Below are 461,373 nucleotides of genomic sequence, written 5' to 3' on the forward strand. Positions count from 1 at the left end.
GAGATCCTGCTGATCGGGCACGAAGGCCACGAAGAGGTCGAGGGCACCTACGGCGAGGCGCCGGAGCACACGCAGATCGTGAACAACCCCGACGAGGCCGACACCATCGAGGTCAAGAACCCCGACAAGCTCATCTGGCTCTCGCAGACCACCCTGAGCGTGGACGAAACCATGGAGACCGTGCGACGCCTGCGCGCCCGCTTCCCCAACCTGCAGGATCCGCCCAGCGACGACATCTGCTACGCGACGACCAACCGCCAGGCAGCGATCAAGGCAGTGGCCCCGCAGAGCGAACTGGTCATCGTCGTCGGTTCCTCGAACTCGTCGAACTCGGTGCGCCTGGTCGAGGTGGCCCTGGAATACGGGGCGAAGGCCGCCTACCGCGTGGACTACGCCTCGGAGGTCGACGAGACCTGGTTCGAGGGCGTGGCGACCGTCGGGGTGACCTCCGGCGCCTCGGTGCCCGAGGTCCTGGTGCGCGACGTGCTGGCCCTGCTGGCCGAGTACGGCTACGGCACCGTCGAGGAAGTCACCACGGCGCAGGAAGACATCCTCTTCTCGCTGCCCAAGGAGATCCGCGCCAAGCTCAAGGAGGCCGGCGACGACTCCCGCGGTCCGGGCGGCCGCATCACCAAGTCGGACATCAGCAGCTAGCTTCCCGCACGGCTCCCGCAAGAGGGCCGTACCCGGACTCGTGGCGCGGAACCCCCTCCAGTGGCGGGGGTTCCGCGCCACGGCTTTAACCATCACAGCTGCCTCACCAGCACGGTCGCCTCACCACTCTTCTCCCGTGCCGCCACACCCGGGGCAGTTGCGGATCCCCGCCGGCCGGGCGCGCTCAGTCCCGCGCGTCTCGCCGGGTCAACGGCAGCACACCGGATGCAGCAGTCCCGAGCGCATCGGCGTCGGCCGCATCGAGCAGCTCACCGGCTCCGAGCGCCCGCGGTGTCGCCTCGATGACCGGGAGGCCGTGCAGCGCCGCGGCCAGATCGTGTTCGGAACCGAGCCCCGGATCCAGGTCCCTGATGCGCCGGGCGCTGGGCAAGACCCGGGATTCCAGGGCGCCGACGAACGCGTTGTACTTCTCCACGCTGCCGCGCAACGAAGCACCCAGCTTCGACACGTGCCCGCCCATGGTCCCGAGCCGTTCGTACAGCTCACGGGACTGCACAAACAGTTCGCGCGCGTTCTGGGTCAATAGCTCCTGCCGCTACGCGAACGCCAGCCCCTTGAGCATGGCCAGCAACGTCGCGGGGGACGCCAAGGCGACGTTCTTGCCGAAGGCATGGTCCAGCAGCGCCGGATCCGCGTCCAGCGCGTCGGCAAGGAAGGATTCGGCCGGCAGGAAACACACCACCAGCTCGGGGCTGCCGTCCACGGCATTCCAGTAGGACTTGGCGGCCAGGGCGTCGACGTGACGGCGCAGCGCCTTGGAATGCTCCTGCATCTGCTCCCTGGCCCTGGCGCGCGAGGCGGCATCCGAGGCCGCCGAGAGCTCCTGGGCTTTCAGGTAGGCAGCCAGCGGGACCTTGGAGTCCAGCACAATCATCTTGTTCCCCGGCAGCCGAACCACCATGTCGGGACGCAGTCCCTCGGAAGTGCGCAGTTGTACGCTGAAGTCGACGTGGGCCAACATGCCGGCGGCTTCGACGACCCGGCGCAATTGCAGCTCGCCCCAGGTGCCGCGTGCGGCATTGTTGCCCAGCGCGGCGGCCAGCGAACCGGTGGTGCGCAAGAGCTCGGAGTCGTTGTGGGCGGCCTGCACCAGCTGCTCGCTGAGCTGGCCGAATTGCTCCACGCGGTCCCGCTCCAGCGTCGAGACCTGCGCGCCTACCCGGCGCAGTTGTTCGGCGACCGGCGCCAGGGCCTGGAGCACCGACTGGTCCTGGCTCCCACGCGCACGGTCCTCGGTGACCCGCTCGCGCAATTCCGCCACCTGGGCCTGGGCCCCTGCCAACAGCTGCGCGGTCTGTGCCAGTTCATCGCGCTCAACCACGGCCTGAGCACGTGCGGCAGCGAGCGGTGCGCGGTTCACGTACCACCGCGCGCCGACACCCAAAATGAATCCCACGACCAGCGAGCAAAGGGCCGCAACCCACACCAAAGCATCCATGACACAAACCATGCCAGCACCCACCGACGGTTTTGGACGGTAGACTCTATTCCCGTGGCTCTTACAATCGGAATCGTCGGACTGCCCAATGTCGGCAAGTCAACAATGTTCAATGCTCTTACCCGCGCGCAGGTCCTCGCGGCCAACTACCCGTTCGCGACCATCGAACCCAACGTGGGTGTCGTGCCGTTGCCCGATGCGCGCCTGAAGGTGCTCGCCGGGATCTTCGGCTCCGAGCGCATCCTTCCGGCAACCGTGTCCTTCGTGGACATCGCCGGCATCGTCAAGGGTGCCTCCGAGGGTGAAGGCCTGGGCAACAAGTTCCTGGCCAACATCCGCGAAGCCGAGGCCATCTGCCAGGTGACGCGCGCGTTCTCGGACCCCGACGTGATCCACGTCGACGGCAAGGTCGATCCTGCCTCGGACATCGAGACGATCGCCACCGAGCTGATCCTCGCCGACATGCAGACCATCGAGAACCAAATGCCGCGCCTCGAGAAGGAACTGCGCGCCAAGAAGATCGAGGCCTCCTTCATCGAGACGGTCAAGGCCGCGCAGAAGGTCCTTGAAGAGGGCAAAACCCTTTACTCCGCCGGCAAGGCCGCCGGAATCGACATCGACGAGCTGGCCCCGCTGCAGCTGATGACCACCAAGCCCTTCATCTACGTCTTCAACACCGACGAAGAGGGCCTGGCCAACACCGAGATGCAGGCCGAGCTGTCCGCCCTGGTCGCACCGGCCGAAGCCATCTTCCTTGATGCACAGTTTGAGTCCGAGCTGGCCGAGCTGACCGAGGAAGAGGCCGAGGAAATGCTCGAGGACGCCGGCTACACCGAGTCCGGCCTGGACAAACTCGCCCGAGTGGGCTTCGACACCCTGGGACTGCAGACCTACCTGACCGCAGGTCCGAAGGAAACCCGTGCCTGGACCATCGCCAAGGGTGCCACCGCACCGGAGGCAGCCGGCGTGATCCACACCGACTTCCAGCGCGGCTTCATCAAGGCCGAGGTCTTCGGTTTCGAGGAATTGGTCGAGGCCGGATCCGTCGCCGCGGCCAAGTCCGCCGGCAAGGCACGCATCGAAGGCAAGGAATACATCATGAAGGACGGCGACGTCGTGGAATTCCGCTTCAACGTCTAAGAGCTCGTGTTTCTGATGCGGCCCCACTTGTTTCGACAAGCGGGGCCGTTTCTGCGTTTGCCCGAGAACAACGGACGCCCGGTGGCTCTTCACATTCCGCCGGGGAACCGCGCCCGTTGGAAGCATTGGTATGGAGGCAGTTCGGCAACTTGATCGGCTTCGCCGCTCGCCGGCCAGTAGCCGTCTCTTAGAACAGCGGCCAGGGTACCGCCGACATCTCACCACTCGGAGCCGGAAACCGACCTGCCGAGCGCAACCGGTCGCAGCGCGCGGCGAGCGATGCGATTTCTTCGGCGCTGAGCAAGTCCGCCAGGTTTCGGCCCAGATCCCCGTGCAGTCCTTCGCTGACGCGATCTATGCCGTCTACTTCGTCGGCTGTCAGGGCGTCTCCCAGCCATCCCCACAGCACCGTGCGCAGCTTGTGGTCACGGTGAAAGGTGAGCCCGTGGTCCACGCCGTGCCGGTGTCCGTCAGTCATGGCAAGGATGTGGTCGCCTTTGCGGTCGGCGTTGTTGACGATGACGTCGAACACCGCCATGCGTCTGAGCGCCGGCGAGTCTTCGTGAACGAGGGCGACCATCCGTCCGTCCTCATCTCGTCCCTGGAGAACGTGTTTCCAACCAGTCTCCGGCATGTGGTCCGCCGCGATCAGGTTCACGGCGTTTTGGGCGGGATCCTGCTCCTGCCAGAGCTGCACCATTCCTTCGCCCAGCGGACCATCGCGCAGCCAGGTGTGGGGCACGACGCCCCAGCCGAAGGCCTGAGAGACCAGGTAGGCGGCCACCTCCCGGTGGGCAAGCGTTCCCCGGGGAAAATCCCACAGCGGACTTTCGCCTGCCATCGGCTTATAGACGACCGCCACGTCGCCGATGCTGCCGAGAAACGTGGCGTTTGAAGCCGTCGTGATACGGCCGGTGAGCGTCAGCTCGGCGGCCACTAGGTCAGGTGTTGGCATCAGACTTCGGGAAGGGTGCAGGTGTGTCCATCAGCGTCCACGGGATAACCGCAGAGCGGGCACATGGGACGCCCAGCACCCACGATCTCGCGGGTGCGCTTGGCGAACGCGCGGGCGGTGCCGACAGGCATTCGCACGCGCAGCATTTCGGGCTCGTCAGCTCTGTCCTCCTGAAGCCATTCGTCGTTGCCATCGGCATCGGGACCGTCATCGGTGATGGGGTGGGCCTCAATGACGATCTGGGCCGTGGTTGGGTCCCATCCCAAGCTCATGGCCCCGGTGCGAAACTGCTCCGCCACGGCCTCGAGCGGGTCGTTGTCGACAAGTTCAATGGGAGTACCCGTGGGGACGCTGAAGCGGTTGCCCTCGATGGTGATGAGCTGGTCGAGAATTTCGTCGATCTTCTCCGCGAGCAATGCGGACTGCTGTTTCTCCATGGCAATACTCACGACCTGCGTCCGTGCGCGCACCTGCAGGTAGAACGTACGCGCCCCCGGAACGCCAATGGCGCCAACGACGACCCGATCAGGCCAGAAAAAATCGTGAACACTTGTGGGCATATCAGTCATTCTAGGCCCATGAGGCTCATGGAGCCTTGTGCCCTGCGCCGCCGCCCACCGGCGCATCGCCAGAGTGGATGCCGTTCGACAACCATGACAAATCACCCGCATCGGTGTTTGTCGCGTAGACACTCGGCCGACTAGCGCCGTAGCGCACGATCGATATGGAGGCGGGACCCACGTTGATACGCTGAAACAGGTCAAGGTGCATGCCGAGCGCGTCAGCGAGGATCGACTTGATGATGTCACCGTGACTCACTGCCGCCCACACGGCCCCTGGCCCGTGCTCGGTTTCGAATGCTGCATCGTGGCGTCGAATCGCTGCCACTGACCTGGCCTGCATCGCGGCCAGGGATTCACCGCCCGGAAAGACGACGGAGGACGGCTGCGACTGGACAGCCGGCCACAAATCCTCGGTTTCGAGATCACCGAGCATACGGCCCTGCCACTGGCCGTAGTCGCACTCTGTGAGATCGAGGTCGACTGGCGCGTACGGCTCGCCGGTCTGGCGATCAAGGATGAACTGGGCGGTCTGCCGACAACGCTCAAGAGGGCTCGACACCACCCCAACCAATGGCACGGGTGCGAGCCGTTCTCCGGTCAGGGTCGCCTGGTCCCGCCCGATCTGGTCCAAGCCGACGCCGACTGCCCGACCTGCCAGCAGTCCGGTCGCGTTGGCGGTGGAGCGGCCGTGCCGCACGAGAATAACTGTCGCCATTTACCCAGCCTATCCACCCGCCGTCGACGAACCCAGCCCAGAAGCAGAGTGTCACCAACTTGGTGGCCAGCTGCAGCTATTCCGTTCAGATGTAGGCCCTTGATGTCGTCACGTTTTCGCGCGTCCTGCGCCAAGGTATCTCGCGACCTCGGGATCCGAGTCGAGCTCCGAAAACGTTGATCAGTTTTTCGGCCGGTGGGTAACACTGCGGGGAGGGGGCCCAGCATTCGGAACTTCAACAATTTCGGGGATACTGCTCCATTGCAGTAAGGCCGCACGCGGGCGTGGCAATTGACCTGCCCGTGCATTGAGTGCCTCGGTCCATGTGGAGCTTTCCACGGAACGGAGCAGGTTTATTGCGGGCGTGGGGTCCTTGGATCAAGAGAACTTGTCGGGTGGCCGGCGGATGGCAAATTCCGATTCAAAAAACACTCGATTCGTCACGGTCTGGATACCGCAAGCAGCATCTGCTGCGTGCGGTGCCTCCAATTATGGCGATTCCGCATCACTGATCGCTTGGACCCGCTAAAACCGCAGCGACCCCGGTGCAATCATTGGTTGTTTTAGTGCCACCAAGCATGTTTCCTATAGTCAGAACACTAATCGGAAAGGACAGCGGTTCTCAGGTACATTTCCACCAAGTGAAGGATTTCTCATGAACATGGAAAGTTTCGATTGGGCGGGTATGGCGCAGAAGGTCGCCATCGCCGTAATAATCCTGCTGGTGACTTGGCTATTGGCCAAGTTGGTCAAGTGGGTCATTGGAAAACTCGTGGGGCGGGTAAAGGGTTTGCAACGTCAGGGGAATGACGGGCAACAACTTGGGGAATCACTGGGCAAGGTTGCGGGACTGATCATCTGGCTCTTTGGACTGGTCGCCATCTTGCAGGTCTTCGCCCTTACCGAGGTCCTGTCGCCGGTTCAAGATCTGCTGGGCAAGGTCATGGCCTTCATCCCGAACCTCATCGGTGCGGGCATCATCTTCTTCATCGGCTACATGATCGCCAAGATTGTGCGGCAGCTGGTGACCACGGCTTTGGGCGCTGTTGATTTCAGCAGGCTGACTGCCAGGTTCAAGAAGGGACAGCCTGAAGTCGATCCCGTTGCCACTCATCAACAGAACGCCAAGATCATTTCCATCATCGGAAACCTGCTTTTCGCGATCATCATCATTGTGGTGGGCATCAGCGCGCTGCAGGTGCTGGGCATCGCCGCAATCTCCGATCCGGCCCAGCAGATGCTGACCATGATCATGAGCGCGATCCCGCAAATCATCGCCGCGCTGATCCTGCTGGCCATTGGTTACGTCATCGCAAAGTTTGTCGGCACGATCCTGGAAAGCACGTTGCAGGGAATCGGCACCGATTCGGTTGTGCACAAGTGGGGGATCGTTCCCGCCGACAAGAGCGCCTCGGGCATCATCGCGCTACTGGTGAAGATCGCCATCATGCTGTTCTTCGGCATCATGGCGGCACGTCAGCTGAACTTCCCCGAAGTCACCAACATCCTCAACGACATTTTGGCACTTGGCGGCAACGTGCTCTTCGGCGCTCTGATCATCGCCGCAGGATTCCTGATCGCCAACATCGTCGTCTCGATCGTCGGTCCGGGAACGGCGGCGACAGTGATCCGGTGGGCAACGATTGCGCTCTTCATCGCCATGGGCCTGAAGTACATGGGCATTGCGGATTCCATCATCAACATGGCCTTTGGCGCAGTGGTGATCGGCGGCGCACTGGCCGCGGCCCTCGCATTCGGCCTGGGTGGACGCAATGCGGCAGCTAAGGCACTGGAGAAGTTGGAACACAAGCAGCCGCCTCCGGCACCGCCGGCACATGCCGGGCCGGTGAACCCGCTGGGTTAGGCGCCGACAACTACTAACAGCGACGCCGGTACGCGGTGTTGCGAACGGCAGGGCGGTCCTGGGTATCCACGGGACCGCCCTTCTTGTTGCCGGGGGACACCCCCGCATCGCGCGTTGCCGCAGGACCGATATTCCGGTGGGATCAGGCGTGAATCTTTGCTGCGTGGACGCTGTGGGCGGGGAGCTCCCGGCGCCCCGCCAGCAAGTGTTCATGCGTGAGATAAGGCACGTTTAACACCAGATTTCCCATTAGGACTAGAATGGTTAATTGGGTCAGTCGTGGCCCCGACCCCCGAGACCCAAATTCTCTAGAAGAAGTGAGCCTTTTCGCATGTCAGATACCACCATCATCGCTCGTGAAGACCTGCGCAACGTAGCCATCGTTGCGCACGTTGACCACGGCAAGACCACCTTGGTCAACGCAATGCTCCAGCAGACCGGTGCATTCGACAGCCACGGTGAAACCGAAGACCGCGTGATGGACTCTGGCGAGCTGGAACGCGAAAAGGGCATCACCATCCTGGCCAAGAACACCACCGTGTTCTACGACGGTCCGGCCGCCAACGGCCACAAGATGACCATGAACATCATCGACACCCCCGGCCACGCCGACTTCGGTGGCGAGGTCGAGCGCGGCCTGTCGATGGTTGACGGCGTCGTCCTTTTGGTCGATGCTTCCGAGGGTCCGCTGCCGCAGACCCGCTTCGTGCTGCGTAAGGCACTCGTTGCCAACCTGCCCGTCATCATCGTGGTCAACAAGACCGACCGTCCCGATGCACGCATCGACGGCGTCGTCTCCGATTCCATGGACCTGCTCCTGGGCCTGGCCTCCGACCTGGCAGACGAAGCTCCGGACCTGGACCTGGACAAGATCCTCAACGTCCCGGTCGTCTTCGCCTCGGGCAAGGCCGGTTTCGCCTCGGTGAACCAGCCCGCCGACGGCACCATGCCGGACAACGAGGACCTCGAGCCGCTGTTCGAGACCATCATCAAGCACGTTCCGGCCCCGACCTACACCGAGGGCGAAGTCCTTCAGGCACACGTCACCAACCTTGACGCCTCCCCGTTCCTGGGTCGCCTGGCGCTGATGCGCATCTTCAACGGCACCCTGCGCAAGGGCCAGCAGGTTGCCTGGGCCCGCCAGGACGGCGAGCTCAAGACCGTGAAGATCACCGAACTGCTGGCCACCAAGGGCCTGACCCGCGTCCCGGCGGAGTCCGCTGGACCGGGCGAGATCGTCGCAGTTGCCGGCATCGAAGACATCATGATCGGCGAGACCCTCACCGACATCGAAAACCCGAAGCCGCTGCCGCTGATCACCGTGGACCCGCCGGCAATCTCGATGACCATCGGTATCAACACCTCGCCGCTGGCCGGCAAGGTCAAGGGTGCCAAGGTCACCGCGCGCCAGGTCAAGGACCGTCTTGACAAGGAACTGATCGGCAACGTTTCGCTGAACATCCTTCCGACCGAGCGCCCGGATGCCTGGGAAGTCCAGGGTCGTGGCGAATTGGCACTGGCCATTCTCGTTGAGCAGATGCGTCGTGAAGGCTTCGAGCTGACCGTCGGCAAGCCGCAGGTTGTTACCAAGATGATCGACGGCAAGCTGCACGAGCCGATGGAGCACATGACCATCGACGTACCCGAGGAATACCTCGGCGCCGTGACCCAGCTGATGGCAGCCCGCAAGGGCCGCATGACCAACATGGCCAACCACGGTACCGGCTGGTGCCGCATGGAGTTCATGGTTCCGGCACGTGGCCTGATTGGCTTCCGCACCCGCTTCCTCACCGACACCCGCGGTGCAGGCATTGCCGCTTCGTTGGCCGAGGGCTACGAGCCGTGGGCCGGTCCGATCGAATACCGCATCAACGGTTCGATCGTGGCTGACCGTTCCGGCGTCGTCACCCCGTTCGCGATGATCAAGCTGCAGGAACGCATGTCCTTCTTCGTGCAGCCGACCTCCGAGGTCTACGAGGGCATGATCGTTGGCGAGAACTCACGCGCCGATGACATGGACGTGAACATCACCAAGGAAAAGCAGCTCACCAACATGCGTGCAGCTTCCTCGGATACCTTCGAGAACATGACCCCGCCGCGCAACCTGACTCTGGAAGAGTCCCTCGAATTCGCCCGTGAGGACGAATGCGTTGAGGTTACCCCGGATGCGATCCGTATCCGCAAGCTCATCCTGAACGCCGGCGACCGCGCGAAGTCTAACCGTGCCCGGGCAAAGTCCTAACAAGGCACCAGGGCTAACCGCCTCCACCTTGGGCAGCGTCCTGGCCGCTTTGGCGGCCGGGGCGCTTGCCGCCGTGGTGGGAACCATCCTTCATGCCTCGTTGGGCTATGCGGGAGACGTGCCGATTCCCTGGGGCGCCGCATTGGCCCTGCTGCTGACGGGCGCCCTGGTCTACTGGGTGGGCCTGCTGCGCGGCAAGCTGTGGGTCAGTGCGCTGGCCGGGCTGGCGACCTACGTGTTCGTGGCATTGATCTCGACCGACACGAACAACCAGATGATCGTCTCGACCCAGTTCTTCAAGATGCTTCCGGGCCCGGCATTGGCCGGCGGCATGTGGGTGTACGGCATCATCGTCCCGGTCATCGTGGCGATCCTGCTGGTCTCCCGGCAATTGCGCGCCGCAACACGTACCCGCGGCTGATCCCGGGTGCTGGCCGATAAGGCCGTCACCCAACGCAACACCAAGCCATATATGACAGGACCCCGCAGAGCACGCTCTGCGGGGTCCTGTCATTGGTTGGCGCGGGGGTTAGGCCGCGCCGGTGGTCTTCTTGGCGGACTTCACATCCAGGTGGTGTGCCAGGAACAACGAGGTGGCCACACCGTCGGTATCCGAGTCGCGCATGGCGTAGTCCTCGATCACTGCATGGATGCGTGACATCATTTCCTTCTGGGTGCTTTCGCTGAGCTTCAGGCCCACGCGCAGGACCTGGATTTCCTGCGGAGCCAGTCCGTCGATTTCCTGCAGGAACGTGTCGACGAGCAGCGGAGCGGCATCCGGCAGCTTGGTGCCCCACGACAGCTTGGTGCTTCGGTACGGCACTTCCTTGGCGCCGCGGTTGCCGCGGCGCGTCTCCTCGGCGGCGAGGAATCCGTTGGAGAGCAGCGTGCGCACATGGTGCAGCGACGTCGCCGGATTGATGTCCAGCATGTCGGCTATTTCCTTGTTGGTGCGCGATTCGTGCAAGCAAAGTCGCAGGATGCGAAGGCGGAGCGGGGAGCTCAACGCCCTGGCACGGGCCTGTACTTCTTCATCTGTGGCCATGGTTTAAGCATACGGGAAATCACGCCACTGATTGAATGTTTCAAATCGCTCGGCGTGTGTGTTTCGGGGGGCGCTGTCAACGGCGCTGCCGCCGGTCAGGCGGGGGAGGAACCGTCTTGGCGTGGGTGATCCGGGCGCGTTCGATGGACACCGGACCGCCGCGGGTCTCGAGGACCACATGGGTCTCGGTCACCGACTGCACGTTTCCCAGGGCATCGGACAGCCGCTCGCCGGCGCTTCCCTGCTCGTCGGGTGCCAGGCGATAGCGAATGACCACGCGGGTGCCCGAGGGAATCGTGGCGAAGAGATCCGGATCCATGTCTTGAGTCTAGGCCGGGGCGTAACATGACACCGTGAGTCAGGGATGGATGTGTGCGAGGCCACATTCATGGCGGGGGTGCCGTTCGACCGGGCAAAGCGGCCCCAACGGGACTAAGCTATTGGAGAGCATGCATAGCCGCGTGCCGCATGACCAGACAGTTCATGATCCGTTGTAAAGGAAGGCCCCGGGTACCGTGACCTACATCATCGCCCAGCCGTGCGTCGACGTCAAAGACAAGGCGTGCATCGAGGAATGCCCCGTGGATTGCATCTACGAAGGCGAACGCTCGCTGTACATCCACCCCGATGAATGCGTTGACTGCGGCGCCTGCGAACCGGTATGCCCGGTGGAGGCCATTTACTACGAGGACGATGTCCCCGACCAGTGGGCCGAGTACTACAAGGCCAACGTGGAGTTCTTCGACGAGGTCGGTTCCCCGGGCGGCGCGGCCAAGCTGGGCAACATGGGCATCGACCACCCCATCATTTCCGTCCTTCCGCCCCAGGCCCAGGACTGAACGCCACCACCATGCTGACGCTCCCTGACTACCCGTGGAACGCCCTTGCCCCCTACGCGGCCCGCGCCGCCGAGCACGAGGGCGGTGCCGTGAACCTTTCCATCGGCACCCCCGTGGACCCCACACCCGAAATCATCATCCGGGCGCTGCGCGAGAGCGCGAACGCCCCGGGATACCCCACCACCCACGGCACGCCGGAGCTGCGCGAGGCCATCGTGAATTGGTTCGGGCGCCGACGCGACGTGCGTGGCCTAGCCACGGACGACGTCATGCCCACCGTCGGCTCCAAGGAACTGGTGGCCTGGCTGCCGCTGCTCCTGGGCCTGGGGGCGGGCGACCTGGTGGTCCGCCCGCTGGTTGCCTACCCGACGTACGACATCGGTGCGCAATTGGCCGGCGCCGACTCCATCGCGGCCGATTCGCTGGCCGGGCTTTCGGAGGACGACCGTGCGCGCGTGAAGCTCGTGTGGGTCAATTCCCCGGGCAACCCCACCGGCATCGTCCGCGGCGCTGCCGAACTCAAGGCGCTGGTGGATGACGCCCGCTCGCTGGGCGCTGTCGTGGCCTCGGACGAATGTTACGCCGAACTTGGCTGGGGCGAGCACGAGGACGGGGTGCCAAGCATCCTCCACGACTCGGTCTCCGGTGGCGACATGAGCGACCTGCTGTGCGTCTACTCGCTGTCCAAGCAGTCGAACCTCGCCGGATACCGTGCTGCCTTCGTGGCCGGGGCACCAAACCTGATGCCCGCACTGGTCAACAACCGCAAGCACGCGGGGATGATCGTGCCGGCCCCGGTCCAGGCTGCCATGGTCGCCGCCCTGAACGACGACGAGCACGTCAAGGTGCAAAAAGATCTGTACCGTGCACGCCGTGACCTCCTGGTTCCGGCCCTCGGCGCCTTCGGCTTGCGCATCGTGGACTCGGTAGGCGGGCTCTATCTGTGGTGCACCGCGGACGAGGACTGCTGGACCACCTTGGGACGGCTCGCGGACCAGGGCATCGTGGCAGGACCCGGCGCGTTCTACGGGACGGCCGGGGAGAAATTTGTCAGGATCGCGCTCACCGCCAGCGACGAACGGATCCACAGCGCCGTTGAACGGCTTAATGCGGCAGCCTGAACGGCAAACGTGACCAACCAATTAGTGTCAAGAGCCTACTAAACGGTAGCGTGACAGTGATTACTGACCATCGGATTCATCTGCATTCCGGTTAGGAGAGACAATGACGGAAAACAATTCTGCTCAGCTCAGCTTCGGCGGCAACAGCATCGAACTCCCTGTTGTGCCCGCGGTAGAAGGCAACAATGGCTTTAACATCGCCCCCCTGTTGAAGGCGACAGGCGGCGTGACGTACGACCCGGGCTTCATGAACACTGCGGCAACCAAGTCCGCGATCACCTTCATCGATGGCGATGCGGGGATCCTGCGCTACCGCGGTTACCCGATCGAACAGCTGGCCGAGAAGTCCAGCTTCCTGGAGACCAGCTACCTGCTGATCTACGGCAACCTGCCCTCGGCCACCGAGCTGGAGGAATTCGACCAGAAGATCCGCCGGCACACGCTGCTTCATGAAGAGCTCAAGGGCTTCTTCGGCGGCTTCCCGCGCGACGCGCACCCGATGCCGGTGCTCTCCTCGGCCGTTTCCGCCCTCTCCACCTGGTACCAGGATTCGTTGGATCCGTTCAACGAGGAACAAGTCGAGCTCTCGACCATCCGCCTGCTGGCCAAGATGCCGGTGCTTGCCGCCTACGCGCACAAGAAGTCCATCGGGCAGGCACTGCTCTACCCGGACAACTCGATGAACCTGGTCGAGAACTTCATGCGCTTGAGCTTCGGCCTCGCCGCCGAGCCGTATGACTTGGATCCGGTCATGGTCAAGGCCCTTGACCAGCTGCTGGTCCTGCACGCGGATCACGAGCAGAACTGCTCCACCTCCACGGTGCGCCTGGTCGGTTCCTCGAATGCGAACATGTTCGCATCGGTCTCCGCCGGAATCAACGCACTCTTCGGCCCCGCCCACGGCGGCGCCAACGAGGCAGTGCTGAAGATGCTGCGCCAGATCCAGTCCGAGGGCCTGAAGCCCGCCGACTTCATGGAGAAGGTCAAGAACAAGGAAGACGGCGTCCGCCTCATGGGCTTCGGACACCGCGTCTACAAGAACTACGATCCGCGCGCCAAGATCATCAAGAACACGGCCCACGAGATCCTCGGGAAGCTCGGCGGCAACGACGAGCTGCTGGACATCGCGATGTCCCTCGAAGAGCGCGCGCTCAACGACGACTACTTCATCTCGCGCAAGCTCTACCCGAACGTCGACTTCTACACCGGCCTGATCTACAAGGCCATGGGCTTCCCGGAGAAGATGTTCACCGTGCTGTTCGCCATCGGACGTCTGCCGGGCTGGATCGCGCAGTGGCGTGAAATGATCCAGGATCCGGAAATGAAGATCGGGCGCCCGCGCCAGCTCTACATCGGCGAGTCGGAGCGCACCTACCCGAACCGCTAAGTCGGTCCGGAGCCGCAGCGGGGAAGGGATCCCGCCGCGCGAACCGCGGCAATGCAAGCCCAGGGGGGCCGGCATCGTTGAAGGAGATGTATCCTTCAGCGGTGCCGGCCCCCTTTGCCGTGAACGGCCGCCTGCACGCTGATCCCCGGGCTTGCGGGGCTTTTGTGCCATTTCGGGCTTATCCTAGATTTAGGCAGGGGATTTAACGGAAACGGGTGTGCACATATGGTGCTGGAGTCTGGTTCGGGTTGGAAGGTTTCGGCCGATATCGACAAGGAGATGTTGCTGGCGCTATATTTCCGGGATTTGGCGGCCATCGAGCCGATGGGGGCAATGTCCCTCGCGCCGCTGAGTCCCAGGGTCAAGCCGGCTGCCGCGCGGGAACTGTCAGAGAATGCCGCCGGAGAACTGCGCCAGGAATGGCAAAGCTGGTGGGAGCAGATCCTGGCCAACGGCCAACCGACCATCGACATCCACGCGGAACCCGACTTTCCGGGCTTCTCCGATTCACCGAGCCTGCAACACCTCTTGCGTGCCCACTACGGCAACGCCTACACCTGGACGCAGAACAGGGTGGGGGAGTACCAGGATTACTGCGTCGACAACACCAAGGAGCGGCTCCAGCTCTTGGCGCATCTCTTCGCCGAACGGGAGCTGGAGGGCAAGAACCTCGATGACCTGCATCTGAAGCTGGTCGAGCTGCCGCTGGCCGAGCGTCGCGCCTGGTTCGTTGAACCGGACACCGTGATCCTGAGCCAGGAACTGATGCGGGATGCGACGCTTTTCCGCAGCTACCTGCAGCCCATCATCGACCTGATGACCTAGGCGCAGGGTTTCGGCGCTATTTCGCGGAACCTGCCAGGGAGATGATGACGTAGCCGTCCGTGGTCGCCGCCGGCACCCAGCGGCCCTCGGAGCGGTTCCACACCAGGCCCGCGTAGGAGACCGACTCGGTTTGGTGCTTCTGCGCGTTGGCCACGGCCCACTGGGCGATGGCCCAGCCCTGGTCGCCGCGTACGGCGATGCGCACGCGGTTTCCGGCCAGGTCGTCGATCTTCTGGCCCGTGGCCGCCAACAGGTCGGCCGCCACCGTCGTGGCCGAGCCGGCACCATCCGTCGGGCGCAGCGTGCAATTGAGCGTCGAGGGGGAGGCCCCGGTGAGCGCCGAGGCAAAGGCGCTGGCCTCTTCCTCATGCTTGGCGTAGGCCTGCGGGTAGGCGGAGCGCTGGACCTTCTGCGCCGCGTCGGTCAGGGCCATCGACTCGTAGTCAAAGGTCTCCAGCTCCTGGAAGAAGCGGTTGGCGGCATAGACCGGATCCTGGACCTGCTCCTCGGTGCCCCAGCCCATGGACGGGCGCTGCTGGAACAGGCCGCGCGAATCCGGGCCGGCGTTGTCGCCGTAGTCGATGTTGGTGAGCTTGGATTCCTGCATCGAGGTGGCGATCCCGATGGTGGCTGCACGCGTGGGCATCTTCCGCTTGGTGGCCGCAGCGGCGATCACCGCGGCGTTCGACGCCTGCTCCGGTGTCAGGGTGTGCAGCGTCGAACCCACCAGGGCGGTGCATTTCTGGCGTACCACCGTGGCATCGATCCCGATGAAGTTCACCGCGGCGTAGAGCCCACCGCCGATGAGTCCCATGGCAAGCACCAGGGCCAAAAAGGTGCGGCCCCAGCGTCGGGGCCCGCGGTGCCGACCATGATGCCGGTCGGCATGCCGCGAGCCCAACGAGAGCACGCGTTGGTGTGCGTCAGTTGGCATGCAGGACGCTGTTCAATTCCACATGTTGGCCGGCCCGCGGCAGCGCCTCCACGGCACCGGTGAGCGAGTTGCGGCGGAAGAGCAGGTTCGGAACTCCGGAAAGTTCAACGGCCTTGACAACGGTGTTCCCGAGCTGGACGCGGGTTCCGGCGGTGACGTAGAGGCCGGCTTCGACGACCGAGTCGTCCCCGATGGAAATGCCGACACCGGAGTTTGCGCCAAGCAGCACGCGTTCGCCGATGACGATCCGTTCCTTGCCTCCGCCCGAGAGGGTCCCCATGATGGAGGCACCGCCGCCAACATCCGAACCGTTGCCCACCACGACCGAGGCGGAGATCCTGCCCTCGACCATCGAGGCGCCCAGGGTGCCGGCATTGAAGTTCACGAAGCCCTCGTGCATGACGGTGGTGCCCGATGCCAGGTGCGCACCCAGGCGGACGCGGCCGCCGTCGGCAACGCGGACCCCTGCGGGAACGACGTAATCGAGCATCCGGGGGAACTTGTCGACCCCGTAGACGGTCAGGGCACCGCGCGGGCGCAGGCGCAGGCGTGTGCGTTCGAAGTCTGCTACTGCGCAGGGTCCGAAGTTCGTCCACACGACGTTTTGCAGCAGGCCGAAGGCCCCGTCGAGGTTGACGTTGTTGGGGGTCACCAGTCGGTGGGAGAGCAGGTGCAGGCGCAGCCAGACATCCGCGGTGTCAGCGGGGGCAACGTCGAGGTTGATTTCAAGGGCGATCACGGCCTGCGTGGTGCCACGCCCGTCATCGTCCCGGGCGGCGGCAGCCAGGTCCCCGGAAATCTGCGCGGCGTCTTCCAGGACACCGACGACGGGATTCGGGAACCACGCGTCCAGCACCGAGCCGTCGGCGGCATAGGTGGCCAGGCCGTGGGCCGAGGCGATCCTGAGGTCGTGTGTGGAGGCGTGCGTGGATGGGGTGTCTACCGGAGTCATGAAGCAATCCTAGCGCGGCCCCGGGTACTAATCTTGGATTGTGCACAGCAAACCCAGCCCCGCAAACCCCGCCGCCCCCGCCACGCCCATTGACCTGGACCTGCGCGAAGACGTGGCGGACCTGACCGCCCGGCTGATGGACATCGAGTCCGTCTCCGGGAACGAGACCGCCCTGGCGGACGCCATTGAAGCGGCCCTGCGCCGGATCCCGGGCCTGTCGCTGCACCGCGACGGGGACTCGATCGTGGCCCGCACGACGCTGGGCCGGGCGGAGCGGGTGATCCTGGCCGGCCACCTTGACACCGTGCCGCTGCCCACGACCCCCGGTGCCCGGGGGACAGTGCCGGTGAGCTGGGAGGGGGAGACCCTCTACGGCCGCGGCGCGACCGACATGAAGGGCGGGGTGGCGGTGCAGCTTGCCCTGGCTGCCACGCTGCAGGACCCGAACCGGGACGTCACCTACATCTTCTACGACCACGAGGAAGTCGAGGGCTCCAAGTCGGGCCTGGGCCGGCTCTTCCGCAACTGCCCGGAACTGCTCGGCGGCGATTTCGCCATCCTGCTTGAACCCACCGACGGCACCGTGGAGGGCGGCTGCAACGGCACCAGCCGCTACAAGGTGCGCACCCGCGGCGTCGCCGCCCACTCGGCCCGCGCCTGGATGGGCGAAAACGCCATCCACGCCGCCGCACCCATCCTGGCGATCCTGGCCGGCTACACACCCCAGACCGTGGAGGTCGACGGACTGGAATTCCGCGAGTCGCTCAATGCGGTCCGCATCAACGGCGGCATCGCCGGCAACGTGATTCCTGACTACTGCGAGGTCGAGGTCAACTACCGCTTCGCCCCCGACAAGGACGTGGAGGCCGCCGAGGCCCACGTGTTCGAGCTCTTTGAGGGATTCGAGATCGTCCGCACCGACGGTGCCGGCGGTGCCCGGCCCGGGCTGCGGCATCCTGCAGCAGCCTCCTTCGTTGAAGCGGTGGGCCAGATCCCGAAGCCGAAGTTCGGGTGGACCGATGTCGCCCGCTTCTCGGCGCTGGGCATTCCCGCGGTGAACTTCGGTCCGGGCGATGCCCTGCTGGCGCATTCGGACGACGAACATGTCACCCGCACCGCCATCCACGGCTGCCTGGCCGCACTGCGCCGCTGGCTAGGCGAAGCCCCCTCCGCCTAATACCCCCCCCGGATCCCGGCGCACCGCCGGGATCCATCACCGGAGCAAAAGGGCCGGGCGACATTCGACGTCTCGTGGATCACGAGACCGACTGCCGCCCGGCCCTTTTCGCCGTGCTGTGACCTGTCCGGGTTGGCCTAGGTGGCCGGACCTCCGGGAACCTTGGTGCTCAGGTCGGCGACCACCACCGGCACTGCCGGGTCCATGGGCTTGCCCGCGCTGATGCCGCGGCTGCTGAGCCGGCCCGCGACCACGGAGGCCAGCTTCGAGAGCGCGAAGTTGATCAGGATGAAGATGGCTGCCACCACCACGAGTGCCTGAAGCACGTTGGCGTTGCCCGTGCCGATGAGCCTGCCGTTGAAGAGCAACTCGTTGAAGTTGATGATGTACCCCAGCGCGGAGTCCTTCAGGATGACCACGAACTGGCCGATCAGCGCCGGCAGCATCGCGATGAGTGCCTGCGGGATCTCAACGTTGCGCAGCGACTGCCCGCGGGTCAGGCCAATGGCGATGCCCGCCTCGCGCTGGCCCTTGGGCAGGCCGAAGACGCCCGAGCGAATCAACTCGGCAACGATCGATCCGTTGTACAGCGTCAGGCCCACGACCACCGCGACGAACGGGGAGTCGCTGGGGGCCACGATCCCGGAGCGAGCCAGAATGATCCAGAGGAAGATCATCATCAGCAGCACCGGCACCGCACGGAAGAACTCCACGACAATGGAGCTGATCCAGTTGACCACCTTGTTGGTGGACAGGCGCCCGATGCCAAAGATGAACCCGAATATCAAGGACGTGACGATGGCAACCGCCGCGGCTCGCAGCGTGTTCAGCAGGCCGGGGACGATGTAGTTCTCCCAGATGGAGCCCTCACCGAACACCGACCACTTCTCGGCAGTCAGCTGGCCGGCATCGTTCAGGACCTTATACAGGTAGTAGACCAGAAGGATAGCCAGCAGCACGCCGATGACGTTGATGACGAGGACGCGGCGCCGGGCCTTGGGCCCGGGCGCGTCGAACAGAACGGATTCGGAGACTTTCATCGTGCCACCGCCAACTTCTTGGATAGGTACGTGGTGAGCAAGCCAACGGGGATCACGACGATCACGAAGAACACGGCGATGGTGAGGAAGATCAGGATCCCGACATCGGCGCGGAACTCAAGCATGGTCTTCATGAGGCCCGAGATCTCGGCCACCGAACCTGCCACGGCGACCGTCGTGTTCTTGATCAACGCGATCAGCACGTTGCCCAGCGGGGCAATGGCCCCGCGGAAGGCCTGCGGCAGGATGACCAGGCGTGCGGCGGGCAAGAAGCTCAGCCCGATGGCGCGGGCCGCCTCGGCCTGGCCCAGCGGCACGGTGTTGACGCCTGAACGAATGGCCTCACACACAAAGGCGGAGTGGTAGATCGTCAAACCGAGAATGGCGATCTGGAAGAAGTTGAGATTGAAATCCGAGCTGAACTGGACCCTGAACACGCCAAAGAGAACCAACACGCCAAAGGCCATGATGATGGTCAGCGGGGTGTTTCGGAAGATGTTCACGTAAGAGGTTCCGAAGGCGCGGAAGCTTGGTACCGGCGAAATACGCATCAATGCCAAGAGTGTGCCCAGGACCAACGACCCGATGGCTGCCCAAAATGTCAGCTGCAGGTTGCCCCAGAAGGCGGACATCATTTGTCCGCCGTATTCATCCCATAGGGAAAGGTAGCCTTGCATGGCTTACTCCTTTAGGGTGCGATTGAGGTAGGTCCCATCCGGCGCGGATCGCGCGCCGGATGGGACCTGTGAGAACGATCAGTGTCTAGGCGCAGGCTTCGGGCTTCGGAGGGTTCATTTCGGCGTTGGGCGTGTAGCCGGTGCCCTCTGTGTTGGCCTGAAGCGCCTTTTCCCATTCGCCGGATTCGATCATCTTGGTGATGGCGGTGTTGATGTCGGCGCAGGTGGTGGCGTCCTTGCTCAGGCCTACACCGTACTTCTCCTCGGAGAAGGTGTTGCCCACAACCTTGAACTTGCCCTTGTTGGCCTCGGTGGCAGCAAGGCCGGCCAGGATGATGTCATCGGTGGTGACTGCGTCGATGCCACCGGTTTCCAGCAGTCCGAGGCAGTCGGCGTAGCCGCCCTGTTCAACCAGCGCCACGCCGGGGTAGGAGTCGGAGACCTTCTGTGCCGAAGTCGAACCCGTCACCGAGCAAAGCTTCTTGCCGGTCAAGGTCTCCGGGCCGGTGATGGAGGAGTCGTCCTGGCGGACCAAGAGGTCCTGGCCGGCGACGAAGTAGGGGCCGGCGAAGGCCACGCGCTCCTTGCGGGTGTCGGTGATCGAGTAGGTCGCGAAGATCATGTCGAGCTGCTTGGTTTCCAGCAGGGTTTCGCGGTTTGCAGACGGGGCGGAGACCCATTCGATCTTGTCTTCCGCGAAGCCAAGTTCATTGGCAACGTACTTGGCGACATCGACGTCGAAACCTGTGTAGGCCTCGCCGTCCTTGAAGCCGAGACCTGGCTGGTCGAACTTGATGCCGATCTTGATAGTGTCACCATCGGCGGTTTCGCCGCCGGATCCGCCACAACCGGTCAGGGCCAAGGCCCCGGCTGCTGCCATGGCTGCTACTGCTGAAATGCGAGACTTACGCATCGTTTCTCCTTGTTGTGATCAAGGATGAGAGCGAGTTTCCCATCCATCGAAGTAAGAGTGTCGTTGAACGTCTTTAGTTGGTGATGAGCTTGCCGAGGAAATCCTTGGCCCGCGCACTCTCCGGATTGGTGAAGAACTTATCGGGGGTGGATTCCTCGACGATCAGGCCATCGGCCATGAAAATCACGCGGTCGGCGGCCTTTCGGGCGAATCCCATCTCATGGGTCACCACGATCATCGTCATGCCTTCCTTGGCGAGGCCAATCATCGTGTCAAGGACTTCGTTGATCATTTCGGGGTCCAAGGCAGACGTCGGCTCGTCAAAGAGCATGACCTTCGGACGCATGGCGAGTGCGCGGGCAATGGCCACGCGTTGCTGCTGGCCACCAGAAAGCTGTGCGGGGAGCTTGTCCTTCTGGTTGGCAACACCGACGCGTTCAAGCAGGGACATCGCGAGCTTGTCGGCATCCGACTTCTTCATCCCCTTGGCCTTGATCGGGCCCAAGGTGACATTCTCCAGAATGGTTTTGTGTGCAAAGAGATTAAATGACTGGAACACCATGCCGACGTCTGCACGCAGCTTGGCCAGCATTTTGCCTTCTTCGGGCAACACCTTGCCATCGATTTCGATGGATCCGGTATCGATGGTTTCGAGTCGATTGATGGTGCGGCATAAGGTCGACTTCCCCGAACCGGATGGGCCCAGTACGACGACGACTTCTCCCTTGCTGACTTCAAGGTTGATGTTCTGTAGAACATGGAGGTGGCCATAGTGCTTGTTTACCCCGGAGAGCCTGACGATGGGAGTCAGGTCCGGGTTAGCGCTATTCGAGTGGGAATCAGTGCTCATGACAAGAACACTATCCGAAGTGACGCGCTTCACGACCATCATTTGGCCAGTCGATGCCAAATCTTTGCCTAAAGGGGCCGTGACGCGGCCGGTCGGACCGGGAATTGCCATTACAGTGGAGGGCATGCATCGCCAGAATTCGCAATCGAAGAGCTTTGATTCCCTGCCCGATCCGGCACGCCGAAAAGGTTCGGTGGTGTTGCGTCGCTCGCAAGCCAAAACCGAGCAGTCGGATGCCTATCTTCTTGATACGCGCGAGGATCAGGATTTCACCCACTCCGATCCGTGGCGAGTTTTGCGCATCCAGAGTGAATTCGTTGAAGGATTCGGCGCCCTTGCCGGTTTGGGGCCGGCGATCAGCGTCTTCGGCTCCGCCCGCACTCCGCGTGGGTCGGAGCGCTACAACCAAGCCGAGAAGATCGGCGAGCTCATTGCGGCCGCCGGGGTGGCAGTGATAACCGGTGGCGGCCCCGGGGCCATGGAGGCAGCAAACAAGGGTGCGGTTGCCGCCGGCGGCATTTCGGTCGGCCTGGGTATTGAGCTGCCCTTCGAAACCGGACTCAACGAGTGGGTCGACCTCGGAATCAACTTCCGCTACTTCTTCGCAAGAAAAACAATGTTCGTCAAGTACTCACAAGGGTTCATCGTCTTGCCTGGCGGTTATGGAACATTGGATGAACTCTTTGAGGCGCTGACCTTGGTGCAAACCGAAAAGGTGACCGGATTCCCCATTGTTTTGGTCGGCATCGCATATTGGAGCCCGCTTTTGGAATGGCTGCGAAACACCGTTGCGGTGGAAGGCGCTATTTCCGTTTCAGACCTTGACTTGGTTCACATCACCGACGACGTCGAAGAAGCTGTGGATATTGTTGTTAATTCGGCCAGGCCCAATGGCTTTGTCGCAGGGGACTAAGACCCGACGGCCGATCGCAAACTACTGAGGAGCGCAAGTTGGTTTACATGCTGCTGGTGGTCGCCATCGTCATACTCGGTGCCGCAGTGTTGATTGGTGTTGGAGTCCGGCGGACCCGCGCGGGCCAGGACGGGCGACGGTTTGAGCCCTTCAACGTCCCGATCCAAGGGCTGGTCGAGCCGGTGGCCAGTCTGCCGCCGGTGCTTCTGCCCGAGCGGCCGAGCGCCGAGGATGTCGAGAACGTGAGCTTTTCGCTGGGGCTCCGCGGATATCGATGCGACCAGGTTGATGAGGTCCTCGATGTCCTTTCGGCCGAGATTTCTCGGTTGCATGAGGTCATCGCGGCACACGGAAAAGGGCTTGTGATTAGCAACACGAGCCATTCTTCGGAATAATGGAACGTAGCAAGTTGAAAGCGGATCAAGAATTTCCGGGTTCGCCGATTAACTCACCACCGGGTGAAGGCCCAAAAAATCCTTTACCTCAAATGAAAGGGAACAGCGCTAATGGCTGCGATGAAACCACGTACCGGGGATGGTCCGATGGAGGTCACGAAGGAAGGCCGTAGCCTGATCATGCGCGTACCGATTGACGGTGGCGGACGTCTGGTTGTTGAGCTCAATGCCGACGAGGCCGCCGAGCTGCGCGATTGCTTGGTAGGTGCCACCGAGTAGGACTTGGTGTCGGAATGCTGCGGGGCGGGGACTTGGCCGATACGGCCAGTGCCCGCCCCTTGGTGTGTCGGGCTGCGGTCGAAACCAAGGGGCGGGACTCCCTGTGGCACTTCGCGGGCTCCCGTGGTGCGGGGTGCTCGCTAGCCGATGCGGGCGGCGAGCTGGAGGCCGAGCCCGGTGGGGACCAGGGAGCTGACAAAGCGCTCATCCTCACGCAGTACGCGGGTCGCATTGCGCGTGGCCACGGTGCTGGGCTGGCGCACGGCCGGCTTGGGAACGCGATGCTGGTCGAAGGCGTCGTGCACGATGACCAGGCCGCCGACCTTGACCAAGCGGATGCCCTGGTTGACGTACTCCATGAGGTGCGTCTTGTCCGCATCGATGAACACCAGGTCGTAGGCACCGTCGGTGAGGCGGGGCAGCACTGCCTGCGCGCGGCCCGAAATGGCGCGGGTGCGTGACCCGTCGACCCCCGCTTCGTGGAAGGCGGCGCGGGCGGCGGCCAGATGGTCGACATCGATGTCAATCGTCGTCAGCGCGGAATGCTTCCCCGCCCCGCGCAGCAGGCTGGTGCCCGAGACCCCGACGCCGGTGCCGATTTCCACCATGTTCCTGGCGCCGGAGATGGCGGCCAGGACGGAGAGGAAATTGGCCGTGGCCGCTCCCACGGACTCCACACCCAGCTCGCGGCCGCGCTCGCGGGCCCGCTCCAGCACCGCATCTTCCTGGGTCTGGGCCTGCGCGTATGTCCAGCTGCTAAAGATGTCCAGGTTCATGGTTGTGCGGCAAATCCTTCGAGTGGTGCGTTGCGGGCTGGTGGCCTTGCCCCGACCCGGAGGCGACAGTGGCAAGGGACGGCATCCCAGCTGACACCGCCAGCCCCCATCCTATCCTTGTGCCGGGCCCTGTCAGGGGTGAAACCGAAACATTGAAGCGGCACAGGTTGCTTTCAGCTTCCGCTCAGGAGCCTGCGCGAGACTTGTGGACGTGAACGCATCGAATTTCTCCTTGGCCAGCGACGTACGCTCCCTCGACGAGCCTGCCGAACTCGAAGTGCCGACGTGGGACGAAATCGTCAAGGACCACTCGCCGCGCGTCTACCGCCTGGCATACCGCCTGACGGGCAACCGGCAGGACGCAGAGGACCTGGCGCAGGAAACCTTCGTGAGGGTCTTCCGCTCGCTGCATACCTTCACCCCGGGAACCATCGGGGGCTGGCTGCACCGCATCACCACGAACCTGTTCCTGGACCAGGCGCGGCGCAAGTCCCGCATCCGCTTTGACGGGCTTGCCGAGGACGCCGAGGCCAAGATCCCCGGGACCGCACCCGGACCGGAACGCAGCTTTGAATACAACAACCTGGATATTGACGTCCAGGCCGCACTCGACGGGCTAAGTCCCGAATTCCGGGCGGCAGTGGTCCTGTGCGACCTCGAGGGTCTGTCCTACGAAGAAGTCTCCGAGGCGCTGAACGTCAAGCTCGGCACTGTTCGCTCCCGCATCCACCGTGGCCGTGGGATGCTGCGCGAAAAACTGGCGCACCGCAATCCGGCCACCAGGCCCGCAGCCACCAGGGCCTTGCCCAAGATCCGGCGGACGATCCCGGGAGTGCGCTAGGGCATGCATCGGTATGAACGCTGGATGGGCGACTACGTGGGCGGCCGGCTGAACGGTCGTCGCGCCAAGGCCCTGGAGAAGCACGTCCCGGGTTGCGCCGCGTGCTCGGCTGCGTTGAACACCTGGCAGCGCGGCCCTGTTTCCGCGCCGAAGACCGCCGAAAGTCCCGCCGTGCCGCTGAACGCCCAGACCCTGCTCGGTGCCCACTACGCGCTGCCCCACGAGCGCGGTGCGCGAGGTTCCCGGACGAACGGATTCGTTCCCATGGTGGTGTTGTTGCTGGTCTTCGCCCTGGTGGGCACGATCGCGGCGATGTCCTGGGTCCTGGGTGCACAGGCCGCGCAGGGTGCCTCCAAGGGCGATCCGGCGGAGTCCTGGAACGCCTCGGCCCGCACCCTGGATACGGATACCATCACCCAATTGCGCCAGGCCGGTTGGACCTGCCCGGTCATTGAAGCTGCGGGGTTCACCCTTACCTCCGCCAGCGGGGTGCTGGTGGGCGGCGAGGCGACGGTGACGCTGGTGCTCAGCGACGAGGAACACACCGTGGAGCTGGCCGAGACGCGCACCCTGGCCAGTGCCGTGAAGGCGCCGCTGCAGACCACGAAGGCCGCTTCGACCAGCACCGATCCGACCTCCGGCATGCTGACCGAGCTGGGCCGTCGCCTGGGTGCCAAGGCGGCTGCCGCCGTCACGTATGCTGGGGGAACCGCCACACTGAACATGGAAGACGTGAGGTACGAAGTTTCCTCCGACATGTCCAAGGCCGACGTGGAACAGGTCCTGCAGCGGCTGGTGGTCGGTGAACATACGCGCATCGTGTCGCTGGATCCCTCCACCGAGAAATTATCGCAACGCCTGCTGCGGGGCTTCTCCCGCCTCATGGTTTTGGACTTCAAATAGGCAATGGCCTCATCGCAGCTCGAAAGCAGGTAGTCTACAAGGGTGTTTTTGGGAATCAATGGCAGTGAACTGCTGGTGCTTGCGGTGCTCGCGGTGGTTATTCTGGGACCCGAGAAACTGCCGGAGTATGCCGCGCAACTGGCGCGCCTGGTCAAGGAACTGCGCCGCATGGCCACCGGTGCCAAGGAGCAGTTGCGCGAGGAAGTCGGCGACGACATCGCCGACATGGACTGGCGCAAGCTTGACCCGCGCCAATACGACCCGCGCAGGATCATCAAGGACGCGCTACTCGAGGACTTCGAGGACGCGGTGTCGGCCGTGAAGGAAGCCCCGGTCGCGCGGCAGCGTTCGGTGACCACTGCGAAGGTTGCCCCGCTGGCCCCGCACGAGCCGGCGCCCTTTGACAGCGAGGCAACGTAGCCCAAGCCCGGTAGCGTAACCACGGCAGGCACTCCAGGCGGCATCCTTCGGGGGAGGCCGCCTTTTGTGTTGTCCGGGACCTGTCCGGGAACTGTCCGGGCCTGTCGTGGAACTGTCCGGGCCTCGAGGCCGGCAGGAAGCGTCGGGCAGGGCATGCGATCACGCCGGGGTGCTGAGTGTCCGGCTGCGGCTGCCAAGGGCCGGTCGTGGGGACCGGGGCTCCTAGCGCGGGGTGACGCCCAGCTTCAGTCCTGCCAGGCCGCGTGGGCGGTGCGTGAGGCCGCGGGCCATCTCGATGATCTGTGCGGCGGCGGGGGAGTCCGGGTGGGAAAGCACCAGTGGCACACCGGTATCGCCCCCGACTCGCAGCAGCGGGTCAAGTGCGACTTGCCCCAGCAGCGGGACCTCGGTGTCCAGCACCAGCGACAGGCGCTGCGCGAGTTCCGCCCCGCCGCCGGAACCGAAGATCTCCAGAAGCGACCCGTCGGGCAGCACCATGGCGCTCATGTTCTCGATGACGCCCACGACCTTCTGTCCGGTCTGGACGGCGATCGACCCGGCGCGCTCGGCGACCTGGGCCGCCGCCGCCTGCGGGGTGGTGACCACCACCAGCTCGGAACCAGGCAGAAGCTGGGAGACGGAGATGGCGATGTCCCCGGTGCCCGGGGGCAGGTCCAACAGCAGCACGTCCAGGTCCCCGAAGTGCACATCGGTCAGGAATTGCTCCAGCGCGCGGTGCAGCATCGGGCCGCGCCAGATCACCGGCTTGTTGTCGTCGATGAACATGCCGATGGAAATGACCTTCACCCCGTGGGCCACCGGCGGCAGGATCATCTCATCCACGCGGGTCGGCTTGGCCCCGGGGATGCCCAGCAGCCCGGGGATGGAAAAGCCGTGCACGTCGGCGTCGATGAGCCCGACGCGCAGCCCGTCGGCGGCCATGGCGCAGGCCAGGTTGGCGGTCAGCGAGGACTTGCCGACCCCGCCCTTGCCGCTGGCGATCGCGATCACGCGGGTCAGCGAGGCCGGGTCCGAGAACGGGACGGAGCGGCTTTTGAGCGACTCGCGCAGGGCCGCGCGCTGCTCGGGGCTCATGACCCCGAGGGCGACCTCGACGCGGCCGACGCCGGGCACCGCGGACAGGGCGGCCGCGACGTCGTTTTCAATGGTGGAGCGCATCGGGCAGCCGGCGATGGTCAGCAGCACCGTGACCCGTGCGGTGCCCCCGGACAGGATGGCGGATTCGACCATGCCGAGCTCGGTGATGGGCCGGCGCAGTTCGGGGTCCTGGACGGCGGAGAGTGCTTCAAGGAGCCGGGGCTCGAGGGTCATGGCGTGTCGTTCCTCCGGGGGCGCGACCGGCGGCCAGGTGCCCGCGGGGGCACCTGCGGGATGAGCCCGGTGTTGGTCGAGCTGCGGTCGCGCCGCTTGGTGGTCTTGGCGCGGAGGTTCAGTTCCTCGCCGTCGGTGGTTTCCAGCAGGTCCTCGAGGGCCGAGCGCAATTCGGAGCGAACGTAGTCGCGGGTTGCCACGTCGCGCAGGGCGATGCGCAGGGCGGCGAGCTCGCGGGTGAGGTACTCGGTGTCTGAGAGGTTGCGTTCGGCCCGCCCGCGGTCCTCGGTCAGCGATACCCGGTCGCGGTCGTCCTGCCGGTTCTGCGCCAGCAGCAGCAGCGGGGCGGCGTAGGAGGCCTGCAGCGAGAGCATCAGCGTCAGCGCCGTGAAGCCCAGTGCCGCGGAGTCGAAGCGCCAGCCCTCCGGTGCCAGCGTGTTCCAGATCAGCCAGAACACGCAGAAGATGGTCATGTAGAACAGGAACTGCGGGGTGCCCATGAAGCGCGCGAATTTCTCGGTGCTGGACCCAAACCTGTCGGGGTTGGGGGCAAAGCGCGGGAAGAAGCGGTTGCGGGCGGACATGGGGGTGTCGAGGCCTGTCGAGGCCTGGCGCTTCTCAGCCATGGGAACCTCCGTTCAGGGGTGGTAGGTCGGTGCCGATGGACGGTGCCGGGGCATCGGGTGCGGCGTCGTCGGGATGGTCGTCGTGGGTGCGCCAGTCATCGGGCAGCAGGTGGTCAAGCACGTCATCGACGGTCACCGCGCCGACCAGGCGCCCGTCGTCGTTCACCACGGCCAGCGAGGTGAGGTTGTAGCTGGCCAGGGTGCGGGCGACGTCGGCGACCCCCGCCTGGTCGTCGATGGGTTCGACGTCGGAGTCCAGGATGTTGCCCAGGGACTCCGGCGGCGGGGTGCGCAGCAGTGCCTGGATGTGCACGGCGCCCAGGTAGCGGCCGGTGGGGGTCTCCAGCGGGGGCCGGGTGACGAAGACCGTGGAGGCCAGCGCGGGGCTCAGCTCCTCGCGGCGCACCGAGGCCAGGGCCTCGGCGACGGTGGCCTCGGGGGAGAGGATCACCGGGACCGGGGTCATCATCGACCCGGCGGTGCCCTCTGCGTACTCGAGCAGGCGGCGCACGTCGCGCGCCTCCTCGGGCTCCATCAATTCCAGCAGTGCGTGCTTGGTGTCCTCGGAGAGCTCGCCCAACAGGTCGGCGGCGTCGTCGGGGTCCATTTCCTCCAGCACGTCGGCGGCGCGTTCCATGTCCAGGGCGGAAATGATCTGCACCTGTTCGTCGTCCGGCATCTCCTGCAGCACGTCGGCCAGCCGCTCGTCCTGGAGTTCGGAGGCGACCTCGACGCGGCGCTTTTGGTTCATCTCGTGCAGCGCGTCGGCGAAGTCGGCGGGCTTCATCTCGTCGTGGGCCGCGACATAGGTGCTGGCTGCCTGCGGTTCGTGCAGCGCGGTGTGCACGATCGCGTCCCAGGGCACCAGCAGCCGCTCGCCGCGCGCCCGGCGCAGGCCCAGCAGACCGCCGGCGGGGTCTCCGCGGCGCACGTAGTAGTCGGAGATGATCCAGTCGCCGTTGCGTTCCCGGGCCAGCCCGATGTCCTCGACCACCGCGTTGCCGGAGCCGTCGGCGAACACCACGCGCCTGTCGAAGAGCTCCGCAGCCACCAGGATCTCCGCGCCGCGCTGCTGGAAGCGGCGCATGTTCACCAGGCCGGAACAGATGATCTGCCCCGACTCCATGGCCTGGATGCGGGTCATGGGCACGAAGACGCGTCGTTTGCCGGGCACCTCGACGACCACGCCGACGCACTGGGCGGGCTTGGTGGCCAGGCGGGAAACGACCACGACGTCGCGCAACCGGCCCAGGCGGTCGCCCAGCGGGTCGAAGACGTCCAGGCCCAGCAGGCGTGCGATGAAGACCTTCGTAGAATTGCTGCTCACGCTCTCTAGGCTACTGCCTGACGTGCACCCTTTGGCGGTTTGGTGCATGTGTTGAGCGCGACGTGGTGAAACCGCGGTTGTGGGCGGCATCGCTTTCACCTTCAGCGATCAAGCCAGGTGTTCGGGTGCGGCAGCATGCACAATGGATATATGTCATCCCCACTTGGTGCATCCCCGTCCAACCCGAACCTGCCCGGCTTGCCGCGCGGCGAGCTTTTGGGCCGCTACAGCACGTACCTGGATGCGCAGAAGGTGGTTGACTACCTGGCCGACCACGACTTCCCCGTCGCCAACCTCACCATCGTGGGCAACGACCTCAAGTCGGTGGAGCGGGTCACCGCGAAGCTCAGCTACCCGAAGGTTGCCGCCGCCGGCGCCGCCCAGGGCGCGATGTTCGGCGTCTTTGTGGGGCTGGTGCTGACGATCTTCAGCCCGGGCTCCAACGCGCTGGCGCAGATCCTGTCCTCGGTGGGCATCGGCATGGCCATCTGGATGCTGGTGGGCGTGGTGAGCTACTCGTTCCGGCGCGGCAAGCGCGACTTCGCCTCGCAGTCCCAGGTGCTGGCCACCAGCTACGACGTGGTGGTGGCTTTCTCGCACGCACATGCTGCCCGTGCCATGGCGGCCAACCTGCCCATGAGCCGCATGGCTGCGGACAACGGCGTGGGCGCACACACCCCGCCGGCGCAGCCACAGCCCCAGGTCCAGCCCCCGGTCCAGGCCGGAGCTCCCGCGGCGCCCGCTGAGCCGGGCGCCAGCGCCCCGACGTCGGGCAGCTACTCGGACTTGCCCGACGGGCGCCCGCAATTCGGCATCCGGATCCAGGAAAACCAGCCGCCGGCTGCGGCCCCGGTGGCCGAGGCCCCGGCGGCGCCTGCAGCCGACACGCCGGCAGCCGCGCCCGCTGCCGCGGAAACCGAATCGACAGATGTCACCGGGGACGCGGATCGCGAAACGGGTGCCGGGAGCGCAAGCGGGGAATCCACGCCGGAGGATGCCAAGCACCCGGAACACGGCAAGCACCTCTAGCCGGCGGCCCCGCACCAGGCGGCCCAGGGCGGCAAGCCCGACAGGCACGAAACGCGAAGGCGGCCTTCACTCCAACGAGGATGAGGGCCGCCTTCGCGTTATGTGCAGGTTGGCCAGATCAGCCCTTCCGGACCTGTGCCATCCATTCCTCGACCTCGGCCGGGGTGCGCGGCAGTGCCGCGGAGAGGTTCACGCAGCCGTCGGCGGTGATGAGCACATCGTCCTCGATGCGCACGCCGATGCCGCGGTATTCCTCCGGCACGGCCAGGTCCTCGTTCTTGAAGTACAGGCCGGGCTCGATGGTGAAGACCATGCCCTCCTCGAGGATTCCGTCCAGGTACAGCTCGGCCTTGGCCTGTGCGCAGTCGTGCACGTCAAGGCCCAGGTGGTGGCTGGTGCCGTGGGGCATCCAGCGGCGGTGCTGCTGGCCCTCGGGGGAGAGCGCCTCCTCGAGCGTCACCGGCAACAGGCCCCAGGCGTCGAGGTTCTGTGCCAGCACCGTCACCGCGGCAGTGTGCAGGTCGCGGAAACGGGTGCCCGGCTTGGCCACGGCGAATGCGGCGTCGGCGGCGTCGAGCACCGCCTGGTAGATCTTGCGCTGCACCTCGGTGTAGCTGCCGTTGACCGGCAGGGTGCGGGTCACGTCGGCGGTGTACAGCGACTCGGCCTCGACGCCGGCATCCAGCAGCAGCAGGTCCCCGTCGTTGACGGCGCCGTTGTTGTTGATCCAGTGCAGCACCGTGGCGTTGTTTCCCGCTGCGGCGATGGTGTCGTACCCCAGGTCGTTGCCCTCCTCGCGGGCACGGGCGAAGAACGCACCCTCGACCACGCGCTCGCCGCGTTCGTGGCCCATGGCGCGGTCCAGCGAGCGGACGACGTCGTGGAAGCCGTTGACCGTGGCTGCCACCGACTTCTTCATTTCCGCGATTTCCCACTCGTCCTTGACCAGGCGGATCTCGCTCAGTGCCTCGGAGAGTTCGCCGTCGAGGGAGTCAGAGACTTCCAGGTCCACTCCGGTGTTGATGCGGGAGGTGTCGACGAGCGCGTCGCAGTTCATGTCCACCTCGCGCAGCAGGCGGATGCGCATGCCGCCGAATTCCACTACGCCGGCGTCCTTGGTGATGGCAACCTCGAGGCCGGTCAGGTCGGCGGTAGGCAGACCCAGGCGCGCCTGCAACAGGGGCAAGGTCGGGCGCGGTCCGATCCAGAACTCGCCGGTGCGGGCGTTGGAGTAGAACTCCTCCGAATCGCGCCCCGCCATCGGGGAGAAGTAGAGCGTGGAAACATGGTTCGAGCCGTTGTCGCCCGCGCCCGTCTCGGTGGGTTCCAGCACCAGGACGGCTTCCGGCTCGTGGTCAAGGCCCAGCCCGGTGAGGTGGGCGAAGCCTGAATGCGGACGGAATCGGTAGTCGGTGTCATTGGACCTGACCTTGTGCGGCCCGGCGGGAATGACCAGGCGTTCGCCGGGGAACTTGGCCGAGATCGCTGCGCGGCGGGCGGCCGCATACGGAGCGACCTTATCCGCGTTCGGAAGCGTGGAGTTTTCGGGGGCCCATGATGAGGCCATGAACTTCTTGAATGCCTCGGAGTTGGGGCGCTGGGAACGGTTGTTCACGCGCTCTTCGAGGGGCTGGTCGCTGCCGGTGGTGGTGGTTGCATCAGTGCTCATTGTCCAATCGTCTCAAAGGCCGGACACTTACGCCAAGACGCCCGGAGAACAACGAGGTGCCGGTGCCGGGGACTGGTTGTGTTGCTGGCGCGAACCGCACGCTTTCGCGGTGGTTGGCCGCTGCCCATCGAGGTGCCGGGCGGCATCGGGTGTTCGTTGTCGGAAGAACACCGCGGGGCACTGCCGACGCTGTCCTGCCAAGGGGCTACCCTGAAAGACATGCGGATCGACCTTCATGCTCATTCACATGTTTCCGACGGGACGGAGCACCCCGCCGAATTGGTGGCCGCGGCCAAGGCCGCCGGCCTTGACGTGCTGGCGCTGACCGACCACGACCAGACGTCCGGGTGGGCCGCGGCAGGGGAAGCCGCACTTGAAATCGGCGTGGGGTTGGTCCCGGGCATGGAGATCTCCTGCAAGACCGAGGCCGGCGTCAGCGTCCACCTGCTCTGTTACTTGCACGACCCCGCGCATGCGGGACTGATCGAGGAAATCGAAAAGGCCCGCGACGCGCGCATTACCCGTGCGCGGCGAATGGTGGAGTTGCTCGCCGAGGATTATCCGGTGGATTGGGACCTGATCGCCCGCCACTCGATCCCCGGCGGGACGATAGGCCGACCCCACATTGCCGATGCCCTGGTTACGGCGGGTGTGGTCCGCACCCGTACCGAGGCGTTCGCTGAGGTGCTGACAGCCCGCTCGCGCTACTACGTGGGCCACTACGCCATGGATCCGGTGACCGCGGTCAAACTGGTGCGCGATGCCGGTGGGGTACCGGTCTTTGCACACCCGGTTGCCTCCGCCCGCGGCCGGGTGGTGGGGGAGGAGACCTTCGAGCAGATGATCGAGGCTGGTTTGTTGGGCCTGGAAATCGAGCACCGGGACAACCCCAAAGAGGGGCGCAAATACCTGCGTGCGCTTGCGCTGGAACACGACTTGATCGTCACCGGGTCTTCGGACTACCACGGCACAGGCAAACCGAACCGACTGGGCGAAAACACCACCAGCCCCGAGATGCTGCAGCGGATTCTGGAAGCCGGGACCGGCTCCGCACCGGTCGGAATGCCCGACCTGTTCTAGCCTTCCCCATCATGCGCACCGCTGCCGTTCCGGAGGGGACGCTGGCGGTGCGCCTTTTTGATCCCCGGTGAGGGCTTTCCTGAGCTGCCGATGTGGTGGTCAGACGCGTACTTTTCTCGTTCTGCGGTGTTGATTAGTTTTGAGCTTGGCGGATGGACAATAGCTATTCGGTAAGTGGTCATCCAGTCGCAAACACATTACGAGTTCCGCTATTCATAATTCGGTTGATGGTCGTAACGGCTCGAGTGAACGCACGGATATTGCGGAGTTGGAATCGGTCCGTAATCGTCCTCCGGGGTGAGCTTCCCCGGACACCTGCTACTATCGTTGTAGTTGCTTCGCAGTTTGAAATGTTTTTGTTGAGCTTAGTTCCAACGTTTCACGAAGCAACTCGCAACCACGACGGCATGAACTTAGCCGTCATTTGGATGTAAATCGGTGTCGTGCACTGGTGAGGAACACCTCCCTGCGACCATAGTCCGATGTCCAAGTATCCGGCATGAAGCCCGGGTGGTTATGCGCGCTCAGAATGCGTCCACGCCGGATGTCTGCTCGATTCGTGTATGCGAATTCGATTAATTGTGCCTTGTAGGCCAGCGCGCAAATTAGGAATTGTTGCCGGCGGCATTCCTACGATGAGAGGATGGATATGGATCTCGAAAACGGGGATTATCAGCTTCTCGCAGGATGGGTTGTCCTGGGGTTGGTGGTGCTGTTTTACGGGGGGACATTTGTTATGTCCCTTATGATTGGCAAAAAGAAAGAAAACGCCGACGGTTATATGACAGCCGGAAACAAAATTGGTTTCGGCGTTTCCGCGGCGAGCATGACCGCCACATGGATCTGGGCATCCTCGATGTACGCCTCCGCGACATCGGGTTATACCTATGGCATTTCCGGGCCGATTCACTACGGTCTTTGGGGAGCATTGATGATTCTATTCATCTACCCCTTCGGCCGGAGGATCCGTGCGGTAGCGCCAAAGGCACACACCCTTGCCGAGGTCATGTATGCCCGCCATGGTCGTTCCAGCCAACTCATGCTGGCCGGATCCAACATCCTCGGTAGCGTCATTTCGCTGACCTCCAACTTCATTGCCGGTGGCGCACTCATCGCGTTGCTCTCTCCCTTTAGTTTCCGCCAGGGCATCATCGCGGTGGCTGCAGGGATCCTGCTTTACACCCTGTGGTCCGGGTTCAGGGCATCGGTGCTCACCGATTTTGCCCAAGTCGTGGCGATGCTCGGTGCCGTGGTGGTCATTATTCCGGTGATCTTCTTCGCCGCCGGAGGCCCGGGTCTCTTTGAAACAGGCGCCTCAAACCTCACGGCTCAGCAGAGCGACTTCTTCTCTTCCGATGCGTTCATGAACCAGGGTGCGCCGTACATCGCGGCTGTGTTGGCGTACGCTATCGGTAACCAGACGATCGCCCAGCGTCTCTTCGCAGTTCGTGAAGACCTGATCAAGCCGACCTTCATCACGGCGACGATTGGCTACGGTGCAACGATTATCGGATTCGGCATGCTCGGTGTCATCGCCTTGTACGCAGGCATCACCCCGATTGACGGGGACACCAACAACCTTATTCCGCAGATGGCCGTTACCTACCTTGGCCCGGTCCTGTTGTGTGTTTTCTTCATCATGATCCTGGGATCGCTTTCCTCCACGGCTGATTCCGACCTGGCTGCTCTTTCGTCAATCGCAATGGCCGACATCTACGGCCAGTCCGTTGGCAAGAGGAAGGCCAATCCGAAGACGATGCTGCTGGTCGGCCGGATAACGATGATTCTGGCCACCGCAGCCGGCTTGTTCTTTGCGAGCGGGAAGATGAACATCCTTGACCTCTTGGTCTTCGTCGGCGCGCTCTGGGGTGCGCTGGTGTTCCCGGTCATTGCGAGCTTCTACTGGAAAAAGGTCACCAACATGGCCTTCACCGTCTCCTCACTGACTGCCCTAGCAGTTTTCCTGCCGGTGCGCTTCGAATGGATCTCGATGTCCGGTCTGACCGGCTACGTCGTGGACGTCGTTTCCATCGTCGGAGTTGGCGTGGTACTGGGACTGATGAGTTTCGGATTCTTCGGGCTGAAAATTGCCCGGATCATTGGTATCGCAGCAATCGTCATCGTCTCGCCGTTTGCCTTCGGTGTCCTGCACGAATACGCCGTGCTCAGCGGCTCGCTGGTCGCCTATTCGGTCTCGACGGTTGTCTGCTACCTCATGTCGGTGCGTTCCAAGCAAAAGTTCGACTTCAGCACCATCAAGGACCGTGTCGGTGACTTCGACCCCGTCGAGACGATCACGAGCGATTCCGACCACCTAGCCACTTCGAAGTAGAGACAAGGAAAGAGGAGACTGTCATGAGTGTTTTTTGGTTGACCGTATATGTCTTGATCTGGCCCCTGGTCGTTGGCGGAACGCTATTCGTCATCGTGCGGGCGTTCTACCGGGAATGGCGCCAGGCGCGCGCTGAGGGCCGAGGCATGGTTTAGGACGGCGGGAGACGGCGTCGGCCAGAGGGCCGACTGCGTTTCCAGCTAGTTCAGGTGCGGGGAGTCTGCCAGTGACAGTGGCAGACTCCCCGCACTTTTCGCTTTTGACGTAGGTTTTGCCGCTTTGGCCTATCGACGTTGCTCATCCGCCTCGATGAACCACCACTGGCCAAAGACCCGGGCAGCCATCATCAACATTGATGACAAGCACGGCACTTTCGCTGCAAGATCTGATCATTAACAACGTGAGCGGCTCTAATTTTCCCCTTTGCCGATACGGGGGCCGTACCGGAATTCGCCACGGAAGTTCCTGCTGCCAGTGGTCGGCATGTTACCTGTCGAAGAGTGAAGCGCACCCGGGAGCGTCCGAGGCTTGGCTGCAGTTCTCTGCCACGAGGATCTTCTTAGTGCGCCACACGCTCATCATGACTTGTTCGCTCAATACGTTTGCAACGCCTGGGACCGGTGTCCACGGTCCACCTTCGGTTGAGTACTCCCCGCGGAAACGGGTAGTCAGCCCGACCCGGAAATCTCCCGTTTCACTATAGACGTGACTTGTGCTGGTCGGTTCATCAAAACTGCGCTGGACCATAGCACCGCCGGGAAAGTTTAGCGTTCGCGAGGTACCGTCTCCGTAAGACCAAATGTAGGAAACCGGTATCGCCCTGATTCGTACGTTCTGATCGAAAATTGTCACAGCGAAGTTTTGAGTTTCAGCTTTTGCATACATATGGGCATGTCCATTGCGCAGAGAAAAGCTCTCCGGCTGGCTGACGATAATAGAGGCAAGGATGCTCAGTTTTCGAAAGTCAGTGAGGGTAACCTTGGCAATGTCGTCCTCAGCACCGGGAATTTCTGTAGGCGGTTCCATTTGGCAATATTGTGTCACCGATATAACTTGACCTGCGCGTGGCCCGTTGACTGCTCGAATTGTCCTGACGGTTCGATAGCCTCCGTCGGCGCATGTCGGATCTGAAATCGCGTCACAGGAGCTAACCAGCGTTAGATCGGGAGTGCACTCACTGTAGTACTTGACGTTGTACCGAAGTTTCGGCCCGTTCGATATCGTCTTCGATTTCCCAGGCATGTTGGCGAAGCTCGAGGAGTTTTCGACATTCGTGGGCGGGCAGGCAACTGCGACAGTCATCTGACGACCACCTATGTTCGTGTACTCAACGCACCTTGCCCTCGCCTGTGCAGGCGGTGGGAGCGACATGCTGAAAACCGATATTGCTAGAACAAGAATGATGACTCTGCCGCATTGTCGGCTGAACATTTCACTTCACGTCCAAGTACTCAAGTGTCTCTACCGACCACCCGTCATCCCAACTGAGCAGTATCGTTGCTGCAAATGGCTCGTCACTCGCGGCAAATACACCTTGTCTTGTCCCGTCGCTCATATACGCCACCATCTCAGCTTGAGTGGAGGTATAAAGGGCGACTCCATTCTTTGGCTGCAATATGCTTTTCGTGACATTGACGCCAAAATTTGCGCCAGCAAGCCAAGATCCAGCCTTCTTATTGTTGTCGAAGGGATCAATGAATCCGCTCGCGCACTCGACACACGTACGTTTCGTAACCTGTTTGATTGGCTTCGTATCGTTCGATTGGATTGTGTACTCCACGAGCTCGTAGTAATACTCGACGAACGCTTCGATGCCAGCTTCGGACCGCACTTTAGCAGCCTCGGGCATCTTGGGAACAGGCCAGTTCTTCGCTGGCCCCTTGGAGCTAGCGGGAATGGGCTTGGGCGTTGGTTTCGCTGTGGGACTCGGTGATGGCGTCGGAGACGAACTCGTTGCCGTGGCCGTGGAAACTGAGGGCGAGCTCGTGGGCTCGGCGGGGACGGCGTCACCGGTGCATCCCGCTGCTGCCAGCAGTAGTGCACCCGAGGAGAAAGCGACGATGACTTGCTTGGTTTTCGTAAACATGCCTGAGGCCTACGATTCGGTCGGAGTCAATTAGCAGACAGCCTAGCCCGTTCGCGAGGGTTTCGGAGCGTTTTCCACAGGGTTCTATCGGCTTCGTGCCTGTTCGGGTGGCCATTGGACCAGTGACAGATGCCCCCGGACGTCGGAAGGCAAGGGTGGTTCCGTGCGCGTCTCCAACGATCGAAACCGAGGTTTGATGCGTACTGGAGTGCTGACCGGCCAGGATCGCATCCGGACGGGCTGAGGAATCGAATTCAGTCGGTGTCAGGACTCGCGGACAGCACTAAGCCCCGCACAACTTCGGAATTCGAGGTGTTACGGGGCTTAGATCGGAAGGAGTTTCAACGTGCGGCCGATCGGCGCTGAACCGAGCAGCAGGACCGCGTGGATAGGTTAGTCCTCCAGGACCTGAAGCAGCGTGGCCTTCGGGATGCGCTTGCTCATCACGGAGATCGACTGGGGGTTTTCGTCCACGCAGACGAAGCGGCGGCCCAGTGCCTGCGCGACGGAACCGGTGGTGCCGGAGCCCGCGAAGAAGTCCAGGACCCAGTCACCTTCGCGAGAACTCGCGTTGATGATCCGGCGCAGGATGCCCTCGGGCTTCTGCGTCGGGTACCCGGTCTTTTCCTTGCCAGTCGGCGAGACGATGGTGTGCCACCAGACATCGGTGGGCAGCTTGCCGCGCTCGCGCTTTTCGGCGGTGACCAGGCCGGGGGCCATATAGGGCTCGCGGTCGACCTCGGCGTTGTCGAAGTGGTACGTCTTCGGGTTCTTGACGTACACGAGGATGTTGTCGTGCTTGGCCGGCCAGCGGGACTTGGCCCGTGCGCCGTAGTCGTAGGCCCAGATGATCTCGTTCAGAAACGACTCGCGCCCGAAGATCGAGTCGAGCATGACCTTGGCGTAGTGGACCTCGCGGTAGTCGAGGTGCACATACAGCGTGCCGTCGTCGGCCAACAGCCGCCAGGCCTCGCGCAGGCGCGGTTCCAGGAAGGACCAGTAGTCGTCGAACGCGTCGTCGTAGCTGTGTAGGTCCCCGCGCAGGGTGGAGTAGCTCCGGCCCTGGAAGCCGACGCGGTCGCCCTCGCCGGCGGCAGCACGGACCGACGTCATGACCTGGCGCTTTTGCGTCCGGCCGGTGTTGAACGGCGGATCGACGTAGATCAGGGTGAAGGACTCGTCGGGCAGGGTGGGCAGGAACGTCGCGTTTTCGGCATGGACGATCAGGTTGGGTCCCGCCGGATCCCAGGCGGGGACGGGGGATGCCGCGGCGGGCCCATCGGCGTCCGGTGAAGGATCGGCGATGGGCCCGTCGGGAATGCTGGTCAACGTCATCTAGTTGCTTGGCGTCAATCTACTCGGCGTCGGTGCGGTTCACGACTTCGCCCTCGCGGCGGCGGGTGCGGCTGCGGTTGGGGCGGGTGCGTGCCGGGCGCTCGGCCTTCGGTGCGCCCTGGTCCGAAGACTCGGTGGTGCCGGCGTTCTCGGAGGCGGGGGCCGACTCGCGGTGGCGTTCGCCCTCGCGGGCCGGGCGGTCGGATCGGCCGCGGGAATGGCCGTGGCGTCCGCCGCGCTCCGAGCTGTTGCCGCCGCGCTCGCCGCCGCGATCCGAGCGACGTCCACCGTCGGAGGAACGCGGGGAGTTCTTCTTGCCGGTCTCGCCCAGGTCCTCGAGCTTCTCGCCGGCCAGGCCCTCAAGCTTGCGCGCGTGGCGCGGCAGACGGCCCTTGGTCCCTGCCGGGATGTGAAGGTCGGTGAAGAGGTGGGCCGAAGAGGAGTAGGTTTCCACCGGTTCGGTGACGTTCAGGCCCAGGGCCTTGTTGATCAAGCCCCAGCGCGGGACGTCTTCCCAGTCAACGAAGGTCACCGCGGTGCCCTTGTTGCCGGCGCGGCCGGTGCGTCCGACGCGGTGCAAGTAGGTCTTCTCGTCCTCCGGGCACTGCAGGTTGATCACGTGGGTGACGTCGTCGACGTCGATGCCGCGGGCCGCGACGTCGGTGGCCACGAGCACGTCGACCTTGTTGTTGCGGAAGGCGCGCAGTGCCTGCTCGCGGGCGCCCTGGCCCAGGTCCCCGTGCATGGCGCCGGCGGCGAAGCCGCGATCGATCAGCTCGTCGGTCAGCTTGGCTGCCGAGCGCTTGGTCTTGGTGAAGATGATGGTGCGTCCGCGGCCCTCGGCCTGCAGGATGCGGGCCACGACCTCGTCCTTGTCCAGCTGGTGGGCACGGTACACGACCTGGCGGATGTCCTTCTTGGTGATCGAGTCGTCGTCCGGGTCCGCGGCGCGGATGTGCGTCGGCTTGGTCATGTAGCGGCGGGCCATGGCGATGACCGGGCCGGGCATGGTGGCCGAGAAGAGCATGGTCTGGCGGGTCGCCGGGGTGGCGGCGAGCAGCGTCTCGACATCGGGCAGGAAACCCAGGTCCAGCATCTCGTCGGCCTCGTCGAGGACCACAAGGCGCACGTTCTTCAGGTTCAGGTGGCGCTGGCGGTGCAGGTCGATCAGTCGCCCGGGGGTGCCCACGACGATCTCGACGCCGTTGTTCAGCTGCTCGATCTGCGGTTCGTAGGCACGGCCGCCGTAGATCGTGGCGATGCGGGCGTTGCGCTTGGTCGAGGCCTTGGCGATGTCGGTGGCGACCTGGACCGCGAGCTCGCGGGTCGGGGCGACGATCAGGGCTTGCGGGGCGCCGGGGACCGGAAGCTTGTCGTAGCCCTCGTCGGTGGGGCCGACCACGCGCTGCAGCGCGGGGATGCCGAAGCCGAAGGTCTTGCCGGTGCCGGTCTTGGCCTGGCCAATGATGTCGTGTCCGCCCAGGGCGACAGGGAGGGTCATCGACTGGATGGGGAAGGGGTGCAGGATGCCGGCGTCGGTCAGGGACTCGACGATGTCGGCTCGGACGCCGAAGTCGGCGAAGGTCAGCTGCGGGAGTTCGTGCGGGGTTTCATCGGTGGACAGGGATTCTTCGATGTCCACTGCCTCGGACGCCGAGTCGGCGGTCAGCAGGTGTTCTGTATTCGACACAGGGGGTCTCATTCGTTTAGGCGCCTGGGACCGGGGTGCTCGACGACCGTCCCCGGCAAGGCCGGGGAAGTGGGGTCGGAGGTCCACCACAATCAGAGGTGCTTCCAGCGGAGCCGATCGCAGGCTTAGCTAGTGGTCAAGTGGGTCTGACCACGTGGGGCGCGGAAGTCGCTGGGTAATCCCGCATGAATTCTTTTCAAGGTACGCGACCGGGCATCCTTGTATACCGTTCAAGCATATCGTGAGTCCGGTCAATTCCGCGTATTGCCCCCGGAGGTCCGGGCTGCAGGGCCGTCCGTGGCCCGCTGCGCCGGGGACCCGCCGCACCGGGCCACGGCGCAGTTCTCAGGGGCCGACGATCCGGAAGAGCACCTTGCGGCTGGCCATGTCCGCGTGCACCAGCTCGGCCTCGACCTGCATCCCCGCCTCCGCCGTCCCCTCAAAGCGCGCCATGACAGCCGGGTCCTTCACCTGAAGGGTGCCGCCGGTGCGGTGGTTGCCGTTGCCCGAATCCTCGGTTCCGGTGATCGTCACCGCCGCGAAGCGTTCTCCCACCCGGTGGGCCAGCGAGGCGGCCTCCACGGTGTCCACGGCGGCGCGTTCGACGTTGTTGACGATGCGGTTCGAGGTGTTCATCAGGTCCGGAAGCTGGGGCAGCACCTCGCGCACTCCGGCCGGAACCTCCTGGCCGTGGACGGCGTAGGAGCAGATGAGCAGCGCGAAGCGGTCCACGAGCCGGCGCAACGGCGCGGTGGTGTGCGCATAGGGCGCGGCGATGGCTGCCTGGACAATGTCCTCGGGCACCTCGCCGTCCAGCACGGTGTAGGTGGCACCGCGGAACAGGCTCGTGGCCTGGTGCATGAGGGCCAGCTGGCGCGGGTCGGCCAGGTCCAGGGAGCGCAGGAACTCGCCATAGGGCTGCTCAGGCTCCCAGACCGTCCCCAGCGCCTTGGCCTGGAGCCGGAAGATCCTGATGTCCTTTTCCGCCGGCGGCGGCATGGTGCGCAACAGGCCCACCTTGGCCTGGAGCATGATGCGGGCGGCCTCCATCCCGGTCATCAGCGAGATCTGGGCGTTCCAGTCCTCCACCGGCAGCGGGGCGTCGGCCACGATGACATAGGTGCCGTCGACGCATTCGACCTCCTGGGAGGGGATGCGCAGCGACGCGCCGCCGCGGGCCCGTTCCAACTCGATGCGCTTGAGCCCGATCTCGCGCAGCAGCTGCAGCATCGCACTGGCGGTCCCGTCGTCAAGGGCAGCCTGGACATCGACATAGTTGAGCTTTTCGCGGCTGCGGACAATGGCCCGCTCCAGGGCGGTGTGGGTGACGGAGCCGCCGGCATCGAGGGTGAAGGCCCAGAGGTAGGCGCTGCGGTCCTGGCCCGGCAGCAGCGAACCAGCGTCCTCGCTGATGGACTCGGGGTGCAGCGAGATCCGTCGGTGCGGCAGGTAGACCGTCTGGCCCCGCAGTCGGGTCTCGGCATCGAGGCTGCCGCCCAGGGCGACGAATCCGGGCACGTCGGCGATCGCATAGTGCACCATGTAGCCGTCGCCGTTGCGGGCCAGGTGCACCGCCTGGTCCAGGTCGGTGGAGGTTGCCGGGTCGATGGTGACCAGTTCGATCTCGCGCCGGTCGATGGCCGGGCGCTCGAAGTCGGCGATGGCGCGCCGGGCCTCGGCGAGCACCTCGGGCGGGAACTCGCTGCGCAGGGCGAACTCGGTTTCCAGTGCCTGAAGGGCCTGGGCAAGTGCTGTGCTTCGTGCCTCGGGCGTGAGGGCGATAGATTGGTGGATCACATCGACAGCATAACCACCACGCCGGTGCCGGGTCGCGGTTGTGTCGCGCGTGTTGGGCCCCGAGTACGCTGAAGGCATGACCAAATCACCTTTGACCTTTGGTTCGGCCGCCGCTGCGGAAGACGCGGAACTGGCCCTGCTGGGGCTGATCGCGTACCAGGAACTCACGTCCTTCGAACACCTGTCCTCCGATGCGCGCCTGTCGCCGACACTGGTGGACAGGGAAACCCTGGGCCGTTTTGCGGTGACCGAGTTCGGGCATTTCGAGATGGTGCGCGAACTCATCGCCGATCGCGGCCTGGATCCGCAGGAAGTCATCGAGCCGTTCATGGCGTCGCTGGATGAGATGCACCGGCGGACCAAGCCGGGGGACTGGTACGAGTCCCTGACCAAGGCGTATGTGATCGACGGGGTCGCCGCCGACTTCTATGCGCTGATAGCCTCGGGCCTGGAGCCGGCGGCCCGCTCCCTGGTCGAAGAGGTCAAGACCGCGCAGGGAATCACCGACTGGCTGCGCGAGCGGCTGCAGCTGGCCATCGCGGACCATCCCGAGCGCGCCTCGCGCCTGGCCCTGTGGGGTCGTCGGTTGCTGGGGGAGGCGTTGACCCAGGCCCGCGAGATCGGCGAGACCTACGACTTCTGGGGTGCCTTGCAGGCCGAGGGCCGCAACGACCGCGGTCAGGAAATGACGGCGCTTTTTGCCCGGCTGGTGGAGAACCATTCGCGGCGCATGCGCCAACTGGGCATGACCGCCTGAGGCGTACCGGCGATCGCCACCACGGAACCGAGAGAAACGAGGAGAACCATGGACCTGGACAAGAACTCACCCACCCGTGTGCTGAGCACCTACGAGGTCGCCAGGGCGCTGAAGGAACTGCCGTCCTGGCGCGAACGCCACGGCGCGCTGGTGTGTGCGTGGGAGTTCCCGGATTCGCGCAAGGCCGTGGACTTCCTGGCCATCGTGGCGGAGGCCGCCGAACGCCAGGGGCACCATCCCGACGTGGATTGGCGGTGGAACACCATCTTCCTGAGCACCACCTCGCACGATGTGGGCAGCGAAATCACCCTGCGCGACGTGGCCCTGGCCACGCTGCTCGAATTCGCCGCCGCAGACTCCGCCGCCGTTGCGGCCCCGCAGCGCCACCAAGACGTGCACCTGGGCATCGACACCCGGGATCCGGCACGGCTGGAGGACTTCTGGATCGATGTCATGGGTTACCGCAAGGGCCGCGACGGGGACCTGGTCGACCCCGCGGGACGCAATCCGCGGATCTGGTTCCAGGAAACGGAAACGCCGAACCCCAACCGCATGCACATCGACAAGTACATTTCCCGCTCCGGGCTGGAGCATGCCCAGGCGGAGCTGGAAGCGAGCGCCGGCACGGGGGACAGGACGCACGAGCCAAGCTGGACCATCTACACCGATGCCGACGGCAACCGGGTCTGCCTGTGCACCTCGGATGGGGAACAACCGCCCGCCCTGGACCAACCCGCCCTGGACTAAGGGGCCGGGCCCAAGCCCGCGACGGCGCAGGCTTGGGCAACGCGGACTTAAACAACTCGAGGAGGACGGGTGCCCGTCCTCCTCGAGTCATCGAACGAAAGTGTCCTAGTGGGCGAAGCCCACGCGGCGAGCTTCCTCGACACCGATCTCCACATAAGCGATGCCCGAAACCGGGACCAGCATGAGGCGGCCCTTGGAGTCGGTGAGGCGAAGTTCCCCGCCCGATGCCAAGGCGTCGGACACGCGCTTGGCCAACTCCTCGGCGTTCTCGTCGGATTCGATTACGATCTCGCGGGCAACATTCTGAATTCCAATGCGAACGTCCATGGTGGCCTTCCTGGTTTGTTGCATGTGCCGGCGCCCGGTGGCGCCGACCAACATCTAGTGTTGAATTTACGTCAGGATTCCTTGGGGAATCGACCGATTCCGCGCCAAGCTAAACGCGACACCAAATCGCTGGCCTCTTCCATGGGCACCTCATCGGCCATGTCAACCCAGTAACGGGCCGAAACCTGTGCCATCCCGGCCATGGCGCGGCCCATGAGCAGGGCCTGGGCCGGTGCGAGGTTCGTGTCTTCGGCAATGACCTCGGCGATGCGACCGGCGAACTCGGCGTTGAACGCCTCGATGCGCCCGCCGATCTCCCGGTCGTTGAGCAGGTCGGACTCGAAGATGAGCCTGAACCCCTGGGAATCGCGGGCGATGTACTCGTAGTAGGCGCGAATCGTCGCGGTGACGCGCAGCTTGTTGTCGGTGGTGGAATTGATCGCGGCCTCCAGCAGGGAGCTGAACTCGTCCATGTGCGTATCCAGCAATGCGACGTACAGTTCCCGCTTGCCCGGGAAGTGCTGGTAGAGCACCGGCTTGGACACCTCGGCAACCTCGGCGATCTCGTCCATCGAGGCCCCGTGGAAACCATGGGCGACAAAGACCTGGTGCGCCGCCTGAAGCAGCTGGCGGCGGCGGGCCGCACGCGGCATCCGGGCGGTCCTTGGGGGCCGATCGCCGAGGCTTGGGGGTATGGTCACGTCGGCCCTTTCGCGAAAGCTGGCCGCCCGGCGGCACCGGGCGACATTTCGCACAAGTCTACTCTTGGGTAACGACGGATCCCGGACCTGACGCATCGTGCCGCACAAGACTATGGTGAATACATGGATTCCAGCAGCGAGACCAGGACCCGGAACCGGAACGACTCCACGGGCAGGCCCCCGGCCCTCGTGGCGCCCGGGGACGAGCTCCTGCCCGAGGAGTTGATGCGCTATTCGCGCCAAATCATCATCCCGGAGATCGGGATGGCCGGGCAACGCCGGCTCAAGAACGCGAGCGTCCTGGTCATCGGCGCCGGGGGACTGGGCTCCCCGGCACTGCTCTACCTGGCCGCGGCGGGCGTGGGGACCCTGGGCATCATCGACGACGACGTGGTGGACCTGAGCAACCTGCAGCGCCAGGTCATCCACTCCACGGCAGCCGTGGGGGAGCTGAAGACCGAATCCGCGGCCAGGCGCATCCGCGAGCTGAACCCGCTGGTCGCCGTGAAGCTGCACAACCAGCGGCTGGACACCGCCAACGCCGTGGAGCTCTTCGGCCAATACGACGTGATCCTGGACGGCACCGACAACTTCGCCACCCGCTACCTGGTCAATGACGCAGCGGCGCTCGCCGGCAAGCCGTACGTCTGGGGTTCGATCCTGCGCTTCGACGGGCAGGTATCGGTTTTCTGGGACGAGTACGGGCCGAACTACCGCGACCTGTACCCGACACCGCCGCCGCCGGGCACCGTGCCCTCCTGCTCCGAGGGCGGGGTCTTCGGGGTGCTGTGCTCGCAGGTCGGCTCCGTCATGGTGGCCGAGGCCATCAAGCTCATCACCGGGGTGGGCCGCACGCTGCTGGGTAGGCTGCTGATCCTGGATTCCCTGGACATGACCTGGCGCGAGGTCTCGCTGCGCCCGGACCCACAGGTTGAACCGATCACCGAGCTGCTGGCCAGCTACGACGACTTCTGTTCCACCCCGACACTGGACGCGGACGGGCTGCGGCTCACCGCGGCGCACAGCATCACGGCCTCCGGGCTGGCGGGGCTCTTGGAGGCGCGCGCCCAAGGGAAGGAAGACTTCCTGCTCATCGACGTGCGCGAGCGCGGGGAGGCGGAGATCGTGTCGATCCCCGGTGCCATCCTGGCACCGCGCGGGGCGGTACTGGCCGGAGAGATCGAATTGCCGCGCGACAAGGAACTGATCCTTCACTGCAAATCGGGCGGACGCTCCTCGGAGGTCATGCGCTACCTGCTGCGCAACGACTACACCCGGGTGCGCCACGTCGCCGGCGGCATCATGGACTGGATCAGCGACGTGGATCCGAGCCTGCCGACCTATTGAGCCCGGCGGCCGTCTGAGGGAAACGGAGGGCACAAAAAAGGCGCCGCCGGCAAGCCTCAGGGGGCTTGTCGGCGGCGCCTTCGCGCGTTGGCAGGGGCTCTAGACGGCCCGGCTCAGCTGCACGGCGTCCGGGGTCCCGGTCTCGGCGGCAGGGGCGGCGTCCTCCGCCGCTGACCCGGTGACCGGGCAGCGCGAGGCGTTCTTCACCGACGGTGCGCTCGGCGACTCGACCTCGAGGCCGTAGAGCGTCTGCAGGGCCTCGATGTAGTCCCCGGCGCGTCCGGCTGCTGCCAGCTCGCGGGCACGGACCGTGGGCACGTGCAGCAGTTGGCGCATCATCCGGCGCATGGCGAATTCGACTTCCTCGGCCGCGGCGGTGCAGCCGTGCTGGGCACGGACCTTCTCCACCTCGGTCTCGAGAACCTGCTGGGTGTGCTTGCGCAGCGCGACGATGGCGGCGTCGGCGGCGCGCTCGCGCTGTTCCGCGGCGAAGGCCTCGGAGGCATCGAGCACGATGCTTCGGGCCTGGCGCAGCGACTGGGCCTGCTCCTCGGGCGCTGCCATGCGCACCGATTCGAGGTTGATCAAGTCCACGCCCTCCAAGGCCCCGAGTTCCGGGTCGAAGTCGTGGGTCAGTGCCAGGTCGATGGCTACCAACGGGCGGGTGCCCCGCTCCAGGGCGGCGATGTCCGCTGCCATCAGGCGGTGGTCCGAGCCGCTGCAGCCGATGATGACATCGGCCTGCTCGAGGGCAGCCTCGAGGGTGGACTCGTCAAGGGCGGTTCCGCCGCGTTTGGCGACGAAGGCCTCGGCGCGACCGGAGGCGGAAAACACCGAGACGTGGTGGGCCGCGCGTTCGCGCAGCAGCGACAGGGTGGCCCCGGCGTAGGCGCCGGTCCCGAAGATCACGACGTTCTTGGTGGACCAGTCGGGGTCGCGGCTCAGGTCTGTGGCCAGCTCCAGGGCGACCGACACGACGGAGAGGCCGCGCGAACCCAGGGAGGTGCGCGATCCGACGTCCTTGGCGGTGCGCGAGGCGGCTTGGAAGAGTCGCACCAGCGAACCGGTCGCGGTTCCCGCTGCCTGCGCCTCATTGAGCGCACGGCGCACCTGTCCGGCGATCTCGCGTTCGCCGATGACGGCGGAGTCGAGTCCCGCGCCGACGGAGAAGAGATGCTCGATGACCTCGGTCTCGGTCTTGGAGACCAGCGCGGTGGAAATGACATCCTGGCTGAGCCCGGTGCTGGCAGCGATCTGGGAGATCACCTCCGACCGGGCGGCGGCCACGTCCTCGGACTGCGGGACTTCGCAGTAGATTTCGTAGCGGTTGCAGGTGGCCAGGGTGATGGCGCCGGCAACCGGGCTCGCCGAAGCGAGCACGACGGAAGCGACCTGGGAGGCGTCGGCACTAATCTTTGCCACGGTCTCGAGGTCGATGTCTGAATGAGAGGCAACGAGAGATAGTAAAACCACAGTGTGTCCAATCATAGCGCTTCTACGTCACGTAGAGCATCGCATGTGACAGGTTCGACCATCCCCCAGGCTGAATCAACAGCGTCCCCAATGAACAGTTCCCCCAAGTACCGCTTCCCCAATGAATCGGTTTCCCCATGATAGCCCCGTTATGTGCCGTGAGGCACTGGTTTCGTACCGGTTTTTTCCCCCCAAAGCATGGTGCGTGTTCGCTGGGGGCGTGCGGATTACGATTCGGCGCAACATGTTGGCAGAATCAATGCCATGACGTTGAGCCAGAACCACCCGCTGATGGACGGTCGTACCGCCAATTCCCCGTTGATTTCCGCCTACCGCGGCCAGAAGCCCAGCCGCAGACCCGTGTGGTTCATGCGCCAGGCAGGCCGTTCGCTGCCCGAGTACCGCAAGCTGCGCGAGGGCACCGAGATGCTCGAATCGTGCTTGCGTCCGGACATGGCCTCCGAAATCACCTTGCAGCCGGTGCGCCGCCACGACGTGGATGCCGGGATCTTCTTCTCCGACATCGTCATCCCGCTTAAGCTCGCCGGCATCGACGTGGACATCGTTCCGGGCGTCGGCCCGGTGCTGGGCGCCCCGGTGCGCACCGCGGCCGATGTGCGCGCGCTGCCCAAGATGGACGACGCGGCCCTGGACCCGATCCGCGAGGCCGTCGCGATGACCGTGGAGCAACTGGGCAACACCCCGCTGATCGGTTTCGCCGGCGCCCCGTTCACGGTGGCCGCCTACATGGTGGAGGGACGCCCGTCCCGCGACCACATGGGCCCGCGCACCATGATGCACGCGCAGCCCGGCGTCTGGGAGGAACTGGCCAACTGGGCAGCCGATGCTTCCGGCGCGTTCCTGCGCGCCCAGATTGAGGCCGGCGCCTCCGCCGGACAACTCTTCGACTCCTGGGCCGGGTCGCTCTCGCTGGGGGACTACACCAACTTCGTGGCACCCGCCTCGGCGCGTGCCCTGGACCTCGTGCGCGACACCGGCGTCCCGCTGGTGCACTTCGGCACCGGCACCTCCGAGTTGCTCGGCGCGATGCGCAACGTGGGCGTCGACGTCATGGGCGTTGACTACCGCCTGCCGCTGGACGAGGCCAACCGCCGCCTGGGCGGGGACATCCCGCTGCAGGGCAACATCGACCCGGCCCTGTTGACCGCCCCGTGGGAGGTCCTCGAGGCCCACGTGCGCGAGGTGCTGGCCGCCGGCGACACCGCGCCGGCGCACGTGGCGAACCTGGGCCACGGCGTGCCGCCGGAAACCAACCCGGAGACCCTCACCCGCGTGGTCGAGCTGATTCACTCGATCCCGGTGGCAGGGCGTTAAGCTAGAACCACCAGCAGTACCGCCGGGGTGCGGTGCGCGGGCCTCCGCGCGAAGGCCACGCGCAGCGCACCCCGGACCCGTCAGTTACACCTTCGTTTTCCCGGAAAAGAGTTGATGGTGCCAAACGTCCCAGAGCAGCCCCGCAGCGGCTCGGCCGACGAGGTCGGCGCAACCAGCCACGGGCGCGTGCGCCAGGAACCGGCCGACGCCGGGACGCCGGCGGAAGTATCCGGCCAGGGTGTCGACGGCGACCATGCGCCCGCCGCAGGGCAGGCGCCCGCCAAGGCCAGGCCCACCCAGGTCGCCTCCACTGCGGCTGCCCACGCCCTGCGCCTGCTGAACCGGGCCCGCGGCACCGAGGCCCACCCACCGGCACCGAGTGTTCCCGACGCCCCGTTGGCAGTGGTCGTCGGCGGCGGGATCTCCGGGCTGGTGGCTGCCCGGGAACTGGCGGCCAGCGGCCACCGCGTCCAGCTGCACGAGGCAGGACCCGTCTTCGGCGGCTGCGTGGGACTCCACGAGGTCGCCGGGCTGGCACTGGATGCCGGCGCCGAGTCCTTCGCCACCCGCTCCACCGCCGTCGCCGACCTGCTGGGCGAACTGGGCCTGGGTGATGACATCGTCACGCCCGAACCCGGGGGAGCCTGGCTCTACCTCAAGCGCGGGGCGGAGAACGTGGTCCTGCCGCTTCCCGCCACCGGCATCCTGGGCATCCCCGGGGACCCGTGGGCCGAGGAGGTGCGCCGCGCCGTGGGCCGTGCCGGCGCGCTGCGTGCCGCCGCCGACTTGATCACCCCGGTCTCCAAGAAGATCCTCGAGGGCGACATGTCCCTCGGCGCCCTGGTCCGCTCCCGCATGGGCTCGGCGGTGCTGGAGAACCTGGTGACCCCCGTGGTCTCCGGGGTGCACTCGGCGGACCCCGACACCCTTGACGTGGACGCCATCGCGCCGGGGCTGCGCGCCGCCGTGCACAAACACGGCTCGCTGGCCCGCGCCGTCGCAGCCATGCGTGCAGCGGCCCCTGCCGGATCCGCCGTCGCATCCGTCTCCGGGGGCATGAACCGCCTGGCCGCGGCGCTGGTGGCCGACCTCAAGGCCGCGGGCGTCCAGCTGCACGCTAACAGCCCGGTGGCAGGCATCGCGCCGGGCGCCGGGGGCACCGGCTTCCGCATTGAGCTGGCCCCGCGGGCCGCCGCCGCCTCCGCGGCCAAGGACGCCAAGCACGAAAAGGAATCGCGGCACGAACGCCACGAGCGCCAGGCCCATGAGGCCGGGGCCGCCGGGGCCGGGCAGCGGCGCGAAGTGCTTGCCGACCGCCTCGTCATGGCCACCGGCGGCGAAACCGCTGTCGATCTGTTGCGCGGCATCGACGCCGGGTTCGCCGAGCACCGCCCGGCTCCGGGTGCCGGCATTTCCCTGGTCACCCTGGTGGTCGACAAGCCCGAACTCGACGACGCCCCGCGCGGCACCGGACTGCTGGTGGCCCCCACCGTCGATGACGTCGGGGCCAAGGCGCTGACCCACGCCACCGCCAAGTGGCACTGGCTCGGGGACGAATCGGGCCCCGGCTCCCATGTGCTGCGCCTGTCCTACGGACGACTCAACGACGTGGCCTCCGCCCTGGTGAACGCCGATGACTCCTCGCTGCGCAATGCGGCGCTGAAGGACGCCTCGGTGCTGCTGGGAATCGAGATCACCGCCGGGGACATCCTGGGCTTCGACGTGGTGCGCTATTCCGGAGCGCTGCCCTTCGCCACCACCGGCCATGCCAAGCGCGTTGCACTGATCCGCGAACTCGCCGCCACCCACCAGGGGCTCGACATCGTCGGGGCCTGGCTGGCTGGCACCGGCCTGGCCTCCGTGATCGCCGACACCCGCAAACGGCTGCGCATCACCGTCAGCTGAGCCTTCCACCCAGAGATTCGTTTCACTTACGATTACCGCTTCGCCCCCCACGGGCGGAGCACCGCCAAGAAAGCAGGAGATCCAAACCATGAGTGCAGTGGAATCCAACTCACCCGTCATCCGCGACCGCGAAGCAGCGGGTTCCGACGCGACCATGTACTACACCCTGTGGACCGTCTTCAAGCGCGATTCGGACCTGGACCGCCACGAGGGCGTCGAGGCGTTTGACGCGCTCATCGCCGAGCTCGCCGCCGAGGGAGTGACCCTGCGCGGCACCTACGACGTCTCCGCCATGCGCGAGGACGCCGACGTGATGACCTGGGTCCACGGCCCGACCGCCGAGTCCCTGCAGGCAGCGGTGCGCAAGATCCGCCGCTCCTACCTCTTCGCCGAGACCTCCATCGTCTACTCGACCATGGGCGTGCACCGCGAGGCCGAGTTCGCCAAGGACCACTCGCCGGCCTTCGCCCGCGGCGTGGCCCCGGAGACCTGGATGACCGTCTACCCGTTCGTGCGCTCCAATGACTGGTACCTGCTGGACCCCAAGGAGCGCGGCAAGATGCTGCGCGACCACGGCATCCTGGGCCGCGAGTTCCCCGAGGTGCTGGCCAACACCGTCGCCGCCTTCTCCTTCAGCGACTACGAATGGCAGATCTGCCTTGAGGCCCCGGACATGATCGACCTCGTCGACATGATGCGCCACCTGCGCTACACCGAGGCCCGCAACCACGTGCGCGAGGAAACCCCGTTCTACACCGGTCGCCGCATTTCCACCGCCGAGGTCGCCGAGGTCCTGCGATGAGCCAGGATTTCGATCCTCGCACCGGATACGACGCCAACGGCGTGATGGAACCCAAGGCGTACGACGCGATCCTGCTGGCGTCCTTCGGCGGCCCCGAGGGCCAGGAGGACGTGATCCCGTTCCTGCGCAATGTCACGGCCGGCCGCGGCATCCCCGACGAGCGCCTCGAGGAGGTCGCCACCCACTATCGGGCCAACGGCGGCGTCTCCCCGATCAACGCGCAGAACCGCGCGCTGAAGGCGGCCCTGGAGGCCGAGTTGGCCGCCCGCGGCATCAACGTGCCGGTCTACTGGGGCAACCGCAACTGGGCGCCGTATGTCGCGGAAACCATCGAGCAGATCCATGCCGAGGGGCACCGCACGGTGCTGATGCTCTCCACCAGCGCCTACTCCGGCTACTCCTCCTGCCGCCAGTACCGCGAGGACCTGGGCGTCGCCCTGCGCGAGACCGGGCTGGAGGGCAAGCTCGAGGTGGACAAGGTGCGCCAGTACTTCGACACCCCCGCGTTCGTGAACCCGTTCATGGACGGGCTGCGCGACTCGCTGGCCAACGTCCGGGCGCAGCTGGCGACGGCCGGCAACCCGGAGGGCGAGATCAGAATCGTCTTTGTCACCCACTCCATCCCGACCTCCGACGCCCAGGCCGCCGGCCCGCGCGAGATGGTCGCGCAGCTGGACACCGACCTGTACTCGGCCCAGCACCTTGCGGTGGCCGACGCGATCCTGGCCGGTGTGCCCGAGGCCGCCGGCCTGGAGCACTCCCTGGTCTTCCAGTCCCGCTCCGGCGCCCCGCACGTGCCGTGGCTGGAACCGGACATCAACGATGCGCTCACGCAGTACCAGGCCGCCGGCGTCGCCGGGGTCGTGGTGATGCCCATCGGCTTCGTCTCGGACCACATGGAGGTCCTCTGGGACCTGGACACCGAGGCGAAGGAAACCTGCGCCGAACTCGGCCTGGCCTTCCACCGCGCACCGACCCCCGGGACCCACGCCACGTTCGTCTCCGGCATGGTCGACCTGGTGGCCGAGCGCCTGGCCGGCAGCGACGGAAGCGCGCTGAAGCCCGGACGCGCCTCGGTCGCCGAGCTCGGCCCGTGGTTCGATGTCTGCCGCCCCAACTGCTGCGTGAAGGTGATGCGCGACGGGACCACCAAACCGACCATCGCCGCAGTCGACTCCGAGGTCGGGGTGCCTGCATCATGAGCGCCGAACGCTTCACCATCGGCACCCGCGGCTCTGCGCTGGCCACCACGCAGACCGGGAACGTCGCCGCGCAACTGCACGAGATCTCCCAGGTCCCCTACGACACCGTGCTGGTCAAGACCGAGGGGGACGTGACCACCGGTCCGCTGTCCCAGCTCGGCGGCACCGGCGTGTTCGCCGCCGCCCTGCGCCAGGCGCTCTACGAGGGCAACTGCGACCTTGCTGTGCACTCGCTCAAGGACCTGCCCACCACGCAGCCCGAGGGCCTGGTCATTGCCGCCACGCCGAAGCGAGCGGACGTTCGCGACGCCCTGTGCGCCCGCGACGGGCTTTTCCTGGCCGAATTGCCCGAGGGAGCCACCGTCGGCACCGGTTCCCCGCGCCGCGCCGCCCAGGTGCTGGCCTTCCGGCCGGATCTGAAGATCGTGGACATCCGCGGCAACGTCGGCACCCGGCTGGGCCGGGTCAAGGGCTCGCCGGCGCAAAAGGACGACGGGGGAGTGGGGCGCACCGCCCAGGGCGACCTGGACGCGGTCATCCTGGCCGCCGCCGGCCTGGAGCGCCTGGGCCTGGAATCGCACATCACCGAGTACCTGGACCCGGAGATCATGCTCCCGGCCCCCGGCCAGGGCTCCCTGGCCGTGGAGGTGCGGACCGGCGGCAGCGGACACCCGTCCGTCGACGCGGCCTTGGAAACCATGGACGACGGCGACACGCGCCTGGCCATCACCGCCGAGCGCGCGCTGCTGGCCCGCCTCGAGGCCGGCTGCGCCGCGCCCATCGGCGCGCTGGCCACGGTGCACGGCGAAGTCCTGGTACTCGACTCGGTGGCTTGCCGTCCCGACGGCACCGACACCATGCGCCGCTCCGCCACCACGCAAACGCTCACCGTCGACGGCGCCCACGCCCTGGGCGTGGCGCTGGCCGAGCAATTGCTGCGCGAGGGCGCTGCCGACCTGGCGGGACTCTAGTCGCCACCATGAACGCTGATTCAGTGCTCGCCGGCCGCACCGCCCTGCTGCTGCGCGACCCCGCGCGGGCCGCGGAAACGGTGGCGCGGCTGGCGGCGCGCGGCGCGTCCGCGGCCGTGTGCAGGCTCATCGACTTCGAGCTGCCCGCCGACACCGGCGTGCTGGATACCGGGGTGCGCCGGCTGCTGGACGGCGAGTTCGACTGGCTGGTGCTCACCTCGGTGAATACGGCCAGGGCCCTTGAACTCCGCGCCCGGGCCCTGGGCCTGGAACCGCGCATTCCGCGAAACACGCGGGTTGCGGTGGTCGGCGAGGCGACGGCGCGCGCCGTGAAGGCGCTGGGAGCGTCCGTGGACTTCATGCCGGAGCACGACCATTCGGCGCGCGGCATGCTCGCCGAGTGGGAGGAACTCAGCTCCCCGCCCCGGCCCGGCAAGCCGCACACCGCATTCATGCCGCAGGCTGACATCGCCTCCCCGACGCTGCGCGACGGCTTCACCGCCAGCGGCTGGGACGCACATATCGTCATCGCCTACCGCACCGTCCCGGCCCCCGCAGATCCCGAATTGGCCCTGCAGCCCCCGCTGCCGGACCCCGACCTGCCCCACGGCAGCCACACCCTGGCCCGGGACCAGCTGCCCGCCGCCGTGGACCGGCTGGATGCGGTGTTCTTCACCTCTCCGAGCACCGTGGACCAGTTCCTGTCCCTGGTCCCGGCACCCGGGGCGAACCTGGCGCTGGTGGCAATCGGCGACAGCACCGCTGCCCGCCTGCGCGCCCACGGGCTGGAGCCCACCGCCACCGCCGGTTTCCCGACCCCCGAGGGCCTCATCAACGCCTGGGAGCAATCCCTGCAGCCCGCGCAAGAACCCCCGACCTAGGGGGGATCCCGCGGCGCCGGCCCGAAGTCGGCGCCGCACACCCCCCAGCTTTCGAACCACCGCCAGCCTTCGAACCACCCCCGCCTTCAAACCCCCAGTCACGAGCTTCACAAGGAGCCAGAATGTCATTCCCCGCCCGCAGGCCCCGTCGCCTGCGCACCACCCCAGCGATGCGCCGGCTTTCGGCCGAGCTCGTGATGGCCCCGCAGCAGCTGATCCTGCCCGCGTTCGTGCGCGAGGGGCTCACCGAACCGAACCCGATCACCTCCATGCCGGGGGTTGTCCAGCACACCATGGACACGCTCAAGGCAGCCGCCGCCGAGGCCGTCGAGCTGGGCCTGGGAGGCATCATGCTCTTCGGCATCCCGGAGACCCGCGACGCCGCCGGCAGCGCGGGCGTGGACCCGGCCGGCATCCTGAACCGCGGGATCGAGGCAGTGCGCGCCGAGGTCGGCGACGAGCTGGTCATCATGTCCGATGTCTGCCTGGACGAATTCACCGACCACGGCCACTGCGGCGTGCTCGATGCGGCGGGCAATGTCGACAACGACGCCACGCTCGAAATCTACGGCCGCATGGCCGTCGCGCAGGCCGAGGCCGGAGCGCACATGCTCGGCCCTTCGGGCATGATGGACGGCCAGGTAGCGGTGATCCGCCAGGCGCTGGACGACGCCGGTCACCAGGATGTCTCCATCCTCGCCTACGCCGCGAAGTACGCCAGTGCGTTCTACGGCCCGTTCCGCGAGGCCGTCGATTCCCAGTTGAAGGGCGATCGCCGAACCTACCAGATGGATGCCTCCAACCGCCGCGAGGCGATGATCGAGGTCGAGCTGGACCTGGCCGAGGGCGCCGACATGGTCATGGTCAAGCCGGCCATGAGCTACCTGGACGTGCTGGCGGACGTGGCCGCCATGTCCCCGGTGCCGGTCTCCGCCTACCAGATCTCCGGCGAGTACGCGATGATCGAGGCCGCCGCCGCCAACGGCTGGATCGACCGCCGCGCCGCCATCACCGAATCCGTGCTGGGCATCCGCCGTGCCGGGGCCGACACCGTGTTGACCTACTGGGCCAGCGAGCTCGCCCAGTGGCTGAAAGAAGGAAAATAATGACCAGCTCCGCAGAACTCTTCGCCACCGCCCAGCAGCTCATGCCCGGCGGGGTGAACTCCCCGGTGCGCGCCTTCGGCTCGGTCGGCGGGGTTCCCCCGTTCATGGTCGGTGCCAAGGGCGCCTACCTGACCGACGCCGATGGCAACTCCTACGTCGACCTGGTCTGCTCGTGGGGACCGGCGTTGCTGGGCCACGCCCACCCCGCCATCCAAGATGCGGTCCACGCGGCGGTCGACCGCGGGCTGTCCTTCGGCGCCTCCACGCCCGACGAGGGCAGGCTGGCCCGCCTGGTGATGGATCGCTTCGGCGGCGTGGAGCGCATGCGCATGGTCTCCACCGGCACCGAGGCCACCATGACCGCGGTGCGCCTGGCCCGGGGCTACACCGGCCGCGACCTGATCGTGAAGTTCGCCGGCTGCTACCACGGCCACCTCGACGGACTGCTGGCCGCCGCCGGCTCCGGCCTGGCGACCCTGGCACTGCCCGGCTCAGCAGGGGTAACCGCGGCCACCGCCGCCGAAACCCTGGTGCTGCCGTATAACGACCGCGAGGCCATCACCACCGCGTTCGCCGAGCACGGGGAGCGGATCGCGGCGGTCATCACCGAATCGGCACCCTGCAACATGGGCGTGGTCACCCCGGAAGCCGGCTTCAACAAGTTCCTGGCCGAGACCACTCGCGCCAACGGCGCGCTGCTGATCTTGGATGAGGTGCTCACCGGGTTCCGCGCCTCGGACGCCGGCTACTGGGGACTGACGGGCCGCACCGAGGGCTGGACCCCGGATCTCTACACCTTCGGCAAGGTCATCGGCGGCGGCCTGCCCACAGCTGCCCTGGGCGGCCGCGCCGAGGTCATGGACTACCTGGCCCCGCTGGGCCCGGTGTACCAGGCCGGCACGCTCTCGGGGAACCCGGTGGCCATGGCCGCCGGCATCGCCCAGTTGACCAACGCCACCGCCGAGGTCTACGCGCACATCGACGCGAAGTCCCTGCAGCTGCAGGCGGCCCTCACCGAGGCACTGGGTGCCGCCGGTGTCGACCACTCGATCCAGCGTGCCGGCAACCTGTTCTCGGTCGCCTTCGGCACCTCGGAACACGGGGTGCACAACTACGAACAGGCCCAGGCACAGGAAGCATACCGCTACGCACCGTTCTTCCACTCGATGCTGGAAGCGGGAATCTACCTGCCGCCGAGCGTATTCGAGGCCTGGTTCCTGTCCTCGGCGCACGACGATGACGCCATGGAAAAGATCTTCGCTGCGCTTCCGGCTGCCGCTCGCGCGGCGGCATCGGCGGTTCCCACCGTTTAGCCCCAACAAGTGCTGTGAAAGCCCCTCGGATGCTGCCGCGTCAATCGCTTGATGCAGCAGTTTCCGGGGGTATTTTCATTTGTTCGGGCAGTTCACGCCGCGTTGAGAATAAAATTTGGTGAGGTCTAGGCCACTTTCCCCTCCGGCCTTTCTCCGGGGCCGTGGCCTGTGGGGGAAAGTGGCACAGACGTCTACGGGTAATGCAGGGAACAGCAAAACGGCACGTCAGATATCGATTGTTTGACCTGTTCGGGTGTGGGGACGGTAGCTCTGATTCCCGGCGCAGGGACGCACCCGGGGATGATCGGTTCGCCAGGGTGTATTGGCAACGCGGCTACGCTTGTCCGGTTAGTTTTCGCGTTTCGTTGCCGCCGAGGAATTCAGTGAGCCTTTTTCGTACCAAACCCGTGGAGAGTTTCCTGGCAGACGCCGCGGAACCGGGACGACAGCTCAAGCGGTCCCTGAACACTTGGGATCTGATGATCATGGGTGTCGCAGTGTCGGTGGGCGCCGGAATCTTTTCCGTGGGCGCACGGGCCGCAGCAAACTTTTCCGGTCCCGCAGTCACGCTGTCATTCGTGATCGCCGCTTTGACCTGCGCCATGGCCATCATGTGCTACGCGGAATTCGCGACGGCGATCCCCGTCGCGGGTTCGGCTTATGTGTTCTCCTACGCTACCATGGGCGAGTTCGTCGCGTGGATCATCGGTTGGAACCTGATCCTCGAACTTTTCACGGCGACTGCGGTGATCGCCAAGTATTGGGGTATCTACCTCACCGAAGTTTTCCAGCTCGTGGGAGTACACCTCTCACCCACCATTGACCTAGGCATCGTCACCATGAGCTGGGGACCATTGCTGATCGTTGCGCTGTTCACGCTGTTGCTCGTCATGGGCACCAAGCTGTCAGCCACGGTCGGGAATGTGTTCACCATCATCAAGATCGCCGTCGTGCTCTTTGTCATCGTCGCCGGCCTGTTCTACATCAAGGCGGAGAACTTCACTCCGTTCATCCCGGAAGCCATTCCGGCCACGGGGGATGGCACCACCGACGTGCTCAAGCAGTCGCTCTTCGCCTTTGCCACCGGTGCCGCTCCGGCACAGTACGGCATGATGGGTGTGCTGGCCGGAGCCGCGCTGGTCTTCTTCGCGTTCGTCGGCTTCGACGTCGTGGCAACCAGCGCCGAAGGTCACCAACCCGAACAAGACGCTGCCCCGCGGCATCTTCGCCGGCCTTGCCCTGACCACGCTGCTGTACGTGGGTGTCTCATTCGCACTGACGGGCATGGTGTCCTACAGGGATCTGGCAGCGGTCGAAACCCCGACGCTGGCCACCGCGTTCTCGCTGGTAGGCAACGACGGGGCAGCATCGGTCATCGCCGTCGGCTCGCTCATCGGCCTAACCACAGTGGTCATGGTGCTGCTGATGGGGCTCTCGCGAGTGGTGCTGGCCATCAGCCGCGACGGGCTGCTGCCGCACTCCCTGTCCAAGACCAGTGCCAAACGCGGCGCCCCGGTGCGCATCACCGTAATTTGCGGTTCCCTGGTTGCCCTGGTGGCCGGGTTCACCCGAGTGGACGTGCTCGAGGAAATGATCAATATCGGCACGCTTTCGGCGTTCGTGATGGTCAGCCTGGGCATCATCGTGTTGCGCCGCAAGCGCCCGGATCTCAAGCCGGCCTACCGGGTACCGTTCGGTCCGGTCATCCCAATTGTCTCGGCCCTGCTGTGCACCTACCTGATGCTCAACCTGGCCGTCGAGACGTGGATCTACTTTGTTGTGTGGTTGGTTCTCGGCGTGCTGATCTACTTCGGCTACGGACGCAGCCACTCTCGCCTTGACGAAAAGCATGCGGATCAGGTGGCGGCGATGGAAAAGATTCCTGAGCCGGAGCTTGCGGCCAAGTAGTACGGAAGAGCGGCTGGCGGCTTGGCTAGCCAGTTGCGGTAGCGGTTAATCTGTGACCGACAGCGTATTAAGTCTCTCTGATTCAGAGGCAGGCACCGGCGCCGTTGATATCTTCGCGCAGCACGGGGGCGTTGGCCCGGGGAACGCACTCCGATCAGAGCTTCGGCCTTCATCTTAGTCGCATTTGACGAAGGCAAGCATTGCACCGGAAGGGAACTCGCTGGCCTGCGTCATGCCGAACGACTCGTAGAACGCCTTCTGCCCGGGCTCATCGTCGGTCAACAGGACTTTCTGCCGAACGCCTGGATATTGCGCGAAGATCAGCTCGGCAAGCGCTCGGCCAATCCCGCCCGGTGGTGATCCGGGTGGACAAGAATATCCTGCAGGTAGCAGATCGAAGCGCCGTCGGAAATGCTCCGGGCCAAGCCGACCAGCTGGTTGCCGACGTGGGCAACAGCTACCGTGTGCGAACCTTGAATCGCGGTCAACAGGGTATCGGGGGAGTTCGCGTAGGCGCTCCAGCCGACTGCGCTGTACAAGTCGATCAGTTCGACGGTGTCGATCTGCTTCGTGAGTGAATACGCGATGTTCTCCATTCCCGTTGTTCTATCACACCGCGCATATGACAGTAGGGAGGCGTTGGCCGCGTGCCGCGACTGGGTCAGTGGACCACGGTGACCTACGCGATGAATGGAGAAGATCAGGCAGCTGCGGTTTCCGGATGGAAGACCCAGTTCCGCCTGGGTAATCGCAGCGGATCCCGCGATGCGGGCAGCACCACATGGGGGATTTGGGCAATCACAACGACCTCAAAATGCCCCGCATGGTAAGCGGTGTGGCAGCGGATGCACAATAACAACCCGTTGGACACATTGGTCTTCCCACCTTCGGAAAACGCCTTGATGTGGTGGACTTCAGTGCGGTGCACCGGCATCGAACAACCCGGATTTGCACAGCCGCGGTCGCGGGCGGCGATGGCCCGCTTCTGCGCCTTGGTGAAGTAACGAACTTTCCTGCCAAGATCCAACGGCTGGCTGTTGCCGCCCATGACCAGCGGCAGGATCCCAGCATTGCAGGCCAGCCGACGCGCTGTTGCAGCGGAAACGAGTTCTCCGTGCTGGGTGAAGCCGGGTTCGGTGGTGATCCCGGCCAGGGCATCGTAGGTAATCGTCACCAGGATGTCTATGCGGGAGCCCATCGGCATCCACACGTCCTCGGGTGTTTGCGGGTCGATCAATCTGGTGATTGCGTCGAACACCACCTGGTAGAGCCTGCGTGCGCGCAACCTGGCGTTTGTTTCCTTTGCGGTCTCCCCGGGGAGCGGTGCTTCCTCGGGGGAGATGGCAATCGGGCGGCCAACGTCGTTGAAGCCCGCGCGTGGGCGTTGGTCGACCGGCGTGTCGGGGTTTGCCGCCCATTCGGGAATGGGGAGGAAGTCTGGGTTGAAGGGGGTGCCGAGCGTACCGGGAGTGCCCGGTGCGGTGAATCGGACACCAGCGATGGAAGAATTTTCGTCCGTGGACATGTCCGTGGCATCTACCGAGGAGCCGCTGCCGTGGGCGTCGTCCTCGGGGGAGTTCGCGGTATCGGCGTCGGCGGTATTGGGGGTGCAGTCCGTGGCCTCGTCCTCGCCGGGCTCGTCGGCATTGCCACGATCGGTGGGGCCGGCGAGCTGGCCGGAGGAAGTGCGGGGGTTGTTCTGATCGTCGGCCAAGCTCATCAGTTGTTCGTGGCCCACGGCGTCGGTGGTCAACTCCCAGACATAGCCGGTGGGCCGTTTGCCCTTGAAACGCAGGTTGAGGTTGCGCTCCATGATGGCTTCCTCGCGGTCTAGAACACTGCGGTCAAGGTCGACGGATGCCCTCTTGATCAACTTGTCGACGGTCTTCTGTCCGGCGGTGACCAAGGTGCCTGCTACCAGGGCCTCGAGCTTGGTGCGAACGTCGTGGGGATCCGATTGGACTTCGATGGCGGGCTCGAGTGCCGCGAGCTTGGCCGCAGCGCTGGCAATGGCGCGCGGATCGACTGAACCCGACGCTAGGATACTGCCCAATTGCGGGTAACTGGCCGGGGCACTCTGCCCGTCGGCATCGAGATGCGGCAGCAGCCGATCGTGGGATTTCACGCGGTGTTCGGCAGTGAAGTAGTCGAGATTGAACTGGGACTCCAGAAACTCTGGGGTGCCTTTGTGCAGCGGTTTGCGATCGGCGGCGCTCACGGCGTCGGCAGGAAGCTGCGTATCTCCGTGGGCGAAGGCCTCCTGTGCGGCCAACACGCGGTTGAGCCCGGCCAGCGCGCCGTCGGTCAACGTATTGACCTCGGTCATGTCGCACGAGCCCGCGGCGATGATTTGCGCGTGGCTGCCCGCATGGGCGAAGCGCTCGGATAATCGCGCAAAGGCCGCGGCGCGGACCGGGGAGCCACCGATCGACCGATCCGCAGCATCAACGGTCCGGCGCAGCAGGAGTTCGAGCGCTGCAAGGGTTCGCAACGGGTCGATGGGCGTGCCGGCATCCGGGGTTGGGCCGGTGGTCCCGGTTCCCAGTGCCCCGTTGAGCGCGGTCAGTGCCGCGTCGATGATGCCGATGGCTGTGCTCATGTCTCCCATGATGCGCCTGGCGCCACGCGTGTGGGTGGCACGTGGCGGGATTGTGGATAAGCGCCGGGTGCACTCGGGCGTAGGCGTTGCCGGCAGCGGAGACGGAGGGAGCAACGCGTGTGGCGACCACCGTCGGGCACCAGGCAGGATGCGCCGGGCCTGCGGTGGGAAATGAGGCGATTCAGAGACAAAGAACGCGCTGTTCCCCCCTCCAGCCGCAAGGCAGAAGCAGGGGGAACAGCGCGTTCTCGGGTTCACTGCCCGGCCGGGATTGAGGCCGGGAGCGGGGGTGGAGCCTAGAAGGCGGGGATGACGCTTCCGTCGGTCCAGGTCTTCTTGATGTAATCTCCAACCTCGGCCGAGTGGAGAAGCTCTTCGAGCTTGGCGATGGCCGCGGTCTTTTCGCCTTCACGCCAGGTGAGGAAGTTGGCGTTCGGGTTGTCGATGGCCGATTCCTGGGCAACGACCTCGTCCAGGTTCAGCTTCGCCTGGGCGATGTAGTTGCCGTTGATGATGGACAGGCCGATGGTCGGATCCTCGGCGTAGAACTTGGGAACCTGTTCGGAGTTGACTTCCTTGAACGTCAGCTTCTTCGGGTTCTTGGCTTCGTCGCCCTCAAGGGTCAGTGCCGAGTCGGTGTCCTCGAGGCCGGTGAGCACGCCGGCGGTTTCCAGGACGCGCAGGCCGCGCAGCTGGTTCACCGGGTCGTTGTTCAGCAGCACGGTGGAGCCCTCGGTGACCTCGGCGATGTCCTTGAACTTCTTGGAGAAGACGGTCAGCGGCTCGACGTGGATGCCCGCGCCGTGCTCGAACTTGTATCCCTTGGACTTCACCTGGTCTGCGAGGTATGCCTCGGTCTGGAAGTAGTTGGCATCCAGGGTCTTGTCGGCCAGTGCGATGTTCGGCGTCTGGTAGTCGTCGATTTCGGTGATTTCCAGGTCGATGCCCGCATCCGGGGCCAGGTTCTCATCGATGTACTGGAGGATCTGGGCATGCGGGATCGGGCTGGAGCCGACCTTCACAATGGTCGGGTTGGCCGGGTCGAGGGTTGCTTCCGCGCTGGGGGTGGTGGCAGTGCCGCCTCCGCAAGCCGTCAGTGCGAACAACGTGGCGACACCGGTCAGGGCAAGTGCGAGTTTCTTACGCATGGGATGCGCTTCCTTTTCATCAAGTTCCGGTGTCGGCGACAGCGGAAAACAAACGCAGCTAGCGGCTACTGGCTGCGCGCCGGCGGGATGAGCCGTCGGAATTCTTTGGTGCGGGGGCAGGGCCCCGACGGTTTAGCGGTGGTCGACGAGGCGGGCCAGCCGGTCGCCGAGGATCTGGACCAGCTGGACCAGGAGAACCATGATCACGATGGTCACGATCATCACGGTGCCGTCATAGCGCTGGAAACCGTAGTTGTAGGCCAGACGGCCCAGGCCGCCACCGCCGACCAGACCGGCCATCGCGGAGTACCCGATGAGCGTGACGACGGTGGTGGTGGTTGCCGCGATGATGCCCGGCAGTGCTTCCGGCACCAGGACCTTGCGGGTGACCTGCATCTTTGTCGAACCCATGACCAGGGCCGCATCAATCTTTCCGGTGGAGACGTCGCGCAGCGCGGATTCCACCAGGCGGGCGAAGAACGGGATGGTGCCGATCGTCAGCGACACCGAGGCGGCGACCGGGCCCAGCGAGACGCCGACCAGCAGGGTGGCGAACGGGATCAGGGACAGCATCAGGATGGCAAAGGGGATGGAACGGGTGATGTTGGTGATGACGCCGGAAAGCAGCAGATTCAACCAAGGGATCGGGGTCAACCCGCTCTTGGCGGTGTTCAGCAGGAGAACGCCCAGCGGCAGGCCCACCAAGACTGTGAAGAAGCCGGAGATGCCGGTCATTTGCAGGGTCTCGAGGAACGCCGGCCACATGGCCTTGGTGATGCCGGGGTTGGTCATCAGGTCATTGAAGAAGTCCATTGCTTACTTGCCCTCCTTCACCGTGACTGCGACGCCGTTGGCGAGCAGGTGGTTGGTGATGCCGGTGATGTCTGCTCCCTCGGGAAGCTGAATGCGAATGTGCGCGAATTGGTGTTCACCGAGATGCTCGACGGAGCCGGCCAGGACGTTTACGTCGGTGTTGAACGTACGGGCAATCGAGGAGATTACCGGCTCGGTTGCCTGGGTGCCGGAGTACAGAAGGTCCAGGACGGTTCCCGCGGGAAGGCTGTCCGGCAATTCACCGGGCATCGGCAACAACGCCTGGGAGAGACGGCCGGCCGGGTCGGCGACGACCTTTTCGATGTCCCCGTGCTCGACGATGCGGCCGGCTTCCAGCAGCGAGACCGAGTCACAGGCCTGCTTCACGACGTTCATTTCGTGCGTGATGATCAGAACCGTGAGGTTCAGGCGGTCGCGGACCGACTTGATGAGCTCGAGGATCTCGTTGGTGGTCTTGGGATCCAGGGCGCTGGTTGGCTCATCACAAAGCAATACGTCGGGATCCGAGGACAGGGCGCGGGCGATGCCCACGCGCTGGCGCTGGCCGCCCGAGAGCTGGGCAGGGTAGGCGTCTGCGAACTGGGTCAGACCGACGAGCTCAAGCAGGGCGGTGACCTTTTCGGTGATCTTGGCCTTGGGTGTGCCGATCAGCTCCAGCGGGAAGGCCACATTCTGCGCCGTGGTGCGCGAATCCATGAGATTGGCGTGCTGGAAGACCATGCCGATGCGTCGCCGTGCGGTGCGCAAATCGGCATCGGACACGTTGGCCAGTTCCTTGTTGTTAACGGCGACCGACCCGGAGGTGGGTCGGTCCAGCAGGGTGAGGCAACGGACGAGCGTTGATTTTCCTGCTCCGGAATGGCCGATGATGCCGTGGATTTGGCCGGCGTCGACGTGCAAGGAGACACCATCCAGGGCCACGACTTCGCGTCCGCCCTGCCGGTAGACCTTGCGCAGGTCGGTGACTGTGATCAAAAGGGGTGTCCTTAGCAATCAAAAAGAAAAGGGGTACTGGCCATTCAACCACTATCGAATGAATGCGGCGCAATCATGGACATAGTTGGCCATATTTTGCAACCGTTGTCCATAAATGCGGGATCATTCGTCTGATTCACGTGGAATCCAGGCCATTCTCGAAGAAATCGCCGATTGCCCGCGGCAAAAACGCTACGAGGGGTTACCCGATCGTAGGGTGATCTGTGTCACGAGTGTTCTGCGCCTGGGAAATGTTGCCTTCTGTTGCGCCGAAGGCCCGGCATCTTCGACTCCGATGGTCGGACTCCCGGTGCCGTTGATGCCTTTCCCGGCGCTCTTCCGCAGCGAGGACGGAAGGTACCTTTGCCCACCGAAAACGCCAAAGGCGACCCCATGCAGGGTCGCCTTCAGACTCATTCGCAACGTGGGGGGGCTAGGCCTTGACCGGCCACTGCCCGTCGACGACGGCAGCTGGGTCCTTGCGGCGGAAGAACTCCTGCAGGCTAGCTGCTTGCTCCTTAGCCCAGTCGACCTGGAAATCGTGCAAGTCCGCAGCATCAATCTGCAGGTTCGGGTACTTGGCGGCCTGCGCATCGGCAATCCCGATGGTGGCTGCGGCATCGGCTGCCGACGTGTGTGCGTTCACCAGCTGAACGCCATAGAACTCGCTCATCACCGAGAGGTTTCGCTTGCCGCGGCGGTACTTGTCCACCTGCTTGTCCAGGACGTACGGGTCGATGACCGGCGAGGCGACAAGCGGGTCCAGCAGGTGGCGCTTGGCCTCTCGGTCAAGAACCGTGAAGTCATACGCGGCGTTGAAGGCCATGACAGGCATGGTCTGGAACAGATCGGCAAGGAAGGCCGAGATCTCGGCAACGGCCGTGGCGGAGTCCATTCCCTCTGCCTGGGCCTTGGCGGTGGTGATGCCGTGGATCGCCGCTGCCTCTTCAGGAATCGCCACGCCGGGGTCGACGAGCCATTCCCTGGTCTGCAGGATTTCCGAGCGCCCGTTGACCACGACGATGGAAGCGGTGACGATGCGGGCGTCGAGTGGATCGCGACCAGTGGTTTCCAGGTCGAATGCAGCGCGGGGGAGATTGTGCCAAGAATTCATGAAACCAACGCTACCGGGAACCAGAGACACTTTGGCCCACCGCAGCACGAGCGTGGATGAACACCCTGCGAGAGACCGGATAATGGAGTGATACGTGTGGGGAAAGGGGACAATCGTTGACTCAACCAGGCCAAGAGCCGCTGCGGGACCAAACCGGCCAAGCTGACGGCGGTACTGCCGGGTTGGACTATGACGAAGCCGTCTTTGCCCTCGTTGCGCTGATTCCCTCCGGGAAGGTCCTTTCCTACGGCGACATTGCGGAACTGCTCGGTTCCGGCGGCCCGCGCCAGGTCGGCAAGACGATGGGTCGCGGCGGGGCCGATGTCACCTGGTGGCGGGTCATCCGCTCCAACGGGACCCTTCCGGCGGCCTTGCAGTCGATCGCCAACGTGCACTGGGACCGGGAATCCACGCCCCGCACCGCCTCCGGTGTCCGTATGGCGAAGGCCCGCTGGCAACCCTCCGAGGCAGACCACGCGCGCATTGACCGCGTGGCCGAACTGCTGCCGATTCCAAAACGTCACCCGCGAATGATCTGATGGAGCACATGGACACCCTCGCATCCACCCGCGATATCGCGCTTACCGCCGCGGACCACGCCTTGGTCGCCGATGCCGCGCAGCAGGAATTGCTGGAGCTCGAACCCGGCCACGGACCGGTGTTGGTGTTGGGCGGACCCGGGACCGGGAAGACCACGACGCTGCTGCGAGTGCTCACGGCGCGGCTGGACACCGGGCTTGATCCGCAGCACGTGCTGGTGCTTTCCCCTACACGCTCCGCCGCGGCCACGCTCCGCGACGACCTCTCCGCCGGCACCGACAAGACGTTCTCCGAACCTGCCGTGCGCACCTGGTCTGCCTACGCGTTCGACCTGATCCGCAGGGCCCGGCTGGATGGGCTGCTGCCGGCATTGCAACGGCCACCCCGGCTGCTTTCGGGACCCGAGCAGGACACCTTGATCGGACACCTGCTCGGGGGCCATGCCCTGGGAATCACGCCAGGGCCGGAGTGGCCCGAATCCCTGGGTGAAGCCATCGGCACCCGGGGCTTCCGCAAGGAGCTGCGTGAACTCTTCGACAGGATTTCCGAGCACGGGCTCGAAGCCGGGGCCCTGCAGGACCTTGGCGAGTCCCTGGGCCGCCCCGAATGGATCGCCGCCGCCCAGTTCTACCAGGAATACCGCGACCTCTTGGACTTGGGCAGTGCCGAGGCCTTCGACCCGGCCGGACTGCTGGCTGCCGCCGCCGGCATCCTGGAATACAACCCGGAGTTCCTGGCCGCCGAGCATGAACGCCTGCACCTGGTGATGGTCGATGACCTGCAGGAAGCCAACCCGGCGCAGCATCGCCTGCTGTCGCTACTGGCCCGCGGGCGCGACTTGGTGGCCTTTGCCGCACCAGACAATGTCGTGCAGGGATTCCGTGGCGCACGCCCGGACATGCTGGGCGAATTCGGTGCCCGCCTGGGTACCGAAAACTATCCGGCGCGCACGATCGAGCTGACGACTTCCTATCGCCTGAACGAGGAGCTCGCGTTCGCCTGGGGCCGAGTGGCCAGACGGATTCCCGTCGCGGCCGGCGGCGCCGGGAGGATCCTTGATGTGCCCGAGGACGGGAACACGGATCACTCCTCCGCAAGCCAAGTGGCCGAAGCCGGAGCGCGAGGCGTGTCGGACAGCGAACCCGACTCGCCGGAGGTGCCCGCCCCGGGCAACCTCGAGGTGCTGCTGGTGGACTCGCCCATCCACGAACAGCGCCTCGTCGCCCAGCGGCTGCTGGAAGAACACCTGATCCACCACCGGCCGTTGGACACCATGGCGGTGATCCTTCGCAACGGGTCACAGGTCCGCTCCATGGCCAAGTACCTGGCCGGGACCGGCATCGCGGTGAACACCCCGCCCGCGGAAACCCCGCTGCGCGAGGAACCCGCGGTGCGTCCGCTGCTGGACTTGATGCAACTGGCACTGGCACCGGAGGCGCCGCAGGATCCGTTGTTGCTACAGGAACTCTTGATGTCCCGCTACGCCAACGCCTCGGCACTGGACGTGCGGCGGTTGCGCCAAGGACTGCGCCGCCACGAGGTCGCGGCCGGAGGCAACCGCTCCAGCGCCGAACTGCTCACCGGGATGCTGGACCAGCTGGAGCTGCTCGAGACCATGGGCCGCGAGGCAGCAGGGGCCAGGCGCCTGGCCAGGATGTACCAGGCGCTCCGCACCGAACTGGCGAGCAACGACGTCAACGCCGAGACCGCTCTCTGGTCGTTGTGGGCGGCAAGCGGCATGGCCCAGAAATGGACCGATGCTGCGCTGGCCGGCGGCATCCTGGGAACGCGTGCCGACCACGACCTCGATGCCATGCTGGCCATCTTCCAATCCGCCGAACGCTTCGTTGACCAGCTGCCCGGTTCCTCCGTGGCGCAGTTCGTGGAGCACGTGCTGGGCCAGGAGCTGCCCATGGACACCCTGGCCAACAGGGGCGGGTCCGCCGCCTCCGTCCAGGTTCTCACCACTGCGGCGGCCGCCGGGCGCGAATGGGACCTGGTGCTGGTGCCGGGCATGCAGGAAGGCATCTGGCCCAACACCAAGCTCCGCGGCGAGCTGCTGGGCGGGGGAGCGCTCAGCGACGTGATCGAACACGGCCCGCAGATTCTCCCCGTCCGCAATGTCGCCTCCCTCATCCGCGAGACCCGCGCCGACGAACTGCGCACCTTCGCCAATGCGATCTCGCGCGCAAAGTCCAAGGTCCTGGCCATCGCCGTGGCCTCCGAGGACACCGCGCCCTCGTCCTTCCTGGACATCGTGGACCCCGACGGGGCGATCCAGGGCCGCCGGACGATCTTCGTCCCGCGACCCCGGACCCTCGGCGCCCTGGTGGCGGAGCTGCGCCAGGCCGCCGAAGCCACGGCCCTGGACGAAGCCAGGGCGCCGCTGCACCACGACGCCACCACCGTGCTTGGAACCCTGGTCGCCGCACCGCACCCGGTCCGCGGGGCGCATCCCGCCGGCTGGTGGGGACTGGCCGAATCAACCTCCAGCGGACCCGTGGTCCCGCCCGGTGACCCGGTCAAGGTTTCCCCCTCGAAGGTCGAGGCCGTGATGAACTCACCGCTCAACTGGTTCGTCCAGGCAGCCGGGGGAGAGGCAGCAACCGACTTTGCCCGCTCGCTGGGCACCCTGGTGCACTCCATCGCCGAGGAACACCCCGAGGCCAGCGGAGGCGAATACCTGCGAGTGCTCGAGGAGCGCTGGGGCGAACTGGAAATGCCGGGGAACTGGGAAGGCGCCCGGGACAGGGAACGCGCCGAATCGATGCTCAAGAAGCTGGCACAGTACAACGTCATGATGCGCACGGAAAACCGGCGACTCATCGGCCGGGAGATCCCCTTCGAAGTCACGATCCCCGCACCTCCCGCCATCGAGGCTCCTGCCACCGACACTTCGACGCCGGCCGATCCCAGCGCACCGCGCGCGGCCTTGCTGCGCGGGGTCGTGGACCGCGTGGAGGCCGACGCGGACGGCAACCCGTGGGTCGTTGACCTGAAGACCGGTAAATCCCAGCCCAGCGGCAAGGACGTGGAAAAACATCCGCAGCTTGGCGCCTACCAGGCCGCCGTCATCAACGGTGCGCTGGACGGGAAGACCGCCGAGGAACTCACGCGCGTTCCGGCCGGTGCGTCGCTGGTGCAATTGGGAACCGGCACCAAGTCCCCGCGTGAACAGGCCCAGCCCGCCATCACCGACGAGGACTGGGCCACCCCGATGGTTTTGTCCGCTGCCCAGTTGATGGGGGATGCAGACTTCCTCTCCCGCCACGACCCGGCCCGCGGAGGACGCAGCGGCAGCAACTGCCGGTTGCCGGGAATTTGTCCATTGTGTTCTGAAGGAAGGCAGGTCACCGAGCCGTGAGCCGCACCGAAGCAGCAACGTCGCCGGCCGATGAGCTGGCCGGATTCGACTCGCCCGCCACGGATCAACGGGTGTATTCGCCCGAGGAGCTGGCCGATATCCTGGGCCAGCACCAGCCCACCCCCGAGCAGTCTGCGATCATCTCCTCCCCGCTGGAGCCGCTGCTGGTCATCGCCGGCGCCGGGTCGGGCAAGACCGCCACGATGGCCGACCGGGTCATTTGGCTGGTGGCCAACAACAAGGTGCGTCCCGAGGAAATCCTCGGCGTGACCTTCACCCGCAAAGCCGCCGGTGAGCTGGCCCAGCGCATCCGCGGGCAGCTGGAGAAGCTGGCCCGTTCCGGGTTGCTGGAGCTCGAGGACGAGGGCCTGCTGGATCCTTCGGTGTCCACCTACCATTCCTACGCCAACACGCTGGTGAAGGAACACGGTCTGCGCATCGGCGTCGAGTCCGACACCGCGCTTTTGGGCACCGCACAGGCCTGGCAGGTTGCCGCGGCAGTGGTCGAGGGGTACACCGGGGACTACGAGCACCTGGCTTCGTCCAAGAACACGCTCATCGACGCCGTGGTGACCTTCGCCGGGGAATGCGCGGAGCACCTGGTGTCCCCGGTGGACGCCAAGGAATGGATCGATACGCTGGTCGGGCGGCTCGAGGCGCTGCCCTACCGCGTCGACAAGCCCGCAGCACCCTCCCAGGAGGCCCGCAAGCTGCTGGACAAGCTGCGCACCCGTTCCACCATCGCCGAACTGGCAGTTGGATACGCGCAGGCCAAGGCTGCCCGCGGAGCCCTCGACTACGGCGACCTGGTGGCGCTGGCCGCCCGCATCGCCAGGGAAATCCCCGAGGCCGCGCACAGTGAACGAGCGCGCTTCAAGGTGGTGCTGCTCGACGAGTTCCAGGACACCTCGCACGCCCAGATGGTGCTCTTCTCCTGCATCTTCGGCGACGGGCACGCGCTGACCGCGGTGGGGGATCCCAACCAGTCCATCTACGGCTTCCGCGGAGCCTCGGCCGGGCAGCTCTTCCGTTTCCCCACGGAATTCCCCGCCCGTACCCACGGCTCAGGCGTGGACGGGGGCGAGGGACTGCGCCCCGCCTCGGTGGCGTATCTAAGCACCGCCTGGCGCAACTCGGTCAATGTCCTCCAGGCAGCCAACGCTGTTTCCGCGAAGCTGAACTCGGTAGCACCATCCGGGATTTCGGTGCCGTCTCTCAAGCCCAGCGCCTTTGCCGGAACAGGAAAGGTGGAACTGGCCCGCTACGCCACCGGGTCCCAGGAGGCGGCAGCACTGGCCCGGCGCTTCGTCGCCGAGCGCAATTCCTTCTTCGCCGAGAACGGGCGCAGCCCGTCCATGGCGGTGCTCTGCCGCACCCGCTCGCAGCTGACCCCCATTTCCCGCGGTTTGGAGGACGCCGGGATCCCGTACGAGATCCTGGGCCTCGGCGGGCTGCTGAGCATGCCCGAGGTCACCGACATCGTCGCGACGCTCAACGTGCTGGTTGACCCCAACCGTTCGGACCACCTGGTGCGGCTGCTGGCCGGGGCGCGCTGGCGCATCGGTCCTGCCGACCTGATGGCCTTTGCCGACTGGTCGCGCTTCCTGGCCAGGCGCCGCGAGTTTGCGCTGAAGGACGGCAGACCGGAGAACCTTGACGCGCCCGAAAGCGCCGAGGAAGTCACCCGCGGGGAGGCCAGGGCTGAATTGAACGACGCCGCGAGCCTGATCGAAGCCCTGGACCACCTGCCGCACCCGGACTGGGTCTCCGGCGACGGTCGCGCCCTGACTCCCGAGGCCCTGGCCCGGTTGCGCACGCTGCGCGACGAGTTGCGTTACCTGCGCGGCTTTATCGACGACGACCTCGAGGCGCTGCTGCGCGAGACCGAACGGGCCATGGGGCTGGACATCGAGGTGGCGGCGAAGCCCGGGGTCGGCATCCACGAGGCCCGGCGCCACCTTGACGCCTTCGCCGACATTGCCCAGGACTACGCCAGCACCTCTGCACGCGTCGACCTTGCGGGATTCCTGACCTGGCTGGAGGCAGCCGCCGAAAAGGAGGGCGGGCTGGCGATCGTGCCCGGTGAATCGAATCCGGACGCGGTGCAGCTGCTGACCATCCACGCATCCAAGGGCCTGGAATGGGACGTGGTTGCTGTGACGGGGATGAACGATGGCGTGTTCCCCAGTGCCAACGATTCGCGCTGGACCAGCGGGGACGCGGCACTGCCGTGGCCATTGCGCGGGGACAAGCGCGACCTGCCGCAGTGGGACACCGACCAGGAGTGCCTCTTCGATGTGGTCAAGGCCGAGGGGATGTTCAAGTCGGAGGTGCTGGCCCACGCCGAACTGGAGGAACGGCGCCTGGCCTACGTTGCGCTGACCCGGGCCAAGTCCTTGCTGATCTGTTCGGCCACCGCGTGGACCGGCACGCGCACCAAGCTCACCGAGCCCTCCGGTTTCCTCCTGGACATGCTGCCGCTCGTCGATCCGCCGAACCCCACGGCCGCATCCACGACGTGGGTGGCGGACGAAGACGCGCCGGAGGCCAATCCGTTCCGCGAGGCGCCGCTGGAGGCCAGATGGCCGTACGATCCGTTGGAAGGACCGATCGTTACAGGCGGCGGGATGCAACGCCCCCGGCCACCGGGACGCCGCGCCAAGCTGGAAGCCTCGGCCACGGCAGTGCTCCAGGCCGCCCGACACGCTTCCGACGGCACCGTGGCGCCGGCCGATCCGTCAGCCGAATCCAAGGATGGTGAAGGCTTCCCCGCGCAGCAAGGGACCTGGCAGACCCCCACTGGCGAGAGCTGGTTCAAGGAAGCCGAGCTCTTGCTGGCCCGGAAGGCACAGGAAGCAGCCGAAGAACGGACCACGGTGATACCGAAGCACGTGCGTGCCTCCGTCTTCGTGGACCTGGCCACCGACGCCTCAGCGGTGCTGGCCGAGCTGCGCCGTCCCGTGCCACGCCGCCCGGGTACCGCTGCCCGCCGCGGCACCGCGTTCCACGCCTGGCTGGAGGAGTACTTCGACTCCACCGGGATGCTGGAACTGGGTGACTACATGGAAGCCGCCGACGCGTACATCGACGACGCGCTTGACCTGGAGGACATGAAGAACGCCTTCCTGGACTCCGAATGGGCCAACCGACAGCCGGCATTCGTGGAGGCAGCCATCGAGACGCGCATCGGCCCGGTGTCGGTGCGTGGCCGCATTGATGCGATCTTCCAGGAACCCGACGGGGCCTGGCTGCTGGTGGACTGGAAGACCGGGAGGGTGCCGCGCGGCGAGGAGCTGCGGATCAAGGCCCTGCAGCTGGCGGTGTACCGGCTGGGCTGGGCGCGGCTGCGTGGCATTGACGTGTCCGAGGTCCGTGCGGCGTTCTACTACGTGGGTTCCGGCACCACCATCCGGCCGCACGACCTGGCGAATGAAGCCGAACTCGAGAGCCTGATCAGCAATTCAATGAGAGCGCTGAACGGCTGATTGCCGACCCTTCGTGGGGCAAACGCAAGAGGCGGCTACGGTCGGAAACGATCCGATCGTCCCCGCCCGTTGGCGTTGCGACTTAGCCTTGATCCACCGATGAGATTTGGGACCTGCCCGGCGTTTTAACCACGAAATGCCCGTCATATCAGGGAAAATTGAACTTGCGACAGTAACAACATTCCTGAAATGAAGGGCATCTCGTAGATGCAAGTTTCCCACAAACCCTCCGCCGTGTCAGTTTCCTTCGACGAATCGAACCTCGTGTCCGCCGCCGGGTTGCTGCCGGCCATGGTCCTGGCCCGGGACTCGGGCCTGCATGAACTGGCCGACCAGTGGCTCAGCGTGCCCACCGACAAAGGTGCCAACGCCGGGTTAAAGATTGCTTCTCTCGTGGCCGGGATGGTGGCCGGCGCCGACTCCATTGACGATATGGCCCTGTTGCGGCACGGGGCCATGAAAAAGGTCTTCACCGCCTGCTACGCCCCCTCCACCCTGGGGTCCTTCCTGCGCTCCTTCACCTTCGGGCACGTGCGCCAGCTCGATGCCGTGGCCTCCAGGTTCCTGGTGGGCCTGAACCGCAAGGCCCCGCTGCTGGGAAACCCCGGGGAGAACGAGTTCATCTTCCTTGACGTCGATGACACCATCATCGAGGTCCACGGATACCAGAAGCAGGGCTCGGGCTACGGATATTCCGGGGTGCGCGGGCTCAACGCCTTGCTGGCCACAGCATCCACGAAGGACGCGGTGCCGTTCATTGCCGCCCAACGCCTGCGCAAGGGCGCAGCCAACTCCGCCCGCGGAGCCAAGAAGTTCGTCACCGAGGCACTGGGCACGCTCACACGTTGCCAGCCCGGATCGAAGGTGTTGTGCCGTTTCGACTCGGCCTACTACGGCCACGGGCCGGTATCGGCGGCCATGAAGGCGGGCGCGCAGGTCTCGGTGACGGTGCGCATGGACCCGGCCGTGAAGCGGGCGATCGCCACGATCCCGGAGACTGCCTGGGAGACCATCCACTACACCGATGCGATCCTTGACGAATCCACCGGGGTCTTGGTCTCCAGCGCCGAGGTCGCCGAAACCGGCTTCACCGCGTTCACCTCCCGCAAGAAAGCCGAACGGGTTCCCGGGCGCCTGGTCGTGCGCCGGATCCCGGAACTGAACCCGAAGAAGGCCGCCGGGCAAGGCACCCTCTTTGACACCCACCGTTTCCACGCGTTCTTCACCACCGTGGATTCCGGCGTCCTGGACACTGTCGCTGCGGACAAGACCCACCGCCAACACGCGGTCATCGAGCAGGTCAACGCGGATTTGAAGGACAGCGCACTGGCCCATATGCCCTCCGGGCACTTCGGCGCCAATAGTGCATGGCTGGTGGCCGCGGCCATCGCCTACAACCTCACCCGCGCCGCCGGGATCCTGGCCGGCGGCACCTTCGCCAACGCCAGGAGCGCAACGGTCCGGCGCAAGCTCATCCAGGTTCCGGCGCGCATCGCGCGCAGCGCCAGGAAAACCAGGCTCCGGCTTCCGCTGGATTGGCCCTGGGAAACCGAGTGGGAACGGCTCTTCACTTCCGCGCACGCCCCACCCCAAATCGCCTAGAACCGTTCACCGAGCCCTCTGCGGCGCAACCAGGAAACCACCGTGGAACACCCGCCGACAGCGAGGCCGGCACCCTTCCCGTGCCCAAAAACGAAACCGCCCCCGTCCGTCGCCAGCAGACGACGACCGGGGGCGGATCGGTGGATCAAGGCTTAGAGGCCCGGGACGCTGACCACATCGGACTTGGCCGGAGTCTCGTGCGGCTTGACGGCATTCCACTCGCTGAAGGTCATGAATCCGGTGCCGTCGCTTGCGGATCCGGTTGATTCAATCTTCAGCAGGTGGGGTTCGCCCTCGGCGGCGATCCAGAAAATGGTGTCGCTGCCGGTGTACTTGAAGGCCTTGGCGCCGTTGAGGTCGTCGAGGGACTTCTTGTTAATCTTTGGGGCTTCCATCGTTCCGAGTTCATCGGTGTCCATCGATGCAAGGAAGGAACCCACCGTGAAGTCCCCGAACTGGTCGGCGTTCTTCGTTGAAATCCACTTGTCCGCTGCGACTGAATTGAGCTTCTTCGCGGCCTCGGCCCCTGCTGTTTGGGTCAGAAATGCCTTGTTGGGCTTCATGTACGAGACGTTGTCGACGGTCAGTAGTTCGATGGAGGCGTCGTCCTGGTTCATTTTCATCAGGGAATTGGTCCCGTCGACGGTGCCCGAAAGCTCGAAATTGCCTTTCTCGGATCCGTTGGCGATGTCACCGATGACGGTTGCCGAGGTGGCCTTCTTAATTGCGGCGGACGTCTTGGGGAAGATTTCCTTGGCCTCCGGCACCACGATTTCCGCTTCCACGGGGCCGGCCTCGGATCCGGCAGTCGTCGCACCGGCGGGCTGTTCCACGGCGGCCGAACATCCGGTCAGGGCCAGCAATACCCCGGCGGTTGCTGAGAGCAGCATGGTGCTGTTCTTGAAATTTTTCATAGGTTTGTCCCCGCTATGCATAGGAAGTTGGAAGTCGCTCACCGACGTCAGGAAGAGCAAACCTGACTCTATCAAGTGGACTTAATATGAAGCGATCCGTAACAGGAGGTTCGTCAACACAGATGCCTCCCTGCTATTTAGGGTGGGCAGGCTGGACGGGGATCGCGGTGGTGTCGCTCCCTGCGGAATCCTTTTCCCTACCGTTCGGGGTCTGCTCTCCGGACGTCAAGGTGCCATCTTCGGTGACGTTCGCCTTCGACGTGTTCACGGGGGCTTCAGCCGAAGTGGCGGATTCGTTGGTATCCGCCGTATCCTTCTCGTCCTTTGTTTCCTTGGCGTCGGTGTCCTGGCCCGGCGCTGTGTCCGGGGAGGACGAGGCCTTGGATTGCTTGTCCGTCGATCCCGGCTCGGAGTCGCCCCTCGACTCCGAGCCGGTCTTAGGGGAGCTGGCAGGTTTTGGCGGGGCAGCGGCCGGGACCGGCGGTACGGCAGGTGGCGTCGGTACGGCGCTCACGGGGGAGGGCACGATCCTAAGGGCCGACGTTTCCGGCTCGGCAGGACTCGATGAGTTATCCGCATCGGGCCCGGCATCGTCCACTGGCGCGATGCCGGATACGGTGACTTTCTTGGCGACGGGCAACTTTTCGGCGACGCTGACGGGTTCGGGCTGTTCGTCGGTCGCTACGGCGCGCGCTGCACGCGGGGGCTCGACCACGGAGATCGGCTGCCCGCCATACTCGGCAATATCCGAATCGAGTTCCTCGAGCATGATTTTTGCCTCGGCTATGCGCTCGGCGTCGCCGCCGGCAATTGCCTTGACCAGCCACTGGGCCAGCGCAAACTCGGCTGCCAGTGCGGCACGACGCATGATGTGTGGATCGGCGCGGTCCCCGCGCACTGCAACGTAGCTTTCGAAGGCTGCCTCGGCGAAGGACTGCTCGTGCACGGCCGCGAGCCAGGCGAAGTCGTCGGCCGGATCCCCGACCTGCAGGTCGGTCCACCCGGTGACGGCAACGACCTTGGCGTCCTGGACCAGCAACTGGTCCTCGTGCAGGTCCCCGTGGATGACGGTTGCGTTGAAGCGCCACAGGGCCACGTCTTCCAGCGCGTGTTCCCAACGGCGCAAGAGCCGCGAGGGGATCATGCCGGTGGTCGCCGCGGCGTCGAGCTCGTTCAGGCGGCGCTGGCGAACCTGCTCAGCCGTGTAAGAGGGCAAGTCCGCCCGGGCAATTGCGGAAGAGGGCATCGAGTGGATGGCTGCCATGACCGACCCCAGGTCGCGGGCGCAGCGTGAGCCCTGGGACACCAGGTCCTCGAGGGAGTACTGCTTGCCGGGAACGTGGTTGTACACGAAGGTCCGCAGCGGGCCCTGTCGCACGGTTCCGGCGACGGAGGGCAGCTGGAAGGGCAGCGAGGCGCGAATGCCGGCGGAAAAGGCGCGCAGGGCGGCCAATTCCGTTTCGAGGCGCATGCTGGCTTCCTCGTGGCGCGGGGAGCGCACGCGCCACCGGTTCTTGGCGGCATCGACAATGAGCACCGAGTCGAAATCGTTGCCGTCGTCCGGCAGCGATGCCACGCCCGTGGGCGCCAAGCCGGGGACCGCGGCGGTGGCGATGGCAGCGAGTTCCATGGGAGAGCGTTTCACATCCTCCACCGTAGACCGCAAGCCGTGCCCGCGTCCTGCGGTGCGGCGGCGAGTCGCATGTTTTGCGTTCAACTCCTTCCGGTTGCTCCTCGCGGGGAGGTCGGAGGGACGGTGCCCCGCGCCACGGGAAGGTGCGCCGATGGCCACAACCGGTGCCCTGAAGTAGGCGTTGGGCCGCAACTCTCAGTACGGTTGGTGCTATGAGCGATACCGTGCAGAACCCTGTGACCAGCTTCCCGGCGCTAGGAGCCCTGCCCTTGGCGCGTGCCACCACCGACCGCGGTTGCGAGCGGCGCACCGACGAGGGCTGGCTCGATGTCCTGCGCGCTGATCCCGCAACCCGCCACCTGGTGCTGGTTGGCGGTCGTGCCAGGGTGCTCGATGGTGAATTGGTGTTGATTGAGCTGGCCGCGGTGCCGGCCGGCGGCACGGAGATCTACCTGGGTTTTGACGGCACTTCCGAAATCGTGCTGCATTCCTTCCACGATGCCCCTGTCACGTCCGACGGCCAGCCGTCGGCCGGTTCCACGGATCCGGAGCAGTGGCTGGGGCTGCGCGACGTCGCCGCCGGACTCGGTGCCCGCGACGCGGGGCTCTTCGTCGAGGCCGTCGCCATCGCCAATTGGAACCACGCGGTGAACTTCTGCCCGCGTTGCGGCGGCAAGCTGGACCTGCGCGCCTCGGGCTGGGTCAAGCACTGCCCGGCCGAGGACCTGGAGCATTTCCCGCGCACCGACCCTGCGGTCATTGTCGCCATCACCGACGAGGATGACAGGTTGCTGCTGGGTGCCAACAAGGCATGGGGCGGGACGCGCTTCTCGACCCTGGCCGGATTCGTGGAGCCGGGCGAGTCCCTGGAATCCGCCGTCATCCGCGAGGTCGCCGAGGAATCGGGGGTCGTGGTGCGCAACCCGCGCTACATGGGCTCGCAGCCCTGGCCGTTCCCGCGCTCGCTGATGCTCGGCTTCACCGCCACCGCCGTTGGCACCGAGCTGGTCCCCGACGGGGAGGAGATCATCGACCTGCGCTGGTTCACCCGCGAGGAACTTGCCGAGGCCGTCCGCTCCGGCTCCATCGGAGTTCCCACCGGAACCTCCATCGCCAGTGCCCTGGTCGAACACTGGTACGGCGGCGTGCTGCCCGAACCCGAACGGCTGGCAAACTAGAACATGACGGAGACGACCGACATGGGGGCCCTGGAAGAACGCATCCTCGCCGGGCTGGACGAGGAACAGCGACAGGTTGCCACCACCCTGCGCGGGCCGTTGTGCGTGCTGGCCGGCGCCGGAACCGGCAAGACCCGCGCCATCACCCACCGCATCGCCTATGGCGTGCACACCGGGGTGTACAAGCCCTCCTCCTTGCTCGCGGTGACCTTTACCGCCCGCGCCGCCGCCGAAATGCGCTCGCGCCTGCGGGAGCTGGGGGCCGGGGCCGTGCAGACCCGCACCTTCCACGCCGCTGCCCTGCGCCAGCTGCAATACTTCTGGCCGCAGTCCATTGGCGGGCAGCTGCCGTCCATCGTCGACTACAAGGCGCCGTTGATCACCGAGGCCGCCCGCCGGCTGCGCACCACCGCGGACCGTGCGACGGTTCGGGACCTGGCCAGCGAGATCGAGTGGGCCAAGGTCTCGATGCTCACCCCCGAGTCCTACGTGGCAGCCGCCGCGGACCGCGGGCAGCCCGGCGGGCTGGATCCGATCACCGTTTCGCGGATCTTCCAGGCCTATGAGGACGTCAAGACCGATAGGCAGTTCATCGACTTCGAGGACGTCCTGCTGTTGACCGTGGCGATCCTGGAGGACGACGAACGGGTCGCCGCCTCGGTACGCGGACAATACCGGCACTTCGTGGTCGACGAGTACCAGGACGTTTCCCCGCTGCAGCAACGGCTGCTGGACTTGTGGCTCGGCGGGCGCGACGAACTCTGCGTGGTGGGGGATGCGTCCCAGACCATCTACTCCTTCACCGGCGCCACCCCGCGCCACCTGCTGGATTTCACCGCCACCTATGAGCAGGCCCCGGTGGTGAAGCTGGTGCGCGACTACCGCTCCACCCCGCAGGTGGTGCACCTTGCCAACCGCGTGCTTGCCGCCCGCCGCCCCGAACCCGGGGTCCCGGACCGTGACATCAACTGGCCCACCCCGCTGGAACTCATCGCCCAGCGCGAGAACGGGCCCGAGCCCACCTTCTTCGAGGCCAAGGACGATGAGGCCGAGGCCTCGGAGATCGCCCAGCGCGTCAAGAAACTTATTGCCGAGGGCACCCCCGCGTCCGAAATCGCGATTCTCTTCCGCACCAACGGGCAGTCCGCCGCCTACGAGCAGGCGCTGGCCTCGGCCGGTGTGGGCTACCTGTTGCGCGGCGGGGAACGCTTCTTCGCCAGGCGCGAGGTGCGCGACGCGATGCTGCAATTGCGCTCCGCCGCCCGCCACGCCACCACCGAGGTCGACGGGGCAACCGTCCCGCAGCTGACCCGCGACATCCTGGTTTCGCTGGGCTACAGCGCCACGGCACCTGCCGCCTCCGGCGCAGTGCGCGAAAAGTGGGAGTCGCTTTCCGCCCTGGTGGCGCTCGCCGACGAGATGGCGGAGGCCCGAGCAGGTTCCGAGGTCCCGTTCACGCTGCACACCTTCGTGGCCGAGCTGGAGGAACGCGCAGCCAGCCAGCACGCCCCCACGGTGCAGGGGGTCACGCTGGCCTCGCTGCACGCGGCCAAGGGCCTGGAATGGGACGCGGTGTTCCTGGTCGGGCTCTCCGAGGGCCTGATGCCGATTTCCTTCGCCGACGACCAGGCCGGATACGACGAGGAACGGCGCCTGCTCTACGTGGGCATCACCCGCGCCCGCGTTCACCTTGGCCTGTCCTGGTCGCTGGCGCGCACCCCCGGAGGGCGGGCCAACCGCCGGCCCTCGCGCTTCCTGGACGGGTTGCGCCCGGCGGGAACCTCCCGCGTCGCCTCCGCGCCCAAGGCCGCCCGGCGCCGGAGCCCGGCGGGACCGCCGAAGTGCAGGGTCTGCGGGACACTGCTGACCAGCGCCACCGAACGCAAGCTGGGCCGCTGCGGCAATTGCCCGGCGGGGTACGACGAAGCGGTGTTCGATTCGCTGCGTGCCTGGCGGCTGCAGGTGGCCCAGGCCAACTCGCTTCCGGCCTTCGTGATCTTCACCGATGCCACGCTGATGGCCATTGCCGAGTCCAAACCCGACGGTCTTGCCGGCCTGGGCCAGGTGTCCGGCGTCGGCAAGGGCAAGCTGGAGCGCTACGGCGAGGCCGTGCTGGCCATCCTGGCCGGCGAGACAGTGGACTAGAAGCGAAGCTCAGGCCGCCAGCGGGTCCAGGCAGGTGCAGCGGGACCTGGCCCTGGCCGGCACGGAGGTGATGGAGCCGGTGGGAAGGTCGCAGACGGTCATGGATCCGGCCGCCGCCGGGATATTGATGCGGTCCAGGGCCATCAGCACCGCCATGGCCGCAAGGCCGGCGGCCACGGCGGCCAGCGAGGCCTCGGGGCGCAACGCCGGTGCCCGTGCGGCAGACTCCCGGGCGTCGAGCATCCGCAGCGTGGGGTCGCATTGTTCCCACGCGCATGCGGCGCACATGGTGAGCCCGTCGATGACCATCGGACCCAGGTGCATTCCCGAATCGGTGAACAGCACCGGCAGCATCGCGGCATCGACGGCCAGGGATTCCAGCGGCGGCAGCATGCCGCCTGCCATCACCACCGCCATGTCCAGGGCCGCTGCGTCGGGACTGCGACCGGCGGCATCCGCCACCACCAGGTGCGGGTATGTCGACTGCAGGGCCCGGGCCGTGGCACGGGCACGCGGGGCCCCCACGCCGGTGATGCCCGTGGTCCCTGCACCCAGGTCCCCGGCATCCAGCGGGGAACCGTCGCAGAGCATCAGGGACCCGACGCCGGCGCCGGCCAGGACATGGGCCAGCAGCTGGCCCATCCGCCCGCAGCCATAGAGAGCCACCTTGGCCTCGGCGCGGCGCCGCAGCACCGGGACGGCATCCATTTGGTATGCGGCTCCCCATTGCAGGACATCGGGCACCAGGCGCGCCCCAAGCCCGGATCCCGTGCCAAGCGCACCGACAGGTTCCGCTCCTTCCGCGAGCGGAGGCTGTGTGGGGGACTGGACCAACGCCGGGCCCAGCATCGCCAGGATCTCTGTCCGCCGCCGCTCATCAGGCAGGTCGGGCGCGGGGCCTGCAGGGCGCGGGCCGTGCTCGCAGAGGGAGAGCACAAAACGCTTTTCCGCCGGAGTGAGCCCGGTTATCCACCGTGCGCGCTGCCCGGTGCCAATCTGGATGACGCCCTCCACTAGGCTAAGTACCTGCAAGCCCGGGTTGATCCTCATGATGTTTCTCCTTGGGGGAACGGCGGCACCGGCACGATTCCCCGTCGCCGGCGCCCTGAATGAACCCATCGTGGCACCGGCCGCGGGGGACTCGCCGGCTATCCACACCCTGGAGCGGGAAAGTGCCCCGGCACCCGGGGGGACCGGGCATCGGCACAGGCAGCGGCACCACGCAGTGGCGGAAAGGACACCAACATGCGAACCCAACCATCGACCATCGAGTACGTGGACGAGAAGGGCACCCCCATCCGCGTGGTGCGCTCGGCCAAGCGCAAGAAGACCATCTCCGGGGCGTGGAAGCAGGACACCATGGTGGTCTCGGTGCCAGCTGGCCTGACCGAGCACGCCGAACGGCTTTTGGTGGCCGACATGGTGAAGAAGGTCATGCGCAAGGTCGCCCGCGGCTCCGCGACGGATCCGGACGCGCAGCTGGCGGCCCGGGCCCGGGAAATGGATGCCCAGCTCTTTGGCGGGCGTGCCGATCCATCCTCGGTGTCCTGGGTGTCAAACCAGAACCGGCGCTGGGGTTCGGCCAGCTTGAACAGCCGCCGGATCCGGCTCTCGGACCGGCTTCGCGCCATGCCCCAATGGGTACAGGACTACGTGCTGGCCCACGAACTCGCCCACCTGGTGGAACCGAGCGACGGCCACGGCCCGCGGTTCAAGGCGGCGCTTTCACGCTACCCACGGGTGCACGATGCCAACATCTTCCTCTCTGGGGTCAGCCACGGCTACCATGCAGCGGCCAAGCCCGGGGCCCATGCACCCGGTGACCTGCCTTTGGGCGGGGAGGATGACATCGACGACTTCGACGATCTTGACGGCGGGTTCGGGGAGTTCGGCCAAGCCGCCGGGTAGGACTGCCCGCTGCCGGACCCAAGCGGCTTCGGCATTCCGGGTGGCCATGACCTTTCAGCCGGTCAGTCCCAACCGCCAACGACAGGGGGTGCCCGCGCACATCGGCGCGGGCACCCCCCCTGTCGTTGGTCACATCTACTTGTCGCCGGGGCTCTCCGGTTCCGGACCCTTCTCGGCCCCGGCCCCGGTGTCGGTGGGGGAATCTGGCTTCCCGCCTTCCTCCGGGGTGTCCGAGGCATCGTCCTTGCCGGCCTCGGGTTCGTCGAAGCCGCCGGCCAGCAACTTGCTCAGCGCCGCATCGATGTCGTCCATGCTGGCCTCGGCCAGCTGGCGACGGGACGTGAATCCCTGCGGGTCCTTGAGATCCTCGTCGGTGGGCAGCAGGTCGGGGTGCGCCCAGATCCCGTCGCGTCCCTCCAGCCCGCGTTCCTCCAGCAGGTGCGCCCAGAGGGCAGCTGCCTCGCGCAGGCGGCGTGGGCGCAGTTCCAGGCCCACCAGGGAGGCGAAGGCGTTCTCTGCCGGCCCGCCGGCTGCCCGGCGGCGACGGATGGTCTCGCGCAGGCCGGGGGCGCCGGGCAGGTTCGCCGCGGCGGCGGCCACGACCTCGTCGACCCAGCCCTCGATCAATGCCAGCACCAGTTCGAGTTTGGCCAGCGCGGTTTCCTGGGCAGCGGTGCGCTTGGGCATGAACAGGCCTTCGCCCATCAGCGACTGAAAGGATTCGGGGTTCATCGGGTCGATGTCCCGCACTGCTTCCTCGATGCGAGACATGTCGATGTGGATGCCGCGGGCGTAGGACTCGACGGCGGAAATCACCGAGGAACGCAGCCACGGCACGCGGTTGAACAGGCGGGCGTGGGCGCATTCGCGCAGCGCGGCAAAGAGCAGGATTTCCTGCTCCGGGATCTCCAGGCCCTCGCCGAAGGCGGCGATGTTGGTGGGCACCAGGGCAGGTGCCGATCCGGCCAGCGGCAGCCCGATGTCGGTGGCGCCGAGCACGTCCTTGGCCAGGCCGCCGACGGCGGTGCCCAGCTGCATGCCGAACATGGTGCCGCCCAGTTGCTGCAGCATGCCCTGTGCCCCACCCATCATCGGGCGCATCTGCTCGGGGATCTGCTCGCCCAACGCTGCAGTGATGGCCTTGCCCACGCTCAGTGCGACGGGTTCGGTCAGCGACTTCCACACCGGCATGGTCTTTTCCACCCATTCGGCGCGGGAGAAGGCCCGGCATTCGCTGCCGTCGGCCTCGAACACGGTTGCGGCATCGAGCCACATCTCGGCCAGCCGGGCGGCGTTTGCCACGGCCGAGGCGCGGTTCGCGGAAATGGAGGGGTCGTTGGAAGCGATGGACTGGCGGGCGGCATCGGTGGCCATCTTCCAGTTCACCGGGCCGCCGTCGCCCTTGGCCATCGCTGCCATCATCGCCTGGGCCTGCGCCATCATCTGCGCCATGGCCTCGGGGTTGTCGGACAGGCCCATGGCCTCGCCCAGCCCCGCGGGAAGGTGCTTGGGGTCAAATCCGCCGGCGCCGCCAAAGAGAGAGCCGAACATCTCGGAGAACGGGTCCTTCGCGTTCTCGTCATCGTTTTCGGAGTCGTCGGGTCGGTTTGATGGGGGATTTTCAGCCATGGTTCAACGGTACCCCCGGGCCGCGGCATCAACACATGAACTGGAGTTGCAGTTCGCTGTGGGCACATCGGAAAACACTGTGAAGTCCTCGGTGGTCCGGCGCCGACGACGCCCGGTCCTGCAAGGGGCTTGTAGGCTGGAGGATGCCACGTCGCAAGGTGCACACCCCCCCTGCGCCGCGAGCGCGAACACGAGCAATGAAAGAGGGAGTCGTGCCAGCAGTGCATGAAGGACCAGGACCGGAGCACGGCCGGCACACCGACGTGGCCCCGGCAGCACACCCGGACCCGGACGGCGCCGACCACCGGCCGCTGACCCACCGCTGGCCGGCAACCGATCCCGGCCAGGGCCTGCTGCGCCACAAGCGCGCGGGGGCCGGCTGGCTCGCCATGGTGATCATCGCGGCGGCCACGCTGCTGCCCACTCACTTCGTGGTCGAATCCGCGGGTCCGGCGCTGAACACCATCGGCAGCGTGGAGGGCACCAGGCTGCTCGACATCAGCGGGGCCACGACCTACCCCACCTCCGGGCAATTGGACATGACCACTGTGTACGTCCAGGGCGGGGGGCAACAGCGGTTGCCGTTCTTCAGCGTGCTGTGGGGCTGGATCAACCCGGACGAGGACGTGGTGCCCGAGGAGACAGTGCTGCCGCGCGGCACCACCACGACCGAGCAGAGCGAACAAAACACCCTGATGATGGACGATTCGCAGCAGCTCTCCACCGCCGCGGCCCTGCACGAGCTGGAGATCCCCTACTCCAGCCACCTGGGCGTGGTCGGGTTCGCCACCGAGCGGAATTCCGGTGCCCTGAAGGTCTCGGACCGGCTCGAGACCATCAACGGCCAGGAAATCACCGACCTTGAATCGCTGAAGAAACAGCTCGACGCGGCGGGGGAGTCGCCCAGCAGGTTGGGCATCACCCGCGACGGCAAGCCGATGACGGTCACGGTGGGCACCGACGCCGGACCGGCGGGCCAGCGGCAGCTGGGGATCTTGCTCTCGGGCAGCTTCGATTTCCCGCTGGAGGTGAAGTTCGGGCTGGAAAACGTCGGCGGTCCCAGTGCCGGCATGATGTTCGCCCTGGCGATCGTGGACCAGCTGACCGAAGGTGAAATGACCGGGGGCAAGCACTTTGCCGGCACCGGCGCCATCACCGCCGAAGGAATGGTCGAACCCATCGGCGGGATCGCGCAAAAGCTCGTCGGCGCCAAGGACCAGGGGGCCGAGTACTTCCTGGCCCCGGCGGAGAACTGTGCCGATGTCGCAGGCCGGGTCCCCGACGGGCTCGATGTCATCAAGGTAGCCACCCTTGCCGAGGCCCGGGCGGCCGTGGAGGGGATCGCCGCGGGCCAGGACCCCGCCGCGTTCCCTTCCTGCGGATAATCGGCACCCGGGCCCGCGGCTGCGATGCGCCTCGGTGCGGGTCACAATCACCTCACATTTCCGCGACATCATCCTTAGGGGTGCTTCGCCGGGCGCCGATGCAAGGCAGAATGGGAACAAAGACACATTTCAGGCGCGTTTCCCGCGCGCCGAACGTTCCAATGGTGAGGTAAAAATTGAGTTTTGGCACTGGCAGTCCCTTTGAGGGCCCCCCGCGGGGCCCCGAAGGACGACCCGACCCGCAGCCCCGTCAGCGACGCCCATCCCCGCTGATGCCCACGATCATCGTCATCGGTATCCTTGTTGCCGTTTTCGTGTTCGTCTCCAGCGTCTACGCGGATGTGCTCTGGTACAACCAGCTCGGCTTCGAGCGCGTGTTCTGGACCGAGTACCTGTCCAAGGCCGCGATCTTCATCGTGGCATTCCTGCTCATGGCCTTCGCGATCTGGATCTCCCTGCGCCTGGCCTACCGTTCGCGGCCGGTCTACGCGCCGGACGGGCAGCGCCAGGACGCGATGTCCAAGTACCAGTCGCAGCTTGAGCCCATGCGCCGCCTGCTGATGATCGGTGTCCCGGTCGTCATCGGCGTCTTCGCCGCCACCGCGGTGACCTCGCAGTGGCAAGAGGTGCTGCTCTTCTTCAACCAGGTCGACTTCAACGAGGCCGACCCGCAGTTCGGCATGGACCTGTCGTTCTACATGTTCTCGCTGCCGTTCATCGGCCTGCTCAACGGGTACCTGATCTCGGTCGTGCTCATTGCCGGGATCGCCGGCCTGCTCACCCACTACCTCTACGGCGGAATCCGCGTTGAGGAGCGCGGCGGCATTGTCATCGGCAAGCCCGCACGCATCCACATTGCCGTCTTCGCCGTCGGCTTCCTGCTGCTGCAGGCAGTGAACTTCTGGGTCGACCGCTACTCCACGCTGCTCTCGCAAAACGGCCGCGTTGCCGGTGCCCTGTACACCGATGTGCATGCCGTCATCCCGACCAAGACCATCCTGGCCATCGCCGCGGTGCTGGTGGCGATCACCTTCATCGTCGCTGCCATCATGGGCCGCTGGCGCCTGCCGATCATCGGCACCGCCATGTTGCTGGTGACGGTCATCATCGCCGGCGGCATCTACCCGTTCATCGTTCAGCAGTACCAGGTCATTCCCTCGGAAAAGACGCTGGAACGCGAGTTCATCCAAAAGAACATCGACATGACGCGCAAGGCCTACGGGCTGGACTCGGTGGACGAAACCGACTACGACGTCGAGTTGAACCCGCAGAAGAACGCCTTGGCCCAGGACCGGGCCACCACCACCAACATCCGCCTGCTGGACCCGAACCTGGTCTCGGCCGCGTTCGACCAGCTCCAGCAGTTCCGTACCTACTACAAGTTCACCCCGACGCTGAACGTGGACAGGTACGAAATCGACGGCACCGTCGAGGACACCGTGATCGGCGTGCGCGAAGTGAACGTCGACCCGACCGACACCTGGGTCAACCAGCACATCACCTACACCCACGGCTACGGCCTGGTGGCAGCCTTCGGCAACCGCGTTGCCGCCGGCGGGCGCCCGGACTTCATGCTCTCCGGCATCCCCACCCAGGGCGTGCTGGCCAGCGACGAGACCTACGAGCCGCGGATCTACTTCGGCGAGATGTCCCCTGACTACTCGATCGTCGGGGGACCCGACGACTGGGAACCGCGCGAGCTTGACCGGCCGGCCTCCGGCTCGGGCAGCCAGGACACCCGCAACACCTTTGACGGCGACGGTGGACCGGCGGTCGGAAACTTCTTCAACCGCCTGGTCTACTCGCTGAAGTTCGCCTCGACCGACCTGTTGCTCTCCGACGCGATCAACTCGGACTCCCAGATCCTCTACGACCGCAACCCGAAGCAGCGCGTGGAGAAGGTCGCCCCGTACCTGACCGTGGACTCCAACGCCTACCCGGCGATCGTCGACGGGCGGGTGCAGTGGATCGTCGATGCCTACACCACTTCGAAGAACTACCCGTACTCCAAGCAGCAGGCACTGGATTCGGCGGTCACCGACTCGTTGACCGGCGGCACCCGTGCGGTGTCCCAGACCGGGCAGATCAACTACATCCGCAACTCGGTCAAGGCCACTGTCGACGCCTACGACGGCTCGGTCACGCTGTACGCCTGGGAGCCGGAAGAGCCACTGCTGCAGGCATGGCAGAAGGTCTTCCCGACGAACATCAAGTCCTACAAGGACATGTCCGCCGAGCTGATGAGCCACGTGCGCTACCCCGAGGACCTGTTCAAGGTGCAGCGCGAACTGCTCGCCACCTACCACGTGACTGATCCGGGGGGCTTCTACGACGCCAACGATGCCTGGTCGGTCCCTTCCGATCCGACGCAGTCCAACGCCAGCATCAAGCAGCCCCCGTACTACCTGTCGCTGCGGATGCCGGGACAGGACAAGGAAGCCTTCTCGTTGACGTCGACCTTCATCCCGCAGACCGCCTCCGGGGGACAGCAGCGCAACGTGCTCTTCGGCTTCCTGTCCGCGGAAGCCGATGCCGGCACCGAGGCGGGAGTAAAGGCCGAGGGCTACGGCAAGCTTCGGTTGCTTGCCATTCCGCGCGAGCTCTCCGTGCCCGGCCCCGGCCAGGCACAGCAGAACTTCGACTCCAACGCCACCGTGTCGCAGGCGCTCAACCTGCTGCGCCAGGGCGCCTCGGAAGTCAAGAACGGCAACCTGCTCTCGCTGCCGGTTGGCGGCGGCATCCTTTACGTCCAGCCGGTCTACGTGCAGTCCTCCGGGCAGACTTCCTACCCGACATTGCGCAAGGTACTGGTTGCCTTCGGCGACAGGGTCGGATTCGCGGACACCCTTGGCGAGGCACTTGACCAGGTGTTCGAGGGAACCTCGGGCGCCGTCACCAGCGAAAACGGTGATGGTGAAGGCAACGGCGAGGAACCCGGAACTCCTCCGGCGACCCAGACCGCCGAGCAGCAGCTCAGCGCGGCACTGCAGGCCGCCAACGCTGCCATCACCGCCGGCCAGGCCGCGCTTGCCGAGGGTGACTTCGCCAAGTACGGCGAGGAGCAGGCCAAGCTGCAGGATGCGCTCGAGCGCGCCACCGAGGCACAGGATGCACTGACAGGTGCCGCGGCACCGACGGATGCACCCGCTACCGATGCACCCGCTCCCGAGGCCCCGGCCTCAGAGACCCCCGCGCCGTAAGGCGAAGGGATCTATCCGCATCAAGGTGTCGCCTTGCCACGTATGTGAGCAGGGCGACACCTCCAGGATTTGCTTACTGTTCACCCAATCGGCGATGATTGTTATATCGCCGCGGGGTGGAGCAGTTCGGTAGCTCGCCGGGCTCATAACCCGGAGGTCACAGGTTCAAATCCTGTCCCCGCCACGAATGAAGGACCCCGACCAGGGAAACCCGGTCGGGGTCCTTTACTCTTTCCTGATGGGTGTCGCTGGTGGAAGTTAATTTCATTGAAGTTGTTCCCCGATGCAGAAAAACGTTCCTGCGTCGCTGGCGTGGGTCGAACATGCTGACTGGAATGTCAACCATCGACGAATCCACGGCTCGATTAGGCGTGAGGGGAGCGCGCTGGTATCGTTGTATTTACCGACGCGGGGTGGAGCAGTTCGGTAGCTCGCCGGGCTCATAACCCGGAGGTCACAGGTTCAAATCCTGTCCCCGCCACAAAGAAACGATCCGTGGTCCTGATTCAGGACCACGGATCGTTTGGTTTAACAGCAAGTGCCGAAGCCCCGCGGACACACTGGCCTGTCGGTCCGAAGCAGGTGTTCTAGCTGAATGACCAGGCAGTCAGTTATTCGTCGCTGAGGGTTGAAGTTTCCTCGAAGTGATGGCCGGGGTGCGATGCTTCCGAAGTAGCGAATTCGAGTCTACGGCTCGCCTGTGAGGGTCGCCCGCCAGCAAAGAGAACGCCGGGCAATCGTGCTTCCCGATTCATTTGCATGACGAGACGGAACACTAGTGGTCGTGACTCTCTGCAAGCGGTCCGACTTGCGCCCCTTGAGCCGGATATGAACGGCGTTTGTGTCTGATGATACGAACTCAGGGCGCCTCTCGGGCCCCTCCCCGAGGTTCATTCGTTGTTTCCGGGCCGTGTTCCGGCGATCACATCTTGGGTCTGGTCGACGATTTGTATTTATTGGAAATGCAGTCTGACATGGCGTTTTGCCTTCCCGTCGGTCCGACGCAATAGACTTGGCTGGTAAATGGTCAGCTCGGCGTAAGTCGGGCTTTGTCGAGTCCATCTGAGGTAGGGCCAACATGCCGGAGCAGCCAACGTCGAAAAACGGTGTGCCAGCGAAGAACACCGTCCCAGTTGACGTCGTGAGCGATGCGATCGGTGGGACGCCCGGGGCCGCAAAGGAAGCGGTAGCCGCTTCGCCAAGCTCCCTTGCACGTTCTCCCAAGCCCGGACCGCCCAAGAAAAACCAAGTCACGCCCGACAACGTGCAAAAAGTTTCCAAGGGCAAGCCCGGCGGAAAAAATAACTCCAAATCTGGAGCAGGAATAGACGGGCCTTCCCCGCGATTTGTGGCGAGCCCTGCCAAGCCCGTCGTTGACTCAATTAGCAAGACCAAGTCCGCCGTTGCAGTACCTGCTCCGGGTCCGGCGAGGACGGTGGCTTCGGCCAAGTCCGCCGGTGCCGTGCCTGCTCCGGGTCCGGCAAAGACGGTGGCTTCGGCCAAGTCCGCCGGTGCCGTACCTGTTCCGGGTCCGGCGAGGACGGTGGCTTCGGCCAAGTCCACTGGTGCCGTACCCGCTCCGGGCCCGGCCAAGCCGGTTTCGCCCGCTGCTCGGCAATCCGTTTCATCAACGGCCAAAACCCCGAATTCGTCTTCCGCGAAGCCCGGCGTCCGGCAGGTTCCCACCAAAGCCGTGGCGGGCGAGAAGAAGCCCTTCGTTGCTGCTGGCCCGGTCAAGAAGACGCCCGTTGGATCTCCGGCGCTTGCCAATCGACCTGACGCTCCGAACGAACCAAAGAAGAATGAGGTTGCCGGGCCCCTAAAGCCCGGGACGTCTCCTGCCGCGACATCCGGCACTCTCCCGATTGCCAAGCCCGCACAAGCAGCACAGGACGCTGGAAAAGCCACGGCACGGGATTCCTCGGTGGGCAACCGGCCCGCCGTCTCCCTTGAGGGTGCTAAATTGACCAGCGCTCCGGTGAAAACGGTTGGCGCGCCGACGGCCAAGCCTGGCGTTGTGGCCAAGGAAAAGAACACCGAAACAGCAAACGAAGCGTTAAACCAACCAGAATTCGAAATAGCGGCCCGCACGGTCTCTAAATCCACAAAATCTGGAAGCGCATCTCCCGCGGCACCCGAGGCCGGTGGAAGCAACCCGGAATTCCCAGGTGCCAGGCCGGACTCGACAGCACCCGCCACCTCGGATACCTCGAAAACGGCCAAGACGACAACTGCCGATGAGGCGGTTATTGAAGCAGCCGGTGCCGAGGAACCGACGAACCGCGAGCCGGCCGCCGAGCGCGATGAGTCGAATTCGTGGCCCGCCGAGGTCAACGAGAACGTTGGACCAGCCGACTCGTCGAGGCCAGCAGAAGAGTCCACGATTTCCGATGCGGATGCAGGCCAGGACCGTGCCGGAGCCGGCGGCGGCATCATGATGGCGCTGATGATCGTTTCGTTCATCCTGGAAGTCGCGCTATTGGGCGCACTGGGCATCTGGGCCATGACGATGCTGCCCTTCAGCCCCCTCGTGGCCGTCATCATCGCAGTGCTGCCCGTATTCATTTTCTGGGCACTCTTCATGTCGCCAAAGGCAAACTTGCGATTGCCACAGCCATACCACGCGGTAGTGGCCCACCTGCTCTTTGCCACGGGTGCCGGATTGCTCGCCATTGCCGGTCAGCCGGTGCTGGCCGTGTGCATGGGTGTACTGACGGCTATCAGCCTGGCATTGACGGTGGCTGTCCGGGGCCAGAACGTGGAGAGTCGCAAGAAGGCTACCGGCCGCCGCGCTGCGCGCTAATGTGTGTGGCTCCGGCTAGGACCTCCGCGGAGAGTCCCGGTAGGGTTGCACAGTGGGGTTCAGGGCAGCAACGTCGCCGCGAGTCCTCCGAACACACCGGCTGCAAGCCCGGCACCGAAGGTCAGGCCCAGGTAGGAGACGGCCATGGCGCGGTTGCCAGAGCGCCACAACGACACCGCGGCCACCATGAAGGTGCTCATGGTGCTCAAGCCGCCGCCAATGCCCAGGATCAATGCCATGACCAGTAAGCCCGGTACCCAGGACAGGCTGCCCGCGGCCCAGTCAACCCCGTGGTTGTTCGCCCAGGAAGACGCGGCACCCACCAGGAAACATGCTGCGGTGTTTGCGGCCAAGATGCCCAGTGGGAAGATCCCGCCGCCGGACCCGGCCCTGCGATGCTGGGCGCCGGAGACGGAAATGTCCAGTACGTAGCGACCCAGGGCACCGATGGCGCCAGCCAGCGCAATGACCAGGAATCCGCCCATGCCCCATGAGCTCATGGTGCACCCCCGCAGTCCTGATCCGCGTCGGGTGGCGATGCCTGAACCGCCTGTGCCGACTTTTGGCGGGCAACCAGGGCGCGCTCGACCCACCACATCGATGCCCATGCGGCAGCAGCACAGAGTGCCAGGGATGCGACCAGATCCAGCGCGGCCCGGGCCGGGGTGGAACCCAGCGCAAAAAGGACCAGCGCCGAAAAGGTGGTGAAGGCCCCAAGGAATCCGGTGCCGACCCCAGCGCGCAGCCAACCTGGAGCGCGGCGGGTGATCTGCCAGTAACTGGTCAGCGCAGCCAAGGCAGCGGTGCCGGCGACGTTGATGGCCAAGGTAGTGGCCGGGAAGCCCGGGGCATCAGGGAACCAGAGTCCAAGCCCCACGCGCAGGGCTGCACCGCAGAAACCGCCCACGGCCACGGCAACCAGGTTTACTCCGTGGGCGCGCGACGTCGACTCGGCTGGCCTTGTGGTGCCCACGCCGGTTGGTCCGTTCGGTGCGCCCACGTCAGGTTCCCGTTCCTCGGCGGCTATGCACCATGGGGTGCCGGAAGCACCCACAGCATGGTCGCGTCGATGTTGCTGAGCTCCGGGTGGGGCAACACGATGGTGCTGCCGGGGGAGATGCCCAAATCGGTGCACCGACGCAGCAGCTCCGGATCTTCGTCGCTGATTCGGCACAGGATCGCCAGGGTCGGGGATCCGTTCGCCTCGAAGCGGTCGAGCCGGATGGCCGGCGGCATCTCCAGGGTGCCGTCGGGGCCGGGGATCGGGTCGCCGTGCGGATCCGCTGCCGGGTGCCCCAGCCGCGCGGCCAGGGCCTCGATGAAGCGGGTGGAAACGGTGTGCTCGAGCAGTTCGGCCTCCTCATGCACCTCGTCCCAGCCGTAGTCGAGCTCATCGAGCAGGAACGTCTCAATCAGGCGGTGCCGGCGCACCACGCTCAACGCAGCCAGGCGGCCCGAATCGGTGAACGTGATGGCCCCGTAGCGCGGGTGGACCATCAGGCCCTTGCCGGCGAGCTTGGACACCATCGCGGTGGCCGAAGCCGGGGCAACTCCTAGCTGTGCGGCAATGGTGCCGGTGGTGACCGGGTCGTCTTCCCACTCGGTCAGCGAATAGAGCGCCTTGAGGTAGTTTTCCTCGCTGGAGGTCAGGCGTGTCGGGAGCATCAGCGGCCCAGGTTCAGGATTTCCAGTGCGGCGTCGTGGACCAGGCCGTTGCTGGCCACGGCGTTTCCACCGTTGCAGCCCTCAACGCCCTCGACTGAGGTGAAGCGGCCGCCGGCCTCGCGGATAATGGGCACCAGTGCGGCCATGTCGTAGAGGTTCAGTTCGGGTTCGCAGGCCAGGTCGACGGCGCCCTCGGCCACCATGCAATAGGACCAGAAGTCGCCATAGGCGCGCGTGCGCCACAGGGCGTCGGTGAGGTTGAGCATGTTCTGCAGCTGGTCGCGCTCCTTCCAGCCGGAGAGCGAGGAATACGACAGCGAGGCGTCCTCGAGCTTGGCCACCGAGGAGACTTTCAGCTTGTGGGCACTGGCCATGGAGCGGCCGGTGTAGGCGCCCATGTCCTTGGCCGCCCACCAGCGCCGGTTCAGCGCCGGTGCGGAGACCAGGCCGACGACGGGCTCACCGTCGTCGATCAACGCGATCAGCGTGGCCCACACCGGGACACCGCGCACGAAGTTCTTGGTCCCGTCAATGGGGTCGATGACCCAGTGCCGGGTGGACTTGCCGGTGGTGCCGAATTCCTCGCCGGTGATGGCGTCGCGCGGCCGGGCACGGGAGATGTGCGACCGGATGGCTTCCTCCGCCGCCTTGTCGGCATCCGAGACCGGGGTCAAATCGGGCTTGGTCTCCACCACCAGGTCCACGGCGTTGAAGCGCGAAAGGGTCAGGGCGTCGACCGAGTCGGCAATGACGTGGGCCAGGCGCAGGTCATCGTTGTAGGTCATGACATCGGTTTTCATACCCTCAAACCTATCCCACGAGGCGGCGGCAGCACTGCAAGATGTCGGTACGGCGGCGTCACGTGATGCCCGGCCGCACCGTGGTGTGGGCTGGGGCACCATCGGGCCCGCGCTGCTAGGCGGTGCCCAGTTCCTTGGCCTCTGCGGTTTCGTCCTGTCCGAGCAACCGGCGGAAGGATTCGAGCCGGGCGATGCCCACCGGGCCCGCTTCCCCGGAGGCGACCCACGCATCGAGGGCGCACTGCGGCTCGGCGGCCTTGTGGGTGCAGCCGCGGGCGCACTTGTTGGCGATCGGGACCAGGTCGTCGAAGGCGTTGAGGATGTTTTCCGGGTCCACCAGCGCGAGCCCGAAGGAGCGGATGCCGGGGGTGTCGATGATCCAGGAACCGGCCGGCGCGTCGTCGATGCGCAGTGCCAGCGCGGAGGAAGAGGTGTGTCGGCCGCGGCCGGTGACGGCGTTGACGTTGCCGGTGGCCCGCTGCGCCCCGGTGAGGGCGTTGACCAGGGTGGACTTGCCCACGCCCGAGTGCCCGATGACCACCGAGACCTTGGAGGCCAGATGCTCGCGCAATTCCTCCACCGGGGTGCCGGCCAGGCGTGCCGAGAGCCCGTCGGCCGAGCGTGCGTCGATGCCGGTGGCCGATTCGTCGGTGGTGCGCGAGACGACGATGTCGATGTCCAGGTGCCGGTAGTTCTCCAGGAACGGCTCGGGGTCGCGCACATCGGCCTTGGTGATGCACAGCAGCGGATGGATCCCCGCGTCGAAGGCGGCGACGATGGCCCTGTCGATGAATCCGGTGCGTGGCTCCGGGTTCGCTGCCGCCACCACGATGACCAGCTGGTCCACGTTGGCCACCACGACTCGCTCCACCGGATCGGTGTCATCGGCGCTGCGGCGCAGCAGGGTGCTGCGGTCCTCGATGCGCACCAGCCGAGCCAGCGTGTCGGGCTCCCCGGAGGTGTCGCCCACCAGCGCCACGAAATCCCCTGGCACCACCGGGTTGCGGCGCAACTCGCGGGCGCGGGCGGCAATCACGATCCGCTCCTCGGGGGTGTCCTCGTCGAGGATGGCCCGGTAGCGGCCGCGGTCCACCGTGATGATCCGGCCGATGAGCGCATCCTCGTAGGCGGGGCGGTCCTTGGTGCGGGGGCGTGATCCCTTTTTGTTGGGGCGGATGCGGACATCCGATTCATCCCATTCCCGTGCGTTGCGTGTCATGTGCTTAGCGTGAGGCCTTCCCGCTGGCGGCCAGCGTGGTCCAAAGTGTGGGGAAATCGGGCATGGTCTTGGCGGTGGTCGCGATGTCAACGACCTCCACCCCGGGAACCGCCAGGCCGATGATGGCACCGGCGGTGGCCATGCGGTGGTCGGCATAGGTGGCGAAGCTGCCGCCGTGCAAGGGGGCGGGTTCGATGAGCAGTCCGTCCTCCAGCTCGGTGACCCTGCCGCCGAGGTTGTTGATCTCGGTGGCGAGCGCGGCGAGCCTGTCGGTCTCGTGCCCGCGCAGGTGCGCGATGCCGGTCAGCCGGGACGTGCCGGTCGCCAGAGCGCAGATGGCCGCCAGCGTCGGGGCGAGTTCGGACGAGTCGGCATAGTCGATGCCCGAAATCTCTGCGGGACCCGTGAGCTGGAGCGTGCCGTCCTGGTGGTGCGTGATGCGCGCGCCCATGCGGGTGAGGATGGTGCGCCACTGGTCCCCGACCTGGGTGGTGGTGCTTGGCCAGTGCGGGATGCGCACGGTGCCGCCGGTGACCATGGCCGCTGCCAGGAACGGCCCGGCGTTGGAGAGATCCGGTTCCATGGTGCGTTCGAAGGCGCGGATCCTGCCGGGTTCGACCCTCCAGCTGCGCTCGTCGGGGCGGGTGATGACGACGCCGAGCTCGCGCAGGGTCTGCACCGTCATCTCGATGTGGTCCGGGCTGGCGATGCGTCCCTCCGCGGCGACGATCTCCACCCCGTGCGTGGTGCGTGGGGCCACCAGCATCAAGGCGCTGATGAACTGCGAGGAACCGGAGGCGTCGATTTCGATGCGCCCGCCTGCCAGGGATCCGGTGCCGTTGACCGTTGCCGGAAGCAGCCCGGGTTCCCCGTGCCCGGTGACCTGGACCCCGAGGTCGGAAAGGGCGGTGAGCACCGGGGCCATCGGGCGCAGGCGCGCGTGCGGGTCCCCGTCGAAGGTGAAGGAGCCGCGCGCCAGTGCCGCCAGCGGCGGGACGAAGCGCATGACGGTTCCGGCCAGGCCGCAGTCGATGTCGACCTGGCCCATCTGCGCCTCCAGGTCCATCGGGGTGATACGCAGCTGGACGGTGCCGTCGGGGGAGTCGACGCTTTCGATGCCGGTGCCCAGGGCGCGCAGGGCGGCGATCATCAGGTCCGAGTCGCGGGAGGCCAGCGCGTTGGAAATGCGCGAGGGCCCGTCGGCCAGGGCGGCGAGCAGCAAGTACCTGTTGGTCAACGACTTGGACGCCGGGACGATGACGGTGCCGTCAACGGGTTGTGCGGGGTGCGGGGCGTCCCACGTGGTGTCCATGGTGTCTTGGTTGCTCAACGGCTGCCTCCGGGTGTCAAGGGTGGGGGGTGTGCCGCGGGACGGGCGGCGGTGATTGGGGGAGTGGGAATGTGGGTGTCATGGTCGGTGGCGGCGCCGTTGCCGCCGATCGTTGTTTGACGGCCGTGTGCCGCCAAAAGCTTGCTCATCGGGTGCAGGCATTCGGTGCGGTGCGCGGCACCGGGGCCGTGCGCCGGGAAAATGCTTTCCCCCGTGGCCCCAATTCTAGCCGCAGGAGGCTACCGCCGGTGGAATAGAGTCGCGCCCTTGCGTGTTACCTCCTATGTGGCACGTTTGCTGCGTTGCGGAACGCAGAGGGCGGTGTCATGGGCAAGAGAACCAACCATGGCAAGAAGCGGAGGACTTATGGGAGTACTGCTGGCGGAATCCCCGGCCCCGAGCGAACCCCGGCTGCGCGTAGACTTGGCCGTGATGACCGAGAATATACAGGGCACCGACACTGTACCGGTAGCCAATGAGACCGAAGCACAACGGCGCGAGCGCTTCGAACGCGACGCGCTGCAATATGTCGACCAGCTCTACTCCGCGGCGATGCGCATGGCGCGCAACCCCACGGACGCCGAGGACCTGGTCCAGGAGGCCTACACCAAGGCGTATTCGGCCTTCCACCAGTACAAGCCCGGGACGAACCTAAAGGCCTGGCTGTACCGGATCCTGACCAACACGTACATCAACCTCTACCGCAAGCGTCAACGCGAGCCATTGCGCACCGGGACCGACACCGTCGAGGACTGGCAAATGGCCAAGGCCGCGGAGCACACCCCGGCCGGGCTGCGTTCGGCCGAGGTCGAGGCCCTTGACCACCTGCCGGACTCGGACGTGAAGAACGCGTTGCAGTCGATTGCCGAGGAGTTCCGGTTGGCGGTGTACTTCGTGGACGTCGAAGGTTTCCCCTACAAGGATGCCGCCGAGATCCTCGGTGTACCGATCGGCACGGTGATGTCACGGCTACACAGGGGCCGTAAACAATTGCGAGAATTGCTCGCCGACTACGCGCACGAACGCGGCATCGGTGCAGCACCAAAGACACAAGGGGCACCCACGCCCGGAGCGGAGAAGAAATAATGGGTGACTGCCATTCGCTGGGCGACTGCGACGACAATCGCATCGTCCGCCTCTACGAGTACCTTGACGGTGCGCTGTCGCTGAAGGATCTCAACGAGGTCAAGGCACACCTGGAGCATTGTGAGGAATGCGCCGAGGAGTACGACTTGGAGTGCATCATCCGCTCCGTTGTGCGCCGCAGCTGCCAGGAAATCGCGCCCGACACGTTGAAGTCGAAGATCATCACGCGGATTTCCGAGATCCGCGTGGAATCCGGCCACGCCTAGGGGCTACTGGCCCGTCCGACACACGTCAAAAGGGCCGGACCCCGGTTCGCCATCTTTCGATGGTTCCGGGGTCCGGCCCTTTCGCAGTTAACATTCCTGCCCGGTTTTCACCGGGCCGGAGGCAGCTGTTTAGGTGTTGGGGCGCTTGCCGTGGTTGGCGCCGCCGCGCTTGCGATCCTTACGCTTACGTGATCGTTTGCTCATGTGAGGACTCCTTTGTGATCTTGGTCCCAGGTTGGACTTCGTCCAGTCTGCCACACCCGCGAACCCGGACCCAACAACCGGTGCCGTCGCCGCGGGAAAATCTCAGCTGGCGCCGGGTTCCGGCAGCCCCAGCCAGGTGTACCAGCCGCGGTGCAGCACCAGCCAGGCCATCAGCCCGTAGCCTGCCTGCCCTGGCAACCCGCCGTTCACCGACAGGTCATTGCGCCACTGCGCGTGGTTCTGCAGCGGGGTGAAGGTGTCGACGTAATGGTGCTTGCGGCGCGTGGCCACGTCCGCGTACACGTGGGAGAGCTCGGCGAGGCGGGCGTTGCGCTCGGGATCCAGTCCCGGGGCCGGGCCCACGACCAGGGCCTTGATGCTCATTTGCGAGGCGGAATCCAGGATGTTGGCCAGGTTCAGCCGGCTGCGCGCGGTGGACAGGCCCAGGTCCAGGTCCCGGTCCGAAAGCGCGATAATCAGGCGGTTGTCGACGTTGTCGCCGAAACGGCGTGACGCCTCGTCGAACCAGCGGGTGCTCAGGGCCTCGGATCCCTCTCCGGGGGCAGCGAGCGTGTAGCTCTCGATGCGGACGTCGGTGTTCGAGGTGCGTGCCAGCACCCGGCCGTACCAGCCCAGGGCCCGCGGGTCCCCGTGTCCGGCCAGGAGCTCGTCGCCGATGGCGGTAAGTCGAATAGTGCGGTAATCCACGAATGACCTTTCTCAGGGCGCGTACCAAACAACACTAGCAGTCGGTTAAGCGACCTCGGGGCGGGACACCGTCAGTGTCCCGCCCCGAGGGAGGGTATTCACGCGCGGAGCCCAGCGAAGTGGACTCCGCGCGTGTCGTGCTGCCTTAGCGCGTGAACGCCGCGGTGAGCAGGCGGGCCTGCTCGACCTCGTGGCGCTTGTGCGTGCCGGTGGAGGTCGCGGCGGAGGCCTTGCGGGCCACCAGGCGAACGGGCTTGCCCAGCTCGGCGGGCAGGTTCAGCCCGACGAAGGGCCACGGGCCCTGGTTGGCCGGCTCGTCCTGCGCCCAGACGACCTCGGCGTTCGGGTACTTGGCCAGTTCCGCGGCGATTTCCTCGGCGGGCAGCGGGTAGAGCTGCTCGACGCGAATGATCGCGGTCTTGGTGTCGTTCGCCTTGGTGCGGGCGGCTGCCAGGTCGTAGTACAGGCGGCCGGAAACCAGCAGCACGCGATCAACGTCTGCCGGGTTCAGGTTCGCGGTGTCGCCAATGACTTCCTGGAAGGTGCCGGTGGTGAAGTCCTCGACTGCGGATGCGGCGGCCTTCAGGCGCAACAGCTGCTTTGGGGTGAAGATCACCAACGGCTTGCGCGGACGGGCGTAGGCCTGCCGGCGCAGCAGGTGGAAGTGGTTGGCGCCGGTGGAAGGCTGGGCCACGACCATGTTGTTTTCCGCGCACATCTGCAGGAATCGTTCGATGCGGGCCGAGGAGTGGTCCGGGCCCTGTCCCTCGTAGCCGTGCGGAAGCATCATGACCAAGCTGGAGCGCTGGCCCCACTTCTGCTCGGCGGAGGAAATGAACTCGTCGATCACGGTCTGGGCGCCGTTGACGAAGTCGCCGAACTGCGCTTCCCAGAGCACCAGGGCGTCCGGGCGTTCCACCGAGTAGCCGTATTCGAAGCCCAGTGCCGCGTATTCGCTCAGCAGTGAGTCGTAGATCCACAGCTTGGCCTGGTCCTCGGAGAGGTTCAGCAGCGGGTACCAGGTGGCGCCGTTGAGACGGTCGTGGAAGACCGCGTGGCGCTGCACGAAGGTGCCGCGACGCGAATCCTGGCCCGCCAGGCGGACCGGCACGCCTTCCATGGACAGGGTGCCGAAGGCGGCGATTTCCGCCATGCCCCAGTCGATCCCGCCCTCGCGGCTCATCTTTTCGCGGCGCTCCAGGAGCACCTTGAGCTTCGGGTGGACCGTGAAATCCTCCGGGATGGCCAGGTGGGCGGCGCCGATGTGGGCCAGGGTCTCGGCGCTGATTGCCGTGTCCCGCGGTGCGGCGACGGAGGCGTCGTCAGCTCGCTGGGCTGCCGGCAGCTCCAGGTCGTTGATCGCCGAGGTGCCCGGGGTGATGACGGGGATCGGGCTGGTCTGCGCGGCGTGGGTCTCGGCGAAGACGCGTTCCAGGCGTTCCTGGTAGTCGCGCAACGCCTGGTCGGCCTCGTCCTGCGTGATGTCGCCGCGACCGACGAGGGCCTCGGTGTACAGCTTGCGGGTCGAGCGCTTGGCCTCGATGAGGTTGTACATCATCGGCTGGGTCATCGACGGGTCGTCGCCCTCGTTGTGCCCACGGCGGCGGTAGCACACCATGTCGATGACGACGTCCTTGTTGAAGCGCTGGCGGTAGGCGAAGGCCAGCTGGGCCACGTGGACCACGGACTCCGGCTCGTCGCCGTTGACGTGGAACACCGGTGCCTGGACCTGCTTGGCCACGTCGGTGGCGTACACCGAGGAGCGCGAATCGGTCGGGGCGGTGGTGAAGCCGACCTGGTTGTTCACGATCACGTGGATCGAGCCGCCGGTCTTGTAGCCCTCGAGCTGGGAGAGCGTGAGGGTCTCGCCGACCACGCCCTGTCCGGCGAAGGCGGCGTCGCCGTGCACCAGGATCGGCAGGACGTTGAAGTCCTTGGATCCCTCGCGGTCTTGTTTGGCGCGCACGATGCCCTCGAGGACCGGGTTCACGGCCTCCAGGTGCGAGGGGTTGGCCGCCAGGTAGACCTTGGTCTGGTTCCCGGCGTCGGAGGTGTAGGAACCCTCGGTGCCCAGGTGGTACTTCACGTCGCCCGAACCCTGGACCGAGCCCGGGGTCGCGGTGCCCTCGAATTCGCGGAAGACCTGGGAGTAGGTCTTGCCGGCGATGTTGGTGAGCACGTTGAGGCGGCCGCGGTGGGCCATGCCGATGGCGACCTCTTCCATGCCGGCGTCTGCGGCATCGGAGATGATGCCGTCAAGCAGCGGAATCAGGGATTCGCCGCCCTCCAGCGAGAAGCGCTTCTGCCCGACGAACTTGGTCTGCAGGAAGGTCTCGAAGGCCTCTGCGGAGTTCAGCTTGGACAGGATGCGCAACTGCTCTTCGCGGGTCGGCTTGGTGTACGGGTGCTCCAGTTCGTCCTGGAACCACTTGCGTTCCACCGGATCCTGGATGTGCATGTACTCGATGCCGATGGTGCGGCAGTAGGCATCGCGCAGCACGCCGAGGATGTCGCGCAGCAACAGGCGGTCCTTGCCGCCGAATCCGCCGGTGACCCATTCGCGGTCCAGGTCCCACAGCGTCAGGCCGTAGGTCTGGATGTCGAGGTCCGGGTGGCGGCGCTGGACGTATTCCAGCGGGTTGGTGTCGGCCATCAGGTGGCCGCGCACGCGGTACGAGTGGATCAGCTGCTGGATGCGCGCGATCTTGTTGACCTGCAGGTCGACGTCGACCTGGTTGTCGACTGCCCAGCGGACAGGCTCATAGGGGATGCGCAGTGCTTCGAAGATCTCGTCGTAGAAGCCCTGTTCGCCCAGCAGCAGGGATTCGACCAGCTTCAGGAATTCGCCCGAGCCGGCGCCCTGGATGACGCGGTGGTCGTAGGTGGAAGTCAGGGTAATGACCTTGCCGACGCCCTGCAGTGCAACGGTCACGTCCGCGGCACCGCGGAAGGCTGCCGGGTACTCGAGGGCGCCAACGCCTACGATGGTGGCCTGGCCCTTGGAAAGGCGCGGCACAGAGTGCACGGTGCCGATGCCGCCGGGGTTGGTCAACGAGACGGTGGTGCCGGCGTAGTCATCCGCGGTGAGCTTGTTGGCCCGTGCGCGCTTGATCAGGTCCTCGTAGGTGTCCCAGAACTCGTTGAAGCTCATGTTCTCGGCGGCCTTGATGTTCGGCACTGCCAGCATGCGCGAGCCATCGGGCTTGGGCATGTCGATGGCGATGCCGAAGTTCACGTGGGCCGGCGTGATGGCCATCGGCTTGCCGTCGACCTCGGCGTAGGTGACGTTCTGCGAGGGGAAGAGCTTCAGGGCGCGGATCACGGCGAAGCCGATGATGTGCGTGAAGGAGATCTTGCCGCCGCGGGCGCGCTTGAGGTGGTTGTTGATGACCACGCGGTTGTCGATCAGGGCCTTGGCCGGGACGGCGCGCACCGTGGTGGCGGTCGGGACGGTCAGGGACTGCTCCATGTTGGTGGCAATCGCCTTGGCCGGGCCGCGCAACGGGGTGCGCTTTTCCTCGCCCATGGCACCGGGAGCGGTGGCCTTGGGGACCTGTGCGGGGATCGGCTGCGACTTGGTGGCCGGGGCCGGGTCGGCCGGGACGCGCGGGGCGGCGGCTGCGGATTTGCCTGCGGCGGAGGATTCAGCGGAGGAGCTGGGCGTGCTGCTGGACACGTCAACGACGCGGGCCTGGGTCGCGGCGCGCGGTGCGCCGGCCGGGGTGGCAGCAGCGGCCGGGGCCGGCGCAGGAGTCGCCGCAACCGGGGCCTCTGCGGCCGGGGGTGCGGCTGCCTGTTCCGAATTGAGGGACGCGAAGATGTCCCACCATTTCTTGTCTACCGAGTTCTTGTCCTTGAGGAACTGTTGGTACAGCTCATCGACTAGCCATTCGTTCCCGCCGAACTCTTCGGTGAGTCGGTGGTGCGATTGATCTGGCACGGTATTACGCCTCTTCTCCCTGTATTTCCGTTTGTCCAAGCGCCGCCGAGGGGGATGACCACCAAGGGGCATAGTTCTAGACCTGCTTAGTAGTCTAGTGACAATTGGACCCCGGATGGGAACCAATGAGCCGGGTATCACATGCGCGTCGCCTTGAAGGGCCGGGTTGGGTGTCCCGATGACGCCGAGCGCCCTTTTCATCCGGCGACAAGCCCCCGGGCGCGGGGGCGGACCTCGCGCGCGGTCGCTCGCGAGACCGAACGCCTGTGTCGTAGTTCAGATACACTGAATTTGTTATGGACAGCCACTCTCTGTGCCGGCCAGTCGTGAAATCACGCGGTGCCGGCCACACATGTCATTGCCCGCCTAATTCCGCTTCGCTATCGGAGCCTTCCAGTTGCGGTCACACAGACGCTAGACTTCGGGGCCCCGGCGCCGCCGCCCCCCGAGACACAACCGCCCACGGGGCGGTGAAACACTAGATGGAATGGTTGCTGCTGGCCCTGGGCCTGCTGCTGATCCTGGGCACCGGTTTCTTCGTCGCCGTCGAGTTTTCCCTCGTCGCCCTGGACCAGGCCAACGTCCAGGAAGCCGTCGACAAGGGCGACACCAAGGCCGTGGCCCTGCTGCAGTGCCTCAAGTCCCTGTCCACCCAACTTTCCTCCTGCCAATTGGGCATCACGCTGACGACGCTGCTGACCGGCTACGTCATCGAGCCTTCCGTGGGCAAGCTTCTCCAGGAACCGCTTCTGGCGCTGGGACTCGGCGACTCCGCCGTGCCGGTCAGCCTGGTGGTGGCCATGTTGCTGGCCACGCTGCTCTCGATGGTCATCGGCGAGCTGGTCCCCAAGAACCTGGCCATCGCCAAGGCCTTCGACATCGGGCGCGCCGTCGCCCGCCCGCAGTTGATCTTCACCGCCATCTTCAAGCCGGCCATCATCGTGCTCAATGGCTTCTCCAACAAGGTCCTGCATCTCTTTGGCCTCGAGGTCAAGGAAGAGATTTCCGGGGCCCGTTCCCCGGCCGAGCTGGTCTCCCTGGTGCGCCGCAGTGCGGAAATGGGCACGCTGGACAAGGATGCGGCGCTGTTCCTGGACCGGACCGTGCGTTTTTCCGAACGCTCGGCGGCCGATGTCATGACACCCCGCATCCAGATGCAGACCATCGAGCACACCGCGCACGTCCACGAGGTCATCGAGCTGGCCAAGGAGACCGGGTACTCCCGCTTTCCCGTCACCGACGGCTCCTCCGACGAGATCAAGGGCGTCTGCCACGTCAAGACCATCATCGCCATTCCGCGTGACAAGCGGAACGGCAAGGAGGTCGGCGAAAACAAGACCCCGGTGATCTTTGTCCCCGAAACCGTGCACCTGGACACGCTGCTGGTGCAGCTGCGCAGTGCCAACCTGCAAATGGCCATCGTGCTTGACGAATATGGCGGAACCGCCGGAATGGTCACCTTGGAAGACCTGATTGAGGAAATCGTCGGCGAGGTCGCCGACGAACACGACTCGGCCCCGCCCGAGGTCCGGCAGCTGTCCGACGGCTCCTGGATGATCCCGGGCATGTACCGCCCGGACCAGCTCAACGAGCTCATCGGCGAGGTGGAGATCCCCGACGACGCGGCCTACGAAACCCTGGGCGGGTTCGTGATGGCCGAGCTAGGCCGGATCCCGTTCTTGGGGGATGCGGTCGACACCGAGGGCGGCGTATTCACCGTCACCGCGCTGGACAAGCGTCGCGTCGCCGAGCTGCATTTCGTGCCGCGGATCGTGAGCGCCTCGAGCGCCTCGAGCGCCTCGAGCGCCTCGAGCGCCTCGAGCGCTGCCTCGGCGTCCAGCCCGGATGAAGCCAGGGGGCGTCGGGCATGAACGACTTTGCCGGCCTTTTCTGGCTGATCATCCTGTTGTTGGGCAACGCGTTCTTCGTGGCGGCGGAATTCGCCGTCATGTCGGCGCGCCGTTCGCAGATCGAACCGCTGGCCGACGCCGGGAACAAACGCGCGATCCTCGCGCTGAAGGCCATGGAATCGGTGTCCATCATGCTGGCGGTGTGCCAATTGGGCATCACCGTGTGTTCGCTGCTGATCCTGAACGTCGCCGAACCTGCCATCCACCACCTACTGGTGGTGCCGCTGGAATTCGTGGGCGTGTCCGAGGCCCTGGCCGGGACCATCGCCTTCCTTCTGGCGCTGCTCTTCGTCACCTTCCTGCACGTGACCTTCGGCGAGATGGTGCCCAAGAACATCTCGGTGTCGATGGCCGACAAGGCGGTGCTGCTGCTGGCCGGGCCGCTGCTGCTGCTTTCCGTCGTCGTGCACCCGGTCGTGGTCTCGCTGAACTGGATCGCCAACCAGTTCCTGCACCTGATGAAGGTCGAGCCCAAGAACGAGGTGAACTCCGCGTTCACCGCGGCCGAGGTGCAGTCGATCATCGCCAGCTCGGCGCTCTACGGCACGCTGGAGGCCGACGACGCACTGCGGCTGCGCAAGGCGCTGGAGTTCTCCGACCTCACGGCCGCCGGGACCATGGTCGCGCGCGATAGGGTCGTGGCCCTGCAGCGCGGCACCACGGTGCAGGAGTTCGAGCGCACCGTGGGCAGGACCGGCTTCTCCCGCATCGTCATCGCCGAGGCCGGCGAGTTCAAGGGCTACTGGCACATGAAGGACGTCATGGCGCTGCCCGACAGCCAGTACCGCCAGCCGGTCTCCGGCATCGAGCTGCGGCCCATGGGCGTGGTGGCCCCGGACACGGAGATCGAGGACGCGCTGGAGCAGATGCGGGCCGACGGCAAGCACCTGGCCCGCGTGGTCGAAGCATCCGGTGCGACCCTGGGAATCCTGTTCCTGGAGGACGTGCTGGAGCAGCTGGTTGGGGAGATCGACGACCAGAACCAGAAGCGGGGCATCCGCCGGGAGAACCGCAGCGCCCAATAATGCGAATGGATCGCAATTGAGATAGTCTGGAGTCCTGCATTTCCCCGAAAGGCCCCGCAACCACCGCATGAACAAGCCACTTCGCGCCCTCACCGTCGCCGCCTCGATCCTGTTGCCTTCGGCCTGCGCCAACGGGGTGCCGGCGCGGTTTGCGGGCCGGAGGTTGGCGTGGGCGCCATGGTGGAGCAGACCTCGCAGGACCAGTATTCCCACGGGGCCAAGGTCCGGGATCACGGGGTCCCGGTGCCGCAGCTGACTCAAACCCTGCCCTACGGGCGGGACCACATCTCCTGGATGGAATCCAACGTGCAACAACTCGAGGTGGCTCTTGGCCGCTAACCCCAGCACCGGGGCGACGACGCCCGAACCCGTGGTCAGCATGCGCAACGCCTCGCTGCGCTTTGGCGACCGCCTGCTCTGGGACGGTCTGGACCTGGACATCGCCCCGGGCGAGTTCCTGGCCGTGCTCGGGCCCAACGGCTCGGGCAAGACCACCATGCTGCGCACCCTGATGGGGCTTCAGGAGCTCTCCGGGGGAACCGTCCGGGTTGCCGGCAAGCCGGCAACCCGGGGCTCGCGGCAGGTGGGCACCATCCCGCAGCAGCGTTCCTTCGACGACAACACCCCGCTGCGCGCCCGCGACCTGGTGGCCCTGGGCATCGACGGACACAAGTGGGGCATCCGGTTGGGCCGCAAGTCCATGCGCCGGCGCGTGGACCAGCTGCTGGAACTGGTCGGCGCCACCTCCTACGCCGAGCGTCCCGTCGGGGTGCTTTCGGGTGGGGAACAGCAGCGGTTGCGTGCCGCGCAGGCGCTGGCAGATAACCCGCGCCTGCTCTTGTGCGACGAGCCGCTGCTCTCCCTCGACCTGCACCACCAGCAGGCCATCTCCTCACTGATCCACCGGCAGGCCTGCGACCACGGTGCCGCGGTGGTCTTCGTGACCCACGAGATCAACCCGATCCTGCAATACGTGGACCGTGTGCTCTACCTGGCCGGCGGACGCTTCCACATCGGCACCCCCCAGGAGGTCATGCGCTCCGAGGTCCTCTCCGAGCTCTACGGATCGCCCATCGAGGTCTTCGAATCCAACGGCCGCATCGTGGTGGTGGGCATGCCCGAGACGGTCACCCACGCCAATCCGCAGCAACGCACGCACCCGCTTCAAGGAGCCTAGGAACCATGGACCTATCCGAGATCTGGAGCACCGTCTTCAGCTTCGAAGACTATGCCGAGATCCTGCCGCTGGTCTCCAACTCGCTGATCGCCGGTGCCCTGCTGGGCCTGGTCGGCGGGATGATCGGCATCTTCGTGATGCTGCGCGACATGGCCTTCGCGGTGCACGGCATCGCCGAGCTTTCCTTTGCCGGGGCTGCCTTCGCCCTGCTGATCGGCACCAACGTCGTCGTCGGCTCGCTGGTCGGCTCCGTGCTGGCCTCGCTGCTGCTGGGGATCATGGGTGCCGCGGCCAAGGACCGCAACTCGATCATCGGCGTGTTGATGCCCTTCGGGCTGGGCCTGGGGATCCTCTTCCTGGCTCTCTACCAGGGCCGCAGCGCGAACAAGTTCGGGCTGCTCACCGGACAGATCGTCGCGGTGGACACGGTGCAGCTGGGCGTGCTGGCCGTCTGCTCGGTGATTGTGATGGTGGCGCTGGTGGCCATGTGGCGCCCGCTGACGTTCATTTCCGTGGACCCCGCGGTGGCGGCGGCGCGCGGGATTCCCGCCGCCCGGCTCTCCGTCGCCTTCATGGTGGTCCTGGGCCTGGCGGTGGCCCTGTCGATCCAGGTGGTCGGCGCGCTGCTGGTGCTCGCTCTGCTGATCACCCCGGCGGCCGCGGCCATCCGGGTGACTTCCAACCCGGTGCTGACGGTGTCGCTCTCGGTGGCTTTCGCGATGACTTCGGTGGTGGGCGGCATCCTGCTGGCCCTGGCCGGCTCGTTGCCAATCAGCCCGTACGTCACCACGATTTCCTTCCTCATCTACCTGGTGTGCAGGCTCATTGCATGGCGCCGGCACCGGGTGCGGCATTCGGAGAAGATGGCAGCCGTCGCCGCCTAGGGCCGCCGACCGAGTCGCGACAAACACCGAAGGCGTGTGCCCGCACCCCCTGAAGGGAGCGGGGCACACGCCTCCGTCTTGTCCACGGGTTGTCCGCCGGTTGTCCGTCGGTTGCCCCGAGGGTGGCTGTTGGTGCTCCCTGTTACTGCTGGGCCTCTGCCAACGGGCGTTGCTCAGGCCTTGGCGTCGGCGGCCTTGGCCGCGGAGCAAGAGGGGCACAGCCCATAGATCTCCACGGTGTGCGTGGGTTCGGTAAAGCCGTTCTCCTGGGCCACCCGGGCCGCCCACTTCTCCACCGCCGGCGCCTCGACCTCGACGGCCTTGCCGCACTTGCTGCACACCAGGTGGTGGTGATGGTGCTCGATGACGCACTGGCGGTACATCGCCTCGCCCTCGTTGTTGCGCAGCACGTCGACCAGGCCGTCCTCGGCCATCGACAGCAGCAGGCGGTACACCGTGGCGAGGGAGACCTTGTCGCCCTCGTCGACGAGCCACCGGTGGAGTTCCTGCGCCGTCACAAAGTCATCGACCGTCTCCAGCGCGGCGTTGACCGCCAGGCGCTGCTTGGTCACCCGCTGTTCGGAACTGCGCCGTTCGGTCGCAGGATTCGTCATTTGTTGGAGCACTCCTTGTAGATCGGCACATTGCCACCGGGTACGTTCCGCGGACACCGATTCCGGCACCGCGCCGGGACGCACCTCCGGTTGACACCTCGAGTTTACCAGCGGGTGCGCCGGAGTGGCGCGGGTGGAGCCGGGACCCGGCGCCCGGCCCGCTGGTGCCCCGGGTCCCGGCATGCATAGGCTGGGGCCATGGAGATCACCAAGTTCAACCACGCCTGCATCAAGGTGGCGTCATCCAACCGGGCCCTGCTCATCGATCCGGGCAACCAATCGCCGTTGGATGCGGCGCTTGCGGGTGTCGAGGCCATCCTGGTCACCCACGAGCATGCCGACCACCTCGACCTCGAGCCGGTGCTGCGCGCGCTGGCTGCCAACCGGGGCCTCACCGTCCATGCCCCAGTTGCGCTGGCTTCCACGGTGCTGGCCGCTGCCAAGGCGGCGGGCGTCCAGGATGCGGAAGCACGCATCCACGGGGTCGGGCCGGGTGCCTCCTTCGAGGCTGCGGGGATGGAGATCTCCACCCACGGCGGCATGCACGCGGTCATCCACCACTCCCTGCCGGGGGTGTCGAACATCGGGTACTTCATCGACAGCAGGCTCTTCCACCCCGGCGACAGCTACCAGGTGCCCGAGGGGATCCCAGTGCACACGCTGCTGGTCCCCGCGCACGCGCCTTGGGCCAAGATCGGGGAGACCATCGAATTCCTGTCCATCATCGGGGCGGCGCAAAACTTCCCCATCCACGACGGGCTGCTCAACGAGCGTGGCCTGGCGCTGGTGGACGGGCACCTGGGGCGCGTGGCAGCGGAGCGCGGGCTGGACTACCGCCGGATACCCAATGGCGAGGCGGTCTCCCTGGACTCCTGAAGCCGTGGCCGGTGCCGCGGATCCCGGGGGCCGCTAGTCCCAGCTGCCGGTGGCCAGCAAGCGCTCGATCCGCCCGGCATAGGGAGCCGGATCCAGTCCGGCGGCCTGAAGCCATGCGGCGTCGTAATAGGACGTGGCGTAGCGTTCCCCGTTGTCGCAGAGGAGCGTGACCACTGACCCCTTTTCGCCGGCGGCCAGCATGTTCGCCACGACCTGCCAGGCCAGCCAGAGGTTGGTGCCCGTTGAGGGCCCGGCGCACAGGTGCGCGAATTCCTGCAGGTGGCGCATCGCCGCCACCGAGGCGGCGTCGGGCACCGTGGCCAGGAAATCGATGATGCCCGGCACGAAGCTGGGTTCCGGACGGGCCCGGCCGATGCCCTCGATCCGGCTGGCGCGCCCGGTGGCGGTTCGCGGATCCCCGCCCGCGTTCGCGGCCTGCCAGGCCGGCAGGAACGCCGAGCCCTCGGGGTCCGCGACGGCCAGACGGGTGTGGTGGCGGTGGTAGCGGGCGTAGCGCCCGATGGTCGCAGAGGTCCCGCCGGTGCCGGCGCCCACCACGATCCATGCCGGCACCGGGTGTTCCTCCATGGCCAGCTGGCCGAAGATCGACTCGGCGATGTTGTTGTTCCCGCGCCAGTCCGTCGCCCGCTCGGCGTAGGTGAACTGGTCCATGTAGTGCCCGTTGGTTGCCGCGGCCAGCCGTTCGGATTCCGCGTACACGCTTGAGGGGTCATCGACCAGATGGCACCTGCCGCCGGTGGCCTCGATCAGCGCGATCTTCTCCGGGGAGGTGCTTGCTGCCATGACCGCGATGAAGGGCAGGCCCAAGAGCTTCGCGTAGTAGGCCTCGGAGACCGCGGTGGAACCGGAGGAGGCCTCCACGATTGTGGTGCCCTCGGTGATCCATCCGTTGACCAGTCCGTACAGGAACAGGGAGCGGGCCAGCCGGTGCTTGAGGCTGCCGGTGCGGTGCGTCGATTCGTCCTTCAGGTACAGGTCGATGCCCCACTGGCGGGGCAGGTCCAGCCGGTGCAGGTGGGTGTCGGCCGAGCGCATCGACTCGGCCTCGATCGTGCGTACCGCCGCATCCACCCAATCGCGGGTCGCGGAGGGCCGGGGGAGCGAAATCAAAGACGTTGTATCCACCCGAGCAAGCCTACCCAACCAACCGCTGCGGCGCGTCCGGCGGCGTGACCGGATGGCCGCCGAACCGAACCGAGCCGAGCCGAACCGAGCCGAGCCGAACCTTGCGGACCGGTGCGGGGCAGGGGGCCGGGGAACTAGGCTGGGATCCACGGGGCCGGCGCGCCCCGGCGACACCGACAATTTCACTGACACGCAACCAAGGAGCACTGAGGCATGGGTGGGGAACGCCGGACATTGATCACCGCAGGGGAGCTGGCCACGGTCCTGGAGGCCGGCGGGGACACGGTGCTGCTCGATGTGCGCTGGGCGCTGGGCGATGCCCGCGGCAGGGAGCACTACGAGGCCGGACACATCCCCGGCGCCGTCTTCGTCGACCTGGAGACCGGGCTCTCCGCGGCGCCCAGCCTGGAGGCCGGGCGCCACCCGCTGCCCGATGCGAGCAACTTCGCGGCATCCGCGCGCAGCTGGGGCATCAACACCGGCTCCGTCGTGGTGCTGTACGACGCCACCGGTGCCCTGGCCGCCGCCCGCGGCTGGTGGCTGCTGCGCCACGCCGGAATCGGCAACGTCCGGGTGCTCGACGGGGGACTGGATGCCTGGGTCGCCGGCGGGCGCGAGCTGGAAACCGGGAACAACACCGCTGTCCCGGGCAACGTGCGGCCGGGCTGGGGGCAGATGCCGGTCATCGACATCGAGCAGGCTGCGGCGTTCCCCGGCCACGGGATCCTGCTGGACTCCCGGGCCGCCGAGCGCTACCGCGGCGAGGTCGAACCCGTCGACCCGCGCGCCGGGCACATCCCCGGAGCGCTGAACCGACCCACCACAGGGAACCTCGATGCGGGCAAGCGCCTGCTGGAATCGGCGGAGCTTGTCCGCGCGTTTGCGCAACTGGGCGTGAAGCCCGGCGCCGGGGCAGCCGACGTGGCGGCGTATTGCGGAGCGGGGATCACCGCCGCCCACCAGGTCCTCGCGCTGGAAACCATCGGGGTGCATGCCGCGCTGTTCCCCGGCTCCTGGTCCCAGTGGAGCGCCGACCCCGCGCGCCCCGCGGCCACCGGACCGACGCCGTGATCTGCCGGGAAGCCGCGGACCTCCGGACTGCCGGCCCGGACGCCCCGGTGAGCGCTGGGTTCGGGACATGATCGGTCGCCCGAAGCCCCCTGGGCTGGATGCCGCCGCGAAGATCCGGGCGCGTGCCCGCAGCCGGCAGGGACCGGCGGCCATGATGCCGGACGCCGTGTCCGCGCTGGGAGTTAGGGTGGCCGGGGGACCGCTGGTGCCCCTGGAGATCCGCCGCCGCGAACCGGGGCCTCGCGACGTGGTCATCGATATCCTCTTCTGCGGTCTGTGCGATTGCGACGTGCGGGAGGGGCGCAAGGAATGGCCGGCCGCGCGCCTTCCCCTGGTCCCGGGACACCAGATCGTCGGCGTCGTGGCCCGGACCGGTGCCGGGGCCGCGGACCTGGAACCCGGTGCCCGGGTCGGCGTGGGTGCGCTGGTCGATTCGTGCAGGGAATGCGCGCCATGCCGTGCCGGACAAGAGCAGCTCTGCGCCGGGTCGGTGGCGACCTATGGCGCGCTCGATCCGCGCACCGGGGAGTACACCCGCGGCGGGTACTCCAAGCGCATTGTCGTTGACAGGGACTTCGTCCTGCGGATCCCGGCCGCGCTGGAGCTGGCCGTGGCCGCTTCGCTGCCCTGCGCCGGGATCCGGGCGTACGCGACGCTGCTGCACCACGGGGTGGGACCAGGCAGCACGGTGGGCGTCCCGGATCCGGGCGGACGCGGCGCCCTGGCCGCCAGTCTGGCTGCGGCCATGGGGGCGGCGGTGAACGTGCCGGCCGCTGCGGATCCACTTCAGGTGGTCATCGACACCGGGCCGATGGCCCCATCGTTGGTAGGCTCGGTGGCAGAAACCCGCCAGTTGCTCGAATTCTGCGCGAAACACCAAGTGGCACCCGGCTTTGAGCTGGTTGGTGCGCAGGGGCTCAACGAGGCATGGGAGCGGATCCTTGCCGCGGACGTGCAACACGGGTTTGTCCTGGACCTCGCCACATTGGGCGGGAACGACTAAGGAGGGTGCATGAGCACGCTGTTTACCAAGATCATCAACGGCGAGATCCCCGGCCGTTTCGTCTGGAAGGACGAGCAAGCCGTGGCGTTCCTGACCATCGGGCCGATCACGCACGGCCACACCCTGGTGGTGCCGCGCGCGGAAGTCGACCACTGGGTCGACGCACCGGCAGATTTGATGAACCACCTCATCGCGGTGGCCGGGCACATCGGCCGTGCCCAGGTCCGCGCGTTTGGGTCCGAGCGTGCCGGCTTGATGGTCGCCGGTTTTGAGGTCCCGCACCTGCATGTGCACGTCTGGCCCACGAACTCGCTGGCCGACTTCGACCTGACGCGGGCTGAGAGCAACCCCGATCCGGCCATGATGGATGCAAATGCGCAGAAGCTGCGCGAGGCGCTGCGGGCCGACGGCCACGGGGGCCTGGTCCCCGACGCCTAGGTCCTGGCAGCGGGACCGCCGCCGGAGCGAGGCCGAAGCGCCGAGACTGGGCGGGTGAACGACGACGGGGCCACCACGAGATGACTGATCATCCCGTCGTGGCCCCGCGTTGTGGCCGGGCTACTTCGCCGCGGCGAGCCCTTCGCGCATCGCGGTGCGAATCCGCTTGGGGGAGACCGAGTAGGCCGTGCCCAGCTCCTGGGCGAAGAGCGAGACCCGGTATTCCTCCAGCATCCACTTCACCGCCGCCAGCGGGGCGGGCGTGCGCACGCCCGCCACCAGTTGCCCGAGCGCCGCGTCGTACTCGTCCTCGAGTCCCTGGATGTCCAGCGTCGCGGCGTTGTCGCGCGCCAGGTGCCCGGTGCCGAGCTTTTCCAGCCGCTTTTCGATGGCCGCAATGTAGCGCGGCAGCTGGGCCAGTTGCGCATAGCCGGTGTTGGCCACGAATCCCGGGTACACCAGCTGCTCGAGCTGGGACTTCACATCGTTCAGCGCATTGACCAGGGCCAGCGAGGAGGCGGACTTCAGCTCCTTGTTGATCCGCCGGGTGCCGGAGAGGACCTTCTCCACGATGGCGGTGACCGCGAAGACCGTGTCGATCAGTTCGGCGCGGACGCGTTCGTAGAGCGCGTCGAACTCCGCCTTGTCGAAGGGCAGCTTCTCGGGAACGAGCCGGTCCACCGCGGCCATGGTGCAGTCCTGGATCAGCGAAGCCACCGAACCGTGCGGGTTCTGCGTGAAGACCAGTTTTTCCTGGTTGTTCAGGTGGTCAAGGACGTACCTGGCGGGCGAGGGGACCTTGAGCAGCAGCAGCCGGATGACGCCGGTGCGGTGGGCGGCCATCTGCTCGACGGGGTTGCGGAAGACCGTCAGGCGCACGGAAGTCTTCTCATCCAGCAGCGCCGGGTAGGCGGTGACCTGCTGCCCGGCGACCTCGGTGACGACCTTTTCGGTGATGACGCCGTTGATGCCCACCCCGGTGTCCCAGTCGGTCAACCCGCTGCGTTCCCAGATGGTGGTGGCCACCGCGCCGCCCTTGCCGCGCTGGGCCGCCGCCGCGGCCCGGGACTTCCCGTCGCCCTTGGCGTTGTTGCCAACTGCCGCCTTCGGACCGCCGGTGCCCGCCGCCCCGGTGGGCAGGGCGGCCCCGGGCTTGACGCCCAGGGAACGGGCCAGGGCCGAACGGTTGGCCGCGGCCAGCGTCTGCTGCAGCACGGCCAGCTCCTGGGACTCGTCCTGGATCTTGGCCTCTGAGTCCACGACGGTGAAGGTGAAGCGTAGGTGGGGCGGCAGGGACTCCCAGTTCCAGGACCCCGGGGGGATCACCACGCCCTTGAGCCGGCGCAGCACCAGCTCCAGGGAGGCGGCCAGGTCGTCGGTCTCCGGGTTGAAGTCGGCCTCCAGTGCGGCCACTGCCGAGCGGGCGACATCGGGGGCCGGCACGAAGTTCTTGCGGATGGCCTTGGGCAGCGACTTGATCAGCGCGGTGACCAGTTCCACGCGCAGCCCGGGGATGAGCCAGCGGAAGCGCACGGGGTCCAGCTGGTTCAGGAAGAGCACCGGCACGCGCACCGAGACGCCGTCGGATTCCCCGGCGCGGGCCGCCGGGTTGTACTCGTAGACCAGGTCCAGGTCCAGGGTGCCGTGGCGCCAGGTGCGCGGGAAGGCGTCTTCGTCCAGTTCCGTGGCATCGGCCTGGAGCATGTCCTCCGGGTTGAAGTCCAGCAGCGTCGGGTTTTCGTGCCGCGCGGCCTTCCACCAGCGGTCGAAGTGCCGTTCGGACACCACCTCGGGGCCCAGCTTCGAATCGTAGAACTCGAAGAGGTCCTCGTCGGACACGCGCAAATCGCGCCGGCGCATGCGGGTCTCGAGTTCCTCGATGTCCTCGAGCACCCGGCGGTTGCGGGCAAAGAACTTGTGGTGGGTCTTCCAGTCGCCCTCCACCAATGCGTGGCGGATGAACAGCTCGCGGCAGAGCTCCGGGTCCACGCGCGAGTACTGGATGCGGCGGCGCGGCACGATCGGCAGTCCGAAGAGCGTGACCTTCTCGTACCCCATGACCGCCCCGGAGTTCCGCGACCAGTGCGGCTCGGAGTAGCTGCGCTTGAGCAGGTCCCCGGCGACCTCCTCCACCCACTTGGGATCGAGCCGGGCCACGGTGCGTGCCCAGAGCCGGGAAGTCTCCACCAGCTCGGCGGCCATGACCCACTCGGTGGACTTCCGCGACAGGGCCGAACCGGGGAAGACGGAGAAGCGGGTGCCGCGCGCGCCGACGTATTCGCGCTTGCGCTCGTCCCAGGAGCCCACGTGCCCCAGCAGCCCGGTGAGCAGCGAAATGTGGATCGCGTCCTCGTTCGCGGCCGGGTCCACCGGCTCGGGGGAGATCGCGATGCCCAGGGGCTTGGCCAGCTGGCGCAGCTGGGTGAACAGATCCTGCCACTCGCGCACGCGCAGATAGTTGATGTATTCGTTCTTGCACAGCCGGCGGAACGCGGAGGAGGAGAGCTCCTTCTGCTTTTCCTGCAGGTAGCGCCAGAGGTTTAGCAGCGAGGAGAAGTCCGACTTCGCGTCCATGAAGCGCTTGTGCATTTCGGCGGCGCGCTCGCGTTTGCCGGTTTCCTCGCTGGGGCGCTCGCGCGGGTCCTGGATGGAAAGGGCGGCGGCCAGCACCATGACCTCCTTGGCGCAGCCGCGGTTACCGGACTCCACGATCATCCGGCCCAGGCGCACGTCCACCGGCAGCTGGGCCAGCGACTTGCCAACCTTGGTGATGGTGGCCTCGGTGCCGGTGTTCAGCGCCCCGAGCTCGCGCAGCAGCGCCACGCCGTCGTTGACCGACTTGGCATCCGGCGGCTGGACGAAGGGGAAGTCCGCGACGTCGCGGGCTGTGCGCACCACGCCCATGGAGCTCATCTGCAGGATCACCGCGGCCAGGTTGGTGCGCAGGATCTCCGGGTCGGTGAACGCGGGGCGCGTCTCGAAGTCCTCCTGCGAGTACAGGCGGATGGCGATGCCGTCACTCACGCGTCCGCAACGGCCCGAGCGCTGGTTGGCGCTGGCCTGGGAGACGCGTTCGATGGGCAGGCGCTGGACCTTGGTGCGGTGGGAGTAGCGCGAGATGCGGGCGGTGCCGGTGTCGATGACGTACTTGATGCCCGGCACGGTCAGCGAGGTCTCGGCGACGTTGGTGGCCAGCACGATGCGCCGGTTCTTCCCGGGGTTGAACACCTGGTGTTGCTCGGCCAGCGAGAGCCGGGCGAACAGCGGCAGGATCTCGGTCCCGGCCAGGCGCCGGTTGGTCTTCACCCGGGCACGCAGCACCTCGGCGGCGTCGCGGATCTCGCGCTCGCCGGGGAAGAAGATCAGGATGTCCCCGGGCGCCTCCATGGCGAGCTCATCCACGGCCTCGGCGATGGCATCGAGCGGGTCGCGGTCCTCGGCCTGGGTATCGGGGTCCAGTTCGTCTTCGTCCATGCCGTCGGCCGGGTTCAACGGCCGATAGCGCAGTTCCACGGGGAAGGTGCGGCCGGAGACCTCGATGATGGGCGCAGGCACCGGCTCCTCGCCCTCGGGCCCGGCTGCTGCGAAGTGCTCGGCAAAGCGCTGCGGGTCGATGGTGGCGGAGGTGATGACGATCTTCAAATCCGGCCGCTGGGGCAGGATCCTGCGCAGGTAGCCGAGCAGGAAGTCGATGTTGAGGCTGCGTTCGTGGGCCTCGTCGATGATGATGGCGTTGTACTTCTTCAGCAGCTTGTCGCGCTGGATCTCCGCCAGCAGGATGCCGTCGGTCATCACCTTGACCTTGGTGGCCCGGGAGACCTCGCCGGTGAAGCGCACGTGGAATCCGACGTCCTCGCCGATCTTGGTTCCCAGTTCCTCGGCGATCCGTTCGGCGACGGTGCGCGCAGCCAGGCGGCGGGGCTGGGTGTGACCGATCATTCCGCGTTCGCCCATGCCCAGCTCCAGGAGCATCTTGGGCAGCTGGGTGGTTTTGCCGGAACCGGTTTCACCGGCGACGATGACCACCTGGTTGTCCTTGATGGCGGACATGATGTCATCGCGTCGCGCGGAAACGGGAAGGGCTTCGGGATAGGAAATCGTCAGGGCCATGATGAGCCAAGTCTATGTCAGCGGCGTCGGCGGCCTGTGCCTGCCCGGCCGTCGGGCCGGACACGTGGCTCGGTGCCTTGGATCAGCGGCCGGTCATCCGTTTAGGGGCGTTTGAGGTGTCAAAACACGGCTTTGTCCACGGTACTGTCTGATTCTCTAGACACTGGGATACCAATTGTCCGTTTATCGATGGCGATTGATGAAAGATGCATGGCAAGATGATGAATGCATCACCGTTTGTCTTGCAATTCAGGGTAGATGGAAGAAATGTGAGTAGCTTCACATGTAGTATCGAAGCAATTCATGGGGAGAACTTCCTGCCGTTTGGGCGAGGATGTACAAACTCCTGAAAACTGCCCGGAATTGGCCGAAACCGAACACCAGGCATGACACTCGCACGTCATGAAAGGAACACAATGAAAATCTTCAAGTCCCTACAGATCGCAGCCTCGGTCGCGGCCACCGCATTGGTGCTCACCGCTTGTGGCGGATCCAGCACGCCGGAGGCCACCGGTTCCTCGGCCGCGGCCGGCCCGGTGAAGATCGGCATTGCCCAGTATGTGTCCCACCCGTCCCTTGATGCCGTGGTGACCGGTTTCAAGAAGGGCATGGCCGACGCCGGCTACGCAGAGGGCGACCAGGTCACGTACGACTTCACCAACGCCCAGGCCGACCAGGCCACCAACACTGCAATGGTGGGCAAGTTCGCCAGCGACGGCGACATGGACCTGGTCCTGGCCATCGCCACGCCGACCGCGCAGGCCGCGGCCCAGTCGATCACGAACATCCCGGTCGTTTTCTCCGCCGTCACCGATCCCCTGGAAGCCAAGCTGGTCTCCAGCCTGGAAGCACCGGGAGCCAACGTCACCGGCACCTCGGACAAGAACCCGGTCAAGGAACAGCTTGAGCTGCTCAAGAAGATCAAGCCGGAAGCCAAGTCCGTTGGCATCGTTTACTCCTCGGGCGAAGTCAACTCCGGGGTCCAGGTCCAGTGGGCCAAGGACGCAGCGGCCGAACTCGGCCTGACCATCGAAGAGAAGGCCATCTCGGCTTCCTCCGAGGTCCAGCAGGCAGCCTCGGGCCTGAACGTCGATGCGTTCTACGTGCCGACCGACAACGCCGTGGTTTCCGCTCTGGAAGGCCTGTTGCAGACCGCCCAGGATAAGAAGATCCCGGTGATTTCCGCCGACGGCGAGTCCGTCAAGCGCGGTGCCACCGCCACCTACGGCCTGAACTACGAGAAGCTCGGCGAGCAGACCGCTGCAATGGCCGTGAAGCTCCTCAAGGGCGAGGCCGAAGCCGCAACGATGCCGGTCGAGACCATCACCCAGGTCGAGCTGTACGTCAACACCACTGCTGCGGAAAAGATCGGGATGACCTTCCCGGAGGACATGCTCTCCGAGGCTGCAGAGACCTACAAGTAAACTCGATCGCCAACGCGTTCCACCCGGTGGCCGGTCGGCTTGCTCCGACCGGTCACCAACATTTACCCAATACCCAAGACGCTAGGATCCACCATGATCACCGCGGTTGAACTAGGCCTGATCTACGCGATCATGGCACTCGGGGTCTACCTGACCTTCCGCATACTCGACTTCCCCGACCTGACCGTTGACGGAAGCTTCACCACCGGCGCAGCAGTCGCATCCATCTCGATTGTCAATGGCGTCAACCCGTTCATTGCCACCGCCATCGCCTTCTTCATCGGCGCTATCGCCGGTGTCATCACCGGCCTGCTCCACACCAAGGGCAAGATCGACGGGCTGTTGGCCGGTATCCTGACCATGATCGCGCTGTATTCGATCAACCTGCGCATCATGACCAAGGCCAACGTCCCGCTTCTGGGCGAGACCACGGTGCTGACCTTCCTGCGCGAGAACCAGTGGCTGGGGACCTGGACCTCCGTCGGGTTGATGTTCCTGGGCTGCCTGGTTGCCGTGGCGGCCATCGTGTGGTTCCTGCGCACCGACGTCGGCCTGGCCATGCGAGCCACCGGCGACAACGAGGAAATGATCCGGTCCCTCGGCGTGAACACCGACAACCAGAAGATCCTGGGCCTGGCGCTCTCCAATGGCCTGGTCGGACTCTCCGGCGCGATCATCGCCCAGTTTCAGGGCTTCGCCGACATCGGCATGGGCATCGGCGTCATCCTGATCGGCCTCGCGTCGGTCATCGTGGGCCAGGCCATCTTCGGCCAGAAGTTCATCTGGATTGCCGCGCTGGCCGTCGTCTTCGGCTCCGTTGCCTACCGCCTGGTCATCCAGCTGGCACTGAATGCCGGACTCGAGGTCAACGACATGAAGCTGATCTCTGCGGTCCTGGTGGTCATCGCCCTGCTGCTGCCGCAGTGGAAGGGCTTCGGGAAGTTCGCCAACCGCATCAGCATCCGCAGCAAGTCCGTCACCACCGACGACAAAAAGGAGGTGGGCGTCGATGCTTGAGATCACCAACCTGAACAAGACGTTCTTCCCGGGAACCGTCAACGAGCGCAAGGCGCTGCGCGACATCAACCTGACGCTCACCGACGGCGAGTTTGTCACGGTGATCGGCTCCAACGGAGCGGGCAAGTCCACGGTGCTGAACATGGTGGGCGGCAAGCTTCGCCCCGACACCGGGGCGGTGCGCATCGCCGGGAAGGACGTGACCAAGCTTCCCGACCACTCACGCGCCCGATTCATCGGACGGGTGTTCCAGGACCCGATGGCCGGCACCGCGCCCAACATGACCATCGAGGAGAACATGTCGCTGGCCCTGGGCCGCGGCACCTTGCGTGCGTTGGCCTCCGGTGTCACCAAACGCAAGCGCGAGAAGTTCGTGGAGGAATTGCGCTCGCTGGAACTCGGCCTGGAAAACCGGCTCAAGGCCAAGGTCGGGCTGCTCTCCGGTGGCCAGCGCCAAGCGCTGAGCCTGCTCATGGCCACGTTCTCCGGACCCAAGATCCTGCTGCTCGACGAGCACACCGCGGCACTGGACCCGCAGCGTGCGGCGCTGGTGGCACGTCTGACCGAGGAAATCGTCGTGCGCCACCAGCTGACGACGTTGATGGTCACGCATAACATGGAACAGGCCCTGCGCCTGGGGACGCGACTGATCATGATGCACGACGGACAGATCATCCTGGACCTGGACTCGGCCCAGAAGGCCAAGATGACGGTTCCCGGCCTGCTGCACGAGTTCGAGAAGATCAAGGGTGCCCAGCTCGATGACCGGACCATGCTTCAGTAACCCGGACCACGCCCCGGCGCCTGCCTCCTGAGGGAGGCGAGGAGCCTTCAAGGGAGCGGTAACGCCAAGACACGAGCGATCCCCGAAACGGGGTTGCCCGGTTCAGGCGGTGCCGCTCCTTTGTGCGTGTCCCGCCGGTCATTTTCGGCAACCCGCTGCGCGGGGCGGGGTGGTTGCCCTGTCGGTGGTGAACGGGCGGGTGCTGCTACTGCAGCGCCGAAGTCAGGCGGGCCAGATTGTCCAGCACCGTGGAGCGCAGCGGCTGCTTGAGCCATTCCTCGAGCGTGAGCAGCCGGCTGACTCCGCGGTATCCGTCCTCGACCTCGCGCATCTGCGCCACGAAGCCCGCGTCGCGCACCAGCATCGAGACCTCCATGTTCAGGCCGAAGGAACGCATGTCCATGTTGCTGGATCCGATCAGCGCCGTCTCGTCGTCAATGGTGAAGTGCTTGGCGTGCAGGATGTACGGGGCCGGGTAGAGGTAGATCCGCACCCCGGCGCGCAGCAGCTCCTCGTAGTAGGAGCGCTGCGCATGGTAGACCAGCGCCTGGTCCCCGACCTCCGAGACGAACAGGTCCACCGGGACCCCGCGGGCGACAGCGGAGGTGACCGCGTACATCAGCGATTCGTCGGGCACGAAGTAGGGAGAGGTGATCACGATGCGCTGCTGGGCCGCGTGGATCAGCCCCAGGAAGAGCCGCAGGTTGTTTTCGCGCTCGAACCCGGGGCCCGAGGGGACCACCTGGGTGAGCATGGTTCCGCGCTCTTCGCGGTGCTCGATCAGCGCTGTGCCCAGTCGGCCCGGCGAATCGCCGCTGGCCACCAGCTCCGCCCGGCGCACGCCCTCGATGATGACCTCCCCGGTCTCGGAATACCAATCGGAGATGAACACCGCATCCAGCGTGGCCACGCCCGGTCCGTGCAGCTCCAGGACCAGTTCCTTCCACTTCAGGCCGCGGGCAATGTTCTTCTTCACGTTGTAGTCGCGGGAAATCATGTTCAGCGAGCCCATGTAGCCGACGGTGCCGTCGATGACCAGGATCTTGCGGTGGTTGCGCAAGTCCGGGCGCTGGAACTTGCCCTTCAACGGCTGCAGGGGAAGCATCAGTCGCCAGTCCGCGCCCATCGCATCCAGGCGCGCCTTGGTGGCGGCATAGTGCGGCTTGCCGCGTGAGGCCCAGTGGTCAAGCATCACGTTCACCCGCACCCCGCGCGCAATGGCCCGTTCCAGTGCGTCGAAGAACCCGGCGGTGGTCGCATCCACGCTGAGGATGTAGAACTGCGCGTGGACATAGTCGGTGGCCGCATCGACGGCATCGGCCATGGTTTGGATGGTCTGCTCGTAGTCGCCCAGCAGTCGGCCCGAATTCCCCGCCAACAGGGGCAGGCCGCCGTAGGCGTTGTTCATCTCCACCAGCGAGTTGAACCAGGCAGGGTTTTTCCCGCGGGCTTCATCGTGGGGTTCCTCGGCGCTGATCGAGCGCATGAAGGTGTTGATCTCCTCCTGCACCTCGCGGCGCTTTCGCGGCAGCTTGGGCGAACCGATCAGCAGGAAGGCGATGACCCCGAAGTAGGGGATCAGGAAGATCGCCAGCAGCCACGCCATCCCGGAGGTGGGGCGGCGGTTGCGCGGGACGAAGACCACGGCAAGGACGCGAATGGCCAAATCCAGGACCACCAGCGCGGTCGCCCACCACCAGGCACCTGTAAACATGTATGCAACTTTCCCCGAATTCCGCTGTTCATTCCCCAAGCTACGCTAGCCGAAGCCCGCAACCGGCAGCGACGCCACGGGGGGTGGGCCACGGGAAGCGCCGTGGCGGGGTACCGGGCGAGGTCGGCGGGGGATCGCGGCGTCAGCAGATCGCCCCTGCCTCGTCGTCGCGCGGGGAGAAGACGACGTCGTTGCCCAGTCCGTTGAACGTCTTCACCGGGCGGCGGATGTCCCAGTGCGGCCATTCGGCGTACCCCAGGGTGGCAAAGCAGACCCAGGCCTCGTGCATGGCAGTGGCCAGGGACTGCGGTGCCTCCTCGCCCACCAGCCCCGCAGCGTCCTGGGTGCCCAGATTGTCAAAGACGAAGGGCAGTTCCATCCGGTGTGCCGCGCCCAGGTCCTGGACCGGGCTGTGCCAGGCGAACTCGTAGACCTGGGTCTGCCCTTCGGCGTAGCGTCTGGCATCGGCCAGCGTGTACATCGGCACCCGCAACACCTTGTCGGTGGCCAGGGCGCCCAGGATCTCACCCGGTCCGGCACCGGGGCGATTGCGCCCGTAGAGCCGCTGCGCCTCCTTGGAGATGCCGGCCTTCCGCCGCGCCACAGCGAGGTGCACCCTGGAGACCTTGGCGCCGCGGCCAGTGGGTCCCAGCCAGAGTCGGAACTCCTGGGTTGTGGTGCCGATCAACAGGGGAGTGTCCATTCCGGCACCGGCGAGCATGGCCTCCAGCGGGTCCCGGGGCACCAGCAGCGGCTCGATCGCCAGCCCATGGGCCGGACCGCCACTCAACGGCGTTGAATCGGCTGCCACCCGGCGGTGGGAAGCCAGCAGCTCGGCGGGGGTGCGGGCGGAGAATTCCTCCCGGGTGGCTTCGATGCCCAGGTCCTTGGCGATGCGTTGGGTCATCCGTCGGGCCCGGGACAGGGGCAAGGCGGCCAGCGGGGCACTTTGGATGATGGCGCGCGCGAGCAGCGTGGAGGCGCGCGGGTGTGCCAGCAGTGCCGCCACCATGGTGCCGCCGGCCCCGTGTCCCATGAGGGTGACCTGCTCCGGGTCCCCGCCGAAGGAAGCGATGTTGGCCCTGGTCCATTCCAGGGCGGCAATGACATCGGCAAGCCCCAGGTTCGGCGGGGCGTCCTCCAGCAGCGAGAATCCCTCGGCGCCCAGCCGGTAGTTGGCCGCGACGAAGACCACCGCGTCGCGGGCAAAGGCGGTGCCGTCGTAGCCGGGCAGCGCGTTGGACCCGTGCTGCAGCGACCCGCCATGGATCCACAGCAGCACCGGGCGCAAGCCCGAGGTGCGCTTGGCGGGGGCAAAGACATTTACGTTCAGGCACGCATCGCCGGGAATGACGACGGTGGGCAGTAGCGTGCCAAGTGCCCCGGAATAGGGGACCTGTCCGGCGGTGGGTCCGTAGTGGCCGGCGGCCAGGGTTTCGCTCCAGGGTTCCGGGAGCGTGGGGACGGCAAAACGGTTTCTGCCCACGGGCGCGGCGGCATAGGGAATCCCCAGGAAGCGTTCGACGCCGCCGATGAGTACGCCTTCCACCGGGCCGCAGGGCGTGTCGCGGACCAGCGAAATGCCATGCGGATCATTGCCAAGGCCCATCAAGACCACTCCCGTATCCAGCGACACCAACGCCTAAATCCAGATTAGTCGGCTTCCCGCTCCAAGGGCAGGGGGGTGAACAGGAGGATCTCCCGGGGTCCCCATGGGGCAGAATGTAGCCAGATCGATGTCCCTCCCGCCATCGAGGGGCGCCTTTCCCGAACCCCAAGGAGCACCATGGCCAAGATCACGGGCACCACCCCCGAGGAGTACCTCGGCAATGTCCCCTCCGAACTCCAGCCCCGCGCCCGGGCACTGCACCAGGCGCTGTGCGAGACGCTGCCCCACGCCAGCGTCCAGATCAAGTGGGGGCAACCTGCCTTCGTGGACGACACCATCCTGGTGGCCTACGCGGTGTTCTCCAAGCACATCAACCTCTACACCACGCCCAGCTCACGCGCGGCGCTCGCCGGGGAGCTGGGCGGCTACACGCTGGGCAAGGGATCCATCCGGCTTCCGCACGACGAGCCGCTCCCACTTGACCTCATCAAGCTGGTGGCCACGGCCAGGGAAAAGGAATTCCGGGAGCAGCACGTGCGCTGGATGTAACGAAGGCCAGGCTCCTCCTGCCCCGGGTTCAGCGTGCGGAAATCGCGGGAATCGGGGTATGGCCGGCGCGGAATCCGGTCGGTGCATGCCACGCGTCCGGGGGCTCGTCCGGCACCGGCTGCAGGGCATGTGAAAGGCCGAAGATCGAGGCGGCAAGGACGGCCAGTGCCGCGAGGGCGACGGCCACGCGCGTGACCTTGGTCGTGCGCGAGCATGGGATCTGCAAGGGGAATCTCATCATGACACCAAGTGTTCTCCCGTTCCCTGCCGTGCGCATCGGGCCCAGGACCGGGCGTGGAACGGCGAAACCGGTACCTGGGTCTGAACCGTTCGGTACCTGCGGGTGACTCGCCGGCCGGCCCGGACGTCTACGGTAGGACCATGCACCATTGTGTTTCCCGCCCGGCGGGCCCTTGTCGGGCCGGAATGCCCGCCCTGAACCCCAGCTGCCCGCGTACACGGCGGCCGCCCGGCCAGGCAATGACCGTGCCGGCATCGGCGGGGCAGCGGTGAGCACGGAAGCCGACTATTACGAGCCGGTTCGTTGGCGCGGGCGTTGGGGGTGGCGCTCCGATGTGACGGCCGCAGCCCTTTTTCTGGCCCTGGTGATTTTCTGCCACGAGTTCCTGCTATGGGGCTCGTACTCGGGCAACTACCTCGGCGACACGTCGTTATTCGTGCTGGCCGCCGCCGTGGCCATCGGTTGCGCGCGGGTCTTGCCGGGGGTGGCGCTCGCGCTGGTCTGGGTCGGCACGCTGTTGCAGATGCTCCGTGGAGTGGACGTCGACCTCGCCCAGCTGGCCGCACTGTACGTGGTGGGAATGGCCGCCAGGTACGGCACACGGCTGTGGGTTTTGTGCGCGGGCCTGTCGATTGCCGCGGGATCGGTGCTCGGCACCGCCTACATCGGCCGGATCGGCTCCTGGGTCTCCGATCCGCTCTTCCGCGCCATGGAGTCAAACGCCTGGCCCACCAACAACCAAGTCATCGCGGTCTTCGTGGTGGTTGCATCGGTGCTGACGCTGCCGTGGCTGCTGGGCCTGTTGCTGCGGCTCTTGGCCGGGAAACAGACGGCCGAACGCGGATCGGCGCGGGCGCGGGAGGAAGCGGACAGCGCCCTGGAACTGGCCCGGTTGCGCTCGGAGAATGCGGCCCTGGCTCGCGACGTGCACGACGTCGTGGGCCACTCCCTGGCAGTGATCATTGCCCAGGCCGACTCGATCCGCTTCATCCCCGACGCAGATGTGGTTCGCATCCGCGAGACGACCGGGACCATCGCCGAGGCTGCCCGCCGATCCCTGGGCGAGGTGCGCCAGGTGCTGTCGCAAACCGCGGAAACCAAGTCGACCGATGCCAGGGTCGTGGACACCGGGGCGATGGGTGCCAGAAGGTCCGGTGCCAGGCAGGCCGTGTCGACGGCAACGCGCAGCATGGCACTGCAGACCGCGCAGATGGGCCTGCTGCACCCGGCGGTCTCGGAGATCTCCGCCATCCTGCAGAACGTGCGCGGCACCGGATACGAGGTCAGCGAGGAAACGCTGGGGGAGCCGGTGCCGTTGCCGGCCGACATCGTTCCTGCCACCCGCAGGATCATCCAGGAGATGCTCGCCAACGCGCTGCATCACGGCTGCGCCACCACCCCGATCTACGTCAGGCACTACTGGGGCGCCACGAGCTATACGCTGAGCCTGACGAACTATTTCGAGGCATCGGCCCTTTCCAAGCGCGCCGGGACCGGCATTGCCGGCATGCGCCAGCGCCTGGCAAGTCTGTCAGGCACCCTGAGCATCAATACCGAGGACGGGGTCGCCGGCGCCCCCGATCTGTTCACGCTTGCCGCAACCTTTCCGCTCAACCACGAATGGACCACCCGTTGAACCAACCGCAGATCCGCGTGGCGCTGGTCGATGACCAGCAACTTTTTCGTTCCGGCCTGGCGGTGATCATCGGCGCCCAGCCCGACATGGCCGTGGTGGCGCAGGCAACCGACGGCACCGAGGCCCTGGGCGCGATCGCCGTCCACGAACCCGACGTGGTGCTGATGGACGTACAGATGTCGCCGATGGGCGGCGTCGAGGCCACCCGCAAGATCTTCGAGGACGCGACGGGCCGCTTCGATAAGCTCCCGAAGGTCATCATGCTCACGACCTTCGACTGGGACGAACATGCCGCCACCGCGATCCGGCACGGGGCCAGCGGCTTCATCCTCAAGGACAGCACTCCCGAGTTCGTTTGCGAATCGATTCGCGCGGTCAACGGCGGCAACGCAGTGATCGCCCCGCAGTCCCTGGCCGCGCTGTTGCGCGACGAGCCGGTACCGGTGCCCGAGGTTCCCCTGCCCTACCTGGAGCTGACCGAGCGGGAGCGGGAGGTGTTCGCCGCCGTGGCGTTGGGGCTGACCAACCAAGAGATCTCCGAGAAGCTGTTCCTGGGCGGATCAACGGTCAAGACCCACATCGGGGCGATCCTGCGCAAGCTCGAGCTACGCGACCGGGTGCAGATCGTGGTCTATTCCTACGAAAACTGCATCGGCCGCTAGGCTCAATCCGCTCATTGCCGCTTGAATGTAGTGCGTATCACGCCCCGGAAATGACGGTCCCGGGGTGCAAGGGATGTAGTGTTCATGGAAGCCAATGCACCTTTTCTCAAAGGGGCGGCGGTTAGGCCCCCACAGAGATTCGCCGTCACTGTGGGGGCCGTCCTAATTCCCCCGAAGACCTGGATTGAAGGTCCTCCGCCTTCGCCCGGAAGACTGCGCCCATGCGCCTGTTACCGACCAGCGAGGCCGCCAGCAGGAATTCGGCCACGGCTTCGGGGTTGCATCCCAATCGGGCCAGCAATTCCCCGCGCACGCTCGGCAATAAATGCGAACTGGCCAGTGCCCCCTGCTGTGCCAAGTGGTCGACGATGCGCAGGGCCGCATCCGGTCCTTCGGTCATCGAGACCGCCACTGCCCGATTCAGCTCGACGACGGGTCCCGGCGCAAGGCTGCACAAGGCCCCATAGAGCAGCACAATCCTGTCCCAGTCGGTTTCCCCGACGCTCCGTGCCACGGCGTGGCATTCGGCGATGGCCGCCTGGAGGGCATAGAAGCCCCGACCGTGCCGCAGTGCATCGGCACGTTCCAACGCCCGGCGCCCCCGCATGATCTGCGAGTGGTCCCAGCGCGAACGATCCTGGTCGGCCAGAAGGATCGGGCTGCCGTCCCGGGAGATCCTGGCTGAAAACCGCGAGGCCTGGATCTCCATCAACGCCACCAGCCCGGCGACCTCCGGCTCCCGGGGAAGCAGTCCGAGCAGGACCCGGCCCAGGCGCAGCGCCTCGTTGGCCAGCTCGCGGCGGATCAGGTCGTCGCCGGCCGTGGCGGCGTAGCCCTCGGTGAACACGAGGTAGATCACCGCCAGCACCGCCGACAGGCGTTCGCCCCACGCCTGCGCCTCCGGGGCCTCGAACGGTATTTTGGCCGCGGCGAGCGTCTTTTTGGCACGCACGATCCGTTGCTGCACGGTGGCCACGGGCACCAGCATCATCCGGGCAATTTCCTCGGTCCGCAGCCCGCCCACGACGCGCAGTGTCAGCGCAACCTGAGCCTCACGGGACAGCACCGGATGGCAGGCGGTGAAGACCAGACGCAACACGTCGTCGTCGATGGGCTCCCAAGCTTGCTCGGTCGATTCCCGGAGGTTCCGGGCCAACTCCCGCTGGCGTTCATAGAGCCTGGTCGTCCGGCGCCACGCATCGATGGCCTTTCGCTTGGCCACCGCGGTGATCTAGGCGCCGGCATTTTTTGGGATCCCCTCGCCGGGCCATTGCGCGAGCGCATCAACCAGTGCTTCTTGGGCGAGGTCCTCCGCCTGTCCAAGGTCGCCTGTCATCTTGGCCAAGGTTGCAACAATGCGCGCACCCTCGATGCGCCAGAGCGCGTCAAGGGTGCGTTGGGTGTCTGCCATGCCTGCCTTCCGGGGGTGGCCTGGGCTTCGGGTTTACGGCTGTCCGAGTTCCTCGCGCCAGACCTCTTCCTTCTTGAGGTATTCGTTGTCGGCAAAGTCCTCGAAATCCGACATGTCGGTGAGGCGGCGGACCTCGAGCTTGGCGCCGGCGCCCAGTGGCGCCCGGCTGGCCCACTCCACGGCTTCCTCCTTGCTGGAGACCTGGAGGATCCAGAAGCCGTTGAACAGCTCGTGGACTTCCCCATAGGGGCCGTCGGTGACGATCGGGGTTTCCTCCGAGAAGTCGACGACGAAGGCCTCGCTGAGGTCATCGGAAAGCCCCTCTCCGGCCAGCAGCACACCCGCCTTGATCAGGGATTCGTTGTAGGCGCCCATGGCATTGATGATCTCGTTGAAGTCCGCCTTCTCGTAGGCTTCCTTGGCGGCCTGGGTCGAGCGCATGATCAGCATGAATTTCATGGTGTTCTCCTTGGGGTTCGGGAAGGCGCGCAAATACGTCCTTCACTCATTACATCGAACGGGAGCCACCGATATCGACAGGTGAGCGAAAAAACTTTCAAGAACTTTGGAAGGCGTTCGATTCCGCGTGCATGTGGTGCCGGAAGGAGGATGCCCAGGGCGGCCGGGAGGGGATGTTGGGTGCCTGGCAGCGCATCGGATACCTTATGCGGGCTCCGCAGCCTGAACGAGTGAGGGGACGTTCCCTGAAGATACTGCCGGCCAGAAGCCGCATTGGCCCAAACGTGCAGGCCAGGGCACCGTGGTGTCGGAAACAACAAAAAAGTCGCCGTCTCCCGTTGAAACCGGGAAACAGCGACTCTTGCTTTGGTGCCCTCGAAAGGATTCGAACCTTCGACCTTCCGCTCCGGAGGCGGACGCTCTATCCCCTGAGCTACGAGGGCGTTGCCGGAAATCAACAACCAATTTCATGCTTTCTGAAACATTTTCCGGCTGGGAACGTAGACGAGCTTAGCAGGTGTGAAGCGGTGAATGACAAATTGGGCTTTCAGCGCTGCGGGGAGGCGCCCAAATACGCATCTGATGTGTGCGACGCCGCGCCGTCACATCGTCCAATGGGGTCCGTGCCCCCGGTTATCCTTGAGTGGTGACTCCTGAAGAACTCTCCACAGCCATTTCCGCTTGCCTCCGCGACGCAGTCGACGCCGGCCAGATTTCCGTCGACGTGCCCGAGAATGTGCGAGTGGAGCGACCGAAGAGTCGCGAGCACGGGGATTGGGCCACCAACATCGCCCTGCAGCTGGGCAAGAAGGCCGGGATGAACCCGCGCGACTTCGCCCAGGTCCTGGCCACCCGCTTGGCGGAATCGGCCGGAGTAGCCGGAGTCGAGATCGCCGGACCGGGCTTCCTGAACATCACCCTCGAGGCTGGTGCCGCCGGGGGGCTGGCCAAGGCCATCGTCGAGGCCGGCACCGAGTACGGCAAGAACGATGCCCTGGTGGGCCACCAGATCAACATGGAGTTCGTCTCCGCGAACCCCACCGGACCGCTGCACATCGGCCACACCCGCTGGGCAGCCCTGGGTGACTCGATCGCCCGCGTGCTCAAGGCCAGCGGTGCCACCGTCACGTCCGAGTACTACATCAACGACGCCGGCAACCAGATGAACATCTTTGCCCTGTCGGTCTACAACCGACTGCATGGCCTGCCGGTTCCGGAGGGCGGCTACCCCGGTGCATACATCAAGGAACTGGCCGATGCCGTGGCCAAGGCGCACCCGGACATTCGATCGCTCACCCAGGAAGCCGCGCTGCCGATCGTCCGCCATGCCGCCTACGTGGCGCAGATGGCCGACATCAAGGAGACCCTGAACGACTTCGGCGTCGAGTTCGACGTTTTCTTCTCCGAACAGGAACTGCACGCCGGGGGAGCCGTCGAGGATGCCGTGGCGCGCCTGCGCGAACAGGGCCACATCGACGACACCGACGGTGCCGTGTGGCTGCGCACCACGGACTTCGGAGACGACAAGGACCGCGTGCTGATCCGTGCCAACGGCGAGCCGACGTACTTCGCCGCCGACGCCGCCTACTACCTGTCCAAGAAGGACCGCGGCTTCACCGAGAAAATCTACCTGCTCGGCGCCGACCACCACGGCTACGTCAACCGCCTCAAGGCCATCGCGGCCGCGGCCGGCGACGATCCCAAGGTCAACATCGAGGTGCTGATCGGCCAGCTGATCTCGGTCAACGGCGCCCGCCTGTCCAAGCGTGCCGGCAACATCATCGAGCTGCGCGACCTGATCGACTGGCTCGGCGCCGATGCGCTGCGCTACTCGCTGGGCCGCTACCCGGCCGATTCGCCGATGACCATCGACCCGGAGCAGCTGAAGAAGAACACCAACGACAACCCGGTGTTCTACGTCCAGTACGCCCACGCCCGCTCCCGCGCCGCCAGCCGCAACGCGGTGGAAAAGGGCGTGGAACGCACCGACTTCGATGCGACGCTGCTCACCCACGAGACCGAGAACGACCTGCTCGCGGCCCTTGGCCAGTTCCCCTCGGTCGTCGCCCAGGCGGCAACCCACCGCGAACCGCACCGCGTGGCCCGCCACGTCGAGCTGCTCGCCGGCGCCTACCACTCCTGGTACGCGGCCTGCCGCGTGACCCCCGTGGGCGACGGCGCCGTCGAGCCCATCCACCGCACCCGCCTGTGGCTCAATGACGCCACCACCCAGGTCCTGGCCAACGGCCTGGGACTGCTGGGCGTCTCGGCCCCGGAAAAGATGTAAGGAACCATGACCTCTTCACCACTTGCCCCGACCTGGCTGTCCCTGCCCACCGATGTCAATGCGCTGCGCCCGATCGAATGGGCCGCCGGCGTCGCCCGCTCCGAAAGCGGCGAACTCGCCGTGCAGAACCTGTTGGTCAGCGACCTGGCCAAGGAATTCGGCACCCCACTCTTCGTGCTGGATGAAGACGACTTCCGTGCCCGTGCCCGCGGCTTCAAGCAGGCCTTCGACGCCGCGTTCGCCGATCTGTGCGGCGGCGTGGATGTCTACTACGCCGGCAAGGCGTTCCTGAGCACCGAGGTGGCCCGCTGGGTCACCTCCGAGGGCCTGCGCCTGGACACCTGCTCCGGCGGGGAAATGGCCGTGGCCCGCGTCGCCGGCGTGCCGGCCGCCAACCTCTCGCTGCACGGGAACAACAAGTCGGCCACCGAAATCCGCACCGCGCTGGAGGCCGACCTGGGCCGCATCGTCATCGACTCGCTGGACGAGCTCGAGCGCGTGGCACTGCTGGCGCGCGAGACCGGCAAGCGCGCCAATGTGATGCTGCGCCTGACCCCCGGCGTGCACGCCAGCACCCACGAGTTCATTGCCACCGCGCACGAGGACCAGAAGTTCGGCCTCTCGATGATCCCGGTGGGCGATGACGCTTCCCCCGCTGCGGCCGCGGTCGCCTTCGCGCTGGGTCACCCGGAGCTGAACCTGCTGGGCCTGCACGCGCACATCGGCTCGCAGATCTTCGAGGCCGAGGGCTTCGCGCTGGCCGCGCAGAAGATGCTCGGCTTCCTGGCACAGGTCAGGAAGGACCACGGCGTCGAGCTGCCCGAGCTGGACTTGGGCGGCGGCTATGGCATCGCCTACACCGAGGTCGACACCCCGCGCGAACCGGCGGTGCTGGCTGCCGCCATGGCAGAGGTCGTGGGCAGCACCGCTGCCGAACTGGGCCTGAAGGTCCCGCGGATCTCCATCGAGCCGGGCCGCGCCATCGCCGGCCCCTCCACCTTCACCCTCTACGAGGCCGGGGTGCGCAAGTCGGTCCAGGTCGAGACCGGGGACGGCACCCTGGTGCCCCGCCGCTACGTGTCGGTTGACGGCGGCATGAGCGACAACGCCCGACCGGTGCTTTACGACGCCGACTACACCGCGGTGCTGGCCGGCCGTGTGACGGAAAGTGAACCGATTATTTCACGTGTGGTTGGGAAACATTGCGAGTCCGGTGACATAGTCGTACGGGACGTTTACCTGCCCGAGGATGTTGCCGCCGGCGACCTTTTGGCCGTTCCGGGAACCGGGGCCTATTGCTGGGCCCTGTCGAGCAACTACAACTACCTGGGTCGCCCGGGCGTGGTTGCAGTGCGCAATGGCGCGGTCCGCGCCATCATCCGCAGGGAAACCGAAGCCGATCTGTTGGCCCGCGATTTGGGAGCATAGAAATACACGTGAAAACACTGAAGGTGGCCCTGCTTGGCTGCGGCAACGTCGGGTCCCAGGTGGCACGCATCCTCTTGGACCATTCCGATGTGCTGGCCGACCGCGCCGGCGCCAAGCTTGAACTCGCCGGCATCGCCGTGCGCAGCCTCGAGACCAAGCGCGACGCGGCGATTCCCGCGGAATTGTTGACCACCGACGCACCCGCACTGGTCGACGGCGCCGACATCGTCATCGAGTTGCTGGGCGGCCTGGAACCGGCCGGCGAACTGATCCGCCGGGCGCTGGCCCGCGGTGCCTCGGTCGTCACCGGCAACAAGGCACTGCTCGCTGCCCAAGGCGCCGAACTCAACGCGCTGGCCTTCGAGTCCGGCGCCCAGCTGCGCTACGAGGCAGCCGTCGGCGGGGCCATCCCGATCCTGCGCCCGATCTCCGATTCCCTCTCCGGGGACCGGATCAACAAGATCATGGGCATTGTCAACGGCACCACCAACTTCATCCTCGACGCGATGGACACCACCGGTGCCCAGTTCGACGACGTGCTCGCCGAGGCCCAGGCCCTGGGCTATGCCGAGGCCGACCCGACCGCCGACGTGGCAGGGCACGACGCCGCCGCGAAGGCGGCGATCCTCGCCTCCCTGGCCTTCCACACCGACTTTGCCTACGCCGACGTGCACTGCGAGGGGATCACCAAGATCACCGCCACCGACGTCGCCGCCGCCAAGGAGGCCGGCATGGTCATCAAGCTGCTGGCCATCGCCGAACGCACCCAGGACGGCATCGGCGTGCGCGTGCACCCGACGCTGCTGCGCCGCACCCATCCGCTGGCCGCCGTCCACGGCGCCTTCAACGCGGTCTTCGTCGAGGCGGAAAACGCCGGCGAGCTGATGTTCTACGGCGCCGGCGCAGGCGGGGCACCCACTGCCTCCGCCGTCATGGGCGACACCGTTTCGGTGGCCAGGCGCGTGGTCTCCGGCGGTCCACTGCCGGCCATCGCCGCGCAGCAATCGGTCAAGGCGCTCGCGTTCGACGAGATCTCGACCAGCTACTGGATCGGCCTGCGCGTCTCGGACGAGCCCGGCGTGCTTGCAGCCATCGCCGCGATCTTCGCGGAGAACACCGTCTCCATCGAGGCGCTGCGCCAGTCGATCATCGAAGAAAACCACGGCGGGTCCGCCGAGCTGCGCATCGTGACCCACCGCTCCACCGAGTCCTCGCTGGCCGCCGTCGTGGCCGCCGTCGCCGACTTGGATGCCGTCCAAGAAGTAACCTCTGTCCTGCGAGTTGAAGGAAACTAAGTGGCCCACCAGTGGCGCGGAGTCATCCGCGAATATGCCGAACGCCTGCCCGTCGACGAAAACACCAAGGTCATCACCTTGGGCGAGGGCGGTACACCCCTGGTGTTCGCCCCGGCACTGAGCGAGCTCACGGGCTCCGAGGTGTACCTCAAGGTCGAGGGCATGAACCCGACCGGTTCCTTCAAGGACCGCGGGATGACCATGGCGATGACCGCAGCGGTCGCCGCCGGCGCCAAGGCAGTTGTCTGCGCATCCACCGGCAACACCTCCGCCTCCGCCGCCGCCTACGCCACCCAGGCCGGGCTCAAGTGCGCGGTGCTGGTCCCGGACGGCAAGATCTCCATGGGCAAGCTCTCCCAGGCCATCGCCCACGGCGCCGAGCTGCTGCAGGTCGACGGCAACTTCGACAACTGCCTCGAGGTCGCCCGCAAGCTCAGCGAGAACTACCCGGTGTTCCTGGTGAACTCGGTGAACCCCGCGCGCATCGAGGGCCAGAAGACCGGCGCCTTCGAGGTCGTCGACTACCTGGGCGACGCCCCCGACTACCACGTGCTTCCGGTGGGCAACGCCGGGAACATCACCGCCTACTGGAAGGGCTACAAGGAGTACTCCTCCGAGTACACCACCCAGGCAGGTGACACCCTGGCACCGGTGTCGACCAAGACCCCGATCATGTGGGGCTTCCAGGCCGCCGGCGCCGCACCCATCGTGCTGGGCCACCCGGTCACCGAACCGGACACCATCGCCACGGCCATCCGCATCGGCAACCCCGCGTCCTGGCAGCAGGCCGAAGAGGCCCGCGACGAATCCGGCGGCATCATCGACTCGGTGACGGACGCCGAGATCCTGGCCGCGCACCGCTGGCTGTCCTCCCGCGAGGGCGTCTTCGTGGAGCCGGGCTCCGCGGCCGGCGTTGCGGGCATCATCAAGCACCACGCCGCGGGCAACGTGCCGGCCGGCAAGAAGATCGTCATCACTGTCACCGGCCACGGCCTGAAGGACCCCGACTGGGCCCTGAAGACCGAGGACGGATCGCCGGTCACCCCGACCAAGGTCGAGTTCGATGTCGTCTCGGTGGCTTCGGCCCTCGGCCTGGCCTAGCCCCGGCACCGGATACAAAGGGGACCAACGCCTGATGCCGCAGATCCAAGCCGGACAATCCATCGCCGTGCACGTGCCGGCCACGAGCGCGAACCTGGGGCCCGGCTTCGACGTGCTGGGCCTGGCCCTGTCGGTGTGCGACACCCTGGTGGTGCACACGCAGGCAGAGTCGGGCGTCAGCGTGTCCATCACCGGGGAGGGGGCGGAAACGCTGCCCACCGACGAGACGCACCTGATTGCCAAGACGATCCTGGAGCGCTGGGCGGAACTGGGCTTTGAGCCCTGCGGCCTGCGCATCGAGGCGACGAACAACATCCCGCACGGCCGCGGCATGGGATCCAGCGCCGCGGCCATGGTCAGTGCGCTGGCAGCGGCCAATGCGCTGCTTCCCGCCGACGCGCAGTCGGGCGCCGAGGAAATCTTCCAGGCCGCCTCGCGCTGGGAGGGGCACCCTGACAACGTCGCCCCGGCCGTGTACGGCGGGTTGACGCTGTCCTGGACCACCGATGCCGGATTCGGCACGCTGCAGGGGGTGCTGCATTCGGACATTGTCCCGGTCATTGCCATCCCCGACATCGAGCTGTCCACCGCCGCTGCCCGCGGCCTGCTTCCGGAATCCGTGCCGCACGCCCTTGCAGCGGCCAACGGGGGACGGGTGGGCCTGCTCATCCACGCATTGGCCCACGAGCCGGCAGCGCTGATGGTCGGCACGGAGGACTTCCTGCACCAAGGGTTCCGCGCCCCTGCCATGGAGCAGAGCGCCGGCCTCATCGCGCACCTTCGCTCCGCGGGGCATGCAGCCGTGGTCTCCGGGGCCGGTCCCACGGTGTTGGTCCTGAGCAATGGCCAGGACGGTGCGCAGGCGGCCGCCGCTGCGATTTCCGGTTACGCGGCACGCCACGCCGAAACAACGTGGCGTGTCCGAATTGAGTCAGTACCCCCAACGGGTGTTAGAGTAGAAGTGCTCTAGCACCCGCCTGAAAAGAGTTGTCCGTATTTCGATGGATGACTCGTCGCGTTTCGTGCAGCCATCAATTCCTTCCCCCGCCGCGGCGGGTGGATCTTGGGGAATTCGATCATCACAAACCATTTTCGCTGGGCGAGCAGGCACACCCACACCATCCGATTGAAACCGTCAACCATGTTGGTGACTAGATCCCTTGGTGTGTCTCACGATCGACCGAAGCATCCGCCTCGTTCCACTTGGCGGTGCACGGCCGAACCTTTTCCCGCATCTGACGCGGGAACGGGGCTAGTCAAACGTTGCGGGTCTCTCTGACGGGATCCGCCCGACGAGGGGGAAGGAACCTTCGTGACCGAAACCACCAGCCTTACTGCAGGCGTGGAAGAAAACAACGCATCCAAGGGCGGCGGACTCGCCGGCCTGAAACTCGCACAATTGCAGGTGCTTGCGTCCCAGCTGGGCATCACCGGCGGTTCGCGGATGCGCAAGAACGATCTTGTCACCGCGATCTCAAACCACCAGCGTGGCGGCTCCGTGGCCGACCGCGACGCCAAGGCCAAGGCAGAGCCCAAGGCCGACGCCAAGACCGAGGCCCCCGCCAAGGCGGAGAAGGCACCGGCCAAGTCGGCCGCCAAGGCCCCGGCCCGCGGCGCCGCCAAGGACGCTGCGAAGCAGGCGGAGGCCCCGGCCGCCGCCGAGCCGAAGGCCGATGTCGCACCGGCGGCCGCCGAGGCAAAGGCCGAACAGCCCGCCACCCGCCGCACCCGCAACCGCCGCGCCGATTCCAGCGGAACCGTGGCCCCGGCCGCCGAGGCACCCGCCGCCGAGCCGAAGGCCGACGCCGCCCCGGCCGCAGCCGAGTCGCCGGCGACCGAGGAGCGCGCACCGCGCCGCAACACCCGCAACCGCCGCGCCGAGTCCACCGGCACCACCGAGGCCCCGGCCGAAACGGCACCCGCTGCCGCGGCCGAGCCGGCATCTGCCGATTCCACCGAGTCGACCCAGGACGCCAACGAGTCCCGCAGTGAACGCGGCGACCGCAACGAGCGCAGCGAACGGAACCGCAACCGCCGGGACCGCAACCGCAACCGCCGCGAAAACAACGCCAACACCAACGACTCCGCCGAGTCCACCGAGCCCGCCGAGGCCCAGGAGGACAAGCAGGTCGAGGCCAAGTCCGGCGACTCGCGTGCCAACGACGGCAAGTCGAACGAGCGCAGCGAGGACCGCCGCGAAAGCTCCGAGGAGCGCTCGGCCAACCGCCGCGAGCGCAATCGCGAACGCAATGAGCGCAACCGCGAGCGCAATGCCAACCGCAGTGAGCGCGGGGACCGCCAGGACCGCGGCAATGACCGCAACGACCGCAACGACCGGAACAACCGCCGCGGCCGCAACCGCAACCAGCCGGACGTCGATGACACCGAGTTCAGCGATTCGGACGTGCTGCTGCCGGTAGCCGGCATCCTGGACGTGCTGGACAACTACGCGTTCATCCGCACTTCCGGCTACCTCGCCGGCCCGTCGGACGTCTACGTCACCCTGAACCAGGTCAAGAAGTACAACCTGCGCAAGGGCGATGCCGTGGTCGGCGCCATCCGCGCTCCCCGCGAGAACGAGAACCCCTCCTCGCGAGCCAAGTTCAACGCCCTGGTGAAGCTGACGGCGATCAACGGCAAGACCCCGGAGGAGAATTCCAGCCGCGTTGACTTCTCCAAGCTGGTCCCGCTGTACCCGACCGAGCGCCTGCGCCTGGAGACCGACCAGAAGCTCATCGGCCCCCGCGTCATCGACCTGGTTGCTCCGATCGGCAAGGGCCAGCGCGGCCTGATCGTTTCGCCGCCCAAGGCTGGCAAGACCCTGATCCTGCAGTCCATCGCGAACGCCATCACCATCAACAACCCAGAGGTCCACCTCATGATGGTGTTGGTTGACGAGCGTCCCGAAGAAGTCACCGACATGCAGCGCACCGTCAAGGGCGAGGTCATTGCCTCGACCTTCGACCGCCCGGCCGACGACCACACCACCGTGGCCGAACTCGCCATCGAGCGCGCCAAGCGCCTGGTGGAAATGGGCATGGACGTCGTGGTCCTGCTGGACTCGATGACCCGCCTGGGCCGCGCCTACAATCTGGCGGCCCCGGCCTCGGGCCGCATCCTCTCCGGCGGTGTCGATTCCTCGGCGCTGTACCCGCCCAAGCGCTTCTTCGGTGCTGCCCGCAACATCGAAAACGGCGGCTCGCTGACCATTCTCGCCACCGCGCTGGTGGAGACCGGGTCCAAGATGGACGAGGTCATCTTCGAGGAGTTCAAGGGCACCGGCAACATGGAGCTGCGCCTTTCCCGCCAGCTGGCGGACAAGCGCATCTTCCCGGCCGTCGACGTCAACGCGTCGGGTACCCGCCGCGAGGAGAAGCTGCTGTCCCCGGATGAGGTTCGGATCATGTGGCGACTGCGCCGCGTGCTCTCGGGCCTGGACACCCAGCAGGCTCTGGAGACCCTCACGGGCAAGATCCGCGAGACCTCCTCCAACGCCGAGTTCCTGATGCTCATCAACAAGACCACGCTGGGTTCCAAGAACGACGCCTAGCTGCCCATGCGCCCAGTTTCACCGTGCCCGGACACCCCGGGCTCGGTGAGGCTGGGCGTTGGTCGTTAACACCAGATTCCTTTTCGTTCCCTACACTGGGAACCAGTCGTAGTGAAAGAAGCTGAAAACATGTTTGAGTCCGTACAGGGCCTACTCGATGAGCACGCAGCCCTCCAGGCCCGGCTCTCGGACCCCGCCGTTTACCAAGACCAGGCCCTGGCCCGCAAGCTCGGCCGCCGTTCCGCCGAGCTCAACGGCATTGTCGAGGCGCACCGGCGCTGGAAGCAGGCCACCGAGGACCTCGAGACGGCCCGGGAAATGGCCGACGAGGACCCCGACTTCGCCGCCGAGGTCGAGGAGCTGAACACCAAACTGCCCGTGTTGGAGGAAAAGTTGCGCCGGCTGCTGATCCCGCGCGACCCCAACGACGCGCGCGACGTGATCCTCGAGGTCAAGGGCGGGGAAGGCGGCGACGAGGCTGCCCTCTTCGCAGCCGACCTGCTGCGCATGTACACCCGCTACGCGGAGACCAAGGGCTGGAAGACGGAGCTCATCTCCTTCAACGAGTCGGACCTCGGCGGCTACAAGGACGCGCAGATGGCCATCAAGGGCAAGTCCAACGACCCCGCCGAAGGCGTCTACGCGCACCTGAAGTTCGAGGGCGGGGTGCACCGCGTGCAGCGCGTGCCGCAGACCGAGTCCCAGGGACGGATCCACACCTCGGCCGCCGGCGTGCTGATCCTGCCCGAGGTCGACGAGCCCGAAGAGGTCGACATCCACCCGAACGACCTGAAGGTCGATGTCTACCGCTCCTCGGGCCCCGGCGGCCAGTCGGTGAACACCACCGACTCCGCGGTGCGCCTGACCCACCTGCCCACCGGCATCGTGGTGGCCATGCAGAACGAGAAGTCGCAGATCCAGAACCGCGAGGCAGCCATGCGCGTGCTGCGTTCGCGCCTGCTGGCCCACCAGCAGGCCATCATCGACGCGGAAAACTCCGACATCCGCAAGTCGCAGGTGCGCACCATGGACCGCTCCGAGCGCATCCGCACCTACAACTACCCGGAAAACCGGATCGCCGACCACCGCACCGGCTACAAGGCCTACAACCTTGACCACGTGATGAACGGCGAGCTGGACCCGCTGATCAACTCCTGCATCGAGATGGACGAGCAGCAGCGCCTGGACGCCATCGGCGGGGACAAGGGCTAGGACGCAGGTGAGCGAATCGGGAAGCGGCAGGCCGCTGGCGCAGGTGCTCGGCGATGCAGCGGCAGTCCTCGAATCCGCCGGGGTGCCCTCCCCGCGGGTGGATGCCGAGCTGCTGGCTGCCCACGTGCTTGACGTGGGCCGCGGGCGGCTGGCCTCGATGTCGATGATGGGGGAGAGCTTCACCCCCGCCGCTGCTGCAAGCTTCGAGCAACTGGTGGCCAGGCGCGCCACCCGCGTGCCGCTGCAACACCTCACCGGCGTCGCCCATTTCCGGTACCTGGACCTTTTTGTGGGTCCCGGCGTGTTCGTGCCGCGGCCCGAGACCGAGTCGGTGGTGCAATTGGCCATCGACGCCGCCCGCGGGATGGAGCACCCGCTGATGGTCGACCTTGGCACCGGGTCCGGCGCGATCGCCGGCTCGCTGGCGCATGAAGTGCCCGGGGCACGGGTCCACGCGGTGGAGCTTTCCGACGACGCGTTCCCCTACGCACAGCGCAACCTGGCGCCGCTGGGTGTCAACCTGGTGCAGGGGGACCTGACCCACGCGTTTGCCGAGCTCGACGGGAGCTGCGACGTGGTCGTCTCCAATCCGCCCTACATCCCCGCCAACGCCCTGCCGCGCGAACCCGAGGCCCGGGACCACGACCCGCATATGGCGCTGTACGGGGGAGGGGAGGACGGCATGGTCCTGCCCCGCGCCGCCGAGGCCTCCGCAGCACGGTTGTTGCGCCCCGGGGGCTTCTTCGTCATGGAACACGCCGAGGTCCAGGCCGCTGGCATGGCGGCGATGTTTGCCGCCTCCGGACACTGGGAGCAGGTGGCGACCCACCGTGACCTGACCGGACGAGACCGTGCCACGAGCGGCATCCGCCGCTGAAAACCCACGAAACATGGAAGAATGAATCACGTGACTTCACGTTTTGATGCCCGCGACAGCCAGCAACTGAAGGCTGGTCTCGAGGCCGCACGCGACGCATTGGCCCAAAACCGATGCATCGTGATGCCCACAGACACCGTCTACGGCATTGCCGCCGACGCCTTTTCCGCCCAGGCCGTGGCGACCCTGCTGGCCGCCAAAGGCCGGGGACGGAACATGCCGCCCCCGGTGCTGATCCCCCAGACAGCCACGATGGACGGCCTGGCCATCGACATCCCCGCCTTCGCCCGGGACCTGGCAGCGGAATTCTGGCCCGGCGCGCTGACCCTGATACTTCACGCCCAGCCGTCACTGACCTGGGACCTGGGGGAGACCCGCGGCACCGTGGCCCTGCGGATGCCCGACGACGAGGTGGCCCGCCAACTGCTGCGCAGCACCGGCCCGCTGGCCGTCTCCTCGGCGAACCGCACCGGTCACCCCGCCGCCGCCACCGCCGAGGCCGCCTTCGGTCAGCTCGGCGAGACGGTCGAGGTGTACCTTGAGGCCGGGGCCCGCCCGATCGCCGGTGAAGCCTTGAGCTCCACCATCGTCGACTGCACCCTCACCCCGCCCCGCGTGGTGCGCGCCGGTGCGATCTCCGTTGAGGCGCTGCGCGTGGTGGTTCCCGACCTTCTGGACACCGACGGTCAACCGGACCCGGCCCTGACAGTGGACGCCGCGCCGTCATCCGATGAATCCGGTGCGGGGCTAGAGCAAGCCGAAGCCGATGTGAACGACGCTGCAGCGGAAGCCCTGCCCGCAAGTGATGATTTCTTGTTGCCCGACGCCAACAGCGACAGCGACAGCGCCGAAGCCGAAGCCGAAGCCGAAGCCGAAGCCGACGCCGACGCCGATGCCGACATCGCGTCAGGCCCTGCCACTACGCATTCGGACGCCAAGTCCGGCACGTCGCCGGGGGCCGCTCCCGTTGAAACACAGAATCGCGGCGGCACCGAAAGCGGGGACGCCGCAGGGGAGTCCGCCCGGACACCATGAGAAGCTATTTGCTCCTGATCGGGATCACGTTCATGACCTCGTATCTGCTCACTCCGGTGCTCCGGGTCCTGGGTGTGCGATTCATGCCCCAGCTCCCGGTGCGTGACCGCGACTTCCACCACAAGCCCACCCCCAAGCTGGGTGGGGTTGCCATTGTGGGGGCGCTGTACCTGGGAATCTCGGTGGCCCAGCAGATGTCGTTCTTCTCCGGCATCTTCAGGTCCCCCGAGCCCATCCAGGGAGTGCTGATCGCCTTGGCCATCATCCTGGTCATGGGGGTGCTCGATGACCTGATCGACCTGCGCTGGTGGGCCAAGCTCATCGGACAGGTCGCCGTGGGCCTGGTGATTGTCCAGCACGGGATCCTGCTCAAGGCCCTGCCCGTCGGGTCGCTGCATATCGATTCCCCTGCCCTTCAGGTCTTCGTCACGGTGCTGGTCATCGTGGGCACGATGAACGCGATCAACTTCGTCGACGGGTTGGACGGCCTCGCCGCGGGGATCTCGGCCATCGGGGCGGCAACCTTCTTTGTCTACAGCTACTTGCTGGCCACGCGCGTCAGCGCGGAGGACTACGCCAACTTCTCGGCGCTGCTGTGTGCGGTGCTGCTGGGGGCGACGCTGGGCTTCCTTCCGCACAACTTCCAACCGGCTTCCATCTTCATGGGAGAGACCGGAGTGCTGGCCATCGGGCTGCTTTTTGCGGTGGCCACCCTTGCCGTTACCGGCGACGTGCTGGGGCAGGATGCCTTCCGCTTCCGCAACGTCCCGGCATTTATGCCGGTGATCCTGCCGGTCGCCGTGATCGTGCTGCCGTACCTGGACCTGTTGCTATCCGTCATCAGGCGGACGGCCAAGCGCAAATCACCCTTCAGTGCCGACCGCGGGCACATCCACCACCGCTTGGTGGACCTGGGGCACAGCCCCCGCGCCGTGGTCCTGATCCTCTACCTATGGGCGGCGCTGGTTGCCTCCGGGGTCGTGGTGATTTCGCTGAGCGACAGACGAATCGCAATTCCCCTTTATGTTGCGGCCTTCATTTTCGTGACGTTCGTCACCTGGCTGCCCATGCTCAAGCGGGCGCACGGCAAGCTCGGCTTGCCCGGCGCCAAGTAGGCCCTCCTTTCCCTGTAGCGCCGGGCCCATCGGCGGTTCGGAGCCCCGTTCTATCTCGTGTAGAATTCAAGGTGCCTCTTCACGGAGGAACATACCCCCCATCAAGCCTCCATGTCATGCAGGGCCCATCAGCGGTGCTGCTGCAACAAGGGAACTGGACATACATGATCAAGTCGGGACGCGGTTCCAAACCGAGCGGTGCGCTGGTTGCATCGTCGGCTCCGCGCTCCCCGTGGTTGGGCATCCTGAAGACGTGCGTTTCCTACACCGTTGGTGTCGGCGCCGTTGCGTCCATCGTCGCTTGGCCGATCCTGGGCGCGCAAGCGGCCGGTTCGCTGGCGTTCGGATGCGCCCTGATCGTTGTTTTCTTCGGCATCAGCCTGCTCGTTGCCGATTGGGCAGGACGGCATCGCGCCAGTTGGGCGCTGCCGGCCTTCCTGTTCATGTATTTCATCAAGGTCCTTGGCATGGGTTTCCTGGTGCTTTTTTCCGGACTGCCCGAATGGGTGCTTGCGCCCTACTTCATGTGGGGGGCCATTGGTTCCCTGGTGCTGTGGCAGGTCGGAGAGATTCGCGCCTTTTCCCGGGCGAGGCTTCCCATTTTCAACCAGGACGATCCATCGCCGTCTCCATCCGATGGAGGCGATCATGGAAAACCCTGAGATGGACCCCAGCCAAGCGCCAAGTCAGGCCCCCGTCCGCGAGTACGTCAACTACATTGTTGGCGGGCTGCTCGCGTGGGGTTTGATAGGCTGGGGCCTGGATCTTTTGCTGGACACTCGCTGGATAGTTTTCCTCGGGGCGCTCTTAGGCGCCACCGCCGGATTGTTTCTGGCTCGCCACCATTTGCGGCATCGACGCCGCGAGTTTCCACGCAGCGATGAGATCGACCACTAGAACTTCACACGGTGTGCGGTGCCTTGCGCCGAATCACCGATTTTGCCCCACGACCGAAACTGCAGAGAGGACAGCGCGTTGACCGCGTTTGCGCTTCCGACGGCCACTGAACCCTATGTCCCGCCGTCGATTTCCGACACCCACCTTCCCGAGGTGCTGCCATGGTTAGCCGAGTACGGGACCGGTTTCGGCAAGCAGATGGTCATGATCATCCTCTCGATCATCTTGATCGTGTGGTTCTTCAAGTCGGCCATCAAGAATCCGAAGCTGGTACCAGGCAAGGCACAGTTCCTGGCCGAAAGCGCCTACGGCTTCGTCCGTAACAGCGTGGGCCGCGACATCATTGGCGAGAAGAACTTCGCCCAGTGGGTGCCGATGCTCTTTGCGACCTTCTTCTTCATCCTGCTGAACAACCTCTTCGGAGCAATCCCGTTCCTGCAGCTTCCCTCGTTCTCCCACGCCGGCGCGGCTTACGCCATGGCCATCATCATCTACGGCACCTGGATTGCCGTCGGCGTGAAGAACCACGGCATCCGCTACTTCAAGCTGGCCGTCGTTCCCTCGGGGGTCCCGGGGTGGATCCTGCCGCTGTTGGTGCCGTTGGAAATCATTTCCAACTTCATCGTCCGCCCGCTGACCCACTCCTTGCGTTTGATGGCAACCATGCTCGCCGGCCACATCATCGTGATGCTTGCCGCCACCGGTGCCCAGCACTTGATCATGGTCCAGGAGTCGCTGGCCCTGAACGCCGTTGGCGTGCTGGTCATCGTCGGTTCCGTGGCGATGTACTTCCTCGAACTCCTGATCATGGTCCTGCAGGCATTTGTCTTCACCCTGCTGACCGCCCTCTACATCCAGGGTGCCCTGGATGCAGACGCCCACTAATTCGGGCTCGCACCACACAAACAAAGTTTTCCCCTTCATCAGGGAATGACCTCACAACCTGCCGACAAAGTGTCGGTATCTTGAAAGGAACGAAATGGAACTCCACGGCTCCCTCAACATGATCGGCTACGGCCTGGCTGCAATCGGCTCGGCCATCGGCGTGGGCATGATCTTCGCTGCCTACATCAACGGTGTTGCACGCCAGCCGGAAGCTCAGCGCATCCTGCAGCCCATCGCCATGCTGGGCTTCGCCCTTGCAGAAGCTCTCGCCATCCTGGGCTTGGTCTTCGCCTTCGTCGTCGGCGTCTAGTTCCCCTCGTAGTGGCCCTGCCACTTGCGCAGGTGCCATTCCAATTGGAACTTAAGAGATAAGGAAGAGTGAGAATGATCAGCAACGAATTGATCCTCGCTGCAGGTGAGGGTGCAAACCCTCTGCTTCCGAACCCGTGGGAAATTCTTGTCACTGCCGCAGGCTTCGCTGTCCTGCTGTTCTTGGTGGTCAAGTACATTGCCCCGGCATTCGAGAAGTCCTACCAGGACCGTGTCACGGCCATCGAGGGTGGACTTGAAAAGGCAGAGGCCGCACAGGCCGAAGCCAACGCCACCCTGGAGCAGTACAAGGCACAGCTGCTGGAAGCACGCACCGAAGCCAACCGCATCCGTGAGGAAGCGCGCGAAGAAGGTGCCCTGATTCTTGCGGAACTGAAGACCAAGGCAGCAGAAGAGTCGACTCGCATTACCGAGCAGGCCCACCGCCAGATCGAAGCCGAGCGCACCGCAGCAGTTACCTCGCTGCGTGCCGAGGTCGGAACCCTGGCTACCTCATTGGCCAGCAAGATCGTCGACGACGCTCTTGAGAACGACGAGCGCGCTTCCCGCGTGGTCGATAAGTTCCTGGCAGACCTGGAAAACCAGCAGAACGCAGGTGCATCGAACTAATGGCAGGTGTATCGAGCGAGTCACTGTCCGCGGCGCTGGCGTCGTTGGAAACCAAGCTTGCACACGCGTCCTTGGAATTGTCCGCCGAGCTATTTGGGACGGTTGACGTTCTGGATGGCAATGCAGGCCTGCGTCGCGCACTGACTGATCCGGCTCGCGGGGCCTCGGACAAGGCAGGGCTTGTTGCCCAGCTGTTGCACGGTAAGGTCTCGGCGGAAGCCGAATCCACCGTCGCGTCTCTGGCAACCTCGCGTTGGAGCTCGGCACGAGACATTGGCGATGCACTGGAGACCGTGGCGGCAACTGTCGCCATCGCGGTAGCCGAGCGTCAGGGCGGTTCCGCAGGACTGGAGAGGCTCGAAGAAGACCTCTTCGCGTTCATCCGTGTGGTTGGGTCCAGTCATGATCTGCAGCGTGCCCTCGATGATTCCAAGGCAACGGCCGAAGCCAAGGGCGCCCTGGCGCTCAAGCTGGTGCCGAATGCCTCGGACGCATCTGCACTGCTGATCCGCCAGGCCGTCGCTTCGCCGCGCGGGCTCAAGCCCGTTGCACTTCTGGAGCGCTTCGTGGAATTGGTGGCTAAACGCCAGGACCGCTGGATTGCGCAGGTGAGTGTCACCCGTGATCTCACTGCCGAGCAAACAGCGCGCCTGCAGGCAGGCCTGAACAACCTTTACGGCCGGGACTTGAAGATCAATGTCGAGATCGACCCGGCACTAGTAGGCGGCATCCGCATCAAGGTGGGCGACGAGGTTGTTGACGCAACCGTCGCCACCCGCGTCGCGGAGCTTCGCCGCCAGTTGGCAAGCTAGGCAGCCCCCCACTTCAACACGGGGGGCCTGCCTTGCAGGCCAGTCACCATAGACTGAATCAAATTTCGGTTACCGCAACGATTGACCGCGGTAATCACAACTTAGGAGAGCAGGGACTGCAGATGGCCGAATTGACCATCAACGCCGACGACGTCCGCAATGCCTTGAATGAGTTCGCAGCGTCCTACGAACCGGGCAAAGCAGAGCGCACCGAGGTCGGCCGCGTAACCACGGCAAGTGACGGTATCGCCAAGGTGGAGGGTCTTCCCTCCGTCATGGCAAATGAGCTGCTTCGCTTCGAAGACGGCACCCTGGGCCTGGCCCAGAACCTTGACACCCGCGAGATCGGTGTTGTCGTCCTGGGCGACTTCACCGGCATCGCCGAAGGCCAGCGCGTAGAGCGCACCGGCGAGATCCTTTCGGTTCCGGTTGGCGACGCCTTCCTCGGCCGAGTGGTTGACCCGCTGGGCGAGCCGATCGATGACCTGGGACCGATCGCGTCCTCCGGTCGCCGCGCACTGGAGCTTCAGGCTCCGGGCGTGACGCAGCGCAAGTCGGTTCACGAACCGCTGCAGACCGGCATGAAGGCCATCGACGCGATGATCCCGATCGGCCGTGGCCAGCGTCAGCTGATCATTGGCGACCGCCAGACCGGCAAGACCGCCCTGGCCGTTGACGCGATCATCAACCAGAAGGCCAACTGGGCTTCCGGGGACACCAACAAGCAGGTCCGCTGCATCTACGTGGCAATTGGTCAGAAGGCTTCGACCATTGCCGCAGTGCGCCAGACCCTTGAAACCAATGGTGCGCTGGAATACACCACCATTGTTGCCTCCCCGGCCTCCGACCCGGCCGGCTTCAAGTACCTGGCACCGTACGCCGGCTCGGCCATTGGCCAGCAGTGGATGTACGACGGCAAGCACGTTCTGATCGTCTTTGATGATCTGTCCAAGCAGGCCGAAGCCTACCGCGCCGTATCGCTGTTGCTGCGTCGCCCGCCGGGACGCGAAGCCTACCCGGGCGACGTGTTCTACCTGCACTCCCGCTTGCTTGAGCGTTGTGCAAAGCTCTCCGACGAGCTCGGAGCAGGCTCGATGACCGGTCTGCCGATCATCGAAACCAAGGCAAACGACGTCTCGGCCTTCATTCCGACCAACGTCATTTCCATCACCGACGGCCAGATCTTCCTGCAGTCGGACCTCTTCAACGCCAACCAGCGTCCGGCAGTCGACGTGGGCATCTCGGTGTCCCGCGTTGGTGGCTCGGCGCAGATCAAGGCCATGAAGAAGGTCGCCGGTACGTTGAAGCTCGAGCTGGCACAGTTCCGCGACATGCAGGCATTCGCCATGTTCGCCTCGGACCTCGATGCCGCTTCGAAGCAGCAGCTGACCCGTGGCGCGCGCCTAATGGAACTGCTCAAGCAGGGACAGTACGCACCGTTCCCGGTTGAGGACCAGGTTGTCTCCGTCTGGGCCGGCACCAAGGGCTACCTTGATGACGTCCCGGTTGAAGACGTTCGTCGTTTCGAGACCGAGTTCCTTGCCCACCTGCGCCACCGCACCAACGTGCTCACCGTGATTGCCGAAACCGGCAAGCTCGAGGACGAGACTGTGGAATCGCTCAAGTCGAACATCGCCGACTTCAAGGCCGGCTTCTTCGGTGAAGGCGACGACAAGCTTGTCGCCGCCGGCAACGAAGAATTCGACGCCTTGGCCGAGGGATCCGTCGACCAGGAAAAGATCGTCAAGCAAAAGCGCTGACATCACCTTTGATTAGGGGTTGCCGCACCAGAAGGTGCGGTGCGGCAACCCCTGCAAAGGGATAAGGAAAGGACAAACATGGGAGCCCAGATTCGGGTCTACCGCCAGAAGATTGCATCGACGACGTCGATGGGCAAGATCTTCAAGGCGATGGAACTGATCGCCTCTTCCCGTATTGGCAAGGCACGCGCGCGTGTCTCGGCATCGCTGCCATATGCCAATGCGATTACCCGTGCTGTTACTGCCGTCGCGTCACAGTCCGAGGTTGATCACCCACTGACCACCGAGCCGGAGTCAATCCGTCGCGCGGCAGTCTTGGTCATGACCTCTGACCGCGGACTCGCCGGGTCCTACTCCGCCAGCGTCTTGAAGCAGGCAGAGCACCTCGTTGAACTGCTCCATGAAGAAGGCAAGGACGTCAAGACCTACCTGGTCGGCCGCAAGGCTCAGGCGTACTTCGATTTCCGTGGACGCGAATACGCGAAGGTGTGGACCGGTGGTACCGACGCCCCGGAGTTTACGACCGCACGCGAACTGCGCGAAGCCCTGCTCAAGGACTTCGCCGACGAATTTGAAGTGGGAGGCGTGGACGAGATCCACGTTGTCTTCACCCAGTTCAAGTCGATGGTCGTTCAGGAACCGACGGTCATTCGTTTGCTGCCGCTTGAGGTTGTCGAGGAGGAGTCCGAGACTCCTGCCGATGAGCTGCTGCCGCTCTACGAATACGAGCCGGAGCCGGAGCAGGTGCTTGACGCACTGCTTCCGCGGTACATCGAATCACGCATCTTCAACGCCATGTTGCAGGCGGCGGCTTCCGAGCTCGCAGCCCGCCAGCGCGCGATGAAGTCCGCAGGCGACAACGCCAAGGAACTCATCAAGAAGTACACGCGTCTTCGTAACAACGCCCGCCAGGCCGAGGTTACCCAGGAACTCTCCGAAATCGTTGCCGGCGCTGACGCGCTGAACGGTTAACGGGAACTTCCTACCCACACTTACATCCACGCCATCTACACAAGTGAAGTGAGAGAGAGATGACTGCCCAACTCAACGAGCAGGGTAACGCTGCCTCGACCGGTGCAATCGGTCGTATCGCACGCGTTATCGGCCCGGTTGTCGACGTTGAATTCCCCGCCGACTCCCTGCCTGCTATTTACAATGCTCTTTCCGCTGAGATTACCCTCAACGGCAAGACCACCACCATCACCTTCGAAACCAGCCAGCACCTCGGTGACTCCATGGTTCGTGCTATCGCCCTGCAGGCCACCGACGGACTCGTCCGCGGTACCTCGGTGGTTGACTCCGGCTCCCCGATCTCCGTGCCTGTTGGCGACGTTGTCAAGGGACACATCTTCAACGTGCTGGGCGAGCCCCTCGACGTTGCGGCTTCGGAACTCGAGATCACCGAGCGCTGGCCGATTCACCGCAAGGCCCCGTCCTTCGCGAGCCTCGAAGGCTCGACCGAAATGCTGGAGACCGGCATCAAGTCGATCGACCTTCTCACCCCGTACATCAAGGGTGGAAAGATCGGCCTCTTCGGCGGCGCCGGCGTTGGCAAGACCGTGCTGATCCAGGAAATGATCACCCGTGTTGCACGTAACTTCGGTGGTACCTCGGTATTCGCCGGTGTTGGCGAGCGCACCCGTGAAGGCAACGACCTCTGGGTCGAAATGGAAGAAGCCAACGTCTTAAAGGACACCGCCTTGGTGTTCGGCCAGATGGATGAGCCGCCAGGAACGCGTCTTCGCGTGGCGCTTTCGGCACTGACCATGGCGGAGTACTTCCGCGATGTGCAGAAGCAGGACGTGTTGCTCTTCATTGACAACATCTTCCGCTTCACCCAGGCCGGTTCCGAGGTGTCGACCCTGTTGGGCCGCATGCCTTCGGCCGTGGGTTACCAGCCGAACCTTGCCGATGAAATGGGTCTCCTCCAGGAGCGCATCACCTCGACCAAGGGTCACTCGATCACCTCGATGCAGGCCGTTTACGTGCCTGCCGATGACTACACGGACCCGGCCCCGGCCGCGACCTTCGCCCACTTGGACGCGACCACGGAACTTTCCCGTGAAATCGCTTCCCGTGGTCTGTACCCGGCCATCGATCCGCTGACCTCCACGTCGCGAATCCTTGACCCGCAGTACGTTGGTCACGACCACTACAACACCGCGGTTCGCGTCAAGCAGATCCTCCAGAAGAACAAGGAACTGCAGGACATCATCGCCATCCTCGGCATCGATGAACTCGGTGAAGAAGACAAGATTGTTGTGTCGCGTGCTCGTCGCATCCAGCAGTTCCTCTCCCAGAACACCTACACTGCCAAGCAGTTCACCGGTGTCGAGGGTTCGACGGTTGCCATCAAGGACACCATCGAGGGCTTCAACGCGATCTGCAACGGCGACGTCGACCACATCGCCGAGCAGGCATTCTTCAACATCGGCGGCATGGACGACGTTGAGCGCCAGTGGGCCGACATCCAGAAGTCGACTCGCTAATCATGGCCGAACTCCAAGTCGAAATCGTTGCTGCCGACCACTTCGTGTGGTCCGGTGCGGCGAAACTGGTCAAGGGACGCACCAGCAATGGCGAGATCGGGATCCTTCCCGGCCACGTGCCGATGCTGGCCGTCCTCGCTGCCGGTGATCTGGAAATCGTTCCGGTTTCCGGTTCACGGTTCTCGGTCCAGGTTGATGGCGGGTTCTTCTCCGTTGATACCGACCGTGTGGTGATCGTAGCGGACAACGCCGTCATGGCCGACTCCGTCCCGGCGGGAACTCGATAGTCCTGCCTTGAACGAACTCGGCATTCCTGTGCTCATCGTGTTGGCAGCCCTGCTGCTTGTGGTGATGTTCTTGGGTGCCATGGGAGTGCGCCGCATTCAGTTGCGGCGCACTCTTGGCACATTCGACGCTTCCATCTCCACGTCCTCCGGGAAGTGGATGATGGCGATTGCGCGTTATGGCCCTGGTGAGCTTGAGTTCCTCAAGCTCTTTTCGGTCTCCCCGATCCCTGTGCATCGATTCCTGCGGACGTCCATCCGGCTCAAGGGCTGGCGGCGTCCCGCAGAAGAGGAAAAGCACTTGGTGCAGCCCGGCAGCGTCATCGTGATGATGAGCTATGAAGGCCGAGAAGTCCTGATCGCCATGGATTACCAGACCTACAACGGCCTTTCGGCCTGGTTGGAAGCCGGCCCCGTTGCCGGCGTCGGCACCTGGCGGCAAGACTGATCAAGCAAGACAAAAAGCATGGGGCGGGATGATTGAATCATCCCGCCCCATGCTTTTTGCATCTTCTTAGGTTTACGCCCGTCCGGATCCGTGCCGCATTGCGGTCGATTGCCTGACTGGTGAAAAGTTCAAAGAATTTGTGAAGTCCTTAGAGACCGACAACGCCGGTGGCCTGCGGACCCTTGGCACCCTGGCCAACTTCGAATTCCACGCGCTGGTTTTCTTCCAGCGTACGGAAGCCGTTGGTCTGGATTTCCGAGTAGTGCACGAACACGTCGGCCTCGGCGCCATCAGGAGTGATGAAGCCGAATCCCTTTTCGGCGTTAAACCACTTCACGGTTCCCTGAGCCATGTATTTCTCCTCATTTAGTGCGAAAATCTGGCCGTTGCACTGTGCGACGACCATTGGTGGTACTCAAGTGAGAAGATCACTGGCGTGGGTATGACCCCGCCGCAGTTACTTCACACCCGCAGCACTGCTTTGGCGGGTATGACTAACCAACACAAAGACTGAGTCAAGCATCACACAAACGTGTGACTTGGGTCAATACCTCTGGGTCCGCTTGCTCAACGGAAACTTCACAATAGGTTTTTGCCGTTCCGCACGACCTGCTGCAGCGCGAGGCCGGCATCCAGAACCAGCATGTCAGCCACGAATCCCTGGTGCAGCCGGCCGGCTTCGTCGATCAGGCCCAGGATGCTCGCCGGAACCCTGGTGGCGGAGATGACGGCGTCTTGCAGGTCCACGCCTGCCGCTACCGCAGAGCGCACCACCTCGAGCATGCTGGCTGTGCCTCCCGCCAGCGAACCGTCCGAGGCCAGTCGGGCCTGCCCGTTGGCAACGGTGACCGTGGACGGGCCCAGCGTATAGCTGCCGTCTTCCAGGCCGGTCGCTGCCATCGAGTCGGTAACCAGTGCGATGGATTCGGCACCGACCAGCTTGAACATGGTCCGCACCATCACCGGATCCAGGTGGACGCCATCGGCCACCAGCTCAACGATGATCTTTCCGCGGGCCGCGAGCTCCAGGCAGGTGGCGACGGCGCCGGGTGCGCGGTGGTGCATCGGTGCCATGCCGTTGAACATGTGCGTGACGGTGGGCCGCTCCGTGAAGCCGTCGACACCGGCACTGGAAAGTTCCTCGCGGGCAACCGCAAGGGAGGCAGAGGTCGTGTCGGCGTCGGCGTCGGTGTGCCCCAGGGACGGCACCACCCCCTGGGACACCAGTTGCTCGAGCAGGGCATCGGATCCCGGGCGTTCCGGGGCATAGGTCATGGTGCGCAGCTGGCCGGCCGCTGCGTCGATGAGCTCGTCGACGAACTCGGGATCCGGGTCGATGAGGTGTTCCGGGTCCTGTGCCCCGCAGCGCGCAGCGGAAAGGAACGGGCCCTCGGCATGGATCCCGGCGATGTCGCCGCGTTGGGCAAACTCCGCGAGCACGGCGGCAGCCGCCAACATGTCCGCACGCGGGGCAGTGACCAGCGAGGCCAGGAATGTGGTGGTGCCGGAGCGGTGGAGGTACTCGATAGCGGTGGCGATCGACTCGGGGTCACCCGAGGGAAAGTCGCCGCCGCCGGCGCCGTGGCAGTGTAGGTCGATCAGGCCCGGGATGATGATCGTGCCTTCCGGGCTCTGGCGCAGCTCGAAAGTGTCCGATTCGTCGAAAAACGTAAACTCGTGCTCATCGCCGGCGAAGGCGATGCGGTCGCCCTCCACCGCAACAACGCCCCGGGGGATGTCCCTTCCGGGGGTGATGAGTCGTCCGGTCAGCGCATAGCGTTCAGGTGAGTCGGTGGCAGTCATGGACCCAGTCTAGGGCCGGGCGCGGCGGCGAATCACGTATCCGCGCCGCAAAAGTTCCATCGTCCCCGGCGCGGTGTCGCAGCGCGGGGAAAGCGGGGGGCCTAGAAGAGGCGCGCGGCCACGTCGTCGACGCCGCGCATCGCGTCGTAGTCAAGGATCAGGCAGTCAATGCCGCGATCGGTCGCCAGGGTGCGGGCCTGCGGCTTGATCTGCTGGGCGGCATAGACCCCGCGCACCGGCTTGAGCAGCGGGTCGCGGTTCAGCAGGTCCAGGTAGCGGGTGAGCTGCTCGACGCCGTCGATGTCGCCGCGGCGCTTGAGCTCGATGGCCACGGTGGCGCCGTCGGCGTCCCGGGCCAGGATGTCGACCGGGCCGATGGCGGTCATGTACTCGCGGCGGATCAGCGTGAAGCCGGCACCAAGGGTCTCGATCTGGTCGGCGAGCAGGCGCTGGAGGTCCGACTCGACGCCGTCCTTGATCAGCCCGGGATCGATGCCGAGGTTGTGCTCGGTGTCGTGGATGATCTCCTTGATGTGCACCACCAAGCGGTCGTCGGACTTTTGGTGGGCAACGTGCCAGAGCTCGACGTCGCCCTCGGCGGCCTGTTCCTCGTCGGGGGCCACGATCCGCATCACCGCGGGCGGGCTCATCCAGTTCAGCGGCTTGTAGCTGCCGCCGTCGGAATGGACCAGCACCGAGCCGTCGGCCTTGACCATCAGCAGGCGGGTCGCCAGGGGGAGATGGGCACGCAAACGGCCCTCGTAATCAACTGAACACTTGGCAATCACTAAACGCACAACAGGCACTCTACCGGGTTTCGGGCAGGTGCCGTGGCCGGAGCGACACCGCCCGGGGGTGCGTCCCGGGCCGGATGGGCGGAGCATCTGGGGCAGAATTGGATCATGGCCCGCTCCAACCGACCCTCTCGCTCCTCCGCCCCCAAGCCCCGCTCCGGCCGGGTCAACAAGTGGACGCGACCCGACGACGGATCGGACGAGCAGTGGCTGGAGAAGGCCCGCTACGGGGTACAGCGCCTGCAGGACGCGCCCGATGGCCAGTGGCACGTGCGCCGGATTTCCTCGGTCGGCGCGGCCAAGACCTACAAGTGCCCCGGATGCGGGCAGTTCATCAAGCCCGGGACCGAGCACCTGGTTGCGTGGCGTGCTGACCATTGGTCGGGCGATGACGCCTCGGCCGCGGCACGGAGGCACTGGCACCCGAAGTGCTGGGAATCACGCTCCTACCGGTACTGATCGGGTGGGCGGCGACGGAATCAATGCCGCCTGCACCCAGGGACGTCGGGCCGGTTAGCGGTTGTCCTGCCGCACGATGAAGACCTCGCGCAGGATCAACATGACTGCCGCTGCGACAGGAATGGCCATCAGCGCGCCGATGACGCCGAGCAGGGAGCCGCCGGCGATCACCGAGATCACTGCAACCGCGCCAGGGACCGAGACAGCTTTCTGCATCACCCTTGGCGAGACGAAGTAGGCCTCGATCTGCAGGTACCCGAAGTAGCAGACAGCGTAGATGGCGGCGGTCTGCCATCCCAGGGTCAGCGCCACCAGCGAGACCAGGATGCCGGCGATCACGGCGCCCACCAGCGGGATGAAGGCCAGCATGGCCACCAGCAGTGTCAGCAACGCGGCGAAGGGGACGCCCAGGATGCTCATCAGCACCAACGCGATTGTCGCATTGAGCACTGCCACGAACGCCTGGCCCATGACGTAGTTGCCGACCGAATGGGTAATGGTGTTGCCCAGTTCCTCCACGCGCACCCTGCGCGAATGCGGGGCCAGCCGGTAGGCAAAGGACTTCATAGCCGGCAGCGAGGCCAGGAAGTAGATGGCCAGCACCAGTACGATCAGCACTCCGAACATGCCCTGGGCAATCACGGTGCCCACCCCCAGCACGCCGCCGAAGATCCCGCCCACGGCCCCGGTGTCGGAGAAGAACTTCCCGATTTCCTGGCTGATCCGGTCCGAGAGCTGGTACTGCGCATCGAGGGTGACAAAGAATTCGGATTTGAGGAAGTCGTCGACGATCCGCGGTGCACGTTCGATGAACTGGGCCGTCTGCTCGGTGAGCGTCGGGATGATGGCGCCGATGAATCCCGCAACACCGCCAAGCAGTGCCAGCATCGTGATCAAGACGCCGATGGCGCGCGAGAGCCCGTGGGCGACCAGGAAGCGCACCATCGGGTCCAGGCCCAGCGCGATGAACAGGGCGATGGCGATCCAGATGACCAGCGATCCCACGTTGGTCAGCAGGAAGAAGCCTAGCAACGCCAGGCCCACGCCCACGGTGAAGAGGAAGCCGAAGGCAATCGGGTTGGACTGGGGTGAAATGTCGGCATCCGGGTACCCGTCGCCGGGCTCCCGGTGCGGCTCCGGGGGGAACCCGAAGTTCGCCGGCGGCTTGATCCGCGCATCGAGCGTCTGCTGGGCGGTGCCCAACGCCCGGCGCCACCACTTTCGCGGCTGCGTCGGCCGTTTCCCGGGGTAATTCGGCGTCGCGGCTTCCTGTCCCTCGGCATCGGCCCGGGGCGCGGCTTCATGGCTCCCGGTGCCTTCCGGCGTAGCTGCTTCGTCTCCGTCTTGAGTAGTCACAACCCCGAGCTTAATGCCCCCGGGACCCGCTTGGCGGCATTGGGGGACAGGAGTCGCACGCGGTAACTAGTGGGCAAGACCTCAACCGCCAACGGCGTGGTGCTACCCACATTCCGGAACCCTGATGCGCTAGAACTCGTTAGACTTGTGAGCGTGTCATCCTGATAAATGATGTGGTGGCACCCGAGGCCGAATCTCGACCCCCTCATCCGTTAGGTGTAATTGTGCGAAAGATCTTTTCAGCGATCGCTATCATTCTTGGGCTGGCAGCCCTGGTGGTGGGGATTGGCCAGCGAACCATATGGGCTCCGCCCGAGACGCTGACCGCTTCCCTTGCCCAGGTCCCCGCAGCCGCCCCGGTCACACTCATCGAAGCCGGGGCCGGAACCGTGGGCGGTCATCCCACGGAGATCACCATCAACGCCGAGGGCAAGTTCACCGCTTCGCTGGTGCGTTCCGCCGATGCGCAGGCGTGGGTCGGCAAGGCCGCCCACACCACCATCACCGGCATCAACGCCGAAGAGACGGTCCTCGAGTCGACCTCGGAAACCGGCGAGGCGGAAGTGCCCAACCCGGCTGACGCCGACCTCTTCCAGGCAACCGAAAATGCCGACAAGACCATGACGTATCGCTGGACCAACCCCGACGAGGGATCCTGGACGCTGCTTTTGGCCGCCGACGGCAAGGCCGCGGCACCCACCGACATCACCGCGACCTGGCCCGGCGACACCGCCACCCCGTTCTCGATGCCGCTGATCATTGCCGGCTCGCTGCTCGTGATTGCCGGCATCGCCCTGGCGGCTGTCCGCACCGCCCCGCGCGGAGGATCCGGTGGCGGACGCCGTGCGGCCGGCCACCCCGACGCCCCGAAGACCGACACCCTGACCACGACTCCCGCTCCCAAGGGCGACCAGAACACCGTGGCCAAGATCGTGGCGACCGCCTCCGTGCTGGCATTGGTGCTGGTTCCCTCCACACCGGCCCTGGCGGCAGGCACCTCGCCGAGCCCCGCCGAAAGCTCGACCGAAGATGCCGAGAAGGTCTACCCGGTCGTGCTGCAGAAGCAGCTCGAGCGCATCCTCGGGGAGGCATCCTCCTCCGTGGCCAAGGCCGACAAGTCCAAGAACGCCAAGGACCTGGATGAGCGCACCACCGGTGCACTGAAGACCCTGCGCGGCCAGAACTACGAGCTGCGCAACGACGACGTCAAGCTGGACGCCCCGCAGGCCATCGACACCAGCGTGATCCGCTCGGCCGCCGTACCCACCGACGACGGTGCGCACTTCCCGCGCTCCATCATGGTTGTCACCGCGAAGGACTCCGAGGCCTCCACGATTCCCACCGCCCTCACGCTGACCCAGTCGGGGCCGCGCGAGAACTACAAGGTCGCCTTCGCCACGCCGATGCTGCCCGGTTCAACGTTCCCCGGAATCGCGGTGGGCGACCAGTCGGTGAAGATGCTCAAGGACGATGCCAAGGACCTGGCCATGACCCCGAAGGTAGCTCTTGAGCGCCTGGCCGGACTCATGGACAACGAGAAGTCCAAGGACGCAGACAAGTTCGCCAAGAACGCGTTCCTGACCCTGAACGCCAAGGACCAGAACGCCTTGGTCAAGGCCAACAAGGACGCGACGATCTCCTTCAAGCGCAACGTGAACACCAAGGACACCGTTGTGCTGGCCACCCCGGACGGCGGAGCATTGGTCTCGGGCAACTTCACCGCCACGACCACTGCCAAGCCCAAGGAAGACGGCGGAATGATCGGCCTGGATGCCACGACGTCCAAGATCGTCGGCGCCAAGGACACCAAGAAGGGCATCGAGATCACCTACGGCGAACCGACGCTCATCTACATTCCTGCTGCAGGCTCCAAGGACAAGGTCTCCGTGGTTGCCGCAGAGGTCATCACCAAGGGAGCAAAGCTGCTGAAGTAGCATCCCTGCCCCCGAAGGGGGAACCGGGAACCGAGCGGTTCCCGCACTTGAAGGCGTGGTGCCTCAGGCCACGGGAATCGGTTCCCGGGCACCGAGGCACCGCGCCTTCCGTCGTTGGCGCCAGCCGGTGCGCAGGCCCGGATCGCCGCAACGGGTTTTCCACCCGGGCACGATGCGGCCTAAAGTAGAGGAATGACCACCAGCATGCCTGAACCCACTGCACCCTCCTCACGCGGCGCCATTGATCTGGCAGCCTTCAAGCAGCAGTCCCAACCGGAGCCGGTCAGTGCTTCGGGCGAGGCCGCGCCCACCTGGGTCCGCTCCGTCAACCAGGAGAGCTTCCCGGAAGTCGTTGCCCTTTCCCAGCAGGTGCCGGTGATCGTTTCACTGGGCAGCCCGCGCTCCCCGGCCTCCGTGCAGCTCGATGGTGTGATCGCCTCCCTGGTGGATGCCAAACGCGGGACCCTCGCGCTGGCCACCGTGGACGCCGAGCAACAGCCGGCCATCGCCCAGGCTTTCCAGGTTACGCAGGTGCCCTCCGTCATCGCCCTGATCAACGGCCAGCCGGTGCCGCTCTTCCAGGGCGGTGCCGAGACCTCGCAGATCCAGTCGCTGATGGACGAGCTGCTGGCCCTGGGCGTGCAGCACGGCGTGGCCGGGACCATCCCTCCGCTGGGCACCACCGCACCGGCAGCAGGCCCCGCCCCGCTGCCGCCACTGCACCAGGCGGCCCTGGACGCCATCGAATCCGGAGACCTGCCCGCGGCCGAAAGCGCCTACAAGCAGGCGCTGAACGAAAAGCCCAACGACAACGAGGCTGCCATCGGGCTGAACCAAGTGCGCCTGTTGATGCGCACCGAGGGGAAGGACCTGGCCGCCGTGCGTGCCGCCGGTGCCGCTGCCCCCGATGACCTGCACGCGCAGCTGGACGTTGCGGACATGGACCTGGTCGGGGGCCACGTCGAGGACGCCTTCGCTCGCCTGGTGGCATTCATCGGCCGCAACGCAGGCGAAGAGAAGGAAACCGCCCGGGCCCGTCTCGTCGAACTGTATTCGGTGGTCGGTGTGGGCGATGCGCGCGTCGTGGCCTCGCGACAGAAACTGGCACGCGTGCTCTTCTAGGAATTTCCGGCGGGGCAACGCACCGCGCCACAAAGACGGGGAGGCAAGTCGCTTGGTGCGACTTGCCTCCCCGTCTTTGGCCTACGGCACTGCGTCTACCGAAGGCACCGTTCGCCCGGTCTCAGGGCCCGCGCCTGATCGCGGAGTTGAGCAGGCCGATGACCACGGCCGACCACCAGCAGGCCTGGGAGATCGACAGTGCCATCAGCATCCGCGCCCGCAGGCCCAGGCTGAGCTGCGAGAACTTGGTGCTTGCCGGCATCTCGTGCAGGCGCTTCATCACCGGTGCGATGGCCACACCGTTGAGCATCAGCACGAGTACGCACGCCAACTTCACGCGGGTGGGGGTATCGCTCAGATCGGGGCTGATGAACGCGCCGGAGAGCAGAAGCATGCCCAGCCCGCCCCAGATCAACAGTACGGCCGCCGATTCCACGCGCCCGGGTTCGTGTATTTGCCGCCGGCCCAGCAGCCACAGCAGGCCGACCCAGTCGATAAGCAGGATGGCGCCCAGTGAAACGACCATGGCCATGATGTGCACGGCCAACGCGATCTGCTGCACTCCGAGCGCGGCGTCGAGGGAGCCCCCGACGGTCACCGACGCGACCCAACCTGCTGTGCACAGCAGTGCGAGGCCCGCGAGCCTTGCTTGTGAGTGTCTCTGGGCCCTTATATGCCGCGGGGAACGTGCAGCCACCGCCGGCCCGGGATAAGCGGTCATGACTTCACCCGCAGACGGTCGGCAACGTCCGGTCGCACCCGGGTTCGTCGGGTCGTCTCCCGCAGCCGCAGGGCAAGAAACCGTTCGGTGGGTTCCGTTGCAAGGGCGGCCGTCGAGTCGAAAGAGATGTTGGCGGGCCACGGGTCGGTCGTCGCATGTCCCGCACGGTCCATGAGCAGATGGACCTTCCAGCGCTTGAATCCGTTGTGCGGCGAAGTCGCGGCCGGTGCCTTCGGGCGTATGTACTCCCTACGGTGCACCACACCGTTAGCGGCGGAAATCGCTGGTGCCTTACCGAGCAAACGCAGATGATACATACGCACCCCAAGTACGAAATATGCAATTATTCGGTCCATGGCTAGGGGCCGAAGAACATGCTGAACGGAAACACGTTTTTTTCATTTTAGGCTTCGGCCACCGTGAAGGCGAGAGCAAGGCGCGCGAACTTTGCCCCAATGCCCTCCAACGGATCGAAGCTGCCGCTGCAGCGGCTCGCTGGTGGCCCCGGCCGGCTGGAAGCGGGCCGGGCGGCTGGGGACGATACCCGATAGTACGATGGTCGTGCCGTAGAAGGGGAATAGGTCCCTAGTCGTGGCGGCGAAGGCGGCGTCCACTCATTCAGGACAATTGTCCCAGTGCTTTCAGGGCACCGCAGTGGGCAGCCCGATCCGGTTCTCGGGTGTGCGTCGACCATGGGATTAGTCCGCAGGGATGACGGCAAAACCATCCATCGACTGTTATTTTCGATGTCATGAGCAACTCTTACCCCGACCCCGGTACGGCGGCCCTGTCGATTCGATCGCTGGGCAAGCGATTCGGCGAAAAAGTCGCGGTCAACGGCATATCCCTCGATGTCCCAGCCGGGTCGTTTTTCGGCTTGGTGGGGCCCAACGGCGCCGGCAAGACCACCACGCTGTCGATGGCAACCGGACTGCTGCGCCCCGACGCCGGCCAGGCATGGCTGAACGGCATCGACGTCTGGGCCGAGCCGCTGAAGGCCAAGGCAGCCATGGGCGTGCTGGCCGACGGGGTCCGGCTCTTCGACCGGCTCTCCGGTCGCCAGCTGGTCACCTATTCCGGCCTGCTGCGCGGCATGGATCGCGCAACGGTGCAGACGCGCACCGAAGACCTGCTTCGCGTGCTGGACCTCGAAGACGCCGGATCCAAGCTGGTCGTCGACTACTCGGCCGGCATGACCAAGAAAATCGCCCTGGCCACCGCGTTGATCCATTCCCCGCGCGTGCTGGTGCTCGATGAGCCCTTCGAGGCTGTCGACCCGGTCTCCGCCGCCAACATTCGTGAGATCCTCGCCGACTACGTGGCCCACGGCGGCACCGTCATCGTCTCCTCCCATGTCATGGACCTGGTCCAGCGCATGTGCAGCCACGTCGCGGTCATCGCGAACGGCAACCTGCTGGCGGCCGGAACCGTGGACGAGGTGCGCGGGGCAACTTCACTGGAGGACCGCTTCGTTGAGCTGGTCGGCGGACGCGGAACCAACGAGGGGCTCTCATGGTTGCACACCTCCTAAGGCTCAAGCTGCTGCTGCTGAAGAACTCCTTCCGGCGCAGTCCCTGGCAATTGGTCGGCGTTGCCATCGGGGTGGTCTACGGGCTGGGCATGGTCGTGATGCTCGTATCGGGCACGGCGTACCTGGCGGATGTCGACCCGGCGCTGGCCAACACCATCCTGGTCTCCGCGGTCTCGCTCATCACCCTGGGCTGGGCGCTGATCCCGTTGATCGCCTTCGGGGTCGACCTGACCCTTGACCCGGCGCGCTTCACCACCTTCACGCTCTCGCGGCCCCGGCTGGCAACCGGACTGCTGCTCTCGGGCTTCATCGGGATACCGGGGCTGCTGACGTTGCTGCTGTTCGGCGGGCAGTTCCTGGCCTGGCGCCACCACCCCGCCACGTTGGCGGCCGCCGTCGTGGGAGGAGTGCTGGGTGCGTTGATGTGCCTGGCGCTTGCGCGGCTGACCACCACCTCGATGGCGCGGCTGACCGGTTCGCGGCGCTTCCGCGACGTCGCAGGGATCATCGCGATCATCCCGCTGATCCTGCTGGGGCCCATCATCGGCTCGGCGGCCTCGGGCATCGAATCGGTGCTGGACTGGCTGCCGCGGGTCGTGGCGGTGCTGGGATTCACCCCGCTGGGCGTCTTCGCGGCGCTCCCCGGGGACCTGGCCGCCGGGGCCTGGGGGCTGGGCGTGCTGCGCCTGGCGCTAGGGTTTTCCTATCTTGGCGCGGTGATCTGGGCGTGGGAACGCGGTCTGCACCAGTCGATGGAGAACCCGATGGCGCCGCGCACCAGCTCCAAGCCCGTGGGCATGGGCGCGTTCGGCGTTTTCCCCGCGACCCCGGTCGGCGCCGTGGCGGCCCGGGCGCTGACGTATTGGCTCAAGGACCCGCGCTACGCCGCGTCCATCGTGGTTGTCCCGCTGATGCCGGTGCTGATCTGGTTTACGGCCTCCAATTCCGGCTACCCCCAGGCCATGCTGGTCCTGGGGCCGCTGCTGGGGATCCTGATGGCGTTCTCGATTTCCGCCGACGTGTCCTACGATTCCACCGCCTTCTCGCTGCACCTGCTCACCGGGGTGCGCGGGGTCGCCGACCGGGCAGGGCGCGTGGTGGCCTGTGCCGTGTTGGCACTGCCGGTAACGCTACTGGCGGCCATCCTGCCACCGGTGTTCCTGGACCGGACCGAGCTGCTGCCGGCGATCCTCGGGATTTCGCTGTGCGGACTGCTGGCCGGCCTCGGCGTGGCATCGGTGGCCTCGGCGCGCTTCACCTACGCGGTGCCGCTACCGGGTGAGAGCCCGTTCAAGACGCCTCCGGGCGCCGGCGCGCGGATGGCCATCGTGCAGCTGGCCACGTTCGCGATCATGTTCCTGCTCCTGCTGCCGGCCCTCGGACTGCTGGTGGCCCAGTTGCTGACGGGGAATGCGCTCTTCGGCTGGTTGGCACTGCTCGTGGGCGTGATGGAGGGCGCGGTGCTGCTGGCGGCGGGAATCCGCATCGGCGGGCGATGGCTCGAGGCCCGGCTGCCGGAGCTGATGCAGGCCGTCATGGTCAACCGCTGAGGCAACGGTGCGATGCACCGCACGCGGCGAATCTGCCGGAAGTTGATCAATCCGTTGTTAGACTGGTGGACATGAGCATGCCCCTAGATCCGTTCCGAGATGACCCGCGCACTACCTCCGGCGGCGGTGCCACCACCATCGAGCGCACCGAGCAGGCCCAGGACGTCGAGGCCGGGGACCACGAGCGCTTTGCGCACTACGTGCGCAAGGAAAAGATCATGGAGTCGGCGCTTTCCGGCGATCCGGTCATTGCCCTGTGCGGCAAGGTGTGGATCCCGGGCCGCGACCCGCAGAAGTTCCCCGTGTGCCCCGAGTGCAAGGAAATCTACGAGGGCCTCACCGGTGGTGGGGACAAGGACAAGAAGTAATCATCTTCCACGCAGCGTAGGTTCACACAGAACCCCCTGGGGCGCGCCGGCCCGCGCCCCGGGGGGAAGCTTTTTTATTGCCGTGGAGGTGTATGCATGACCGATACCTTGTTCTCACTTGCAGACAAGTTGCCCATGGAGGACCGTCTTCCTCCCGCCTACCCCGAACGGGCGGCCTGGGGCACCGGCCCCAAGCTCCGCGCCTGGCAGGCCGAGGCGCTGGACAAGTACTTCACCGCCAATCCCCGCGACTTCATGGCCGTGGCGACCCCCGGCGCCGGCAAGACCACCTTCGCGCTGCGCCTGGCCAAGGTGCTGGTCGACGCCAAGACCGTCAACCGCATCATCGTGGTGGCCCCCACCGACCACCTCAAGAAGCAGTGGGCTGATGCCGCCGGCCGCGTGGGCCTGGCCATTGACCCGAACTTCAAGAACTCCGACGGCAGGCACGGCGATGGCTACATCGGCGTCGTCGTCACCTACGCGCAGGTCGCCTCCAAGCCGATGCTGCACCGCGCCAAGACCGAGGCCGCCCGCACCCTGGTGATCCTGGACGAGATCCACCACGGCGGCGACGCACTTTCCTGGGGCGACGGCATCCGGGAGGCCTTCGAGCCGGCCACCCGCCGCCTGGCGCTGACCGGCACCCCCTTCCGCTCCGACACCGCGGCCATCCCCTTCGTCGAGTACGCCGAAGGTCCCGACGGCATCCGCCGTTCCAAGGCCGACTACACCTACGGCTACGGCCAGGCCCTGCGCGACCACGTGGTGCGCCCGGTGCTGTTCATGGCCTATTCCGGGTCCATGCGCTGGAAGACCAGCTCCGGCGAGGAAATGGAGGCCCAGCTTGGCGAGGGCTTCACCAAGGACATCACCGCGCACGCCTGGCGCACCGCCCTTGACCCGGCGGGGGACTGGATTCCCTCGGTGCTCGCGGCCGCCGACAAGCGCCTGACCCGGGTCCGCCGCACCGTGCCGGACGCCGGTGCCCTGGTGATCGCCACCGACCACGAGGACGCGCGCGGCTACGCCGAGCAGTTGGAGAAGATCTGCGGCGAGAAGGTCACCGTGATCCTGTCCGACGACGCCGGCGCCTCGAAGAAGATCGACGAGTTCTCCGCCGGTGATTCGCGCTGGATGGTCGCGGTGCGCATGGTGTCCGAGGGCGTCGACGTGCCCCGGCTGTGCGTGGGCGTCTACGCCACCTCCACCTCCACCCCGCTCTTCTTCGCCCAGGCCATCGGCCGCTACGTGCGCAGCCGAAAGCGCGGCGAGGTCGCCTCGATCTTCCTGCCCTCGGTGCCGGTGCTGATGGCGCTGGCGAACGAGATGGAGACCGAGCGCGACCACGCGCTGGACCGCCCGGAGAAGCACTTCCAGGACCCGGACTACAACCCCGAGGACGACCTGGTCGCCGAGGCCAACCGCGAGGAAAAGGCCAGCGACGAGCTGAACAAGCAGAAGTTCGAGGCGCTGAACTCCAACGCCTCCTTCGACCGGGTGCTCTTTGACGGCGGCGAGTTCGGCACCGGCGGCGCCGTGGGATCCGAGGAGGAGGAAGACTTCCTGGGCATCCCCGGGCTGCTGGACGCCGACCAGGTGGGCGTGCTGCTGCGCCAGCGCCAGGCCGAACAGGTCTCCCGGCGCAAGGTGCGCAAGGGCGCCGAGGAGGCCGCGGCCGCACCGGTGGTCGATCACCGGGCGCTGATGGAGATGCGCTCGACGCTCTCCAAGAACGTCTCGGCCTGGAGCGCGCGCACCGGCACCCCGCACGGGGTCATCCACACCAAGCTGCGCGAGGTGTGCGGCGGGCCGGCCGTCGCCCAGGCCAATGCCGAGCAGCTGCAGAAGCGGCTGAACAAGCTGCAGGGCTGGTTCATCGGCAAGAAATGATCGCTTAATGTAGTCGGCGGCCCGGTGTGTTGGATGCTCTCCAACGCACCGGGCCGCCGGCATTTCGTGTACCGCCTGGTGCGGCGTCCGAAATGGACCCTGGCTCGGCGCGGGCCTAGCCCAGGGACAGGACGGTGACCTCGGCGTCGCGCAGTTCCTGCAGCACCCCGGGGGCGTTCGCCGGATGCACCGCAGCGGTCAGCGGGGCGATGACGGTGGTGGCGAAGCCCTGTGACTTGGCATCCAGGGCCGTGGCGCGCACACAGTAGTCGGTGGCGATGCCCACGATGTCCACCGCGGCGATGTCCTGTCTGCGCAGCCAGTCGCCCAGCAGCTCACCGCCCTCGTCGGCCACGTCGTCCTCGTCCGCGGACAAGCGGCCCTCGAAGCCGGAATACGCTGCCGCGTAACGGCCCTTGCGGAAATGGTGCTGGATGTAGCCGGCAGCCGCGGACAGCTCCGGGTGCAGCGCGGCACCTTCCGTTGCGGCAACGCAGTGCACCGGCCAGGAGTCGATGAAGTCAGGGGAATCGGAGAAATGGGACCCCGGATCGATGTGCCAATCCTGGGTTGCCACCACCGCCGCGTAGCTGTCGGCGCGCTCGCGCAGTACGGTGGCGATGGACGCGGCCACGGCGGCCCCGCCCTCCACGCCGAGGCTTCCGCCCTCGCAGAAATCGTTCTGGACATCCACGATGATCAATGCCCGTGCCGCAGGTTGTTCCGGCACGCTGGTTGATTCCTGGGTCATGATGGCTTCCTCTCGCTGTTCTCAGTTCTCGTCAATGAATCGGGTGCCGATCACCGGTTCGCCGCGCTGCAGGCGGCGGGAGCTGCCGGGCATTTCCTGGATGGAGTCGTGGTGGCGCTTGGTGGCGCGGTGCACGCCCGCGGCACCGGTGAATGCCTCGTCGATGACCCCGTTTTCAACAAATTGTGTCAGCAAGGCCCGGTCGTTCGCGTCGGAAGCGGGCACCTCGCCCACGCCGATCAATTCCTCGGTGGCTCGGCCGCGCTCGTTGAGCAGGCGCACGGCGAACTTGCGTCCGCCCACCGAGACCTTGTTCTTGGCGGCCTTGGCAACGTCCACGTAGTCGCCCGCGTCGTTCTTGCGGGACACCAGCTTGTAGACCATCGATGCCGTCGGGTGCCCGGAGCCGGTGACCAGCGAGGTGCCCACGCCGTAGGCATCCACCGGTGCGGATTGGAGGGCCGCGATGGCGTATTCGTCGAGGTCTGAGGTGACCATGATGCGGGTGTTCTCGTTGCCCAGGTCATCGAGCAGGGTGCGCACCCAGCGGGCCTGTTCCACCAGGTCCCCCGAATCAAGGCGCACGGCGCCCAGCCCGGGGCCGGCCACCTCCACCGCGGTGCGCACGCCCTGCTCCACGTCGTAGGTGTCAACCAGCAGGGCGGTGCCCACGCCCATCGAGGCGACCTGCGCCTCGAATGCTGCGCGTTCGGAATCGTGCAGCAGCGTGAAGGAATGAGCGGCGGTGCCCACGGTCTTGAGGCCGTAGCGGTGCCCGGCCTCGAGGTTCGATGTCGAGTCGAACCCGGCGATGATCGCGGCGCGGGCGGCGGCGACAGCGGATTCCTCGTGGGTGCGGCGCGAACCCATCTCGATGCACGGGCGGGTTCCGGCGGAGGCGATCATGCGCGAGGCCGCGGAGGCGATGGCCGAATCGTGGTTCAGCGCCGAAAGGATGAAGGTCTCCAGCACGCAGGCCTCGGCGAAGGTCGACTCGACAATCATCACGGGGGAGTACGGGAAGTAGATTTCCCCCTCGGCGTAACCATGGATGTTGCCGCTGAATTTGAAGTCTTCGAGGTACTTGATGGTGGTGGCGTCCACGACCTTGGTGTCGGAGAGAAAGCGCAGTTGTTCGTCGCCGAAGCGGAACTCCTTGATGCCCTCAAGGACCCTGCCGGTCCCGGCCAGCACGCCGTAGCGCCGCCCATCGGGCAGGCGGCGGGCGAAGGCCTCGAAGACGCTGGGGCGGTGCGCCGCTCCCGAGTGCAGGGAAGCCTGCAGCATCGTCAGTTCGTAGTGGTCGGTAAACAGGGAGGTGGGCTGCTGCCACATGGCCGGGGGGCTCCTCGCGACGGGGGGACTGGGGCAATGGAATGCCGGACTGGTTTGCACCGTTATCGGGCGTCGGGTGCCGGATCCGGGCCGCCGCAGGTGGCGGGGCGAAACCGGGTCTGCGGCATAAACGCTAGTAGATACTCTAGACCCGGCACCGGTTCCATGCCGCGTTGGTTCACGTGAGTCGTCGCCTTGCGCTTTTGGAGCAGTTGTGTCCACGGCCCGGTTGGCGCCCGGTTCGCATCCGAGGCGGCCGGTCGTAGAATGGTGAGTATGCCAACCATGACTGCGATGCCCGATGTGCTTGAGCACGTAGAGCAGGCACAAGCACACGAACTCGACCAGCCCTACATCTTGATCGTCTGGAACGACCCGGTCAACCTGATGAGCTACGTCAGCTTTGTCTTCCGCTCCTACTTCGGATACAACGAGGCCAAGGCCGAGAAGCTGATGATGCAGGTCCACCAGGAGGGCCGCAGCGTGGTCGCCACCGGCAACCGCGAGAAGATCGAGGCCGACGTTGCCGCCATGCACGGGTTCGGGCTGTGGGCCACCTTGTCCAAGGCGGACGCAGCCTAGATATGGCACGGGCATTCAAGAACACCATGCGCGGGTTCTCCGCGTCCCTCGAAGCCGCCGAACGCCAGCTGCTGCGCGGTCTCTTTGAGGACGTCATCACGTTGCTGGAGCCCCAGCGGGCCGACGACGAGGATCCGCTCTATGCGCTGGTCGGCCTGGATCCGAACTCCCACAAGGAAGACTTCGCCGCACCGAGTGACCGGGCCACCAAGCGCCTGTTGCCGGACGCCGACCCCGAGGATGCCGCCGCATCGCTGGAATTTCGCAGGCTCTCGGAGCGCGGGATCCGTGAACGCAAGATCGGGGCGCTGCGCGAGGCCGCCCTGCTGATGGAGTCCGGAAGCATCCTGCTCAACGAGCAGACGGCGCCGCGCTTCGCCGCAGCGGTCAACGACGTGCGCCTGGTGCTGGCCGAACGGCTTGGCCTGGAAAGCGAGGAAGACGCCGAGCGCATCCATGCGCAGGACGATTGGTCGAAGGCCGAAACCGTCGACGAATACCTTGCGCTGGTCTACAACTTCGTCACCTGGTTGCAGGAATCCCTGATGCAGGCCATGCTCAAGTCCTTGTGAGCTGGGCTACAGTGTGTCGCACGTGCTAGCTGTTGGCGTTGAAAACCACGTAGGCTTCGTAGACCATGACAAGTGTGTCCTCTAGCGAGAATCGAACATCAGAGCGACCCCATCCGAATGCCCCGCTGGGTATCTTCGACTCGGGGGTCGGCGGCCTGACCGTTTCCCGCGCCATTATTGACCAGCTTCCCGGTGAATCCACGATGTACGTCGGGGACACCGCGAATTCGCCCTATGGGCCGCTTCCCATCGCCGAGGTGCGGGCGAATGCGCTGGGGGTGATGGACGAACTCGTCGACGCCGGCGTCAAGCTGCTGGTGATTGCCTGCAACTCCGCCTCCGCCGCGGTGCTGCGCGATGCCCGCGAACGCTACACCGCCCGCTACGGGATTCCCGTGGTCGAAGTGATCCAGCCCGCGGTGCGCCGCGCCGTCGCCGCCACCCGCAATGGGAAGATCGGGGTCATCGGCACCCAGGCCACCGTCGGGTCCCGCGCCTACGAGGATGCCTTCGCCGCCGCCCCGCACTACTCCATCACCTCCGTCGCCTGCCCGCGCTTCGTCGAGTTTGTCGAAAACGGGATCACCACCGGGGCAGAGCTCATGGAGACGGCCGAGGCCTACCTGGCGCCGCTCAAGGCAGCCGGCGTGGACACGCTGGTGCTGGGCTGCACCCACTACCCGCTGCTGACCGGCGTGATCTCCTACGTCATGGGCGAGGACGTCACCCTGGTCTCCAGCGCCGAGGAAACCGCGAAGGACGTCTACCGCGCGCTAATGCAGCACGACCTGGCGCGCACCGAGGAGCAGGCGCCCACGCACCAGTTCCTGTCCACCGGCGACTCCGATAGTTTTGAGATCCTGGCCAGGCGCTTCCTGGGCCCGGAAGTACTCGCGGTCGAGCAAGTCGACCACGTGGCCGCCCACTACCCGACCGGCTCCATCGCGATGATTACCCCGCAGATGGTGGCTCTTTCGAAAGCGAGTGCCTCATGAAGCTGACCATCATCGGCTGCACCGGCTCGTTCCCCGGCCCGGGGTCGCCTGCCTCCTGCTACCTGGTCACCGCGTTCGACGGCGAACGGGACTGGAAGATCCTGCTCGACCTTGGCTCCGGTGCGCTGGGCGTGTTGCAACGCTATGCGGACATCAAGGACCTGGACGGAATCTTCATCTCCCACCTGCACCCGGACCACTGCATGGATTTGTGCGGCATGCACGTGGCCATCCGCTGGGATCCCAACGGCTGGAACCGTGATCGGATGCTGGTGCACGGACCTGCTGCCACCGCGGACCGGATGGCCACGGCCTACGGACTGCCGCTGGATGAGGGCATGCACCCCGACTACGACTTCCAGCACTGGAAATCCCGCCAGCCGGTGAAGATCGGCCCATTTTCGATCACCCCCTACCCGGTGCTGCACCCCATCGAGGAGTCCTACGCATTCCGCGTCGAGGCGACCGAGCCGGTGGCCGACGGGTCGCTGCAGACCAGCGTGCTGACCTATTCGGGTGACACCGATGCCTGCCCCGAACTCGTCGAGGCGGCCCGGGGTGCCGACATGTTCCTGTGTGAGGCGGCCTTCGAGGAGGGCCGCGACGATGCGATCCACGGTGTGCACCTGACCGGGCGGCGCGCCGGCGAGGCGGCGGCCGAGGCCGGGGTCGAACGCCTGCTGTTGACCCACATCCCGGTGTGGACGGACATCAACACCGTGGTCAACGAGGCCAAGGAAGTCTACGACGGCGGCATCGCCGTGGCGGTCTCCGGGGTGACATACGGGGTGTTCTCCGGCTCGCAGCTGGGCACCCCCAAGTCGCTGCCGACCGCACCGGTCTCGATCGTGCGTTCGGCGCCGGCCCGCGAGTGGCCTGGCACCAGGAAGAACTAGCGCTTTCGCCTGGCTGCCGGTTTCCACATGTGGTGGTGCGTGTCAGGTGAGCTGCGGAACCGCATCGCCACACTGTCTCGACGGAACAGCTCGGCGTGACGACTAGACTTGAAGCCATGACTTCAGCATCAACCACAGCAGCAGTGCGCGCCGACGGGCGCGGCGTCGACCAACTCCGTGAGATCACCATTACCCGTGGCTGGTCCAAGCAGGCCGAGGGCTCGGCCCTGATCGAATTCGGCAACACCAAGGTGCTGTGCACCGCGTCCTTCACCGAGGGCGTGCCGCGCTGGCTCAAGGGGCAGGGCACCGGCTGGGTCACCGCCGAGTACGCCATGCTGCCGCGGGCCACCAACACCCGCAACGGCCGCGAGTCCGTCAAGGGCAAGATCGGCGGGCGCACCCACGAAATCTCCCGCCTGATCGGCCGCTCGCTGCGCGCGGTCATCGACACCAAGGCACTGGGCGAGAACACCATCGTGTTGGACTGCGACGTGCTTCAGGCCGACGGCGGCACCCGCACCGCCGCGATCACCGGCGCCTACGTCGCACTGGCCGAGGCCATCGAGTGGGCCAAGGAAAACAAGCTGGTGAAGAAGAACGCCACCGTGCTCACCGACTCGGTTGCCGCGATTTCCGTGGGCATCATCGACGGGGTCCCGATGCTGGATCTGCCCTACGAGGAGGACGTGCGCGCCGAGACCGACATGAACGTCGTCGTCACCGGGACTGGCGACTTCGTCGAGGTGCAGGGCACCGCCGAGGGCGTCCCGTTCAAGCGCGCAGAACTTGATTCGCTGCTGGACCTGGCGCTGGTTGGCACCACGGAGCTGGCACTGATCCAGCGCGCCACTTTGGGGCTCTGAGCATGGGTGCCACCCCGCGTTTGGTGCTGGCCACGCACAACCAGGGCAAGCTGCGCGAACTGCGCGAGCTGCTGCGCGGGCAGGTCCCGGGGCTGGACGTGGACACACAGGTCGTCGACGCCGGTGCCGTGGGTGCGCCGGACGTCGTCGAGGACCAGGTGAGCTTCGAGGGCAACGCCCTGCTGAAGGCGCGTGCGGTGTGCGAGGCCACCGGCCTGGTTGCCATCGCCGACGATTCGGGTCTCTCGGTCGATGTGCTTGGCGGGGCGCCGGGGATTTTCTCGGCCCGTTGGTCAGGGAAGCACGGTGATGACGAGGCGAACATCGACCTGCTGCTGGCCCAGCTGGGAGATATTTCCGATGAACACCGCGGGGCGTCCTTCGTGTGTGCCGCGGCGCTGGCCACCCCGGGCGGCTTTGTTGCCGTGGAGATGGGCCACCTGGCCGGGGTGCTGCTGCACGAACGGCGGGGGAACGGCGGCTTCGGCTACGACCCGATCCTGCAGCCCGATGGCTACGAGATCTCCGTGGCGGAACTTTCCAGCGAGGAAAAGAATGCCATCAGCCACCGCGGACGTGCGTTCCGCGGCTTGCTGCCGCAGATCGTGAAGGCGTTGCAGGACCAAACCGCCAAGTAGTCGTTGTTGCGCGTCTGGTGAGACACCAAGGGCGGTCCGCCCCTCCGGTTTCGGGGCGGACCGCCCTTTTGCATGCCCGTTATTGGGCATGGGCATGGGAAATCACCGGCAGGTCCACGGCCGTGGGCCGTGCCTCTCAGAACAGGGGTGGGTTCAGGGTGCGGTCCCGCCAGTAATTGTTGCGTCGGGGTTTTTGTTCGGGGTCCATGAACTTGGGCAGGATGACGCTGAAGAGCCCGTCGGTGTCACGGACGACGCGCACCAGCCCGGTGTGGAAGGCGTGGTGTGCCGAGGTGCATCCGGGGGCGCCTTCGTTGATCTCGGTCTTGCCGCCGTTGGCGAAGAAGTTGAAGTGGTGGATTTCGCAGTGTTCGGGCGGAACGGTGCAGCCGGGCATGATGCAACCGCCGTAGAGGCCGAGAATGATTTCGCGCATGTAGTCGGGGAAGAGGCGTTCCTCCCGGCCGAGGTCAAGGATCCGGGAGTCCCCGCCCATGACCGCTGGGATGACCCCGCCGTTGCACAGGCCCTGGCGGAGTTCGGCGGGGGTGAGTTGTTGGCCGCGGCTGGTGATGCCGTGGGTGTCGGCCAAGCCGCGGAGTTCGTCAAGGGTGGCGATGACCAGGGTCTTGGGGGAGGGAAGACCGGTGGTCTTCTTCCCGGTGGCGGGGTTCCCGGCGGACCTGATGAGGTTCATCAGCCCCTGGAGATGGCGTTGGGGAGGGGTGAGTCCGTCGGGGCCGGAGGCGGCGGAGTTCATGGTGGCCGGATCGCCGGCCCTGTTGCCGGTCCCGTTGCCGGTGTTGTTGGCGCCGTTCCCGGTGAACAAGTTGTCCAGGTTGAGGCCGTTGGGGTCCAGGGACAGGTTCCTGACGGCCTCCGCGTCGTTCAGCGGGCGGCCGGTGGTGGGGTCGACGAGGAAATCAGGGAACCCGGCTCCGGCACCGTTGCCGGTGTTCGACCGGCCGTTGGCGGCGTTGGAGGCGTTGGCGCCGTTGGAGCCGGAAGCGTTGGAGGCGTTGGCGGGCCCGGTGCCGTCGCTGCCGGCGGCGGCGCCTGCGCCCGAGCCCGCGGCGGCACCGGTGGCCAGGGACTGGGCGAGCAGGCCGTCGCGGTCCCCGGCCTTGGTCCGGGGGTTGTCGGTGCTGGCGCAGAGGGCCAGCAGGGCCTCGGTGTCGGCGGGCAGGGTGCGGAGCAGGAATTCGCCGAGCCCGCCGGTGGTGCCGCGGTTGAAGAGACCGGTTCTGGCGCGCAGGACGTCCTCCGGGACGTCCTTGGTGCCCTGTTCGAGGGTGCCCTGGATGCCGGCGAGCAGCTTGGCGGTGGTGCGGGGGTCCTCGCGACGCACGGATTCGGCGACCTGATCCTCCAGCTGCCCGGCCAGCACGGCGGGGTTGGGGTGCTGGTTGATGTGTGGTGCGAGTTTTTCCAGCCTGCGGGCCGCGGCACCGATTTCCTTCGGGTCGGCGGTGCCATTGGCCAGGTCGTCGGCCAGCGTCGGGAACCTCGCCGGGACGGGTTGGCCGTGGATGTCGGTGCCGGGCAGCAGCCGGTCAATGGAGCGGACGCGTTCGCGGGCCTCAAAGAAGGAGATGTGCAGGAAGCCGGTGAGGAACTCGGTGGTGTCCTTGAAGACGGGCCGCCCGGTGGGAACGGTCCGAGGATCCTCGGGCAGGTACGTCGTGCCGACGACGTAGGGGGCCGGGTCCGCGTGGACCGCGGCGAGGGCGTCGAACGTGGCCTCGGGCAGTTCGTGGGCCAGGGTGCGCCGGGCAGTGTCGGCCGCGAGGAGCTGGGCGTGGCCAGCGGCGCGGTGCGCTTCCTCGGCGGCTTGGGCGAACAGGGCGGCGGCGGTGGGGGAGGTGGTGCGTGCGACGCGCCGGGCGAGGTCGCGGGCCAACCGCTGGGCCTCGAGCAGCGCGCGCAGTTCATCGTCCGGCGACACAGGGTGTCCCGGGGTGCCGCGGGTACCCGCGATGAGTTCGATGAACCGGTCGGTTTCCATGTCCACCAGCATGCGTCGACGCGAAGAGGAATGGTTCGGGGTGGCAATGTCTGTGGATGGGGACCCGGTTGATCCACAAACCAGGTGCACGGTTGTTGCGCCCGGGCCGGAAGCGGAGGAGGATGCCCCGGTGCGGCTACTTCCCGCGGCCGTCCCGGGGGCCGAACACGGTGAGTGCCTCGGCGTCGCTCGCGGTGGAGCGGATGAAGTACTCGGCCCATTGCCGGCGGTTCGGGTAGCTTGATTCGGCCACCACTCGTTCGATGGTTTTCTCGACGTCGATGGTGCTGCGGTGAAGGGATACTGCACCGTTGTGCAGCAGGGCCCAGTTGCCACCCGGACGGCCGTAGGGCATGCCCACGCTGCCGGGGTTGACGACCATGCGTCGATCCACCAGCCGCACAAACGGCATGTGGGTGTGCCCGCAGACCACGGTCTGGACTGCGTCGGGCAACCCGGCGAAGACTTCCGTCCAGCGCTCCAGCCGGCTGTCCACCAGCACGACCTCTTCGTCGTCCCGCGGGGTCCCGTGGCAGAAGAGAACGGGGCCGAAGCCCTGGACCTCCAAGGTGACAGGATGCGGCAGCTGCTCCAGTAGCGAGATGTGTTTCGGGGCCAGCTGCGCGGCGGCCCAGGGAACGACCTCGTCGGCAACCTCGATCGAAGCTCCCCGGGCCACGGCCGCCAGCTCGCGGTCGGCGTTGCCGCGCACCAGCACGGCCCGCTCGCCCAGGGCCGCCAAAAGGTCCAGGACCTCGGTGGGTTGCGGCCCCGCGGCGTGGTCCCCGGTGACGACGATGAGCTCCGCGGCCGCCACGGCGGGTTCGGCCAGGACCGCCTCGAGCACCGGCAATACCCCGTGGATGTCGGACAGGACGGCGACGCTTCGCATCATGCCCCGAGTATGCCGGTCCCGCGGGGCGGGAACAAGGGCGCGCCGGGACGGTAAGGCAGCGGTTAGAGGTCGGGGTCGTCCACTTCGCGGGTGGTCCGCGTGACACCGTCGACCTCGCCGTGGCCATTGACGGTCCGGCGGGTCGAGACGCTACGGCGACGGCGGAAGGTGAAAACCAGCCCCAGCACAAAGATCAGGACGCCGGCTCCCATGAGGAGGTTCCCGACCAGTGGAAGGTCCAGCCAGCTCACTTCGACATTCAGTGCGAAGCGGATCACCGCGCCGACAACGAACAGGAAAATTCCGGCACCGATACTCATAATGTCTCCGCCTTTCCGGGCGATTGTGCATTAACGAACGTTTGATCAGTGGTTCCAGCTTACTGATTGCCGCCGCTGACGCCACCCATTGGCCGTGCGGTTGGCGACCGGCGGCACGCGGGCGGACCGCTCCCGGCCAAGAGGGCCCGCCCCCGGGTGCGCGTCAGGCGTCGAGCAACTGGCGCAACACGTATTGCAGGATGCCGCCGTGGCGGTAGTACGCCTCCTCGGCCGGGGTGTCGATGCGTACCCGCATCGTGATTTCGCGGGATTGACCGCCCGATGAATCGGCGGGTTCCACCGCCACGGTGACTTCGCCGGGCAATTCATCGGTCCCGGCCAGCCCGGTGATGGAGAAGACCTCCTCGCCGGTGAGGCCCAGGGACTGTGCTGTTTCACGATCGCGGAACTGCAGCGGCAGCACACCCATGCCTATCAGGTTGGAGCGGTGGATGCGCTCGAACGAGGTGGCCAGCACGGCCTTGACGCCCAGCAGCAGGGTGCCCTTTGCTGCCCAGTCGCGGGAGGAGCCCGAACCGTAATCCGACCCGGCCAGGATCACCAGCGGCGTGTTGTCCTTCGCGTAGGCCAGCGAGGCGTCGAAGATGGTCGTGGTGTCGGTGCCCGGCAGGTGCCGGGTGAAGCCGCCCTCGGTGCCGGGGACCAGCTTGTTGCGCAGCCGGACGTTGGCGAAGGTGCCGCGGATCATCACGTGGTGGTTGCCGCGCCGCGAGCCGTAGGAGTTGAAATCCGCAGGTTCCACGCCCTTGTCCAACAGGTAGGCGCCGGCGGGGGAGTCCTTGCGGATGGCGCCGGCCGGGGAGATGTGGTCGGTGGTGACCGAGTCGCCCAGGTACGCCAGTACGCGGGCGCCGGTGATGTCCCCGATGGGATCGGGCACCGGTCCCACGCCCTCGAAGTAGGGTGGGGACTGCACGTAGGTGGAGGACTCGTCCCAGGCGAACCGGTCGCCCTCGGGGATGTGCATCGAGCGCCAGTTCTCATCCCCGTGGTAGACGTCCGCGTACCCCTTGGTGAACATCGAGGCCTCGAGGTTGGCATCGACCACTGCCTTGACTTCCTCGCCACTGGGCCAGATGTCGCGCAGGTAGACCTGGTTGCCCTCGGTGTCCTCGCCGAGGGAATCGTTGAGCAGGTCCACGTGCATCGAGCCGGCCAGGGCGTAGGCGATGACCAGCGGCGGGGAGGCCAGGAAGTTCATCTTCACCTCACCGTGTATGCGGCCCTCGAAGTTGCGGTTGCCCGAGAGCACCGAGGCGACCGTGAGGTCGTGGGCGTTCACTGCCTCGCTGATTTCCGGGATCAGCGGGCCGGAGTTGCCGATGCAGGTGGTGCAGCCGTAGCCGACCAGGTTGAAGCCCAGCGTCTCCAGGTAGGGGGTCAGCCCGGAGCGGTTGTAGTAGTCGGTGACCACGCGGGAGCCCGGCGCCAGGGTGGTCTTGACCCACGGCTTGGAACGCAGCCCGCGCTCCACGGCCTTCTTCGCCAGCAGCGCCGCGCCCAGCATCACGGTGGGGTTTGAGGTGTTGGTGCAGGAGGTGATGGCGGCGATGACGACCGATCCGTGGTCGATCACCTCGGTGCCGTCCCCGAGATGTACCGTGGCGGGCTTGGACGGCCAGCTGATCGCGGCCTCGCCGCCGGCGTAGTCGTGCGGCGGGGTGTCGCGTTCGATCCGGGAGCTGACGGCGATCGGGTCGGAGGCGGGGAAGGAATCGGCCTCGGCGTCGTCGAGCCCGCCGGCGATCGCCTCCTCCTGGGTGTCCCCGGCCAGCAGCCGGCGCACCGCGCCCTGGGCCGCGGCCAGCGGGATGCGGTCCTGGGGCCGCTTGGGCCCGGCCAGCGAGGGAACCACGGTGCCCAGGTCCAGCTCCAGGACCTCGCTGAAGTCCGGGACGTGCTCCGGATCGTGCCAGAGGCCCTGTTCCTTGGCGTAGGCCTCGACCAGCTTGACCTGGTGTGGGTCGCGGCCGGTGAGCCGCAGGTAGTCGAGGGTCTCGGCGTCGATGGGGAACAGCGCTCCGGTGGAGCCGTACTCGGGGGACATGTTCCCCAGCGTGGCGCGGGTGGCCAGCGGGACGTTGGCGACGCCGGGACCGAAGAAGTCCACGAACTTGCCCACCACGCGGAGCTTGCGCAAAAGCTCGGCGACGGTGAGCACCAGGTCCGTGGCGGTGGTGCCCTCGGACAGCTCGCCGGTGAGCTTGAGTCCCACGACCTGCGGGATCAGCAGGCTCATGGGCTGGCCGAGCATCGCGGCCTCTGCCTCGATGCCGCCCACGCCCCAGCCCAGCACGCCCAGCCCGTTGACCATCGGGGTGTGCGAGTCGGTGCCGACCAGGGTGTCCGGGTAGGCTTCGGGGCCGTCGGGCCCCTCACGGGTGAACACCACGCGGGAGAGGTATTCCAGGTTGACCTGGTGGCAGATCCCGGTGTCGGGCGGGACCACCAGGAAGTCGTCGAAGGAGTGTTGGGCCCAGCGCAGCAGCTGGTATCGCTCCTGGTTGCGCTTGAACTCGTAGTCGGCGTTGACGGAAAAGGCATCGTTCCGGGCGAAGACGTCGGCGATGACCGAATGGTCGATGACCAGCTCGGCGGGGATCAGCGGGTTGACCTTCCGCGCATCCCCGCCCAGCTCCGTCATGGCGTCGCGCATGGCCACCAGGTCCACCACGCAGGGCACACCCGTGAAGTCCTGCATCAGCACGCGGGCCGGGGTGTACTGGATTTCGCTGGAAGCCTCGGCGGCCGGGTCCCATGCGGCCAGGGCGTTGACCTGCTCGGCGGTGACCAGCCGGCCGTCCTCGTTGCGCAGCAGGTTTTCCAGCAGCACCTTGAGGCTGTAGGGCAGGCGGGAGGAGTTTTCGATGACGTCGATCCGGTGGATCTGGTAGTCGTGCCCGTCGACTGAAAGCAGGGCCTGGGCGTTGAAGGAGTTGCTGGACATGGAAGCGTCGTCCTCTCGGGAATGTTGCCGACCGCCGCGCCGGTGGCCGGTTGTTGCGTGGCTAGGTGAAGTTGTCGGCGGTGTTGGTCCTTCCATCGCCACCTCGAGTTCCAGGTGCGTGCCCTCATAACCAGCCGGTGGGGCGTCCCCTGGCGTCCGATCCCTGAATGCGGTGCCTCCAGGCCGGATCGGAGCGCCCGGCGTGGCGTCCCGGAATCGTGAGCCGGGGCGGCTGGTTTGGCCGGCGAAGCCGCCCGGCTGCTGCCTTCAACCTACCGCCGGGGAAGGGAATTGGCCATGGTTCGCCGTCCCGCGGGCAGAGCGGGAGCGGCCGGCTGCCGCCGGATGGTTCCTTGACCCGCGCGGTGTCCCCGGGACATCCTTGGGCAAGAGGGTTTGCCGCGGGGAACGAGGAGCACATGAAGAAGTTTTCACTGACGGCCATTGCCCGCGCACAGGTGCAGGCAGCCGCGGCGCAGTCCAGCGGGCGCGCGGCCAGCACCGTGTTCGGCGGGCACGAACAGACCTTGCGCCAGACGGTCATCGGCCTGGCCTCCGGCACCGAGCTGAAGGAACACATCAATCCCGGCGAGGCGACGGTCATGGTGCTCACCGGCCGGATCCGCCTGAGCTCGGACGGCGATTCCTGGGAGGCACGGACCGGGGACCTGCTGGTGATGCCGCCGGGCTATTCGCAGATCACCGCGCTGGAGGAATCCAGCCTGCTGCTCAGCGTGGCCAAGACCGACAGATAGGCAGCCAGTCAGTGCTGGTTGCCAAAGGCGGCGTCGAAGGAAGTCTCCGGCAGCTTCCACAGCAAGGAGCGGACATACTCCACCGCCTGGCTGGCCCCGTGCAGCCGGTCCATGCCGGCGTCCTCCCATTCGATGGAAATCGGACCTGAGTAGCCGATGGACTTCAACGCCCTGAACGCGTCCTCCCACGGAACGTCCCCGTGCCCGGTGGAGACGAAGTCCCAGCCGCGCCGCGGGTCTCCCCACGGCAGGTGCGAACCCAGCACCCCTGCACGGCCGTTGGGGGTGCGCATCCGGGTGTCCTTGCAGTCGACGTGGTAGATCCGGTCCTTGAAGTCCCAGATGAAACCGACGGGGTCGATGTTTTGCCACATCATGTGCGAGGGGTCCCAGTTGAACCCGAATGCCTCCCGGTGCCCGATGGCCTCCAGGGCGCGCACCGATGACCAGTAGTCATAGGCGATTTCCGAGGGGTGCACCTCGTGGGCGAAGCGCACGCCCTGTTCGTCGAAGACATCGAGGATCGGGTTCCAGCGATCGGCGAAGTCCTGGTAGCCCGCGTCGATGACCGAGGCGGGCACCGGCGGGAACTGGGCCACATAGGGCCAGATCTTCGATCCGGTGAACCCCACCACGGTATCCGCGCCGAGCTTGCGGGCGACCCGGGCGGCGCGCTTCATGTCCTCGGCGGCGCGTTGGCGCACGCCCTCCGGTTCCCCGTCGCCCCAGGTGTACGGGCGCACCAGCGCCTCGTGGCGGAAGTCGATGGGGTCGTCGCACACCGCTTGGCCGGTGAGGTGGTTGGAGATCGCGTAGACCTTCAGTCCGTGGCGTCCAAGGATGTCCAGGCGTGACTGGGCGTAGTCGTCGTCCTCGTCCGCCCTGCGCAGGTCCAGGTGGTCGCCCGAGGCGGCGATTTCCAGGCCGTCGTAGCCCCACTCGGCGGCGTGCGCCGCGACCTGCTCGAAGGGCAGGTCCGCCCATTGGCCGGTGAAGAGGGTGACCGGGTGGGTCGAAGCGGGGGTGCTCATGGTGTCGTTCTCCTGTACCTGGCCATCCGTGGCCGTGGTGTGCCGGGGGAATTGGTGGTGGGTGGGGGCGCCCGTTACCGGGACGCCGCGGTTGACTGGGGGGAGCTGCGCTCCTGGACCAGCCCGTCGACGGCTGCCGCGGAAAGGACGTGCTGGATCACCAGCATGCTGGCACCGCGCACCCCGGCCATTTCCCGCGAGGCCGATCCGACGATCACCAGGTGCTGGGTGGCCAGCGGGGTGGAGCGGAAATAGACCAGCTCGCGCACCCCGGCGATCACGTGTTCGCCGGCGTTGGCCAGGCGCCCGCCCAGGACGATCACCGAGGGGTTGAGCAGGTTCACGCACATCGCCAGGACCGAGCCGATGTCGCGCCCGGCCTGGCGCAGCACCGCGATGGCCGCGGTGTTGTTTGCCTCGGCCAGCTTCCCGACCTCGGAGGCGGTGGCGACCTCGATGCCGTGGGCTGCCAGGTTCCTGGCGACGGCGGGCCCGCCGGCCAGCGCCTCGAGGCAGCCGGTGTTCCCGCAGGAGCACGGTGTGCTCGCGCCTCCCGGGACCTGGACATGGCCGAGGTCCCCGGCCGATCCCTGGGCGCCGCGCTGCAGCTCGCCGCCGCTGATGATGCCCACCCCGATGCCCGTGGCCACCTTCACGAACATCAGGTTCTCGGTGTCGGGCCAACTGAAGGACTGCTCGCCCAGGGCCATGATGTTCACGTCGTTGTCCACCAGCACCGGCACGTCGAAGGTCCGCTGGATGGTGCCGGGGATGTCGAAGTCGTTCCATCCGGGCATGATCGGGGGCTTGGTGGGCCGTCCGGTGGAATGCTCGACGGGTCCCGGGACGCCGATGGCGATACCCGAGAGCGTCGCGGCGTCGCGGCCGTTGCGCCCCAGCAGTTCGATAAAGCTGTGCACCACCCAGTCGAGCACCGGCACCGGGCCGGTGGCGATGTCGACATCGGCACGCAGGTGGTCGATGACGTTTCCGGCCAGGTCGGTCAGCGCCAGGATCCCGTGGGCAGCTCCGAGGTCGGCAGCAAGCACCGTGCGGGACTCGGGGACGAAGGCGAAGGTCGAGGGAGGGCGGCCCCCGGAGGAGAGCGCGGGCCCGACGGCACCGATGAGCCCAATGTCCTGAAGCGCATCGATGCGTGCGGCGATCGTGGAACGAGAGAGGCCGGTGCGCGTTGCCAGCTCGGAACGGGTACGGGGCCGTCCGTCGCGCAGAAGCTGGAAAAGCTCTCCGGCACCTGTCCCAGGGGTGGGTGGCTTGGGGGTAATCATCGAGATGGCCATGGAACAAGTGAAGCATATTGGGCAGAAGATGTAGTGCTCATCACAATTAATGACAGATATCGGTCGACTTTTGCTCGACAATAATCATAAGTCCGTGTAACGTCCATCACTATGAGTGACGACGAAGCCACAGGCGCCACCCCTGGCAGGGCGCATCTGCTTGAAATGCGCGGGATCGAAAAGCGGTTCCCCGGCATCATCGCCCTGCAGGATGTCTCGTTCGAGGTCTCCGCCGGCGAGGTGCACTGCCTGCTGGGCCAAAACGGCGCCGGCAAGTCCACCCTGATCAAGGTGCTGGCAGGTGCCCACCGGCCCAACGAAGGACAGATCCTGCTCGATGGCAAGGAGGTCGGCTTCTCCAGCCCGGATGACGCGATCAAGGCGGGCATCGGCACCGTGTACCAGGAGCTCGACCTCGTCGAGACGCTCACCGTCGCCGAGAACATCTTCCTGGGCCACGAGAAATCCCGGGGCGGATTCAGTTCCCGCCGGGCCGAGCAGCTCGAAGCCGCTCGGCTGTTGGCCAGCCTCGGCCATTCCGAGATCTCCCCGCTCATGGAAGTCGGCGAACTCTCCGCCGCAGGCCAGCAGATCGTCTCCATGGCACGGGCGCTGTCCCGTGACGTGCGGCTGATCATCATGGACGAGCCCTCGGCCGTCCTGGACTCCGAGGAGGTGCGCAACCTCTTCGACACCGTCCGCACGCTCACGGCAGCCGGCGTCGCGGTCATCTACATCTCGCACCGGCTCGAGGAAATCCGGGTCATCGGCGACCGCATCACCGTCCTGAAGGATGGGCGGGCGGTTGCCTCGAACCTGCGGGTCTCCGAAACCCCCAACGTCGAACTCATCCGGCTCATGACCGGCCGCTCCATCACCAACGTCTTCCCGCCGGTTGCCGCCCTCGCCGCGGAGGCAACCGAGATCCTCTCGGTCAACGACCTGGTCGTGGCCCCCGGACACGATCCGATCTCCTTCTCCGTGCGGGCAGGAGAGGTGCTGGGGCTGGCGGGGCTGGTCGGCTCCGGCCGCTCGGAAATCCTTGGTGCCATCTACGGCAGCACCAAGCCGGTCTCCGGAACCGTCGACATCGACGGCACGAGGCTGCGCCCCGGCTCGACGGTCTCGGCCGTGAACGCGGGCATGGGGCTGTGCCCGGAGGAGCGCAAGAGCCAGGCGCTGTTGCTCGATGACACCCTCGCCGCAAACTTCACCCTGGCCAGCATCGGGCGCTACGCCACCGCCGGGTTCACCAGCCAGAAGGCCGAGTACCGGGTGAGCATGGAGCAGATCCGGAACCTGGAGCTGCGCCCGGCCGACCCCGCCCGCGAGGCCCGCACGCTCTCTGGCGGAAACCAGCAAAAGGTCGTGCTGGGCCGCTGGCTCTCACACGGCTGCCGCGTGCTGCTGCTCGACGAGCCCTCCCGCGGCGTCGACGTCGGGGCGCGCAGCGAGATATACAACCTCATCGCCGGGTTGTCCCGGGCGGGCATCGCCATCGTCGTGGTCTCCAGCGAACTCGAGGAGGTCCTCGGGCTCTGCCACGAGGTGCTTGTCGTGTCCGAAAACCGGATCGTGCACCGGGCACCCGCAGTCGATCTAAGCGAACACCAGATTCTTGACCTCGTGATGGAAGGGACCACACTATGAGTACCTCGGCCGCAACCGAGCTCAAGCAGGCACCGAGCCTGTCTCCCCGGCGCAGCGCCATGAAATGGCTGTTGGATGCCGGGCTGCGCCGGAACATGGGGCTGATCCTGGCCCTGGCGCTGCTCTTCGTGCTGGGCGCCGTCACCGCGGGGGAGCGCTTCGCCGACTCGAACAACGTGATGACCATCGTTCGCCTGGCCGCCGTGACCGGGGTGGTCAGCATCGGGGCCACGTTCGTGATCACCATCGCCGGCATCGACCTGTCGGTCGGGGCGGTGCTTGCGCTCTCGGCCGTCTGGGCGACAACCCTCTCCGGGCAGGCATTTGCCGATTCAACCTCCTGGATCTTCATGGCGCTCACCGCCATGGGGGTCGGTGCTGCCGCGGGTCTGGTCAATGGGATCCTGATTGCCTACGGCAAGGTCGTCTCCTTCATCACCACCCTGGCCATGCTGGCCGCCGCGCGCGGGCTGGCGGAGATCATCTCCGACAAGAAGACCCAGATCATCACCGTGGACCCGTTCCTCGAGGCAGTGGGCGGGAACCTCTTCGGGATCCCGGTCATCGTGCTGATCTTCATCCTGGTCGCCATCGGCGGCTGGGTGCTGCTGAACCGCACCACCTTCGGCCGGCGCACCTTCGCCATCGGCGGGAACCCGGAGGCCGCCCGCCTGGCGGGCATCAAGGTCGAACGCCACACCATGGCCATCTACGCGCTCGCCGGGCTCTGCGCCGGCATCGGCGCGTTCATGCTCATGGCCCGCACCACCACCGGCAGCGCCACCCACGGCACCGGGCTGGAACTGGACGTGATCGCCGCGGTGGTCATTGGCGGAACCCTGCTCACGGGCGGCCGAGGCTCGATCTTCGGCACCGTGCTCGGCGTGCTGATCTTCTCCACGCTGACCAACATCTTCACCCTGAACAACCTCTCGCTCTCGGTGCAGCTCGTCGCCAAGGGCGCCATCATCGTGATCGCCGTGCTGATCCAGCGCCAGCTGGCCGCCCGGCAATCCCGCACCTGACCCGCACCACCCACACCGCGCCAAATACTGTTTCAAAGGAGAAGTAATGTCCATGCCCACCACTCGCTCCAAGAAGATGCTCGGCGCCGCTGCCCTGTTGGCCACCTCGGCGTTCATGCTCACCGCCTGCGTCTCCAACGCCCCGGCCGAATCCGCACCCACGACCGGCGCGGCCGCCGCACCCGCCGCCGCCGGCTCCAACGCCGAGGCCGGCGAGAAGGTCACCATCGGCTTCTCGGTGCCTGCCGCCGACCACGGCTTCATGGCCGCCATGACCGATCTGGCCGTGGAAACCGCCAAGGAGTACCCGGACGTCGAGCTGAAGGTCGCCGAGGGCACCAACGACGTCAGCGTCCAGATCAGCCAGGTCGAGACCATGATCAACGACAAGGTCGACGCCATCGTGCTGCTGCCTTTCGACGGCGCCGCGCTGACCCAGGTGGCGCAGAAGGCCATGGACGCCGGCATCCCGGTCATCAACGTCGACCGCGAATTCAGCACCGCCCAGTCCTCTCGTGTCACCGTGCTGGGCGATAACTACGGCGTGGGCGTATCCGCCGGCGACTTCATCTGCAACGAACTCGACGGCAAGAAGGATGCGAAGATCGGGGAGATCCCCGGCATCGACTCCCTGCCGCTGACCCAGGACCGCAGCCGCGGCTTCAAGGACGCGCTGGAAAAGTGCGGGCTCGAGGTCTCCAACCGGGTGCCTGCGGAGTTCACCGTGGAGTCCGGCGAAAAGGCGGCCTCCAACCTGCTCCAGGCTGCCCCGCAGCTCGACGCCATCTGGAACCACGACGACGACCAGGGCGTGGGCGTGCTGGCGGCCATCAAGGCCGCAGACCGCGACGAGTTCTTCATGGTCGGCAACGGCGGCTCGGCCAACATGATGCGCGAGATCCAGTCGGGTGACTCCGTCGTGAAGGCCACCACCGTCTACCCGGCCTACCAGGCAGCCGACGGCGTGCGCGTGGCCCGACTTGTGGCGCAGGACAAGGCCCTGGGCGACTTGCTGGACATCGAGATCCCGCGCCAGATCGTGCTGTACGCCGCCGTGGTGACCAAGGAGAACGTCGAGCGCTACCTGCCGACGGCCTTCGAGTCCTAACCCCGCGCCACCACCCCGATCCGCCCACCGGCAGCACCACCGCAAGGAGCAATAGATGTCCCGAACCAGCTCGGCCCTTGGCGTAGCAGTGATCGGCCACTCGTTCATGGGCAAGGCCCATTCGCAGGCCTGGCGCAATGTCAACGCCACCTTTGACACCCCGAAGGTTGCCATGCGCGTGCTCGTAGGGCGGGATGCCGGTACCGTCGAGGCGTCCGCGCGGCGCTACGGGTGGGAGGCATCGAGCATCGACTGGCGCGCGAGCATCCTGCGCGAGGACGTGGACATCGTGGACATCTGCACCCCCGGCGCGCTGCACGCGGAAATCGCCATCTTCGCCCTGGAACACGGAAAACACGTGCTGGTGGAAAAGCCGCTGGCCAACACCGTGGCGCAGGCGCAGGCGATGGCCGAGGCGGCATCCGCCGCGGCGGATGCCGGGGTGGTGTCGATGCTCGGATTCAACTACCGCCGCGTGCCGGCCCTCGTGCTGGCCAGGGACCTGGTGGCAGCCGGCCGACTGGGGGAGTTGCGCCAGCTGAACATCCGCTATTACCAGGACTGGCTGGTCGACGCAGGCTCGCCGATGAGCTGGCGGCTGCGGCGGGAAGAGGCGGGGTCCGGCGCGCTGGGGGATCTAGGCTCCCACGCGGTGGACCAGGTCCACTACCTGACCGGGGCGAAGGTGAGTTCCGTGTCGGCCACCAGCAAAACCTTCGTCTCCCGGCGTCCCGGTGCCGCGGGGGACGAGGAAGTCACTGTGGACGACGCGATATGGTCCACCCTGGAGCTGGACAACGGCGCGGTGGCCACCGTGGAGGCCACGCGCATGGCCACGGGCCGCAAGAACTCCTTCAGGATCGAGGCCTACGGATCGAGCGGTTCCCTGGCCTTCGACCTGGAATCGCTCAACCACCTGCAGTTGTGCGATTCCGGGGCGCCGGCCGGGGTACAGGGCTTCAAGACCATTCTGGTCACCGAGCCGGAGCACTCGTACCTGGATGGCTGGTGGCCCACCGGCCACGTGCTGGGCTGGGCGGACACCTTCACCCACGAGATCCGCGACCTGCTGCTGGCCATCGAGGGCAATACGCAGGCCTCGCCCTCCTTTGCCGAGGGGCTCGAGGTCCAACGGGTGCTGGCGGCGATCGAGCACAGCGCCGCGAACAACTGTGCCAGGGTGGCGCCCGATCCGGTGCCCGTCACGTGAGGCATTGAACACATAGTGGACCCAGCCCCTGCGAATTCCCAGTGGCTTAAGAGACACTAAAAGACAATGACTACCTTGACTGCGCTACAGGCCGCGACCGCCGATCCTTCCGGCGGAAGCCTGATCACGAGATTTGCCGACTGGGCGGTGCACCTGATGGAGGTCATCGGGGCACCCGGTGCCGCGCTGGCCATCGCGCTGGAGAACCTCTTCCCGCCGCTGCCCTCCGAGGTCATCCTGCCGCTGGCCGGCTTCACCGCCAGCCGCGGGTCCTTTTCCCTCGTGGAGGCGCTGCTGTGGACCACGATCGGCTCGATTGTCGGTGCCTACGCCCTGTACTGGGTTGGCCGTGCGCTGGGGCGGACGCGCACCCGCGCGATTGTCGGCTGGCTGCCGCTGGTGGACCTCGAGGATGTTGACAAGGTCGAGGCCTGGTTTGACCGCAACGGGGCAAAGGCCGTGTTCTTCGGCCGCATGATCCCGATCTTCCGCTCGTTGATCTCCATCCCCGCAGGCATCACCAAGATGAACCAGGGCAAGTTCCTGGGGCTCACCGCGGCCGGTTCGCTGATCTGGAACTCCATCTTCGTGCTCGCCGGGTACTACCTCGGGGAGAACTGGCACATTGTCGAGGCCTATGCCGACGTCTTCCAGAAGATCGTCATCGTTGGCGTGGTCCTGCTGCTGGTGCTCTGGATCGTGCTGAAGATCCGCAAGACCAGGGCGAAGAAGAACGCCGCCATGCAGGATGCGGACGCCGCCAAGTAGCAACACCGCAGTACCGAGTCCGCGGGCCCGGTTGCACGTCACGACGGAAATTCGCGCACACGCGAAAACGGAGGCGGGCAGCCGGGCTTTTTGCTGCCATTAATGGGGCCCGTATACCGCCGGCGATGTTCCCGCGGGAATCTACCGTTGCCTGTTGACACCCGGTTCATGCGGTCGTAGGTTAGTTACATGAGTAATGAACCACTGAACCAATCAAGCGTCCGGGTTCGTTGCGTGTCAAGAAAGGTTGGCCGTCGTGAGCGCCATTGATGATTCACGGCCGATCTTCATGCAGATTGCGGAGCTGATCGAGTCCGAGATCGTCGCCGGCACCATGGCCGAAGAGACCCAGGTGCCCTCGACCAACGAGTTCGCCGCCTATTACCGCATCAACCCGGCCACCGCGGCCAAGGGCGTGAACCTCTTGGTTGAAAGTGGAATCCTGTACAAGAAGAGAGGCATCGGCATGTTCGTCAGCAGTGGCGCCCGCGAGAAATTGCTTCAAGTCCGGCGCAACGCCTTCCAAGCCCAATTCATCCAGCCGCTGGCGCGCGAGGCGAGGAAACTCGGCATCGACGCCGACCAGCTCAGCGCCATGATCCGCCAATCTCTCACAACGGATACAGCCGAAGGGAGCGTCAACCGATGAACCAGCCATCATCGTCGGCCATCGAGGTCAGGAACCTGTCCAAGACATTTCGCGATCTCAGGGCGCTGGACGGCGTGACCTTGCGCCTGGAAGCGAACCGCATCTACGGCTTGCTCGGACGCAACGGAGCCGGCAAGACGACCCTGATGTCGATTCTCACCGGCCAGGGGTTCCCGAGTAGCGGGGAGGTGTTGATCCACGGGCACACTCCTTACGAGAACGACCAGACCTTGGCGCGAATCTGCTTCATCCGCGAATCCCAGAAGTACCCCGACGACTTCACGCCCGCCCAGGCATTCAAGGCGGCCGCCCTGTTCTTCGCGAACTGGGACCAGGACCTGGCCGAAGGCCTCGTGGCCGACTTTGCCCTGCCACTGAAACGGAGGATCAAGAAGCTCTCACGCGGCCAGCTCTCGGCCGTGGGCGTGATCATCGGCATGGCCTCGAGGGCGGAAATCACCGTCTTCGACGAACCGTACCTTGGCCTTGACGCCGTGGCCCGGCAGATCTTCTATGACCGGCTCGTCGAGGACTACGCGCACCATCCGCGCACCATTGTGCTCTCCTCCCACCTGATCGACGAGATCGCCAACCTGCTGGAGCACGTCGTGGTGATCGACAAGGGCAGGATCCTGCTCGACGAGGATGCCGAGTCCCTGCGTGGCGCGGCGGTCGCCGTGACGGGGAACCAGGAAGCGGTCGCCGACTTCATCGACGGCTACGAGGTGCTGCACCGCGATTCCCTCGGTTCCCTGGCGTCGGTCACGATCAAGGGGCGGCTCGGGCAGACCCAGCGCGCCATGGCTGCGGAACTCGGACTCGAGCTGTCCCCGGTGCCCCTTCAGCAATTGGTCGTGCGTACCACCATGGCTGCACAGAAGCACGTGAACGGCGAGGAATACCAGGAGGCCCTCAAATGAACCGCGTCATCAAGGTTGCCCGCATGCAGCTGATCAACAAGTGGACCTTCCTCGGGATCCCGCTGGTGATCCTGGTCGTTTCGACCCTTCTAACGTTCGCCATCTGGGCGCTGCTGCCCGCCAGCGCCAGGGAAGGGACTCTGTATTCCGGGTCGGGCCAGGCCGTCATGTGGTACTTCCTGGCCCTGGGCATCCAGTCGCTCACGCTCACGTTCCCGTTTTCGCAGGCCATGAGCGTCTCACGCAGGACGTTCTACCTGGGCACGCTTGGGCTCTTCGCCCTGATCGCCCTGGGATTCTCGATCCTCTACTACCTCCTGGGCCTGGTGGAAACCGCCACCGGGGGGTGGGGATTCAACGGCCAGCTCTTCGCCATGGACTGGATTGCAGGCAACAACGCGCTGGTCCAGATCCTGTTCTACTTCGTGGCCATGGTGCTGCTGTTCATGATCGGCTTCTGGTGCGCCACGGTGTACCTGCGCTGGAAGGCCACCGGCCTGCTGGCCGCTGGCATCGGCTTCGCAGTGTTGCTGCTGGGGATGCTCGCGCTCGTCGCCGTCAACGACGCCTGGCCCCAGGTGGGAAACTGGTTCGCCTCGATGCAGGTGCTGGGCCTGTCGATCGTGCTGGGACTGGTGTGCGTGGCGCTGGCCGGGGGATCGTACCTGACCCTGCGCCGGGCCACGGCCTAGCCGCAACCACGGAATTGCAACAAACCGACCCCCGGCGGGTCGGCCCGGCCACCTGCGTGGCAGGGCGGGTCCGCCGGGGGTTTTGTGCGCGTTTTCGATGTCATTCACGCCACATGCGGGAGTCTCGGTGCGCAAGCCGTGGGCGATCAACGGTATTCTTTGGTTCGTGGCCCTGGACTTTACATCGATCGACTTTGAAACCGCCAACGGATTCCGTGGCTCCGCCTGCAGCGTCGGACTCAGCCGGGTCCGCAACGGCAAGATCGTTGAGGAAGCCTCTTGGCTGATGCGCCCGCCGAAGGGGTTTGACCACTTCGATGCGCGCAACGTGATGATCCACCGCATCACCGCCGACATGGTCAAGGATGCACCGCGCTTCGGCGAACTGTTCACCCCGATGGCCAACTTCATCGGCACCGACACCCTCGTGGCGCACAACGCCGCCTTCGACCTCGGCGTGATCCGCTCCGCCCTGGAGGTCTCCGAACTTTCCGGCCCCGCATTCGACTACGCCTGCACCGTGAAGATGTCCAGGCGCACCTACGAGCTATCCTCCTACTCGCTGCCATTCGTGGCCGAGGAAGCGGGATCGCCCATGGAAAACCACCACGATGCGCTGGCCGACGCCCGGGCCTGCGCGAACATCATGATCGACATTGCCCGCCGCCAGGAGGCGGACGACGTGGCAGCCGCCGCGCAGGTGCTGAAGGTGAAGATGGGCTTCGCGCCGGCCTACCTGCCGGGCGATGCACTGTCCAAGGCCACCCGGGACGCCCAAGGCTGGGCAGCCAGCGGCAACCCGGTGCCCGTGCAACCCGAGTGGGCCGCGTGGCCGCAGGAGGGCGAGGACCGCACCGGGGATCCGCAGGCGGACCCGGCGCACCCGCTCTACGGCGAAATGGTGGTCTTCACCGGCAACCTGCGCATCTCCCGCCAAGTCGCCAAGGACCGGGCCGCCGAACGCGGCGCCAACACCGCCAGCCGCGTCACCCGCGCCACCACGGTGCTGGTGGTCGGTGACGGCTTTGTGCCCGAGGACCTGTCCACCGGACGACTCACCGGCAAGGCCAAGCGGGTGCTGCGCCTCCAGGAGGCCGGGCAGCCGGTCGCGATCCTGGCGGAGGGCGAGTTCCTGCAGCTGATCGACGGCTTCGACGCCGCGTAAGGTCCCCGCGCACGCCGGCGGCCGCGCATTGAGCGCGGCTGAGTGGCGGCGCCCCGTTGCCAGGGCGCCGCGCAACTACTCGCCGACGGTGAGCTTGACCCAGCGATCGTGCATGGCGTCCAGGATGGGGTCGATCTCCGAGGCCGGACGGTGGGCCACCGCGTCGGTGCCCTGCACCGCGGCCAGCAGGGCCGTGGCGTAGGCGGCGGTCTCGGCATCGGGCTCCTCGCCCAGCGCCTCGAAGAGCGCGTCGTAGGCGGCCTTCGGCTCGGTGTGCGCCAGCGCGTTCGTCACGAGGGTCACCGCGCGGAACAGTCCCGCTCCGGCCGTCATGTCCCGTTCGGCGGCCTCGGACTCCGGCGCTTCGTGCCCCTGGTCCGGTTCCCTGGCCTCGGTCATCTCGGGCTCGAATTCCTTGACCAAGGCGGCCCAGCGGCCCACGGAGCCGGTCCCGGATTCCAGGGCCGCACGCACCACCAGTGCGGCCGCGGCGGCGGCGCGGTGGGCGCCGGGGGACCCGTGGGTCAGCGCCGCGGCATCGGTGGCGAGCTTGGCCGTGGTGGCCTCGTCGACGCGGGGCAGCAGCGCCATGAACGCGGCACGGGTGAGCACCCCGGTGGTGTCGGCCTGCGGGAACAGCGGGCGGCCGACCGATGCCATGTCGGCGTTGTCCAGTGCCAGGAGGTTCTGGCTGTCGCCCGGGGCGAAGTCCGGGGCGCCGTCGAAGGCCTCGTCGATCCAGCGTGGCTGCGGCTCGGGGGCGCCGGCCGGGAAGGACTTGTTCACCAGCTTGTACCAGCGCAGCGCCGCCAGCCACATGCAGGCGGCCTCGTCGGAAGACACGCCCTCGTTCGCCCATTCCAGGGCCTCGAGCAAACCATCGAGCAGGTACAGGGCAAGGGTCTCGGTCTCGCCGGGATCGGCGCCGTCGCGCGCGTGGGCGGCACCGTCGGCGGCGGCCAGCAGCACGCCGAAGACACGGTCGGAATAATCGGCGGGAAGCGCGTACTGATCAGTTGATTCACTCACCGTGCCAGTCTAGTGGTTTTCCACCTGCGCAAGAGTCGAATACCAACCCGTGGTACCCAATCGCTAGTGTGGTTTCCATGCGTATCCTTCACACCTCCGATTGGCACCTTGGCCGCTCCTTCCACGGGGCCTCGCTGCTTGGGGCCCAACGTGAATTCGTGGACCGGCTCATCGCCACCATCGAGACCGAGAAGGTGGACGTGCTGCTGGTCTCCGGGGACGTGTATGACCGGGCGCTGCCTGGGGTGGACGCGGTGAAATTGTTCGACGAATCCCTGGTCCGGCTGCGCGCCACCGGGGTGCAGATGGTCATCACCAGCGGCAACCACGACTCGGCCCTGCGCCTGGGCTTCGGCTCCGCGCTGCTCGAACACGCCGGGCTGCACCTGCGCACCTCCCTGGCCGAGATCGATCGGCCGGCGATCTTCGACGGGGAGGGCTTCGAGGTTGCCGTCTACGGCCTGCCCTACCTGGAACCGCGCATGGTCGCCGAGCCCCTGGGCGTCACCGAACCCGGACACCCTCCGGTCATCCGCGCGGCACTGGACAAGGTGCGCACGGACCTGGCCGCACGGCAGGAGGCGGCAAGCCATCCGGTGCACCCCGTTGTGCTGGCGCACGTCTTTGCCGCCGGTGGTGCCTCCTCGGACTCGGAGCGTGAGCTGAGCATCGGCGGGCTGGACATCGTGCCCACCTCCCACTTCGCAGACTTCACCTACGCGGCCCTGGGCCACTTGCACGGTCGGCAGCAACTGGCCGAACACATCCGCTATTCCGGATCCCCGATCCCGTATTCCTTCTCCGAGGCCGGGCACCGCAAGGGCGCCTGGCTGCTGGACATCGGCCCCGAGGGGCTGGGCGAGGTGCGCGGCATCGACTGGCCCGCGGCCAAGGAGCTGCGCATCCTCAAGGGCAAGATCGACGACCTGCTCACCGCCGACCAATACGCCTCGGCGCAGGATGCCTGGTGCCAAGTCACCCTGACCGACACGCACCGCCCCGCCGATGCCATGGAACGCCTGCGCGGGCGCTTCCCCGACACCCTGGTGCTGAACTTCGAACCCGTGGACCGGCCGGTGGACGAACACGATTCCTACGCCGACCGGCTGGCGGCAGCCGCTTCCCCCGTGGAGGTCTGCGCCGGATTCGTCGACCACGTGAGGTTGCGGCCGCTCAACGATGCCGAGAAAGACCTGGTGGCTTCCGTGCTGGTCCAGATGCGCAGCGAGAAGGTGCAGGCATGAGGGTCCATGCACTGCAGATCGAGGCCTTCGGCCCGTTCGCCAAGCGCGCGTCCATCGACTTCGACGCGCTCTCCGAGGCGGGGATCTTCCTGCTCAACGGGGAGACCGGCGCGGGGAAGACCAGCGTGCTCGACGGGATCTGCTACGCGCTCTACGGCTCCCTGCCCGGGGTGCGCCAGGGCAGCAAGTCGCTGCGCAGCGACCACGCGGGCCCCACAGCTGTCCCGGAAGTCATCTGCGAGTTCTCCACCGGAGGCCGGCGCTTCGAGGTCACCCGCTCCCCGGCATGGGAGCGGCCCTCGACGCGAAGCAAGAACGGCTTCACCACCGCGCAGGCCCAATCCCGGCTGCGCGAGCGCATCGACGGGGCGTGGATCGAGAAATCCACCCGCAACGACGAGGTCGGACACGTCCTGGCCGAGATCCTGGGCCTGGACAAGGAGCAATTCACCAAGGTCGCGATGCTGCCCCAGGGCGCCTTCGCCGCGTTCCTGCGCGCCAAGGACAAGGACCGCGAAGACCTGCTGCGTTCGCTCTTCGACACCAGCGAATACGCCATGACCGAGCGGATCCTGGGCGAGCGCCTCAACGCCGCCCGCGCGGAGGCAGAGGACGCCGAACGCGCCCGTGCCACGACCCTCGAAACCCTTCTCAACGACGCAACCTCCACGCTCTACGGGGACGAAGACCCTGAGGCAGACGGTGAACCCGGCGAGGGCCGGACCGGACTCCCGCAGGAGGCCCGCGACCACCTGGACGCGAGGGAAAGCCATGAACTCGGTGAATTGCTGCGCCGGCGCGTGGCGCAGCTGCGTTCCGGGCTCGAGCTGGCACGAACGGGTGCCGATGCCGAACTCACCACCGCGCAGAAAACCCGGACGGCCCTGGAAGACCGGGCCACCAGGCACCGGCAGCTGGCGGAACTGGGGACCCTGCGCACCGCCCACGAAGCCCGCGCCGAGCACATCGCCGACCTCGGGGCGCTGCTGGAGGCCGACGCCCGCGCCGTCGGACTGCTGCCCTACCACCAGCAACTTTCCGACGCCCGGGCCAAGGCGGACGCGGCGCACCACCGGCTCGTCGCCGCGGCTTCCGCGGTGGACACCGGCGAGGCCCACGAGTCCCTGGTGGCCCAGGACGCGGGAATCGACGCCCTGCTGGAGCTCTCGCGCGCCACCGATCCCGATCCGCAGGTGCTGGTGGTGCTCGGCGGCCATGCGGCCGAGGCCTCAAAGGCCTCCCGTGCCGCCGCCGCCCTCATCGAGGCGGCGCTGCCGGAGGAAGCCGAACTCAAAGAGGTCCGGCGCGGCATCCTGGCGCTGAAGGCCGAGATTGACACCGGTACCGCCAAACAGTCAGGACGCGCCGGGCGCATCGGGGAAATCGCGGAAGGACTTCCGGAACTGCGCACCCGGCACGGGGAACTCGCGGCCCTGGCCGAATCCGCCGGCACGCTGGAGGCCGCGGTCCGGAGCGCCACCGAACGCCGCGACGCGGTGCTCGCCCGAACCCGGGCGGAAAAGGCGCAGGCAACCGCACACACCACCTGGAACGCTTCCCGCACGCAAACACTGGAAGCCCGCGAGCGTGTCGCTCAGCTGGTCGCACTGCGCCTGGAACAGTCGGCCGCGGCACTGGCACAGGAGCTCATCGACGGGGAAGCGTGCCTGGTCTGCGGGTCCACCGCCCATCCGGAACCCGCCTCCCTGCCAGAAGGAGAGTTCGTTTCCGCCCAAGACATCGAGGCGGCCCAGGGCTTGTTGGCCCAGGCCGAGAAGGCCGAGGACAAGCACAAGACCGCCCTCGAGAAGGCCAACCAGGTGCTGGACGTCTCGCGCGGCAGGATTGGCGAGCTGGGCGCGGAAGATGCAGCGGCCGAACTCGCAGCGGCGACCGAGGCGCATGCCAAGGCGACGGCCTCCGGCGCCGAGGCCGCCGCCGCGCAGGGGACGCTGCAGCAAGCCGAGACCGAGCTGGAAATCCTGAAGGAAGCCCAGACGAAGACCGCCACGGAGTTGGAGGTGGCCGCAGCGCGGCAGCAAGCCGAGGAAGCCAGGGCACTGAAACTGGAGGCGCGCCTGGCCAAGCTGGGCAGGGACGGCCAGAGCCTGGCAGAACGCCACGTGATCCTGGGCTCGGCCGCTACCGCGCTGGAAACCTTGTCCGCCGCGCTCCACGCGAGTACGAACGCGGCCGCCAATCTGGAGGCCTCCACCGGGCAGTGGGCGGAAAAACTTGCAGGCATCGGCGTCGCGGACACTGCCGCTTGGAAGGAACTGCTACTGGACGATGCCCGGCGCGCGGCCGAACAGCAAACCGTTCGTTCGCACAACGACGAGGCCGTGCGCATCAAGACGCTCGCCGAGGCTCCGGGCATCGAGCTCGCCCGCACCGAGGCTGCCAACGGCATCGAGACGCCCGGCGAGCATGAACACGCCGCCGCGCACCAGGCCGTGGTCGACACCGCCGCGGCCCGCGACCGGTTGCTGGCCCGCGACGCCGTGCTCACCAGCTACGCCGCGCGGCTGGAGGCGGCGCTCGGGAAGCTCGCCACGCTTGCGATGGAGGCCGGTCCGGTGCTCGAGCGCTACGCCACGCTGAAGTCCATCGCCGAGCTGGCCCGCGGTGCGGGGGAGAACCGGCTGAAGATGACGCTGAGCACCTACGTGCTCGCCGCCCGGCTGGAATCCGTCGCCCTTGCGGCCACGGCGCGCCTGCTGGTGATGACGGGCCAGCGTTACTCGCTGGTCCACGACGACACCCCGAGGGGGAACAACAAGTCGGGCCTGGGCCTGCAGATCCTGGATTCGTGGACCGGGGTCAAGCGCGACACCCAGACCCTCTCGGGCGGGGAGTCCTTCATGGCTTCGCTCTCGCTCGCACTCGGATTGGCGGATGTGATCCAGCAGCAAAGCGGAGGCATCGACATCGAGACCCTCTTCGTCGACGAGGGCTTCGGCTCGCTGGACGGCGAAACCCTGGAACAGGTCATGGACGCACTGGAAATGTTGCGCAGCGGCGGGCGGGTCATTGGGGTGGTTTCACACGTGGCCGAGATGAAGCAGCGCATTGCCACCCGGTTGAACGTCCACAAGGGACGCAACGGCTCGACCGTCTCGCTGCAGATCGGTGTGTGAGCACGGTCCTTGCGGTGCTCGGATAGACTGATTGATGTTTGTACAGGGTTCTGTGTAGCGGGAGGCAGGGACGCTACACGCATGTAAGTGGAGTACCCGGCATCGCCATGACCAACACTGTTCCCAACAAGTCCACTGCCCCTTCGCCCTATGCGGCGCTTCCCCCGCTCGTCGGCTGGGCCTTTTTCCCGCTGGGCTTCTTTGCCCGCCTGCCCCTTGCCATGCTGACCATCGGCTCGATGACCCTGCTGATCGATTCGACTGGCTCCTATGCCGCCGGCGGCATGGCCGCCGCCATGGTGGGTCTCGGCTCGGCAGTGGGTGGCCCTACCATCGGCTATCTCTCCGACCGCCTGGGCCAGCGCCGCGTGCTGCTGCCCGTCGCCGTGCTCCAGACAATCTTCATCACCGCACTGCTGTGGTTCGGCGGTGCCGGAGAGCTGGCGCCGTTGGGTGTCATCGTGCTTCTGGCGGTCCTCGCTGGGGCCTCCGGCCCGCAGGTCGGACCGTTGGCCCGCGTGCGCTGGATGGCGCTGACCCGAAAGCGAGACACCGGTGGACGCGAACTTTCGGCAGCGCTGAGCTACGAGTCGATGGTCGACGAGCTGGGCTTCGTGCTCGGCCCGGCAGCCGTGGGACTCTTCGCCGCACTGGTCGCCCCCTGGCTCCCGCTGGCCATCGCCGCGGTGCTGACCCTGGTGCTGGTGCCGCTCTTTGCCGTGCACCGCACCGAAAAGGCCGTCGTGCCGGCGGTGAAGAACGCCGTGAAAGTCAGGCTCACCGCGCACCAGCTGACCGGAATCTCCTTCGCGGTCATCGGGATGATCGGCATGGGCACCTTCTTCGGTTCCAGCGCCGCCGGCACCCTGGCATTCGCCGGGGCCTTGGGCAACGCGAACATCGGCGGACTGCTGTACGCGGCGGTCGGGTTCACCTCCGCCATTGCCGCGCTCTCGGTGGCGTTCTGGCCCAGCGGGTGGCCGCAGGCCAGCCGCTGGCTTGCTGCGTCGATCTTCATGGTCCCGGCGGCCCTGGCGCTGCAACTGCCCGGGGAACTGGGCCCGATGATCGCCGCACTGCTGGTGGTGGGCATCCCGGTTGGCCCGGTCCTGGTCACCATCTTCACCCTCGGTGGGGAAATCGCGCCGCGGGCACGCCTCTCCACGGTGATGACCCTGCTGTCTTCCGGCATCGTGGTGGGCACCGCGATCGGCAACTCCCTGGCCGGACTGCTGGCCGATGCGTACGGCTATGCGGGTGCGTATGCAGTGGCCGCAGGCGCGGCCGGACTGCTCCTGCTCGCCGGCGTTGCCATGGCGATCCTGCGCGCGGCCCAACGCAGGTCGATGATGCGCGGCACCGGCCCGCGTTCCTAGGACCGGAGCCGTAAACGAAAAAGAGGGTGGTGTTTCGGATGGAAAATCCTTCCGAACCACCACCCTCCGTCGTGGGCCCCTTGGTGTCAGCCGAGCTCGGCTTCGATGGCGCGGGCAGCGGCCTTCAACCGTTCACCGATGGCGGCAACCTCGTTTTGCCGGGACCCGGTGCTGTAGACGACGGCAACCGCCGCCGGCAGCTGCCCCGGCACCGTGACGGGCGCCGCCACCGAGGACAGACCGGGAATGACCTCGTCGATGCTGGTGGCGTAGCCCAGGGCACGGGCCTCGGAGGCGATCTTCCGGTACGGTGTTTCGTGCTTCAGCGCCGCCCACTGCTCCTCGGTGAGCGTTGACTGCATGGCAATGCCCGGGGCCCCGTGCCCGAAGGGATGGCGGGAGCCCGGGCGCTGCACCACCGCGGCGTGCACGTGGCGCGGCTCCACCGTGACCAGCGTGGTGCAGTCGGGCTGGTCCCACACGGCAATGAAGGCGCACATCTTCAACTCATTGGCCAGGAGCGTCAGCTCCGGAAGCGCCGCGCTCTGCAGGTCCCGTTGCACGCTGCTTGCCAGCACGGCAAGACCCGGGGCGCCGTGCACCCGGCCGGACTCGTCGCGGGTGACCAGTCGGTGGGATTCCAGGGTGCGCAGGATCCGGTAGGCGATCGAGCGGTGCACGCCAAGATCCTCGGCGAGCTCGGCAATGGTCATGGGCCCGTTGGCCTCGGCAAGGATCTCCAGCATGCGGATGCCGCGGGAGAGTGTTTGTGATGCCGGTGCGGTGGTGCTGGTGGCGGTCATGGGGGCCGGTGCCGTCCTTCGGTGGGTTGGCGCCGCGTGGCGCTGCCCGTGGGGGTTGTGGGTCAACCCGCGCTGGGTTATGGTGCAAATACTATTCTTTATTGGAACTGCTCGTTCGATATTAGAACATTTGCCGCGTGAATGCGAGGGGCCGGCGGGAATGGGAAGCAGGAGCACGCCATGATCGTCCCGGGCAAGGACGAAATTGCCGAGGGTGGCGTTCCGCGCCGGATCGATGCCTCCACGTTGCCACATTTCCGCGGCAGCCTGGGTCGTTTTGCCACCGGCGTGGCCATTGTGACCTTTGACGGACAAAGCAAGCGCCACGGGATCACGGTGAATTCGTTCACCTCTGTCTCCATGGACCCGCCCCTGGTGCTGGTTTCCATTGCCCGGTCCACGAAGGCCCACGATGAGCTGGCCAACCGGTCGTTCACGGTGAACATCCTCGGCGCCGAGCAGATGGACCTTGCCCTGCATTTCGCCGGCCGCCCGAGCCACGATCCGGTCTGGATCGAGGGGGCCACGGCCCCGCGGCTCGCCGGCGTGCTCGCCTACTTCTCCTGCGCACCGTGGGCCGCCTACGACGGTGGTGACCACACGCTCTATCTGGGCGAGGTCCGCAACTTCAACTACCGCCGCGGCGACGCGCTGGCCTTCGCCAATGGGTCCTTCACCACCATCCCCGAACGCCACCTGGGCGTCGAGGAACTGCTCTAGTCCACCGCCGATCCGGAAGCACCGCCACTACTCAAGAGGGGTCTTGAACATGGGAATCAGAACCGGGGCGCAGTTCCTGGCCAAGCTGGACGCGATGCGTCCGCACCTGGTCATCGACGGGGAGGTGGTCTCCGAAAACCTCACCCGGCACCCGGCCTTCAGGCAGCTGGCGCTCACTTACGCGAAACTCTTTGACATGCAACACGACCCGGCCCACCGGGACGCGCTGACCTACGAATCGCCCACCACCGGGGACCTGGTCAATGCCTCTTTCCTGGTGCCGCGCACGCCGCAGGACCTGGCCCGGCGGCGGGCGGCGACAGCCACCTGGTCCGAGTATTCCAACGGCTTCCTGGGCCGGACCGCCGACTACATGAACGCCGCCCTCACCGCCCTGTCCACCGCCAAGACGTTCTTCGCACAGGGCGACCCGGTCTTCGGGGAGCGCATCGAGGCCTACTACGAATACGCCCGCGAGAACGACCTCTTGGCCACGCACACCCTGATCCCACCCCAAGTCAACCGTTCGGTCTCCGGGTCCGAGCAGCTCGGTGGCCAACTCACCGCGCGCATTGTCGAGGAACGGGCGGACGGCATTGTCATCAGCGGTGCCCGGATGCTCGCCACCGTCGCCCCGATCGCCGACGAGCTTCTGGTTTTTCCCTCCACCGTGCTGCGCGGCACCCCCGAGGACGCTCCCTATTCCTTTGCCGTGGCCGTGGCCAACGACGCGCCCGGGTTGCGCTACCTCTGCCGCACCGGGCTGCACAACGGCGGCAACACGCATGACGAGCCGCTGGCCGCCCGCTTCGACGAGATCGACGCGGTGGTGGTGTTCGACGAGGTGTTCATCCCCAATGAGCGCATCTTCATGCTGGGGCGCCCGGAACTCTGCAACGCCTGGTATAGCGACACCGGAGCCGGCGCGTTGATGAGGCACCAGGTCGTCACCCGCACCGTCGCCAAGTCCGAGTTCTACCTGGGGCTGGCCTCGGAGATCGCCGGGGCCATTGGCATCGAGGGCTTTGCGCATATCCAGGAGGATCTGGCGGAGCTGATCCGCAACGTCGAGATCGGCAAGGCGCTGGTGGTCGCGGCCGAGGCGCAGGCGGCCCCCAGCGTTGACGGGGTGCTGTTGCCGCATTGGGAAACGCTGAATGCCGCCCGCAACTGGTATCCGAAGATCTCCCAGCGCTTCCCGGAGATCATCCGGAAGTTCTGCGCTTCGGGCCTCATGGCGCTGCCCGGCGAAGCGGACCTGGAGGTTGCGACCGAGGATATCGCCAAATACCTGCAGGGCAAGTCCCTGACGGGGTCCGAGCGGATCCGGCTGTTCAAGCTCGCCTACGACGCCTCGATCACCGGATTCTCCGGTCGCCAGGCACTCTATGAATACTTTTTTTCGGCGATCCCGTGCGCATGGCCGGAGCCATGGTGAACAGCTACGACCGCGAGCCGATGTGCCTGCGAGTGCGCGAATTCCTGGGCCGGGAGGATTGAGGAACCACCGCGGAAACGCCTTCGCCCAAGACGCCGGATTGCCGGCGCATCCGGCGCCGGACATTCCCCGCGCAAGGGGAGGAACAGCCGAGACCCAAATTGACGTGAGCGGAGTCACGATGATGGGTTACCATGGACAAAGCACTTTACCGTCCGAACGGTCGGTATGATGCCTACACTCGTCCACCGCACCTAGCACCGAACGCAGGAGTTCTCCCATGGCTTCCTCATCCCTCGCGGCAAGCAGCAAACGTTCCGAGGAACGTCGTGTCCTTGCCGGCACATTGGTTGGCACCACCATTGAGTGGTACGACTTCTTCATCTTTGCCCAGCTCACCGCGACCTTGCTGACGCCGCTCTTCCTGCAGCCGTTGAGCGTGTCCAACCCGGGCCTGGGGCAGATCCTCGCCTTCGCAATGATCGGCATTTCCTTCCTCTTCCGTCCGCTGGGCGCTATTGTGGCAGGCCACCTGGGTGACAAGTACGGACGCAAGCGCGTGCTGGTCGCCACCCTGATCCTGATGGGCGCGGCCACCGCGCTGATCGGCCTCCTGCCCACCTACGCCACCATCGGCCTGTGGGCTCCGATCCTGCTGGTGCTCCTGCGCATCATCCAGGGTTTCTCCGCCGGCGGCGAATGGGGCGGCGCGGCATTGATGGCTGTGGAGCACGCCCCGAACAACAAGCGCGGCTTCTTCGGCGCCTTCCCGCAGATCGGTGTCCCGATCGGCATGATCATTGCCACGGGCATGCTGTACCTGCTGCGCACGTCCATGAGCCCGGAACAGTTTGCCGCCTGGGGCTGGCGCGTGCCGTTCCTGCTCTCTGTGGTGTTGATCGTCGTTGGCTACCTGATCCGAAAGGCCGTCGAGGAATCCCCGATCTTCAAGCAGCTCGCACTGCGCAAGGCCTCGGAGCACACCCCGCTGAAGCAGCTCTTCCAGACCAACACCAAGGAAGTCATCCAGGCAGCCTTGATCTTCATCTCCAACAACGCCGCCGGCTACCTGGTCATCGCCTTCTTCATCGCCTACACCACCCGGGTGCTGGAGATGCCGACGGCACCGGTGCTCCTGGCCACCACCATCGGCTCCGTCGGCTGGCTGATCTTCACCCTGGTCGGTGGCTGGCTCTCCGACCACTTGGGACGCCGCAACACCTTCCTGATCGGCTACGGCATCGTCTTCGTCTGGATGATCCCGATGTTCCTTTTGATCGAGACCCGAAGCGTCTTCCTCTACGGTGTTTCGATCTTCATCCTGACGGTCGGCCTGGGGCTGTCCTATGGCCCGCAGTCGGCCATGTACGCCGAAATGTTCCCGGCACACATCCGCTACTCGGGCATCTCGATCGGCTACGCTCTCGGCGCGATCCTCGGCGGTGCCTTTGCATCGACCGTCGCCGAGATCCTTCTTCAGAGGACCGGCTGGTCCGGCTCGATTGCCATCTACATCATGGTGCTCACCCTTATTTCGATGGCGGCAGTCATCTGGGTGGGCGAGACCAAGGGCCGCAACCTGCACGTCGAGGACATCGACCCGGAGCTGCAGGCGGCACACGATGCCAAGCACCGAAGCCAGGAAGCCTAGCAAATAGTCCTCTCGCGCACCTGCGCAGCATGTAGCAAGGGCCGGCCGGTTCCAGTTCCCCGTTGGGGAGCGGGACCGGCCGGCCCCTTTTTGGTCCCGGCGGCAGAAGGCCGCCCGTCCCCGGCTACCTGCGGGGGACCAGTGCCGTGATCTCGTAGTCGGCGATCGAATCGAACCGCGAGTAGAAGGCGCTGACGGAGTGGAACACCCTGGGCGTGATGGCGCAGATGAACTCGTCAACCAGCGGCTCGACTTCCTTGCGGGCCACCGCCGGGGCCACCGGAACCGCGACTACGATACGCCCGGCACCGGCCTCGCGCATCAATTCCACGGCGGCCAACATGGTCGCCCCGCTGGCCATCCCCTCGTCGACGAGGATGACGGTGCGTCCGGAGACCGGCAGGACGACCGGGCTCACGAGCCGGGCACGCAACTCCTCCAGCTCCAGCCGGGCCGCCTTCTCCACCCCGTCCAGGATTTCCTTCTCGAAGCGCAGCTGCGCCGAGTCCCAAACGCCCTCGATGTACTTCAGCGACGTGTGCTCTCCATGGGCGGCCAACGCGGCGAAGGCGATGTCGGTGCGTTCGGGCATCACCAGGCGGCGAACCGCCAGCACATCGAGTTCAAGCTCCAGCCTTGCGGCGACCTCTGCCGCCACCGGGACCCCGCCGCGCAACAGTCCAAGCACCAACGCGTTGGGGTCCTTGGCGTACCGTTGCAGGTCGACCGCCAGGAATTCGCCGGCGGCCGTGCGGTCCGAGAAGCGGGTGGGGGCAATGTGTTCGGGTGTCATGTCACTAAGTCTGCACCCCGGCACGGCGGCTTGGGGAGCAAGCCACGATTTCCCACCTCTTTGCAGGCCAAAAGCCGGTTTTCGGGGCTACCATGTGACCATGAAGCGACCTGGAGCCCTGGTCATGATTGCTGTGATGGCCTTTGCGCTGTCGGCATGTTCGACGGGTCCCGGCGCCGAAGACCCCGAGGCAACCGTGTCCCGGGACGTGGGACCGTACGGTCTTCCCCCGGCAAGCAACACCCCTCCGGCGCAGGGCCCGTCGGCTTCCGCCACCGAGGAAACATCGAGTGCGGAGTCGGAGCGGAGCGACGCCGACGCTGCGGTCATTGGCCAATGGGGCGGGGCCCCAGAGGGGGCTCCGGTGCTGTCGTTCGCGCCCGAGGGCCGGTTCAACGGGCATGACGGGTGCAACACGCTGACCGGCTCGTGGACGGGATCAGGACAGGCATTCGAACTGCACGAGATGACCATGACATTGATTGGCTGCCCGGGGATTGACACGTGGCTCTCGAGGGCCGCCGCCGTGGAGGTGGATGGCGAGACCCTGAGGGTCACCGACAAGGACGGCAAGGACATCGGAACGTTGCCGCGCCTGAACGTGGCCGGCTGATGACGGGAAACGGGATGCGGGTCATGGGCCCAGACCCAGACCCTGCGGTCGATTCCCCGCGCTATTCCACGAGCAACCCCTCCTCCAGATGGATCCGCCGCCCGGCAAACCTGGCGCGCAGCGCCCTGTCGTGGCTGACCACCACGACGGTGCCCCCGAAGGAGTCCAGCGCCCGTTCCAGGTCATCGCCGAGGGCCGGGGACAGGTGGTTGGTGGGTTCGTCCAGCAGGAGCAGTTCCGCCGGCCTGGCGAACAGCCGCGCCACATCGAGCCTGCGCCGCTGCCCCAGGGACATCTCAGAGATGCGCATGGTCAGTTCCTCCGGCTGGAAGAGCCCCAGGGACAGCAGCTGCCCCAAGTCCTCGGCGAGGTCCCGACCCGAGCCGAAGCAAAAACCCTGGGCCGCCATCCAGTGCCCGGGCCAGGCGTCGGGTTCCTGGCGCAGGTATCCCACGGGCCGGCCGACGCGGCAAGTGCCGGAGGGGGGAGCCAGGACCCCGGCGATGACGTCCAGCAATGTCGACTTGCCGGCGGCGTTGGGTCCGGTGAGCAGGACCCGTTCACCGGGTGTCAGCAGCAGGTGGTCGATGGCGAGGCGCCCCGGAACGTGCACGCCGACGAGTTCGACCGCAGGCGGCGCGACCTCGGCCCCGGAGTCGGCCACGGCCGCGGGATCCGGGGTGAAGCGCAGCGGCTCGAGGGGCAGCTGCGCCTCATGTGCCCGCAACTGCGCCAGGCGAGTCTTCGCCTGGCGCAGCGCGGCGGAGGATCCGTGGGAGCGTTCGCGCGCCCGGAACGCACCGTGGCCGAATCCGGGTTTTTCCGTTTTCCGGGGGATCTTGGCCACCGCGCCTTCGGAGCGATCGGCCATGCGGGCTGCCTGTTCCAGTTTTTCCTGCCATTGTTCCCGGGCCAGGATGATGGCCCGGCGCTGTGCCGCCTTGGCCCGCAGGTAGCCGTCGTAGCCACCGGCATGGCGGGTGGGTACGCCGCGGTCCAGCTCGAGGATCGCATCCGAGACCCGCTTGAGGAACAAGCGGTCGTGCGTGCAGAACACCACGGTTCCGGGGTGGGTTGCCAGCCGGTGCTCCAGCCACTCCAGACCGGCGGTGTCAAGGTTGTTGGTGGGTTCGTCGAGCAGCAGCACCTCCGGATTCGCCGCCAGCGTGGCCGCCAGCGCCAGCCTGGACCGTTCCCCGCCGGACAGCGTGTCGAAGCGCCGCCCGCCCGCGATGCCGCCGATGCCCAGCCGGTGCGCCGCGGCGGCCAGGCGCTGCCGAGCACCGGCGCCGTCCCGGGACTCGTGGAGATCCGCCAGAAGCCCGTATTCCGCCAGTGCCCGGGGAAGCTGGGCCTCGGAGGCAAGAGCCAGCTGCGCGGCGGCAGCCTCGATCCGTGATTCAAGGTCCCTGAGCCAGGCCAGGGCATGGTCCAGGAAGTCCGCGACGGTCCATCCCGGTTCGAAGGACGGCTGCTGCGCCAGGTAGCCGAATCCTCCCGCCGCTTGCAGGGTGGCGGTCCCGGCGTCCGGGGCCAGGTCGGCCGCGAGCAGCCGCAGCAGGGTGCTCTTGCCGGCGCCGTTTTCTCCAATAATCCCCAGCCGCTCGCCGGGACGCACCGAGAAGTCCAGGTCGCGGAACACCGGGTGCCCGGGATGGGAGAAGCTGAGGCCGTGAAGGGAAAGTTGGGTTCGCATGGTCGATGTCTCGTGTTTCCGCGCAAGGCCCGGCTGCCGGCGGACAGGCGTGGCCGCGCTCGCTGTAATCAATAACGGTGGGTCGCGCGGTCCACGGACCCCCCTGGGGGGCGGACAGACGCGGAACTGCGGCGGACCGAACGCACTTGCGGGGGAGCGCACGGTCGGGCATCACCGGATTACAGGAAGAAAGACAACATGGGCCAAAGATAACAACGGGGACGGGGTGTTGTCGAGGACCATGCCGGGATTGCCGGGGCTAGGCCCGGCGCTGGCGGATGACACCGTAGGTCCCGGCCACCACCGCGGCGCCCAGGATGGAAGGCACCCAGGTGCGCAGGTTCAGGAATTCGCCGATTCCGGTGCCGAAGGCCATGGCGCCCAGCCAGCCGCCGGCGACGGCACCGAGGACCCCCAGGAGCAGGGCGGCCGTCCAGCCATGGTGGGCGCGGCCCGGCATGATGTTCTTGAACAGGGCGCCGACAATGAGCCCCAGGACGATCCAACCAAGCAACCCCATCGAGTTCCCCTTCGATGCAGCGGATACCCGGGTCCGCGGCCGGTGGCTCCGGCCGGCGAGTGTGCACCGGTGGGCAACAACCTACGGCGTGTTCGCACCGGAGGCAATGGACGTGCAGCGCGGGCAACGGGGGTGCCGGCGGGATGCCGGCGGGATGCCGGGACCGGCTAGTTGGCCTCCCGGGCGTCGTGGTGCCCGCGCGCCTCGCGGGCCTCGAGCAGCAGCTGTTCCACGGCGTCCTCGTCAACCTGCGAAAAATCCTCGTAGTGGGATCCCACCGCGGAAAACTCCCGCGGTGCCAGCAGGCAAATGACTGAAGAGGCACCGGCCATGGAACGGGCCAGGATGCGCGGCGCGACGGGCACCGCGACGATGACCTCCTGGGCCCCGCACTGAGTCACCACGTCCACGGCGGCATGCATGGTGGCACCGGTGGCCAACCCGTCGTCGCACAACACCACCTTCGCCCCGGTAATGTCGGGCGCGTAATCGGCAAAGCGCCGAGCGAGCCGATCCAGTTCCGCTGAGGCGCGGGATTCCACTTCCTCCAGCACAGCCTTCGCGCGGGAACCGAGTACATGCTGGTGGACGGTGCGCACCATGTAGCGGCCCCGGCACGAGCGGTAGGAGGCGACTGCCCCGAAGGCGACCTCCTCCTGTTGCGGCACTCCCAGCTTGCGCACGGCCAACGCGCCGAGCGGTGCGCCCAGCCTTGCGGCCAGCGCCGCCGCGACGGGGATCCCGCCGCGCAGCAGGCCCAGCACGATGCTCCCGGAACCCATCCCGCGCTTAACCAGGTGCTCACCTAACAGCGCGCCGGCCTGGTCCCTGTCCTGGAACTGCGGTCCTGCTTGCCTGTCCATGTATCCAGTGTGCTCGGGTTTGGGGCGGGAGTGAAGACCCGGGCAACCCGGGTCCGCGGAAGCCTGCCCGGTGACTTCGCCCCGGCCCGGGAGTACCGTGGGATCCACGCTTCACGCCGTCCCGCCCCACCCGGGGCACCAACCGCACGCACGAGGGGAACACCATGTCTAGGCTGATCTACACGTTTCTCGCATCCTTGGACGGCTACATCGCCGATGAGGCCGGGGTATTCGACTGGGCCTATCCGGGGGAGGAGGTGCTTGACTTCATCAACGCCACCGAGCGCGGGGTCGGCACCTACCTGTATGGGCGGACCATGTACGAGATGATGACCGGCTGGGAGAACGACCCTGACCTGGCCGCGGATTCGCCCGGGAACGCCGAGTTCGCCCGGATCTGGCAGGCGGCCGACAAGGTCGTCTTCTCGAGCACGCTGGAGGCCGTGTCCACCAGGCGCACCCGGATCGAGCGCAGCTTCGACCCCGGGCTGGTCCGCTCCCTCAAGTCGTCGGCGGACCTGGACCTGAACATCTCCGGTGCCCGGCTGGCGGCGGAGGCCTGGCGGGCGAACCTGATCGACGAGTGCCAGGTGTATGTCGCACCAATGCTCGTCGGCGGCGGCAAGCGGATGTTCCCCGAGGGCATCCGCCATTCCCTGGAGCTGCTCGACGAGCGGCGCTTCGACAACGGCATGGTCTTCCTGCGCTACTCCGTGGGGCACTGACGCCGGGCCTCACCGTCCTGCGCCCCGAGCCCGGGGCGTCGGCTGGCGCGAGGGAAAAGCCGAAGGGCAGGAAAAACGGAAGGGCCGGTGTCGGTGCGTACCATCGGATGATGATGCGCGCCGATACCGGCCCGTTTCATGCGCCAGGGCGCATGCGGGTGGAGAAGGCCTAGAGCTGGTGGCCCATCTTGAAGCCCACTTCCTCGCCCGGATCGCCGGTCAGTGCGTCACCCGGTGCACGGGTGTAGGAGAAGCCGTCGGCGCCGACGGTCACCTCCATCTCCGAGGAGTGGGTGCGCTGGATGACGTCCTGCGGCTTGCCGTCCAGGTCCAGGACCAGGGAGGCCTCGGTGTACCAGGACGGGACAACGGGGTTGCCCCACCAGTCGCGGCGCTGGTTGTCGTGCACGTCCCAGGTGATGACCGGGTTGTCCGGGTCGCCGGTGTAGTAGTCCTGGGTGTAGATCTCGATGCGGTGGTCATCGGGATCCAGGATGTAGAGGTAGAACGCGTTGGAGACGCCGTGGCGTCCCGGGCCGCGCTCGATGCGGTCCGACATCCGCAGCGCGCCCATCTTGTCGCAGATCTGGATGATGTTGTGCTTCTCGTGGGTGGAGAAGGCCACGTGGTGCATGCGCGGGCCGTCGCCGCCGGTCAGGGCGGTGTCGTGCACGGTGCCCTTGCGGTGCATCCAGGCGGCGTAGGTGACGCCCTGGTCGTCCTGGATGTCCTCGGTGACGCGGAAGCCCAGGTCCTCGAGGTACTTCCGTCCCTGCGGGACATCCGGGGTGACCTGGTTGAAGTGGTCAAGGCGGACCAGTTCGCCGGCCGAGTACAGGTCGTAGCGCATGTGCAGGCGTTCGACGTGCTCGGTCTCGAAGAAGAACTCGTAGGGGAAGCCCAAGGGATCCTCGACGCGCACGGAGTCGCCGATGCCGCGCACGAAGCCTTCGGTGCGGCGCTCGGTGCGGCAGCCCAGTTCCTTGTAATACGCCTCGGCGGCGTCAACGTCGGCGTTGGAGCGCACGCGGTAGGAGAATGCGGCAACCGCGGCAATCGGGCCGAGGGTCAGCACCAGGTTGTGGTGGATGAACTCCTCGAAGGAACGCAGGTAGATCTGCTTGTCGTCCTCGTAGGACACGTGCAGGCCGAGCAGGTCCACGTAGAAGGCACGGGACTTGGCCAAATCGGTGACCACGATTTCCATGTACGCGCAGCGCAGGATATCGGGAGCCGGGACGGAGGGCTTGGGGATGACGTTGGACATGATTCGCTCCTTTGCGGAAAAAACTGGAAAAGCGGGGAGGGGGAAGAAGTTAGGCGCCGAACTTGGGGGTGTGGACCTCACCGAGGGTGATGTGCACCGCCTGCTGGTCGGTGTAGAAGTCGATCGAACGGTAGCCGCCCTCGTGGCCCAGGCCCGAGGCCTTCACGCCGCCGAAGGGGGAGCGCAGGTCACGCACGTTGTGGCTGTTGAGCCAGACCATGCCGGCCTCGACGTTCTGCGCGAAGTTGTGCGAGCGCTTGAGGTCGTTGGTCCAGATGTAGGCGGCCAGGCCGTACCGGGTGTTGTTGGCCAGTTCCAGGGCCTCTTCGTCGGTGTCGAAGGGGGTGATTGCCACGACGGGTCCGAAGATCTCTTCCTGGAAGATGCGGGCGTCCGGGGCGACGTCAACGAACACGGTCGGGGCGACGTAGGAGCCGTTTTCCTGGCCCTCGGGCAGGTTTTCCGGGCGTCCGCCGCCGGCCACGATACGGCCCTCGGTCTTGCCGATTTCCACGTAGCTCATGACCTTGTCGTAGTGCTCCGGGTGGACCAGCGCGCCGACCTGGGTTTCGGGATCGTGCGGGTCGCCGACCTTGATGTTCTTGGCGCGGGCGGCATAGGCCTCGACGAACTTCTGGTAGATCGGGCGTTCGACCAGGATGCGGGAACCGGCGGTGCAGCGCTCGCCGTTCAGCGAGAACACCCCGAAGAGGGTCGAGTCGATGGCGGCGTCGAAGTCCGCGTCGGCGAAGACGATGGCGGGGGACTTGCCGCCCAGCTCCATGGACATGCCCTTGAGGTTTTCGGCGCAGTTGCGGAAGATCAGCTGGCCGGTGGAGGACTCGCCGGTGAAGGAGATCAGCGGAACGCGCGGGTGCTTGACCAGCGCGTCGCCTGCTTCCTCGCCGATGCCGTTGACCAGGTTGAAGACGCCGTCCGGGAGGCCGGCTTCCTTGAAGATGGTGGCCCACAGCGAGGCGGAGAGCGGGGTGAACTCGGCCGGCTTGAGCACCACGGTGCAACCGGAGGCGATCGAGGGGGCGAGCTTCCAGGACTCAAGCATGAACGGGGTGTTCCACGGGGTGATCAGGCCGGCGACGCCGATCGGCTTGCGGTTCACGTAGTTCAGCTGCGATCCGGGGACCTTCAGCGCGGTATCGTGCTGGGCGACGATCAGGTCGGCGAAGAAGCGGAAGTTCTCCGCGGCCCGCTGGGCCTGGCCGCGGGCCTGGGTGATCGGCAGGCCGGTGTCGAAGGTTTCCATCTCGGCCAGGCGGTCTTCCTGGGCGACGACGGCGTCGGCGATCTTGTAGAGGACCTTGGCGCGGGCCCGGGCGCTCATCGTCGGCCACGGGCCGTTCTTGAACGCCTCGGTGGCGGCGGCGACGGCTGCATCGATGTCGGCCTTCTGGCCGGCGGCGGCGGTGGCGTAGGTCTGGTTGGTCACGGGGTCCAGGACCTCGAAGGTTTCCCCGCCGATGGAATCGACGAACTGGCCGCCGATGTAGTGCTGCAGGTGGGTCGGAAGGTTCTCGGGAACGAAGTGCTTGCTCATGAACTGGCTCCTTGCTGGATGGGGTGGGGGCGTCGTATGGAAGATGTGTGTGGCTGCCTAGAGCGGGGAGGCCGGGAGGTTGGCCGCCGCCAGGTAGGCGTTCAGGGTGGTGGTGCGGTGGGCCCGGGCGGCCTGCTCGATCTCGGCCGCGGGGGCCTTGGCCTCGATCAGGTCCAGGAGTCGGGCGTGTTCCCTCACCGATTCCCGGGCGCGGCCCGGGATGTGGGTGAAGGAGGAGGAACGCATCACCGCCAGGCGGTTCCAGCCGCGGTGCACCAGATCCAGGATGTGCGGATTGGGGCAATTGCGGTAGAGCACCTGGTGGAATTCGTTGTTCAGTTCGGTGAAGCGCGGGGCGTTGAAGTCGACCAGCAACTCGGCCATGGCCTGGTTGATGGCCCGGGCCGCTGCCAGCTGGTCCTCGTCGATGAACGGGGCGCTCAGCGCGGTGGCCGCTCCTTCGATGATGGCCAGGGTCTGCATGGTGTGCAGGTAGAGGGTGGTGTCGGCTGCCGCGACCATGGCCCCGACGTTGCGCTCGAAAGTGACCAGGCCCTCGGCCTCGAGCCGGCGGATGGCCTCGCGCACCGGAACCACCGAACAGCCAAGCTCCGCGGCAATGGTGCCGAGCACCAGCCGGTAGCCGGGGGAGAAGGTTCCCTCGGTGATTTTCTCGTGCAGCAGCCGGTAGGCCGACTCTGATTTGCTGGGGGCCATGTCGGGTCCTAGAATTCCGGTTCGCCGTCGGCGACCCACTGGTTGTACTTGGCCTTCCAGTCGGCGTTCATCGGGAACAGGCCCTTGATCTCGGCGCCGTTGGACACGTGCTTGAACACGAAGGTGTCCTGGCGTTCGGATTCGACGACCTCCTCGGCGATCTCGGCGGCCAGGTGCGGCGGGATGACCAGGATGCCGTCGGCGTCGGCGATGACGATGTCCCCGGGGACGATGGTGGTGCCTCCGCAGCCCACGGCCACGTCGGTGTCCCACGGCACGTGCTTGCGCCCGAGGACGGCGGGGTGCGCGCCGTTGTGGAAGGTGGGGATGTCCAGGGCGGCAACGGCGTCGAGGTCGCGGACCCCGCCGTCGGTGATAATGGCCTCGGCGCCGCGGACCTGGGTGCGCATCGCCAAGATGTCGCCCAGGGTGCCGGAGCCCTTTTCGCCGCGGGCCTCCATGACCAGGATCTCGCCCGGGCCGATGTCGTCGATGACGCGCTTCTGGGCGTTGTAGCCGCCGCCGTGGGTCTTGAAGAGATCCTCGCGGTTGGGCACGTAGCGCAGCGTGCGGGCGGTGCCGATGACCTTCGTCATGCCCTTGGTGGCCTGCAGTCCGTCGACCGAGACGTTGTTCAGTCCGCGCTTGCGCAGCGCGCCGGAGATCGTCGCGGTGGCCACGGACATGAGCTTGGCCTTGACCTCGTCGGTCAATGCGGCCTTGCCGGTGATCGGGGTCTCGATGCCTGCGTCGGCGGCGGTGCCGAAGGCGTCGATGCGGTCCGCGTCGGTGATCTTGGGCTGGTTGCCGAAGGCCGCGAAGGTTTCGGTGCCTTCCACCACCGTGGTGGCCAGGCGTCCGGTGGACAGGCCCGCGGCCTCGTCGTCGACCTGCACCTCGACCACGTCGCCAGGCACGATCACGGACGATCCGGCCGGGGTCCCGGTGAGGATCACGTCTCCGGCCTTCAGCGTCATCTGCTGGGAGAGGTCGGCGACGATCTGCGCGAAGGAGAAGATCAGTTCCTGCGTGGAAGCGTCCTGGGCGATCTCGCCGTTGACCCAGGTGCGGATGCGCAGGGCGTCGGGGTTGAGGGAGGCCGCCGGGAGCAGCACCGGGCCCATCGGGGTGTAGCCGTCGCCGGACTTGGAGCGGATGTTCGATCCCTTGTCGGCGTACTTCATGTCGTAGACGCCCAGGTCGTTTGAGGCCGTCACGAATCCGACGTGGCCCCAGGCCTGCTCCACCGTAACGCGGCGGGCGTCGGTGCCGATGACCAAGGCGATCTCGCCCTCGAAGGCAAGCAGTTCGGTGCCTGCCGGGCGCTCAACGGTGGAGCCCGTGCTGGCCAGCGAGGAAGACGCCTTCATGAAATACGACGGGAAAGCAGGGGTGCGGCCGCGCTGGGCTGCCCTCGAGGAGTAGGAGAGGTGGACCGCAAGGACCTTGCCGGCCCTGTCAAAGATGGACTGGTCGACCTCGACCAATTCGGTGGCTGTAGCGTCGCTGCTCACGGTTTCCTCCTGTTGTGTATGAAATCGTATACGATCCAGTGTGACCGGGGTCTCCGTGAATGTCAAGGCCTGGGCGCGGGTCGATGGTTCGGATCCACTGGCGTGGGGTTCACCGGGGCGCGGGCGGGCGGATTAAGCGGCTTCCGTCGCCAGCCGGTAGGCGGGACCGGACGGCGCCGGCCCCCGGCATTTACCGTGCAGCCGGGGTCCGGTCCAAGAGCAGGTCGTACAACTCCCGGTGGGCCCGGGCGATCTCGAGCCGCTGCCGACGGCGCCCTTCCGCATCAAGGCCGGGCAGGTCTTCGGCCCGCAATACTTCCCGGATCGCGTTCAGGAGTGATTCTTCATCCGCGCCGGTCGGTGTGGTCCTGAATCGTGCAACCGAAGGGTCTTGGTCCGCATAATGCCCACAATCGGGCGCGACCACCGGTGTGCCGACATCAAGGGCCGCTTCGAGCCAACCGGAGTGGGTGCCAAAACGGTAGGGCAAGACACAGGCATCCAGCGAGGCCAGGTAGTCGAAGAGTTCCGGTTCGCTGAAGTACTCGTGGGACCGCAGTTCCCAGAGCCCCAGGTTCGCGCCGTCGTGCAGCTTCCCGGCCAGCGCGGGCCGGTATTCGTCGCTGGCCGGATCCAGGGGCTGGGAATGGATGTTGACCTGGAGCACCGCGGAGGGGAGCCGGGCCACGGCGCGGGCCAGCGGATCCAGGATGGCGGTGTCCATGTTGGGTCGCAACCCCTTGAGATGCACGCCGATCCGCTTCATCCCACCCTTAATCCCGGTCGCTGCTTTCTTCCGACGGGCGGCGCGGATCCGGTCCATGGTTCCGAAGTCCACGACGTGGGGGTGGGGCAGCACCTGGGCCTCGGCACCCCAACGGCGACGGATTTCCCGCGCGGCCCCCGCGGTGAGCGTAATCAGCTTGTCCGCGTGGGGTATCAATACATCGAGCAATTCAACATGCGCCGCAGGGTCGGGCTGATGCGGGTTGACCAGATCGTGAACCGTGTAAACCAAGGGCTTGCCGAAGTGCCGCAATTCGGCGACCAGCTCTCGCAGGTGGGCCGGGTCCGCGGCGTCGAAACCGAAATGAACATGCATCAGGTCAAAGGAGTCATGGTTGGCGCGTACCCAGTCGGCCGAGAGCATCGCCGGCGGCCACCATCCGGATTGTGCTGATCGCACGCCGTCGACAGGCGGGGGATCAGGCAGGCGGAACACCCCGGCTCCCGACGAATCGACGGCCTCAAGGTGGCGGATATAGATCTGGTCGTGCGGAATTGATGCGACCCTGACCACGGGGTTGGATGGTGTGCCGCTCATGCGTTCCTCCTCGGCGCTGCTGGATGTGTACCGGTTCGGTGCCGGCCGGTGGTGTGTCGACGTAAGCTGGGAGCAACCCGACGGAAGATGTCCGGTGCCTTCGCGGCGCGATGGCCGGCAATCAAGGAGGCAGCGTGGAGGCACGGAATTTTTCGGTACTGGTGATCGCCCACGGGCGGGCCGGACACCTGCGCAACCTGCTGGCAGGCGTGGAGCGCTCGGCCGAGCTTCCCTGCGAAGTGGTGCTCGTCTACATGGATGAGCCGGTCCCGGAGCCCGTTTCCTGCATCGTGCCGCTGCGGATCCACCATGTCACCTCGCGTCCCGGCGAATCCGGCCTGCCGCTGGCCCGGGCCCGCAACACTGCCGCAAGCGCGGCGGCCAGCCCGAATCTGGTGTTCCTGGACGTGGACTGCATTCCTTCGGACACGCTGTTCACCGCACTCCTGGACGCCATTGAGGGGGAACCGGTGCTGGCCATGGCTGAGCCCCGGTACCTTCCGGCCCCGCTTCAGGCGGGCTTCGGAATTGATGATGCCGCGTTGCTTGGAGCCTCCGTCCCCCACCATGCCCGGGCGAACCTGGCAGGGGGCGGGGAGCGCTTCCGCCACGAAATGTTCTGGTCGCTCGGGTTCGCGATCAAGGCCGGGATTTTCTTTCGAATGGGCGGATTCGATGAGGGCTTTACCGGCTATGGTGCCGAGGACACCGATTTCGCCTTCAGGGCGCGCAAGCAGGAAATCCCCATGTGCTTTGTGGCCGAGCCGCTGTTCCACCAGCACCACGGCGTCCACAAGCCGCCGCTGAACCACTTCGAGGCCATCATTGCCAACGCCCGGAACTTCCACGTGCGCTGGGGAACCTGGCCCATGGAAGGCTGGCTGGGCGCATTCGCAGAAATGGGGCTGATTCGGTGGGATCCGGAAGGGAGCCGGATCGATGTGATGAGAAAGCCCGAAGCGGCTGAAGTCGAGGCGACCCGCAGCAACGACCCCTACTAAGGCGCGGTTCATGCCACTGCCGCTTTCAGGCAGGCGGCAAGCATCGCCTCCAATGCGTCGGCGAAGCTTGCTGGGCTGACAAACAGGGCATCGGCCAGGGCACCTTGGGTCGTGCCGACGGCGCGTTCCAGCAGGGACGGCCAGTCTGCGGGTTCCTCCCACGATCCAAGCATCGGGATTCCCGCGACGCCTTCGAGGGCACGGGCAAAGTGGAGTTGCTCGCCATGAGGCCTTTCCTCCGGGACCAGCATGACCGGTCGCCCAGAGGCAGCAGCTGCTGCAACGGCGTTGTGGCCCGCTGAGCTGATGACGAGGTCGGCCGCGGCCATCGCCCGGCCGGGGTCGGGCACAACTCCGTGCAGCAGCAGGTTTTCCGGCAGCCTCGTCCCGTCCTCTTCCACTGCCCCGGCGACCTCCCATAGCCATTCGGGTGAGGCCGCGGCCGCCGCGGCCAACCGCCGTGCCGGAATCGCCGAGGCAAGTGAGGTCTGCACCAGCACTCGACGGCGGCCCGATGGCGCTGCAGCGGGGTCGCTCGGCGCAGGCAGGGACCCGGGCACACCCAGATAGTGGCTCTTGTTGCCGAACACCGCCAGATGGGAGGGATCCTCGAGTGTTGCGGGAAAATAGCCGAAGATGGCATCGGCTACCTCGTAGGCCAGTTCGTGTGCCCGGTCCCGGCGCTCCCCGGGCATGCGGCGGAAGGCGACGGGATAGCCGCTGAGGCGGGCAAACAATGCCACCTCCACGGATACATCGACCATGACAACATCCGGGACAAACCGTGCCCACGCCCGGTTCAGCATGGCAAAGCGCTCTTGGATGCCAGGGCCGACCGGGGCATAGTGCAGCGGGTCTCCGGCCCGCATCTTGCCGGGGTGTTGCAGGGGCCCGGCGTCGGCCGGCAAGGCGACGTAGTCCAGTTCACCGAAGAGCAGGTCGCGGCGGCGTTCCCCGGTGCTGGCCACCTGCAAATCCACTCCCTCCAGCTCCGCCAGCCGCTGTGCATGGCGCAAATGTCCGGTGCCGTGGTGGTGGGCGTAGTAGGAGACCCTGTAGTTCACGAAAACCGTCCCAAAGCGCGGTGCGGCACGGGTGCAACCGAACGCAAATGCCCTTCATAGGCATCGATCATGGAATCCAGCGAGAAGGTGCGGGCGCTGTCCCGCACCTTCGTCCGCTCCAGGTCCTTGGCCAGGATGACAGCCCTTGCAAGCGCCTCGGCGTCATGGCCCGTGGCCAAGACCCCGGAGTCTGCGGTGATGATTTCGGCCATCGCCCCGGAGGGCAGCGCTGCCACCGGGGTGCCGCATGCGATCGCCTCCAGGGTGGTGAGCCCAAAGGGTTCTTCCCACAAAGGCGAGGAGATGAACACCTGGGCCGTGGCAACCATGGTGCTCAGGTCCCGTTGGTCAAGGTGCCCGAGGTAGGTGATGTCCGCATCCAGTTCCGGTTCAATCAAGGCGGTGAAGTAGTCCCGGTCCTGCACCGGCCCTGCGATCCTCAGCTTCATGTTGGCTGCCCGGGCGGCCGCTATGGCCAGATGGGTTCCCTTTTCCGGGGTGATGCGCCCGGTCCAGGCCGCGGTGCCCGGAATCGACTCCGCGTCGGAGTGCCAGGTTTCCAAGGCGATGCCGTTGTGGACAACGTCGATCTCCGGCAGCCACCGGCGCCACGCGCGGGCGTTGGCGTGTGAGACTGTGACGTGGCGGTGCATCGGGTCCGGTGTCCACCCCGGGGTGCCAAAGATTCCTGCCAGTCTCGGCAAGACCGGGGTATGCAGGACATGCAAGGTCGGTATTGCGGCCAGGTCCCTGTGGGGTATGGGACTGAGCGAATTGTTCAGGACGACGTCGAAGCGTCCCGCTCGGATCCGTCCGGTGGCCTGCGCCATGGCGCCGTCCAGCATCAGGTGTTGCCGGTTTCGCCCGTCGCTTTCAGGATAGCCCTCCACGATGTAGGAGCGAGCCAGTACGGATTCGACACGGCATGTTGCCTCGCTGCCCGTCTTGGCAAAGAGCGTGACCTGGTGGCCTCGGTCGGTGAGGCCCCCAACCAGGTGTGCGGTGTGCGATTCCATGCCGCCGGCAAAGGGCGGGACGATCGCATGGTGCAGGTGCGCCAGGACTGCGATCCGCAAAGGGTCGCCTGCTGGGCGGGTATCGAGAATCATTTACGCATCCGCATTGAAAGCTGTCTCCTTCGTTCAGGCACCGGCCGGTGGATCACGTCCACACAGGGCATCGTGGAATCGTGGTGTTCCGTCAGGATATGGTCACGAGTCGGGACTCGGATAGCTTTTCGCAACCCGTCGGAGGAAACCACGGACGCGTCGTGGGTGGCCGGCGGTTCGTATCGGACGGTGACTTGGCAGCAGGACTGCGCGCTTGGCCACGTGCCAACCATTCGAATCGCTTGGAGGCAACCCAACCCCAGGGCGACAGTCGAAGCGGGAAGGACCCTTGTCACCATGGCAGTACGTGCAGATTCCTTGGCACGGCCCCACAAGGACAGTAGCGTGGGGAACGCGACGTTGGGTTGGAAGCTGCGGGCACATGGCCGGGGGAAATCGGTTGGAACGGACCTCCGGTCCGGAACGTAAGTCGCCCACATCGCCACCAGGCACGTGAAATCCTGAAGCAACGAAGGAGGCACCACATGTCAACGACACCACGGAATCAAAGCTCCGGGCACGAGGACGAATACCCCGAGGACGCCTCGGGGCCAGGCACCGATGGGTTGTCCGAGGTGGACTCCCTCGACGGGCCCGAGGACCCCGGCACCGTCGACCCGTTTCAGGACCCCGACTACCTGGCCGAGCAATTGCTGGGAGCTGACGATGTCCAGCCGGGGACCGGGGACACCGCAGCCCGTGACGTGTCCTCCGAAGGACAGGACGGAACCCGCGCGGCCCAGCCGGACGCCGGTGACCTTGAAGCGGACGGCTCGGGATCCGACGCGTCGTCGGGGGACGAAGACCGCTTCGACGCAGGGTAGCCCGATGTCCACGCAGTCGGCCCGCAAGACCGTCGTCGGCCTGATAGCTGACACCGGAATGCCGCTGTCCCTGGCCGTGTCGCTGAAGGACTCGCTGCCCGCGCAGTTGGTATCGGACTTGGACAACGGTGCGGGCTGGGAGGTGGAAGTCGCCGAATTCTCGCTTCCCTTGGCCGGTAACGGCGAGGTTGAACTCAATGCCCACTCGCGCCAATTGCGCGAAGCGGGCGGTTGGGACTACTTGGTGTACCTGACGGACTTGCCACAGTATGAAAGGGGCGAACCCCTGGCATCCAGCGTCAACGCCGGCTCCGGATCCGCCATTGTGGTCTTGCCCGCATTGGGGATAGTCCGAAAGAAACGGTTGCAGCGTGCCGTGGTCCAGGCACTCGCGGCCCTGCATGGGGTCGGGGATCCCTACTTGCGGGACGACGGGCGGGTATTGCCGGCCGTGGACCCCTTTTCCCTTGAGCGAAGGATCGAGGCCGCCAAGACGGACGACGATGCCTTCGAAACCGTCAAGGGCATAATGGGCAGGTTGCTGCTGCTCATCGGCATGGTGCGCAGCAACCGACCGTGGAGGCTGGTGCCCAGCCTTTCCTCGGCGATGGCCGCGGCCTTGGCTACGGGTGCATTTGGCGTTTTCTACACCAACATCTGGACCATGGCGGACTACCTCCCACCCCAGCGCCTTGCCATCATCAGCCTGCTTTCCGTTGTGGTGATGGGTTCGTGGCTGGTGTTGCATAACAAGCTCTGGGAACGACCCGTCGGGAATCGCCACCGTGAGAAGCGTGTCATTTACAACCTGGCGACATTGATGACCATTGCCTCGGCGATTCTCCTGATGTACCTGGTCTTGTTTGCCATCATCCTCACCGGCGCGCTGATCATCATCGATGCCCGCTTCCTGGCCATGGAATTGGGCCATGAGGTGGGGTTCGGGGAGTACCTGAATTTGTCGTGGCTTTCGGCATCCCTGGGCACCATTGCCGGAGCCGTCGGATCGAGCTTGGACAACGAGGAATCCGTGCGGAAGGCGACCTTCAGCCAGCGTGAGTACGAGCGCCGGCAAATCACCTTGGACAAGGCCACGGACAGCGAGAACTGACGAGGCCGAACGAGGCCAAACAGAAGCAGACAACGAAGGAGAAAAAATGAAACTGGTCACCAAGGCCCTGGCAATCGGCATCTCGATCATTGCCGGACTGGTCGCGGCAAAGATCTCAGGCGCCATCTGGAAAGGGGCCACCGGCGAGCAGCCGCCGAACGTCACCAACCCAGAGGCCCAGCAACGGGCAAAGATCGGCAAGGTACTCGCCTTCGCTGTCTTCTCCGGCGCCAGCGCATCGGTCATCCAGGCCGTCACCAAACGCTGGACCCAGAAACTCGTGGAAAAAAAGCGCACCCTCTAGACCACGCAAAAAGAGACAAGGAGATCGACCATGGAACGACACGAAAATGATCGGCACGACGTGACGGGGCAGCCGCAGGAATCGGACGAGGACGAAATGCCCGACGCCGGTGAAGTTGATCGGCCTTCGACGGAAGAAGAGATCCAACCGGGGATCAACCAGGATCTGGGCGCGTCGGAGGCTTCCTCCGAGACGCAGGAGGAAGCCTCCGGTTCCGACAAAGAGTAGGGAATCGACCAAAATGAACGCCCCTGCGTACATGGTGGCCGGAAGCCGGGCCTGCCTCCACGAGGACCATCGCCCTGCCATGGCCAAGCGTGTGCGCATTCATTGAACCCCCAAGGGGTTTGCCCTAGCGTGAACCGTACGAGCATCAAAGTCCACGACGACAGGAGGATTTCCCATGGATGAGCGTGAACCCAATATTCCCGATTCCGAGGCCCAGCTTTCTCTGGACAACCCGGTGGAACGGCACCCCCGGATCTCACCGCCCAAACAGGACCAACCCGAACCCGGGCTTGATGCAAAGCTGGAACCGTTGGCGGACCACGGTGAGGAGTCCTACGTCGGGACCGGGAGGCTCAAGGGTCGCAAGGCACTGGTCACGGGCGGAGACTCCGGTATCGGTGCGGCAGTGGCCATCGCCTTCGCCAAGGAAGGTGCGGATGTTGCCATTGCCTACCTGCCGGCCGAAGCCGAAGACGCGCGCAAGATCATCGCGGTGATCGAGGCGGAAGGAAGGATTGGCATCGGCCTTGCCGGGGACCTGCTCGATGCCCAATACCGCAACTCGCTGGCCGACGAGGCTGCGGAGAAACTGGGCGGATTGGATATTCTGGTGAACAATGCAGGCAAGCAAATTGCCATCGAGAACCTTGAAGACCTGGACGACGAGCAAGTCATGCAGACTTTCCAGGTCAATATCCTGGCCATGTTCACCATCACCCGCGCAGCCCTCAAGCACCTCCCGGCCGGTGCCAGCATTATCAACACGACCTCGGTCCAGGCCTACGACCCGTCACCGACGCTGTTGGACTACGCCTCGACGAAGGCGGCGATCAACGCGTTCACCAAGGGACTGGCAGTGCAACTGGCACCTCGCGGCATCCGCGTGAACGCCGTGGCCCCCGGTCCCATTTGGACGCCGTTGCAGGTCTCCGACGGCCAGCCGAAGGATGCCTTGCCGAAGTTCGGTCACAACGTACCGCTCGGCCGGGCGGGGCAACCCGTCGAACTGGCCCCTGCCTACGTCTTCCTGGCGTCTGCCGAGTCCAGCTACGTGGTCGGGGAAACGCTGAACGTCAACGGCGGCAAGTCGACTCCCTGAGCCCGTTCTCCGGGCGGGCAAACCACGAGGAGAATGCACCATGGATAAATACGGCCTTCCCACGGGAGGGGAGCCAGAAGCCGAAACGCACGGGAGCGAAGTCGAAGCTGATCCGTTGAACCTTCAGCCGGACGATCCCGAATGGTCCGATATCCACGATGAGCCCGACGCTCACGCCGGAAAGGCAACGGCCCGACCCACAGAGGCCGAAATCGACATCGACAGACAGGAAAATACCGCGATGGGCAACAAACCAGCCTTCGACCCAAAGAACGAACCGGCGCCGGAGTCGGACGAATCGGCCGTATCTGAAACCGTTGAACCCGGGGCCACATCCAACCCCGATCCGGTCAAGCAAAAAATCACAGGCCTGGAACCAGGAGGCGGAGTCCCTCCTGGCGAGACGCCCCCGGGTGAGGGAGCGATGAGCCAGGACCAGGGACACGACGAGTAGCCGCTCACCACGCGTGCCGTTAGGGCCATGTTTTGTCCTTGATCGGAGCCCGGGCTCCGGTCGAGGACAAATTCGTGCAGGGGAGCGAATTGGATCTTGCCATCACGGTGAAGTGTCCCAAGGTCCGTGCCCGCGAAATATGAGCCGGCCAATTCTTGTGTGCCGGGCACACAAGCAGAAGAGGCCGTGGCCCGGCACTGGCAGACTGCTGCCGGGTGCGCGGCTTTCGGAGGCACAACAGGGGACCTAAGGCGTCGAACGGGTGGACTGGAGCAACCCCGGTGGCGGAGTCGCCGGGGGAGGCGTTGCCCCTGCCCGTTTCCTGTTTCCGCAGGTCACTCCCACAGATTGGCGCCGTCAACTCCGCGGGAGCATACGGCGCATCACAAGCTATGTTTCGAATCGGTAGCCCATACCTGGTGCTGTCAGGAGATGCCGGGGGTTTGCAGGGTCTTCCTCGAGTTTCCGTCTGAGCTGTCCCACGTAGATGCGCAGATAGTGGGTTTCCTTTTCGTAGAGCGGCCCCCAGACCTCGCTGAGGATCTGTTGCTGGGACACCAGCCTTCCCCGGTTTTCGACGAGTAATTGCAGCACGCCCCATTCACGCGGAGTGAGACGAATTCGGTGGCCTGCACGGGAGACTGTCGCAGCCATCAAGTCGATCTCCAGATCGCCCGCTTCCACCGTCCCGGCCTCACGGACGGGCCAGGAACGCCGCTCGACGGCGCGGAGCCTGGCCAAGAGCTCATCCAGGCCGAAAGGCTTGGTGACGTAGTCATCGGCCCCGGCATCGAGGGCTTCGACTTTGTCCGAGGAGCCATGGCGGGCCGAGAGCACGATAATGGGCAGTTCCGTCCAGGCGCGCAGCCTGCGGATGACCTCGGTGCCGTCCATGTCCGGCAGCCCGAGGTCGAGCACCAGTACGTCCGGGGGCTGGGAAGCAGCTGCCCGCAGCGCTTTGGCGCCGTCGGGTGCGGTCGTGACGGCATAGCCTTCGGCCTCAAGATTGATCTGCAGGGCGCGGACGAGCTGGGGTTCATCGTCTACCAGCAGGACATTTTTCATTCGTCGTCCTTGAACGATGCCAGGCCGGTGTAAAGCGGCAGCCTGATGGACATGGTGAGGCCGCCCCCGGGCGTTGGCTCGGCCACGAGTTGACCCTCCATGGCCTCGATAAAGCCCTTGGCCACCGCCAGTCCAAGGCCGATGCCTGCATCGGGGGACGCGTCGTCGAGTCGCTGAAAAGGCTGGAACATTGCCACGACCTGGTCCGCGGGCACGCCGTCGCCATGGTCCACGACGCGCAGTTCACCAAAGGGACGGCCGTCAGGCCAGACATGCAGACTGCCGCCGGCCGTGGCGCGCACCACAATATCGGTCCCGGACGCGTACTTCACGGCGTTTTCCACGAGGTTGGCCAATGCCCGCTCAAGCAACCCGCGATCCGCGTCCACCGGTGGCAAGTTGGGGGCCAGTTCCGCACGCACGGCCCCGTCCGGCACCCCGGCAAGCGCTTCGGGAACAACTTCGAGCCACGTGACGGGTTCGTGCAGCACCTGGACGCTGTCGCTGGAAAGCCGCGACATGTCCAATAGGTTCCCCACCAGTCCCTTGAGCCGGTCCGTGAAGCTCTGAACCGCGTCCAGCATCTCTTCCTGCTGCTCCACGCTGGTCTTGGACCGCTGACGGCGCAGCGCGGTCAGGGCGAGTTCGATACCGGCCAGAGGGGTTCGCAGGTCATGGGAAACGGCCCGCAGGATCGAGGTCTTGACCCGGTTTCCTTCGATGAGCTTGATCGAATCGCGTAGCCGAAGGATGAGCCGCTCACGCTCCAACAACGCCGCAAGATGTGCCTCATAGGCGTTTAGCAGGCGCCGATCACCGCCGGTCGGCGCCGATTGGTTCAGCCCGACTGCCAACCCGGGACGAGGTCGGTCAAGGGTGGTTGCGGCGTCCGGACACTGCGGCGCGTCCGGACACTGCGGCGCGTCCGGACCGGACGAGGCACGCAGCCGCCACAAGCCGTCACCAACGCCTTCGAAGACGCTGACCCCGTTGAGCTGGAACTGCCCGCGCAACTGGTCGAGGAACTCCTCCGAACTTTGGTCGCCCGCCAGGGAGGTGCGGGCCAACTCGCTCAGCGTGGCCGCCTCTGCGCTGGAGAGGGCTGCTGCCCGGGACCGGCGGGCGGAGAGCCCCACGACCAGGGCCACGGTAATCCCGACCCCCAGATAGACCAACAAGACGAAAAAGTCCTGGGGGTCGTTGACAGTCAAAGTTCCCACCGGATGGGTCACGAAATAGTTCAGGAACAAGGCGTCCAGCACCGCCGCAAGCACCGCCGGCCCCAGGCCTCCGAGGAAAGCCACGACTATCACCGAGCACAGCCGTGCCAGGGCATGGGTGGCCAGGTTCAACTCGTCGAACGGAGAGAGCAGGAAGGTCATTGCCGCCGGCAGGACAAGCGCTAGAAGATAACCCGACAAGGTGCGCATCGGGTCCTGCCTGGAGGCGGCGGGACCCGCCTTCCCGATGCTTCTGCCGCGGATCATTCACCCATTATGCCCGACGGCCACGAATCTTTACGGGACCCTTACGCCAAACCTAGCCGGGCGTCCATCGGCCGGAGGTAACGTCGAATGGTGTTGTTGCGTGCCTCGAAAAAACCGGTCCCGAAGCGGGGCAACCCTTGGGCGCCGGCCCGCTGGGTCGGATTCCTGAAACGGGTGGTGCTGCACCCGGTACGCATTGTTCCCCTCGCCTACCTCTGCATGATTTCGATCGGCACACTCCTGCTGATGCTTCCCGCAGCACGCACCGAGGACGCCGGTGGAGGGTTCATGCCGGCGTTGTTCACCGCCGTCTCGGCGGTGTGCGTGACGGGACTGATCACCGTGGACACGCCAACATTCTGGACGCCCTTCGGGCACACCGTCATCCTCGGACTCATCCAGGCCGGCGGATTCGGCATCATGTCGCTCGGAACACTCCTGGCACTGATGCTTCGGAAGAAGATCGGCCTCCACGGACAACTCGTTGCACAGTCTGAAACCCATACCCTCAACCTGGGCGACGTGCGGGGTGTGCTTTTCCGGGTGGCCCGGATCATGCTCCTCTTCGAGGGCGCCACGGCCATCTTCCTCGCAGGCAGGTACTGGATCGCCTACCAGGAGAATCCCCTCGAGGCCCTGTGGCACGGCGTCTTCCATGCGGTCTCGGCCTTCAACAACGCAGGCTTCGCCTTGTACAGTGACAACCTCATCGGCTTCGCTCAGGACCCTTGGATCATCATCCCGATCTGTCTGGCCCTGATTTCCGGCGGCCTGGGGTTCCCCGTGCTCATCGAGCTCAGGCGGCAGGGATTCAGGTTTGGGTCGTGGACCGTCCACGCCCGTCTGACCATCTATGGCACCGTCGCTCTCCTGTTCCTCGGAACACTCATGTTTGCCGCCGTCGAATGGAACCGGCAGGAAACCCTGGGCGGATTCTCCCCGGGAGGCAAGCTGCTCGCTGCGGTGGCCGGTGGGGTGTTCCCCCGAACCGCCGGCTTCAATAGCATCGACTACGCCGCCGCCGCGTCCGAAACGCTTTTCATCACCGACATCCTGATGTTCATCGGCGGCGGCAGCGCGGGCACGGCCGGCGGCATCAAGATCGCCACGTTCCTCGTGCTGGGCTACTCCATCTGGAACGAGGTTCGCGGCAACGGGCAGGTGAACATCGCCCACCGCAGCATCTCTTCCTCGGTGCAGCGCCAGGCCCTCACCGTCGCACTGCTCGGTGTCGCCGCGGTCATCATTGGAACGCTCCTGCTGCTCACTTTTACGGACCACACACTGGAAAAGACGCTGTTCGAAGCGACCTCTGCCTTCGGAACCGTCGGCCTGAGCGCCGGTATCACCGCGGGCCTGCCGACGAATGCCCAATTGGTACTCATCGTCCTGATGTTCCTCGGCCGGATCGGCACGGTCACCGTGAGCACCGCACTGGCTCTCTCCCTCCGGCCCAGGCTCTTCCGGCTACCGGAAGAGCGGCCCATCATCGGCTGACCCAGCGGGCTGCGGCTGACTTCCGCGGAGCCCGCCGGCTCATCTCCGGTGCAGCCGCGCCAGCGGCAGCGCGACCCGGTGAAGGACCCGTGGTGCAGCACCCGCGGGGATCAGGCCTCCAGGAAAGCGACAGCAGCGTTCTTGAACTCGCGGCTGGTCACCGCGTTGGCGTGGTCGCGGCCGGTGAGCCAGAGGATCGACTTCTCGGTGTCGCGGGTGGCGAGCAACTCGGTGAGCCGCGGCATGGTGGTGGCCAGCGAGTCGCCGTCTCCGGCAACCAGCAGCGTGGGCATGGTGGGAATCATTTGTTCGGGGGAGAAGGGCTCGGTCTTAATGGCCTGGATCATGCTCATGAGCGAGAACATGTCGTTGGATTCCACGGTTTGGGCCATGCGCAGCAAGTCCGCCGTAGATTCGTCGGCGATCGAGGTGCCGTCGGCCAAATAGAGTTGGGCGGCGTTCAGGTCAAAGGAGGCCAGCGGGTCGATGCTGGCCGGACCGCCAAGCACCAGCCGGTTCACCAGTTGCGGCTGGGTGCCGCCGAATTCCCATGCCAGGCGGGCGCCGAGGGAATAGCCGACCAGATCGACGCCGCTGAGTGCGTCGCTTGGCGAGAGCGTGGTGACCCCGTGGTCCATCAGTAGCTGCAGCAGGTCCGCGCGCATCCGGCTGGGCGTGTAGGCGTCCAGGTCCTCGGGAGCCGGGGAGGTGCCGTGGCCGGGCAGGTCCACTGCCAGCACCTTGCGTCCGGCCTCGGTGAGGCTGCGGATCCATCCGGACTTCACCCAGTTCAGGACGCTGGAGGAGGCAAAGCCGTGCAGCAGGACCACCGGTCGCAGCGTCGTGGAGGAGCCGGGCTCGTAGACGGTCAGGCCCAGGGCGTTGGCGGTGCCTTCGACAAGGTGCTCGTGTGTGGATTCCATGAGGCAGATCCTTCCAGAATAGTGGTGGCTTGGCGAGTTGCTTCGACGCTCCGGAGGTGAGCGGGGCCGGCACCCGCCGCTCCATGTGGAGCACCTGCTACAGCGCCAGGAGTCCTTTGGCGTTCCGTGCCGCGATAGAGGTGCCCCAAAAACCCTTCAGCCAGGCGCGCAGTTCGGCGGACTCCGGCGGGACATGCGCACGGATGCATTCCTCCAGATACACGCCCAGGAGCTTGCCGACACCATGCTGGGCACGTTCCAAGCGGGGCAGCAAATGGGCCAGCACCTCCCGGGTCGCGGTGGCCGCGGAGCCGGAGATGCCGGCGGCATCTGCCAACGACGCGGCCCAGCGAGAAAGGACGCATGCCCGGGCACAGTGCGCCAGGGCTGCGGCAAACGGTTCGGCTCCCATTCGCTCCGGAATCGCCAGCGCGAACAGCTCGGAGGCACGGATACGGACCTCGGCTCGCTGGGCGGCCAGGCCCAAGGCCAGGAGTTCGGCGGTCGGCCCCTCCCACCGTCCGGCATGCACTTCCAGTGCGGCCAGGACAGCATCCTCCACCTCGGGGTCCGGCGTCTCCATCGCGCGGTTCAACCAGGAGATGGACGCGGCGGCCAGCGAGAGGGTGCTGGGCGGGAATGCCATCGCGCTTTGGCGGATTTCCAGTGCGGAAGCAACCTGGAAGGCATCGGCGGCGGACGGAATGATGCTGGGGAACTCCGCCGACGCCCGGCCTTGGGGACCTGCGTCGGCCTTGACCTTCCACCAGGTGTAGCTCCGCAGCTTCCCGCCATCCTTGAACGTTGAGGTCTCGGATTTCCAGCGGAGGCAGAGTGTGGCGGGATGCCCCTGTCCCGCAACTGCCAGTCCCGCCTCCAGCAGGTGGCCGTCAATGGCAAAGGGCGCGCGGGCCCGTGCGGCGGCCACCCACCAGGCTGCGTCGTTGATTGCCGCCGGCGGGCCGCCCAATGCGTACGCAATGGCGTTGCCGGCCTCCGTGCCCGCGGGGCGGACATCGGCCTTTTGCAGTTGTTCGAGTGCGGCGGGACGATTCTCTGGTGCCAGGCGCAGCAATGCGGCCAGGGTATCGAAACGAAGGGGATCCCTGCCTGCCGCGTCGTTGGCCAGGAAACGGGCCACCAGTGCGGCGGGCTCGATCCAGCCGCATGTTGCGGTGGGCGTCGCCAGCAGTACCCGGTGCTCCGCGCGTTCCTGCAGGATCTCTATGACTTCCCGCACCCGTTTGTACAGCACCGGAACGATCGAGCGGTCTTCGGGCCACGAAACCTTCGACTCCTGGTCTTGCCCCGAGCGCCGCGCGCGCGTCGGCGGCCTGAACCTGAAGTCCGGATCGGCACCGGCAAAGATCAGTTCCGCCACCACGTTTTCGTTGTTCCCGCCGAGTTTGGCCGCGCGCCGGGCCAGCGGGCGCAACAGCTCGCATGCATCCCGGGAGGCCAGCCGGGACAGCGCCAATTCGAAGGCAACCGGGTCGCCCGGATTTTCCAGGAGCATCGCCAGGTGCTCCTGCATCTCGGACTCGGCCCAGTCGGGGACCGGAACGGGGTGCGGCCACGGCGGTTGGCGCGGCACCTCGGCAATGCTCGTTCCCGCCGGGGAGGCGAGGGTAGCCGGGGATCCGGAGGAAGCGGCCCGGGGCAGGCGTGCTGCGAACTCGATGGACACGGCGGGCGACAAACCCGGCGACCCGGCACGCAGCAGGTCATCCCGGCCGAAATCCGCCAGCAAGGCGGTGGCCGCCCGCTGCACGTCGTGGTGTGGGTGGTCCATCCCCGCTTGGGCGGCGGCAAAAAGCCCGGTCCCGGCAATCCCTGCAGCGTTGCCGGCCATGGACCGAAGAATGGCCAGGACCTTCAGCGCCGAGGTCTTGGGGGCGGCCAGGGCGGGCGCGGCATGGCGGATGAACCCCTCGGAATCAAGCGTTCCCGCCCGGTGCAACAGTTGTGCCTGCCGCACCGCCAGTGCCGTGGTGGCGGAATTGTTCGAGGCCAGCAGGCGGAGCAGCTCGCCCTGGTTGTTCCGGGCCTCGGCGGCGTCGGGCGCCAGGGCGTCATGCAGCCTGGAAAACCAGCCGGCGCGGTAGGCGGAGAAATCCCGGTTCAACGCCTCGAGGCAGCTGCGCAGCACGCGAGATCGCTCGAGGGTTCCCTCGGCAACCAGCGCCAGGATGGTATCCGTCCAGGTATGGTTCTCGTCGCTGTACTTGTCGACGTTTGCCAGGGAGATCTCACCGCCGCCCTCCACTTCGAAGAACCGCCAGAAAACCTGTTCGCGCAGGTAGTCGTCGTGCCTCAGCATGAACTTCCGGACCCCGCCGGTGTCGGAGCGTCCGCCGAGGTGGCCCACGGCCGCCAGGACGTAGTCGTCGTCGTGCACCAATTGCACGCAGTGGAAGAGTTCGGCCAGCCGCACGGACACAAAGTCCCGGCGCTGCGTCCATCTCCTGGACAGCTCCCGGATGTCTTTCTCGGCGTACGCCGCGGGCTCGGCGGGGTCGGTGACCTTGAGCAGCTGCTCATTCAGGGACGCCAGATCGGTGCCCGGCCGCCCAACCAGGGTATCGAGGTCCTGGTCGAATTCCCACCACTGGTAGGGCCGCCGGCTCACGGTTCCAGCCCGTCTGGCACCTGGGGTGTGCGGGATGCACCCGTTGGCGGAAACCCGGTCTCCGGCTGCGCGATGCGGGCGGCCAGGATGTGCTTGCAGGGGCCGCGCCCGTCGCGGTGGGTCGCAAACCAGGGGCAGCTGCAACTGTCGGTTCCGCCGTCCCGCTGGCGCACCACGTACTCGTTGCCACCCGAATGCACCGTGAACCCACGGACGTCCGCCCCGCCGCGCGGTTCGCCCCACGCGGCCGACAGGGGCCGTACCGCGCCGAGGGAAGCCAGCCGTTGCGCGTCGGCCAGGCGGGAGTTCAGTCCCGTCGCGAAGGCGGTGTCCAGGGGCAGGGGGCGATGGAAGTAGAATCCTTCGGCGACGTCGAAGCCGACCTGCCCGGAGATTGCCAGCACCGCGAGCGCGTCCGTCACCGCAGGAATGCGGAGCCCTGTTCGCCGGCCCAGATCCGGGATGTCGATGGAGGAATCGAGGGCCAGGGCAGAATCGAGAAGCAGTGCATTCCGGGGAGCCGAGTCGGAGGACAGCCGGTGCAACACCCCGCCCTCGCCGGAAAACCCGCGCGACTTCCCGGGGCTGAGCGTCAGGCTCAGGCGGGCGCCGGGCATGTCCAGCACCCAGCAGCTGGCCGCGGGAAGCGAGTCGGCATCGATGTCCGGTCCGTAGGCGCGCAGGCCCGTGGCAAAACGCAACAACGGACCCAGGGCCAGCAGGCGTTCGGGACCGGCGAGGCACACGGCACCCCGGGCGGGCCGCGAGGCCGTGCGCAGAGATCGGGCGGCCCGGGCGGCCCACAACACCGTGCCGGTGGAGCTGGTGCGGGGCAGGGACCCGATGAAGCGCTTGGCTTCCGCGGGCCCCAGCTCGTGGCGCAGTTTCATTGCGGTGCCCGAGGCCTGGACCTCGCACAGGCCCCTGAGCCAGCGGTTCGGCAGCTCGACCCGTTCCTCGGTCCGCTCGGAATCCATGGTGCGCACCCGAACGTCGGCTTCCCCGATGGCAAGGTGCAGGGGCTCGCCGTGGCGCAGCCCGGCCAGAGCCTGTCGCAGGGGTGGGTTGATGTCGATGTTCGTCACTCCGCTGGCCGTGAACTCGGTGTCCAGCGACGCGGCCGGGATATCGAGCCGGGCGTGGACACCGCAGCAGGCGCTGAAGGATTCGAAGCGCAATCCCGCGGGCGTCGAGGTGATAACCGGATCCGCCGCGCGCAGGATGGCGGCAAGCATTCCGGGCGGCACGTAGAACCGGGTACGGGCTACCCTGGCCACCACGAGCAGGGCCTGGGCCACGGCCAGGGGATTCGCGGGGAACCCGGCGTAGAAATACGGATGGGCAACCGGCGTTCGGCTCGCGTCCATCCCGCCGCTGGTGGCCAGGTGCATGCGGGCCGTTCCCGCCTGGTCTTCCAAGATCGAGACCCGGCCATACCGGTAGCACTGATCGACCGACTGCCGGCCGGGAAATTCCGGGTTCGTGAGGGGTGTGCTCATGGACGGGTCACCTTCTCGCGATGGCCACCTGCGGGAGGCCGCGTGGGCTCATTGGTCCCATGCTAACCGAGACGGTCGGCCGATAGGTGTTCGATGGCCTCGAAATGTTCGACCACCGGGAACGGCTCGTAGAAGCGATGCAGCAGGCGCTTCCATTCGAGGTAGTTCGCCGAACCCCGGAAGCCAATGGTGTGGGCTTCGACCGACTCCCAGGAGACCAGCAATAGGAAGTGGTTGGGGGTCTCGATGCTGCGTGAGAGCTGCAGGCCGAGGAAGCCGTCGGTGGCGGCGATGAGCGGGCGCGCCTGTTCGAAGGCGGCCATGAATTCCTCTTCCATTCCGATGATGACTGGCAACAATGCGTGTTCGGTGATCATGTTTCCCAGTCTGCACCAGTGGCGCGCCCCGACGCGAAACGGAGTCGCGGACCTGCGTGTCCGCGCCACAACGCCGCTGCGCCCACCACCCTGGCAGGGGAGCCGGGCGGGCGCAGCGACCTGCGGGTCAGCGGTCCGCTGCTCCGGATTCGAGGAGCTCCTTGAGCTTCCTCAGGTCCTTGCCCATGGCATGGCGCATCAAGGGGGCCATCAGGAAGCCGGCCACCTTGGAAAAACCTGCCGGCTCGCCGGTGTTGGCCAGCACCATGCGGGTTGCCGAACCCTCGTCGTTCCACGTGTAGGTGGTTTGCATGGGGAAGGGGCCCTGGGCGGTGCGCATGACCAGCCTGCTGCCGGGCACCCATTCGACGAACTCGTAGGTGTACTTCAGCTCGCGCCCCAGGAAGCGGGCACCGAAATCCACGAGCGTGCCCACACCCACCGGCGGGCCGCCGCGGTGAACGGCCGAACCGATGTTTGCGTACCACGTGGGTGCATTGTTGGGATCGGCCGCGAACCCGGCAACGGCCGCCCGCGGCCGCTGGATCACGATCTCGCATTTGACGTCGACCATTGCTGCTCCTGAGGTGTTCCGGCCCGCTCAGCGGGCGGAAACTTCGCGGCCGGTGAAGGCCACGAGGCGTTCGAGGCTGGCTGCGGATTCGTCGACCAGGGTCTCCTGGGCAAAGCTGGCGCCGCGCATCTGCGGGCTGATGGTGTTGCGGGCCAGTGAGAGGACGTAGTCCGAGAGTGCGGGGGCGACGTCCAGTTCGGCTCCGGTGGCCGTGGCCAGGTCCCAGGCGTGGACCAGGAACTCGAGGTTCAGGATGTTCGCGACCATGGTTGCGGGCAGTTCGGCGAAGCCCATGTCGATGGTGCCCTCGAGCCCGCGCTTGGTGAAGGCCTCCAGCGTCGACTGGGCGGCGTCGGCCACTCGGGCCTCGGCCGAGGCGGAGGGGTCATCGAGCAATTCCAGGCCCAGGGCCTTGCCGATGCCGCTGACCGAACCGACCAGGTGGTCCACCAGCTGGGTGACGCTGAAGTTCTCGCACGGGGTGGGCAGGCCGTTGTCGGCCGGCTTGAGCTGGTGCAGGACGCGCTGGGCGATGGCAAGGGTTGCCTCGGCGCTGGTGAGCTCGTTGAGCGGATCGGGGACCGCTGCCCAGTCGTCGGCACCGGCGTCGCCGTCGGTCACGAAGCGCACCAGACGGTCCATGAAGTGGTTCCAGCCCTCGGTGTGCCCGGCGACTTCCTCGGTGGCCAGACCCTCGTGCAGCAGGGTGAGCCGGGTGCCGCCCTCGGTCGGCTCCAGGGTGATGGTGACCGTCGAGGTGTCGGACGCGGAGCCTTCCCAGCCCCAGTCGAAGACCAGGCGCTTGCCGGGCTCGACCTCCTTGACCTGGCCGACAGCGGAATGCCCGGGGGTGATGGTCCAGCGGTATTCGCCGCCGGCACGCAGGTCCATGCGTGCGGCGACGGTTTGCCAGCGGCGCAGCCGTTCCGGCCGGGTCACCAGTTCGAAGGCGGCCTCGGGATCGAGCGGGAGGAACACGGATTTTTCGATGGACATGGGGATTCTCCTTGGGGTGTTCATGAATTCGGGCCCGTGGCCTCGGCGACCAGCAGGTCCAGCTCCGAAGTCCAGAAGGACTCCAGCGCCCGGCGCAAGGTGGCCATCCCGGAGGGATCAAGCCGGTAGTACCGGTTTCGGCCGTCTTTCCTGGCCGTGACCAGCCCAACTTCTGCCAACAACAGCAGGTGTTGGGAGATGGCCGAGCGGGTCACGGGGAAGTGCTCGGCCAGTTTGCTGACGGTGTGTTCCCCGTCGGCAAGGATGTGGAGCAGGGCGCGCCTGGTGGGCTCGGCAGCGGTTTCCAGAACGTCAGGCACAAAAGATACGTTAGCGCTCGCTAACGCATTGCGCAACCCCCCTTGCTGCCAGGAGCTTCGACTTGTCGCCGACCTTCCGCGTCACAGGGCTTGTGGCGGGCCGCGGCGCGCCGTATTCTTAGTTCTGGTCAATATGACACTAACTAGGAAGGTGGACCGGTTGCAGTTTTCGAATGTGGCGGAACGCCGCGAACAACCACCGGCGCTTGCCGTGTCCACGGTCATCTTCTCGCTGCGCGACGACGAGCGCACCGGGCGCAAAAGCCTGTGGCTGCCCCTGGTCCGCCGCACCCGCGAGCCGTTCCGCGGCCAGTGGGCACTTCCCGGCGGCCCCCTGGGGCCCCGCGACTCGCTTGTCGACGCCGCGGCGAACAACCTGCGCGACACCACCGGGCTCATCCCGCGCTACCTAGAACAGCTTTACGCGTTCGGGGACCTGGACCGCTCGCCCACCCGCCGGGTCGTCTCCATCGTCTACTGGGCGCTGGTCCGCGAGGACGACCCGCACGACACCGCCACCTCGGTGCTGCTCGATGACCCCAACGTCGCCTGGTTCCGTGCCGATGACCCCGAGGTCCTGGGGAACCTGGCCTTCGACCACCGCCAAATCATCGAGTATGCGTTGTGGCGGCTGCGCAACAAGGTCGAATACGGCTCCATTGCCCATCGGCTGCTCGGCGAGCGCTTCACCCTCGCCCAGGTCCGCGAGGTCTATGAAGCGGTGCTGGACAAGGCACTGGACCCGGCAAACTTCCGCCGGACGCTGCGCAGCACCCCCGACATCGAGGAAACCGACGAATTCCTCGCCGGCGGCAAGCACCGCCCCCCACGCCTTTATCGCTACACCGGCTCAACCACCCATCCCCTTGAGAGCGAGAACATCTCATGAGCAGCATCCCAGCCACCCTGCAGACCCTGAAGCTGGTTTCACCCGAAGCCAGCTGCAACACCGACCTGACCAAGGGTCCCTGGCTCTTTGACACCGGGGAGGCCGCGTACGGCCCGGGGTCCTCGCAGGAAGATGTGGCCCCGGCCGACACCCCGCGGCAGGGGGACATCCCCTCCGAATACCGCGAGGCCTCCGACGAGGAACTCACCGCCCGCATCCTGGCGGCCAAGGAAACCCTCGGTGATTCCCTGGTGGTCCTGGGCCACCACTACCAGCGCGACGAGGTGGTGCGTTTCGCCGACTACATCGGCGACTCCTTCCAACTGGCCAACGCGGCATTGACCCGTGAACAGGCCAAGTACATCGTCTTCTGCGGCGTGCACTTCATGGCCGAGACCGCCGACGTGCTCTCCACGGATGAACAGAAGGTCATCCTGCCCAACCTGGCCGCCGGCTGCTCGATGGCGGACATGGCCGACGAATCCAGTGTCGAGGAATGCTGGGAACAGCTCATGGACCTGTATGCCGACGAGTCGGACGCTGACGGCTTGGCCTCGGTGATCCCCGTGACCTACATGAACTGCTCGGCGGCGCTGAAGGCGTTCGTGGGCAAGCACGGCGGGATTGTGTGCACCTCCTCGAACGCCGCCACGGTGCTTCAATGGGCGTTCGAACGCGGCCGCCGCGTGCTCTTCTTCCCCGACCAGCACCTGGGCCGCAACACCGCCAAGGCCATGGGCGTGCCGCTGGAGCAAATGCCGATGTGGAACCCGCGCAAGCCGCTGGGCGGCAATGAAGCGGCCACCCTGCTCGACTCGAAGGTGATCCTCTGGCACGGCTTCTGCTCGGTGCACAAGCGTTTCACCGTGTCCCAGATCGAGCGTGCCCGCAAGGAGCACCCAGGCGTGCGGATCCTGGCGCACCCCGAATGCCCGATGCCGGTGGTCGACGCCGCCGACGAGGCAGGCTCCACCGACTACATCCAGAAGGCAGTGGCCAACGCCCCTGCCGGATCGGTCTTCGGCATCGCCACCGAAATCAACATGGTCAACCGGCTCGCTGCCCAGCACCCCGAGCACACCATCTTCTGCCTGGACCCGGTCATCTGCCCGTGCTCCACCATGTACCGCATCCACCCCGGCTACCTCGCCTGGGTGCTCGAGGCACTGGTGGACGGGGTCGTGCTGAACCAGATCAACGTACCCGCAGGGATCGCCGCCGACGCGAAGGTGGCCCTGGAGCGGATGCTGGCGGCACGGCCGTGAACGCCACCGGGCTGGTGGTCGTGGGCTCCGGCGTTGCCGGGCTCTACGCCGCGCTGACGGCCGCCGTGCGCGGGCTGGACGTGGTGCTGCTGACCAAGGACGCGCTCGCCGACTCCAACTCCTGGTATGCCCAGGGCGGCCTGAGCGCCGTCGGTCCGGCCGGGGTGGCCGCCGGCGACTCGATCGCCAGCCACATTGCCGACACGCTCACCGCCGGGGCGCAGCTCAACGATGCGGACGCGGTGGCCATCATGTGCACCTCCGCGTGGGGACATGTGCAACGGCTCATCGGTGCGGGCGCCGAGTTCGACACCGACGCCTCCGGCACCTTCGCCCTGGGCCTGGAGGCGGCCCACGCCCACCCGCGGATCCTGCACGCCGGCGGGGACGCCACCGGCAAGGGCCTGGCCAGTGCGCTGATCGCTGCCTGCCGCGCGCAGCAGGCAGCCGGACGGCTGGAAATCCGCGAACACGCATTCGTCACCGAATTGCTGACCGAGGAAAACCCGTACGCGGAGGCCGGATCCGACCGGCAGGCCACCATGGTCACGGGGGTGCGGGTGCTCGGAGGCGAGGGACAGAGCGATGAACTGCACGCCGAGGCCGTGCTGCTGGCCACCGGCGGTGCCGGACAGCTCTTTGCCGCCACCACCAATCCGCACGGTGCCACCGGAGACGGGGCCGCCCTGGCCTACCGGGCCGGTGCCGTGCTGGCCGATGCCGAATTCATCCAGTTCCACCCCACGCTGGTCAGCCCCGGCGGCTTCATGGTTTCCGAGGCCGTGCGCGGCGAAGGCGCGGTGCTGCTGAACGAACGCGGCGAGCGCTTCATGCAGGCCGTCCACCCGGATGCAGAGCTCGCGCCCCGGGACGTGGTGGCCCGCGCCATCCACGCGGTGCGCGCCCAGGGCGGCACCGTGCACCTGGATGCCCGCGCCGTCGAGGCGCGGCACGGTGCGGGGTTCCTGGCCCGCCGCTTCCCCTCCATCACCCGCGAACTGAAGAAGCTGGGCTATGACCTGGCCGCCGAACCGGTGCCGGTGACGCCCGCTGCCCACTACTGGATGGGCGGGATCCTGACCAACGACACCGGCGCTTCCACGCTACCCGGGCTCTTTGCGGCGGGCGAGACCGCATGCACCGGGGTGAACGGCGCCAACCGGCTGGCCTCCAACTCGCTGCTCGAGGGCTTGGTCTTCGCCTGGCGCACCGTGGTGAACCTGCCCTCCGACCTCGCGGCCGCCACCGCCCTGGCCGCTGCGGTGGCCAACAGCGCAGGCATGAAGGTGATGCCCACCCGGCCTGCGGGAGCCGGGAACTTCGAGTATTCCGGCAGCGACCCGGCGGAAACCGCCACCGCGGACATGGAACTGGCCCAGCTGCAGGAACTGGCCCAGCTGCACCTGGGCGTCGATCGCACCGCCGAGGGGCTGCGCAGCGCCTTGGACCGGTTGGCTTGCTGGCGAGTGACCGGCAACGACCGGGCTTCCCGTGAGCGCGCCAACCTGCTCACAGTGGCCACCGTCGTGGCCACTGCAGCCCTGGAACGGGAAAACTCCATCGGCGCGCACTACCGCAGTGACGCCATCGCGGCCCCGCAGCCGGTCAACGGGCACCTGCCCCGCTTCGGCCGCGCCCTGGCCGCGACAGCCGCCACCCAGAACCTAAGGACCAAGACCCTTGTCTAACACCACCGCCCCCGCACCGACCCGCACCGCTTCCGTCATGCCGGTCCCTGCGCGCGTCATCGAGAAAATCGTCCTGGCTGCCCTGGAAGAGGACAATCCCCGCGGGGACCTGACCGGGAACACGCTGATCCCCGCGCACACCACCGCCACCGCAGCGGTCATAGCCCGCGAACCGGGCATCTGCGCCGGGCTGGACACCTTCATCGCCGCCATGAGGCTCTCGGACCCCGCCCTGGAGCTGGTGCCGGCGCTCGCCGACGGTGATCGATTCGCCGCCGGGGAAACCCTGGTCACGGTCACCGGGCCCGCCCGCGGGCTGCTGGCAGGGGAGCGAGTGGGGCTGAACCTGCTCCAGCGCATGTCCGGCATCGCCACCGCCACCGCCGCCTTCGTGGCCGAAACGGCCGGCACGAACGCCCGGATCGCCGATACCCGCAAGACCACCCCGGGGCTGCGCGTGCTGGAGCGCTACGCGGTGCGCTGCGGTGGCGGGCACAACCACCGCGACAATCTCTCCGAGGCCGTGATGGCCAAGGACAACCACCTGGCCCTGCTGGGCAAAGGCTCGGAGCTGACCAACGCGTTGCGCAAGGCCCGTGCGTCCCTGGGTCACACCGTCCACTTCGAGGTGGAGATCGACTCCCTGGACCAGCTCGACGCGGTGCTCGCCGCCGGGGTCGACACCATCATGCTGGACAACTTCAACCTCGCCGACCTGGCCACCGGCGTGCGCCGCATCGCCGGGGCCGCGCTGGTGGAGGCCTCTGGCAACGTTAAGCTGGATACCGTGGCAGCCATCGCCGCCACCGGGGTCGACGTCATTTCCTCCGGCGCCCTGACCCACTCGGTGCGCGCCCTTGACCTCGGCCTGGACATCAGCATGGAAGCGAACTGACGTGATCTACCTCGATGCGGCGGCCACCACGCCCGTGCGCCAAGACGTGCTGGATGTCATCATCCCGCTGCTGACCAGCGACTACGGCAACCCCTCCAGCGCCCACTCGATGGGCCAAACGGCCAAGCGGGCCCTGGACTACGCCCGGGCCACCGCCGCGGACGTGCTGGGCGTGCGGACCGGGGACGTGGTCTTCACTTCCGGGGGCACCGAGTCCAACAACCTGGCGATCAAGGGCCTGGCGCTGGGTGCCCCGCGCGGGCGCCACCTCATCCACTCGGCCATCGAGCACCCCGCGGTGGCCGAGGCCTGCGCCTACCTGGTGCGCCACCACGGCTTCGAACTCGACGTCGCCCCCGTCGGTTCCGACGGGATCCTGGATATCGACGCGTTCAGCAAGCTGCTGCGTCCGGACACCACGCTGGTCTCGGTGATGGCTGTGAACAACGAGGTCGGCACGATCCAGCCGATCGCCGAGGTGGCGGCCGCCGCCCATGCGGTGGGGGCGCTGGTGCATTGTGACGGGGTGCAGGCAGCCGGTTGGCTGGACATGGGCCAGATCGCCGCGCACGTCGACGCGCTGAGCATCTCCGGGCACAAGATCGGCGGGCTCAAGGGTGCCGGGTTGCTGATGGTCCGCGGCAAGCTGGCCCTGGAACCGCTGGTCCACGGCGGCGGGCAGGAACGCGAACGCCGCTCCGGCACCGAAAACGTGGCCGGCGCCGTGGCCACCGCCACCGCGATGTCCCTGGCCGCGGCAGCCAACGCCGGCGGCATCGCCGACGGCTACGGACGGCATTTCATCGACACCGTGCTCAAGGGGCTGAACACCGGCGGGCGGATCCGTGCCAGGCTCACCGGGGATCCCACCCGGCGCGTGCCGGGCATCGTCTCCTTCGTCTTCCCGGAGACCGGCGGAGAGACGGTGCTGCTCGAACTCGAGCGCCGCGGGGTGATGTGCTCCTCGGGCTCGGCCTGCGCCGCCGGGTCCACCGACGCCTCGACCGTGCTGCTGGCCATGGGCTACGACGAGGAGGTTGCACACACCGCGGTGCGGCTGAGCTTCACCCGAAACGTGAAGGAAGCCGAAATTGCCACCGCCGCCCGCGCCGTGGTTGCGGCGGTCAAGGCCATCGCCGGGGAATGAACACGTCCCGGCCATGGAGCCGGGGGCAGGCCATGTGATATCCATGTCTGCATGAGCATCGTGCTGGTTGAAGGCGAAAGCGACGCCGTCGCCATCAGGACCTTGGCCCGGAGGCTGGCCCTTCCCGAACCCCGGGTGCTGCCCGTCGGCGGGTCCAAGGGCGCCCGCCGCGCCGCCGGCGAACTGAACGGCCAGCGGCTTGTCGGTTTGGTGGACGCGGCCGAGAGGCGCGACTTCGAGCGAGTGCTGATGACGGTGTTTGTCTGCGACCCGGACCTGGAAGCCGAGTTCATCCGTGCCTTGGGCGTGGAAGGCGTCGAAGCGGTGATCGCCGGGCAGGGCGAGCTTGTGTCCTTCCGGCGCCTGCAGTCCCAGCCCTTCCAGCGGGCGCAACCCATCGATCGCCAGCTGGCGCGGTTCTTCGGCGGACGCAGCGGCAACAAGGTGCGCTACGCCGGGCTGCTGGCGGAGGCGGTGCCGTTGGAGTCCATTCCCGCTCCGTTGGCCTCGCTGCTGGCAAGCCTCTAAGTCTTCCGGGTGCCCGCGCGGTTCAGTGTCGGGTTCAGCGCTGGAAGGTATTCCCGGTCCAGGGGGCTGCCTAATTCGTGAGTGGGAATGCGCCGACGGGATTTAGTGCGATGCCCCATACGCGGACAGGAAATAGACCATCAGGGTTGTCATTGCCATGGCCAGCGACGGCACCCAAAACCCAATGCGGTCATTGACGATCCGTCCGAAGCCTTGTAGAATATGTGTTCTAATCATGTTCGGGGCACGACGGCCCGGCGGCCTGGGGGCGGTTACAGCGACCGGTACATCAGGTTCAGCCCCACCATGCCGCGGTCGGGGTGGTTGAAGGCCCCGGGGATCGTGGCCAGGATGCTGAAACCCAGGGACTGCCACAACCGGATGGCATGCGCGTTGGTGGCAACCACGGCATTGAACTGCATGGCCGTGAAGCCCTGCGCCGCGGCCTCCTCGATGACGTGGCGGCCCAGCGTGCGCCCCAGCCCGCGGCCGGAGGCATGGGAAGCGACCATGAACCCGGCATTGGCAATGTGCGAACCCGCGGCCGGCAGGTTGGGATGCAGCTCGGCGGTCCCCGCGATTTTCCCGTCCGGATCCACCGCCACATAGACCGTCCCGCCGGGCTTGCCCATCCACCACGTGCGGCATTCTTCCTCGGTGGCATCCACGGGCCAGCAGTAGGTCTGGCCGGCGCGGACCACCTCCTCGATGATGGGCCACAGGCCCGTCCAATCCTCGGGGGTGGCAACTCGAATATCCATCCACCCAATCTAATCCACCGCAGGCTCCATCGCCTGGTTGCGGATATACAACTTCCCCGCCCTGTTCCCGGCTGGCGGTGCACGAGTAGGGTGACGCCTAGGCGGGTACCCCCCCTCGCGGGCGCAGGGGGGGGTGGCGAGGTGGAATCGGGAGGAAGGTGCATATGTCCAAGCGCAGCGACGCACGGGTGCGCGAATTGCTCGCCTCCATGGCCTCGATTGCCAGCGACCTCTCCGTCACCGCCATCACCCACCGCGTGCTGGACGAGGCGATGAAGATCTTCGGAGCCACCTCGGGGGTGCTCGAGCTGACCAGCGCCTCCCACCAACAAGGACTCCTGGCCAAGGGCAGTGGCGCCGCCACCTTGGGGGAGCCCGCCGGCAAAGACGAAGCCAAGCGCCTGCGCCTGGAGTTGATGACTCGGCAACACCACTTCGCCCGCCTCACCCTGGGACCCAAGAACGGCAAGGACCGCTATTCCCAGGCCGACAGGAAGCTGGGGGAGGCGCTCGCCGGGAGTGCGGGTGTGGCCCTGGAAAATGCCCAGCTCTACCAGGACGCCGCCGACCGTGCCCGCTGGCTGGAAGCATCGGCCCGCATCGGAGGTCTGCTGGGAGGCGAATCCCCCCACCACACCCAGGGCCTGAACGACGTCGCGGAGCTGGCGCGCCTCGAGGCCAGGGCCAAGTACGTCCTGTTGCTGCTCCCCATCGACGGGGGCGGTCCCGGCGCGAGTGGATACCGGATTGCCGGGATCAGCAGGCACGTGCACCCGCACCTGGCCGGCCGGGTCCTGCTGGAGACGGGGGAGCGCCTCGGTTCGGCGCTGCACCGCACCGCACCGACCCTGCTGCCCACCCCCGAGGCAATCGTGCCGCTGGGGGAACTGGCCGACGGGACCCACACCCTGGTGGCCGCGCTGTCGGCCCGCGGCACCCACTACGGGTTGCTCGTTGCCATCAGGGAACACGGGGCCGGCCCCTACCGTCCCGTCGAGAGCCAAATGGCAGGGATCTTCGCCGACAACGTCGCCCAAGGGCTGGGACTGGTCCAGATGCACCACCTGCGAGAGGACGTGCTGCTCTACCTGGAACGCGAACGCATCGCCCGGGACCTGCACGACATCGTCATCCAGCGCATCTTCGCCGCCGGCCTGGGCATCAGCGCACTGCGCAAGCAACTGCCCACCGACACCACCCGGGAACGTGCCAGCGGCATCGCCGGGGAACTGGACACCACCATCGCCGAATTGCGCGCCACCATCTACTCGCTGCGCGCCCACGCGGGGGAGACGGAGAGTCCCAGTTCCCACATCCTGCGCGCCATCCGCCGGGCCTCGGCACCCCTGGACTTCACCCCGGCGCTGCGCCTGGGCGACAACATCGACGCCCTCACCGACGAAACCACGCTCACCCACCTGTTGGCCGTGATCACCGAGGCGCTGAGCAACGTGGGGCGCCACGCCCACGCCCACACCGTGGAACTGTCCATCGAACGCACCGACGACACCCTGACGCTCGTGCTGCGCGACGACGGAATCGGATTCATTGCCCCCGTGGCCGAAAGCGGTCTGGCAAACCTGCGGCAACGCGCCGCAGAACTCGGCGGCACGCTGGTCATTGACTCCGCCCCGGGGGAAGGGACAACGCTGCGCTGGGTCGTGCCGATGCCCGCCGAGGCCTGAAGCCTGGGAAGGCTAGGTTCCCCCGTCGTTGAGCCCCGGAAGCGGATGGGTCACAAACACCGCAGCCTGCGTGCGGGACTCGAACCCCAGCTTCGCCAACATCGATGACACGTAGTTCTTCACCGTCTTCTCCGCCAAGCGCATGCGCTCGCCGATCTGCCGGTTGCTCAGCCCCTCGCCGACCAATTCCAGCACCCGGCGTTCCTGCGTGGTCAGCTGGCTGATGCGCGGGTCGGTGTTCTCGTGGGTGATGAGCCCCGAGACGATCCTGGCCTTGAGCCCCGGGGTGAACAGCGATTCGCCGCGTGCTGCCCGGCGCAGTGCGCGGATCAGGTCGTTGCCGGCGATCTGCTTGAGCACGTAGCCGACGGCCCCGGCAAGCACCGCCCCGCGCAGCGCCTGCTCGTCGTCGTAACTGGTGAGGATCAGGCAGTTCAGCGACCCGTCGATCGAGCGCACGTCGCGGCAGACCTCGATGCCCGTGCCGTCGGGCAGGCGGGCGTCCAGCACCGAGACGTCGGGGCGCAGCGCCGGGATCTGCTTCCGGGCATCGCGTGCCGTCCCCGAGGTGCCCACTACCTCGAAACCCTCACCCTCCAGCAGCTCGGCCAGGCCGCGGCGGACCAGCTCGTGGTCATCGAGGATGAATACGCGGATGGGGGCGGCGGATTCGGCGTCGAGGTGGGTGCCGGTGGCCTGGCCAGGGGAAGCATCCGATGACGCTGCGTGGTCCATGGCGGTTCCTCCCGATCCCCGTTGGCGTGTGCCGGTTACCGTGCACAACTCCCATCCTTGCCGCCGAACCCGCCCCGGACAAGGGGCCAAAGGCCCGTCGTGGAATTCCCGGCCCGGGGGATCTGCGGCAGCGGGTGAAACTGTTCTCAGGCCTGCTGCGGGAAGCCCAGGAGCGAGCGGACGCGGGCATATTTTGCCGCCAGGCGGAGCCGCGTTTGCCCGGGCAGTGCGGCGGTGCGCGCCGGATCGGTGTTGTCCTCGATGTCGGCGCGTTTGACGCGCAGGGCAATGGGGTTGGCCCGGATGCGCCCGCAATAGTCTTCCAGCCGTTCGCCCTTGGTCTTGGTGACCGCCCTGACCGCTTCGATGACGGTATCGGGGATTCCGGCCTCGGCGAGCTGCGCCGCGGAGACATCGCAGTCTTCGAGCACATCATGCAGCCAGCCGGCGGCCACTGCCTCGTTCGTGCCGCCGTGCAGGCGTACGCCCGCGGCCACCCGGGCGGGGTGGGTGATGTAGTCGAGCCCCGCCTTGTCCACCTGGCCCGCATGGGCGCGGCGGGCGATGTCTTCGGCAATCCCCACGAATGCTTCTTCGGCCATTGGTTCCTCCGTTGCTTGCAGCGCACTGTCCTGCTGCCCAGGGTACCGAGTCCGGCGGACGGTTGGCCGCAGCGATCGAAATTCCGGTGCGGGCAAACTTCTCGACGCAGGACGCGGTGGGCGTCCGTGAACGGCGAGGGACGCCGTGGTGGATGAGGCGAACGGCAAAACCCCTGCCGCGGGGGTTCCTAGGAGATGCCTTCTTGGGGCGGGTAGGTGAGGGTGGTTCCCTCGACCTGCGCGAACGAGGTGAGCGTGTGTGGGGTTGCCTTGGTGCTTGAAAAGATGTCCAGGACCTCGACGCCGCGCACCACCAGGGCGTCGCCGACCAGCGTGCGGTGGCAGCGCCAGGGGACGGCCTCGGCGCACATGATGGCAGTGTCGTTGTTCGTGGCATTCTCCAGCAGGTCATCGATGGCAGCTGCGAATTCACCGGTCTGCATGTAGTCGGCGTAGCCGCGGAAGGAATCGTTGCGCCAGGCACCATTGATGCTGTCCTTGTGGGTCGGGCGCAGGCCGCCGAGATCCCTGGCGCGGCGGTAGCCGATGCCGGCGGCATCCAGGCTTGCGGCCAGGTCCTCGCCGTTGAATTGGGGGTTGTGCCGGGACTTGGGAATGGTCCGGATGTCCACGAGCTGCCTGATGCCGTGGGCGCGCAGGATCGCGATGAAGTCGGCGACCTCGTGGGTCGAATGGCCAATGGTGTGGATGCGGGTGGTGGCCATGATGTGCTCCCCTCGTGCCAACCCGGCGTGGATGCCGGGAACGGAAACGCCGCTTGTCTTCAGCGTAGGCGACTTCCCCGCCCATGCCCATGGCTTGCCGCGGCGGCACTCATCGGCGCTGGAGCTCCGGCGGCCGGCCTTCAAGCCACTGGGCACGGGTGATCGCGTATTCGACATCGCCGAGCTCGTCGCCGTCGATGCGCACCGGCCAGTCGGCGACAAAATGGCGGACCAGGTCCATCCCGCATTTTTCCATGACCATCCGCGAGGCGATGTTCACCGCCATGGTGCTGGCATGGACCCGGGTGACGTCGATGGAATCCGCGCTGAACGCATGGTCGATGAGCGCGGAGGCCCCCTCGGTGGCCAGTCCTTGGCCCCAGAAACGGTGTTTGAGCCGGTAGCCAAGTTCCGGTTCATCCACCGGGTCCCCGGGCTCGGGGCGCAGGTGGAACCAGCCGGTGAATTCCCCGCTGTCGCGCAACTGCGCCACCCAGAACCCGAAGTCGGGTCCCTTCCGGTGGTACTGAAGGTAGGCGGGGATGTACTCGTCGATGATTTCCTGCCGGGGCGTGGGCATGGAGTTGGTGATATAGCGCATGACCCGCGGATCCGAATCCAGCTCCTCCAGCAGCCCGGCGTCGTCAGCGGTGAATTCGCGCAGCAGAAGCCGCGCGGTCTGCAGCAGGATCCTCATGCCACCAGTGTGCACCGGGGCCAGCTCCCCGGAACAGCCTTGGCCTGCCACCGCAGCTATTCCTTGATGGCTCCCTCGAGCATGCCCTTGATGAAGTGGCGCTGCATCAGGAAATAGAGCAGGGCCACCGGCAGCGCCACCAGCACCGCGGCCGCGGCCAACAAGGCCGTGCCCTGGGTGTACTGCCCTTGGAAGAAGGCCAGGCCCAACGGTGCGGTGCGAAACGACCCGGAGGGTGACATCACCAGCGGGATCAGGAACTCGTTCCAGGTCCACATGAACATCAGCACGACCATGGTGGTGATGGCCGGGCGCCCCATGGGTACCAGGATGGAGATGAGGATGCGGGCCTTGGAGGCACCGTCCACGCGCGCGGCATCCATGATCGAGGGGCTCACGGACTTGAAGTAGGCGCGCATCCAGTAGGTGCCGAACGCGACCGACTGCGCTACCTGGGGCAGGGCCACGGCCCAGAGCGTGTCGGTGAGCCCGAAGGTGCGCAGGTCAAAGAACAGCGGCACGATGATGGCCTCGGAAGGCACCATGATGCCCAGCAGGAAGAGGTAGAAGAGCGCCTGCTCGCCGCGGAAGGACATGGTCCCGAACGCGTAGCCGGAGAGGATCGAGAGCACCACGGCCAGGGACACCACGATCACCGCCACCATCACCGAGGTGCCCATGTACTGCCCGAAGCGTCCCTCCACCCAGGCGGTGGCGAAGTTCGACGGGTGGAAGGCGCCGTTCCGGGCGGCGGCGGCATTGGCCGGGCCGAAAGCGGTGGCCAGGATGGAAAGCACCGGGGTGAGCACGATGAGCGAGAAACCGATGAGGATCGCGTAGTTCAGCGTGCGCTCGGTGCCCGAGACCCTCATGCGCCGCGCTCCGAGATCCGGTTCACGGCCAGCGTGATAAGGAAGATGATCACTGTCAGGGTGACGCCGATGGCGGCCGCGGAGCCGACCTGCCCGGTCTCGAAGGCCCGCCGGTAGACTTCGTAGCTGGGCACCGTGGTGGAGGAACCTGGCCCGCCGGAGGTGGTCATGTAGATCAGGTCGAAGGTCTTCAGCGAGGCCACGATGGTCAGCGTCAGCGCCACGGTGACCTCGGCGCGGACGGCCGGGACGATGACGGCGAAGAACTCGCGGATGGCCCCGGCGCCGTCAAGCCGCGCCGCCTCGAAGAGCTCGGTGGGGATCTTGGCCATGCCGGCAAGCAGCAGCACGGTGACCAGCCCGGTGGACACCCAGGAACCGACCAACCCGACGGCCGGCAGCGCGAAGGCGTAGTCCCCGAGCCAGGAACGGGTGAGTGCATCCAGCCCGATGGAGCGCAGCCCGGAATTCAGCAGGCCGTCGGGGGCGTAGATCTGCTTCCAGGCCACGGAGACCACCACCATGGCAATGACCTGGGGCAGGAACACCAGGACGCGGAAGAGCGGCAGGGCCCGGACCTTGGCGCGGGTGAGCACCGCGGCCAGCACCAGGCCGATGCCGCAGGGCAGCAGCGCGTAGAAGAAGATGAAGGCCAAGGCGTGGCCGAACGCTGCGCGCAGGCGTTCATCGGCGAGGATGTCGGTGTAGTTCCCCACCCCCACGAATGTGGCCAGGGACAGCCCGTCCCATTCGAAGAGGGAGAGGTGCACCGAGCGGGCCAGCGGGTAGAGCATGAACGCGGCGTAGACCGCCAGGGCCGGCGCAATGAAGAGGTAGGGCGTGATGGTTCGCCCGTGGCGGGCCGAGCGTGTGCCCGGCCCGCCGGTGGTGTCACTTGCCTTGGGTGAAGCCGGCATAGTCCGCTTCCATGGCGTCGGTGAACGCCTTAGCCTTGATCCACCGATGAGATTTGGGACCTGCCCGGCGTTTTAACCACGAAATGCCCGTCATATCAGGGAAAATTGAACTTGCGACAGTAACAACATTCCTGAAATGAAGGGCATCTCGTAGATGCAAGTTTCCCACAAACCCTCCGCCGTGTCAGTTTCCTTCGACGAATCGAACCTCGTGTCCGCCGCCGGGTTGCTGCCGGCCATGGTCCTGGCCCGGGACTCGGGCCTGCATGAACTGGCCGACCAGTGGCTCAGCGTGCCCACCGACAAAGGTGCCAACGCCGGGTTAAAGATTGCTTCTCTCGTGGCCGGGATGGTGGCCGGCGCCGACTCCATTGACGATATGGCCCTGTTGCGGCACGGGGCCATGAAAAAGGTCTTCACCGCCTGCTACGCCCCCTCCACCCTGGGGTCCTTCCTGCGCTCCTTCACCTTCGGGCACGTGCGCCAGCTCGATGCCGTGGCCTCCAGGTTCCTGGTGGGCCTGAACCGCAAGGCCCCGCTGCTGGGAAACCCCGGGGAGAACGAGTTCATCTTCCTTGACGTCGATGACACCATCATCGAGGTCCACGGATACCAGAAGCAGGGCTCGGGCTACGGATATTCCGGGGTGCGCGGGCTCAACGCCTTGCTGGCCACAGCATCCACGAAGGACGCGGTGCCGTTCATTGCCGCCCAACGCCTGCGCAAGGGCGCAGCCAACTCCGCCCGCGGAGCCAAGAAGTTCGTCACCGAGGCACTGGGCACGCTCACACGTTGCCAGCCCGGATCGAAGGTGTTGTGCCGTTTCGACTCGGCCTACTACGGCCACGGGCCGGTATCGGCGGCCATGAAGGCGGGCGCGCAGGTCTCGGTGACGGTGCGCATGGACCCGGCCGTGAAGCGGGCGATCGCCACGATCCCGGAGACTGCCTGGGAGACCATCCACTACACCGATGCGATCCTTGACGAATCCACCGGGGTCTTGGTCTCCAGCGCCGAGGTCGCCGAAACCGGCTTCACCGCGTTCACCTCCCGCAAGAAAGCCGAACGGGTTCCCGGGCGCCTGGTCGTGCGCCGGATCCCGGAACTGAACCCGAAGAAGGCCGCCGGGCAAGGCACCCTCTTTGACACCCACCGTTTCCACGCGTTCTTCACCACCGTGGATTCCGGCGTCCTGGACACTGTCGCTGCGGACAAGACCCACCGCCAACACGCGGTCATCGAGCAGGTCAACGCGGATTTGAAGGACAGCGCACTGGCCCATATGCCCTCCGGGCACTTCGGCGCCAATAGTGCATGGCTGGTGGCCGCGGCCATCGCCTACAACCTCACCCGCGCCGCCGGGATCCTGGCCGGCGGCACCTTCGCCAACGCCAGGAGCGCAACGGTCCGGCGCAAGCTCATCCAGGTTCCGGCGCGCATCGCGCGCAGCGCCAGGAAAACCAGGCTCCGGCTTCCGCTGGATTGGCCCTGGGAAACCGAGTGGGAACGGCTCTTCACTTCCGCGCACGCCCCACCCCAAATCGCCTAGAACCGTTCACCGAGCCCTCTGCGGCGCAACCAGGAAACCACCGTGGAACACCCGCCGACAGCGAGGCCGGCACCCTTCCCGTGCCCAAAAACGAAACCGCCCCCGTCCGTCGCCAGCAGACGACGACCGGGGGCGGATCGGTGGATCAAGGCTTAGCATCGAGCTTGCCGGCCAGCAGGCCCTGCAGCGAGTCGCCGAGGGTGTCTCCCATGGACGGGGTCGCGTAGTCCAGGTAGGGCAGCAAGGCTCCCTTGGTGGTGACGGTCTCGAACTCCGTGTAGACGTCCTTGAGCACGCCGGAGGCCGGGGCGTACTTCTGGGTGTTGATGACCGGCAGGTTCCCGGTGTCGGCCAGCACTGCCATCGCCTCGTCGTTGGTGATGAAGTCGATGTAGGCGGCGGCCAGATCAGGGTTTTCGGTCTTGGAGGTCACCGTGAAGGGCAGCCCGGTGCCGCCGGTGGTATGCGCGCCCGTCCCGGCGGTTGCCGGCGGGACGAAGAACCCGACGTCCTCGCCCATGGCGTCGGCCAGGTCCGCGGCCATCCAGGAGCCTCCCATCAGGAACACGCCCTCGCCCTTGGCCAGGTTCTGCCAGGCGGCATCGTATTCGGTGCCGTTGACGCCCTCGTTGAAGTAGCCCTCGGCGTTCCAGTCGGCCAGTTCGGCTGCCGCGGCCTCGTTTTCCGGGGTGTTCCAGGTGGAACCGGCGTTGCCGAAACCAAGCTTCTCGATGTCCTCCGCCGGCACCTTGGCGCCCTGGAGGGGGCCAAAGACGTGGCCGGCGGGCCACTTCTCGATGTTGCCCAGCAGCAGGGGCGTTTCGCCCTTGTCCTTGGCGGTGGCGATGGCTGCCTCGAAGCCCGCCCAGTCGGACGGGACTTCCGTGCCGAGGGATTCCAGCTTCTTCTTGGAATAGAAGACACCAACCACCTCGCCGACCTGCGGCAGCCCGTAGACCGAGCCGGAGCCGAACGTGGTGCCGTCGGTGGAGTACTGCGAGTACTTCAGCACGGACGCGGGGTAGCGCTCGGTCCAGCCGTAGGCCTGCGCCCACGCATCGAGCGGCAGCAGCTGCCCGGCCTTGACGAAGGCGCCCATGGTGTTGCGGCCGTTGTTGGCCTGGACCACGTCGGGGGCGTCGTTGCCGGACAGTGCCAGGCGCAGGGTCTTGCCCAGGTCCTCGAAGGACTGGGAATTGCGCTCGATGGTCACGTTCGGATACTTTTCCTCGAAGGCGGCATTGAGCTTGGTCATCTGCTCGTTCTGCCCGCCGCGGACCTCCTGGTCCCAGACGGTGAGCGTCTGCTCGCCCATCTTTGAGACATCCGTTTCCACGGGGGCGCTGGTCAGCGGGGCAGAGGACGTGGGGGCCTCGGAGCCCGGCGTGCAGGCCGAGAGCGTCAGTGCCAGGGCCGCGGCAGCGGCCAAGGCCCCGGTGAGGGTCTTGCCTCGGGGTTTCATGGTGGTCCTTTCATGCAAGGTACGTAGGTGCAAGTGATGCGACATGTCTCGGTGGCCGCCGCCGGGACGGCGGGTGCGGTTCATCGGGCCGGGGGAAGTGGCTTGTATCCATTGGTCCGGTAGTGTGCCTCGGCCTCGGTCAGCAACCCGAACGTGGCCTCGGCCCGGCGCACGGCATTGAGCTGGTGCTGCGGCAGGACCTCGTCCAGGAAACCGTAGCGCTTGGCGATGTCGGCGCACTCGGCGTTCTCCCGAGCCCGCAGCTTTGCTGACTCCCACCAGTCGGCGATGTCTCCCCAGCCCGGGGAAGCCAGGGAGCCGCCAAAGTGCTTCACGGCCAGGGCCGAGCACAGCGTGGAGAAGAGCAGACGCTGCTCCAGCGGCCAGCCGGCCAGGGTGCCGAGCACGATGCCGGCCGAAAACACGTCGCCGGCGCCGGTCGGGTCGATGGCAGGAACCGGCAGGCTGGGAACGCGGGCGCGTTCGCCGGTGGTGGAGTCGATGGCGATGGCCCCCTCCACGCCCCGGGTGACGACAACCAGCGGGACGCGTGTCGCGAGGGCCTCGAGCGCGGCGTCCGGGGTGGAGGTGCGGGAGTAGGCCATGGCCTCGACGTGGTTGGGCAGGAAGCCGTGGCAGCGTTCCAGGTCCCCGAGCATGGCCGGATCCCACTTTTCGGTGGGGTCCCAGCCGACGGCCGCGAAGACCTTGCCCTGGTTCGGACCGGTGGCCAGCCACCAGGGCGCCTCGTCCCCGGGCAGTGCCAGCTCGGCAATCATGGCCTTGGAAGTGGGCGGGGTTCCGATCAGCTCCATGGCGCTGACGGGCATCGGGTGCCCGTGGGTGACCATGGAACGGTCGCCGCCGCGGGCCAGGGAGACGGTGACCGCCGAATGCCACTCGGCGAAGATGCGCGAGCGGCTCAGGTCTATGCCCTCCTGCTCTTCCAGCAGCGACCAGGACCAGGCGCCGTAGGCATCGTCCCCGAAGCCGGCCGAGAGCCCGGTGGACAGCCCCAGCCGGGCGGCGGCTACGGCGAGGTTCGCGATGCCTCCGGGGACCGATCCCATGCCCTCGGCCCAGACCTCGGTGCCGGGCTGTGGGGCGGAGGGCAGGCCGGTGAAGATGATGTCGAAGAAGAGCGACCCGTGGAGGAAGAGATCAAGATCGGTGCCGGGATCGGATGCTGTGTCCACCGCTGTATTCCTCTGACTTGTGCCGCATGGAGCCTGCCGCTGCGGGTCGGGTCGATGCACCCCCGGATCGCCCGTGGCGCGGGGCCGCTGGGAGCACCCTTGGACTGGACGTTAGCATGCGTCCAGAGACGGTTCAAGTGATTGAAAATGCTCGTTTTTGCGCATTTCTGACTGCTAGGGTGATGCCATGCTCATCAGCGCACGGCAGGGTTCCATCCTGCGCCGGATCCAGGAGACCGGTGATGTCTCGGTCCAGCAGCTGGCCGATGACTTGGGCGTGAGTCTGTCCACCATCAGGCGGGACCTGAACCAACTCTCGTCCGAAGGCCAACTTCGCCGAGTCCACGGGGGCGGAAGCCTCGATGCGGAGAAGATCCCCTTCCGCGAGGTGCTCGCCGCCGGTCCGCCGTCGAAGGAAAACATCGCCCGCCGCGCAGCCGAGCTGGTCAGGGACGGAGACGTGGTCCTGCTGGATATCGGGACGACCACCGCCTTGCTCGCCCGGGCACTGCGTGGGCGCCAGATTACGGTGATGACCTCCAGTATTGCGGTGCTCGATGAATTGCGCACCGACACCGAGGTGGAGCTGGTCATCCTCGGGGGAGTCCTGAGGCGCTCCTACCATTCGCTGGTGGGGTCGATGACCCTCGAATCGCTGGCCAACATTCGTGCCAGCATCGGCTTCCTGGGCTGCAGCGGAGTGCGACCCGACACCACGGTGCTCGACACCACCGGCATCGAGGTTCCCGTCAAGCACGCACTGCTGGCCGCCAGCTCGAATATTGTGCTGTTGGCCGACGAAACGAAATTCCCGGGGGTGGGCCTCCGCGAGGTCTGCACCGCCTCGCGCATTGGCACGCTGGTGACCAGCAAGGGTGCCGATCCCCAGACCCTCGAAGCATTCAGGACATCAGGAAGCGAAGTGATTCTGGCATGAAGCTGACCATCATCGGAGGCGGCGGGTTCCGGGTGCCGCAAATCTTTGAGGCCATCTCGGGCGACACGGAGACGGTGCGCATCACCGACCTGTGCCTCTTCGACTCCGACCCGGAACGGGTGGCAGCCATCGAGGCCGTGCTGGCGCAGATGGCCCCTTCCCTGCCCCGGCCCCCGCGCGTCACCACGGCCTCCGGAGTGGATGAAGCGGTCACGGGTGCCGCCTTCATCTTCTCCGCCATGCGCATCGGAGGCACCGGGGGACGGATCAAGGACGAGAGGATCGCCTTGGAAATGGGCGTGCTCGGCCAGGAAACCACAGGTCCCGGCGGGCTGGCCTACGCCCTGCGCACCCTGCCCCACGCCCGCGACCTCGCCGAGCGCGTGGCCAGGCACGCCCCCGAGGCAATGCTCATCAACTTCACCAACCCCGCGGGCATCGTCACCGAGGCCATGCGGGAGGCGCTGGGAGACAACGTCGTGGGCATCTGCGACACACCGATCGGGCTCATGCGCCGGGCTGTCCACGCCATCGGATCCACCCCCGAGGACGTCGACTTCGACTATGTGGGCCTGAACCACCTCGGCTGGCTGCGCAGCCTCACCGTGGACGGAGTGGACAAACTGCCCGGGCTGTTGGCCGACGCCGCGGGGCTTCAAGCCATCGAGGAAGCCAGGCTCATGGGCTTCGACTGGATCAGGACACTGGGAGCGATTCCCAACGAGTACCTCTACTATTACTACTTCCAGCGCGAAGCCACAGAACGCCTGCGCGGCTCGGCCGAGACCCGCGGCGAGTTCCTGCACCGCCAGCAGGGACGCTTCTACGAGGAGGCCTGCCACCATCCCGACAGTGCGTTGGAACTGTGGCAGCGGACCAAGCACGATCGCGAGGCGAGCTACATGGCCGAAAGCCGGCCCGAGTCCGAACGCACCGCTCGCCAGGCCTCCGACATCGAGGGAGGGGGATACCAGCAAGTCGCCCTCGACCTCATGACGGCCCTGCTCGGTGGCAAGCCCGCGACCATGATCCTCAATGTGGCCAATCGCGGTTTGGTTCCCCAGCTGCCCGATGACGCGGTGATCGAGGTGCCGTGCACCGTCACCGGCGACGGCATCGCGCCCAAGCGGATCGCGCCGGTCACCGGCGAGATGCTGGGGCTGCTGCAGCAGGTCAAGGCCGTCGAGCGGTTGACAATTGCCGCTTCGAGAAACAAGAGCGGCGAGCTGGCCTGGCGGGCGCTGGCGGCCCACCCGCTGGTGGATTCAATCTCCGTGGCCAAGACGTTGCTTGACACCTACCGGGAACAAATCCCGGGGGTTGACGCGGCCTTGTCCGGAGGCGAATGAATCAAGGTCCCGGTCCACGGGGAATGGTTCAGTCGGCAACCCGGGCGTCCGCCTCGGCCAGCACCTGGTCGAACCCGCCTTCATGGAAGGAACGGCGCTGGGCCACGGCACCGTTGCCCTCGCTCATCATCCGGGCAAGCCCTGCGCCGACGTATTCGGTGTCTCCGGTGGTCTGCAGTTCCGGGCGGATGTACTGCAACAGCGATTCCAGGCGCCGGTCGATGCTGCACTTGGTGCCGGTGACCAGATCGTACTGGTTTCCGCGGATACCAAACTTGGCGGCCTGCCACTGCGCCATGTCCAAGGCCTCGGGCGCCGGATTCGGGATGCGCCCGGGATTGTTGATGCCGGCGGAAACCAAGGCCCGCGCAATCAACGCCAGGAGGACGACGTCGGAGGCGCGCACCTGGGCATCGGCCGTCCTGATCTCCAATGTGGGGTAGCGCGTGGACAGCCGGGCGGCCCAGCTGATGTGGCCTTGGTCAAGGACCACGTCGGAAGCCAGCAGGAACTCCATCCGGCGCAGGTAGTCCTGTTCGTCAGCAAAATACGGCGGAATGCCTTGGATGGACCAGCGGCGGTACTGGATGGTGCGCCAGGACGCGAATCCGCTGTCGGATCCCCTCCAGTAGGGCGAGTTTGCCCCGAAGGCAGTGAGCAGCGGCAGCCATGGCCGGAGCGCGTTCATGGCCTCCACCCCGGAGGCAAGGTCGTCGATCCCCACATGGACATGGGTGCCGCTGAGGTAGTGCTCGGCGGTGATGGCACCGCAGAATTCGTTGATGGAATAGTAGCGTTCTGAAGCGTGCACAGTTGCCGGGCCGGACGGGATCCGCGGCGGCGTGCCCGACCCGACGAGGTGGAGCCCCGCCTGGCGCGCCACAGCCGAAAGTTCCCGGCGGGCGGCGGTGACGGACTCGATCGCCTCTTGGCGCGTGGTGCAGATCGGCGTACTGCGCTCCAGCTGGCAGGAGAGGAACTCGGGATGCGTGGGACTGCTTCCGCCGTTCACTGCCATCAAGTCGTTGTAAACGCGCCGCCGTGGGACGGCCGGCATCCCGGTTTCACGGTCGATGAGGAAGAACTCTTCCTCAATGCCAAAGGTGCGCACCTCGCACTCGCCCCTAATCGACTGCGGTCAGGCCGGGCAGCTGCTGGCGGGCACCCCGGGCGACCTTCGTGCTGTTGCCGCGTTCCGGCCCTGTCACGCGATAGTGCACGTAGCGGGGATTCTCCGCCGCCAGCCTGACGGCCTGGCGGTCTTCGGGCACGTAGGTGGTGAGCATCCCGTAGAAGGACTCGCATGCACCGCACCAGTATTCGATGTCCCAGCATGGGGGCTGGACCCTTTTGGAGTCGAGCAGAAGGGTGACGTTTTCATAGACAAGATATTCGCTGGAGTCACAGCGTTCACAGGTCGGGGCATCATAGGTTGGTGCCTCGTTCCTTTGGATGATCCAGGCACCGGCTGAGGGGGTTGCCTGCCCGGAAAGCAAAGGCATTCGGGGCACACGCTTGGAAACTGACTTCTTCATGGAGACCACTTTCGACGTACCGTCCAGTAGGTTGGCACACGTTACGTGCAACCATTTCAGCATGTCCCGAACATGTCCCCTTTAGCAATGAATGGTCACCGTCCACGGGTTCGCCTAGCGCAGAATCCATGGCGGACGTTGGGAATAGCTCGATACCGGGCCCACGCCGACCGGGCGTCAGGAGTTGATCCCCAGGCGCACCTTTCCGGCCTCGACGTGCCAGCGTGCATCCAGGCGGACGTTGTCCAACAGGCGGCGGTCGTGGGTCACCAGCAGCAACGCACCCTCGTAGGATTCCAGTGCCTCCTCGAGTTGCTCGATGGCCGGCAGGTCAAGGTGGTTGGTGGGTTCGTCCAGCACCAGCAGGTTCACCCCGCGTGCCTGCAGCAGGGCCAGGCCCGCCCGCGTCCGCTCACCCGGGGACAGATCTCGGACCAGGGATGCGGTTTGGTGGGCCTTGAGGCCGAACTTGGCCAGCAGGGTGCGTGCCTCGGCCGGGTTCATCTGGGGAACCGCAAGTTCAAATCCGTCGCCCAAGGCGGTGCCCTCGTCCAGGTAACTGCGTGCCTGGTCGATCTCGCCGATGGCCACCGAGGACCCCAATGTGGCCGATCCGGAATCCGGCGCCAGGTGCCCCAGCAGTAGTTTCAGCAGGGTGGACTTCCCGGCCCCGTTGGGACCGGTGATGCCAATCCGGTCCCCGGCGTTGACCTGCGCTGAAACGGGTCCAAAGGTGAAGTCGCCGCGGGTGATGGAGACTTCGTTGAGTGTGGAGACCACGGTGGAGGAACGCGGGGCGGCGGCGATCTCGAATTGCAGCACCCATTCCTTGCGTGGCTCGGCTACTTCGTCGAGGCGCTTGATGCGCGATTCCATCTGGCGGACCTTCTGCGCCTGCTTCTCAGAGGACTCGTTGGATGCCTTCCGGCGCAGCTTGTCGTTGTCAGGGTTCTTCTTCATCGCGTTGCGCACGCCCTGGGAGGACCACTCGCGCTGGGTGCGGGCGCGGCCGACCAAGTCGGCTTTCTTTTCCGCGAACTCGTCGTAGGCCTCGCGGGCATGGCGACGGGCAATGGCACGTTCCTCCAGGTAAGAGTCGTAGCCGCCGTCGTACACGGCAACCTGGTTCTGTGCCAGGTCCAGCTCGACGATGCGGGTCACGCAGCGGGCAAGGAATTCGCGGTCGTGGGAAACCAGAACGACGCCGGTGCGCAGCGAAGAGACAAAGGATTCAAGGCGTTCGAGCCCGGCGAGGTCAAGGTCGTTGGTGGGTTCGTCAAGCAGCACCAGATCGAAGCGGGAAAGCAGCAGGGCCGCCAGCGCCACGCGGGCCACTTGTCCGCCGGAGAGTGCTGTCATGAGGGTGTCCGTGGGCAGGGTGAACCCAAGTTCCGCCAGCGTCGCCGGAGCCCGGTCCTCAAGATCCGCCGCGCCGCTGGCCATCCAGTGCTCGAAGGCGGCGGCGTACGCGTCATCGGCACCGGGTGCCCCGGAGCCCAGTGCCTCGGCGGTGGATTCCATGGCCTCGGTTGCCGCAGCACAGCCAGTGCGCCGGGCCAGGTAGGCCTCGATGGTTTCACCGTCGATGCGTTCGTGTTCCTGCGGCAACCAGCCGATGAACGCGCCGTCCGGTGCGCTGGAGACGGTTCCGCCCAGCGGAACGTCCACCCCGGCGAGCAATCGCAGCAGCGTGGATTTGCCGGCCCCGTTGGCACCCACCACCCCGATGACGTCCCCGGGGGAGACGGTGAAGCTGAGGGAAGAAAATAGCGTCCGGTTGGCATGGCCGCCGGCAAGGTCCTTGGCCACGAGTGTTGCAGTCATTGAACCAGTTTAGTTTCCCCGGACCCGTTGCCCGTCATCGGCCATCCGCGGTCAGGACTCAGCGCAGGTATTGCGAACGCATCCAGCCTGTTTGTTCCTTGTGGCTGGTCTGGATCCACGAACCCGACCACTTTACCGGTAGCTGCACCGTGGATCCCCTGGGCACCGTTTGATGATGCCTAAACGCAGCGAAGGACAGCGACGCGGGTTGGAGATTGCCCCCATGCGACCCCACTGACCGTGACTTTGGACCCTACCCTCGCGCGGGAGCTGCGGGCAGGATGAGATGACAACCGAAGGGGCAATGTGCCAGGCAAGTGGGGGCCCGTTGAACCGTCGGTGCCCGCACGGGCAACCTTCGCGATTCCGGAGAAGCCGTGGATCGGGGGATGGACGTAAGACAAAGGAGATCTAGACCATGAAGCGATGGACTGCATGGCAAAATTGGGTCGCCGTGGCCGCTGGCCTTTACACGGTCTTGGCCATGACCTGGACTACGGAAGTGGGACAGTCTGCCGCCTACATGCTGACCGGTGGTATCGCCTTGATCGTTCTCGGCGTTATCAACCTTGCTGCCCCCGGGATGCCGGCGGCCGAATGGGTTCAGCTGGTCGTGGCAGCGCTGGTTGTTGCATCGCCTTGGATGGGCAGCTTCGCCTCGGGCACGCCGATGGTGGCATGGCATACCTGGATTCCGGGTATTGTCGCTTTGGTCGCCTCGGCAATGGCGATCAAGCCGACGATGCGCCTGTACCACGAGCATCATCCGGTTGGCTCGCACTAGGAGATCAACCTTCAAAGGCCCGGTTCCCAACCGGGCCTTTCACTTGCGTCTTAGCGGATTTTGATTGCTTTTGGCCATAGGCTGGTGGCATGAGGCTTCGAAGCGAGAAACCGGCAGATCGGCAGGAGATCCGCAAGCTGACCGTGCGCGCATTCACCGACCCGGACGCCGCCCGGGAACCCGGGGAAGCGGCATTGCTGTCCGAACTCTATTCCTGCGAAGGGTACCTACCCGAATATTCCGTGGTGGCAGAAGTCGATGGCCACTTGGCAGGTCATGCGATCGCCACGCGCGGATGGCTCGACGGGGACATCCCGTTGCTGGGGCTTGGCCCGGTGTCGGTGGATCCCGGGGACCAAAAGCAGGGGGTCGGGACCGCACTCCTGAATGAGATCCGGGATCGCGCCGCCCAGCGCGGGGAACGCGCCATCATTTTGCTGGGCGAGCCGGAATACTACCGGCGCCTGGGGTACGTGCCGGCCATGCCCCATGGGATCATTCCCTCGGACCCGTCCTGGGGCGACTATTTCATGGTGTTGAACCTCTCGCCGATGCCACTGCCCAAGGGTAACTTCCGCTATGCGGAGCCGTTCGGGGTCTAACGTGGATCCGTCGGCCCGGCCCGGGCAGGCAAGAGGCCACGGGTGCCAAGGAAGATGGATTCCTTGGCACCCGTGGCCTGTGGATTGTCCGGTGTGGACCTAGTGGCTACGGCGCTTCCACATGTTGGCGCAATTTGGTGGCCAGTTGCTGCAGCGTCGCAAATTCCTCGTCGGTGAGCGCGGTGCCAATGAGGTCGTGGATGCCCTTGACGTGTTCGCGGCCCATCGCCTTCTGCAGCCGGGCACCTTCCTCGGTCAAGGAAATGAGGACAGCCCGCTGGTCGGTGGGATCCGACTGGCGCGAGACCAGGCCCTTGGCTTCCAGCCTGTCAGCCATGCGGCTGAGACTCGGCTGGGAAATCAACAGGTGCTGGTTCAAGTCCGAAAGCCGGCTGGTACCGGAGGAACACCTGGAGAGATTGAAGAGCACATCGTATTCACGGGTGCTGAGCTCCTTGAACTCCGGGAGTTTCTGGATCTCGCGCATCACCGTGACCTGTGCCCGGAATACTGCTTCCCAGGCGGCGGACGCGGAACGAAGCGAGGCCTGGCTAGACATTGGCTTTCCCGGCGGCCAGCTTGGCGTCGCGGGCCTCAACGCGGTTCGCGTGGGTCGGTGCCTCGGGGTGGTCGGCCGGCTTGCGGCCTTCAAGTTCCTTGCGAAGCGTGGGCAACACTTCTTCGCCGAAGAGGTCGAGCTGCTCCAGGACGGTCTTGACCGGCAGGCCGGCGTGGTCGACCAGGAACAGCTGGCGGTGGTAGTTGCCGAATGCCTCCTGGAACGTCAGGGTCTTTTCGATCATTTCCTGCGGCGAGCCCACGGTGAGCGGGGTCTGGTCGGTGAAGTCCTCCATCGAGGGGCCGTGGCCGTAGACCGGGGCGTTGTTGAAGTAGGGACGGAATTCATTCTTGGCATCCTGGGAATTCTTGCGGATGAAGAACTGCCCGCCAAGGCCCACCATGGCCTGGTCCGCGCGGCCGTGGCCGTAGTGCTCGTAGCGCTCGCGGTAGAGGTTGATCAGCTGGATGTAGTGTTCCTTGGGCCAGAAGATGTTGTTCGCAAAGAAACCGTCGCCATAGTAGGCCGCGATTTCGGCGACCTGCGGGGTGCGGATCGATCCGTGCCAGACGAAGGGGGCCACGTCGTCGAGCGGGCGCGGGGTTGAGGTGAAGTTCTGCAGCGGGGCGCGGAACTTGCCTTCCCAGTTCACCGTGTCTTCGTCCCACAGACGGCGCAGCAGGTTGTAGTTCTCGATCGTCAGGTTCACCGAGTCCTGCATGTTCTTGCCGAACCAGGGGTAGACCGGGGCGGTGTTGCCGCGTCCGAGCACCAGGTCCACGCGGCCGTCGGCGAGGTGCTGCAGCATCGCGAAGTCCTCGGCGATCTTCACCGGATCGTTCGTGGTGATCAACGTCGTGGCAGTGGAGAGAATGATCTTCTCGGTCTGCGCCGCGATGTAGGCCAAAGTGGTGGTGGGGGACGAGGAGAAGAACGGGCGGTTGTGGTGCTCGCCGATGGCGACGACGTCCATGCCGACCTCTTCGGTCTTCTTGGCAATGGCAACGATGTCCTTGATGCGCTGGGCCTCGCTCGGCGTTTTGCCGGTGGTGGGATCGCGGGTGATGTCACTGACTGAGAAAATACCGAACTGCATGATGCCTCCTGTTGGGCTGGGTGGACTTCGCTCTGGTAACCAGTATGCCAGATTTATATGCGTTTGCATGGAATAGCGAGAATCGTCACCAAATAATTCCCCGGGGCTCATGTGGCGTCACTCACGTCTCGCTTCGGCTTCGCGGTAGGCTCCGGCCATGGACACGCCTCTATCGATCAACCAGGACCCTGCCCGGCGGGATCCGGTGCGCTGGAACTCGGTGGCCGGGATCGTCGGGTTCCTGGCCATTGTGGAACTCACCAGCGGGATCCTGCAGGGCTACTACACCCCGCTCATGACCGACATAGCCCGCCATCTGGGAATCCACGATGCGGATGTGAATTGGTTCGAGGCCGCCCAGCTCATGGTCAGCGCGCTGGCGGTCCCGCTGTTGGCATCCCTCGGTGACATCTTCGGGCACAAGAAGATGCTCCTGCTCTCGGCCGTGGTCACCGCGCTGGCGTCATGGGCAGTGGTGTTTTCCGGATCCTTCACCACCTTCCTGGTCTCGTGGGCATTGCAGGGGGTTTATGCGGTGTGGCTGCCGCTGGAAATAGCCATCGTCTTTTCACGCGCCCGGAAACTGGGCATCCCCGGCCCGATGACCCGTCGCGCGGCGGGGCTGCTGGTTGGGGCGCTCGAGGTCGGGGTGATTGCCGGTGCGTTGGCAGGCGGCGCGCTGATCGGGGTCTTCGGCGGCAGTGTTCCGCTGACCATGACGATCCCCGCCATCGCCACGACGATTTGCATCTTTGCCGTGGCCTTCGGGGTGCCCGATGACGGGGAGCGCAATGGGGCCAGGATTGACGCGGGGGATTCGGCTACCTGGCCATCGGCCTGCCTGCTGCTGCTCACCAGCGGACTGAGCTTCCTGCGGATCAACGGCGCCGGCAGCCCGTTGCCATGGGGATCGATGGTGCTGGGCCTGGCCGTGCTTTACGTGTTCTACCGCCACGAAAACAAGCAGGCCGATCCGCTGATAGATTTCAAGGTCCTCTTCGCCCGGTCGATGTGGCCGGTGCAGCTGACCGCAGGACTCTTTGGCGTCTCGGTCCTGGGGGCCCAGATTCCCATGAGCACCTTCGCCCGCACCGACCCGGCCGTCAATGGGTATGGCCTCGGGCTGGGCGCATCGGGCGTCTCGGTCATCATTGGGGCGTATGTGCTTTCGATGCTTGTGGGAGCGTTGCTGTTCCCGGTGGCTGCGCGACTTGTGGGTGCCAAGGCGACGCTGGTCTCGGCCAGCGCGCTCGTTGGCATCGGGTATCTGATGTTCCTGCCGTTGCATGCCTCTCTGGCCCAGGTGTTGGCCAACATGGTGGTTGCAGGCGTTGGTTCAGGGGCGTTGATCGCGGCTCTGCCGGCGGCGGCTGCGGCAGCCGCCCCCTATCACCGGACGGGCATGGCCACCGGGCTGACCAATGCGGTGAAGACCATTGGAGGTTCCTTCGCTTCGGCGGTCTTCGGGCTGGCCCTCATCGGCCAGGTGGCCGGGGCGGCATCGAACACGGCGGTGGAAAACACCGCTGCGCCATTGGCCGGATACATGATCGTTTGGGCCATCTGCGGCGGGACGGGGATCGTGTGCGCACTGGTGCTGTTCGCCGTGCCGCGAAATGCCCTCGAGGATACCGCACTGGCCGGGAAGCACCGGTAGGCGGGCGTGTGGGGGAGGAGTTCCCGTCGCGCGAGACGCACGGCATCCCCCGAGCGGATGTGGTGTGTGGGCGTCGGGACCCGCGCTTCAAGTTCTCGTGGGTTGCCGGCACGAACACCTTGCTCCTGGATTCCTTGGAGCGCGGTATAGGCCGGTAGAGCCACATTGAAGTCCTGAGGGGTCCCGACGTCTTCGACGATACTCCTTTTGACGTGCTTGTCCATCGTCACCGGCAGGGAATTTCATGGACATGCGCGGACCATCCCCGAGCGCCGCGAAGTCCGGTGAAAAGTACTGCCAGAAGTAGTAGGGCCTATCCGTGGCGCATGTGCTTCCACCAGGTCAGCGGATCGGCAACCTTGAACCGCCGCCCCGTCATCGAGCTGGGGATGACGCGCACGAACTGGTCCTTGGGCCCGGATTCCCAGGGGAAGAGCATGAGGTTGAAGGAATCCAGCGTTTCCTCGATGCCGCCGAAAAGTTCCGCCTTGCCCTGGACCATGACCGACCAGGCGACGCCGGTTTCCGGGTTCACCCCGTCCGCCTGAAAGGCAACGTGGGGCTGGGCACGCAAGGTGTCCAGCTTGGTTCCCGGCCCGGTGCGGAATACCACGGTGCCGTGGTCGACCGTGAAGTTGATCGGGAAGATCTGTGGCATGTCGCCGTGGCTCACGGCGAGATGGCCGAGGGAAACCGCTCGAAGCAGTTCCAGGCACTGGTTGGATTCGAGGGCCTCAACGTCCGTGTGTGTCTGTTCCTTTTCCATGACTTGAGCGTACGTGCGGTCGGACAAAGTGGCCAGAGGACCGTACCCGTTTTCCGGGCCAGTGTGGCCGCCGGAGTTCAAGGGGCCGGAATGATGCCGGCCCGATGGGCGGGGATGGCGCCCCGCACCCGGTTCGGACTCAGGAATCCCTTGGCTGATTCCTCAGCACGTCCTCGACTTCCTTGCGTTCCTTGCGGGTCAGCGGGATCATCCCGGTGGCCGGATTGATCAAGGTGCCCGAGGCTGCGGTGCCCGTGGCGCTGACCGGCGGTGGTACCGAGCCGTTGCCCGAGTTGCCCGCCCCGACGGATGCGCCATCGGCAAGCGGCGTGCGCCCGGCCGCTGCCATGGCAGTGATCAGCTCCCGCGTCGGTTCGGTCGGCGTGACAACAACCGAGGTTCCGGCCCGTGTGCCAGGTTCGGAGTGCCTGTCGATGCGGCGTTTGGCCGCCCGCTCCTTGGCGCCCTCCACCAGGTGGTAGAGCACCGGCACCAGGATCAGGGTCAGCGCGGTGGAGGAGAGAAGCCCGCCGATGACCACCACGGCCAGTGGCCTGGAAATGAATCCGCCGCCACCGGTCAGGCCCAGGGCCATCGGGACCAGCGCGAAGATCGTGGCCAGTGCCGTCATCAGGATCGGGCGCAGGCGCTGCCGGGCACCGTGGTGGATGGCGTCGGCAAGGTCCATGGCCGGGTGCCCGTCGCGCGGCTTGCGGTACTGGTTGATCAAGTCGATGAGCACGATCGCGTTGGTGACCACGATGCCCACCAGCATCAGCATGCCGATCAGGGACGGCAGGCCGAGCGGCACCTTGGTCAGCAGCAGCAAGCCGATGGCGCCGGTGGCGGCGAACGGGATGGAGACCAGCAGGATCAGCGGCTGGATGAGCGACTTGAAGGTCGCGACCATCACCACGTAGACGATGGCGATGGCCGCCAGCAGCGCCAGGTAGAGCTGGCCGAAGGACTCGGCCTGCTCGGTGGCCGCCCCGCCCAGTTCCGCGGTGGCTCCCGCGGGCAGGGTGAGCGACTCGAGGCGCTTGGCGACCTCGGCGGAAACCGCACCCAGATCGTTTTCCCCCGGGGTGACGGAGACCGTGGCAATGCGATCCCCGTTGGAGGAGGTGATGGTTGCAGGGGATTCGGAGCGCTCCACCGTCGCCACGTCGCCCAGTTTCAAGGTGCCGCCCGCGGCAGGCAGAACCAGGTTCCGCAGCTGGTCAAGATCGGTGAGCTCTGTTCCCTCGCCGATGAGCACCGGGTAGTCCGTGTAGCCAAGGCGCACGGTGCCCGCGGGGACGGGGGAGAGCGTCCCGGCGGCCAGCGCGCCGATCTGTTCCTCGGAGAGCCCGGCGGCGGCTGCCTCGGCCCTGTCGATGTCGATGGAGACCTGGGGGCGCGCCTCGGAGAGGTTGTCGCCCAGGTCTGTCGCGCCCTCGATTCCGGTCAGGGCCGCCACAGTGGCATGGGTTGCCTCGGTGAGCAGCTCCGGGGTGGGCGCGCCGACCTGGACGGTGATCGCGGAGGAGCCGCCCCGGCCGCCCTCGGCGGCGGAGATGGAGATCTCGGAGTCGCCGGCCAGGGGAGCCACCGCGGCGCGGGCGGCGGCTTGGATGGCTTCCTGGTCGGCGTCGGCATCGGTCATGACCGTGAAGCCGGCAGTGTCGGTAGCGCCGCCCTGGAACGCGGCGAAGCCGCCGGACGGGGAACCTGCCGTCAGCTGCACATCCACGACGCCATCGAGCCCGCGCAGCGCCTCCTCCACCGGCTCGGCCACCTTCATGGTGGTTTCCAGGGAAGAACCGGCCGGCAGCTTTTGGGTGACGGAGAAGGTGTTTTGCCCGGTGCCGCCCAGCAGGTTGGTGGGCACCAGCGGGATCAAGACGACGGTAAGTCCCAGCAGGAGAACGGAGGCCGTCAAGGTGATGACGGGGTGTTTCTGCGTCTTGCGCAGGATGGGGGAGTAGCCGCGCTGCAGCCAGGACTTCGCTTCCCTCTTTTCGGCGGCCGCCCTGGCCGCTGCGGCATCGGCTGCCCCTGGCCGGCTGTGGCCCAGGAACCAATAGGCCAGCACCGGGACAATCGTCAGGGAGACCAACAGCGAGGCCAGCAGGGCAATGGTCACGGTCAGCGCGAACGGTCGGAAGAGTTCCCCGGCCATGCCGCCGACCAGGGCCACGGGCAGGAACACTGCCACGGTCGTCAGCGTCGCGGCTGTCACCGCCGTGGCCACCTCGCGCACGGCGGTGAGGATGGCCTTGGATTTTTCCTCGCCATAGGCGAGGTGGCGCTTGATGTTTTCGATGACCACGATGGAGTCGTCCACCACGCGGCCAATGGAGATGGTCAACGCGCCCAGGGTGAGCATGTTCAGCGTGTAGCCGCCGGTGCGCAGGCCTATGAAGGTCACCAACAAGGACAGCGGGATGGAGATCGCAGTGACCAGGGTGGAGCGCACCGAAAGCAGGAAGATGAGGATGACCACGACGGCGAAGCCCAGTCCCAGCAGTCCCTCGACGGTGAGATCGTGGATGGATTGCTCGATGAAGGGGGCCTGGTCGAAGACCGTGGTGAACGTCGCGTCGGGCCCCAGCTGCGCGGCGAGCTCGGGCAGCAGCGCGGCGACTGCATGGGAAATGCCCACGGTGTCCCCGTCTGGCTTCTTGGTCACCGACACGGCCAGCGTCTCGATCCCGTTGGTGCGCGTGATCGAGGTGGCGGCGTCTTCTTGCATGCTGACATCAGCCAGCTCCGAAAGCTCGTGAACGCCACTGGCACCCCGCACCGGCAGCGACTTGACGGCGTCAAGGGAATCGATGGTGGAGCCGGAGGTGACGGGCAGGTCAAGGCCCTCTGTGTCCAGACGGCCCACCGGCATCAGTCCGGAGCCTTCCTCGATGACCTTTTTCAGGTCGTTGCCGTTGAGGCGTTCCGTGGCAAGCCTGGCGGTATCGGGAAGCACTGCGATGTGCTGGGAAGTGCCGCCGGAAACTTCTGCGGTACGTACGCCCTCCACCTTGGAGAGCTTGGGCAGCACCAGACGCTCGACGTCCGCGCGCAGGTCGTTCAGGTTTTCGCCCCCGGAAACCGCGAGATAGACGATGGGGAAGTCGGCGATGGAACCGGCAAAGGCCGAGGGTTCGACGTCTTCGGGAAGCGAGGACTTGGCATTGGAGATGGCCTTGTCGACCTGGGCGCGCGCCCGGTCCAGATCGGTTCCGTAGGCGAAGGACAGTGAGAGGGTCGTGAAGCCGGTTTGCGAGGTGGAGGAGGAGGATTCCAAGCCCTCCACTGCCTGGAGCGCGCCCTCGAGTGGTTGGGCCACCTGCCTGTCGATGACCTCCGGGGAAGCTCCAGGCTGGGATGCCAGCACCGAAATCCGCGGGAACTCGAGTGCGGGGATGAGCTCCTGCCTGAGCTGCCCCATGGTGATCACGCCAAACACCGCCACAAAGACCGTGATCAATGCGATGAGGGCGCGATTGCCCAGGGATAGTGCCGCCAGCCGGTGCATCTGCCATCCTAGAAAGTTTGTGTTGTTCGCTATTGCTCCGAGAACAACTCTAGTTGGCCTGCGGCGGTCGCGAATGCACCCAGAGGCGTACCTTGATTTCCGGGAAAAGCCACACGCCATCGCTGGGGCACTCATGGCGGAAAAGGTCTCCCTGGCACCGGAGTCCGGGACCTTTTCCTTCGCGGGGTGCAGGATCCCCCAATGTTATTCCCTGCACCCCTCGAAGGAGACTTTTGCGTGCGTATCCCGGAGGGATGCAGTGTGACGCTGTGCTGAAGATCCAGCGTATGAACACTATGTGGTGGAACCCAGTCGTCGAACGCACGTGCAACGACCTTGAGTGGAATGACTTTCCACGAGTGGATTGCCCATAGCTGCCCGTAATCGCCCCACCGGGCCCATGCCCGGGTAATTTCTAAGTGGTCGTGGCGCCACTATGTGAATCCTGAATCTTCTTTCTGGCTAGTTTCTATGCAGGAGACATTATCGAACGACGGACGCGGGGAACAGGAAACCGGAAAAATATTTGGCCGATTTGTTCGGGCTCCTGCACCGCGTGTTGGTAAAACCTCGATGCGCCTGGATATTGCCTGCCGGAAGCGCTGGCGCTGGCGCTTTCGACAGTCGTGATGTCGATACGGTGGACTGACCTCTGCGTCCCGTGCAACGATTGACGAACGGTCAAGCGAGTCGGGTCATGGTGCCAGGCTGCCAGTGGAATCCGCGAAGGGACGACTTTCTACTCCCACAGTCAGAGGAGAAAATATGTTCAAGCAGTTCGGCCAGGGAACGCCAGAATTCGGCGATCCCCAGGGCCTCACGCTTCCTCCGGAGCACGAGCCCGCGCCTGAGACCCCACCGGGCCCGCCGCCGGGTCCGGATCCGGAATACCCGGTACCAGGTCCCGACTTTCCGCCAGGGCCCCCGTCCCATCCCGATCCGGAACCCGGGCCCTATCCATCGCCTATTCCCGATCCTTCGCCGGACCCGTTCCCCTCGCCGAGCCCGGCCCCGGGGCCAGACCCCATGCCGCACCCCGACCCAACCACCAGGCCACCGTCGATGGATTAGTCGGTTTCACGAGAGAGGATGTTGTGCGGAGCGGCTTCGGTGAGATGCGGCACCGAAACGCATCCCGCCCTTCGCGGCCTGGGGCTTGCCCGTCTTCGAGGGGCGAGCCAGAACTCAGGCCGTAAGCGCGCTTGCCGCGTCATTGATGACCCGGTCGATTCCGCCCAGGGCCATGCTCTCTCGTTGTCGCCGGGCACCATTGCCGCGAGTCAGAAGTTGGTCCGTGGCGGCTTTCACGAACTCGAGGTCGCCGTTCTCATCCAGCGCATCGCGGATATGGCCGAGCAGGACTCGCACAATTTGATCGGACGGTACTCTATCGCCGGTCTCGGGGTGCAATTGGTTGCCCTCCAGGCCGTTCTTAGCCGCCTGCCAGAATGCGAGATCAAGCATCTCAGGATGTATTCCATCCTGCGGAACGGGTTCACGGATGATCGTCTCCACAAGTGCCCTGATGATCAACGCCAACGTCACCGACTCGTCGGCCTGCAATTGGGCATCGGAAATCCGGATTTCTATGGTCGGATAATGGTTTGAAAGGCGGGCCGCCCACCCGATATGGCCGGCATCAAGAACCACATCTGAACCAAGTATTTGTTCTAGCCGCTTGAAGTAGTCATCCGCTCCGGTGAAATAAGGCGGAATTCCCTGCACCGACCATTGACGGTAGTGGATACTCCTCCACGAGGCGAACCCCGAGTCTTGCCCGCGCCAGAACGGTGAATTTGCGCCGAGAGCCGCAAGCGCGGGCAACCATCTACGGATGCCGTTGAGGGCGTGCACCCCGGCCTCGGAATCCTGGATCGAGACGTGCACGTGCAGACCCGATACATATTGCTCGCTGCTGATGCCAGGCAGGTACCGGTGTATCTCCCTGTAGCGTTCGGTTGGGGCGATCCCGGCTGCGGATGCCCCGATCAGCGGGGCTGTGCCCAGGGAGACTGCAAGCAGATCGTGCCCCGATGCAGTCCTCGCAAGGCCTTGCCGGAAGCCACGGACAGAATCCAGGGCCTGCTGCGCGGAGGAGCAAACGGGCGTGGCCATTTCGATCTGGCAATCCAGGAGCTCGTGCTGTGAACTGCTCTCTCCCGCACGTAGGGACATGAGCGCCTCGCGGGCCTTCTCACTGGGAGCAGCGGGCAATCCGGTTTCGGGATCCATGAGAAAGAATTCCTCTTCGATGCCAAAGGTACTCATGGTGAACTCCTTACAGTAACCCGCAGCCGGAAGTCGAAGCCCCATGGCGAGGGAGCGGAATTGAACTGGTCCCCGAAAGTTGGACTCGGTAAGTAAAAGTCTACGCAGCCAGTGCCTGGGCCCGGTATTTCATCGGGCTCAGGCACTCGAGCGTTAACGAGATGCGGTCATAGTTGTACCAGTGGATGTAGTCGTCGAGCTCGGCGGTGAACGCCTCGACGCTGGTGTGTTCGTGGTGGTGGAACATCTCTTCCTTCAGGTGCCCGAAGAAGTTTTCCATCACGGCGTTGTCCAGGCAGTTGCCCTTGCGCGACATGGATTGGGTCATGCCGGCGTCGGCCAGCAGCCTCTGCCAGCTGGCGTGCTGGTACTGGAATCCCTGGTCCGAGTGCACCATCGGCGCCTCGCCCGCGGCCAGGGTCCCGATGGCCTCGCTAAGCGATTGGTTGGCGAAGGCCACGGTCGGGGACTGCGACACCGAGTAGGAAACGATCGAGCGGTCGAACAGGTCCAGCACCGGCGAAAGATAGACCTTCCTGTCGGCAATCTTGAATTCGGTCACGTCGGTCACCCACTTCAGGTTCGGTGCCTCGGTGTCGAACTGGCGCTTCAGCAGGTTTTCGGCGACCTTGCCGACAGTGCCCTTGTAGGAGGCATACCTTCGCTTGCTGCGGACCTTGCAGACCAGGCCCTCGGCGCGCATCAGCTTCAGCACGGTCTTCTTCGCCACCTGCCACCCGCCGCCGAGCAATTCGGCGTGGATGCGGCGGTGCCCGTACCGGCCCATGGCCTTGGTGAAGATCTCGTGGATCCGTGCGCGGAGCTCCGCGTGCCGGTCCGGTGCCTTGAGCGCGGCCTGGCGGTGGAAGAACGTGGAGCGGGGAAGCCCGGCAGCGGCCAGGAGCAGGGGCAAGGGGTGGGAGGCCTTGAGGGCGATCACCGCGCTGATTTTCAGCGCGGTGGTTGGTTCCTCAAGGCCCGAACTTTTTTTAGGTATGCATTCTCCGCCTGCAGCCGCTGGTTCTCGCGGCGCAGCTTCTCGAGTTCGGTGGGTCCACCCGCTTCGGCGCCGGAAGCGGTCTTGGGACGGCCCTTGGCCTTGGGACGCAGCCCGTCCTCGCCCTGTTCCCGGTAGGTCCTGACCCAGGTCCTGAGAAGGTTCGGGGAGCTGAGCCGGTGTCGTTGGGCAAGCTCCATCAGCGTCGCCTCGCCGTCGAGGAACTGGCGGACGACCGCGAGCTTGAACTCGAAGGAATACACCTGATTGGTCGGTTTGCTTTCCAACGCTGCCCTACCCCAAATCCTGAACCGTTTCTCGAGCCCACGAACGGCGTGTTCACCGGCGTTCAGTCTTGAGGATACCGCCTTATGCCCGATTCCCTGCTCGAAAAGATCGACGGCAGCCAGCCGCTGCTCGGCGGTCAATGAACTATTTTGACGCATGAAAAACTCCCCGAAAGTAAGGATCTGAATTATTCAGTCCAACTTTCGGGGAGCAGTTCAAATCGGGGTGGAACGGTGTGCCGCACTCGGCCGACATGCTTTCCGAGTTTTCGGGTCAAGGAGTGCGGTATCAATGGACGTTGTATGCGGAAGGAGGGATTGAATGCGGGATATTGACGTGCGAGCGTGCCGATTCGGTGCCCGGACAATGGGCGAACACGGGCTGCTCCCACGAGACACCCGTTCAAGTGCCACTGGGCTTGACCGTATTCTTTGCGAAGCCAGCCCCACGGGAAAATCGGTCTGTTGCGAACGGCTCCCTTGAACTTGCCTCACCCGCTTTCACGGCCAGCCGGTGGGCTGGTTCCTCGGTGCGGTGCGTGGATTTTCGGTCATGACGGAGGGTATCTTCCCGCACGTTGCCGGATTCCGGCTCGCCCGCTTGGGGAAAGGGCATTTGAACGCCACCATGCATTTATCTTTACACGGGCCCGGATGGGCGGCAATGCTGGGAACAGCCCCCGGGGGGAGGTTGCGGCCACATACACCGATGAGTTGGGAAAAGAACGATGGGAAAGGAGGACTCGATTCCGGTGAACCAAATTCGTCTGCGCGTCAGGGATGCCATCAGTTCAAACACCGAAGGATTGAATCAATCAGGCATCGCACGCCAAGCAGCCATGAGCCAAGATGCTTTAAGCCGTTCCCTGAGCGGACAACGAAATTTTAGCGCCAGTGAGCTGGCAGCTCTGGCCAAGATCCTGAAGGTCTCGCTCCAATGGCTGATCACGGGAGACCCGCGGGCCGACGCCCACAATTCCGAAGGACCGCCATATGTCCGAGGCAGATTGGACCGGGTGGCCGAGACCGTTGCCTTTCCTGCGGGCGCCTACCGGGAAGTTGCCTTGACTACGCCCTCTGTGCCCGTGCCGCCCACGGGGCTAACGCCCGAAGAAGCCGCGACCCACGTAGCTTCCCTACTCTCGCGCGGCTCCTCGCAACCTTTCATGCAGGACTTACCCGCCGCCATTGAAAATGCCTACGGCATCGGGGTTTTCGTGGTGGCCGAGGGGCCCGCATTCGACGCCCGGGCCATGGTCGCCGGCGAGGTCACGTACGTGGTAGTGCGCGGCACGGGCGCTTGGTACCAAGCGAACCTTGTGCTTGCGCGTGAACTCGGGGAGTTGGTGGGCGGAAGACAACCGGAAATCGGCCATCGGGCACGACGCAGGGACCAATGGTCGAAGGAATTTGCTTATGCTCTTTTACTCCCCGAAGAGACCGTGCAGTCGATTGACTGGAACAAGCAGTCCCCCCGCGAGCTGGCTGCCTTCCTGTGGGAAAGAGGGGTGTCCGCCAAGGCCCTTGCCCAGCGGCTGGATGCCTTGGGGATCCAACGCGGACCGGCCCTTGTGCATGCCGACGAGGGAACGCTTCAATTGCTCGTTTGGCACAACCCGGATTGCCTCAGCCATGATCGAGCGCGCGCCTATCGATCGCCGCGGATACCCTTCGACCTGTTTAGCGCACATCTCAAAGGAATGCGCGAAGGGCGGGTGGATGGAACTTCACTTGCCTGGATGCTCGACACGCCGCTGACTGAACTCTAGACACCGGCAGGCCCCGCATCAAAGGGATGCAAAAAGGTTGGAATCCCGAAGACGGCCAAGTAGCGTGGCAGACACAGCCCCGGGGACCGCCCCACTGCGCTGGAAGGGACCAGCACCCATTTGTGGCCGAATGTCCTTCTGCCTTCCGGGCGGAAGTGTGCGTGTTCGACACATCAAAGGGAGTGGCCAGGGACAGTTCGATGTGAAGGGAGCATGACAATGCCAAAGGACAAGACTCCGCAGATCAAGGACGATGAACTCTATGAAAAGTTGCGCGACGAAGGAAATTCCAAGCAAAAAGCCGCTCGAATCGCCAACGCGGCTGCCCGCGACGGAAGGTCGAAAGTAGGGAAGCGGGGCGGAAAGGCAGGCGACTACGAAGACTGGACTGTTCCAGAGCTGAAGGCCCGGGCCAAGGAAATCGGGTTGAGTGGTTACTCGAAGCAGAACAAGAAGGAACTGATCGATTCGCTGCGAAATTCCTAACGAATTGACTGACAACGAGGAGACGAATTGACTGACAACGAGGAGGCAGAAAATGACTCACAAGAATGCCGACGGGGATCAGGAGGACCAAACGTCCGTTCCTCCGACGCTGGACAGTTTTGATCCGCTGCGCGACGCCGAGACGTTGCTGGACAACGGCACCCCGAGGAACGAAGAAGCCAAGGACAGAGATGCGGACTTGCTCGGAGAACCGGGAAGTACAGCTCCCGGTTCAAATTAGCGCGGGCCCGAAGACTCGAACGAAGACGACGCACGCTTCGATGCTGGGTAAAGCAGCGCGGCGTAGGGCAGAAGTAACCCGTGCATTACAAGACGGAGGTGGAGTCGACGGCTGATGCGGTCGACCCCACCTTCCAGGTCCTGCAGGCAAGAGCAACCTTAGCCCTGCGTGGATTGCTCACTTGTCGGTGACGTCCCGGGCGGCATCCTTGAGGTGCTCGCCGGCTTGCTTCGCCCTGGCCTCAGCCTCTTCCCTTGCGCCCTCCGCCTGCAGGCTTTCGTTGTCGGTTGCGTCGCCGGTATTCTTCTTGATCTTGCCTACGGCCTCTTGCGCCTTATTGCCGATTTTGTCTCCGATACCCACGGGGGTCCTCCTAGGATTGGTTCCAGATTTTTGTACATTCGGTAACGTGCATGGCCACAGTGGCCGCGAGCCGTGCCCCGGAAGCGCGACAGCCGCTTTCGGGTATTGAACCCGCATGACGTGCCCACAAATTCATCGATGTCCTGCCCGCCTCCCTTTCCGCGAACTTGTATCCGGCCGAGCTAGGGCGCCCGATAGATGTTTTCGCTGTTGCGATCCACCCGCCGGTGGTAGTGCATCCCGGCTTGGCCTCCGAGGATTGCTCCGAGCAGCGGGACGATGACTGCGATTGCCAGCGCGATCCAACCAAGAGCGGACATTGCGCCGTCCATGGGAAGTTGTGGGATGCCGTTTAGTTGCCCCAAGGCCTCGAACTTGACGTTGGCAAGGACTGTGAGCGCGGCTACGGCAATCGCGGCGATGATCGCCCAAAGCCAGACGGCCATTCCCTGCCGCATCCCGTTAAAGCGTGCCATCCTGCCAGCTACGTAGCCGCCGCAAAAGTAGGCAAGAAGCAGGACCAACACCAAGACAATGGCGGAGATCCAGGCGGTGGCATCCGGATTGCCGGCAACGCTTTCGGTGGCGGTACCCAGATCGGTGTCGGTGGCCAAACCAACGCCGGCACCAAAGGCTGTGATGAGCGCCGTGAGCAGGACAGTGATTCCCATGGCGGTCACCCAGCCAAAGAACGCACTGCCGACCTTGACGCCACCGAATTGGCTGCGTTCCCGAGCCAACCTCTCGTTGGCTCGATAGCTGGAAGTACTCGAACCTGAACCCGTGGTTTCCATCAAACGACCTCTTTCTTGATTTGTCACCCGTTAGGTATTGCCTCGCAAGGAGCTGCTCGTGCCCCAAGGCCGTTTCTCAGGGATCCATCCGTTCGCCGCTGCGGGGACGCTTCATTTCAGGCCCGTCTTCCGTCGCACTACGGTCACCTTCGGAAAGTGATTCGTTTCCGTTCCGCTCCACGTCGTTCGTTTGCGGTCCATCGAGGTACGCGCCATGCTCCCCGGAAAGGCCGTAGGATGCCCCTGCTTGTTCGGACGCCGATGCGTCCACTGGATGCTCGGTAACCACGTACTTCCGGATTCGGGGACGTCCGGACGTGGGGCCGATGGTGTGCACATGTTCTTCGGCGCCCTGCGGGGTGTCTTGGTTCAGGCCTACGGGTTCGAGGTTGTCCTGGTCTCTTGGGGTCTCTGGTGTTTCGGGTTCAGTGACTCCACGGTTCGCGCCCAGACCGGCCTGCGAGTAGTAGTCGTAGAGGCGATCCTCGTCCTCGGGACTCAGATGCCCCATGGGATCGACGTTGGGCGCGTCCTTCACGAATTGCTTGGTGAACCTGACGTAGAGCTGTCCATTGGAGATTTCCGCATCATCCAGCGGCACAAAGTTTTCAGACGAACCGAACAGACCGGTTTTCACGGTAGCGAAGTGTGGGAGGTCGGTTCCATCGTCAAGATAAATCTGACCGAGGGTACCGATCTTTTCTCCTTCGGAGCCAAACACGTTGGCTTTGGTTTCCAGCAGGGGCTTGAGGTCTTCGTTGTTCAGCATGGTGTTTTCCTTTCCGGGGGAGCTCGGGAGGAGATTCGAAGTGGCCGGCGCAGTATCGTGAACGATTCTTCTGCGTGGCGGGGAACGGGCATGTCATGTCCTGTGCCGTATTCGCCCGGAAGCGGAGACTTACTCCGCCCACGATCGGCCCAGTTACTGGCATCTACTTCCTCCCCGCACGAGCTCAGCCACGGACTGGCAAACGGGAAGCGTGTGACCCGCAGCCTCGCCCATGCCGCAAGCCAAACACTGCCGGCATCGCAATTCAAGAAAGTGTCGCACCACTAGGAGACGGCTGGAAACATCCGCACCTGGGCATCGAGAAAATCCCAATACGACGATGCCCCGGGCCGGGCGTCCCGCGAGGGGATCATCATCGTTGTCCAGCGACGGTGAGAATCACCACCCGGGCCACACGGGCCTATCCGCCGGTGTCCGGGTCCATCACCGAGTAGTAGCCATCCAGCAGCGATTTCTCCGCGTCATCGAGCACGGAAGCCGGGTCGACCTTTGGCGCGTGCCTGATGACATCCTTGGAGAACCGAACTTGCAGGTGGCCGTCAGTGATCACCGCACCCCTGAGGGAGACGAGGAGCTCCTCCGCTCCGAACAGGCCGAGACGAACAGTCACGAAGTCCGCGTCCCCGGTGCGCACGTCCATGAAAATGTTCCCGAGGGTCCCGATCTTTTCCCTCGCCGGACCATAGACAGTGCTCTTGGCATTCTTCAATGCGTTCAGGTAGCCGTGGCCCAGCATGTCTGTGTCCTTCCTGGATTTTCCACCCGTTCCCACCATCCGTACCACGCCGCTGCGCGAACACGGATGCCCAGGAGGGGCAAGCCGACCTGGGCATCCGGAGTGACGGGTTATCCACTGCAAGCAAAGCACCGAGCACCCATGCATTCAAGGGCAACGGGAGGTAACAGGCTCGAGTGGGCAGGGATGAGATTCAGGAGGCGATAAGCTTCAACTCCCGGCGACCTACCCTCTGACCGGTGATCCAATCATTCCAGTCAATTCTCAACGTGTAGTTTCCTGCCGCAGGCGGATGCAGAAGCATGTCGTATCTTTCCGCAGCACCCATGGTAAGGGTATGGGTGAACAAACGAGCCCTGGAATCCGGGTGCATGCTGGTGGGGATTGCCGGTTGCCCGGGGGCCGAAGTATGCCGGAAGGGCCGGCCATCGTGGGCAATGAGCTCGGCGATGCGCGCTGGCGTTCCGTCTTCGTGGAGGAACGTGATCCTGTTGGGGAGGTAGTTCCCGTCGCAGAAGCGCATCAGGCTTGGCGCCTTCCCGTTTCCCTTCACATTGATCGGCAGCTGGGTCGGTGCCCACACTTCTTCTTCCCGTTCCTTGCGCTGGGCCAAAAGACCGCCGGTGATGTAGAAGTGGGTGGGTTCAAAACGGTTCAGCCCGACATCTTCGCCCGAAAGGCCAGCAGCATGTCCCATCTCGTGCCACCGTGGATCGATCGAGAACGGCATGATCAGCGACTCGGTGGCGATGTCGTATTCGGGTCCGTCGGCAAAGGCGCGCCGGTTTCCCGGGGAAACCGGGAATTCGGGCAGCACGATGGGATCGATGACCAGCGGGCCCAGCAGCCCCATCTGGGCGTGTAGCGGGGTGTTGACGTGGCAATGGTAAAAATAGGTGCCTGCCGCGCCGTAGTTCGGGTCGTGTGCACGCCCCGGTTCGGGCTGCCACTGATAGGTGTATGAGTCGTCGATTTCGAACGAGGTGTGTCCCACGCCGTCGTTTCGGGGGTCGGGCTCCATGCCATGCCAGTGGATGGTGTGTGGCCCCATGCTGGGTTCCACCGTGGCATGGAAGATGTTTTTTTCCATGGGTCGCAAGGTTGGGCCAGGGAAACCGCGCCCCGAGTCGCTCCTGTGGAAGACCCACATCTCGAATTCCGCACCGTCGGGAAAACGCAAGTCGCGGCTCGACAGGTCCATGTTGACTTCCAAATGGGGAGTCTGGCGAAAAAGCGTCTCCGGATTGTCCTGCTGCATCTGGTGCGATGCGAAATCGGCTTGGGAGTCGTAATCCCTTTCTTCGCCATCGTCATCGGATGGTGTGGCGCTCGTGGGCCGTGGCGACGGCGCCGTCGAGCTGGGCGATGTCGTCGCAGACTTGCTGGTGGAGGTTGGCCCCGTGGAGCTGCGTGTTGGCGTCGGGGTGGAGGCCTTGGTCGGCGTCGGTTTTGGTGTTGCGGATTTGGTCGGCGTTGGTTTTGGCGTTACCGATTTGGTCGGCGTTGGCTTTGGCGTCGCGGACTTGGTCGGCTTCGGCTTTGGAGTGCTTTTTCGCGTCGACTTGGGTGTCGGCGTCGGCGTGGGCTTGGGTGACTTTGTGGCTCGTGGCTTGCGTGAAGACCCCTTCTTGTCGTCGTCGTCCCGGCGGGAATCGCGGACCTTACCCGCAGCTGCGCTAATGGCATCCCAAAATGTTGTTCTCATGGTCCTAGCCTCCGATCACCGGTGATTTAAGCTCCCAGTGGGCAACCAGCCCACCGGGGTACATGCCGCCGGCCGCAGTCTGCGACATCTCGGCATGGCAGTGCATGGGATATTTCCAGTCTTCGGTCCGGGCATACCAGACCTGGTCTGTGGCGTCTGGTGGTCGCTTCATGGGGATGATGCAGTCTTTCCGATCCATGGGTTCGAGCTGGATCACGTCTTCCCACTGTTGCAGCACCACGTGTCCGTCCTCATCCACGTGGCCGAATTCACGCGGCCATTCGACGTTGTTGCGGCGCACCGTCCACAGATGGTTGCCGTGGAAGTGGATTTGGTGGAACGCTATTCCGGCATTGACCATCCTGACCACCTGCCCGCCGCGGATGGTGCCCAGAGTCAGGTCTTCCCCGAAATCGCGTACATCGACTTGTCGCGGATAGCCGGAGATCAGCGACTCCTCGTGGGCCAGTCGATTGATATCCCGGTTGGGTGAATGGCCCAAGGCCTCATATCCGCTGCGATCGTTGAGCAGGAAGTAGCGGGGTACGGCGGGGGTTGCCACTGGGTCAACGGTACCGCCGGCTGCCTCGATGTTGGCCCACTTGGTGTCAATGGCATGAGTGACCCACAGCCATTGCCTTTCAAAGCCCATCTGGTTGGGCGCGACCCGCCAGGCGTCCTCGGGGTCCACCACGACAATGGATCCGAAGAGCCCGAGCGCACGCTGGACCGGCGCATTCGTTGGATCGTAATAGAGGTAGGTGCCGGCGTATGGTGCGTCGAAGTCCAACCGCGCTTCCCCGCCTGGAGGTATCGGTCCCGTGGTGATGTCGCTGCGGCCGTGGGCACCCTGGGCAACGGTGAACTGGTGCGTGCCGGCAAGGCGGTTGAAAATGCGCAACCGCACCTTGGAACCGGTCTCGACGATGATGGTGCGTTGCGGGAAATAGCTGGCCCAGTGGTTTCTCCGGATAAAGAACTGGCCCGGGTTCGCGGGGTCCGGTCCGGCAGGTGTCGGCGTCCCGTTGGGAGGAAGCGCCGCGTTCAATGGATAGGTCCGTGATTCCACCACCTGTCCGGCACGGGTGAAGATCTTCGGAACGATGCGCAGTGACGGATTGGCGTCCCGAAGGGCCGTTGGCTGGTCGCCGAATCCACGCTGGTAGACCAGGGAATCATCGACCATCCTTGTGTAGCCCTCGTTGATGTAGAGGTCCAGTACCCCTGGCAGCGGGGTGACGGCCAGGGGAACCGCGGCACGGGCCCTGCGCGGTGGGGCCGCTGTGGCCGGTCGGGCCACTGCCGCCATGGCTGCGGCAGTTCCCAGGGCCGCTGCGGCACCGAGCTTCAATACACTGGACCGATCGAGACCGGGATCATCCGGGTGGGAATCGGTTGTGGACGCGGGTTCTGTGCCGTTGGTCTTTGTGGGCACGCTATCGCTAGACATGTGCTTCCTCCAGGAATCCGGGACGCCAGTTCACGGCCGGCAAGGGTAGTTCTACGGGGTTTCCGCCAGGATTTGCGATGTCATCGAATAGGGCTGTGAACGCCGTGGCATCGGATGGAACCAGGAAACTGATATTGGCCCGAACCTGTGACCCCGGGGCCATCAAACCGGGGGTGAGGTCGTTCCAACGGTTGACGACGAGCCACGGTTGGCTGTTGCCTTGGATGCGCAGCAGCCCCGGCGAGAACATTTGGTCCTCGTCACTTTCATTGAAGACCTCGAGCTGGAGAAGCAAATGGTCCCCGAATGTCATGTTGACCGGTTGCCGGGTTCCGTCGACTGTCGACTGGTGCCCGGAGTGGCCGCCTCCGGTGGCGGCGCCGGATGCCAGTCTTGCTTGGCGCTCGGCCCGAGATATCCGCGCCTGTCCGAAGCTGGTTTGTACGGTGGTGGTGCCCAACGGTCCGGCGGCGGTGAATGCGGCTGCCAATGCAGCGATGCCGCCCGCGCCCAGGACGAGTGAGGCTCCAATGGTGATGCCGAAAGAGCGTCGCGAAAGCAGTGGTCTAGCGGATTCCGGTGTCACGGGTCGCGACCCGATGTTGTGATGGCGCGGAGCAGCGCGATTTCCCCAAGTTTCAAGCATGGCTGGTACAACCTCCCCAAGTTCCCAAATTCCCAAGCAATCTCCGGGTTAGCCAAGAACCGGAGATAATCCCAACGATGTAAATACTTCCCAAGTATTGAAGTCAGTATGGTCCGCGGACAGGGCACTGTAAAGGGCTCGGGCGGGATTGTGTCCGCGTCGCAATGTTTCGGGTGGTTTGCTCAACGGATGGGACGCGCTAATTTGGGCGGGCGACTGGGGTTCATGAACCCCGAGCGATGAAGATGCTCAGCAGGAGGTGTCTTGGGTGCAGACCCTGAACCCGGCGTCCATGCGGTGGGAATGCATGGGGGGACGGGATGGCAAAAGCCCGATTCAATGATCCCGTCACGCTATGCGAAAGGGAAAACCACGAATCGGGCTTCTGTCTTGGTCCAACCGGAGGGGGTGCCGGCGCACCTACTAGTTAAGCGAGGCCGAGGACCTTGTCGGTCTCGGTACGCACTTCGGCGTAGAGCGAGGCATTCTCGTTGAGCTTCACCCCATAGGACGGGATGATCTCCTTGAGCTTGGATTCCCAGCCGGCAAACTGCTTCGGGAAGCAGCGGCCCAACAGCCCAATCATGATCGGGGTCGCGGTCGAGGCTCCCGGGGAGGCGCCGAGCAGCCCGGAGATGGTGCCGTCGGCGGAGGTAATGACCTCGGTGCCGAACTGCAGCACGCCGCCCTTCTTGGCGTCCTTCTTGATGACCTGGACGCGCTGTCCGGCGGTGATCAATTCCCACTTCTCGCCGGTGGCCTCGGGCAGGTACTCGCGAAGCGCGTCGTCCTTCTTGCCGCGCGATTTGAGCACCTCCTTGATCAGGTACACGGTGAGGTCCAGGTTGTCCTTGCCCACGGCCAGCATCGGCAGGATGTTGTGCGCTCGGATCGAGGCCGGGAGGTCCAGCAGCGAGGAAGTCTTCAGGAAGTTGGTGGAGAAGCCAGCGTAGGGGCCGAACATCAGCGAGCGCTTGCCGTCGACGAAGCGGGTGTCCAGGTGCGGCACGCTCATGGGCGGGGCGCCGACCGAGGCCTGGCCGTAGACCTTGGCATGGTGCTGGTCGATGATCGCATCGTCGGTGCAACGCAGGAACTGGCCGGAGACAGGGAAGCCGCCGAAGCCCTTGATTTCGTCGATGCCTGCCTTCTGCAGCAGGCCCAGTGCACCGCCGCCGGCGCCCACAAACACGAACTTCGCCTTGACGGTGCGCTTGGCCTTGGTGGCGTTGTCGCGCACGGAAACATCCCATCCGGCGCCGTCGCGCTTGATGCCGGTAACGCGGTGACCGAAGTTGACCTCGGCTCCGTTGGCCGCAAGGTTCTCGGTCATTTGGCGGGTCAGCGAACCGAAGTCCACGTCGGTGCCGGAGACCACGCGGGAGGCTGCAACGCGCTGGGACTCGTCGCGGCCGTTGGCCACCAGCGGGGCCCAGGACTTGATGGTGTCCAGGTCCTCGGTGTGCTCGATCTCGTTGAAGAGCGTGTGGGGCTTGAGCGCTTCGTAACGGGTCTTGAGGTAGTTGGCGTGGTCGTCGCCGATGACGAAGCTCATGTGCGGCAGCGCGTTGATGAACGTGGAGGGATCGCCAACCTGCTTGTTCTTCACCAGGTGCGAGAAGAACTGGCGCGAGACCTGGAACTGCTCATTGATGCCGATGGCCTTGGCCGGGTCGACGCTGCCGTCGGGGCCGGCCGCGGTGTAGTTCAGTTCGCAGAGTGCCGAGTGGCCGGTTCCCGCGTTGTTCCAAGGGGAGGAAGACTCGAGGCCGGCCTGGTCCAGGTTCTCGAAAAGGCCAATGCTCCACCCCGGCTCCAGCTGCTTGATCATGGTGCCGAGCGTCGCGCTCATGACACCGGCGCCGATGAGAACGACGTCGAAAGACTGATTGGTGGATTCAGAAGGCACGGGGGTTCTCCATTGAAAGTTCGTCTTGACTCTAGGCAAGACTAGCGCCATCCGGGGGTGTCCAAGAAATTGGTCCCTTGACAGCGGGCTGATTAAGTGTTCATCCTCACATCGGTGAAGACTTCGTCCAAAACCGGGGACGAGGGGTAGTTCCTTACGGAATCGTTGAAGGCCAACGCGGAGATGGGGAAGGCCAGGGGAAGAGCTGGCAAGTCCTTGGCCAAGGTATTGGAAAGGTCCTGGTATGCGTTGATGCGCTGCTCTCCGGAGGGCATGGAACGAGCCAGCAGCACCTGCGCGGAAAGGACGGGGGAGTCGTAGCCGAATTGCTGCTTGTTGTCCGCAAAGAGTGCGCTCATGAAGTCATCCGGGTCCCGATAGCCGCCGTTGAAACCCAGCAGGTGAAGGCCAGGGGTGTCCCCGGAGCGGACCGCGGCGACATAGCCGTCGTTCCAGTCCATCGGCACCGGTGCGATCTTGATTCCGACCAGGGCCAACTGCCGTGAGATTTCTGCATAGATGAGTTCGGGCAGGGGCAGGTAGGCCCGGGAGATGTTCAAGGGGTACAGGAACGGGATGGGGCTTCCGTCGTAGTCGCAGGATTCGAGCAGGTCCTTGGCACGGTTGGAATCCGGGCCGTAGTACGTGTCCGAGGTCTTGATCCCCAGCGAAGCGGGCAAAAAGCCCCGGGCTTCCTTGGTGCCGGAGATGTAGAACTGTTCAATGATCTTTTGCCTGTCGATTCCGTGGGCAATCGCCTGGCGGAATTCCTCCTTGGCCAACCATTTGTTTTTCTGGTTCATCCCCAAATAGGTCACGGAGTACGGGTCTCGCTGCACGATGAGCTTGCCCTCGCGCACCAATTCGCGCAACCCCGTCACCGCGACCAGGTCGAAGCCGTCGATCTCGCCGCGGTCCAAGGCACCCAGGCGCCCGGAGGGCGTACGGATTTCACGGAAGACGACCAGGGTGGGAGCGGTGGCGTTGGCTTCCACGGCGGCGGCATCCCAGTATTCGGGGAAGCTGCGCAAGGTCACCGCCCCGTCCTTCCAAGATACGAACTTGTACGGCCCGGTGCCTACCGGCTGGGTTGACAGGTAGGACACCTGGTCGTTCGATGTCGCGGGGGTGGCAAGCGCCTTGGGCGAGGCCAAGGCCAGGCCGGGCAGCGTCAACGCCTCGATGAGTCCGGAGATCGGCTGGCGCAGGGTCAGCACCACGGTGTGGGTGTCTGCGGCCTTGATGGATCCGAAGTAGCTGGCGGTGCCACCGACGCTGGTCCCCACGAACGGATTTGCCCTGAGCTGTTCACGGAGCGACGTCAGCAACGCCGTCTGCGCCGCGTGCTCAACGAGCTTTTGGGGGTCAACGGATTCGTTGCCGTCCTCGTTCGCGGTTGCCTTGGGTTCGGGGATGGACTTGGGAAGCACCGGGAGCTGCTCGTTGTGGCGGAAAACTTGGGTGAAGCCCTGGTCCGAGTTGGCGCGCACCTCTATCGGCAGCGCTATCCAGTGTTCGAAATTGGTGACCACGGCCTGCGCATCGAAGTCCGTGCCGTCGTGGAACTTGACTCCGCGGCGCAAGATGAAGGTGTATTGCAGTCGGTCCGGACTCACGATCCAGTCGGTGGCGAGCAGCGGGATCGGCGCCCCGGTTTCGCGGTCCACCCCGATGAGGCCCTCGTAGATCTGGCGCGTGATGCGAAAGGTCTCATTGTCCCCGGAGATTGCGGGGTCCAGTCCTGCCGGGTCGGCGGCGGAACCAAAGTGAAAAGTACGGATCGCCGGTTCGGCGCTGCCGGTCGGACTGGAAGGTGCCGTGGTGTCCTTGGAATTGCAGCCGGTTAGGACCAGCGCCGTGAGACCCAGACCGCCGGCAAGGAAGGTTCGGCGCGTGGCCCTGGGTCGATCCGGGCTGTGCGGCTGGTCTGGCACCAAGACTCCTCGTCAGTGTTTTGGGCTCCAAATGATGGCGGCCGCTGCTCAATGTTAAAGCGCAGGGCCCCCGGCAGTATCCGGGGGCCCTGCGTGGTGCCGTAGGTATCAGACGATACATATGGCGTTTGTGTGCGAGCGGGGGGACTTGAACCCCCACGTCCGAAGACACTGGAACCTAAATCCAGCGCGTCTACCAATTCCGCCACGCTCGCAAGGCAGCGAACCGCTTTCGAAGTTCGGCAGAAATCAGTCTAGCGGAGAATTTTGGCCCGATTTGTGGCTTTTGGGCTGTGGGCGAAACTTTATTTTGGATCGAGACCCAAATCACGACGCAACTTTGCGACGTGTCCGGTGGCCCTCACGTTGTACTGTGCCAATTCGACGTTCCCTTGCTCATCCACTACGACGGTGGATCGGATCAGGCCCTCGTAGGTGCGGCCGTAATTCTTCTTTTCACCCCAGGCGCCATAGGCGGCCGCAACGGCGTGGTCCTCGTCGGCCAGCAGCGGGAAGGTCAGTTCTTCCTTGGCGGTGAACTTGGCCAGCTTGGCCGGCGCGTCGGGGGAGATGCCCACGACTTGGTAGCCGGCCGCCGTCAGCGACTCGAGGGAATCGCGGAAGTCGCAGGCCTGCTTGGTGCAGCCCGGGGTGGAAGCCGCCGGGTAGAAGTACACGATCGTCTTCTTCCCGCGTAGGGAGGAAAGGGCGAGTTCCTGGCCCCGGGCATCGGGCAGGGTGAAGTCCGGCGCGGTGTCTCCGGCGGAGAGGCGGGCGGCTTCGGTGGTGGCGTTATCACTCATGAATATGGGTACTCCCTGGGTATGGTGGATTCGGCGTGAGCAGTTGAATACAGCGGCGAATCGAATCTTCGGTGAGGGTCTACCCATGAGCCTATCGAATATGTGACCGGACGGTGTTGTCGCAGGGATGGGGTGGTCTGCGGATTTCGGGGGATCCCAAGCGGCAAGGGTCCATAGCGCTGTGGCATCCGACAGCGGAGGCTCGCGATCTGCAGGTATGACCGCACGCAATGGCGGATGCCGGGGCAAGGGAACGGGCCGAGAGTCGATTCGCGATGGGCTGGGAGCGCTGAGAAAAACGAAAGACCCGATCTGTCGAAACAGATCGGGTCTTTCTCACCGTGCACCCCTCGGGACTTGAACCCGAAACCCATTGATTAAGAGTCAATTGCTCTGCCAATTGAGCTAGAGGTGCTGAGTCGCTCTGGTCAGCGCTCCATGCGGAGCCCGTCCTTGCGACGCAGATAATCATAACCAGAAAACACCCAGGAAATAAAATCGGCGAGGAGGGTCTGGGCGGTGAGGCAAAAATGCCGATAACTCGGGGATTTGCGGGGTTGTTGGCCCGGAATTGCCCGGAGTTTCGGATCGGAATTCCCGGAATTCGATGTGTGATTGCGCGCACACCGTCTAGGGCTATCGGGTCCAGCGGTTCCGGGGCCCGGACTCCCCGATCCTTGACAGGTGTGTCCCGGGGTGTCTCCGGGATGAAATATCACCACACCGCCGATGTAGGTGTCGTATCCAGGCCACCGCCCTGCGCGGTGGATCCGGGGGCGAATGCCGTCGACGGGCGGCCGGGATCCGGGGCCCTGCATGTCCATCCGCAGTTGAGCGCTGGGTGCCCAAATTCATGGCTGAATGTTTTCAGCGTGACTGTTGAATTCTGTGAGACCCGGAACGCCATAGGCTATCGCTCCGCTTTCCGGACAGTGCACCGTTGCGCGAAACTCGCGGTGGCCGGAGTTTGCGGCGTGCCGGCCGGTGGGGATGCCGCATGGCGGCAAGCTCACTTCCTGTCGGAAAAGCGGAAGGTCCGGTTCGCTTTAGCAAACCGGACCTTCCTGTATGTGCACCCCTCGGGACTTGAACCCGAAACCCATTGATTAAGAGTCAATTGCTCTGCCAATTGAGCTAGAGGTGCGACTGTTGTTTCGCTGGAAGTTCGTGGCTCCCGCGCTCTGCAACGACATGAAACTCTACCAGCTTGCGGGCGGAAAGCAAACCGAATCGATCCTTTGGGATCGAGGTCACAAATATTACCTTGAGTAGGGTCGTTGGACTGTTTCGATGTCGCGGGGGAGGCACGTCGTGTGTGTGTCCATCCTTTACGACGCTGAGCGTTATGCCCTTGGGGCGGCGTACTGGGCCAACCTAGGCTAGGGCCTATGAAGCAAATCCACGTTGTGTCATTTCCCAATACCGAACTACTTGACGCCGTGGGCCCGTTGCCCGCAGGGATCAAGGCTGGCATCTGGGACATTGCCGGGGAACCGGTAGGGGTGGAGCTCGATGAGATCGACGTGGCCATCTTCCCGTACATGGCCAATATGTCGATGCTCAAGGGCATAGGGCGGGCCGGGAATCTCCAACTAGTTCAGACGCAGACCACCGGGTTCGACGGCGTGCACGAGTTGGTGGGTCCCGATGTCGCTGTCGCCACGGCAGCCGGAGTCCACGCCGCGGCAACCGCAGAGCTGGCCGTGGGGCTGGCCCTGGCTTCGCTGCGCGGTATTGGCGAGTCAGTGCGCGACCAGGCGGAGGGCCGCTGGAACCCCCGGCGCTGGCCGGGCCTGGCGGACCGCAGGGTCGCCATCGTGGGCGTCGGCGGCATCGGTGAGGAAATCCGCAAGCGGCTGGTGCCGTTCGAGGTCGAAATGAGCCGTTTCGGCACCCGCGCCCGCACCGATGCCCACGGCGAGGTCCTGGCGATCGATGACCTGCTGGAGTATGCCAAGGACATCGAGGTGCTGATCCTGATCGTGCCCCACAACCCGGGCACCCACCACCTGGTGGACGCCGAGTTGTTGGCCGCCCTGCCCGACGACGCGGTGATCGTGAATGTGGCCCGCGGCCCGGTTGTCGACACCGATGCACTCGTCGCGGAATTGAGCACGGGCCGGCTGCGCTGCGCCTCCGATGTCTTTGATCCCGAACCCTTGCCTGGGGACCACCCGATCTGGAGCTTGCCCAACGCCTTGATTGTTCCCCACAACGGCGGCAACACCGAGGCCTTTCTTCCGCGCATGACGGCACTGCTGAAGCGCCAGTTGGTCGCCTGGGCCAACGGAACCGAACCGGAGAACTTGGTCCGTAAACCGGAATAGGCGAAAAGGCCGGGCATGGCCGAAGAATGCCCGCAGCAGAGACCGACACTGTGCCAGGCGCACTTTCCTTGACGTGCCCCGGGGACCCGGGCCTACGGTGGAGGTGGCGGCGCCTGCGAGATGAGCCACCTCCACGCAAACATGCGAAACGCCGCCGGAAGTCAACATTCCATCGCACGCGCCCCACTGCGGGCACGGAACGAAAGCGGGTTCTGACATGTCCACTCCAACTCCTGAAGCGTCGGGCGAATCCGGTCCGAAGCAAAGCGCCCGGCCCACCCATCCGCAGGGAACCGCGTTGACCACCAGCCAAGGGACACCACTGCGGGATACCGACCACTCGCTGAAGGCCGGTCCGCGTGGCCCGATCCTGCTGCAGGATCACCACCTGCGGGAAAAGATCACGCACTTCGACCATGAACGGATCCCCGAGCGCGTGGTCCACGCCCGCGGCGCCGGGGCCCACGGCCGGTTCATCAGCTACGGCACCGGCTCGCGGATCTGCAGTGCCGGGTTCCTGGCCGAGGGCGTGGAAACCCCGGTGTTTGTCAGGTTCTCCACCGTCGCCGGATCGCGAGGATCGGCCGACACCGTCCGAGACACCCGCGGTTTCGCCACCAAGTTCTACACCGAGGAGGGCGTGTTCGATCTGGTGGGGAACAACATTCCGGTGTTCTTCATCCAGGACGGCATCAAGTTCCCCGATGTCGTGCACTCCGTGAAGCCGCACCCGGACCTGGAGATACCCCAGGCGCAGTCCGCCCACGACACTTTCTGGGATTTCGTTTCCGAACACACCCAGGCCCAGGCCCACACGATGTGGTTCATGAGTGACAGGGGCATCCCGCGGTCCTACCGCATGATGGAGGGATTCGGAGTCCACACCTTCAAGATGGTCGCCCCGGACGGGACGACCTCCCTGGTGAAGTTCCACTGGAAGCCGCGGCTTGGCGTGCACTCCCTGGTGTGGGAGGAGGCTTTGTTGGCCAATGGCGCCGATCCCGACTTCCACCGCCGCGACCTCGCCGAGGCCATCAAGGCAGGTGCATTCCCGGAATGGGAACTGGGCGTGCAGGTCTTCGAAGACAACGAGGAACAGATGTTCAAGGGCATCGACCTGCTGGATCCCACCAAGTTCGTTCCCGAGGAGCTTGCTCCTGTCCAATTGATCGGCAAGATGGTCCTGGACCGGAATCCTGCCAACTACTTCGCCGAGACCGAGCAGGTCGCCTTCCACCCCGGGCACCTGGTGCCGGGCATCGACGTCACCAACGACCCGCTGCTCCAGGTGCGGCTCTTTTCCTACATCGATACCCAAATCACGCGTCTGGGCGGGCCGAACTTTTCGCAGTTGCCCATTAACCTGCCACACGCGCCGGTCAATGACATGCTGCGCGACGGCATGCACCAGACGTACGTGCACGAAGGCATCGCGCCCTATCATCCCAATTCGCTGGACGGCGGCTGCCCCTTCATGGCCGGGGAGGGCGACAATATCCGTCCGCCATTCATCGACGTTCCCGAGCATGTCGCCGAAGCACTCAAGGAACGTGGCAACCCGGTGTCGTTCGAGGACCACTTCAGCCAAGTGACGATGTTCTACCGTTCACTGGACACACAGGAACAACTGCACGTCCAACAGGCCTACTCGTTTGAACTGGGCAAGTGCGCCAGCGAACAGGTCCGCAAACGCCAACTGCAGGCCTTGGCCAACATCGATGCCGGGCTGTGCGCCGCTGTTGCACATGAACTTGGCCTGCCTGCCCCCGAGGCGGACACCGAAGTGCCGGAATCCGAGCTTTGCCCTTCGGTCTCGCAAATGGGTGGGATGTGGCCGGTCGATGGCAGGGTGCTGGGCATCGTGGCAAGTCATTCCACCCCGGCGAAAACCATTGAGTTGCTGGTGGCCAACGCCAACCTGCAGGGCCTGAAGCCACTGCTGCTGGCACCCACCGGTGGCAGCCTCGCGGACGGTTCCCCCGTGGACCGTACGCTGCTCACGGCGCGGTCCATCGAGTTCGACGCCATAGTGGTCGCAGCGGCGTTGTCCCCGGCACCGGATTCCAAGGTCGATCTTGACGCCAAGGCAGGGGCCATCCGTCCCCCGGGCGCCGAAGAGCTGGACCCGCGATTGGTACTGCTGCTACAAGAGGCATACAGGCAAGGCAAGGCCATCGTGACAGTGGAGCAGAACGAGGGCTTCTTTGAGGACATCGGATTGCCCGCCATGGGCCCCGGGTTGGTGAAGGCGACCATCGAATCAGCGATCCAGGACACAGCAACCCTGTTGGCCTCGCACCGGGCCTGGGAGCGGTTCGACATCCCGACGTCCTAGGCGGAGGCAAACAACGGCGGGCGCGGAAGAAGGTTTCCGCACCCGCCTTTGTTTGCCGGGACTTGGTCTCAGGTCCCGCTCAGGCGTGGCTGTGCTTGCCGGGAGCCCGTATATGAAGGCTCGAGGCCGACCGGCGTGGCCGCGCGTGCATGGGCAGCGGTGCTGCGCCGTTTCGGGGAACCGGTGTAGCGGACCTTGTCCATCGGTCTGAGCGCGGCCGTCTGCGCTGACAGGAAACGATCCTGCCAGGCCTCCGGAACCATGCGTCGGTAGTGAGGATGATCGGCTATGAAGAGCCGCATGGCCGGGCAGAACGGCATGACCGCCAGGCGCCGGCGGTGTGCATCATCCAGCACGTGGAGTAGCAGTTCCTCGATGATTTCCGCCGACTTGTACCGGCGCTTGAGTTGGGTGTAGTGCAGCCAAAGTTCGTCGCCTTGCATGCTGTATTGGACGAAGCCGGCCAAATCCCCCAACTCATAGAGCTGGTATCGGAGCAATTCCTGGTTGTTCTCAATGACCCTCATCGCGCCAACCTGCGCTCTGCAGTCAGGGGGCTGCGGGCGTGCCCGCCCGTGCCTGGACCATGCGGAGAACTGGAGGGGAGGAATCGTACTGCGGGTTCACACGGCGATATGCCAACGGGCAGGTTCATGGAGTGCTCCATTTTCGAAGGATCCACGGCCCACTGCTGAACCACTTTTAGGTTACAAAGATGTGCCGATGAAGGCAATACCGCGAAAGTTTCGTATCGTTCGTTGAAGCATTGGCGTTTGTTTCGCTCAATTCCTGCCCTCGCGATGGCACGGGTTGAGTCCGGTGCCCGTTGCCGACACGACGCCCGAAACCCCGGGGGCGTGCCGTTGAGCAGGTCGAAACACCGCGCGGCCCGCAGGGAAATCCTGCGGGCGCAACCCAACGGATGTTGGTGGGGCCGGCCTATTTTGGCTGGCGCTCAGTCGAGCGAGATGAACTTGACGAGATCGCCGACCCTGTCTTCGGGGTAGTTCTTGGCAATGTCGGCTTGGCTGAGCATTCCGACCAGTTCATGTCCGTCGATAACGGGAAGTCTCCTGACCTGGTGGGACTGCATGGTGGAGATGGCTTCCTCAATGCTGTCGTCGGCACCGATGGTCACTGGCTTGCCCTCGCCGAGTTCTCCGGCTCGGGTAGTGCGCGGGTCTCCGCCCTGGGCCACGCATTTGGTGACAATGTCCCTGTCGGAAATGATCCCCTTCAACCGGTTGTCCTCCCCACAAATCGGCAACGATCCGACATCGAGTTGAAGCATCTTGCGTGCTGCTTCTTCCAGCGTTTCATTTTCCCCGATGCATTCGGCCGAGCCCGTCATGATTTCTCGAGCGGTTGCCATTGTTCCTCCTGCGTGTTTGATTCCGTGTGTTGGTGATTGGGGCTGGCAACGGAGAGTATTCCTGTTGTTGCCTTCGAGGGCTCGGCGCGGATCCATGGTTCAAGACCCCACCGGATTGTGCTTCTTCACCAAATCACCGGAAACCTTTGCGGGGTTCATGCTTCGTTCGCGCAAGGTTGGCCGTCGGCGCTTGCCGGACAAGCAGCCGCGACCCGGAAAGACGGCGAATGGATGTAGCGGGTGGAGGGGCCAGGGACGAACCAACCCTGGATGGCCGGCCTGGCGGTGCCTGGGGACGACCGGTGTTCAACAGTCCCAACGCTACGCAGCACAGCGCGGCCATGTCTAGGGAATTGCACCTTGTCGACCGGCGCATGGCCATGGCCTGCCGCGAGGGGGGAACTTGCTTCGTTGGGGCACAAAGGCTGGCCATCGGGGCAGGGCCACGGCACAGTTGAAGGCAAGGGAAAGGAATTGCCCATGGCAACGCGTGCCAAGGAACAGACTGTCTCGGTGGCGGGCAGGCGGCTAAAGGTCAGCAATCTGGACAAGGTGCTCTACCCGGAGACCGGGACCACGAAGGGCGAAGTCATGCAATACTTCGCGGATGTGGCCACCGTCCTGATTCCGCAGGCGGCGTGGCGGCCGGCAACGCGCAAGCGCTGGGTCGACGGAGTCGGGACCGGGGAGAAGCCGGGCAAGGTGTTCTTCCGCAAGGACCTGGAGGACTCTGCCCCCGAATGGATCCCGCGGGCCAACATCACCCACAAGGACCACGTGAACACCTACCCAATGGTCAACGATCCCGCGGTGCTGGCGTGGTTCGCGCAGTTGGCTGCCCTCGAGGTCCATGTGCCGCAGTGGCGCTTTGACGAACACCTGAAGCCGATGAATCCGGACCGGATGGTGTTGGACCTGGACCCGGGACCCGGTGCTGGACTGGCCGAATGCGCCGAGGTCGCCTTCCTGTGCCGGGAATTGCTCGAGGGAATGGATCTGGTCGCCTACCCGGTGACGTCCGGGTCCAAGGGCATCCACCTCTATGCCGCACTGGATGGAAAACACACCTCCGAACAGGTCTCGCTGGTTGCCAAGGAGCTGGCGTCCCAACTGCAGAGAGAACGCCCGGATCTGGTGGTCTCCGACATGAAGAAGTCCCTGCGCGAGGGCAAGGTGTTGCTGGACTGGAGCCAGAACAGCGTCGCCAAGACCACCATCTGTCCATATTCGCTGCGCGGGCGGACACATCCCACAGTGGCGGCACCCCGGACCTGGGACGAGATCGGTCAACCCAAGCTGGCCCAACTCGACTTCCATGAGGTCCTGGAGCGAGTGCAGGATTCCATCGATCCCATGGCAGCGCTGGGCAAGATCCCCGTGGCCACCCCTGACAGACTTGCCGAATACCGATCCAAGCGCGACCCGGACCAAACCCCCGAGCCGGTTCCGGCACCGGCGCCCCACCCGGCGGGACCCGGAAGCCGCTCCACCTTCGTCATCCAGGAACACCACGCACGAGCCTTGCACTGGGATTTCAGGATCGAGCATTCCGGCGTGTTGGTCTCCTGGGCCGTGCCCAAGGGCCCGCCGCTGGAACCCAAGAAGAACCGGCTTGCTGTCATGACCGAGGACCACCCGCTTGACTACGCCGAGTTCGAGGGCGAGATCCCGCGCGGGCAATACGGTGCAGGGACCGTCAAGATCTGGGACTCCGGGGACTGCGAGATCGAGAAATGGCGGGAGGACTCCGAAGTGATTGCCGTGCTTCACGGACGCCCGGATGGGGGACTGGGCGGGGTGCCGCGGCGATACGCGCTGATCAACACGCCGGGGATGGGGGATGCGAAGAACTGGCTGTTGCAGCTGATGAAGGACCAGCCCAAGCCGCAGAAACCACCCGCACCCGATTCGGAAGCCCACGACGATGTACCCGAAGCCCGGTCCACCGCCGTGCCGGCACCAATGCTCGCCCAGGCAGGAACCGAGGAAGACATCGATGCGGATGGGGCGTGGGTTTTTGAAATGAAATGGGACGGGTACCGCGCATTGGCCACGGTTGACGGATCCATGGCGACCCTGCGCAGCCGCAATGGCCAGGCCCTCGAGGGACGTTACCCCGAACTGCAGGAAATTGCGGGGCTGGCCCCGGACGGGTCCGTGTTGGACGGGGAAATTGTTGCACTTGACGCCGTCGGCCGCCCCAATTTCGGGTTGCTGCAAACCCGCAACTCCGGCAACGGTGGGAAGAGCGCCAAAGCGGCGCCGGTGCACTTGATGCTGTTCGACGCCCTGCGTTTGCCGAACGCCAAGACCGGGAAACTGGAGGACCTCACGGACCGGTCCTACGCCGACCGGCGCAAGCTGTTGGTCTCCCAGGTGCGCACGGGCAAGCACGTGCACATCCCCGAGGCCCATGATGGTTCCCTGCAAGAGGCGTTGGAAACCAGCACGGAACTCGGATTGGAAGGAATCGTGGCCAAGCGGCTCGATGGCCGCTACCGCCCGGGAAAGCGCTCGGGGGACTGGATGAAAGTCAAACACGACCGCCACCAGGAAGTCGTTGTTATTGGTTGGCGCCATGGGAAGGGAAACCGCGCAGATACGGTGGGATCCTTATTGCTGGCAGTTCCCAAGGAAGGCGAATTGCATTATGCCGGGCGGGTGGGCGCCGGATTCACCGACCGACAACTGGAAGCCGCCCGGACCAAGCTGGAGAAGCTGCGGCGCAAGACACCGGCGGCCGAGGACGTGCCGGCCGCCGACAGCCATGACGCGGTATGGGTTTCGCCCAAGCTCGTCGGCGAGGTGCGCTATGGCGAGACGACCGGGGGCGGCAGGTTGCGCCATCCGGTGTGGCGCGGCTGGCGCGAGGACAAGGACCCGGCCCAGGTGGTCTGGGAAGACTGAGCCGCTGCAAGGCGGGTTCCGTGGCGCGCCGGACACAAGAAGGGCGCCGGCCCCTCGACATCCCCCTGGGAAATGGGGGAAGCAAGGCCGCCGGTGCCCTTCCTCCGGGCACAGCCCGGGTTATTCGCCGAGGTCCGGATCCACGCCCTCGGTCGTGTCGTCGACGTGCAACTTGACGGCTCCCAGATTCCGCTCGTGGGGTCCAGCGGCACGGCGAAGCACGATCACGACGAGGACCCCGATGACTGCCAGGGTGCCGAGGACGGCCAACACCCGACCACGGCCCTTGTGCTTGCTGCCTGCCTTCCGCTGGGCGTTGCGCAAGGCCAGTTCGACAGCTTTCCGGGCACGGCGGGCCGTCTTGCGGTTACCCGTCACGGTGGCCACGACCTCCTCGGATGCCCGGGCCAGCCCGGCCGGGTCCATCCGGTCCACGGCGTGGCGCACGGAGGCCTCCAACTGGCTGGGATACTCCTGCTTTGCCTTCTCCGCCCAGTGCTTGAGCTGGGTCTGGATCGTCTTCATCTGTTTTTCGAGATCATGCATCGTTGGATCCTCTCTGCTGTTGACATGTGAAACTACGTTCGCCCACAACGGATGCGATTTTGGTCAGGATTCCCGGCGCTTGGCCGCCGTACCTGCGCGGCTTCGCAACTGGATGATGCGTACCGCCGCGACAATGGCCACGACGACTGCCCCGCCCACGGCCGCAAGCAACATGGACACGCCAAGGGCCATCTGCCCTTGGAATCCGAGGAAGTTGACGGTCGCCTGGGTCTGGTTCTGCATCATGAATATCACCAGGAGGATCAGCACCACGATGGCGACGATGGTGAATGTCCAAATCACCCCTGCACGTGTCGTCGCCGTGACGTTCTTGGTTGGCCGATTACGGATGGGTTTACCGGACACGGCGTCCGGCTCGGCACGTTTCCCCGGGTTTTCAACCATTTGCTTCCCCATTTCTCGGTGTGGTGCCGAATCGAAGGAACTGCGGGAGGATGCCCTGGAGGCCGGGATCAGGGCCCCTGTGGCCAACATATGCGCATCGCCACGAAGTGGCAAGGGGATTGCGATGCTCCCTCAGGAACCGTGTTCTCCGGCATGCTCCACGTGGCGCTGCGCCAGCTTTCGAAGATATCCAGCGAAGCCGGACCCCACTCTTCCCTGCATCCGCCCGGAGGTGATCGCGTGGATTTTTCCAGTGGCCGTGACCCTGGCCGCGCTTCTGCGCAGCTTTTCAACCAACAGGACGTCCTCGCTCACCGGAACCGGATCAAACCCGCCCACCGCGCAATATGCGGAGGCCCGGAAACCCAGGTTTGCCCCGTGGATGTGGCCATGGCCTTCCCCGCGGTCATGGTCTCGCCACCACAATGCATAAAATGCCTGGTCCATGTCGGCGCTGTCGGGCTCCACGGTGCCGGCGATGACGTCTGACCCGGACTCCGCCAGCTTCACGGCGCGAGTCAACCAGTGCACCGGGACCCGGGTATCGGCATCCGTGCAGGCAATCCAGATGCTTTCCGGCGAATGACGCGCCAGGGTATCCGTGGCCAGGGCTTCGAGGGCGAAATCTATTCCCGCTGCCCGGGTGGCCCCTACCACCCCGCATCCCACCGAAAGCACCGACAGACGCGGGTCGTTGGCAGCAAAGGATGCCGCGAGCGCCGGTGACGAATCCCGGCATTGGTCAAGGACCACGGTGAGCCGAATCTCGAGCTCGGGCCTGGCACGGTTCAACCGGTCCATGGCCTTGCCCAGACGCAAGAGGCATGCGCCAAGCAATTCCTCCTCGTTGCGTGCAGGCACCACAATGACGATCGCCGAGAGCCTGTCATCCATCGTTCCCGCCTGCCTTTTCGAGGACTTCCAGCACAAAATCTGATTCCCGGTGCAGCACCTTGGTCGCCAGACCCAGACCTTGCGCGGCGGCATGCACCTGGGCACCGTCCATCGGCCAGCCACTCACCGGATGCAGCCAGTGGCACAGGAGCAGGTGCCCTCCTGCGGAAAGCGCCTCGAGACAACGCGCGTACAAGAGGTCAAGTTCGTCGGCGGCCAGGAAATACCCGATTTCCGAGACCACGACCAGGTCCTGGGATCCGGGCATGACATCGGGCCACTCGTGGGGCAGTACCGCTTGCCTGAGCACCACGTGGTTGAAGCCGGCCAGGCGCGGGGCGGCTGATTCCAGAGCAACCCGGCTCGCATCAACGGCCAGCAGGGTGTCGGCACGTTGTGCAAGGTCCCGGCTCAACACCCCGATCGAACAACCGAGCTCCATGACGGCGCCGTACCGGGACCGGGGAAGCGACGCGAGCGTGATCGCGCGCTTGCGACGTTCGTAGGCGCTTCCCAAGTAATCCCATGGATCGGGCCGACGCTCATACAGTCCGTCAAAGGTGGCGGATGCCGTGGCGGAATCCCGATATCCCGGGGGAGTGAACCGAAACGTTTCAATGGTGCGTCGGAAGTGTTGAAGGAAGGAGTCCTGAAGCAGCGGCGCGTCCTGCGGTGCATCGGACAGCGGAGCCACTTGGGAACGGTGGGATTCAGTGGCCCGTGCCTTGGCCCGGGTCGTGTCGGCATCCATGGCCAGCGAACCCCAGTGCTCCCACTCGGTGTCCCGCTCCGGCGTGGCCCAGTGCCAGTACCAGATGGGGTATTCCAGCAGGCCGTGGCCCAGTTCGTCGGCCAGGCTTGCCGCCAGCGCACCGAGCGCGTCGTGGTCGGTATGGCCGTCGCGGCGGTACGGGGCCACCAGCGTGGTCCGGCCCTTGGCCGTCGCCTTCCTGATGGCTGACTGGATCTGCTGACTGTGAGACGCCAGCGAGCCGTCCGGCAGGCCCAAGGTTTCAAAGGTGAGGGTGCCGGCGCCGGGGGAGTCGGGAGTGAGCTCCCCGAGTGCCTGGGCCAGTTCTGCGACCCGAATGCCGGCGAGGCGTTCGGGCGAGTGGGTGGGTGAATCCGGGTGGGACGCCTCGCCGGCGGTGGCCACGATCACGTGGACTGCCGTTCCGGCGCGCAGCGCCTGATGGATCAGGCCCGCCGCGCCGAGGGTTTCGTCGTCCGGATGCGCGGAGAGCACCACCAGTGAGTGTGCCGCCCCGGCAAAGCAGTCCATGGGAAGGGCGGGCAATTTTGTCACGCCGGCTGCCAGCCAGAGGGTTTCCTCGGTGCCGGGTTCCAGGTGGGTAAAGCTCACCATGGGCACGAACCTCCTTCCGCCGCTTTGGGGGCCTTCAACAGCAGCCCGCCCAGTGCTGCGTCGTCGCGGGATGCATGGTGTTGCCGGATGTAGATTCCCAGGTCGACCACCCTTCGGGCGTGTTGGTGGTCGAAGCCCAGGGGACCGGGTCCCATGGCCTGCCCCGCAATGGCGATGATGCGTTCGCACATCCCCGCCACATGTCCACGCACCCGCTGGGCGGAAACTTCGTCGAGGCTTCCCTGGTCAGCCGCCTGGGCCGCGCGGTGAAGCATGGCAGCCCCTGAGGCCAGCATTCGGTCGGCTTCGCCCAGCCAAGCCAAGGCCAACTGGTCGGGTTCGCGAGACTGGGCGGAGCGGAAGAGGTCGCGGAAGATCCCGACTGCGCCGCCGAACCAGCAGGCGGCGACTCCGACGCCCCCGACGGCGAATCCGGGCCGGTCCAGGTACCAATCGGTCGGACCAATGGGAAGGGCCGGGGCACGGTTAAATTGCACTGCCTCGCTGTGGATCTTGTTCAGGCCGTGACTGGCCCAGTGACCATGGTGCGCGATCACGCCAGGTTGCTTCAGGTCCACCATGAAGGCTCGGCGCCCGCCGGGGACATGGGCGGTGACGACGGCACGGTCCAGTGTCGCGGCCAGGGAGCACCATGGCTTTTGTCCTTCCAGAACCCAGGGGCCTGACGGTTGTGCCGGGGCGGCGGCAACAAGCTTGGGCCGACCCTCGGCGGCAAAGACTCCCCAGGTGCTTCCGGCGGGCCAGGGGAGTCCCGCCTGCGCGAGGATTGCCGCGGCGTCCAGATGCGGCTCAACCGTTCGGGCGGCCGCGAGGTCGACGCTGGCCAGCGTGGCCAGGAACTCCCACAGGGCGACAGTTCGCCCGTCGCCGGGTGTGGGCGGCGACTCGACGAAGGAGGCCAGTAGTCCGAGTATCGGCACCGGATCGCCGGCGCACGTATAGGCGGCATCAACCAGAGCAGGTGCCAGATCCCATTCCAGGCGCGAAGTTGTTGCCGGTGAAGTGAAGGCGACGGTGGCCGGCTCCTTCGGGCCCGTTGCCGACCGGGATCCGCGTGCCGCCATTTCAGTGCCGCCAATGTGGTGTTGCGTCAGTCGTGGCTCGCTCAACATTGTCATTCTCCTTCCGTGGCGGTTTCGTCATGCGGGGTGCCCACGGGCTTTGACTCGGCCGAGCCGCGCTGGCGCAGGAAGATGGAAAGGGTGACCATGCTGCCCACGGCCAGGAACTCGGATTGCCAGTTCTGCAGTGTCCGGTCCCAGAAATCGGCGCTGGTCACATAACCGAACCACCCGACCTCCGGCTGCCCGTGTTCCAGTTGGTCGGCATTGAACACCACGGTCCCGGCCACCGATTGCAACCACCACGAAAGCAGGAAAACGGCTCCCATGACCAAAAGCAAGGAATTGGAGTACACGAGCCGCCGCCAGCCATCTGCCTTGGCCCATTTGGGGGAATCCGGTTTGGCGAAGCGACCCACCATTTGGTTCTCGTCGCTGTCGGGCCCCTCGTCGCCTGGCTTCTTGGACTCGGGCGAACCATGCTGGACAAACCATATTGTCGCAAAAATGAAGAGGAAGAACTGCAGGTACTCCGACTGCCAGTTCTCCGCGACATCGACAACGAAATTGCTCGATGTCACGAATTCCCAGTATCCGAGGCTAGCGGCTCCGTGGGCGATCTGGTCTTCGTTGTAAACCGCAAGTCCCGCAAATGACTGGCCCACGAGTGCGCCGATGAAAAGAACCGCGAAACAGATGCTGAGCCCTTGGTTTCTGATTGCTTTGGCCACTGACAATCACCGCCCGGAAAAACTGACGATGGCCATGAACGTCAGCCCGCTGAGTATCATTCCAAGCCACAAAGCAAATTGAGTCCTCATGACGCGAGCGTATGGCCTACGGCTATCCACGTAAAGGGAACTGCGTTTCGGCACTGCGAACAAGGGCACAGATGACGTCACCTGAGGCAACACGCTCACGGGAGCGGGGACAAAGACGCCCGCTGGCCGATGGAAAATCAACATTGCAACGCCGTTTGTCAACGGTTCCTGCAGTTAAGGAGGAAGATGGGTTGCCCCGGCGTTGGCCGCGGCAACCCACCCCCCATGTGCAGCGGTCAGGCCTTCTTGCGCGTCAACAGTCCCCAGATAATGAGGACAAGCAACGCTCCGCCGATGGCCAGCAACCATGTTGAGAGCGACCAGAACTCGTTGATCCCAACACCGAAGATTGCCGATCCGATCCAGCCGCCGAGAACGGCGCCGACGATTCCGAGCAGAAGGGTGGCGATCCAGCCGCCACCTTGGTCACCCGGTTTGATTGCCTTTGCAATGGCTCCGGCAATCAGTCCTAGAACAATCCAACCAATGAAACCCATAACTTTTCTCCTTTTCGGATGAAGGTCCAGTTTCAGCATCATTGTGGCGATGCACTCTTTGACCCTACAACGAAGAAAGTGCAGATGGATAGCTAAATGTAACGTCGGGAAAACGGTAACCCCCGATCGGTCGACGCTCCACCGGGTCGATGGCATCAGCATGGATCGCGTCAGGCTCCGACTGCCGGAGCACCTTTTTACGAGACGGCCGCAAAACGAATTCTGTGCAGTCTTGTGCCAACCACGCAGAAGCATTTCCTTTGGCAAATGTCCGATTATCCCGGCCAACAAGGATGGCACACTCCACCACGAGGGGGGAGAGGACTGAATGGCCCGGAGCGACACAGCTGCCCAACTGCTTCCTGAAAGGCTTGATGGGCCGCCGGGAAGAGCGATCTGGATGCGACTGCGCTGACGGTTGCGCAACTGAGAGGCGGCACCTGCGACAATCCTGCCGGGAGCCCGCGGAACCGTTGCGCACACGAAGTGCCCGGCCTACGGTGGACACAAGATCCAAGGCCGAGTGCCAATGAGGACGGGAGTGCCAGTGCAAGAACTTTCGCAGCTTTCCGAACGAACAGCCCTGCTTATCGTTGACATGCAAAATGCGTTCTTCGAGGACCCCATCCTGGCGCGACACCGCGAATCCCTGGTGCGGCACTGCAATGAACTTGCCGGGCACGCGCGTTCGATGGGGATGCCGATCTTCAATATCAGGACCGAACATGCGCGGGACAAAAGCACATGGACACTCAGCATGCTCGATGACGACCAGGGATTCTTGTTCGAGGGCAGTGAACAGGCACAAAACCTGGTGGGCCTCGACGTCCGCGATTCCACGGAGATCCTCAAGAGACGGGACAGCGCCTTTTGGCGGACGGACCTGAGCGAGCAGCTGGCCCGGCTTGGAGTGGAATCCGTCCTCATGGCGGGCGTTTCGTCCCACACGTGCATTGCCTCGACAGCGGCGGACGCATATGCCGACGATCTTCGTGTCTGGCTGGTTTCCGACGCGATTGCCTCATCCGACCCCGATTTCGAAAAATCCACCTTGGGGCTGCTTCAAGCAGAGTACCGCCAACACATCGTCACCACCGACGCCCTACTCGCTGCCCACGATGGGCATCTGGCCAAGCAAGTCCAGGGGCACGGCACGAAGTAGTCGAACCATTCGAAGCACGGCACTGAACAGGAACGGAGCATGATATGAGCACCCAGCCGGGACAACCCAGCAAGAAGTCCTTCTTCCAGAGGAGGGGAGCCCCGCTCATGGTCACCGGTGTCATCTTGGTGATTGTCTTTGGGCTATTCATCATGGCTGGGAAGCAGCCGGGCGAGGGTCTTGCCTCTCCCATGTGGATTGGCGTCCTCATTGGTCTGGGCATGGCGGGATACGGCCTATACCGGGCGTTGAAGGGACCCGGCATGCTCGACAACCCCAGGGGCGGGACAACCAACGAACCCATGTAGCCGGACCTCACAGCCACGGGCCCGCGGCAGGCCCCGCGGCCTTTCGTATCAGGAACCAGCCACTACCCAGCACAAGGAGTTCACCATGTCTTTGAATACCCCCGAACGCGAACCGGGCCGCGATGAAGAAGCAGAAGGAAACCCCATGGACGGCCGTGACGGACAACCTGTGCAGGAAGGTTCCTCCGACGATCCGCGAACCCTCGACACCATGGACCCGCTGCGCGATGAACATCGCGCAGCGGACGCGTTGAACGGCAACGAGGCGCGTGCCCAAGATGCGCTTCCATTGACTGAGGAGGACCGGGCCGCGACGCAGGAAGACCTGGAAACTCCTGCCGGCGCGCGGGTTGAGGAACCCACCGATGCCGCAGGCCAGGAAGCCGGAGGTCTTGACGTCCTTGGCCGGCCCCTGCCGCCGGATGCCCCGGAGGGGGAACAGTTCTAACGAGGCGACTAACGGGTCCCTGTTCCTGGCCGCGGGCCAGACCTACGGAGTGATCGCGGGGTCAAGACTGTCCATGAACGCATTCATGAATTCAGCGAATTCTTGCGCGTCGTCATCCTGGGCGAGGATGCCGGAAGTCGGCTGTCGCGTGCCTTCGTGCCCGACCGCGGGGATATTCAGGGACAGCCGGGCCGGGACATTGAAGCGGTAGACGCGTCCGGTGCTGGTGCCGACCTCGTAGCCGCCGTCGAGGACCAATGCCACGTGGGAGACGTTGGTGTTGTTGACCGATACCGCGCGCTCAGTAGGCTGCAGGTTTTCGGGATTCAGCGGGCAAAGAATGAGTTCGGCCGGCTCGCGGCGGAAGCCGATCACCTTCAGCCCCGCGGATCCGGAGCTGCCCACGGCAGCCACCAGGTTGTAGCTGCCGTAGTTGGGGATCTGGGTGTCGAAAGCCTCGTGCAAGAGCTGCTTGAGGACGTCGTCGGATCCAACATTGAGTGTCTCCATGGCTTCCACCCTATCCAATGGAGGTTTCGAACACATGTCCCGTATACGCAGGGCGAAATATGTCGGTCCACCGTCACGGGTTCGGCCTAGGTGCCGGTCAGCCATACAATCAAGGGCATGAGCCAGGACACTGCCCCAGATATCAAGCCTCGCAGCCGCGTCGTGACCGACGGCATCCATGCAGCACCGGCCCGTGGCATGTTCCGCGCCGTCGGCATGGGGGATGACGATTTCGCCAAGCCGCAGATCGGCGTCGCGAGCTCGTGGAACGAAATCACGCCCTGCAACCTTTCGCTGAACCGCCTGGCCCAGGGCGCCAAGGAGGGCGTCCACGCCGGTGGCGGATTCCCGATGCAGTTCGGCACCATCTCCGTGTCCGACGGCATTTCCATGGGCCACGAGGGCATGCACTTCTCGCTGGTTTCCCGCGAGGTCATCGCCGACTCCGTCGAGGTTGTCATGCAGGCCGAGCGCATTGACGGCTCGGTGCTGCTGGCCGGTTGCGACAAGTCCCTCCCCGGCATGCTCATGGCAGCGGCCCGCTTGGACCTGGCTTCGGTGTTCCTCTACGCCGGATCGATCATGCCGGGCTGGGTCAAGCTGGAAGACGGATCCGAAAAGGAAGTCACCCTGATTGACGCCTTCGAAGCCGTGGGTGCCTGCGCCGCCGGCAAGATGAGCCTCGAGGACCTCACCCGCATCGAAAAGGCGATCTGCCCCGGCGAAGGTGCCTGTGGCGGCATGTACACCGCCAACACCATGGCCTGCATCGGCGAGGCCCTGGGCATGAGCCTTCCGGGCTCCGCCGCCCCGCCCTCGGCTGACCGCCGCCGCGATGCTTTCGCCCGCGCCTCCGGCGAGGCAGTTGTTGAACTGCTGCGCAAGGGCATCACCGCCCGCGACATCATGACCAAGAAGGCCTTCGAGAACGCGATCGCCGTGACCATGGCCTTCGGCGGTTCCACCAACGCTGTGCTGCACCTGCTGGCCATCGCCCGCGAGGCCGAAGTGGACCTGACCCTGGCCGACTTCAACCGCATCGGCGACAAGATCCCGCACCTGGGCGACCTGAAGCCCTTCGGCCGCTACGTCATGACCGACGTGGACAAGATCGGTGGCGTGCCGGTGATCATGAAGGCCCTGCTGGACGCCGGTCTGCTGCACGGGGACTGCCTGACCGTCACCGGCAAGACCGTTGCCGAGAACCTCGAGGCGATCAACCCGCCGGATGTCGACGGCAAGATCCTGCGCGCGCTGGACAACCCCATCCACAAGACCGGCGGCATCACCGTGCTGCACGGCACCATGGCACCCGAGGGGGCCGTCGTGAAGTCAGCTGGCTTCGACGCCGACGTCTTCGAGGGCACCGCTCGGGTCTTCGACCGCGAGCAGGGAGCGCTGGCCGCTCTTGATGCCGGCGAGATCCACGCCGGCGACGTCGTGGTCATCCGTTACGAGGGACCCAAGGGCGGCCCGGGCATGCGCGAGATGCTTGCGATCACCGGCGCCATCAAGGGCGCCGGCCTGGGCAAGGACGTCCTGCTGCTCACCGACGGCCGCTTCTCCGGCGGCACCACCGGCCTGTGCATCGGCCACGTGGCACCCGAGGCCGTTGACGGCGGTCCGATCGCCTTCGTCAAGGACGGCGACAAGATCCGCGTCGACATCGCTGCCCGCTCCTTCGACCTGCTGGTCGAGCCGGCGGAGCTCGAGGAGCGCAAGATCGGCTGGGAGCCGCTTCCGGCCAAGTTCACCACCGGTGTGCTGGCCAAGTACGCCAAGCTGGTCAAGTCCGCTTCGACCGGCGCATACTGTGGCTAGGAAATAGCCTGAACCGAAGGGCGGGCGCCACCAAGGCGTCCACCCTTCGGACAACAATCTCAAATAGTGAGATTGTGGGCGTGGGCGTTTGACTCTGGCTTTGGCGGCGACCAAACTGGACACATGCATATCCGCACCGAAGTACTACTAGTTATCAAGCGCTGAGCTTGGGCCCCTCCGGAACATGGAGGGCTTCGGTGACGCGCAAACCCCATTCGCCGCAAGGTGCCTTTGGGGTTTTTTTATGTGCAGGGTTAGAAGAGATAGAGAAGGATATATCCCCATGAGTAACGGAACCACCGCCAGCCCCTCGCTGCCGGCCAAACCCGCCAACCGTAGCAAGGATGCCGCTGTCTCTTCCGTTGTGGAAGCATCGAGCCTGGTCCAAGGCCCGAACAACATCATTGCTCCCACCGAGATGCTTGGCTCACAAGCCATTGTTCGCTCACTGGAAGAATTGGGCGTCAAGGACGTCTTCGGGTTGCCGGGCGGGGCCATCATGCCCACCTACGACTCGCTCATGGACTCGACCAAGATCAACCACATCCTGGTCCGTCACGAACAGGGCTCGGGCCACGCGGCCCAGGGCTACGCCATGGTCACCGGCGAAGTCGGGGTGTGCATTGCCACCTCCGGCCCCGGGGCCACCAACCTGGTCACCGCCATTGCCGACGCGCACATGGACTCGGTCCCCATGGTTGCCATCACCGGCCAGGTGCACAGCGCCTTCATCGGCTCCGATGCATTCCAGGAAGCCGACATCGTGGGCATCACCATGCCCATCACGAAGCACTCCTTCCTGGTCACCAAGGCCGAGGACATCCCGCGGGTCCTGGCGTCGGCGTTCCACGTCGCCGCCACGGGCCGTCCCGGCCCGGTGCTGGTGGACATCACCAAGGACGCCCAGCAGTCCTTGATGCAGTTCTCCTGGCCGCCGAAGATCGATCTTCCCGGCTACAAGACCGTGGTGCGCGGGCACAACAAGCAGGTCCGCGAGGCGGCCAAGCTCATCGCTGCCTCCTCCCGCCCGGTCTTCTACGTCGGCGGCGGCGTCATCAAGGGACACGCCTCGGCGGAGCTCAAGGAATTTGCCGAGCTGGTCGGCGCCCCGGTGGTCACCACCCTGCAGGCCCGCGGAGCCTTCCCGGATTCCCACGAGCTGCATGTGGGCATGCCCGGCATGCACGGCTCGGTTTCCGCGGTCACCGCGCTGCAGCAGTCGGACCTCTTGATCACCCTGGGTGCCCGTTTCGATGACCGCGTCACCGGGGTGCTGCACACCTTTGCCCCCAACGCCAAGGTCATCCACGCTGACATCGACCCGGCGGAGATCTCCAAGAACCGCACAGCGGACATCCCGATCGTCGGTTCGGTCAAGGAGATCATCCCGGAACTCACCGAGGCCTGCCGTACGCTCTTCGCCGATGCCGGCGCCCCGGACCTGTCGGCCTGGTGGAACACCATCGGCCGGCTGCGCGAGACCTACCCGATCGGCTTCACCGAAACCAACGACGGTCTCTCGGCGCCGCAGAACGTGATCCAGCGCATCGGCGAACTGACCGGCCCGGAGGCCGTGTACGTCGCAGGCGTGGGACAGCACCAAATGTGGGCGGCGCAGTTCATCAAGTACGAGCGCCCGCATTCCTGGCTGAACTCCGGGGGCCTGGGCACCATGGGCTACTCCGTTCCGGCAGCCATGGGCGCGAAGGTCGGCAACCCCGACCGCGTGGTCTGGGCCATTGACGGCGACGGCTGCTTCCAGATGACCAACCAGGAACTGGCGACCTGCGTCATCAACAACATCCCGATCAAGGTCGCGATCATCAACAACTCGTCGCTGGGCATGGTCCGCCAGTGGCAGACCCTGTTCTACGATTCCCGCTACTCCAACACCGACTTGAACACCGGCCACGGCACCGCGCGAGTCCCGGACTTCGTCAAGCTCGCCGACGCCTATGGTTGCGTGGGGCTGCGTTGCGAACGCGACGAGGACATCGACGCGACCATCAAGCAGGCATTGGAAATCAATGACCGCCCGGTGATCATCGACTTCGTGGTCTCCCGCGATTCCATGGTCTGGCCCATGGTGCCCTCCGGCGTGAGCAACGACCAGATCCAGATTGCTCGCGGCATGACGCCCGAGTGGGAAGAAGAGGACTAGAAACCCATGGCACGTCACACTCTTTCCGTGCTCGTCGAGGACGTACCGGGCGTGTTGACCCGCGTGGCAAGTCTTTTTGCGCGCCGCGCGTTCAACATCCACTCGCTGGCAGTCGGCCCCACGGAGATCAAGGGAATTTCCCGGATCACCGTGGTCGTCGACGCCGAAGGCGACCTGCTCGAGCAGGTCACCAAGCAACTCAACAAACTCATCAACGTCATCAAGATCGTTGAGCTGATGCCCGAGGCTTCGGTGCAGCGTGACCATATCCTGGTCAAGGTGCGCGCCGATGCGGCCACCCGACTGCAGGTTACCCAGGCCGCAGACCTCTTCCGTGCCTCCGTGGTGGACGTGTCCACCGATTCACTCATCATTGAGGCCACCGGCAACGCCGAAAAGATCAACGCACTGCTCGCTGTGCTTGAACCGTTCGGCATCCGCGAGATCGTCCAGGCGGGCACCCTTGCCGTCGGACGCGGCTCCAAATCGATGTCGGACCGCGCCCTGCGTTCCGTCTCTGCCTAAAACGCAATAATCTTCACACTGATACCAAGGAGAAACCACAGTGACTGAAATGTTCTACGACGATGATGCAGACCTTTCGATCATCCAGGGACGCACCGTCGCCATCATCGGCTATGGTTCCCAGGGCCATGCCCACGCACTGAACCTCCGCGACTCCGGCGTTGACGTCCGCGTCGGCCTGAAGGCAGGCTCCAAGTCGATCGCCAAGGCCGAGGCCGAGGGCCTGCGCGTGGTCTCCGTTGCCGAGGCAGCAGCCGAAGCCGATGTCATCATGATCCTCACCCCGGACCAGGTCCAGCGCTTCGTCTACGCCGAGGAAATCGCACCGAACCTGCAGGCCGGCAACGCCCTGTTCTTCGGCCACGGCTTCAACATCCGCTACGGTTACATCGCTCCGCCGGCAGATGTCGACGTTGCCCTGGTTGCCCCGAAGGCACCGGGACACACCGTGCGTCGCGAGTTCGAAGCCGGCCGTGGCATCCCGGACCTGATCGCCGTCGAGCAGGACTTCACCGGCGGCGCCAAGGAACTGGCACTGTCCTACGCCAAGGCCATCGGCGGCACCCGCGCCGGCGTCATCGAGACCACCTTCACCGAAGAGACCGAGACCGACCTCTTCGGCGAGCAGGCTGTCCTCTGCGGTGGCGCATCGCAGCTGGTCCAGTACGGCTTCGAGACCCTGACCGAAGCCGGCTACAAGCCGGAAATCGCCTACTTCGAGGTCCTGCACGAGCTCAAGCTCATTGTTGACCTGATGTGGGAGGGTGGCATTGCCAAGCAGCGCTGGAGCGTTTCCGACACCGCCGAGTACGGCGACTACGTTTCGGGCCCGCGCGTGATCACCCCGGAGGTCAAGGAGAACATGAAGGCAGTTCTCGCCGACATCCAGAACGGTGCCTTCGCCAAGCGTTTCATCGAAGACCAGGAAGCCGGAGCACCGGAGTTCCTGGAACTGCGCGCCAAGGGCGAGGCCCACCCGATCGAGGCCACCGGCCGCGAACTGCGTAACCTCTTCTCCTGGAAGACCACCGATGACTACACCGAAGGTTCCGTCGCCCGCTAAGGCACGCTGAATCACTTGGTGACCGCGGCCTCGAGCCGCTGGTTGTCGACATGACGATGCCCGTCCCGACGTTTGTCGGGGCGGGCATTGTCGTTGATGGAAGGCTGCTTCACGAGGGAGGATTCCCTACGAGGGCACGGCCGGAACCGGAGCATGATGCTGCTCTTTCCTCCTGTGTGCCTGCCGAATCGTTGTGGCGCCTGCAACGTCCATGGTAGGCAGGAGATGGCACGGACTGTTGAAGGAACGATCCTGCCTGCGCCACCGGGGAAGCCGGCGTCCAGGAGTGAATCGACACGCAAGGAGGAATGCCCATGGCTGAACGACTGGTGGCAGATGAGATGGTTGACAGGCTCAATGCCTGGGGCGTCAGGCGAATCTTTGGCTACAGCGGGGACGGGATCAATACCTTCCTGGGGGCGCTGCGCCGTCATGACAACGCTCCCGAATTTGTCCAGGCACGCCACGAGGAAAATGCCGCATTCATGGCCGTGGCACATTCCAAATACGGGGTGGGCCAGTATGGTGCCGATTACGACGGAGGGCCGGGCATCGGGGTCATGGTCTCCACCCAGGGACCCGGCGCAGTCCACTTGCTCAACGGACTCTACGACGCAAAGCTCGATGGCATTCCGGTGGTTGCCATCGTCGGACAGCAGGACCTCAAGGCGCTGGGTTCCGGGTATCAACAGGAAATCGACCTCCCCGCGCTTTTCAAGGACGTGGCCGGGTATTGCGAACAAATTTCCACGCCTGAGCAGGTTTCCGGTGTATTGGACCGCGCCTTCCGCACGGCCCTGGCCACATCCACACCGTGTGTGGTGATCATTCCCCACAATGTGCAGCAACAGCCCGCGTCGCAGCCATCGGGTGACCATGCCGAGATTGCCACGGCACCGGTGTGGGAGTCCCCGCAGGTGCTGCCGCGGGATGCCGAGTTGGACGCGGCTGCAGACCTGCTTCGAGCCGGCAAGCGCATCGTGATGTTAGTGGGGCAAGGGGCCCGCAACGCCCGTACCGAGGTAGCCGGAATGGCCGAACGGCTCGGTGCCGCGGTTGTTACGAGCCTGCTGGGCAAACCATATGTTGATGAAACGCTGCCGAATGCCGCCGGGGTCATGGGTCACCTTGGCACCTCCGCCAGCGCTGCACTGCTTGGGCGCTGCGATTCGCTGCTGATCGTGGGATCCAACGATCCCTGGACCGAGTTCTACCCGGCCCCGGGAAGCGCCCGTGCAGTGCAGATCGACATTTCCGCCCAACGGCCCGGCGATCGCTACCCCGTCGAGGTGGCGCTCGTGGGGGATGCGGCGCAAACGCTGCAGGCGCTAGCCGGGCGCCTTGCCCCTGACCAAGGTGAACGGGCACCCTGGCGCACCGAGGTCCGCGAACGGGTGTCTGCCTGGCGGGACCTGTCGCGGCAGCGCGCCCTGACTGCGGCCGAACCGGTCAACCCCGAACGGGTTTTCAGCGAGCTCTCCGCGGTCTTGCCCGACGACGCGCAGGTGGCTCTTGACGTGGGCAGTTGCGTATATTGGTATGCCCGACAGCTGGTGCTGCCACCGACGGTTCCAGCGCATCTCTGCAGCACATTGGCTTCGATGGGTTGCGGGGTTCCGTATGGGCTTGCAGCAAAGCTGTTGAATCCGGAGCGGCCAGTGGTGGTGCTGGCCGGTGACGGCGGCATGCAGATGAGCGGAGTGGCGGAACTCATCACCGTAGCCTCCCGCTGGAAGGACTGGACGGATCCCCGGTTTGTGGTGTGCGTCCTGAACAACGGCGATCTTGCGGAAGTGACGTGGGAACAAAGGGAAACAGAAGGGGATCCGCGCTACGGTGCCACACAGCATCTGCCACATTTTCCCTTCGCAGGCTACTCGGAACTTCTGGGCATGCGGGGGATCGAGGTCAAGGACCCTGGGGATCTTGGCGGGGCCTGGAGCCAGGCGTTGTCGGCCGATCGCCCGGTGGTCATCGATGTCCACACCGATGCCTCGGTGCCGTTGCTGCCGCCCTTCCCGCAAGGTGCCAAGAAGTTGCCCACCATGCGGGCGGCATTGGGGCAGGAAGGGAAAGCCGGGCAGAGGGCATTGCGCCTGCTCGACGAATACGCTTCGCAAGAAGAGGCACTCTTCGGATCGTGATGTCACATTGTCGGACGAGTCCCGGGACGGATGGCAGGGAACCGGCGGGAGCTGTGCCCGAATCCTCCTCGGTTCCCGCCCCGCCCATGGCTGGCACCGATCCAGTGCGGACGTGTAGCCGCCGCGGCCCTATTCCTTTGCGTGGTGCAGCGGCACGCGCCGGTAATTTTGCTCCGTTGAGTCCTCGTTGCGCCACGATATTTCCAGAAAGGGTGGGGCGGTTGCCCAACCGACGTCGTCCTTGACCCGGTTGAGGCCAATGAATTCCCCGTCCGGCAATTGCTCGGCCGAGAAGCTCCAGTCCGCTTCCCCCTCCACCGTGACTTTTCCCGTGGTGCGGAGATCAACGTCAAACACCGGGCTACCGGTTCGGTTGGTCACGTGCGCGGTCAGCGAATCAATCCAATCCAGTTCCAGGTTCCGTGTCATGGATTAAGCGTAGACCGATTCGGCAGTGCGGTCTTGGTTTTTGCAACGCGCAGGACCAACGAATTTTGGGGCTCGCCCGGGCCCGGGAAAGCAACCTGGAATGGCCAATGTCCGTTCTCCGCTTGCCACGGGTGGGCACCGGTGTCTGCAATGACGTGCCTCGGCCGAGGAAGCTATTGTTTGTGGGGGAAATGGAAGTAGTCTTTAGATTGATGGTGACGGGAAAACAGATCGTTATTCCCGCTCTGATTTAGACGATCGTCAGTTTGGTACCGTGCTTTTCTGAATCTGCGGTAGCCTCAACCTGGATCGGTGGGGGGGGACACCGCTAGAAAGGTTGAACGATGATTGCCGTAAACGAATACATGCGAGATCTCCTTCTTGAAACCCATGATCTCGAATCATTTCTCAATGCGCTGACACATGTCAGTGCCCAGGCCTTGTCCGAGTCCGGAGAGCCGGTCCATTGCGGCATTACCCTGCGGCGGCACAAGCGGGCGGGCACGGTGGCCAGCAACAGCGCATTGGCACAGGAACTCGACGAGATCCAGTACAGCTTTGGCGAAGGACCGTGCCTCTCAGCGTGCAAGGAGCAACGGAGCATTCTGATCAACGACATTGAACGAGACGGCCGCTGGCCCGCATACTTCGAGGCCATCTCCTCCGCAGGGGTCCGATCCATGTTGGCCGTTCCGTTCAGCCTGGATTCCGAGGACACCGCTGCGATCAATATCTACTCCATGAGCAAGAACGCCTTCGATCAGCAGGACGTGACACGGGTGGAAGGTTACGCCGAGCAGGCCTCGGCGCTGTTGAACCTGGCCGTTCGGTTGGCCAAGCACCGCGACAACGAGGAGAACCTCAGGCTCGCCATGGAATCCCGGACCACCATTGACCTGGCGGTGGGCATCATCATGGGCCAGAACAAGTGCAGCCAGGAACGGGCGGTCGAGATCCTGAAGTCGGCTTCCAGCTCCAGGAACATCAAACTGCGCCATGTTGCGGAGGCGGTCATCGCCTCCACCACCAACCAGCCGATCGGCACCCATTTTGATGCGTAGGCCGCCGGGACGGTAAGTGTTCCACGGCCACGGCCAGGGGGATGCGTCAGCCGATGCCCAGATCCCGTAGCACGGCATCGGCCGCATGCCAGCCGGCCATGCCGTGCACGCCGCCGCCCGGGGGAGTCGAGGACGAACAGATGTAGAGCCCGGGTGCCCCTGCATGGTAGGGCCGCAACGTGGGCGCCGGACGCAGCACTTGTTGGGTTCCCCGCAACGAGCCGCCGCCGATGTCCCCGCCCACCAGGTTCGGGTTCCAGTCCTCCAGCGCACGCGGCGGAGTCTCGACGCGTCCGATGACCCGGTCCCCGAAACCCGGGGCAAAACGTTCGATCTGGCGGTCAACCAGCGGCCCGACGTCGGCGTCGCAGCCATTCGGCACGTGGGCGTAGCTCCAGATGACTTGATGCCCCGCCGGCGCCCGGGATTCGTCCGCCGCGGAAGGCTGGGCCAGCATGACAAAGGGCCTCGCGGGAACCTTGCCCCTGCCCACGTCCCGCTCGGCCTGAATCACATCGGCCAGGGAACCGCCCACGTGCACTGTCCCGGCGTGCGCTGTGCGTTCGTCCCTCCAGGGGATTGGCCCGTCCAGCAGGTAGTCGACCTTGAAGGCGCCCGGCCCGTACTTCCAGCGTCGCAGGTGGGAGGCGTAGCGTCCGCCGATCCCGGTGCCTGCCAGGTCCAGGACCTGCCGCGGTGTCAAGTCCAGCAACACTGCATCGCTGGCAGGCAGCTCGCGCAGGTCGGCCACCGGGCTGTTGGTGTGGATGACCACGTTCTCCAGGGCCAGTTGCTGCACCAGCGCGTGGATGATCGCGTTGGTTCCGCCCCGTGCCACCGGCCAACCCAACGACTGGCCCAGCCCGCCGAAGAGCACTGCGAAGCCTGAGGTGAACACGTGGTTGAGCGGAAGCATCGAGTGGGCCGCCGAACCCGCAAACAGGGCCCGTGCGGCCTCGGTTCGGAAGGCCAGGCGCGCCAGGCCATCGGCGGGCCACAGTGCCCGCGCCCCGAAGCCGGCCATGAGCAATGGATGCGGCGGGATGCGCAACAGCGGCCCGGTGGCGTTTTCCAGGGATTCGAGCGGGTGGCCGGCCACCGCGCGGTGCAGCGTCCGCCACGCGGCCGCGTCAACGCCAAGCTCTGCCGCAGTCGTCTCGAGGTCGGGATGCAGCACGGCGCTGCGTCCGGTATCCAGCGGGTGGGCCATCGGATAGCGGTGGCGTAGCCAGCGCAGCCCGTGCCTCTCCAGGCCAAGATGCAAGAAGGCGGGGCTTCCCACGCCGAAGGGGTGGGCGGCAGCACCCAGGTCGACAGTGGTTCCCGGACCCAGAGTGTCGGCCGAGCGCGCGGCCCCGCCGACCTTTCCAGCTTGCTCGTAAACGGTCACCTGCACCCCGTGTTCGGCCAACCGGGCGGCCGCGGCAAGGCCATTGGGACCGGCGCCGACGACGATCGCGGTTCGTGTCATGGTGGTGGCTTCCTTTCTGGTGGCTATCCTGCGAAGAAGCGTTCCTCCCAGGTGGCCTCGATGATCCCGCGCACCTGGTTGATCTGGTCGGTGGCGCGGGCCTGCAGGTCGCGCAGCAATGCGGCGTCGAAGCGGGGATCCTTGGTAGCCACCAGGAGCAGGGTTTCCCACATGGCAAGCTTGGCGCGCAACATCCCGGTCAGCACGTCCAATTCGACCTGTGCCAGGCCGGCCTGCCGCCGACGCAGCAGGTTCACCGGGTTGACCCGACCCACAAGGCGCACCACATGGGTGAAGGTGATCTTCAGCGGGTGCCCGTCATAGCCCAGCCGGTCGATGAGGCTCCGCAGGTCCTCCCGATCCGCCATGACCTGTCGGCAGAGGGAGAGCAACGCCGCCTCGTGCGCGGTTCCCTTCCAGGTGTCGGCAGCCGCGCGAAAGGCATTGACGCCTCCCTCGGATCCCAGGAAGTGCTCGTTGAGGTAGTTGGACAGGGTCTGGTGGCTGACGCCCCGGAAATCATTCATGATTGCTCCTCGGATTCGACATGGGGGGACTTGTCCCGGCGAGCCGGGCACCGGAGGGAATGCTGGCCGCGCACTCGTGACGGCAACCTTTCTCCACACTACGGCCAAGGCACGGAGCGCGGAAGGAAATTGCGGCCTCGCCGCGCCGGATCCCGACGTCAGCCCGCACACCTCCGTGGAGGAGGGGATCGAAACTGTTCCTCCGGCAGGGGCACCGGCCTATGCTGGGGAGTGTGGTCAAGCAGTGGGCCGCAGGATGCACTATTGCCGGAAATTGATCATGCCAGATCCACGCCACAGCACTGCATGGGGCCCAGCGTCGGGTGCCCCGCGCCGTGCGGCCCTCTTCGCGCCGTCATATCCCACGCCTGTGCCATGCACCGAATCCGGCGGCGTGCCATCATGGTGAGCGCCTGGACCTCAGGGGTTGGCGCCCAGCTGGCGGGACCGGGGGCGGTCACCATCCTGCACGGAACGACGTTCGCCCTGGCGGCCGCCAACGGCGACATGGACGGAACCCGTCCGCATGGGTTCTTCTTCCGCGACACCCGCTTCATCTCCGGTTGGCGGCTGCGGATCAACGGCAAGGACATGGAGCCCCTGGTGGGGACCGCCATCGAACCCTACAAGGCCATGTTCGTCGGCCGGGTGGCCGGAAGCAGCCTGGAGAATGAAAGCCACGTGCTGGTGGAACGCCATCGAAGCCTCAACGGCGGCCTGAAAGAACGAATCGTGATCCACAACTATTCGAAGGCCGAGTTTGCCGCCACGATCTTTCTGGAAGTGGCAGCCGACTTCGCGGACCTCTTTGACGTCAAGGCGGGAATCCGCCGCTTCCCACGGCGGAAATACAGGACCGCGGGGTGGGCGAAGCCCTGCAGACCGGCCGCGGGGACCTTGGATCGCTGCGCATCTTCGACCCCGAGGACGAGGAGCGGGTGGTGGTTGCCGCGGGGGCCCCATGGTTCATGGCGCTCTTCGGGCGGGATTCGCTGCTGGCCTCGTTCCTGTCGCTGAGCGTCGACCCCTCCCTGGCGCTGGGAACCATACAAACCCTCGCCGAACGCCAGGGCAGGGAAACCAATCCACCCACCGAGGAAGAACCGGGCAAGATCCTCCACGAGGTGCGCATGGGGTCCTCGCCGTCAAAGGAGCTCGGCGGCACCGGGGCCTATTTCGGCTCCGTCGACTCCACGCCGTTATTTGTCACGATGGCCGGGGAAATGACCAGGTGGGGCGTGGGCGGGCAAACCCTGGAGCGCTTGATGCCGTCGATGGACAAGGCCCTGGGTTGGATCGAACGCACCACCGCGAAGGATCCCCACGGCTTCCTGACCTACCAGCGCTCGACGCCCACGGGCCTTGCCAACCAGGGGTGGAAGGATTCCTGGGACGGCGTCACCTTCGCCGACGGCAGCATTGCCGAGGCGCCCCTGGCCCTGTGCGAGGTGCAGGGCTACGTGTACACCGCCTACCTCGCGCGGGCGTTGATTGCCCAGCAATCCAACGACACGACATTGATGCTGAAGTATGCGGCCAAGGCCCAACGCCTCAAGGAAGCCTTCAACGAAAAATTCTGGCTTGCCGACCGCGGGTATCTTGCCCTGGCCATTGACGGCGACCAGCGACAGGTGGACTCATGCGCATCGAACATGGGCCACAGCCTGTGGAGCGGGATCGTTGACAGTGCCTTGGCCCCGCAGGTGGCCAAGGCACTGATGACCCGGGACATGTTCACCGGCTGGGGCGTGCGGACGCTCTCGAGCAAGATGAAGGCGTACAACCCGGCCAGCTACCACAATGGTTCGGTGTGGCCCCACGACAACGCACTGATAGCCGGTGGCCTGATGCGCTATGGCTTTGTCGAGGAATCCCAGCGCATCGCCACGGCCCTGATGCAAGCGGCCGGATTCCTCAACGGCAGGCTGCCGGAACTCTTCTGCGGACTGGACCGCGGCAGCCATCCGGTCCCCGTGCCCTACCCAACCTCCTGCTCGCCGCAGGCCTGGGCGGCTGCGGCACCCATGCACCTGCTGCGGATCATGCTGCGTTTCGACCCGGTCCTGACCGAGGGGAAGCTCTTCATCGACCCGGTGCTGCCGCCCGAATGGGGCGAGGTGCACCTGCGAAACATCTCCGTTGGCAAGGACAAGATCAACATCACCGCCAACGGCACGCGGTTCCGCATCGAGGGGGCACCGGCAGGGTTGGAAGTGGTGCACGGTCTGCGCGGCCCGCTGGCCGACATGCTCGATGTCACGGCGGCCCGCCCATGAAACCGGGACGGAGGCCATAGGTGCGTATCGGGATCATTGCCCCTCCGTGGCTCACCGTGCCGCCGGAGGGCTACGGCGGGACCGAAACCGTCATCGATGTGCTGGCCCGCGGGCTGGCGGCACTGGGCCACGAGGTGCTGCTGGCGGCTGCCTCGGGCAGCGCCAGCCCGGTGGCCCTGGCAGCGGGCAGCTTTCCGCCGGATCCCCGGCACCTGGGCCGTACCCAGGATGAGCTGCGGCATGTCATCAACGCCTATCGACGGCTGGACGGGATGGAGATCATCCACGACAACACGCTCGCCGGCCCGCTGTTGATGCGCGCGTCCGGGGCGATCCCCGTGGTGTCCACCGCCCACAATCCCATGGACGCCCTCACCCTGCCCATCTATCGCGCGATCGCCGGGCACGCCTCGCTGCTGGCCATCTCCAGGCACCAGGCCACCAGCGCGCGGGGGGTGGACATCTGCCGGGTGATCCACCACGGCATCGACGCGGACAGCATTCCCCTTGGCACCGGCAGCGGCGGCTATGCCTGCTTCCTGGGCCGGATGCACCCGAACAAGGGCGTGCTCACAGCCATTGAGGTGGCCAGGAGGGCCGGGGTGCCATTGCGGATCGCGGCGAAGATGGCCAGCACCGGGGAACACGAATATTTCACCCAGGTGATCCGCCCGAAGTTGGGAGGGGACATCGAATACGTTGGGGAATTGCGGGCCGGGGAAAAGTTCCGGCTGCTCGGGGAATCCCTGGCCCTGTTGAACCCCCTCCAGTGGGCCGAGCCCTTTGGCATGGTCATGATCGAGGCCATGGCCACAGGCACCCCGGTGCTGTGCACTTCCCGCGGCTCCGCCCCGGAGATCGTTGCCGACGGAGTCACCGGATTCATCAGGGACACGCCCCGGGCACTCGCAGCGGCACTGCCCGAATGTGCCCACCTGAAGCGCCAGGACTGTCGCGCCTCGACGGAAACAATATTCAGTGCAAGGCGGATGGCGCTCGAGCACGTGGACTTCTATGAGAGGTGCCTGGCCCGGGAGCCCGATCCCTGTCCCGTGCCGGTCTAGCGAAGCGGCCAGGCCCACGTGGGGGACCGGCGTCATCCCGGTGGCCCGGATGCGACAGCGTCATCGCGCGCCGGTAGACTCCGTGAATATGCACGCCGAACCACACGCGCCCGCCAAGACCATCCATGCCGTCTTCCTCGACGTCGACGGCACCTATGCGGATTACGGGGTGGTTCCCCAGTCCCATGCCCGGGCCGTCCGGGCTGCCCGGACAGCCGGTCACAAGGTCTTGCTGTGTACCGGCCGGCCGGTTGCCATGCTCCCCGAGCACATCCTCGAAGCCGGATTCGACGGACTGGTGGCCAGTGCCGGCGCCTACGTCGAGGTGGACGGCGAGGTGCTCATGGACCGGCGGTTCCCCGCGGAAATGGCGGACCGGACCCTTGCCGCCCTCGATGCGCACGATGCCGTCTATGTCCTTGAATCCCCGGAGGCACTCCACGTCCGTGCATCTGCCGAACCACGCCTGAGGGAAATCATCGAATCGCACTTCAGCCAGCGCCCCGATGGCCGGAAGACCGGTTCCTCGGCCATCCTGGGTTCCCTGGCCACCATCCCGGCAGATCCCTCCTTCGCAAAGATTTCCGTGTTCGAGGCCCCGGTTTCGGTGGGCAGCATTGCCGCGGAGATCGGGGCGGACGTGGCAGTGGTCGAAAACTCCATCGCCGACGAGGGCCGCCATACCGGGGAGCTGTTCCGGCGCGGGATTTCCAAGGCCGACGGCGTCGCCGTGGCGATTGAACGCCTGGGTATTGACAGGGCTGACACCATCGCCTTCGGCGACGGGGAAAACGATTTGGAAATGATCGCCTACGCGGGGCTCGGCGTGGCCATCGAGGGATCGCATCCCGGGCTGCTGGTTCTGGCCGACCGCACGGCGCTCCCGCCCAGCCGCGACGGGATCGCCGCCGCCTTCGCCGAGCTGGGACTGATCTGATCCCGAGCCCGCCGCCAAAACCAAAGGAACGCCCGACCTGTAGGTCGGGCGTTTTTTGGTGTTAGGAGAATGTTCCGGTTCGCGCTGCCGGAGCGGGCGTCGCGGAAATTCTTGCGCAGAAGGCGAGATTCTGTTGGGTGCGGTCGGACATGGAAGACGGCAGATGCCGGTATTCCCCTTCCGGTGATATGGGCGGAAAATGACGAGTAGAGAGCGCTGGCGTAGCACGCAATCCGGGAGGTCATGATGAACAAGGAAGCCCCACATGTCGGGGGAATGGGCCCGATCGTCGTGGGCGTCTTGCCCAAACAGCCCAGGCGCGTGGTGCTCGAGGCGCGGACACTTGGCGAGGCACTCGGCGCACCCCTGGTCTTCGCCTATGTGGAGATCAACAGCTACCTGGTCGAGTGGGAACTCAAGGAGGAGATCCGCGGCAATTCCCTGCATCCGCGAGAGATCGACGACGACATGACCGAGGATGCCCGCGACGTCCTGCGGATCCTGGACAGTGCCATGGCGGGGACCAAGATCGAATGGTCGTTGCGGGTAATGGCGGGGGATCCCGGCAAGGCACTGGCCCGGCTGGGCAATGAACTGCACGCGCGGATGATCGTGGTGGGCACCCGGCACAAGGGTGTCGGGGCCCGGGTGTCGGAACTGCTCAACGGGACTACCGCACACCACGTTATTGCGCACCAGCAGCTGCCCGTGGTTGTGGTCCCCGTCCATCACGAAGCCTCCTGACGGCGCTGGTTGTCGGCAGCGATGCCATGCAATTTCCGGTGATCCGGGTGGATTCCCCTGGCCGAGGGCCAATGCATAATCGTCTGTGAGCGCGATGGTGGGGAAGAAGCGAACGATTTGCTAATGAGAATCATTCTTAGCTATTGTGTTGGTCGTGACTCTCATACTTGTAACATCGCTCGAATCCCACATCCGCGACAAGGCACTCGACTCCTTGGTGGCATCGATGCCCAACGCGATGGTGGTTCGCCACGATTTGCTGGAAGGCGAACGCGTGCTGCGTCGCGTGTCCAGGGGAACGGCAAGCCTGGAACGCTATGAAATCCCCTTGGAACACGGCTGCCTGACCTGCACGGTGAGGCTTGACGTCTTGCCCACGGTGACCCGTATCCTCGATACCCTGCCCGAGGACGTGATCGTCGGATTGCCGCCCAGCGTCAACGCGGACATGGTCGTGGAATACCTACAACCGCAGCTGGCATTGCGCGGGAAAGTACTTGACTCGATCTGTCTTGCACTGGACCCGGCCGCGCTCGAGGACCAGATGTGGGACTCTCGCACGCTCTGGCAGGCGGGTCTGAGCAGCGTGGAGGAAGACGACAGGACCGCAGGGGAATTCCTCGTCAAGGAGATCGCCTGGGCGGACACGTCCCTGATGCTTGAGGGCCTCTTTGCCCACCTCTTTGAATCGGAGGCGCCAGGTTGCCAATCCGGGGGAGGACTCTTCCTGCGCGGGACGCAGCTGCTCACTGAGATGGGACCGCACCTGGCGGTAATCCATCCGGACGAGGATCTAGCTCTCGCAACCTATGAGCCGGACTGTGCGCGCCGACGCGCATCGCCTGGCGCCATCATTCTCCGAGATGCCGCCGAGACCAGCGACGGCGTGGAAGACACGGCGCAGGGCCGGGAATTCACCACGGTGCAACTTCATGCGGAGCACCCGTTGCATCCGGGACGGCTCAAGGACGCGTTGCACCGGATGGCTGAAGGCTGCGTGTGGTTGCGAGGTACCTTCTGGATCGGGAGCGCGCCGGAAACCAAAATGGTGCTCGGCGGTGCCGGGCCATTCGTCTGGCTAGAGAGCCAAGGCAAGTGGGGTGCCGAGACGGCTCGCACCCACATTGCACTGACCAGCGACAGCAACGATGCATCGGAGCTGGCGAAGATCCTGGGCTCCTGTGAATTGTCAGATGCCGAAATCCTCAGGTCGCCCCATACGTTCGAGGACGCATTGCGCCTCACTGACTTGAGCTGAAATTCGCGTCCGACGGCGACTATTTTTACTGCAATAACTACCGAAGGAAAATGATGAAAGTACGCAACTCCATCCGAGCACTCAAGAAGATTCCGGGTGCCCAAGTTGTCCGGCGCCGCGGGAAGGTCTTCGTGATCAACAAGAAGAATCCGCGCATGAAGGCCCGTCAGGGCTAGGGACCGCCATTCGGGACGTGATGGCCGTTCGTGGCTGGACCACGTGCGGTCATCACGCCCGAGCAGCCGTGCGGCCGTGCGCGAAGGTGCGTCTTGAGGCACGGATCCGACCGTGAAAGGTGCCTCTATCGGCGCCGGTTCGGGACGGGACCTTCGCAGGCCCAGTCAATGGCGAGAATCCACCCGTGACCACCTTCAGTGAACATCACGCGAACTCATATCAGAAAGCGCCGCAAATCCACTGGTCCGCGTGATGCTTGTGGGTAATATGGTGCATTGTTCGTCATTCGCTTGGCCAGGAGCCCGCATTGCAAAGTAAATACCTTGGAGTGGTGCTGGCTCTTGCCGTGGCACTGATCGGCGGGCCGACTACCGTGGCCACCGCCCAGCCTTTGGCACCGACGGCTGCGGTGAGCATAAGCACTGCCAAGGTGAAGGCGGTCAAGCAAACCACCGCGAACCTGAACCTTCGCAAGAACGCGACCGTGAAGTCGGCTTCATTGGTGCTCATTCCCAAGAACACGAAGCTCACCATCCTCAGGGTCAGCGGCACCTGGCACCAAGTTACCTTCAAGTCGAAAACCGGTTGGGTTTCCGGCGACTATCTGACATCCGTTTCAGTGGCGAAGTCCAAGGTCTACAACTACACGAAGGTGTTCACCGCGGTGAAGGCCAAGGCGTCGGGTTCCTCGGCGAGTGTTCTTTCGCTGCACCGCCAGACGAAGGTGGAGGTGCTGGGCAGGAGCGGTTCCTGGACGCGGATTATTTTCTCGGGGAAGACCGGATTTGTGCCGGCGAGCAGCCTGGGCACGTCCAATCCCTCGAACGTGTATCGCTGGGTGAAGGGCAAGCAGCCCGTTTATCAAGCTGCCAGGACCTCGGGCAAGAGGATCGGCACGCTTTCGAACAACACGAGGATCCAGTGGCTGCGGACCTCGGGTTCGTGGCAGCAGGTGCGTACCGGTGCGGGGATTGGCTGGATCCAGTCCAGCAAGCTGTCCACCACCGCGATCAAGCCTCCGGCCAAGGTCTACAACTACACGAAGGTGTTCACCGCGGTGAAGGCCAAGGCGTCGGGTTCCTCGGCGAGTGTTCTTTCGCTGCACCGCCAGACGAAGGTGGAGGTGCTGGGCAGGAGCGGTTCCTGGACCAGGGTCCTTGCCGCGGGGAAGGCGGGATTTGTGCCGGCGAGTAGCCTGGGCACGTCCAATCCCTCGAACGTCTATCGCTGGGTGAAGGGCAATCAGCCTGTTTATCAAGCTGCCAGGACCTCGGGCAAGAGGATCGGCACGCTTTCGAACAACACAAGGATCCAGTGGCTGCGGTCCTCGGGTTCGTGGCAGCAGGTGCGTTCCGGTGCGGGGATTGGCTGGATCCAGTCCAGCAAGCTGTCCACCGCCGCGATCAAGCCTCCGGCCAAGGTCTACAACTACACGAAGGTGTTCACTACGGTGAAGGCCAAGGCGTCGAGTTCCTCGGCGAGTGTTCTTTCGCTGCACCGCCAGACGAAGGTGGAGGTGCTGGGCAGGAGCGGTTCCTGGACGCGGATTATTGTCTCGGGGAAGACCGGATTTGTGCCGGCGAGCAGCCTGGGCACGTCCAATCCCTCGAACGTCTATCGCTGGGTGAAGGGCAAGCAACCCGTTTACCAAGCTGCCAAGACCACGGGCAAGAGGATCGGCACGCTTTCGAACAACACGAGGATCCAGTGGCTGCGGACCTCGGGTTCGTGGCAGCAGGTGCGTACCGGTTCGGGGATTGGCTGGATCCAGTCCAGCAAGCTGTCCACCGCCGCGATCAAGGTTATCCCTCCAACGACGACAGTCACTTTTAGTACCCCGCGCTGGACCACTGCGAATCTCAACCTTCGCTCTGGTGCAGGAACCGGCTATGGTTCCGTGGCTGTGGTTCCCAAGGGTGAACGGGTCCTTCTTGGACGTTCCTCGGGTGGCTGGGCCAATGTCAAGACCAGCAAGGGCACGGGCTGGATAAGCGCTGGCTATCTTTCGACCGTGGTGCCAAAGCCAACGGTAGTGAAGCCGAATCCACCGAAGCCCGATCTAGTCACCTTCAGCGCTCCGCGCTGGACCACTGCGAATCTGAATCTCCGCTCGGGTGCAGGAACCGGCTATGGTTCCGTGGCTGTGGTTCCCAAGGGCGAGCGGGTCCTCCTTGGCCGTTCCTCGGGTGGCTGGGCCAATGTCAAGACCAGCAAGGGCACGGGGTGGGTGAGCGTAATTTATCTGTCCACCGTGGCGCCACCGCCTCCGGTAACCACCCAGTACCGGTGGGCCGCCGGCAACGTTAACCTGCGCGCCGGCAATTCGACGGTGTACCCGATTATGGGCTTGGTTCCCGCCGGGGAACGTGTCACCTACCTGCAGTCCGAGAGTGGATGGGCCCGCGTGGTGACTAGCCGAGGCACCGGATGGATGAGCGAGGATTACCTTTCCACGAAAGCAGTGGCAACTCTCCAGCCGGATACCGTTGCGGTCAATGCGGCAGTGAAGCAAAGGTATGCGGGCTACGTTTCAGCCTATGGCGGTGTCCGCGCCGGCTCCGTCGGCCACAGTAGCGGCGTGGCCACGGACCTCATGATCAAGGACTATAAGAGCGCCCAAGGTATCAGGAACGGCGATGAGATTGCCCGGTTCCTCATTGCAAACCGCGAGTCGCTCGGCATCTATTACTTGATTTGGAAAGACAAGATCTGGTTGGGCCCGGCAAAGGGGTGGGAAGAGTACTCGAAATCCGGCAAGTACGGCAATCAGTTCGTCAACAACTGGAACGATACGACGCGACATCTGGACCACATCCATGCGGAGACGTATGGAAATTCCGGGACCGGGGCACCGCTGGTGAAATAGTGCCCGCACGATGGTCCCAAGGATGGGCGTACACCCCGGATGTCATCCAGCGCGGGTATTTAGTTCTCGCAGGATGGCCGCCTGAATCAGCCGGTCGCGGATCTTTGGCTCGAGAGGCCGTCCGGCCATCGACATGCCATGGGCGATTTTTTCAACCTTGCGCTCTGCGCGTGCGAGCATGCCGTCGATCTCATTCTCGGGCAATGACTCGATGTATTCCCAGATCAGTTGTTCGTGGGCAGAGCTGTCGCGTGAACCGGTGAATTCGTTTCCAGCCACGGCTCGCCTCCTCACCCCCCAGTCTGGCATTGGAAGGTGAAAGGCACCACCGTGCCCCGCCTTGTAGAATCGATAGTGGTGTTTCGCGGTATTGGCTCGTGTCCATGTCACCGAGCGATCCCCCATATGGGGAAATATGACCGTCATTCCACCACCGATTCTCTTGATAGGACCACACCACCATGAGCTTGATCCGGCTAAACGATGTCAGCGTGCGATTTGAAAACAACCAGATCCTGCGCGAGGCATTCTTCAAGCTCGAAGCGGGGGACAGGGTCGGGCTTATCGGCAGGAACGGTTCGGGCAAGTCCACCTTGCTGAAACTGATCCTTGACCAAGTGGAGCCGGACGCCGGCACCGTGGCGGTGGAACTTGGAACAAAGATCGGCTACTTCTCCCAGTTCTCGGAGCTCAACGGGGCGTCCACCATCTCCGAGGTGCTTGACGAACTCTTTGCCGAGGTCAAGGCGATTGAAGCGGAACTCGCCGAGATCGACGTGGCCATTGCTGCCGACCCCAAGGCCGATGAAATGGATCGGTTGATTCACCGCCAGTCCGAACTGTTTGAATCCATGGATCGAATGGATGGATGGGACTACCCCCGCTCCATCGACACCGTGCTCACCAAGTTGGGCTTCGACCAGGCCCACCGGGTTCGCCCCATCGATTCCTTGTCGGGCGGTTGGCGGAACCGTGCTGCACTGGCAAAGATCCTGCTCGAGGACCCGGATGTGCTGCTGTTGGATGAACCCACCAACTTCCTCGATGTTGCGGGTGTTGAATGGCTGGAGAACTGGTTCAAGTCCTTCAAGGGCGCGGCAATCATCGTTTCGCACGACAGGAAGTTCCTGGACTCGGTGGTTACCAGGATCATCGAGGTCGAGAATTTCCACCTCCACGAATACCCGGGAAACTTCGCCGAGTACGTGGTGGCCAAGCAGTTCAAGCTCAAGTCCCTTGAGTCCCAGTTCGTTCACGAGTCGGAGCTCCTCGCCTTTGAAGCCGAAGGCATCTCCGACCGCCGGGGAGCAGCCAAGGCTGCAAGCAAGGGCCTGGACAACAAGCTTTCCAAAATCAAGAAGTCACGCGCCCCGCGGCCCGTGGACAAGATCATCACCGAAATCTACGGTGGCCTGCACATCAAGGACACCCTTTGTCGAGTTGAGGGCTTGTCGAAGTCCTATGGGGAGAAGACCCTTTTCACTGACCTCAGCTTCGAGGTCCGCCGTGGCAACCGCATGGTGATCCTCGGTGCCAACGGCAGTGGCAAGTCCACACTGCTCCGTGTGCTGACCGAACAGGAAAAGCAGGATTCGGGATACGTCACCTGGACCAAGGGTGCCGCGGTGGTTTCCTACAACGAGATCCTGGACGAACTGGATCCAAATGACACCGTCACCCACGCGGTCAATGCCATGCCGAATTCCCTGGCGTTCAGTGCGACAAAAAAGTCGGTGAACCGATTCCTGGCCATGTTCCAGTTCTCCGAGGCGGATTTGAAGAACCGCATCGGAAATCTGTCCGGCGGCCAACGTGCCCGTGTGGCCATGGCAATGTGTCTGCTCTCTGGAGCCTCGGTGCTGATCCTGGATGAGCCCACGAACCACCTGGACATGTCCAGCACCCAGGTGATGGAACGAGCGCTGCTACATTTCCCGGGTGCCGTGGTGGTGGTCAGCCACGACCGCTTCTTCACCGAGAAGATCGCCAACCGCTACGTCGTGTTCGGAACGGAGCACGCGAAGTCGGGCGAAGTCGCGGTGCGCGGCGCCTGAGCGCTCTTCGGCCCTCGTTCGGGGTTGCGTCAAGTCCCGGACGTCCCAAAGGACAACGACACGTAGCCAATTACGTGTCGTTGTCCATAGATCTTGGTTGGGCCGCTGGACATCACCGCTCCGGTGGGCAACCCGAAACCCGTGTTCCTTCACCCTTGGCCGTTTCCTCCGGAATCACTCCTTCGACGCGATCAACGACGTGCTGCACCTGGTGGAACCGTTGCGCCGTGAACTGCAGACGGTGGGCGTTGCCTGTTCGTCCCAAACGCTTGAAGCGTGGCCCCCGGGGCTTGGCGCGTGCGGACTCTACCGCGCCTGCTTCGTGGGCAGGATGCCTGAGCCTGCCGCCGGGTGGCACCACGATAGTGTCGCCAACCCGACGGCCTAATTCGGTGGGCGGATTTCAAAACGATGGGCGGATCCCGGGCCGGGCGATAGCCGCGTTTGGAGACTGGGAGCATGGCTGGGATGGTCCAAGCCACGTATTGCCCCGTAAGCCAAGTGTCTGTGACTATGCGCACAGTGGCCCGGATTTGTGCCGTAACATCGCCCTATCGAGCCGGGATTATGACGGGGCGGACGATATTCTGGTATCTGGCCCGTCTCAATCCGGTCCAAGCATCCAGCCCACTGAAATAGCAAAGGTGCCACCCCTGTGTCTGTAAACAAGCCAGTCGTCCTATTGGCCGAAGAACTCTCGCCCGCAACCGTTGCGGCCCTGGGTCCCGATTTCGAAATTCGCCAGACCGACGGTGCGGACCGCTCCCAGTTGCTGTCCGCGATTGCAGATGTTGACGCCATCCTCGTGCGCTCCGCAACCCAGGTCGACGCAGAAGCCATTGCGGCCGCCAAGAACCTGAAGATCATCGCCCGCGCGGGTGTGGGTCTGGACAATGTGGACATCAAGGCAGCCACCCAGGCCGGTGTCATGGTCGTGAATGCCCCGACCTCCAACATCATTTCGGCAGCCGAGCTGACCGTGGGCCACATCGTGTCCCTGGCCCGTCGCATTCCCGCTGCCAACGCATCGCTGAAGAGCGGCGCATGGAAGCGCAGCTCCTACACTGGCGTGGAGCTCTTCGAGAAGAAGGCAGGCATTATTGGCCTGGGCCGCATTGGTGCGCTGGTCGCTGCCCGTCTGCAGGGTTTCGGTATGGAAATCCTTGCCTACGACCCCTACATCACCCCGGCACGCGCGCAGCAGCTTGGTGTCACCCTGGTGGATCTGGACGAGCTCCTGGCCGAGTCCGACTTCGTGACCATCCACATGCCCAAGACTCCTGAAACCGTGGGCATGCTGGGCAAGGATGCCTTCGCCAAGATGAAGAACTCCGCCTACGTCATCAACGTGGCTCGCGGCGGACTGGTTGACCAGGACGCGCTCTACACCGCACTGAAGAACGAGGAAATTGCCGGTGCCGGCATTGACGTCTTCGTCCAGGAGCCGAGCACGGACCTTCCCTTCTTTGAATTCGAGAACGTCACCGTCACCCCGCACCTGGGAGCCTCCACGGATGAGGCCCAGGAAAAGGCCGGCGTTTCCGTGGCCAAGTCCGTTCGCTTGGCCTTGGCCGGCGAACTGGTCCCGGACGCCGTCAACGTTGCCGGAGGCATCATTGACGAGAACGTCCGCCCGGGCATCCCGCTGATGGAGAAGCTGGGACGCATCTTCAACGCATTGACCGTTGGTTCCCTCACCAGCATCGACGTGGTTGTTGCCGGCGAAATCGCCTCCCTGGATGTGAAGGCGCTGGAGCTTTCGGCCCTCAAGGGCGTCTTCATGGACGTTGTCTCCGACCAGGTTTCCTACGTCAACGCCCCGGTGCTCGCCGAACAGCGTGGTGTGGCCACTCGTTTGGTCACCACCCCGGATTCCCCGGAGTACCGCAACCTGCTCACGGTCGCGGGCGCTTCGACCGAAGGCACCCAGCTTTCGGTGGCCGGCACGCTGACCGGCCCGAAGCAGATCGAAAAGCTGGTCGGCATCAACGGCTACGAAATCGAGATCCCGATCATCGACCACATGATCGTCCTGCGCTACGCAGACCGTCCCGGCGTCATTGGCACCTTGGGCAACGTGTTGGGTGAGCAAGGCGTGAACATTGCCGGCATGCAGGTGGCCCGCAAGGAAGAGCGCGGCGAGGCTGTCGCCGTGTTGGCCATCGACTCGGCCCTTCCCGCCGGCGTCCTGGACATCGTGCGTGCCGCCATTGGCGCCACGGTTGCCCGCGAGATCAACCTCGAGGACTAACGTCCCGCAATCGTAAACAATTAGCGTGCCCTGCACGCCTCCTGGGTACCTCTTGGAACGTCTTTGAAGAGGATGCGGGTTGGCGTGTAGGGCACGCTTTTTTGCAGCTGTCAGCGAGCAGGTCGTCGTGGCCGAGGATCCACGATTGTGGGACGCCGGCGGCGAAGTGGCCCAGACCAAGTGCACGCGCCGCTTGAATGCGTCAGGACCTGGGTCAATCTGGCAAATGACCAGAAAAGGCGCAGGTGGGCCGCGCGTTTCCCAAGGGCATCCTTCGCACCGCATAGGATTGAAGGATGATGTCTCAGAGCGCCATATTCGTCGATGCCAGTTTCCTGCTAGCCATTGGGGGACACCGTGCCTCGGGAACAACATTGCGTGCCGCTTTTACGGTTAACTACGAAGCCCTGATCGAAGGGATCCTCAAAACAGCCAAGGATTCCAGTGGGTTGGAGAACCTGAGGATCTATTGGTACGACGCAGCCAAGGATGCCATCTTTACGGATCAGCACAAACGCATCGGACTGATACCTGGCGTCAAGGTGCGGCTGGGCCGCATTTCGTTTAATGGCGAACAAAAGGGGGTCGACCTCAAACTGGGCCTCGACCTGGTTGGGATTGCCCGGAACCGCGCCGCCTCGGTTGCCTTCCTAGTTTCCGGTGATGATGACCTAGCCGAAGCCGTCGAGGAGGCCCAAGACCTGGGTATGAAGGTCGTTCTCATTGGCGTGGAGAAGGCCGATCACCGACTGGGTGTGGCATCCGTTGCCGAACATCTTGCCTTGCGGGTAGACAGCATCATTACCTTGCCCGAAGAACTCATCAAGTCTTCCTTTGTGAAGGCAGTGTCATGGGATCCGGAACATGCGATGCATTCGGCTGCTATCGCGAGTGCTGCCGCTGCCTCCAAGGAAGCTCCTACCGATTCGGCGTCAGCACCGATGGCCCCGAAGCCAGGCATGCCGAAGGTTCCCACACCCGCATTGCTGAGCCAGCGACCCAAATTTCAATCGACCACCCAAGCCCCCGCCCCGGCACCGGCGGACTACCAACTGGTTTACAGCTCGACAAACCAATCTTCGGGGTTTGCGGGGGCAACTAGTGCCGACCGTGGCGCCATGGAGGTAGCCACGGAAGTGGGCAGCAGCGTGGCGACCAATTGGCGGGCAAGCACGACTGAAACCGAGCTAAAAGACCTTCTTGCAGACCGTCCGCTCCTTCCCCCGGAAATCGACAGGGTTCTACTCAAGGACTGCGCACAGCGACTCGGCGAATGGAAGACCGATTTGCAGGATATCCGCCGTGCCTTGCGGGTGGCCTTCTGGGAGCAGCTCGATCAGCTCACATAGGGGTCCCCGATGGGCGTATTCGGGCCAAAATGCGATAGATTTCTATGGTGACTTCTGAGCAGACTCCGTTTTATATCACCACGGCCATTTCCTACCCGAACGGCGTTCCCCACATTGGGCACGCCTACGAGGTAATCGCCACCGACGCCATGGCACGCTTCAAGCGGCTTGACGGCCATGACGTATTTTTCATGACGGGTACCGACGAGCATGGACAGAAGATGCTTCAGACGGCCGAACGCGAGGGAATCACCCCGCGTGAGCTGGCACAGCGCAACTCGGATGCATTCCAAGCCATGAACGACGAGCTGGGAATCAGCTACGACCGATTCATCCGCACCACGGACACGGACCACTATGCGGCAGCTCAGGCCATCTGGAAGCGCATGGAGGACAATGGCGATATCTACTTGGACAAGTACGCCGGCTGGTACTCCGTGCGCGACGAGGCGTTCCACCACGAGGATGACACCGAAGTTCGTGAGGACGGCCTCCGCTACTCCAAGGAGACCGATACCGAGGTGACCTGGACCGAGGAAGAATCGTACTTCTTCCGCCTGTCCTCGTACCAAGACAAGCTGTTGGAACTCTACAAATCGCAGCCGGATTTTGGGGCTCCACATACCCGATTCAACGAAGTGATTCGCTTCGTTGAACGCGGTCTGGAAGATTTGTCAATTTCACGCACCACCTTCGACTGGGGCGTTCCGGTTCCCGGAAACAAGGACCACGTCATGTACGTGTGGGTTGACGCGCTGACTAACTACCTCACCGGAACGGGATTCCCCGACGTTGAGTCGGAGTCATTCAAGAAGTACTGGCCCGCGGACGTCCATGTGATAGGCAAGGACATTTCCCGGTTCCATGCGATCTACTGGCCGGCATTCCTGATGTCTGCAAAGTTGCCATTGCCAAAGCGCGTGATGATTCATGGTTTCCTTCACAACAATGGCGTGAAGATGTCCAAGTCCCTAGGCAACGTCGTGGCTCCCGCGGACTTCGTTGCCCAGTACGGACTTGACCAGGTCCGCTACTTCTTCCTGCGAGAGGTGCCGTTCGGTGCCGACGGCAGTTACAGCCACGAAACCATTGTGGGACGTATGAACTCGGACCTTGCCAACAACCTGGGTAACCTGGCACAGCGATCGTTGTCCATGGTCGCGAAGAACTGCGGGGGAGCGGTACCGACTCCGGGTGAGTTCACCGAAGCGGACCAACAGATCCTGGCTGCTGCCGGCAAACTGCTGGAGATCAGCCGCGACGCATTCTCGCGCCAGGAATTTAGCAAAGCTCTCGAAGCCATCTGGACGGTTCTAGGCGACACCAACGCCTACTTCGCCGACCAGGCTCCGTGGGTACTGCGGAAGACCGATGTTGCCCGCATGGAAACGGTCCTCTACGTGACCCTGGAAGTTGTCCGTCGCGTTGCCCTGCTCGTTCAGCCGGTAATGCCAACGGCCGCGGCTTCGCTGCTTGGAATCCTGGGCCAGACAGAAGGCTCTGCACGTGAGTTCAAAGCGTTCCACACACTAATCCTCGCCGGGACGGAATTGCCGGTTCCAACCCCGGTCTTCCCAAAGTTTGTAGAGTAGCATTCAAAGAATCAATAAACACTACAAAGGTTTGAATGAAATGAACAAATCAACATCAATTGGTGTCATGGGATGCCTTCCTTCTCTGCCATTGTCTTTCCCGCTTGATACTCCCGAAAACTCGGGAAATATGATTCATGCCAACGCTCCACTGAATATGTTCCCCAATAGCTTTCACTCAAAAGATAGACGAATTGCTGCTAGTGAGGATAAAAGTTTCCGACCTTTTGTCAACAACTCTTGTAGTCATCTAATTGTAACTATGGCCAACACCTTGGTTCTCGGGCGCACGGATGGAACAAACTATTCACGCTTCCAGAGGGCGTTGGAACAGTATGACAAGCCCATCGTTGTTTTCGGCCTCGGGGTTCAGGCAAACGGTTACGATTTAGAAAATGCTTTCTTGCCGAAAGAAGCGATTGAATTAATTAAGTTTCTGAGTCATAAGACTGAACTATTGGGCGTTCGTGGAGAATATACTAAAAAGGTTATTGAAAAACTTTGTGGCGTGAAAAACGCCTTCGTAACCGGTTGCCCCTCTCTCTTTTCTCGACCTGAAATGCTCGTCAAGCTTCGTGAGAATCTTAGGGACAGGGGGCAGGGACGGCTTGCTGTCAACGTGACGAATCTACAGCGTCCTGATGAGCGTCACATTTTGAAAACGGCAATCGATAATAACTACTATTTGATCGAACCCGTCTCAAGGATTTCCCATCAAGCGCATATCGATGCGCTTTCTCTAAAAGCGGAGTACACGGTTCCGGTCGGCATACGAAGGCTTTATGAAAGCTTCTCGGACCAGAGCGAGATATCATTAAAAGTTAGACGATACTTCCAGACATACTATCGATTATTCAGGAATGTTGACGCTTGGTATGAGTTTAATGACGAATATGTATCCCACACCTACGGAACGCGTTTTCATGTAAACATGGCGTCAATTCTTAGCGGTATTCCCGCACTTTGGATAACTCACGATGCGCGGACACGTGAACTGACAGACTTCCTGCACCTTCCCAATGTTCCGCTCACTGATATTCCGAAAATGACAGAGGTTGAAATAATAGAATCCATGAATTACGATAATTTTTTCGATAATTTATCGAACCTATTTGGTAATTTTAATGCTTATCTTGAAACAAATGGATTGCCCAAGATTAAAAATCCCCTTTAGCTCGAAGTCTGGACGAAAATGCTAATAATGCTAGGTCCTGCGTTTTTGCGTAGTTGTTCATTTAGGGGACCTTGCCCGTAACTTCCGGTAAGGCGGATCCTGCTGAACATTCCAGCAGTTTCAAGATGCGACTCCGGGGTTTCCGTCCGGTCCTACTATGACTTGATTCGTGCAAGAATTTGAAAAGGCATAGTGTATTGACGGGCTTTCGGTAGCGGGTGCTAAATAGCCAGAGGGTACTTCCGTTCCGGCCTGTTTGTGTGCCACGAGGTTCATTGCCTACGAAGTCACGAGATTCGGTGTCCACGGTGTCATGGGGTACAAGCTGGTCGCCAGAGAGTCCTGTCAAAACGGCTCTCGGACTTTGAGTGTGGCGTCATCAAACAAGTAGGGCACGTGGCCCTACGGAATGAGTGTTGACTAAGACATTCATAATTCCAAGACCATGAGCCGTTTTGTAGTGTTGGACCGCCCTAGAGGCGACTTCCTGCGCATGCTCCTGGAACTCATGGAATGGCGCTACGGATCGGCGTCAACGGCGTTCTGCACGCAGTATTCGCAGAAGGACTGGCACTAGCAGTTCGGGTCCGGCGTCCACGCCCACGCGATCATGGACCGGAACACCCACAACACAATTTGGATCGAGACCGGATGCCACAATATGAGCGAGAAAATCGGCGCCGTTCAGGAATAGATGGGCCCGTTGGAGGCCAATGTGTCCCACATCGGGAGGTACTGGCCCCCAACGGCAATATCAGTGGTCCCCAACGGCATTAATGGGTGGTCCCAAAAGCGTCGAATACCCATCATGGCGGCGCGGGACCATGACACCGGCACTGTCATCTGACAGGTCGACGTCGGGGTCAAGAGCAACGAGAACACCCGAATTGATTCGCTCCTGGAGACCCTTGGGGACCTGAAAGGCAAGATCATCACGATTGATGCCCCGCATACGCCGGGATGCCATGCGGAGTTCCTCCACGCACGAAGTGCCCATTTTCTGATGACGGTGAAAGGCAATCAACCCCAGCTGCTCAAACAACTCCAAGCTTTGCCCTGGAAGGAAGTCCCACGAGGGAATCAGCAGCAAGATACCGGGCGCGGGTGCAGGAACATCCGGAGAATCAAGGTCGCCGCGCTCACCGGTGGAATCAACTCCCCGACGCGTTGGAGGCAGCACAACTGATCCGAAAAACACGGCCGTTGAAGGGGAAGGAATGGGCAGTCGAGGTCGTTTATCTGATCCCCACGTTGCCGACCCATCAGGCAAGCCCGCGGCTGCTGAACATCTGGAGTCGTGGCATTGGAAAATTGAGAATTTTTTGCATTGGTGCCGGACATTACGTTCCAGGAGGATGCGAGCCGGACCGGGACGGGTGTCGCGCCGCGGGTGACGCCGAGCCTACGAAACCTGACCCTCAGCCTGCCTCGGCTCGACCCGAGCACCAACATCGCCAAGGCCAACTGCTGTACGGCCAAACACCCCATACGGACGCTGGAACGCATCGGCTTCATGCCTCGGTTAGGGACTCCGCATTAGCCCTGCCCTAAGCCCCCATCCACCTAGGAATTTTCCGGTGACGGTGGATCAAGCACGAAATATTCTTTTAGAGGGGAAAATGGACCTGGTGAAAAGCGCAATTACCATCGAAAACGTAGCACTTCACAGATGCAGGTTCCCACTTTCTTCCCTTTGTGTCAGCATCTCGGTCTCGACGAGCCTCCTGAAAGTGGCCACAATATTCGGTCATGACGCCACCCAAACTGGAAATTCAATACTTTCAGGCAGGGTCACTTATGTGGCCGGCGAGGTAGGACCGCAGGGCCTCGTGCTGGTCCTGGGGGGTGAAACCCGTTGCGCTGATCTTGGCTAGGTCTAGCACCGAGTTCAGTGGTCGTGGTGCTACTTGTTTTCCGGCGAAATACTCCGCGGTACTAATTCCGGTGACTGACAGGCGCTCCCGACCGGCAGCGGCGAAAGTTTCCTCTGCGATGTCGGCCCAGCTGGCAGGATCTCCGGCGTTGGTCAGGTTGTAGGTACCGGCCGGTGCATCCGTGGCCAACAGGTGGTCGATGCCTGCCGCGATCGTGTCGGTGAATGACAGCCGGCCGAACTGGTCGTTGACGACGTTCGGCTCGATGCCTCGGTTGGCCAGGTTGAGCATGGTGGCTACGAAGTTGCCACCGGTGCCGACAACCCAGCTGGTGCGGATCAGGTAGTGGTTCGGAACGGTGGCCGCTGCCAAGTCTCCGGCCGCCTTGGACTGACCGTAGACCCCAAGAGGGGCGAGCGCAGCCTCCTCGGTGTACGGGACAGTGGAAGTCCCGTCGAACACGTAATCACTGGAAACATGGACAAACGTTAGGCCGTGCTCGATACAGACTCGGGCGAGTGCTGCCACACCCGTGGCGTTGACGGCCCAGGCCGCGGCCCGCCCGTCGGAGGTCTCGGCCGCGTCAACTTGGGTGTAGGCGCCAGCATTGATGACGGTGCTGAACCCGGACCAGTCGTAGGCGAAGAGTGCGGAGGTGTTGGCGAGATCCAAATCGGCGCGCGTGGCGTAGTCGACGTCTTCGCGTCCGGCGAAGCGGCGCCGCAGTGCAGTACCGAGCTGACCGCCAGCGCCGAGCACCAATGTGCGTAGCGGTGGCACGGGCGCCACATGGGCTAGGCGGGGATGCTGTCGGTCCTTGTCCGAGAGCTCGGCCCGCTCCAAAGGAATGGGCCAATCGATGCCCGCGGTTTCGTCTGCAAGGTTCAAAAAGGCGTATCGGGCAGTGGCCTCGGTGGACCAGTGATCATTCACCAGATAGGTGTATGCGGTATTGGGTTCCAGTGTTTGGAACGCATTGCCTACTCCTCGGGGGACGAACACTGCGGTACCCGGATCCAGTTCGGTTGTGAAGACAGCCCCAAAGGAACCCCCGGCGCGCATGTCGACCCAAGCGCCGAAAATTCGACCGGTGGCGACCGAAACATATTTGTCCCAGGGCTCGGCATGGATGCCACGGGTGGTGCCCACTGAGGCGTTGAAGGAAATGTTGTTTTGCACGGGACCGAAGTCGGGCAGGCCTAACGCCGTCATCTTCGCGCGTTGCCAGTTCTCCTTGAACCAGCCGCGGTTGTCTCCGTGAACAGGCATGCGGATCACGAGCATCCCCGGGATGCCGGGAACAGGCGTGGCAGACAAGTCTGTTGGCGGGAGGGTAGGTTTCACCTCGGCCATTCTCAGTGACCCGCCTTCTGGTATACAGCTTCGGTGGCGGCCTTCTGCGGGCGCCACCAGTTCTCGTGCTCCTGATACCAAGCGACGGTTTCGGCTAGACCGGCACTAAAGTCGGACCGGGCCGGGGTCCAGCCAAGTTCGGTTCGCAGCTTGGTCGAGTCGATCGCGTAGCGCAGATCGTGTCCCGCCCTATCGGTGACGTGGTCGAATGCATTTTGTTCCTGACCAAAGATGTCCAAGAGGGATTTCACGACATCGAGGTTGTTATGTTCCCCGTCGGCACCAATCAAGTATGTTTCACCAATCCGACCGTGGTTCAGGATCGTCCAGACGGCACTGGAATGGTCATCGGCGTGGATCCAGTCGCGTACATTCTCACCGCTGCCATAGAGCCGGGGCTTCACGCCATCGATGAGATTGGTGATCTGGCGGGGGATGAACTTCTCCACGTGCTGGTAAGGCCCGTAGTTGTTCGAGCAGTTGCTGATCGTCCCCGCAACACCGAACGAGCGCATCCAAGCACGCACCAGCAGGTCGGAACCGGCTTTGGTCGCGGAATATGGGCTGGACGGGTTGTATGGGGTGTCTTCGGTAAACCGCTGCGGGTCATCGAGCTCAAGGTCGCCGTAGACCTCATCGGTGGAAATGTGGTGGTAACGGACCCCGTGCTTGCGCGCGGCCTCGAGAAGCGTAAAGGTTCCGATGATGTTCGTGTCCAAGAATGGGCGCGGGTCAGCCAGAGAGTTGTCGTTGTGGGATTCTGCAGCGTAATGCACGACGGCCTCGGCCTCGCTCATGAGGCTATCAACCAACGCGGCATCGCAGATATCTCCTTCAACAAGGCGGAATCGCCGCGGATCCAAGCCGTACAAGGAAGCGCGATTTCCAGCGTAGGTCATCTTGTCCAAGACGGTGACACTCGCATCTGTGTGTCCAAGTACGTAATGCACGAAATTTGAACCAATGAAACCGGCACCACCGGTGACTAAGATGTTGTTCATGGGCATCAGGTTACCCTCTCGGCTTAGTTGCGGGTTGGTAAGGCTCGAAGTGGTGGAATGTGATTGTAGCCATAAGAGCTGCTCGTTTCTGACCCCACACTTAATTACGAGTCGAGACGACTCACCGATAACGGCTGGACTCCTTTCTGCTCGGCATCGGCCTATCTGATGCGATGGGTCGGACTTGTAACGATGGTTGGAGGCAGAACCTGTTGATCTTCGCGACTAAAATTCACAGTACATTCACTACATCCTCAATAATATGGGTGTGTTCTTGATTTCTGCATAAGTCTCAACGACACGTATTCTAATTCTCATGAGGGGAATAATTCTCGCCGGTGGTACGGGCTCGCGGCTGCACCCAATCACCCAAGGCATCAGCAAGCAGCTCGTTCCGGTTTACGACAAGCCGATGATCTACTATCCACTAGCGACGCTTATGCTCGCTGGTATTCGAGAGATCCTGTTAGTCACGACTCCGCACGACGCCGACCAGTTCCGTGGGCTGCTTGGCGACGGCTCACAGTGGGGGTTAGAACTAACCTATGCTGTCCAGGAATCTCCGGACGGTCTGGCGCAGGCGTTTCTGATTGGCGAGGAGCACATCGGTGATGGCAAGGTTGCTCTCGTACTGGGCGACAACATCTTCTACGGTTCCGGGCTTGGTACGCAACTTCAGAACCTGAACGACCTCGAAGGCGCAGCGGTATTCGGCTACCACGTGGCTGATCCACACGCCTATGGTGTAGTGGAATTTGACGGCGAAGGAAATGCGATTTCCTTGGAAGAAAAGCCGGAGCACCCGCGCAGTAACTACGCAGTGCCAGGTCTGTATTTCTATGACAATCGAGTAGTCGAGATAGCTCGTGGTCTTAAGCCTTCGCCACGGGGGGAGCTGGAAATCACTGACGTTAACCGACGGTACCTTGAAATGGGCGAGCTGAAGGTCTCGATCCTGCCGCGTGGGACAGCATGGCTGGATACGGGTACGTTTGATTCGCTGAACGATGCGTCTAATTACATTCGCACTATCGAGGCTCGTCAGGGACAGAAGCTGAGCGCTCCTGAGGAGATCGCTTGGCGACAAGGATTTATCACCACGGACGAGTTTAGAGCGCTGTCCGAAACTCTCGTGAAAAGTGGATACGGGAGTTACCTGTTGAGTCTTATAGAACATGGTCAGGGCGACTAGCGATGACTGAACCGGGGATTATCTATGGCGTTGGCGAACATTGGGTCAATGCTGTGATCTCCTCGATCAATGTGGTGGGTGCTGCACTCTCAGATGTGGCGATTCCACCGACGTTGCTTCAGTACAAGAATTCTCAGACGGTCTCGTATTACGATGCCGATCGGACGCTGACTATTGCCGACAGGAATATTGGCGGTCTAGTTTGGAATCATAGGAAGCTCGACTCCAGTGCAAAATGGGATAGTCACAACTACATAGGCCTTGGGTTCGACAAGTCTGGCCAGTTGCATGTCGCGGGAAACATGCATGCTTCGCCGTTGCAATACTGGATAATCGACCTCTCTAACGAGGAAATTCGACTGGCGAAAGTGAATGCTCTGCTTGATCCCCAGGCCGAGCTGAGAATCACTTATCCTCGATTCATTCGTTCGTCCGATGGCTCCCTAATCTTCACTTATAGAAACGGTTCAAGTGGAGACGGCGACTTCGTGGTAGTAATTTGGGATGACTCTGAACGGCGAAACAAGCGAGTTAGTGAAGGTCCTTTGATAGACGGTGGCGGCAAGCGCAACGCCTATCTTGACTCAAACGCCCCGATCTTGGGACCCGACGGTCTCTGGCATTTACTTTGGGTATGGCGGGACTCACCTGACGCGGAGTCGACTCACTCCATCAACTACGCGTGCAGCCATGACCTTGTCGCGTGGAGAAGTGGGCATGGCCGACCATTGAATCGACCGATTGCTCTAAATAACCAGAGCCTAGTGGATCCGGTGTCACCGAGCCATGGGCTTACTAACAATAACGTTCGGCTTGGCTTCATGCCGGACCACCGCCCTGTCGCGCTCTACCATAAGCGGGATGGAAGCGGCTCGCAACAACTATGGTCAGCTGTATTTGAAGATTCGAGCTGTGTCATACGACAACTTATGAATTGGAACTTCGCCTGGGACGTCAATGGGCAAGGATCGCTGGACTTCAAAATTGAAATTGGGGTTCCTCTTACGACGACGCGAGGACTGTCAGTCGACGTGCGACTCAATGAAGAGGTTCAGGCCTACTTGTTCGACACGAACTTGCTGCTCGTTTCCACAGAACCGGCCGTACCTGGGGGACCCTTGAGCCGGAGTAGGCGCTCCGATGGGCTGATTGACAGGTGTGAAGCAGCTCGTGGTTGGTCGCCGGAGGACGACAGTCGGGTGTGGTTCATTTCTTACGCTTCGGTGCCAGGCCAGAGGGATCAGCGTCCGAATGAGGTTCCTACGTCACATCCATTATCCATAATCGGCACTTCGGGTTCCTAAGGCAACTGCAGCCCATAATGGAGGCTGTTTTTTCAAGTACTTTATCTATGTCAACACTTATAGGGATAAAACAAATGTCTAAAATGTTCGATCAATTATCTAATTTAGATCTCTTGCTCGATTCAGGAATTTTTGATCGATATTGGTATTCCGCTCAAAGTGACAGGTTTTTTTCAAGCGTGCAAGCGGCAGCGGAGGACTTCCTCTTATTGGGCATGTCAAAAGAAATGTCCCCACACCCGCTCATGGACGTCCGGTCGTGGCCGGGACATTTGCGCACCGCATGGAAGGATGGCGAACTCAACTCCGTCTTAAAGTGGTTCCGCGGATCTCTTGATTCTCAGCCCCCCGTGGGTCCACTCCTCGTCCCACGAATGCTAAATACGCGTGGCAATGTCATATCTTCTGAAAACGTGGCCTCGCATGCGGGTGGCACGTTAGGTTGGCTTCTTGGACACGCGCCCGATGACTATGTCGTTGATTTTCCCGAAGGACAGTGGGTCTGGGGAAATGTACTGAGTTCAAAAAAGAAAATCGTCGACACGATCAAAACCCAAACCTACAAGTCGCGACGACGGGTGACAGCCAAATGGGACAAGAGCGCTGAAGACGAATGGAGAGGAAAGGTCAATCCGATTGATCTGCCCTCGTCGAATGGCGGCGAGCCGCTCGTAAGCATCATCATGCCGGCTTGGAACCGTGCCGACGTCATAGCTAAAGCTATTCGATCCGTGCAACGTCAAACAATGGATCTTTGGGAATTGATTGTTGTTGATGATGGATCTCTAGACGCAACACGAGACGTCGTGCGTCTCTTGGCGGCCGCAGACCCTCGCATTTCATTGATTTCAGCCGAGCATGGCGGAGTGTCCGCTGCCCGAAACCATGGGATCAATCGTGCAACTGGTCGATGGGTTTCTTTTCTAGACACGGATAATGTTTGGCCTGACGAATATCTTGAGCTCTCTATCAAGGGCGCCCTTCAGTCCAACGCGCAAGCAGTTTATGCCGGGCTGGAACTTCATAATGAAGGGAAAGTCTCCTACAGGGCATACCAAGGTGCCTTAGATGAATTGATGATCGTGAACCACATTGATCTCAATGTCTTGACCGTCGAACGGTCTTTGGCCGTCGAGGCGGGGGGATTTGACGAAGGGCTCAAACGCTGGGTCGATCATGACTTCGCTATTCGAATTGCGAAGCTTTCAGTCCCTCGGCTTTTACCGTTTATAGGGTGCAAGTATTGGGATGATCGTGAAGCCGAAACTCGGATCACCACTTCCGAATCGGATTCGTGGCAATGGGTCGTGCTCGGGAAGAACATGGTCGATTGGCAGGCGATGGAAGAACGCACCTCAGTCCCGGGTCGAGTTACGATTTCTATGCCCGTCTATCAGGATTGGTTGATGACGGCCCGAGCTGTAAAGAGTGTTCTCGAACGCTCAGGGTCAGTCGATATTGAAGTGATAGTTATCGATAACGGATCGGCTTATCACGTCAGTGCGGCCCTCGGACTGCTTCTTGGATCTGATCCACGAGTAAAATACATACGCTTGCCGCGCAATTTGAACTTCGCCATTGGCTCAAATTATGGTGCATACCTTGGGACTGGCGAATTCACATGTTTCCTGAACAACGACACTAGTGTTCGTGACGGCTGGTTAGAACCGTTGCTGGAGCGATTGCATAACCCAACGGTGCTTGCAGTGCAGCCGCTGTTGCAATATCCGGATGACTCCATCCAGACCGCTGGCACAGTTTTCATGGCCGATAACCGGTTGCCGGGTCATTTCCTTGCCAACCATCCTCCAGAAGATGCAGCGACTGTCGCGGACAGTGAATTTTCGGCCATTACTGGTGCTTGCATGTTGTGGCGAACCAGGGACGTGGCCAGACTGCGAGGTTTTGATCCATTCTTCGTCAACGGAATGGAGGACATCGACCTATGTCTGCGGGCAATCGAGCGGAATGATGGCTACTTTGCGGTTGAACCCCGTTCCAAGGTTACGCATCATGAAAGTAAAACGCCTGGGCGTGGACTTAATATCGAGTCCAACCGACGAGAATTTATGAAACGATGGACAGGCAAGCTTCCCTCACCGGAAACTGACAAGTACGCTCGCGCTGGTTTCGAGTTGGTGCACGTGGGTGGGGATAATAATTTCATCCCGTCTCCGCGGCCGATCGTTACTCGTGCAAAGCGTCCTGAAAATCAGCGCTGGGGAATTCGATTTGCGGCCACGGGCGGCGCACATGGAGATAAGTGGGGCGATACCCACTACGTCAATTCCCTGGCCGATGCCCTGCGAGGAGTAGGTTGTGACGTCGTGAGCTACCGTCACGGCCATAATGTCGACCGTGATCAGGTCTTTGACGACGTCAATCTGGTCGTCAGGGGGCTGGATAAAATATCGCCTATTCCGGGAGCAGTAAATGTCCTGTGGGTTATCAGCCATCCTGAGGACGTTTCTGTCGAGGAGCTTCAATCCTTTGATCTCGTCTACGCGTCTTCCCTGTCTTGGTCTGCAGAAATGACCGAGATGAGTGGGCGCGAAGTCAAGCCTCTTCTCCAAGCTACGGACCCTAGTCGCTTTCATCTGCCAGCTCCCGGAACTGATGACCGGTCGCGGCCAACTACCTTCGTGGGTGCCAACACCTACAATCGGGACCGAAAGGTCGTTTCGGACGCGTTAGTCTCCGGTATTGATCTTCGAATCATCGGTCACGGCTGGGCCGATGTTCTGGAGCCGCGGATGCACGAGGCTGAGGGCATCAAGAATGAACTGCTGGGGGAGTTCTACAGATCTTCGAAGCGCGTCCTAGCTGACCACTGGACGGAAATGGCAGAACAGGGCTTCATCCAGAACCGTATCTTCGATGCAATTGCTTGTGGGACACCGGTGGTCTCTGACCAAGTTTCTGGTCTGAGAGACGTTTTCGGCAGCATGGTGCAGGTTTATGATTCGCTCGATGAGCTGCGATGGTTGTGTAGCCCCGAAGGACTCGCTGCTTTCGGTACGGAAGAAGAACGGGCTGATCAAGCACGTCAAGTATTAGCGGATCATTCGTTCCAAGCCCGGGCAAAAACGCTAACTCAAGATGTTCGCGAGTGGCTCTTGCGGAGAAATTTGAAGTCAGCGGTGTACGAGGTCTGACCTGCGAACTCGAGCATCCGTAGGCACAACTGGTCGGATTTTTCGTGGGCAATAATGTCGTCCACTATCACCGAGGCCGTCGAATGGCGAGCCCACAAACAGAATGGGTTCGACAGGAAATTACTTAGAGAAGTTTCGTCAGACAGTACGCTAGGATCCCTTGTCAGGGATCCTAGCGGTTTTGGTTCCGGGTGTCTGGCTGCCGAATAGCTGTGAAGGTAGAGCTGTTCTGGCCACATGGACTCTTCTATGTCTTGTCAAGCGGCTTCGTGGGCCTTTTTCGCACGACCAGAGGCGGCCAGAATCCTGAAGACGCGCCGGGCCAGATAGCGTTTCACGCATCGTCGTATTTCCTCGTCGGTTTTGCCCTCGGCGCGGCGTTTCTCGACGTAGTCGCACGTCGTGGCGTCATGCGTCATCCTGCTGACCGCAGCAATGTGCAGGGCGCTGTTGAGCCTCCTGTCGCCGCCCCGGTTCAGCCGGTGGCGCACAGTGTTCCCCGACGACGCGGGGATGGGGTTCACGCCGGCCAGGCATGCGACGGCGGCCTCGCTGCGGACCCGTCCCTCGTGCGACCACGCCACCAGGCATTTCGCGGCGGTCACCGCCCGGAAGCCCTTCTCCTCCAGCAGGGGTGCGGCCTCGCTGGCCCAGACCAGCTCGTCCAGCTTCTGCTCGTTGGCCTTCAGCTGCTCGTCGATGCCCAGGATGTGCTTGGCGAGGCGGACCGCCTCGGCGCGGGCGATGTCCAGGGCCAGTTCTTCCTCGCATTCGCGCCAGCGGGAGACCTCCACGACTTGGACCGGGGTGAGCTTCCTGCGGGCATCCACGCCGAGGTCGTTGCCGCGCACCAGGGCGTTGAGTGCATTGATCGTTCGGGTGCGGTCCTTGGACATGGATTCCCGGGCGGTGACCAGAATCCGCAGGCCCTGGCGGATCCCCTCGTTCAGGCGGGGACGGCGCAGTAACGCCTCCGGCAACGGCAGCACGGCCATGGCCATCCGCTGGGCGTCCAGGGAATCCGATTTTCCGACGCCGCGGTTCTTCTTGACGTCCATGCGAGGCGCCTCGGCGACGGGGAATCCGTGTGCGGCCACGGTGCCAGCGAGGATCGCCCCATAGGATGCAGCTCCCTCGATCACCCAGAGGGTATTTGCGTCGGAGCTGGTGCGGCGGGCCACCCATGCGATGGCCCGGTTGATGCCGGCCGCAGTAGTCGGGAACGACTGAGTATCCAACAAGGCGCCGTTGGCGGCGTCGAGGATGGCGTAGACGTGGTTGCGTGCGTGGGTGTCGACACCCACGACAAAGGGGTGCGAATGCGAGACGATAGACAGAGCGGTCACCGCTTTTCATCTTGTGATGGACTTGGTTGGCGCCGTCACCGGCCGGTACCAGTCCGGGTAAGGGTCACAACGGAACAGCACTGTGAGGGGTCACGCCCGTGAGGGTGGACAATCTTCTAATCAAGCTACCGTGGTGGGCCGGACTGGTGCCGGCCGACCACCCGCAAGAGCAGACAAATCCAGATCAAGCCACCGTGAGGGGCAGGTGTGTAAAGAGTCATGCTCTTGGGGTAGACCGGCCAGTACCTATCTTGCCAGCCAGTCCCAGACCAGCTACTGACAAGTCTCACAGTGTGTAATCTCGCTACATCTCTAATGGTTCTTGGCAGGTCTGGTACCCGCTGGCAGGATTGGTGCCACCCTCGATGAAGTGACTCACGCTACATCAGTCCCTGAGTTTAAGGTGACTTCTCCACGACTCCTCCGTCGTCGGGGGGCGGCATCAGCCTGACCCATTGCCGTGGCTTCATAAAAGGTTGACCACACCATCAGTGGTGTGTGTCTCGTTAGAGATCTGCCGCACAAGACTTCACTACCAGGCCGATGCCACCAACAACGGCACCCGACTGGATAGAAGGACCACCGTCATGACCATCGTGGCAGAAAAATACGAATACGTCATCGGCATCGACACCCATTCGCGCACCCACACCTACGAGATCATCGACACCACTACCGGCGCCCGCGCCGGCTGCGAGGCATTCCCCGTCACCAAACCCGGCATGAACCGAGCCTTCGCCTGGATCCGGAGGAACACCACCGGAGAAATCCTGGCAGCCATCGAGGGAACCAACTCCTACGGGTCCTCCATTCGTCGTGCTCTCGTCCTTGAAGGAGTGCGGGTAGTTGAGGTGAAACCGCCAATGAAAAAGGCCCGTCACGGTGTCGGAAAAACTGACCAGATCGACGCGGTTGCTGCAGCGACAAGCGTCCTGGGACAGGAGATCGACCTGTTGCTTCACCCCTGCCACGACGGGGAACGTGCGGCGATCAGCGTGCTCTTGGCGGCCCGACGACGCCTCGATCACCAGCGCACGGCCAATAGAAATGCTTTGAACGCACTGGTGCGGTAGATCGAGTTGGGTATTGATGCCCGCCACGCGTTGACCGACGCCCAGATCAAGGAAATCAGCGATTGGCGTTCCCGCGAACATGACTCCATTGACCAGCGGATCGCCCGGGCCGAGGCCATCGACCTAGAAAAATCCATCAAAGCCGGCAAAGCACGGCTCAAGGAAGTTGAGGATGAGTTGGTTGACCTTGACGAGAAAATGGCACCGGGATTGCATGACCAATTCGGCATGGGGCCGGTGACCGCGGGAATCATCCTGGCCGCGTATTCACACCACGGCAGGGTTCGTTCCGAAGCAGCCTTCGCGGCATTGGCCGGCGTCTCACCACTCCAGGCGTCCTCCGGGAACACCAAACGGCACCGGCTCAACCGCGGAGGCGACAGGCAGCTGAACATGGCCCTGGACATCATCGCCAAGCACCGGATGATAGGAGACGAGAAACCAAGGCCTACGTTGCACGACGGACCGCAGAGGGACTGAGCTACCGCGAAATCAAACGATGCCTCAAACGTTTTCTCGCCCGCTCAATTTTCCGGCAACTGGAAGCATTTGGGGCTTGATTTAATCCATAAGAAGGGTCGGGGACAGTTTCGTGCTCGGGTTTTCTGGCAGTTTCAATACATGAGCCATCCACTGCCACCGCGCACACGCGGGCCATGATCATCAACTACGACCCAACCCAACCCGGCGCACTCACGATCAGTGAGTTCTGCAAAACACAGAAAATCTCTCGCAGTATTTTCTATCGAATCCGCTCCCGCGCCTCCCCCGAGTCTGCATCTGCCCTCCATCCACGTTCCAGGGCGCCTCACCATCCTGCACGACGCTACGGACCCGAGGTCATCAACGAACTGGTGCGCATGCGCAAACAGCTCAAGAACGATGGGTGGGACTACGGGCCGAAAACGATCCACTACGAAGTGACCATCCAAGCTACCTTCCCCGGCGGCGCGTTCCCTCGATTGCCACGATCGCCCGGCTGGTATCAGACGTCGGCCACGTTGACCGCAATCCGCGCAAGCGACCGAAATCCTCGTACCTGCCCTTTCCAGGGTCAACGGCCATGGCGTTGTGGCGGCTGCACGCCTTCGAATACCGTACGGGCAACGGCAAGGTAGGCACCGTCTACCGGCTAATCGAAAACGCAACTCGTTGTGACGTCGGGTCATGGGCGTATCAGCAGCACGAGAATAGCCACGACGCCCACGAACTGCTCGCTCGGGTTATCAAGAACCATGGGCACCGAAGGGAACTGCTCAGTGACAATTCCAAGGCGTTCAACCAACTGCGGAGCGGAACGATCGGCGCGGTGGATCTCTTTCTCGCGTCCAAGGGGACCATGCCGATCAGCGGTATTCCCGGGCGGCCCACGACTCAGGGAAAGAATGAACACTCCCACCAAACCCTGCGGCGTTTCTTGGATGCCAACAAACCGCAGGACCTTGCCGACTTGCGCAGGCTCATCACGCGCTATCGCGAGCATTACAACCGGCGCATGCCACACCAGTCATTGAACCAGTCCACACCCGAAATCGCTTGGCAGACCTTGGAACATACGCCGGCCATCGAACCGATACATCTGTCGGTGTTGGAGGCCAAGGCCGCCGAATACCTGCGTAACCGCAGACTCAAGCAGGTTGCCCTGGGCCAGGCGAGCATTGCGGTTTCCAAGACCGGCGAGATCATCGATGCCGGTTCGTTCCCGGAGCCTGCTGCCGGCCTGGCCGCGAATCAGATCTTGATTGAAGTTATGAGAGACCAACGAAAGGTCTTCTACAAGGGCCAGCACATTTCCGTGCCCTCAACATTGGCGGGCCGCCAGAATTGCCGTACCGTCACCGATGAAGAATTCCTGCTTCGGATCCTGACACCGGCGAGGTGGTCTTGTCGTTCCCGTTGCCGATGACGGCCATGCACAAGAACGGCAATGCGACGGTGCACTGGGAGCGCAAGGCTGAGAACTATCGGATGGAATACGCGCTTCGGGAAACGCAGATGCCCGAAATCTTCGCACAGGCTTGAACCAGATCACGGGCAACCCACAAGCCATCCGGCAATTGTTGGATGGTTTGTGGTAGATGTACACGAAGGCATGAGACTGGTTCTCCACGAAGTGGTGAGAGTGTCTACGACGTAGCGAGATCACACGCCAGGTTGCCAGAACACCGGTACCGTCAGACGCTATTTGGCATTTACAGCCCAGCGGTCGATTCGCCATTTCCTTCCGTCACGACTGCGCACCTTCGTGCTCGCTGACCCAAGCCTGGGCGCGCTCGTAGTCCTCAGGTGTGTTGATTTCGATGCTGCTGCTTACGGCGACGCGTGCAACGATGTTGAGGCCGTGTTCGAGCGCGCGGAGTTGCTCGAGATTCTCTGCCTGCTCCAGCGGCGTGGGCGTCAGCGTCGGGAATCGGCGTAGCACGTCGCGACGGAAGGCGTACAGCCCGAGGTGCTGAAGATATGGGTGGTCGGCTCCGCGTGGATTCGCTGGGATGAGGGAGCGGGAGAAATACAGGGCTCGGCCACGAGTGTCCGTGACAATCTTGACAGCGTTGGGATCGTCGGCGAGCTCGGGCTGAAGCGGCATCGCCACCGTCGTCATGTCTGCAGCCTCACCCTCGCGGAACGGGGCAAGCAAGGCGCCGAGCGCTCCGTGGGACACGAACGGTTGGTCCCCTTGGACGTTCGCGACAACGTCGTAATCTCCCGGCATCAAGTCGGCGGCTGCGGCGACCCGCTCGGTCCCGTTTGCCAGCGACGGTGACGTCATCACGGCAACGCCACCGAACCCCTGCACGGCATCGAAGATCCGCTCGTCGTCCGTCGCGACGACGACGTCGTCGAACTCGCCGCTGGCGATCGTCGCATCCCACACCCTCTGTACGACGGTTCGCCCGCCCAATTTGAGCAGTGGCTTGCCCTGGAGCCGGGTGCTCAGGTATCGGGCGGGGATTACGGCGAGTGCTCGCATGGATGGACATCCTTAATCAAATAATCGGGAACTGAAGTTGCTATCAGTCTAGTAGACTAGGTATATGTCGAAAACCGTGGCCATCGGGCCGAACGTCGCCGTTTCCAATGACCGCCCCTGCGTGATATTCGGTGGGATCAACGTCATCGAAGACCTCGATTCGACGCTCCGAGCGGCATCACGCTATGTAGAGGCGACCACCAAGCTCGGTATGCCGCTTGTATTCAAGGCATCCTTTGACAAGGCGAACCGCTCCTCGGTCGACTCATACCGTGGCGTAGGGCTTGACGAGGGGCTACGTATCTTCGCCGCCGTAAAATCGGAGTTTGGCGTCCCGGTGATCACCGACGTCCACGAGGCTGCTCAAGCGGCTCTCGTCGCAGAGGTGGCGGATGTCCTGCAACTTCCGGCGTTCCTCGCCCGCCAGACCGACCTCGTCGTCGCACTCGCTAAGACGGGCCTCCCTATCAACGTCAAGAAGCCGCAGTTCTTGAGCCCACGCCAGATGGCAAACATCCAACAGAAGCTGGTCGAAGCGGGCAACGACCAAGTGATCCTCTGCGAACGTGGCTCACAGTTCGGTTACGACAACCTCGTGGTGGACATGCTCGGCTTCCGTGAGATGGTCGAGGCGTGCGACGGTGCGCCTGCGATCTTCGACGTCACGCACAGCCTCCAACGCCGCGAGGCAGGCGACGCCGCCTCCGGGGGACGGCGGCGCCAGGTCGCCGAACTCGCCCGCGCCGGCATGGCGCTCGGGCTCGCCGGGTTGTTCGTCGAAGCGCACGCAGACCCGGACAACGCACGGTGCGACGGCCCGAGCGCGCTACCACTGAGCGAGCTCGAAGCGTTCCTCGGGCAGGTCAAGGCGATAGACGACCTCGTGAAGTCTTTCCCGGCGCTGGACATCGCGTGATCGGGCTCGTCCTATTCGATGTCGACGGTGTGCTCACCGACGGCACCATCTGGATGGACGGCTCCGGCGGCGAGGCGGTCAAGGGCTTCAACGTCCAAGATGGGCTCGCCGTCGCGCTGCTGCATGCGCACGGGATCCGCTGCGGCGTGCTGTCGGGCAAGTCGAGCGCGCCGCTAGACGCGCGGGTCAAGCAGCTTGGCTTCGATGTCGCGGTGACTGGCACTCTGGGCAAGTCCGATGCGCTCGTGGCCATCACAGCGGAGCAGGGGATCTCCTGCGAAGAGGTCGCGTACGTTGGTGACGACATCGTCGACCTGCCGCTCGCGGGTATCGTGGGCCGGTTCTACGCCCCCAGCGATGCCCACCCCCTCGTGCTGGCCGCCGCCGACGTCGTGCTCAACCGCCCCGGCGGGCGCGGCGTCGCACGAGAGGCGGCGGAGCATGTGCTCGCTGCACGGGGGCTGAGCCTCGAAGACATGTACAGACCCATAATGGAGACGATGACGAGCAGCCATGTCGTTCAGTAACGCCGCGTTCAGCCCACCACGAAAACACGCGGAAGCCGGCCGCAGGGTACTCGCCGCCGAGGCGCAGGGCGTCGCGGACCTCATTGAGCGAGTGGGCGCTGAATTCGACGCAGCCGTCGAGGACATTCTCGTTTCCTCTGGCCGCGTGATCGTGTGCGGGATGGGCAAGTCGGGTCTTGTCGGCCGCAAGATTGCCGCGACCCTCGCGAGCACCGGCACACCGAGTTTTTTCCTGCACCCGGCCGAAGCACTCCACGGCGACCTAGGGATGGCCACGGATGCCGACTACTTCCTTGGGATCAGCAATTCGGGCGAGACGCAGGAGCTCGTCGCCCTGCTGCCATTTCTGCTCGACAACGGCAACCGGATCCTGGCGATGACGGGGAACCCCACCTCGACCCTCGCGAGTCACTCGACCTTCCACCTGGATGTATCGGTCGCCGAGGAGGCCTGCTCGCTCAACCTCGCTCCGACAACGTCCACGACTGCCGCTCTCGCGATGGGCGATGCACTAGCGGTGGCCCTCATGGAAGCGCGCGGTTTCGTGTCGGAAAACTTCGCCCGTCTGCATCCAGGGGGTTCAATTGGGCGACGTCTCCTCGACCAGGTGAGCGATGTGATGATCACCAAGAAACTTCCGTGGACGACCGCGTCCGACGGCATTCTCGAGGTCATCCGACAGATCACGAAGAGCCAGCTCGGCATCGCACTGGTGTCCACGCCGAACGGCCCCGCGATCATCACCGATGGCGACATTCGTCGGGCCGTGCAGGACCATGATGACGCTTTCTTCTCGCTCGTGGCAGCAGACATCATGACAACGACGCCCACGATGGTCGCGCCCACCACCCGCATGGAGGACGCCCTCGCGCTGATGGCCAGCCGGCAGATCTCCTCGCTGCTCGTCGGCGTAGGTGACGACGTGCTCGGGGTCGTGACCAGCCAGCCCGCGCCTCGCGGCTGACTCGTCGCGTTCGATTGATCAGGATTTTAGTGGTCTTTTTTCTAAATCCGTTGCGGGTCACGCGGCAACCGTGGGTTCATGCGCGGCCAGCCGGCGGAGGCGTTCGCTGAGGTCGTGCCGCGTGGAACTCTAACCGGAAGGGTCCGCCGTCTCGTTGTTGCATTCCTGGAATACCGTGATGCGGTGGGCCAGGACGTCCCGGTCCGGGTGACGGCGCCGGTGATGGCCTTGCATTGCAGGATGGAGAAACAGACTTCCACCGGGCTCGGCCAAAAGGCGTGGACCGGCGGGTGGACCAGGAGCACGTGGGGCCACGTCGTACCCATCCGGGCCACTGGAGGGGCCCCGGTATGTAAGAAATTGTTGCCCACGACCCAGAAGAACCGGCGAGCCGGGGCGTACGGTGCGACGCCCAGCATGGTAAACGTCTGCGGCGGGCATGGGGACGGCGAGGAGTGCCTGCGGCTCTGGCCGGAATTTCTCTTCGTGGCTCATCACCTAGTCGCCTTCCGCCGGTGGTTCACCGTCCTCGGTTTGGGCGCCAGCCACGACGACTATGAGGATTCCGTGCTGCCCACCGGGCCGCCGGCGGGCAGCGTCGAGGAAGTCCTCCACACCGCGTGCGGCTTATACTTGAACGACCCCGCTGCCTGGGCGGACATGTACCCCCGACGAACCTAGGACAAAGTCCACCAGGTGGTCAGTGTCTGAAGTAGTCCCTCAGACCTTCGTTGGTCATGGTGTTCTCGGAGTGATAGCGGAAGTCCTTGGCGTCGCGGCCGATGCCGTCGTTCATCGTGGATTGCGACTCGAGGGTCGCGAGCGGGCGATCGACGTGGAACGCCACAATCGACTCGAAGAACTGTACTGACCACACGCGCAACTCCGGGTCATGGTCCTCGACAAAAGCGGAGAAGCGGTGATTGACGCCGTGCACCAGGTTGACGGCCCAGCTCACGAAGGAGGTGTCGCTCGGCCCGCCGAACTCCGACATATACGACGTGTGCGTGTCCTCGACAACCATTAGCCCGCCGTCCCGGATGTGGTCGAGCGCCGACGCGGAAGTTACGATCTGCTGGGGATAGGTATGTCCACCGTCGTCGAGGAAGATATCGACGTCTCCCACTTGGCGGAAGAAGTTCTCCCAGAACTGCGGGTCGCTCTGGTCGCCAATATGGATCTCAAAGCCGTCCTCGCGCAGCCAAACAGCCTCGGGGTTGAGATCCACTCCAATGATTCGGGCATCCGCCCCGAAGAACTCACGCCACATGTACAGTGAGCCGCCGTTGAGGACCCCCACCTCGACGATCACCGGGGCCTTGCCGACGAAGCGAGAGAACAACTGGTCATAGACGGAGAAGTACGTGGTGTGCTTCAGACTCAAGAACGGTGCTGCGTCGTAGCACTCTCGCGCCCGCGAACCATTGACCGCCATAGCTTCTGCGAGGTCGGGCTGGGCAGCCGTCATCACTGCCTCACGATGGCCTGTCATCGGGGCGTGCCAGCGGCTTCCGGCGATCTGTCGCAAGAGCGCCGTGAGGCCCGACCACGATGGGGTGCCGAGCGGCCCCTGCTCGACGGCGCGGGAAACGAGGGCGGGCTTGATCGCGTCGGGGTCGGCGGGGAGGGCGGGGTCGAGGCGAGCGAACCGGGGTGTCTCGCCCCGGTCGCCGATAGCCTTCTCGGTCGCGCTCTCCCAGTCGATGACGGGCACGTCCGTCCACATCGAGAGTTCCGTCCGGAACGCACGGGCCAGCAGAGCCGAGATGTCCTTACCGCCGGCAGAGACGACGACGGCGGCGCAGGGTTCGAGATCGGTTCTCTCAACGACCTGAGTCAGAGAGGGCTGCCCAGGCACGTGGTCTAGCGGCGCCAGGATGAGCCCGGCGTCGGCCAAGCGTCGCGCTCCGTTCACTCCCATGTACCGCGACAGGGTGTCGAGCCATGCCGATCTGCCGGTGAGCAGCACTGGCCGGCCAGCGGATTCGGAGATTTTCTGCGCGAGCGTGAGCAACTCCCCCTCCACCGTCGCGACAGCACGGTCGTAGGCCTCCCGCACCTCGAGTCGGTCGAAGACGAGGCCGTTGAGCAGTAGGTACCCGATCTGCGAGGGGTGGTTGCTGCCGTCGATGAACAGCCGTGACACGTCGTGCTGCGGTAGGCGCAACAGCGGGGCCAGATCGACGATGTCGAGGCCAGGGAGTGCGGCGGCGATTTCGTCGTAGTTGAACACGGGGTGCCGGTAGTGACCGTCGGCGATGTGGCGGCCCGCGAGGCGATCCTGGACCTGTCGCCCGAACACATCCCACAGCACGTACCGTGCCTGGTCTCCGTACGTCTCATGCCAGGCGCGCAGGCCCGCCAGGCCACGCTGTAGCATCGCCTGGTCATGTTCAGGGGTCATCGCGCCAGCAGTGACGCCCATGAATTCGTCGACCAAAACGCCAGAGGGCACTGGGTTCGCCAGGAGGATGCCGTTACCGAACCGGAAGTCACCGACGAGGACGACGACGCTTGCCTCGGCACCTGCCGCCTCAACTGCCTGCCTCAGCAGTGACGCGTGCCATATCGGCGCTCCGCCTCGTCCGATGAAGCGGTCCCACTCCAAAGGTGAGTCGACGACGCCGTCGCGCACGTGCCAGCTCCACCGGACAACGTGCGATGGTCCGGCGACCAGCGTGACGTTTGACGGGTTATTTACCATGCCAGCGCCCCAACTGAGCGCGCCTTGAGCGCCGTCTGCTTCGCCGCGAGGGCGGCTTCCATATGTTCATGGATCGTGACCGCTAGGGGTTGGAGGTCGGTGATAAGAGGCTCGGTCGGGTCGACGGGTGCTCCGAGGATCACTCCGCCGTCGGCCAGCGCAGCGTGGCCGAACATTCGTTCCACAAGGTGGGCCAGCACACCGTCGTTCGCGCCGGTCTCCTCGGCGAAGCTCGTCAGGGTGAGTGCTCCTGGCTCGACGAGTGGGCGCAAGACCTCGGGCCGGGCCCAGAACATCGTTCCAGCGAAGAACCCCTCCATGGGGGGCGCCCCTAGGAGCGACGCGCTGAGGTCTCCCTCGTCGTGGTAGGGGTATTTTTCGAGGGAGAGGTAGTGCGGCTGCGGTCCGACTTCGTGGACGGCGGGGTCTGTGCGGAAGGCGTCGAGGATCGCCGCCACTCGCGTGGGGCTGCCGAGCAGAGCGTCGAGCGCCTCGCTGCGCCACAGCTCACCGAGATCGCGCCGGAGGCGGCCGGCATGGAAGTAGCCGGCCTTGGTCTGCAGGTGCAGAATTGCATCGTAGTTGTGCTCGAGAACCGCGGGGAGCACGTCGAGGAACGGTCCGATGTCGCGGCCGCGGTTTACCGCCGGGTAGAGCAGTGCGTTGGGGTAGACCGCGCGCACCAGCTCCGCGATCTGGCGGTTGCCCCAGTCAGGCATTGTCACCACGAGGTCGAATCCCTCGGGGATATTTGCCAACTGCTCGAGGATCTCCGGCACGAGGTCGCGGTAGTACAGATGCGCGATGACGGCAATCTTGTTGTCTCGCGTGCCGAGGCCACCCCGGATCGCAGTGAGGCTGATCTGACGGCGAGCTTCGGCCGCCTTCTCTAAGGGGAAGTCGGGGATGCCGTCGAACAGCGGCTCAGCGGCGGCGACTAGCTCGTCGACCAGCCGTTCGACCGAGCCGATGTTCAGACCACGCCGAGGCTTGCGCTCTTCGCGGAGACCGTAGCGCGCCCAGTGCCATACAGGATCCTTCGCCGCTTTGGCGACATCGCTATGCGTGGCGAGATAGAACGTCTCGTCGACGATTCTAGAGGCGCGGATGTAATTCTCCGCGGTTTCCGGATCTTCTAACGCCGTCAACAGCGCGTTGCGGAAGCTGTCGCCGTCGACTGCACCGGTCAGTGCGAGGAGTCTGCGGGCCGGGCCGGTGAATTCGGTGCGCGCGATTTCGGCCGACGTCGGCACGGTCGCAAGGGGCTGGGCCGCCATTACGACGGGTACGCCGAACTCGCCGGCTCCAGGGACAGAGCCACCCCTCACCATTCGCGAGCGGGCCTGGTGCTCCCGGGCCAGGCTGAACGCCTGGTACATGCGCTTCGCGATGGCCACGGCGTCTTCGCCATGCTCATGGCGCGCCGCGTCGAGGGTGATAGCAATGCTCTGGAATGCGTGGAAGTCGCCGCGAACGGCATCACTGACCATGTACCCGCCGAGCATGAAGCGGCGCAGCAGGCCAATCCCGTGCCGGTAGGTTGGCAGGTCGAAGGCGTCGGAGATCGCCTCGTCGAGGTCGGGGAACAGGCCCGTCGGCTTGTAGACAGCGTCGCCCAGTACCGAAACGACTTTGTCGTAGTACAGCGACTCGAACCCCACGGAGCTGTTGACCGTCACCACGAGATCGGCCAGCGCGGCCAGCTGGGCATTGTTGTACACCGCCTTGGTGGCGTCCAGCCACACGACGTCGTCTGCCCAGGGTCGCAACGCGGCCCTGGCAAGGGAGAAGGCGAGGTGAGACTGTTTCCTGCTCTTGGCATCCGGATGCGTCTTGATGACTGTCAGGTACCCGGCGGCCGCGAGCTTCGGCACGACGTCGAGGACAACGTCTTCGACCGTCTCGTACTTGGAAAAGCGCAAGAGGTTGGCGTCGTCGTGGAGCTGGAGCGCAAGGAAAGCGATTTTCCGGGTGGTGCCCAGGATCCGTGTAGACCAGTCCCCACCGTCGACGGGGAGGAATTGCTGTTCGTAGGGCAGGGCCTCGACGTTCGCCGAGTAGCCGTAAAGCGCCTCGGCGGCCGACATCGGGTTGTCGCCGACGATGCCGCGCAGGTCCTCCACCGACAGCCGGGGGACGATCGCACTGCCGTTGGTGCCGAACGGGTCCATAACGACGGTCCGAAGGAACGGGGCGCGGGTGCAGCCGAGTTCTATCGCGATGCGCGTCACAGGCCGCTCCTCGACGAAGCGGGTCACCGCTCCGTTCTCACCCCAGTGGACGATGATGTCGTACGGGAAGACACTCCAGACGCGGCGCAGTACCCCGACGTAGTCGTCGGCGACATCGCCACCGGCCATGAGGTTCGACCACGCCGGGATGCCCTCGGTCTCCCAGTCGCAGAGATGCCCCGCGAACAGGGCCTCCTCAGCGGGGCTCGCCCGGATGAGGCGTTTCTCCACCCCGGCCAGGGCCTCTTTCCCGAGAGCTCCGACCAAGGCGCTTGTCGAGTACATGCGAACGTCGAAGTCCGGGGTGGACCCCGCGAGCAGCGGAAGGAAGTGCCGAGCGACATCTTTGAAAATCGTCGGGCTGTCCCGGATAGGGTGCGGCTCGACGTAGATCAGGACCCTCATGCTTCACTCCAGAATGTTGTCAGACCGTCCACATGGGAGGCGCTACGCAGGAACTCAAAGTTCTCTTCTGCCCGTGGGTAGCCACCAGGCTTCACAGGCGTGGACAAGGCCTCGTACCAGTCGTCGAGCGACTCCATGAGCTCCAGGCTTTCTGATTCGAAGGATCGCATGTCCGGGATCGGGCTGGCGAGCAGGCGGCAGCCCGACAAGGCGGCTTCGAGGAACTTCACGCGCGACTTGCACGCGTTGAAGTCACTCATCTCCAACGGGGCGATTACCGTGCTGCACAGCGTCATCAGCCCCGGCAGGCGCAAGAAGTTCACCACGGGCGCCGTGCTGACGTTCGGCAGCGCAGCGAGTGCAGGCGGGACAGCGACCGGCCCGATGACCATCAGCGTGAAATCGGGATTTTCCATGAGCACCCGGTGCAGCGCATCGGCGACGACCGGGAAGTCCCGGTCGTGGCTCTTGGTTCCCGCGAAGTAGCCGATCGCCGTGCTCGGGCGCGGCGCGAGGTACGTCGCCAGTTCGCCATGGATGGACAGTACCGACGGCGGGATGATGTTCGGCACGACGTGGACGTCCGCGTCCGGGTTGGACTGCTGCACCCGCTGAGCGAGTGGCGAGGTCGAGACGGACACTTTGTCGAACTCACGTAGGCCCGCGAGGTTGCTCGCGAACGCCGCGATGGCCCTTTCTGGTGTGAGCGTCCCGTTCTTTGCCGCCGACGACTGCAGAGCCATCCCCTCGTCGCCGAAGATGAGGTCATCGTAATCGGCGATCAGCGTCTTGCCGGCTCCCCGCAGCTGCCGGAGGATCGGCAAGAAGTTCCCGCGGGCTTTGTTGGGCCGGTGGAAGACATAGACGTCGTAATCGAAATTCGGGTCTTTGTAGAATTGCGCGGCCGAGTACACGGAGACGAAATTGCCCTGGCCAACCAGCACCTCTGCAGGGTGATAGCACCGGTACCGTACCGAGGGGTCGTTGATGGGCCTCTCGCTTCGCCCGGTTTCGGAGACAAAACAGATCGACGTCATCCCGCGAGGCTCCGGTTGCCATGTCCGAGTCCCGCGTTACAGGTATCGGACTTACCCCAAGCCATGGCGCGATCAACGCACACATTCCCATCAGCAATTACCACGCATCCCCCTCAAGGTCGTATTCAGCGTCCCGCTCACTTTATCGCATGAATAGGGCCGGATTTGCTGGAAGACCTGATAGTCCGGGCTGTTGAATAGTCGGTTTATGATTCTCCTCTCACTTTAAGTTGTCGAGGATCAGGTCGCCGACTGCGTGTACGGCCCTCGTGGTTTCGGTGATGTTGGTTTTCCGGCCTGCCGGATGGCCGTAATGACCGCGTTGGCCAGCGACGAGACGATCCAGGCGTGTCGTCCCGCCGGATTCCGATTGCGTGCTCCCCGGAACGCCACATCCCTGACAAGATGCAGCTTGTGCTCAAGTGCCCAACGGCCTTGGGAGATGTCTTTGATCCACGCTTCCGGTCCCTGGTGGCAGTGAGTCTGGCGATCTGCTGGGCGGCCCCGGGGCAGTTGAACGCCAGTTTCCGGGTGGGCGTCAGGACCTGCAGTTCCCTGATCACGTGTCTGCCGTGGCTGGTGTCCTCCTGGATAGCGCAGACCGGGATTCGATCTGCGCCGATTGTCAGGACGACGTTGATGAGGATCAAGTCGATATGGACCGGAACGTCAGTGAGCCTGGCTCGTAGTTGCCGAGCGCGTTATTTGATGATGGCGGCGTCGCCGTGGATGCCGATGAGAGTGGTGGGTTTGGTCGTCATCGTGACGCGGCCGTCTGCACGCTGCCGGGCACATGGAAATAGCCACAAGTGTCGTCGTCACGGTGACGTCCGTTTAAGAGTTCAGCAATTCTTGGTCTGGCCACTATTCAGGTGCGCAGCGGCGGGCTCAGCAGGTTACCTCGCTTGAAGAGCCCGCCCGGGGTCCAGGGCGGCAGCTCGGGGCCCACCCGGCGGCAGTGGGCCAGTGCGGCACCGGCCAGAACATTCAAGCTCCAGCCGAGTAGGTTCGGCCACCGCATGCGACGAACTAGGGTGTCAGGCTTGAGGCGAAACGCGTGCTGCACCGCCTGCTCATACAGCCAGTGGGCGTGGTGTTCCGGCACGCGGCGCCCCCAGCGGCGCCCCGCCGAGAGGGGCCGGCCCATTTGGGTGGCGATCATCCGGTGGCCGCTGCCAACGGCCTGGGCTGCCATTGCGGTCCCGATGACCTCGAGGGTGTCGGCTGCTCGTCGGGCGGACAGCGCGGTCGGCAGCAATACCTGGGTGCGTCTGCAGCTCGTACAGCGGGCGCACCGGGGCTGCTGCGTCAGTCGCTCATCGCACAGGCCCCTCACGGTGCGGGTGCGGGCGTGCCCGTGGGGGCGCAGCTGCGCCGAACGGGCAGGGCACGGAATTTTGTCTGCCTGCAATGCCTTCTCGGTCAGCTCGGGGCTGCCCTCGATCATCATCGAGTCCGCTTCTCGCCGCTGGTTCAGTGCCCATGTCAACGACTTTTTCCGATCATGCCTACCGCCGGGATGGGGCCCCTTCGTGTGGAATCAGCGCGGTCTCTGAACGGATCAGCCTTCCAGCGCCGGCCGGGCCAATAAAACCACCCTGACCAACGCAGCACCAGGCGATGCGACGCACAATACTCGGGAAGGCGTGGTATTCCTCAACGGTTGATAAAGTCGTTTTCATGACCCCCGTTAATTTCGTTCGTTTGCATGACATTGAGCCCTTGATCCGCGCCAAGTGGGCGGCCAAGGCGCCATTCTCACTAATTCGTATCGGTGATGGCGAGCTATCTGTACTCCAGTACCCGAACGTACCGGCGGTCCGGATCCAGTATGTGTTTCAGCGCGCCATGTCCGATCGCCCATATACGGATGCCGAGGTCGGCGATGTCCGCGCGGGGATGGTGCAGGCGGTCAACTCGGCCGATGTTGTGGGCATGTACGACTCCTATGAAGCTAACGAGTTGTGCGTCGTCCACGAAGAAATGCTGTCCGACGCCGGGCTGGGGTGGATGACAGCCTGCCACCCGAACGTACATATCTACATGCAGAGTACCGGAGTGCTGGATCGTCTACTTAAGATAGCGCAACGGGTCACTCTGATTACTGGCCGTGATGTGCTTGACCAGTTCGAGGACGCCTACCCGCACATTACTGCGAACCAGCATTTAATACCGGTGGAGCGTCAGTATGCCCTGAACGGCGACAACAGGGATCAGCACTATCCGGACGCTTACGAGCGGATCAAGGACCGGCTCCGCCCGGACGGGCCATGTCATCTCTACTTGATCGGAGCTGGCCTGCTCGCCAAGGAGTATTGTTCGGTCGTCAAGTCCCGCGGTGGGTTCGCCTTGGACATCGGGAGCGTGTTCGATTATTGGGCGAACGTGCCGACCCGCGAGGGTAAGCGGGCCATTGTTGACGGCCAGGCGGCGTTGGCGGGCGAGTCCAGGTGGCCTGGTATTTTCTTGGGTTCTACGCCCGACCCGTCTGCTTTGCAAGCTTCCCCATACCGCGGCATGTTCCGCCCCCAGGAGATTACGCCCCGACCGTGATGTCCCAGGGCTCCTGGAATGTCGCTAGCGTGAGCTGAATCGGATCATTTCAATGATTCTCCCCGGGGTAACGGGGGTATCGAAGGTGCCGAGAGGCTTTGGCTAGGTTTTCCTGGCCGAGACATTTGAGTATGGTGATGGCTATTCTCCTGCAGGATGGTTACGATCCGCGGTCTTCGCCGTTGCGCGTGGTGTTTTCCTACAGAAAAACGGCATCCCCTTAGTGGAGGCCATTTTCACTTCCGTAGTGACAGCGCACTCAACCCGCCAGCTGCGCCGGGCTGGCCTGGTACGTCGGCACCGAGGTCACCGTGTAGAAGGTTTCCAGATGCCACTTTTGCTTCCGACTAGCCAGGATTTCCGGGTGATCGGCATTGCTTGGAATGAGTTATGGGTGAGCGCTGAGCTTTGGGCCGTTTTGGCTGTGAGGGGCGGTGGCGTGCCTGGGCGGGTACGAACTGACCCAACCGGTTCTCGCAGAGTTCCTTGAAACCGAGTGAGTCCACGAACGAGGTCAGCACGTTCAGTCCGGCGTGCGAGATGAGCGACTGGCCGGTCGGGGCGACAGGAACTGCGGGGAAAACTCCGGTATTCTTAAGCATCGAAAGGGTGCTCCCTTGAATCAGGAATATTTGGCTTAGACACCTTTATTTTCCCAGTTCAGAGCACCCTTTCGTCTGTTAAACACATCCTCGGGCCGGAACCCTCATGAAAATCCCGGGCTAGGATCTCGTGCTTGACCTTCCCGTCCCGGCGGTAGGTGCGGCGTACCAGGGTGGCAAATATGCCTAGATGGTACGGATGTTCCACGTAAGTGGTACCGGCCTTCCGGACAGGTGGTACCGGGCACCGGATCTTGATCCTTTTCCCGGCACCACCTCGGTGTTCCCGCTTGTGGGTGTGCGGGCGGTGTTTACTCCCAGAATTCCTCGCTGGCGCGGGCCTGGTCGTGCTTGGTCCGGCGCATGTCGCGGTCGCCCATCAGGATCCAGCGGGTGTTGTTCGCCAGCCTGTTGACGATGGAGTCCGCCGCCACCCGGTCGGGCAGGGCCTGGACCCAGTAGCTGGGATCGGTTTGGGCGGCGATGACGGTCGGGAGACGGTGCTCGCGGTCGGCGAGGATCGCGAAGAGGTCGCTGGCCGCGTTCTGGTCGATCCCGACGGTGAGGAAATCATCTATAACCAGCAGGTCAACCTCGGTTAGCTTGTTGAGCAGTTCCTGGTGCGCGATGGCATCGCTGCGGGTCGCCACGAGCTTGCGGGCCAGGTCGTCCATCCTGGAATAGGACACGGTGTGCCCCGACTGGCAGGCCGCGTTTCCGATGGCGCAAACCAGGTAGGTCTTTCCGCCGCCTGAGGGCGAGATGACGATCAGGTTCATCGGGTCGGCGCTCCACTGGTGGGTGGCATATTTGTTCATGCTCCGCTCGCTGATGGACCGGCCGTCGAGGTAGTCGATCTCGGCCAGCGAGGCGCCGGGGATGGGGAATCCCGCCTGGCGTGAGCGCTTGGCGATGCTTTCGGACCGCCGCTCGGTGAGCATGTCGTCGGCCGCCTCGTGGAACAGTTCCTCCGCGGTGAGCCGGTGGTTGGCCTCGTCGTTGGCCAGTTCCTCGAACTTCGAGGCCAGGCGGGTGATGCGCAGGGCCTTGAACTTTTCATGGGCTTCGGGGCTAAACATTGCGCTGGCCGCCGATCTTGTAGTGGTCCGCGCCGCGCACCATGACACCGGGCTGGCCCGGGTCCGAGGTGGTGTTCTTCTCGTTGCTTGCCGCCGGCACCGGCGGGCCGCCGGCCTGGGCATCACCGGCAATGGCGGCCATGATCCTCTTGAGCGTGCTGTAGGTGGGATACCCGCCCAGGTTCAGCGCCTGCTGGCAGGCCGCCTCCAGGCGTGCCTTGTTCTTCTTGCCCAGCCCGCCGAGGATGTTCTGGCAGGGCAGGTAGCCCTGCGCCTCGATCGGGAAACGGTCCAGGACCTGGGTGATCACCTGGACGGTGGCCGGTCCGAAGCCGCGTGCCAGATCCAGGAACCACTGCCGCGACCAGAGCCCGTCGATATTCCGGTGTTGCTCCGGGGCGTGCTCCGGCACCGTGGAGTACTGGCCCTTGCGCCCGAGCTTGCGGGCGTGCTCGCAAACGATCTGCTGCCCGTCGAAGATCGTGACGGTGGTGCCGGTGAGCCGCACCCGCAGCGTCCTACCCGCCAGCTGGTAGGGCACCGAATATTGCTGGTAGTCCGCGCCGACATGGTAATTTCTGCCGACCTTGAGTTCCTTCCACTCCACCGACTCGAACCGCAGCTCGGGCAGCGGCAGCAGGAAAGGAGATTCCTCCGCATCGAAGCGTTCCTGCCGCGTGGTTCCGTCGGGTCGGTGGATGCGTTCGTTGATGTCCACCAGGCGTTCGGCGATGGCCTCGTTCAGCTCGGCGAAGGTGGTCCAGGTTTCCTCGGCCAGGTAGCCGATGACCCGCTTCTCGACCGTGTTCACCATCGACTCGACGTGGGCCTTGTGGCGCGGGCGGTACGGTGCGGCCGGGACGATCGCGGTGCCGTAGTGCTCGGCCAGCTCCCGGTATCTGGCGGTCACCACCCGCTCGGTGTCCCCGCGCTGCCGCCGGTGCACCGCGGTCGAAGCATTGTCAGGCACGATGATCTGCGTGACCCCGTTGATGAAGGCCAGCGCGTCCACGTGGGCCTGGTTCCAGGCGTCCTGCTTCATGTTCGCAAACGCCTCGCAGAACACCAGCCCCGAGAACGGCAACGAGGCAACAAAGAGGTAGGCCTTGTGCAGCTGGCCGGTGACAGCGTCCTGCACGTCCAGGGTGTCCCCGACCCAGTCGACGAACATCGACTTGCCCGGCTCGTGGCGCAGCGTCGCCACGACGTCGTTTGCCTCGGCGAACCGGCCGAAGAGCTCGGCGAACTGCGAGTACCGGTACTTCTTCCCGGCACCTGGCGCGGCATCCATGTAGCGGGTCCAGGCCTGCTGGATGGTGAAGTGCCGGTTCGATTTCATCGCGGCGACAACCCGTCCGAAGTCGGGCTGCACGTACTCCGAGGAAACGTTGCTGCGCCCGTCGGGGAACAGTGCGGCGATATCCGCCGCGCTCATGGTCCCGCACTGCTCCGCGGTGATGCCGCCGGATTCGATAGCCTTCTTCACCATCGACACGTCGCGGCGTGAGCATTTCGTCGACACCGTGATCTCCGCGTAGCTGCGGTGCTTGAACAGCAACGACATGATCGCCCTGTGGTCCACCATTTGCGTTTCTCCTGTCTCGGATTCACGGCGCCGGATGCGCGGTGAATCCGTCCAGCGAAACACGGCGAAACCCCAAGCGGTACCACTTACGCGGAAATGGGGTACCACCTACGTGGAATGGGCGTACCAACTAGGCATATCTGCCACCAGGGCGGATTGGTAAACGACATGAACGCCGGCTTGGTTGGTCCGGTGGGTGGTGTTGAGGGCTACGTGCATGCCCTTGGTGTCCGGTTCCACGGCAACAACGGACGCCTGCGCGTCTGGAATCGGAGGATTTTTTGTGAAAACTTCAGGTGGCTTCGTTTTCTAGTCCAAAACGCGGAAATGCCCGGGAACCGTGCGGATCCGGGGTAGATTTCAAATGTAATTTCAGGCTAGACCAATGCAACTTCTGCGGCGTGTACCGCTTTTAACCCGAGGGCGTGATAATCCCATCCTGCATCGATCCAGTTCGTGCGATTTAAGACATTTCGTCCGTCGACAATCGTCTTGGAATCGACTAATAGGGCAATTTGCACCGGATCCATTTCACAGAACTCTTGCCACTCTGTGAGGAGAAGCACGAGTTCAGCTCCTTCCAAAGCAGCCTCGAGCGATTCGCTATAGGTTAGCCGCGGGAACCGCTTGGCGGAGTTCTCCATGCCCTTGGGGTCGTAAACTCGAACGTCGGCCCCTTGTCCATAGAGACGGGCAGCAATATCTAGTGCCGGCGAATCGCGGACATCGTCGCTGTTCGGCTTGAAGGTAGTCCCCAAGACAGCGATCTTCTTCTTGTTCACTCCGTTGGTGAGTGAGTGCGCAACATCGATGACGCGTTCGCGTCTGCGTAGATTGATGTTATCGACCTCATGCAAGAAGGCCATGGTGCGGTCTAGTCCGAGTTCGCTGACTCGTGCTTGCAGCGCCCTGATGTCTTTAGGGAGACAACCACCACCGAAACCGACGCCGGCGTTGAGAAATTTCCGCCCAATGCGTGCGTCGTGGCCGATTGCATCTGCGAGGGTTCGAATATCGCCGCCAACCCTTTCAGTAACTTCGGCAAAAGAGTTAATGAATGAGATCTTTGTTGCAAGGAAGGCGTTCGCCGCGACCTTTACCAGCTCCGCGGTCTCAAAGTCCGTAGTGATGAATGGAGTGTCTCGGAGGATGGCCTCCGCGTACACTTCGCGTAGAGCAGTTATCGCGGTATCGTCGTCGGCTCCAACGACGAGACGATCCGGCTGAAGGGTATCCTGAACGGCAAAACCTTCGCGCAAGAATTCAGGGTTCCAGGCAAAGCTGATGTTGACGTTGGGCCGCTTGACGCTTTCAACTAGGTTTTGCAGGCGCCGGGCGGATCCGACAGGTACTGTCGATTTTCCGACAATGACGCAATCATGCGTCGCCGAAGTGGCAATTGCGCTCACCGCTTCGTCTACATAGGTCATGTCAGCGCCTCCTTCGCCTTCCTTCTGCGGGGTGCCAACAGCGATGAAGTGGATGTCCCCAAAAGCCCCAGCTTCTTCGATAGACGTCGTAAATTTGAGCCGCCCGGAGCTAAGATGTTTGGTCAGTAACTCTGGTAGATCAGGCTCATGAAAGGGGAGCACACCACGGCTCAGTCGCTCAATCTTGTCTGGGTCTACATCAACTCCCAGCACTTCGAAGCCCAACTCGGCCATGGCCGCTGCATGTGTGGCTCCAAGGTAACCGGTACCAATTACCGTCAGGCGAGGACTGTTGGCGATGGTTGAAGGTGTGATCTTCATAGTCCGATCTCCAAGCCAAGGCGTGCCGTTGAGAGTAGGTAGTGCAAGTTTTTCCATTCCTGAGTAGATGTGTCAATTTCATCGGGCACCACAATGGTTCCCGCGTCGAGGTCTTCGGCAAAAAGGCATGCCATTGCGATGAATGGATACCAAGACGCTAGCCCATCCGCTGACACGTGAAGCCATGCGTTGGATGCCACCGTGAGGCCATTGATCCGGCGTATGGCCCCACTAGCCTTGTCTGATGGAAGTACTTCCAGATAGCTCTCCATCTGATTCTCTGGATCCAGAAGGCGTTCCGGTATTGGATTGTTGCGCACTAGAATCAGCTTTCTTTCACCGATTGGCAGCCTTTTTGCATGATATTCAATGGGCTGCAAATCTAGCTGCACCGGTGTGGCAATCACCTTCATCGCGTTGGCGACGGCTGGAGAGAACTTATGTGGCATGTGTACCGGGCCGCCAAACGTACGGCCGAATACTAGGTATGCCGCAATTGCCTGCCTGTCCCAGTGGCGGTCCGTTGGACCGCAATCCATCCAGAGGTTTGAAATGTACGGGGCTCCGTCATAATCCCCTGGTTCGGCGAAGAATCCAGTTTGTCCGTCAAGTTCGCTCAGCCACGTGATGATCATGCTTTGACCCCGGCTTCAGTTGATGCGTGATTAACAGAAATGGAAAGATCTAGTGTTGGTCTCGCCATAACATTCATCACTTCAATAGTCGCCAATGAGAGCCAGGAAACCCACTCTGTGCCAGTGTGATCCAAAAGGAAAGTATAGGAACTGGTGGTTCCATTTTGTTGGATATCTCTGGACGAGCCGACGACCGCTGTTTCGTTCAACTGCCGTAGTACATCAGTAGGTGTCCCGCACGCGGTAACCACAACAGTTCGTTTGTGGCCCATATCGGTCAAGATGGAGCGTGCAGTCCCTGCGAGGTATTGCCTAATTGTGATCGCCGGATCCTCGTCGTACAAAATCTCGTCATCGGACGAGTTGGTTCTGATTTCAGCGACTATGGACTGTGCATAATTAGTCGACGTAAGTTTCGCAAGCTTTGCGGCAGATATCAGGCCAGAACCCATAAGCGAACCCAGCTCTTGTCCATCATGCGATACCGACACGGCGTCCGCTACGGCCGCTCCAGAAACCAATTGTGGTGCAGCTGTCCACCTACTCACTAGGTGATCAGGTAGGTATGGAAGCAGGGCTGTAAGCTGATCCGCCAAACGAATCTTTGTCCAATCCGCGGCACCCCGTTGTTCCTTCATCTCAGTTGAACCCTGAGGCGTGGTACCGAACGAAAAAACTTTGCGAGCCTGACGCGCGGCCAACTTTTGGGTGTGTTCGTCTGAAACAGTTATCTGCCCCGGGTGCATCCGGCGCATCATCAAAATTTCACCAGAGTGAACAAACTTGAAACCGGAACGAACCATCCTCAGTGCCAGGTTGTTATCAACACCACTCGAAAGCGATTCATCGTACCTAAGGCGCTGCAGAATTCTGGTTTCAAGCAGCCAAGTTCCATGTCCTGGCGCACCACCTGAGTCATTGATCGTACCCGAATTGAGAGCCCTCGATTTGTAGAGCTTCATTTCGCCCGATTCATCATCGAAGTTCACGAAGGATCCGAAGCTTCCATGAATACCCGCTTCCAGTACGTCAAGCTGTGACTGAAGGCGCCATGGGGTCATCAAATCATCGTCATCATGGACGGCTGTGTATGCGCCGAGTGACTCGTCAGCCGCTCGATTCCTTGCCGCGGCGACGCCTGATTGTTCCTGGAAGAAGTATCGAATCCGAGGGTCGTCGAATTGCTCAATAACCTCGCGCGTACCATCCGTTGAACCGTCATCAACGATGACGATTTCAAAGTCTTGCATGGTTTGCCCCAAGACCGAAGTGATGCTTTCAGAAAGGTACTGAGCGCGATTGTGCGTGGCAATTGCCACAGAAACCAGGGGAGGAGCGCCGTTGAGACGGTGAGTCCACATTCTTGTGTTTCGCACGAAGGATTTGTCTTTGTAAACAATGTTCTTGTTGTACTGGACGGCGTCGCGACCTTCTTGTGCGACTTCGATAAGTTCCCTAGTTGGTTGATGCCACATGTGGTACATCCGCGCATTAGGATGATCCACCCAGAGGAGACGTTGTCCAGCACGTTTGGCACGAGTAGCGAAGTCGATGTCCTCACCTCCGTAGGTGTGCATACGCTCATCAAGCCCACGAATACGTGCATAAACATCGCGGTGGACGGCCATCATACCGCCCATGCCCCATCGCGGTCGCAGCCGTGAGACGCTTTCGAACGTGTCCCAATTGAATCCCGCTTCCGCGACTTCTTGGTCGCCCCAAGTCTTTGGTAGGTCACGGCACTGGAGCAACAAGCAAAGTGTCGGATCGTTCAGCAGGGTCGTGCCGATCACTTCAAATGAATGGGGGCTAAAGATCATGTCAGCGTCGGTCGAGACTAGGACCGCCCCTCTTGCCTCGGCGAAGCCGGCGTTCAACGCACGCGATCGAGACCATGTTCCGTCGGTGGGGGTGAAGATGTACCGAGCGCCACTTGATTCGATAGCTTCACGAGTTACCTGCCCGTCATCAGAACCATAGTCTGAAACGATGACCTCGCCGTTGAGGCTTCCAAACGATTCCTGAATGCTCTTAATTGCGAGCTGCAGACGCCGCTGTCCCCAATTTCGGAATCCAATTACTACGGATATATCAATGCTATTGCTCATGAGTCAAGGCCGATTTCGTCAATTCGTTGCAAAGTAGCTAATTCAAGTCCGGTTTCGGAGGTGTTGGTATGGGCGTAGAGGCCGCTAACTACATCCGTGCCAATTGGTGTACGCGAGGGCCAATTCACTAGCCGGATTTCCATTTTTCCACGACTAGGAAATTTTATATTTGCCCCTTTGCGGAGCCCTGGAGTTTCCGATGCCGGTGCATATACGTAATGGCTGTCTAGACCAGGAGACCAAGAGGTGTTAAGTACGGTTTCATCACTCTCGTCCTGGGGTATCCATTTCAATGTGGCTACAACCGATTTGGGTGCGACAGGAACTTTGTATGCAAATACCAGCCTGAGCTCGGATTCGTATCTGGCTGGATAGTAGACTAGACAATTCTGATCGGTGTGTAGCATCGGCGATCTTTCTGAAAACAGGCCGTCACGGCACATGGAGAGGGCGGCTTAGGAAGCATGAAGGATTAGTCTCAAGTATTCTAACTGATCAGTGAATGAACCCACGAAAACGCTGCTCTCACCATCAAGTATTCGGGGCTATTGGTCCTCGTTGATGCACTCCGACTTCTTTGGACATTTTGGTGTGATCACGTACAAACAACGTGAATAATTTCGCGGTTTGTGGCGCGTGCCGCCAAACAGCCCTAGGCCGTCGCCCATGGTTGCACTGTATGGACGGGGCCTTTAGTAGCAGCTGTGTAGCGAAGCGGTAGCAAATGTGCGGGCGTTGGAAAGCGTCTGGATGCGCCTTGGCCACCACGATGCTCCATGTCCACGAGCCGTACCGCGCGACCACGCTGGCAGCAACTGAGTGCGGACAACAATCCGCCCGTACTTCGTCGCCCGCTGGACCCGTGCCGGCCGGACGAGAGCTCCACGGATCGCCATGCGCTCCCGGTTCGCAATCACGAACGCTCCAAGCCACAGGTGGTCCACGCGATCTTCCGGCGCGCACCGGCGATCCAGACATGCATTGACGAAAGATAAGGCGTCCTGCACCATGCCATCGGGACAGTGGCCCTCGAATGCCCGTTCCCCGGCGTGACCAGGCGGCCACATCCTGGTCCGTCCGGTCAGGTGCTTATGGCTGTCGCCCTTGTTGGCCGAGCTCTAGTGGCATGGAAGTGCAGGCACGTACAGGGGCGGGTACGGATCCTCTCCGATGGTCGCTAGCATCGATTAGGGCAACGGGGTGATGCTGGCCCCGATGCTGCGGCCGGAAAACTAGAGCGCCAACTCCGCCGCCGCCGCACCACACAACCGTGCTCACCGAAGCCTTGGCCAATTGTCCGACTCGTTGCACGACCAGCATGGGAACCTGGCCGCGAAGAAGAGCCGGATTCGTACCGGCAGCGCCGAGGTCTCCCGCCAATTCGTGCACCAGTTGCATTCACAATGACTGCAGTCATCGACTTCCTTCGCCCTGCAGGTTCCCAGCTACCGTCTCATCCACTGGATCCAAAACAATTGTCCTGATCCGGCCCCTATTAGCGATGTCCTTGGTGCCTTTCGGCACCGGTGACAGTACCACCGGATCGTCAATTGACAGGGGGACTAAATCATGCCGGGACCGACAGGCAAGCAACCCCAGTCGTTCCTCACGGATCCGGCGGAGGGGCTACGAAAAAGGCAACGGGGGCATCGTTTTCATCGAACCTATTGTGGCCAGACTTGGCGGTGCTTGTGGTGAACCTCGTCTCCTGGATGAAGGTGGAGGTCCTGCCTGCAGGCCATGCCGCCGTGGTCTGGGACAGGAAAGGATAGTAGCGCTGCCGGCTGGTTTCGATCGCCCGGATACTCATCAGTAGCAGGCACCTCTCGGCATCGACACCCACCTCGCGGCAAGTCTCTGCGCGATTTAAGAAGAAGCCCGACTGGGGGATGGAAGCCGGCGCAAAGGCCAACAACACGGCCATCCCAACTTGTCCTGAAATCGGTCAGTCCGCCGTTCCCGAGAGTCACGGGATCCACGGTCTTAGGGTATGAGAAAAAATCTGGTCTAGCAGGAAGGCCCAGCCGTCGGCCGTTTGGTGGGTATCTTGGAAAGCGAACACAGCAACCGCCATTGTGTCGGGGATTTGGGCGATGATCGAGATACGCCAGCTTTCCGCCGTTTAGCTGTCGCAGCCCGGCACCGAGAACTGTGCATTCCCTGGACCAACAATCCTCGTAATAGTGATCAGCACGGCAACTGGGTATAGGCAGTGCCGATCACTATCCGCGACGGGTGGAGCTGCAGACAACCTCGCTAGAGACTCATCTTGGTGAAGAATCCCCGCAGTCCTTCATCCTTCCACTCATGCTCTCCGTAATATCCGGCCAGCTCAACAATCACTTCGCTGGACTGTTGCCTTTCCTCCTTGGAAACCCGATTCAGCTTCTCTAGATACCAACCTTTGATGAATCCCTCGAACCTGCGTTGTTTGTAGTCCTCCAGTAGTCCGATCTGTCCGAGCCATTGGGCACGGGAACGTTCCAGCGGAATGTACTTGCGGAAGAACGTGGTCCCAAGTGTATTTACCGTGGAGTTGGAGACTGCCGCGAAATATGTGTGGATTGGTTCTCCAAGAAGAGAGATCTGCGTGGCGTAATAGAGCATTTGCTGGAAGAAGTACGAGTCTTGACCGACTGCACCCACGGGCTGCTCGATGCCGAGGGAACGCAACCATGCCGTATTGGCCACGAGCGCCTGGATGCTCATGGGGGTGTAGTTGATCTTGGAGAGCACCTGAGCGTCTACCCCGTAGGTATCGGGCCCGACCTCGGTCTCGTAGATCTGCCGACGAAGGGTGCGTACGTTGTTAGTGAGCGTACGCCCCTGGGCATTGCGGAGCATGTTTCCGATCGCGAATTGAGAGTCGCTTCTCTCTGCTAGTTGAAGCAGCTTAGCGTAACCGTCCGACAAAGCTTCATTGTCCGGATCCAAGTAGGTAATCCACTCACCGGCCGCCATCTCCAATCCAACATTGCGTGGGCGCGAGGCGCTCCCGGATCCACCAGTTTCATGTAGGTAGGCGCGAACATTTGTGTAGTTGCTTGCCAACTCTTTGACTGTCGCTACGGTTTCCGGATCCGTCGAGCCGTCGTCGATCAATAGGATTTCCATCTGGTCAAAGATCGAGCTGCGGCGCAGGGACTCAAAGCATTTGTACCGCAAGTGGCGCCCGTTGTTGTACACGGGAACGACGACGCTTAGCTTGGCCTTGGGCACGGCAGCGATCTCCTCACGGTCACGTGCCGCAGCTCGCACTTGCAAGTTGTCTACGACATAATTTCTGTCGGAAGTCGCGGTTTCGGTATGGCCCTCCGAAACCCACGTCAGCGATCCGTGTGCTGGTGCTTGCCTGTCCGTGTAGTTATGTTGGCTGGTCCGCTCAAACGTGTCATCAGCCTTGAAGATGGATCGACTGTCTACGTACTTGGTTGCGTTGACCAGGTCCTGCAAATAGTACTGGCCATAGGAATAGGAGGCTTCGATGTCGCAAACGAGATCGACTCCGGCAGCCTCGGCCGAGATGGCATCGGTGAAGGGCTCCAATTTTCCGGCATAGTTCTGGGTATCTATGAATATCGCGACTGCAGCCGGCTCTCCGACAACTCCGATGCGCCGTGTTTGCTTTTCCTTGCTTGCCAGTCCACAGGCACTGAGCATGCAACGCATCCGGTCGAAATTCGCATGCTCGGCGTACGCAGTGCGCAGACCGCCCATTTGGTTTTCGTATAGGTGGTCGTCGTCGAGCGATGCGATGATGTCCTGCGTATCGAAGCTCGATTCGGGCATATAGACATTCGGGAACTGGTCGTTGACCCCGGCGTTGTAGTTCGAGAGTACTGTGCAGCCCATTGCCTGCAATTCCACTACTCGGTTCGCATACATGGTCGAGCTGCTAACGACGGAGTTCAGGTTGATCACGATATCGCTGGTGCGGTGGATCCTCAGTAGCTCATCGTGTGGCACAGTCGGTTCCACGTACGGCAGATAGCGCTCGGGGAACATGTACCTTTCATTGTCTAGGTCCCAGTTCCTGTCGATAATGCGCAAACGTCGACCTGACGCGATGACCCCGTCGAAGATCCGATACGCGGCGGCACGGCGCTCGCTGTACTTGTGGTTGTGCCATGAACCCGCGAAGAGCACGTCGCTGATTCGGTTCCGACGGCTTCCGACGGGATTGTGATGGCGGAAATCGACGCTGAACGGCAGAACATCGAACGCCTTTGCCTTCGGACAAGCAACCTTGTACTTCTCGATCATTTCCACGGCACTGGTGAAGACGAAGTCACAACGCTGTGCAGTGCTCAGGAATGCCTCGTAGTTGGGAGGATCCTCCTTGGAGTAGAACGCAACAGGGGTACCGAGGTCCTGATAGTACGGGATCAGCTCTTCTTCGATCAGCGTTCGTGTGTTGCTGTTATGCTGCGCGGCACCGACCCATTCCTGTGCAAGCCCGCGCCACGATGTCGTGACGAGCACCAAATCGAGTTCACCGGCAAAGTCGCGAAAGTTAGTCGGTGTCAGCGGAATGAAGAGAGCGGTGCTGACAAAGCTCTTGTATAGGAATTCGTCCGCAATAATCCCAATCTTCAGGTCAAACGGTGTGTACCAGCGTTGACCATTGGTTTCGGCACGGTTGACGATCTCTGAGTATTCATCCACGGCGCCCTGCCGTTGCTCATTGAAGTATTTGCGTCGTGCGTCGTATTCCGAGAAGTCTTTGGCTGGTTCGTAGAAAGGATGCGCTCCGGCCAGGGCTTCGCGATGGTACCGGGATTTGAGGTGCTTTCTCATATCGAATCCCATGGGAAAACCCTCCGGGTCCGTGAGCTGTGCAACGCGGCGCTTAATCGCTGATTGTCTCTTTTTCAAGCTCTTTTCATCCATGGTTTCTACTTCCCTGCCCGCGTGCGCCAGTACCACAGTTGGAGCCGACCAAGTCTGGATTTGCTCAAGGCATCATAGCGCTTAAGCAGGTTCGCCATGTTGGGATCGATCGCTCGTGGTGCATTCGCGGTTTCCAGATCGCTCTCGGTCATCGGATCCGTGCCAAGCACGAACTTCGCCGGAAGTTGTTTCAATGCAGCAGTGCCGTGCCCATGGCGGTCCTGAATGTCAATATATTCGAGGAGCTGCGCTTCTCGCTCGTAGAGTTTGACCAGTTCCTTCTTCAGCCGCTGGTTTTCCGCTTGGAGCTTCAGAGGCAGAATCGTGGCTCGTTCAGTTATGTCCGCCAATTGGCGGCCTGACGTGTTATTCATTTTGTCGATCGTTCCTTCATAGCCGTGCGGGTCACCGCAATTTTATTCATTCGTTAGCGAGGCGTATGGATTGTCGGTCAATATCCGTCGTCCGGGGTCAAAGTTGTTCACCGCGGAGATCTCGATCTTGGTCTTGCTCGCCGTTTCCCACGATTTCTTGGGGCTGTCGCGCAGCGACCGGATGCGCACTCTGATTTTCGAGTCAGCCGTAACGTTGGTGATTGAGATGGCGAAGGGCTCCGGCCAATGGGCCAGATCATGTTTGGCGATGTCCCGTCCATCCAGTTCTACTATCAGCTCCAAATATCGCTGACCGTTGGGACTTGAATATGAATTGTCAATCTGTATCTTGATGTCTGCTCGCAGTTTCGACCCCATGAATTGAACCAAAGGATATTCAACTGAAGCTTCATTGCCAAGTTTGAGGAATTCTTCGGGAATATACAACAGACCGTCAAATGGAACGCTTTTGATTAGGACGCCTTGTCGGTCCGAAAGCGAAATAGTTTGCAATGGTAGAACAGATCTATTCGGCACGGGCGCAGACGGCACCGTGCGTAGGTACTGTTCGTAGAGGTTGGGGGTTTCATTGACACCGAAGAAATTGAGGAACGGCGCGTTTTTGTTGATCAACTCACGGAACAGCACTCCGTCGAGGCGTTCCTGACCTGTAAACGACAAGGCAATGTCGATGATCCGCCGGTGGTTGAACGGTATGAATGTCTCGAAAGCGGCGTCGGTCTCATTGAAGACTTCTGAGAACCAGCGACCCATCCGTATCTCCCAGTAATAGAAGTCCAGGATTTCGTAGGACGGATCGATCCGGTCCAGCTGGACCTCCACGACTTCCTTCTCCAGCTCCTCCAAGATTTCATCAATAGCTGCTACCAGAGCCGGCCTCTTGACCCGAACCTGGCTACGCATCATTTGGCGAACACCTTCGAGGGGAGTAGAGAGATCAACAAAATCGTGGTAGTAGTTTCTCGCCGTTTCATTGAGGTTGCCGCGTAAATGAACTACGTCGGGTCCTGAAATGTGCTTGCGATACAGATTCAGCAGCCATTGACCGTGCAGCCCGGCAGAGTTCCTATTCATGATGTCTTGTTGCCCGCGATCAACTGGGGTCGCGTTCCCTCGGTCAAGCAGGGTGTGCTTGACATTGACGACGTCTAAAATCTGCCGGACTATGACATCATCCTTGTGAAGGGATTTTGCCCACCCGTTTCCTTCGTCAGGGGCTGTCGTGTAGGTGAAGGTGTGGAGGCTGTCCCAGTGCGGGCGTGCAATCGCAAGTGACGTTCGACTGTCAAGTCCGCCCGTGATCGACAATGCGATTTTGTGATTCCGCGCTAATGCCCGAAGCTGCTCGCTCCAGAGCTGATGGACCATATCAACGCGTTGTTCGTTCGATAGGCCGTGATGGGGGTTTGCCTCATGGCCGAAAAACCGTTCGCTCGTTCCCGTCTCAAGTTGGAGACGATGATTCGGGATTAACGACCGGATACCGGCGTATTTACTGTGGCTCCACCTGATACTCAAAGGAAGCTCGGAAAGGCGGCTCGTCGCTCGTCTGGCGCCGGTAATGTCGGCAAGCAATCTTTCATGAGAACTTAGGACGGTTGCTTCGGTGTTGTGATAAATCGAACGCATACCATGAGCGTCCTGATAAACGTAGCAACCACTTGTGCTTCGGATGAACAGCCCGTACCTGCCCGCCAAGTCGTATAGGGTTCCTTCGACGCCAGCGCTGCCGGACTCCATCCAAGCAGTAGCGATTCTTCTCGTGATGTTCAGCAGGTCATTGTCAGAAGTGTCGAAGGTAACGTAGTGCGCATGACCGAAAAGCACGACGGTCAAATCTTCGGCTTCCAATACTTCGTGGTGAAGATCAGGTGCAAACCAAAATGTGCCCATACTAGTATCTCGTCGAGCGAAGTGAGCAACATCGTCGGGTAGTTTCACGAAGTGCTTTGAGTAGACAAAGCCCCGCGGAAAAAGAGGAAAATTCATTGTTCTGCTGATCCCTTGAATTCTTCTGGCTGCTAGGGGAAACTGATTTTCGACCTTATCAGTCGCGCGGACCAGGACAGCTCGCATGGAAGTCTTCGCTTGAATTGTTCTGCAAATGTTCACACGCAGTATCTACGAAGCACCGCACATGGGGATATTTCCATTTGAGGACTTCGCGCTCTACATCCCTAAGATGCCCACCGTAACCTAGTTCAATTCCCCGTCGTGCGGCCAAGTTATCAGGAAACACGGGTGGCCTGGTAATTACAGCATGCGTAAGTTCCTTTCGACGCAATATTGACGGCATATCGCTACCACGTACTGGCCAGCGACATCATTGACTGACACGTTCGAACCGTTAAAATTGCATGGTCAGAATTGCCTCGCGCAAAGCCCTGCGTTGGTCTCCGCCGTCTGTCCGTTGGAGAAGTAGCTCGTCTGTTGATTTATTGAAACATGCGGTTGGTTCGGAATTCATCACGTGTCGGATTCAGAATGCGGACCCGCAAGAGCATGAATTTACGCTAGCTATAACATGGTTGTAGCGCTGGATTCGGAGCAATGTAAATCAAATAAATCTACTACACTTGAGTGGTCCGTCAAGCTCTGCAGGACGGCATAGAAATCAGCGCACGCACAACAGTAGGAACCCATCATCAAGAATTTGCGGATTGCTCTTTGGCATTTTAGGCAAGGCGGGCTGGAACAGCTGCTCCGTTGGAGACGCCGGAAATCCGCATTGGCCCAGAACGGCACCACTAGCATTGAAGGGCGGAAGATTCATTCCTCATGGAATGGCCCAATAGTCCTGGATTTTCCTCCGCTTCAAGCAAATGGGAAATCCGTTTTGGGGTCTAGACCGCGTGTGGCAGTAATTCTGGATGAATTTTCAGCTCAAGCTTGGGCATATGAGTGGGACTGTCTTGCAGTCAAGCCAGATACGTGGCTTGAGGAATTGACGGCTGCACCAGTTGACCTGCTTTTTGTCGAGTCTGCCTGGGCCGGAAATGGCAAAGCCTGGTCGTACCATTTGACCGGGACGTCCGCGCCGCGACCGGCCATCGTGAAGCTGGTGGCTTGGTGTAACTCCCAGCACATCCCAACGGTCTTCTGGAACAAAGAAGATCCACCCCACTACGAAGACTTTTTGGCTACTGCCCGGCTATTTGACACGGTGTTGACTTCCGACTCGACTCAAATTGAACGATACAAGGTGGATCTTGGGCATGACAACGTCGAGGCGTTGAGCTTTGCCGCCCAACCGGCAGTGCACAATCCCATTCGTCCACAACGAGGATTTCAGGCGCGTGATGTTGCATTTGCGGGCATGTACTTTGCTCACAAATTTCCCGAACGCCGTGAGCAAATGGACATGTTGCTCACTGGCGCGCTGGACGTGTCTGGGGCCATGGAGCACGGGCTTGAGATCTTCTCCCGGCAACTCGGCGGAGATTCTATCTACCAGTTTCCGGCGCCGTTCAACGATCGGGTGGTTGGGAGTCTCTCCTATGAGAAGATGCTCACCGCATACAAGGCCTATAAGGTCTTTCTCAACGTGAACTCCGTGGTTGATTCACCGAGCATGTGTGCGCGCAGAATCTTTGAGATCACTGCGTCGGGCACGCCCGTCGTGACCGCACCAAGCAGAGCGATTGCGGAGTTTTTTGACAAGTCGGAAGTACTCGAAGTCGGCACCCGCGAGGAATCGGCGAGCATGATCCGGTCCTTGGTCCGCAGCCGGGAGCTGCGTGATAGAACTGTGCACCTCGGGCAACGCAAGATTTGGCAGCAACATACGTATGCGCATCGCGCAGAACAGGTATTGCATGCTTCGGGAATCAACGTCGAATCGCCTCAACCTTCTTCAATGACACAGAGGGCAAGCATTTCCGCCCTAGTGTCCACCATTAGGCCGCAACAAATCGGGCACATCCTTGCCACAGTAGGCAAACAGGTGAACGTTGAAACCGAGCTTGTCTTACTGAGCCATGGATTCGAACTTGACGAACGTGCGGTACGGGCAGCGGCGCTCGAACATGGAATTGAAAACCTTGTTCTCATGCATCAGCCGCGAACAACGCCGCTTGGTGCGTGTCTCAATCTTGCAGCTGCCGCGGCGTCCGGGTTCTATGTCACGAAGATGGACGACGATGACCTTTACGGTTTCAATTACCTGCAGGACCAAGCAGCGGCCCACCGCTACAGTGGAGCAAATGTGGTAGGCAAGCAGGCACACTACATGTATCTGGCGGATCGTAATGCCACATTGTTGCGATTCGAAGAGCGTGAGCATCGGTTCACGGACTTGGTCATGGGGCCTACGATTTTCACGACCCGTGAAATGATGCAAGATGTTCCGTTCCTTGAATTGGGCAGGGGAGAGGACACCAACTTTCTCAGAGACGTTGTAGATGGCGGTGGAACGATATACTCGGCCGACCGCTTCAACTTTGTGCAGATGCGTTCAGTACAGGGCGAAGGGCATACCTGGTCAATCGAAGAGACTGACTTGCTCGCGACGGGTGTGGTGTCGTCATTCGGACTAAACGAACAGCACATCATGTTTTGATTCGGACTGCTGCTCCAAAATGTGGGTAGCTGTACTCGTACTGCTTGGGCGGCGGAAGATGCTGGACGAATCTGTCGCAGAATCGATGGATATAAGTGGGGTTATTGCTCCAGGAGATAGGTGGAAGATGTCAGTTGGGGCCGTGCGCGTTCTATTGCTGACGCATTCCTATTCTCCGGAGGTTTCGCCACCACAACGGCGTTGGGACTCGTTCGTCTACGTCATTCGTATGGCTGGCTGGAGAGTTAACGTCGTAACTCCAAGAACAGTTGAGCAATTCGACTCCACTTCGTCCAATCGACGGCTACGCTCAATTGAGGTTGGACCACACGGAGAACACATCCGTAGTTATCCGTCTATGAAGAAGCCGAGCCACATCGCCGGCAAGATCGCCAAAAACATCGTCGATGGCGCTTTGATGCTTCCGAGGGCTTTGCTCCAGGCGCGGCCGAGCATTGTGATAGCAACCGTTCCTGCGTTGCCGACAATGTTTATTGGATTCATCGTGGCGACCATTTTTAGGCGACCGCTTCTTTTGGAAATGCGGGATGCCTGGCCGGACTTGATCTCGGATTCAAGAATTCTTCGTTGGAAATGGCTGACTCGGCTGGCGCACGGGGCAGTCCGGGCCGTTCAACGTCGCGCGACAGTCGTCGTGACGGTGACGGACGGATTTGCTGACATATTGGCTCGCGACGGCGTACGGGCGGTGCAAACCATTCACAACGGGATCAGCACCAGACACTTTGAACCACTCCACGATCGTCCGAAACGCACAGATGCAAAGCTCCATGTGCTCTATCTTGGGAATCTAGGGGAAAGCCAGGGACTGGAATCAGTAATTCTTGCATCCACGATGGTGCCTGAGCACGTAAAACTGCGGATCGTTGGCGGCGGAACCGCTAGTGATCGCCTGCGCCGCTACGCAGAAAAAATTGATGCAAGAATCGATTTTCAGGCACCAGCCCGAGGCGATGCACTTAGATCTCACTATGAATGGGCGGATACCTGTGTGGTGAGCTTGCGTGACGATTGGGCCAGCTTCAACCATACGGTGCCTTCAAAGATTTATGAGCTGCTGTCTTTGGGCTGCCACATCACCGGAATAGTCAAAGGCGAAGCAGCGCAAATCATCTCCGACGCAGCTGCCGGCGATATCGTAGACCACGATCCGATCCACATAGCGGACCTATGGCGGCAACTGCTCACAGACAAGCAGAAACTCGATGTCGGAAAGACGGGTCGGGATTGGGTGTTTGAGAAAGCATCATTGGAAAAACTAGGCGAAAAGTACGTAGATTTGATCAACGGAATCATCACGAGTGAGAAAAAGCATGGCTGAAAGGGACTCGGTTAATAGTGGAAGCGACTTCATTCATGCGGTGAGGAGCCTGCGCACCGCTGCCAGAATCATCGGCGACAACGTGCTTGATGATCCAATCTACTTCTTTCTGCAGGCAGCGCGGCGCTTTGACTCTGGACTACTGGCTGAGATTGCTCGCGTTTTTATTCGCTTTCTCCCCAAACAAGCAGTCGAACTCAAGAGTGCGGGGCTACTACTGTCAGGCAACACATCGGGACTTGGTGAATATCTCAGGAGAGTCGATACGTCGACGCTTCCTGATAAGACTTTGGCTCGATTGGGTGACATGGCCGTCGCGATTCAAGATCCGGTGGGCGCCCAACACTTACTGAAGGAACGCGACTCAACGCACGTTGCATTGTGCAGAACTCGCGCCCGGCACGCCTGGTATTTGGGTGACATGCAAGGGGCGATCGATATCTTGGCATCCGTAGTTTCATCTTCCAATAAGCAGCTTCGTCACTACCAAAGTGAATTAAAAATTTTTCGGGGCGACCTGCCCAGAACCGTGATCGGCGAGCCCAGCAAACACGCTCCATCCGACCGATTTACGGCTCTGCACTTCCTAACGAATTCACTCCCGCACACAGGAAGCGGATACGCCCAGCGCTCGCATTCAATCATGACCTCCCTCAAAAGTTTGGGTTGGAAAATCGAGGTTCTCACGAGGGCCGGTTACCCGCTTTCTGTAGGGAACCTTCGGTCGAGAGAACTAGACGTAGTTGACGGCATCCACTACCGCCGAATTGTTCCGGCACATTATGAGTCGGATATGCGTTCGAAGATCCAGCAGCAAGCAGACGCTCTGGCCGAGGCCGTGATTCGATTGCGACCCAGCATTCTGCACACAACAACTGACTTCTCCAATGCGCTTGCTGTCATGAGCGTTGCAGAAGCCTATAACTTGCCGTGGGTATACGAGGTCCGCGGACAGCTGGCGGACACATGGGCCTCGACACGTCCAGAGGGTGCGAAGTCTTCCCAGCGCTATAGGTTGTTCAAGGAACGGGAAGCATTCGTTGCTTCTCGAGCGACCCACGTCGTGACCTTGGGTGAGGCCATGAAAGCTGAACTAGTTGAACAAGGCGTTCCAGACTCCAAGATTTCAATTGCTCCTAATGCCATTGGGGACGCGTTTCTGGAAGCGCCAATTGGACGCACGCAGGCACGTCGGATGCTGGGACTCTCCACGGAGCACCAGTACGTGGGCACCGTCAGTAGTCTGGTTGCCTACGAAGGATTGGATCTTTTGATCCGGGCCGCTGCACAACTTATTCCAGACAATCCGATGCTACGCGTCTTAATAGTCGGAAGTGGTGTTGAAGCTAACAATCTCAAGGAACTGAGCAAATCGCTCGGTATTTTTGAGCATTGCATTTTTCCTGGTCGGGTCCCGCGGGAAGATGCTCGAACCTATCATTGTGCGTTGGATATTTTCGTTGTTCCGCGCAGGAATCTTTCGGTGACGCGGGCAGTAACCCCACTGAAGCCCGTCGAGGCCTTGGCCTGTGAAGTTCCCGTCATTGCGGCGGACCTGCCAGCCTTACGCGAGCTCGTTGTGCATGGCGAAACAGGACTCCTGGTGGAACCAGACGACTCCAATCAACTGGCTCAGGCGATGAGGACATTGTTGCGGCAACCATCGAAGAGAGCTTCTATGGGGGCCCAGGGGAGAAAGCAGATGCTCGCCGAACGCACCTGGGCTGCCAACGCGCGAAACTTGTCTAAGACATACAAATTGATCACCGACAAACTGCAATGAATGGATGAATGCAGTATTCTGGTCGAGGTTACGAATAGTAGCCTTCTGAACTTCAGTGCCTCGGTTGTTTTCACGCCTTGGTACGCCCACTATAACCAAGGGGAAACGTCATAGTGACGAGTATCAAAGAAGTTGCCGTCGTTGGACTTGGCTACATCGGACTGCCGACTGCAGCAATTCTTGCTTCGAAGGGCATCATCGTCAGGGGAGTAGACGTCAATCCGCGCACGGTTGATGCCGTAAATCGCGGTGAGGTTCCGTTCGTTGAACCTGCACTAGGTGACTTCGTTGCGGCTGCCGTGGCCAACGGAACGTTGAGCGCCAGCTTTGATACACCGACCGCAGATGCCTACATCGTGGCCGTGCCGACTCCCTTCAATGCCGACCACAGCGCCAATCTGTCCTACATCGAAGAGGCAGCCGACAAGATTGCCCCGCAGCTTCGTGGCAACGAACTCATCATCCTTGAGTCCACTTCTCCTCCCGGTGCAACCCAACATATGGCTGACCGCTTGTTCGCTGCCCGTTCCGATCTGGACTCTGCGAGCCTCCATATTGCTCACTGCCCTGAGCGCGTATTGCCAGGCCGTGTTATGGAAGAACTCGTCACGAATGACCGCATTGTCGGTGGCATCACGCCCGAGGCCGCACAAATGGCCAAAGGCCTCTACAACGTCTTCTGCGAGGCAGAAATCCTAGTTACGGATGCCACGACCGCCGAGATGGCAAAGTTGGTTGAAAACTCCTTCCGCGACGTCAACATTGCTTTCGCCAACGAACTGTCGGTGATTTCCGATAAAGTCGGCATCAACGTGTGGGAGCTTATCGAGCTGGCAAACCACCACCCGCGCGTAAACATTCTGCAGCCGGGACCCGGTGTTGGCGGACACTGCATCGCCGTTGACCCCTGGTTCATCGTCGCTGCCGCGCCCGAGGAATCCAAATTGATTCGCCAGGCACGCGAAACCAACGATGCAAAGCCTTCATGGGTCGTGGACAAGGTCATCAAGTCGACTGAAACGCCCGGTTTTAACGGCAAGGTTGCCGTTTTGGGTCTGGCGTTCAAGGCCAACATCGATGATCTTCGCGAATCCCCGTCCATCGCGATCGCCAAGTCTCTGTCCGAAATGGCTCCTGGCGTTGAACTCCTCTTGGTTGAGCCACACATCCAAGAGCTGCCCAAGGGCCTGGCTGGAATCCGCAACGTATCCTTGTCCAACACCGAGGCCGCCCTTGAAGAAGCCTCCACCGTCGTGGTCCTGGTTGACCACGACCAGTTCAAGGCAGTTCCCGCTACCGCCCTGGCCGGCAAGGATGTCATCGATACTCGCGGATTGTGGCGCTAGGCTGTTGACAGCACGTCGAACCAACTCAATATTCGCCCCAACGGATAGGTTATCGTGAAGAAAATCATGCCGATTTACGGCACCCGACCGGAAGCCATCAAGGTGGCACCGATCGTGAAGGCCCTGCAGGAATCCGAGCTTTTTGATTGTGTGGTGACAGTTACCGGCCAGCATCGTGAGATGCTCGACCAGGTCAATGTACTCTTTGACATCACCCCTGAATACGATCTCGACGTCATTCAGCCGCGGCAGACCCTCAACTCGTTGCTCACCAAGACCATCAATGGTCTGGACGCGATCTTTGAGCAGGAAAAGCCGGACGCCGTCGTGGTCCAGGGGGACACCACCACGTCCACTGCAGGCGCCATTGCCGCGTTCTACCGGGGCATCCCGGTGGTCCACGCCGAGGCGGGGCTTCGCAGCTACGACATCTTTTCTCCGTTCCCGGAGGAAGCGAACCGCAAGATGACCTCGCAGATCGCCAGCTTGCACCTTGCTCCCACCACGCTGAGCCAGCTGAACCTGATCAACGAGACCATTGATCCGAAGACCATTACGGTCACGGGTAACACCGTCATCGATGCCCTGTTCACCGTGGTTGAAAAGAACATTCCGTTCGGCGACCCCAAGCTTGAAGTGCTGGTGTCCTCCGGTCGCAAGATCGTCCTGGTCACGACGCACCGTCGCGAGAACCAAGGCGAGCCCATGCGCGGCATAGGCCGCGCCTTGGCACGCCTCTCGGCTGCTGAACCGGAGGTTGAGTTCATTCTTCCCCTGCACCGCAACCCCGCCGTGCGTGAAGCCCTGCTGCCGGAGATCGAGGGGCGCAAGAACATCACCCTGACCGAGCCGCTGGCCTACGGTGAATTCACCCGGCTCATCGCCGCGGCAAACATTGTGCTTACCGACTCCGGTGGCGTGCAGGAAGAAGCTCCGAGCCTTGCAAAGCCGGTACTCGTCATGCGCGAGAACACCGAGCGCCCGGAAGCCGTTGTCGCCGGCACCGTGAGGCTCATCGGCACCGACGAAGAGAAGATCTTTGAATCGGTCGAGCTCTTGCTCAATGATGCTGCTGCCTACGAGCAGATGGCCATGGCGACAAACCCGTACGGTGACGGCAAGGCAGCAATCCGCACGGTTGCAGCTATTGCCGAGCTGCTTGGCGTTGGCAAACGCATGGAGGACTTTGACTCGAACTTGCCCTCCGAGGACAGTCTGGTGAATGCCGCGAGCATGTAGTTCGAAGCACATCAAGAGGCACTGATTACCAACGCCAGGTTGGAGATCAGTGCCTCTTTTATCTGGCAGCCGTCGCTACTTCGCCAGCGGTCGTCCAAGCGTGAAATAGGACCGAAATCGGTGCCCGAAAACTAGGTCGAGGCGATTCCGGTCTCATAAGCGATAACAACGGCTTGGACTCGATCCCGTGCGTTGAGCTTGGCCAAGATGTGCCCCACATGCGTCTTGACCGTTGCTTCGGAAAGAAAAAGTCCGGCGGCAATTTCCGGATTGGACCGGCCCAAGGCAATCAATTCAAAGACTTCGCGCTCTCTTCTCGTTAGGGACTGCACCGCCACGACATGGGCGCTGTCAGGAAGGGTAGAGCGTCTTAGCATCGGCGCTACATGGTCAAGAAGGCGCCGGGTGGTGGACGGCGCGATGACTGCATCCCCGCGGTGGACGGTACGGATGGATTCCAGCAATTCTTCCGGAGGAGCGTCCTTGAGCAAGAAGCCACTGGCGCCGGCCTGTATTGCGGCCAGCGCGTACTCGTCCAGGTCAAAGGTCGTGAGGACAATGACCTTGGGGCCAAGTGCCGCCTCGGATGGTCCTGAAAGCAACAGCTCGGTCGTCTCTATGCCGTTCTTTTCCGGCATGCGCACGTCCATAAGAATGACATCCGACGCGACAAGTGCAGGGGAGGCGATGGCCTCGCGGCCGTTGGATGCCTCGGCAACAACCTCAAGATCGGCCTGGGAATTAATGAGCATCCTAAAGCCGCTGCGGACCAGGAGCTGGTCGTCGACCAGGGCGACGCGGATGGGGTTTTCTTTTGGCAAAGCTCTTAGTCCTCGGTGTAGGGGATGAATACGGAAACGCGGAAGCCTCCGCCGGGTGCGGGTCCTGCTTCGACGTGACCCTCGTAGAGGGCAACTCGTTCGGCCATTCCCCGAAGGCCCTGGCCGGATGCGGAGCTTCCCAGGGCACCGGCCCCGCGCCCGTAGTCAGATACCAGCAGCTGGAGTCCCCGATTGTCCCAGCGCAGAGTCACGCCGGCCGCGGCTTCGGGTCCGGCGTGCTTCAGGACGTTGGTCAGGGCCTCCTGCATGGCCCGGTATACGGTGAGCTCGGCACCTGCCGGAAGCCCACGCCGAGCCGTGCCTTCCTGCGTGAAACTGATGGCCAAGCCGCTCATGCGCGTGGCATCCAGCAATTCGGGAACGTCGACGAGGGCGGGCAGGGGACGGGTTGAAGCCTCCTCATCGCTGCGCAGAACACCCAGCAGCCGGCGCATCTCGCGCAACGAGCTTCGTCCCGTCTGTGAAATGGTCGTGAGGGTTTCCCGGGCGATCTCCGGATCGTGTTCACTTGCGTAGCGCGCACCATCGGACTGCGTGATGATCACCGACAGTGAATGGGCAACGATATCGTGCATTTCTCGCGCAATGTGGCTGCGTTCGTCAGCGGCGGCCAAGGCGCGTTCCTGCTCCCGCTCAATTTCAAGCCTCCGTGCGCGGTCCTCGAGCGTCTGCAGGGTCAACCGTCGCGTGCGGGCCAAATCCCCAAACGTCCAGGCCACCAAGACCAGGAGGCCGAGCCCGATGAAATTCCGCACCGCAGCTTCCGGTGAGCTGCCTGCGGACCAGGCCCCCACTCGAATACTGGCGAGAAGTGCGCCCATGAATCCCGCGGCGAGACCAGCGAATGACTGCCAGCGTCGTCCATAGGCGGCCAACGAATACACTGTTATCGGCACGGCAATTTGGGAAGGCAATAACTCGTCGGTGACTGCAACTTGGATGAGGTGGGCGAGGACAATGATTCCGGCAGCCAGCCCAGGATGCCGGCGTCGCCAAATCAATGGAAGCGTTTGGACGGTACCCAGGATGGCCAATTGCCAGCCGTTTCCCGAAACTCCAAGCATGATTCCGGCGAGAAGCCCGAAGACGAGCCATATCCCGAGGCCAAGGATCAGATCGACCTTGTGTGGATTCTCGCGAATCCACCTATCTAGGCTGCGGTGTGGCGTCATCGAATCCTGCACGGGCAATGGGGCTGCTTCTTCTTACTTGATTAGCCTACGGTGTTGAAGGAGGGCAATCGTCATGCCGTGGCATGAGAATTGGAGCGTAATCGGTGCGCCGTTCACAATATGAGATGGGTTGCTCACATAGTGATACGAGTCGATAAACTCGTAGGCATGAGCGAATCCTTGAATATTGCCGTCATTCCAGGTGATGGCATTGGTCCTGAAGTAATTGCCGAGGCCGTGAAGGTCCTGAAGAAGGCAACCGAAGCCTCTGGCGTGCAGTTGGCACTGACCGACTATAAGCTCGGTGCCGAGCATTGGCTGGAGACGGGGGAGACCCTTCCGGAGGAGACGCTCACTGCGCTCCGCGGCCATGACGCCATCCTCTTCGGTGCTGTCGGCGCAGCGCCGGGGGATACCCGCATTCCTTCGGGGTTGATCGAGCGCGAAATGCTCCTCAAGCTGCGCTTCAGCCTGGATCACTTCGTGAACCTGCGCCCCTCCAAGCTTTACCCAGGGGTCCCGAGCCCGTTGGCAAACCCCGGCGAAATCGACTTCATCGTCGTCCGCGAAGGCACCGAGGGACCCTACGTCGGTAACGGCGGCGCCCTGCGCGTGGGTACACCGCACGAAATCGCCACCGAAGTGTCAATCAACACTGCCCACGGCGTCGAGCGAGTCGTGCGCGACGCCTTCCGCCGTGCCAATGAGCGTACCCGCAAGCATGTGACGCTGGTCCACAAGCACAACGTGTTGGTCTTTGCCGGCCACCTGTGGCGCCGGACCGTTGAGGCAGTCGCTGCCGAATTCCCGGATGTCACCCACGACTACCTGCACGTCGATGCCGCAACCATCTTCATGACGACCAACCCGTCGCGCTTTGACGTCATCGTCACCGACAACCTCTTTGGCGACATCCTCACCGACCAGGCCGGCGCCATCACCGGTGGCATTGGCCTGGCCGCATCCGGAAACATCAACATGGACCGCACCGCGCCTTCAATGTTTGAACCGGTCCACGGATCGGCCCCCGACATCGCCGGCCAGCAAAAGGCGGACCCGACTGCGGCAATCCTTTCGGCAGCCCTCCTGCTTGACCACGTGGGTCTTCCAGAGGCGGCCCGCCGGGTTGAGGAAGCAGTGGAAAGCGACATTGCCTCACGCGATGAAATGACCGATCCGCGCACCACGGCGGAGATCGGCGATGCAATCGTTGCCGCACTGGCTTAAGCTGGTGACTAGGTTCATTTAGGAACCAATTCTTAGGGTGGCAAGCCCCTGCTGGCTTGCCACCGCAACACCCTGTCGAAGAGGAAGCCTGACGGCATCATGGAATTCATTGAAGATCTCTCAACTCACCGTAAAAGCGATCAGGAACGCGCCGAGATTCTGGCGAACCCAGGTTTTGGGGATTTCTTCACTGACCACACCGCGGTCATCGACTGGTCGGCCGATGGTGAAGGACCGCAGGGCACTTGGAGCAACGCGCGCATCGAACCCTACGGCCCTATTGCCATGGATCCAGCGGCCTCGGTGCTGCACTATGGCCAGGAAATCTTCGAAGGCCTAAAGGCCTACCGCCATGCAGACGGCAGCATCTGGACGTTCCGTCCGCATGCGAACGCAGCCCGCCTGAATCGATCCGCCGAGCGCCTGGCGCTTCCGCAGTTGGACGAGGAAGCTTTTGTCGAGTCACTGCGACGATTGGTCAAGGCGGATGTGCACTGGGTCCCCAGCGGTGACGGTGAAGCGCTCTACCTCCGCCCCTTCATGATTGCCACGGAGGCCTTCCTGGGCGTTCGGGCGGCTCGCAAGGTTTCCTACCGCGTCATTGCGTCCCCGGCCGGCAACTACTTCGGCGGGGAGCTGAAGCCGGTGGGCATTTGGGTGTCACACAACTACGCGCGCGCCGGACGCGGCGGCACCGGGGCTGCCAAGTGCGGCGGCAACTACGCCGCTTCCCTTGTTGCGCAACTAGAGGCCGAACAAAACGGCTGCAAGCAGGTCCTCTTCCTCGACCCGTTCAACAATGAGGCGGTGGAAGAACTTGGTGGCATGAATGTCTTCTTCGTGATGAAGGGCGGCAAGCTCGTCACCCCGCGCCTGACCGGCACCATCCTTGAAGGCATCACACGTTCCTCGATCATCCACCTGGCCACGGACCGCGGCCTTGAGGTGGAGGAACGCACCATCACCCTGGGTGAATGGCGCGAGGGCATTGCCAGCGGGGACATCCAGGAGGTCTTTGCCTGCGGCACCGCCGCCGTCATCACCCCGATTGGCGTATTGAAGAACGGCGACGAGCTCATCGGCGATCCGGAAGCACCCGCAGGAGAAGTGACCATGGCGCTGCGCGAAGAATTGCTGGGCATCCAGACCGGTGCCGTTGAAGACCGTCACGGTTGGCTCGAACGAATGGCCTAAGTCGTTTGCGTAGACTTTGTTGGGTGTGACTTTATGAGTCACACCCAACTTGCTGTCATGCCGAGGTAGCCTCCGATGAGGCATCACGAACGCTTCCGAGGTTCCGTGGCTACTTCCGCAACGCCAATATCATTCTGGTTGACGAAAACCCGTCCATCGTGGGTTGCTGTCATGACCGTACCGGTCGCGGAGGTTCCGTGAACCTTGCGCAAGGTGCCGTTCTGGAGGTCAACTACGTGCATTGCACCTTCCACGGCGTGAACGAAGCGGTGGCTGTCACCCAACTGCTCGACGCTGGCATAGGACCATCCCGGACGGAAGTTTTTGTCTAGTAGGCCGGTAAAGGCGTGGCTCTGGACAAGGGTGCCGTTGGATGCCTTGAGGATCACGAGTCCCTCGAGGGTCGCTGCCACGATCCTGTCAGCTACCAAGATCGGCTTCATGGCTGCCTTGTGGCCGGGGATGTGGCGGGTCCATGCCAATTTTTTAGTTGCCAAGTCAAAGGCGAAGACCTTGGCGTTCCCCTTAGTGTCCGGGAGACCGTATCCGTTGCGCGTGGAGGTTGTCCCATAAACATATTTTTCGTCCGCCACCAGTCCTATTATGGAATGGTTCGGGATCAGCTTGTTGTAGACGCCTTCGATGGTGTCGGTCAAAGGATCGATAATGCCTAGGGCACCTCCGCTCAGCCCGTACTCGGGAACGGTTCCAAAGAATACGTGAGTCTTGTTCCTCGCCCATCCATAGGGCCTGGACTGGCCATACTTGGTACGCAGTCGCTCCAAGAGTTTGAAGGCGCTATTGCCCTCCGCCGCACGTGAAGTGGCGAAGCTGATGATGTCTCCGGAGCCGTAGGAACCGATGAAGGTTTTCTTCGCGTCCCACTGGACCATTCCCGATATCTGGTTTGGTGCCACGGTATCCAGCGACTGCCAGTGTGCCCCGTTGTCGGGGTTCAAAGTGGCGATGCCTTGACCTTGAAAGCCCCCGACGTAGAGCTTGCCATCAGTATGGGCAAGAAGGCTATGAACGGCCACTCCCGCGCCCTTGAGTGTGGTGGACGATTGAATCGTGGCCTTCTTGGTTTTCAAATCAAACCTGTGGGTCACGGCTTCGGTTCCGTCGCGGTTGAGGATATAGACGCTGTCGTTGCCGGTCCAGATGTGTTCGGGGGAGGCGACGCCTAGGCTGCCCAGCGGCGTATCCTTTCCGGTCGTGGCATCGGTTGAGTAAAGCACCTTGTTGTTGATCCAGAAGCTTGTCTGCGTGCCGGGAGAACCGGCGCTTTGTCGCTGTGCCATCTCCAATGCGGCGGTGGTTATTTTCTTGGTTCGGTGGTTCCAAACTAGTTGGGTCTTCACCTTGTCGGCGTTTATCAGGACACGATCGCCGTTCACTGTGATCTGGTTGACGAAACCAACCGGGGGAAGCATCGGAAGCTTTAGGGTCGTCCGTTTGCCAGGCGATTCGGCAGGGAAGCAAACTACCTTGGGCACGGTGGTTCCCGTGCCTACGTATACTGTGTCGTCGGCGGTGATGGCCAGTGAACGGACATAGTCGGAATTGGCGTCGATGCGGGGGAGCTGGGCAAACTTCTTCGTAGTTGGCGTGTAGTTCCACACGACGCCTCCGGGGTAGCTTCCGCCCCATAGTCGTCCTGTTGAATCAATGGTCAGTCCATAGAGGCTGGCGGCTTTTGGTGCCACCTGACCCAGGACGACAAGGTTAGCCTCGTCGTAGTGGTAGCCGTAAATGCGTCCGTTCGTTGCGCCCACGTACAAGGTTCGTGTTTTCGGGTCCCAGGCCAGCCCTCGTGCGATCAAGTTCTGGGGAAGGGTAATGACCTTTTCCAGGACCCCACCGAGAGGGTCTATGATCTGGAGTTGGTTGCTCTGGGCCGTCATGATGATTGCCAGCCGCGGTGCGCCCGCACGGGTGCTGATGGAGGCCACCTGGGAAATCGACGTCATCACGTACACGTCATTGAACGTCTTGACGACGCCGCGCGCTGGTTGCAGCATCCGCAACGTTCTGGGCCATGCCCTCTGAGCGGCAGTTGGTGGTTTCGGCGACGGCGTATTGACGTGGTGCCGATCTTGCAAAGAATCGCCAGCGAATAGCCCGGATGTCGCTACAAGTCCTAGTCCAAGCAAGGTACGCCGCTGGATATTAAGCTCATCGGTACAAAGCGGAACAGAAACTCCGTGGTTCTGGTTTGCATCTGACGGGTCGTCCATCATCCTCCTTCAGGGCGGTAGTGACAGTTATCCAAATTTTCCCCTGACTCAATCCGGCGGTAATTCACGATTCACGGGAATCTGTCCGCTTTGGTGACGAAAACAACTCGGAAGCGTGTGACGAATTTGAGGCGGCGTTCTAGGTACAGACTGGCGTCGTTTTTCCCTAGTTCCGACATCAACAGACCTCAAATCTCCATATGGTAGACGGCATTCGAGCGTCGGCATTATCCATTTAACTCTATCTAGATATTGCTCCTACGGCCTAAACACTGCGACAACAAGAAATTTTGCGACTCGAGACCCCTGTTGCCATGGCACAAGTAGGGATTGGACTGATATTCGAGCTGCATTTGTCTTCCCGACTGGGCACCCTGAGATTTATGGCGATTTGGCATCTAACGGCCTGACCCGATTAGACTGGGAGTACGCATGGATATGAATCCCATTCATGATCTTGCTGATTGCACTTGCGACATCCAATGACATTGTTGTTGAGAGCCAGCGCACCACCCGGAAATAATGCTTTTTAAGCAGGCCGGGCAAGGATTCCGGGGAGCTGAAGGGTTCGTCGGGACGAGATGCTATTGGCTAGTAGCCCACTTGACTGCGCTTAAGAACTCCAAATCCGAAATCAAGAAGCAACAATCTCGCATGTTCCACCACGTCACGAATGTACCGAGACAGGGGGGGATCAAAGCACAGGCAGTACGCGTCCTCAAATAGAGACTGCAATCATTATGAAACATATCTAGACTGGACAACATGCGTATTTTGGTCACCGGCGGTGCCGGCTACATTGGATCCCACACGGTCCTGCTTCTGTTGGAAGAGGGACACGAGGTCCACGTCATTGACAACCTGAGCAACGCCTCGCCCGAGGCCCTGCGGCGGGTCGCCGAACTTACCGGCCACCACGCCCAACTGCATGTCGGCAACTTGTTGGATGAGAGCCGCCTCGGGGACGTGTTCGATGCGTCCAGGCCGGAGGCCGTCATCCATTTTGCCGGGCTCAAGGCAGTGGGGGAGTCCGTTTCCGAACCCCTGAAGTACTACCGCAACAACGTCACCGGCACGCTCAACCTGCTGGATGCCATGGAAGCCCACGACGTTCGCACATTGGTCTTTAGCTCATCGGCCACCGTCTACGGAGAAACGCTCGAACTCCCGATCACTGAATCAACGGCGTTGTCTGCCACCAATCCGTATGGCCGGACCAAGCTTCACATTGAAGGAATGCTTGATGACCTTGCAGGTTCGGACCAGCGTTGGTCCATTGCGAAGCTTCGCTATTTCAACCCGGTGGGTTCACATGAATCCGGCCGGATAGGCGAGGATCCGCAAGGCATCCCCAACAACCTGATGCCGTACATTGCGCAGGTGGCTGTAGGCGTTCGCGAGCGAGTCAACGTATTCGGGGGAGACTACCCGACGCCGGACGGAACAGGCGTGCGAGACTACATCCATGTTGTGGATCTTGGTGCCGGGCATCTCGCTGCACTTGAATATCTCCACGACCATGGCGGATTGCACGCCTGGAACCTGGGAACCGGACACGGCTCCTCGGTGCTTGAGGTCATCCAGGCATTCGCCCGAACTTCTGAACGGGAGATCCCCTACGAGGTCGTGGACCGCCGCCCAGGTGACGTGGCGGCGAGTTACGCCGATCCCACGTTGGCCCGTGAGGAAATCGGCTGGAAGGCCGAACGCGGCCTCGAGCAAATGGTCGAGGACATGTGGCGGTGGCAGTCAAACAATCCCACCGGCTATCCCGAGGACGAACCTGCCGACCAGCATGACGAGGATCAAACCGAGGAAGACGTGGTCAAGCGACAGAAGCAGAAGCGCGCACCCGACTCCAGCGAAGCCACTAAGCTATAAACCATGCGTATTGCTCGTTTTGTCGTTGACAGTGACCCCATGTACGGCGTCGTGGAAGAGGACGAGGTCATCGTCATTTCCGGCGACCCCTTCTTCCAAGGAATCAAGCCAACCGGCGTCAAGCACAAGCTTGAGGATGTCCGGTTGCTCGCCCCCATCATCCCCCGTTCCAAGGTGGTGTGCTTCGGTCGTACCTACGCCGACCATGCCGCCGAACTTGGCAACGAAGTGCCGACCGAACCCTTGATGTTCCTGAAGCCAAACACTTCCGTTGTCGGCTCGGGTGACCCGATCACCTTGCCGTCCTTCTCCGAGGAAATCTCCTACGAGGGAGAGCTCGCGGTTGTCATTGGGAGAATCTGCAAGGACGTTCCCGCCGAAAAGGCCCAAGACGTGGTCTTCGGCTACACCATCGCCAATGACCTGACCGCACGCGATGCCCAGCGGACAGACGGACAATGGGCTCGGGCCAAGGGCTGGGATGGCTCATGCCCGCTGGGACCATGGATCCAGACCGAGCTGGACCACGAGGACACCCAGCTGATCACCCGGCTCGATGGAAACGTCGTCCAGGACGGCAACACCTCCGACATGGTCTGGGGTATCAACGACCTGATTGCCTACGCGTCCCAGGCCTTTACCCTGCTACCCGGTGACGTCATACTCACCGGTACCCCGGCCGGCGTCGGTTTGGTGACCGAGGGACAGCGCGTGGACGTGGAGATCGAGGGAATCGGCACCTTGAGCAATCCGTTCCGCCGCTAAATTCCCGGTTGGACCCTTGCAACGCAGTTGGCCCCGGTATCCGGGGCCAACTGCAGTTATGCTCCCCGACTGCGCGCTTCAGCACTGTGCTGGCGGGTTGACTAGGTGTGGGGACATAGAATGGTCACATCATGACTGATGTATCCCTCATTCCCACCGTGACCGATGAAACCCCCGTCCGCGTACGCTTCTGCCCGTCTCCGACCGGCACACCGCACGTAGGCCTGATTCGCACCGCCCTGTTCAACTGGGCCTATGCGCGCCACACCGGCGGAAAAATGATTTTCCGCATCGAAGACACCGACGCCAAGCGCGACTCGGAGGAAAGCTACCACCAGTTGCTGGACGCCTTGGACTGGCTCGGGATCACCTGGGATGAGGGTGTCAACGTCGGCGGTCCTCACGAACCATACCGCCAGTCCCAGCGCGGGGACATCTACCAGGACGTCATTGCCAAGCTCCGTGCGGGCGGGCATGTCTACGAATCCTTCTCCACCCCCGAGGAAGTCGAAGATCGCCACAAGGCTGCCGGCCGGGACCCGAAGCTGGGCTATGACGGCTTCGACCGTAACCTCAGCGAAGAGCAGATTGCCGCCTACCGTGCCGAAGGCCGCGAGCCGGTGTTGCGCGTGCGCATGCCGGACGAAGACCTGACCTTCACCGACCTGGTGCGCGGGGAAATCACCTTCAAGGCCGGCTCCGTCCCGGACTTCGTAGTGGTGCGCGCCAACGGCCAGCCGCTCTACACGCTGGTTAACCCTGTCGACGACGCGCTGATGGGCATTACCCACGTGCTGCGCGGCGAGGACCTCCTCTCCTCGACCCCCCGCCAGATCGCCTTGTACCGCGCGTTGATTGAAATCGGTGTCGCCCAGTACATGCCTCTCTTTGGCCACTTGCCCTACGTGATGGGCCAGGGGAACAAGAAGCTTTCGAAGCGCGACCCGGAATCGAGCCTGTTCCTGCACCGGGACCGCGGTTTCATTCCCGAGGGACTGCTGAACTACCTGTCCTTGCTTGGCTGGTCCTTGAGCGCCGATGAAGACATCTTCACCCGGGACCAGCTCATTGAGGCTTTCGACGTCCACGACGTGCTCTCCAACCCGGCACGCTTTGACATCAAGAAGGCAGAAGCCATCAATGGCACCCACGTGCGCATGTTGGATGCCGCTGACTTCCGCGAACGCCTGATTCCCTACCTCAGGTTCCAGGGCCTGGTCGGGGAGCAGCTAACGGAACGCCAGCATGAGATCCTGACCGAGGCCGCTCCGCTGGTCCAGGAGCGGATCACGCTGCTAGGCGAGGCGCCCGACATGCTTGAATTCCTCTTCACCGAGGACTCGGCCATTGAGCCTGCCGCCGATGCCTTGAAGGGACTGCCGGAGAACACCGCCGAAGTCTTGGACGCCGGCCTGGCCGCGCTCGAGGCAGCAACGCAGTGGGACGCCGAGACCATCCAGGACGTCTTGAAGTCCTCCTTGGTCGAAGGACTGGGCATCAAGCCGCGCCACGCATTTGGGCCCATTCGCACTGCCGTGTCCGGCAAGCGGATCTCCCCTCCGCTGTTTGAGTCGATGGTGATTCTGGGCAAGGAATCCTCACTCAACCGCGTACGCGCGTTCCGGGCCACCCGGTAAGCAGGAGCAAGCGAGAATCGTGGACAACGCGACCAGCGCCCTCAACTCAATTCACGGTGCACGTTCCGTGGCCCGGGTTGAGGGCGTTCTCTTTGACATTGACGACACGCTGGTGGATCTCAATGCCGCCGCAGTCAAGGGATTTCACTTCCTCACCTCCGAAGACTTCAGGGACGTTCCCGATAGCCTGAGGGAGCATGCGGCGCGGGACTATGCCGATGACGGTGCTGGGGCCTATGAGCGCTACATGGCCGGGGAACTGACATTCCTGGGCCAGCGCGCTGAACGAATCCGGCGCGCCTATGGACTTGCCGGATTGGATGCCCCGTCGGCAGAGGCCCTTGGCGTTTGGAGCGCACGCTACGAAGACGTGGTTCAGGGCATGTGGGCGCCATTCCCCGACGTGCACGACTGCCTTGATGCCCTGGACGCCCTTTCCATTCCCTACGGGGCCGTCAGCAATAACGTGGAAGACTACCAACGCCGCAAATTGGAACTTTCGGGGCTGGGGCGGATCGAAGTACTCGTGGGGTCGAATACCGCCGGGGCGCCGAAGCCGGATCCGGGGCCGTTCCATGCAGGTTGCCGGTTGCTCGGCACCGCCCGCGGCGCGACCCTCTACGTCGGGGACAACCCGGTCAACGATGTGCAGGGTGCCATCGACGCGGGACTGCAGGGAATCCTGCTGGATCGTGCGCCAGATCACAAAACCAGATCGACCGAAATCCTGCAAAATCTTGGTTCTTTGGCCGCCATAATCACCGGAAACTCGGGGTTTTTGGCCCATTAGGATCCTAGTGGGCCCCCGATTTGTACTTTCCGCAGATCCGCCGGTATAGTTATTTCTCGTGCTGAGGCGCACGAAAGCTTTCGAAGAGAAAGCCGGAGAGCGAATCAACGCTGTGGGGTATGGTGTAATTGGCAACACACTGGTTTCTGGTACCAACATTCTAGGTTCGAGTCCTGGTACCCCAGCGTCACGGTCTTCGCGAAAGCGAGGACCGGTCTGCGTGGGGGACGAAAGTCCCCACGCAGAGCATACGGCCCCATCGTATAGCGGCCTAGTACGCTGCCCTCTCACGGCGGTAACGCGGGTTCGAATCCCGCTGGGGTCACGATTCATTGGAATCGGACGGTAACAGTCCTAAAACGTTGCAGCTATGCGGCCCCATCGTATAGCGGCCTAGTACGCTGCCCTCTCACGGCGGTAACGCGGGTTCGAATCCCGCTGGGGTCACGAGCACAATGGTTCCAAACTTCGGTTTGGGACCATTTGTCGTTAAGACGGGTTTTCCCAAGGTCCCTGGAATTCTTCGGCTAGCTTACGAATAAAAATCCAAAGTGTTTGGCATGATGTAGTGGTGACTACTAGCAATGGCTCTGAACCCCTAGGTTCTCCACCACTCTCGGCCGTGCCGGCCGACATGGAAGCCATCAACCTGCTCACCGGCGTTCGAACGAATCTTGCGGACAGCATCTTGCCGCTTGAAATTGCAGGCGTTGCCCAGGCACGCGAAAACGCGCGTAGCGCAGTGGAACAACTCGACGACTACATCCTGCCGCGATACCGCAGCCTGGATGCACCCCTGTTGGCCGTGGTGGGCGGCTCAACCGGAGCAGGGAAGTCCACACTGGTCAATGCCCTGGTGGGACACCCTGTCACCCGTGCCGGGGCCATTCGACCCACCACCCGCCAACCAATCCTCCTCCACCACGAGTTGGACCGTGCCTGGCTGGAAAACGACAGGATCCTCCCCGGCCTGCGGCGCATCACCGGAACCGCAGTCAGCCGAGACCAACACATTCCTGCGGCACGGGTTGGTGCCACGCCGGACGCCGCGCTGACCGACTCCATCATCTTGTTGCAAGATGACGCAGTCCCACGTGGCTTGGCCATTCTTGATGCTCCAGACGTGGATTCCATCTCGGATGAAAACCGCCGTCTGGCCGGCCAGCTGTTGTCTGCCGCCGACCTCTGGATCTTTGTCACGACGGCCAACCGTTACGCGGACGCCGTACCCTGGAAACTTCTCTCCGAGGCCGCCGGGCGCAATATCACCTTGGCAGTCGTCCTGGACCGCGTGCCGGCAGGTCTCGAGGATGAGATCGCCACTGACCTGCGCGGTATGCTCCTGCGCGAAGGTCTGGGCGGCGCCGAGCTTTTCGTGGTTCCGGAATTTGACCTCGACGAGATGGACATGCTGCCTGCCAAAGCGGTTGATCCGCTCAAGGACTGGCTGGGTGAGCTGGCTGCCAATGCCGAATCACGGGCATCGATTGCCCGCCAAACGCTGGCCGGGGTGCTTGGCCAGCTCGCGGATCGCAGCGATGTCATTGCCGTGGCCATGGGGGAGCAGGAGACCAGCGGCAGCCGCCTGGCCCAATACGCCGATGAGGCTTTTGAACAGGCACACGAGGGAATTCTGTCCAGCGTGCAAGACGGAACGCTGTTGCGTGGCGAGGTTTTGGCACGGTGGCAGGACTTCGTAGGCACCGGCGAGTTTTTCCGTTCCCTTGAATCCGGCATTGGCCGGCTTCGGGATCGGATCGGTGCCTTTTTTACCGGCAAGCCCAAACCCGTGGACCATGTGGAAGAGGCCATAGAAAGCGGTCTGCATGCCGTGGTGGTCGACCAGGCCGCCAAGGCCAGTGAAACCACTGAAGAGCGCTGGCGGGCCGACCCGGCAGGCAAAGCCCTGGTGGGCACCGCCAATCTCGGTTCACTGTCTCCCGGATTCTCCGAACAGGTGGCAGAGCAGGTGCGCGCCTGGCAAGGGGACCTGATGGAAATCATCCGCACCGAGGGTGCCAGCAAACGCATGACCGCACGCATGGTGTCCTTCGGCGTCAACGGAGTCGCCGTGGCACTGATGGTGGTCGTCTTCGCCTCCACCGCCGGATTGACGGGACTGGAAGTCGGAATCGCCGGCGGATCGGCCGTGGTCGGGCAGAAGCTGCTCGAGGCGATCTTTGGCGAAGACGCTGTGCGCAGGCTCACCAAGCAGGCAAAGGATTCCCTGGCCGACCGGTGCACGGCCCTGCTGGAGACGGAAAAGCAGCGATTCATCTCGCGCCTGGAAAACATCCCCACCGCACAGGACGCCAAAGTCATGAAACAGAATTCGGCAGCCATCCGCCGACTGGCCCGGGAGCAAGGTGCATGAGCCGCCGACGTCAAACCACCACCGTGAGCCCGCTCGAACGTCGGCTTGAAGCGCTCAAGCTAGCCACCGAACTGGGTACCGACCGCCTTGAGCCTGCGGTGAGCGATGCTTCGTGGCAAGTGCTAGAGCGGGCTTCAACCCGCAGAACACTCTCCGCGGAGCATACGGTGGTCGGATTTTTCGGAGCGACGGGCAGTGGAAAGTCCTCCTTGTTCAATGCGATCGTGCGACAGGACCTCGCACGGACCGCCGCAACCCGGCCGACCACCAGTCAGCCAATGGCAGGAGTCTGGGGAGGCCCAGGATCCGAACCGTTGCTTGATTGGCTGGGCGTGCAGGAACGCCACCTCATTGACACGCCCTTGCGACTGGAAAAGAAGGGGCTCTTTGGATCGGAGAAGGAAGCCAGCGGCCTGATCCTTTTGGACCTACCGGACTTTGACTCCACCGTTGCAGCCAATCGCGAGATCGCCACCAAGCTCGCCGGCCAGGTCGACGTCTTGATTTGGGTGCTCGATCCCCAAAAGTATGCGGACGCGGCTGTCCACCATGATTTCATCAGGCCTCTGGCTACCCACGGCTCGGTCACCTTGGTGGTCCTGAACCAAATTGACAAGCTGAAGGAAAACCAGCGGGAGCCCGTGATGGATTCGTTGCGCTCCATCCTTCTGGCAGACGGCCTGGCAAGTCCACGCATACTTGGCGTCTCGGCGCTTACCGGCGAGGGCCTGGATGCCCTGCGACAGGAGATTGCCCGGGTGGTCACCGAACGTGGTGCCGCGACAAATCGACTGACCGCCGACGTGGCCACCATCGCGGGCCGGATGGCGGAGGGATCCCGGGAAGAGGAACTCAAGCTGCCCGGGGAGCCTGCCAAGAAGGCATTGACCGTGGAGCTGGCCGCGGCCGCGGGTGTGAATACGGTGGTGGATGCCGTGCGCACCTCCTATCGGATGGACGCCCACAAGAAGACCGGCTGGCCACTGACCCGATGGCTGGCCAAGGTCCGACCCGACCCTTTGCGCCGGCTCAACCTCAAGAGCGCGGATGTAAACCCCAAGCTCAATCGCACGTCCCTTCCTGCCCCAGGTGCCGCGCAGCGGGCTCAAGCTGATTCAGCGGTTCGGCGATACGCGGACGAGGCAAGCGCCGGAGCGCCAGAAGCCTGGAAGGGATCGATCCGCCGGGCGGCGCGCGCCGGTGAGGCAAAGCTTCCCGACGAGTTGGACCAGGCAATTGCCAACACCGCTATCGGTGCCGCCAAGGGGTCCTGGTGGTGGCCGATCGTCTCCGTCATCCAGTGGATATCATTGGTCACAGCCCTTGCGGGCGCGCTCTGGCTTGGCGCCCTGTTCGGTGCGCAGTACCTACAATTCACCTTGCCCGAGGTTCCAAAGGTCGAAGGCTTCCCTGTCCCCACATTGATGCTCTTCATTGGCATATTATTAGGCATTGTCTTGGGGCTGGCCACAGGGCTGATCGCCCGCATCGGCGCTGCGGGACGCGCCCGCAAGGCCCGACGAGCGCTGTATGCTTCGGTTGGTGCCGTGGCGGAGCGCTCGGTCATTGAGCCGGTAGGCGCGGAAATCACCAGACACAATCATTTCATTGGAGCCTTGCAACGTGCCCGCAGCTGATCTCATGACCGTAGGAAACCTTGGAGAAAGCGGGCTTCTGAAAAGGATACTGCCGCGGTTGCAGGGGGCTCCGGCGTTGCTCGGCCCGGGTGACGATGCGGCCTTGATTGCCGCTCCCGGTGGAAAGTTTGTCATCACTGTGGACACGCTCGTGGAAAACCAGGACTTCAGATTGAGCTGGCCCAGTGGTTTTCGGAGCAGCGGGTTCGACGTCGGATGGAAGTCCGCCGCCCAAAACCTCTCCGATGTGAATGCAATGGGTGCCATTGCGACGTCGGCAGTGATTTCGCTGACGTTGCCACACTCCACCCCCATATCTTGGGTGGAGGATTTGGCCGATGGATTCAGCTCTGCCGTGCGTGAACTGGGAGCCGGCGAGTGCGCCATCGGCGGGGGAGACCTGGGCAGGGGAAGCGAGCTGTCCATTACGGCGGCAGTCACCGGCGCCCTTGCCACAGACCGTGCGGTCCTTCGCAGCGGTGCGAGGCCCGGGGATGTGGTGGCGGTTGGCGGCGTGCTGGGCGTAGCTGCGGCCGGCCTGGCACTCATGGATTCATCGGTTTCGCACGTGGAATGGACTGAAGATGAGAAGGCTCTTGTCCTTGGCCAACGGCGGCCTACCCCGCCACTGGCGGCTGGGCCCGGTGCTGCCCGCGCCGGAGCTTCGGCCATGATGGATCTTTCCGACGGGTTGCTCAAGGATGGTCGTCGCATGGCCATTGCCAGTGGAGTAGCCATTGATTTCGATACCCGTTCCCTGGAGGCCGACGCGCTACGGCTGTCCCGGGCTGCCTCGAGGCTGGGCAGGGAAGCGATGGACTGGGTCCTCGGAGGAGGGGAAGACCACGGGCTATTGGCCACGTTCCCGAAGGTTGAGGATTTGCCCGACGGTTTCCGGGCCGTGGGCATGGTCAGGAAATCCACTGGCGGCGAGCCGGGCGGGGAAGTTCTCCTGGACGGCAGGAGAGCAGATTCCGCCAAGGGATTTGACCACTTCGAAGGCTAAGGCGTCGCTTATCCGATGTTCACGGTGAACTCACCAAACCGGGTTGCCGGAGCGTTCGGTGGAAACGATCTTCCCTTAGTCCCCGGTTTTGCGCAGTGCCTCGGTCAGGGCATTGGCGGTCTGCACGACGACTTCCTGGTGGGCCTTGCCGGGCTGTCGTGAGAGACGTTCAATGGGCCCCGACATTGACACTGCCGCGATGACACGTCCGGAAGGTCCACGCACGGGAGCAGATACCGAGGCAACGCCGGGTTCGCGTTCGCCCAGGCTTTGGGCCCAGCCCCGTCGCCTGACTCCTGCCAGGATGGTGGGAGTGAAGCGTGCGCCGTGCAATCCATCCAACAGCCGTTCGTGGTCTTCCCATGCCAAAAGGACCTGCGCGGCCGAACCTGCCTTCATCGACAGTTGGGTTCCGACAGGAATCGTGTCGCGGAGGCCCACCGGCCTTTCGGCGGAGGCCACGCACACGCGGTAGTCGCCCTGTCGACGAAACACCTGGGTGCTTTCCCCGGTGGAATCCCGCAATTGGATCAGCAGCGGACCAGCTGCGGCTATGAGTCGGTCTTCGCCCGCCGCAGAGGCGAGTTCCACGAGGCGGCCGCCCAGGACGAATCGTCCATGGATGTCCTTGCCGACAAGACGATGGTGCACGAGTGCCTGGGCCAGACGGTGCACTGTTGGCCGTGAGATCTTGGTCAGGGAGACCAACTGGGCAAGGGAGGTTGGCCCGGCCTCAAGGGCATTGAGGATGAGGGCCGCTTTGTCGATGACGCCAACGCCACTTGATGTGTCCATAGTTTGATATTGCTATCTCACTATTTGAGATGCAAATCCGCTTACTGGATATTACGTGTGCGTGGGTGGAACAGTTAAGACATAGGACTTTTATCAAGTGAGGGAGTCGGTTATGGCCGCACACCAGGCAGCACAGACGCTGGCCGAAAAAGTATGGAACGCACACGTCGTTCGCAAGGGCGAGGGAGCAGGCGGTGCGCGCCAGCCGGACCTGATCTACATTGACCTGCACCTGATCCATGAGGTGACATCCCCGCAGGCCTTCGAGGGTCTTCGTTTGGCGGGGCGTCCCCTGCGCCGCCCCGACCTGACGATTGCCACCGAGGACCACAACACCCCGACGCTGGAAATCGACAAGCCGATTGCGGATCTGACCAGCCGCACGCAGATCGAGACCCTGCGCAAGAACTGCGCCGAGTTCGGAGTTCGCCTGCACTCGCTGGGCGACAAGGAGCAGGGCATCGTTCACGTGGTCGGCCCGCAGCTTGGCCTGACCCAGCCGGGCATGACCGTGGTTTGTGGTGATTCCCACACCTCGACCCATGGTGCATTCGGCGCTTTGGCCTTCGGCATCGGCACCTCCGAGGTCGAGCACGTCATGGCGACGCAGTCCCTTTCCTTGAAGCCATTCAAGACCATGGCCATCAACGTCGAGGGCACCCTGAAGCCGGGTGTGACGGCAAAGGACATCATCCTTGCGGTCATTGCCAAGATCGGCACCGGCGGCGGACAGGGCTACGTGCTGGAATACCGTGGCTCGGCAATCCGTTCGCTGTCCATGGATGCCCGCATGACCATCTGCAACATGTCGATCGAGGCCGGTGCCCGTGCCGGCATGATTGCACCGGATGCAATCACCTACGAATACATCAATGGGCGCCCGCACGCGCCACAGGGTGCCGACTGGGATGCGGCTGTTGCCGAATGGGACACGCTCGCCACGGACGAAGGCGCAACCTTTGACTCGGAGGTGTTCCTCGATGCCAACGACTTGGAGCCCTTCGTCACCTGGGGCACCAACCCCGGACAAGGGATTTCGCTTTCCGGCAAGGTTCCCGCCCCCGAGGACTTTGACGACGAAAATGCGCGTGCAGCCTGCGAACGGGCGCTCGAATACATGGGACTGGAAGCCGGAACGCCCATGAAGGACATTCGTGTGGACACGGTGTTCCTGGGTTCCTGCACCAATAGCCGCATGGAAGACCTGCGCGCCGCCGCCAGCATCATCCAGGGGCAGGAAAAGGATGCAGATATCCGCATGATCGTGGTTCCGGGTTCTGCCCGGGTGCGCTTGGAAGCCGAAGCCGAAGGGCTTGACAAGATCTTCAAGGACTTTGGTGCCGAATGGCGATTCGCCGGGTGCTCCATGTGCCTGGGCATGAACCCGGACCAACTTGCAGAGGGCGAGCGCTGTGCCTCGACCTCGAACCGCAACTTCGAGGGACGCCAGGGCAAGGGTGGACGCACCCACCTGGTCTCGCCATTGGTTGCCGCTGCAACCGCGATCCGCGGGACCCTTTCCTCGCCCTCGGATCTCGCGACCTCTTCCTCCGCCGCAAAAGTAGCCTAAGGATTCATCATGGAGAAAATAAACACCCATACCGGAATCGGCGTTCCGCTGCGCCAAAGCAACGTGGACACCGACCAGATCATCCCGGCCGTCTACCTCAAGCGCATCACACGCACCGGGTTCGAGGATGCCCTCTTTGCGGGATGGCGCAAGAACAAGGACTTCATCCTTAACCAGGAACCATTCTCCAAGGGCTCGGTCCTGGTGGCGGGACCCGACTTCGGTACCGGTTCCTCGCGCGAACATGCCGTCTGGGCCCTGAAGGATTACGGTTTCAAGGCAGTCCTTTCCTCCCGTTTTGCCGACATCTTCCGTGGCAACTCGGGCAAGCAGGGCCTGGTTGCCGCCGAGGTGGCACAGAGCGACATCGAGTTGATCTGGAAGGAAATCGAGAACCACCCCGGCACGGAAGTGACAGTGGACCTCGAAGCCCGGACCGTCACGTGCGGATCCATCATTGCGCCGTTCGAGATTGATGACTACACGCGCTGGCGCCTCATGGAAGGTCTTGATGACATCGGATTGACCCTCCAGCACGAGGCAGACATCACGGCTTATGAATCACAGCGTCCGGCCTTCAAGCCCACCACGCTTCCGGCCCGCTATTCCTAGCCTTAGCTGACCGCTTAACGCCGCTGCCCAGCTCCTCGGTTACTGCTACTCACCCCGGAATTCCGGGGGATTCAACGACCGAGGTGGCTGGCGGCGCGACCAGCGTTACATTTTCGATACAGCCTCCGGCAATGCCGGGGGCTGTATGCTTGCTTAGTCTTCCCTTCGGATTCGAAGGCCAAACAATTTCTGGTGAGGTACTCAAGTTCATGGCGAAAGTCCTAACGATTCATGGTGGCGTGCCACTCAAGGGAAAAGTGACCGTCAGGGGTGCCAAGAACCTGGTTCCCAAGGCCATGGTTGCGGCCCTTCTGGGTGATTCGCCCTCTGTCTTGCGCAACGTCCCGGAGATCAAGGACGTCGCAGTTGTCACCAGCCTGCTGAAGATCCACGGCGTCACCGTCACCAAGGATGAAGCCACCGGCGACCTGACCATGGACCCCAGTGGCACCAAGACAGCCACCAGCAATGAGATCGATACGCACGCCGGCGACTCACGCATCCCCATCCTCTTTTGCGGCCCCCTGCTTCACAGCCTGGGCGAGGCCCTGATTCCCAACCTTGGCGGTTGCAAGATCGGTGACCGTCCGATTGATTTCCACCTGGACGTGCTGCGCCACTTCGGTGCCGTAATCGACAAGGCAGGCCCACTGGGCACCAGCATCCGTGCACCCCACGGCCTGACTGGTGCCAAGATTTCCCTGCCCTACCCGAGTGTTGGCGCCACCGAACAGGTGCTGCTGACCGCCGTGCGCGCCAAGGGAACCACCGAGGTCGAGAACGCTGCCATCGAGCCTGAAATCCTCGACCTTATTTCCCTGCTTCAAAAAATGGGTGCCATCATCACGGTTGGCCGTGACCGGGTCATTCGCATCATCGGTGTCGACCGCCTGAACGGCTACAACCACAAGGCGTTGCCGGACCGCAACGAATCCGCATCCTGGGCCTCCGCCGCCCTGGTCACCAATGGAGACATCTACGTCGAGGGCGCAGCCCAGCGCGACCTGACTGCCTTCCTTCACACCTACCGCCAAATCGGCGGCGAGTTTGAGGTCACCGACGGGGGAATCCGCTTCTTCCACCCGGGCGGGGAGCTCAAGCCGTTGATCCTTGAAACAGACGTCCACCCCGGATTCATGACCGACTGGCAGCAGCCCCTGGTCGTTGCATTGACCCAGGCTTCCGGCGTATCCATCATCCACGAAACCGTGTATGAAAACCGTTTCGGTTTCACCAACGCCCTGGTGGAAATGGGTGCCAAGGTTCAGCTCCACAGCGAATGCCTGGGAGCCATCCCGTGCCGCTTTGGCCAGCGCAACTTCCAGCATTCAGCCGTCATCACCGGACCCACCCCGCTGGTCGGTGCGGACATCGACATCCCGGACCTGCGCGGAGGATTCTCCCACCTGATCGCGGCACTCGCCGCCGAGGGCACCAGCCGCGTCACCGGGATCGAACTGATCAACCGTGGCTACGAGAAGTTCATGGACAAGCTCACTGACTTGGGTGCGCGCGTCGAGATGAACGAAATCGCCTGATCCGCATAGGCTGACCTGCATGAAAGAATCCCGCGGTACAAAAACCGCGTTTGCAATAGCGGCCGGAATCGTTCGACCGATCATGAACCTCATGATCGGAAGAACGTGGCAGGACTTCGACAAGCTGCCCAGCGGCGGGTTCATCCTGTGTCCCAACCACGTGACGGAAATTGATCCCTTGGTTGTCGGCCATGCTATCTACAGCAGCAAGCGCTACCCGCGCTACCTGGCCAAGGAATCCTTGTTCAAGGTCCCGGTGCTGGGCAACATGCTGCGCCGGACAGGACAGGTTCCCGTTGCGCGCACCTCCACCGGGGCATCGCAGTCACTCAAAACGGCCCGCGAGGTACTGGACGCCAACGGTGTCATCATTATTTACCCCGAAGGCACCTTGACCAGGGACCCTGACCTGTGGCCGATGCGCGGCCACACCGGTGCCGCCCGCCTCGCGCTGCAAACCGGCGCCCCGGTCATTCCCATGGCACATTGGGGAGCGCAGGACTTGTTTCCACGCTATGCCAAGGGAATTAGGCTCTTCCCGCGCCGCCACGTGACGGTCATAGCCGGAGACCCGGTGGACCTCGATGACCTTCGTGATGTCCCCTTGACAAGGACTGTTCTCGCGGAGGCCACCGAACGCATCATGCGCGCGTTGGCCAAGGACGTGGCCCGACTGCGCGGGCAGGATGCGCCCAAGGTCCTGTGGGATCCGGCGCACCACGGCCAGGCAACCCAGGGACGAAATTTCGAGAACGGTTCGCCATCGAAGCAAACGAAGGAAAACGATTTATGAGGCCCGCTCCGAGGAAAATTGCAGTGATGGGTGCCGGCAGCTGGGGCACAACATTTGCCAAGGTCCTGGCCGACTCGGGCGCCGAAGCCGGGACGGAGGTCATGGTCTGGGCACGCCGCGACGAAGTGGCAGTTGAAATCAACACCCGCCACACCAACTCGCGCTACCTGCGCGAAACGGTATTGCCCTCCAATATCACCTCGTCATCGAAAACCGCCGAGGTCCTTGCGGGAGCCGAGTTGGTTGTCCTGGCCGTGCCGGCCCAAAGCCTGCGCGAACAACTGCATTCCTTCAAGGAATTCCTGGATCCAAACGCTGTCCTGATGTCCCTGATGAAGGGCCTGGAGCGGGACACCGATGCCCGCATGAGCGAAGTGATCTCGGCCGAAGTCGAAATATCGGACGAACGCATTGCCGTGCTGTCCGGACCCAACCTGGCCATGGAAATAGCCCGCAAGCAACCCACCGCGTCGGTGGTGGCTTGCACGGATATTGACACCGCCACCTGGATCGCTTCGCTGTGCTCCACCGACTACTTCCGTCCCTACACCAACACGGACGTCATTGGCGTTGAAATCGGCGGCATTGCCAAGAACGTCATTGCCCTGGCCGTGGGAATCTGCGACGGCCTGGGCATGGGGGACAACACGAAGTCCTCGATCATCACACGTGGCCTTGCCGAGACCACTCGTCTTGCGCTGGCACTGGGTGGAAGCTACGAAACGCTTTCGGGCCTTGCAGGCCTGGGAGACCTTGTGGCCACGTGCTCTTCCTCGCTTTCCCGCAACAACACCGCCGGTCGCCTGCTGGGCCAGGGCCTGTACCTGGATGAGGTCAATGACCGAATGTCCCAGACGGCCGAGGGCATCAAGTCGGGCAGGGCAGTCTTGGACCTGGCCACTCGCCACAATGTAGAAGTACCCATTACCGAGGCAGTAGTCATGGTTCTGGAAGGCACGCTGAGCGTGGAGAACATGGGAGCACGTCTGTTGGGGCGTCAATTAAAGTCTGAAGGTGAGCTCAAATGAGTCAAGTGAATGCACACAAGCCCCGGGTCATGCTGCTCTTCGGCGGCCGCTCCTCCGAGCACCCCGTCAGCTGTGTCACTGCTGCAGGCGTGCTCGAGGCAATTGACCGCGAAAAGTACGAGGTTGTTCCGGTGGGAATCACCCGCGACGGAGCATGGACCCTGGTGGACCAGGACGTCACCTCCTGGTCGCTGTCAAACAGCCAGAAGCCCGAAGTGACCGCCGGGTCCGAGATCCTGCGCCTGACCGGGGAGCCGGGCAGCCACGAACTTCTTGCCTCCAATGACAGCCACGCCGTGCGCAGCCTGGGCGACATCGATCTGGTGTTCCCGTTGCTGCACGGTCCGTTTGGCGAGGACGGCTCATTGCAGGGAATGCTGGAAATGGTGGATGTGCCGTACGTGGGTTCGGGCATTGCCGCAAGCGCCATCGGCATGGACAAGCACTTCATGAAGGTGGTCTTCGAAGCCGCCGGATTCGAAGTCGGGCCCTACGTTGTCATTCCGGACAAGCACTGGGAACGAGACCAGGCGGCATGCCTGAAATCCGTTGAAGGTCTTCAATACCCGCTCTTCGTCAAGCCAGCCCGTGCCGGCTCCTCGGTGGGCATCTCCCGCGTGGACACCGCGGACGCACTTCCGGCGGCCATCGAGGCCGCCCGCATCCACGACCCCAAGGTGATCGTGGAACAAGGCATCGTCGGGCGCGAAATCGAATGCGGCGTCCTGGAAGGCCGCGGTTCGCTGCCACCTAGGGCTTCAATGCCCGGAGAAATCGTGGTCGAAGACGCCGGACACACGTTCTACGACTTTGACGCCAAGTATGTCGACGGGGCTGCAGCCCAGCTCAGCTGCCCGGCCGAACTGGAGACCGCTGCCACGGACGAAGTGCGCCGGCTGGCGGCCGAGGCCTTTGAGGCGGTGAACGCCGAAGGGCTGTCCCGCGTTGACTTCTTCTACACGCCCGAGGGCAAGTGGATCATCAACGAGATCAACACCATGCCCGGGTTTACGCCCTCAAGCATGTACCCGCACATGTGGTCCAAGACCGGACTTGAGTATGCCGACCTCATTGACGAACTGATCCATTTGGGACTCAGCCGCAAGACCGGTCTGCGCTAAAAACCGCCTCGCGCATCCAGGGGGGGGTCCTTCAGCAAGCTTCGCTTCGCTGAAGGACCCCCACCTTCATCTCCACCACTTGTTTAGGGCACGTCCACGGTCTTGCTGACCGTGGTGCAAGTGCGCTGTGCGGGAATCTTCGAAGCAGCGGAAGACAGGGTGGCCAGGATGGTGCTGGACGGAATCACATTTGGGTCAAAGACCAATTCCGTGGCCGGCGTCCGGCCATAGGTGGTGAGCGTCCAGGCTTCCTCGCCCTCCTTCGCCAGCCAATCAACCCCGTTCACGCTGACGCATGGATCAGTGGACGGAGGAGGCGCCGTGACCCCGCAACGAAGCACCAATTGCGCCGGGTCTCCCCAGACGGCCGTGGCCTGGCTATTGGTCTGACGCTTCTGCTGATCCGAAATTTCCGGAGGAAGCAAGACCATCATCTCGGCACACAAGGGATTGCCCGCGTCATCCGCCGGCTGGACATTTGCGATGGGGGAGCAGCCCGAGAGCACGAACAAGCCGGTCAGGGACGCGGCGATTGCCGTGGCGAATTTCACGCCGTGCACCCTTCGAGGGGATGCGTTCCTGATAAGGGACTGTGAGTTCGGGGAATCTGAGCTGGTAAAAATCAATCTGGGCACTTAAACAGCCTACCGGTCGCGCGACATGACTAGGATGTAAAGAAGTATTTGCTTGAGAGGCATAAATGACACATTTGAACGGGTCCTTCCAGGACACCGGCTACGAAGAGCCGAAAAAGAAGAAACGCACCGGACTGATGATATTGCTGGGTGCAGTATCGCTGGTGTTGATCGCGTTGCTCGTGGCCGGAGGGTACCTGTTGTCGCTGGCGCGCAGCTTCGACAGCGGGACCACGAAGTTGACGGATGCGTTCCCTGAAGAGACGTTGCGGCCGGAGAAGGCCGAAACCGCCAAGGACGCTACGAACATCCTGCTTCTTGGCAGTGACACACGCGCCACGAACCAAGGCGGGGAAGAATTTGCCGAGCTGCCGGACGGCGGCCGTTCTGACACCATGATGTTGGTGCACATTCCGGCGAATCGCGAAGGCGTCTACGTCACCTCCATCATGAGGGATACCTGGCTGGATATTCCTGGCCACGGCAAGGCGAAAATCAACGCTGCATTTGCGTTGGGTGGAGTTCCGCTGACCGTCCAAACGCTTGAGGGTTTGCTGGACACGCGCATCGACCACGTTGCGTCCATCGACTTTGAAGGCTTCAAGGGCCTGACCAACGCACTCGGAGGGGTGGAGATCAACAACCCCATCGCCTTCAAGCAGAACCTCGCCAACGGTTACGCATTCCCCAAGGGGGTCCAGACACTGGATGGAGAAGAAGCCTTGGCCTTCGTTCGCGAGCGCTACGCGTTCACTGACGGTGACTACCAGCGGGTCCGGAACCAACAGCTTTTCGTCAAGGCCATCATGAGCACCATGATGTCCAAGGAAACCCTGACGGATCCGGGAAAGATATCGGCCACCGTCCAGGAGTTCGCTCCCTACGTCGCAGTGGACGAAACCCTCGATGCGATGAAGGTCGCAACGCTGGGCAGCTCCATGGCCAACGTCCGTTCCAGCGACATGACCTTCTTCACGCTTCCCAACAACGGCACCGGCCGCTCAGCGGACGGTCAGTCGATTGTCATTCCCGACATGGCCGTGGTTTCCGAATTCGCCGAGGCCCTGAAGCAAGACAACGTGGGACAATTTATAGAGGATAACGGTCTCTAAGGATCGAGTGATCACTCACACCATGAACCAAAAAATCCACGCCAATTCCAAGGCCATGTCCACGTGGCTTGAGCGTATGGTCAAGAGCCTGGGAAACCATAGTGACCGCCTCAACGCGATCAATATCTTCCCCGTTGCTGACGGGGACACCGGCAGCAACCTCTACCTCACCGCACGCAGCGCGCACGACGCGATTTCCAAGCTTGAAACGGAAAACATCGGCGAGCTTCTGACGATGGCCTCACGCGCTGCAATGGAATCGGCACGTGGCAACTCCGGCACCTTGCTTGCCGTGTTCATGGCAGGCTTGGCCGAACCACTGTGCGGAGTGGAGCGGATAACGGCCCCAGTGCTAGCCACCGCCTTGGAAAGGGGCAAGGTCAGGGCATGGTCGGCCCTCAGCGACCCGGTCTCCGGGACAATGCTCTCCGTCATGGAGGTCGTTGCCAACACCGCCCGCGCAACGCACCGCGCCAGCGAACTTGAGCCGGAGAGCAAGGCCGCACTCGTTGAGCTTCTGGATGCCTTGTGCATTGACGCGGAGAAAGCCGTGGTCGCCACGGAGAACGAACTCGGGCAATTACATGAAGCCAAGATCGTCGATGCCGGCGCCGTGGGCATGTTGATCATCCTGGACGAACTCCGTGGTGCACTTCTGGGACAAGTCATTGACCCTGACGAATACTCCCAACTTCATGGGTACGGCATCCAGGATCCGCATATCCACCACGACGTCGTGCATGACTCGGGTGTCGAGGTTATGTGCACCATCAGCCTCGATGCCTTGGGAGCTGCAACCTTGCGGGGACAGCTGGACACCATCGGCGACTCCGTCATTATGAGCCCGGTCAACCCGACCGAGGACGGATACCGCTGGCGAGTACACGTACATGTCCCCGATGCCGAGAGTGCCATGAGCGTCATTCGAGGCATCGGGTCCCCGGTCAACATCTCAGTGACCGATCTATGCACCCATGACGGCTAGCGCAGAATTTACCAACGAAACGCCACTCGACATCGTCCTTGGCGCGGCTTCGGCACGCAAGGTGGAAACGGCGTTTGGATATTCGACTGTGGGCCAAATGCTCTCGCACTTCCCGCGTCGGTACATGGAAATCGGGGAGCTCTCCAAGATTTCGGAGTTACCTGTGGGGGAGGACGTAACGATCGTTGCCGAGGTTAAATCGGTGAATCAGCGGCGCATGCATTCGCGCTCCGGTTTTCTGCTGGAGGTGCTTGTCAGCGACGCGCTCGGTCCAGAGCAGTCGACGCTTCGCATGACCTTCTTCAACGGCTATGAGGCCAAGCGGGACCTGCAGGTGGGCTCTACGGCAATGTTCAGCGGCAAGGTCACCCTCTACCGCAACCACCTGGAGCTCACCCACCCGGAGTATTCGTTGCTCGATGCGGCCGAGGAAGCGGACCCGCGGCCCATTCCCATCTACCCGGCCACCGCAAAATTTCCCAACAAGAAGATCCGCGAAGTCATGGAACTTGTCCTGGCAGGAATCGGGACCGCGGGATTCCCGGAGTTCATTCCCGATCCAGTCTTGAAATCCCATCGCATCCCCGGCCGGGTGGTGTCCTATGAACATATCCATCGGCCACAAACCGTTGCCCAAGGCTATGCGGCAAGAAAACGCTTTGCCTTTGAAGAGGCCTTCCTGCTTCAACTCGCCCTGGCCCAGCGACGTGCCCACCGCATGAAACAGCCGGCCACTGCCCGGTCAGGCACTGCCGATGGACTTTTGGCGGCTTTCGATAAGACCCTTCCGTTCACTCTCACTGACGGCCAGTTGATCGCCGGCAGGGAAATCGCCGATGACCTGGTCCGCGGACATCCCATGAACCGGCTGCTGCAAGGCGAGGTTGGTTCGGGCAAGACCCTGGTGGCCTTGCGCGCCATGCTTCAGGTCATTGACTCCGGGGGGCAGACGGCCCTCCTGGCCCCCACCGAGGTCCTCGCCCAACAGCATTACCAGTCCATCAAGAAACACCTCGGCTCGCTCGGGACTGGGGGAGAGCTTGGCTCAGACCCGCGCGCCACCCGCGTGGATCTGCTGACTGGTTCAGCAGGGACCGCCGAGCGCAAACGAGTGCTCCTTGGCGCCGCCTCGGGGGAAACCGGCATTCTGGTGGGAACACATTCCCTGTTGTCGGACATGGTCCGTTTCGTGGACCTCGGTCTGGTGGTCGTCGACGAGCAACACCGATTCGGTGTTGAACAGCGAGATGCCCTGCGGTCAAAGGCCGACATGCCACCGCACATGCTTGTCATGACCGCAACACCGATCCCACGCACCGTGGCAATGACCGTCTTTGGAGACCTGGAAGTAAGCCTCATGAGGACATTGCCTCCAGGGCGTGCCCCCATTGCCACGCACATTGTGCCGCTTCAGTTGCCGGCGATGCAGCAGCGACTCTTTGCCCGCATGGCCGAGGAAACTGCCAAGGGACACCAGGTATACGTGGTGTGCCCCCGCATTAGCGAAAAAGCGGTAGAAGACGACTTCGTTCCGATGCCCATCGAGCCAACGCCCGATACGACGGCCAGCGACGGCGCAGCGAAACCGGCCACGATGACGGTTGAAAAGATGCTGGAATTGCTTGGATCCATGGATATCTTCGCCAACACGGAGATCAGGGCCTTGCATGGAGGCATGCCCAGCGAGGAAAAAGCGGATGCCATGATGGCCTTTGACTCGGGAAGAGCTTCCATCCTTGTTTCCACCACAGTGATCGAAGTCGGTGTCGACGTGCACAACGCCACGCTGATGGTCATTATTGATGCCGAGAACTTTGGGATATCCCAGTTACACCAGTTGCGTGGCCGTATCGGTCGTGGCGGGCTGCCCGGCACATGCCTCATGACCACCTGGCTCGACGCGGAGCACCCGTCGGTGATGCGGCTGAAAGCCGTGGAATCCACCACTGACGGATTCTTGCTGGCAGAATCGGATCTCAATGAACGCCGGGAAGGCGACATCCTGGGGGCAAGCCAATCTGGTTCCAGGTCCACGCTCAAGGTCTTACGCGTGATGAAAGATGCCAAACTCATTGCCCGGGCCAGGGAAGCGGCCGAGTCAATTGTTGACGGTGACGACGGACTGCGGACGTATCCCGGCCTCCAAGCCGCGGTTGAGGAATGGGTAGACGAAGACATGCAAGCATTCCTGGAAAGGGGATAGATCCCAATGAGTCGAATCGTTGCCGGCGCCGCCGGAGGACTTCCGCTGAAGAGCGTTCCTGGGGACTCCACCCGACCCACCACCGACAGAGTCAAGGAAGCCCTGTTTTCGAGGCTCGAAAGCTATGACATACTCGGCAGCGCCCGGGTCCTGGACCTGTATGCCGGCGCCGGATCCTTGGGCCTGGAAGCTGCCAGTCGCGGCGCGCGGTCGGTGCTGTTGGTGGAACTGGCACCCAAGGCCGTGGCGGTATGCCAAGCCAATGCAGGCATCGTCAACAAGGCGCTGCGCAACGACGTGGTCAGCGTCCGCCGCGGCTCGGTGGACTCCGTCCTGGATTCATTTGCCCCCGTCCCAGGGGCAAACGGCGGGAAAACCTGGGACGTCGTGTTCATGGACCCGCCCTATCCACTCACGGAAGAGGAATTGGCCAAAACCTTGGAGAAGGTCGCCTTGGTCCTCGAGGACGGCGCGACCATTGTGGTGGAACGATCCTCGCGTTCGGCCGAGCCCACGTGGCCCGTGGGGCTGGAAAGATTCGCCGAAAAGAAATACGGGGAGACCCGTCTATGGTTTGCCGAACCCGTCAAGGTCGGAGCCGAATAGCACGCTTCCAGGGTGCGGCCCGGAGGCCCGCAACCGATCCACCATGGCCAGGTCGAGTCGCGACTGGGTCCCGGCCACGACCATGTTTCCCGGAAACTTTCTGGAGAAGATCTCGGTCGGGGCGCTGGCCATGACCGTGGCAAAAATTTCGGACATCGCCTTGATTTGGCTGTCCGCGAAGGTAAATGGAGGATCGTCACCGACGTTGACCAGGACCAGACCCTCGGGACGCAAAAGGGAGTTCATTTCTGCGTAGAATGCCGGGACCGTCAAGTGCTCCGGCGCTCCGGCGCCACTGAAGATATCCAAGACGATGATGTCGAATTTCTCTCCCGCCAATTCATGCGTCAGCACCCGTCTGGCATCCCCAATGATCGTCCGGAGATTCCTTGGATTTTCCATGGGCAGGGCGTCGAAGACAAAATCTAGCAGTTCGCGCTCCAAGTCCACGGCGACCTGAACGCTTCCGGGTCTCTTGCGTTGGATATATCGTGCCAAGGTCAAAGCCCCGGCTCCGAGGTGCAGGACGTGCAGCGGTTTTCCAGCTTCACCGTGTTCGTCGACATGGTTTGCAAGACGTCGCAGGTACTCGTAGAAGATCTCTTCCGGATGATCCACATTCACATGTGATTGCTCGGCGCCTCCCAGCTGCAAGACCCAGGCACCGGGTACAAAGGCGTCTTCCTCGAGCGTGGCGTGGGCTCCAAGATTGCTCAGCCACCGGCTGGCACGTTTGACCACGATTAGCCACCCACCGATGCAGACAAACGGGACAAACGGTTGGCTGCCTCGGTTAGCAACTCCGGTCTCTTGCAGAAGGCAAAACGCATCAGGCTTCTGGTGCGTTCGGCCCCCTCCGCATGGCAGAAGACAGACAACGGAATGCCGGCGACTCCGATTGCTTCGGGCATCCGACGAGCCAGATCCAGGGCATTGTCGAAACCAAGGGGGGCCACGTCGGCGACGATGAAGTAGGTGCCTTGCGGCTGGTAGACCGTCATTCCGGCCGCCTCAAGCCCCTTGGCCAGTACGTCGCTGCGTTTGCCGAGATCATTGGCAAACTCGGCAAAGAACGTGTTCTCGGACCGCAACGCCTCCGCGACGGCCGGCTGAAAAGCAGTTCCCGAGGAGTAACTCAGGAACTGTTTGACCGTGCGGACGGCAGACACGAGATGGGCCGGGCCAGTGGCCCATCCGACCTTCCAGCCCGTAAACGAAAAGGTCTTGCCTGCCGAGGATATGGTCAGGGTTCGCTCCCATGCGCCGGGCAGCGTGGCAATGGGCGTGTGGGCGACGCCGAACGTGAGGTGTTCATAGACCTCGTCGGAGACAATGATGCAATCGTGCTTGGCCGCCAGCGAAACGATTTCCGCCAAGACATCCTCGCCGAAGATGCTGCCCGTGGGGTTGTGCGGGTTGTTGAGCACGACCATGCGAGTGCGCTCATTGAACGCTGCACGTAACTCGTTGACATCCGGCTGGAAATCCGGCGCATTCAAGGCCACGGTTCGGTGGATGCCGCCGGCCAACGCGATGTTTGCCCCGTAGGAGTCATAGAAGGGTTCGAAGGTAATGACCTCGTCCCCGGTTCCGATGAACGCGAGGATGGCCGCGGCGATGGCCTCGGTGGCACCGGTGGTTACAACCACTTCATTCTCCGGATTTACGTCCAAGCCATAGAAACGCTTCTGGTGATCCGCAATGGCCCTTCGCAACGGAAGGATTCCCGCGCCAGGCGCATACTGATTGAGGTCGCCGGAGATTCCCTGGGCGGCCACGTCCTTGAAGAATTTCGGGCCGTCGGTGTCCGGGAAGCCCTGCCCAAGGTTGATCGCCCGGTGCTTCACGGCAAGTGTGGTGATTTCCTCGAAGATGGTGACGCCGAGATCACCATTGGCGGACAGTAAATTGGCACCGGCAGCCATGCGCTGCCATGGAACATCAATTGAAGACATGGTCCATTATCCCGTGAGTCGGTGATTCGATGGCCAACGAAACGAAAAAGACACGATGAGTCATCAAGGCGAACGAAGAGGTCGACCTGAAGCTCACTTGATAGATTGCAGAGTATGCGTCGAGCCGTCTGCCCCGGGTCCTTTGACCCCATCCATAATGGTCATGTCGAGATCATTGCCCGTGCCAGCAACCTCTTTGACGAAGTCATTGTGGCCGTGTCAACGAACTACGCCAAAAAATATCGATTTGAGCCGGACGAACGACTGGAAATGGTCAGGGAAACCATTGGGGGACTACGAGGCGTCAGCGTCGAACCCATGGGCGTCGGCCTGTTGGCCGATTTCTGCAAACTGCATGGCGCAGACGCCATCGTTAAGGGTCTGCGTTCCACGGTCGACTACCAGTACGAAACCCCGATGGCTGTGATGAACCGCCATCTCACAGGGGTTGAAACCGTGTTCCTCGCGGCGGATAACCGCTATACGCACCTTTCTTCTTCCCTGCTAAAGGAAGTCCAGTCCCTCGGTGGAGATGTGGCTGACTACCTGCCGCGAACCGTACTCAAAAGATTAAGAAACGCCTCGCAGGAGCAGTAATCGGGTTCGGGATTTGTGCATTCCATGACGTAAAGTCAAAACATGACTCAAAGTAGGCGCGTAATTAAAGCCGTTATCCCTGCCGCTGGTCTGGGAACCCGATTCCTGCCAGCGACAAAGGCGATGCCCAAGGAAATGCTGCCGGTTGTCGACCAGCCCGCCATCCAATACGTAGTGGCCGAGGCATCGAAGGCCGGGCTTACGGATGTCTTGATGATCACGGGCCGCAGCAAGCGTGCGCTGGAAGACCACTTTGACCGCGTGCCGTCCATGGAAGCTACTCTCGAAGCCAAGGGAGACAGCGAAAAACTGCGTCGGGTCCAGGAAGCCACAGATCTTGGCGAAATCCACTACATCCGCCAGCGCGATCCCAAGGGCCTTGGACACGCCGTCCTTTGCGCGAAGCAGCACGTTGGCAACGAGGCATTCGCCGTTTTGCTCGGTGACGACCTGATCGATGAGCGGGATGAATTGCTTTCGATCATGATCGACGTCCAGGAAAAGACCGGTGGCTCAGTCATTGCCTTGATGGAAGTTGAACCGGAGCAGATCAGTGCGTATGGCTGCGCCGATGTCTCTACCGTTGACGGTGAAAACTACGTCAAGGTCAACGGGCTGGTGGAGAAACCTGCCGTCGAAGATGCACCTTCGAATTTGGCAGTTATCGGCCGTTATGTCCTGCACCCAAGGGTCTTTGAAGTGTTGGAAGAAACCAAGCCCGGTCGAGGCGATGAAATCCAGTTGACCGATGCCCTTGAAACGTTGGCTGCGGCCGATGGCCCGGGCAGCGGCGTCCACGCCGTTGTTTTCCGTGGGCGGCGCTACGACACCGGTGACAAGCTGAGTTACATCCAAGCCGTTATATCTTTGGCTTGCGAACGCGCGGACCTAGGTCCGGACCTCCTGCCGTGGCTTAAGGACTTCGTTTCAACGCGCTAGGATTTTTATATGGCAAGGCTGATTCAGCGTCTTCACAGGGTGACTGATTAGCCTTGCTTTAGTTTGTGCGAAAGTTGTCGACCGTAACATTGCCTCGAGTCGTCCGAGACTTCTCGTTCTGGTCTTATGGAGACGTTGATTGACTAAAGTAAAGAAATTCCCAGGCGAATACATACCTCGTCGCCTAGCTCGGCCTAAGAAGCGAAAGAGCCTCGTTGTGCTACTGGGCACGATAGCGCTGGTTCTTGTGGCAGCGATTGTCGCCAGTACATACGTTGCCAATCTCGCCCAGACGTTCAATACGAAGACCCGGGAAATTGGCCAAGCCTTTCCTGAGGAACAGGTTCGTCCGGTCAAGAACCCCGATGATGGATCCTTGAACTTCCTGTTGCTAGGTGTCGATCATGGGGCGGACGACACGGAGACGACCAACCTGCTTCAGGCCGGCGGAACCGACCAGCGTTCAGACTCGATAATGATGATGCACATCCCGGAGGACCGGAAAGGCGTCTACGTGATGTCGATCATGCGAGACCTCTACACGGATATTCCCGGCCATGGCACGCAGAAGGTCAATGCCGCCATGTCGCTGGGCGGTGTGCCGTTGGTCGTCCAAACCGTTGAAGGGATGTTTGATACCAAGATCGACCACGTGGCCATGGTCGACTTTGACGGATTCAAGGAGCTGACGACGGCACTTGGCGGTGTCACGGTAAAGAACGACATCGAGTTCACGTCGACCGATAGCAAGAAGTATGAGTTTCCCGTCGGCAACATCGAACTCGAAGGAGATCGGGCGTTGCGGTTCGTTCGTGAACGCAAGCCGTTTGTTGACGGCGACTATCAGCGAGTACGCAACCAGCAGAAGTTCATCAAGGCTGTTATGAACGAGATGTTGTCCAAGGACACTTTGACCAACCCGGCAACGATCTTTGAGGTTATTGACAAGGTTTCGCCTTACCTCGCCCTTGACGATGGACTGGATGCGGCCACCGCCGCTGGCATTGGATTGCAGCTGAAGGACCTCCGCCCATCGAACATAGAGATGTTCACATTGCCGACCGCAGGGCTTGGCACCTCGCCGGACGGGCAATCCATCGTTCTGCGGGACGAACAGGCCATCCTCGATATCGGCCAGTCACTTCGCACGGACGATCTTAAGACCTACCTGGACAGTGCAAATTTGGACCAGTAGCAACTGATACATAGATCACACATCGCCCTGTCGCCGGATGCAAACCGCTCATGGGCATGCGTATCTACTAGACTTCATAAGGTTCGTCAGCGACAGCAGGCGAGTAAACCGTGATCAACGAGGTAACGAGAATTATGACAGCTGCCGAATATGCGGCGCAGTACGGCCTGCACAGGGTCGGTGCTCGTCCGGACCTGGTGAGCTATCTGAAACAGGCGTGGGCCAGACGAGACTTTGCGTTTGAACTTGCCAGAAGCAAGCTGCAGGCTTCAAACCAGCGCAATCGCCTGGGCATGCTCTGGGTTGTAATTCAACCGACGATGAACGCCCTCATGTATGGCTTCATCTTTGGGATCCTTCAAGGCGGGAACACGCCGCTCGACTTCCCTGCCCACGTGGTGATTGGCGTATTCCTTTTTGAGTTCTTCTCGAGTTCGGCAAATTCCGGGGCCAAGTCGATCACAGGCAATGCGGCCTTGGTTCAATCCTTGGCATTTCCGCGAATCACATTGCCCATAGCGGCGGTCATTCAGCAGTTTCTCACGTTGGTGCCAATGCTGGGAGTCATGTTTATCTATTGCATGATCCTTGGCACTACACCGAAATGGAGCTGGTTTATGGTGGTTCCATTGCTCGTCTTATTCACAATGTTCAATACCGGTATCGCACTGGTATGCGCCCGGCTGACTGTTCATGTGCGGGACTTCACGCATATCCTGCCTTTGATTACGCGGATCCTGTTCTTCACTTCCGGAGTTCTCTTCAGTGTCGAAAAAATCTTGACTTCATTCCCTGCGCTGGTCCTAGTGTTTGATTTCCATCCGATCTACCAAGCGTTGCAAATTGCCCGAGGTTCCATCATGAACGGCGTTGAATACCCATCGTTCTACTGGATTGTTCTATCTGTCTGGGCTGTTGGGGCCCTCGTTGGCGGCACCATTTACTTCTGGGCTGCGGAGGAGCGTTATGGTCGAGTTGACTAATTTTGATGATCTGATCAACCCCCGTCTGCACGGCAAGTTCGAGCCGGAGCCAGTTTACGACGCTGGAACCCAGACGTCGGCAGAAACTGCACCGATAGATGTTGATACCGCCCGCAAGCCCGTGGTCATCGTGGATAACCTTCACGTCAAGTACCAAGTCTATTCGAGCGGCAAGTCCGTTGGCGCAGCAGGCGCCAAGCGCCTGCTGCAGTCGTCGACCCGCGGCATCAGGGAAGTCCACGCTGTCAAGGGCGTGTCATTCGTTGCCTATGAGAACGAGTCGATCGGTGTGATCGGTTCGAACGGCTCCGGCAAGTCGACGCTCATGCGCACCATTACAGGCCTTACGAGTCCTGCTGAAGGATCCGTTTACGCCTCGTCGCGCCCGAACATGTTGGGCGTGGGCGCGGCGCTGATCCCTGACCTTTCCGGTGACAAGAACATCATGCTTGGTGGTCTGGCCCTAGGGTACAACCGCCACGAGATCAACGAGATGCGCGAGGACATTACGAAGTTCGCCGAGCTCGAGGAGTTCATCGACCTGCCCATGCGTACTTACAGCTCCGGTATGTCCGCCCGACTGAAGTTCGCCATCGCGGCCTCCAAGCAGCACGACATCCTGATTGTCGATGAGGCATTGGCCGTAGGTGACGCACGCTTCCGTAAGCGCAGCGAGGCCAAGATCCGTGAGATCCGGGAAAACGCCGGCACGATCTTCTTGGTCTCTCACTCGATGGGATCAATCCTCGATACCTGCAACCGGGTGATCTGGATTGAAAAGGGTGTCCTGATGATGGACGGGGACGCTAAGACGGTTGTCGATGCGTACAAGGCCAAAAAGAAGTGACTGCTGCGCAGACCCTGGGTGTTTCCTATGTCATGCCCGTGCTCAACGAGGCCGGATATCTCCGTGACGCAGTGGCCAGTGTCCTTGGCCAGGACTACGCCGGGGACAAGGAAATTGTCCTGGCCCTTGGGCCGAGCACCGATGCCACCGACGAAGTTGCGGCCGAGCTTGCCATCGAGGACGACAGGGTCAAGCTGGTCCACAATCCCCAGGGACGCACGCCGATCGGGCTGAACCTTGCCATTAGGGCCTCGCAATATCCGATCGTGGTTCGTGTGGATGCCCACAGCGAATTGGCACCCACCTACACTGCCCGCGGCGTGGAGACCATGTTCCGCGTCGATGCACACGATGTCGGTGGACTCATGGATGCCCGCGGGAAGAACCCCCTCCAGCGTGCCATTGCCGCCGCCTACCATTCCCCTTGGGGCCTAGGCGGCGCCGCCTACCACAGCGGCGCGCCGGAAGGCCCCGCCGAGTCTGCCTACTTGGGCATTTTTCGCCGCCAGGTCTTTGACGAGGTCGGCTACTACGACGAGTCGCTGCATCGCGCCCAGGACTGGGAACTCTGCCTGCGAATCCGCCAGGCCGGCTACAAGGTGTGGTTCGACCCGGAACTTGAGACCGCGTACTACCCCCGGGATACCTACAAGGCCCTCTCTGCACAGTCCTATGCGTCGGGAGTCTGGCGCGGCGAATTGTCTCGGCGATATCCCGACGGCAAGTCGATGCGCCATGATCTGCCGCCGCTGATGCTGGTCGGATCCAGCCTGGGCGCGATTGCCTGGGTGATCGACCCCTGGTTGACTTCCGAGGCACCAGGCGCCGTGCGGATCGCCTTGAACCTGTTGAAGCTCGCTCCGGTGGGGTATGCCGGACTGGTCGTCTTTGCGACATTGACCGGCAAGCGCACCACGACCTTCAAGGAGAAGCTTTTGATGCTCGGTGTTTTTCCATCCATCCACTTCCCGTGGGCCGTTGGCTTTGTCAAGGGCCGTGTACGCGGTGCCCAGGGAACCCTGGACAGGGGGCGGGTACGTTCATGAATGAAACCATTCGGCCGAGCAACCCGACGCTCGAACAGCTGCGTGCGGTATGCCAGCCCCCGGAGGTCCGGGCACGGCGAAACGCCGAGCACTGGACCGCGGAACTCTACCTGCGGCACATCTCGATCTACCTGACCGCGGTACTGGTGCGCACGCGCATTAGCGCCAACGGTGTCACCGGACTCATGATCCTTGCGGGCTGGCTCATGTCGGCAGCCCTACTGATCCCTGGTGTGTGGGGCCCGCTATTGGCAGTTGTCTTGTCACAGGTCCAGCTCTACTTCGATTGCAGCGACGGGGAAGTGGCACGCTGGCGCGGCACCCAGTCGCCACGCGGGATCTTCATTGACATGGTGGGACACCACACCACCGAGGCCTTGATTCCCATCGCCTTGGGCTATCGCGTGTTCCTTGAGCTTCAGACCCAGGGCGCCGATGCCGCCCAGGCGTGGCCGACCCTCTTCATCTCCGCAGTGCTGTCGGTTCTCCTTGTATTGAACCGTTCCCAGAGCCTCATGGTGCATGCCGCCCGTGGGATGGCCGGACTGGGAAAGCTCCCGGATACGGCTGAGGCCCGTGCGGTCTCGCAGACCAGCTTTGTCGGGAAACTGCGTTCCGCAGCCCGGTTCCTGCCGTTTCACAAGATGCTTCATGCAGTGGAACTTAGCCTCGTTATCCTGGTCCTGTCGATTGTCTCTGCCATCGTTGGCGTCCCCGGCATTGCCGAGAAATGGATGCTTTGGATCCTATTGCCGGCAGTTGTCCTGGTGAATATCGGGCACTTTGTTTCCACCATGGCTTCATCCCGGTTGCGGTGATCCCTTGAGCATTCCAGAGGGGGACCTTCCGACGGTCGGCGTCGTCGTGCTGACCATGGGCAACCGACCTGAGGAACTGAACCGTGCCTTGACGAGTCTCTTGGCCCAACGAGAAGTCGAACTTGACGTGGTCGTGGTGGGCAACGGTTGGGATCCTGTCGGGCTTCCGGCCAGCGTGCGTGGCCATTTTCTTGAACACAACCTCGGTATCCCGGCCGGACGCAATGCCGGTGTCCCGTTGGTCAAGGGGGAGTTCCTCTGCTTCTTGGACGATGATTCCTGGTTCCTGGATACAGACTTCCTCGAAGAGGCGATATCCAGGTTCGACAGCCACCCCCGGATGGGTCTTCTCCAGCCGCGGATCACCGACCCGACACGCGATGACGACCCCACCCGGTGGATCCCGCGCCTCAACAAACGTACGGCCGTCGAATCAAGCCGAGTCTTTCATGTGGGCGAAACCTGCCTATTGATGCCCCGGCACATCTTTGACGAGACCGGTGGCTGGGCCGGCGGTTTCTGGTACGCACACGAGGGAATTGAACTTGCCTGGCGTGTTTGGGACACCGGGCATCACGTCTGGTACGCCGGTGACATGAGGATCGGCCACCCGGTTGTCGATCAACGACGTCATGAAGAGTTTTACCGACTGAATGCGCGAAACCGGGTATGGCTGGCCAAACGGAACCTGCGCTGGCCCTTTAGTTGGATGTACGTGTCCAGTTGGGCCTTGGTGGAAGCAACCCGCCTGCGCAAGGATCCCGATGCGGTGCGGCAATATTTCAGCGGTTGGCTTGCCGGGTGGCGAGAGATTCCTTGGTATTCAACACCCCGGCCCAAACTCAAATGGTCGACCCATCTACGGATGCTCCTGGCGGGCCGACCACCCATAATCTAAGACTTTCGATCACTGCGTCCTTGCACGCAACCAAGCAGTAAATGGAGTTGAACATGGCAAAAACAGTCCTCACCTATGGCACGTTTGATCTTTTCCACATCGGACATCTGAACATCCTCAAGCGTCTGAAGGAAAAAGGCGACCGATTGATCGTCGGAGTATCCACCGATGAATTCAATGCCATCAAGGGCAAGAAGCCGATCGTTCCCTTCGATCAGCGGATCGAGATCGTCAGGGCAATCCAGTACGTCGACGAGGCCATCCCGGAAGACAACTGGGAGCAGAAGCGTTTGGACATTGCCAAGTACGATGTCGATGTCTTTGGCATCGGAGAGGACTGGAAGGGCAAGTTCGACGACTTGGGCGACAAAGTCGAGGTCGTATATCTTCCCCGCACCTCGGGCATCTCCACCACGGAATTGAAGCGGGTGCTGAGCGCCTTCGACGAACGCCATGTCGCCAAGCTGAAAGACACCCTCGACAGCTTGAGCCAGATAGTCAAGGAACTGAGCTAACCACCCCTTTCTTGGGTCAGGAGCACCACGTGGATCCGGCAGGCCGCCCCGGCGACCGGACGGATTCTGCGTGAAAGGGACCGAAGAGTTCCGCGAACGCAACCAACAGGTGATTATGATTACCCCCCAGCCAACGCACTTCAGGCAAGATATCCAAGGCCTGCGTGCCATAGCCGTCGGCCTCGTGGTCATCTACCACCTGCTACCCCAAGGCATCCCCGGCGGATTCATCGGTGTCGACGTCTTCTTCGTGATCTCGGGTGTATGGACGGAGCTTTCGGTAACGCCTGTGGAACGAACCGGTAGCACTGGTGCGAGGACCCGGTAGTGCCCGAACCCTCGCACCAGCACCCCACCGCTTTAGCTTGCAGGCTCAGCTCCTTGATCGGCGTGGGCGCGCCGGCGCATATTCGGCCCGTCAAGCTGGATCAGTTCACTGCTGGAAACAATGCGGTTAAGGATTGACTCGGCGATCACCGCATCGTGCAGCGACTTGTACCAGTCCTCGGGATCGAACTGCGACGTCACCACCGTGGCGCCCCGGTGTTCACGTCCTGCAAGGATATTGAGCAGTTCGCTCGCAGTCTCCGGGCTGATCGGCGTGGTCAGGAAATCATCCAGGACCAGGACATCGCAGTCGTGCAGGTCTCCGAGGAACTTCAGCCGTTCGGAGTCCGCCCGATGATAGACCGCGAGCTTATTGGCCAGGTCATCAAGCCGGAAGTAGCGTGCCGTGTGGTCGTGCCGGCAAGCCGCGTTGACCAAGGCCTGGGCCAAATACGATTTGCCGACACTTGATTTCCCGAGGATCACCAGATTCGTCGTCTGCTCAATCCACTGGCACGACGCGAGCCGTGCCACGACCTCCCGGTTCAGCGTCCTATCGGGCAGATAGTGGATCTCTTCAATGCAAGCGGCCGGGTTGGGCGTTTTCGACTCCTTGAGCAGTTTCACCACCCGACGCTGGGCCCGGGCCGTGGTCTCCTGGTCCAAGGCGTGACGGACCTTGCGGGAGAACGTCCATTCGTCATAGGCCGGATCGTTGGCCATGTCGATGACAGCCTGGCCGAACGCGGTCATCCGCAACCTGGTAAACAGCCCCATGTCATCTTCCGTCAGGTGGTGGTCAAGCACGGCCTTCCCCCGTCGTCGGCTCGGTCAGGCTTGCGTTGGTCAGCGCCTCGAGACTGAACTGCGAGATCCCGTCCAGGTGGGCACGGCTGGTATCCCGGACGCCCACCGTTCTCCCCGTCGCAGCGGACGGCCCCGGGCCAGGAGCGAGAGTTGCAGGACGCCCGGCATGGTCCGCACGCAGGACGGCGATGCGATGCTTGACCGCGGTATAGCTGATCGGGTTCCTCGCGTCGTGCACGCAGAGGTCGTGGCAGGCCTGTTCCAACAGGCTGCGGTTGTTGCCTTTCCCCAGCTCGAGGATGTTCAAGCACGACCGGTAGCCCTGGGCTTCGATCTTCTTCCGCTCCAGCAACCGGGTCAAAGCCTGGACCGTGTAGGGGCCGACCTTGGTCGCTTGCCGGATGAAATAGGCCCGGGTCCATAGCAGTGAGGTGTCCTCATACCCGTGCGGCGCATGGTCGGCGTCGGTGACGTAGGAATGACGCCGCGCCCCACGCTGGTGCGAAGCGATCACTGCCCCGCCGGCAAGGATCGTGACCTGCTCACCGACCACCCGCACGTCCAGGGTCTGCCCGGCGTGCTGGTGCGGAACCGAGTATTTGATCGTGTCGACCTGCACGTGCCAGTCCCGCGAGACCTTCGCCTTGCGCCACTGAACTTCCCGCCACGGCTCATCCGGGAGGCCGATCAACTCGGGGCGCTCGGCTTCCTCGAACCACTCACGCCGGGAGCGGGGCTCACCGCGGAAGGGCGTCCGTTCGTTGATCATGTCCATCTGTTCGGCCACGGCCTCATTGAGCTCATCCAGGGTCGTGAAGCGCCGGTCGGCAAGATAGTGGATGATCCAGTTCGTCACGATCTTCACCCCGGCCTCGACGTGGCCTTTCTCTTGCGGCTTGTAGGATCCGGTCGGGACTGCCGCGCTCTGGTAATACTCCAGGAAAGCCTCATAGGACTGGTTCACGTCCCGGGCCTTTTCATAGCGGCTGATCTGGTTCGAGGCGGTCGAGGCATTGTCGGGAATGACCAGTTGGGTCACGCCTTGAAAATATTCAAAGGCCCTGCGGTGCATCTGGCACCACGCTGGAAGCTTCTCGTCCAGGGACCCGTACGCGAAGATCATGCCCGAATACGGCAACGACGCCACGAAGACCGAGACCTTCGTGGTTTCCCGGGTGATGGGGTCGGTCAGCTGCATCTTGGTCCCGGCCCAGTCGACCTGCATCGTGCGTCCGGGTTCGTGCGTAAGCGGGCTGGTCAGGTCGTTGGCCTTCACGTGCTCGGCAACGATCTGGCAGAACCGTTCATACCCGTAAAACCGGGCGGAGCCCGTGTGCGGGGTGTCCAGGTAGCGGGCCCACATGACCTTTAACGGTGGCTTTTTCCGGCCGATCCGGGCCTTCACCACGGCATCGATGTTGACGGGAACGAACTCGCTGGACACGTTCTTGCGGCCATCGCTGAAAAGCCGGTCAAGGTCCTCATCGCTAAGCGCACCGACCTGATCAAGGGTGGTCAGTTTCTGGTCGTCAAGGACCTGGCGGGCCTTGGAGATCGTTCGATGCGAGCAACCGGCTCGCGCTTGGACCTGCCGATACGAATTGCCCTGCACCAGCAGGGCCATGATTTGTTTGTAATCAGCCACTACGGTCGGTTTCCTTTCACTGTCCACGACCTGTTGCCGTGGGTGAAAGCAATCCTGACTCTGAATCCCCCGAAGCGCTACCGGATACTTACATTTTTGCTACCGGTTCGTTCCACATGCGCTACCGAAAGCTCCGCCTAAACATCTCGGGGTTCCTGATCACTTCCCACCTCATCAAGCATCCGCCGCGCAAACCTGCGGAATACGGCAACTTTTGGTTACGCCGAATCAAGCGGCTCATTCCTGCATCGATGTTGGTATTGTTTTCCACTGTTGTCGCGGTCCGCGTATTGGCTCCGGAGTCCTTTTGGCGGGACAACGCGCTCCAGTCGATTGCATCCGCCTTCTATTCCCAGAACTGGTACCTGCTCGCCACCAGCGTTGACTATATGGCCGAAGACAATGCACCTACGGCGGTTCAACATTATTGGTCGCTGGCCGTCGAGGAACAGTTTTACCTTTTGTGGCCCCTGTGCATCGCCGCCCTTTGGTGGTTTGCGGTCAGGAGGAAACTCATTCCCAAGCGAATCGTGTTGGTCGGTGTTTCGCTCATTGTGGTTCTGTCCTGCGCCTATTCGATCTACCTGACCTCCGTGGAACCCGGGGTTGCCTATTTCTCCACCTTCACCCGTGCATGGGAACTGGCCCTGGGAGCAGTGGTGGCCTTGGTTCCCACTCCGCGGAAGCGCCTCAGTTCCTCGCTTGCGGGCGCCGCGATTGCCTGGGTGGGCATTGCCGGAATCATCGGTGCCGGCATCGCATTCGACTCGTCCACGCCGTTCCCCGGCTACCAGGCGGCACTGCCCGTCGTGGGTACGGGGCTGGCGATCTGGGTTGCTGCAACGTCGCGCTATTCGCCTACCACATTGCTTTCCTCCAGGCCCTTTCAGTTCCTAGGGGCGCACTCTTACTCGATCTACCTGTGGCACTGGCCGATCATTGTCTCGCTGCCGTTCGTTTCCGGTTCCTTGGGCGCCCTGGATCTGGTGGGCGTGGCGTTGGCAACCATCGCGCTGTCGATGCTCACCAAGAAATACGTCGAGGACGCCTTCCGCAAGACACTTGACGTCTCGCCCCTGGTGACGGCCCTGCGGTTCCTGGTCGTCGCCACGGCTTCCGTCGCCTTGGTGGCCGGAGGCGTCGCCACGGAAGCCCACCTCCGGGAGCAGACGGCCAACGTTTCGCTCGAGGCCGCACTGCAGGGATCCGTTCCCTGCTTCGGTGCGGCCGCGCTGCCGGATCGGAACGGCGCATGCCAACACCAGCCAAAGAAGGAACTGATCCTGTCTCCCGCGCTGGCAAAAGACGACAAGTCTGCAGCCTATGCGGATAGTTGCTGGTCCACCGAACCGTATGAAAAGAAGCCGACGTGCACCTACGGAACCGGCAAGACCAAGGTCGCGCTCGTTGGAAACTCCCATGCCGGGCATTGGCTTCCGGCACTTGAGGAAATGGCCGCCGAGAAGGACTGGACCATCACCACTTACCTCGTGTCGCGGTGCAATCCTACGCACGCACCGCTGAAGTTCGACGCCGACGTCAAGTCCCAAGGTTGCGCCGACTACGGCAAGTGGGTCCTTGACCAGACAGCCAACGGCCAGTTCGACCTGATCATCACCTCCGAACGGCAATCGGTACCGGTGGTTGGCCATTCCATGGCCACGACGGAGGCTCCGGCCCGTGATGGCTACGACGAGTACCTGGACCAGTGGACCGCCTCGGACACGCCTATCGTGGTTATCCGCGACACGCCTTATCCGGGTGCCACATTGCCAAACATCCCGGATTGCGTGGCCACGGCAACGGACGCCAATGCGCAGTGTTCGGGGAGTTCCGACAGGTGGGAGTGGATGGACCCCCTCGCGGAGGAGGCAGAGGAACGTGCAAAGGACAAGGTGGCGGTTATCGACCCCACAAAGTACTTCTGCCAGGAAGGCACATGCCCGGCAGTGATCGGCGGTGTCGTCGTGTACTTCGACGCCTCCCACATCACCGCCACCTACGCCAAGACCTTGACCCCGTTCCTGGAAAAGGATCTAGACATGGCGTTGCGCAAGATCACCTAGCGGCCAGGAATGTGACCCGCGGGCGTCAAGTCCGGCGCGGTGAATGCTTCCGCGCCGTGTCCCGCTTGGCGATCGCGGTGACAAACTAGGCCTGGATATCGGCACCGGTGACCGCGATTGCGGCCGCGATGAACCTCTCCGTGGGTCGGCCCAACGCGGGATCGCCGAATACCTCATCGCGAAGTGATCGTTGCCGGGCCGAGGGACCGTCGGCGGCCATGCGTGCAACCGTGTCCAAGGTATCCCGCCCGTTCCCTTCGAGCAGGTCCTCGGCTGCCTCGTCCAGCGAAAGGGCCTGCTCCGGGTCCAATTCCCGGATCATGGGTGTATCGGTGCTGTGCAACAGCATCAGGGGCCTGTCCAGCCCGATGGCATCCATGGCCATGGCCGAAATATCGCACACGACGATATCCGAGCCCATGATGCTGAGTGAGGAATCGCCCGCTACCTCGACGCGGTGACCGGCGTCCTTGTCCCTGGCAGCGGCCGCTTCGATGGCTTTTTCAATACGGGCAAGCTCCCGGCGGGCCGTTGCCGACCAGGTGCCGGTTTTGGGGTGTGGCCGAAACACGACACTGAAACGTCCGTCCGCCAGCATCGCTTCGACAAGGCGGGCCGCCACGGTGGTGATGGACGAGTAGGCCATGGATTTCCCGTCTCCCTCCCAGGTCGGCGCGTACAGCACGTTAGTGCGCCCGGCGGGGGGGTGCACCGGGGAACACGCAGCGGGAATGTCGAGTTGGGGCCTGCCGATCTCGACGAGCTTGGCAGGGTCAAAGCGGGGGATGCCCTCCAGGATGCGGGTCCGGGCGGCACGGCCGGCAATGAAGGCAAAGTCATAGGCCTTGAGCTGGTTGGAGACCATCGACGACTTTTCGCTTTCGCCGTGGCTCAGGTGCACGTGGGCCGGGCCGCTGATCCGCAGCATGGTGAAGTTGGCCTGTGAGTTGTTGACGTAGAAAATGCCGGAGGTGCCCCAGGACGCCAGGGCCGTCTCGATACGCTCCATGGAGCGTGACAGAAGTACCGGCAGTCCGGTTCGCCGCGTGACCAGTTCGGCCGTGAGCGCGTTCATCAACACCAGGCACACGCCGTGTCCGCTGCGCTGGAGGGCTTCAAAGGGCGCCAGCCACTGTTCAAGTTGGTAGCTTTGGGCGGGACCTTCAGCAAAGAAGACCACGAAATCAACGGTCTCCGAAGGTCCGGGCAAGTTGTTGCGAAGAGTCCTGGCCACCCTTTTCTCGACGGCAACGGCATGGATTTTTCTGGACATGAGTTGGGACTGTCGCAACACGACTTCGAAGATGCTCACCGCTCCATACTATGTGCGTCTTCGGGGGAGCCTGCGCCCGGATGTCGGAACCTGCCAGGGAAAATGAATAGACTGGTGGGGCGGCAAACGTACCTGTGCGCATTGGATTCGATACCTCGAAGGTTGTGTTTATGTCTCTGGAGTCCGGTTGGAAAGGCCGAGTTGGCGCCAAGGTTCCGCCCGGCTTCTGGCGACGGGCCATCGAACTCCTGGACAGCAAGACTCCCGCTTCCACCCTCTCCATTGCAGAGCTTAGGCGTGTGCAAGGCGTCGCCTTTTCGGGCAGCGGACCCGGGTCCGCACAGCAGGTCCAGTGGACAGGCGGCAGGGCACTGGTCCATGTTGGCGAGCGCGACGCCTCGGAGTTGCGTTCCGCATTGAAGTCCGCCGGCTGGGTTCTGGAGCCGATCGCGGAGGACGCGCTTGCGCCGGGAGCGGTATCCGGCTGGAGCTGCGCGACCAGGTCCCAGACGGGTCGCCGCAGGGACCTCGTCGAGGCGATCGGAGTGCACCTGTTGGTTGTCCCGGACGGCAGGAATCCAACCGCCAAAAACGTCCTGGAAGTGGCCGAACCCATCGACTTGGTCTACACGTGGGTTGATGGCGCCGATGAAGAGTGGCAAAGACAGCGGCGTGAAGCCCAGGCAATGATCTCCGGGGACCTGTTGCCAACCGCCGACGACCAGGCCAGATACGCCTCGCATGACGAATTGCGCTATTCGCTGCGATCGGCCGAGGCCTTCCTTCCTTGGGTCAACCACATCTATGTGGTGACTGCGGGACAGCGCCCCGAATGGCTCAACGTCGACGATCCCAGGATCTCGCTCGTGGACCACCGCGAGATCTTTGCCAACCCCGAGGCCCTGCCGACATTCAATTCACACGCCATCGAGTCGCAGTTGCACCGGATCCCCAATCTTTCCGAACGTTTCGTGTACGTCAACGACGACGTGTTCTTTGGCCGTTTGCTGGGTCCGCAGGTCTTCTACACGCCGACGGGCTACCCGAAGTTCGCACTCACCAGTGCGAGATTCGATCTCCCGGAGGCACAGAACCTGCCGGTCAACGTCGCGGCCATGAACAACAATCGCCTCCTGCAGGCCGCCTTTGGAAAATCGGCCGCCCACAAGTTCAAGCACGTCGCCCATGCGCAACTCAAATCGACCTTGACCACCATCGCGCAGCGGCACCCGGTGGAAACCGACCGGACGGCCAGGGCACGGTTCAGAAGCGATACGGACCTGTCCATTCCCTCGGCCCTTGCGCACTACTACGGATGTGCCCTCGGCGCGGCGTTCCCCGCGGAGATCGATTACCAATACGTCGACCTGGGCGCGGAACAGGTGCACCTCAAACTGGCCAGGCTGTTCCTGCAAGAGCGTCCGCAGATGTTCTGCCTGAACGAAGTCAGCGTCCATGAACACCAACATGCGGATCGCACCTCGACGGTGAAGGAGTTCCTGCAGCACGTGTTTCCGTGGCCGTCCTCCTTCGAAATCGCCAGTGCGGGCGGGGGCGAACGCGTACGGCAACGGGGCCGCAGCGGGACTCATGGCAGCTTTTCCGGGGCCACTTGGCCCCAGGCGAATGGTGAGACCGCTCATCCCCGCCCCAAAGATTTCTCCTGAACGAAAGGTTGCTTTGTGAAGCAAACACCCAAGACCTTGGCCGGCATGGTCCAGGACCTGTACGGAAAGCGCATCCACCGGAAGGACGCCCAACGGAAATCCCGGACGCTCAAGGGCTCGCTTTCCCTGGCTGTCAGCCAAGAGGGGCGTTTCCTCCGGGTACATGCGGCCACGAGCCAAAGACCGCTGGGATTGAGTGTGCTTCACGGCAAGACCGTCATCGAACGCATTGCGTTTGACTCCATGGAAGATGCGGGAGCGGCTGGCTATCTCTCCACCGGGGCGATCGACCTCGCATCCCTGTGCGGGCAATGGAACGCACTGGCACCCGTGCTGGTGGGGGAGCCCGAGGACGATTTCGACGGCGTCGACGGCGTCGTACGTGCTTGCCTCGAATATGAAGGCGAAATCGGTGCACTTCCACTCGGAGTGGCTGCGGTCGAGCTTGATGCAGTCGAGGGAACACTGACACGGGCCGAGGTCAATGAGTTGGTGGATGAAGGTTCGATCGAGGTGGGGGAACCGGTGCGGTTCCATCGCGTGCTGGGTCGCGCAGCCCGTACCGACCTGAACTCCCTCGTAGGTCATGAAGCTCCCGACGGACTCGCCCGCCCCTATGTCAACAAGCGCGGCGAGCTCGTGATCGCCATGAACCGCGAGATCCGGCACAGTGTCAAGCTGCGCACCGACGCCATTTCCGTTGTCGCGGGAAACCTGAAACTTTCCGGAGTCGCCTACAGCCGGAGTTCGCGTCTGTCATCCGCACGGCTCTTGGTCCTGGGTCGGCGAAGCGGCCAGGAATTCACCGGTGCCGTTGATCTTCGGTTGATGCAGGAGCAGACCAGCCTGCGCAACGGATTCGGCAGGTACAGGTGGGCAGCGGAAGCCGCCCTTGCCGATGTTGACTGGGACACGATCGAGTCCACGGACAACTTTGACCTCTACCTCGAGTTTGGCATCCAGGGGGTTGACGAGCCGAAACGTGTGCGCGTGGCCAGGACCCCATATGCGATACGCGCCACCACGCGCGCCGGCGACGTCACCCGCGACGGCAAGACCCTGGTCGTCAATCCCTATTACACCTTCAAGGGCAAGGCCACGTCCCTGATTCTTGAGGTGCTGGACGAGTCCTCGTTCAAAGTGCTCCAGGACTTCAGCCCCGCCAAGCACCTGTTGGCCAGCCGTGGACGGAAGCCCGTCTGGCTCATCGGGGAACTGCCCTACAAGGCCCAGGACAATGGTTACCATTTCTTCCGTTATGTCAGGGAAAGCCACCCGGAAGTAGATGCCTACTACGTCATAGACAAGGCATCGCCGGAATTCGAAAACGTCTCCCGGCTTGGGAATGTCATCGGCCACCAGTCGAAGGAACATTTCGAGATCGCGCTGGCCGCGGACCGCATCGTTGGATCGCACCACCCCGATTATCTGTACCCCACGCGCCATCCGTCTTTCCTCGCGAAGTCACGCGCCGGGAAGGTCTTCCTGCAGCACGGCGTCATGGGAACCAAATGGATGGTTCCAAACTACGGAAAGAAGTCGGCCGGATTCCAGACCGATCTGTTCTGTGTTTCTTCCGAGCGTGAGAAATCCTATATCGTCAAGGACTTCGGCTACGATCCAGGGGAGGTGGTGGTGACGGGCCTGCCGCGCTTCGATGCACTCTTCGACAGGGACGTACCTGTCCGACCCCGACAGGTCCTGATCATTCCCACCTGGCGGGACTGGCTGCAAGACGAAGGATCGTTCCTCGAGTCCGACTACTTCCAGAAGTGGAACGAATTCCTGCATGATCCCGCCCTGGCCGGCCTGGTGCGTGAACACGAACTCGAACTCGTCTTCTGCCTGCACCCCAACATGCAGCACCTGAGGTCATTCTTCACCGGAGCGCCGGTCCGTATCGTCGGGCAGGGCGAAGTCGATGTCCAGTTCCTCATGAAGCAAAGCGCCGCCATGGTCACCGACTACTCGAGCGTTGGCTTCGACTTTGGATTCCTGGACAAGCCCGTCCACTACTTCCAGTTCGACCGCGACCGGTTCCTGGGTAAATTGGGATCGCACCTGGACCTCGATCGCGAGTTGCCGGGGCGGATCTCGTTTACGCGTGAAGCACTGTTGGAATCCCTGGCTTTAACGGTAGGGCGCAGGATGCAGATGGAAACCACCTATCATGACCGCGCATCCAAATTCATCGTGGCCCGTGACCGCGGCCATTCCTCCCGTGTCTTCGAGGCCATCCGGGACATGCACGTGCCGCTGGTTGACATCAAGGATCCTCGGGAAAGCGAGTTGGCCGATCGCGCACAAGAACGCTTCCGGAACAGCCGCTTCTATTTCCCGCTAATGAAGCGGTTGCAGGTGCTCGCCGGCAAGTTGCCCATGGACAATGACCTCGTCGTCTTTGAATCCGGTCTAGGCAAGCAGTACGCGGACTCCCCGCGCTACATCTACGAGGAAATGCTCCGGCGCGGGGACACGCGCAAGAAGGTCTGGATTTACTCGGGAACCCATGGGTTCACCGACCCAAACACCACGACCGTCAAGCGCCTGTCGCCGGCATACTTCTGGAATCTGGCCCGCGCCAAATACTGGGTGGTGAACCAAAACCTGCCCTCCTACATGACGCGGCGCAAGAATGGCGTCTATGTCCAGACGTGGCACGGTACCCCGCTCAAGCGGATGCTGAACGACATCGAGGACATCCACGGCCGCGACGACGGCTACCTAGACCGGGTGACGCGTGCCATCGGCCAGTGGACCCACCTCCTGTCGCCCAGCCCCTACGCGACCGAGGCGATGCGTAGCGCCTTTGCATACACGGGACCCGTCCTGGAACTGGGGTACCCGCGCAACGACCCCTTGCTGCGACCTGAGTCGCGGGTGCGGGCGCAGGAAGTCAAGACCACCCTGGGGATCCCCGAGGGCCACAAGGTCGTGCTCTATGCGCCAACGTTCCGTGACGATGCCAGCAACGGGAAGGGACGGTTTACCTTTGAGCTGCCCTTCGACCTCGAGGCATTTGACGAACGCTTTGGGGAGGACACGGTGCTGTTGCTGCGGATGCACGTGCTGGTCAGTTCCGGGCTCCGGATTCCGGAGGAGCTGCGAGGGAGGATCGTTGATGTTTCGGCCTATCCGGAGATCCAGGACCTGTACCTCGCCAGCGATGTCCTGATAACCGACTACTCCTCGGTCTTCTTTGATTTCGCCCTCCTGCGCAGGCCAATCCTCTTCTTCGCTTACGACCTTGAGAACTACCGCGACAACCTGCGCGGCTTCTACATGGACTACGAAAAGGAACTCCCGGGGCCGATCGTCACCGACGAGGACCAGCTGTGGGCGGCACTCGGGAGTGCACTGGACGGAGAACTGGGGCAGACCGGTCCCAGCGACGAATTCATCTCCAGGTTTGCTCCCCATGACGACGGAGAATCTGCCGGCAGGGTTGTCGATGAAATTTTCGGCACGGGCCAGCCTGTGACGCAACGCGCGTTCCTCAATGGTTTTGGCTCCCGTCGCAAACCGCGCTAGGATGTAATGTCGGTCTATGTTCTACAGGAGTCATCATTAGCGAAAAGCGTTCAGATCGTTCGTCGTCACACGACATCGATCGCAGTTCGCCCCTGGTTTTCTTAACCAAGGATCTTGGGCGAAGCCCCGGAAACATGACGACCCTTGATGAGGTGGTCGCCGCACCAGCTGAAATCGGTGTGGCACTCATCGGAGTCCGTGAAGGATCGGAAGTTGATCTGGATCTGCGATTCGAAGCCGTGCACGAGGGCATTCTGGTCTCCGGAACCGCCACTGTTGAAATCAGCGGTGAATGCGGACGGTGCTTGGAAGCCATGGCGTACGACTTCGATGCCGACATTCAAGAACTTTTCTACTACGAGGGCTTACACGAGTTCACCGAAGAAGAAGAGCTCGACCAGTACCAGGTTGTAGATGATCGTATTGATCTCGAACCGGTGCTCCGGAATGCAGTGGTGACCGCACTGCCGTTCCAACCGGTATGCCGGGAAGACTGTGCAGGGCTTTGCTCCGAATGTGGAAAAAGCCTGAATGAGGATCCTGAGCATCACCATGAGGTCTTGGATCCTCGTTGGGCAGCGCTTGCCGGGCTGACCGACATCGTCGCAGAGGACGCGACACAGAGTACACATTCAGTCGAGAGAGAAGAGAAGTAGCCGTGGCTGTCCCGAAGAGGAAGATGTCCCGCTCAAACACTCGCGCCCGTCGCGCCCAGTGGAAGGCAACCGCGCCTACCCTGGTGAAGACCATGGAAAATGGCCGCGTCACCTACAGCCTGCCGCACCAGGCAAAGGTTGTTACGGATTCCGCAGGCACCGAGCTGTTCCTTGAATACAAGGGTCGCAAGGTCGCAGACGCGTAAGTCTGTCTGATGCCTTCAACAGAAGAGCTTTTGAAGCGTCTCGGGGTCACTATTGACCCCGAGACGCTTCGTCTTGCCCTCACACACCGTTCCTACGCCTACGAGCATGGTGGCATCCCCACCAATGAACGTCTGGAATTCCTGGGAGACTCCGTGCTCGGCTATGCCGTCACCGACCACCTCTACAAGAATTACCCGGACCTGCCCGAAGGCGACCTGGCCAAGCGACGTTCCGCCGTTGTCAGTACCCGTGCCCTGGCTGGTATCGCCCGTTCCCTTGGCGTAGGGGAATTCATTCTCTTGGGTCAAGGTGAAATCCTGACCAATGGCAAGGACAAGTCGTCCATTCTTGCTGACACGATGGAATCCCTCATCGGTGCGACCTTCCTGAACCACGGGATTGAAGTGGCCAGGCAAATGGTCATGCGCCTCATCCTGCCGTTGTTGCACGACGTGGACGTCCTGGGCGCCGGGACCGACTGGAAAACCGCTATCCAGGAAATCGCCGCAGCCAAGAAGCTCGGCGCCATCGAGTACCGTGTCACGGGCTCCGGCCCCGACCACGCACGTACCTACATCGCCGTGCTCCATATTGGCGGCACACCGTACGGGCAGGGAACCGGTCCCTCCAAGAAGGAAGCCGAGCAGGAATCAGCGGCAGTGACCTGGAAATTGGTCGGCCCGCAGAATGACTCGGCCAAGGCCAACTAAGCAATGCCTGAACTTCCGGAAGTCGAGGTTGTTCGGCGAGGTCTGGAGGACTGGGTCGTTGGTCGGACCGTCGAAGCGGTCCAGGTCGTAGATCCACGATCGGTTCGCCGACATCTCGGAGGACCGGCTGATTTCACCGCGAGCCTAACCAGGACCGGCATTGGCGCGGCGGTGCGCCGCGGAAAGTTCCTGTGGTTGCTGCTCGACGGATTGCCAAGGCCCAGCGCGTTGGTGGCCCATCTGGGCATGAGCGGACAGCTGTTGGTGGAGGAGCCCGCCGCGCCGGACGAGAAGCACCTGAAGGTGCGCCTTGAACTGTCTCCAGAGGCCAACAAGCCGAACCAACTGCGGTTCATCGACCAAAGAATCTTTGGCGGCATGTTTCTCTCGCCCCTGGTGCCCACCGGTGACCAATTTCCCGGAGGCCAAGGTTCCGAGGCACCGTGGATTCCAGAGGCCGCGGCTCACATCGCCCGGGATGTCCTTGATCCCGCTTCGACCCCCGAGGTCCTCTATCAAGCCCTGCGCAAGAAGAATACTCAAGTCAAGCGCGCAATCCTGGACCAGCAGGTCATTTCCGGTGTCGGGAACATCTACGCGGACGAAGCACTTTGGGCCGCCAAGCTGCACGGTCTGCGCTCCACCGCCACGATCCGCCGCCCCGATGTAATACGACTCCACACTGCACTCGTGGACGTCATGGGCCGTGCGCTTGTTGCCGGCGGAACAAGCTTCGACGCGCTTTATGTCAACGTCAACGGAGCTTCCGGTTACTTTGACAGGTCGCTGAACGCCTACGGCCGCGAAGGCCGGGACTGCCAGCGTTGTGCCGAGGAGGGCGTGCTGTCGGTGATCAGGCGCGATCCCTTCATGGGACGCTCCTCCTACAGTTGTCCCAGGTGCCAGCGCAAGCCCCGCTAGGCCAAAAATGCCCCGCGGGACTTGACCGTTACAACCCCTGGACCTCGGCGACCACCTGGTCGTTAAACGGTGCCCATGCCTCGACCGCCCATGGGCCAAAGGGTTTGTCGGTCAAAGTCACACAGGCCGCACCCAGTACCGGGTCGACCCAAAGGAACGTTCCAGCCTGGCCAAAGTGTCCGTAGGTTTCCGGCGAGTTCAGCGTGCCGGTCCAGTGCGGGGACTTCTCCGACCGGATTTCAAAACCCAGTCCCCAGGTGTTGTTCTTTTGCCGTCCGTAGCCGGGGAGGATCCCGGGAAGGTCCGGGAAAACCACGTGGGTTGCCTGGGAATGGGTTTGCACGTCCAACAGCGTCGGGTCCTGCAATTCGGCCGCGAACGTCATGAGATCGCCCAGGGTCGAGACGCCGTCCGCTGCGGCGCTGCCGTCCAGGGATGTGGAGTCCATGCCGAGCGGTTGCAAGACGGCTTCGCCCAGGTAGTCGGCGAATTTCATGTCGGTGGCTTTCTCCAGTGTCTCGGCCAAGACCTCAAAGCCGGCATTCGAATACAGGCGCCGGTCACCAGGGGCAAAGCGCACCTTGCGTTCGGCAAAATCGTAACCGGAGGTGTGGGCCAGGAGATGCTTCACGGTGGAGCCTTCGGGGCCGGCCGGCGTGTCGTGCTCGAAAGCTCCCTCCTCCACCGCGACCAGAAATGCGTAGGCACTGAGCAGCTTGGTGACTGAGGCAAGTGCAAAGCGGTGCTCAACATCGCCGTGTGATCCCAGGACTGCGCCGTCGGCGGCAACCACGGCCGAAGCCGCCTGTGTCGAAGGCCATGAATCGATGGCCGAAAGACTCTTCAAAGGGTCTTCTCCTAGCATTCTTGATGAAAATACCTGTATGCCGGGCTTGACCTACGCTCTTGAGCCAACCTGACTCGATAGTATGGAAGGCAGCCCTCCGACCACTTTAGTCACCAATTAGCCAGGACGCTCCCACGTGCATTTGAAAACACTCACCGTTCGCGGATTCAAGTCGTTTGCCTCGGCAACGACCTTTGAATTCGAACCGGGTGTCACCGCCGTGGTCGGCCCCAATGGTTCGGGCAAGTCAAACGTTGTCGATGCACTTGCCTGGGTCATGGGGGAGCAGGGCGCCAAGACCTTGCGTGGCGGCAAGATGGAGGATGTCATCTTCGCCGGCACCTCCGGCCGCGCGCCGCTTGGCCGCGCGCATGTCTCCCTGACGATCGACAACAGCGACGGTGCGCTTCCCATCGAATACGCAGAAGTCACCATTTCCAGGACCCTGTTCAGGGCGGGCGGCTCCGAGTACGCCATCAACGGCAATTCATGCAGGCTCCTGGACATCCAGGAACTCCTCTCGGACTCCGGCCTGGGACGGGAAATGCACGTGATCGTCGGCCAAGGACAGCTTGACCGAATCCTGCATGCCACGCCCGAGGACCGCAGGGGCTTCATCGAGGAGGCCGCCGGTGTTCTCAAGCACCGTCGGCGCAAGGAAAAGACCGTACGGAAACTTGACGCCATGCAGGGCAACCTGAACCGGCTCGAAGACCTCACCAGCGAGATCCGCCGCCAGCTCACACCCCTTGGCAAACAAGCCAAGATCGCCCGCCGCGCCCAGAGCGTCCAGTTCGACGTGCGTGATGCCAAGTCCAGGCTCCTGGCCGATGACCTGGTGACCTTACGCGACACACTGGAAAAGGACATCGCCGACGAAGAGTCACAGCGGTCAGCCCAGCAAGTGGTCCAGGCCCGGCTCGAAGAAGCCCGGGCTGAGCTCACCAAGCTTGAAGTCGCGGCTGCCCACGCCACCCCCGCCCTCAATAAGGCGCGGGACCTCTGGTTTGGCTTGACCTCCACGCGGGAACGCTTCAGGTCCCTGGGTGCCCTGTCAGCGGAACGCTCCCGCCTGCTCGGAACCGACGGCATTGAAGCCGACCCGAGCCGTGATCCCGACCGGCTCGAAGCACAGGCTGAGCGACTGCGCGAAGAGCTGGAGGAACTCGAGGAAAACCTCGAGATTCGCCAGGAGCTGCTTGAGGAAGCCCTCGAGGCCAAATCGCAGGCCGAGGAAGCAGCACATGCCGAACAACAGCGCCTGACCACTGAATTGCGGGTGGCAGCGGACCGCAGGGAAGGGCTCGCCCGGCTCGCCGGGCAAGTGGGCGCCTCCCGCAGCAAAGTCGAAGCGGCAGAAGGTGAATTGGGCAGGTTGCGCGAGTCGCTTCAGGGCTGGTCAGCGCGTCGCGAGGGTACCGCCAACGAGTTTGCCGCCCTTGAGCAACAGGCGGCATCCGTCCAGGACGGAGAGGAAGACCTCGATACGGCCTATGAACATGCTGCCGACCGCCACGAGGCGCTGGTAGCCCAGATGGATACCCAACGCCGGACTGAACAAGAACTTGCCACGCAATTGGGTTCCCTGCGCGGAAGGCTTGAGGCGCTGCGCGAGGGGGCCGTCCGCAAGGATGCCTCGGAAGATATCCTTGCCGGCGGGCATGAAGGCATGCTGGGGCGCCTCTCGGAACACCTGGAAGTCGAGACGGGCTATGAGATTGCCGTTGCGGCCGCCTTGGGCCCGATTGCCGAAGCCATTGCCGTCCAGGAACTGGACCACGCCCTGGAGATCCTGGGCGGGCTGCGCGCATCAGAGGGAGGGCGTGTCCATCTGGTCAGTGGAAATCTTGACGCCTCTTCCCACGGCATATCGCCTGCGTCTTCGGGGAAGCATGTATTGGACGTCATCAGTGCACCCGAAGCATTGCGCGGCACGTTGGCACACCTGTTGGGAACCACGGTGGTCGCCACGGACCTTGCCGAGGCGAAGCATTTGTTGTCACAGGATGCAGGTACCCGGGCAGTGACACTGGCCGGTGACATTCTCACTGCGGGTTCTGCCAGTGGCGGCACCGCTGCCGCCCCTTCGCTGATAGAACAGAACGCAGCCATCGCCGAAACCGAAGCCGAACTGGCTCTGATTGAGGAACGCCTTGGTTCCTTGCGCCTGGAGGCAGCTGACCTCACCGCCGGGCTCATGGCCGCCGAGGAGGCCGCAGACACGGCATTGAGCCGTTTGCACGATTCGGATGCGAGGATCTCGGCCGTAGCCCAGCGCATGGAGCACCTGGGATCCCTGCTCCGACAGGGCCAGGACGAACGCGAGCGCCTCGAACAGCAGATTGCCATTGCCCAGGAAAAGCTGGAAGTGGAGCAGGAGAAGCTCGCCGAACTCATTGAGCGCCTGGACATGGCCCAGGAGTCACCTGCGGAACACGAACCAGAGACTGACCAGCGCGATGAACTGGCGGCTGCCGCCTCAAGCGCGCGGCAAAAGGAACTGGATGCCCGTCTGGCCCTGCGCAGCGCGGAGGAGCGTGCCAACGGGCTGCGCGGTCGGGTCGAGTCCCTGAAACGTGCGGCGGAAACCGAACGCCGGGCACGTGCCGAGGCGCAACGCCGGGCCGAGATCCGCCGCAAGCAGGCCGCCGCTGCCCGCGAGGTCTCGGCCAAGGTCGAACGCGTCGTTTCGTTCATGGATATATCGATCGAGCTGGCCGACCGGGAGCGGGAAGAGTTCCAGGCCCGGCGCGAGGAACTGGAAGCCGAACTTTCCCTCGTGCGCGGACGCGTCGACAAGCTGGGCCATGAGTTGGCGGAGCTGACGAATTCTGTCCACCGCGACGAGATGGCTCGGGCAGAACAGCGCATGCGCATTGAATCGCTGGAGAACCGATCCATAGAGGAACTCGGGTTGACCAGCGAGCACCTCATTGAGAACTTCGGTCCGCACCTGCCGGTTCCGCAGCCCGCTGCCGAGGACGACAAATGGGCTGCCCTGCGCGCTGAAGTAGATGACGAGGGCAACGCCATACCCGAAGGAATCCCGTTTGACCGCGTCGAGCAGGAAAAAAGGCTGAAAAGGGCCGAACGGGATCTTGCTGCGTTGGGCAGGGTCAATCCGCTGGCGCTGGAAGAGTTCGCTGCGCTTGAGGAGAGGCACAAGTTCCTGACCTCGCAACTGGAGGACCTGCGGAAGAGCCGCAAGGACCTGCTCGATATCATCAAGGACGTCGACGAGCGCGTGGAGCGTGCCTTCACGGAGGCCTATAACGACACCGCGGCACAGTTCGAGCGGGTCTTTGGGAGATTGTTCCCCGGGGGAGAAGGGCGCCTGGTCCTCACGGATCCGGAGAACATGCTGACCACCGGCATTGAAGTGGAAGCCCGTCCCGCCGGGAAGAAGATCAAGCGGCTTTCCTTGCTCTCCGGTGGCGAGCGGTCGTTGACTGCCGTCGCACTGTTGGTGGCGATCTTCAAGGCACGTCCGTCACCCTTCTACGTCATGGATGAAGTGGAAGCCGCGCTGGACGACACCAACCTGGGTCGCCTGATCACCATCTTCGAGGAGCTGCGCGAATCCAGCCAACTCATCGTGATCACGCACCAAAAGCGCACCATGGAAGTGGCGGACGCGCTCTACGGCGTCACCATGCGTGGAGACGGCGTTTCCATGGTGATCAGCCAGCGCATCGAACGGTTGGCGCGCGAAGTCGAACTGATATGATGCTTGTCAATCTTCGGTTTATACGTTAAAGGGTGGGCATGGGCTTGTTCGGTTTTGGCAGGAATTCGTCGAAAGCCAGTAATGCGAAGTCCTTGGGGCACCCCGAGGTGGATCCTCGAGCTCCGGCGATCGATATGACGGAACCCGCCGCAGGTGAAATGGATTCGCCGAACGGGACGGATGGCTGCATCATTAGCGTCATCATCCCCGTGTACAACACCATGCCGTACCTGACCGAGCTGCTGAACTCGCTCGAGGCACAGGACCTGGACAAGGGCAGCTTCGAGGTCATTGCAGTCAACGACGGTTCGACCGACTACAGTGGCGAGATCCTGGATGTGTATGCCAAGCGCAACGCGAACTTCCGCGTGGTCCACCAGGAGAACAGCGGATGGCCGGGCAAGCCGCGCAACGTCGGGATCGACGTCGCGCGCGGCGAGTATGTCTTCTTCTGCGACGGCGACGACGTACTGGGGCGCGAGGCGCTGCGCCGCATGGCCGAGTATGCGCAACGCCACCACGTGGACATCCTGATCCCCAAAATGGTCGGCTTGGGCGGACGCAAGGTCATGTCCGGCCTCTACCGGGCCACGCGACTTGACACCCCGCTGGAAGTCGCGCTGCGTTCGCTGAACCCCATCAAGCTCATCCGCCGCTCAATCATGCTCGAGAACGGGATCCGCTTCAAGGAAGAGCCGGTGCGCCTGGAGGACGGCATGGCCGTCACCGAGGCGTACATGGCCGCCGGGCGCATCTCCATCCTTTCCGACTACGACTACTACCAGGCGCGGTCGCGCAGCGACGGGCAAAACATCAGCATCCGACTCATCGAGCCGCTGGGGTATGTGGGCTCGCTCAGCGAAATCGCCCGGATTGTGACCGAACACGTGGGCGACGCCGAGCGCGCACGGAAGCTGGTGGCCGCCCTGTTCATCCGGAAGGGCCTGCGCTTCTACGAGGGCAAGCGGTTCCTTGACTACGACGACGAGGGCCGCAGCCAGTGGATGGGTGCGCACGCTCGGCTCCTGGACCGGTTCCTGCCGGGAGACACCACCGGCCTGTTTGACGGAGTGCACCGGGTGCGGGTGGCAGCGATCCGCGCCGGACGGCTTGACGAGCTCGTGAGGCTGGCCGAGGCCGACCTCGCCAGCGCCCGCAATCCAGATCTGGTCGCGCTGGATGCCACCGCATCAGGCGTCCGCCTCCAGATTCGAAGTTATGCGACGGACCGCACCGCGCGCGAAGTGATCATCGAGGACCGCGACACGGGCCAGAAGGCCGGTATTCCACTCGTGGTTGGCGAAGGCGGGCTGCTGTACGCCGCCCTGGACAGCTCTGCGATGGCCGCAACCCTGCAGCGTCTGGGCAACGTTTGGCTCTCCTACAACACCGAGGACACCGATCTTCGGCGCGTCGCGATGGATGGCGAAATACCCTCCGCCGATTCAAACAAGGTGCGCTATTACCGCACGGCGCACGGGTTCTTCAGCATCGATGTGCGTAAGGCCGGCTGACAGTCTCCTGACCGGATCCACGCCCTCCTGTTGGTAGGCTGGTCACCCACGGGCCGCCCCGTGCGGTTTCCGAATTGAAAGCGTGGACCGCGATGCGGTCCACTGACACTCTGGGCGAAAGAATTAGACTTGATGACTGCTGGAATGATGCGACTGCTGGTTTCGGAATTGGCCAACGGGCCTGACGCGGAACGGCTCTTCACCAGCTTCACCGCCAGCCAGGACGCCGTGCGAGCCACGCTGCCGATCCTCGGCTCCACGGTCGCGGTGCGTGCTGTGCCGGACGCCACTGGCTACATGGTAGGCCTTGTCGCCCTCAATGGCGCCGCCCTCAAGTGGCTCAACGACGTGTTCATCACCAAGGCATCCGTTGGCTTTGACGCGGCCGGCAACCCGATGCATACCCTGGAACGAGGGGTCCCGGTTGGCCTGCTCGCTGAGGCCATCGTTCGGGTCGCCGGGACCGCACTGGCCCTGCGTCACCAGGAAGAAGCCGGCGACTTCGCCCCGGGAAGTACAGTGGCCATGCACTGGTACTCGGCTAAGTTCAACTTCGGCGACTGGATAGGTCCGCAGCTCGTCCAGGCTTACACCGGGCGACAGCCAGTGCAATCCGACCGGCCCGGTGTCGGCGGCCGGGTGCTCTACAGCGTCGGCTCGATCCTGCACAGAGTCACCCGGAACAACGTCGATGTCTGGGGCAGCGGCTTGATGCGCCCGCTAACCGCCAAGGAGATCGAGGTCCGCTCGGCACTCAAAGGCGTGAAGATCCAGGCGGTGCGCGGCAAGGACACCCGTCGCGAGCTGCAGGAGTCGCTCGGCTGGGACGTCCCGGAAGTATACGGGGACCCGGCACTGCTGCTGCCCGACATCATCCACCCGGCCAATGCCCCGCACGGACAGGTTGCTGTGGTCCCGCACTACGTGCACCTGCCGCAGCTCGACATACACGGAATCGGCGGGCGACTCGTTGATGTGCGCGGCGACGTCAAATCCGTTGTGGAGCAGCTGGCGGGGGCGAGTGCCGTGGTCTCCAGCTCGCTGCATGGGCTGATAGTGGCCCAAGCCTACGGGGTGCCGTGGGTGTGGCTGGACGTGACGGACCATCAGCTTGGTGGCAAGGACTTCAAGTTCGAGGACTTCTTCACTTGCCTCGACCGGAACGCGGTCTGTCGCGTGCAGATCTCCAAGGAAGAGCTGGCGACCACCGACCTTGCCGCCTTCGCCGCGCAGGCCACGCTCCCGGAACTGCACATTGACCTGCAACTGCTGCGCGACGCCCTGCCCGTGGCACACGCCGAGGGCCCGCTGCGCGCGCAATACCGAGCCGAAATCCAGGCACTGCGGTAGCCACCTCTGTTTGCACGCATTTTGCTGTGTCCCTCCCGGCGACGACCGGTGAGGGGCGCATTGCATTGCCGGGAACCGTTCACGCGTAGGCCCTGGGGAGAAGCACATCCATGTGGCTCTTTGAACCCCGCAACCCTGCGCCAATCCGGGATCAGTGTTTCGGGGAAGCTTGGTCGGACGGCTCGCGCTTTTCCCTAACCGGGAGCCAAGCGATGACCCCCATCAGACCCAGGGCGCCACTGACGGTGAATGCCCACCCGAAGCCTGCCCGGTCGGCGATCAAACCGGCCAGGATCGGACCGATGATGGAGCCGAAGTCGGTTGCCATCTGGAAGGTGGCCATGACCTTTCCGCCGTTGCGGCCCTGGCCGACCACGTCAGCGATCGCTGCCTGCTGGGCCGGGCCCATCAGCCCCGTCCCGAGGCCTCCGATGACCGACAAGGCGATGAAGAGGGGAATGGTGTCGACCCAGCCGATCGCGGCAGTGGCCAGCGAGGCAACGGTCAGCCCGACCAGGATCGGCAGGCGGCGGCCGTAGGTGTCGGTGAGCCTGCCCGCCACGGTGAGGGCCGCACCATTGCCCACGGCGAAGATCGCCAGCGCCAGGCCGGCGAGCAGAGTGCCCTGCGAGGCGAACGCCGCGACGGCGAAGAGCGGAATCAGGGACATCCGCACGCCGAAGGCCATCCAGCCATTGGTGAAGCCGGAAACCAACGCGGCCTTGAAGGACGCCGCACCCCAGGCCTCTGAAAGGGGTATTCGGTCGACCGCCGGGGCCGCCTTTTCCGCAGCCGTCTTCATGGTAGCGCGACGCGAGTGGGAGAGGGAGAAATAGACGATTGAGGCCGCCACCACTAGCGCCCCGCCGTAGATGAAGAAGGGAACCCGGAACCCCATGCCGGCAGCAAGGGAACCGAGCACCGGACCTGCCACGTTGCCGAGCAGGAACGAGCCTGAATACAGCCCGGCGATGCGTCCGCGGATTTGCGGCGGCGACATGCGGGCAATCAATGCCATGGCCGAGACCGTGAACATGGTCGAGCCCAGTCCGCCCAGCCCGCGGAAAATGAGCAGCTGGGTGTAGGACTGGGCAAAGCCACAGAGAATGGTCGAGGCGGCAACGATGAGGACACCGGTGACGTACACGGTCGGTTCGCCGAGCCAGTCGGTCAACTTTCCGCTGACTGGGGCAAAGATCAATCGGGCAAAGGCAAAAATGCTGACAATGACGCTGGCTGCGGCAACGCCGACGTTAAAGCTCGTTGCGAATTGAGGCAGGATCGGTGCAATGAGCCCGAATCCGAGGGCGACGACGAAGGCGGCCGCGACAAGCACGCGGATTTCACGGGGAACCGACGGCAACTTTTCGGAACCGGCGTTAACCGGCTTTTCCGGGAAGTTGGGGGTCGAGGCATTCTTAGGCATAAGTAAGACAAGTTTAGTCTGTGAGAAGCTTGGACGGTGTCAGAACAACTTAACTTGATCATTGTCCTCGTTGCAGTGGTTGCCGTCATCGGTATTGGTGCTGCCTTCTTCCTTGTCCGGGGCCGCAAGGCGCCCAAGGGAACGTACACCGGTCCGCGCGACGCCAACGACCCAGCGCCCACGCTCACCACGGACGCGCCGTCCACCGAAGCCCCCGAAGTGGGGGCCCCGACTGAAACCGCGGAAGCCCCGGCAACGGATGTTGTCGACGAAACCGTCGGCAAGGTCGTCGTCCCCATCGATGTACCCGAGCCCGTCCAGGGACGGCTGGCACGCCTCCGGGCTCGCCTGTCCAAGTCAAACAACGTCCTGGGCAAGGGCCTGCTGGCCCTGTTGAGCCAGGACAAGATTGACGAAGACGTCTGGGACGAAATCGAAGAGACCCTGCTCCTGGCCGACTTGGGGACCGAACCCACCCTGGAACTGGTTGATGCCCTGCGCGAGCGCGTCAAGGTGGAAGGAAGCCGGGACCCCCAGCGCGTCCACGACATGTTGCGTGAAGAACTCATCAAGCTGGTCGACCCGAGCATGGACCGCAGCTTCATCCCGGTTCGCCATGCGGACCGTCCAAACGTGATCATGGTCGTTGGCGTCAACGGCGTTGGCAAGACCACCACGATCGGCAAGATGGCACGCGTGCTGGTTGCCGAAAACAAGGACGTCATCCTTGGTGCCGCCGACACCTTCCGTGCCGCCGCCGCCGAACAGCTTGCAACCTGGGGAGACCGCGTAGGCGTCCCTACGGTCAAGTCCGATATCGACGGCGCCGACCCGGCTTCCGTCGCCTTCGAGGCAGTGAAGGCCGGCATCGAGCAGGAAGTCGACATCGTCATGATCGACACCGCCGGCCGCCTGCAGAACAAGGTCGGCCTGATGGACGAACTTGGGAAGATCAAACGTGTCATCGAGAAGAAGGCCACCGTCGACGAAGTTCTCCTGGTTCTCGACGCCACCACCGGCCAGAACGGCCTGAACCAGGCCAAGGTCTTTTCCGAGGTTGTCAACGTCACCGGCATCGTCCTGACGAAACTGGATGGCACCGCCAAGGGTGGCATCGTTGTAGCCATCCAGCGCCAGCTCGGTGTCCCGGTGAAGCTGGTCGGCCTGGGCGAGGGCCCCGACGACTTGGCGCCATTCGATGCTGCGGCGTTCGTCGACGCACTGCTGGACTAAGGACAAATGATTCAAGAAATCCAAGGAGCTACCCAAGTCAAGGGCCGGCATTTCGCCGAACCGAACGCCCCGGGGACGGACGCCCCAGCGCGGGTGGGAAACACGGGAGGCCAGTCCAAGGGCTTCCGGGGTGATATCCAGGGATTGCGTGCCATTGCGGTGTCCTTGGTGGTCGTTTACCACCTGTGGCCGCAGCGGCTGACCGGCGGCTTCATTGGCGTTGACGTTTTCTTTGTGATCTCCGGATTCCTGATCACCTCGCACCTGATGAAGCGGCCGCCCAAGTCGTGGTCGGATTTGGTGGCCTTCTGGATGCGGCGGGTCAAGCGCCTGCTGCCCGCCTCCTTCCTGGTCCTGGCTACGACGTTGGCCGCCATTCCGCTGATTGCCCCGGTGACGGTATGGAAGGACTGGGCCAGCCAGATCGTAGCCTCGACCTTCTACGTTCAGAACTGGAGACTGGCGTCCACCAGCGTGGACTACCTCGCGGCAGACAACGCCGTCTCAGCGGTCCAGCACTTCTGGTCGTTGTCCGTCGAGGAGCAGTTCTACCTCTTCTGGCCGGTGATCATCGCCGTACTGGTGGCCCTGGCGGCCATGCTGCGCAAGAAAACCGGGGCGGTTGTCGCGACGGGCGTCGTCCTGATAGTGGTGTCCTCGCTGGTCTTTTCCTCCATTTCCACCGTGACCGATCCGGGGATTGCCTACTTCTCCACCTTCACCCGTGCCTGGGAACTCGCCATTGGCGCCTTGGCGGCCGTGCTTCCAGCGGCCAGCACGCTGCTGCGTCGTTCAAGGTTCAACGCCATCCTCGCCTGGATCGGGTTGCTGGCCATCGCCTATGCCGGTGTCACCTACAGCGGTGCCACCCCTTTCCCCGGTTATGCCGCGGCTTTGCCCGTCCTTGGCACTGCGTTGGTGATTTGGGCCAACGCCTCACATGCCCACTCACCCAACGGCCTGCTGGGCCATTCGGTGTCGCGCTTCCTTGGCGACCACTCGTATTCGATCTACCTGTGGCATTGGCCGCTCATCGTGTTCCTGCCGTTCTACAGCGGAGAGCTCGGCTTGCTGGACAAGGCCGCAATCATCGCGGCGACAATCGTCCTTTCACTGATCTCCAAGCGCTATGTGGAGGACCGCTTCCGCGCCCACCTGGACGCCGGCCGGATCCTGACCGGAGGACGATTCCTGTTGGCCGGGACCGTAATACTGGGGCTTCTTGGAGCCGTCATGGTCAATGCGGGGTCGAGCAACGAGGAAACCGGCGACAAGCTGGCCACTGAAATCCAACGTGTACAGGCCGACGTCGGCGTGGACTGTTTCGGCGCCCCTGCGATGATGAACTCCTGCGCCAACACCGGCGCATCCCCCATGGTGCCCTCCCCGGCGGCCGCCAAGAACGACAAGTCACAGGCGTACGCGGACGATTGCTGGTCCAACGGAGACTATAGCGAGCGGCCTGTCTGTACTTATGGAGACGGCAAGGTCCAGGTTGCACTTACCGGCAACTCGCATGCTGGACAGTGGCTGCCGGCGCTGGCGGAGATTGCAGATCGACGCGGTTGGACTATCACTACCTATATCGCATCAATCTGTGCGCCCTCGGATGCGCCGATCGCCCTAGACTCCAAGGTCAAGACCGACGGTTGTCTCGACTACGGACAATGGGTCAAGGAACAAACGGCTGGTGGGAAGTTTGATCTCATCATCACGTCGAACCGCCAAGGGTTGCCGGTGCAGGGATACGAAATGACGAATACCGAGAAGCCGGCCAAGGCCGGCTACACCAGCTATCTTTCGGACTGGCATTCGGCAGACGCCCCCATCGTGGTGATTCGCGATTCTCCGTTCCCCGGCAACACCGTGGACAATGTTCCTGATTGTCTGGCAACTAGCAGTGACCCGTTACAGGATTGTTCGGGAACGCCCAAATCATGGAAGTCGTTGGATCCCCTTGCCACTGCGGCGCAGGAAGCCAACTTTCCCTTTGTTAGCACGATAGACATGACAGAGTACTTCTGTGATGACGAAACGTGCCCCGCAGTGATCGGTTCCGTGGTTCCCTATTTCGATGCGTCCCACCTGACCGCAACGTTTGCCCGCACGCTCACGGATCAATTGGAAAGAAAGATCGTTGACGCGGTACCCAGCCTGTAGACACCGCGCGTACGACAGCTGACTAAGGCGGCCACGGATTTTTCTTCCGTGGCCGCCTTTGCCATGCGGACAAGGTTTCGGAAACATCGCCGAAATGAGTGCGACACCCGCCTTTTACGTCCAGGGGGAATCGGTAACCACCACGAAATGCTTGGCCGTGCCGGACGTAACACCGACAGGGAATTCTTGAATCAGGCGAGAAAGACTCGCAAGCGATTCAGGGAGGCGTTAGACATGGAGCTAACAACGACTCAGGTATGGATGATGGTGTGCGCCGCACTCGTCCTGCTGATGACCCCGGCACTGGCATTCTTCTACGGTGGAATGACCCGGGCCAAAAGCGTACTGAACATGATGATGATGAGCTTCTCGGCCATCGCCCTCGTCACCGTGGTGTGGGTGCTCTGGGGAAACTCCATGGCAGGTGGCGGGGCAAACGTGGGCGGCTTGTTTGGAAACCCGGCAGACGGTTTCGGGATGGGATCAATGCTCGGCACCGATGGCTTCATCGCCGCCGGTTACGGAGCGACCTTCGCGATCATTACCGTCGCCCTGATTTCCGGGGCCGTGGCGGACCGAGTCAAATTCAGCGCGTGGTTGGTCTTCGTCCCCGTCTGGGTGACCCTTGTCTACGCTCCCATCGCCTTCTGGGTCTGGGGTGGCGGAATCCTGGGCGCCGAGGGAGCCATTGGCTCCGTGGTCGGTGAGGCCATTGACTTCGCCGGTGGCACCGTTGTCCACATCAACGCCGGTGTCGCAGGCCTGATCCTCGCGCTCATCCTCGGCAAGCGCCGCGGCTTCGGGAAGGACCCGAGCCAGCGCCCGCACAACATCCCCTTCGTCATGCTCGGTGCCGCGCTGCTCTGGTTCGGCTGGTTCGGATTCAACGGCGGCGCAGCAAGCACCGCCGAAGAGGCCGGCTTGATTTGGGTCAACACCCTCGCTGCGCCCTCCGCCGCCCTCCTGGGCTGGATCCTGGTTGAACGCTTCCGCGACGGACACAGCACCTCCCTGGGTGCAGCATCGGGCATCGTTGCAGGCCTGGTGGCCATCACCCCGGCCTGCGCCAACATCAGCCCCGTCGCGGCCATTGGCCTGGGTCTCATCGCCGGCGTTGCCTCCGCCCTGGCAGTTGGCCTGAAGTACCGCTGGGGCTACGACGACTCCCTGGACGTCGTCGGTGTGCACCTGGTATCCGGGATCATCGGCACCCTCGCCCTGGGCTTCATCGCACTTCCCGTCGACGGGATCGGCGGCGGCCTGTTCTACGGCGGCGGATTCGCCCAACTCTGGGCCCAGATCGTTGCCTGCGTCGTGGTCATGGCCTTCACCGCCGTCATGACAACCATCATCGGCCTGGCCATCCACAGGACCATGGGCTTCCGCATCAGCACCGAAGAGGAAATCGCCGGCATCGACCTGATGCAGCACGCAGAAACCGGCTACGAGTTCGGCGGCCTGGGCACCGGTGGAACCTTCGTTCCCCACCCGGCCACCTCGGCACACCTGAAGTCCTCCGCAACCGAAAAGGATGCGGCCCGAGCCAAGGAAGAGGTCAGCGCATGAAACTCGTGACAGCCATCATCCGACCCGAAAAGACCGACGAGATCCGTCAAGCACTGGAAAACTACGGAGTCCAGGGCATGACCATCAGCCAGGCCAGCGGCTACGGCCGGCAGCGCGGCCACACCCAGGTCTATCGCGGGGCCGAATACACGGTCGACCTGTTGCCCAAGGTGCGCCTTGAAGTCCTGGTGGAGGAGAGCACCTGTGACGACATCCTGGACGTCCTGATCTCCACCGCGAACACCGGCAGCGCCGGAGACGGGAAGATCTGGGTCACCAATGTCGAGGAAGTGATCCGGGTCCGTACCGGCGAACGAGGCATGGCAGCCGTCTAGCAGAGCCAAACGAGGCACAGCATCTCAACGACAGAGCCCTAACCATTTGGTTGGGGCTCTGTCGTTATTGGCGGAGCATGCCATTCTCAGACCGGCTCTACGGGCAAACACCGTCTCGCCGTTCCGCTAGACCGGGCGGGCCGCTGTGCTGGTCGGTTTCAGCAGACGTTCGGCTGGCCGTTGGAACGGTAGGCGACTGTCGAGTCCAGCACCAACGGCCCCCCGAGAAGCACATTGGTCCAGCCTTTCATCGATACTAGGGCGCTGGAGACCGAGGCGGGCATGCAGTCCTTCTTTGCTAACAGCAGCGGCGCACCGTTGTAGCCTGCGGCGACAGCCCCGGTCAGACCGTCCGGGAATCGGGTTCCGGTGGCGATGAACTGGCGCTGGGAGCCGCGGGACCAAAACGCCTTGGCGATCATCGCGCTGGTGTCATAGAGCGTCCTGCCCCCGTAGCGGACAACCGTCGCGTTCGGCACCGCCCGGCGTACCTGTGCTTCGGCGTTGGTTGAGATGGCCAGCGGGCCGCCAGCCAGGTAGACGCGGCTCGGCTTGAGCCGCTTTAGCTGGTTCAGCGTGGTGGCCGGGACCGCGGATTGCGCGGTCAGCAGCATCGGTGCCTTGCGTCCGGCTGCCACCGCAGCCAGCGACATGGCGTCCTCAAAGCGTTCACCGGTCGCTAGGAAAACAGTTGGGGCGGAACTCCAGTTGGCGGAAATTTTCGAGCTGGTGTCATATAGCGAGTTGCCCCAGATCCGGGTAACCGGGCTGTAGGCCTTCAGCTTCGCCACCGTTGCGTCGCTGACGGCTATCGGGCCACCAAGTACCAGGATGTTCTTGGGCTGCAGTCTCTCGAGCTCGGCGCTGACCGCTGAGGGCAGAGACCCCTTCTTGATCAGTAACAATGGGGCGTTCTTCAGGGTGGCCAAGGGAGAACCTGCCAGTGCATCAGGGAAATTCTCGCCAGAAGCGACCACCACGGTGGACGTGGTGGAGGGGAATGTGCGTTTCGAGATCGCCACGGGGGTTTCGTACTGAGTGGCACCGTAGAGCCGGACCGGGTCTAGCCGAGTCGGCCACACGTCGGAGTTACCGAGGTAATTGGTGATCAAACGGTAAGCGGTGGAGCGTTTGTTGCGCGCGAAGTCGCGTAGCGAGGTCAGGTCGCCGTTCCACACATTCGCGTCCACGTTCTTGCCCGAGCCGATCAAATCGGCGTTGGAGGAGTACTGCCAGACGTTGAACGTCGTCCAGCCTTCGGGCAGCTCGCGCGGGTTCTTGGGGACTTCGGCGGTGGGGAACAGCGAGACGTGCAACGGCCAGCCCTTGAAGGCGGTGGAGTCGCCGGTGCAGTCATCCCACCAGGACTGGGCGGTATAGATCATCGGCAGGCGCCCCGTCGCGGCCTTGACGGTGTTGCCAAAATCCGTGATCCAGGCAACCATCTGACTCGGCGTCATGCCGTAACAAGCATCGCCCTTGCCCGCGCCGTAAGCATCGGCGGTGTAAGGGTTCCACTCAATGTCCAGCAATGGCGGGAGGGTCTTGCCGTCCGCCGACCATCCGCCGCCGTTGGCGAGGAATTGCTTGGCCTGGGTGGCACCGGAAGAGTGGGCCGGCATGGCGAAGTGGTACGCACCGCGCATGAGGCCTTGATTGTTGGAACCGGAGTAGTTTTGCCCGAACTTCGGATCCTTGAAGAGCGTGGTCGGCCAGGACTGGGTTGCCTTGATGTAGGCGAATCGGGCACCCTTGCCCCAAGCATGCGACCAATTTACGTCGCCTTGGTGATGGGAAACATCAACGCCAAGTACGCCCGGGGGACGCCAGGTGCGCAGATCGGCCAGCGAGGTGGGCACGGCGACTCCGGCCAATGAAGCCTCGAATGCCGCCGCGGTGTTGGTGGTCCGTGCGGCGCTGTCGACGTTGAAGGAACTTCCGGCCTCGGGTGCTGTTCCGGTGGTCGGGGGGCTCGCCTCCTCGGACGGGCCGGGCACTGCTGCGTCGTCCTTCGACGGTTCGGGGGACGATTCGGCCAGCTCCTGGCTGGCGCTTGCCAAGGACTCTAGTTCCTCCAGCGTCGGGGCCTTGGCGTCGCCGGATTCCTCGATACGTCGCTGGCCCTGTCCCAGCTCGGCATCCAGCGCCTCGATTCCCACGGCCGTGAGCGCCTGATCGGACAACTCGATGCGTTCAGTTGCCGTGAGCTTGCCGCCGGACTTGAGCTCGGTACGGATCTCCTTGGCTGCGGTGGTGGCCGCGCCGGGATCGACTTCCGGGAGGGCGGGGGTTTTCGTGTCGGGCTTGAGGGCCGAGTCCAATAAGGCGGCGGCACCGGAGCCCGGGGGTGGCTGTTGCACAGACTCGGCGGTGGTGGCCGCTCCGAGCGTAGTGTCGGCAACAGGTGCCGCGGCGGCCGTGCCGGCCAGCGCAAGGGGTGCGACCAGCGATGCCGCGAGAGATAATGTGAACAAACGAGACAGTGGCAACCGGAATTCCGGCATGGGTGGTCCTTGGGGTTGGGGGCAGGCTGCTTGGTGGTCAGTCTACTCAGCCCGGCAATTAGCCCGTGGGAAGCTCGCCGCATGGGTCGCCTTTTGCCCGGTGACCTTTAACTCAACCGAGGCAAACCAGCATATCTTGGCAGACGTCTGCTGCGGGACAGGACTTCGAGCGACCGCCTGAAATACCCGCACCCAGCCATCTGATGCCCATGGACGTCCGGAAATCAAGCACGCGCAATGGCGAACCAGTCAGCCGGAAGAGCAGGGCCCGTCCGCCACCCCAACGAAAGAAGCCGGTGCCGCCACCGATTTTATGGGAGTCCTTCCTGTTGAGTTATGTGCTTTCCTGCCCTGAATGGAACGGCGAAGGTACCATCGCGGCGGCACCTGTACGCTCCCGCTCGCCAAGGTCGCGCCTGTATGTGGTCCCACGTGTTCGGAGGACAATCTGTTGTCGGCGATTGCTCTCAGTGGCGCCTATCGATGCTGAGGTTTCCATTGACCGTTGCATAGATTCGTGTTCCGTCGAATTCCAGCGGCGTGCCCGCAGCCGGTGCTTCCACGCGACGTAGCGGTCCCTGCAGCCCGTTGATCTCCAATTGAACAAAGAGGTCCGCCACGACGTTTTCCAATTGTTCGAACTTCTGGGCCGGATCATCCAAAATGAACTCCGGGCCATCTTGCCGGAGGAGAAAGGAACAAGCCGTTTTTGTGCCCCTGTCTTGGGCCAGCAGACGAACCGACTCGAAGTCCGCCGCCGGCTCTAGAATAAACCGCAACTCCAGTTCATCTGCGTTGAGCGGGGTGGCTCGGCAAACTGCCTTCACGAGTTCCTCGCTCGTGGCTAGCTGCAACAACCCGGCCACATCTTCGTTCCGAATCAGCCGGGATCGCTGCAGGAACGGAAAACTCAATTCCGCTTCGAGGGCTGCGGGGATATGGTCCCGCACGAATTGTGCATGTGCCGTCACCCATCTGCGTTGCCGTTCGCTGGACATGGCCCGAAATCGTGCTGGGACGTAGAAGCGAAGTGCCTTGCGTCGGTAGAGATCCAGCACCAACTGGTCAGCAACCGCGGGTTCAAGGCGCCCTTCCTTGAGGATCCGGGCAATTGTTGCGACCGACTCCGTGTAACCTTCGGGCTCGACGCGGCCGCTGCTGATATTGCTGCCGACTTGTCGGGTGCGGATGAAGTAGTAGTCGTAGTCGGCGAGGATCGAGTTGCGGATGGAAGCTAAATAGCATCTGGTGAGCATCATGCCGTCTTCGAGTCTGACCTTGCCTTCGGGGAATCGGATTCCATGTTCCTCGAGTAACTTGCGCCGGATCATCTTCTGCGGGGAGAGGGTGCCGGTGATTGTTCGCAGCGGGGCATCGACGAGCGTAGAAGCAAAGAGTTTTGCAGCCACTCGTCGGCCGCCGATGCCGACCAGCTTTGGAGCCAACACATCAACTTCGTGGGCATCGGCGAAGTCAACCATCCTGCGTAGAGCTTCCGGGCCCATCAGGTCATCGGAGTCGCAGAAGAATACGTAGTCGGATCGGCTGGCATCGATTCCCACGTTTCTTGGCTGGCCGGGCCAGCCGCTGTTGCGCTGGTGGATGACTCGCATGTTCGGCATCTGCGTCGCATATGCGTCCAGTAGTTTGCCTCCACCGTCGGTAGATCCGTCGTCCACGGCGATCACCTCAAACAAGTCCGGGTCCATGTCTTGGGCACGCAGGGAATCCAGAAGTTCTTTTAGGTACGGCATCGAATTGAAGACGGGGACGATGACAGCAACCCGCGCAGATTGCGCGCTGACGCTGGGGCCGGAGTCCGACTCCCTGACCCGGAACTGGCCGAGTCTGGAAGTAATTTTTGCCTTGATCTTGGCAAGTTTTCGTCGCAGGGATTTCTGAACCGTGGCGATGTCTATTGTCTGCCTTCCAGAGGGTATGTCTGATGTGCTGGCCAAGTCCTCTTGGGAGCATGAAGGCGGGCCTGGAGGGCCAATATTCGGCTACTCGATTTCCCCTGGATCCACGCCCTGTCCGTGGGACTCATAGTAGCGTAGCTGACGTTCGCGTTCGCCGATCAACTTGCCAACTGCTTCGATGAAGGCAGTCGTGGAACTTCCACGCTCCCGATCGCCGAAATAGAAACTACGCATGTGCAATCGTTGCATGTTGCCGGAACACCCGAGCAGGGGCGCCAGATCAGTCAGAATCACATCCCGTGTTGATTCACTGATCACCGGTGAGGCCCGGCTGACGGGCACTTCGCGGTTGAGCTTTTCGAGGTCATCGCGTCGGTCGGTGAGAATGAGTGGCTTCTCAGGGTGGAGGTAAAGGTAGTCTAGGCCGACGCTCGAAACGTCCGTAATCAATCCGTCAACGTCATTGAAAAGAGCCAAGATGTTGAACGATTCAGCGATCAAATGTTGGCCCCCGACCGCGTTTTGCTCCTCTAGCATCGCCCGGATGTGATCGTGGGCGCCGGCTATGGCCGGGTTGGTGGATGTGGGGATTCGCGGATGTGGCTTGTAGATGACCCTCGTATTCGGCAACGCGATCAACGCCTCGACAATCTTCTCGCCGAATACATCCATGGAGGTGTAGTTGTTCGCGTCGTTTTCGCCCTCCCAAGTAGGGGCATACATGAAGGTCCGTCCATGGAACGCTGGCAGCTCAGAAGCAAAATGTGTGTCCAGCTGGGGTCGTCCAACGGTGATCAGTCGATCCAGGTCGAAGTCCAGCAGGACGGCTCGGTGTCGCTCGATGGCCGCGGGACCGGCGACAAAGATCTTGTCGTAGGCCTTGGCTTGGTTCGACACCATGGAGAGCTTGTCGCTTTCACCGTGGTTGATGTGGACATGGACTGGTTTAGCCGTGCTCAAGGACTGAAAGTTCGCCACGCCGTTGTTGACGTACAAGCACAGCTTGAAATTGTTCGATTCGTACAAATTGACTAAATCGTCGAGACGCCGGACGAAGATTTTCGGCAATCCGGTCAACTTGCGGAAGTGCCGAAATGAGGGGACTTTACGAAACACTAAGACCACTCGATGGGTTTGATGGAGTTTTTCCAGGGTGGGTAGCCACTGTTCAAGCTGGTAGGCCTTGTTCACTACATCGCTGAAGTAGACCACCACTTCAGCGGCTACCGGAATTTGGTCGAGTTCGTGATTGGCCACCGGTGCGCTGGCCAGCCCCAGCCACCGACGCGCCTTTACTCCTGGTTTGGAGACAATTGCGGATCTGAGTTGTTCCGCCAGCCAATCTTTCACCTGCATCAACTACTTTCATGGTTTCGTGCTCAAGCGCGGAGTAGTGCACGGCACGGATTCCTGCCGTTCGTTTCAATTCATCTTCCCCAAGACTGTGTCACGCCCATCCGAGCAAAGCCTGTTGCTTGCCTCAATAGTCCCATGCTCCGGCAAAGACTCGGTCACAGATAGGTTTCGACCGCCATTCAAAGGCGTCCGAGGCCGCGAACGTACTCTCCCCGGTACGGCGGACCATCAGCTGGGCGGCGGGTGTCTACTTTAGGCTGAGGTTGCCGTAGACGGTCAAGTATGGCGTTGTCTGCAACAATGGGTTCGCGCCCAGCCGAATGGCACGGGTCACTGACCCGATACTCAGGACGATGCTCAGGTCCAAAGCGTCTCCGTCGGGTTGTTGCGTGCGAAGGTCCGCCGGCAACCGGAAATGGACGAGGCCGTCCTCCACAGTGTGGGGTTCGATTTCATATCCGTAACTGTCCGGGATGCCACGCTGTCTACTCTCAAGCCACAGTCGAGTGAGTTGCGCCGCTCCTGTGTCGACGCCCACTTCGAGTTCGATGTCGCCATTCGGGTCGAACTTAATCCCCGCGAGCCGAACGCTGGCAGCAGCGAGGGCGACACGGGAACTACTGTTCATGCGGGCATTATCCAAGGCTTCCATCCATCGTCCGAAAATCACGTCACTCCGATTCTTTGTTGAATCATGGAATCCTTGGATTGACATGGATTCACATAATGCGTCATCGGACAAAAGGCGGGTCACGGCCCGGACCGCGGCGTCTTGATCGCCGAAGGGAACGAGAAAGCCATTGCGCTGGTCCTCAATCATGTCCCTGGGACCAAAATCAACATCGTAGGCCACGGGTACGCAACCGTGGGCCTGTGCTTCGAGGATGGCCAGCGATTGACCCTCGAACTTGCTGCACATCAGTAGGACGCGCGCTCGGTCGAGACGGTGCCCTACGTCGTCGACATGGCCGGGGAATGTCACCAAGTTCTCGGCGCCGAGCTCGCGCACCGTGGCTTCCAGCGACTGGCGTTGGTTGCCGTCGCCCACCAGATCCAAATGAACCGGAATCCGGGCCTCGGCGACTTTCGCAATGATTTCCAGCACCTCGCCAATGTTCTTCCCCGGGGTGAAACGACCAACGTGAAGAACAGTGCCCGGCTCACGGTCTCCGAATGTCGGCAACGTCTGCGGGCCGTCCACAGGATTGCTGAGCACGAACGTGTTGGACGCTTCGCAAAAGCGTTGCACAAAGGCCTTGCGCTGGGATTCGGTCAAGAACGCGATTCCGTCCCACGCATCACGATTCTGGATGATTTTCTGGTGGGCCGTGGACAGCTTTCCGGTCAGCAGATTCTGGCCCGCAGCCACATGAGTGCTGTGGAAGTTCACGAATTTCACCGCATCGGGATGCTTCCACGACCAGAGGAACCCTGCAGCGTATTTGCTGTCCACCACAACATCAGCGTGCGTTTGGTTTACCAAGTCCGTGAGGAAACGTCGGTAGAGCCTGGAAGTGCTGCTGTACGTAGCAGCGACGTATCCGTCATGGGCGACGAGCTGTAGAGCACGCGGGGTGCCTAGCGTTTTCTCGTCCGAGGGTAGCGTCGAATCAATGAGGTAGACAGTCCCGTCCGCACGGTGGTACTCACGCAGGGTGTCCGTATCATTCCCCGGTATTCTGTAATCGACGTGGAAGAGCGAACCATCGCTTGAGCGACGGGTTCTCGCAGTCTCCACCCATTCCGGAGTCCGGGTACGAGGCTTGGCCTGCCCTTTTGCGTGTGTCAGAAAATGCACAGCATAGAAGTCATGGAGATTCAGCAGCGGGACCTCGGCGTGGTGCCTGCCGGTTTCCACCAGCTTTGTGCGAATGGTCTCAAGCTCGGGGTTGGCATCGAATGTCACCACGGCGCTGGGAACCCCCCGATCGTGGAACAACCCCGCACGCTTGAGGCACATGGTGGTCATGCCGCCGAAGTTCTCCTGGACTGACCATGTGACCATGAGTACGGGCCGATAAGGGGGGCGCGGATTTGCGGGCCGGCTGTGAAGCCAGGTTACGAAGTTGGCACCAGGTGCATCTTGCATCAAAAAGGTCTTCCTCCAATGGCATATCGACCACAAACTGGCGATTGGCCCAACCCTAGCCCGTGTGGCTAAGGGCTTCCAGACAAATGTCGTCGTTGTCATCATTTTCCATCGGAATGGGGAAATGACCCACTGTTCGCCGGAGCCTGCACTCAAGGCTGCCGTCGGCGTCTTGACGGCCATCGTCCCTTCCACACCCGAGGAAACCGAAAGGGGTAGTGTGTTGGACAAATGAGATATTCGACATGCCATCGGGTCGACCGCGGAAAGAACGAATCGGAGTCAACGGCGTGAAATTGCATTCTAGGAAGCTGCTGCTGAAACTGGCCTGGGGAACTGCCGTGGTGCTGGTGGCGGTTCACGTGGGAAGCCTGATGCTGTTGGGTAGCCGGCTCCCCGAAGCACTGGGTAGCCACTGGAACCTGGGTGGAACCGCCGATGCCGCCGGGAGCTTGCCGCAGACCGTGTGGGGCGGGGTTGCGGCGATTGTGGTGCTTTGCGGGCTGGCGACGCTGGGACTGTTGCCGCCCAGCCGGGGCAAGCAGGAAGCGGGACCGCTGCTCCTCGGCCTCTGCACCGGCAGCGCCGTGGTTGCCACCGGAATGATGCTGGCAGGCACCTTGGGGCAGGTCGACAGCGCCTCGGGCGTCGGCCCGCAGATGCACGTGCCCACATCGATCGGCGCGCTGGTGGCCGGTGTGGCCTGGGGGATAGGCAGCGCGATGCTGCTGAACGCATCGGCCCCCGATGCCCCGAGGCCGGCACGCAGGGACTCGGCGACGGGCACCGGTCCACGGAACTGAAGTACCCGGCGGTTCGAGTTGGCTACTGCCCGGGGGCGGTGCCGCCGTAGTGCGCGGCGAGGCGCTTTAGGCCCTCGTCGATTCCTATTCGTGACGCGGGAAGGGGAAGTTTGGTGCTCGGTGATTCGGCGTAGCCGAGCGACCTCCGTATATTGATCAGGTGCGCGCCCCATTTGTTTTGACCCCGTATGTGCGGACTTGTCTGGCACTGGGAGCCTTCTTCATCCTGGTGATAGTTATGCTCCCCGCCTCGAACGACCTATTCGTGCACGCGGCCACCCTCGAACAGCTGCAGGCGAACTTCTGGGACCCCCGGGATCCCATGGTGAACGAGGACGGGCTGGGCAACCCCTATTTCTCGCCGTACATGGTCTTCTGGGCCGCCATGGCTAAGTTCACCGGTTTGGGGACGTTCGTCGTCCTGCGGCTCGGGGCCATCGTGAACCTGGTTCTGTTCCTGACTGGATTCGGGGCCTTTGTCGGAACGTTGACAGGCAACCGGAAGGCGCCGGTCTTTTCGCTGGCAGCAGTGTTCTTCCTGTGGGGCACCGGATTCCTCTACTGGAGTGGATTCATTTCGTTCCCAAGCCTCATTGCGTCGATTGCATATCCCTCGACATTTGCCGTCGGCATGGGCCTGTGGCTCTGGGCTTGGCTCTCCAGGCTTATCAATGAAACGGGCGGTTCAGTATCGCGGGTGGCGCTCACCCTGACCATCGCCGCGGGCGGTTCACTGGTGGTCCTGTCCCACCAGTTCACGGCCGTGGGTGTCTGCCTCTACGCGGGGCTGTATGTGGCGAGGCACCACCGGAGACTTTCCCGGACCACTTTGATTTTTTTCGCCGTGATCGTGGCCGCCGTACTAGCGTCGATTCTTCTCTGGCCGTGGTTCAACCTGCTGTCCTCGACCGGCGGAGTGGACGGATTCAATGCGGTGCACAAGTCGCTCTACACAGACCTGGTTAAAAGGTATTCGTTGTTGCTCGTGGCCACCCCCGTGCTGGTGTATCGGCTGGCAAAGGACAAGGCCGACCCCTTGGTGCTCACCGTCTTGTTTTGCCTGGCCGTCTTCGTCTACGGCGGCGTTAGCGGAAACTATTTCTTGGCCAGGATCTTCCCGCCGGTGGCGCTGTTGAGCCAGATTGCTGTGGGCATTGCCGTAGCCCAGTGGCTGGGCCGCGGGCGCAAGCAAATCCAACGTCTCTATGCCACAGCCGCTTGCCTTGGCATCCTGGCCGGGGTGGTATTCCAAAGCGGATTCGTTAATCTTCTGGCGCCAGGCTCCTATCCCGCGGCCCTGGATGAAACCTTCGGCTCGCGCATGACCAAGGGGGACTACCGCTGGCTGACCGAGCACGCAGACCCAGGAGACTCGGTAATGACCACCAACTGGGACGCACGAGCCATGGCTCCGGGTTACGGGATATTCACCGTCATGACAGCGTGGCCCGATCCGTTCCTGGGGGATGTTGAGCAGCAACGGCGTGCCGATTCGCTGGAATTCTTCAGGCACAGTACGGATCCCCGGCGCAGGGCCGAACTCATGACGAAATACGACGCACAATGGGTGATAGTGGTCGACAAGAATATCGCGGTCCTTGGAGATGACCCGCAATTCGCCTGGGTTGGCGAGCGGCCCGACACCGGGGTGCGCGAGGAAAACACCGACCGGGGACGGCAACAGCTCTTCGAATTTGTAGGGGGATAGCAGCATTCGGGCACCGTGCCGCCCGTCGATCGATGACACCAGCTGGTCTTCGCGGAGGAAATCGGAAACCGTGGGCACGATGTCCACCCGACTCCATGTTTTAGGAAGCCTTTCGGGGCCCGGTGCCGCCGTAGTGCGCGGCTAGGCGCCTCAGGCCCTCGTCGATTCCCACCCGGGGTGCCCAATCCAGCACCTCGCGGGTCTCGCGCTGGTCGAACCAATGCGCTGTCGAGAGCTGCTCCGCCAGGAACCTGGTCATGGGCGGCTCGTCGTGCACCAGGTTGCGGGACCCTGCGGCCAGCCACGCGCGCTCGATGAGCGAGCCCGCGCCGCGTGCCAGCCAGCCCGGGACGCTGAGCCGGGGTGCGGGCACGCCGCCGGCGCGGCAGATCCCGGAGATCAATTCACCCACCGGGCGCGGTTCTCCGTTGGTGATGACCAGGGCCCGGCCGTGGGCGTGTTCCATGCGTTCAAGCCCGCGCACGATGGCATCGGCGGCGTTGTCGATGTAGGTGGTGTCGATCAACGCGACGCCGCCATCGAGCAGCGGCAGCCTTCCCGACCTGGCGCGTTCGATGACGCGCTCCACCAATTGGGTGTCGCCGGGTCCCCAGACCACGTGCGGCCTGATGGCGGTGACACGGAAGTCGGCCGCATCCAGTGCCAGCGCGCTGAGCTCTGCCGCCGCCTTGGAACGGGCATAGTTTCCGTGGGCACGGTCCGGGTCCGCCATACCTGCACCGGCGCCCGCCAGCGGCTCGCCGAAGTGGGCGACGGAGGGGGAGGAGACGAACACGAAGTCCGCCGCCCCCGCGCTGCGGGCTGCCTCCAGCAGGGTCTTGGTCCCGGTGATGTTGGTTGCCGTGAAATCGTGCCAGGACCCGGTGAAGGAGACCTTCGCCGCCAGGTGGATGACGGCGTCCATGCCGTCAACGGCCCGGCGCACCGCGGCAGGATCGGTCAGCGAGCCCAGCACCTCGTCGGTGGCTCCCGCGCTGGCCCGGCGCTGGAAGGTGCGCACCCGGTGCCCCTTGGCGCGCAGCAGCGAAGCCACCGCGCCGCCAAGCAGCCCGCTGGCACCGGTGACCAGCACGCGGCGGCCGGTGTCCGGGTTCCCCTGGTTGCTCACGGGTTGCGGATCCGTCCGCCGGCCAGGGTGACGGTGGCCCAGGAGGCCAGCGCGGCCCGATCGATCTTGGAATTGTGCCGGATATCGGTGGGCAACGCCGGGACCACCAGCACCGCGGACACCTCGGTCCCGGTGCCTGCGACCGCGGCGCGCACGGCTGTGGCCAGCGCCTCGGGGGCGGGGGCCGCGCGGCGCACCGGCGGCACCGTCTCCATGACGATGACGGGGGCCTGGGTGCCCGAGGGCCCCACACCGACCAGTGCTGCGCGTCCGGCGCCCCGGACCGATTCGGCTGCCTGTTCACCGGCGACCGGGGTCCGCGGTCCGGAGGCAGTGTCCAGCACGTGGCCGAGCCTGCCTTCCACCCAGAGCCGTCCGGCCGTATCGAGATGTCCCACGTCCCCGGTGCGGTGCCAACCCGGGATGGAGGTGCTGAGTTGTTCGGTGATCCAGAGCCTGTCGTAGCGGTCCTTCACGTGCGGGGCGCGCACCAGGATTTCCCCGGTGAGGTTGGCAGCGGTCTGCGGCTGGTCGCCGGCTCGCCCGTTGGCGTCCAGCGGGGCGATGGCGACCCGGGCCCCGGCGACGGGGGTGCCGACGCAGACCCCGTTGCCGGCACCGGCAGCCCGGATGCCCTCGAGGTCGATGTCGGTGACCGGCAGGGCTTCGGTCATCCCGTACGGGGTGTGCACGCGAGCACCGGGCACGAGGTCCTGGATCTTTGCCAGCAGCGGCTCGGGGATCGGGGCGCCGGCCGAGAGCAGCAGCGATATGCCTGCCAGGGTCCGGCGTTGGGCGGCATCGAGGCCTTCCCGGGTTTCCAAGACGTTGGCCAGGGCAGCGGGGGAGGCGAAGACCGTGGTGGCATCCACGGTGGCCGCCGCATCTGCAAGTGCCGTGGCGGTGAGCGTGCGCGGGGCGGTGACGTCCATGTCGGGGGTCACCGAGGTGGCGCCCAGGGCGGGGCCGAGCAGCGCGAACGGGGCGAAGCCCGCCACGAGCGCCGAACCGGCCTTCAGGTCATAGGTGTCGCGCAGGGTGTCCCGCATGGCCGCCAACTGGCGGTGGGTGTACACCACGCCCTTGGCGGGGCCGGTGGATCCCGAGGTGAAGAGCACCGCCGCATCGGCATCGGGGTCCGCCGGGGTGAATTCCCGGTGTTGGGCGGCGGTGGTCGTGCCTGCCTCGAGCAGTTCGGGCACGGTGTGTGCCACGCCGAGCAGGGTGCGCTTGGCGGCGGGCATGTCCCCGGCGGCGATCCGGGTTCCGGGCCAGCCCAGGAACCTCGCCCCGGTCAGTGCGCGGTCGATTCCAATGAGGTAGCCGGGGCCGGCCCCGCGGATGGCGCGGCCCAGCCCCTTGGTGCCCAGACCCGCATCGGCCACCACGATCACGGCGCCCAAACGCAGGCAGGCATAGATCAGCGAGGTCAGTTCGATGCCCGGGGGCACCAGAAGATTGACCCGGTCACCGGGCTTGACCCCGATGTGCGCCAGGCCGCGGGCCAGCGCGTTGACCCGGTTGCCCAGTTCCGCCCATGACAGCGAGCCGGCCGGGTTGATGTCCACCACCGCGGTGCCGGTGTCCTGCGTGCGCCCATCGAGTTCGGCCAGCATGGGCCGGTATTCGGCCAGGGCCCCGGCGCGCCGGGCGGTGTGCGCGGTGTTTGCCCGGGCCAGCCAGTCAAAGACCGGGGTGGCGATGTCGCGGTCCTCGGGAAGCAGGTGGCCGGCGCCCTCGAAGCGGTGCACCGCGGCGTGGGGGAGCCGGTCCATCAGGTCACGCAGGTAGCGGTCGGAGAATACCGGGTCCTTGGGTCCCCAGAGCAGCAAGGCCGGAACCTCCAGCGTGCGCAGGCCATCGGCGATGGCATCGAGGGTGGTGCGGCTGGGGTGGTCCTCGGTGAAGGGGATGTCGGCAACGAAGTTCGCCACTCCCGTCCTCCGCCCCGCATTGGCGTAGGGGGCCATGAAAGCCTGGCGGACGATCGGTTCCAGGGCCGGCTGCGCCAGCGAGTGGGTGGTGCGCAGGAAGGCGTCGGTGGTTTTGGTGCCCCAGCCGTGGACCGCGGGGTGGGAGGCCAGGCGCAGCGCTGCGGGCAGTTCGTAGCCGGCCGGGTGCACCGCGGTGTTGGTGAGCACCACGTTGGCCAGTTGGTCCGGGTGTGCCAGGGCCCAGCCCAGGGAAATGAGTCCGCCCCAGTCGTGGCCGACCGTGGTCACGTCGCCGGTCAGCTTCAGGGCGTCGGACAGGTCGCCGAGGTCGTTGACCCGGTCGGCGAGCCGGCGGAACACGCCGGTGCGCACGGAGAAGCCCATGTCCAGCTGGTCAACCGCCACCACGCGCCAGGGCAGGTCATGGGTGGCCACGTGCTGCAGCAGGCCGCGCCACAGGTAGGACCAGGTGGGATTGCCGTGCACGCACAATAGCGTGCCGATCGGCGTGATGCCCTTGTCGGCCAGCTCGGAGGCGTTGTCCAGCAGGTGCCATTGGTGGCTGGTGCCCGGTGCATCCACGTCCGAGGTGGAGGGCACCATGACGCGGCGGGAGTACCGGGAATCGACACCGGGGAAGAGCTCGGTCACCAGGCAAGCTCCAGCATGGCGGTGTTTAGCCCGGAACCTACCCCCATGCACAGCACCCGATCACCGGGCTTCAGTGTCTTGGCTTCCTGGGAGAGGGTCATGGGCAGCGATGCGGGCCCGACATTGCCCCACTTGGGGAACGTGATGGGCACCCGGTCGCGGACCAGGCCGACGGCCTTGATGATGGCATTGGTGTAGGAATTGGATACCTGGTGGGTGACGTAGCGATCCATGGATTTCCAGTTCCAGCCGGCCTGGTGGGCCTCGTCCCAGGCATCGACCACCAGTTCCAGGCCGTTGTCCAACAGCCCCTTGGTGTCGGTGTACATGCCCGACGGGCCTCCGACGCACAGTTTGTGGTGTTCGGTTCCCGCACGGGAGACCCCGCCAACGATGCGGTGCGCGCCGGGGTGCGCGTCGGCCGGGCCGATGACCGCGGCGGCGGCGCCCGAACCAAGAGTGAGGGTCGCGAATTCCCGCAGGTAGTCCTCGCGGGTGGAGTCCTCGGCATTGAGCCGGCGGAACGTGGTTTCCTGGGTCGGCTGGGCATCCTCTCCGGCGACCACCAGGGCGTACTTGATCTGCCCGGAGTCGATCATGTTCGCGGCCAAGGTCATGCCGTTGACGAAGCCCAGGCAGGCGTTGGCCACGTCGAAGTTCATGGCCGAGGACGGCAGTCCCAGGTCGTGGTGGATCTTGGAGGCCACAGAGGGTTCCAGGTTGCGGCGGGTGACCGAGGTGTTGATCAGCAGGCCGATCTCGCCCGGCTCGATGCCGGCCTCGGCCAGGGCCTTGCCTCCGGCCTCGACCGCGGCATCATCGAAGCTGGTCCCCTCCGACCACCAGCGGCGCTCCATCACTCCGGCAACACGTTCCAACAGCTTTTTCGACAAGCGCAGGCGCTTGAGGCTGGGTGCCAGACGTTCGTCGAATTCCCCGGAGGTCATGACCACCGGGGCCTGCACGCTGGTGACGGCCAAGAGGGCCGAATTATGGTGCCGAAACGTTGCATTGCCGTTCAAAATCTAGCCTTTGTGTCGGGGCCGTCGTGCCGGTGTCGGGCGCGAAGAATACGGACGCCGGATCCATCTCAAGGTCCAACGATTAAAAATGTCCTCGTCCTACCGTATTCCCTCGGCGTGCCCGGGGCACACACGGGCGCGCCAAGCGTCGTCCGCGGGGATCGCGTTGCTAGTGCCTGGCCTTGGCCTTTGCGGGCGTGCCATTGACGGGCTTGGTGCAATTGGTGTCCCAGTCGGCCGGGCCGTTTCCGCCCGCGGCGTATTCAGCCAAGGGCACCGCATCGTCGGCCCACGCGGTGAGGATCGGATCGACAATGCGCCAGCATTCCTCCGCTGTGTCTCCGCGCACAGACAGGGTCGGGTCGCCGGAGAGCACGCCGAGGAGGACTTCGCCGTAGGGGAGGAGGTCCGGGGAATTGAGTTCAGCGGCCAGGGTGACGCGGTCCAGGGTGTAGAGGTCGCCGGGGCCGTTGACGTCCAGGTCCAGTGACAGCGTGTCGGGGCCGAATCCGATCCGCAGTTTCGTGGGTTCGTCGGTGCCCTTGAATCCGGTGGGCAGGTGGGAGACCGGGCGGAAGGTGATGATGGCTTCCTTGCGCGCGGTTCCCAGGGCCTTGCCGGCACGCAGGATGAACGGAACCCCGGCCCAGCGCGAGTTGTTGATGTTCAGCGTGACCTCCGCCAGCGTCTCGGTCTTCAATGCCGGTTCCACGCCTTCCTCGCTGGCGTAGTCGGGCACCGGACGGCCCTTCGAGGTGCCGGCGGTGTAGCGGGCACGGCGCGTGTTTTCGGCGGGGTTGCCGGCCAAGGCTGTGGCGCGCAGCACCGAGCCGAGGTGGTCGCGCACGTCGCGTTCCTTCAGTGTCGCAGGGGCGTTCATGGTCAGCAGGCCAAGGATCTGCAAGAGGTGCGACTGGATCATGTCGCGCAGCGCCCCGGCGCCGTCGTAGTACCCGGCACGGTCTTCGAGGGCGAGTTCCTCGTCGTAGAAGATTTCCATCTTCTCCACGTGCTCGGAGGTGAACAGGGGTTCGAGCAGGTGGTTGGCGAAGCGCAGGCCCAGGATGTTGAAGACCGTGCCCTTGCCCAGGAAGTGGTCGACGCGGTGGATGTTTTCCTCCGGGACCAGGCGGATCAGCGTGCGGTTCAGTTCCTGCGCGGATTGCTGGTTGGAGCCAAAGGGCTTTTCCATGACCAACAGCGTGGACTCGGGAAGTTCCCCCGGTTCCAGGACCTCGCAGGCCTTCTGGCTCACCGCGGGGGGAAGCGCGAAGTACAGTGCCACCGGCCCCTCAAGGGAATCGACCAGGGCGGCCAGTTCGCCGGGTTTTGTGACGTCGAGTTCGGCGAAGCGGGTGTCGGCGGCAATCTTGTCGAGTTCGGTGCCGCCCTGGCCCGTGGCCTGTTTCTTCGCCGCCGCGCAGACCTCGTTGACGCGCTGTTGCCATTTCTCCTGTGAATAGCCCGGGCCACCGGCTCCGGCAAGCTTCAGCCCGCGGGCTCGGCCCGAGCCAACCAGCCGGGCCAGGCCCGGAAGCAACAGCCTTCCGGTGAGGTCGCCGGAGGCGCCGAGGATCAATAATGTGGTTACGTGGGTACCGGTCTGGGAGCTTGAATCAGGGTTCACATCTCCAAGACTGCCATGTGTTGAAGAAAGAGCCCCATGTTATTGGTAATCTTGGATGTTGAGTCCAGCGGGTTAGACCGCGCCTAACGCCCACAACGAAAGAAGTGCACGGCACGTGTTCAATTCACTCTCCGACCGCCTGACATCCACCTTCAAGAACCTCCGCGGCAAGGGACGGCTGACCGAGGCCGATATCGACGGCACCGTTCGTGAGATCCGCCGTGCCCTGCTGGACGCCGACGTCGCCGTCACGGTGGTCCGTGCCTTCGTGGCCCATGTCAAGGAACGTGCCCTGGGCGAAGAGGTTTCGGCCTCGCTGAACCCGGGCCAGCAGATCGTCAAGATCGTCAACGAGGAACTCGTCGACATCCTGGGCGGGGAGACCCGCCGGCTGAACCTGGCCAAGGTCGCCCCCACGGTCATCATGCTCGCCGGCCTGCAGGGTGCGGGCAAGACCACCTTGGCCGGCAAGCTGGCCAAGCACCTCAAGGCCCAGGGCCACACCCCGCTGCTGGTGGCGTGTGACCTCCAGCGCCCCAATGCCGTCAAGCAGCTGCAGGTCAACGGCGAACGCGCCGGGGTGCCGGTCTACGCACCGCACCCGGGCGTCTCCTCCGAGTTCGAGTCCGCCACCGGCGACCCGGTGGCAGTGGCGCGCGACGGCGTTGCCGAGGCCCGCACCAAGCTGCACGACGTGGTCATCGTCGACACCGCCGGACGCCTGGGCATCGATGCCGAAATGATGCAGCAGGCAGCTGACATCCGCGCCGCCGTCAATCCGGACGAGGTCCTCTTCGTCATTGACGCGATGATCGGCCAGGACGCTGTCAACACCGCCCAGGCCTTCAACGACGGCGTCGGGGTCACCGGCGTG

General features: G+C 63.9%; 381 protein-coding genes, 9 tRNA genes and 7 pseudogenes (2 of these 397 cut by a window edge). 226 read left to right on the forward strand and 171 right to left on the reverse strand.

Annotation, left to right across the window (positions count from 1 at the left end; translation table 11 throughout):
• On the forward strand, positions 1 to 654 hold the 3' portion of the coding sequence (locus tag Q2T94_RS15365; protein ID WP_264270911.1) for a 4-hydroxy-3-methylbut-2-enyl diphosphate reductase. It extends 447 nt beyond the left edge of the window; 654 of the gene's 1,101 nt are visible here — the last part of the coding sequence; its start codon lies off the left edge, out of view; its stop codon occupies positions 652 to 654.
• A gap of 184 nt (positions 655 to 838) precedes the next feature.
• On the opposite strand, the pseudogene Q2T94_RS15370 reads toward Q2T94_RS15365, so the two are convergent.
• Positions 839 to 2,125, reverse strand: a pseudogene (locus Q2T94_RS15370) (DNA recombination protein RmuC).
• Between the two features lie 42 nt (positions 2,126 to 2,167).
• Here Q2T94_RS15370 and ychF point away from each other — a divergent pair.
• On the forward strand, positions 2,168 to 3,253 hold the full coding sequence (gene ychF, locus Q2T94_RS15375) for a redox-regulated ATPase YchF (RefSeq protein WP_264270913.1): 1,086 nt from the start codon (positions 2,168 to 2,170) through the stop codon (positions 3,251 to 3,253).
• Positions 3,254 to 3,440: 187 nt separating this feature from the next.
• Here ychF and Q2T94_RS15380 read toward each other — a convergent pair whose 3' ends face one another.
• The 3 genes from Q2T94_RS15380 to Q2T94_RS15390 are packed head-to-tail and all read right to left on the reverse strand — an operon-like array spanning position 3,441 to position 5,486.
• A complete protein-coding gene (locus Q2T94_RS15380; protein ID WP_302265520.1) occupies positions 3,441 to 4,208 on the reverse strand; it encodes an SCO1664 family protein in 768 nt (255 codons plus the stop codon).
• Positions 4,208 to 4,768 (reverse strand): DUF3090 domain-containing protein, encoded by a 561-nt coding sequence (locus tag Q2T94_RS15385; RefSeq protein ID WP_302265522.1) that lies wholly within the window; start codon positions 4,766 to 4,768, stop codon positions 4,208 to 4,210. The genes Q2T94_RS15380 and Q2T94_RS15385 overlap by 1 nt, the downstream gene beginning before the upstream one ends.
• 25 nt (positions 4,769 to 4,793) lie before the next feature.
• A complete protein-coding gene (locus tag Q2T94_RS15390) occupies positions 4,794 to 5,486 on the reverse strand; it encodes a histidine phosphatase family protein (RefSeq protein ID WP_302265524.1) in 693 nt (230 codons plus the stop codon).
• 655 nt (positions 5,487 to 6,141) lie between these two features.
• Here Q2T94_RS15390 and Q2T94_RS15395 point away from each other — a divergent pair.
• The 3 genes from Q2T94_RS15395 (at position 6,142) to Q2T94_RS15405 (ending at position 10,013) form a co-directional block, all read left to right on the forward strand.
• Positions 6,142 to 7,350: a mechanosensitive ion channel gene (locus Q2T94_RS15395; RefSeq protein ID WP_264270917.1), complete on the forward strand. Its 1,209-nt coding sequence runs from the start codon at positions 6,142 to 6,144 to the stop codon at positions 7,348 to 7,350.
• 331 nt (positions 7,351 to 7,681) lie between these two features.
• Positions 7,682 to 9,592, forward strand: a complete 1,911-nt coding sequence (gene typA, locus Q2T94_RS15400; RefSeq protein WP_264270918.1) for a translational GTPase TypA — start codon at positions 7,682 to 7,684, stop codon at positions 9,590 to 9,592.
• A 28-nt stretch (positions 9,593 to 9,620) separates the two neighbouring features.
• Positions 9,621 to 10,013: a hypothetical protein gene (locus tag Q2T94_RS15405; RefSeq protein WP_302265526.1), complete on the forward strand. Its 393-nt coding sequence runs from the start codon at positions 9,621 to 9,623 to the stop codon at positions 10,011 to 10,013.
• 108 nt (positions 10,014 to 10,121) lie between these two features.
• Here the strand turns inward: Q2T94_RS15405 and Q2T94_RS15410 are convergent, their stop codons facing one another.
• Positions 10,122 to 10,637 carry a helix-turn-helix domain-containing protein gene (locus Q2T94_RS15410; protein WP_264270920.1) on the reverse strand — a complete coding sequence of 172 codons (516 nt, stop codon included), beginning with the start codon at positions 10,635 to 10,637 and terminating at the stop codon, positions 10,122 to 10,124.
• 76 nt (positions 10,638 to 10,713) lie between these two features.
• The gene (locus tag Q2T94_RS15415) at positions 10,714 to 10,956 is read right to left on the reverse strand and encodes a putative acetyltransferase (protein WP_264270921.1); all 243 of its coding nucleotides are present in this window, start codon (positions 10,954 to 10,956) and stop codon (positions 10,714 to 10,716) included.
• Between the two features lie 196 nt (positions 10,957 to 11,152).
• On the opposite strand from Q2T94_RS15415, the gene fdxA reads away from it, so the two are divergent.
• The 4 genes from fdxA to Q2T94_RS15435 all read left to right on the forward strand — a co-directional run bounded on the left by fdxA (position 11,153) and on the right by Q2T94_RS15435 (position 14,809).
• Positions 11,153 to 11,476: a ferredoxin gene (fdxA, locus tag Q2T94_RS15420; RefSeq protein WP_264270922.1), complete on the forward strand. Its 324-nt coding sequence runs from the start codon at positions 11,153 to 11,155 to the stop codon at positions 11,474 to 11,476.
• A gap of 11 nt (positions 11,477 to 11,487) precedes the next feature.
• Positions 11,488 to 12,597, forward strand: a complete 1,110-nt coding sequence (dapC, locus tag Q2T94_RS15425; RefSeq protein ID WP_302265529.1) for a succinyldiaminopimelate transaminase — start codon at positions 11,488 to 11,490, stop codon at positions 12,595 to 12,597.
• Positions 12,598 to 12,700: 103 nt separating this feature from the next.
• Positions 12,701 to 13,984 (forward strand): citrate synthase, encoded by a 1,284-nt coding sequence (locus Q2T94_RS15430; RefSeq protein WP_264270924.1) that lies wholly within the window; start codon positions 12,701 to 12,703, stop codon positions 13,982 to 13,984.
• 225 nt (positions 13,985 to 14,209) lie between these two features.
• Positions 14,210 to 14,809: a hypothetical protein gene (locus Q2T94_RS15435; protein WP_302265531.1), complete on the forward strand. Its 600-nt coding sequence runs from the start codon at positions 14,210 to 14,212 to the stop codon at positions 14,807 to 14,809.
• A 16-nt stretch (positions 14,810 to 14,825) separates the two neighbouring features.
• Here the strand turns inward: Q2T94_RS15435 and Q2T94_RS15440 are convergent, their stop codons facing one another.
• On the reverse strand, positions 14,826 to 15,743 hold the full coding sequence (locus Q2T94_RS15440; RefSeq protein WP_302265532.1) for a hypothetical protein: 918 nt from the start codon (positions 15,741 to 15,743) through the stop codon (positions 14,826 to 14,828).
• Positions 15,733 to 16,695, reverse strand: a complete 963-nt coding sequence (gene dapD, locus Q2T94_RS15445; protein WP_264270927.1) for a 2,3,4,5-tetrahydropyridine-2,6-dicarboxylate N-succinyltransferase — start codon at positions 16,693 to 16,695, stop codon at positions 15,733 to 15,735. Before dapD ends, Q2T94_RS15440 begins: the two co-directional genes overlap by 11 nt.
• A gap of 37 nt (positions 16,696 to 16,732) precedes the next feature.
• On the opposite strand from dapD, the gene dapE reads away from it, so the two are divergent.
• Positions 16,733 to 17,872 (forward strand): succinyl-diaminopimelate desuccinylase, encoded by a 1,140-nt coding sequence (gene dapE / locus Q2T94_RS15450; protein WP_302266439.1) that lies wholly within the window; start codon positions 16,733 to 16,735, stop codon positions 17,870 to 17,872.
• A 137-nt stretch (positions 17,873 to 18,009) separates the two neighbouring features.
• On the opposite strand, the gene Q2T94_RS15455 is transcribed toward dapE, so the two are convergent.
• The 4 genes from Q2T94_RS15455 to Q2T94_RS15470 all read right to left on the reverse strand — a co-directional run bounded on the left by Q2T94_RS15455 (position 18,010) and on the right by Q2T94_RS15470 (position 21,352).
• Positions 18,010 to 18,912 (reverse strand): amino acid ABC transporter permease, encoded by a 903-nt coding sequence (locus Q2T94_RS15455; protein WP_264270928.1) that lies wholly within the window; start codon positions 18,910 to 18,912, stop codon positions 18,010 to 18,012.
• A complete protein-coding gene (locus Q2T94_RS15460) occupies positions 18,909 to 19,589 on the reverse strand; it encodes an amino acid ABC transporter permease (protein ID WP_264270929.1) in 681 nt (226 codons plus the stop codon). The genes Q2T94_RS15455 and Q2T94_RS15460 overlap by 4 nt, the downstream gene beginning before the upstream one ends.
• Before the next feature lie 85 nt (positions 19,590 to 19,674).
• Complete coding sequence (locus Q2T94_RS15465; RefSeq protein ID WP_264270930.1) at positions 19,675 to 20,502, reverse strand: glutamate ABC transporter substrate-binding protein; 828 nt, start codon at positions 20,500 to 20,502, stop codon at positions 19,675 to 19,677.
• A gap of 73 nt (positions 20,503 to 20,575) precedes the next feature.
• Complete coding sequence (locus tag Q2T94_RS15470; protein ID WP_372342943.1) at positions 20,576 to 21,352, reverse strand: amino acid ABC transporter ATP-binding protein; 777 nt, start codon at positions 21,350 to 21,352, stop codon at positions 20,576 to 20,578.
• 124 nt (positions 21,353 to 21,476) lie between these two features.
• Between Q2T94_RS15470 and Q2T94_RS15475 the strand changes: the two genes are divergently transcribed.
• The 3 genes from Q2T94_RS15475 (at position 21,477) to Q2T94_RS15485 (ending at position 22,939) form a co-directional block, all read left to right on the forward strand.
• Entirely contained in the window at positions 21,477 to 22,265 is a 789-nt protein-coding gene (locus Q2T94_RS15475) for an LOG family protein (RefSeq protein WP_264270968.1), read from the forward strand.
• Positions 22,266 to 22,312: 47 nt separating this feature from the next.
• Positions 22,313 to 22,660 carry a DivIVA domain-containing protein gene (locus tag Q2T94_RS15480; RefSeq protein WP_302266440.1) on the forward strand — a complete coding sequence of 116 codons (348 nt, stop codon included), beginning with the start codon at positions 22,313 to 22,315 and terminating at the stop codon, positions 22,658 to 22,660.
• 111 nt (positions 22,661 to 22,771) lie between these two features.
• Complete coding sequence (locus Q2T94_RS15485) at positions 22,772 to 22,939, forward strand: DUF3117 domain-containing protein (RefSeq protein WP_264270931.1); 168 nt, start codon at positions 22,772 to 22,774, stop codon at positions 22,937 to 22,939.
• Positions 22,940 to 23,079: 140 nt separating this feature from the next.
• On the opposite strand, the gene Q2T94_RS15490 is transcribed toward Q2T94_RS15485, so the two are convergent.
• Positions 23,080 to 23,715, reverse strand: a complete 636-nt coding sequence (locus Q2T94_RS15490) for an O-methyltransferase (RefSeq protein ID WP_264270932.1) — start codon at positions 23,713 to 23,715, stop codon at positions 23,080 to 23,082.
• Positions 23,716 to 23,947: 232 nt separating this feature from the next.
• Between Q2T94_RS15490 and sigE the strand changes: the two genes are divergently transcribed.
• The 3 genes from sigE to Q2T94_RS15505 are packed head-to-tail and all read left to right on the forward strand — an operon-like array spanning position 23,948 to position 25,879.
• Entirely contained in the window at positions 23,948 to 24,556 is a 609-nt protein-coding gene (gene sigE / locus Q2T94_RS15495) for an RNA polymerase sigma factor SigE (protein WP_264270970.1), read from the forward strand.
• 3 nt (positions 24,557 to 24,559) lie between these two features.
• Positions 24,560 to 25,459, forward strand: coding sequence for a zf-HC2 domain-containing protein (locus tag Q2T94_RS15500; RefSeq protein WP_302265535.1), 900 nt, complete (start codon positions 24,560 to 24,562; stop codon positions 25,457 to 25,459).
• 42 nt (positions 25,460 to 25,501) lie between these two features.
• Positions 25,502 to 25,879 carry a sec-independent translocase gene (locus Q2T94_RS15505; protein ID WP_302265537.1) on the forward strand — a complete coding sequence of 126 codons (378 nt, stop codon included), beginning with the start codon at positions 25,502 to 25,504 and terminating at the stop codon, positions 25,877 to 25,879.
• Between the two features lie 222 nt (positions 25,880 to 26,101).
• Here Q2T94_RS15505 and Q2T94_RS15510 read toward each other — a convergent pair whose 3' ends face one another.
• Genes Q2T94_RS15510 through Q2T94_RS15520 form a run of 3 tightly spaced genes read right to left on the reverse strand, consistent with a single transcriptional unit; the run spans position 26,102 to position 29,164 of the window.
• Complete coding sequence (locus tag Q2T94_RS15510; protein ID WP_302265539.1) at positions 26,102 to 27,211, reverse strand: Mrp/NBP35 family ATP-binding protein; 1,110 nt, start codon at positions 27,209 to 27,211, stop codon at positions 26,102 to 26,104.
• Positions 27,208 to 27,837: a DUF1003 domain-containing protein gene (locus Q2T94_RS15515; protein ID WP_264270936.1), complete on the reverse strand. Its 630-nt coding sequence runs from the start codon at positions 27,835 to 27,837 to the stop codon at positions 27,208 to 27,210. The genes Q2T94_RS15510 and Q2T94_RS15515 overlap by 4 nt, the downstream gene beginning before the upstream one ends.
• Entirely contained in the window at positions 27,830 to 29,164 is a 1,335-nt protein-coding gene (locus Q2T94_RS15520; protein ID WP_264270937.1) for a magnesium transporter MgtE N-terminal domain-containing protein, read from the reverse strand. The genes Q2T94_RS15515 and Q2T94_RS15520 overlap by 8 nt, the downstream gene beginning before the upstream one ends.
• Positions 29,165 to 29,314: 150 nt before the next feature.
• Between Q2T94_RS15520 and Q2T94_RS15525 the strand changes: the two genes are divergently transcribed.
• A complete protein-coding gene (locus Q2T94_RS15525) occupies positions 29,315 to 30,193 on the forward strand; it encodes a YflT domain-containing protein (protein ID WP_302265544.1) in 879 nt (292 codons plus the stop codon).
• A gap of 118 nt (positions 30,194 to 30,311) precedes the next feature.
• On the opposite strand, the gene Q2T94_RS15530 is transcribed toward Q2T94_RS15525, so the two are convergent.
• Positions 30,312 to 31,862: an aminopeptidase P family protein gene (locus tag Q2T94_RS15530; protein ID WP_264270939.1), complete on the reverse strand. Its 1,551-nt coding sequence runs from the start codon at positions 31,860 to 31,862 to the stop codon at positions 30,312 to 30,314.
• A gap of 219 nt (positions 31,863 to 32,081) precedes the next feature.
• Here Q2T94_RS15530 and Q2T94_RS15535 point away from each other — a divergent pair, with 219 nt between their 5' ends.
• The 3 genes from Q2T94_RS15535 to Q2T94_RS15545 all read left to right on the forward strand — a co-directional run bounded on the left by Q2T94_RS15535 (position 32,082) and on the right by Q2T94_RS15545 (position 35,429).
• Positions 32,082 to 32,942, forward strand: coding sequence for a PHP domain-containing protein (locus tag Q2T94_RS15535; protein ID WP_302265547.1), 861 nt, complete (start codon positions 32,082 to 32,084; stop codon positions 32,940 to 32,942).
• Positions 32,943 to 33,591: 649 nt separating this feature from the next.
• Positions 33,592 to 35,274: a sodium:solute symporter family protein gene (locus tag Q2T94_RS15540; protein ID WP_302265549.1), complete on the forward strand. Its 1,683-nt coding sequence runs from the start codon at positions 33,592 to 33,594 to the stop codon at positions 35,272 to 35,274.
• Positions 35,275 to 35,297: 23 nt separating this feature from the next.
• A complete protein-coding gene (locus Q2T94_RS15545; protein WP_264270942.1) occupies positions 35,298 to 35,429 on the forward strand; it encodes a putative transporter small subunit in 132 nt (43 codons plus the stop codon).
• A gap of 331 nt (positions 35,430 to 35,760) precedes the next feature.
• On the opposite strand, the gene Q2T94_RS15550 is transcribed toward Q2T94_RS15545, so the two are convergent.
• The 5 genes from Q2T94_RS15550 to Q2T94_RS15570 form a co-directional block, all read right to left on the reverse strand.
• Positions 35,761 to 36,300, reverse strand: coding sequence for a hypothetical protein (locus Q2T94_RS15550; protein WP_302265553.1), 540 nt, complete (start codon positions 36,298 to 36,300; stop codon positions 35,761 to 35,763).
• A gap of 406 nt (positions 36,301 to 36,706) precedes the next feature.
• Positions 36,707 to 37,360, reverse strand: coding sequence for a DUF6318 family protein (locus Q2T94_RS15555; RefSeq protein WP_302265556.1), 654 nt, complete (start codon positions 37,358 to 37,360; stop codon positions 36,707 to 36,709).
• Between the two features lie 393 nt (positions 37,361 to 37,753).
• The gene (locus tag Q2T94_RS15560) at positions 37,754 to 38,695 is read right to left on the reverse strand and encodes a DNA-methyltransferase (RefSeq protein WP_264270945.1); all 942 of its coding nucleotides are present in this window, start codon (positions 38,693 to 38,695) and stop codon (positions 37,754 to 37,756) included.
• Positions 38,696 to 38,714: 19 nt separating this feature from the next.
• Positions 38,715 to 40,397 carry a DEAD/DEAH box helicase gene (locus tag Q2T94_RS15565; protein WP_436836834.1) on the reverse strand — a complete coding sequence of 561 codons (1,683 nt, stop codon included), beginning with the start codon at positions 40,395 to 40,397 and terminating at the stop codon, positions 38,715 to 38,717.
• A 333-nt stretch (positions 40,398 to 40,730) separates the two neighbouring features.
• Positions 40,731 to 42,182: a ribonuclease catalytic domain-containing protein gene (locus Q2T94_RS15570; RefSeq protein ID WP_302265563.1), complete on the reverse strand. Its 1,452-nt coding sequence runs from the start codon at positions 42,180 to 42,182 to the stop codon at positions 40,731 to 40,733.
• 76 nt (positions 42,183 to 42,258) lie between these two features.
• Here Q2T94_RS15570 and Q2T94_RS15575 point away from each other — a divergent pair, with 76 nt between their 5' ends.
• Both Q2T94_RS15575 and Q2T94_RS15580 read left to right on the forward strand, forming a co-directional pair.
• Positions 42,259 to 42,939, forward strand: a complete 681-nt coding sequence (locus Q2T94_RS15575) for a ferritin-like fold-containing protein (RefSeq protein ID WP_302265567.1) — start codon at positions 42,259 to 42,261, stop codon at positions 42,937 to 42,939.
• A 48-nt stretch (positions 42,940 to 42,987) separates the two neighbouring features.
• A complete protein-coding gene (locus Q2T94_RS15580) occupies positions 42,988 to 43,686 on the forward strand; it encodes a 4a-hydroxytetrahydrobiopterin dehydratase (RefSeq protein WP_302265570.1) in 699 nt (232 codons plus the stop codon).
• A gap of 105 nt (positions 43,687 to 43,791) precedes the next feature.
• On the opposite strand, the gene Q2T94_RS15585 is transcribed toward Q2T94_RS15580, so the two are convergent.
• Together Q2T94_RS15585 and Q2T94_RS15590 are read right to left on the reverse strand one after the other, a co-directional pair.
• A complete protein-coding gene (locus tag Q2T94_RS15585; protein ID WP_264270950.1) occupies positions 43,792 to 44,013 on the reverse strand; it encodes a DUF3107 domain-containing protein in 222 nt (73 codons plus the stop codon).
• 71 nt (positions 44,014 to 44,084) lie between these two features.
• Positions 44,085 to 44,666 carry a TetR/AcrR family transcriptional regulator gene (locus Q2T94_RS15590; protein WP_302265574.1) on the reverse strand — a complete coding sequence of 194 codons (582 nt, stop codon included), beginning with the start codon at positions 44,664 to 44,666 and terminating at the stop codon, positions 44,085 to 44,087.
• A gap of 171 nt (positions 44,667 to 44,837) precedes the next feature.
• On the opposite strand from Q2T94_RS15590, the gene moeB reads away from it, so the two are divergent.
• Positions 44,838 to 46,061, forward strand: coding sequence for a molybdopterin-synthase adenylyltransferase MoeB (gene moeB / locus Q2T94_RS15595; protein ID WP_436836835.1), 1,224 nt, complete (start codon positions 44,838 to 44,840; stop codon positions 46,059 to 46,061).
• Between the two features lie 99 nt (positions 46,062 to 46,160).
• On the opposite strand, the gene Q2T94_RS15600 is transcribed toward moeB, so the two are convergent.
• Positions 46,161 to 47,534 (reverse strand): glutamyl-tRNA reductase, encoded by a 1,374-nt coding sequence (locus tag Q2T94_RS15600; RefSeq protein ID WP_302266441.1) that lies wholly within the window; start codon positions 47,532 to 47,534, stop codon positions 46,161 to 46,163.
• A 264-nt stretch (positions 47,535 to 47,798) separates the two neighbouring features.
• Here Q2T94_RS15600 and hemE point away from each other — a divergent pair, with 264 nt between their 5' ends.
• From hemE to Q2T94_RS15645, 9 genes and pseudogenes are all read left to right on the forward strand, one after another.
• Positions 47,799 to 48,869 (forward strand): uroporphyrinogen decarboxylase, encoded by a 1,071-nt coding sequence (gene hemE / locus Q2T94_RS15605; RefSeq protein ID WP_264270953.1) that lies wholly within the window; start codon positions 47,799 to 47,801, stop codon positions 48,867 to 48,869.
• A gap of 117 nt (positions 48,870 to 48,986) precedes the next feature.
• Positions 48,987 to 50,774 carry a protoporphyrinogen/coproporphyrinogen oxidase gene (locus Q2T94_RS15610; RefSeq protein WP_367281551.1) on the forward strand — a complete coding sequence of 596 codons (1,788 nt, stop codon included), beginning with the start codon at positions 48,987 to 48,989 and terminating at the stop codon, positions 50,772 to 50,774.
• 88 nt (positions 50,775 to 50,862) lie between these two features.
• The gene (gene hemQ, locus Q2T94_RS15615; RefSeq protein WP_372342947.1) at positions 50,863 to 51,576 is read left to right on the forward strand and encodes a hydrogen peroxide-dependent heme synthase; all 714 of its coding nucleotides are present in this window, start codon (positions 50,863 to 50,865) and stop codon (positions 51,574 to 51,576) included.
• The gene (locus Q2T94_RS15620; RefSeq protein WP_302265576.1) at positions 51,573 to 52,778 is read left to right on the forward strand and encodes a ferrochelatase; all 1,206 of its coding nucleotides are present in this window, start codon (positions 51,573 to 51,575) and stop codon (positions 52,776 to 52,778) included. The genes hemQ and Q2T94_RS15620 overlap by 4 nt, the downstream gene beginning before the upstream one ends.
• A complete protein-coding gene (gene hemC / locus Q2T94_RS15625) occupies positions 52,775 to 53,749 on the forward strand; it encodes a hydroxymethylbilane synthase (protein ID WP_264270955.1) in 975 nt (324 codons plus the stop codon). Before Q2T94_RS15620 ends, hemC begins: the two co-directional genes overlap by 4 nt.
• A gap of 8 nt (positions 53,750 to 53,757) precedes the next feature.
• Positions 53,758 to 54,630, forward strand: a complete 873-nt coding sequence (locus Q2T94_RS15630) for a uroporphyrinogen-III synthase (protein WP_302265578.1) — start codon at positions 53,758 to 53,760, stop codon at positions 54,628 to 54,630.
• A 122-nt stretch (positions 54,631 to 54,752) separates the two neighbouring features.
• Positions 54,753 to 55,736 carry a porphobilinogen synthase gene (gene hemB, locus Q2T94_RS15635; RefSeq protein WP_264270957.1) on the forward strand — a complete coding sequence of 328 codons (984 nt, stop codon included), beginning with the start codon at positions 54,753 to 54,755 and terminating at the stop codon, positions 55,734 to 55,736.
• The gene (gene hemL / locus Q2T94_RS15640) at positions 55,736 to 57,049 is read left to right on the forward strand and encodes a glutamate-1-semialdehyde 2,1-aminomutase (protein WP_302265580.1); all 1,314 of its coding nucleotides are present in this window, start codon (positions 55,736 to 55,738) and stop codon (positions 57,047 to 57,049) included. Before hemB ends, hemL begins: the two co-directional genes overlap by 1 nt.
• Positions 57,050 to 57,432: 383 nt before the next feature.
• A pseudogene (locus Q2T94_RS15645) lies at positions 57,433 to 58,957 on the forward strand (amino acid permease).
• A 320-nt stretch (positions 58,958 to 59,277) separates the two neighbouring features.
• Here the strand turns inward: Q2T94_RS15645 and Q2T94_RS15650 are convergent.
• The 6 genes from Q2T94_RS15650 to Q2T94_RS15675 all read right to left on the reverse strand — a co-directional run bounded on the left by Q2T94_RS15650 (position 59,278) and on the right by Q2T94_RS15675 (position 65,627).
• Positions 59,278 to 59,553, reverse strand: coding sequence for a GNAT family N-acetyltransferase (locus Q2T94_RS15650; protein WP_367281552.1), 276 nt, complete (start codon positions 59,551 to 59,553; stop codon positions 59,278 to 59,280).
• Between the two features lie 104 nt (positions 59,554 to 59,657).
• Positions 59,658 to 61,556, reverse strand: coding sequence for an HNH endonuclease signature motif containing protein (locus tag Q2T94_RS15655; RefSeq protein ID WP_302265583.1), 1,899 nt, complete (start codon positions 61,554 to 61,556; stop codon positions 59,658 to 59,660).
• 296 nt (positions 61,557 to 61,852) lie between these two features.
• Positions 61,853 to 62,704, reverse strand: coding sequence for a MetQ/NlpA family ABC transporter substrate-binding protein (locus Q2T94_RS15660; RefSeq protein WP_302265586.1), 852 nt, complete (start codon positions 62,702 to 62,704; stop codon positions 61,853 to 61,855).
• 132 nt (positions 62,705 to 62,836) lie between these two features.
• Positions 62,837 to 63,517 carry a methionine ABC transporter permease gene (locus Q2T94_RS15665; RefSeq protein ID WP_264270963.1) on the reverse strand — a complete coding sequence of 227 codons (681 nt, stop codon included), beginning with the start codon at positions 63,515 to 63,517 and terminating at the stop codon, positions 62,837 to 62,839.
• 3 nt (positions 63,518 to 63,520) lie between these two features.
• Positions 63,521 to 64,513 (reverse strand): methionine ABC transporter ATP-binding protein, encoded by a 993-nt coding sequence (locus Q2T94_RS15670; RefSeq protein WP_264270964.1) that lies wholly within the window; start codon positions 64,511 to 64,513, stop codon positions 63,521 to 63,523.
• A 433-nt stretch (positions 64,514 to 64,946) separates the two neighbouring features.
• A complete protein-coding gene (locus Q2T94_RS15675; RefSeq protein ID WP_264269211.1) occupies positions 64,947 to 65,627 on the reverse strand; it encodes a 3'-5' exonuclease in 681 nt (226 codons plus the stop codon).
• 116 nt (positions 65,628 to 65,743) lie between these two features.
• On the opposite strand from Q2T94_RS15675, the gene Q2T94_RS15680 reads away from it, so the two are divergent.
• From Q2T94_RS15680 to Q2T94_RS15695, 4 genes are all read left to right on the forward strand, one after another.
• Positions 65,744 to 66,166: an MGMT family protein gene (locus tag Q2T94_RS15680; protein WP_302265595.1), complete on the forward strand. Its 423-nt coding sequence runs from the start codon at positions 65,744 to 65,746 to the stop codon at positions 66,164 to 66,166.
• 8 nt (positions 66,167 to 66,174) lie between these two features.
• Positions 66,175 to 69,531, forward strand: coding sequence for an ATP-dependent helicase (locus Q2T94_RS15685; protein ID WP_302265599.1), 3,357 nt, complete (start codon positions 66,175 to 66,177; stop codon positions 69,529 to 69,531).
• The gene (locus Q2T94_RS15690) at positions 69,528 to 73,016 is read left to right on the forward strand and encodes an ATP-dependent helicase (protein WP_302265602.1); all 3,489 of its coding nucleotides are present in this window, start codon (positions 69,528 to 69,530) and stop codon (positions 73,014 to 73,016) included. The genes Q2T94_RS15685 and Q2T94_RS15690 overlap by 4 nt, the downstream gene beginning before the upstream one ends.
• Before the next feature lie 207 nt (positions 73,017 to 73,223).
• Positions 73,224 to 74,618, forward strand: coding sequence for an IS1380 family transposase (locus tag Q2T94_RS15695; protein ID WP_302265605.1), 1,395 nt, complete (start codon positions 73,224 to 73,226; stop codon positions 74,616 to 74,618).
• 152 nt (positions 74,619 to 74,770) lie between these two features.
• Here the strand turns inward: Q2T94_RS15695 and Q2T94_RS15700 are convergent, their stop codons facing one another.
• Both Q2T94_RS15700 and Q2T94_RS15705 read right to left on the reverse strand, forming a co-directional pair.
• On the reverse strand, positions 74,771 to 75,508 hold the full coding sequence (locus tag Q2T94_RS15700) for a hypothetical protein (RefSeq protein WP_302265608.1): 738 nt from the start codon (positions 75,506 to 75,508) through the stop codon (positions 74,771 to 74,773).
• A gap of 157 nt (positions 75,509 to 75,665) precedes the next feature.
• The gene (locus tag Q2T94_RS15705; protein WP_302265611.1) at positions 75,666 to 77,177 is read right to left on the reverse strand and encodes a macrolide 2'-phosphotransferase; all 1,512 of its coding nucleotides are present in this window, start codon (positions 77,175 to 77,177) and stop codon (positions 75,666 to 75,668) included.
• A 200-nt stretch (positions 77,178 to 77,377) separates the two neighbouring features.
• Between Q2T94_RS15705 and nudC the strand changes: the two genes are divergently transcribed.
• The gene (gene nudC, locus Q2T94_RS15710) at positions 77,378 to 78,343 is read left to right on the forward strand and encodes an NAD(+) diphosphatase (protein ID WP_302265614.1); all 966 of its coding nucleotides are present in this window, start codon (positions 77,378 to 77,380) and stop codon (positions 78,341 to 78,343) included.
• A gap of 3 nt (positions 78,344 to 78,346) precedes the next feature.
• Positions 78,347 to 80,488, forward strand: coding sequence for an ATP-dependent DNA helicase UvrD2 (locus tag Q2T94_RS15715; RefSeq protein WP_302265617.1), 2,142 nt, complete (start codon positions 78,347 to 78,349; stop codon positions 80,486 to 80,488).
• Between the two features lie 9 nt (positions 80,489 to 80,497).
• Here the strand turns inward: Q2T94_RS15715 and Q2T94_RS15720 are convergent, their stop codons facing one another.
• Positions 80,498 to 81,538: a ThiF family adenylyltransferase gene (locus Q2T94_RS15720; protein ID WP_302265619.1), complete on the reverse strand. Its 1,041-nt coding sequence runs from the start codon at positions 81,536 to 81,538 to the stop codon at positions 80,498 to 80,500.
• Positions 81,539 to 81,733: 195 nt separating this feature from the next.
• Here Q2T94_RS15720 and Q2T94_RS15725 point away from each other — a divergent pair, with 195 nt between their 5' ends.
• Positions 81,734 to 82,396: a M48 metallopeptidase family protein gene (locus tag Q2T94_RS15725; RefSeq protein ID WP_302265622.1), complete on the forward strand. Its 663-nt coding sequence runs from the start codon at positions 81,734 to 81,736 to the stop codon at positions 82,394 to 82,396.
• 135 nt (positions 82,397 to 82,531) lie between these two features.
• Here the strand turns inward: Q2T94_RS15725 and Q2T94_RS15730 are convergent, their stop codons facing one another.
• Positions 82,532 to 84,025 carry a zinc-dependent metalloprotease gene (locus Q2T94_RS15730; protein WP_302265625.1) on the reverse strand — a complete coding sequence of 498 codons (1,494 nt, stop codon included), beginning with the start codon at positions 84,023 to 84,025 and terminating at the stop codon, positions 82,532 to 82,534.
• A 212-nt stretch (positions 84,026 to 84,237) separates the two neighbouring features.
• Here Q2T94_RS15730 and Q2T94_RS15735 point away from each other — a divergent pair, with 212 nt between their 5' ends.
• The 5 genes from Q2T94_RS15735 (at position 84,238) to Q2T94_RS15755 (ending at position 91,413) form a co-directional block, all read left to right on the forward strand.
• Positions 84,238 to 85,410: a YlbL family protein gene (locus Q2T94_RS15735; RefSeq protein ID WP_302265627.1), complete on the forward strand. Its 1,173-nt coding sequence runs from the start codon at positions 84,238 to 84,240 to the stop codon at positions 85,408 to 85,410.
• 272 nt (positions 85,411 to 85,682) lie between these two features.
• On the forward strand, positions 85,683 to 88,610 hold the full coding sequence (locus Q2T94_RS15740) for a UPF0182 family membrane protein (protein ID WP_264269223.1): 2,928 nt from the start codon (positions 85,683 to 85,685) through the stop codon (positions 88,608 to 88,610).
• 110 nt (positions 88,611 to 88,720) lie between these two features.
• A tRNA-Met gene (locus Q2T94_RS15745) sits at positions 88,721 to 88,794 on the forward strand.
• A 223-nt stretch (positions 88,795 to 89,017) separates the two neighbouring features.
• Positions 89,018 to 89,091: transfer RNA gene (locus tag Q2T94_RS15750), tRNA-Met, on the forward strand.
• Between the two features lie 1,482 nt (positions 89,092 to 90,573).
• The gene (locus Q2T94_RS15755) at positions 90,574 to 91,413 is read left to right on the forward strand and encodes a DUF2568 domain-containing protein (RefSeq protein ID WP_302265630.1); all 840 of its coding nucleotides are present in this window, start codon (positions 90,574 to 90,576) and stop codon (positions 91,411 to 91,413) included.
• Positions 91,414 to 91,472: 59 nt separating this feature from the next.
• Here Q2T94_RS15755 and Q2T94_RS15760 read toward each other — a convergent pair whose 3' ends face one another.
• The 6 genes from Q2T94_RS15760 to aroA form a co-directional block, all read right to left on the reverse strand.
• The gene (locus Q2T94_RS15760) at positions 91,473 to 91,913 is read right to left on the reverse strand and encodes a fluoride efflux transporter FluC (RefSeq protein ID WP_302265631.1); all 441 of its coding nucleotides are present in this window, start codon (positions 91,911 to 91,913) and stop codon (positions 91,473 to 91,475) included.
• The gene (locus Q2T94_RS15765; RefSeq protein WP_302265633.1) at positions 91,910 to 92,413 is read right to left on the reverse strand and encodes a fluoride efflux transporter FluC; all 504 of its coding nucleotides are present in this window, start codon (positions 92,411 to 92,413) and stop codon (positions 91,910 to 91,912) included. Before Q2T94_RS15765 ends, Q2T94_RS15760 begins: the two co-directional genes overlap by 4 nt.
• Positions 92,414 to 92,436: 23 nt before the next feature.
• Positions 92,437 to 93,078: a metal-dependent transcriptional regulator gene (locus Q2T94_RS15770; RefSeq protein WP_302265635.1), complete on the reverse strand. Its 642-nt coding sequence runs from the start codon at positions 93,076 to 93,078 to the stop codon at positions 92,437 to 92,439.
• The gene (hisN, locus tag Q2T94_RS15775) at positions 93,078 to 93,878 is read right to left on the reverse strand and encodes a histidinol-phosphatase (protein ID WP_264269228.1); all 801 of its coding nucleotides are present in this window, start codon (positions 93,876 to 93,878) and stop codon (positions 93,078 to 93,080) included. The genes Q2T94_RS15770 and hisN overlap by 1 nt, the downstream gene beginning before the upstream one ends.
• Positions 93,879 to 93,993: 115 nt before the next feature.
• Positions 93,994 to 95,097, reverse strand: a complete 1,104-nt coding sequence (gene rsgA / locus Q2T94_RS15780; RefSeq protein ID WP_264269229.1) for a ribosome small subunit-dependent GTPase A — start codon at positions 95,095 to 95,097, stop codon at positions 93,994 to 93,996.
• Between the two features lie 4 nt (positions 95,098 to 95,101).
• Positions 95,102 to 96,427, reverse strand: coding sequence for a 3-phosphoshikimate 1-carboxyvinyltransferase (aroA, locus tag Q2T94_RS15785; protein WP_302265638.1), 1,326 nt, complete (start codon positions 96,425 to 96,427; stop codon positions 95,102 to 95,104).
• Between the two features lie 432 nt (positions 96,428 to 96,859).
• Here aroA and Q2T94_RS15790 point away from each other — a divergent pair, with 432 nt between their 5' ends.
• Positions 96,860 to 97,513: a sigma-70 family RNA polymerase sigma factor gene (locus Q2T94_RS15790; RefSeq protein WP_264269231.1), complete on the forward strand. Its 654-nt coding sequence runs from the start codon at positions 96,860 to 96,862 to the stop codon at positions 97,511 to 97,513.
• Entirely contained in the window at positions 97,513 to 97,779 is a 267-nt protein-coding gene (gene rsrA, locus Q2T94_RS15795; protein ID WP_264269232.1) for a mycothiol system anti-sigma-R factor, read from the forward strand. The genes Q2T94_RS15790 and rsrA overlap by 1 nt, the downstream gene beginning before the upstream one ends.
• A gap of 129 nt (positions 97,780 to 97,908) precedes the next feature.
• Here rsrA and Q2T94_RS20665 read toward each other — a convergent pair whose 3' ends face one another.
• From Q2T94_RS20665 to Q2T94_RS15805, 3 genes are all read right to left on the reverse strand, one after another.
• Positions 97,909 to 97,983 carry a 50S ribosomal protein bL37 gene (locus Q2T94_RS20665; protein ID WP_372342882.1) on the reverse strand — a complete coding sequence of 25 codons (75 nt, stop codon included), beginning with the start codon at positions 97,981 to 97,983 and terminating at the stop codon, positions 97,909 to 97,911.
• 102 nt (positions 97,984 to 98,085) lie between these two features.
• Positions 98,086 to 98,691, reverse strand: a complete 606-nt coding sequence (locus Q2T94_RS15800; protein WP_264269233.1) for a GDSL-type esterase/lipase family protein — start codon at positions 98,689 to 98,691, stop codon at positions 98,086 to 98,088.
• A gap of 145 nt (positions 98,692 to 98,836) precedes the next feature.
• Complete coding sequence (locus Q2T94_RS15805; RefSeq protein ID WP_302265639.1) at positions 98,837 to 102,631, reverse strand: multifunctional oxoglutarate decarboxylase/oxoglutarate dehydrogenase thiamine pyrophosphate-binding subunit/dihydrolipoyllysine-residue succinyltransferase subunit; 3,795 nt, start codon at positions 102,629 to 102,631, stop codon at positions 98,837 to 98,839.
• A 482-nt stretch (positions 102,632 to 103,113) separates the two neighbouring features.
• Between Q2T94_RS15805 and Q2T94_RS15810 the strand changes: the two genes are divergently transcribed.
• From Q2T94_RS15810 to Q2T94_RS15830, 5 genes are all read left to right on the forward strand, one after another.
• A complete protein-coding gene (locus tag Q2T94_RS15810) occupies positions 103,114 to 104,502 on the forward strand; it encodes a hemolysin family protein (RefSeq protein ID WP_302265640.1) in 1,389 nt (462 codons plus the stop codon).
• Positions 104,499 to 105,566 (forward strand): hemolysin family protein, encoded by a 1,068-nt coding sequence (locus Q2T94_RS15815; RefSeq protein ID WP_264269236.1) that lies wholly within the window; start codon positions 104,499 to 104,501, stop codon positions 105,564 to 105,566. The genes Q2T94_RS15810 and Q2T94_RS15815 overlap by 4 nt, the downstream gene beginning before the upstream one ends.
• A gap of 177 nt (positions 105,567 to 105,743) precedes the next feature.
• On the forward strand, positions 105,744 to 105,905 hold the full coding sequence (locus Q2T94_RS15820; protein WP_302265641.1) for a hypothetical protein: 162 nt from the start codon (positions 105,744 to 105,746) through the stop codon (positions 105,903 to 105,905).
• Positions 105,906 to 105,945: 40 nt separating this feature from the next.
• A complete protein-coding gene (locus tag Q2T94_RS15825) occupies positions 105,946 to 106,743 on the forward strand; it encodes a metal ABC transporter ATP-binding protein (RefSeq protein ID WP_302266443.1) in 798 nt (265 codons plus the stop codon).
• 5 nt (positions 106,744 to 106,748) lie between these two features.
• Positions 106,749 to 107,627, forward strand: coding sequence for a metal ABC transporter permease (locus Q2T94_RS15830; RefSeq protein ID WP_264269238.1), 879 nt, complete (start codon positions 106,749 to 106,751; stop codon positions 107,625 to 107,627).
• 173 nt (positions 107,628 to 107,800) lie between these two features.
• Here Q2T94_RS15830 and Q2T94_RS15835 read toward each other — a convergent pair whose 3' ends face one another.
• Entirely contained in the window at positions 107,801 to 108,241 is a 441-nt protein-coding gene (locus Q2T94_RS15835) for a Fur family transcriptional regulator (RefSeq protein ID WP_264269239.1), read from the reverse strand.
• Positions 108,242 to 108,439: 198 nt separating this feature from the next.
• On the opposite strand from Q2T94_RS15835, the gene Q2T94_RS15840 reads away from it, so the two are divergent.
• Complete coding sequence (locus Q2T94_RS15840) at positions 108,440 to 109,117, forward strand: MBL fold metallo-hydrolase (RefSeq protein WP_302265644.1); 678 nt, start codon at positions 108,440 to 108,442, stop codon at positions 109,115 to 109,117.
• 33 nt (positions 109,118 to 109,150) lie between these two features.
• Here the strand turns inward: Q2T94_RS15840 and Q2T94_RS15845 are convergent, their stop codons facing one another.
• The gene (locus Q2T94_RS15845; protein WP_367281566.1) at positions 109,151 to 110,173 is read right to left on the reverse strand and encodes a PLP-dependent cysteine synthase family protein; all 1,023 of its coding nucleotides are present in this window, start codon (positions 110,171 to 110,173) and stop codon (positions 109,151 to 109,153) included.
• Positions 110,174 to 110,476: 303 nt separating this feature from the next.
• On the opposite strand from Q2T94_RS15845, the gene Q2T94_RS15850 reads away from it, so the two are divergent.
• From Q2T94_RS15850 to Q2T94_RS15860, 3 genes are all read left to right on the forward strand, one after another.
• Positions 110,477 to 111,334, forward strand: coding sequence for a sulfurtransferase (locus Q2T94_RS15850; protein WP_302265646.1), 858 nt, complete (start codon positions 110,477 to 110,479; stop codon positions 111,332 to 111,334).
• A 67-nt stretch (positions 111,335 to 111,401) separates the two neighbouring features.
• The gene (locus tag Q2T94_RS15855) at positions 111,402 to 112,337 is read left to right on the forward strand and encodes an alcohol dehydrogenase catalytic domain-containing protein (protein ID WP_302265647.1); all 936 of its coding nucleotides are present in this window, start codon (positions 111,402 to 111,404) and stop codon (positions 112,335 to 112,337) included.
• Positions 112,338 to 112,346: 9 nt separating this feature from the next.
• Positions 112,347 to 112,775: an HIT family protein gene (locus Q2T94_RS15860; RefSeq protein ID WP_264269243.1), complete on the forward strand. Its 429-nt coding sequence runs from the start codon at positions 112,347 to 112,349 to the stop codon at positions 112,773 to 112,775.
• Positions 112,776 to 112,895: 120 nt separating this feature from the next.
• Here Q2T94_RS15860 and hrpA read toward each other — a convergent pair whose 3' ends face one another.
• The gene (gene hrpA / locus Q2T94_RS15865; protein ID WP_302265649.1) at positions 112,896 to 116,885 is read right to left on the reverse strand and encodes an ATP-dependent RNA helicase HrpA; all 3,990 of its coding nucleotides are present in this window, start codon (positions 116,883 to 116,885) and stop codon (positions 112,896 to 112,898) included.
• A gap of 416 nt (positions 116,886 to 117,301) precedes the next feature.
• Between hrpA and Q2T94_RS15870 the strand changes: the two genes are divergently transcribed.
• The 3 genes from Q2T94_RS15870 (at position 117,302) to Q2T94_RS15880 (ending at position 120,110) form a co-directional block, all read left to right on the forward strand.
• Complete coding sequence (locus Q2T94_RS15870) at positions 117,302 to 118,309, forward strand: ABC transporter substrate-binding protein (RefSeq protein ID WP_302265651.1); 1,008 nt, start codon at positions 117,302 to 117,304, stop codon at positions 118,307 to 118,309.
• A gap of 93 nt (positions 118,310 to 118,402) precedes the next feature.
• Positions 118,403 to 119,326 carry an ABC transporter permease gene (locus tag Q2T94_RS15875; RefSeq protein WP_264269246.1) on the forward strand — a complete coding sequence of 308 codons (924 nt, stop codon included), beginning with the start codon at positions 118,403 to 118,405 and terminating at the stop codon, positions 119,324 to 119,326.
• Complete coding sequence (locus Q2T94_RS15880; protein WP_264269247.1) at positions 119,319 to 120,110, forward strand: ABC transporter ATP-binding protein; 792 nt, start codon at positions 119,319 to 119,321, stop codon at positions 120,108 to 120,110. Before Q2T94_RS15875 ends, Q2T94_RS15880 begins: the two co-directional genes overlap by 8 nt.
• A gap of 205 nt (positions 120,111 to 120,315) precedes the next feature.
• Here Q2T94_RS15880 and cls read toward each other — a convergent pair whose 3' ends face one another.
• On the reverse strand, positions 120,316 to 121,824 hold the full coding sequence (gene cls / locus Q2T94_RS15885; RefSeq protein WP_302265653.1) for a cardiolipin synthase: 1,509 nt from the start codon (positions 121,822 to 121,824) through the stop codon (positions 120,316 to 120,318).
• Positions 121,825 to 121,966: 142 nt separating this feature from the next.
• The gene (locus tag Q2T94_RS15890; protein WP_302265654.1) at positions 121,967 to 123,460 is read right to left on the reverse strand and encodes a carboxylesterase/lipase family protein; all 1,494 of its coding nucleotides are present in this window, start codon (positions 123,458 to 123,460) and stop codon (positions 121,967 to 121,969) included.
• A gap of 150 nt (positions 123,461 to 123,610) precedes the next feature.
• Between Q2T94_RS15890 and Q2T94_RS15895 the strand changes: the two genes are divergently transcribed.
• Positions 123,611 to 123,982 (forward strand): iron chaperone, encoded by a 372-nt coding sequence (locus Q2T94_RS15895; RefSeq protein ID WP_302265656.1) that lies wholly within the window; start codon positions 123,611 to 123,613, stop codon positions 123,980 to 123,982.
• Between the two features lie 28 nt (positions 123,983 to 124,010).
• Here the strand turns inward: Q2T94_RS15895 and Q2T94_RS15900 are convergent, their stop codons facing one another.
• A complete protein-coding gene (locus Q2T94_RS15900; protein WP_302265658.1) occupies positions 124,011 to 124,223 on the reverse strand; it encodes a hypothetical protein in 213 nt (70 codons plus the stop codon).
• Positions 124,224 to 124,491: 268 nt separating this feature from the next.
• Between Q2T94_RS15900 and Q2T94_RS15905 the strand changes: the two genes are divergently transcribed.
• Positions 124,492 to 125,859: a sensor histidine kinase gene (locus tag Q2T94_RS15905; protein ID WP_302265660.1), complete on the forward strand. Its 1,368-nt coding sequence runs from the start codon at positions 124,492 to 124,494 to the stop codon at positions 125,857 to 125,859.
• Positions 125,856 to 126,521, forward strand: coding sequence for a response regulator (locus tag Q2T94_RS15910; RefSeq protein WP_302265661.1), 666 nt, complete (start codon positions 125,856 to 125,858; stop codon positions 126,519 to 126,521). The genes Q2T94_RS15905 and Q2T94_RS15910 overlap by 4 nt, the downstream gene beginning before the upstream one ends.
• A gap of 145 nt (positions 126,522 to 126,666) precedes the next feature.
• Here Q2T94_RS15910 and Q2T94_RS15915 read toward each other — a convergent pair.
• The 3 genes and pseudogenes from Q2T94_RS15915 to Q2T94_RS15925 all read right to left on the reverse strand — a co-directional run bounded on the left by Q2T94_RS15915 (position 126,667) and on the right by Q2T94_RS15925 (position 128,834).
• Positions 126,667 to 127,932 (reverse strand): annotated as a pseudogene (locus Q2T94_RS15915) (RNA polymerase sigma factor).
• 33 nt (positions 127,933 to 127,965) lie between these two features.
• Entirely contained in the window at positions 127,966 to 128,391 is a 426-nt protein-coding gene (locus Q2T94_RS15920; protein WP_302265663.1) for a YciI family protein, read from the reverse strand.
• A gap of 367 nt (positions 128,392 to 128,758) precedes the next feature.
• Positions 128,759 to 128,834, reverse strand: a tRNA-Arg gene (locus tag Q2T94_RS15925).
• Between the two features lie 203 nt (positions 128,835 to 129,037).
• Here Q2T94_RS15925 and argS point away from each other — a divergent pair.
• The 21 genes from argS to Q2T94_RS16030 all read left to right on the forward strand — a co-directional run bounded on the left by argS (position 129,038) and on the right by Q2T94_RS16030 (position 150,805).
• The gene (gene argS / locus Q2T94_RS15930; protein WP_302266445.1) at positions 129,038 to 130,678 is read left to right on the forward strand and encodes an arginine--tRNA ligase; all 1,641 of its coding nucleotides are present in this window, start codon (positions 129,038 to 129,040) and stop codon (positions 130,676 to 130,678) included.
• A 6-nt stretch (positions 130,679 to 130,684) separates the two neighbouring features.
• Positions 130,685 to 132,106 (forward strand): diaminopimelate decarboxylase, encoded by a 1,422-nt coding sequence (lysA, locus tag Q2T94_RS15935; RefSeq protein WP_302265664.1) that lies wholly within the window; start codon positions 130,685 to 130,687, stop codon positions 132,104 to 132,106.
• 8 nt (positions 132,107 to 132,114) lie between these two features.
• On the forward strand, positions 132,115 to 133,401 hold the full coding sequence (locus Q2T94_RS15940) for a homoserine dehydrogenase (protein WP_302265665.1): 1,287 nt from the start codon (positions 132,115 to 132,117) through the stop codon (positions 133,399 to 133,401).
• Complete coding sequence (gene thrC / locus Q2T94_RS15945; RefSeq protein ID WP_302265666.1) at positions 133,402 to 134,502, forward strand: threonine synthase; 1,101 nt, start codon at positions 133,402 to 133,404, stop codon at positions 134,500 to 134,502.
• Between the two features lie 34 nt (positions 134,503 to 134,536).
• Positions 134,537 to 135,472: a homoserine kinase gene (gene thrB, locus Q2T94_RS15950; RefSeq protein ID WP_302265668.1), complete on the forward strand. Its 936-nt coding sequence runs from the start codon at positions 134,537 to 134,539 to the stop codon at positions 135,470 to 135,472.
• Positions 135,473 to 135,814: 342 nt separating this feature from the next.
• Entirely contained in the window at positions 135,815 to 138,052 is a 2,238-nt protein-coding gene (gene rho / locus Q2T94_RS15955; protein WP_302265669.1) for a transcription termination factor Rho, read from the forward strand.
• Positions 138,053 to 138,181: 129 nt separating this feature from the next.
• The gene (gene prfA / locus Q2T94_RS15960) at positions 138,182 to 139,264 is read left to right on the forward strand and encodes a peptide chain release factor 1 (RefSeq protein ID WP_264269262.1); all 1,083 of its coding nucleotides are present in this window, start codon (positions 138,182 to 138,184) and stop codon (positions 139,262 to 139,264) included.
• Between the two features lie 7 nt (positions 139,265 to 139,271).
• Positions 139,272 to 140,141: a peptide chain release factor N(5)-glutamine methyltransferase gene (gene prmC / locus Q2T94_RS15965; protein ID WP_302265671.1), complete on the forward strand. Its 870-nt coding sequence runs from the start codon at positions 139,272 to 139,274 to the stop codon at positions 140,139 to 140,141.
• Positions 140,142 to 140,162: 21 nt separating this feature from the next.
• The gene (locus Q2T94_RS15970; RefSeq protein WP_302265672.1) at positions 140,163 to 141,176 is read left to right on the forward strand and encodes an L-threonylcarbamoyladenylate synthase; all 1,014 of its coding nucleotides are present in this window, start codon (positions 140,163 to 140,165) and stop codon (positions 141,174 to 141,176) included.
• 32 nt (positions 141,177 to 141,208) lie between these two features.
• The gene (locus Q2T94_RS15975) at positions 141,209 to 142,291 is read left to right on the forward strand and encodes an MraY family glycosyltransferase (RefSeq protein WP_302265673.1); all 1,083 of its coding nucleotides are present in this window, start codon (positions 141,209 to 141,211) and stop codon (positions 142,289 to 142,291) included.
• Between the two features lie 236 nt (positions 142,292 to 142,527).
• Positions 142,528 to 142,953, forward strand: a complete 426-nt coding sequence (locus Q2T94_RS15980; RefSeq protein WP_302265675.1) for a hypothetical protein — start codon at positions 142,528 to 142,530, stop codon at positions 142,951 to 142,953.
• Entirely contained in the window at positions 142,940 to 143,188 is a 249-nt protein-coding gene (locus Q2T94_RS15985) for a hypothetical protein (protein ID WP_302265677.1), read from the forward strand. Before Q2T94_RS15980 ends, Q2T94_RS15985 begins: the two co-directional genes overlap by 14 nt.
• A gap of 78 nt (positions 143,189 to 143,266) precedes the next feature.
• Entirely contained in the window at positions 143,267 to 144,073 is an 807-nt protein-coding gene (gene atpB / locus Q2T94_RS15990; RefSeq protein WP_264269268.1) for a F0F1 ATP synthase subunit A, read from the forward strand.
• Positions 144,074 to 144,167: 94 nt separating this feature from the next.
• Positions 144,168 to 144,383 carry an ATP synthase subunit C-like protein gene (locus Q2T94_RS15995; RefSeq protein ID WP_209681488.1) on the forward strand — a complete coding sequence of 72 codons (216 nt, stop codon included), beginning with the start codon at positions 144,168 to 144,170 and terminating at the stop codon, positions 144,381 to 144,383.
• Between the two features lie 74 nt (positions 144,384 to 144,457).
• Positions 144,458 to 145,012 carry a F0F1 ATP synthase subunit B gene (locus tag Q2T94_RS16000; protein ID WP_264269269.1) on the forward strand — a complete coding sequence of 185 codons (555 nt, stop codon included), beginning with the start codon at positions 144,458 to 144,460 and terminating at the stop codon, positions 145,010 to 145,012.
• A complete protein-coding gene (locus Q2T94_RS16005; protein ID WP_264269270.1) occupies positions 145,012 to 145,824 on the forward strand; it encodes a F0F1 ATP synthase subunit delta in 813 nt (270 codons plus the stop codon). Before Q2T94_RS16000 ends, Q2T94_RS16005 begins: the two co-directional genes overlap by 1 nt.
• A gap of 122 nt (positions 145,825 to 145,946) precedes the next feature.
• Positions 145,947 to 147,584: a F0F1 ATP synthase subunit alpha gene (gene atpA, locus Q2T94_RS16010; protein WP_264269271.1), complete on the forward strand. Its 1,638-nt coding sequence runs from the start codon at positions 145,947 to 145,949 to the stop codon at positions 147,582 to 147,584.
• 78 nt (positions 147,585 to 147,662) lie between these two features.
• Positions 147,663 to 148,556: a F0F1 ATP synthase subunit gamma gene (locus Q2T94_RS16015; protein WP_217389145.1), complete on the forward strand. Its 894-nt coding sequence runs from the start codon at positions 147,663 to 147,665 to the stop codon at positions 148,554 to 148,556.
• 59 nt (positions 148,557 to 148,615) lie between these two features.
• Positions 148,616 to 150,073, forward strand: coding sequence for a F0F1 ATP synthase subunit beta (gene atpD, locus Q2T94_RS16020; protein WP_264269272.1), 1,458 nt, complete (start codon positions 148,616 to 148,618; stop codon positions 150,071 to 150,073).
• A 2-nt stretch (positions 150,074 to 150,075) separates the two neighbouring features.
• On the forward strand, positions 150,076 to 150,360 hold the full coding sequence (locus Q2T94_RS16025) for a F0F1 ATP synthase subunit epsilon (protein ID WP_264269273.1): 285 nt from the start codon (positions 150,076 to 150,078) through the stop codon (positions 150,358 to 150,360).
• Between the two features lie 7 nt (positions 150,361 to 150,367).
• On the forward strand, positions 150,368 to 150,805 hold the full coding sequence (locus tag Q2T94_RS16030; protein WP_264269274.1) for a DUF2550 domain-containing protein: 438 nt from the start codon (positions 150,368 to 150,370) through the stop codon (positions 150,803 to 150,805).
• A gap of 148 nt (positions 150,806 to 150,953) precedes the next feature.
• On the opposite strand, the gene Q2T94_RS16035 is transcribed toward Q2T94_RS16030, so the two are convergent.
• The 3 genes from Q2T94_RS16035 to nucS form a co-directional block, all read right to left on the reverse strand.
• Entirely contained in the window at positions 150,954 to 151,157 is a 204-nt protein-coding gene (locus Q2T94_RS16035; protein ID WP_068735141.1) for a cold-shock protein, read from the reverse strand.
• Between the two features lie 227 nt (positions 151,158 to 151,384).
• Entirely contained in the window at positions 151,385 to 152,608 is a 1,224-nt protein-coding gene (gene nagA / locus Q2T94_RS16040) for an N-acetylglucosamine-6-phosphate deacetylase (RefSeq protein ID WP_302265688.1), read from the reverse strand.
• Positions 152,609 to 152,709: 101 nt separating this feature from the next.
• A complete protein-coding gene (gene nucS, locus Q2T94_RS16045) occupies positions 152,710 to 153,405 on the reverse strand; it encodes an endonuclease NucS (RefSeq protein WP_264269276.1) in 696 nt (231 codons plus the stop codon).
• A gap of 105 nt (positions 153,406 to 153,510) precedes the next feature.
• Here nucS and Q2T94_RS16050 point away from each other — a divergent pair, with 105 nt between their 5' ends.
• Positions 153,511 to 153,861 (forward strand): Rv1322 family protein, encoded by a 351-nt coding sequence (locus Q2T94_RS16050; protein ID WP_302265689.1) that lies wholly within the window; start codon positions 153,511 to 153,513, stop codon positions 153,859 to 153,861.
• A 54-nt stretch (positions 153,862 to 153,915) separates the two neighbouring features.
• Here the strand turns inward: Q2T94_RS16050 and Q2T94_RS16055 are convergent, their stop codons facing one another.
• Complete coding sequence (locus Q2T94_RS16055; protein WP_302265690.1) at positions 153,916 to 155,217, reverse strand: AI-2E family transporter; 1,302 nt, start codon at positions 155,215 to 155,217, stop codon at positions 153,916 to 153,918.
• A gap of 224 nt (positions 155,218 to 155,441) precedes the next feature.
• Here Q2T94_RS16055 and Q2T94_RS16060 point away from each other — a divergent pair, with 224 nt between their 5' ends.
• Both Q2T94_RS16060 and Q2T94_RS16065 read left to right on the forward strand, forming a co-directional pair.
• Entirely contained in the window at positions 155,442 to 157,151 is a 1,710-nt protein-coding gene (locus Q2T94_RS16060) for a hypothetical protein (protein WP_264269279.1), read from the forward strand.
• A 204-nt stretch (positions 157,152 to 157,355) separates the two neighbouring features.
• On the forward strand, positions 157,356 to 158,273 hold the full coding sequence (locus Q2T94_RS16065; protein WP_302265691.1) for a tetratricopeptide repeat protein: 918 nt from the start codon (positions 157,356 to 157,358) through the stop codon (positions 158,271 to 158,273).
• A gap of 121 nt (positions 158,274 to 158,394) precedes the next feature.
• Here Q2T94_RS16065 and Q2T94_RS16070 read toward each other — a convergent pair whose 3' ends face one another.
• Complete coding sequence (locus Q2T94_RS16070; protein WP_264269281.1) at positions 158,395 to 158,871, reverse strand: hypothetical protein; 477 nt, start codon at positions 158,869 to 158,871, stop codon at positions 158,395 to 158,397.
• An 874-nt stretch (positions 158,872 to 159,745) separates the two neighbouring features.
• On the opposite strand from Q2T94_RS16070, the gene Q2T94_RS16075 reads away from it, so the two are divergent.
• From Q2T94_RS16075 to Q2T94_RS16090, 4 genes are all read left to right on the forward strand, one after another.
• The gene (locus tag Q2T94_RS16075; protein ID WP_264269282.1) at positions 159,746 to 160,525 is read left to right on the forward strand and encodes an ABC transporter ATP-binding protein; all 780 of its coding nucleotides are present in this window, start codon (positions 159,746 to 159,748) and stop codon (positions 160,523 to 160,525) included.
• On the forward strand, positions 160,507 to 162,075 hold the full coding sequence (locus Q2T94_RS16080) for a transporter (RefSeq protein WP_302265692.1): 1,569 nt from the start codon (positions 160,507 to 160,509) through the stop codon (positions 162,073 to 162,075). Before Q2T94_RS16075 ends, Q2T94_RS16080 begins: the two co-directional genes overlap by 19 nt.
• A gap of 71 nt (positions 162,076 to 162,146) precedes the next feature.
• Positions 162,147 to 162,443, forward strand: a complete 297-nt coding sequence (locus Q2T94_RS16085; protein WP_264269284.1) for a DUF3039 domain-containing protein — start codon at positions 162,147 to 162,149, stop codon at positions 162,441 to 162,443.
• Positions 162,444 to 162,539: 96 nt separating this feature from the next.
• Positions 162,540 to 164,336 (forward strand): DEAD/DEAH box helicase, encoded by a 1,797-nt coding sequence (locus Q2T94_RS16090; RefSeq protein ID WP_264269285.1) that lies wholly within the window; start codon positions 162,540 to 162,542, stop codon positions 164,334 to 164,336.
• A gap of 115 nt (positions 164,337 to 164,451) precedes the next feature.
• Here Q2T94_RS16090 and Q2T94_RS16095 read toward each other — a convergent pair whose 3' ends face one another.
• Together Q2T94_RS16095 and Q2T94_RS16100 are read right to left on the reverse strand one after the other, a co-directional pair.
• Complete coding sequence (locus Q2T94_RS16095) at positions 164,452 to 165,087, reverse strand: isochorismatase family protein (protein WP_302265693.1); 636 nt, start codon at positions 165,085 to 165,087, stop codon at positions 164,452 to 164,454.
• A gap of 21 nt (positions 165,088 to 165,108) precedes the next feature.
• Positions 165,109 to 166,422 (reverse strand): nicotinate phosphoribosyltransferase, encoded by a 1,314-nt coding sequence (locus Q2T94_RS16100; protein WP_264269288.1) that lies wholly within the window; start codon positions 166,420 to 166,422, stop codon positions 165,109 to 165,111.
• Between the two features lie 285 nt (positions 166,423 to 166,707).
• Between Q2T94_RS16100 and clpS the strand changes: the two genes are divergently transcribed.
• From clpS to rdgB, 6 genes are all read left to right on the forward strand, one after another.
• Positions 166,708 to 167,004, forward strand: a complete 297-nt coding sequence (gene clpS / locus Q2T94_RS16105; RefSeq protein ID WP_264269433.1) for an ATP-dependent Clp protease adapter ClpS — start codon at positions 166,708 to 166,710, stop codon at positions 167,002 to 167,004.
• Positions 167,005 to 167,006: 2 nt separating this feature from the next.
• Entirely contained in the window at positions 167,007 to 167,576 is a 570-nt protein-coding gene (locus Q2T94_RS16110; RefSeq protein WP_302265694.1) for a DUF2017 domain-containing protein, read from the forward strand.
• 65 nt (positions 167,577 to 167,641) lie between these two features.
• Positions 167,642 to 168,571: a glutamate racemase gene (murI, locus tag Q2T94_RS16115; RefSeq protein WP_302265695.1), complete on the forward strand. Its 930-nt coding sequence runs from the start codon at positions 167,642 to 167,644 to the stop codon at positions 168,569 to 168,571.
• The gene (locus Q2T94_RS16120; RefSeq protein ID WP_302265696.1) at positions 168,568 to 169,467 is read left to right on the forward strand and encodes an MBL fold metallo-hydrolase; all 900 of its coding nucleotides are present in this window, start codon (positions 168,568 to 168,570) and stop codon (positions 169,465 to 169,467) included. The genes murI and Q2T94_RS16120 overlap by 4 nt, the downstream gene beginning before the upstream one ends.
• 116 nt (positions 169,468 to 169,583) lie before the next feature.
• Positions 169,584 to 170,333 (forward strand): ribonuclease PH, encoded by a 750-nt coding sequence (gene rph / locus Q2T94_RS16125; RefSeq protein WP_302265697.1) that lies wholly within the window; start codon positions 169,584 to 169,586, stop codon positions 170,331 to 170,333.
• A 2-nt stretch (positions 170,334 to 170,335) separates the two neighbouring features.
• Positions 170,336 to 170,971 carry an RdgB/HAM1 family non-canonical purine NTP pyrophosphatase gene (gene rdgB / locus Q2T94_RS16130; RefSeq protein WP_302265698.1) on the forward strand — a complete coding sequence of 212 codons (636 nt, stop codon included), beginning with the start codon at positions 170,336 to 170,338 and terminating at the stop codon, positions 170,969 to 170,971.
• A 136-nt stretch (positions 170,972 to 171,107) separates the two neighbouring features.
• On the opposite strand, the gene Q2T94_RS16135 is transcribed toward rdgB, so the two are convergent.
• The 4 genes from Q2T94_RS16135 to Q2T94_RS16150 all read right to left on the reverse strand — a co-directional run bounded on the left by Q2T94_RS16135 (position 171,108) and on the right by Q2T94_RS16150 (position 177,159).
• Complete coding sequence (locus tag Q2T94_RS16135) at positions 171,108 to 172,976, reverse strand: HNH endonuclease signature motif containing protein (RefSeq protein WP_302265700.1); 1,869 nt, start codon at positions 172,974 to 172,976, stop codon at positions 171,108 to 171,110.
• Between the two features lie 136 nt (positions 172,977 to 173,112).
• The gene (locus Q2T94_RS16140; RefSeq protein ID WP_302265701.1) at positions 173,113 to 173,871 is read right to left on the reverse strand and encodes a metallophosphoesterase family protein; all 759 of its coding nucleotides are present in this window, start codon (positions 173,869 to 173,871) and stop codon (positions 173,113 to 173,115) included.
• Positions 173,872 to 173,933: 62 nt separating this feature from the next.
• Positions 173,934 to 174,191 carry a DUF6458 family protein gene (locus tag Q2T94_RS16145; RefSeq protein WP_264269295.1) on the reverse strand — a complete coding sequence of 86 codons (258 nt, stop codon included), beginning with the start codon at positions 174,189 to 174,191 and terminating at the stop codon, positions 173,934 to 173,936.
• 163 nt (positions 174,192 to 174,354) lie between these two features.
• On the reverse strand, positions 174,355 to 177,159 hold the full coding sequence (locus tag Q2T94_RS16150; protein ID WP_302265703.1) for an aconitate hydratase: 2,805 nt from the start codon (positions 177,157 to 177,159) through the stop codon (positions 174,355 to 174,357).
• Between the two features lie 419 nt (positions 177,160 to 177,578).
• On the opposite strand from Q2T94_RS16150, the gene Q2T94_RS16155 reads away from it, so the two are divergent.
• Complete coding sequence (locus Q2T94_RS16155; RefSeq protein ID WP_264269297.1) at positions 177,579 to 177,914, forward strand: cupin domain-containing protein; 336 nt, start codon at positions 177,579 to 177,581, stop codon at positions 177,912 to 177,914.
• An 8-nt stretch (positions 177,915 to 177,922) separates the two neighbouring features.
• Here the strand turns inward: Q2T94_RS16155 and Q2T94_RS16160 are convergent, their stop codons facing one another.
• Both Q2T94_RS16160 and Q2T94_RS16165 read right to left on the reverse strand, forming a co-directional pair.
• Entirely contained in the window at positions 177,923 to 178,945 is a 1,023-nt protein-coding gene (locus Q2T94_RS16160; protein ID WP_302265705.1) for a sugar phosphate isomerase/epimerase family protein, read from the reverse strand.
• A gap of 74 nt (positions 178,946 to 179,019) precedes the next feature.
• Positions 179,020 to 180,246: an ROK family transcriptional regulator gene (locus Q2T94_RS16165; protein ID WP_302265707.1), complete on the reverse strand. Its 1,227-nt coding sequence runs from the start codon at positions 180,244 to 180,246 to the stop codon at positions 179,020 to 179,022.
• 111 nt (positions 180,247 to 180,357) lie between these two features.
• Here Q2T94_RS16165 and Q2T94_RS16170 point away from each other — a divergent pair, with 111 nt between their 5' ends.
• The 9 genes from Q2T94_RS16170 to Q2T94_RS16210 all read left to right on the forward strand — a co-directional run bounded on the left by Q2T94_RS16170 (position 180,358) and on the right by Q2T94_RS16210 (position 189,433).
• Positions 180,358 to 181,896 (forward strand): sugar ABC transporter ATP-binding protein, encoded by a 1,539-nt coding sequence (locus Q2T94_RS16170; RefSeq protein ID WP_302265709.1) that lies wholly within the window; start codon positions 180,358 to 180,360, stop codon positions 181,894 to 181,896.
• Positions 181,893 to 182,921: an ABC transporter permease gene (locus Q2T94_RS16175; protein WP_436836836.1), complete on the forward strand. Its 1,029-nt coding sequence runs from the start codon at positions 181,893 to 181,895 to the stop codon at positions 182,919 to 182,921. The genes Q2T94_RS16170 and Q2T94_RS16175 overlap by 4 nt, the downstream gene beginning before the upstream one ends.
• Before the next feature lie 46 nt (positions 182,922 to 182,967).
• Positions 182,968 to 184,029 carry a substrate-binding domain-containing protein gene (locus Q2T94_RS16180; protein ID WP_302265711.1) on the forward strand — a complete coding sequence of 354 codons (1,062 nt, stop codon included), beginning with the start codon at positions 182,968 to 182,970 and terminating at the stop codon, positions 184,027 to 184,029.
• Between the two features lie 55 nt (positions 184,030 to 184,084).
• The gene (locus Q2T94_RS16185) at positions 184,085 to 185,239 is read left to right on the forward strand and encodes a Gfo/Idh/MocA family protein (RefSeq protein WP_302265712.1); all 1,155 of its coding nucleotides are present in this window, start codon (positions 184,085 to 184,087) and stop codon (positions 185,237 to 185,239) included.
• A gap of 66 nt (positions 185,240 to 185,305) precedes the next feature.
• Entirely contained in the window at positions 185,306 to 186,007 is a 702-nt protein-coding gene (locus Q2T94_RS16190; RefSeq protein WP_302265714.1) for a DedA family protein, read from the forward strand.
• 289 nt (positions 186,008 to 186,296) lie between these two features.
• On the forward strand, positions 186,297 to 186,656 hold the full coding sequence (locus tag Q2T94_RS16195) for a GntR family transcriptional regulator (protein ID WP_302266447.1): 360 nt from the start codon (positions 186,297 to 186,299) through the stop codon (positions 186,654 to 186,656).
• The gene (locus Q2T94_RS16200; protein ID WP_302265716.1) at positions 186,653 to 187,576 is read left to right on the forward strand and encodes an ABC transporter ATP-binding protein; all 924 of its coding nucleotides are present in this window, start codon (positions 186,653 to 186,655) and stop codon (positions 187,574 to 187,576) included. Before Q2T94_RS16195 ends, Q2T94_RS16200 begins: the two co-directional genes overlap by 4 nt.
• Positions 187,573 to 188,268 carry a hypothetical protein gene (locus tag Q2T94_RS16205; protein WP_302265718.1) on the forward strand — a complete coding sequence of 232 codons (696 nt, stop codon included), beginning with the start codon at positions 187,573 to 187,575 and terminating at the stop codon, positions 188,266 to 188,268. The genes Q2T94_RS16200 and Q2T94_RS16205 overlap by 4 nt, the downstream gene beginning before the upstream one ends.
• A 166-nt stretch (positions 188,269 to 188,434) precedes the next feature.
• Positions 188,435 to 189,433 carry a 3'-5' exonuclease gene (locus Q2T94_RS16210; protein WP_302266448.1) on the forward strand — a complete coding sequence of 333 codons (999 nt, stop codon included), beginning with the start codon at positions 188,435 to 188,437 and terminating at the stop codon, positions 189,431 to 189,433.
• Positions 189,434 to 189,508: 75 nt separating this feature from the next.
• Here the strand turns inward: Q2T94_RS16210 and Q2T94_RS16215 are convergent, their stop codons facing one another.
• A complete protein-coding gene (locus Q2T94_RS16215) occupies positions 189,509 to 190,462 on the reverse strand; it encodes an ADP-ribosylglycohydrolase family protein (protein ID WP_302265720.1) in 954 nt (317 codons plus the stop codon).
• A gap of 77 nt (positions 190,463 to 190,539) precedes the next feature.
• Between Q2T94_RS16215 and Q2T94_RS16220 the strand changes: the two genes are divergently transcribed.
• The 3 genes from Q2T94_RS16220 (at position 190,540) to Q2T94_RS16230 (ending at position 196,219) form a co-directional block, all read left to right on the forward strand.
• A complete protein-coding gene (locus Q2T94_RS16220; protein ID WP_302265722.1) occupies positions 190,540 to 191,706 on the forward strand; it encodes an exonuclease SbcCD subunit D in 1,167 nt (388 codons plus the stop codon).
• Positions 191,703 to 194,843 (forward strand): AAA family ATPase, encoded by a 3,141-nt coding sequence (locus Q2T94_RS16225; RefSeq protein WP_302265724.1) that lies wholly within the window; start codon positions 191,703 to 191,705, stop codon positions 194,841 to 194,843. The genes Q2T94_RS16220 and Q2T94_RS16225 overlap by 4 nt, the downstream gene beginning before the upstream one ends.
• A gap of 107 nt (positions 194,844 to 194,950) precedes the next feature.
• Positions 194,951 to 196,219 carry an MFS transporter gene (locus tag Q2T94_RS16230; RefSeq protein ID WP_302265726.1) on the forward strand — a complete coding sequence of 423 codons (1,269 nt, stop codon included), beginning with the start codon at positions 194,951 to 194,953 and terminating at the stop codon, positions 196,217 to 196,219.
• A gap of 86 nt (positions 196,220 to 196,305) precedes the next feature.
• Here Q2T94_RS16230 and Q2T94_RS16235 read toward each other — a convergent pair whose 3' ends face one another.
• The gene (locus Q2T94_RS16235) at positions 196,306 to 197,022 is read right to left on the reverse strand and encodes an IclR family transcriptional regulator (protein WP_302265728.1); all 717 of its coding nucleotides are present in this window, start codon (positions 197,020 to 197,022) and stop codon (positions 196,306 to 196,308) included.
• A gap of 180 nt (positions 197,023 to 197,202) precedes the next feature.
• On the opposite strand from Q2T94_RS16235, the gene Q2T94_RS16240 reads away from it, so the two are divergent.
• From Q2T94_RS16240 to Q2T94_RS16250, 3 genes are all read left to right on the forward strand, one after another.
• Positions 197,203 to 197,742 carry a flavin reductase family protein gene (locus Q2T94_RS16240; RefSeq protein ID WP_264269311.1) on the forward strand — a complete coding sequence of 180 codons (540 nt, stop codon included), beginning with the start codon at positions 197,203 to 197,205 and terminating at the stop codon, positions 197,740 to 197,742.
• 49 nt (positions 197,743 to 197,791) lie between these two features.
• Complete coding sequence (gene hpaB / locus Q2T94_RS16245) at positions 197,792 to 199,180, forward strand: 4-hydroxyphenylacetate 3-monooxygenase, oxygenase component (RefSeq protein WP_302265730.1); 1,389 nt, start codon at positions 197,792 to 197,794, stop codon at positions 199,178 to 199,180.
• A 280-nt stretch (positions 199,181 to 199,460) separates the two neighbouring features.
• A complete protein-coding gene (locus tag Q2T94_RS16250; RefSeq protein ID WP_302265732.1) occupies positions 199,461 to 200,831 on the forward strand; it encodes an MFS transporter in 1,371 nt (456 codons plus the stop codon).
• Between the two features lie 124 nt (positions 200,832 to 200,955).
• Here the strand turns inward: Q2T94_RS16250 and Q2T94_RS16255 are convergent, their stop codons facing one another.
• Positions 200,956 to 201,624 carry a phosphoribosyltransferase gene (locus Q2T94_RS16255; RefSeq protein ID WP_264269314.1) on the reverse strand — a complete coding sequence of 223 codons (669 nt, stop codon included), beginning with the start codon at positions 201,622 to 201,624 and terminating at the stop codon, positions 200,956 to 200,958.
• 124 nt (positions 201,625 to 201,748) lie between these two features.
• On the opposite strand from Q2T94_RS16255, the gene Q2T94_RS16260 reads away from it, so the two are divergent.
• Entirely contained in the window at positions 201,749 to 202,237 is a 489-nt protein-coding gene (locus tag Q2T94_RS16260) for an META domain-containing protein (protein ID WP_302265734.1), read from the forward strand.
• Between the two features lie 61 nt (positions 202,238 to 202,298).
• Here the strand turns inward: Q2T94_RS16260 and Q2T94_RS16265 are convergent, their stop codons facing one another.
• The 3 genes from Q2T94_RS16265 to Q2T94_RS16275 all read right to left on the reverse strand — a co-directional run bounded on the left by Q2T94_RS16265 (position 202,299) and on the right by Q2T94_RS16275 (position 205,316).
• Positions 202,299 to 203,933 (reverse strand): ABC-F family ATP-binding cassette domain-containing protein, encoded by a 1,635-nt coding sequence (locus tag Q2T94_RS16265; protein WP_302265736.1) that lies wholly within the window; start codon positions 203,931 to 203,933, stop codon positions 202,299 to 202,301.
• A 259-nt stretch (positions 203,934 to 204,192) separates the two neighbouring features.
• Entirely contained in the window at positions 204,193 to 204,453 is a 261-nt protein-coding gene (locus tag Q2T94_RS16270) for a GlsB/YeaQ/YmgE family stress response membrane protein (protein WP_302265738.1), read from the reverse strand.
• 167 nt (positions 204,454 to 204,620) lie between these two features.
• Positions 204,621 to 205,316: a phosphoribosyltransferase gene (locus Q2T94_RS16275; protein ID WP_302265740.1), complete on the reverse strand. Its 696-nt coding sequence runs from the start codon at positions 205,314 to 205,316 to the stop codon at positions 204,621 to 204,623.
• A 164-nt stretch (positions 205,317 to 205,480) separates the two neighbouring features.
• Between Q2T94_RS16275 and Q2T94_RS16280 the strand changes: the two genes are divergently transcribed.
• The gene (locus Q2T94_RS16280) at positions 205,481 to 206,041 is read left to right on the forward strand and encodes a dihydrofolate reductase family protein (RefSeq protein ID WP_264269319.1); all 561 of its coding nucleotides are present in this window, start codon (positions 205,481 to 205,483) and stop codon (positions 206,039 to 206,041) included.
• Positions 206,042 to 206,210: 169 nt separating this feature from the next.
• Here Q2T94_RS16280 and hpaD read toward each other — a convergent pair whose 3' ends face one another.
• The 5 genes from hpaD to Q2T94_RS16305 all read right to left on the reverse strand — a co-directional run bounded on the left by hpaD (position 206,211) and on the right by Q2T94_RS16305 (position 212,418).
• Positions 206,211 to 207,308: a 3,4-dihydroxyphenylacetate 2,3-dioxygenase gene (gene hpaD / locus Q2T94_RS16285; RefSeq protein ID WP_264269320.1), complete on the reverse strand. Its 1,098-nt coding sequence runs from the start codon at positions 207,306 to 207,308 to the stop codon at positions 206,211 to 206,213.
• A 49-nt stretch (positions 207,309 to 207,357) separates the two neighbouring features.
• Positions 207,358 to 208,863 carry a 5-carboxymethyl-2-hydroxymuconate semialdehyde dehydrogenase gene (gene hpaE / locus Q2T94_RS16290; protein ID WP_302265744.1) on the reverse strand — a complete coding sequence of 502 codons (1,506 nt, stop codon included), beginning with the start codon at positions 208,861 to 208,863 and terminating at the stop codon, positions 207,358 to 207,360.
• Positions 208,864 to 208,920: 57 nt separating this feature from the next.
• The gene (locus tag Q2T94_RS16295) at positions 208,921 to 209,580 is read right to left on the reverse strand and encodes a GntR family transcriptional regulator (RefSeq protein ID WP_264269322.1); all 660 of its coding nucleotides are present in this window, start codon (positions 209,578 to 209,580) and stop codon (positions 208,921 to 208,923) included.
• Between the two features lie 8 nt (positions 209,581 to 209,588).
• Complete coding sequence (locus Q2T94_RS16300; protein WP_302265746.1) at positions 209,589 to 211,094, reverse strand: fumarylacetoacetate hydrolase family protein; 1,506 nt, start codon at positions 211,092 to 211,094, stop codon at positions 209,589 to 209,591.
• Positions 211,095 to 211,284: 190 nt separating this feature from the next.
• Positions 211,285 to 212,418, reverse strand: coding sequence for a glycosyltransferase (locus Q2T94_RS16305; RefSeq protein ID WP_302265748.1), 1,134 nt, complete (start codon positions 212,416 to 212,418; stop codon positions 211,285 to 211,287).
• A 134-nt stretch (positions 212,419 to 212,552) separates the two neighbouring features.
• Here Q2T94_RS16305 and Q2T94_RS16310 point away from each other — a divergent pair, with 134 nt between their 5' ends.
• A complete protein-coding gene (locus tag Q2T94_RS16310; RefSeq protein ID WP_302265749.1) occupies positions 212,553 to 213,419 on the forward strand; it encodes a glycosyltransferase family 2 protein in 867 nt (288 codons plus the stop codon).
• An 8-nt stretch (positions 213,420 to 213,427) separates the two neighbouring features.
• Here Q2T94_RS16310 and Q2T94_RS16315 read toward each other — a convergent pair whose 3' ends face one another.
• Together Q2T94_RS16315 and Q2T94_RS16320 are read right to left on the reverse strand one after the other, a co-directional pair.
• Positions 213,428 to 214,483 carry a glycosyltransferase gene (locus Q2T94_RS16315; RefSeq protein ID WP_302265750.1) on the reverse strand — a complete coding sequence of 352 codons (1,056 nt, stop codon included), beginning with the start codon at positions 214,481 to 214,483 and terminating at the stop codon, positions 213,428 to 213,430.
• Positions 214,480 to 215,592 carry a glycosyltransferase gene (locus Q2T94_RS16320; RefSeq protein ID WP_302265752.1) on the reverse strand — a complete coding sequence of 371 codons (1,113 nt, stop codon included), beginning with the start codon at positions 215,590 to 215,592 and terminating at the stop codon, positions 214,480 to 214,482. Before Q2T94_RS16320 ends, Q2T94_RS16315 begins: the two co-directional genes overlap by 4 nt.
• A gap of 485 nt (positions 215,593 to 216,077) precedes the next feature.
• Between Q2T94_RS16320 and Q2T94_RS16325 the strand changes: the two genes are divergently transcribed.
• The 6 genes from Q2T94_RS16325 to Q2T94_RS20595 all read left to right on the forward strand — a co-directional run bounded on the left by Q2T94_RS16325 (position 216,078) and on the right by Q2T94_RS20595 (position 219,612).
• Positions 216,078 to 216,416, forward strand: coding sequence for a hypothetical protein (locus Q2T94_RS16325; RefSeq protein ID WP_302265753.1), 339 nt, complete (start codon positions 216,078 to 216,080; stop codon positions 216,414 to 216,416).
• A gap of 4 nt (positions 216,417 to 216,420) precedes the next feature.
• Positions 216,421 to 217,527: a hypothetical protein gene (locus Q2T94_RS16330; RefSeq protein WP_302265754.1), complete on the forward strand. Its 1,107-nt coding sequence runs from the start codon at positions 216,421 to 216,423 to the stop codon at positions 217,525 to 217,527.
• A 46-nt stretch (positions 217,528 to 217,573) separates the two neighbouring features.
• Positions 217,574 to 217,831, forward strand: coding sequence for a DUF4235 domain-containing protein (locus Q2T94_RS16335; protein WP_302265756.1), 258 nt, complete (start codon positions 217,574 to 217,576; stop codon positions 217,829 to 217,831).
• Between the two features lie 30 nt (positions 217,832 to 217,861).
• Positions 217,862 to 218,059 (forward strand): hypothetical protein, encoded by a 198-nt coding sequence (locus tag Q2T94_RS16340; RefSeq protein ID WP_264269331.1) that lies wholly within the window; start codon positions 217,862 to 217,864, stop codon positions 218,057 to 218,059.
• A gap of 175 nt (positions 218,060 to 218,234) precedes the next feature.
• Complete coding sequence (locus Q2T94_RS16345; protein WP_302265757.1) at positions 218,235 to 219,158, forward strand: SDR family oxidoreductase; 924 nt, start codon at positions 218,235 to 218,237, stop codon at positions 219,156 to 219,158.
• Between the two features lie 40 nt (positions 219,159 to 219,198).
• The gene (locus Q2T94_RS20595) at positions 219,199 to 219,612 is read left to right on the forward strand and encodes a DUF6480 family protein (RefSeq protein ID WP_367281553.1); all 414 of its coding nucleotides are present in this window, start codon (positions 219,199 to 219,201) and stop codon (positions 219,610 to 219,612) included.
• A 390-nt stretch (positions 219,613 to 220,002) separates the two neighbouring features.
• Here the strand turns inward: Q2T94_RS20595 and Q2T94_RS16355 are convergent, their stop codons facing one another.
• Both Q2T94_RS16355 and Q2T94_RS16360 read right to left on the reverse strand, forming a co-directional pair.
• Positions 220,003 to 220,677 (reverse strand): response regulator, encoded by a 675-nt coding sequence (locus Q2T94_RS16355; protein ID WP_264269333.1) that lies wholly within the window; start codon positions 220,675 to 220,677, stop codon positions 220,003 to 220,005.
• Complete coding sequence (locus Q2T94_RS16360) at positions 220,674 to 222,107, reverse strand: sensor histidine kinase (RefSeq protein ID WP_302265759.1); 1,434 nt, start codon at positions 222,105 to 222,107, stop codon at positions 220,674 to 220,676. Before Q2T94_RS16360 ends, Q2T94_RS16355 begins: the two co-directional genes overlap by 4 nt.
• Before the next feature lie 144 nt (positions 222,108 to 222,251).
• Here Q2T94_RS16360 and Q2T94_RS16365 point away from each other — a divergent pair, with 144 nt between their 5' ends.
• A complete protein-coding gene (locus tag Q2T94_RS16365; RefSeq protein ID WP_302265760.1) occupies positions 222,252 to 223,661 on the forward strand; it encodes a TrkH family potassium uptake protein in 1,410 nt (469 codons plus the stop codon).
• 110 nt (positions 223,662 to 223,771) lie between these two features.
• On the opposite strand, the gene Q2T94_RS16370 is transcribed toward Q2T94_RS16365, so the two are convergent.
• The 7 genes from Q2T94_RS16370 to Q2T94_RS16400 form a co-directional block, all read right to left on the reverse strand.
• Positions 223,772 to 224,584 carry an alpha/beta fold hydrolase gene (locus Q2T94_RS16370; RefSeq protein ID WP_264269336.1) on the reverse strand — a complete coding sequence of 271 codons (813 nt, stop codon included), beginning with the start codon at positions 224,582 to 224,584 and terminating at the stop codon, positions 223,772 to 223,774.
• A 97-nt stretch (positions 224,585 to 224,681) separates the two neighbouring features.
• A complete protein-coding gene (locus Q2T94_RS16375) occupies positions 224,682 to 227,213 on the reverse strand; it encodes a DUF6493 family protein (protein WP_302265762.1) in 2,532 nt (843 codons plus the stop codon).
• A complete protein-coding gene (locus Q2T94_RS16380; protein WP_264269338.1) occupies positions 227,210 to 228,712 on the reverse strand; it encodes an SWIM zinc finger family protein in 1,503 nt (500 codons plus the stop codon). Before Q2T94_RS16380 ends, Q2T94_RS16375 begins: the two co-directional genes overlap by 4 nt.
• Positions 228,713 to 228,774: 62 nt before the next feature.
• The gene (locus tag Q2T94_RS16385; RefSeq protein WP_264269339.1) at positions 228,775 to 229,089 is read right to left on the reverse strand and encodes an antibiotic biosynthesis monooxygenase family protein; all 315 of its coding nucleotides are present in this window, start codon (positions 229,087 to 229,089) and stop codon (positions 228,775 to 228,777) included.
• Between the two features lie 127 nt (positions 229,090 to 229,216).
• Entirely contained in the window at positions 229,217 to 229,663 is a 447-nt protein-coding gene (locus Q2T94_RS16390; protein WP_302265765.1) for an SRPBCC family protein, read from the reverse strand.
• A 27-nt stretch (positions 229,664 to 229,690) separates the two neighbouring features.
• A complete protein-coding gene (locus Q2T94_RS16395) occupies positions 229,691 to 230,659 on the reverse strand; it encodes a TIGR03086 family metal-binding protein (protein WP_264269341.1) in 969 nt (322 codons plus the stop codon).
• A gap of 20 nt (positions 230,660 to 230,679) precedes the next feature.
• Positions 230,680 to 230,979 carry an ArsR/SmtB family transcription factor gene (locus Q2T94_RS16400; RefSeq protein ID WP_264269342.1) on the reverse strand — a complete coding sequence of 100 codons (300 nt, stop codon included), beginning with the start codon at positions 230,977 to 230,979 and terminating at the stop codon, positions 230,680 to 230,682.
• Between the two features lie 160 nt (positions 230,980 to 231,139).
• On the opposite strand from Q2T94_RS16400, the gene Q2T94_RS16405 reads away from it, so the two are divergent.
• Genes Q2T94_RS16405 through Q2T94_RS16430 form a run of 6 tightly spaced genes read left to right on the forward strand, consistent with a single transcriptional unit; the run spans position 231,140 to position 237,391 of the window.
• On the forward strand, positions 231,140 to 231,868 hold the full coding sequence (locus Q2T94_RS16405) for an NUDIX hydrolase (RefSeq protein ID WP_302265768.1): 729 nt from the start codon (positions 231,140 to 231,142) through the stop codon (positions 231,866 to 231,868).
• A complete protein-coding gene (nadA, locus tag Q2T94_RS16410; RefSeq protein WP_302265770.1) occupies positions 231,865 to 233,133 on the forward strand; it encodes a quinolinate synthase NadA in 1,269 nt (422 codons plus the stop codon). Before Q2T94_RS16405 ends, nadA begins: the two co-directional genes overlap by 4 nt.
• Positions 233,130 to 234,821, forward strand: a complete 1,692-nt coding sequence (gene nadB, locus Q2T94_RS16415) for an L-aspartate oxidase (RefSeq protein ID WP_302265771.1) — start codon at positions 233,130 to 233,132, stop codon at positions 234,819 to 234,821. Before nadA ends, nadB begins: the two co-directional genes overlap by 4 nt.
• A gap of 37 nt (positions 234,822 to 234,858) precedes the next feature.
• Positions 234,859 to 235,716: a carboxylating nicotinate-nucleotide diphosphorylase gene (nadC, locus tag Q2T94_RS16420; RefSeq protein WP_302266450.1), complete on the forward strand. Its 858-nt coding sequence runs from the start codon at positions 234,859 to 234,861 to the stop codon at positions 235,714 to 235,716.
• A gap of 1 nt (position 235,717) precedes the next feature.
• Positions 235,718 to 236,863 (forward strand): cysteine desulfurase family protein, encoded by a 1,146-nt coding sequence (locus Q2T94_RS16425; RefSeq protein WP_302265773.1) that lies wholly within the window; start codon positions 235,718 to 235,720, stop codon positions 236,861 to 236,863.
• A gap of 51 nt (positions 236,864 to 236,914) precedes the next feature.
• Positions 236,915 to 237,391: an ATP-dependent endonuclease gene (locus tag Q2T94_RS16430; protein ID WP_302265775.1), complete on the forward strand. Its 477-nt coding sequence runs from the start codon at positions 236,915 to 236,917 to the stop codon at positions 237,389 to 237,391.
• Between the two features lie 272 nt (positions 237,392 to 237,663).
• Here the strand turns inward: Q2T94_RS16430 and Q2T94_RS16435 are convergent, their stop codons facing one another.
• A complete protein-coding gene (locus tag Q2T94_RS16435; protein ID WP_302265777.1) occupies positions 237,664 to 238,152 on the reverse strand; it encodes a GNAT family N-acetyltransferase in 489 nt (162 codons plus the stop codon).
• A 164-nt stretch (positions 238,153 to 238,316) separates the two neighbouring features.
• Between Q2T94_RS16435 and Q2T94_RS16440 the strand changes: the two genes are divergently transcribed.
• Positions 238,317 to 239,837 (forward strand): sensor histidine kinase, encoded by a 1,521-nt coding sequence (locus Q2T94_RS16440; protein WP_302265778.1) that lies wholly within the window; start codon positions 238,317 to 238,319, stop codon positions 239,835 to 239,837.
• A gap of 12 nt (positions 239,838 to 239,849) precedes the next feature.
• Here Q2T94_RS16440 and Q2T94_RS16445 read toward each other — a convergent pair whose 3' ends face one another.
• The 6 genes from Q2T94_RS16445 to Q2T94_RS16470 form a co-directional block, all read right to left on the reverse strand.
• On the reverse strand, positions 239,850 to 240,572 hold the full coding sequence (locus tag Q2T94_RS16445; RefSeq protein WP_302265780.1) for a response regulator: 723 nt from the start codon (positions 240,570 to 240,572) through the stop codon (positions 239,850 to 239,852).
• 146 nt (positions 240,573 to 240,718) lie between these two features.
• The gene (locus tag Q2T94_RS16450; protein WP_302265782.1) at positions 240,719 to 241,174 is read right to left on the reverse strand and encodes an HD domain-containing protein; all 456 of its coding nucleotides are present in this window, start codon (positions 241,172 to 241,174) and stop codon (positions 240,719 to 240,721) included.
• 188 nt (positions 241,175 to 241,362) lie between these two features.
• Positions 241,363 to 241,899: a DUF488 domain-containing protein gene (locus Q2T94_RS16455; RefSeq protein ID WP_302265783.1), complete on the reverse strand. Its 537-nt coding sequence runs from the start codon at positions 241,897 to 241,899 to the stop codon at positions 241,363 to 241,365.
• A gap of 109 nt (positions 241,900 to 242,008) precedes the next feature.
• Positions 242,009 to 242,647 carry a GNAT family N-acetyltransferase gene (locus Q2T94_RS16460; RefSeq protein WP_302265785.1) on the reverse strand — a complete coding sequence of 213 codons (639 nt, stop codon included), beginning with the start codon at positions 242,645 to 242,647 and terminating at the stop codon, positions 242,009 to 242,011.
• A gap of 5 nt (positions 242,648 to 242,652) precedes the next feature.
• Positions 242,653 to 243,468 carry a carbohydrate ABC transporter permease gene (locus tag Q2T94_RS16465; RefSeq protein ID WP_302265787.1) on the reverse strand — a complete coding sequence of 272 codons (816 nt, stop codon included), beginning with the start codon at positions 243,466 to 243,468 and terminating at the stop codon, positions 242,653 to 242,655.
• On the reverse strand, positions 243,465 to 244,385 hold the full coding sequence (locus Q2T94_RS16470) for a carbohydrate ABC transporter permease (RefSeq protein ID WP_302265789.1): 921 nt from the start codon (positions 244,383 to 244,385) through the stop codon (positions 243,465 to 243,467). The genes Q2T94_RS16465 and Q2T94_RS16470 overlap by 4 nt, the downstream gene beginning before the upstream one ends.
• Positions 244,386 to 244,539: 154 nt before the next feature.
• Here Q2T94_RS16470 and Q2T94_RS16475 point away from each other — a divergent pair, with 154 nt between their 5' ends.
• Positions 244,540 to 245,934, forward strand: a complete 1,395-nt coding sequence (locus Q2T94_RS16475) for an IS1380 family transposase (RefSeq protein ID WP_302265605.1) — start codon at positions 244,540 to 244,542, stop codon at positions 245,932 to 245,934.
• 145 nt (positions 245,935 to 246,079) lie between these two features.
• Here Q2T94_RS16475 and Q2T94_RS16480 read toward each other — a convergent pair whose 3' ends face one another.
• Together Q2T94_RS16480 and Q2T94_RS16485 are read right to left on the reverse strand one after the other, a co-directional pair.
• A complete protein-coding gene (locus Q2T94_RS16480) occupies positions 246,080 to 247,396 on the reverse strand; it encodes an ABC transporter substrate-binding protein (protein ID WP_302265791.1) in 1,317 nt (438 codons plus the stop codon).
• 80 nt (positions 247,397 to 247,476) lie between these two features.
• Positions 247,477 to 248,592 carry a PfkB family carbohydrate kinase gene (locus Q2T94_RS16485; protein WP_302265793.1) on the reverse strand — a complete coding sequence of 372 codons (1,116 nt, stop codon included), beginning with the start codon at positions 248,590 to 248,592 and terminating at the stop codon, positions 247,477 to 247,479.
• 187 nt (positions 248,593 to 248,779) lie between these two features.
• On the opposite strand from Q2T94_RS16485, the gene Q2T94_RS16490 reads away from it, so the two are divergent.
• Both Q2T94_RS16490 and Q2T94_RS16495 read left to right on the forward strand, forming a co-directional pair.
• A complete protein-coding gene (locus Q2T94_RS16490; RefSeq protein WP_302265795.1) occupies positions 248,780 to 249,529 on the forward strand; it encodes a DeoR/GlpR family DNA-binding transcription regulator in 750 nt (249 codons plus the stop codon).
• Entirely contained in the window at positions 249,526 to 250,878 is a 1,353-nt protein-coding gene (locus Q2T94_RS16495; RefSeq protein ID WP_302265796.1) for a 6-phospho-beta-glucosidase, read from the forward strand. Before Q2T94_RS16490 ends, Q2T94_RS16495 begins: the two co-directional genes overlap by 4 nt.
• A 28-nt stretch (positions 250,879 to 250,906) precedes the next feature.
• Here the strand turns inward: Q2T94_RS16495 and Q2T94_RS16500 are convergent, their stop codons facing one another.
• The 3 genes from Q2T94_RS16500 to Q2T94_RS16510 all read right to left on the reverse strand — a co-directional run bounded on the left by Q2T94_RS16500 (position 250,907) and on the right by Q2T94_RS16510 (position 254,237).
• Positions 250,907 to 251,989, reverse strand: coding sequence for a carboxylate-amine ligase (locus Q2T94_RS16500; RefSeq protein WP_302265797.1), 1,083 nt, complete (start codon positions 251,987 to 251,989; stop codon positions 250,907 to 250,909).
• A 13-nt stretch (positions 251,990 to 252,002) separates the two neighbouring features.
• A complete protein-coding gene (locus Q2T94_RS16505; RefSeq protein ID WP_302265798.1) occupies positions 252,003 to 252,413 on the reverse strand; it encodes a hypothetical protein in 411 nt (136 codons plus the stop codon).
• A 177-nt stretch (positions 252,414 to 252,590) separates the two neighbouring features.
• Positions 252,591 to 254,237 carry an ABC-F family ATP-binding cassette domain-containing protein gene (locus tag Q2T94_RS16510; RefSeq protein ID WP_302265800.1) on the reverse strand — a complete coding sequence of 549 codons (1,647 nt, stop codon included), beginning with the start codon at positions 254,235 to 254,237 and terminating at the stop codon, positions 252,591 to 252,593.
• 418 nt (positions 254,238 to 254,655) lie between these two features.
• On the opposite strand from Q2T94_RS16510, the gene Q2T94_RS16515 reads away from it, so the two are divergent.
• Positions 254,656 to 255,021, forward strand: coding sequence for an SPW repeat domain-containing protein (locus Q2T94_RS16515; RefSeq protein WP_302265801.1), 366 nt, complete (start codon positions 254,656 to 254,658; stop codon positions 255,019 to 255,021).
• Between the two features lie 89 nt (positions 255,022 to 255,110).
• Entirely contained in the window at positions 255,111 to 255,623 is a 513-nt protein-coding gene (locus Q2T94_RS16520; protein WP_302265803.1) for a GNAT family N-acetyltransferase, read from the forward strand.
• 106 nt (positions 255,624 to 255,729) lie between these two features.
• On the opposite strand, the gene Q2T94_RS16525 is transcribed toward Q2T94_RS16520, so the two are convergent.
• Both Q2T94_RS16525 and Q2T94_RS16530 read right to left on the reverse strand, forming a co-directional pair.
• Entirely contained in the window at positions 255,730 to 256,182 is a 453-nt protein-coding gene (locus Q2T94_RS16525) for a MarR family winged helix-turn-helix transcriptional regulator (RefSeq protein WP_302265805.1), read from the reverse strand.
• The gene (locus Q2T94_RS16530) at positions 256,175 to 257,278 is read right to left on the reverse strand and encodes an LLM class flavin-dependent oxidoreductase (RefSeq protein ID WP_302265807.1); all 1,104 of its coding nucleotides are present in this window, start codon (positions 257,276 to 257,278) and stop codon (positions 256,175 to 256,177) included. Before Q2T94_RS16530 ends, Q2T94_RS16525 begins: the two co-directional genes overlap by 8 nt.
• A gap of 157 nt (positions 257,279 to 257,435) precedes the next feature.
• Between Q2T94_RS16530 and Q2T94_RS16535 the strand changes: the two genes are divergently transcribed.
• Complete coding sequence (locus Q2T94_RS16535) at positions 257,436 to 258,935, forward strand: MFS transporter (protein WP_302265808.1); 1,500 nt, start codon at positions 257,436 to 257,438, stop codon at positions 258,933 to 258,935.
• A gap of 313 nt (positions 258,936 to 259,248) precedes the next feature.
• Here Q2T94_RS16535 and Q2T94_RS16540 read toward each other — a convergent pair whose 3' ends face one another.
• From Q2T94_RS16540 to Q2T94_RS16560, 5 genes are all read right to left on the reverse strand, one after another.
• Positions 259,249 to 259,701 carry a pyridoxamine 5'-phosphate oxidase family protein gene (locus Q2T94_RS16540; RefSeq protein ID WP_264269369.1) on the reverse strand — a complete coding sequence of 151 codons (453 nt, stop codon included), beginning with the start codon at positions 259,699 to 259,701 and terminating at the stop codon, positions 259,249 to 259,251.
• A 139-nt stretch (positions 259,702 to 259,840) separates the two neighbouring features.
• A complete protein-coding gene (locus Q2T94_RS16545) occupies positions 259,841 to 263,215 on the reverse strand; it encodes an efflux RND transporter permease subunit (protein WP_302265809.1) in 3,375 nt (1,124 codons plus the stop codon).
• A gap of 1,185 nt (positions 263,216 to 264,400) precedes the next feature.
• Positions 264,401 to 265,483, reverse strand: a complete 1,083-nt coding sequence (locus Q2T94_RS16550) for a carboxylate-amine ligase (RefSeq protein WP_302265811.1) — start codon at positions 265,481 to 265,483, stop codon at positions 264,401 to 264,403.
• Between the two features lie 100 nt (positions 265,484 to 265,583).
• The gene (locus tag Q2T94_RS16555; RefSeq protein ID WP_255257244.1) at positions 265,584 to 266,423 is read right to left on the reverse strand and encodes an IS3 family transposase; all 840 of its coding nucleotides are present in this window, start codon (positions 266,421 to 266,423) and stop codon (positions 265,584 to 265,586) included.
• Between the two features lie 11 nt (positions 266,424 to 266,434).
• Entirely contained in the window at positions 266,435 to 266,926 is a 492-nt protein-coding gene (locus Q2T94_RS16560) for a helix-turn-helix domain-containing protein (protein ID WP_255257245.1), read from the reverse strand.
• A 569-nt stretch (positions 266,927 to 267,495) separates the two neighbouring features.
• On the opposite strand from Q2T94_RS16560, the gene Q2T94_RS16565 reads away from it, so the two are divergent.
• From Q2T94_RS16565 to Q2T94_RS16575, 3 genes are all read left to right on the forward strand, one after another.
• Positions 267,496 to 268,536, forward strand: a complete 1,041-nt coding sequence (locus Q2T94_RS16565) for a helix-turn-helix domain-containing protein (RefSeq protein WP_264269372.1) — start codon at positions 267,496 to 267,498, stop codon at positions 268,534 to 268,536.
• A 219-nt stretch (positions 268,537 to 268,755) separates the two neighbouring features.
• Positions 268,756 to 269,022 carry a DUF7218 family protein gene (locus Q2T94_RS16570; protein WP_264269373.1) on the forward strand — a complete coding sequence of 89 codons (267 nt, stop codon included), beginning with the start codon at positions 268,756 to 268,758 and terminating at the stop codon, positions 269,020 to 269,022.
• A gap of 52 nt (positions 269,023 to 269,074) precedes the next feature.
• Positions 269,075 to 269,263 carry a hypothetical protein gene (locus Q2T94_RS16575; protein ID WP_264269374.1) on the forward strand — a complete coding sequence of 63 codons (189 nt, stop codon included), beginning with the start codon at positions 269,075 to 269,077 and terminating at the stop codon, positions 269,261 to 269,263.
• Between the two features lie 177 nt (positions 269,264 to 269,440).
• Here the strand turns inward: Q2T94_RS16575 and Q2T94_RS16580 are convergent, their stop codons facing one another.
• The 13 genes from Q2T94_RS16580 to Q2T94_RS16640 form a co-directional block, all read right to left on the reverse strand.
• Positions 269,441 to 269,626, reverse strand: a complete 186-nt coding sequence (locus Q2T94_RS16580) for a CsbD family protein (RefSeq protein ID WP_264269375.1) — start codon at positions 269,624 to 269,626, stop codon at positions 269,441 to 269,443.
• A 182-nt stretch (positions 269,627 to 269,808) separates the two neighbouring features.
• Complete coding sequence (locus Q2T94_RS16585) at positions 269,809 to 270,420, reverse strand: hypothetical protein (RefSeq protein WP_264269376.1); 612 nt, start codon at positions 270,418 to 270,420, stop codon at positions 269,809 to 269,811.
• A 76-nt stretch (positions 270,421 to 270,496) separates the two neighbouring features.
• Positions 270,497 to 271,189, reverse strand: coding sequence for a PRC-barrel domain-containing protein (locus Q2T94_RS16590; protein WP_264269377.1), 693 nt, complete (start codon positions 271,187 to 271,189; stop codon positions 270,497 to 270,499).
• Positions 271,190 to 271,610: 421 nt separating this feature from the next.
• Positions 271,611 to 271,946 (reverse strand): PRC-barrel domain-containing protein, encoded by a 336-nt coding sequence (locus Q2T94_RS16595; RefSeq protein WP_302265816.1) that lies wholly within the window; start codon positions 271,944 to 271,946, stop codon positions 271,611 to 271,613.
• Positions 271,947 to 272,139: 193 nt separating this feature from the next.
• Positions 272,140 to 273,651, reverse strand: a complete 1,512-nt coding sequence (locus tag Q2T94_RS16600) for a multicopper oxidase domain-containing protein (protein WP_264269379.1) — start codon at positions 273,649 to 273,651, stop codon at positions 272,140 to 272,142.
• Positions 273,652 to 273,655: 4 nt separating this feature from the next.
• The gene (locus Q2T94_RS16605) at positions 273,656 to 275,101 is read right to left on the reverse strand and encodes a multicopper oxidase domain-containing protein (protein ID WP_302265819.1); all 1,446 of its coding nucleotides are present in this window, start codon (positions 275,099 to 275,101) and stop codon (positions 273,656 to 273,658) included.
• Positions 275,094 to 275,687: a hypothetical protein gene (locus Q2T94_RS16610; RefSeq protein WP_264269381.1), complete on the reverse strand. Its 594-nt coding sequence runs from the start codon at positions 275,685 to 275,687 to the stop codon at positions 275,094 to 275,096. Before Q2T94_RS16610 ends, Q2T94_RS16605 begins: the two co-directional genes overlap by 8 nt.
• A gap of 487 nt (positions 275,688 to 276,174) precedes the next feature.
• Positions 276,175 to 277,599 carry a malate:quinone oxidoreductase gene (locus tag Q2T94_RS16615; RefSeq protein WP_436836848.1) on the reverse strand — a complete coding sequence of 475 codons (1,425 nt, stop codon included), beginning with the start codon at positions 277,597 to 277,599 and terminating at the stop codon, positions 276,175 to 276,177.
• 149 nt (positions 277,600 to 277,748) lie between these two features.
• The gene (locus tag Q2T94_RS16620; RefSeq protein WP_302265822.1) at positions 277,749 to 279,590 is read right to left on the reverse strand and encodes an ABC transporter substrate-binding protein; all 1,842 of its coding nucleotides are present in this window, start codon (positions 279,588 to 279,590) and stop codon (positions 277,749 to 277,751) included.
• 133 nt (positions 279,591 to 279,723) lie between these two features.
• Positions 279,724 to 279,805 (reverse strand) — tRNA-Leu (locus Q2T94_RS16625).
• A gap of 90 nt (positions 279,806 to 279,895) precedes the next feature.
• Positions 279,896 to 280,393 (reverse strand): thioredoxin-dependent thiol peroxidase, encoded by a 498-nt coding sequence (gene bcp, locus Q2T94_RS16630; RefSeq protein ID WP_264269383.1) that lies wholly within the window; start codon positions 280,391 to 280,393, stop codon positions 279,896 to 279,898.
• A gap of 342 nt (positions 280,394 to 280,735) precedes the next feature.
• Positions 280,736 to 280,808 (reverse strand) — tRNA-Lys (locus Q2T94_RS16635).
• Positions 280,809 to 281,464: 656 nt separating this feature from the next.
• A tRNA-Lys gene (locus tag Q2T94_RS16640) sits at positions 281,465 to 281,537 on the reverse strand.
• Positions 281,538 to 281,781: 244 nt separating this feature from the next.
• Between Q2T94_RS16640 and Q2T94_RS16645 the strand changes: the two genes are divergently transcribed.
• Together Q2T94_RS16645 and Q2T94_RS16650 are read left to right on the forward strand one after the other, a co-directional pair.
• On the forward strand, positions 281,782 to 282,720 hold the full coding sequence (locus Q2T94_RS16645; RefSeq protein WP_302265824.1) for a 2-hydroxyacid dehydrogenase: 939 nt from the start codon (positions 281,782 to 281,784) through the stop codon (positions 282,718 to 282,720).
• Positions 282,721 to 282,937: 217 nt separating this feature from the next.
• A complete protein-coding gene (locus Q2T94_RS16650; protein WP_302265826.1) occupies positions 282,938 to 285,055 on the forward strand; it encodes a catalase in 2,118 nt (705 codons plus the stop codon).
• Between the two features lie 68 nt (positions 285,056 to 285,123).
• Here Q2T94_RS16650 and Q2T94_RS16655 read toward each other — a convergent pair whose 3' ends face one another.
• Both Q2T94_RS16655 and Q2T94_RS16660 read right to left on the reverse strand, forming a co-directional pair.
• Complete coding sequence (locus tag Q2T94_RS16655; protein ID WP_302265827.1) at positions 285,124 to 285,582, reverse strand: GNAT family N-acetyltransferase; 459 nt, start codon at positions 285,580 to 285,582, stop codon at positions 285,124 to 285,126.
• A 428-nt stretch (positions 285,583 to 286,010) separates the two neighbouring features.
• Complete coding sequence (locus tag Q2T94_RS16660; protein ID WP_264269387.1) at positions 286,011 to 286,427, reverse strand: CBS domain-containing protein; 417 nt, start codon at positions 286,425 to 286,427, stop codon at positions 286,011 to 286,013.
• Between the two features lie 480 nt (positions 286,428 to 286,907).
• Between Q2T94_RS16660 and Q2T94_RS16665 the strand changes: the two genes are divergently transcribed.
• Positions 286,908 to 289,334 (forward strand): ATP-dependent DNA ligase, encoded by a 2,427-nt coding sequence (locus Q2T94_RS16665; RefSeq protein WP_302265828.1) that lies wholly within the window; start codon positions 286,908 to 286,910, stop codon positions 289,332 to 289,334.
• A 120-nt stretch (positions 289,335 to 289,454) separates the two neighbouring features.
• Here Q2T94_RS16665 and Q2T94_RS16670 read toward each other — a convergent pair whose 3' ends face one another.
• From Q2T94_RS16670 to Q2T94_RS16700, 7 genes are all read right to left on the reverse strand, one after another.
• Positions 289,455 to 289,880, reverse strand: a complete 426-nt coding sequence (locus Q2T94_RS16670) for a hypothetical protein (RefSeq protein WP_302265829.1) — start codon at positions 289,878 to 289,880, stop codon at positions 289,455 to 289,457.
• Positions 289,881 to 289,943: 63 nt separating this feature from the next.
• On the reverse strand, positions 289,944 to 290,285 hold the full coding sequence (locus Q2T94_RS16675; RefSeq protein ID WP_302265830.1) for a lipopolysaccharide assembly protein LapA domain-containing protein: 342 nt from the start codon (positions 290,283 to 290,285) through the stop codon (positions 289,944 to 289,946).
• 132 nt (positions 290,286 to 290,417) lie between these two features.
• A complete protein-coding gene (locus tag Q2T94_RS16680) occupies positions 290,418 to 291,179 on the reverse strand; it encodes a glycosyltransferase family 2 protein (RefSeq protein WP_302265831.1) in 762 nt (253 codons plus the stop codon).
• Positions 291,172 to 292,545 carry a bifunctional PIG-L family deacetylase/class I SAM-dependent methyltransferase gene (locus Q2T94_RS16685; protein ID WP_302265832.1) on the reverse strand — a complete coding sequence of 458 codons (1,374 nt, stop codon included), beginning with the start codon at positions 292,543 to 292,545 and terminating at the stop codon, positions 291,172 to 291,174. Before Q2T94_RS16685 ends, Q2T94_RS16680 begins: the two co-directional genes overlap by 8 nt.
• The gene (locus Q2T94_RS16690; protein WP_302265833.1) at positions 292,539 to 293,678 is read right to left on the reverse strand and encodes an acyl-CoA dehydrogenase family protein; all 1,140 of its coding nucleotides are present in this window, start codon (positions 293,676 to 293,678) and stop codon (positions 292,539 to 292,541) included. Before Q2T94_RS16690 ends, Q2T94_RS16685 begins: the two co-directional genes overlap by 7 nt.
• Before the next feature lie 2 nt (positions 293,679 to 293,680).
• Positions 293,681 to 294,358 (reverse strand): DUF6766 family protein, encoded by a 678-nt coding sequence (locus Q2T94_RS16695; RefSeq protein WP_302265835.1) that lies wholly within the window; start codon positions 294,356 to 294,358, stop codon positions 293,681 to 293,683.
• A gap of 326 nt (positions 294,359 to 294,684) precedes the next feature.
• A complete protein-coding gene (locus tag Q2T94_RS16700) occupies positions 294,685 to 294,945 on the reverse strand; it encodes a GlsB/YeaQ/YmgE family stress response membrane protein (RefSeq protein ID WP_302266451.1) in 261 nt (86 codons plus the stop codon).
• Positions 294,946 to 295,486: 541 nt separating this feature from the next.
• Here Q2T94_RS16700 and Q2T94_RS16705 point away from each other — a divergent pair.
• The 3 genes from Q2T94_RS16705 to Q2T94_RS16715 all read left to right on the forward strand — a co-directional run bounded on the left by Q2T94_RS16705 (position 295,487) and on the right by Q2T94_RS16715 (position 296,863).
• The gene (locus Q2T94_RS16705; RefSeq protein WP_302265836.1) at positions 295,487 to 296,107 is read left to right on the forward strand and encodes a cysteine hydrolase family protein; all 621 of its coding nucleotides are present in this window, start codon (positions 295,487 to 295,489) and stop codon (positions 296,105 to 296,107) included.
• A gap of 44 nt (positions 296,108 to 296,151) precedes the next feature.
• On the forward strand, positions 296,152 to 296,415 hold the full coding sequence (locus Q2T94_RS16710; protein ID WP_302265837.1) for a hypothetical protein: 264 nt from the start codon (positions 296,152 to 296,154) through the stop codon (positions 296,413 to 296,415).
• An 85-nt stretch (positions 296,416 to 296,500) separates the two neighbouring features.
• The gene (locus tag Q2T94_RS16715; protein WP_302265839.1) at positions 296,501 to 296,863 is read left to right on the forward strand and encodes a hypothetical protein; all 363 of its coding nucleotides are present in this window, start codon (positions 296,501 to 296,503) and stop codon (positions 296,861 to 296,863) included.
• 42 nt (positions 296,864 to 296,905) lie between these two features.
• Here Q2T94_RS16715 and Q2T94_RS16720 read toward each other — a convergent pair whose 3' ends face one another.
• Positions 296,906 to 297,373 (reverse strand): hypothetical protein, encoded by a 468-nt coding sequence (locus Q2T94_RS16720; protein WP_302265840.1) that lies wholly within the window; start codon positions 297,371 to 297,373, stop codon positions 296,906 to 296,908.
• Positions 297,374 to 297,490: 117 nt separating this feature from the next.
• On the opposite strand from Q2T94_RS16720, the gene ilvD reads away from it, so the two are divergent.
• The 5 genes from ilvD (at position 297,491) to Q2T94_RS16745 (ending at position 305,087) form a co-directional block, all read left to right on the forward strand.
• Complete coding sequence (gene ilvD, locus Q2T94_RS16725; protein WP_302265842.1) at positions 297,491 to 299,194, forward strand: dihydroxy-acid dehydratase; 1,704 nt, start codon at positions 297,491 to 297,493, stop codon at positions 299,192 to 299,194.
• A gap of 283 nt (positions 299,195 to 299,477) precedes the next feature.
• Positions 299,478 to 301,355, forward strand: coding sequence for an acetolactate synthase large subunit (locus tag Q2T94_RS16730; RefSeq protein ID WP_302265844.1), 1,878 nt, complete (start codon positions 299,478 to 299,480; stop codon positions 301,353 to 301,355).
• A gap of 6 nt (positions 301,356 to 301,361) precedes the next feature.
• Positions 301,362 to 301,880, forward strand: coding sequence for an acetolactate synthase small subunit (gene ilvN / locus Q2T94_RS16735; RefSeq protein WP_264269403.1), 519 nt, complete (start codon positions 301,362 to 301,364; stop codon positions 301,878 to 301,880).
• Between the two features lie 40 nt (positions 301,881 to 301,920).
• A complete protein-coding gene (ilvC, locus tag Q2T94_RS16740) occupies positions 301,921 to 302,943 on the forward strand; it encodes a ketol-acid reductoisomerase (RefSeq protein WP_264269404.1) in 1,023 nt (340 codons plus the stop codon).
• 314 nt (positions 302,944 to 303,257) lie between these two features.
• Positions 303,258 to 305,087, forward strand: a complete 1,830-nt coding sequence (locus Q2T94_RS16745; RefSeq protein ID WP_302265846.1) for a thiamine pyrophosphate-requiring protein — start codon at positions 303,258 to 303,260, stop codon at positions 305,085 to 305,087.
• Positions 305,088 to 305,216: 129 nt separating this feature from the next.
• Here Q2T94_RS16745 and Q2T94_RS16750 read toward each other — a convergent pair whose 3' ends face one another.
• A complete protein-coding gene (locus Q2T94_RS16750) occupies positions 305,217 to 305,516 on the reverse strand; it encodes a hypothetical protein (protein WP_302265847.1) in 300 nt (99 codons plus the stop codon).
• A gap of 344 nt (positions 305,517 to 305,860) precedes the next feature.
• Here Q2T94_RS16750 and Q2T94_RS16755 point away from each other — a divergent pair, with 344 nt between their 5' ends.
• On the forward strand, positions 305,861 to 306,577 hold the full coding sequence (locus Q2T94_RS16755; RefSeq protein WP_302265848.1) for a GAF and ANTAR domain-containing protein: 717 nt from the start codon (positions 305,861 to 305,863) through the stop codon (positions 306,575 to 306,577).
• Between the two features lie 46 nt (positions 306,578 to 306,623).
• On the opposite strand, the gene Q2T94_RS16760 is transcribed toward Q2T94_RS16755, so the two are convergent.
• Positions 306,624 to 308,048 (reverse strand): phytoene desaturase family protein, encoded by a 1,425-nt coding sequence (locus Q2T94_RS16760; RefSeq protein WP_302265850.1) that lies wholly within the window; start codon positions 308,046 to 308,048, stop codon positions 306,624 to 306,626.
• A gap of 23 nt (positions 308,049 to 308,071) precedes the next feature.
• On the reverse strand, positions 308,072 to 308,575 hold the full coding sequence (locus Q2T94_RS16765) for a hypothetical protein (protein ID WP_264269409.1): 504 nt from the start codon (positions 308,573 to 308,575) through the stop codon (positions 308,072 to 308,074).
• A gap of 402 nt (positions 308,576 to 308,977) precedes the next feature.
• Here Q2T94_RS16765 and Q2T94_RS20600 point away from each other — a divergent pair, with 402 nt between their 5' ends.
• From Q2T94_RS20600 to Q2T94_RS16800, 8 genes are all read left to right on the forward strand, one after another.
• Entirely contained in the window at positions 308,978 to 309,592 is a 615-nt protein-coding gene (locus Q2T94_RS20600; RefSeq protein WP_367281554.1) for a glycogen debranching N-terminal domain-containing protein, read from the forward strand.
• 257 nt (positions 309,593 to 309,849) lie between these two features.
• Positions 309,850 to 310,851, forward strand: a complete 1,002-nt coding sequence (locus Q2T94_RS20605; RefSeq protein WP_367281567.1) for an amylo-alpha-1,6-glucosidase — start codon at positions 309,850 to 309,852, stop codon at positions 310,849 to 310,851.
• Positions 310,852 to 310,871: 20 nt separating this feature from the next.
• Positions 310,872 to 311,915, forward strand: a complete 1,044-nt coding sequence (locus Q2T94_RS16775; protein ID WP_302265853.1) for a glycosyltransferase family 4 protein — start codon at positions 310,872 to 310,874, stop codon at positions 311,913 to 311,915.
• 88 nt (positions 311,916 to 312,003) lie between these two features.
• The gene (locus Q2T94_RS16780) at positions 312,004 to 312,852 is read left to right on the forward strand and encodes an HAD-IIB family hydrolase (protein WP_302265855.1); all 849 of its coding nucleotides are present in this window, start codon (positions 312,004 to 312,006) and stop codon (positions 312,850 to 312,852) included.
• Positions 312,853 to 313,098: 246 nt separating this feature from the next.
• The gene (locus Q2T94_RS16785) at positions 313,099 to 313,596 is read left to right on the forward strand and encodes a universal stress protein (protein WP_302265857.1); all 498 of its coding nucleotides are present in this window, start codon (positions 313,099 to 313,101) and stop codon (positions 313,594 to 313,596) included.
• A gap of 154 nt (positions 313,597 to 313,750) precedes the next feature.
• A complete protein-coding gene (locus Q2T94_RS16790) occupies positions 313,751 to 314,854 on the forward strand; it encodes a GTP-binding protein (protein ID WP_302265859.1) in 1,104 nt (367 codons plus the stop codon).
• 53 nt (positions 314,855 to 314,907) lie between these two features.
• Positions 314,908 to 315,030 (forward strand): type B 50S ribosomal protein L36, encoded by a 123-nt coding sequence (gene ykgO, locus Q2T94_RS16795; RefSeq protein ID WP_217391085.1) that lies wholly within the window; start codon positions 314,908 to 314,910, stop codon positions 315,028 to 315,030.
• A gap of 308 nt (positions 315,031 to 315,338) precedes the next feature.
• On the forward strand, positions 315,339 to 317,897 hold the full coding sequence (locus tag Q2T94_RS16800; protein ID WP_302265861.1) for an SH3 domain-containing protein: 2,559 nt from the start codon (positions 315,339 to 315,341) through the stop codon (positions 317,895 to 317,897).
• 42 nt (positions 317,898 to 317,939) lie between these two features.
• Here Q2T94_RS16800 and Q2T94_RS16805 read toward each other — a convergent pair whose 3' ends face one another.
• Entirely contained in the window at positions 317,940 to 318,176 is a 237-nt protein-coding gene (locus Q2T94_RS16805; RefSeq protein WP_302265863.1) for a hypothetical protein, read from the reverse strand.
• Between the two features lie 182 nt (positions 318,177 to 318,358).
• On the opposite strand from Q2T94_RS16805, the gene Q2T94_RS16810 reads away from it, so the two are divergent.
• The 7 genes and pseudogenes from Q2T94_RS16810 to Q2T94_RS20670 all read left to right on the forward strand — a co-directional run.
• Complete coding sequence (locus Q2T94_RS16810) at positions 318,359 to 319,951, forward strand: ABC-F family ATP-binding cassette domain-containing protein (RefSeq protein ID WP_302265864.1); 1,593 nt, start codon at positions 318,359 to 318,361, stop codon at positions 319,949 to 319,951.
• Positions 319,836 to 320,339, forward strand: coding sequence for an acyl-CoA reductase (locus Q2T94_RS20610; RefSeq protein ID WP_367281555.1), 504 nt, complete (start codon positions 319,836 to 319,838; stop codon positions 320,337 to 320,339). The genes Q2T94_RS16810 and Q2T94_RS20610 overlap by 116 nt, the downstream gene beginning before the upstream one ends.
• 267 nt (positions 320,340 to 320,606) lie before the next feature.
• On the forward strand, positions 320,607 to 322,202 hold the full coding sequence (gene serA, locus Q2T94_RS16815; RefSeq protein ID WP_302265866.1) for a phosphoglycerate dehydrogenase: 1,596 nt from the start codon (positions 320,607 to 320,609) through the stop codon (positions 322,200 to 322,202).
• Positions 322,203 to 322,498: 296 nt separating this feature from the next.
• On the forward strand, positions 322,499 to 323,551 hold the full coding sequence (locus tag Q2T94_RS16820) for an NYN domain-containing protein (protein WP_302265868.1): 1,053 nt from the start codon (positions 322,499 to 322,501) through the stop codon (positions 323,549 to 323,551).
• A 44-nt stretch (positions 323,552 to 323,595) separates the two neighbouring features.
• On the forward strand, positions 323,596 to 325,143 hold the full coding sequence (gene metG / locus Q2T94_RS16825; RefSeq protein ID WP_302265869.1) for a methionine--tRNA ligase: 1,548 nt from the start codon (positions 323,596 to 323,598) through the stop codon (positions 325,141 to 325,143).
• A gap of 40 nt (positions 325,144 to 325,183) precedes the next feature.
• The gene (locus Q2T94_RS16830) at positions 325,184 to 326,317 is read left to right on the forward strand and encodes a polysaccharide pyruvyl transferase family protein (RefSeq protein WP_302265870.1); all 1,134 of its coding nucleotides are present in this window, start codon (positions 325,184 to 325,186) and stop codon (positions 326,315 to 326,317) included.
• 460 nt (positions 326,318 to 326,777) lie between these two features.
• Positions 326,778 to 327,011: pseudogene (locus Q2T94_RS20670) on the forward strand (ATP-binding protein); the annotation flags it as partial.
• 1,087 nt (positions 327,012 to 328,098) lie between these two features.
• Here the strand turns inward: Q2T94_RS20670 and Q2T94_RS16840 are convergent.
• Both Q2T94_RS16840 and rfbB read right to left on the reverse strand, forming a co-directional pair.
• Positions 328,099 to 329,544, reverse strand: coding sequence for a sugar nucleotide-binding protein (locus Q2T94_RS16840; protein ID WP_302265872.1), 1,446 nt, complete (start codon positions 329,542 to 329,544; stop codon positions 328,099 to 328,101).
• Positions 329,545 to 329,546: 2 nt separating this feature from the next.
• Complete coding sequence (gene rfbB, locus Q2T94_RS16845; protein ID WP_302266452.1) at positions 329,547 to 330,545, reverse strand: dTDP-glucose 4,6-dehydratase; 999 nt, start codon at positions 330,543 to 330,545, stop codon at positions 329,547 to 329,549.
• Between the two features lie 316 nt (positions 330,546 to 330,861).
• Here rfbB and rfbA point away from each other — a divergent pair, with 316 nt between their 5' ends.
• Genes rfbA through Q2T94_RS16860 form a run of 3 tightly spaced genes read left to right on the forward strand, consistent with a single transcriptional unit; the run spans position 330,862 to position 336,196 of the window.
• Complete coding sequence (gene rfbA, locus Q2T94_RS16850; RefSeq protein ID WP_302265873.1) at positions 330,862 to 331,737, forward strand: glucose-1-phosphate thymidylyltransferase RfbA; 876 nt, start codon at positions 330,862 to 330,864, stop codon at positions 331,735 to 331,737.
• Positions 331,738 to 331,739: 2 nt separating this feature from the next.
• Positions 331,740 to 333,041 carry a BNR repeat-containing protein gene (locus Q2T94_RS16855; protein ID WP_302265874.1) on the forward strand — a complete coding sequence of 434 codons (1,302 nt, stop codon included), beginning with the start codon at positions 331,740 to 331,742 and terminating at the stop codon, positions 333,039 to 333,041.
• Positions 333,042 to 333,088: 47 nt separating this feature from the next.
• Positions 333,089 to 336,196, forward strand: coding sequence for a glycosyltransferase (locus tag Q2T94_RS16860; protein WP_302265875.1), 3,108 nt, complete (start codon positions 333,089 to 333,091; stop codon positions 336,194 to 336,196).
• Positions 336,197 to 336,453: 257 nt separating this feature from the next.
• Here the strand turns inward: Q2T94_RS16860 and Q2T94_RS16865 are convergent, their stop codons facing one another.
• Positions 336,454 to 337,542, reverse strand: a complete 1,089-nt coding sequence (locus Q2T94_RS16865) for an IS110 family RNA-guided transposase (protein ID WP_302265876.1) — start codon at positions 337,540 to 337,542, stop codon at positions 336,454 to 336,456.
• Between the two features lie 587 nt (positions 337,543 to 338,129).
• Here Q2T94_RS16865 and Q2T94_RS16870 point away from each other — a divergent pair.
• Both Q2T94_RS16870 and Q2T94_RS16875 read left to right on the forward strand, forming a co-directional pair.
• Positions 338,130 to 339,175 (forward strand): annotated as a pseudogene (locus Q2T94_RS16870) (IS110 family RNA-guided transposase).
• Positions 339,176 to 339,271: 96 nt separating this feature from the next.
• Positions 339,272 to 340,637, forward strand: a pseudogene (locus Q2T94_RS16875) (integrase core domain-containing protein).
• Positions 340,638 to 340,842: 205 nt separating this feature from the next.
• Here Q2T94_RS16875 and kdsB read toward each other — a convergent pair.
• Entirely contained in the window at positions 340,843 to 341,586 is a 744-nt protein-coding gene (gene kdsB / locus Q2T94_RS16880) for a 3-deoxy-manno-octulosonate cytidylyltransferase (protein WP_302265877.1), read from the reverse strand.
• 64 nt (positions 341,587 to 341,650) lie between these two features.
• On the opposite strand from kdsB, the gene kdsA reads away from it, so the two are divergent.
• The 3 genes from kdsA to Q2T94_RS16895 are packed head-to-tail and all read left to right on the forward strand — an operon-like array spanning position 341,651 to position 343,993.
• Positions 341,651 to 342,502, forward strand: coding sequence for a 3-deoxy-8-phosphooctulonate synthase (gene kdsA / locus Q2T94_RS16885; protein ID WP_302265878.1), 852 nt, complete (start codon positions 341,651 to 341,653; stop codon positions 342,500 to 342,502).
• On the forward strand, positions 342,499 to 343,029 hold the full coding sequence (locus tag Q2T94_RS16890) for a KdsC family phosphatase (RefSeq protein ID WP_302265879.1): 531 nt from the start codon (positions 342,499 to 342,501) through the stop codon (positions 343,027 to 343,029). The genes kdsA and Q2T94_RS16890 overlap by 4 nt, the downstream gene beginning before the upstream one ends.
• A complete protein-coding gene (locus Q2T94_RS16895; RefSeq protein ID WP_302265880.1) occupies positions 343,016 to 343,993 on the forward strand; it encodes a KpsF/GutQ family sugar-phosphate isomerase in 978 nt (325 codons plus the stop codon). The genes Q2T94_RS16890 and Q2T94_RS16895 overlap by 14 nt, the downstream gene beginning before the upstream one ends.
• A 700-nt stretch (positions 343,994 to 344,693) precedes the next feature.
• On the opposite strand, the gene Q2T94_RS16900 is transcribed toward Q2T94_RS16895, so the two are convergent.
• From Q2T94_RS16900 to Q2T94_RS16915, 4 genes are all read right to left on the reverse strand, one after another.
• Positions 344,694 to 346,628, reverse strand: a complete 1,935-nt coding sequence (locus Q2T94_RS16900) for a class I SAM-dependent methyltransferase (RefSeq protein WP_302265881.1) — start codon at positions 346,626 to 346,628, stop codon at positions 344,694 to 344,696.
• A gap of 62 nt (positions 346,629 to 346,690) precedes the next feature.
• Positions 346,691 to 349,333: a rhamnan synthesis F family protein gene (locus tag Q2T94_RS16905; RefSeq protein WP_302265882.1), complete on the reverse strand. Its 2,643-nt coding sequence runs from the start codon at positions 349,331 to 349,333 to the stop codon at positions 346,691 to 346,693.
• Positions 349,330 to 350,370: a glycosyltransferase family protein gene (locus Q2T94_RS16910; RefSeq protein ID WP_302265883.1), complete on the reverse strand. Its 1,041-nt coding sequence runs from the start codon at positions 350,368 to 350,370 to the stop codon at positions 349,330 to 349,332. Before Q2T94_RS16910 ends, Q2T94_RS16905 begins: the two co-directional genes overlap by 4 nt.
• A gap of 868 nt (positions 350,371 to 351,238) precedes the next feature.
• Positions 351,239 to 351,859 carry a hypothetical protein gene (locus Q2T94_RS16915; protein WP_302265884.1) on the reverse strand — a complete coding sequence of 207 codons (621 nt, stop codon included), beginning with the start codon at positions 351,857 to 351,859 and terminating at the stop codon, positions 351,239 to 351,241.
• Positions 351,860 to 352,050: 191 nt separating this feature from the next.
• On the opposite strand from Q2T94_RS16915, the gene Q2T94_RS16920 reads away from it, so the two are divergent.
• Entirely contained in the window at positions 352,051 to 352,923 is an 873-nt protein-coding gene (locus tag Q2T94_RS16920; RefSeq protein WP_302265885.1) for a GT-D fold domain-containing protein, read from the forward strand.
• Between the two features lie 422 nt (positions 352,924 to 353,345).
• On the opposite strand, the pseudogene Q2T94_RS16925 reads toward Q2T94_RS16920, so the two are convergent.
• The 9 genes and pseudogenes from Q2T94_RS16925 to Q2T94_RS16965 form a co-directional block, all read right to left on the reverse strand.
• Positions 353,346 to 353,525, reverse strand: a pseudogene (locus Q2T94_RS16925) (IS1380 family transposase); the annotation flags it as partial.
• 311 nt (positions 353,526 to 353,836) lie between these two features.
• Positions 353,837 to 354,604: an ATP-binding protein gene (locus tag Q2T94_RS16930; RefSeq protein WP_302262618.1), complete on the reverse strand. Its 768-nt coding sequence runs from the start codon at positions 354,602 to 354,604 to the stop codon at positions 353,837 to 353,839.
• Positions 354,597 to 356,189 carry an IS21 family transposase gene (gene istA / locus Q2T94_RS16935; protein ID WP_302262617.1) on the reverse strand — a complete coding sequence of 531 codons (1,593 nt, stop codon included), beginning with the start codon at positions 356,187 to 356,189 and terminating at the stop codon, positions 354,597 to 354,599. The genes Q2T94_RS16930 and istA (Q2T94_RS16935) overlap by 8 nt, the downstream gene beginning before the upstream one ends.
• Before the next feature lie 377 nt (positions 356,190 to 356,566).
• Positions 356,567 to 357,940, reverse strand: a complete 1,374-nt coding sequence (locus Q2T94_RS16940; RefSeq protein WP_302265886.1) for a UDP-glucose dehydrogenase family protein — start codon at positions 357,938 to 357,940, stop codon at positions 356,567 to 356,569.
• Positions 357,937 to 358,575, reverse strand: a complete 639-nt coding sequence (locus Q2T94_RS16945) for a hypothetical protein (protein WP_302265887.1) — start codon at positions 358,573 to 358,575, stop codon at positions 357,937 to 357,939. Before Q2T94_RS16945 ends, Q2T94_RS16940 begins: the two co-directional genes overlap by 4 nt.
• The gene (locus Q2T94_RS16950) at positions 358,572 to 360,683 is read right to left on the reverse strand and encodes a glycosyltransferase family 2 protein (RefSeq protein WP_302265888.1); all 2,112 of its coding nucleotides are present in this window, start codon (positions 360,681 to 360,683) and stop codon (positions 358,572 to 358,574) included. Before Q2T94_RS16950 ends, Q2T94_RS16945 begins: the two co-directional genes overlap by 4 nt.
• A gap of 2,256 nt (positions 360,684 to 362,939) precedes the next feature.
• Entirely contained in the window at positions 362,940 to 365,573 is a 2,634-nt protein-coding gene (locus Q2T94_RS16955) for a glycosyltransferase (protein ID WP_302265889.1), read from the reverse strand.
• 5 nt (positions 365,574 to 365,578) lie between these two features.
• The gene (locus Q2T94_RS16960; protein ID WP_302265890.1) at positions 365,579 to 365,947 is read right to left on the reverse strand and encodes a hypothetical protein; all 369 of its coding nucleotides are present in this window, start codon (positions 365,945 to 365,947) and stop codon (positions 365,579 to 365,581) included.
• Between the two features lie 42 nt (positions 365,948 to 365,989).
• Entirely contained in the window at positions 365,990 to 367,957 is a 1,968-nt protein-coding gene (locus Q2T94_RS16965) for a hypothetical protein (protein WP_302265891.1), read from the reverse strand.
• Positions 367,958 to 368,822: 865 nt separating this feature from the next.
• Here Q2T94_RS16965 and Q2T94_RS16970 point away from each other — a divergent pair.
• From Q2T94_RS16970 to wecB, 5 genes are all read left to right on the forward strand, one after another.
• A complete protein-coding gene (locus Q2T94_RS16970) occupies positions 368,823 to 370,526 on the forward strand; it encodes a CgeB family protein (RefSeq protein WP_302265892.1) in 1,704 nt (567 codons plus the stop codon).
• A gap of 229 nt (positions 370,527 to 370,755) precedes the next feature.
• On the forward strand, positions 370,756 to 371,868 hold the full coding sequence (locus Q2T94_RS16975) for a glycosyltransferase (RefSeq protein ID WP_302266453.1): 1,113 nt from the start codon (positions 370,756 to 370,758) through the stop codon (positions 371,866 to 371,868).
• Positions 371,861 to 373,651, forward strand: coding sequence for a glycosyltransferase family 4 protein (locus Q2T94_RS16980; protein ID WP_302265893.1), 1,791 nt, complete (start codon positions 371,861 to 371,863; stop codon positions 373,649 to 373,651). Before Q2T94_RS16975 ends, Q2T94_RS16980 begins: the two co-directional genes overlap by 8 nt.
• Before the next feature lie 113 nt (positions 373,652 to 373,764).
• Positions 373,765 to 374,997 (forward strand): UDP-N-acetyl-D-mannosamine dehydrogenase, encoded by a 1,233-nt coding sequence (wecC, locus tag Q2T94_RS16985; RefSeq protein WP_302265894.1) that lies wholly within the window; start codon positions 373,765 to 373,767, stop codon positions 374,995 to 374,997.
• A 54-nt stretch (positions 374,998 to 375,051) separates the two neighbouring features.
• Positions 375,052 to 376,236, forward strand: a complete 1,185-nt coding sequence (wecB, locus tag Q2T94_RS16990) for a non-hydrolyzing UDP-N-acetylglucosamine 2-epimerase (RefSeq protein ID WP_302265895.1) — start codon at positions 375,052 to 375,054, stop codon at positions 376,234 to 376,236.
• A gap of 131 nt (positions 376,237 to 376,367) precedes the next feature.
• On the opposite strand, the gene Q2T94_RS16995 is transcribed toward wecB, so the two are convergent.
• Both Q2T94_RS16995 and Q2T94_RS17000 read right to left on the reverse strand, forming a co-directional pair.
• Positions 376,368 to 377,057 (reverse strand): response regulator, encoded by a 690-nt coding sequence (locus Q2T94_RS16995; RefSeq protein WP_302265896.1) that lies wholly within the window; start codon positions 377,055 to 377,057, stop codon positions 376,368 to 376,370.
• Positions 377,058 to 377,062: 5 nt separating this feature from the next.
• Positions 377,063 to 378,250 (reverse strand): sensor histidine kinase, encoded by a 1,188-nt coding sequence (locus Q2T94_RS17000; protein WP_302265897.1) that lies wholly within the window; start codon positions 378,248 to 378,250, stop codon positions 377,063 to 377,065.
• A gap of 168 nt (positions 378,251 to 378,418) precedes the next feature.
• Here Q2T94_RS17000 and Q2T94_RS17005 point away from each other — a divergent pair, with 168 nt between their 5' ends.
• Both Q2T94_RS17005 and Q2T94_RS17010 read left to right on the forward strand, forming a co-directional pair.
• Complete coding sequence (locus tag Q2T94_RS17005) at positions 378,419 to 379,477, forward strand: 3-isopropylmalate dehydrogenase (RefSeq protein ID WP_302265898.1); 1,059 nt, start codon at positions 378,419 to 378,421, stop codon at positions 379,475 to 379,477.
• 99 nt (positions 379,478 to 379,576) lie between these two features.
• Complete coding sequence (locus Q2T94_RS17010; RefSeq protein WP_302265899.1) at positions 379,577 to 380,671, forward strand: branched-chain amino acid aminotransferase; 1,095 nt, start codon at positions 379,577 to 379,579, stop codon at positions 380,669 to 380,671.
• 83 nt (positions 380,672 to 380,754) lie between these two features.
• On the opposite strand, the gene Q2T94_RS17015 is transcribed toward Q2T94_RS17010, so the two are convergent.
• Positions 380,755 to 382,692: a ligand-binding sensor domain-containing protein gene (locus Q2T94_RS17015; protein WP_302265900.1), complete on the reverse strand. Its 1,938-nt coding sequence runs from the start codon at positions 382,690 to 382,692 to the stop codon at positions 380,755 to 380,757.
• 981 nt (positions 382,693 to 383,673) lie between these two features.
• Here Q2T94_RS17015 and galE point away from each other — a divergent pair.
• The 10 genes from galE to thiL all read left to right on the forward strand — a co-directional run bounded on the left by galE (position 383,674) and on the right by thiL (position 392,998).
• The gene (gene galE, locus Q2T94_RS17020; RefSeq protein WP_302265901.1) at positions 383,674 to 384,789 is read left to right on the forward strand and encodes a UDP-glucose 4-epimerase GalE; all 1,116 of its coding nucleotides are present in this window, start codon (positions 383,674 to 383,676) and stop codon (positions 384,787 to 384,789) included.
• Between the two features lie 3 nt (positions 384,790 to 384,792).
• On the forward strand, positions 384,793 to 385,554 hold the full coding sequence (locus Q2T94_RS17025; RefSeq protein WP_302265902.1) for a fumarylacetoacetate hydrolase family protein: 762 nt from the start codon (positions 384,793 to 384,795) through the stop codon (positions 385,552 to 385,554).
• A 131-nt stretch (positions 385,555 to 385,685) separates the two neighbouring features.
• Positions 385,686 to 387,191 carry a glutamate--tRNA ligase gene (gene gltX / locus Q2T94_RS17030; protein WP_302265903.1) on the forward strand — a complete coding sequence of 502 codons (1,506 nt, stop codon included), beginning with the start codon at positions 385,686 to 385,688 and terminating at the stop codon, positions 387,189 to 387,191.
• A 19-nt stretch (positions 387,192 to 387,210) separates the two neighbouring features.
• Positions 387,211 to 387,981 (forward strand): HAD family hydrolase, encoded by a 771-nt coding sequence (locus tag Q2T94_RS17035; protein ID WP_302265904.1) that lies wholly within the window; start codon positions 387,211 to 387,213, stop codon positions 387,979 to 387,981.
• A 113-nt stretch (positions 387,982 to 388,094) separates the two neighbouring features.
• A tRNA-Gln gene (locus Q2T94_RS17040) sits at positions 388,095 to 388,166 on the forward strand.
• Positions 388,167 to 388,233: 67 nt separating this feature from the next.
• Positions 388,234 to 388,306, forward strand: a tRNA-Glu gene (locus Q2T94_RS17045).
• A 49-nt stretch (positions 388,307 to 388,355) separates the two neighbouring features.
• Positions 388,356 to 388,428 (forward strand) — tRNA-Glu (locus Q2T94_RS17050).
• A 187-nt stretch (positions 388,429 to 388,615) separates the two neighbouring features.
• A complete protein-coding gene (locus Q2T94_RS17055; protein WP_302265905.1) occupies positions 388,616 to 390,355 on the forward strand; it encodes a dynamin family protein in 1,740 nt (579 codons plus the stop codon).
• Positions 390,352 to 391,992 carry a GTPase gene (locus Q2T94_RS17060; protein WP_302265906.1) on the forward strand — a complete coding sequence of 547 codons (1,641 nt, stop codon included), beginning with the start codon at positions 390,352 to 390,354 and terminating at the stop codon, positions 391,990 to 391,992. Before Q2T94_RS17055 ends, Q2T94_RS17060 begins: the two co-directional genes overlap by 4 nt.
• 4 nt (positions 391,993 to 391,996) lie before the next feature.
• Positions 391,997 to 392,998, forward strand: coding sequence for a thiamine-phosphate kinase (gene thiL / locus Q2T94_RS17065; protein ID WP_302266454.1), 1,002 nt, complete (start codon positions 391,997 to 391,999; stop codon positions 392,996 to 392,998).
• Positions 392,999 to 393,073: 75 nt separating this feature from the next.
• Here the strand turns inward: thiL and Q2T94_RS17070 are convergent, their stop codons facing one another.
• On the reverse strand, positions 393,074 to 393,793 hold the full coding sequence (locus Q2T94_RS17070) for an IclR family transcriptional regulator (RefSeq protein ID WP_264269797.1): 720 nt from the start codon (positions 393,791 to 393,793) through the stop codon (positions 393,074 to 393,076).
• A 112-nt stretch (positions 393,794 to 393,905) separates the two neighbouring features.
• Between Q2T94_RS17070 and leuC the strand changes: the two genes are divergently transcribed.
• From leuC to Q2T94_RS17100, 6 genes are all read left to right on the forward strand, one after another.
• A complete protein-coding gene (gene leuC / locus Q2T94_RS17075) occupies positions 393,906 to 395,363 on the forward strand; it encodes a 3-isopropylmalate dehydratase large subunit (protein WP_302265907.1) in 1,458 nt (485 codons plus the stop codon).
• Positions 395,364 to 395,372: 9 nt separating this feature from the next.
• Positions 395,373 to 395,975, forward strand: a complete 603-nt coding sequence (leuD, locus tag Q2T94_RS17080; protein ID WP_264269795.1) for a 3-isopropylmalate dehydratase small subunit — start codon at positions 395,373 to 395,375, stop codon at positions 395,973 to 395,975.
• Positions 395,976 to 396,184: 209 nt separating this feature from the next.
• Complete coding sequence (gene murA, locus Q2T94_RS17085) at positions 396,185 to 397,513, forward strand: UDP-N-acetylglucosamine 1-carboxyvinyltransferase (protein WP_264269794.1); 1,329 nt, start codon at positions 396,185 to 396,187, stop codon at positions 397,511 to 397,513.
• 19 nt (positions 397,514 to 397,532) lie between these two features.
• Positions 397,533 to 398,306 (forward strand): lysophospholipid acyltransferase family protein, encoded by a 774-nt coding sequence (locus Q2T94_RS17090; RefSeq protein ID WP_302265908.1) that lies wholly within the window; start codon positions 397,533 to 397,535, stop codon positions 398,304 to 398,306.
• Positions 398,303 to 399,334 (forward strand): NAD(P)H-dependent glycerol-3-phosphate dehydrogenase, encoded by a 1,032-nt coding sequence (locus Q2T94_RS17095; protein WP_302265909.1) that lies wholly within the window; start codon positions 398,303 to 398,305, stop codon positions 399,332 to 399,334. Before Q2T94_RS17090 ends, Q2T94_RS17095 begins: the two co-directional genes overlap by 4 nt.
• Positions 399,331 to 400,455 carry a D-alanine--D-alanine ligase family protein gene (locus Q2T94_RS17100; protein WP_302265910.1) on the forward strand — a complete coding sequence of 375 codons (1,125 nt, stop codon included), beginning with the start codon at positions 399,331 to 399,333 and terminating at the stop codon, positions 400,453 to 400,455. Before Q2T94_RS17095 ends, Q2T94_RS17100 begins: the two co-directional genes overlap by 4 nt.
• 83 nt (positions 400,456 to 400,538) lie before the next feature.
• Here the strand turns inward: Q2T94_RS17100 and Q2T94_RS17105 are convergent, their stop codons facing one another.
• Positions 400,539 to 401,006, reverse strand: coding sequence for a DUF3515 domain-containing protein (locus tag Q2T94_RS17105; RefSeq protein WP_302265911.1), 468 nt, complete (start codon positions 401,004 to 401,006; stop codon positions 400,539 to 400,541).
• Positions 401,007 to 401,155: 149 nt separating this feature from the next.
• Between Q2T94_RS17105 and Q2T94_RS17110 the strand changes: the two genes are divergently transcribed.
• Genes Q2T94_RS17110 through rsmD form a run of 4 tightly spaced genes read left to right on the forward strand, consistent with a single transcriptional unit; the run spans position 401,156 to position 405,996 of the window.
• On the forward strand, positions 401,156 to 402,202 hold the full coding sequence (locus tag Q2T94_RS17110; RefSeq protein ID WP_302265912.1) for an LCP family protein: 1,047 nt from the start codon (positions 401,156 to 401,158) through the stop codon (positions 402,200 to 402,202).
• Between the two features lie 7 nt (positions 402,203 to 402,209).
• Complete coding sequence (locus Q2T94_RS17115; protein WP_310293252.1) at positions 402,210 to 403,187, forward strand: DAK2 domain-containing protein; 978 nt, start codon at positions 402,210 to 402,212, stop codon at positions 403,185 to 403,187.
• Positions 403,177 to 405,390, forward strand: a complete 2,214-nt coding sequence (locus tag Q2T94_RS17120) for an ATP-dependent DNA helicase RecG (protein ID WP_302265913.1) — start codon at positions 403,177 to 403,179, stop codon at positions 405,388 to 405,390. The genes Q2T94_RS17115 and Q2T94_RS17120 overlap by 11 nt, the downstream gene beginning before the upstream one ends.
• A 6-nt stretch (positions 405,391 to 405,396) precedes the next feature.
• Positions 405,397 to 405,996: a 16S rRNA (guanine(966)-N(2))-methyltransferase RsmD gene (rsmD, locus tag Q2T94_RS17125; protein ID WP_302265914.1), complete on the forward strand. Its 600-nt coding sequence runs from the start codon at positions 405,397 to 405,399 to the stop codon at positions 405,994 to 405,996.
• Here rsmD and Q2T94_RS17130 read toward each other — a convergent pair.
• Positions 405,958 to 406,737, reverse strand: a complete 780-nt coding sequence (locus Q2T94_RS17130; protein WP_302265915.1) for a spermidine synthase — start codon at positions 406,735 to 406,737, stop codon at positions 405,958 to 405,960. The two genes, rsmD and Q2T94_RS17130, sit on opposite strands and share 39 nt — an antisense overlap.
• Before the next feature lie 2 nt (positions 406,738 to 406,739).
• Positions 406,740 to 407,951, reverse strand: a complete 1,212-nt coding sequence (locus Q2T94_RS17135; RefSeq protein WP_302265916.1) for an aminotransferase class I/II-fold pyridoxal phosphate-dependent enzyme — start codon at positions 407,949 to 407,951, stop codon at positions 406,740 to 406,742.
• A gap of 114 nt (positions 407,952 to 408,065) precedes the next feature.
• Here Q2T94_RS17135 and coaD point away from each other — a divergent pair, with 114 nt between their 5' ends.
• The 9 genes from coaD to Q2T94_RS17180 all read left to right on the forward strand — a co-directional run bounded on the left by coaD (position 408,066) and on the right by Q2T94_RS17180 (position 415,789).
• Positions 408,066 to 408,548 carry a pantetheine-phosphate adenylyltransferase gene (coaD, locus tag Q2T94_RS17140; RefSeq protein WP_264269783.1) on the forward strand — a complete coding sequence of 161 codons (483 nt, stop codon included), beginning with the start codon at positions 408,066 to 408,068 and terminating at the stop codon, positions 408,546 to 408,548.
• Positions 408,549 to 408,590: 42 nt separating this feature from the next.
• Entirely contained in the window at positions 408,591 to 409,487 is an 897-nt protein-coding gene (gene galU, locus Q2T94_RS17145) for a UTP--glucose-1-phosphate uridylyltransferase GalU (protein ID WP_302265917.1), read from the forward strand.
• 217 nt (positions 409,488 to 409,704) lie between these two features.
• On the forward strand, positions 409,705 to 410,682 hold the full coding sequence (locus tag Q2T94_RS17150; protein ID WP_302265918.1) for an LCP family protein: 978 nt from the start codon (positions 409,705 to 409,707) through the stop codon (positions 410,680 to 410,682).
• Between the two features lie 110 nt (positions 410,683 to 410,792).
• Entirely contained in the window at positions 410,793 to 411,665 is an 873-nt protein-coding gene (locus Q2T94_RS17155; RefSeq protein WP_302265919.1) for an ABC transporter permease, read from the forward strand.
• Complete coding sequence (locus tag Q2T94_RS17160; protein ID WP_302265920.1) at positions 411,649 to 412,512, forward strand: ABC transporter ATP-binding protein; 864 nt, start codon at positions 411,649 to 411,651, stop codon at positions 412,510 to 412,512. Before Q2T94_RS17155 ends, Q2T94_RS17160 begins: the two co-directional genes overlap by 17 nt.
• Positions 412,509 to 413,558 (forward strand): glycosyltransferase family 2 protein, encoded by a 1,050-nt coding sequence (locus Q2T94_RS17165; protein WP_302265921.1) that lies wholly within the window; start codon positions 412,509 to 412,511, stop codon positions 413,556 to 413,558. Before Q2T94_RS17160 ends, Q2T94_RS17165 begins: the two co-directional genes overlap by 4 nt.
• Entirely contained in the window at positions 413,555 to 414,376 is an 822-nt protein-coding gene (locus tag Q2T94_RS17170; RefSeq protein ID WP_302265922.1) for a CDP-alcohol phosphatidyltransferase family protein, read from the forward strand. The genes Q2T94_RS17165 and Q2T94_RS17170 overlap by 4 nt, the downstream gene beginning before the upstream one ends.
• 55 nt (positions 414,377 to 414,431) lie before the next feature.
• Positions 414,432 to 415,274, forward strand: coding sequence for a glycosyltransferase family 2 protein (locus Q2T94_RS17175; RefSeq protein WP_372342899.1), 843 nt, complete (start codon positions 414,432 to 414,434; stop codon positions 415,272 to 415,274).
• A 53-nt stretch (positions 415,275 to 415,327) separates the two neighbouring features.
• Positions 415,328 to 415,789 carry an FAD synthase family protein gene (locus Q2T94_RS17180; RefSeq protein WP_264269776.1) on the forward strand — a complete coding sequence of 154 codons (462 nt, stop codon included), beginning with the start codon at positions 415,328 to 415,330 and terminating at the stop codon, positions 415,787 to 415,789.
• Positions 415,790 to 416,149: 360 nt separating this feature from the next.
• Here the strand turns inward: Q2T94_RS17180 and Q2T94_RS17185 are convergent, their stop codons facing one another.
• Together Q2T94_RS17185 and istA (Q2T94_RS17190) are read right to left on the reverse strand one after the other, a co-directional pair.
• The gene (locus tag Q2T94_RS17185; RefSeq protein ID WP_302262616.1) at positions 416,150 to 416,893 is read right to left on the reverse strand and encodes an ATP-binding protein; all 744 of its coding nucleotides are present in this window, start codon (positions 416,891 to 416,893) and stop codon (positions 416,150 to 416,152) included.
• A 22-nt stretch (positions 416,894 to 416,915) separates the two neighbouring features.
• Entirely contained in the window at positions 416,916 to 418,568 is a 1,653-nt protein-coding gene (gene istA / locus Q2T94_RS17190; protein WP_302262615.1) for an IS21 family transposase, read from the reverse strand.
• Positions 418,569 to 418,684: 116 nt separating this feature from the next.
• Between istA (Q2T94_RS17190) and Q2T94_RS17195 the strand changes: the two genes are divergently transcribed.
• A complete protein-coding gene (locus Q2T94_RS17195) occupies positions 418,685 to 420,634 on the forward strand; it encodes an acyltransferase family protein (protein ID WP_302265924.1) in 1,950 nt (649 codons plus the stop codon).
• An 85-nt stretch (positions 420,635 to 420,719) separates the two neighbouring features.
• Here the strand turns inward: Q2T94_RS17195 and Q2T94_RS17200 are convergent, their stop codons facing one another.
• A complete protein-coding gene (locus tag Q2T94_RS17200; RefSeq protein ID WP_302265925.1) occupies positions 420,720 to 421,946 on the reverse strand; it encodes a CDP-glycerol glycerophosphotransferase family protein in 1,227 nt (408 codons plus the stop codon).
• Between the two features lie 131 nt (positions 421,947 to 422,077).
• Here Q2T94_RS17200 and Q2T94_RS17205 point away from each other — a divergent pair, with 131 nt between their 5' ends.
• The 6 genes from Q2T94_RS17205 to mutM all read left to right on the forward strand — a co-directional run bounded on the left by Q2T94_RS17205 (position 422,078) and on the right by mutM (position 429,599).
• Positions 422,078 to 423,574, forward strand: a complete 1,497-nt coding sequence (locus tag Q2T94_RS17205; RefSeq protein WP_302265926.1) for a stealth family protein — start codon at positions 422,078 to 422,080, stop codon at positions 423,572 to 423,574.
• 15 nt (positions 423,575 to 423,589) lie between these two features.
• Entirely contained in the window at positions 423,590 to 427,105 is a 3,516-nt protein-coding gene (locus Q2T94_RS17210; protein WP_302265927.1) for a CDP-glycerol glycerophosphotransferase family protein, read from the forward strand.
• Between the two features lie 92 nt (positions 427,106 to 427,197).
• Entirely contained in the window at positions 427,198 to 427,761 is a 564-nt protein-coding gene (locus Q2T94_RS17215; protein ID WP_217390510.1) for a YceD family protein, read from the forward strand.
• A gap of 2 nt (positions 427,762 to 427,763) precedes the next feature.
• Positions 427,764 to 427,967 (forward strand): 50S ribosomal protein L32, encoded by a 204-nt coding sequence (gene rpmF, locus Q2T94_RS17220; protein ID WP_007273166.1) that lies wholly within the window; start codon positions 427,764 to 427,766, stop codon positions 427,965 to 427,967.
• A gap of 9 nt (positions 427,968 to 427,976) precedes the next feature.
• Positions 427,977 to 428,678: a ribonuclease III gene (rnc, locus tag Q2T94_RS17225; protein WP_302265928.1), complete on the forward strand. Its 702-nt coding sequence runs from the start codon at positions 427,977 to 427,979 to the stop codon at positions 428,676 to 428,678.
• Positions 428,679 to 428,681: 3 nt separating this feature from the next.
• Entirely contained in the window at positions 428,682 to 429,599 is a 918-nt protein-coding gene (gene mutM, locus Q2T94_RS17230) for a bifunctional DNA-formamidopyrimidine glycosylase/DNA-(apurinic or apyrimidinic site) lyase (RefSeq protein WP_302265929.1), read from the forward strand.
• Positions 429,600 to 429,627: 28 nt separating this feature from the next.
• On the opposite strand, the gene Q2T94_RS17235 is transcribed toward mutM, so the two are convergent.
• On the reverse strand, positions 429,628 to 430,446 hold the full coding sequence (locus Q2T94_RS17235; RefSeq protein WP_302265930.1) for a serine hydrolase domain-containing protein: 819 nt from the start codon (positions 430,444 to 430,446) through the stop codon (positions 429,628 to 429,630).
• A gap of 136 nt (positions 430,447 to 430,582) precedes the next feature.
• On the opposite strand from Q2T94_RS17235, the gene smc reads away from it, so the two are divergent.
• From smc to Q2T94_RS17250, 3 genes are all read left to right on the forward strand, one after another.
• Positions 430,583 to 434,173, forward strand: coding sequence for a chromosome segregation protein SMC (smc, locus tag Q2T94_RS17240; RefSeq protein ID WP_302265931.1), 3,591 nt, complete (start codon positions 430,583 to 430,585; stop codon positions 434,171 to 434,173).
• Positions 434,174 to 434,331: 158 nt separating this feature from the next.
• On the forward strand, positions 434,332 to 435,687 hold the full coding sequence (locus Q2T94_RS17245) for a glycosyltransferase family 2 protein (RefSeq protein ID WP_302265932.1): 1,356 nt from the start codon (positions 434,332 to 434,334) through the stop codon (positions 435,685 to 435,687).
• Between the two features lie 132 nt (positions 435,688 to 435,819).
• Positions 435,820 to 437,037 (forward strand): polysaccharide pyruvyl transferase family protein, encoded by a 1,218-nt coding sequence (locus Q2T94_RS17250; RefSeq protein WP_302265933.1) that lies wholly within the window; start codon positions 435,820 to 435,822, stop codon positions 437,035 to 437,037.
• A 151-nt stretch (positions 437,038 to 437,188) separates the two neighbouring features.
• Here Q2T94_RS17250 and Q2T94_RS17255 read toward each other — a convergent pair whose 3' ends face one another.
• Positions 437,189 to 438,463 carry an MFS transporter gene (locus Q2T94_RS17255; protein ID WP_302265934.1) on the reverse strand — a complete coding sequence of 425 codons (1,275 nt, stop codon included), beginning with the start codon at positions 438,461 to 438,463 and terminating at the stop codon, positions 437,189 to 437,191.
• A 36-nt stretch (positions 438,464 to 438,499) separates the two neighbouring features.
• Between Q2T94_RS17255 and ftsY the strand changes: the two genes are divergently transcribed.
• The 4 genes from ftsY (at position 438,500) to Q2T94_RS17275 (ending at position 443,757) form a co-directional block, all read left to right on the forward strand.
• A complete protein-coding gene (gene ftsY / locus Q2T94_RS17260) occupies positions 438,500 to 439,696 on the forward strand; it encodes a signal recognition particle-docking protein FtsY (RefSeq protein ID WP_302265935.1) in 1,197 nt (398 codons plus the stop codon).
• Positions 439,697 to 439,702: 6 nt separating this feature from the next.
• Complete coding sequence (locus Q2T94_RS17265) at positions 439,703 to 441,856, forward strand: acyltransferase family protein (protein ID WP_302265936.1); 2,154 nt, start codon at positions 439,703 to 439,705, stop codon at positions 441,854 to 441,856.
• A gap of 234 nt (positions 441,857 to 442,090) precedes the next feature.
• Positions 442,091 to 443,422: an ammonium transporter gene (locus Q2T94_RS17270; protein WP_302265937.1), complete on the forward strand. Its 1,332-nt coding sequence runs from the start codon at positions 442,091 to 442,093 to the stop codon at positions 443,420 to 443,422.
• Positions 443,419 to 443,757 carry a P-II family nitrogen regulator gene (locus Q2T94_RS17275; protein ID WP_264269762.1) on the forward strand — a complete coding sequence of 113 codons (339 nt, stop codon included), beginning with the start codon at positions 443,419 to 443,421 and terminating at the stop codon, positions 443,755 to 443,757. Before Q2T94_RS17270 ends, Q2T94_RS17275 begins: the two co-directional genes overlap by 4 nt.
• Positions 443,758 to 443,915: 158 nt before the next feature.
• Here the strand turns inward: Q2T94_RS17275 and Q2T94_RS17280 are convergent, their stop codons facing one another.
• From Q2T94_RS17280 to Q2T94_RS17295, 4 genes are all read right to left on the reverse strand, one after another.
• A complete protein-coding gene (locus Q2T94_RS17280; protein ID WP_302265938.1) occupies positions 443,916 to 446,261 on the reverse strand; it encodes a cell wall-binding repeat-containing protein in 2,346 nt (781 codons plus the stop codon).
• Positions 446,262 to 446,728: 467 nt separating this feature from the next.
• Positions 446,729 to 448,219, reverse strand: coding sequence for a glycosyltransferase family 2 protein (locus Q2T94_RS17285; protein ID WP_302265939.1), 1,491 nt, complete (start codon positions 448,217 to 448,219; stop codon positions 446,729 to 446,731).
• 45 nt (positions 448,220 to 448,264) lie between these two features.
• The gene (locus tag Q2T94_RS17290; RefSeq protein ID WP_302265940.1) at positions 448,265 to 449,536 is read right to left on the reverse strand and encodes a CDP-glycerol glycerophosphotransferase family protein; all 1,272 of its coding nucleotides are present in this window, start codon (positions 449,534 to 449,536) and stop codon (positions 448,265 to 448,267) included.
• 247 nt (positions 449,537 to 449,783) lie between these two features.
• Positions 449,784 to 451,505: a glycosyltransferase gene (locus Q2T94_RS17295; protein WP_302265941.1), complete on the reverse strand. Its 1,722-nt coding sequence runs from the start codon at positions 451,503 to 451,505 to the stop codon at positions 449,784 to 449,786.
• Positions 451,506 to 451,915: 410 nt separating this feature from the next.
• Here Q2T94_RS17295 and Q2T94_RS17300 point away from each other — a divergent pair, with 410 nt between their 5' ends.
• Positions 451,916 to 452,428: an SdpI family protein gene (locus Q2T94_RS17300; protein ID WP_302265942.1), complete on the forward strand. Its 513-nt coding sequence runs from the start codon at positions 451,916 to 451,918 to the stop codon at positions 452,426 to 452,428.
• A gap of 238 nt (positions 452,429 to 452,666) precedes the next feature.
• Positions 452,667 to 454,136 carry a glycosyltransferase family protein gene (locus tag Q2T94_RS17305; protein ID WP_302265943.1) on the forward strand — a complete coding sequence of 490 codons (1,470 nt, stop codon included), beginning with the start codon at positions 452,667 to 452,669 and terminating at the stop codon, positions 454,134 to 454,136.
• A 100-nt stretch (positions 454,137 to 454,236) separates the two neighbouring features.
• On the opposite strand, the gene Q2T94_RS17310 is transcribed toward Q2T94_RS17305, so the two are convergent.
• From Q2T94_RS17310 to Q2T94_RS17325, 4 genes are all read right to left on the reverse strand, one after another.
• Positions 454,237 to 455,265, reverse strand: a complete 1,029-nt coding sequence (locus Q2T94_RS17310; protein ID WP_302265944.1) for an NAD-dependent epimerase/dehydratase family protein — start codon at positions 455,263 to 455,265, stop codon at positions 454,237 to 454,239.
• Complete coding sequence (locus Q2T94_RS17315) at positions 455,262 to 457,850, reverse strand: alpha/beta fold hydrolase (RefSeq protein WP_436836837.1); 2,589 nt, start codon at positions 457,848 to 457,850, stop codon at positions 455,262 to 455,264. The genes Q2T94_RS17310 and Q2T94_RS17315 overlap by 4 nt, the downstream gene beginning before the upstream one ends.
• Positions 457,847 to 458,872, reverse strand: coding sequence for a 3-oxoacyl-ACP synthase III (locus tag Q2T94_RS17320; RefSeq protein WP_302265945.1), 1,026 nt, complete (start codon positions 458,870 to 458,872; stop codon positions 457,847 to 457,849). Before Q2T94_RS17320 ends, Q2T94_RS17315 begins: the two co-directional genes overlap by 4 nt.
• Before the next feature lie 169 nt (positions 458,873 to 459,041).
• The gene (locus tag Q2T94_RS17325; protein WP_302265946.1) at positions 459,042 to 460,499 is read right to left on the reverse strand and encodes a glucose-6-phosphate dehydrogenase; all 1,458 of its coding nucleotides are present in this window, start codon (positions 460,497 to 460,499) and stop codon (positions 459,042 to 459,044) included.
• Positions 460,500 to 460,614: 115 nt separating this feature from the next.
• Here Q2T94_RS17325 and ffh point away from each other — a divergent pair, with 115 nt between their 5' ends.
• Positions 460,615 to 461,373, forward strand: the 5' portion of a protein-coding gene (gene ffh / locus Q2T94_RS17330) for a signal recognition particle protein (RefSeq protein ID WP_264269753.1). The gene runs 792 nt beyond the window's last position; the window shows 759 of its 1,551 coding nt (coding positions 1-759); its start codon is at positions 460,615 to 460,617; its stop codon lies beyond the right edge, outside the window.

The organism is Paeniglutamicibacter sulfureus, assembly GCF_030512175.1.
Lineage (GTDB): Bacteria > Actinomycetota > Actinomycetes > Actinomycetales > Micrococcaceae > Paeniglutamicibacter > Paeniglutamicibacter sulfureus.

What these genes read in the sequence shown, in the direction of transcription:
- Q2T94_RS15380 (WP_302265520.1), bottom strand. Translation starts at nt 4,208, where the DNA reads ATGCCAACACCTGACCTAGTGGCCGCCGAGCTGACGCTCACCGGCCGT.
- Q2T94_RS15385 (WP_302265522.1), bottom strand. Translation starts at nt 4,768, where the DNA reads ATGCCCACAAGTGTTCACGATTTTTTCTGGCCTGATCGGGTCGTCGTT.
- Q2T94_RS15390 (WP_302265524.1), bottom strand. Translation starts at nt 5,486, where the DNA reads ATGGCGACAGTTATTCTCGTGCGGCACGGCCGCTCCACCGCCAACGCG.
- Q2T94_RS15395 (WP_264270917.1), top strand. Translation starts at nt 6,142, where the DNA reads ATGAACATGGAAAGTTTCGATTGGGCGGGTATGGCGCAGAAGGTCGCC.
- typA (WP_264270918.1), top strand. Translation starts at nt 7,682, where the DNA reads ATGTCAGATACCACCATCATCGCTCGTGAAGACCTGCGCAACGTAGCC.
- Q2T94_RS15410 (WP_264270920.1), bottom strand. Translation starts at nt 10,637, where the DNA reads ATGGCCACAGATGAAGAAGTACAGGCCCGTGCCAGGGCGTTGAGCTCC.
- Q2T94_RS15415 (WP_264270921.1), bottom strand. Translation starts at nt 10,956, where the DNA reads ATGGATCCGGATCTCTTCGCCACGATTCCCTCGGGCACCCGCGTGGTC.
- dapC (WP_302265529.1), top strand. Translation starts at nt 11,488, where the DNA reads ATGCTGACGCTCCCTGACTACCCGTGGAACGCCCTTGCCCCCTACGCG.
- Q2T94_RS15430 (WP_264270924.1), top strand. Translation starts at nt 12,701, where the DNA reads ATGACGGAAAACAATTCTGCTCAGCTCAGCTTCGGCGGCAACAGCATC.
- Q2T94_RS15435 (WP_302265531.1), top strand. Translation starts at nt 14,210, where the DNA reads ATGGTGCTGGAGTCTGGTTCGGGTTGGAAGGTTTCGGCCGATATCGAC.
- Q2T94_RS15440 (WP_302265532.1), bottom strand. Translation starts at nt 15,743, where the DNA reads ATGCCAACTGACGCACACCAACGCGTGCTCTCGTTGGGCTCGCGGCAT.
- dapD (WP_264270927.1), bottom strand. Translation starts at nt 16,695, where the DNA reads ATGACTCCGGTAGACACCCCATCCACGCACGCCTCCACACACGACCTC.
- Q2T94_RS15455 (WP_264270928.1), bottom strand. Translation starts at nt 18,912, where the DNA reads ATGAAAGTCTCCGAATCCGTTCTGTTCGACGCGCCCGGGCCCAAGGCC.
- Q2T94_RS15460 (WP_264270929.1), bottom strand. Translation starts at nt 19,589, where the DNA reads ATGCAAGGCTACCTTTCCCTATGGGATGAATACGGCGGACAAATGATG.
- Q2T94_RS15465 (WP_264270930.1), bottom strand. Translation starts at nt 20,502, where the DNA reads ATGCGTAAGTCTCGCATTTCAGCAGTAGCAGCCATGGCAGCAGCCGGG.
- Q2T94_RS15470 (WP_372342943.1), bottom strand. Translation starts at nt 21,352, where the DNA reads ATGAGCACTGATTCCCACTCGAATAGCGCTAACCCGGACCTGACTCCC.
- Q2T94_RS15475 (WP_264270968.1), top strand. Translation starts at nt 21,477, where the DNA reads ATGCATCGCCAGAATTCGCAATCGAAGAGCTTTGATTCCCTGCCCGAT.
- Q2T94_RS15480 (WP_302266440.1), top strand. Translation starts at nt 22,313, where the DNA reads ATGCTGCTGGTGGTCGCCATCGTCATACTCGGTGCCGCAGTGTTGATT.
- Q2T94_RS15485 (WP_264270931.1), top strand. Translation starts at nt 22,772, where the DNA reads ATGGCTGCGATGAAACCACGTACCGGGGATGGTCCGATGGAGGTCACG.
- Q2T94_RS15490 (WP_264270932.1), bottom strand. Translation starts at nt 23,715, where the DNA reads ATGAACCTGGACATCTTTAGCAGCTGGACATACGCGCAGGCCCAGACC.
- Q2T94_RS15500 (WP_302265535.1), top strand. Translation starts at nt 24,560, where the DNA reads ATGCATCGGTATGAACGCTGGATGGGCGACTACGTGGGCGGCCGGCTG.
- Q2T94_RS15510 (WP_302265539.1), bottom strand. Translation starts at nt 27,211, where the DNA reads ATGACCCTCGAGCCCCGGCTCCTTGAAGCACTCTCCGCCGTCCAGGAC.
- Q2T94_RS15515 (WP_264270936.1), bottom strand. Translation starts at nt 27,837, where the DNA reads ATGGCTGAGAAGCGCCAGGCCTCGACAGGCCTCGACACCCCCATGTCC.
- Q2T94_RS15525 (WP_302265544.1), top strand. Translation starts at nt 29,315, where the DNA reads ATGTCATCCCCACTTGGTGCATCCCCGTCCAACCCGAACCTGCCCGGC.
- Q2T94_RS15530 (WP_264270939.1), bottom strand. Translation starts at nt 31,862, where the DNA reads ATGAGCACTGATGCAACCACCACCACCGGCAGCGACCAGCCCCTCGAA.
- Q2T94_RS15535 (WP_302265547.1), top strand. Translation starts at nt 32,082, where the DNA reads ATGCGGATCGACCTTCATGCTCATTCACATGTTTCCGACGGGACGGAG.
- Q2T94_RS15540 (WP_302265549.1), top strand. Translation starts at nt 33,592, where the DNA reads ATGGATCTCGAAAACGGGGATTATCAGCTTCTCGCAGGATGGGTTGTC.
- Q2T94_RS15545 (WP_264270942.1), top strand. Translation starts at nt 35,298, where the DNA reads ATGAGTGTTTTTTGGTTGACCGTATATGTCTTGATCTGGCCCCTGGTC.
- Q2T94_RS15550 (WP_302265553.1), bottom strand. Translation starts at nt 36,300, where the DNA reads ATGGAACCGCCTACAGAAATTCCCGGTGCTGAGGACGACATTGCCAAG.
- Q2T94_RS15555 (WP_302265556.1), bottom strand. Translation starts at nt 37,360, where the DNA reads ATGTTTACGAAAACCAAGCAAGTCATCGTCGCTTTCTCCTCGGGTGCA.
- Q2T94_RS15560 (WP_264270945.1), bottom strand. Translation starts at nt 38,695, where the DNA reads ATGACGTTGACCAGCATTCCCGACGGGCCCATCGCCGATCCTTCACCG.
- Q2T94_RS15565 (WP_436836834.1), bottom strand. Translation starts at nt 40,397, where the DNA reads ATGAGACCCCCTGTGTCGAATACAGAACACCTGCTGACCGCCGACTCG.
- Q2T94_RS15575 (WP_302265567.1), top strand. Translation starts at nt 42,259, where the DNA reads ATGACCAAATCACCTTTGACCTTTGGTTCGGCCGCCGCTGCGGAAGAC.
- Q2T94_RS15580 (WP_302265570.1), top strand. Translation starts at nt 42,988, where the DNA reads ATGGACCTGGACAAGAACTCACCCACCCGTGTGCTGAGCACCTACGAG.
- Q2T94_RS15585 (WP_264270950.1), bottom strand. Translation starts at nt 44,013, where the DNA reads ATGGACGTTCGCATTGGAATTCAGAATGTTGCCCGCGAGATCGTAATC.
- Q2T94_RS15590 (WP_302265574.1), bottom strand. Translation starts at nt 44,666, where the DNA reads ATGCCGCGTGCGGCCCGCCGCCGCCAGCTGCTTCAGGCGGCGCACCAG.
- moeB (WP_436836835.1), top strand. Translation starts at nt 44,838, where the DNA reads ATGGATTCCAGCAGCGAGACCAGGACCCGGAACCGGAACGACTCCACG.
- hemE (WP_264270953.1), top strand. Translation starts at nt 47,799, where the DNA reads ATGACGTTGAGCCAGAACCACCCGCTGATGGACGGTCGTACCGCCAAT.
- hemQ (WP_372342947.1), top strand. Translation starts at nt 50,863, where the DNA reads ATGAGTGCAGTGGAATCCAACTCACCCGTCATCCGCGACCGCGAAGCA.
- Q2T94_RS15620 (WP_302265576.1), top strand. Translation starts at nt 51,573, where the DNA reads ATGAGCCAGGATTTCGATCCTCGCACCGGATACGACGCCAACGGCGTG.
- hemC (WP_264270955.1), top strand. Translation starts at nt 52,775, where the DNA reads ATGAGCGCCGAACGCTTCACCATCGGCACCCGCGGCTCTGCGCTGGCC.
- Q2T94_RS15630 (WP_302265578.1), top strand. Translation starts at nt 53,758, where the DNA reads ATGAACGCTGATTCAGTGCTCGCCGGCCGCACCGCCCTGCTGCTGCGC.
- hemB (WP_264270957.1), top strand. Translation starts at nt 54,753, where the DNA reads ATGTCATTCCCCGCCCGCAGGCCCCGTCGCCTGCGCACCACCCCAGCG.
- hemL (WP_302265580.1), top strand. Translation starts at nt 55,736, where the DNA reads ATGACCAGCTCCGCAGAACTCTTCGCCACCGCCCAGCAGCTCATGCCC.
- Q2T94_RS15650 (WP_367281552.1), bottom strand. Translation starts at nt 59,553, where the DNA reads ATGGAGAACATCGCGTATTCACTCACGAAGCAGATCGACACCGTCGAA.
- Q2T94_RS15655 (WP_302265583.1), bottom strand. Translation starts at nt 61,556, where the DNA reads ATGAGCACAGCCATCGGCATCATCGACGCGGCACTGACCGCGCTCAAC.
- Q2T94_RS15660 (WP_302265586.1), bottom strand. Translation starts at nt 62,704, where the DNA reads ATGCGTAAGAAACTCGCACTTGCCCTGACCGGTGTCGCCACGTTGTTC.
- Q2T94_RS15665 (WP_264270963.1), bottom strand. Translation starts at nt 63,517, where the DNA reads ATGGACTTCTTCAATGACCTGATGACCAACCCCGGCATCACCAAGGCC.
- Q2T94_RS15675 (WP_264269211.1), bottom strand. Translation starts at nt 65,627, where the DNA reads ATGAATTCTTGGCACAATCTCCCCCGCGCTGCATTCGACCTGGAAACC.
- Q2T94_RS15685 (WP_302265599.1), top strand. Translation starts at nt 66,175, where the DNA reads ATGGACACCCTCGCATCCACCCGCGATATCGCGCTTACCGCCGCGGAC.
- Q2T94_RS15695 (WP_302265605.1), top strand. Translation starts at nt 73,224, where the DNA reads ATGCAAGTTTCCCACAAACCCTCCGCCGTGTCAGTTTCCTTCGACGAA.
- Q2T94_RS15700 (WP_302265608.1), bottom strand. Translation starts at nt 75,508, where the DNA reads ATGCTGCTCTCAGCAACCGCCGGGGTATTGCTGGCCCTGACCGGATGT.
- nudC (WP_302265614.1), top strand. Translation starts at nt 77,378, where the DNA reads ATGAGCGATACCGTGCAGAACCCTGTGACCAGCTTCCCGGCGCTAGGA.
- Q2T94_RS15715 (WP_302265617.1), top strand. Translation starts at nt 78,347, where the DNA reads ATGACGGAGACGACCGACATGGGGGCCCTGGAAGAACGCATCCTCGCC.
- Q2T94_RS15720 (WP_302265619.1), bottom strand. Translation starts at nt 81,538, where the DNA reads ATGAGGATCAACCCGGGCTTGCAGGTACTTAGCCTAGTGGAGGGCGTC.
- Q2T94_RS15725 (WP_302265622.1), top strand. Translation starts at nt 81,734, where the DNA reads ATGCGAACCCAACCATCGACCATCGAGTACGTGGACGAGAAGGGCACC.
- Q2T94_RS15730 (WP_302265625.1), bottom strand. Translation starts at nt 84,025, where the DNA reads ATGGCTGAAAATCCCCCATCAAACCGACCCGACGACTCCGAAAACGAT.
- Q2T94_RS15740 (WP_264269223.1), top strand. Translation starts at nt 85,683, where the DNA reads ATGCCCACGATCATCGTCATCGGTATCCTTGTTGCCGTTTTCGTGTTC.
- Q2T94_RS15760 (WP_302265631.1), bottom strand. Translation starts at nt 91,913, where the DNA reads ATGAGCTCATGGGGCATGGGCGGATTCCTGGTCATTGCGCTGGCTGGC.
- Q2T94_RS15770 (WP_302265635.1), bottom strand. Translation starts at nt 93,078, where the DNA reads ATGCTCCCGACACGCCTGACCTCCAGCGAGGAAAACTACCTCAAGGCG.
- hisN (WP_264269228.1), bottom strand. Translation starts at nt 93,878, where the DNA reads ATGAAAACCGATGTCATGACCTACAACGATGACCTGCGCCTGGCCCAC.
- rsgA (WP_264269229.1), bottom strand. Translation starts at nt 95,097, where the DNA reads ATGACACGCAACGCACGGGAATGGGATGAATCGGATGTCCGCATCCGC.
- Q2T94_RS15790 (WP_264269231.1), top strand. Translation starts at nt 96,860, where the DNA reads ATGACCGAGAATATACAGGGCACCGACACTGTACCGGTAGCCAATGAG.
- rsrA (WP_264269232.1), top strand. Translation starts at nt 97,513, where the DNA reads ATGGGTGACTGCCATTCGCTGGGCGACTGCGACGACAATCGCATCGTC.
- Q2T94_RS15810 (WP_302265640.1), top strand. Translation starts at nt 103,114, where the DNA reads ATGGAATGGTTGCTGCTGGCCCTGGGCCTGCTGCTGATCCTGGGCACC.
- Q2T94_RS15815 (WP_264269236.1), top strand. Translation starts at nt 104,499, where the DNA reads ATGAACGACTTTGCCGGCCTTTTCTGGCTGATCATCCTGTTGTTGGGC.
- Q2T94_RS15820 (WP_302265641.1), top strand. Translation starts at nt 105,744, where the DNA reads ATGGTGGAGCAGACCTCGCAGGACCAGTATTCCCACGGGGCCAAGGTC.
- Q2T94_RS15825 (WP_302266443.1), top strand. Translation starts at nt 105,946, where the DNA reads ATGCGCAACGCCTCGCTGCGCTTTGGCGACCGCCTGCTCTGGGACGGT.
- Q2T94_RS15830 (WP_264269238.1), top strand. Translation starts at nt 106,749, where the DNA reads ATGGACCTATCCGAGATCTGGAGCACCGTCTTCAGCTTCGAAGACTAT.
- Q2T94_RS15835 (WP_264269239.1), bottom strand. Translation starts at nt 108,241, where the DNA reads ATGACGAATCCTGCGACCGAACGGCGCAGTTCCGAACAGCGGGTGACC.
- Q2T94_RS15840 (WP_302265644.1), top strand. Translation starts at nt 108,440, where the DNA reads ATGGAGATCACCAAGTTCAACCACGCCTGCATCAAGGTGGCGTCATCC.
- Q2T94_RS15845 (WP_367281566.1), bottom strand. Translation starts at nt 110,173, where the DNA reads ATGCGCTCGGCCGACACCCACCTGCACCGGCTGGACCTGCCCCGCCAG.
- Q2T94_RS15850 (WP_302265646.1), top strand. Translation starts at nt 110,477, where the DNA reads ATGGGTGGGGAACGCCGGACATTGATCACCGCAGGGGAGCTGGCCACG.
- Q2T94_RS15855 (WP_302265647.1), top strand. Translation starts at nt 111,402, where the DNA reads ATGATCGGTCGCCCGAAGCCCCCTGGGCTGGATGCCGCCGCGAAGATC.
- Q2T94_RS15860 (WP_264269243.1), top strand. Translation starts at nt 112,347, where the DNA reads ATGAGCACGCTGTTTACCAAGATCATCAACGGCGAGATCCCCGGCCGT.
- hrpA (WP_302265649.1), bottom strand. Translation starts at nt 116,885, where the DNA reads ATGGCCCTGACGATTTCCTATCCCGAAGCCCTTCCCGTTTCCGCGCGA.
- Q2T94_RS15870 (WP_302265651.1), top strand. Translation starts at nt 117,302, where the DNA reads ATGAAAATCTTCAAGTCCCTACAGATCGCAGCCTCGGTCGCGGCCACC.
- Q2T94_RS15875 (WP_264269246.1), top strand. Translation starts at nt 118,403, where the DNA reads ATGATCACCGCGGTTGAACTAGGCCTGATCTACGCGATCATGGCACTC.
- Q2T94_RS15880 (WP_264269247.1), top strand. Translation starts at nt 119,319, where the DNA reads ATGCTTGAGATCACCAACCTGAACAAGACGTTCTTCCCGGGAACCGTC.
- cls (WP_302265653.1), bottom strand. Translation starts at nt 121,824, where the DNA reads ATGTTTACAGGTGCCTGGTGGTGGGCGACCGCGCTGGTGGTCCTGGAT.
- Q2T94_RS15895 (WP_302265656.1), top strand. Translation starts at nt 123,611, where the DNA reads ATGGCCAAGATCACGGGCACCACCCCCGAGGAGTACCTCGGCAATGTC.
- Q2T94_RS15900 (WP_302265658.1), bottom strand. Translation starts at nt 124,223, where the DNA reads ATGATGAGATTCCCCTTGCAGATCCCATGCTCGCGCACGACCAAGGTC.
- Q2T94_RS15920 (WP_302265663.1), bottom strand. Translation starts at nt 128,391, where the DNA reads ATGAAATTCATGCTGATCATGCGCTCGACCCAGGCCGCCAAGGAAGCC.
- lysA (WP_302265664.1), top strand. Translation starts at nt 130,685, where the DNA reads ATGACCTCTTCACCACTTGCCCCGACCTGGCTGTCCCTGCCCACCGAT.
- thrB (WP_302265668.1), top strand. Translation starts at nt 134,537, where the DNA reads ATGCCGCAGATCCAAGCCGGACAATCCATCGCCGTGCACGTGCCGGCC.
- prfA (WP_264269262.1), top strand. Translation starts at nt 138,182, where the DNA reads ATGTTTGAGTCCGTACAGGGCCTACTCGATGAGCACGCAGCCCTCCAG.
- Q2T94_RS15970 (WP_302265672.1), top strand. Translation starts at nt 140,163, where the DNA reads ATGAATCACGTGACTTCACGTTTTGATGCCCGCGACAGCCAGCAACTG.
- Q2T94_RS15975 (WP_302265673.1), top strand. Translation starts at nt 141,209, where the DNA reads ATGACCTCGTATCTGCTCACTCCGGTGCTCCGGGTCCTGGGTGTGCGA.
- Q2T94_RS15985 (WP_302265677.1), top strand. Translation starts at nt 142,940, where the DNA reads ATGGAAAACCCTGAGATGGACCCCAGCCAAGCGCCAAGTCAGGCCCCC.
- Q2T94_RS15995 (WP_209681488.1), top strand. Translation starts at nt 144,168, where the DNA reads ATGGAACTCCACGGCTCCCTCAACATGATCGGCTACGGCCTGGCTGCA.
- Q2T94_RS16000 (WP_264269269.1), top strand. Translation starts at nt 144,458, where the DNA reads ATGATCAGCAACGAATTGATCCTCGCTGCAGGTGAGGGTGCAAACCCT.
- Q2T94_RS16005 (WP_264269270.1), top strand. Translation starts at nt 145,012, where the DNA reads ATGGCAGGTGTATCGAGCGAGTCACTGTCCGCGGCGCTGGCGTCGTTG.
- atpA (WP_264269271.1), top strand. Translation starts at nt 145,947, where the DNA reads ATGGCCGAATTGACCATCAACGCCGACGACGTCCGCAATGCCTTGAAT.
- Q2T94_RS16015 (WP_217389145.1), top strand. Translation starts at nt 147,663, where the DNA reads ATGGGAGCCCAGATTCGGGTCTACCGCCAGAAGATTGCATCGACGACG.
- atpD (WP_264269272.1), top strand. Translation starts at nt 148,616, where the DNA reads ATGACTGCCCAACTCAACGAGCAGGGTAACGCTGCCTCGACCGGTGCA.
- Q2T94_RS16025 (WP_264269273.1), top strand. Translation starts at nt 150,076, where the DNA reads ATGGCCGAACTCCAAGTCGAAATCGTTGCTGCCGACCACTTCGTGTGG.
- Q2T94_RS16035 (WP_068735141.1), bottom strand. Translation starts at nt 151,157, where the DNA reads ATGGCTCAGGGAACCGTGAAGTGGTTTAACGCCGAAAAGGGATTCGGC.
- nagA (WP_302265688.1), bottom strand. Translation starts at nt 152,608, where the DNA reads ATGACTGCCACCGACTCACCTGAACGCTATGCGCTGACCGGACGACTC.
- Q2T94_RS16050 (WP_302265689.1), top strand. Translation starts at nt 153,511, where the DNA reads ATGGCCCGCTCCAACCGACCCTCTCGCTCCTCCGCCCCCAAGCCCCGC.
- Q2T94_RS16065 (WP_302265691.1), top strand. Translation starts at nt 157,356, where the DNA reads ATGCCTGAACCCACTGCACCCTCCTCACGCGGCGCCATTGATCTGGCA.
- Q2T94_RS16075 (WP_264269282.1), top strand. Translation starts at nt 159,746, where the DNA reads ATGAGCAACTCTTACCCCGACCCCGGTACGGCGGCCCTGTCGATTCGA.
- Q2T94_RS16080 (WP_302265692.1), top strand. Translation starts at nt 160,507, where the DNA reads ATGGTTGCACACCTCCTAAGGCTCAAGCTGCTGCTGCTGAAGAACTCC.
- Q2T94_RS16085 (WP_264269284.1), top strand. Translation starts at nt 162,147, where the DNA reads ATGAGCATGCCCCTAGATCCGTTCCGAGATGACCCGCGCACTACCTCC.
- Q2T94_RS16090 (WP_264269285.1), top strand. Translation starts at nt 162,540, where the DNA reads ATGACCGATACCTTGTTCTCACTTGCAGACAAGTTGCCCATGGAGGAC.
- Q2T94_RS16095 (WP_302265693.1), bottom strand. Translation starts at nt 165,087, where the DNA reads ATGACCCAGGAATCAACCAGCGTGCCGGAACAACCTGCGGCACGGGCA.
- Q2T94_RS16100 (WP_264269288.1), bottom strand. Translation starts at nt 166,422, where the DNA reads ATGTGGCAGCAGCCCACCTCCCTGTTTACCGACCACTACGAACTGACG.
- clpS (WP_264269433.1), top strand. Translation starts at nt 166,708, where the DNA reads ATGACTGCGATGCCCGATGTGCTTGAGCACGTAGAGCAGGCACAAGCA.
- Q2T94_RS16110 (WP_302265694.1), top strand. Translation starts at nt 167,007, where the DNA reads ATGGCACGGGCATTCAAGAACACCATGCGCGGGTTCTCCGCGTCCCTC.
- murI (WP_302265695.1), top strand. Translation starts at nt 167,642, where the DNA reads ATGACAAGTGTGTCCTCTAGCGAGAATCGAACATCAGAGCGACCCCAT.
- Q2T94_RS16120 (WP_302265696.1), top strand. Translation starts at nt 168,568, where the DNA reads ATGAAGCTGACCATCATCGGCTGCACCGGCTCGTTCCCCGGCCCGGGG.
- rph (WP_302265697.1), top strand. Translation starts at nt 169,584, where the DNA reads ATGACTTCAGCATCAACCACAGCAGCAGTGCGCGCCGACGGGCGCGGC.
- rdgB (WP_302265698.1), top strand. Translation starts at nt 170,336, where the DNA reads ATGGGTGCCACCCCGCGTTTGGTGCTGGCCACGCACAACCAGGGCAAG.
- Q2T94_RS16135 (WP_302265700.1), bottom strand. Translation starts at nt 172,976, where the DNA reads ATGGAAACCGACCGGTTCATCGAACTCATCGCGGGTACCCGCGGCACC.
- Q2T94_RS16140 (WP_302265701.1), bottom strand. Translation starts at nt 173,871, where the DNA reads ATGATGCGAAGCGTCGCCGTCCTGTCCGACATCCACGGGGTATTGCCG.
- Q2T94_RS16145 (WP_264269295.1), bottom strand. Translation starts at nt 174,191, where the DNA reads ATGAGTATCGGTGCCGGAATTTTCCTGTTCGTTGTCGGCGCGGTGATC.
- Q2T94_RS16150 (WP_302265703.1), bottom strand. Translation starts at nt 177,159, where the DNA reads ATGTCCAGCAACTCCTTCAACGCCCAGGCCCTGCTTTCAGTCGACGGG.
- Q2T94_RS16155 (WP_264269297.1), top strand. Translation starts at nt 177,579, where the DNA reads ATGAAGAAGTTTTCACTGACGGCCATTGCCCGCGCACAGGTGCAGGCA.
- Q2T94_RS16160 (WP_302265705.1), bottom strand. Translation starts at nt 178,945, where the DNA reads ATGAGCACCCCCGCTTCGACCCACCCGGTCACCCTCTTCACCGGCCAA.
- Q2T94_RS16165 (WP_302265707.1), bottom strand. Translation starts at nt 180,246, where the DNA reads ATGGCCATCTCGATGATTACCCCCAAGCCACCCACCCCTGGGACAGGT.
- Q2T94_RS16170 (WP_302265709.1), top strand. Translation starts at nt 180,358, where the DNA reads ATGAGTGACGACGAAGCCACAGGCGCCACCCCTGGCAGGGCGCATCTG.
- Q2T94_RS16175 (WP_436836836.1), top strand. Translation starts at nt 181,893, where the DNA reads ATGAGTACCTCGGCCGCAACCGAGCTCAAGCAGGCACCGAGCCTGTCT.
- Q2T94_RS16180 (WP_302265711.1), top strand. Translation starts at nt 182,968, where the DNA reads ATGTCCATGCCCACCACTCGCTCCAAGAAGATGCTCGGCGCCGCTGCC.
- Q2T94_RS16185 (WP_302265712.1), top strand. Translation starts at nt 184,085, where the DNA reads ATGTCCCGAACCAGCTCGGCCCTTGGCGTAGCAGTGATCGGCCACTCG.
- Q2T94_RS16190 (WP_302265714.1), top strand. Translation starts at nt 185,306, where the DNA reads ATGACTACCTTGACTGCGCTACAGGCCGCGACCGCCGATCCTTCCGGC.
- Q2T94_RS16195 (WP_302266447.1), top strand. Translation starts at nt 186,297, where the DNA reads ATGCAGATTGCGGAGCTGATCGAGTCCGAGATCGTCGCCGGCACCATG.
- Q2T94_RS16200 (WP_302265716.1), top strand. Translation starts at nt 186,653, where the DNA reads ATGAACCAGCCATCATCGTCGGCCATCGAGGTCAGGAACCTGTCCAAG.
- Q2T94_RS16205 (WP_302265718.1), top strand. Translation starts at nt 187,573, where the DNA reads ATGAACCGCGTCATCAAGGTTGCCCGCATGCAGCTGATCAACAAGTGG.
- Q2T94_RS16220 (WP_302265722.1), top strand. Translation starts at nt 190,540, where the DNA reads ATGCGTATCCTTCACACCTCCGATTGGCACCTTGGCCGCTCCTTCCAC.
- Q2T94_RS16225 (WP_302265724.1), top strand. Translation starts at nt 191,703, where the DNA reads ATGAGGGTCCATGCACTGCAGATCGAGGCCTTCGGCCCGTTCGCCAAG.
- Q2T94_RS16230 (WP_302265726.1), top strand. Translation starts at nt 194,951, where the DNA reads ATGACCAACACTGTTCCCAACAAGTCCACTGCCCCTTCGCCCTATGCG.
- Q2T94_RS16235 (WP_302265728.1), bottom strand. Translation starts at nt 197,022, where the DNA reads ATGACCGCCACCAGCACCACCGCACCGGCATCACAAACACTCTCCCGC.
- Q2T94_RS16240 (WP_264269311.1), top strand. Translation starts at nt 197,203, where the DNA reads ATGATCGTCCCGGGCAAGGACGAAATTGCCGAGGGTGGCGTTCCGCGC.
- hpaB (WP_302265730.1), top strand. Translation starts at nt 197,792, where the DNA reads ATGGGAATCAGAACCGGGGCGCAGTTCCTGGCCAAGCTGGACGCGATG.
- Q2T94_RS16250 (WP_302265732.1), top strand. Translation starts at nt 199,461, where the DNA reads ATGGCTTCCTCATCCCTCGCGGCAAGCAGCAAACGTTCCGAGGAACGT.
- Q2T94_RS16255 (WP_264269314.1), bottom strand. Translation starts at nt 201,624, where the DNA reads ATGACACCCGAACACATTGCCCCCACCCGCTTCTCGGACCGCACGGCC.
- Q2T94_RS16260 (WP_302265734.1), top strand. Translation starts at nt 201,749, where the DNA reads ATGATTGCTGTGATGGCCTTTGCGCTGTCGGCATGTTCGACGGGTCCC.
- Q2T94_RS16265 (WP_302265736.1), bottom strand. Translation starts at nt 203,933, where the DNA reads ATGCGAACCCAACTTTCCCTTCACGGCCTCAGCTTCTCCCATCCCGGG.
- Q2T94_RS16270 (WP_302265738.1), bottom strand. Translation starts at nt 204,453, where the DNA reads ATGGGGTTGCTTGGTTGGATCGTCCTGGGGCTCATTGTCGGCGCCCTG.
- Q2T94_RS16275 (WP_302265740.1), bottom strand. Translation starts at nt 205,316, where the DNA reads ATGGACAGGCAAGCAGGACCGCAGTTCCAGGACAGGGACCAGGCCGGC.
- Q2T94_RS16280 (WP_264269319.1), top strand. Translation starts at nt 205,481, where the DNA reads ATGTCTAGGCTGATCTACACGTTTCTCGCATCCTTGGACGGCTACATC.
- hpaD (WP_264269320.1), bottom strand. Translation starts at nt 207,308, where the DNA reads ATGTCCAACGTCATCCCCAAGCCCTCCGTCCCGGCTCCCGATATCCTG.
- hpaE (WP_302265744.1), bottom strand. Translation starts at nt 208,863, where the DNA reads ATGAGCAAGCACTTCGTTCCCGAGAACCTTCCGACCCACCTGCAGCAC.
- Q2T94_RS16295 (WP_264269322.1), bottom strand. Translation starts at nt 209,580, where the DNA reads ATGGCCCCCAGCAAATCAGAGTCGGCCTACCGGCTGCTGCACGAGAAA.
- Q2T94_RS16305 (WP_302265748.1), bottom strand. Translation starts at nt 212,418, where the DNA reads ATGAGCGGCACACCATCCAACCCCGTGGTCAGGGTCGCATCAATTCCG.
- Q2T94_RS16320 (WP_302265752.1), bottom strand. Translation starts at nt 215,592, where the DNA reads ATGATTCTCGATACCCGCCCAGCAGGCGACCCTTTGCGGATCGCAGTC.
- Q2T94_RS16325 (WP_302265753.1), top strand. Translation starts at nt 216,078, where the DNA reads ATGTCAACGACACCACGGAATCAAAGCTCCGGGCACGAGGACGAATAC.
- Q2T94_RS16330 (WP_302265754.1), top strand. Translation starts at nt 216,421, where the DNA reads ATGTCCACGCAGTCGGCCCGCAAGACCGTCGTCGGCCTGATAGCTGAC.
- Q2T94_RS16335 (WP_302265756.1), top strand. Translation starts at nt 217,574, where the DNA reads ATGAAACTGGTCACCAAGGCCCTGGCAATCGGCATCTCGATCATTGCC.
- Q2T94_RS16340 (WP_264269331.1), top strand. Translation starts at nt 217,862, where the DNA reads ATGGAACGACACGAAAATGATCGGCACGACGTGACGGGGCAGCCGCAG.
- Q2T94_RS16345 (WP_302265757.1), top strand. Translation starts at nt 218,235, where the DNA reads ATGGATGAGCGTGAACCCAATATTCCCGATTCCGAGGCCCAGCTTTCT.
- Q2T94_RS20595 (WP_367281553.1), top strand. Translation starts at nt 219,199, where the DNA reads ATGGATAAATACGGCCTTCCCACGGGAGGGGAGCCAGAAGCCGAAACG.
- Q2T94_RS16355 (WP_264269333.1), bottom strand. Translation starts at nt 220,677, where the DNA reads ATGAAAAATGTCCTGCTGGTAGACGATGAACCCCAGCTCGTCCGCGCC.
- Q2T94_RS16360 (WP_302265759.1), bottom strand. Translation starts at nt 222,107, where the DNA reads ATGCGCACCTTGTCGGGTTATCTTCTAGCGCTTGTCCTGCCGGCGGCA.
- Q2T94_RS16365 (WP_302265760.1), top strand. Translation starts at nt 222,252, where the DNA reads ATGGTGTTGTTGCGTGCCTCGAAAAAACCGGTCCCGAAGCGGGGCAAC.
- Q2T94_RS16370 (WP_264269336.1), bottom strand. Translation starts at nt 224,584, where the DNA reads ATGGAATCCACACACGAGCACCTTGTCGAAGGCACCGCCAACGCCCTG.
- Q2T94_RS16380 (WP_264269338.1), bottom strand. Translation starts at nt 228,712, where the DNA reads ATGAGCACACCCCTCACGAACCCGGAATTTCCCGGCCGGCAGTCGGTC.
- Q2T94_RS16385 (WP_264269339.1), bottom strand. Translation starts at nt 229,089, where the DNA reads ATGATCACCGAACACGCATTGTTGCCAGTCATCATCGGAATGGAAGAG.
- Q2T94_RS16390 (WP_302265765.1), bottom strand. Translation starts at nt 229,663, where the DNA reads ATGGTCGACGTCAAATGCGAGATCGTGATCCAGCGGCCGCGGGCGGCC.
- Q2T94_RS16395 (WP_264269341.1), bottom strand. Translation starts at nt 230,659, where the DNA reads ATGTCCATCGAAAAATCCGTGTTCCTCCCGCTCGATCCCGAGGCCGCC.
- nadA (WP_302265770.1), top strand. Translation starts at nt 231,865, where the DNA reads ATGAGCAGCATCCCAGCCACCCTGCAGACCCTGAAGCTGGTTTCACCC.
- nadC (WP_302266450.1), top strand. Translation starts at nt 234,859, where the DNA reads ATGCCGGTCCCTGCGCGCGTCATCGAGAAAATCGTCCTGGCTGCCCTG.
- Q2T94_RS16430 (WP_302265775.1), top strand. Translation starts at nt 236,915, where the DNA reads ATGAGCATCGTGCTGGTTGAAGGCGAAAGCGACGCCGTCGCCATCAGG.
- Q2T94_RS16435 (WP_302265777.1), bottom strand. Translation starts at nt 238,152, where the DNA reads ATGGATATTCGAGTTGCCACCCCCGAGGATTGGACGGGCCTGTGGCCC.
- Q2T94_RS16440 (WP_302265778.1), top strand. Translation starts at nt 238,317, where the DNA reads ATGTCCAAGCGCAGCGACGCACGGGTGCGCGAATTGCTCGCCTCCATG.
- Q2T94_RS16445 (WP_302265780.1), bottom strand. Translation starts at nt 240,572, where the DNA reads ATGGACCACGCAGCGTCATCGGATGCTTCCCCTGGCCAGGCCACCGGC.
- Q2T94_RS16450 (WP_302265782.1), bottom strand. Translation starts at nt 241,174, where the DNA reads ATGGCCGAAGAAGCATTCGTGGGGATTGCCGAAGACATCGCCCGCCGC.
- Q2T94_RS16455 (WP_302265783.1), bottom strand. Translation starts at nt 241,899, where the DNA reads ATGGCCACCACCCGCATCCACACCATTGGCCATTCGACCCACGAGGTC.
- Q2T94_RS16465 (WP_302265787.1), bottom strand. Translation starts at nt 243,468, where the DNA reads ATGAGGGTCTCGGGCACCGAGCGCACGCTGAACTACGCGATCCTCATC.
- Q2T94_RS16470 (WP_302265789.1), bottom strand. Translation starts at nt 244,385, where the DNA reads ATGCCGGCTTCACCCAAGGCAAGTGACACCACCGGCGGGCCGGGCACA.
- Q2T94_RS16475 (WP_302265605.1), top strand. Translation starts at nt 244,540, where the DNA reads ATGCAAGTTTCCCACAAACCCTCCGCCGTGTCAGTTTCCTTCGACGAA.
- Q2T94_RS16480 (WP_302265791.1), bottom strand. Translation starts at nt 247,396, where the DNA reads ATGAAACCCCGAGGCAAGACCCTCACCGGGGCCTTGGCCGCTGCCGCG.
- Q2T94_RS16490 (WP_302265795.1), top strand. Translation starts at nt 248,780, where the DNA reads ATGCTCATCAGCGCACGGCAGGGTTCCATCCTGCGCCGGATCCAGGAG.
- Q2T94_RS16495 (WP_302265796.1), top strand. Translation starts at nt 249,526, where the DNA reads ATGAAGCTGACCATCATCGGAGGCGGCGGGTTCCGGGTGCCGCAAATC.
- Q2T94_RS16505 (WP_302265798.1), bottom strand. Translation starts at nt 252,413, where the DNA reads ATGAAGAAGTCAGTTTCCAAGCGTGTGCCCCGAATGCCTTTGCTTTCC.
- Q2T94_RS16510 (WP_302265800.1), bottom strand. Translation starts at nt 254,237, where the DNA reads ATGACTGCAACACTCGTGGCCAAGGACCTTGCCGGCGGCCATGCCAAC.
- Q2T94_RS16515 (WP_302265801.1), top strand. Translation starts at nt 254,656, where the DNA reads ATGAAGCGATGGACTGCATGGCAAAATTGGGTCGCCGTGGCCGCTGGC.
- Q2T94_RS16520 (WP_302265803.1), top strand. Translation starts at nt 255,111, where the DNA reads ATGAGGCTTCGAAGCGAGAAACCGGCAGATCGGCAGGAGATCCGCAAG.
- Q2T94_RS16525 (WP_302265805.1), bottom strand. Translation starts at nt 256,182, where the DNA reads ATGTCTAGCCAGGCCTCGCTTCGTTCCGCGTCCGCCGCCTGGGAAGCA.
- Q2T94_RS16530 (WP_302265807.1), bottom strand. Translation starts at nt 257,278, where the DNA reads ATGCAGTTCGGTATTTTCTCAGTCAGTGACATCACCCGCGATCCCACC.
- Q2T94_RS16535 (WP_302265808.1), top strand. Translation starts at nt 257,436, where the DNA reads ATGGACACGCCTCTATCGATCAACCAGGACCCTGCCCGGCGGGATCCG.
- Q2T94_RS16540 (WP_264269369.1), bottom strand. Translation starts at nt 259,701, where the DNA reads ATGGAAAAGGAACAGACACACACGGACGTTGAGGCCCTCGAATCCAAC.
- Q2T94_RS16545 (WP_302265809.1), bottom strand. Translation starts at nt 263,215, where the DNA reads ATGCACCGGCTGGCGGCACTATCCCTGGGCAATCGCGCCCTCATCGCA.
- Q2T94_RS16550 (WP_302265811.1), bottom strand. Translation starts at nt 265,483, where the DNA reads ATGAGTACCTTTGGCATCGAAGAGGAATTCTTTCTCATGGATCCCGAA.
- Q2T94_RS16560 (WP_255257245.1), bottom strand. Translation starts at nt 266,926, where the DNA reads ATGCGTCAAAATAGTTCATTGACCGCCGAGCAGCGGCTGGCTGCCGTC.
- Q2T94_RS16565 (WP_264269372.1), top strand. Translation starts at nt 267,496, where the DNA reads ATGGGAAAGGAGGACTCGATTCCGGTGAACCAAATTCGTCTGCGCGTC.
- Q2T94_RS16570 (WP_264269373.1), top strand. Translation starts at nt 268,756, where the DNA reads ATGCCAAAGGACAAGACTCCGCAGATCAAGGACGATGAACTCTATGAA.
- Q2T94_RS16575 (WP_264269374.1), top strand. Translation starts at nt 269,075, where the DNA reads ATGACTCACAAGAATGCCGACGGGGATCAGGAGGACCAAACGTCCGTT.
- Q2T94_RS16585 (WP_264269376.1), bottom strand. Translation starts at nt 270,420, where the DNA reads ATGGAAACCACGGGTTCAGGTTCGAGTACTTCCAGCTATCGAGCCAAC.
- Q2T94_RS16590 (WP_264269377.1), bottom strand. Translation starts at nt 271,189, where the DNA reads ATGCTGAACAACGAAGACCTCAAGCCCCTGCTGGAAACCAAAGCCAAC.
- Q2T94_RS16595 (WP_302265816.1), bottom strand. Translation starts at nt 271,946, where the DNA reads ATGCTGGGCCACGGCTACCTGAACGCATTGAAGAATGCCAAGAGCACT.
- Q2T94_RS16600 (WP_264269379.1), bottom strand. Translation starts at nt 273,651, where the DNA reads ATGAGAACAACATTTTGGGATGCCATTAGCGCAGCTGCGGGTAAGGTC.
- Q2T94_RS16605 (WP_302265819.1), bottom strand. Translation starts at nt 275,101, where the DNA reads ATGTCTAGCGATAGCGTGCCCACAAAGACCAACGGCACAGAACCCGCG.
- Q2T94_RS16615 (WP_436836848.1), bottom strand. Translation starts at nt 277,599, where the DNA reads ATGAGCGCGACGCTCGGCACCATGATCAAGCAGCTGGAGCCGGGGTGG.
- bcp (WP_264269383.1), bottom strand. Translation starts at nt 280,393, where the DNA reads ATGAGTGATAACGCCACCACCGAAGCCGCCCGCCTCTCCGCCGGAGAC.
- Q2T94_RS16645 (WP_302265824.1), top strand. Translation starts at nt 281,782, where the DNA reads ATGAAGCAAATCCACGTTGTGTCATTTCCCAATACCGAACTACTTGAC.
- Q2T94_RS16650 (WP_302265826.1), top strand. Translation starts at nt 282,938, where the DNA reads ATGTCCACTCCAACTCCTGAAGCGTCGGGCGAATCCGGTCCGAAGCAA.
- Q2T94_RS16655 (WP_302265827.1), bottom strand. Translation starts at nt 285,582, where the DNA reads ATGAGGGTCATTGAGAACAACCAGGAATTGCTCCGATACCAGCTCTAT.
- Q2T94_RS16660 (WP_264269387.1), bottom strand. Translation starts at nt 286,427, where the DNA reads ATGGCAACCGCTCGAGAAATCATGACGGGCTCGGCCGAATGCATCGGG.
- Q2T94_RS16665 (WP_302265828.1), top strand. Translation starts at nt 286,908, where the DNA reads ATGGCAACGCGTGCCAAGGAACAGACTGTCTCGGTGGCGGGCAGGCGG.
- Q2T94_RS16670 (WP_302265829.1), bottom strand. Translation starts at nt 289,880, where the DNA reads ATGCATGATCTCGAAAAACAGATGAAGACGATCCAGACCCAGCTCAAG.
- Q2T94_RS16675 (WP_302265830.1), bottom strand. Translation starts at nt 290,285, where the DNA reads ATGGTTGAAAACCCGGGGAAACGTGCCGAGCCGGACGCCGTGTCCGGT.
- Q2T94_RS16680 (WP_302265831.1), bottom strand. Translation starts at nt 291,179, where the DNA reads ATGGATGACAGGCTCTCGGCGATCGTCATTGTGGTGCCTGCACGCAAC.
- Q2T94_RS16685 (WP_302265832.1), bottom strand. Translation starts at nt 292,545, where the DNA reads ATGGTGAGCTTTACCCACCTGGAACCCGGCACCGAGGAAACCCTCTGG.
- Q2T94_RS16690 (WP_302265833.1), bottom strand. Translation starts at nt 293,678, where the DNA reads ATGTTGAGCGAGCCACGACTGACGCAACACCACATTGGCGGCACTGAA.
- Q2T94_RS16700 (WP_302266451.1), bottom strand. Translation starts at nt 294,945, where the DNA reads ATGGGTTTCATTGGTTGGATTGTTCTAGGACTGATTGCCGGAGCCATT.
- Q2T94_RS16710 (WP_302265837.1), top strand. Translation starts at nt 296,152, where the DNA reads ATGAGCACCCAGCCGGGACAACCCAGCAAGAAGTCCTTCTTCCAGAGG.
- Q2T94_RS16715 (WP_302265839.1), top strand. Translation starts at nt 296,501, where the DNA reads ATGTCTTTGAATACCCCCGAACGCGAACCGGGCCGCGATGAAGAAGCA.
- Q2T94_RS16720 (WP_302265840.1), bottom strand. Translation starts at nt 297,373, where the DNA reads ATGGAGACACTCAATGTTGGATCCGACGACGTCCTCAAGCAGCTCTTG.
- ilvD (WP_302265842.1), top strand. Translation starts at nt 297,491, where the DNA reads ATGAGCCAGGACACTGCCCCAGATATCAAGCCTCGCAGCCGCGTCGTG.
- Q2T94_RS16730 (WP_302265844.1), top strand. Translation starts at nt 299,478, where the DNA reads ATGAGTAACGGAACCACCGCCAGCCCCTCGCTGCCGGCCAAACCCGCC.
- ilvN (WP_264269403.1), top strand. Translation starts at nt 301,362, where the DNA reads ATGGCACGTCACACTCTTTCCGTGCTCGTCGAGGACGTACCGGGCGTG.
- Q2T94_RS16745 (WP_302265846.1), top strand. Translation starts at nt 303,258, where the DNA reads ATGGCTGAACGACTGGTGGCAGATGAGATGGTTGACAGGCTCAATGCC.
- Q2T94_RS16750 (WP_302265847.1), bottom strand. Translation starts at nt 305,516, where the DNA reads ATGACACGGAACCTGGAACTGGATTGGATTGATTCGCTGACCGCGCAC.
- Q2T94_RS16755 (WP_302265848.1), top strand. Translation starts at nt 305,861, where the DNA reads ATGATTGCCGTAAACGAATACATGCGAGATCTCCTTCTTGAAACCCAT.
- Q2T94_RS16760 (WP_302265850.1), bottom strand. Translation starts at nt 308,048, where the DNA reads ATGACACGAACCGCGATCGTCGTCGGCGCCGGTCCCAATGGCCTTGCC.
- Q2T94_RS16765 (WP_264269409.1), bottom strand. Translation starts at nt 308,575, where the DNA reads ATGAATGATTTCCGGGGCGTCAGCCACCAGACCCTGTCCAACTACCTC.
- Q2T94_RS20600 (WP_367281554.1), top strand. Translation starts at nt 308,978, where the DNA reads ATGGTGAGCGCCTGGACCTCAGGGGTTGGCGCCCAGCTGGCGGGACCG.
- Q2T94_RS20605 (WP_367281567.1), top strand. Translation starts at nt 309,850, where the DNA reads ATGGACAAGGCCCTGGGTTGGATCGAACGCACCACCGCGAAGGATCCC.
- Q2T94_RS16780 (WP_302265855.1), top strand. Translation starts at nt 312,004, where the DNA reads ATGCACGCCGAACCACACGCGCCCGCCAAGACCATCCATGCCGTCTTC.
- Q2T94_RS16785 (WP_302265857.1), top strand. Translation starts at nt 313,099, where the DNA reads ATGAACAAGGAAGCCCCACATGTCGGGGGAATGGGCCCGATCGTCGTG.
- ykgO (WP_217391085.1), top strand. Translation starts at nt 314,908, where the DNA reads ATGAAAGTACGCAACTCCATCCGAGCACTCAAGAAGATTCCGGGTGCC.
- Q2T94_RS16810 (WP_302265864.1), top strand. Translation starts at nt 318,359, where the DNA reads ATGAGCTTGATCCGGCTAAACGATGTCAGCGTGCGATTTGAAAACAAC.
- Q2T94_RS16820 (WP_302265868.1), top strand. Translation starts at nt 322,499, where the DNA reads ATGATGTCTCAGAGCGCCATATTCGTCGATGCCAGTTTCCTGCTAGCC.
- metG (WP_302265869.1), top strand. Translation starts at nt 323,596, where the DNA reads ATGGTGACTTCTGAGCAGACTCCGTTTTATATCACCACGGCCATTTCC.
- Q2T94_RS16830 (WP_302265870.1), top strand. Translation starts at nt 325,184, where the DNA reads ATGAACAAATCAACATCAATTGGTGTCATGGGATGCCTTCCTTCTCTG.
- Q2T94_RS16840 (WP_302265872.1), bottom strand. Translation starts at nt 329,544, where the DNA reads ATGGCCGAGGTGAAACCTACCCTCCCGCCAACAGACTTGTCTGCCACG.
- rfbB (WP_302266452.1), bottom strand. Translation starts at nt 330,545, where the DNA reads ATGAACAACATCTTAGTCACCGGTGGTGCCGGTTTCATTGGTTCAAAT.
- rfbA (WP_302265873.1), top strand. Translation starts at nt 330,862, where the DNA reads ATGAGGGGAATAATTCTCGCCGGTGGTACGGGCTCGCGGCTGCACCCA.
- Q2T94_RS16855 (WP_302265874.1), top strand. Translation starts at nt 331,740, where the DNA reads ATGACTGAACCGGGGATTATCTATGGCGTTGGCGAACATTGGGTCAAT.
- Q2T94_RS16860 (WP_302265875.1), top strand. Translation starts at nt 333,089, where the DNA reads ATGTCAACACTTATAGGGATAAAACAAATGTCTAAAATGTTCGATCAA.
- kdsB (WP_302265877.1), bottom strand. Translation starts at nt 341,586, where the DNA reads ATGCGAGCACTCGCCGTAATCCCCGCCCGATACCTGAGCACCCGGCTC.
- kdsA (WP_302265878.1), top strand. Translation starts at nt 341,651, where the DNA reads ATGTCGAAAACCGTGGCCATCGGGCCGAACGTCGCCGTTTCCAATGAC.
- Q2T94_RS16895 (WP_302265880.1), top strand. Translation starts at nt 343,016, where the DNA reads ATGTCGTTCAGTAACGCCGCGTTCAGCCCACCACGAAAACACGCGGAA.
- Q2T94_RS16905 (WP_302265882.1), bottom strand. Translation starts at nt 349,333, where the DNA reads ATGAGGGTCCTGATCTACGTCGAGCCGCACCCTATCCGGGACAGCCCG.
- Q2T94_RS16910 (WP_302265883.1), bottom strand. Translation starts at nt 350,370, where the DNA reads ATGACGTCGATCTGTTTTGTCTCCGAAACCGGGCGAAGCGAGAGGCCC.
- Q2T94_RS16920 (WP_302265885.1), top strand. Translation starts at nt 352,051, where the DNA reads ATGACCCCCGTTAATTTCGTTCGTTTGCATGACATTGAGCCCTTGATC.
- Q2T94_RS16930 (WP_302262618.1), bottom strand. Translation starts at nt 354,604, where the DNA reads ATGTTTAGCCCCGAAGCCCATGAAAAGTTCAAGGCCCTGCGCATCACC.
- istA (WP_302262617.1), bottom strand. Translation starts at nt 356,189, where the DNA reads ATGGTGGACCACAGGGCGATCATGTCGTTGCTGTTCAAGCACCGCAGC.
- Q2T94_RS16940 (WP_302265886.1), bottom strand. Translation starts at nt 357,940, where the DNA reads ATGAAGATCACACCTTCAACCATCGCCAACAGTCCTCGCCTGACGGTA.
- Q2T94_RS16945 (WP_302265887.1), bottom strand. Translation starts at nt 358,575, where the DNA reads ATGATCATCACGTGGCTGAGCGAACTTGACGGACAAACTGGATTCTTC.
- Q2T94_RS16950 (WP_302265888.1), bottom strand. Translation starts at nt 360,683, where the DNA reads ATGAGCAATAGCATTGATATATCCGTAGTAATTGGATTCCGAAATTGG.
- Q2T94_RS16955 (WP_302265889.1), bottom strand. Translation starts at nt 365,573, where the DNA reads ATGGATGAAAAGAGCTTGAAAAAGAGACAATCAGCGATTAAGCGCCGC.
- Q2T94_RS16960 (WP_302265890.1), bottom strand. Translation starts at nt 365,947, where the DNA reads ATGAATAACACGTCAGGCCGCCAATTGGCGGACATAACTGAACGAGCC.
- Q2T94_RS16965 (WP_302265891.1), bottom strand. Translation starts at nt 367,957, where the DNA reads ATGAATTTTCCTCTTTTTCCGCGGGGCTTTGTCTACTCAAAGCACTTC.
- Q2T94_RS16975 (WP_302266453.1), top strand. Translation starts at nt 370,756, where the DNA reads ATGGCTGGCTGGAGAGTTAACGTCGTAACTCCAAGAACAGTTGAGCAA.
- Q2T94_RS16980 (WP_302265893.1), top strand. Translation starts at nt 371,861, where the DNA reads ATGGCTGAAAGGGACTCGGTTAATAGTGGAAGCGACTTCATTCATGCG.
- Q2T94_RS17000 (WP_302265897.1), bottom strand. Translation starts at nt 378,250, where the DNA reads ATGACGCCACACCGCAGCCTAGATAGGTGGATTCGCGAGAATCCACAC.
- Q2T94_RS17005 (WP_302265898.1), top strand. Translation starts at nt 378,419, where the DNA reads ATGAGCGAATCCTTGAATATTGCCGTCATTCCAGGTGATGGCATTGGT.
- Q2T94_RS17010 (WP_302265899.1), top strand. Translation starts at nt 379,577, where the DNA reads ATGGAATTCATTGAAGATCTCTCAACTCACCGTAAAAGCGATCAGGAA.
- Q2T94_RS17015 (WP_302265900.1), bottom strand. Translation starts at nt 382,692, where the DNA reads ATGCTGCAACCAGCGCGCGGCGTCGTCAAGACGTTCAATGACGTGTAC.
- galE (WP_302265901.1), top strand. Translation starts at nt 383,674, where the DNA reads ATGCGTATTTTGGTCACCGGCGGTGCCGGCTACATTGGATCCCACACG.
- Q2T94_RS17025 (WP_302265902.1), top strand. Translation starts at nt 384,793, where the DNA reads ATGCGTATTGCTCGTTTTGTCGTTGACAGTGACCCCATGTACGGCGTC.
- gltX (WP_302265903.1), top strand. Translation starts at nt 385,686, where the DNA reads ATGACTGATGTATCCCTCATTCCCACCGTGACCGATGAAACCCCCGTC.
- Q2T94_RS17055 (WP_302265905.1), top strand. Translation starts at nt 388,616, where the DNA reads ATGGAAGCCATCAACCTGCTCACCGGCGTTCGAACGAATCTTGCGGAC.
- Q2T94_RS17060 (WP_302265906.1), top strand. Translation starts at nt 390,352, where the DNA reads ATGAGCCGCCGACGTCAAACCACCACCGTGAGCCCGCTCGAACGTCGG.
- thiL (WP_302266454.1), top strand. Translation starts at nt 391,997, where the DNA reads ATGACCGTAGGAAACCTTGGAGAAAGCGGGCTTCTGAAAAGGATACTG.
- Q2T94_RS17070 (WP_264269797.1), bottom strand. Translation starts at nt 393,793, where the DNA reads ATGGACACATCAAGTGGCGTTGGCGTCATCGACAAAGCGGCCCTCATC.
- leuC (WP_302265907.1), top strand. Translation starts at nt 393,906, where the DNA reads ATGGCCGCACACCAGGCAGCACAGACGCTGGCCGAAAAAGTATGGAAC.
- leuD (WP_264269795.1), top strand. Translation starts at nt 395,373, where the DNA reads ATGGAGAAAATAAACACCCATACCGGAATCGGCGTTCCGCTGCGCCAA.
- murA (WP_264269794.1), top strand. Translation starts at nt 396,185, where the DNA reads ATGGCGAAAGTCCTAACGATTCATGGTGGCGTGCCACTCAAGGGAAAA.
- Q2T94_RS17090 (WP_302265908.1), top strand. Translation starts at nt 397,533, where the DNA reads ATGAAAGAATCCCGCGGTACAAAAACCGCGTTTGCAATAGCGGCCGGA.
- Q2T94_RS17095 (WP_302265909.1), top strand. Translation starts at nt 398,303, where the DNA reads ATGAGGCCCGCTCCGAGGAAAATTGCAGTGATGGGTGCCGGCAGCTGG.
- Q2T94_RS17100 (WP_302265910.1), top strand. Translation starts at nt 399,331, where the DNA reads ATGAGTCAAGTGAATGCACACAAGCCCCGGGTCATGCTGCTCTTCGGC.
- Q2T94_RS17110 (WP_302265912.1), top strand. Translation starts at nt 401,156, where the DNA reads ATGACACATTTGAACGGGTCCTTCCAGGACACCGGCTACGAAGAGCCG.
- Q2T94_RS17120 (WP_302265913.1), top strand. Translation starts at nt 403,177, where the DNA reads ATGACGGCTAGCGCAGAATTTACCAACGAAACGCCACTCGACATCGTC.
- rsmD (WP_302265914.1), top strand. Translation starts at nt 405,397, where the DNA reads ATGAGTCGAATCGTTGCCGGCGCCGCCGGAGGACTTCCGCTGAAGAGC.
- Q2T94_RS17135 (WP_302265916.1), bottom strand. Translation starts at nt 407,951, where the DNA reads ATGTCTTCAATTGATGTTCCATGGCAGCGCATGGCTGCCGGTGCCAAT.
- coaD (WP_264269783.1), top strand. Translation starts at nt 408,066, where the DNA reads ATGCGTCGAGCCGTCTGCCCCGGGTCCTTTGACCCCATCCATAATGGT.
- galU (WP_302265917.1), top strand. Translation starts at nt 408,591, where the DNA reads ATGACTCAAAGTAGGCGCGTAATTAAAGCCGTTATCCCTGCCGCTGGT.
- Q2T94_RS17160 (WP_302265920.1), top strand. Translation starts at nt 411,649, where the DNA reads ATGGTCGAGTTGACTAATTTTGATGATCTGATCAACCCCCGTCTGCAC.
- Q2T94_RS17170 (WP_302265922.1), top strand. Translation starts at nt 413,555, where the DNA reads ATGAATGAAACCATTCGGCCGAGCAACCCGACGCTCGAACAGCTGCGT.
- Q2T94_RS17175 (WP_372342899.1), top strand. Translation starts at nt 414,432, where the DNA reads ATGGGCAACCGACCTGAGGAACTGAACCGTGCCTTGACGAGTCTCTTG.
- Q2T94_RS17180 (WP_264269776.1), top strand. Translation starts at nt 415,328, where the DNA reads ATGGCAAAAACAGTCCTCACCTATGGCACGTTTGATCTTTTCCACATC.
- Q2T94_RS17185 (WP_302262616.1), bottom strand. Translation starts at nt 416,893, where the DNA reads ATGGGGCTGTTTACCAGGTTGCGGATGACCGCGTTCGGCCAGGCTGTC.
- Q2T94_RS17195 (WP_302265924.1), top strand. Translation starts at nt 418,685, where the DNA reads ATGCGCTACCGAAAGCTCCGCCTAAACATCTCGGGGTTCCTGATCACT.
- Q2T94_RS17205 (WP_302265926.1), top strand. Translation starts at nt 422,078, where the DNA reads ATGTCTCTGGAGTCCGGTTGGAAAGGCCGAGTTGGCGCCAAGGTTCCG.
- rnc (WP_302265928.1), top strand. Translation starts at nt 427,977, where the DNA reads ATGCCTTCAACAGAAGAGCTTTTGAAGCGTCTCGGGGTCACTATTGAC.
- mutM (WP_302265929.1), top strand. Translation starts at nt 428,682, where the DNA reads ATGCCTGAACTTCCGGAAGTCGAGGTTGTTCGGCGAGGTCTGGAGGAC.
- Q2T94_RS17245 (WP_302265932.1), top strand. Translation starts at nt 434,332, where the DNA reads ATGGATTCGCCGAACGGGACGGATGGCTGCATCATTAGCGTCATCATC.
- Q2T94_RS17250 (WP_302265933.1), top strand. Translation starts at nt 435,820, where the DNA reads ATGACTGCTGGAATGATGCGACTGCTGGTTTCGGAATTGGCCAACGGG.
- Q2T94_RS17255 (WP_302265934.1), bottom strand. Translation starts at nt 438,463, where the DNA reads ATGCCTAAGAATGCCTCGACCCCCAACTTCCCGGAAAAGCCGGTTAAC.
- Q2T94_RS17265 (WP_302265936.1), top strand. Translation starts at nt 439,703, where the DNA reads ATGATTCAAGAAATCCAAGGAGCTACCCAAGTCAAGGGCCGGCATTTC.
- Q2T94_RS17270 (WP_302265937.1), top strand. Translation starts at nt 442,091, where the DNA reads ATGGAGCTAACAACGACTCAGGTATGGATGATGGTGTGCGCCGCACTC.
- Q2T94_RS17275 (WP_264269762.1), top strand. Translation starts at nt 443,419, where the DNA reads ATGAAACTCGTGACAGCCATCATCCGACCCGAAAAGACCGACGAGATC.
- Q2T94_RS17280 (WP_302265938.1), bottom strand. Translation starts at nt 446,261, where the DNA reads ATGCCGGAATTCCGGTTGCCACTGTCTCGTTTGTTCACATTATCTCTC.
- Q2T94_RS17290 (WP_302265940.1), bottom strand. Translation starts at nt 449,536, where the DNA reads ATGCAGGTGAAAGATTGGCTGGCGGAACAACTCAGATCCGCAATTGTC.
- Q2T94_RS17295 (WP_302265941.1), bottom strand. Translation starts at nt 451,505, where the DNA reads ATGACCACCATGTGCCTCAAGCGTGCGGGGTTGTTCCACGATCGGGGG.
- Q2T94_RS17305 (WP_302265943.1), top strand. Translation starts at nt 452,667, where the DNA reads ATGCTCCCCGCCTCGAACGACCTATTCGTGCACGCGGCCACCCTCGAA.